Source organism: Pseudodesulfovibrio sp. zrk46 (assembly GCF_012516435.1).
Lineage (GTDB): Bacteria > Desulfobacterota > Desulfovibrionia > Desulfovibrionales > Desulfovibrionaceae > Pseudodesulfovibrio.
Genome location: NZ_CP051216.1, coordinates 902,707 through 1,364,079, shown reverse-complemented (window position 1 = coordinate 1,364,079; position 461,373 = coordinate 902,707). Strand labels below are relative to the sequence as shown.

At 56.0% G+C, this 461,373-nt stretch carries 404 protein-coding genes and 4 tRNA genes (2 of these 408 cut by a window edge); 212 read left to right on the top strand and 196 right to left on the bottom strand.

Annotated features, from left to right (window positions below; all coding sequences use genetic code 11):
• Window positions 1–150: the start of a deoxyguanosinetriphosphate triphosphohydrolase gene (locus HFN16_RS06240; RefSeq protein WP_168889935.1), read on the bottom strand. The gene continues 1,233 nt to the left of window position 1, outside the view; only the first 150 of its 1,383 coding nucleotides appear in the window; its start codon is at window positions 148–150; the stop codon falls past the left edge of the window.
• Between the two features lie 411 nt (window positions 151–561).
• Here HFN16_RS06240 and HFN16_RS06235 point away from each other — a divergent pair, with 411 nt between their 5' ends.
• The 4 genes from HFN16_RS06235 to HFN16_RS06220 all read left to right on the top strand — a co-directional run bounded on the left by HFN16_RS06235 (window position 562) and on the right by HFN16_RS06220 (window position 4,896).
• Entirely contained in the window at window positions 562–1,128 is a 567-nt protein-coding gene (locus tag HFN16_RS06235; protein WP_168889934.1) for a TetR/AcrR family transcriptional regulator, read from the top strand.
• 44 nt (window positions 1,129–1,172) lie between these two features.
• The gene (locus HFN16_RS06230) at window positions 1,173–2,393 is read left to right on the top strand and encodes an HlyD family secretion protein (RefSeq protein WP_168889933.1); all 1,221 of its coding nucleotides are present in this window, start codon (window positions 1,173–1,175) and stop codon (window positions 2,391–2,393) included.
• A gap of 2 nt (window positions 2,394–2,395) precedes the next feature.
• On the top strand, window positions 2,396–3,982 hold the full coding sequence (locus HFN16_RS06225) for a DHA2 family efflux MFS transporter permease subunit (RefSeq protein WP_168889932.1): 1,587 nt from the start codon (window positions 2,396–2,398) through the stop codon (window positions 3,980–3,982).
• 470 nt (window positions 3,983–4,452) lie between these two features.
• Window positions 4,453–4,896: an Lrp/AsnC family transcriptional regulator gene (locus tag HFN16_RS06220; RefSeq protein ID WP_168889931.1), complete on the top strand. Its 444-nt coding sequence runs from the start codon at window positions 4,453–4,455 to the stop codon at window positions 4,894–4,896.
• 78 nt (window positions 4,897–4,974) lie between these two features.
• On the opposite strand, the gene HFN16_RS06215 is transcribed toward HFN16_RS06220, so the two are convergent.
• The 6 genes from HFN16_RS06215 to HFN16_RS06190 form a co-directional block, all read right to left on the bottom strand.
• On the bottom strand, window positions 4,975–5,874 hold the full coding sequence (locus HFN16_RS06215) for an AEC family transporter (protein ID WP_168889930.1): 900 nt from the start codon (window positions 5,872–5,874) through the stop codon (window positions 4,975–4,977).
• 170 nt (window positions 5,875–6,044) lie between these two features.
• Window positions 6,045–8,750 (bottom strand): ABC transporter substrate binding protein, encoded by a 2,706-nt coding sequence (locus tag HFN16_RS06210; RefSeq protein ID WP_168889929.1) that lies wholly within the window; start codon window positions 8,748–8,750, stop codon window positions 6,045–6,047.
• Between the two features lie 217 nt (window positions 8,751–8,967).
• Entirely contained in the window at window positions 8,968–9,213 is a 246-nt protein-coding gene (locus HFN16_RS06205; protein WP_168889928.1) for a hypothetical protein, read from the bottom strand.
• Window positions 9,214–9,293: 80 nt separating this feature from the next.
• Window positions 9,294–9,539, bottom strand: a complete 246-nt coding sequence (locus tag HFN16_RS06200; protein WP_168889927.1) for a hypothetical protein — start codon at window positions 9,537–9,539, stop codon at window positions 9,294–9,296.
• Between the two features lie 296 nt (window positions 9,540–9,835).
• Window positions 9,836–9,911 (bottom strand) — tRNA-Glu (locus HFN16_RS06195).
• A gap of 5 nt (window positions 9,912–9,916) precedes the next feature.
• Window positions 9,917–9,992: transfer RNA gene (locus HFN16_RS06190), tRNA-Lys, on the bottom strand.
• Window positions 9,993–10,188: 196 nt separating this feature from the next.
• Between HFN16_RS06190 and HFN16_RS06185 the strand changes: the two genes are divergently transcribed.
• Complete coding sequence (locus tag HFN16_RS06185; protein WP_168889926.1) at window positions 10,189–11,454, top strand: phenylacetate--CoA ligase; 1,266 nt, start codon at window positions 10,189–10,191, stop codon at window positions 11,452–11,454.
• Between the two features lie 400 nt (window positions 11,455–11,854).
• On the top strand, window positions 11,855–12,712 hold the full coding sequence (locus tag HFN16_RS06180; protein WP_168889925.1) for an AraC family transcriptional regulator: 858 nt from the start codon (window positions 11,855–11,857) through the stop codon (window positions 12,710–12,712).
• Between the two features lie 84 nt (window positions 12,713–12,796).
• On the opposite strand, the gene HFN16_RS06175 is transcribed toward HFN16_RS06180, so the two are convergent.
• The 7 genes from HFN16_RS06175 to HFN16_RS06145 form a co-directional block, all read right to left on the bottom strand.
• The gene (locus tag HFN16_RS06175) at window positions 12,797–13,591 is read right to left on the bottom strand and encodes an HAD hydrolase family protein (RefSeq protein ID WP_168889924.1); all 795 of its coding nucleotides are present in this window, start codon (window positions 13,589–13,591) and stop codon (window positions 12,797–12,799) included.
• A gap of 337 nt (window positions 13,592–13,928) precedes the next feature.
• Window positions 13,929–14,525 carry a TetR/AcrR family transcriptional regulator gene (locus HFN16_RS06170; protein ID WP_168889923.1) on the bottom strand — a complete coding sequence of 199 codons (597 nt, stop codon included), beginning with the start codon at window positions 14,523–14,525 and terminating at the stop codon, window positions 13,929–13,931.
• Between the two features lie 239 nt (window positions 14,526–14,764).
• Window positions 14,765–15,988: an ABC transporter permease gene (locus HFN16_RS06165; RefSeq protein ID WP_168889922.1), complete on the bottom strand. Its 1,224-nt coding sequence runs from the start codon at window positions 15,986–15,988 to the stop codon at window positions 14,765–14,767.
• Between the two features lie 15 nt (window positions 15,989–16,003).
• Window positions 16,004–16,675 (bottom strand): DUF3431 domain-containing protein, encoded by a 672-nt coding sequence (locus HFN16_RS06160; protein ID WP_168889921.1) that lies wholly within the window; start codon window positions 16,673–16,675, stop codon window positions 16,004–16,006.
• A complete protein-coding gene (locus HFN16_RS06155; protein ID WP_168889920.1) occupies window positions 16,668–17,444 on the bottom strand; it encodes a LarC family nickel insertion protein in 777 nt (258 codons plus the stop codon). Before HFN16_RS06155 ends, HFN16_RS06160 begins: the two co-directional genes overlap by 8 nt.
• 50 nt (window positions 17,445–17,494) lie before the next feature.
• The gene (larE, locus tag HFN16_RS06150; RefSeq protein ID WP_168889919.1) at window positions 17,495–18,250 is read right to left on the bottom strand and encodes an ATP-dependent sacrificial sulfur transferase LarE; all 756 of its coding nucleotides are present in this window, start codon (window positions 18,248–18,250) and stop codon (window positions 17,495–17,497) included.
• A 66-nt stretch (window positions 18,251–18,316) separates the two neighbouring features.
• On the bottom strand, window positions 18,317–19,174 hold the full coding sequence (locus HFN16_RS06145) for a ChbG/HpnK family deacetylase (RefSeq protein ID WP_168889918.1): 858 nt from the start codon (window positions 19,172–19,174) through the stop codon (window positions 18,317–18,319).
• Between the two features lie 217 nt (window positions 19,175–19,391).
• On the opposite strand from HFN16_RS06145, the gene HFN16_RS06140 reads away from it, so the two are divergent.
• From HFN16_RS06140 to HFN16_RS06125, 4 genes are all read left to right on the top strand, one after another.
• Window positions 19,392–19,769 (top strand): MarR family transcriptional regulator, encoded by a 378-nt coding sequence (locus tag HFN16_RS06140; protein WP_247648456.1) that lies wholly within the window; start codon window positions 19,392–19,394, stop codon window positions 19,767–19,769.
• A gap of 60 nt (window positions 19,770–19,829) precedes the next feature.
• Window positions 19,830–20,606 carry a class I SAM-dependent methyltransferase gene (locus HFN16_RS06135; protein WP_168889916.1) on the top strand — a complete coding sequence of 259 codons (777 nt, stop codon included), beginning with the start codon at window positions 19,830–19,832 and terminating at the stop codon, window positions 20,604–20,606.
• Between the two features lie 514 nt (window positions 20,607–21,120).
• Window positions 21,121–21,366 carry a helix-turn-helix domain-containing protein gene (locus tag HFN16_RS06130; protein ID WP_210772238.1) on the top strand — a complete coding sequence of 82 codons (246 nt, stop codon included), beginning with the start codon at window positions 21,121–21,123 and terminating at the stop codon, window positions 21,364–21,366.
• Between the two features lie 11 nt (window positions 21,367–21,377).
• Window positions 21,378–21,782 carry a hypothetical protein gene (locus HFN16_RS06125; RefSeq protein ID WP_168889915.1) on the top strand — a complete coding sequence of 135 codons (405 nt, stop codon included), beginning with the start codon at window positions 21,378–21,380 and terminating at the stop codon, window positions 21,780–21,782.
• Window positions 21,783–21,867: 85 nt separating this feature from the next.
• Here the strand turns inward: HFN16_RS06125 and HFN16_RS06120 are convergent, their stop codons facing one another.
• The 3 genes from HFN16_RS06120 to HFN16_RS06110 form a co-directional block, all read right to left on the bottom strand.
• Window positions 21,868–23,178, bottom strand: coding sequence for an ATP-dependent 6-phosphofructokinase (locus HFN16_RS06120; protein WP_168889914.1), 1,311 nt, complete (start codon window positions 23,176–23,178; stop codon window positions 21,868–21,870).
• Window positions 23,179–23,287: 109 nt separating this feature from the next.
• The gene (gene rfaE1 / locus HFN16_RS06115) at window positions 23,288–24,295 is read right to left on the bottom strand and encodes a D-glycero-beta-D-manno-heptose-7-phosphate kinase (protein ID WP_168889913.1); all 1,008 of its coding nucleotides are present in this window, start codon (window positions 24,293–24,295) and stop codon (window positions 23,288–23,290) included.
• A 152-nt stretch (window positions 24,296–24,447) separates the two neighbouring features.
• Window positions 24,448–25,368 carry a ParB/RepB/Spo0J family partition protein gene (locus tag HFN16_RS06110; RefSeq protein WP_168889912.1) on the bottom strand — a complete coding sequence of 307 codons (921 nt, stop codon included), beginning with the start codon at window positions 25,366–25,368 and terminating at the stop codon, window positions 24,448–24,450.
• A 95-nt stretch (window positions 25,369–25,463) separates the two neighbouring features.
• Here HFN16_RS06110 and HFN16_RS06105 point away from each other — a divergent pair, with 95 nt between their 5' ends.
• Window positions 25,464–25,877 (top strand): hypothetical protein, encoded by a 414-nt coding sequence (locus HFN16_RS06105; RefSeq protein WP_168889911.1) that lies wholly within the window; start codon window positions 25,464–25,466, stop codon window positions 25,875–25,877.
• A gap of 114 nt (window positions 25,878–25,991) precedes the next feature.
• Here HFN16_RS06105 and HFN16_RS06100 read toward each other — a convergent pair whose 3' ends face one another.
• From HFN16_RS06100 to HFN16_RS06075, 6 genes are all read right to left on the bottom strand, one after another.
• A complete protein-coding gene (locus tag HFN16_RS06100; RefSeq protein WP_168889910.1) occupies window positions 25,992–26,759 on the bottom strand; it encodes an AAA family ATPase in 768 nt (255 codons plus the stop codon).
• Window positions 26,760–27,034: 275 nt separating this feature from the next.
• Complete coding sequence (locus HFN16_RS06095) at window positions 27,035–28,042, bottom strand: NAD-dependent epimerase (RefSeq protein ID WP_168889909.1); 1,008 nt, start codon at window positions 28,040–28,042, stop codon at window positions 27,035–27,037.
• Between the two features lie 452 nt (window positions 28,043–28,494).
• On the bottom strand, window positions 28,495–29,355 hold the full coding sequence (locus tag HFN16_RS06090; RefSeq protein ID WP_168889908.1) for a hypothetical protein: 861 nt from the start codon (window positions 29,353–29,355) through the stop codon (window positions 28,495–28,497).
• Window positions 29,331–30,551 carry a bifunctional phosphopantothenoylcysteine decarboxylase/phosphopantothenate--cysteine ligase CoaBC gene (coaBC, locus tag HFN16_RS06085; protein ID WP_168889907.1) on the bottom strand — a complete coding sequence of 407 codons (1,221 nt, stop codon included), beginning with the start codon at window positions 30,549–30,551 and terminating at the stop codon, window positions 29,331–29,333. The genes HFN16_RS06090 and coaBC overlap by 25 nt, the downstream gene beginning before the upstream one ends.
• A gap of 2 nt (window positions 30,552–30,553) precedes the next feature.
• Complete coding sequence (locus tag HFN16_RS06080; RefSeq protein ID WP_168889906.1) at window positions 30,554–31,012, bottom strand: hypothetical protein; 459 nt, start codon at window positions 31,010–31,012, stop codon at window positions 30,554–30,556.
• A 75-nt stretch (window positions 31,013–31,087) separates the two neighbouring features.
• A complete protein-coding gene (locus HFN16_RS06075) occupies window positions 31,088–31,780 on the bottom strand; it encodes a hypothetical protein (RefSeq protein ID WP_168889905.1) in 693 nt (230 codons plus the stop codon).
• Window positions 31,781–31,938: 158 nt separating this feature from the next.
• On the opposite strand from HFN16_RS06075, the gene queA reads away from it, so the two are divergent.
• The 16 genes from queA (at window position 31,939) to HFN16_RS05995 (ending at window position 45,809) form a co-directional block, all read left to right on the top strand.
• Window positions 31,939–33,021: a tRNA preQ1(34) S-adenosylmethionine ribosyltransferase-isomerase QueA gene (queA, locus tag HFN16_RS06070; protein WP_168889904.1), complete on the top strand. Its 1,083-nt coding sequence runs from the start codon at window positions 31,939–31,941 to the stop codon at window positions 33,019–33,021.
• A 44-nt stretch (window positions 33,022–33,065) separates the two neighbouring features.
• Window positions 33,066–33,299 (top strand): 4Fe-4S dicluster domain-containing protein, encoded by a 234-nt coding sequence (locus tag HFN16_RS06065; protein WP_168889903.1) that lies wholly within the window; start codon window positions 33,066–33,068, stop codon window positions 33,297–33,299.
• A 1-nt stretch (window position 33,300) separates the two neighbouring features.
• Window positions 33,301–34,371, top strand: coding sequence for a 3-methyl-2-oxobutanoate dehydrogenase subunit VorB (locus HFN16_RS06060; RefSeq protein ID WP_168889902.1), 1,071 nt, complete (start codon window positions 33,301–33,303; stop codon window positions 34,369–34,371).
• Entirely contained in the window at window positions 34,372–35,142 is a 771-nt protein-coding gene (locus HFN16_RS06055; RefSeq protein WP_168889901.1) for a thiamine pyrophosphate-dependent enzyme, read from the top strand.
• Window positions 35,142–35,684 carry a 2-oxoacid:acceptor oxidoreductase family protein gene (locus tag HFN16_RS06050; protein ID WP_168889900.1) on the top strand — a complete coding sequence of 181 codons (543 nt, stop codon included), beginning with the start codon at window positions 35,142–35,144 and terminating at the stop codon, window positions 35,682–35,684. Before HFN16_RS06055 ends, HFN16_RS06050 begins: the two co-directional genes overlap by 1 nt.
• A 390-nt stretch (window positions 35,685–36,074) precedes the next feature.
• Window positions 36,075–37,349: a phosphoribosylamine--glycine ligase gene (gene purD / locus HFN16_RS06045; RefSeq protein ID WP_168889899.1), complete on the top strand. Its 1,275-nt coding sequence runs from the start codon at window positions 36,075–36,077 to the stop codon at window positions 37,347–37,349.
• A gap of 217 nt (window positions 37,350–37,566) precedes the next feature.
• On the top strand, window positions 37,567–38,049 hold the full coding sequence (gene purE, locus HFN16_RS06040; RefSeq protein WP_168889898.1) for a 5-(carboxyamino)imidazole ribonucleotide mutase: 483 nt from the start codon (window positions 37,567–37,569) through the stop codon (window positions 38,047–38,049).
• Between the two features lie 85 nt (window positions 38,050–38,134).
• Complete coding sequence (locus tag HFN16_RS06035; RefSeq protein ID WP_168889897.1) at window positions 38,135–38,674, top strand: aminodeoxychorismate/anthranilate synthase component II; 540 nt, start codon at window positions 38,135–38,137, stop codon at window positions 38,672–38,674.
• The gene (locus HFN16_RS06030) at window positions 38,643–39,920 is read left to right on the top strand and encodes a chorismate-binding protein (RefSeq protein ID WP_168889896.1); all 1,278 of its coding nucleotides are present in this window, start codon (window positions 38,643–38,645) and stop codon (window positions 39,918–39,920) included. The genes HFN16_RS06035 and HFN16_RS06030 overlap by 32 nt, the downstream gene beginning before the upstream one ends.
• The gene (locus tag HFN16_RS06025; protein WP_168889895.1) at window positions 39,917–40,681 is read left to right on the top strand and encodes an aminotransferase class IV; all 765 of its coding nucleotides are present in this window, start codon (window positions 39,917–39,919) and stop codon (window positions 40,679–40,681) included. The genes HFN16_RS06030 and HFN16_RS06025 overlap by 4 nt, the downstream gene beginning before the upstream one ends.
• Window positions 40,682–40,979: 298 nt before the next feature.
• Complete coding sequence (locus HFN16_RS06020) at window positions 40,980–41,414, top strand: PACE efflux transporter (RefSeq protein WP_168889894.1); 435 nt, start codon at window positions 40,980–40,982, stop codon at window positions 41,412–41,414.
• Window positions 41,415–41,425: 11 nt separating this feature from the next.
• The gene (locus tag HFN16_RS06015) at window positions 41,426–42,061 is read left to right on the top strand and encodes a LysE family translocator (protein ID WP_168889893.1); all 636 of its coding nucleotides are present in this window, start codon (window positions 41,426–41,428) and stop codon (window positions 42,059–42,061) included.
• Between the two features lie 98 nt (window positions 42,062–42,159).
• The gene (locus HFN16_RS06010) at window positions 42,160–42,876 is read left to right on the top strand and encodes a class I SAM-dependent methyltransferase (RefSeq protein ID WP_168889892.1); all 717 of its coding nucleotides are present in this window, start codon (window positions 42,160–42,162) and stop codon (window positions 42,874–42,876) included.
• 63 nt (window positions 42,877–42,939) lie between these two features.
• Entirely contained in the window at window positions 42,940–44,055 is a 1,116-nt protein-coding gene (locus HFN16_RS06005; protein WP_168889891.1) for a glycosyltransferase family 4 protein, read from the top strand.
• Window positions 44,052–44,648 carry a histidine phosphatase family protein gene (locus HFN16_RS06000; RefSeq protein ID WP_168889890.1) on the top strand — a complete coding sequence of 199 codons (597 nt, stop codon included), beginning with the start codon at window positions 44,052–44,054 and terminating at the stop codon, window positions 44,646–44,648. The genes HFN16_RS06005 and HFN16_RS06000 overlap by 4 nt, the downstream gene beginning before the upstream one ends.
• Window positions 44,649–45,809 (top strand): glycosyltransferase, encoded by a 1,161-nt coding sequence (locus HFN16_RS05995; protein WP_168889889.1) that lies wholly within the window; start codon window positions 44,649–44,651, stop codon window positions 45,807–45,809. It begins immediately after the preceding gene.
• Window positions 45,810–45,911: 102 nt separating this feature from the next.
• On the opposite strand, the gene HFN16_RS05990 is transcribed toward HFN16_RS05995, so the two are convergent.
• On the bottom strand, window positions 45,912–47,081 hold the full coding sequence (locus tag HFN16_RS05990; RefSeq protein ID WP_168889888.1) for a homocysteine biosynthesis protein: 1,170 nt from the start codon (window positions 47,079–47,081) through the stop codon (window positions 45,912–45,914).
• Between the two features lie 521 nt (window positions 47,082–47,602).
• On the opposite strand from HFN16_RS05990, the gene HFN16_RS05985 reads away from it, so the two are divergent.
• From HFN16_RS05985 to HFN16_RS05960, 6 genes are all read left to right on the top strand, one after another.
• Window positions 47,603–48,901 (top strand): DnaA/Hda family protein, encoded by a 1,299-nt coding sequence (locus tag HFN16_RS05985; RefSeq protein WP_168889887.1) that lies wholly within the window; start codon window positions 47,603–47,605, stop codon window positions 48,899–48,901.
• A gap of 147 nt (window positions 48,902–49,048) precedes the next feature.
• The gene (gene dnaN, locus HFN16_RS05980) at window positions 49,049–50,218 is read left to right on the top strand and encodes a DNA polymerase III subunit beta (RefSeq protein WP_168889886.1); all 1,170 of its coding nucleotides are present in this window, start codon (window positions 49,049–49,051) and stop codon (window positions 50,216–50,218) included.
• Window positions 50,219–52,624, top strand: coding sequence for a DNA topoisomerase (ATP-hydrolyzing) subunit B (gene gyrB, locus HFN16_RS05975; protein WP_168889885.1), 2,406 nt, complete (start codon window positions 50,219–50,221; stop codon window positions 52,622–52,624). It begins immediately after the preceding gene.
• A gap of 14 nt (window positions 52,625–52,638) precedes the next feature.
• Window positions 52,639–55,086, top strand: a complete 2,448-nt coding sequence (gyrA, locus tag HFN16_RS05970; protein WP_168889884.1) for a DNA gyrase subunit A — start codon at window positions 52,639–52,641, stop codon at window positions 55,084–55,086.
• Between the two features lie 437 nt (window positions 55,087–55,523).
• Window positions 55,524–56,339: a tetratricopeptide repeat protein gene (locus HFN16_RS05965; RefSeq protein WP_168889883.1), complete on the top strand. Its 816-nt coding sequence runs from the start codon at window positions 55,524–55,526 to the stop codon at window positions 56,337–56,339.
• Window positions 56,340–56,500: 161 nt separating this feature from the next.
• Window positions 56,501–58,465, top strand: a complete 1,965-nt coding sequence (locus HFN16_RS05960; RefSeq protein ID WP_247648454.1) for a HAMP domain-containing sensor histidine kinase — start codon at window positions 56,501–56,503, stop codon at window positions 58,463–58,465.
• A gap of 48 nt (window positions 58,466–58,513) precedes the next feature.
• On the opposite strand, the gene HFN16_RS05955 is transcribed toward HFN16_RS05960, so the two are convergent.
• The gene (locus HFN16_RS05955) at window positions 58,514–59,395 is read right to left on the bottom strand and encodes a LysR family transcriptional regulator (protein ID WP_168889881.1); all 882 of its coding nucleotides are present in this window, start codon (window positions 59,393–59,395) and stop codon (window positions 58,514–58,516) included.
• A gap of 145 nt (window positions 59,396–59,540) precedes the next feature.
• Here HFN16_RS05955 and HFN16_RS05950 point away from each other — a divergent pair, with 145 nt between their 5' ends.
• The 4 genes from HFN16_RS05950 to HFN16_RS05935 all read left to right on the top strand — a co-directional run bounded on the left by HFN16_RS05950 (window position 59,541) and on the right by HFN16_RS05935 (window position 62,563).
• Window positions 59,541–59,696 carry a hypothetical protein gene (locus tag HFN16_RS05950; RefSeq protein WP_168889880.1) on the top strand — a complete coding sequence of 52 codons (156 nt, stop codon included), beginning with the start codon at window positions 59,541–59,543 and terminating at the stop codon, window positions 59,694–59,696.
• A gap of 428 nt (window positions 59,697–60,124) precedes the next feature.
• Window positions 60,125–61,252, top strand: coding sequence for an ATP-binding protein (locus HFN16_RS05945; protein ID WP_168889879.1), 1,128 nt, complete (start codon window positions 60,125–60,127; stop codon window positions 61,250–61,252).
• 14 nt (window positions 61,253–61,266) lie between these two features.
• On the top strand, window positions 61,267–62,157 hold the full coding sequence (locus tag HFN16_RS05940) for a transporter substrate-binding domain-containing protein (RefSeq protein WP_168889878.1): 891 nt from the start codon (window positions 61,267–61,269) through the stop codon (window positions 62,155–62,157).
• 145 nt (window positions 62,158–62,302) lie between these two features.
• A complete protein-coding gene (locus HFN16_RS05935; RefSeq protein WP_168889877.1) occupies window positions 62,303–62,563 on the top strand; it encodes a hypothetical protein in 261 nt (86 codons plus the stop codon).
• 273 nt (window positions 62,564–62,836) lie between these two features.
• Here the strand turns inward: HFN16_RS05935 and HFN16_RS05930 are convergent, their stop codons facing one another.
• Together HFN16_RS05930 and HFN16_RS05925 are read right to left on the bottom strand one after the other, a co-directional pair.
• Entirely contained in the window at window positions 62,837–63,982 is a 1,146-nt protein-coding gene (locus tag HFN16_RS05930) for a hypothetical protein (RefSeq protein WP_168889876.1), read from the bottom strand.
• A 159-nt stretch (window positions 63,983–64,141) separates the two neighbouring features.
• Entirely contained in the window at window positions 64,142–65,692 is a 1,551-nt protein-coding gene (locus HFN16_RS05925; RefSeq protein ID WP_168889875.1) for a YifB family Mg chelatase-like AAA ATPase, read from the bottom strand.
• Window positions 65,693–65,805: 113 nt separating this feature from the next.
• Between HFN16_RS05925 and HFN16_RS05920 the strand changes: the two genes are divergently transcribed.
• Window positions 65,806–66,537, top strand: a complete 732-nt coding sequence (locus tag HFN16_RS05920; protein ID WP_168889874.1) for a transporter substrate-binding domain-containing protein — start codon at window positions 65,806–65,808, stop codon at window positions 66,535–66,537.
• Between the two features lie 57 nt (window positions 66,538–66,594).
• On the top strand, window positions 66,595–67,878 hold the full coding sequence (locus HFN16_RS05915; protein ID WP_247648453.1) for an alpha/beta hydrolase: 1,284 nt from the start codon (window positions 66,595–66,597) through the stop codon (window positions 67,876–67,878).
• A 127-nt stretch (window positions 67,879–68,005) separates the two neighbouring features.
• Here the strand turns inward: HFN16_RS05915 and HFN16_RS05910 are convergent, their stop codons facing one another.
• Entirely contained in the window at window positions 68,006–69,481 is a 1,476-nt protein-coding gene (locus HFN16_RS05910; protein ID WP_168889873.1) for an FAD-dependent oxidoreductase, read from the bottom strand.
• A gap of 486 nt (window positions 69,482–69,967) precedes the next feature.
• On the opposite strand from HFN16_RS05910, the gene HFN16_RS05905 reads away from it, so the two are divergent.
• Entirely contained in the window at window positions 69,968–70,747 is a 780-nt protein-coding gene (locus HFN16_RS05905) for an EAL domain-containing protein (protein ID WP_247648452.1), read from the top strand.
• 89 nt (window positions 70,748–70,836) lie between these two features.
• On the opposite strand, the gene HFN16_RS05900 is transcribed toward HFN16_RS05905, so the two are convergent.
• The gene (locus HFN16_RS05900) at window positions 70,837–71,805 is read right to left on the bottom strand and encodes a HAMP domain-containing sensor histidine kinase (protein ID WP_168889871.1); all 969 of its coding nucleotides are present in this window, start codon (window positions 71,803–71,805) and stop codon (window positions 70,837–70,839) included.
• A 220-nt stretch (window positions 71,806–72,025) separates the two neighbouring features.
• Between HFN16_RS05900 and HFN16_RS05895 the strand changes: the two genes are divergently transcribed.
• From HFN16_RS05895 to HFN16_RS05870, 6 genes are all read left to right on the top strand, one after another.
• Window positions 72,026–72,580 carry a hypothetical protein gene (locus tag HFN16_RS05895; RefSeq protein WP_168889870.1) on the top strand — a complete coding sequence of 185 codons (555 nt, stop codon included), beginning with the start codon at window positions 72,026–72,028 and terminating at the stop codon, window positions 72,578–72,580.
• Window positions 72,581–72,583: 3 nt separating this feature from the next.
• A complete protein-coding gene (locus tag HFN16_RS05890; protein ID WP_168889869.1) occupies window positions 72,584–72,964 on the top strand; it encodes a DUF3568 domain-containing protein in 381 nt (126 codons plus the stop codon).
• 401 nt (window positions 72,965–73,365) lie between these two features.
• Entirely contained in the window at window positions 73,366–74,394 is a 1,029-nt protein-coding gene (locus HFN16_RS05885) for a MerR family transcriptional regulator (protein WP_168889868.1), read from the top strand.
• A gap of 250 nt (window positions 74,395–74,644) precedes the next feature.
• Entirely contained in the window at window positions 74,645–75,145 is a 501-nt protein-coding gene (locus HFN16_RS05880) for a hypothetical protein (protein ID WP_168889867.1), read from the top strand.
• Window positions 75,145–75,642 (top strand): hypothetical protein, encoded by a 498-nt coding sequence (locus HFN16_RS05875; protein ID WP_168889866.1) that lies wholly within the window; start codon window positions 75,145–75,147, stop codon window positions 75,640–75,642. Before HFN16_RS05880 ends, HFN16_RS05875 begins: the two co-directional genes overlap by 1 nt.
• Window positions 75,643–75,651: 9 nt before the next feature.
• The gene (locus HFN16_RS05870; protein ID WP_168889865.1) at window positions 75,652–76,395 is read left to right on the top strand and encodes a hypothetical protein; all 744 of its coding nucleotides are present in this window, start codon (window positions 75,652–75,654) and stop codon (window positions 76,393–76,395) included.
• A gap of 163 nt (window positions 76,396–76,558) precedes the next feature.
• Here the strand turns inward: HFN16_RS05870 and HFN16_RS05865 are convergent, their stop codons facing one another.
• The gene (locus HFN16_RS05865) at window positions 76,559–77,920 is read right to left on the bottom strand and encodes a radical SAM protein (protein WP_168889864.1); all 1,362 of its coding nucleotides are present in this window, start codon (window positions 77,918–77,920) and stop codon (window positions 76,559–76,561) included.
• On the bottom strand, window positions 77,921–78,106 hold the full coding sequence (locus tag HFN16_RS05860) for a hypothetical protein (protein ID WP_168889863.1): 186 nt from the start codon (window positions 78,104–78,106) through the stop codon (window positions 77,921–77,923). It lies immediately after the preceding gene.
• 108 nt (window positions 78,107–78,214) lie between these two features.
• Here HFN16_RS05860 and HFN16_RS05855 point away from each other — a divergent pair, with 108 nt between their 5' ends.
• Window positions 78,215–79,477 (top strand): hypothetical protein, encoded by a 1,263-nt coding sequence (locus tag HFN16_RS05855; RefSeq protein WP_168889862.1) that lies wholly within the window; start codon window positions 78,215–78,217, stop codon window positions 79,475–79,477.
• 285 nt (window positions 79,478–79,762) lie between these two features.
• On the opposite strand, the gene HFN16_RS05850 is transcribed toward HFN16_RS05855, so the two are convergent.
• Together HFN16_RS05850 and HFN16_RS05845 are read right to left on the bottom strand one after the other, a co-directional pair.
• Window positions 79,763–80,530, bottom strand: a complete 768-nt coding sequence (locus tag HFN16_RS05850) for a polyphenol oxidase family protein (protein WP_168889861.1) — start codon at window positions 80,528–80,530, stop codon at window positions 79,763–79,765.
• Complete coding sequence (locus HFN16_RS05845) at window positions 80,518–81,159, bottom strand: 5-formyltetrahydrofolate cyclo-ligase (RefSeq protein ID WP_247648451.1); 642 nt, start codon at window positions 81,157–81,159, stop codon at window positions 80,518–80,520. Before HFN16_RS05845 ends, HFN16_RS05850 begins: the two co-directional genes overlap by 13 nt.
• A gap of 96 nt (window positions 81,160–81,255) precedes the next feature.
• Between HFN16_RS05845 and HFN16_RS05840 the strand changes: the two genes are divergently transcribed.
• Window positions 81,256–82,635, top strand: a complete 1,380-nt coding sequence (locus HFN16_RS05840) for a sigma-54 dependent transcriptional regulator (protein WP_168889860.1) — start codon at window positions 81,256–81,258, stop codon at window positions 82,633–82,635.
• Complete coding sequence (locus tag HFN16_RS05835; RefSeq protein WP_168889859.1) at window positions 82,636–83,799, top strand: ATP-grasp domain-containing protein; 1,164 nt, start codon at window positions 82,636–82,638, stop codon at window positions 83,797–83,799.
• A 282-nt stretch (window positions 83,800–84,081) separates the two neighbouring features.
• Here the strand turns inward: HFN16_RS05835 and HFN16_RS05830 are convergent, their stop codons facing one another.
• A complete protein-coding gene (locus HFN16_RS05830) occupies window positions 84,082–84,375 on the bottom strand; it encodes a hypothetical protein (RefSeq protein WP_168889858.1) in 294 nt (97 codons plus the stop codon).
• A gap of 88 nt (window positions 84,376–84,463) precedes the next feature.
• Here HFN16_RS05830 and HFN16_RS05825 point away from each other — a divergent pair, with 88 nt between their 5' ends.
• Entirely contained in the window at window positions 84,464–84,883 is a 420-nt protein-coding gene (locus HFN16_RS05825; RefSeq protein WP_168889857.1) for a DnaJ family domain-containing protein, read from the top strand.
• Here the strand turns inward: HFN16_RS05825 and HFN16_RS05820 are convergent.
• Window positions 84,880–87,276 carry an ABC transporter substrate binding protein gene (locus tag HFN16_RS05820; protein WP_168889856.1) on the bottom strand — a complete coding sequence of 799 codons (2,397 nt, stop codon included), beginning with the start codon at window positions 87,274–87,276 and terminating at the stop codon, window positions 84,880–84,882. The two genes, HFN16_RS05825 and HFN16_RS05820, sit on opposite strands and share 4 nt — an antisense overlap.
• Before the next feature lie 186 nt (window positions 87,277–87,462).
• On the opposite strand from HFN16_RS05820, the gene era reads away from it, so the two are divergent.
• Window positions 87,463–88,371, top strand: a complete 909-nt coding sequence (era, locus tag HFN16_RS05815; protein ID WP_168889855.1) for a GTPase Era — start codon at window positions 87,463–87,465, stop codon at window positions 88,369–88,371.
• A gap of 327 nt (window positions 88,372–88,698) precedes the next feature.
• Here the strand turns inward: era and HFN16_RS05810 are convergent, their stop codons facing one another.
• Together HFN16_RS05810 and HFN16_RS05805 are read right to left on the bottom strand one after the other, a co-directional pair.
• Entirely contained in the window at window positions 88,699–88,965 is a 267-nt protein-coding gene (locus tag HFN16_RS05810; protein ID WP_168889853.1) for a hypothetical protein, read from the bottom strand.
• Window positions 88,966–88,985: 20 nt separating this feature from the next.
• Entirely contained in the window at window positions 88,986–89,279 is a 294-nt protein-coding gene (locus HFN16_RS05805; protein WP_168889852.1) for a metal-sensitive transcriptional regulator, read from the bottom strand.
• A 101-nt stretch (window positions 89,280–89,380) separates the two neighbouring features.
• On the opposite strand from HFN16_RS05805, the gene HFN16_RS05800 reads away from it, so the two are divergent.
• Window positions 89,381–90,013 (top strand): molecular chaperone TorD family protein, encoded by a 633-nt coding sequence (locus HFN16_RS05800; protein WP_168889850.1) that lies wholly within the window; start codon window positions 89,381–89,383, stop codon window positions 90,011–90,013.
• Here the strand turns inward: HFN16_RS05800 and HFN16_RS18965 are convergent.
• The 11 genes from HFN16_RS18965 to HFN16_RS05740 form a co-directional block, all read right to left on the bottom strand.
• Window positions 90,010–91,020: a rhodanese-like domain-containing protein gene (locus HFN16_RS18965; RefSeq protein WP_271121195.1), complete on the bottom strand. Its 1,011-nt coding sequence runs from the start codon at window positions 91,018–91,020 to the stop codon at window positions 90,010–90,012. The two genes, HFN16_RS05800 and HFN16_RS18965, sit on opposite strands and share 4 nt — an antisense overlap.
• A 79-nt stretch (window positions 91,021–91,099) precedes the next feature.
• Window positions 91,100–92,194, bottom strand: a complete 1,095-nt coding sequence (locus tag HFN16_RS05785; RefSeq protein WP_168889845.1) for a rhodanese-like domain-containing protein — start codon at window positions 92,192–92,194, stop codon at window positions 91,100–91,102.
• Window positions 92,195–92,290: 96 nt separating this feature from the next.
• Window positions 92,291–93,007 (bottom strand): cytochrome b/b6 domain-containing protein, encoded by a 717-nt coding sequence (locus tag HFN16_RS05780; RefSeq protein ID WP_168889843.1) that lies wholly within the window; start codon window positions 93,005–93,007, stop codon window positions 92,291–92,293.
• Complete coding sequence (locus tag HFN16_RS05775) at window positions 93,000–93,743, bottom strand: 4Fe-4S dicluster domain-containing protein (protein ID WP_168889842.1); 744 nt, start codon at window positions 93,741–93,743, stop codon at window positions 93,000–93,002. Before HFN16_RS05775 ends, HFN16_RS05780 begins: the two co-directional genes overlap by 8 nt.
• Entirely contained in the window at window positions 93,743–95,938 is a 2,196-nt protein-coding gene (locus tag HFN16_RS05770) for a molybdopterin-dependent oxidoreductase (RefSeq protein ID WP_168889840.1), read from the bottom strand. Before HFN16_RS05770 ends, HFN16_RS05775 begins: the two co-directional genes overlap by 1 nt.
• Window positions 95,939–96,100: 162 nt before the next feature.
• Window positions 96,101–96,421, bottom strand: coding sequence for a cytochrome c (locus HFN16_RS05765; RefSeq protein WP_168889838.1), 321 nt, complete (start codon window positions 96,419–96,421; stop codon window positions 96,101–96,103).
• Between the two features lie 312 nt (window positions 96,422–96,733).
• Window positions 96,734–97,468: a metallophosphoesterase family protein gene (locus HFN16_RS05760; RefSeq protein WP_168889836.1), complete on the bottom strand. Its 735-nt coding sequence runs from the start codon at window positions 97,466–97,468 to the stop codon at window positions 96,734–96,736.
• Window positions 97,469–97,870: 402 nt separating this feature from the next.
• On the bottom strand, window positions 97,871–98,740 hold the full coding sequence (locus HFN16_RS05755; protein ID WP_168889834.1) for a methylenetetrahydrofolate reductase: 870 nt from the start codon (window positions 98,738–98,740) through the stop codon (window positions 97,871–97,873).
• A 158-nt stretch (window positions 98,741–98,898) separates the two neighbouring features.
• Window positions 98,899–99,426: a cyclic nucleotide-binding domain-containing protein gene (locus HFN16_RS05750; protein WP_168889832.1), complete on the bottom strand. Its 528-nt coding sequence runs from the start codon at window positions 99,424–99,426 to the stop codon at window positions 98,899–98,901.
• Entirely contained in the window at window positions 99,423–100,604 is a 1,182-nt protein-coding gene (locus HFN16_RS05745) for a potassium channel family protein (protein WP_168889831.1), read from the bottom strand. Before HFN16_RS05745 ends, HFN16_RS05750 begins: the two co-directional genes overlap by 4 nt.
• A gap of 512 nt (window positions 100,605–101,116) precedes the next feature.
• Window positions 101,117–102,610, bottom strand: coding sequence for a GGDEF domain-containing protein (locus tag HFN16_RS05740; protein WP_168889829.1), 1,494 nt, complete (start codon window positions 102,608–102,610; stop codon window positions 101,117–101,119).
• A gap of 247 nt (window positions 102,611–102,857) precedes the next feature.
• On the opposite strand from HFN16_RS05740, the gene HFN16_RS05735 reads away from it, so the two are divergent.
• From HFN16_RS05735 to HFN16_RS05720, 4 genes are all read left to right on the top strand, one after another.
• Window positions 102,858–104,480: a glycosyltransferase family 4 protein gene (locus HFN16_RS05735; RefSeq protein ID WP_168889828.1), complete on the top strand. Its 1,623-nt coding sequence runs from the start codon at window positions 102,858–102,860 to the stop codon at window positions 104,478–104,480.
• Between the two features lie 28 nt (window positions 104,481–104,508).
• The gene (locus HFN16_RS05730; protein WP_168889826.1) at window positions 104,509–104,934 is read left to right on the top strand and encodes a 4Fe-4S binding protein; all 426 of its coding nucleotides are present in this window, start codon (window positions 104,509–104,511) and stop codon (window positions 104,932–104,934) included.
• Window positions 104,934–106,688: an aldehyde ferredoxin oxidoreductase C-terminal domain-containing protein gene (locus HFN16_RS05725; RefSeq protein WP_168889825.1), complete on the top strand. Its 1,755-nt coding sequence runs from the start codon at window positions 104,934–104,936 to the stop codon at window positions 106,686–106,688. Before HFN16_RS05730 ends, HFN16_RS05725 begins: the two co-directional genes overlap by 1 nt.
• Before the next feature lie 283 nt (window positions 106,689–106,971).
• Window positions 106,972–107,047: transfer RNA gene (locus HFN16_RS05720), tRNA-Phe, on the top strand.
• Between the two features lie 110 nt (window positions 107,048–107,157).
• Here HFN16_RS05720 and HFN16_RS05715 read toward each other — a convergent pair.
• Window positions 107,158–107,739, bottom strand: a complete 582-nt coding sequence (locus HFN16_RS05715) for a manganese efflux pump MntP family protein (RefSeq protein ID WP_168889823.1) — start codon at window positions 107,737–107,739, stop codon at window positions 107,158–107,160.
• A gap of 171 nt (window positions 107,740–107,910) precedes the next feature.
• Here HFN16_RS05715 and HFN16_RS05710 point away from each other — a divergent pair, with 171 nt between their 5' ends.
• The 7 genes from HFN16_RS05710 to HFN16_RS05680 all read left to right on the top strand — a co-directional run bounded on the left by HFN16_RS05710 (window position 107,911) and on the right by HFN16_RS05680 (window position 115,557).
• The gene (locus HFN16_RS05710) at window positions 107,911–108,912 is read left to right on the top strand and encodes an extracellular solute-binding protein (RefSeq protein WP_168889821.1); all 1,002 of its coding nucleotides are present in this window, start codon (window positions 107,911–107,913) and stop codon (window positions 108,910–108,912) included.
• A 3-nt stretch (window positions 108,913–108,915) separates the two neighbouring features.
• Window positions 108,916–110,580, top strand: a complete 1,665-nt coding sequence (locus HFN16_RS05705) for an iron ABC transporter permease (protein WP_168889819.1) — start codon at window positions 108,916–108,918, stop codon at window positions 110,578–110,580.
• A 2-nt stretch (window positions 110,581–110,582) separates the two neighbouring features.
• Window positions 110,583–111,665 (top strand): ABC transporter ATP-binding protein, encoded by a 1,083-nt coding sequence (locus HFN16_RS05700; RefSeq protein WP_168889817.1) that lies wholly within the window; start codon window positions 110,583–110,585, stop codon window positions 111,663–111,665.
• A gap of 75 nt (window positions 111,666–111,740) precedes the next feature.
• A tRNA-Phe gene (locus HFN16_RS05695) sits at window positions 111,741–111,816 on the top strand.
• A gap of 301 nt (window positions 111,817–112,117) precedes the next feature.
• Window positions 112,118–112,795, top strand: coding sequence for a hypothetical protein (locus HFN16_RS05690; protein ID WP_168889816.1), 678 nt, complete (start codon window positions 112,118–112,120; stop codon window positions 112,793–112,795).
• Window positions 112,796–112,949: 154 nt separating this feature from the next.
• The gene (locus HFN16_RS05685; protein ID WP_168889815.1) at window positions 112,950–113,207 is read left to right on the top strand and encodes a hypothetical protein; all 258 of its coding nucleotides are present in this window, start codon (window positions 112,950–112,952) and stop codon (window positions 113,205–113,207) included.
• A complete protein-coding gene (locus HFN16_RS05680) occupies window positions 113,200–115,557 on the top strand; it encodes a DUF3987 domain-containing protein (protein WP_168889813.1) in 2,358 nt (785 codons plus the stop codon). Before HFN16_RS05685 ends, HFN16_RS05680 begins: the two co-directional genes overlap by 8 nt.
• A 622-nt stretch (window positions 115,558–116,179) precedes the next feature.
• On the opposite strand, the gene HFN16_RS05675 is transcribed toward HFN16_RS05680, so the two are convergent.
• Genes HFN16_RS05675 through HFN16_RS05660 form a run of 4 tightly spaced genes read right to left on the bottom strand, consistent with a single transcriptional unit; the run spans window position 116,180 to window position 120,592 of the window.
• A complete protein-coding gene (locus tag HFN16_RS05675; RefSeq protein ID WP_168889812.1) occupies window positions 116,180–118,003 on the bottom strand; it encodes a DUF262 domain-containing protein in 1,824 nt (607 codons plus the stop codon).
• A gap of 15 nt (window positions 118,004–118,018) precedes the next feature.
• A complete protein-coding gene (locus tag HFN16_RS05670; RefSeq protein WP_168889811.1) occupies window positions 118,019–118,669 on the bottom strand; it encodes a hypothetical protein in 651 nt (216 codons plus the stop codon).
• 25 nt (window positions 118,670–118,694) lie between these two features.
• Window positions 118,695–119,618: a glycosyltransferase gene (locus tag HFN16_RS05665; RefSeq protein WP_168889809.1), complete on the bottom strand. Its 924-nt coding sequence runs from the start codon at window positions 119,616–119,618 to the stop codon at window positions 118,695–118,697.
• A 53-nt stretch (window positions 119,619–119,671) separates the two neighbouring features.
• Window positions 119,672–120,592, bottom strand: a complete 921-nt coding sequence (locus HFN16_RS05660; protein ID WP_168889807.1) for a radical SAM protein — start codon at window positions 120,590–120,592, stop codon at window positions 119,672–119,674.
• Between the two features lie 1,081 nt (window positions 120,593–121,673).
• Here HFN16_RS05660 and HFN16_RS05650 point away from each other — a divergent pair.
• A complete protein-coding gene (locus tag HFN16_RS05650; RefSeq protein ID WP_168889803.1) occupies window positions 121,674–122,858 on the top strand; it encodes a hypothetical protein in 1,185 nt (394 codons plus the stop codon).
• A 125-nt stretch (window positions 122,859–122,983) separates the two neighbouring features.
• Here the strand turns inward: HFN16_RS05650 and HFN16_RS05645 are convergent, their stop codons facing one another.
• Window positions 122,984–124,168, bottom strand: a complete 1,185-nt coding sequence (locus HFN16_RS05645; RefSeq protein WP_168889801.1) for a site-specific integrase — start codon at window positions 124,166–124,168, stop codon at window positions 122,984–122,986.
• A 460-nt stretch (window positions 124,169–124,628) separates the two neighbouring features.
• Here HFN16_RS05645 and HFN16_RS05640 point away from each other — a divergent pair, with 460 nt between their 5' ends.
• Window positions 124,629–125,351, top strand: a complete 723-nt coding sequence (locus tag HFN16_RS05640) for a serine protease (protein WP_168889799.1) — start codon at window positions 124,629–124,631, stop codon at window positions 125,349–125,351.
• A gap of 232 nt (window positions 125,352–125,583) precedes the next feature.
• On the opposite strand, the gene HFN16_RS05635 is transcribed toward HFN16_RS05640, so the two are convergent.
• A complete protein-coding gene (locus tag HFN16_RS05635) occupies window positions 125,584–126,486 on the bottom strand; it encodes a site-specific integrase (protein ID WP_168889798.1) in 903 nt (300 codons plus the stop codon).
• 318 nt (window positions 126,487–126,804) lie between these two features.
• Window positions 126,805–127,695, bottom strand: a complete 891-nt coding sequence (locus HFN16_RS05630; RefSeq protein ID WP_168889796.1) for a diguanylate cyclase — start codon at window positions 127,693–127,695, stop codon at window positions 126,805–126,807.
• 171 nt (window positions 127,696–127,866) lie between these two features.
• Here HFN16_RS05630 and HFN16_RS05625 point away from each other — a divergent pair, with 171 nt between their 5' ends.
• From HFN16_RS05625 to HFN16_RS05605, 5 genes are all read left to right on the top strand, one after another.
• Entirely contained in the window at window positions 127,867–129,090 is a 1,224-nt protein-coding gene (locus tag HFN16_RS05625; RefSeq protein ID WP_210772236.1) for an ABC transporter substrate-binding protein, read from the top strand.
• Complete coding sequence (locus HFN16_RS05620) at window positions 129,068–131,245, top strand: ATP-binding protein (protein WP_168889790.1); 2,178 nt, start codon at window positions 129,068–129,070, stop codon at window positions 131,243–131,245. Before HFN16_RS05625 ends, HFN16_RS05620 begins: the two co-directional genes overlap by 23 nt.
• Window positions 131,246–131,251: 6 nt before the next feature.
• Window positions 131,252–132,472: a response regulator gene (locus HFN16_RS05615; RefSeq protein ID WP_168889789.1), complete on the top strand. Its 1,221-nt coding sequence runs from the start codon at window positions 131,252–131,254 to the stop codon at window positions 132,470–132,472.
• 141 nt (window positions 132,473–132,613) lie between these two features.
• The gene (locus HFN16_RS05610) at window positions 132,614–133,633 is read left to right on the top strand and encodes a glycosyltransferase (protein ID WP_168889787.1); all 1,020 of its coding nucleotides are present in this window, start codon (window positions 132,614–132,616) and stop codon (window positions 133,631–133,633) included.
• Window positions 133,634–133,808: 175 nt separating this feature from the next.
• The gene (locus tag HFN16_RS05605) at window positions 133,809–134,801 is read left to right on the top strand and encodes a BMP family ABC transporter substrate-binding protein (protein WP_168889786.1); all 993 of its coding nucleotides are present in this window, start codon (window positions 133,809–133,811) and stop codon (window positions 134,799–134,801) included.
• Here HFN16_RS05605 and HFN16_RS05600 read toward each other — a convergent pair whose 3' ends face one another.
• On the bottom strand, window positions 134,802–135,347 hold the full coding sequence (locus tag HFN16_RS05600) for a CD3072 family TudS-related putative desulfidase (protein ID WP_168889784.1): 546 nt from the start codon (window positions 135,345–135,347) through the stop codon (window positions 134,802–134,804).
• 104 nt (window positions 135,348–135,451) lie between these two features.
• Between HFN16_RS05600 and HFN16_RS05595 the strand changes: the two genes are divergently transcribed.
• Window positions 135,452–137,776: an ATP-binding protein gene (locus tag HFN16_RS05595; protein WP_168889783.1), complete on the top strand. Its 2,325-nt coding sequence runs from the start codon at window positions 135,452–135,454 to the stop codon at window positions 137,774–137,776.
• An 82-nt stretch (window positions 137,777–137,858) separates the two neighbouring features.
• Here the strand turns inward: HFN16_RS05595 and HFN16_RS05590 are convergent, their stop codons facing one another.
• Window positions 137,859–138,860, bottom strand: a complete 1,002-nt coding sequence (locus HFN16_RS05590) for a stomatin-like protein (RefSeq protein WP_168889782.1) — start codon at window positions 138,858–138,860, stop codon at window positions 137,859–137,861.
• Window position 138,861: 1 nt separating this feature from the next.
• On the bottom strand, window positions 138,862–139,332 hold the full coding sequence (locus HFN16_RS05585) for an NfeD family protein (protein WP_168889781.1): 471 nt from the start codon (window positions 139,330–139,332) through the stop codon (window positions 138,862–138,864).
• 318 nt (window positions 139,333–139,650) lie between these two features.
• Between HFN16_RS05585 and HFN16_RS05580 the strand changes: the two genes are divergently transcribed.
• The 3 genes from HFN16_RS05580 to HFN16_RS05570 all read left to right on the top strand — a co-directional run bounded on the left by HFN16_RS05580 (window position 139,651) and on the right by HFN16_RS05570 (window position 143,669).
• Window positions 139,651–141,774: a Tex family protein gene (locus HFN16_RS05580; protein WP_168889780.1), complete on the top strand. Its 2,124-nt coding sequence runs from the start codon at window positions 139,651–139,653 to the stop codon at window positions 141,772–141,774.
• A gap of 76 nt (window positions 141,775–141,850) precedes the next feature.
• Complete coding sequence (gene tcmP / locus HFN16_RS05575; protein WP_168889779.1) at window positions 141,851–142,930, top strand: three-Cys-motif partner protein TcmP; 1,080 nt, start codon at window positions 141,851–141,853, stop codon at window positions 142,928–142,930.
• A 13-nt stretch (window positions 142,931–142,943) separates the two neighbouring features.
• Window positions 142,944–143,669: a phage Gp37/Gp68 family protein gene (locus tag HFN16_RS05570; protein ID WP_168889778.1), complete on the top strand. Its 726-nt coding sequence runs from the start codon at window positions 142,944–142,946 to the stop codon at window positions 143,667–143,669.
• Between the two features lie 7 nt (window positions 143,670–143,676).
• On the opposite strand, the gene HFN16_RS05565 is transcribed toward HFN16_RS05570, so the two are convergent.
• On the bottom strand, window positions 143,677–144,105 hold the full coding sequence (locus HFN16_RS05565; RefSeq protein WP_168889777.1) for an MOSC domain-containing protein: 429 nt from the start codon (window positions 144,103–144,105) through the stop codon (window positions 143,677–143,679).
• 208 nt (window positions 144,106–144,313) lie between these two features.
• Here HFN16_RS05565 and HFN16_RS05560 point away from each other — a divergent pair, with 208 nt between their 5' ends.
• The 4 genes from HFN16_RS05560 (at window position 144,314) to HFN16_RS05545 (ending at window position 148,190) form a co-directional block, all read left to right on the top strand.
• A complete protein-coding gene (locus HFN16_RS05560; protein ID WP_168889776.1) occupies window positions 144,314–144,766 on the top strand; it encodes a hypothetical protein in 453 nt (150 codons plus the stop codon).
• Window positions 144,767–144,900: 134 nt separating this feature from the next.
• Window positions 144,901–145,803: a TIGR01777 family oxidoreductase gene (locus HFN16_RS05555; protein ID WP_168889775.1), complete on the top strand. Its 903-nt coding sequence runs from the start codon at window positions 144,901–144,903 to the stop codon at window positions 145,801–145,803.
• A gap of 85 nt (window positions 145,804–145,888) precedes the next feature.
• Window positions 145,889–147,310: a sigma-54 dependent transcriptional regulator gene (locus tag HFN16_RS05550; RefSeq protein WP_168889774.1), complete on the top strand. Its 1,422-nt coding sequence runs from the start codon at window positions 145,889–145,891 to the stop codon at window positions 147,308–147,310.
• 244 nt (window positions 147,311–147,554) lie between these two features.
• The gene (locus tag HFN16_RS05545; RefSeq protein WP_168889773.1) at window positions 147,555–148,190 is read left to right on the top strand and encodes a hypothetical protein; all 636 of its coding nucleotides are present in this window, start codon (window positions 147,555–147,557) and stop codon (window positions 148,188–148,190) included.
• A gap of 161 nt (window positions 148,191–148,351) precedes the next feature.
• Here the strand turns inward: HFN16_RS05545 and HFN16_RS05540 are convergent, their stop codons facing one another.
• Complete coding sequence (locus HFN16_RS05540; protein WP_168889771.1) at window positions 148,352–150,052, bottom strand: Na+/H+ antiporter NhaC family protein; 1,701 nt, start codon at window positions 150,050–150,052, stop codon at window positions 148,352–148,354.
• A 292-nt stretch (window positions 150,053–150,344) separates the two neighbouring features.
• Window positions 150,345–151,229 (bottom strand): universal stress protein, encoded by an 885-nt coding sequence (locus HFN16_RS05535; RefSeq protein WP_168889769.1) that lies wholly within the window; start codon window positions 151,227–151,229, stop codon window positions 150,345–150,347.
• A gap of 110 nt (window positions 151,230–151,339) precedes the next feature.
• On the opposite strand from HFN16_RS05535, the gene HFN16_RS05530 reads away from it, so the two are divergent.
• From HFN16_RS05530 to HFN16_RS05520, 3 genes are all read left to right on the top strand, one after another.
• Window positions 151,340–151,912, top strand: a complete 573-nt coding sequence (locus HFN16_RS05530) for a DUF4390 domain-containing protein (RefSeq protein WP_247648450.1) — start codon at window positions 151,340–151,342, stop codon at window positions 151,910–151,912.
• A gap of 9 nt (window positions 151,913–151,921) precedes the next feature.
• A complete protein-coding gene (locus HFN16_RS05525; RefSeq protein WP_168889768.1) occupies window positions 151,922–154,114 on the top strand; it encodes an ATP-binding protein in 2,193 nt (730 codons plus the stop codon).
• Between the two features lie 224 nt (window positions 154,115–154,338).
• Entirely contained in the window at window positions 154,339–155,106 is a 768-nt protein-coding gene (locus HFN16_RS05520; RefSeq protein ID WP_168889766.1) for a tetratricopeptide repeat protein, read from the top strand.
• Between the two features lie 288 nt (window positions 155,107–155,394).
• Here HFN16_RS05520 and HFN16_RS05515 read toward each other — a convergent pair whose 3' ends face one another.
• Genes HFN16_RS05515 through HFN16_RS05505 form a run of 3 tightly spaced genes read right to left on the bottom strand, consistent with a single transcriptional unit; the run spans window position 155,395 to window position 158,063 of the window.
• Entirely contained in the window at window positions 155,395–156,105 is a 711-nt protein-coding gene (locus HFN16_RS05515) for an OmpA family protein (RefSeq protein ID WP_168889765.1), read from the bottom strand.
• 15 nt (window positions 156,106–156,120) lie between these two features.
• Window positions 156,121–156,894: a MotA/TolQ/ExbB proton channel family protein gene (locus HFN16_RS05510; RefSeq protein WP_168889764.1), complete on the bottom strand. Its 774-nt coding sequence runs from the start codon at window positions 156,892–156,894 to the stop codon at window positions 156,121–156,123.
• On the bottom strand, window positions 156,894–158,063 hold the full coding sequence (locus HFN16_RS05505) for a cyclic nucleotide-binding domain-containing protein (protein ID WP_168889763.1): 1,170 nt from the start codon (window positions 158,061–158,063) through the stop codon (window positions 156,894–156,896). Before HFN16_RS05505 ends, HFN16_RS05510 begins: the two co-directional genes overlap by 1 nt.
• A 300-nt stretch (window positions 158,064–158,363) precedes the next feature.
• Here HFN16_RS05505 and HFN16_RS05500 point away from each other — a divergent pair, with 300 nt between their 5' ends.
• Both HFN16_RS05500 and HFN16_RS05495 read left to right on the top strand, forming a co-directional pair.
• Window positions 158,364–158,828, top strand: coding sequence for a polymer-forming cytoskeletal protein (locus HFN16_RS05500; protein ID WP_168889762.1), 465 nt, complete (start codon window positions 158,364–158,366; stop codon window positions 158,826–158,828).
• Between the two features lie 15 nt (window positions 158,829–158,843).
• Window positions 158,844–159,002: a hypothetical protein gene (locus HFN16_RS05495; protein WP_168889761.1), complete on the top strand. Its 159-nt coding sequence runs from the start codon at window positions 158,844–158,846 to the stop codon at window positions 159,000–159,002.
• A 102-nt stretch (window positions 159,003–159,104) separates the two neighbouring features.
• Here the strand turns inward: HFN16_RS05495 and HFN16_RS05490 are convergent, their stop codons facing one another.
• A complete protein-coding gene (locus HFN16_RS05490) occupies window positions 159,105–161,123 on the bottom strand; it encodes a methyl-accepting chemotaxis protein (RefSeq protein WP_168889760.1) in 2,019 nt (672 codons plus the stop codon).
• A gap of 696 nt (window positions 161,124–161,819) precedes the next feature.
• Complete coding sequence (locus tag HFN16_RS05485) at window positions 161,820–163,232, bottom strand: response regulator (protein WP_168889759.1); 1,413 nt, start codon at window positions 163,230–163,232, stop codon at window positions 161,820–161,822.
• A 161-nt stretch (window positions 163,233–163,393) separates the two neighbouring features.
• Between HFN16_RS05485 and HFN16_RS05480 the strand changes: the two genes are divergently transcribed.
• The gene (locus tag HFN16_RS05480; protein ID WP_247648449.1) at window positions 163,394–166,228 is read left to right on the top strand and encodes a DEAD/DEAH box helicase; all 2,835 of its coding nucleotides are present in this window, start codon (window positions 163,394–163,396) and stop codon (window positions 166,226–166,228) included.
• Window positions 166,229–166,683: 455 nt separating this feature from the next.
• Here the strand turns inward: HFN16_RS05480 and HFN16_RS05475 are convergent, their stop codons facing one another.
• Window positions 166,684–167,355: a D-lyxose/D-mannose family sugar isomerase gene (locus HFN16_RS05475; RefSeq protein WP_168889757.1), complete on the bottom strand. Its 672-nt coding sequence runs from the start codon at window positions 167,353–167,355 to the stop codon at window positions 166,684–166,686.
• Between the two features lie 134 nt (window positions 167,356–167,489).
• Here HFN16_RS05475 and HFN16_RS05470 point away from each other — a divergent pair, with 134 nt between their 5' ends.
• The 8 genes from HFN16_RS05470 to HFN16_RS05435 all read left to right on the top strand — a co-directional run bounded on the left by HFN16_RS05470 (window position 167,490) and on the right by HFN16_RS05435 (window position 174,033).
• A complete protein-coding gene (locus HFN16_RS05470) occupies window positions 167,490–168,611 on the top strand; it encodes a glycosyltransferase family 4 protein (protein ID WP_168889756.1) in 1,122 nt (373 codons plus the stop codon).
• Window positions 168,608–169,216: a sugar transferase gene (locus HFN16_RS05465; RefSeq protein ID WP_168889755.1), complete on the top strand. Its 609-nt coding sequence runs from the start codon at window positions 168,608–168,610 to the stop codon at window positions 169,214–169,216. The genes HFN16_RS05470 and HFN16_RS05465 overlap by 4 nt, the downstream gene beginning before the upstream one ends.
• A 61-nt stretch (window positions 169,217–169,277) precedes the next feature.
• A complete protein-coding gene (locus HFN16_RS05460; RefSeq protein WP_168889754.1) occupies window positions 169,278–169,700 on the top strand; it encodes a universal stress protein in 423 nt (140 codons plus the stop codon).
• Between the two features lie 21 nt (window positions 169,701–169,721).
• On the top strand, window positions 169,722–170,657 hold the full coding sequence (locus tag HFN16_RS05455) for a radical SAM protein (RefSeq protein WP_168889753.1): 936 nt from the start codon (window positions 169,722–169,724) through the stop codon (window positions 170,655–170,657).
• Between the two features lie 256 nt (window positions 170,658–170,913).
• Window positions 170,914–172,257 carry a glutamine synthetase family protein gene (locus tag HFN16_RS05450; RefSeq protein ID WP_168889752.1) on the top strand — a complete coding sequence of 448 codons (1,344 nt, stop codon included), beginning with the start codon at window positions 170,914–170,916 and terminating at the stop codon, window positions 172,255–172,257.
• A 197-nt stretch (window positions 172,258–172,454) separates the two neighbouring features.
• A complete protein-coding gene (locus HFN16_RS05445) occupies window positions 172,455–173,120 on the top strand; it encodes an RHS repeat-associated core domain-containing protein (protein ID WP_247648448.1) in 666 nt (221 codons plus the stop codon).
• Complete coding sequence (locus HFN16_RS05440; RefSeq protein WP_168889751.1) at window positions 173,096–173,323, top strand: hypothetical protein; 228 nt, start codon at window positions 173,096–173,098, stop codon at window positions 173,321–173,323. The genes HFN16_RS05445 and HFN16_RS05440 overlap by 25 nt, the downstream gene beginning before the upstream one ends.
• 209 nt (window positions 173,324–173,532) lie before the next feature.
• Window positions 173,533–174,033, top strand: a complete 501-nt coding sequence (locus HFN16_RS05435; RefSeq protein WP_168889750.1) for a hypothetical protein — start codon at window positions 173,533–173,535, stop codon at window positions 174,031–174,033.
• Window positions 174,034–174,183: 150 nt separating this feature from the next.
• Here HFN16_RS05435 and HFN16_RS05430 read toward each other — a convergent pair whose 3' ends face one another.
• Window positions 174,184–177,093: an insulinase family protein gene (locus HFN16_RS05430; RefSeq protein ID WP_168889749.1), complete on the bottom strand. Its 2,910-nt coding sequence runs from the start codon at window positions 177,091–177,093 to the stop codon at window positions 174,184–174,186.
• Window positions 177,094–177,354: 261 nt separating this feature from the next.
• Between HFN16_RS05430 and HFN16_RS05425 the strand changes: the two genes are divergently transcribed.
• Window positions 177,355–177,987: a redoxin domain-containing protein gene (locus tag HFN16_RS05425; protein ID WP_168889748.1), complete on the top strand. Its 633-nt coding sequence runs from the start codon at window positions 177,355–177,357 to the stop codon at window positions 177,985–177,987.
• Window positions 177,988–178,119: 132 nt separating this feature from the next.
• On the opposite strand, the gene HFN16_RS05420 is transcribed toward HFN16_RS05425, so the two are convergent.
• A complete protein-coding gene (locus HFN16_RS05420; protein WP_168889747.1) occupies window positions 178,120–180,291 on the bottom strand; it encodes a radical SAM protein in 2,172 nt (723 codons plus the stop codon).
• A 303-nt stretch (window positions 180,292–180,594) separates the two neighbouring features.
• Here HFN16_RS05420 and HFN16_RS05415 point away from each other — a divergent pair, with 303 nt between their 5' ends.
• The 5 genes from HFN16_RS05415 (at window position 180,595) to HFN16_RS05395 (ending at window position 186,046) form a co-directional block, all read left to right on the top strand.
• On the top strand, window positions 180,595–180,876 hold the full coding sequence (locus tag HFN16_RS05415; protein WP_168889746.1) for a hypothetical protein: 282 nt from the start codon (window positions 180,595–180,597) through the stop codon (window positions 180,874–180,876).
• A gap of 117 nt (window positions 180,877–180,993) precedes the next feature.
• Window positions 180,994–181,842, top strand: a complete 849-nt coding sequence (locus HFN16_RS05410; protein ID WP_168889745.1) for a deoxyribonuclease IV — start codon at window positions 180,994–180,996, stop codon at window positions 181,840–181,842.
• A gap of 167 nt (window positions 181,843–182,009) precedes the next feature.
• Entirely contained in the window at window positions 182,010–182,678 is a 669-nt protein-coding gene (locus HFN16_RS05405) for an HAD family hydrolase (RefSeq protein ID WP_168889744.1), read from the top strand.
• 64 nt (window positions 182,679–182,742) lie between these two features.
• Window positions 182,743–183,798 (top strand): HD-GYP domain-containing protein, encoded by a 1,056-nt coding sequence (locus HFN16_RS05400; RefSeq protein WP_168889743.1) that lies wholly within the window; start codon window positions 182,743–182,745, stop codon window positions 183,796–183,798.
• 199 nt (window positions 183,799–183,997) lie between these two features.
• Complete coding sequence (locus HFN16_RS05395) at window positions 183,998–186,046, top strand: methyl-accepting chemotaxis protein (RefSeq protein ID WP_247648447.1); 2,049 nt, start codon at window positions 183,998–184,000, stop codon at window positions 186,044–186,046.
• A 365-nt stretch (window positions 186,047–186,411) separates the two neighbouring features.
• Here the strand turns inward: HFN16_RS05395 and HFN16_RS05390 are convergent, their stop codons facing one another.
• Window positions 186,412–187,548, bottom strand: coding sequence for a DUF362 domain-containing protein (locus tag HFN16_RS05390; RefSeq protein WP_168889742.1), 1,137 nt, complete (start codon window positions 187,546–187,548; stop codon window positions 186,412–186,414).
• 135 nt (window positions 187,549–187,683) lie between these two features.
• Here HFN16_RS05390 and HFN16_RS05385 point away from each other — a divergent pair, with 135 nt between their 5' ends.
• The 3 genes from HFN16_RS05385 to HFN16_RS05375 all read left to right on the top strand — a co-directional run bounded on the left by HFN16_RS05385 (window position 187,684) and on the right by HFN16_RS05375 (window position 191,442).
• Complete coding sequence (locus HFN16_RS05385) at window positions 187,684–188,448, top strand: enoyl-ACP reductase (protein WP_168889741.1); 765 nt, start codon at window positions 187,684–187,686, stop codon at window positions 188,446–188,448.
• Window positions 188,449–189,711, top strand: a complete 1,263-nt coding sequence (locus tag HFN16_RS05380) for a diguanylate cyclase (RefSeq protein WP_168889740.1) — start codon at window positions 188,449–188,451, stop codon at window positions 189,709–189,711.
• 330 nt (window positions 189,712–190,041) lie between these two features.
• The gene (locus HFN16_RS05375; protein ID WP_168889739.1) at window positions 190,042–191,442 is read left to right on the top strand and encodes a HAMP domain-containing sensor histidine kinase; all 1,401 of its coding nucleotides are present in this window, start codon (window positions 190,042–190,044) and stop codon (window positions 191,440–191,442) included.
• A gap of 71 nt (window positions 191,443–191,513) precedes the next feature.
• Here the strand turns inward: HFN16_RS05375 and HFN16_RS05370 are convergent, their stop codons facing one another.
• The 8 genes from HFN16_RS05370 to HFN16_RS05335 all read right to left on the bottom strand — a co-directional run bounded on the left by HFN16_RS05370 (window position 191,514) and on the right by HFN16_RS05335 (window position 201,997).
• Entirely contained in the window at window positions 191,514–192,635 is a 1,122-nt protein-coding gene (locus tag HFN16_RS05370) for an AI-2E family transporter (RefSeq protein WP_168889738.1), read from the bottom strand.
• A 128-nt stretch (window positions 192,636–192,763) separates the two neighbouring features.
• Window positions 192,764–193,918 carry a chromate efflux transporter gene (gene chrA / locus HFN16_RS05365; RefSeq protein WP_168889737.1) on the bottom strand — a complete coding sequence of 385 codons (1,155 nt, stop codon included), beginning with the start codon at window positions 193,916–193,918 and terminating at the stop codon, window positions 192,764–192,766.
• A gap of 261 nt (window positions 193,919–194,179) precedes the next feature.
• The gene (locus tag HFN16_RS05360; RefSeq protein WP_168889736.1) at window positions 194,180–195,673 is read right to left on the bottom strand and encodes a DUF1566 domain-containing protein; all 1,494 of its coding nucleotides are present in this window, start codon (window positions 195,671–195,673) and stop codon (window positions 194,180–194,182) included.
• A gap of 139 nt (window positions 195,674–195,812) precedes the next feature.
• A complete protein-coding gene (locus HFN16_RS05355) occupies window positions 195,813–197,135 on the bottom strand; it encodes a TAXI family TRAP transporter solute-binding subunit (RefSeq protein WP_168889735.1) in 1,323 nt (440 codons plus the stop codon).
• Between the two features lie 361 nt (window positions 197,136–197,496).
• Window positions 197,497–198,372, bottom strand: a complete 876-nt coding sequence (locus HFN16_RS05350) for a permease-like cell division protein FtsX (RefSeq protein WP_168889734.1) — start codon at window positions 198,370–198,372, stop codon at window positions 197,497–197,499.
• Complete coding sequence (gene ftsE, locus HFN16_RS05345) at window positions 198,369–199,067, bottom strand: cell division ATP-binding protein FtsE (protein WP_168889733.1); 699 nt, start codon at window positions 199,065–199,067, stop codon at window positions 198,369–198,371. Before ftsE ends, HFN16_RS05350 begins: the two co-directional genes overlap by 4 nt.
• A 185-nt stretch (window positions 199,068–199,252) precedes the next feature.
• Window positions 199,253–201,058, bottom strand: a complete 1,806-nt coding sequence (locus HFN16_RS05340) for an N-acetylmuramoyl-L-alanine amidase (protein WP_168889732.1) — start codon at window positions 201,056–201,058, stop codon at window positions 199,253–199,255.
• A 189-nt stretch (window positions 201,059–201,247) separates the two neighbouring features.
• Window positions 201,248–201,997, bottom strand: a complete 750-nt coding sequence (locus HFN16_RS05335) for a metallophosphoesterase family protein (RefSeq protein ID WP_168889731.1) — start codon at window positions 201,995–201,997, stop codon at window positions 201,248–201,250.
• A 399-nt stretch (window positions 201,998–202,396) separates the two neighbouring features.
• On the opposite strand from HFN16_RS05335, the gene HFN16_RS05330 reads away from it, so the two are divergent.
• From HFN16_RS05330 to HFN16_RS05320, 3 genes are all read left to right on the top strand, one after another.
• A complete protein-coding gene (locus HFN16_RS05330) occupies window positions 202,397–204,172 on the top strand; it encodes an ABC transporter ATP-binding protein (RefSeq protein ID WP_247648446.1) in 1,776 nt (591 codons plus the stop codon).
• Window positions 204,173–204,365: 193 nt separating this feature from the next.
• Window positions 204,366–204,842, top strand: a complete 477-nt coding sequence (locus HFN16_RS05325) for a chemotaxis protein CheD (protein ID WP_168889729.1) — start codon at window positions 204,366–204,368, stop codon at window positions 204,840–204,842.
• Window positions 204,839–205,708, top strand: a complete 870-nt coding sequence (locus HFN16_RS05320; protein WP_168889728.1) for an HDOD domain-containing protein — start codon at window positions 204,839–204,841, stop codon at window positions 205,706–205,708. The genes HFN16_RS05325 and HFN16_RS05320 overlap by 4 nt, the downstream gene beginning before the upstream one ends.
• A 77-nt stretch (window positions 205,709–205,785) precedes the next feature.
• Here the strand turns inward: HFN16_RS05320 and HFN16_RS05315 are convergent, their stop codons facing one another.
• The 3 genes from HFN16_RS05315 to HFN16_RS05305 all read right to left on the bottom strand — a co-directional run bounded on the left by HFN16_RS05315 (window position 205,786) and on the right by HFN16_RS05305 (window position 208,282).
• Window positions 205,786–206,469: a peptidylprolyl isomerase gene (locus HFN16_RS05315; protein ID WP_168889727.1), complete on the bottom strand. Its 684-nt coding sequence runs from the start codon at window positions 206,467–206,469 to the stop codon at window positions 205,786–205,788.
• 67 nt (window positions 206,470–206,536) lie between these two features.
• Window positions 206,537–207,346, bottom strand: coding sequence for a shikimate dehydrogenase (gene aroE, locus HFN16_RS05310; RefSeq protein ID WP_168889726.1), 810 nt, complete (start codon window positions 207,344–207,346; stop codon window positions 206,537–206,539).
• 9 nt (window positions 207,347–207,355) lie between these two features.
• Window positions 207,356–208,282 (bottom strand): ACP S-malonyltransferase, encoded by a 927-nt coding sequence (locus HFN16_RS05305; RefSeq protein ID WP_168889725.1) that lies wholly within the window; start codon window positions 208,280–208,282, stop codon window positions 207,356–207,358.
• Between the two features lie 228 nt (window positions 208,283–208,510).
• On the opposite strand from HFN16_RS05305, the gene HFN16_RS05300 reads away from it, so the two are divergent.
• The 7 genes from HFN16_RS05300 to HFN16_RS05270 all read left to right on the top strand — a co-directional run bounded on the left by HFN16_RS05300 (window position 208,511) and on the right by HFN16_RS05270 (window position 215,283).
• The gene (locus tag HFN16_RS05300) at window positions 208,511–209,473 is read left to right on the top strand and encodes an ATP-grasp domain-containing protein (RefSeq protein ID WP_168889724.1); all 963 of its coding nucleotides are present in this window, start codon (window positions 208,511–208,513) and stop codon (window positions 209,471–209,473) included.
• Entirely contained in the window at window positions 209,467–210,153 is a 687-nt protein-coding gene (locus tag HFN16_RS05295) for an HAD family hydrolase (protein WP_168889723.1), read from the top strand. Before HFN16_RS05300 ends, HFN16_RS05295 begins: the two co-directional genes overlap by 7 nt.
• Window positions 210,154–210,163: 10 nt before the next feature.
• Window positions 210,164–211,291, top strand: a complete 1,128-nt coding sequence (locus HFN16_RS05290; RefSeq protein ID WP_168889722.1) for an aminotransferase class I/II-fold pyridoxal phosphate-dependent enzyme — start codon at window positions 210,164–210,166, stop codon at window positions 211,289–211,291.
• The gene (locus tag HFN16_RS05285) at window positions 211,288–213,150 is read left to right on the top strand and encodes a nucleoside-diphosphate sugar epimerase/dehydratase (protein WP_168889721.1); all 1,863 of its coding nucleotides are present in this window, start codon (window positions 211,288–211,290) and stop codon (window positions 213,148–213,150) included. The genes HFN16_RS05290 and HFN16_RS05285 overlap by 4 nt, the downstream gene beginning before the upstream one ends.
• 60 nt (window positions 213,151–213,210) lie before the next feature.
• A complete protein-coding gene (locus HFN16_RS05280) occupies window positions 213,211–214,212 on the top strand; it encodes a hypothetical protein (protein ID WP_168889720.1) in 1,002 nt (333 codons plus the stop codon).
• A gap of 324 nt (window positions 214,213–214,536) precedes the next feature.
• On the top strand, window positions 214,537–214,962 hold the full coding sequence (locus HFN16_RS05275) for an HIT family protein (RefSeq protein ID WP_168892264.1): 426 nt from the start codon (window positions 214,537–214,539) through the stop codon (window positions 214,960–214,962).
• A gap of 33 nt (window positions 214,963–214,995) precedes the next feature.
• Window positions 214,996–215,283: an integration host factor subunit alpha gene (locus HFN16_RS05270; protein ID WP_168889719.1), complete on the top strand. Its 288-nt coding sequence runs from the start codon at window positions 214,996–214,998 to the stop codon at window positions 215,281–215,283.
• A 387-nt stretch (window positions 215,284–215,670) separates the two neighbouring features.
• Here the strand turns inward: HFN16_RS05270 and HFN16_RS05265 are convergent, their stop codons facing one another.
• Window positions 215,671–216,309: an SPOR domain-containing protein gene (locus HFN16_RS05265; protein ID WP_168889718.1), complete on the bottom strand. Its 639-nt coding sequence runs from the start codon at window positions 216,307–216,309 to the stop codon at window positions 215,671–215,673.
• A gap of 165 nt (window positions 216,310–216,474) precedes the next feature.
• On the opposite strand from HFN16_RS05265, the gene HFN16_RS05260 reads away from it, so the two are divergent.
• The 3 genes from HFN16_RS05260 (at window position 216,475) to HFN16_RS05250 (ending at window position 218,744) form a co-directional block, all read left to right on the top strand.
• On the top strand, window positions 216,475–218,124 hold the full coding sequence (locus HFN16_RS05260; protein ID WP_168889717.1) for an NAD+ synthase: 1,650 nt from the start codon (window positions 216,475–216,477) through the stop codon (window positions 218,122–218,124).
• A gap of 83 nt (window positions 218,125–218,207) precedes the next feature.
• A complete protein-coding gene (locus tag HFN16_RS05255) occupies window positions 218,208–218,513 on the top strand; it encodes a hypothetical protein (protein ID WP_168889716.1) in 306 nt (101 codons plus the stop codon).
• A 72-nt stretch (window positions 218,514–218,585) separates the two neighbouring features.
• The gene (locus HFN16_RS05250) at window positions 218,586–218,744 is read left to right on the top strand and encodes a hypothetical protein (RefSeq protein WP_168889715.1); all 159 of its coding nucleotides are present in this window, start codon (window positions 218,586–218,588) and stop codon (window positions 218,742–218,744) included.
• A gap of 64 nt (window positions 218,745–218,808) precedes the next feature.
• Here HFN16_RS05250 and HFN16_RS05245 read toward each other — a convergent pair whose 3' ends face one another.
• The 3 genes from HFN16_RS05245 to HFN16_RS05235 all read right to left on the bottom strand — a co-directional run bounded on the left by HFN16_RS05245 (window position 218,809) and on the right by HFN16_RS05235 (window position 223,591).
• Window positions 218,809–219,879: a Xaa-Pro peptidase family protein gene (locus HFN16_RS05245; protein ID WP_168889714.1), complete on the bottom strand. Its 1,071-nt coding sequence runs from the start codon at window positions 219,877–219,879 to the stop codon at window positions 218,809–218,811.
• A 6-nt stretch (window positions 219,880–219,885) separates the two neighbouring features.
• Window positions 219,886–221,247, bottom strand: coding sequence for an FAD-dependent oxidoreductase (locus HFN16_RS05240; protein ID WP_168889713.1), 1,362 nt, complete (start codon window positions 221,245–221,247; stop codon window positions 219,886–219,888).
• A gap of 448 nt (window positions 221,248–221,695) precedes the next feature.
• Window positions 221,696–223,591 carry a molybdopterin-dependent oxidoreductase gene (locus HFN16_RS05235; protein ID WP_168889711.1) on the bottom strand — a complete coding sequence of 632 codons (1,896 nt, stop codon included), beginning with the start codon at window positions 223,589–223,591 and terminating at the stop codon, window positions 221,696–221,698.
• Between the two features lie 426 nt (window positions 223,592–224,017).
• Here HFN16_RS05235 and hisS point away from each other — a divergent pair, with 426 nt between their 5' ends.
• The 6 genes from hisS to HFN16_RS05205 all read left to right on the top strand — a co-directional run bounded on the left by hisS (window position 224,018) and on the right by HFN16_RS05205 (window position 232,075).
• Window positions 224,018–225,259: a histidine--tRNA ligase gene (gene hisS, locus HFN16_RS05230; RefSeq protein ID WP_168889710.1), complete on the top strand. Its 1,242-nt coding sequence runs from the start codon at window positions 224,018–224,020 to the stop codon at window positions 225,257–225,259.
• A 111-nt stretch (window positions 225,260–225,370) separates the two neighbouring features.
• The gene (gene aspS / locus HFN16_RS05225) at window positions 225,371–227,200 is read left to right on the top strand and encodes an aspartate--tRNA ligase (RefSeq protein ID WP_168889709.1); all 1,830 of its coding nucleotides are present in this window, start codon (window positions 225,371–225,373) and stop codon (window positions 227,198–227,200) included.
• 369 nt (window positions 227,201–227,569) lie between these two features.
• Window positions 227,570–228,064 carry a peptide deformylase gene (gene def, locus HFN16_RS05220; RefSeq protein ID WP_168889707.1) on the top strand — a complete coding sequence of 165 codons (495 nt, stop codon included), beginning with the start codon at window positions 227,570–227,572 and terminating at the stop codon, window positions 228,062–228,064.
• A 30-nt stretch (window positions 228,065–228,094) separates the two neighbouring features.
• Entirely contained in the window at window positions 228,095–229,105 is a 1,011-nt protein-coding gene (gene fmt, locus HFN16_RS05215) for a methionyl-tRNA formyltransferase (RefSeq protein ID WP_168889705.1), read from the top strand.
• A 20-nt stretch (window positions 229,106–229,125) separates the two neighbouring features.
• The gene (locus tag HFN16_RS05210) at window positions 229,126–231,231 is read left to right on the top strand and encodes a glycosyltransferase (protein ID WP_168889704.1); all 2,106 of its coding nucleotides are present in this window, start codon (window positions 229,126–229,128) and stop codon (window positions 231,229–231,231) included.
• Window positions 231,232–231,238: 7 nt separating this feature from the next.
• Window positions 231,239–232,075, top strand: coding sequence for a DUF116 domain-containing protein (locus HFN16_RS05205; protein ID WP_168889702.1), 837 nt, complete (start codon window positions 231,239–231,241; stop codon window positions 232,073–232,075).
• 541 nt (window positions 232,076–232,616) lie between these two features.
• Here HFN16_RS05205 and acs read toward each other — a convergent pair.
• From acs to HFN16_RS05115, 17 genes are all read right to left on the bottom strand, one after another.
• Window positions 232,617–234,536, bottom strand: a complete 1,920-nt coding sequence (gene acs, locus HFN16_RS05200) for an acetate--CoA ligase (protein ID WP_168889701.1) — start codon at window positions 234,534–234,536, stop codon at window positions 232,617–232,619.
• A gap of 244 nt (window positions 234,537–234,780) precedes the next feature.
• Complete coding sequence (locus tag HFN16_RS05195; RefSeq protein ID WP_168889700.1) at window positions 234,781–235,656, bottom strand: LytTR family DNA-binding domain-containing protein; 876 nt, start codon at window positions 235,654–235,656, stop codon at window positions 234,781–234,783.
• Between the two features lie 142 nt (window positions 235,657–235,798).
• On the bottom strand, window positions 235,799–236,428 hold the full coding sequence (locus tag HFN16_RS05190; RefSeq protein ID WP_168889699.1) for a lactate utilization protein: 630 nt from the start codon (window positions 236,426–236,428) through the stop codon (window positions 235,799–235,801).
• Between the two features lie 14 nt (window positions 236,429–236,442).
• Window positions 236,443–236,925, bottom strand: a complete 483-nt coding sequence (gene rnhA / locus HFN16_RS05185; protein ID WP_168889698.1) for a ribonuclease HI — start codon at window positions 236,923–236,925, stop codon at window positions 236,443–236,445.
• A complete protein-coding gene (locus HFN16_RS05180; RefSeq protein WP_168889697.1) occupies window positions 236,915–237,433 on the bottom strand; it encodes a hypothetical protein in 519 nt (172 codons plus the stop codon). Before HFN16_RS05180 ends, rnhA begins: the two co-directional genes overlap by 11 nt.
• A 76-nt stretch (window positions 237,434–237,509) precedes the next feature.
• Complete coding sequence (locus HFN16_RS05175) at window positions 237,510–238,709, bottom strand: ABC transporter permease (RefSeq protein ID WP_247648445.1); 1,200 nt, start codon at window positions 238,707–238,709, stop codon at window positions 237,510–237,512.
• 336 nt (window positions 238,710–239,045) lie between these two features.
• The gene (locus HFN16_RS05170; RefSeq protein WP_168889695.1) at window positions 239,046–239,759 is read right to left on the bottom strand and encodes an ABC transporter ATP-binding protein; all 714 of its coding nucleotides are present in this window, start codon (window positions 239,757–239,759) and stop codon (window positions 239,046–239,048) included.
• Complete coding sequence (locus HFN16_RS05165; RefSeq protein ID WP_210772235.1) at window positions 239,760–240,848, bottom strand: efflux RND transporter periplasmic adaptor subunit; 1,089 nt, start codon at window positions 240,846–240,848, stop codon at window positions 239,760–239,762.
• Window positions 240,849–240,850: 2 nt separating this feature from the next.
• Entirely contained in the window at window positions 240,851–241,330 is a 480-nt protein-coding gene (locus HFN16_RS05160) for a YkgJ family cysteine cluster protein (protein ID WP_168889694.1), read from the bottom strand.
• A 3-nt stretch (window positions 241,331–241,333) separates the two neighbouring features.
• Entirely contained in the window at window positions 241,334–242,701 is a 1,368-nt protein-coding gene (locus tag HFN16_RS05155; protein WP_168889693.1) for a phosphomannomutase/phosphoglucomutase, read from the bottom strand.
• A gap of 348 nt (window positions 242,702–243,049) precedes the next feature.
• Window positions 243,050–243,391, bottom strand: a complete 342-nt coding sequence (locus HFN16_RS05150; protein ID WP_168889692.1) for a hypothetical protein — start codon at window positions 243,389–243,391, stop codon at window positions 243,050–243,052.
• Window positions 243,392–243,939: 548 nt separating this feature from the next.
• Entirely contained in the window at window positions 243,940–244,257 is a 318-nt protein-coding gene (locus tag HFN16_RS18885; protein ID WP_247648444.1) for a hypothetical protein, read from the bottom strand.
• A gap of 66 nt (window positions 244,258–244,323) precedes the next feature.
• The gene (locus tag HFN16_RS05140) at window positions 244,324–244,638 is read right to left on the bottom strand and encodes a hypothetical protein (protein ID WP_168889691.1); all 315 of its coding nucleotides are present in this window, start codon (window positions 244,636–244,638) and stop codon (window positions 244,324–244,326) included.
• Window positions 244,610–245,146: a hypothetical protein gene (locus tag HFN16_RS05135; RefSeq protein WP_168889690.1), complete on the bottom strand. Its 537-nt coding sequence runs from the start codon at window positions 245,144–245,146 to the stop codon at window positions 244,610–244,612. The genes HFN16_RS05140 and HFN16_RS05135 overlap by 29 nt, the downstream gene beginning before the upstream one ends.
• A gap of 51 nt (window positions 245,147–245,197) precedes the next feature.
• Window positions 245,198–245,641, bottom strand: a complete 444-nt coding sequence (locus tag HFN16_RS05130) for a hypothetical protein (RefSeq protein WP_168889689.1) — start codon at window positions 245,639–245,641, stop codon at window positions 245,198–245,200.
• Window positions 245,642–246,158: 517 nt separating this feature from the next.
• Window positions 246,159–246,551 (bottom strand): hypothetical protein, encoded by a 393-nt coding sequence (locus HFN16_RS05120; RefSeq protein ID WP_168889687.1) that lies wholly within the window; start codon window positions 246,549–246,551, stop codon window positions 246,159–246,161.
• A gap of 257 nt (window positions 246,552–246,808) precedes the next feature.
• Window positions 246,809–247,561: a transporter substrate-binding domain-containing protein gene (locus HFN16_RS05115; RefSeq protein WP_168889686.1), complete on the bottom strand. Its 753-nt coding sequence runs from the start codon at window positions 247,559–247,561 to the stop codon at window positions 246,809–246,811.
• A gap of 161 nt (window positions 247,562–247,722) precedes the next feature.
• Between HFN16_RS05115 and hflK the strand changes: the two genes are divergently transcribed.
• The 3 genes from hflK to HFN16_RS05100 all read left to right on the top strand — a co-directional run bounded on the left by hflK (window position 247,723) and on the right by HFN16_RS05100 (window position 250,680).
• Window positions 247,723–248,802, top strand: a complete 1,080-nt coding sequence (gene hflK, locus HFN16_RS05110) for an FtsH protease activity modulator HflK (protein ID WP_168889685.1) — start codon at window positions 247,723–247,725, stop codon at window positions 248,800–248,802.
• A 15-nt stretch (window positions 248,803–248,817) separates the two neighbouring features.
• The gene (gene hflC / locus HFN16_RS05105; RefSeq protein WP_168889684.1) at window positions 248,818–249,669 is read left to right on the top strand and encodes a protease modulator HflC; all 852 of its coding nucleotides are present in this window, start codon (window positions 248,818–248,820) and stop codon (window positions 249,667–249,669) included.
• A gap of 288 nt (window positions 249,670–249,957) precedes the next feature.
• Window positions 249,958–250,680, top strand: coding sequence for a S24 family peptidase (locus HFN16_RS05100; RefSeq protein WP_168889683.1), 723 nt, complete (start codon window positions 249,958–249,960; stop codon window positions 250,678–250,680).
• Between the two features lie 72 nt (window positions 250,681–250,752).
• Here the strand turns inward: HFN16_RS05100 and HFN16_RS05095 are convergent, their stop codons facing one another.
• Window positions 250,753–251,580 (bottom strand): nitroreductase family protein, encoded by an 828-nt coding sequence (locus HFN16_RS05095; RefSeq protein WP_168889682.1) that lies wholly within the window; start codon window positions 251,578–251,580, stop codon window positions 250,753–250,755.
• Window positions 251,581–251,677: 97 nt separating this feature from the next.
• The gene (locus HFN16_RS05090; protein WP_168889681.1) at window positions 251,678–252,268 is read right to left on the bottom strand and encodes a TetR/AcrR family transcriptional regulator; all 591 of its coding nucleotides are present in this window, start codon (window positions 252,266–252,268) and stop codon (window positions 251,678–251,680) included.
• 147 nt (window positions 252,269–252,415) lie between these two features.
• Here HFN16_RS05090 and HFN16_RS05085 point away from each other — a divergent pair, with 147 nt between their 5' ends.
• From HFN16_RS05085 to HFN16_RS05065, 5 genes are all read left to right on the top strand, one after another.
• Complete coding sequence (locus tag HFN16_RS05085) at window positions 252,416–252,982, top strand: flavodoxin family protein (RefSeq protein WP_168889680.1); 567 nt, start codon at window positions 252,416–252,418, stop codon at window positions 252,980–252,982.
• A 142-nt stretch (window positions 252,983–253,124) separates the two neighbouring features.
• Window positions 253,125–254,402 carry a diguanylate cyclase gene (locus HFN16_RS05080; RefSeq protein WP_168889679.1) on the top strand — a complete coding sequence of 426 codons (1,278 nt, stop codon included), beginning with the start codon at window positions 253,125–253,127 and terminating at the stop codon, window positions 254,400–254,402.
• A 20-nt stretch (window positions 254,403–254,422) separates the two neighbouring features.
• Window positions 254,423–255,730 (top strand): diguanylate cyclase, encoded by a 1,308-nt coding sequence (locus HFN16_RS05075; protein WP_168889678.1) that lies wholly within the window; start codon window positions 254,423–254,425, stop codon window positions 255,728–255,730.
• Between the two features lie 81 nt (window positions 255,731–255,811).
• Window positions 255,812–256,696, top strand: coding sequence for a 3-methyl-2-oxobutanoate hydroxymethyltransferase (gene panB / locus HFN16_RS05070; RefSeq protein WP_168889677.1), 885 nt, complete (start codon window positions 255,812–255,814; stop codon window positions 256,694–256,696).
• Window positions 256,697–256,948: 252 nt separating this feature from the next.
• The gene (locus HFN16_RS05065; protein WP_168889676.1) at window positions 256,949–257,917 is read left to right on the top strand and encodes a hypothetical protein; all 969 of its coding nucleotides are present in this window, start codon (window positions 256,949–256,951) and stop codon (window positions 257,915–257,917) included.
• A 6-nt stretch (window positions 257,918–257,923) separates the two neighbouring features.
• On the opposite strand, the gene HFN16_RS05060 is transcribed toward HFN16_RS05065, so the two are convergent.
• From HFN16_RS05060 to HFN16_RS05030, 7 genes are all read right to left on the bottom strand, one after another.
• Window positions 257,924–259,285 (bottom strand): sensor histidine kinase, encoded by a 1,362-nt coding sequence (locus HFN16_RS05060; RefSeq protein WP_168889675.1) that lies wholly within the window; start codon window positions 259,283–259,285, stop codon window positions 257,924–257,926.
• Window positions 259,286–259,293: 8 nt separating this feature from the next.
• Window positions 259,294–260,523, bottom strand: coding sequence for a radical SAM family heme chaperone HemW (gene hemW / locus HFN16_RS05055; RefSeq protein WP_168889674.1), 1,230 nt, complete (start codon window positions 260,521–260,523; stop codon window positions 259,294–259,296).
• Window positions 260,524–260,526: 3 nt separating this feature from the next.
• The gene (locus HFN16_RS05050) at window positions 260,527–260,892 is read right to left on the bottom strand and encodes a hypothetical protein (RefSeq protein ID WP_168889673.1); all 366 of its coding nucleotides are present in this window, start codon (window positions 260,890–260,892) and stop codon (window positions 260,527–260,529) included.
• Between the two features lie 2 nt (window positions 260,893–260,894).
• Window positions 260,895–261,440, bottom strand: coding sequence for an epoxyqueuosine reductase QueH (locus tag HFN16_RS05045; protein WP_168889672.1), 546 nt, complete (start codon window positions 261,438–261,440; stop codon window positions 260,895–260,897).
• A 463-nt stretch (window positions 261,441–261,903) separates the two neighbouring features.
• Complete coding sequence (locus HFN16_RS05040) at window positions 261,904–262,818, bottom strand: tetratricopeptide repeat protein (RefSeq protein ID WP_168889671.1); 915 nt, start codon at window positions 262,816–262,818, stop codon at window positions 261,904–261,906.
• Window positions 262,819–263,286: 468 nt separating this feature from the next.
• Window positions 263,287–263,934 carry a DUF1641 domain-containing protein gene (locus HFN16_RS05035; RefSeq protein ID WP_168889670.1) on the bottom strand — a complete coding sequence of 216 codons (648 nt, stop codon included), beginning with the start codon at window positions 263,932–263,934 and terminating at the stop codon, window positions 263,287–263,289.
• A 3-nt stretch (window positions 263,935–263,937) separates the two neighbouring features.
• Window positions 263,938–265,182 carry an FAD/NAD(P)-binding oxidoreductase gene (locus tag HFN16_RS05030; protein ID WP_168889669.1) on the bottom strand — a complete coding sequence of 415 codons (1,245 nt, stop codon included), beginning with the start codon at window positions 265,180–265,182 and terminating at the stop codon, window positions 263,938–263,940.
• 92 nt (window positions 265,183–265,274) lie between these two features.
• Between HFN16_RS05030 and HFN16_RS05025 the strand changes: the two genes are divergently transcribed.
• The 3 genes from HFN16_RS05025 (at window position 265,275) to HFN16_RS05015 (ending at window position 267,466) form a co-directional block, all read left to right on the top strand.
• Window positions 265,275–265,469: a hypothetical protein gene (locus tag HFN16_RS05025; RefSeq protein WP_168889668.1), complete on the top strand. Its 195-nt coding sequence runs from the start codon at window positions 265,275–265,277 to the stop codon at window positions 265,467–265,469.
• A gap of 173 nt (window positions 265,470–265,642) precedes the next feature.
• Entirely contained in the window at window positions 265,643–266,530 is an 888-nt protein-coding gene (locus HFN16_RS05020; RefSeq protein ID WP_168889667.1) for a formate dehydrogenase accessory protein FdhE, read from the top strand.
• Window positions 266,531–266,572: 42 nt separating this feature from the next.
• Complete coding sequence (locus tag HFN16_RS05015; protein ID WP_168892262.1) at window positions 266,573–267,466, top strand: transposase; 894 nt, start codon at window positions 266,573–266,575, stop codon at window positions 267,464–267,466.
• Between the two features lie 52 nt (window positions 267,467–267,518).
• On the opposite strand, the gene serB is transcribed toward HFN16_RS05015, so the two are convergent.
• Both serB and HFN16_RS05005 read right to left on the bottom strand, forming a co-directional pair.
• The gene (gene serB / locus HFN16_RS05010) at window positions 267,519–268,727 is read right to left on the bottom strand and encodes a phosphoserine phosphatase SerB (RefSeq protein WP_168889666.1); all 1,209 of its coding nucleotides are present in this window, start codon (window positions 268,725–268,727) and stop codon (window positions 267,519–267,521) included.
• A gap of 1,157 nt (window positions 268,728–269,884) precedes the next feature.
• Window positions 269,885–270,055 (bottom strand): MarR family transcriptional regulator, encoded by a 171-nt coding sequence (locus HFN16_RS05005; RefSeq protein WP_168889665.1) that lies wholly within the window; start codon window positions 270,053–270,055, stop codon window positions 269,885–269,887.
• Window positions 270,056–270,324: 269 nt separating this feature from the next.
• On the opposite strand from HFN16_RS05005, the gene HFN16_RS05000 reads away from it, so the two are divergent.
• Window positions 270,325–271,980, top strand: a complete 1,656-nt coding sequence (locus HFN16_RS05000; protein WP_168889664.1) for a SpoIIE family protein phosphatase — start codon at window positions 270,325–270,327, stop codon at window positions 271,978–271,980.
• Here HFN16_RS05000 and HFN16_RS04995 read toward each other — a convergent pair.
• The gene (locus tag HFN16_RS04995; RefSeq protein ID WP_168889663.1) at window positions 271,967–273,451 is read right to left on the bottom strand and encodes a serine hydrolase; all 1,485 of its coding nucleotides are present in this window, start codon (window positions 273,449–273,451) and stop codon (window positions 271,967–271,969) included. The genes HFN16_RS05000 and HFN16_RS04995 overlap by 14 nt on opposite strands.
• 117 nt (window positions 273,452–273,568) lie before the next feature.
• Between HFN16_RS04995 and HFN16_RS04990 the strand changes: the two genes are divergently transcribed.
• Together HFN16_RS04990 and selD are read left to right on the top strand one after the other, a co-directional pair.
• The gene (locus HFN16_RS04990; RefSeq protein WP_168889662.1) at window positions 273,569–274,975 is read left to right on the top strand and encodes a transporter substrate-binding domain-containing protein; all 1,407 of its coding nucleotides are present in this window, start codon (window positions 273,569–273,571) and stop codon (window positions 274,973–274,975) included.
• Window positions 274,976–275,409: 434 nt separating this feature from the next.
• Window positions 275,410–276,456 carry a selenide, water dikinase SelD gene (gene selD, locus HFN16_RS04985; RefSeq protein WP_168889661.1) on the top strand — a complete coding sequence of 349 codons (1,047 nt, stop codon included), beginning with the start codon at window positions 275,410–275,412 and terminating at the stop codon, window positions 276,454–276,456.
• Between the two features lie 24 nt (window positions 276,457–276,480).
• Here selD and HFN16_RS04980 read toward each other — a convergent pair whose 3' ends face one another.
• Window positions 276,481–279,942, bottom strand: a complete 3,462-nt coding sequence (locus HFN16_RS04980; protein ID WP_168889660.1) for a PAS domain S-box protein — start codon at window positions 279,940–279,942, stop codon at window positions 276,481–276,483.
• A 140-nt stretch (window positions 279,943–280,082) separates the two neighbouring features.
• On the opposite strand from HFN16_RS04980, the gene HFN16_RS04975 reads away from it, so the two are divergent.
• The 3 genes from HFN16_RS04975 to rocD all read left to right on the top strand — a co-directional run bounded on the left by HFN16_RS04975 (window position 280,083) and on the right by rocD (window position 282,584).
• The gene (locus tag HFN16_RS04975) at window positions 280,083–280,562 is read left to right on the top strand and encodes a rubrerythrin family protein (RefSeq protein ID WP_168889659.1); all 480 of its coding nucleotides are present in this window, start codon (window positions 280,083–280,085) and stop codon (window positions 280,560–280,562) included.
• Window positions 280,563–280,662: 100 nt separating this feature from the next.
• Window positions 280,663–281,382, top strand: a complete 720-nt coding sequence (locus HFN16_RS04970) for an FCD domain-containing protein (RefSeq protein ID WP_168889658.1) — start codon at window positions 280,663–280,665, stop codon at window positions 281,380–281,382.
• A gap of 2 nt (window positions 281,383–281,384) precedes the next feature.
• Window positions 281,385–282,584: an ornithine--oxo-acid transaminase gene (gene rocD / locus HFN16_RS04965; protein WP_168889657.1), complete on the top strand. Its 1,200-nt coding sequence runs from the start codon at window positions 281,385–281,387 to the stop codon at window positions 282,582–282,584.
• A 109-nt stretch (window positions 282,585–282,693) separates the two neighbouring features.
• Here the strand turns inward: rocD and HFN16_RS04960 are convergent, their stop codons facing one another.
• Window positions 282,694–284,208: a methyl-accepting chemotaxis protein gene (locus HFN16_RS04960; protein WP_168889656.1), complete on the bottom strand. Its 1,515-nt coding sequence runs from the start codon at window positions 284,206–284,208 to the stop codon at window positions 282,694–282,696.
• Window positions 284,209–284,423: 215 nt separating this feature from the next.
• Here HFN16_RS04960 and HFN16_RS04955 point away from each other — a divergent pair, with 215 nt between their 5' ends.
• Entirely contained in the window at window positions 284,424–285,179 is a 756-nt protein-coding gene (locus tag HFN16_RS04955; protein WP_168889655.1) for a transporter substrate-binding domain-containing protein, read from the top strand.
• Between the two features lie 72 nt (window positions 285,180–285,251).
• On the opposite strand, the gene nhaA is transcribed toward HFN16_RS04955, so the two are convergent.
• The 3 genes from nhaA to HFN16_RS04940 form a co-directional block, all read right to left on the bottom strand.
• Complete coding sequence (gene nhaA / locus HFN16_RS04950; protein WP_168889654.1) at window positions 285,252–286,601, bottom strand: Na+/H+ antiporter NhaA; 1,350 nt, start codon at window positions 286,599–286,601, stop codon at window positions 285,252–285,254.
• A gap of 92 nt (window positions 286,602–286,693) precedes the next feature.
• Entirely contained in the window at window positions 286,694–286,936 is a 243-nt protein-coding gene (locus tag HFN16_RS04945; RefSeq protein ID WP_168889653.1) for a hypothetical protein, read from the bottom strand.
• Between the two features lie 9 nt (window positions 286,937–286,945).
• Window positions 286,946–288,646 carry a putative sulfate exporter family transporter gene (locus tag HFN16_RS04940; protein ID WP_168889652.1) on the bottom strand — a complete coding sequence of 567 codons (1,701 nt, stop codon included), beginning with the start codon at window positions 288,644–288,646 and terminating at the stop codon, window positions 286,946–286,948.
• Between the two features lie 303 nt (window positions 288,647–288,949).
• Between HFN16_RS04940 and HFN16_RS04935 the strand changes: the two genes are divergently transcribed.
• Window positions 288,950–289,936, top strand: a complete 987-nt coding sequence (locus tag HFN16_RS04935; protein ID WP_168889651.1) for an AraC family transcriptional regulator — start codon at window positions 288,950–288,952, stop codon at window positions 289,934–289,936.
• A 312-nt stretch (window positions 289,937–290,248) separates the two neighbouring features.
• The gene (locus tag HFN16_RS04930; protein WP_168889650.1) at window positions 290,249–291,562 is read left to right on the top strand and encodes a cyclic 2,3-diphosphoglycerate synthase; all 1,314 of its coding nucleotides are present in this window, start codon (window positions 290,249–290,251) and stop codon (window positions 291,560–291,562) included.
• Here HFN16_RS04930 and HFN16_RS04925 read toward each other — a convergent pair.
• Together HFN16_RS04925 and sfsA are read right to left on the bottom strand one after the other, a co-directional pair.
• Window positions 291,559–292,416: a DMT family transporter gene (locus HFN16_RS04925; protein ID WP_168889649.1), complete on the bottom strand. Its 858-nt coding sequence runs from the start codon at window positions 292,414–292,416 to the stop codon at window positions 291,559–291,561. The two genes, HFN16_RS04930 and HFN16_RS04925, sit on opposite strands and share 4 nt — an antisense overlap.
• The gene (gene sfsA / locus HFN16_RS04920) at window positions 292,413–293,141 is read right to left on the bottom strand and encodes a DNA/RNA nuclease SfsA (protein WP_168889648.1); all 729 of its coding nucleotides are present in this window, start codon (window positions 293,139–293,141) and stop codon (window positions 292,413–292,415) included. The genes HFN16_RS04925 and sfsA overlap by 4 nt, the downstream gene beginning before the upstream one ends.
• 132 nt (window positions 293,142–293,273) lie before the next feature.
• On the opposite strand from sfsA, the gene HFN16_RS04915 reads away from it, so the two are divergent.
• Window positions 293,274–294,536: an HDOD domain-containing protein gene (locus HFN16_RS04915; RefSeq protein ID WP_168889647.1), complete on the top strand. Its 1,263-nt coding sequence runs from the start codon at window positions 293,274–293,276 to the stop codon at window positions 294,534–294,536.
• 84 nt (window positions 294,537–294,620) lie between these two features.
• Here HFN16_RS04915 and HFN16_RS04910 read toward each other — a convergent pair whose 3' ends face one another.
• The 5 genes from HFN16_RS04910 to HFN16_RS04890 form a co-directional block, all read right to left on the bottom strand.
• The gene (locus tag HFN16_RS04910) at window positions 294,621–294,986 is read right to left on the bottom strand and encodes a hypothetical protein (RefSeq protein WP_168889646.1); all 366 of its coding nucleotides are present in this window, start codon (window positions 294,984–294,986) and stop codon (window positions 294,621–294,623) included.
• A 167-nt stretch (window positions 294,987–295,153) separates the two neighbouring features.
• Window positions 295,154–295,528, bottom strand: coding sequence for a hypothetical protein (locus HFN16_RS04905; protein ID WP_168889645.1), 375 nt, complete (start codon window positions 295,526–295,528; stop codon window positions 295,154–295,156).
• 54 nt (window positions 295,529–295,582) lie between these two features.
• On the bottom strand, window positions 295,583–296,182 hold the full coding sequence (locus HFN16_RS04900; RefSeq protein ID WP_168889644.1) for a VOC family protein: 600 nt from the start codon (window positions 296,180–296,182) through the stop codon (window positions 295,583–295,585).
• Window positions 296,183–296,185: 3 nt separating this feature from the next.
• Window positions 296,186–296,683, bottom strand: coding sequence for an acyl-CoA thioesterase (locus HFN16_RS04895; RefSeq protein ID WP_210772234.1), 498 nt, complete (start codon window positions 296,681–296,683; stop codon window positions 296,186–296,188).
• A 58-nt stretch (window positions 296,684–296,741) separates the two neighbouring features.
• On the bottom strand, window positions 296,742–296,978 hold the full coding sequence (locus HFN16_RS04890; RefSeq protein WP_168889642.1) for a hypothetical protein: 237 nt from the start codon (window positions 296,976–296,978) through the stop codon (window positions 296,742–296,744).
• A 158-nt stretch (window positions 296,979–297,136) separates the two neighbouring features.
• Here HFN16_RS04890 and HFN16_RS04885 point away from each other — a divergent pair, with 158 nt between their 5' ends.
• Both HFN16_RS04885 and HFN16_RS04880 read left to right on the top strand, forming a co-directional pair.
• Complete coding sequence (locus HFN16_RS04885; RefSeq protein WP_168889641.1) at window positions 297,137–297,589, top strand: cache domain-containing protein; 453 nt, start codon at window positions 297,137–297,139, stop codon at window positions 297,587–297,589.
• Window positions 297,590–297,598: 9 nt separating this feature from the next.
• The gene (locus HFN16_RS04880) at window positions 297,599–297,901 is read left to right on the top strand and encodes a hypothetical protein (protein ID WP_168889640.1); all 303 of its coding nucleotides are present in this window, start codon (window positions 297,599–297,601) and stop codon (window positions 297,899–297,901) included.
• Window positions 297,902–298,403: 502 nt separating this feature from the next.
• On the opposite strand, the gene HFN16_RS04875 is transcribed toward HFN16_RS04880, so the two are convergent.
• From HFN16_RS04875 to HFN16_RS04865, 3 genes are all read right to left on the bottom strand, one after another.
• Entirely contained in the window at window positions 298,404–299,648 is a 1,245-nt protein-coding gene (locus tag HFN16_RS04875) for a glycosyltransferase family 4 protein (protein WP_168892261.1), read from the bottom strand.
• Between the two features lie 28 nt (window positions 299,649–299,676).
• On the bottom strand, window positions 299,677–300,846 hold the full coding sequence (locus HFN16_RS04870; RefSeq protein ID WP_168889639.1) for a glycosyltransferase: 1,170 nt from the start codon (window positions 300,844–300,846) through the stop codon (window positions 299,677–299,679).
• 143 nt (window positions 300,847–300,989) lie between these two features.
• Window positions 300,990–302,096, bottom strand: a complete 1,107-nt coding sequence (locus HFN16_RS04865; protein WP_168889638.1) for a radical SAM protein — start codon at window positions 302,094–302,096, stop codon at window positions 300,990–300,992.
• Window positions 302,097–302,196: 100 nt separating this feature from the next.
• Between HFN16_RS04865 and HFN16_RS04860 the strand changes: the two genes are divergently transcribed.
• From HFN16_RS04860 to HFN16_RS04845, 4 genes are all read left to right on the top strand, one after another.
• Window positions 302,197–302,976, top strand: a complete 780-nt coding sequence (locus HFN16_RS04860) for a polysaccharide deacetylase family protein (protein WP_168889637.1) — start codon at window positions 302,197–302,199, stop codon at window positions 302,974–302,976.
• A gap of 22 nt (window positions 302,977–302,998) precedes the next feature.
• Window positions 302,999–303,859, top strand: a complete 861-nt coding sequence (locus tag HFN16_RS04855) for a GNAT family N-acetyltransferase (RefSeq protein WP_168889636.1) — start codon at window positions 302,999–303,001, stop codon at window positions 303,857–303,859.
• A gap of 156 nt (window positions 303,860–304,015) precedes the next feature.
• A complete protein-coding gene (locus tag HFN16_RS04850) occupies window positions 304,016–304,402 on the top strand; it encodes a cupin (RefSeq protein ID WP_168889635.1) in 387 nt (128 codons plus the stop codon).
• A gap of 8 nt (window positions 304,403–304,410) precedes the next feature.
• Window positions 304,411–305,196 (top strand): AraC family transcriptional regulator, encoded by a 786-nt coding sequence (locus HFN16_RS04845; protein ID WP_168889634.1) that lies wholly within the window; start codon window positions 304,411–304,413, stop codon window positions 305,194–305,196.
• A gap of 28 nt (window positions 305,197–305,224) precedes the next feature.
• Here the strand turns inward: HFN16_RS04845 and HFN16_RS04840 are convergent, their stop codons facing one another.
• The 3 genes from HFN16_RS04840 to HFN16_RS04830 form a co-directional block, all read right to left on the bottom strand.
• Window positions 305,225–307,435: an ATP-binding protein gene (locus HFN16_RS04840; RefSeq protein ID WP_168889633.1), complete on the bottom strand. Its 2,211-nt coding sequence runs from the start codon at window positions 307,433–307,435 to the stop codon at window positions 305,225–305,227.
• Between the two features lie 62 nt (window positions 307,436–307,497).
• On the bottom strand, window positions 307,498–309,120 hold the full coding sequence (locus HFN16_RS04835) for an ATP-binding protein (RefSeq protein WP_168889632.1): 1,623 nt from the start codon (window positions 309,118–309,120) through the stop codon (window positions 307,498–307,500).
• Between the two features lie 90 nt (window positions 309,121–309,210).
• Window positions 309,211–309,588 carry a helix-turn-helix domain-containing protein gene (locus tag HFN16_RS04830; RefSeq protein WP_168889631.1) on the bottom strand — a complete coding sequence of 126 codons (378 nt, stop codon included), beginning with the start codon at window positions 309,586–309,588 and terminating at the stop codon, window positions 309,211–309,213.
• A gap of 192 nt (window positions 309,589–309,780) precedes the next feature.
• Between HFN16_RS04830 and HFN16_RS04825 the strand changes: the two genes are divergently transcribed.
• Both HFN16_RS04825 and HFN16_RS04820 read left to right on the top strand, forming a co-directional pair.
• Window positions 309,781–310,290 (top strand): nitroreductase family protein, encoded by a 510-nt coding sequence (locus HFN16_RS04825; RefSeq protein WP_168889630.1) that lies wholly within the window; start codon window positions 309,781–309,783, stop codon window positions 310,288–310,290.
• A 9-nt stretch (window positions 310,291–310,299) separates the two neighbouring features.
• Window positions 310,300–310,875: a flavodoxin family protein gene (locus HFN16_RS04820; protein ID WP_168889629.1), complete on the top strand. Its 576-nt coding sequence runs from the start codon at window positions 310,300–310,302 to the stop codon at window positions 310,873–310,875.
• A 463-nt stretch (window positions 310,876–311,338) separates the two neighbouring features.
• On the opposite strand, the gene HFN16_RS04815 is transcribed toward HFN16_RS04820, so the two are convergent.
• Entirely contained in the window at window positions 311,339–312,553 is a 1,215-nt protein-coding gene (locus HFN16_RS04815; RefSeq protein ID WP_168889628.1) for a molybdopterin molybdotransferase MoeA, read from the bottom strand.
• A gap of 2 nt (window positions 312,554–312,555) precedes the next feature.
• Complete coding sequence (gene fdhD / locus HFN16_RS04810; RefSeq protein WP_168889627.1) at window positions 312,556–313,335, bottom strand: formate dehydrogenase accessory sulfurtransferase FdhD; 780 nt, start codon at window positions 313,333–313,335, stop codon at window positions 312,556–312,558.
• Between the two features lie 133 nt (window positions 313,336–313,468).
• Here fdhD and mobB point away from each other — a divergent pair, with 133 nt between their 5' ends.
• Together mobB and HFN16_RS04800 are read left to right on the top strand one after the other, a co-directional pair.
• A complete protein-coding gene (gene mobB, locus HFN16_RS04805; protein WP_168889626.1) occupies window positions 313,469–314,002 on the top strand; it encodes a molybdopterin-guanine dinucleotide biosynthesis protein B in 534 nt (177 codons plus the stop codon).
• A gap of 300 nt (window positions 314,003–314,302) precedes the next feature.
• On the top strand, window positions 314,303–315,070 hold the full coding sequence (locus HFN16_RS04800; protein WP_168889625.1) for a pentapeptide repeat-containing protein: 768 nt from the start codon (window positions 314,303–314,305) through the stop codon (window positions 315,068–315,070).
• A gap of 118 nt (window positions 315,071–315,188) precedes the next feature.
• On the opposite strand, the gene HFN16_RS04795 is transcribed toward HFN16_RS04800, so the two are convergent.
• Window positions 315,189–315,956 carry an exodeoxyribonuclease III gene (locus tag HFN16_RS04795; protein ID WP_168889624.1) on the bottom strand — a complete coding sequence of 256 codons (768 nt, stop codon included), beginning with the start codon at window positions 315,954–315,956 and terminating at the stop codon, window positions 315,189–315,191.
• Between the two features lie 604 nt (window positions 315,957–316,560).
• On the opposite strand from HFN16_RS04795, the gene HFN16_RS04790 reads away from it, so the two are divergent.
• Window positions 316,561–317,733: an NAD(P)/FAD-dependent oxidoreductase gene (locus HFN16_RS04790; protein ID WP_168889623.1), complete on the top strand. Its 1,173-nt coding sequence runs from the start codon at window positions 316,561–316,563 to the stop codon at window positions 317,731–317,733.
• Window positions 317,734–317,874: 141 nt separating this feature from the next.
• Here HFN16_RS04790 and HFN16_RS04785 read toward each other — a convergent pair whose 3' ends face one another.
• Window positions 317,875–319,020 (bottom strand): geranylgeranyl reductase family protein, encoded by a 1,146-nt coding sequence (locus HFN16_RS04785; protein ID WP_168889622.1) that lies wholly within the window; start codon window positions 319,018–319,020, stop codon window positions 317,875–317,877.
• Window positions 319,021–319,030: 10 nt separating this feature from the next.
• Complete coding sequence (locus tag HFN16_RS04780; RefSeq protein WP_168889621.1) at window positions 319,031–319,513, bottom strand: hypothetical protein; 483 nt, start codon at window positions 319,511–319,513, stop codon at window positions 319,031–319,033.
• 334 nt (window positions 319,514–319,847) lie between these two features.
• Here HFN16_RS04780 and galE point away from each other — a divergent pair, with 334 nt between their 5' ends.
• Together galE and HFN16_RS04770 are read left to right on the top strand one after the other, a co-directional pair.
• Window positions 319,848–320,816, top strand: a complete 969-nt coding sequence (gene galE, locus HFN16_RS04775) for a UDP-glucose 4-epimerase GalE (protein ID WP_168889620.1) — start codon at window positions 319,848–319,850, stop codon at window positions 320,814–320,816.
• A 220-nt stretch (window positions 320,817–321,036) separates the two neighbouring features.
• On the top strand, window positions 321,037–322,065 hold the full coding sequence (locus tag HFN16_RS04770; protein WP_168889619.1) for a radical SAM protein: 1,029 nt from the start codon (window positions 321,037–321,039) through the stop codon (window positions 322,063–322,065).
• 2 nt (window positions 322,066–322,067) lie between these two features.
• Here HFN16_RS04770 and HFN16_RS04765 read toward each other — a convergent pair whose 3' ends face one another.
• Window positions 322,068–322,469 (bottom strand): hypothetical protein, encoded by a 402-nt coding sequence (locus tag HFN16_RS04765; protein ID WP_168889618.1) that lies wholly within the window; start codon window positions 322,467–322,469, stop codon window positions 322,068–322,070.
• Between the two features lie 235 nt (window positions 322,470–322,704).
• On the opposite strand from HFN16_RS04765, the gene HFN16_RS04760 reads away from it, so the two are divergent.
• The 4 genes from HFN16_RS04760 to HFN16_RS04745 all read left to right on the top strand — a co-directional run bounded on the left by HFN16_RS04760 (window position 322,705) and on the right by HFN16_RS04745 (window position 327,801).
• Window positions 322,705–323,838, top strand: a complete 1,134-nt coding sequence (locus HFN16_RS04760) for an amidohydrolase family protein (RefSeq protein ID WP_168889617.1) — start codon at window positions 322,705–322,707, stop codon at window positions 323,836–323,838.
• 18 nt (window positions 323,839–323,856) lie between these two features.
• Window positions 323,857–324,786 carry an aspartate carbamoyltransferase catalytic subunit gene (locus HFN16_RS04755; RefSeq protein WP_168889616.1) on the top strand — a complete coding sequence of 310 codons (930 nt, stop codon included), beginning with the start codon at window positions 323,857–323,859 and terminating at the stop codon, window positions 324,784–324,786.
• Between the two features lie 283 nt (window positions 324,787–325,069).
• Window positions 325,070–326,353 carry a dihydroorotase gene (locus HFN16_RS04750; protein WP_168889615.1) on the top strand — a complete coding sequence of 428 codons (1,284 nt, stop codon included), beginning with the start codon at window positions 325,070–325,072 and terminating at the stop codon, window positions 326,351–326,353.
• 113 nt (window positions 326,354–326,466) lie between these two features.
• Window positions 326,467–327,801 (top strand): HD domain-containing protein, encoded by a 1,335-nt coding sequence (locus HFN16_RS04745; RefSeq protein ID WP_168889614.1) that lies wholly within the window; start codon window positions 326,467–326,469, stop codon window positions 327,799–327,801.
• 232 nt (window positions 327,802–328,033) lie between these two features.
• Here HFN16_RS04745 and HFN16_RS04740 read toward each other — a convergent pair whose 3' ends face one another.
• Complete coding sequence (locus HFN16_RS04740) at window positions 328,034–328,606, bottom strand: SIS domain-containing protein (protein ID WP_168889613.1); 573 nt, start codon at window positions 328,604–328,606, stop codon at window positions 328,034–328,036.
• Between the two features lie 375 nt (window positions 328,607–328,981).
• Here HFN16_RS04740 and HFN16_RS04735 point away from each other — a divergent pair, with 375 nt between their 5' ends.
• Window positions 328,982–330,001 carry a GDP-mannose 4,6-dehydratase gene (locus tag HFN16_RS04735; protein WP_168889612.1) on the top strand — a complete coding sequence of 340 codons (1,020 nt, stop codon included), beginning with the start codon at window positions 328,982–328,984 and terminating at the stop codon, window positions 329,999–330,001.
• Window positions 330,002–330,399: 398 nt separating this feature from the next.
• Here HFN16_RS04735 and HFN16_RS04730 read toward each other — a convergent pair whose 3' ends face one another.
• From HFN16_RS04730 to HFN16_RS04665, 14 genes are read right to left on the bottom strand one after another with little or no spacing between them, the layout of a single operon-like run.
• A complete protein-coding gene (locus HFN16_RS04730) occupies window positions 330,400–331,200 on the bottom strand; it encodes a glycosyltransferase (RefSeq protein ID WP_168889611.1) in 801 nt (266 codons plus the stop codon).
• A 14-nt stretch (window positions 331,201–331,214) separates the two neighbouring features.
• Window positions 331,215–333,785 carry a 5'-nucleotidase C-terminal domain-containing protein gene (locus HFN16_RS04725; protein ID WP_168889610.1) on the bottom strand — a complete coding sequence of 857 codons (2,571 nt, stop codon included), beginning with the start codon at window positions 333,783–333,785 and terminating at the stop codon, window positions 331,215–331,217.
• A 38-nt stretch (window positions 333,786–333,823) separates the two neighbouring features.
• Window positions 333,824–334,843 carry a GHMP kinase gene (locus HFN16_RS04720; RefSeq protein WP_168889609.1) on the bottom strand — a complete coding sequence of 340 codons (1,020 nt, stop codon included), beginning with the start codon at window positions 334,841–334,843 and terminating at the stop codon, window positions 333,824–333,826.
• Window positions 334,840–337,020, bottom strand: coding sequence for an HAD-IIIA family hydrolase (locus HFN16_RS04715; RefSeq protein ID WP_210772233.1), 2,181 nt, complete (start codon window positions 337,018–337,020; stop codon window positions 334,840–334,842). The genes HFN16_RS04720 and HFN16_RS04715 overlap by 4 nt, the downstream gene beginning before the upstream one ends.
• Window positions 337,013–339,559, bottom strand: coding sequence for a glycosyltransferase 61 family protein (locus tag HFN16_RS04710; RefSeq protein WP_168889607.1), 2,547 nt, complete (start codon window positions 339,557–339,559; stop codon window positions 337,013–337,015). The genes HFN16_RS04715 and HFN16_RS04710 overlap by 8 nt, the downstream gene beginning before the upstream one ends.
• A 1-nt stretch (window position 339,560) precedes the next feature.
• Complete coding sequence (locus tag HFN16_RS04705) at window positions 339,561–341,168, bottom strand: radical SAM protein (RefSeq protein WP_168889606.1); 1,608 nt, start codon at window positions 341,166–341,168, stop codon at window positions 339,561–339,563.
• 1 nt (window position 341,169) lies between these two features.
• Window positions 341,170–342,024, bottom strand: coding sequence for a radical SAM/SPASM domain-containing protein (locus HFN16_RS04700; protein WP_168889605.1), 855 nt, complete (start codon window positions 342,022–342,024; stop codon window positions 341,170–341,172).
• A gap of 29 nt (window positions 342,025–342,053) precedes the next feature.
• Window positions 342,054–343,166, bottom strand: a complete 1,113-nt coding sequence (locus HFN16_RS04695) for a radical SAM protein (RefSeq protein ID WP_168889604.1) — start codon at window positions 343,164–343,166, stop codon at window positions 342,054–342,056.
• A gap of 9 nt (window positions 343,167–343,175) precedes the next feature.
• Window positions 343,176–344,777 carry a hypothetical protein gene (locus tag HFN16_RS04690; RefSeq protein ID WP_168889603.1) on the bottom strand — a complete coding sequence of 534 codons (1,602 nt, stop codon included), beginning with the start codon at window positions 344,775–344,777 and terminating at the stop codon, window positions 343,176–343,178.
• Window positions 344,777–345,457: a class I SAM-dependent methyltransferase gene (locus HFN16_RS04685; RefSeq protein ID WP_168889602.1), complete on the bottom strand. Its 681-nt coding sequence runs from the start codon at window positions 345,455–345,457 to the stop codon at window positions 344,777–344,779. The genes HFN16_RS04690 and HFN16_RS04685 overlap by 1 nt, the downstream gene beginning before the upstream one ends.
• Window positions 345,457–346,179 (bottom strand): sugar phosphate nucleotidyltransferase, encoded by a 723-nt coding sequence (locus HFN16_RS04680; RefSeq protein WP_168889601.1) that lies wholly within the window; start codon window positions 346,177–346,179, stop codon window positions 345,457–345,459. Before HFN16_RS04680 ends, HFN16_RS04685 begins: the two co-directional genes overlap by 1 nt.
• On the bottom strand, window positions 346,160–347,143 hold the full coding sequence (locus tag HFN16_RS04675) for a kinase (protein WP_168889600.1): 984 nt from the start codon (window positions 347,141–347,143) through the stop codon (window positions 346,160–346,162). Before HFN16_RS04675 ends, HFN16_RS04680 begins: the two co-directional genes overlap by 20 nt.
• Window positions 347,140–348,114: an NAD(P)-dependent oxidoreductase gene (locus HFN16_RS04670; protein ID WP_168889599.1), complete on the bottom strand. Its 975-nt coding sequence runs from the start codon at window positions 348,112–348,114 to the stop codon at window positions 347,140–347,142. Before HFN16_RS04670 ends, HFN16_RS04675 begins: the two co-directional genes overlap by 4 nt.
• 44 nt (window positions 348,115–348,158) lie before the next feature.
• Window positions 348,159–348,674 carry a dTDP-4-dehydrorhamnose 3,5-epimerase family protein gene (locus HFN16_RS04665; RefSeq protein WP_168889598.1) on the bottom strand — a complete coding sequence of 172 codons (516 nt, stop codon included), beginning with the start codon at window positions 348,672–348,674 and terminating at the stop codon, window positions 348,159–348,161.
• A gap of 661 nt (window positions 348,675–349,335) precedes the next feature.
• Here HFN16_RS04665 and HFN16_RS04660 point away from each other — a divergent pair.
• The 7 genes from HFN16_RS04660 (at window position 349,336) to HFN16_RS04630 (ending at window position 356,954) form a co-directional block, all read left to right on the top strand.
• Window positions 349,336–350,079, top strand: coding sequence for a phosphocholine cytidylyltransferase family protein (locus HFN16_RS04660; RefSeq protein WP_168889597.1), 744 nt, complete (start codon window positions 349,336–349,338; stop codon window positions 350,077–350,079).
• A complete protein-coding gene (locus HFN16_RS04655) occupies window positions 350,076–351,632 on the top strand; it encodes a 6-hydroxymethylpterin diphosphokinase MptE-like protein (RefSeq protein ID WP_168889596.1) in 1,557 nt (518 codons plus the stop codon). Before HFN16_RS04660 ends, HFN16_RS04655 begins: the two co-directional genes overlap by 4 nt.
• Window positions 351,633–351,842: 210 nt before the next feature.
• Window positions 351,843–354,212 (top strand): PEP-utilizing enzyme, encoded by a 2,370-nt coding sequence (locus HFN16_RS04650; RefSeq protein WP_168889595.1) that lies wholly within the window; start codon window positions 351,843–351,845, stop codon window positions 354,210–354,212.
• A complete protein-coding gene (locus HFN16_RS04645; RefSeq protein WP_168889594.1) occupies window positions 354,212–354,835 on the top strand; it encodes a gamma-glutamyl-gamma-aminobutyrate hydrolase family protein in 624 nt (207 codons plus the stop codon). Before HFN16_RS04650 ends, HFN16_RS04645 begins: the two co-directional genes overlap by 1 nt.
• A 5-nt stretch (window positions 354,836–354,840) precedes the next feature.
• On the top strand, window positions 354,841–355,599 hold the full coding sequence (locus HFN16_RS04640) for a phosphocholine cytidylyltransferase family protein (protein WP_168889593.1): 759 nt from the start codon (window positions 354,841–354,843) through the stop codon (window positions 355,597–355,599).
• Between the two features lie 12 nt (window positions 355,600–355,611).
• Entirely contained in the window at window positions 355,612–356,124 is a 513-nt protein-coding gene (locus tag HFN16_RS04635) for an adenylyl-sulfate kinase (protein ID WP_168889592.1), read from the top strand.
• 62 nt (window positions 356,125–356,186) lie between these two features.
• The gene (locus HFN16_RS04630; RefSeq protein ID WP_168889591.1) at window positions 356,187–356,954 is read left to right on the top strand and encodes a class I SAM-dependent methyltransferase; all 768 of its coding nucleotides are present in this window, start codon (window positions 356,187–356,189) and stop codon (window positions 356,952–356,954) included.
• A gap of 87 nt (window positions 356,955–357,041) precedes the next feature.
• Here the strand turns inward: HFN16_RS04630 and HFN16_RS04625 are convergent, their stop codons facing one another.
• Genes HFN16_RS04625 through HFN16_RS04605 form a run of 5 tightly spaced genes read right to left on the bottom strand, consistent with a single transcriptional unit; the run spans window position 357,042 to window position 361,688 of the window.
• Window positions 357,042–358,307: a hypothetical protein gene (locus tag HFN16_RS04625; protein ID WP_168889590.1), complete on the bottom strand. Its 1,266-nt coding sequence runs from the start codon at window positions 358,305–358,307 to the stop codon at window positions 357,042–357,044.
• Between the two features lie 37 nt (window positions 358,308–358,344).
• Window positions 358,345–359,211, bottom strand: a complete 867-nt coding sequence (locus HFN16_RS04620; RefSeq protein ID WP_168889589.1) for a hypothetical protein — start codon at window positions 359,209–359,211, stop codon at window positions 358,345–358,347.
• Window positions 359,195–359,968: a transketolase gene (locus HFN16_RS04615; RefSeq protein WP_168889588.1), complete on the bottom strand. Its 774-nt coding sequence runs from the start codon at window positions 359,966–359,968 to the stop codon at window positions 359,195–359,197. Before HFN16_RS04615 ends, HFN16_RS04620 begins: the two co-directional genes overlap by 17 nt.
• A gap of 5 nt (window positions 359,969–359,973) precedes the next feature.
• Window positions 359,974–360,732, bottom strand: coding sequence for a class I SAM-dependent methyltransferase (locus HFN16_RS04610; protein ID WP_168889587.1), 759 nt, complete (start codon window positions 360,730–360,732; stop codon window positions 359,974–359,976).
• Window positions 360,729–361,688 carry an NAD(P)-dependent oxidoreductase gene (locus HFN16_RS04605; RefSeq protein WP_168889586.1) on the bottom strand — a complete coding sequence of 320 codons (960 nt, stop codon included), beginning with the start codon at window positions 361,686–361,688 and terminating at the stop codon, window positions 360,729–360,731. Before HFN16_RS04605 ends, HFN16_RS04610 begins: the two co-directional genes overlap by 4 nt.
• Window positions 361,689–361,972: 284 nt before the next feature.
• Here HFN16_RS04605 and HFN16_RS04600 point away from each other — a divergent pair, with 284 nt between their 5' ends.
• The 4 genes from HFN16_RS04600 to HFN16_RS04585 are packed head-to-tail and all read left to right on the top strand — an operon-like array spanning window position 361,973 to window position 367,137.
• Window positions 361,973–363,937 carry a radical SAM protein gene (locus HFN16_RS04600; RefSeq protein ID WP_168889585.1) on the top strand — a complete coding sequence of 655 codons (1,965 nt, stop codon included), beginning with the start codon at window positions 361,973–361,975 and terminating at the stop codon, window positions 363,935–363,937.
• Window positions 363,938–363,957: 20 nt separating this feature from the next.
• Window positions 363,958–364,947, top strand: a complete 990-nt coding sequence (locus tag HFN16_RS04595; protein WP_168889584.1) for an NAD-dependent epimerase/dehydratase family protein — start codon at window positions 363,958–363,960, stop codon at window positions 364,945–364,947.
• 10 nt (window positions 364,948–364,957) lie between these two features.
• A complete protein-coding gene (locus tag HFN16_RS04590) occupies window positions 364,958–365,902 on the top strand; it encodes a class I SAM-dependent methyltransferase (RefSeq protein WP_168889583.1) in 945 nt (314 codons plus the stop codon).
• Window positions 365,903–365,955: 53 nt separating this feature from the next.
• Entirely contained in the window at window positions 365,956–367,137 is a 1,182-nt protein-coding gene (locus tag HFN16_RS04585) for a CDP-glycerol glycerophosphotransferase family protein (protein ID WP_168889582.1), read from the top strand.
• 78 nt (window positions 367,138–367,215) lie between these two features.
• Here the strand turns inward: HFN16_RS04585 and HFN16_RS04580 are convergent, their stop codons facing one another.
• Window positions 367,216–368,115 carry a hypothetical protein gene (locus HFN16_RS04580; RefSeq protein ID WP_168889581.1) on the bottom strand — a complete coding sequence of 300 codons (900 nt, stop codon included), beginning with the start codon at window positions 368,113–368,115 and terminating at the stop codon, window positions 367,216–367,218.
• A gap of 147 nt (window positions 368,116–368,262) precedes the next feature.
• On the opposite strand from HFN16_RS04580, the gene HFN16_RS04575 reads away from it, so the two are divergent.
• Window positions 368,263–368,487, top strand: coding sequence for a hypothetical protein (locus tag HFN16_RS04575; RefSeq protein ID WP_168889580.1), 225 nt, complete (start codon window positions 368,263–368,265; stop codon window positions 368,485–368,487).
• 76 nt (window positions 368,488–368,563) lie between these two features.
• Here the strand turns inward: HFN16_RS04575 and HFN16_RS04570 are convergent, their stop codons facing one another.
• The 4 genes from HFN16_RS04570 to HFN16_RS04555 form a co-directional block, all read right to left on the bottom strand.
• Window positions 368,564–369,466, bottom strand: coding sequence for a DMT family transporter (locus tag HFN16_RS04570; protein ID WP_168889579.1), 903 nt, complete (start codon window positions 369,464–369,466; stop codon window positions 368,564–368,566).
• A 281-nt stretch (window positions 369,467–369,747) separates the two neighbouring features.
• Window positions 369,748–369,942, bottom strand: coding sequence for a cation transporter (locus HFN16_RS04565; RefSeq protein WP_210772232.1), 195 nt, complete (start codon window positions 369,940–369,942; stop codon window positions 369,748–369,750).
• Between the two features lie 64 nt (window positions 369,943–370,006).
• Window positions 370,007–372,490: a heavy metal translocating P-type ATPase gene (locus HFN16_RS04560; protein ID WP_168889578.1), complete on the bottom strand. Its 2,484-nt coding sequence runs from the start codon at window positions 372,488–372,490 to the stop codon at window positions 370,007–370,009.
• 116 nt (window positions 372,491–372,606) lie between these two features.
• Entirely contained in the window at window positions 372,607–373,035 is a 429-nt protein-coding gene (locus HFN16_RS04555) for a hypothetical protein (RefSeq protein ID WP_168889577.1), read from the bottom strand.
• Window positions 373,036–373,485: 450 nt separating this feature from the next.
• On the opposite strand from HFN16_RS04555, the gene HFN16_RS04550 reads away from it, so the two are divergent.
• On the top strand, window positions 373,486–374,331 hold the full coding sequence (locus tag HFN16_RS04550; RefSeq protein WP_168889576.1) for a sulfide/dihydroorotate dehydrogenase-like FAD/NAD-binding protein: 846 nt from the start codon (window positions 373,486–373,488) through the stop codon (window positions 374,329–374,331).
• On the top strand, window positions 374,324–375,739 hold the full coding sequence (gene gltA, locus HFN16_RS04545) for an NADPH-dependent glutamate synthase (protein WP_168889575.1): 1,416 nt from the start codon (window positions 374,324–374,326) through the stop codon (window positions 375,737–375,739). The genes HFN16_RS04550 and gltA overlap by 8 nt, the downstream gene beginning before the upstream one ends.
• Before the next feature lie 345 nt (window positions 375,740–376,084).
• Here gltA and HFN16_RS04540 read toward each other — a convergent pair whose 3' ends face one another.
• Window positions 376,085–377,029: a LysR family transcriptional regulator gene (locus tag HFN16_RS04540; RefSeq protein WP_168889574.1), complete on the bottom strand. Its 945-nt coding sequence runs from the start codon at window positions 377,027–377,029 to the stop codon at window positions 376,085–376,087.
• 98 nt (window positions 377,030–377,127) lie between these two features.
• Here HFN16_RS04540 and HFN16_RS04535 point away from each other — a divergent pair, with 98 nt between their 5' ends.
• Both HFN16_RS04535 and HFN16_RS04530 read left to right on the top strand, forming a co-directional pair.
• Window positions 377,128–377,307, top strand: a complete 180-nt coding sequence (locus HFN16_RS04535; RefSeq protein ID WP_168889573.1) for a hypothetical protein — start codon at window positions 377,128–377,130, stop codon at window positions 377,305–377,307.
• Window positions 377,308–377,332: 25 nt separating this feature from the next.
• Window positions 377,333–377,932 (top strand): LysE family translocator, encoded by a 600-nt coding sequence (locus HFN16_RS04530; protein ID WP_168889572.1) that lies wholly within the window; start codon window positions 377,333–377,335, stop codon window positions 377,930–377,932.
• A gap of 748 nt (window positions 377,933–378,680) precedes the next feature.
• Here HFN16_RS04530 and HFN16_RS04525 read toward each other — a convergent pair.
• The 3 genes from HFN16_RS04525 to HFN16_RS04515 form a co-directional block, all read right to left on the bottom strand.
• Window positions 378,681–378,956 (bottom strand): hypothetical protein, encoded by a 276-nt coding sequence (locus tag HFN16_RS04525; RefSeq protein ID WP_168889571.1) that lies wholly within the window; start codon window positions 378,954–378,956, stop codon window positions 378,681–378,683.
• Between the two features lie 102 nt (window positions 378,957–379,058).
• A complete protein-coding gene (locus HFN16_RS04520) occupies window positions 379,059–379,484 on the bottom strand; it encodes a DUF2784 domain-containing protein (protein WP_168889570.1) in 426 nt (141 codons plus the stop codon).
• Window positions 379,485–380,339 (bottom strand): alpha/beta hydrolase, encoded by an 855-nt coding sequence (locus tag HFN16_RS04515; RefSeq protein ID WP_247648443.1) that lies wholly within the window; start codon window positions 380,337–380,339, stop codon window positions 379,485–379,487. It lies immediately after the preceding gene.
• Window positions 380,340–380,397: 58 nt separating this feature from the next.
• Between HFN16_RS04515 and HFN16_RS04510 the strand changes: the two genes are divergently transcribed.
• Window positions 380,398–381,003, top strand: coding sequence for a molybdenum cofactor guanylyltransferase (locus HFN16_RS04510; RefSeq protein ID WP_168889569.1), 606 nt, complete (start codon window positions 380,398–380,400; stop codon window positions 381,001–381,003).
• Window positions 381,004–381,006: 3 nt separating this feature from the next.
• On the opposite strand, the gene HFN16_RS04505 is transcribed toward HFN16_RS04510, so the two are convergent.
• Window positions 381,007–381,336, bottom strand: a complete 330-nt coding sequence (locus tag HFN16_RS04505; RefSeq protein WP_168889568.1) for an antibiotic biosynthesis monooxygenase — start codon at window positions 381,334–381,336, stop codon at window positions 381,007–381,009.
• Window positions 381,337–381,462: 126 nt separating this feature from the next.
• Here HFN16_RS04505 and HFN16_RS04500 point away from each other — a divergent pair, with 126 nt between their 5' ends.
• Window positions 381,463–382,596, top strand: coding sequence for an efflux RND transporter periplasmic adaptor subunit (locus tag HFN16_RS04500; protein ID WP_168889567.1), 1,134 nt, complete (start codon window positions 381,463–381,465; stop codon window positions 382,594–382,596).
• Window positions 382,597–385,842: an efflux RND transporter permease subunit gene (locus HFN16_RS04495; RefSeq protein ID WP_168889566.1), complete on the top strand. Its 3,246-nt coding sequence runs from the start codon at window positions 382,597–382,599 to the stop codon at window positions 385,840–385,842. It abuts the gene before it with no gap.
• A 642-nt stretch (window positions 385,843–386,484) separates the two neighbouring features.
• On the opposite strand, the gene HFN16_RS04490 is transcribed toward HFN16_RS04495, so the two are convergent.
• Window positions 386,485–387,234 (bottom strand): DUF362 domain-containing protein, encoded by a 750-nt coding sequence (locus HFN16_RS04490; RefSeq protein ID WP_168889565.1) that lies wholly within the window; start codon window positions 387,232–387,234, stop codon window positions 386,485–386,487.
• A gap of 8 nt (window positions 387,235–387,242) precedes the next feature.
• On the bottom strand, window positions 387,243–388,103 hold the full coding sequence (locus HFN16_RS04485; RefSeq protein ID WP_168889564.1) for a PHP domain-containing protein: 861 nt from the start codon (window positions 388,101–388,103) through the stop codon (window positions 387,243–387,245).
• Between the two features lie 97 nt (window positions 388,104–388,200).
• Between HFN16_RS04485 and HFN16_RS04480 the strand changes: the two genes are divergently transcribed.
• From HFN16_RS04480 to HFN16_RS04465, 4 genes are all read left to right on the top strand, one after another.
• Entirely contained in the window at window positions 388,201–388,599 is a 399-nt protein-coding gene (locus tag HFN16_RS04480; RefSeq protein ID WP_168889563.1) for a response regulator, read from the top strand.
• A gap of 68 nt (window positions 388,600–388,667) precedes the next feature.
• Complete coding sequence (locus tag HFN16_RS04475) at window positions 388,668–388,856, top strand: Trm112 family protein (protein ID WP_168889562.1); 189 nt, start codon at window positions 388,668–388,670, stop codon at window positions 388,854–388,856.
• Window positions 388,857–388,993: 137 nt separating this feature from the next.
• The gene (locus HFN16_RS04470; RefSeq protein WP_168889561.1) at window positions 388,994–389,407 is read left to right on the top strand and encodes an Hsp20/alpha crystallin family protein; all 414 of its coding nucleotides are present in this window, start codon (window positions 388,994–388,996) and stop codon (window positions 389,405–389,407) included.
• A gap of 11 nt (window positions 389,408–389,418) precedes the next feature.
• Window positions 389,419–389,784 (top strand): Hsp20/alpha crystallin family protein, encoded by a 366-nt coding sequence (locus HFN16_RS04465; RefSeq protein ID WP_168889560.1) that lies wholly within the window; start codon window positions 389,419–389,421, stop codon window positions 389,782–389,784.
• Window positions 389,785–389,898: 114 nt separating this feature from the next.
• On the opposite strand, the gene HFN16_RS04460 is transcribed toward HFN16_RS04465, so the two are convergent.
• Window positions 389,899–390,768: a radical SAM protein gene (locus HFN16_RS04460; protein WP_168889559.1), complete on the bottom strand. Its 870-nt coding sequence runs from the start codon at window positions 390,766–390,768 to the stop codon at window positions 389,899–389,901.
• A gap of 207 nt (window positions 390,769–390,975) precedes the next feature.
• On the opposite strand from HFN16_RS04460, the gene HFN16_RS04455 reads away from it, so the two are divergent.
• The 3 genes from HFN16_RS04455 to HFN16_RS04445 all read left to right on the top strand — a co-directional run bounded on the left by HFN16_RS04455 (window position 390,976) and on the right by HFN16_RS04445 (window position 395,335).
• Window positions 390,976–393,393 (top strand): PAS domain-containing hybrid sensor histidine kinase/response regulator, encoded by a 2,418-nt coding sequence (locus tag HFN16_RS04455; protein ID WP_168889558.1) that lies wholly within the window; start codon window positions 390,976–390,978, stop codon window positions 393,391–393,393.
• Between the two features lie 31 nt (window positions 393,394–393,424).
• Window positions 393,425–393,793 (top strand): response regulator, encoded by a 369-nt coding sequence (locus HFN16_RS04450; RefSeq protein ID WP_168889557.1) that lies wholly within the window; start codon window positions 393,425–393,427, stop codon window positions 393,791–393,793.
• A gap of 150 nt (window positions 393,794–393,943) precedes the next feature.
• Window positions 393,944–395,335 carry an ankyrin repeat domain-containing protein gene (locus tag HFN16_RS04445; protein WP_168889556.1) on the top strand — a complete coding sequence of 464 codons (1,392 nt, stop codon included), beginning with the start codon at window positions 393,944–393,946 and terminating at the stop codon, window positions 395,333–395,335.
• Window positions 395,336–395,593: 258 nt separating this feature from the next.
• Here the strand turns inward: HFN16_RS04445 and HFN16_RS04440 are convergent, their stop codons facing one another.
• Window positions 395,594–396,091, bottom strand: a complete 498-nt coding sequence (locus tag HFN16_RS04440; RefSeq protein WP_168889555.1) for a rubrerythrin family protein — start codon at window positions 396,089–396,091, stop codon at window positions 395,594–395,596.
• Window positions 396,092–396,633: 542 nt separating this feature from the next.
• Window positions 396,634–396,804, bottom strand: a complete 171-nt coding sequence (locus HFN16_RS04435; protein WP_168889554.1) for a hypothetical protein — start codon at window positions 396,802–396,804, stop codon at window positions 396,634–396,636.
• A gap of 245 nt (window positions 396,805–397,049) precedes the next feature.
• Here HFN16_RS04435 and HFN16_RS04430 point away from each other — a divergent pair, with 245 nt between their 5' ends.
• Both HFN16_RS04430 and asnB read left to right on the top strand, forming a co-directional pair.
• Complete coding sequence (locus HFN16_RS04430; protein ID WP_247648442.1) at window positions 397,050–397,880, top strand: LysR family transcriptional regulator; 831 nt, start codon at window positions 397,050–397,052, stop codon at window positions 397,878–397,880.
• 633 nt (window positions 397,881–398,513) lie between these two features.
• Window positions 398,514–400,439: an asparagine synthase (glutamine-hydrolyzing) gene (asnB, locus tag HFN16_RS04425; protein ID WP_247648441.1), complete on the top strand. Its 1,926-nt coding sequence runs from the start codon at window positions 398,514–398,516 to the stop codon at window positions 400,437–400,439.
• Between the two features lie 13 nt (window positions 400,440–400,452).
• On the opposite strand, the gene HFN16_RS04420 is transcribed toward asnB, so the two are convergent.
• Together HFN16_RS04420 and HFN16_RS04415 are read right to left on the bottom strand one after the other, a co-directional pair.
• Window positions 400,453–401,103 (bottom strand): CBS and ACT domain-containing protein, encoded by a 651-nt coding sequence (locus HFN16_RS04420; protein WP_247648440.1) that lies wholly within the window; start codon window positions 401,101–401,103, stop codon window positions 400,453–400,455.
• Between the two features lie 125 nt (window positions 401,104–401,228).
• The gene (locus HFN16_RS04415; RefSeq protein WP_168889550.1) at window positions 401,229–404,102 is read right to left on the bottom strand and encodes an ATP-binding protein; all 2,874 of its coding nucleotides are present in this window, start codon (window positions 404,100–404,102) and stop codon (window positions 401,229–401,231) included.
• A 260-nt stretch (window positions 404,103–404,362) separates the two neighbouring features.
• Between HFN16_RS04415 and HFN16_RS04410 the strand changes: the two genes are divergently transcribed.
• The 6 genes from HFN16_RS04410 to HFN16_RS04385 all read left to right on the top strand — a co-directional run bounded on the left by HFN16_RS04410 (window position 404,363) and on the right by HFN16_RS04385 (window position 412,590).
• Complete coding sequence (locus tag HFN16_RS04410; protein WP_168889549.1) at window positions 404,363–405,064, top strand: MotA/TolQ/ExbB proton channel family protein; 702 nt, start codon at window positions 404,363–404,365, stop codon at window positions 405,062–405,064.
• 6 nt (window positions 405,065–405,070) lie between these two features.
• Window positions 405,071–405,481, top strand: coding sequence for a protein TolR (tolR, locus tag HFN16_RS04405; RefSeq protein WP_168889548.1), 411 nt, complete (start codon window positions 405,071–405,073; stop codon window positions 405,479–405,481).
• Between the two features lie 12 nt (window positions 405,482–405,493).
• Complete coding sequence (locus HFN16_RS04400; RefSeq protein WP_168889547.1) at window positions 405,494–406,951, top strand: hypothetical protein; 1,458 nt, start codon at window positions 405,494–405,496, stop codon at window positions 406,949–406,951.
• Window positions 406,952–407,077: 126 nt separating this feature from the next.
• Entirely contained in the window at window positions 407,078–409,936 is a 2,859-nt protein-coding gene (locus tag HFN16_RS04395; protein ID WP_247648439.1) for a PAS domain S-box protein, read from the top strand.
• A gap of 4 nt (window positions 409,937–409,940) precedes the next feature.
• Window positions 409,941–410,606 carry a response regulator transcription factor gene (locus tag HFN16_RS04390; RefSeq protein ID WP_168889546.1) on the top strand — a complete coding sequence of 222 codons (666 nt, stop codon included), beginning with the start codon at window positions 409,941–409,943 and terminating at the stop codon, window positions 410,604–410,606.
• 178 nt (window positions 410,607–410,784) lie between these two features.
• Entirely contained in the window at window positions 410,785–412,590 is a 1,806-nt protein-coding gene (locus tag HFN16_RS04385) for a methyl-accepting chemotaxis protein (RefSeq protein WP_168889545.1), read from the top strand.
• 643 nt (window positions 412,591–413,233) lie between these two features.
• Here HFN16_RS04385 and HFN16_RS04380 read toward each other — a convergent pair.
• Window positions 413,234–414,628, bottom strand: coding sequence for a U32 family peptidase (locus HFN16_RS04380; RefSeq protein WP_168889544.1), 1,395 nt, complete (start codon window positions 414,626–414,628; stop codon window positions 413,234–413,236).
• A 175-nt stretch (window positions 414,629–414,803) separates the two neighbouring features.
• Between HFN16_RS04380 and HFN16_RS04375 the strand changes: the two genes are divergently transcribed.
• The gene (locus HFN16_RS04375) at window positions 414,804–415,547 is read left to right on the top strand and encodes an NAD-dependent deacylase (RefSeq protein ID WP_168889543.1); all 744 of its coding nucleotides are present in this window, start codon (window positions 414,804–414,806) and stop codon (window positions 415,545–415,547) included.
• 197 nt (window positions 415,548–415,744) lie between these two features.
• On the opposite strand, the gene HFN16_RS04370 is transcribed toward HFN16_RS04375, so the two are convergent.
• The 4 genes from HFN16_RS04370 to HFN16_RS04355 form a co-directional block, all read right to left on the bottom strand.
• Window positions 415,745–416,470 carry a 4Fe-4S dicluster domain-containing protein gene (locus HFN16_RS04370; protein WP_168889542.1) on the bottom strand — a complete coding sequence of 242 codons (726 nt, stop codon included), beginning with the start codon at window positions 416,468–416,470 and terminating at the stop codon, window positions 415,745–415,747.
• 14 nt (window positions 416,471–416,484) lie between these two features.
• Window positions 416,485–419,523 carry a formate dehydrogenase-N subunit alpha gene (gene fdnG, locus HFN16_RS04365; RefSeq protein WP_168889541.1) on the bottom strand — a complete coding sequence of 1,013 codons (3,039 nt, stop codon included), beginning with the start codon at window positions 419,521–419,523 and terminating at the stop codon, window positions 416,485–416,487.
• A 26-nt stretch (window positions 419,524–419,549) separates the two neighbouring features.
• Window positions 419,550–419,777: a hypothetical protein gene (locus tag HFN16_RS04360; RefSeq protein WP_168889540.1), complete on the bottom strand. Its 228-nt coding sequence runs from the start codon at window positions 419,775–419,777 to the stop codon at window positions 419,550–419,552.
• A 356-nt stretch (window positions 419,778–420,133) separates the two neighbouring features.
• Window positions 420,134–421,807 (bottom strand): glycosyltransferase, encoded by a 1,674-nt coding sequence (locus tag HFN16_RS04355; protein ID WP_168889539.1) that lies wholly within the window; start codon window positions 421,805–421,807, stop codon window positions 420,134–420,136.
• 232 nt (window positions 421,808–422,039) lie between these two features.
• On the opposite strand from HFN16_RS04355, the gene HFN16_RS04350 reads away from it, so the two are divergent.
• The 5 genes from HFN16_RS04350 (at window position 422,040) to HFN16_RS04330 (ending at window position 427,458) form a co-directional block, all read left to right on the top strand.
• Window positions 422,040–422,675 carry a class I SAM-dependent methyltransferase gene (locus HFN16_RS04350; RefSeq protein ID WP_168889538.1) on the top strand — a complete coding sequence of 212 codons (636 nt, stop codon included), beginning with the start codon at window positions 422,040–422,042 and terminating at the stop codon, window positions 422,673–422,675.
• Window positions 422,660–423,586 carry a YbhN family protein gene (locus HFN16_RS04345; protein ID WP_168889537.1) on the top strand — a complete coding sequence of 309 codons (927 nt, stop codon included), beginning with the start codon at window positions 422,660–422,662 and terminating at the stop codon, window positions 423,584–423,586. The genes HFN16_RS04350 and HFN16_RS04345 overlap by 16 nt, the downstream gene beginning before the upstream one ends.
• A gap of 12 nt (window positions 423,587–423,598) precedes the next feature.
• Complete coding sequence (locus tag HFN16_RS04340) at window positions 423,599–424,558, top strand: glycosyltransferase family 2 protein (protein ID WP_168889536.1); 960 nt, start codon at window positions 423,599–423,601, stop codon at window positions 424,556–424,558.
• On the top strand, window positions 424,558–425,946 hold the full coding sequence (locus HFN16_RS04335; RefSeq protein ID WP_168889535.1) for a hypothetical protein: 1,389 nt from the start codon (window positions 424,558–424,560) through the stop codon (window positions 425,944–425,946). The genes HFN16_RS04340 and HFN16_RS04335 overlap by 1 nt, the downstream gene beginning before the upstream one ends.
• Window positions 425,947–426,018: 72 nt before the next feature.
• A complete protein-coding gene (locus HFN16_RS04330; RefSeq protein WP_168889534.1) occupies window positions 426,019–427,458 on the top strand; it encodes a sigma-54 dependent transcriptional regulator in 1,440 nt (479 codons plus the stop codon).
• A 339-nt stretch (window positions 427,459–427,797) separates the two neighbouring features.
• Here HFN16_RS04330 and HFN16_RS04325 read toward each other — a convergent pair whose 3' ends face one another.
• Window positions 427,798–428,733, bottom strand: a complete 936-nt coding sequence (locus HFN16_RS04325) for a DMT family transporter (protein WP_210772231.1) — start codon at window positions 428,731–428,733, stop codon at window positions 427,798–427,800.
• A 266-nt stretch (window positions 428,734–428,999) separates the two neighbouring features.
• Between HFN16_RS04325 and HFN16_RS04320 the strand changes: the two genes are divergently transcribed.
• A complete protein-coding gene (locus HFN16_RS04320; RefSeq protein ID WP_168889533.1) occupies window positions 429,000–429,878 on the top strand; it encodes a transporter substrate-binding domain-containing protein in 879 nt (292 codons plus the stop codon).
• A 159-nt stretch (window positions 429,879–430,037) separates the two neighbouring features.
• Window positions 430,038–430,415 (top strand): hypothetical protein, encoded by a 378-nt coding sequence (locus HFN16_RS04315; protein ID WP_168889532.1) that lies wholly within the window; start codon window positions 430,038–430,040, stop codon window positions 430,413–430,415.
• 113 nt (window positions 430,416–430,528) lie between these two features.
• On the opposite strand, the gene HFN16_RS04310 is transcribed toward HFN16_RS04315, so the two are convergent.
• The gene (locus HFN16_RS04310; RefSeq protein ID WP_168889531.1) at window positions 430,529–431,044 is read right to left on the bottom strand and encodes a hypothetical protein; all 516 of its coding nucleotides are present in this window, start codon (window positions 431,042–431,044) and stop codon (window positions 430,529–430,531) included.
• Between the two features lie 372 nt (window positions 431,045–431,416).
• Here HFN16_RS04310 and HFN16_RS04305 point away from each other — a divergent pair, with 372 nt between their 5' ends.
• The gene (locus HFN16_RS04305; protein ID WP_210772230.1) at window positions 431,417–432,709 is read left to right on the top strand and encodes a hypothetical protein; all 1,293 of its coding nucleotides are present in this window, start codon (window positions 431,417–431,419) and stop codon (window positions 432,707–432,709) included.
• A gap of 17 nt (window positions 432,710–432,726) precedes the next feature.
• Window positions 432,727–433,902 carry a class I SAM-dependent RNA methyltransferase gene (locus HFN16_RS04300; RefSeq protein ID WP_168889529.1) on the top strand — a complete coding sequence of 392 codons (1,176 nt, stop codon included), beginning with the start codon at window positions 432,727–432,729 and terminating at the stop codon, window positions 433,900–433,902.
• Window positions 433,903–434,258: 356 nt separating this feature from the next.
• Here the strand turns inward: HFN16_RS04300 and HFN16_RS04295 are convergent, their stop codons facing one another.
• From HFN16_RS04295 to HFN16_RS04285, 3 genes are read right to left on the bottom strand one after another with little or no spacing between them, the layout of a single operon-like run.
• On the bottom strand, window positions 434,259–434,585 hold the full coding sequence (locus HFN16_RS04295; RefSeq protein ID WP_348771084.1) for an STAS domain-containing protein: 327 nt from the start codon (window positions 434,583–434,585) through the stop codon (window positions 434,259–434,261).
• A gap of 20 nt (window positions 434,586–434,605) precedes the next feature.
• A complete protein-coding gene (locus tag HFN16_RS04290; RefSeq protein WP_168889527.1) occupies window positions 434,606–435,052 on the bottom strand; it encodes an ATP-binding protein in 447 nt (148 codons plus the stop codon).
• A 3-nt stretch (window positions 435,053–435,055) separates the two neighbouring features.
• Window positions 435,056–437,194 (bottom strand): SpoIIE family protein phosphatase, encoded by a 2,139-nt coding sequence (locus HFN16_RS04285; RefSeq protein WP_168889526.1) that lies wholly within the window; start codon window positions 437,192–437,194, stop codon window positions 435,056–435,058.
• A 142-nt stretch (window positions 437,195–437,336) separates the two neighbouring features.
• On the opposite strand from HFN16_RS04285, the gene HFN16_RS04280 reads away from it, so the two are divergent.
• A complete protein-coding gene (locus HFN16_RS04280) occupies window positions 437,337–439,865 on the top strand; it encodes an ABC transporter ATP-binding protein/permease (RefSeq protein WP_168889525.1) in 2,529 nt (842 codons plus the stop codon).
• Window positions 439,866–440,241: 376 nt separating this feature from the next.
• Window positions 440,242–440,577, top strand: a complete 336-nt coding sequence (locus tag HFN16_RS04275; RefSeq protein WP_168889524.1) for a carboxymuconolactone decarboxylase family protein — start codon at window positions 440,242–440,244, stop codon at window positions 440,575–440,577.
• Window positions 440,578–440,636: 59 nt separating this feature from the next.
• On the opposite strand, the gene HFN16_RS04270 is transcribed toward HFN16_RS04275, so the two are convergent.
• The 4 genes from HFN16_RS04270 to HFN16_RS04255 all read right to left on the bottom strand — a co-directional run bounded on the left by HFN16_RS04270 (window position 440,637) and on the right by HFN16_RS04255 (window position 443,925).
• Window positions 440,637–441,143, bottom strand: coding sequence for a cache domain-containing protein (locus HFN16_RS04270; RefSeq protein ID WP_168889523.1), 507 nt, complete (start codon window positions 441,141–441,143; stop codon window positions 440,637–440,639).
• A gap of 134 nt (window positions 441,144–441,277) precedes the next feature.
• Window positions 441,278–442,123, bottom strand: a complete 846-nt coding sequence (dapF, locus tag HFN16_RS04265) for a diaminopimelate epimerase (protein WP_168889522.1) — start codon at window positions 442,121–442,123, stop codon at window positions 441,278–441,280.
• Window positions 442,124–442,211: 88 nt separating this feature from the next.
• On the bottom strand, window positions 442,212–442,583 hold the full coding sequence (locus HFN16_RS04260; RefSeq protein ID WP_168889521.1) for a hypothetical protein: 372 nt from the start codon (window positions 442,581–442,583) through the stop codon (window positions 442,212–442,214).
• Window positions 442,584–442,686: 103 nt separating this feature from the next.
• Entirely contained in the window at window positions 442,687–443,925 is a 1,239-nt protein-coding gene (locus tag HFN16_RS04255; RefSeq protein ID WP_168889520.1) for an amino acid permease, read from the bottom strand.
• 112 nt (window positions 443,926–444,037) lie between these two features.
• Here HFN16_RS04255 and HFN16_RS04250 point away from each other — a divergent pair, with 112 nt between their 5' ends.
• Window positions 444,038–444,931 (top strand): LysR family transcriptional regulator, encoded by an 894-nt coding sequence (locus HFN16_RS04250; RefSeq protein WP_168889519.1) that lies wholly within the window; start codon window positions 444,038–444,040, stop codon window positions 444,929–444,931.
• Window positions 444,932–444,978: 47 nt separating this feature from the next.
• Complete coding sequence (locus HFN16_RS04245) at window positions 444,979–445,743, top strand: DUF2334 domain-containing protein (protein ID WP_168889518.1); 765 nt, start codon at window positions 444,979–444,981, stop codon at window positions 445,741–445,743.
• On the opposite strand, the gene HFN16_RS04240 is transcribed toward HFN16_RS04245, so the two are convergent.
• Entirely contained in the window at window positions 445,740–446,504 is a 765-nt protein-coding gene (locus tag HFN16_RS04240; RefSeq protein WP_168889517.1) for a hypothetical protein, read from the bottom strand. The two genes, HFN16_RS04245 and HFN16_RS04240, sit on opposite strands and share 4 nt — an antisense overlap.
• Window positions 446,505–446,519: 15 nt before the next feature.
• Complete coding sequence (locus HFN16_RS04235; RefSeq protein WP_168889516.1) at window positions 446,520–447,779, bottom strand: hypothetical protein; 1,260 nt, start codon at window positions 447,777–447,779, stop codon at window positions 446,520–446,522.
• Window positions 447,780–448,021: 242 nt separating this feature from the next.
• Here HFN16_RS04235 and HFN16_RS04230 point away from each other — a divergent pair, with 242 nt between their 5' ends.
• From HFN16_RS04230 to HFN16_RS04210, 5 genes are all read left to right on the top strand, one after another.
• Window positions 448,022–448,726 carry an FtsX-like permease family protein gene (locus HFN16_RS04230; RefSeq protein ID WP_247648438.1) on the top strand — a complete coding sequence of 235 codons (705 nt, stop codon included), beginning with the start codon at window positions 448,022–448,024 and terminating at the stop codon, window positions 448,724–448,726.
• A 65-nt stretch (window positions 448,727–448,791) separates the two neighbouring features.
• The gene (locus HFN16_RS04225) at window positions 448,792–449,562 is read left to right on the top strand and encodes an ABC transporter ATP-binding protein (RefSeq protein ID WP_168889515.1); all 771 of its coding nucleotides are present in this window, start codon (window positions 448,792–448,794) and stop codon (window positions 449,560–449,562) included.
• A gap of 231 nt (window positions 449,563–449,793) precedes the next feature.
• Window positions 449,794–454,713, top strand: a complete 4,920-nt coding sequence (locus HFN16_RS04220) for an FtsX-like permease family protein (protein WP_247648437.1) — start codon at window positions 449,794–449,796, stop codon at window positions 454,711–454,713.
• Window positions 454,710–456,716, top strand: a complete 2,007-nt coding sequence (locus HFN16_RS04215) for a DUF6785 family protein (RefSeq protein WP_168889513.1) — start codon at window positions 454,710–454,712, stop codon at window positions 456,714–456,716. The genes HFN16_RS04220 and HFN16_RS04215 overlap by 4 nt, the downstream gene beginning before the upstream one ends.
• A 37-nt stretch (window positions 456,717–456,753) precedes the next feature.
• Window positions 456,754–458,712, top strand: a complete 1,959-nt coding sequence (locus HFN16_RS04210; RefSeq protein WP_168889512.1) for a peptide transporter — start codon at window positions 456,754–456,756, stop codon at window positions 458,710–458,712.
• On the opposite strand, the gene HFN16_RS04205 is transcribed toward HFN16_RS04210, so the two are convergent.
• The 4 genes from HFN16_RS04205 to HFN16_RS04190 form a co-directional block, all read right to left on the bottom strand.
• Window positions 458,709–458,936, bottom strand: a complete 228-nt coding sequence (locus HFN16_RS04205) for a hypothetical protein (RefSeq protein ID WP_168889511.1) — start codon at window positions 458,934–458,936, stop codon at window positions 458,709–458,711. The two genes, HFN16_RS04210 and HFN16_RS04205, sit on opposite strands and share 4 nt — an antisense overlap.
• 345 nt (window positions 458,937–459,281) lie before the next feature.
• Window positions 459,282–460,454, bottom strand: coding sequence for a pyridoxal phosphate-dependent aminotransferase (locus HFN16_RS04200; RefSeq protein WP_168889510.1), 1,173 nt, complete (start codon window positions 460,452–460,454; stop codon window positions 459,282–459,284).
• Window positions 460,455–460,602: 148 nt separating this feature from the next.
• A complete protein-coding gene (locus HFN16_RS04195; RefSeq protein WP_168889509.1) occupies window positions 460,603–461,178 on the bottom strand; it encodes a hypothetical protein in 576 nt (191 codons plus the stop codon).
• A gap of 2 nt (window positions 461,179–461,180) precedes the next feature.
• Window positions 461,181–461,373, bottom strand: the 3' end of a protein-coding gene (locus tag HFN16_RS04190) for a zf-HC2 domain-containing protein (protein ID WP_168889508.1). It continues 353 nt past the right edge of the window; only the last 193 of its 546 coding nucleotides appear in the window; its start codon lies beyond the right edge, outside the window; it ends in the stop codon at window positions 461,181–461,183.

Here is a 461,373-nt window from a genome sequence, read left to right as displayed (position 1 = left end):
CCGTCTAAACGAGCTTGAAAAAACGATTTTATCTTGATCCTTTGAAAAAGGACTACGCCCGGGCTCAACGGTCGGTTTAAATACATCTCCTTCCTTGTTGAAGCGATATGGCTCCAACAGGAGATCCCATTCCATTCTCTTCAAAGCCATAACATCTCCCATCAATCTAGCATTAACGAATAAAGCACCACTATAGTATCAGCACAAACCTGTTAGACTGCTCGACCAAAAATCGATCATTCTATAGCACAACGAAAACGTCATCACAATACAGTTACTCCTTAAATATCCTATAATAACGGGTACAAGGCTATCGAATCAAACTAGTCTTTAGAAACTTGCTTGAAACAAAGTCAAGAAAACGAAAAAGGTCCTACGAAAAATCGTAGGTCCTTTTATCGTCGTGCGACATCACTAAACATCAAAAAAAGACTCAGAACTCAGGGTCAATTGTAGACGTTACGCCCAGATTTGTGCTGATAGTCTTCAGAACTGACCAGTCAGTTCTCGCTTTGAAACAGGCGCAGAAATGAAACCCTGAGGACTTCAGAGGTGCGAACCATGCAGGATAATGAGGAAAAACTGACCAGAATTCTTGATGCAGCAGCGGATCTGTTCGCCGTGCATCCGTTTCACAAGGTGCTTTTGAGCGATATCGCCAGAAAAGCAGCCGTGGGGAAAGGAACCCTTTATCTGTACTTCAAGAGTAAAGACGACCTCTATTTCCAAGTCCTCTTCCGCAATTTTGAAATGCTGGTCAATCAGCTCCAGAGCTTCATCGCCGAAGCAGACCTCCCGGCTGACAAGCTGATGGCGGGAGTGATCGACATCATGGTCGCCTACCTGTCGAAACGAGCTATCGATCTGGGGTTGCAGGGAAGCGTCATGGCGTACCCCACATCCGAAGAATGGAGCCTCAAGCGCATGGAGCTGTGGCAGGTCATCGAAGATGTCATCCGCCAAGGCGTCAAAGAAGGATTGTTCCAGGAAAACAACACGCGCCTTACGGGTCGATTTATCACGGGTATGATCCGTACTTCCTGCCTCTTCTGCCCTGAAGGCGAAGACAGGGAGTCCCTTTCCAAACATGCCAGCGAGTTCGTTCTGAAAGGACTCGCCACCAGCTAGCAGCCCGAACGAAGCCATTGCCGGTATTATTGAAGGTTACACATATGAACGATACGACGCACACCAACGGGGCATCCAAGCCGGACTCCCCTAAAGCCAAGAATCGGCGGAAGCTGCTGTTCCTCGCCGGATTTCTCGTCATGACAGCGGCCATCGCTCTTGGCAGTCGCTACTATCTGTTTCTCGTCTCTCACGAGAGCACCGAGGACGCCTTTGTGGAGGCGCATGTGGTCTCCATCAGCCCGAGGGTGGCAGGCCATGTCTCCCGGGTGCTGGTAACCGACAACCAGAAGGTGGCTTCGGGTGAGCTGCTGGCGGAAATCGACACACGGGACTATCAGGTGGCGCTCGATATCGCCCAAGCCCGCGTGGCTTCGGCCAATGCGGCACGAGAAGAGGCTCTCGCCCTCGTGGATATCGCCCGGAGCAAGCTCGCCGCACAAGGCGCATCCCTGAGCTCGCATTTCGCAGAACTGGATCAGGCCCGCGCCGATGTCGCCGAAGTCAAAGCCAGCACGGACAGAGACACGCATGACCTCGAGCGTATCAGGCAGATCGCCGATGCAGGCGCCGTGAGCAAGCAGGAATACGACCACGCCCGCGCTCAAGCCTCCATGAGTCAGGCCAAGCTGAAGTCCGTCAGGAAACAGATAGACACCCAGTCCGCACGGATCAATCAGGCCAAAGCCTCGGTTCAGACCGCCGAGAACGAGCTCAAACAGGCCTTCGCCCTTGTCGGTATCCGCACCGCGGAACTGCAGGAAGCGCAGGCCGAGGTGGAGCGGGCACAACTCAACCTCTCCTACACCCGCATCACTGCTCCATGCGACGGCTATGTGACCAAGAAATCACTGGAAACCGGAGCCTTCATTCAGGCAGGCCAGAAGCTCTTCAACATCGTCAGCAACGACGCGTGGGTCATCGCCAACTTCAAGGAAACGCAGATCGCTGACATGCGGCCGGGACAGCCCGTGGACATCGAGGTCGACGCCTACCCTGACGTCGTCCTCAAAGGCCACGTGGACTCCATCCAGCGCGGTACAGGCTCACGGTTCACCCTGCTGCCTCCCGAAAACGCCTCGGGCAACTTCATCAAGGTCGTCCAACGTGTGCCGGTAAAGATCGTGCTCGATGCCAATGATGCAAACCGCGACCTCCTGCTGGCTCCCGGCATGTCCGTCATTCCGAGCGTGAAACTCGCCCAACCGGAAATGCCCCACTCCAGCGCCGAGCTCGCGTCCGCCCGGGAAACGACCGACCAATAGCCATGTCCCACTTCAAGGATCCAGAGGATCTCACCCCGGCCCAACGATGGACCATTGCGTTCACCGTGGTCTTCGGAGCGTTCATGGCCGTCATGGACACCAGCGTCGTGAATGTCTCCATGAGGCACATGATGGGCAGCTTCGGCTCTGACCTCTCGTCCATCACATGGGTGGCCACGAGCTACACCATCGCGGAAATCATCATGGTCACCATGTCCGGCTGGTGGAGCACGCTACTCGGGCGCAAGAACTTCTATCTCGCCTCCTTTGCCCTCTTCACCTTCGGCTCCATCCTGTGCGGCATGGCCACCAGCTTTCCCCAGATGATCGTCTTCCGTGTCATTCAGGGCATCGGTGGCGGCGCGCTCATCCCCATTTCCCAGGCGATTCTCCGGGAGACGTTCCCTCCCAAACAGCAAGGGATGGCCATGGCCCTGTACGGGATGGGCGTGATACTGGCGCCGGCATTCGGCCCCATTTGCGGTGGCTGGCTCACGGACGGCTGGGGATGGCCGTGGATTTTCTACATCAACATCCCGTTCTGTGTGGCGGGCATATTTCTGACCATGCGCCACGTCTACGATCCCCCGTATCTGAAACGGGGAATCAAATCAGTGGATTACGTGGGCATCATCCTGCTGTCCCTTTGCCTGATCGGTATGCAGGTCGTGCTGGAGCGAGGACAGGAAGAGCAATGGTTCGAATCGTCCCTCATCATCTACTGGACCATAATCACCCTTGTTTCCCTCGTGGGCCTGATCGTGTGGGAGCTGCGCTGCAAGGAGCCGGTGATCAACCTGCGCGTGCTCAAGGACAAGAATCTGCTCCTCGGTTCCATCATGGGGCTGATCTTCGGCGTCTCGCTGTTCGGCACCACATTCATTCTGCCGCAATTCACACAGAATATTCTGGGATACGACGCTCTGGATTCAGGGCTAGCACTGGTTCCACGGGCAGTGGCCCTGCTCCTCTTCATGCCCGTGGCAGGCTGGGCATACCGATGGGCCGGCGCACGGGCACTGGTCCTTGCCGGTATCTGCATCATCATCTGGTCGTATTACGATCTGACACAGCTCAGTGTTCACGCGGGATTCTATGATTTGATCCCATCGCTCCTGATCATGGGGCTCGGGATGCCGTTCCTGTTCGTGCCGCTCAGCACCGTATCGCTCAGCACCATAGACAGAAGCATGATGACGGATGCATCGAGCTTCTACACCCTGTCCCGGCGCATTGGCGGCAATATCGGCTACAGTCTGGTCGCAGTCCTGCTCGATCGCGGTGTGACCGTTCATCGCATGCAGCTTGCTGATCACATCAGCGAGTTGAGTCAGGTGACGCAGGAAACGCTTCACGGCATGACCAGCGCCCTTGAAGCTGCCGGAGCCACCGCACTGGATGCCTCACGACTCAGTATCGCCCTCCTCGAAAGAAAAGTCGTTCAACAGGCGACCATGCTCGCTTACAACGACATCTCCTTCATTTTCGGCTGCCTGGTCATATTCCTGATCCCATACGCCTGGCTGCTGCCCGGCATGGCCAAAACCTCCACCTCGAAGCCTGCGGCCAAGGCTCTCAAACAGAATTAGGGAGGCATTCCCTTAATTCAAAACATTCCCATCAATAACAAAGGGCTGGTTCCATCGAAAACCAACCCTTCTCCTGTGTTCGGAACCACCACCGCTACGTAGCGGGATGTTCCTGGCGGTTCATACTTACAGGAAAGGTGGACGTGGGGGCATGTGCAAACGGTGCTGGATGGAATACACGCCCACGCAAAAATCTTTGAATCCCAACATAACCTTCTTCATCTTGAAACGAATCACTCTACTCTCCCAATAGCTTGAATGGCTCAATCTCGTTGTGCCTACAGTATTCCCAAATCAACGACAGTTCCTTGCTGAAACAGCCGCACAAGAATACGCAATTGGAATCAAATTATGCAAAGTTTTTATAAAAGCAGCTTGAATTATCAAACATTCACCAATAAAATGACTTTATCGCACAGATTAACCAAAACCCCTCCCATTTGAATAGACAAAACGCAAAGAGTTTGCAGATGACAAAGCTGGATGAAACAGACAGGCAGATCATTGCCGCCCTGCAAGAGAACGGACGTCTCTCCAATATGGAGTTGGCCGAACGAGTGAACCTTTCCCACTCCAGCTGCTCACGCCGAATATCCCGGCTGGAGAAAGAGGGAGTGATCGTCGGTTATCGCGCGCTCACGGATCGAGAAAAGTTGGGATATTCTGTTCGCGCCTATTGCGGCGTATTCCGCGATCCCAGTGTCGGATGGAATGAACTGGCCCACATCCTCGCCCAGATAGAAGGCGTTGTCAGCGTATTCGCCGTTTCCGGCGACGTGGACCTGATGGTGGAGATCGTGGCTCGCGATCTGCGGCACTATTCGGACGTAGTCATGAAGCAATTCGCCGACACCAAAGGAGTCAACGCCACACGAAGCACCTTCGTGCTCGAGGAAGTGAAGTCGATCTACTAGAGATTATGCGTGAATACGGAGTAGGTATGGTGCCCTTCTCCTGTACGGACAAGAATTAGTAAGTGTCCCCTTAATTCCCTATTGTATAAATTGATACCAGCCCCACAGTGTTACAAAGGAGAGAGGCGTTCCAATTCCCATTAAACTGGCAGCCAACCTCGGGCGGAGCTCGTAACGGATCGCAATAATTCCTGCCGTGACCATGGGTCCCATAGCAGCCTCGAAGATTGTCACTCGAGTAACTATATCATCTAAGCCTAGTATCCCCATAAAAAGTATATAAATAGCGATAGGGGCCAAAAGGAGTTTGAAGCCTAACCCCAAACAAACTTCTTTGATGTCGCGAGTAACTTCACCGAGTCTGAGTGTCAGCCCCACAGAAATCATTGCTAAGGGGGTTAGCATGCTGCCCAGTCGGGCTAACAAGCCTTGCATCCAATCAGGGAAAGGGAACGGCTGCAAAGTAAAGCCCAAGATTAAAGCGATTAGGGGTGGAAACATGAGAATACGCTTAACCAAATCCTTGGTTGCGATGTTCTGCCCTGAAGTTTTAGCAGCAAGAATAACTCCCGGGACCGAGAGTGCCAGAAAGCTGCCAGCCTGATCACAGAGCATACCTATCCCTATGTAATCCGGACCAAAAGCCACTTCAATGAGGGGTAGCCCAACAAACGAGGTGTTACCTAAACCGCCTACCAAAGTAAGACAGACCACCGTCTTCCTGTCCAACCCCAACAGCTTGCCTATAAAAGTGAAAAACCAATAGCCTAGGAAGAAAACAATCCAGCCCATGGATGCAGGAAGGAACAATTCGGGCCCTAGTGGTAATGAGTGTGTATATAATAGGGCGAGTGCTGGAAGCGCCAAGTATATGATCAGGACATTCAGTGCGTCCGACGCTTTTTCCTCAATGAGTCCGCTTAATTTGAAAATCAGTCCGAGGCTAAAGCACAGTATAAGAAGAAGTAGGTTCTCCATGTGATCCACCACAGTTTATGTTCCAGATTATGTTAATCTGTACACTTCCTGCTTAGGTTGTCCACCCCCTAAACGATTTGTCCTCTCCTGAACTGATCTACATCGACTGTTCTGTGTAGCCACTTGAGCGGGTAATGGCGCGTCCTGACACGCCTGCTAACACTACTGCATCACTTGCCGATCGAAAGGACATTCTTCAAGTCCTTGATATCAACTGGTTTCGGAATGTACTCGTCCATCCCGGCCTTGAGGAATTTTTCCCTGTCGCCATCCATTGCATACGCTGTGATGGCGATAATCGGTGTGTTCGAATTGGCCAAATATCTTGAATCGGAACGGATTATTTTCGTCGTCTCGATTCCATCCATGTTGGGCATTTGGATATCCATCAGGATGATATCATAAGACGTCCTTTCTACTGCTTCCAACGCCTTGATTCCGTCTTCTGCCACACCCACTTCAAGCCCGAGTTTCTCAAGATGGCGTGTGAGGAATATCCTGTTGAGGCGATCATCCTCCACAACAAGCGCTTTCTTCATATCCGTTGTCAGCCGTTCACTCACTTCAGGGACATCTTCCGAGGATTCAACCTTTTCAGTAGGCACATCGAATGGGATGGCCACATATACCGCAGTCCCGACGCCTTCTTCGCTATTCAGAGAAAGTGTCCCACGCATCAGCAAGGTGAGTCGCTTCACTATTTGCAGCCCAAGCCCAACGCCCTGATATTGACGTTTGTATGACCGCTCTCCCTGGGTAAACGGATCAAACATTGAATCCAGCTTGTCATCGGGGATGCCGACGCCCGAATCAGACACAATAAAGAGGATTCTCTCTTCACCGCCCTTGTGGATCGGGAGTTGGACAGCTTCGACTTTGATGTAACCGGAATCAGTGAATTTTATGGCATTGCCTATGAGGTTGATGAGCACCTGCTGCAGCCGTGTGGCATCGCCAACAAGTTCATAGGGAATCCCTTCATCCACATACAAACTCACATCGAGGTTCTTTTCTTCGGCGGTTGCATGCATGAGTTCCATGACACCGGCCATGGTGTTGCGGATCTTGAAAACATCCCGGCGAATCTCAAGTTTTCTCGCTTCTATTCGAGAGATATCGAGAAGATCGCTCAACAGCCGCGTCAATCGCCTGCCTGCCGTGAGAGCATTGGTGGCGTATTCCTTCTGCTCATTTCTCAGGGAAGTGCCCTGCAACAGTTGCAGCATCCCCAATATGCCGTTCAATGGAGTGCGCAACTCATGGCTCATGTTCGCAAGAAATTCATCCTTGGCCATGTTGGCTTCTTCCGCTTTATCCTTGGCTTCCAGCAGGCGTTCTTCAATAAGCTTTCTATCACTGATGTCGGAAATCATGGAGAAGGAGCCCTCGAAGTCTCCACGCTCATCCGACACCCCTTTCGCAGAAACGAGGCACCACAGATCATCTCCACTCTTGGTGACGAAACGCCTTTCGTAGACGGTATCGAGGCCCTGTTTGCGCTTGCGGATTTGTTCCTCATGGTCCGCCATTTCATCCGGATGCATGAAATCGCAGATGGAACGACCAACCATTTCATCAACAGTGTAGCCAAGCATGAGCGGAAGGACCTTGTTGACCATTAACGTCGTCTGCTTCTTATCGCCGACCCAAATCCCTTCATTGGCCGTTTCGAAAATGTTTCTGTATTTCTTTTCGCTGACTCGGAGCGCCTGTTCAGCACGGTTCTTCTTGATATTACTCAGTACCAGTAATGCGATGGTAATTCCCTGTGCGACGATGATAGCCACAACCATCCAGATATATGCCGCATATTCCTCATAAATGGAGAATGGCTTATTGATGAAGACACTGCCGGCAGGCACGTTGTCCTGAGACAGTTTTTTCGCCACCAAAACGGAATAGTCGAACATGGGAACAGTCGTGTCCTTGGATATCAAGGGGATGTTCCTGGTCTGCACTCCATTCAATACGAGCTTGGCAAGCCGTGCAGCCTTTTCTCCCTGATCGATGCCGCTGATGACGCTGCCGCCCACAACGCCCTTGCCGATATATACGTCGTTCAGAGCAAATATCGGAGCGACCGTGTGGGAGGAGATCAGGTTCACCGCCCCCCCCATGCTGAGGGGTTCTTCGCCTGGCAGACTGAAAAGTGACAGCAGGAGCACCGCCGTATCTTTCGGCAAGGCCTTCAGCTTAGACACAAGCACATCCTGCTTGAGGTTGGAAAACTCGACGAAATTCACCCTGTCACGAAAGTCTGCGGCCACGCTGCGGTATTGCTCCAACAGCACCTTGCCTGTTGTGGTTTCATCACTGATAACAATGAGTTCGCTCAGGGATGGCATCAGATTCAGGGCTATTTCAATGGTTCCCTTGATGTCTTTCTTGTCCATCACACCGGTGTAGCCATATTCCCGCGCTTTCAGAGACAGGGACTCGCTGTTGATGCCGCAAAAGACGACTGGGACATCTTTGAAGGTCGTCTCATGGTTTTCAATCAGTAAGCTGAGGGCGTTGTCATCACAGGCGATGATGACATCAAAATCTTTATTGAGATATTTCTGGTTGTATATGCGCACCAGGTTCGGAAGCATCTCTTGGTAGTCATACCGTTTGGTGTCCATGTATTCGACGAATACACTGATTTCACCTGACCCATTCGTTTCAATCTCTCTCAGGATTCCCTGATTGATATTGTCCGTCCATTCATAGCCGTGATGATAGGAATGAAGAATGAGGATGTTATACGTTTTCTCTGAAAGAGAAACATTCAACAGAAAGACAAGCAGCAAGAAAACAGTCGTAATTACACCCAAAAACAAAAGACCAACTTTTGAATGTGAGAACTTGCGACCTATTCGTCTGACACTACCCATGCGCTCCTCCGAAGACCCCAAAATGTACTTCTATACTTAGTACCTCTATACACGAATCCGGGGAAAAAACCATTGTTCCCGCGCAGACCATGACCTGCCTACACAGGCAACTATCTGAATATATCAAAGACAAAACAGAAAGGCCCGCTCATGGCGGGCCTGATAGATCGTATGGGGAGGGAGAAATTGGCATGGTGCTCCCTCTAATTCACAATCATTACTCATACATCGTCCCAGCCATTAGGAGATCGGCAAATAATCTCCATTTTGGCTCTTTATTCATATCAATCCCATGGAATTTATAATAACCATCAAAGTTTTCAGACCAAGCGGCCATAGCTTCGAGAAAACGAGGCAAGGAATCATTCTCCCAATTACATTCAGGTTTCCCTACCTCCTCGGCCATCTCTGCTATAAACCGTGCAAGATCATGATTTGTGAACACATCTTTAGGCAACATCATAATCCGCCTCCTCGTACCTTAATTGTAAGCCCATCATTAATTGGTTTGAATTTCCAGATTTCCTTCTCTGAATAGATTTCTCACAATTCAATAACATTGGGCTTATACTGAAAACATTTGTCAATTAATTTATCAATATCAATTTTCCCAGTACTATCGCGATATTCATCTGAATAAAAAATATATCCTGTCAAATTGGGGTCAGGTAATATTTGACTTAACTCTTCTAAAATCTCTAAATCTCTGTCTTCGTTAGGCGGCGGATTTGAAAGAAATTCAGTTAACAAGACTCTTGCTTTTTTAATTTTTTCTTGTTCGTTTCTCATTTGTTCTTTAACATACTGTATTTAGTTGTTTTTTTTAAAAAACCAGGGACACAATACTATTTATTCTTTGAATGCCCCGGCCTTCCTGGTCGCAAAATCCGTCCAAGATTCTTTTCGGCCTAATCATGGGGACACCATACCTATTTCTGCGCTCTTCACTGCAACTACCAAAGTCACACCATAAAAAGAAGCCCCGAAAATACGGGGCGTTAAATTGCTTGGGATATGGGAAAGAGAATTCCCCTAGAAAACGAAAAAGGACCTACGATTTCTCGTAGGTCCTTCTTATCGTCGTGTGGCGTCCCCAAGGGGGTTTGAACCCCTGTTGCCGGCGTGAGAGGCCGGAGTCCTAGGCCACTAGACGATGGGGACGCGATTGGTGGGTCGTACTGGGATCGAACCAGTGACTCTCTGATTAAAAGTCAGATACTCTACCATCTGAGTTAACGACCCACGCGTTCAAGGAAGGTATGTCTATCGCCTACCCCTTTCACTGTCAAGCGTATTTTTGAAGATTCTTAATCTTTGTTTCTCGTCTCCAACCTCTTGGAATCACGGTCGATCTAACTTTTTTCTTGCAAAATTGTTCACGAATGCTATACTCCCGCCCCTGTCTGTAAGGCAAATTTTCCATCAAGGAGACTACATAATGACAAGAAAAGACCGCACTGAAGGAATTTATTCCCGCCGTGAAGTTCTCGACGAGTCCGAGCGTCGGCAATACAGCCAGCTTCAACTTAAGGAGCTGCTGTCCTACGCCTACCGCTACTCCGAGGACGTCAAAAAGCGCTTTGACCGCGCTCAGTTCAATGTGGACAAGTTCCGCACCCTGAACGACCTCAAGCATATCCCCATTATTAAGAAGAAAGAGCTGATCTTCCTCCAGTCCATGGGCCCCCGCCTCGGCGGACTGCTCACCAAGGATCTGGGCGAACTGCAGCGCGTCTTCCTGTCCCCCGGCCCGATCTTCGATCCCGAAGACCGCACCGAGGACTACTGGGGATGGACCGAAGGCTTCTACGCCGCAGGTTTCCGCTCCGGCGATCTGGCGCAGATCACCTTCAACTACCACCTCGCTCCGGCCGGCCTCATGTTTGAGGAACCCCTGCGCAACCTGTCCTGCGCCGTGGTACCCGCCGGTCCCGGTAACACCAACTCCCAAATCGAAATCATGCAGAAGCTGCGCGTGACCGGCTACGTCGGTACCCCCAGCTACCTCATGCACCTCGCCCAGAAGGCCGAGGAAATGGGCCTCTCCCTGCGTAAGGATCTCTTCCTCGAAGTCGCTTTCGTCACTGGCGAAAAGTTCTCCGAGAAGATGCGCTCCACCCTGGAGAAGAAGTTCGACTGCATCATGCGCCAGGGCTACGGCACCGCCGACGTCGGTTGCATCGGTTACGAATGCTTCCACAAGGACGGCCTGCACCTGTCCAACCGCGCCTTTGTTGAAATCTGCCACCCCGACACCGGCATCCCGCTCAAGGACGGCGAAGTCGGCGAAATCGTGGTCACCGCTTTCAACAAGACCTACCCGCTCATCCGTCTCGCCACTGGCGATCTCGGCTACCTGGACCGCTCCCCCTGCGCTTGCGGCCGTACCTCCCCGCGTCTCGGCGGCATCGTCGGTCGTGTGGACACCACCGCACGCATCAAGGGCATGTTCGTGTACCCGCATCAGGTCGAGCAGGTCATGGCCCGCTTCGAAGAGGTCAAGCGTTGGCAGATCGAAGTCACCAACCCCGGCGGCATCGACGAGATGATCCTGTCCATCGAGGCAGGTCAGTTCAACCAGGAAGACGAGCTGCTCCACCTCTTCCGCGAGAAGATCAAGCTCCGTCCCATCCTCAAGGTTCTGGCTCCCGGCACCCTGCCTCCCCAGATCCGTCCCATCGAAGACAAGCGCACCTGGGACTAGATCCGCGCAACTCAAAAGGCCTGCAAGCATCTGCTTGCAGGCCTTTTTTTGTTGCGGTCCCGGCTTTGGATAGCGGCGCATCTGCTTCGTTAAGTGAATTGTAGGTGAGTCTTCGAACCTTACAAGATCTTATGCCTCAGGTATGACAGGCGACGAGTGAATCCTCACCGTAGCGTTGCTACGCCTCCGGTTCCCTCGTGCCCGTCGCCTTGCAGCTGCACCACTCTCCAAAGCCTCACGGTGTCAGGGAAAAGGTAAAAATCTGTCTTGATTACGAGAGCGCTTCAGGACAATTTTCAAATCTCCATTGAAGGCTTAAGCATGAAACTGATACATGCCGAATTCAACAACAGCGCAAAAACGATCAAGTTGGAATTTTCAAATCAGGCAAAGTGACCTCATGCGTACCCCGAAAGAGACGACCAAACAGGATTATGCCCGGCGGATGGATCTGGTTCTGAAGCATATCCATGATCACATTGATGATTCCATGGCGCTTGAAGAACTCGCTGAAATCGCATGCTTTTCGGCTTACCATTTTCACCGCATTTTCAGCGGTATGGTTGGCGAATCAGTGAAATCCTACATCAGGCGAATTCGACTGGAACGGGCGGCCGTCATGCTCAAGCATAACGACACCTCCGTGACCGACATTGCGTTCGATGCCGGCTTTGAAACGCATGAGTCGTTCACCCGCGCCTTCAGTTCCATGTTCGGCATCTCTCCTCTTGGGTACCGAAAGGCCCACAACGTGCGCCTTGACCAGCAACAACCAACGTACTGGAAGGAGATCACCATGGAAGCAAAAGTCATAGAAATGGAAGCAGTGCATGTGGCGTACGTCCGTCATACCGGCCCTTATGAGGAATGCCATCCCGCATGGGAAACCCTCTGCAACTGGGCAGGCCCCAAAGGGTTGCTCGCCAACACACCAAGATTCATAGGTATTTGCCATGATGAACCTGAAATCACCCCGCCGGACAAGATTCGTTACGACGCCTGCGTTCAAGTGAATGAAGAGCTGGAGACGGAGTCTCCTGTCGGGACCAAGACCATCCCTGCCGGGCGCTATGCCACCACCCTGCACAAGGGCCCATATACCAAGCTGGCTGCGACCTACGAACAACTCTGCGGTCAGTGGTTGCCACAAAACGGGTATGAACTGGAGGCCAAGCCCAGCTTTGAGGTGTACCTCAACGACTGCACCATCACCCCCGAAGAGGACCTCTTGACCGAGGTGTATATCCCGGTGAAGTAGTATACCGACCCCACAAACAACAAACGGGAGCGAACCATGGTTCGCTCCCGCTTTCGTTTTATCAACTTGTTTTATTGAGAAATATTATCTCCGCACTCCTGCGGACAGCACGTCGGCCAGCTCGCGGATCACGCCGAAACCGCCCGGGGCCTCGGTCACGTAATCGGCCATGGCCAAAATGGCGGGATGGGCGTCGGCCGGCGCTACGGTGAAGCCGCACAAGCCCATGGCGTCGGCGTCGTTGACGTCGTTGCCCACGTAAAGCACTTCGGCAAGGGACACGCCCTTCCGCCCAGCGAGATCGATAATGGCAGAGCCTTTGTCACGGATGCCCTGCGACACCTCGATATTGAGTTTCCCTGCACGAGCCGACACCACGGGATTTTCCTCGGTGGACAGAATGCACTGGTCAATGCCGAGCTTGCGGATCATGCCGATGGCCAGACCGTCCGAGCGATTGGCCGCAACGGTTTCCCGCCCTGTTTCGTCCACGAACACACGGTTGTCGGTCATTACGCCGTCGAAATCATAGACCACGAGCTTCACGACGTCTGCGTTGGAGAGACCGCGCTGGGAGAGCATGATGAGTTCGCCATCCGGTCCCACGTAGAGAGGCGTATCTTCCAGCAACTTCTCGCCCCGGCCGCCGCCGTGCTCGATGATGGCCTCCACGGCCATATCGATACTCGGCACTTCCACGCTGTGCACGATGCAGCCACCCGTCGGGCCGTCAGGCACTTCCAGAAGACGCAGAGATTGGCCGTAGGGACCGATAAGCAGGGTTTCCCAGGCCAGACTGAAGCCCAGACTCTTTTCATAGAACAGAGCGGATTTTTCCTTGTCGCGCACCAGCAGCGTCACTGTGGGATGAACAGCCATTGTCGGGCTCCTTGATTCAGTAGTTTCGCGCGGCACGATACCGTGCGCAGGAAAAGGACGCAACATATGCGCGCAGGAAGAGCGCTTTACCTCTATTTCCTACCTCGCAGCAGGAAATGCTTATTCAAGCCCATTATTTAGCCGATTCATCGCTTTTACATTCTTCGCTTACGTGAGTAATCGAAAAAATATCACGCTATTTCAGGCAAAGAGACTATTCCCTACATATTTCGTATAGATTATCTAGAGATTGCAGTCCGATGCTCATTGGATCGCATAGCGCATAAAAAAGGCCATGCGAGGCATGGCCGATTCAATTCATTCTTTCAGGCGCTGGTCAGGCGCGGAGCCCTTCAAGCAGCATGTGTACCTGCGGTTCGATAAACGCCCACACTTCATCTGCACTGAAATTATCTGCCCGCAATCCCATGAGGGTTATGCCGGTCAGATAGAAGGAAGTCAGGGCACGCACGGCCGTGTTGATATCCATGTCCTTTCGAAACTCTCCGGCCTGAACACGCTTCTCGATAAGCGAAGCGAATTCGACAGAAAGCTGCCAAATGGTTTGATCCAACATCTGTGACCATGGCTGCACACCATTGAAGGCTTTTCGGAAGAACAGCATGGTCTGCTCAACATGACTTTCCGCATATCTGAGGCGTGTGCGCATGATGAACTCGACCATCTCTTCAAGAGAGGCGTCGGGCATTTCCACCAAATACTGTCTGCTGAGTTCCTGTAGCGCATGTGTCTGCAACTTCAGGGCAAGCGCGGTCTTGGTGTGAAATAGGGATTTGATATCTTCCAGCCCCACTCCGGCTCGCTTTGCAATGTCTTCGAGGGTTGTCTTCTTGACGCCCTGCTCTTCGAAAAGCCTAGCGGCGGCGTCCAGAATGGACAACCCCATCTCATCGTTATCGTGAATTGTCGTCATTGCTCCCCCTTCCTGAATACTCCGCCATGATTAACTATTTATTAGACAGCGCATTTCATCATCTGAGTCAATTATCTTTCACAATTTATACAGGTTCTGCACGACTCGATATCAACAATACAATTTTGCACTCAGTTGATTGTCAAATATGGATAGTCAATTTCATATAGCTGGCTATTTATTCTATTGATAGCCAGCTATCTATAACTTCTATCTAACTGAAATATTATTTAATCGATCTATATTTTGAGAACGTCGAGGATTTCGATATTTGCCGCCTGCCATGCCGGATATGCGCCCGCAGCAATCCCCAAAACGCAGGACCCAACAAGGGTGGTGATGAGGCTGTTGGCATCGATGATGAGCGGCAGATCGGCCAGATTACAGCCCACTGTGACAAGTACCACGGTGGCCAGTACGCCGAAGGCTCCACCGATGCCGGCCATGAGAGCCGACTCGAACAGAAACTGTCGAATGATATCCTGGCGACGTCCGCCCACAGCCCTGCGCACACCGATCTCAATTCGCCGCGAACGAACCACGAGAATCATGATGGACAGGATGCCGAGGCCGCCCACCCCGAAGGAGATGGTGGAGGTGATACCGCCCAGTGTGGTCATGAGATCCAGCGCCTGTCGTTGCAACCGCATGGCATCCTTGGGCGACATGGTGGCGAAGTCATCCTTCTGCCCTTCTTTGATATTGTGCCGCATACGCATGATGGCGGTGGCCGACTCTTCTACCTGCTCCAGTCCGGCATCTTTTGAGAGCCTGAGGAACACGCCTGAAATCCAGTCCTGATTGCTGGCGCGCCGCATGAATGTCTCCAGCGGAATGAAGAGGTACTCATCCTGATCTTCTCCGGCCACATCACGGCCCTTTGCCTCCATCACTCCCAACACGCGGAAGCTGGCCCGGAAGAGATAGACTGTCTCCCCTATTGCCGCATCAGCGCTACCGAACAACCGCTCGGCAATTTTCTGGCCAAGAACGCAGACCTTGTTGCGCTCTTCGACATCTTCCCAATCAAAAAAACGGCCATTTTCTGGGAAAAAATTACGAATAACTTGATAGTTGGGCCACGACGCCATGATCTTCGCAGTGACGGCATTTCCATTGCCGCGCACCTGCATTGTGGTGTTCACATAGGGCGTTCCTTCCATGACAGAAGGCACGCCGTCGATGACAGCCTTTGCATCTCCCACGGTGAAGTTGCGCGAAAAGGCTGTGATTCGCGCCCCGCCGCTACGACGGAAGCGTATATTTCCAGCGACCACCGCATAGGAGTTGGGTCCCAGCTTTTCGGTTTCGATCTCGGCCCTGCGGACCATGATCTTGGACACATGCTGAACTCCAGTAAACGCAAGCGCGCCAAGGAACACGCCGAGCATGGCCAGAATGGCCCGCCATTTGTGCGCCTTGAGCGACGAGAGTGCTATGCGAAAATTCAGTGGGAGTGCCATAACGGGTTGCCTTATCTATAACTTTTCGTAGTCGTTCCGATTCCAGGCTACATTGCCATTGAAAATGTGCTGCCACAACCGTTCAAAGGCATGTCCGGTGTTATTTGCATCATCAGGATCAGCCTCCACCAACCGCAAGGCATACTCGTAGAACGCCTTGGGCCGTGTCCGGATTCTGTCTCCGGTGACAGCAAAGATGCCGGTTGGAGCACGCGCCACCAACTGGCGGGGAAAATCGGCGTCGAACAGCTTCTCGAATATTTCGGCCAACGGGATGTCTTTGCCCCATCCAGCCCATCTGCCCTCGTTTTCAGGCTTGTGCAGGTCATGCGGACGGCCCAATCGGTCACATTTGAGCTTGAACCAAGCAAATCCCTTGAATGGAACACCTCGATCCGCAACATCTTCAATATGGTTCTGCAACGTTTTCACGTCCCCTTTTCCCTGATCACCAATATGATCAAATGGGTCTCCCTGCAGAAACACATTGACCGGAGCCAACGAGTCGTACTCTCGCACGATGTGTGTAAAATATGTATGCGCTTCTCTACCAATATTTGCCAAATGAACTGCATTTTGTACGGGCTTTCCACCCTTGTCATACACTATGTAATCATAGTCCAGGTCATCGACCCAGGAGATGTCTTCCTGATACCGCGCTATGATCAGTTTTATGTTATCACGCATGATTATGGTCTCTATTCGGTAAATCTTCTGCAACCTTCTCTAACATGAAGGCACGAACGTATGTCGGGTGTTCGTCAGACGACCTACCGCCTGAGCCGTAACCCACACCACGAACCCTCCCCATGGGCATAGTTCCGCAGTTATCGACAACTGTCCGCAATACTGTCAATCCAGTGGGCGTTGCCCGCTCCATTCCACATTCAGAACCGAAGGTAATAAGGCTTTGCGCTAACAACGCACAAGCTGGTGCAGGTACTGGCATTTTGCCATGTGCACAATGTACGAAACCAGACCCCAGATCCACGGGCGAGCACACCACTGTTTCAGCTCCGATGCGGTCCAGTAAAACCATGCTTCCTACAATATCCACAATAGTATCTACAGCACCTATCTCGTGAAAGTGGACTTTCTCGAGTGAAACGCCATGCACCTTGGCCTCAGCCTCCCCCAACAGGGTTATGGCCTGTCGAGACCATTCTGCAGCCCGTCCGGTAACACCACTGTCATCCACGATCCGCATAAGGTCGCCATGTGTTCGCAGCGGTTGGTCGTTCGTCTGGATCACGTCCACATGCCAAGTCATAATCCCACCGATCTTCTTATGGGACCATTCAAGACCGAATCCTTCAATATTAAGGCGTGTTAGCTCGTTTTTAAGAAAGGCAAACCCTGCTCCCTCGCCCTCTATTTCTTCTAGCACATGGGCCAACGAGGCCAAGAGCATGTCACCGCTCACACCTGTCGAGCAGTCCAAATATACGGTTCGCATCAACCTTTCTCCGTTCGAAATATGACTAGGGCTGACTGTTCCCAATGTCTTTACCCCTTCAAGACACACACTCTGTAGGAGCGCAGACCAAGGTCGCTGATCAGTTCCATGAAGCGATCATGATTTTTTTCAATAATTGCATTGTATTGCGACAACACTTCAATTGTTGCCACCAGATTATCATGACGAGCCCTCAACGTTTTCACGCCCCTTGCGTGGAAGAATTCTTCCATGGCCCGTACCATCTCCAAACGCTGCTGATTTAGAGGAATGCCTGTCGGTATCCTTGTGGCCAGACAACTCTCTGATGGCGTGTCCCAATTGGGTAATTCTATGGATTTAGCCACCCTGCGAACATCTGCTTTGGTCATGCCCGCCTCTTTCAGTGGCGAAAACACACCGAACTCTTTCGCGGTCTTGAGTCCAGGACGCTTCGGATCGTCATCTTTGTTGGTGCCATCCATGATCAGCGTATCGTCACCATATTCTAGCCGCATGAGATCGAAGATGGCCCGCTTGCAATGATAGCAGCGAAGCTCTGTATTCCGCCGAACTTCCTTGATTTCCCGAAGTCTTATGCACAGGGGATGATGCTCGATGCCGATATGTTCGGCCATTTCCACGGCGCGGGTAAAATCTCGCGGTGCGGTCAGCTCACTCTGCACGGTCACGGCCACGCAACGCACGCCCATGGCCGCTGCCGCAGCGGCAGCCACCAGCGTGGAGTCCACGCCGCCGGACATGGCCACCACGGCCCGGTCCACCGCCACACAACGTTGGCGGATGACTGATATGAGCATTTCCATGTTCATGGCTACAAACCTAGCCCACCACCATAGTGTGTTCAACCCATTTCGGCGATCAGGCCTCTATCATTCCACGAATTTCGGCAATTCCGAATATGTGACCAACTCAGCGCCTAACATCTTGATGGCTTCCGGCCACGCATCCTCTGCCAGAGAGCGAAACTGGTCGCGCCACACAGCGCTGATCTTGGTTGGATCGTATTCCGGCGGTATCGGAGGATCACCAGCTGTTATCATGCCAGCGCCGCAGCCCAACTCCAACACACTGTCAGGCTTCACATCCCCACAATTATCCAGATAGACGACAAACCGCTCCGGGGACATTGCCCCATCATGATCAACGGCACTCCACAAAACGTCAGTCCAGTTCACACCGTCGAGTTCTCTGTCGAAATACCCACAGACGTTGAGAAATTTTGATTGATAGATTGATTTGTCCAGCTTGGAAATCTCACTGCACTCTTCTGGTTTGCGAATCCAGTCAATGCCGTATTCCTTCGCCAGATTCACCGCCATGCGCGTCAGGGACGGCCACCCATGGACATGCTTGTGGCTTGTCAGATGAGTAGGTTTCACGCCAAGGCTCATGATGTGTTCGATTTGGGCGCGCCACTCTTTTTCCACTTCCATGTGGTCAACCTTTCCGGCTGCATAGCGTTGAAAAAGAATGACAGGGTCCATCAAAAAGGCCCCGTTCTTATCCACCAGTGAAGTAACATTCTGCCAATGGCTCACCGGACGCCCACGAAGAATATCCAAATGCACGCCGAGACTCACGCCTTCCAGCGCCGTCGCGCTCTTCACAGCAAGTCCGTTCGCAACGATGGATGCGGACGTGCACAATCCTTTTTCCGCCAATATCTCGACAGCCCGGTTCACAGCTGGGTGCAATCCGGCATCATCTACATTAATTATGAGCTTCATTCTTCCCAACTACCTGCACACACTCCATTCGTAAAGATTGCTGCACATAGTTTTCATTTGATTATTCTTAAAATAGCATGCTATTTATTATCGCGTTAATCCAATTAATCCACTGGAATCACTAATGAACGATCTACAGCCATTGTTTTTTGATCAACTCTCGAGATTTCAACGCCTTTATGCCAAGAGTCTCTCTTCCCGACTTACACCATACGGTGTGCAACCAGGATATCTCACCATTCTCTCAAGACTGTGGGAAAGAGACGGCATCACGCAAAAGGAATTGAAGGCCACGTTGGACATTGAGCAAGCCACCCTCTCCAATACCCTCAAACGAATGGAAAGGGATGGCCTTGTCGAGCAAAAGCGAACCAAGGAAGATCGTCGGCGACATCACATTACCCTCACCGATCACGGTCGCAGCATCCAATCCACCGTGACCGCGGCCATTGATGACCTTCGCTCTTCGGTTAATCAGGGCCTGACCATCAATGACCGTCGCTATTTCAAACGCATCATGCGGCAAATGACCGAAAAGCTGGAAGAAGACCAGATGGAATCCATTGTCGTCCTTCTGGATGAAGTCGTGGATTAACCGCAATGGTTGCGTTCCGAACCGTTCCCCGCTAGAAGACCTGCCATCAGGAGAACACTCATGAGTAAATACACCGATATCCGAATCGGCGGCGAAATCGTCCGCAAACATCGTCGTGACATCAAGAAAGATGCTGTCATCTGCGCCCACATCCCTACCGGCCCCTGCAAGATTTTCGAATCTAGCGCCGGCTCTGCCATCCTTTCCCGTCAATTGAAAGACCAGGGCCATGATGTCACCATTTCCAACTACTACCCGCAGAAGTTTCCTGACATCAAAGAAATTTTCCAGGATCTGAACCAGCGCCTTGAGCTTGATGATGACCAGTTCGACGTAGTTATCTGCCGTGAAGTCATCGAGCACGTCGAGTCCGTGCCGCATGTACTCCGCGAGTTCAACCGCGTTCTCAAGCCCGGCGGCAAGCTTATCCTGACCTTCCCCAACCGCTTGCAGATCCGTTCCCGCTTCATGCACCTGTTCTCCGGTTTCTACCGCGGCATGAAATCGCCCATCAATCTGGATGTCCCGTATGGCGAAGCCCATATCAACCTTATCGGCTACCCCGAGATGGACTACTTCCTCCGCAAGACCGGCTATGACATTGAAGCCGTGGAATCTTCCTACTTCCAGTCCAGCGATAAGGTTTTCAAGGTTCTCCAGCCTTTGATTCGGCTCACGACCAATTACTATCTCCTGAAATACAAGAAGAAAGCCCAGGAGCATGAAAAGACCAAACCCGAAAACATCGCGTACAACACATTCATCGCGAATACCCTGCTCAGCGATGACCTGTTTTTCGGTAAAGACGTCATAGTTACCGCCACTAAAAAGGCATAAATTCACATTTCCCACATTTTTGCCCGGTTTCAGCTCTCTCAACTGAGCTGAGGCCGGGCCTTTTACTTTAACTAACTACAATTTGCTTCAACTCGGTCTTATGGCACGGTATTGCTGCATCGGCACCAGACCAACTCTCAACCCATGCAACCAATCATGTTGCAATGCACACCATTTTCCACTCTCTGTTCTTAATTAATATAACATACTCTTTTAACTCATATTATCTATTCAAACAGCTTCTTCGCATCTCGATATTTCTACGACTTTTTCTAGACAAACACGTTACATTTTTGATGCGACAAATGTCATTTCGGGACAATTTCCCATTATTATTTTTTTCAAAATCTGCTATACGCTTCTCTAATGAACAACAAGGTCCTGTTTTCCCACTTGAACGACGGATTTGTAGAAAAAGTCTAGACTTTGTAGGACAACGTTGTACTTTGTTGACAATCTTTGACTCGTTGTGTCAAAGAGTGAACATCGCTAGTACGTTTATGACAGGATAGACATGAATGATATTTCCAAGCCTCCGACGTTATTCACGGTGCGCGAAGTGGCAGACATCCTCCGCGTGCACCAACGAACGGCGTACAGACTGATTACAGGTGGAAGTATCAAGGCGATTAAAATAGGAAGCCAGTGGCGTGTCCCAGAGGCATCGCTGATGGATTTCCTCAATTCAGGATGGCAGGAGCCGGAATCTGAGGGCAAAAAGGAATCCGGTCCCACGCAATACAAACTTCCTTTGGAGTAAGGAGAACGAACATGTCGAAAAAAATGGTTGGCGGACTAAACGGAACCGACCCAATTCTCAACGTCAATTTACCCAATGACTTCGGTGAAGACATGGCTGTCACCGGTCAGCTTATTGGTGAAGAAATGTACTTTGACGACAACTCCGGTATGCTGACCATGGAAAAGCTCTACCGTGACGACAACGAGAACCTCGCCTACGGCATCATCTCCGCCATTGGCCATGCACGTGAACGCCGCGCCTATCGCATTGAAGAACGCGAAGAGACCATCATCGCTTCCAATGGTTCACTTTCCCTTGAATTTTCCCACGACGAACTTTTCGAGCTCCTCGCCGTTGCCCTGGCGTCCGAAAAGGAAGGCGTCAGCCGTCAGGTAAACGAGCAAGTTCGCCGTCGCCTGGCCGCAAACGAATAGTTTTACCGCCATATCGACATGAAAAAGGGAGCCGTTTGGCTCCTTTTTTTTGTGCTCTATTTTTTGCCCTTATGGGCAATCCCTCTTATTTCGGGAAAAAATAGTCCAACTGTCCAGTGGATTCCATCACCACATTCCAGTAGTCCGAGTTCACATTCAGAGTCCGCCGTTTCACGGTCACCAGATCAAGGGGCAAATGCACCATGCTCGACTTGAGATGTGTCACGACCATCCCGGTCTTGCCACTCATGGCTGCATGAACTGCCTGCTGGCCCAGAAAACCACAGTAGACGCGATCGCCGGCATTCGCTGGCACAGACCTGATTATATAACTGGGATCAATGAATTTTACATTGAACTCCAGGTCATTTGCACTGAAGTAACTCTTCATATTGTCAATCAGGAAACCGCAAATGTCTCCCAGCTTGGGATTCCCGGACTCGTCACGCTCCAAATCATCGCACATGAGGTCCTGCCCTGCGCCCTCGGCACAGACGATGACCGCATGGTTACGATGCTCCAGACGGCGCTCCAGGGCCTTCAGAAGGCCATTCTCACCTTCCAGAGTGAACGAATGCTCGGGAACGAGAAGGAAGTTTACATCCTGCAAGGCCAGCGTAGCCTGTGCCGCAATGAAACCAGCCTCACGGCCCATCAGCTTGACCAGACCGACGCCTCGGTCCATGCCAGTCGCTTCCACGTGGGCGCACTGGATAGCCTCGGTCGCTTTCTCGACAGCCGTATCAAAGCCAAATGTACGGGTGATGAAATTGATGTCGTTATCAATGGTCTTCGGCACACCGATAACCGCGATCTTGCGCTTGCGCTTGCGGGTCTCTTCAACAATCGATCTCGCGGCCCGCATGGTGCCGTCTCCACCGATCACGAACAGGACGTTCACGTTAAGTCGCTCCAGAGAATCCACGATCTCCACCGGGTCCTGCTGCCCTCTCGAAGAGCCGAGAATCGTACCACCGAAGTGATGAATATTGGTCACATTGCTGGGCGTCAGCTCCATCACGTCATAGCCGTATTTCGGAATAAAACCGCGCAGGCCGTTTCTGATCCCGAGCACGGTGGGAATGCCGTATTTATAATGCGCTTCCATGACGATGGCGCGGATAACGTCGTTGATACCCGGGCAAATGCCACCACAGGTGACAATGGCGCATTTGGTCTTGGATGGATCGAAATAGATCTTCTCGCGAGGCCCAGCCTTCTCAAAAGACATGGTCAGGGTCTCGTTATCGAGTTCTGCCAACTCTTCAGGCGTCATGATCAAGCGCTGTGGCTTGGATTCATCCACGTACCGGGGGCTGCGCATAGGCGTGGCGATCTTGCAAGCGCCGAGTGTATCAATGGTCGTATCGAAATGTAATGTAGACTCTGGCGACATAACTAATTCCCCATATAATCAGACGGTTGATTAATTGTCTTTAATATAACTGCGCCGACTTGAATGTGAACGAATTATGATCTTGTACCCATATAAACAGGGTAGATCATTACCACGAGGTGACTATGGGCTCGGGCAATTCGTCCACCACGTCCTTGAGATCGCTGATTGATGCCGTGGCTGCGCCGACCTGTGCAACCACAACACCGGCTGCATAGTTGGCCAGTGTACAGGCGGTCAACAGATCCGTGCCGGCAGACAAGGCTAAGGCGATGGTAGCAATGACCGTGTCACCTGCGCCCGTAACATCAAACACCTTACGAGCGAAGGTCGGTACGTGCTGAATAGAATCCTTGCCTTCAAACAATGCCATGCCGTCGCCGCCCATGGTGATCAGGAGGTTCTTGCACTGGAGGCGGTCAAAGAGTGCGTCTCCGGCGCGAATGACGGACTCCATGTCCGCCACAGGAAATCCTGCACCCTCCCCTGCTTCCTTGGTATTTGGAGTCAGCAGGTCTACGCCGGTGTAGAGGTCGTAATTTACGGTCTTGGGATCGACGAGAACCTTTGGACGCTCAGGCAGATTATCGATCATGGCGTTGAATCGATCCATGAATTCGGCAGAGATGAAGCCCTTTCCGTAGTCTGAAAGGATGATGACCGGAAAATCACTGATCACGGATTGCAGATAGTTGAAGAGTTCGTCCATTTCAGCATCCTGAAGCGGTCCAATCTGCTCTTGGTCAACACGCACAACCTGTTGGTTACTCGCGATGATTCGGGTCTTCTTGGTGGTCGGGCGCGCCTGGCAACGGATGAACTTCGTAGTCACCTGCGCTTCATTGCAGAGTCGCTCCAGAATGGAGCCATCTCCATCTTCACCGACCATGGATACGAGTACGGCCTCGCCGCCCAGCGCAGTGATGTTGCGAGCCACATTACCTGCCCCGCCGAGAAGGGAGGACTCCTTCTCAACCCGGACCACGGGGACCGGTGCTTCAGGTGAAATACGGTCAACACCGCCAATCATATAATGGTCAAGCATCAGGTCGCCGATGATCATGACCTTATGGCCCTCAAGGGCGTTGATAGCTGAGTGAATCTTTTTCAATGTCATGCTTGAAAACCCACGTTTTCCGATGGTTTTATTGACAGTTCCGGCGTCTACGATTCGAGTGACGCTCCAAGAACCAATTTGTCGTTCATGGGCCTATCATCACGTTACGATCAGATAATGCCCACTTACGATCAATACTGCTAATATAGTATCTAGGCGTACTCTGCGCCCAACTTTTCCACAAAAGACTTCAAGGTATCTTCATCGCCATAACTGACTGTAACCTTGCCTTTTTCAGGACTACCCGCAATCTTTACCTTAACTCCCAGCAAATCGCCCAGAGCGGACTGGAGAGATTCAAGGCGCGGATCTAGGGGTTTGGCCGGAGCTTTAGCCCCCTTTGAGGCGGTGACAGCCTGCCCTATTTCCTCTGCCCCGGGCAGGCGGCCATTCTGTTTCCAGAATGTAGCCTGCGCTTCGGCCTGACGCACTGTGAGCCCGTTTTCTGCCACACGGCGGTGCAACTCGGACTGAACGTCATCCTCTGTCACAGCCATGATTGCACGGCCATGCCCAGCGGAAATATTGCCCTGCTGGATATCGTTCTGAACGGTTTCAGGCAAGTTCAGAAGACGCAGGGAGTTGGCTACGGCAGAGCGGCTTTTGCCGACCTGACGGGCCAGCTCTTCCTGGCTCAAGCCGAACTCCTGCTGCAAACGCTTATAACCAAGTGCTTCTTCAACAGCGTTCAGGTCTTCACGCTGCAGGTTTTCGATGAGCGCAATGGCGAGACTTTCTTGGTCCGTCATCTCTCGCAGGAGAGTCGGAATCTCGGTCAGGCCTGCCAGCTTTGACGCACGGAGGCGTCGCTCACCTGCCACCAGTTCATATTTACCACCGCCCAGAGGACGGATGAGAATCGGCTGGAGAACGCCACGGGTCTTGATGGAGGCGCACAGATCATTCAGTGCCTCCTCAGCGAATTCACGCCGCGGCTGATGCGGGTTGGGCGTGATCGCAGTGATGGGAATCATGCGAACTTCCGCCGCATCCGAGGTCACTTTTTCGTCTTCACGAACCCCGCCAAGCAGCGCGTCCAATCCACGTCCAAGCCCTCTGTTACCCGATGTCATATTGCATCTCCTCTTACTTTGTATGCGCACTCTTGCCCAATGGACAGGAAGTGCCTATAAAGCCCCGAACAACGACAACGAAATCCGGAGCGCACATGTCTGAACATATCAATGAACTTTACGATAAGGACGGCAACCTGATCGGCTGCCTGCTTACTGCCGAAGCGTGGAATTACGTCAAAAAGGACATCCTTGCCCGACTTGGCGTGGAAGACGAATCCCAGCAGGAAGAAATCAAGGAACCAGTCGCTGATTGGGAGACCCTGCAAGAATACTGGGATTATGACTACCCGGTCGACACCGACGTCCACTGCGAAAACTGTGGCAGTTCCACCGAGGACTGGGCAGCGGACGATCCGCGCAAGTTCTACCTCACTGCCGCCAATCTGGCCGGACTGGTCTCTTTCCTCTGCGTCAAATGTCAGGCAAAAGTGGTCAAGAAGCATTTCAAGGACACTATCAAGACCGAATGCACGCCCTATCAGGAGAACAAGGACTATCGTAGATAAAATCGCTACGAACCACTTCCCTTCTCATAAAGTCATCACAATGATCACTATGGCTCACGCCGTGGTGATCATTATTTTGAAAGAACAACCCTACCCTTTCGAAACAGGCAGGACCTAGGCTACCGTGCTTTTGGCCACTTCCTGGGCCAGTTGCAGATACGCCTCAGCACCCTTGGATTTGATATCGTAGTTGATCACGGGCTTACCAAAGCTCGGAGCCTCGGAAAGTCGCACATTTCTCGGGATGATGGTCTCGAACAGGTGCTGTGGGAAGGCCTTTCTGACCTCATGCTTGACCTGCCAGGAGAGCCTGTTGCGGGAGTCGTACATGGTCAGCACCACACCCAGCATACCGAGGTCGGTGTTGAGGCGCTTGCGCACCAGTTCGTACGTCATGAGCAACTGCGCAATGCCTTCCAAAGCGTAATACTCACACTGGAGCGGCACTAAAAGTTCCTTTGCAGCGCACAAAGCATTGACTGTCAGCAGCCCCAGAGACGGCGGACAATCGATGAGGATGAAATCGTACTCGGCGTCCACTTCTTCAAGCAGCTCACGCAGGTAATGCTCGCGCCCAAACTTATCCACCAGTTCGATCTCAGCACCCACGAGATCCTGAGTGCCGGGCAGTAAATCCAGAAACGGCACGTCTGTCTCACAGATTGCCTTATGGATTTTCTTTGGATCAAACAGAACAGTATAGATGTTCTCTCTCTGATCTGAGGGGTAAAAACCAAGCCCACTGGAAGCGTTACCCTGGGGATCGCAATCCACCAGCAGCACCTTCTTTTCCATCACAGCCAACGAGGCAGCCAGATTAACCGACGTCGTGGTTTTACCCACCCCGCCCTTCTGATTCGCTACAACGATTCTTCTCGCCACAGGACCCTCACTTGCACACTTTGGATGAAAATTTTGAATGTTTCACGTGAAACAATCCTGCTCACCCTACCTAATGTTTCACGTGAAACAATTCGCGGTGAGCACATCATGTTCGTAGGCTGAAATGAAAATGATCGCAAGACACGTGCACAGAAAAAGTGTGAAAAAGTCGAAAAAATGAAAAACGGGGCGGAAAATCCGCCCCGTTCGAGTGCTCATCTGAGTGTCAGGGATGATCAATGCATTATTAGCTCGATCATCACTCTGCCCTGTGACTACACGTTGTAGTACTCACGGTACCAATCGATGAAGTTCTTGATGCCGACTTCAATGGTGGTGTCAGGCTTGAATCCGACGTCGTTCATGAGATCATCAACATTGGCTTCGGTGGCCGGAACGTCACCAGGCTGCATATCCATGTAGTTACAGATAGCCTTCTTGCCCACGACTTCCTCGATTACTTCGATGTAGCGAGAAAGCTCGACAACAGAGTTGTTGCCGATGTTGTAGATCTGGAACGGAACCTTACTGGTGCAGGGATCCGGATTGTCTCCATCCCAATTTGGGTTGGGTACGGCGGTACGCTTGGTTACGCGGATCACGCCTTCAACGATGTCGTCGATGTACGTGAAGTCGCGGCGCATCTTGCCGTGGTTGAAAACATTGATGGGCTTCTCTTCAATAATATTCTTGGTGAACAAAAAGAGAGCCATATCAGGACGGCCCCAGGGACCGTACACGGTGAAGAAGCGCAGGCCAGTGGTAGGCAGGTCGTACAGGTTGCTGTACGAGTGAGCCATCATCTCATTGGACTTCTTGGTGGCAGCATACAGGCTCATGGGGTGATTGACGCCCTCATGCGGATTCAGGGGCATCTTGGTGTTCATGCCATAAACAGAGCTGCTCGAGGCGTACACGAGGTGCTCAACATCATTGTGGCGGCACCCTTCCAAAACATTGGCATAACCAACGAGGTTGGAATTCACGTAGGACATGGGGTTCTCGATGGAGTAACGAACGCCAGCCTGAGCTGCCAGGTTCACAACGTGAGTAAACTTCTCAGACTTGAACAGTTCAGCCATGGGCAGTGCGTCCTGCAGGCTGATGTTCACATGCTTGAATTTGGAGCTCTGCTCCAGAATGGCCAAACGGGCCTTCTTGAGATTCACATCGTAATACGGATCGAGGTTATCGAGTCCGACAACTTCGTGCCCTTCGGCGGTGAGGCGTCTGGAAAGATGAAAGCCAATGAATCCGGCTGCGCCGGTAACGAGAATTTTCATGTTGGTATGTTCCCTCATGATGGTGTCACGATCCGAAGAGATCGTGGTAAAGTATGATCCCGGTCCTGAAAATATTATAGGACCGTATAGGTCGTCTTGATGTTCGAGGCTATCCCTTACTCCAGACCCATAGGTAAACGCAAGTTGTGAAGTAGATCACAATATAGTTGCACAAATATGAGCATCCTATCGTCAACTTTCACCCTCACACTACGGGAGGCCTTGTGTATCAATGGTTTGCAGGCACCGCTGCGTCAGAGTGCTTAGAAGGCAATGTTCTTGAAAAGTCGACAAACGACCTGTCTGAGGCCACAAAATCAATATTTGGGCTGTTTTTGAGCGAAAAACAGCCACATCGGAAAAAGGAGAGGAATAATGTGTTAAAATCTGTGAGTGAAAACAAAAAATGGCCCAAGAGCCATTACATTTACATAGACGAACAATTTTGCTCGCTATGAAATTCTGATTGCGGACAACCCTTCGGTGGCGAATTGCTGCTCGTGCGGCAACATGGTCACCAGCTTGGCAAGGGGAGGTACAACGAAGATGGTGACGTCGTTGTAGAGGTATGTTGTGCTTCCGGGTTGCGCGTCAGGATGAATCACCCGAAGCGCCTCATCACCAAAAACAGCGATGTAAGGCGTGCGCCAGATTTCCCATCCGCGCCAGAACATTTCACGGTTGGGCTGAAGCGCTCCATTCACCACGGCGGACATGGGCCAGAAGGCGGCGGTGCCGGGGGGCCACTTGAGGTGGTGCGTCAAAGTGTTCTGCAACACGGACCGGCGGCGCGGGTCGGACTGACCGCCAAGATCGAAGCCGAGTTCCATATAGGTGCAAACCACCTTGGGCGCAGAGACACGCTGAGAGATGACTTGGTAAAATTTATTCCACGGCTCAGGAAGCTGGACTTTGGTCGGCGGCTGAGCATGGGCGGCTCGGGCTGCTTCAACAGGCTGCTGGGAAAATTGCTGCGCTGTAGGCTGTTGCATCCGCTGCCCCTGTTGGGGAGCTTGTTGCGGTCTGGGCGGCGGAGCCTGTTGTTGAACTTGCTGCTGCACAGGCGGCTGAGCCTGTTGCTGAGATGGAGCCTGATTCTGCTGCTGGTACGGTGGACGCTGCTGCATTCCACCCCCCTGCTGCATCTGAGGACGCTGCGGGGGCTGGTACTGCTGTTGCTGACGAGCGGACGCACTCCGCCCTGTCCCGATGCCAGCCTGTGCGTGGCCGGGAGCAAAGAGGAACTCCAGCCCGGAATCAACCCACGGGCGATACTGCTCGTCTATGTCTAGTCGAGAAGAAGGTGATCCCATAAACGCCACGCCACTTCGTTTTTGGCCAGTTGCGGCCACATTTCCTTTCGTCCAGCCTTGTCCAGCACATACATCTGGTTGGTGCCGACACCGAACCCGCTACCCTCTTTCGAGATGTCGTTGGCAGCGATGAGGTCGAGATTCTTGCGCTGAAGCTTGCCCTCGGCATTGGCCTTAATGTCATTTGTCTCAGCAGCAAAACCGATGAGCTTCTGGCTATCGGTCTTCATGCCGCCCATGGTCTTGAGGATGTCATGGTTCGGTTCAAACTCGACAGTGATACCGTCATCGCCAGAACCGCCCTTCTTGAACTTATGGTCGCCAAACGGCTTGGGACGATAATCGGCCACGGCCGCAGTACAGCATCCGATGTCCATGGAAGGCCACAGATCCATACAGGCGTCATACATCTGCTGGGCCGTGGTCACGGAGACCACACCTACCCCGGCAGGAAATTCCAATGCGGTGGGACCAGCCACCACGGTGACGTCGGCGCCACGTAAATAAGCGGCCATGGCAATGCATGCGCCCATGGTGCCGCTGGAAGGATTGGACCAGAAGCGGACCGCATCCCACGGCTCGCGAGTGGGTCCAAGAGTGACCATCACCTTCTTACCGGCCAGATCCTGCGGACTAAGGGCCTTGAGGGTGGCAGTCAAAATTTCTTCGGTGGGAGCAAAGCGTCCGTCTCCGGTGTCGCCGCACGCCACCTTCCCACAGCCGGGCTGGATACGAATGAAGCCGAGGTCGCCAAGCATTTCCCAGTTGCGTTGAGTAGCCGGGTTGTCCCACATACGCGGGTTCATGGCCGGAGCGATAATCTTAGGTCCGGCAAAGGCGAGAGCCTGACAGGAGAGCATGTCGTCAGCCATACCGAACGCGAGCTTGGCCATGGTGTTGGCCGAGGCCGGAGCAATGACCATGACGTCGGCAATCTGACCGGGCTCGAGATGATCGAAGGCCGAATCGCCGCGCGCGTCAAACATGTCCGAGTATACGGGAGAAGCGCCCAGGGCCTCAAAACTGAGGCCCTGGATGAATTTGGTACAGGAGTCGGTCAGGGTCGCGGAGACCAGACAGTCGGCCGCGAGGTATGACCGCACCAGATCAAGCGCCTTGTATGCGGCAATGGATCCGGTGACACCGAGGTGGACCCGTTTGCCCATGAACCCGGCGAATTGATAATGCTGCTGCATAACTACTTCTTGGCGGTTGCGCCGTCCTTCACTTCCACTGCGATGATGGTGGTGGTGGCGGAACCGAAGCTGTCGTCAACCTGGATGACGCAGCTCTTGTTGAACTTTTCGAAATTCAGGACGGACAGCTTGCCGGCCTTGTTGTTGGAAACCAGAGTCCAGTTGTCCTTGGCCATGTTGTTGACGAAGAACTGGACCAGTTCCAGCACTTCAACGCGGCCCTTGAACTTCATGATGGCTGCGCGGAACTTGGCGTTGTCCAGCTTGTAGGACTGGTCTTCAACGTAGGAGATCTCTTTGGGGATGAGGATGTCGTCGAAATCGTAGTAGTAGTTCGGCTCTTCATAGGTAGCTTCCTGCGCGCCCGGATCGGTGGAACCGGTGGAACCACCAGTGGTAGTGCAGGCGGCGAACATGGTGAGACAGGCAAGAATCATAAGGAATTTGGTGAAAGAACGCATTGGTCTCCTCCTGTGCCGTTCTTAGAGTTGCAAGACAGGGGCCCGTTTATCAGGGAGTGGGCCGAAAGAAAAGCTTTACGATGCGGCGGTTTTGAGCCGATCGATTTTCTCTTGAAGATATTTTTCCATCTCGCGCCGATCCTTGCGCAGACGGACCAGCTCGGATTCGAGAATCTGAAGCTTGGCCTTGATGTCCGAAGTGTCGAAGGTCAGCTTGAGAGCCATCTCCTCGATCTCGGCATCCTTCTGCTCAAGCTCAGCGTCCTTTTGCTCAAGCGCCTGGGTTTGCAGTATAATTTCTTCTGGAATAATATCTGCCGAAGGCAATTCCTTCATCTTCTTCTGGCTACGGGCCAGCATGACAAAGGCGGTCTTGAGCTTCTGGATGTCGTCCTGTTGCCGCTCGATGGTCGCTTTCTGATCCGCAATGACCTCCATACAGGAAGCCACTTTGGTGATGACACCGTTGAACACTTCGGCCAGTTCGCCGAAACCGTTGTTCTGAACCAGTGTATGGGATGCGTTGTCCACATCGATGGTGCGGGGAAACTCGGCGCGCAAGTGATCTTCGATCTCTGCTGTGACGCGCCCTTCCCCGTACAAACGGGAAATACGCTCGAACACGGTCAGCGATTCTTCGGGATACTTGGTGACACGCCCCATCTTGCGCCCTCCAAGGAAATCCTTGAACAGGGACGCGTACCGACGGGCGGTCGGTGCGGGGATTCGGGTAAGTTTGGCTATCTCAGCCACGGAAAGCCAATTCATGACTATTGAAATACCATGATTATCATCAATATCAAGCCTAAAGCATGCCGAGACCGACTATTTTATTATCTACCTGTAATAATTGAAAAAGAAAAATATATCGTTGCAGTCTGAGGTAATGTACTAACAGAGGCACCACGACAAAGTTGGATAATAATATGGAAATACCTGCTGATTACCTGCTTGAAAGCTACAATTACGAGCTGCCTGAGGAACGCATCGCACAGGAGCCCGCCGACCGGCGAGACGGCTCCCGACTGCTGGTGCTCAATCGCGAGGCCGACACCATGGAGACCATGGATTTCACCGACCTCATCGACCAATTGCCGGATAACGCCCTGCTCGTCGCCAACAATTCCCGCGTGATTCCCGCGCGCATCTTCGGCATGAAACCGACGGGCGGCAAGGTGGAATTTCTACTACTAACGCCCCTGCCGCTGATAGAGCCCACCGAGAACGACGGCTGGCAAACCGCCACGGCAGAAGGATTGCTCCGCGCCTCCAAGACGCCTAAGCCCGGCACAATCATCTCCTTCTCCGATGACTTCCGCCTCGTTGCCAAGGAAGCAGGCCACTTCGGCCGCTGGCAGGTGGAGCTCCAATGGAAGGGCGATCTGACCGCTCTCTTCCAGTCCATGGGTCATCTCCCGCTGCCGCCCTACATCAAACGACCTGACTCCGAATCGGACAAGGAGCGCTACCAGACGACTTACTCCGACACATCCAAGACCGGCTCCGTGGCTGCCCCCACCGCTGGCCTTCACTTCACCCCGGAATTCCGTGAAAAGCTGGCCGAGCGCGGCTTCGAGTGGGCCGAAGTCACCCTTTATGTAGGATATGGAACCTTCTCCCCGGTTCGCAGCAAGGACATCCGCGACCACCAGATGCACTCCGAGTACATCGAGGTTCCCGACGAGACCGCTGCGGCCATTCGCAAGGCCAAGGCAGAAGGCCGACCGGTCATCGCCATCGGCACCACAAGTGCGCGGACCATGGAGGGGATGTACCGGGAGCTCGGCATGGTGTCGGAATTCAAGGGAGAAACCGATATTTTCATTTATCCGGGCTACACATTTAATGTCATCGACGGCATTCTTACAAACTTCCATTTGCCAGAATCGTCGCTCATCATTATGATCTCGGCTCTTGCTGGAAGAAATACCATCCTTTCGGCCTATAAAAAGGCCTTGGTAAACGAGTTTCGCTTCTTCTCGTATGGAGATGCGATGTTAATTATATAGTTACACGCAAACTACTAGGCTTAATTAACAAACTGGAGTTGGAAATGTCCCGAATCGAAGTCCAGGAAGACCGCTGCAAAGGCTGCCTGCTTTGCACCACCGTCTGTCCTGTCGACATCATCGTCCAGTCGGACCGCTTTAACGTCAGCGGCTACAAAGTCGCCGAGGTTCCCGAAGCGGACGCTGACAAATGTATTGGTTGCGCATCCTGTGCACTCATCTGCCCTGATGTCGCCATCAAAGTGTACAAAACCCCCAAAAAGAAAGGGGGCAAATAATATGACAAAGAAGCCCGAACGTATCTTCGTCAAAGGTAACGAAGCCATCTCCCGCGGCGCGCTGGCCGCCAAGTGCAAGTGCTTCTTCGGCTACCCCATCACCCCCCAGAACGATATCCCGGAATTCATGTCTTCCGAGATCATCAAGGCCGGTGGTGACTTTGTGCAGGCCGAATCCGAAGTGGCAGCAGCCAACATGCTGCTGGGTGCCGGCGCCGCCGGTATCCGCGCCATGACCTCCTCCTCTTCCCCGGGCATGTCCCTGAAGCAGGAAGCCATCTCCTACATGGCTGGCTCGGAGGTCCCCGCTGTCATCGTGAACATCAACCGTGGTGGCCCAGGTCTGGGCGACATCGGTCCCGCACAGGGCGACTACTACCAGTCCACCCGCGGCGGCGGTCACGGTGACTACCGTCACTTCACTCTCGCTCCGGGCAATGCTCAGGAAGCATACGACCTGACCATCCGCGCCTTTGACATCGCCTTTGAGCACCGCACCCCGGTCCTCATCCTCGGCGACGCCATCATGGGCCAGATGAAAGAACCCATCGTGCCTTGGGAACCCGAGAGCATTGATGAGGAAAACGGTCGCGAATGGTGCATCGACGGTCATGAGTCCAAACGCGAGAAGCGTCTCATCAAGTCCCTGTTCCTGGCTGAAGGCGCACTGGCCGGCCAGAACCAGCACCTCCAGGCCAAGTACGACGCATGGCAGGATCTGGCAGAAGCAGAAGAGTTCGAATGCGAAGACGCCGATCTCGTCATCTGCGCATACGGTTCCATCGGCCGCATCGCCAAGTCCGCTGTCCGTAAGTTCCGCAAGGAAGGCAAGAAGGTCGGCCTGTTCCGTCCCATCACGCTCTTCCCGTTCCCGAACAAGGCCCTCAAGGACCTTGCCAAACAGGGCAAGCGTTTCCTGACCATCGAGCACAACCTGGGCCAGATGGTAGACGACGTCCGCCTCGCCATTCGCACGGTGGCTGACTCCGACTTCTACCCCATCTACCCCGGCAACCTGCCCACCCCGGACGAGCTCGAGGAGCCGATCCTCAAAAGCCTGGAGGGTAAATAAATGTCTGAAATGAACGAAAAGCTCGTATTCGATAAGCCCGAATCCGTCATCGATCGCGCAACCCACTACTGCCCGGGTTGCCACCACGGCATCGCCCACCGTCTCATCGGTGAGCTCATGGACGAGATGGATCTGCCGGGCAAGACCCTGATGACCACCTCCATCGGTTGCTCGGTCTTCCTGTACAATTACCTGAACGTGGACGCAGTTGAAGCCCCCCACGGCCGCGCTCCGGCAGTGGCCACCGGCGTCAAACGCGCCCGTCCCGACCACTTCGTCTTCACCTACCAGGGTGACGGCGACCTCGCCTCCATCGGCATGGCCGAGATCATGCACGCTGCCAACCGCGGCGAAAAGATCTCCGTGGTCTTCATCAACAATACCATTTACGGCATGACCGGCGGCCAGATGGCTCCCACCACCATGATCAATCAGGTCACGACCACCACTCCGGCCGGTCGTTGCCAGACCCATGAAGGTGCACCCATCCGCATGACCGAAATCATCGCCTCCCTGGGCGGCACGGCATTCGCCGCACGCGGTTCCCTCGACTCCGTCAAGAACATCCGCGCTGCCAAGAAGCACCTGAAGAAAGCCTTCGAATTACAGCTCAACGGCACCGGCTTCGGTTTCGTCGAGCTGCTCTCCGGTTGCCCGACCAACTGGAAGATGACTCCCCTTCAGGCCAACGAGCGCATTCAGAATGAGCTCATCCCCTACTTCCCCCTCGGCGTGTACAAAGACGTCTCCGAGGAAGGAGGTGTCTGCTAATGCGTTACGTAGATTCCATCATCGCCGGTTTCGGCGGTCAGGGCGTCATGCTCATCGGTAACCTGCTGGCATATGCAGGCATGAAAGACGGCCTGTTCGTCACCTACCTGCCGGTCTACGGCCCGGAGATGCGCGGCGGCACCGCCAACTGCACCGTGGTTCTGTCCGAAGAGGAAATCGGGTCCCCGATCATCCATCGCCCCAAATCCCTCATCGCCATGAACCGCCCGTCTCTGGACAAGTTCCAGCCCCGCGTGGAAGACGGCGGCATCCACATCATCAACTCCTCTCTCATCGACATGGAGTTGGCTGATCAGGACCGTCTCAAGTGTTACGCAGTACCCTGCAACGACATCGCCGACGAGCTCGGCAACACCCGCATGGCCAACATGGTCGCCATCGGTGCCTTCGTGCAGGCTTCCGGAATCATCCCCCTCGATGCAGTTATCAACTCCCTCGAGAACGTGATCTCCCCGCGCTATCACAAGCTCATCCCCGCCAACACCGAAGCCATCAAGGCTGGCGCCAACTGCGTCAAATAAAGCTCGGTTACTAACGGTAGTAATAACCGCCCTGTTCGGCCCACGCCGGACAGGGCGGTTTCTTTTTGCCGCTGCGCGGCTGCCTCCGGCGGCCAAGGGGGAAGGGGAGAGAAGGGACCCTTTGGAAAGGGTCGCCCTCTCTCCCCTTCCCCCTTGGATCCCCCATCCCCTCTCACCCCCCTAAACTTTTTGTAGGCGCATTCGCGCGGGTGTATGAACTTGTTGAATTTGTCTTCTTTGCGTGAATTCAGAGGGTTGAGTTTGGTGGGGGAGAAGTCAGGTGTTCATCGAATCGTTTGCGGTTAGTATCTTACGTCATTGCTTGATTATCGGGCCATTTTTCCGTAAATGGGGGAGCATCCCAAAACACTGAGAGAGAGGGTTGAAACCATGAAGATATTGGTAGTCGGTAGCGGCGGTCGTGAACATGCACTGTGCTGGAAGCTGTCGCAAAACCCCAAGGTGGAGCAGATTTTCTGCGCACCGGGTAACGGCGGTACTGCCCAGGTAGGCGAAAACATTGCCGTTAAGGACGACGATATTCCGGCTTTGGTGAAGCTGGCCAAGGAGCTGGAAGTGGCTCTGGTTGTGGCTGGCCCGGAAGTGCCGCTGGTGCTGGGTCTGCAAAATGCCCTGCAGCAGGAAGGCATTCCCTGCTTCGGTCCCAACGCCTATGCCGCGAATCTGGAAGGTTCCAAAGCCTTCTCCAAGAACGTGATGCATGACGCAGGCGTTCCCACTGCCCCGTTCCGGGTATTTGATGAATTTGAAGACGCCGTGGCGTTCGTAAAAGAGAAAGGCACCCCCATCGTGGTCAAGGCTGACGGCCTGGCTGCCGGTAAGGGTGTTGTCGTTGCCATGAGCGAAGAAGAAGCCATCGAATCTCTCGAAGACATGATGGTCAAGAAAGTCTTCGGCACCGCCGGTGAACGAGTGGTGGTCGAGGAAGCCCTCAAGGGCGAAGAAGCCTCTTTCCTGGCATTCTGCGACGGCATAAACTACGCACTGCTGCCGTCCTGCCAGGACCACAAGGCCGTGGGCGAAGGCGACACCGGCCCGAACACTGGCGGCATGGGCGCATACTCCCCTGCCCCTATCCTTCCCAAAGAGAAATACGCAGAGACCGCAGAGCTGTGCATCAAGCCCATCCTGAAGCACCTCGCTGCCAAGGGCGAGCCCTTCAAGGGCGTGTTGTACGCCGGTCTGATGTACACCGAGAACGGCCCGTCCGTGCTCGAATACAATGTTCGTTTCGGTGATCCCGAATGCCAGCCCTTGCTGATGCGTTTGGAAACCGATCTGTTGGAGATCATGTTTGCCTGTATCGACGGCAAACTGAACGATATCGAAGTGAAATGCACCGAGCAGACCGCTTGTGGTGTTGTCATCGCTGCCGAAGGCTACCCGGCCTCCTACCCCAAGGGCATGGAGATCACCGGCCTTGAAGATGCCGATGCAATGGAAGGCGTGAAAGTCTTCCAGGCCGGCACCAAGCCTGAAGGCGACAAGATCGTTACCTCCGGCGGCCGCGTCCTCTGCGTCACCGCGCTGGGTGACGGTCTGGCTGCAGCCCAGAAGAAGGCCTACGAAGCCGTTGCCAAGGTTCACTTCGACAAGAGCTACTTCCGCAAGGATATTGCAGACAAGGGTCTGAAAAGGCTTTAATAGTATAAACCAGCCCCGATCCAAGCGGCGTTCCCACGACAGCTTCACCCACACCGTGAGGCTTTCGAGAGTAGTACAGCCGCTAGGCGACGGGCACGAGGGAACCGGAGGCGTAGCAAAGCTACGGTGAGGATTCACTCGTCGCCCGGCAACGACGCGGATGTACCGCTATCGAAAGCCGGGTCAATTTCAACCAAGAGACATTCAGGAGAGAGAAATGCCTCGCGTTGTTATTTTCATGGGTTCCGTTTCTGACGAAGAGAAGATGCGTCCCTGTTCCGATCTGTTCAATGATCTGGGCATCGACCATGTATTCACCATTTCTTCTGCTCACCGCACCCCGGAGCGTACTGCCCGTCTGGTGAAAGAGTATGAGGCAGATGGTTGTCAGGTATTCATCTGCGCCGCAGGTCTGGCCGCACACCTCGCTGGTGCCGTTGCTGCCAAGACCATCAAACCGGTGCTGGGTGTTCCCCTGACCGCTTCCGCTTTCGGCGGCATGGATGCCATGATGGCCACCGTGCAGATGCCTCCGGGCTTCCCGGTCGGCACCGTCGCCCTGGATAAGGTCGGCGCCAAAAACGCTGCCTGGCTGGCCGCACAGATCCTCGCTCTGCATGACGAGGAGCTGGCTCAGAAGATCCGCGATGCCCGTCAGGGTTTCGTTGATTCGGTCGAGAAAGCAGCCGCAAGCCTGTAGGCTTTGTGCTTCGGCTTTCGAGCCATACAAAGTTACATATTCAGAGGAGTGACCGCACAGGTCACTCCTCTTTTCAGTAGAACACATGCACATCCTTCTCATCGACAACAACGACAGCTTCACCCGTAATCTGGAGCACCTGCTGGTTTCGGCCATCAAGGGTGCCGAGGTGGTGGTTGAGCCGTACACACGTCTGCCGCAGCTTGATCTGACGGCAGCGGATCTGATCGTTGTGTCGCCGGGACCGGGAACGCCTGCGGAATATCCGGGCTATGAGCGCGTGTTCGAAAGCGGCAAGCCGGTGCTGGGCATCTGTCTGGGCATGCAGATCATGAATGAACATCACGGCGGAGAGACAGGTCGACTGCCGGGATGCGTGCATGGCAAGACCGATGAGATCGACTGGCTGGGCGAACAGCAGACCGTGGCCCGGTATCACTCGCTGTGCGTCACCAAGGTCGGTGACGGGCTGGAAGTGATGGCCCGAAACGATCAGGATGTGGTCATGTGTCTGGGCTCAAGGGACCATCGCGCCATAGGCTACCAGTTCCACCCGGAATCCTTTTTAACGTCGAACGGCGGGAGGTTCATTCGTGACGCAATTGCGTATCTCGATCTCCAGTAGCCGCGAGCAGTTCGACGCATTCGCCGCCCGGCTCGCTCAGGAGCTGGATGCGGACATGGTCCTGTCTTCCCCCGGCTACCCTGCGGAAACGACCTCGGTTGTAGGTGTTCATCCCGAGCAGGAATTGCTGTTCACCGAACAGACCACCCCGGAAGCGGTAAAGCATTTCTGTTTCGACACCCCGGGCGTGGCCTTGGGGTATGTCAGCTACACCTACGGCATGTTGCTGCGGGGCATTGCATCGGACAAACCCAACAACTTTCCGCTGGGGCATCTCAAGAAGTACCGCGGATGGGTGGAGTACAATGCAGAACAAGGCGCAACCGTCATTTCCGCAGCTGACCAATCCATGCTGGATGACCTTGCTGATCGTCTGAACACCGCCTTGGGAAGCGCACCAATGCTCCCCGTGAAAGGATTGCCGAAAGGTGCTCCCGTAGTGTCGCTGGATCAGGCGGGATATGAGGCCGGTGTCAGTGAAACGCTGGAACGGATTCTGTCCGGTCACACGTACCAGCTCAATCTTTCCACCAAGTTCTCATGGAACTGTCCGGACCTTGATCCGCTGGCCCTGCTTCTGGTCCTCAGAAGGGACCACCCGGCCCCGTTCTATGCGTGGATGCAGTCTGGTCAGCACCGGGTACTCTCCACGTCTCCTGAGCGGTTTATTCGTGTTTCGGACGGGCATGTGCTTTCCCAGCCCATCAAGGGAACGCTCCGGGTCGACAAGCATACCCCTGAAGCAGAAGCGCAGCTGGTCAATTCGCCCAAGGAGCGGGCCGAGCTTTCCATGATCGTGGACCTGATCCGCAACGATATTTCTGCCAACTGCGAGTACGGTTCCGTGGAGGTTCGCAACCACCTGTCCGTCTTCGCAGTGGACACCCTGCTGCAGATGTATTCCGACGTACACGGCAAGCTCCGGGCTGGCCGCGATTGTCTGGACCTCTTTTTCGACGCCTTTCCGGGCGGTTCCATCACCGGCTGTCCCAAGCTGAGTTCCATGACCATCATCGAGGAGCTGGAGCCCCATTCACGCGGGCTGTACTGCGGCTCCATGGTGGTGATCCGTGACGAGCGCAACATGGATTCCTCCATCGCCATCCGCACCGCTGTCCATGACACCGACTCCGGCGCATTCGACCTGTATGCCGGGAGCGGCATCGTGGTGGACTCGGACCCGGCAAAGGAGTATCAGGAGACAATGGCCAAAGCTGAAAAATTTCTCACACTGGGGGACGCATGATCCACTATTATCAGGGAAAATACAGTCATGAAGGGGTGGCCCTGAACCCCGCCGCACCCGCCTTTCGCTACGGCACCGGCTTCTTCGAGACCATCTACTACAACGGCACCAAGCTCTGCCACCTAGACCGTCATCTCGATCGGCTGCTGCACTCCCTCCGCGCCTATCGCATCGACCACGAGACCATTGATTTCACCGAAGTCATCATGCAGGTCATCAACCGCAACGGTCTGGAAGGCAACCCCGCCCGCATCAACATCTTCTATCCCGTGGAAGAGCCAACGGCCCAGCCCGTCATTCTGGCCGCGCCCTACGAGCCCGCCCCCTACAAGGCATATCGTCTGTGCATTTGCAACGACAAGCATGTGTCTACGCTCAACGCGCAGAAGACCACCAGCTACATGTTTTTCCATCTGGCCCTGAAACAGGCCAAGGCACGCGGTTTCGACGACGCCGCCCTGTTCGATTTCGACAACAATCTCCTCGAAGCCACCACCGGAGCCATTGTCCTCCGCAAGAACGGCAACTTCGTGGAGCTCGATACCGAATACAAGCTGCCCTCCACCACCCTCCAGCTCGCCAAGACCGTACTCGACATTCAGCCCGAGTCTGTCAATTACGACGACCTGCCACAGTATCGCCACGCCTATCTGCTCAATACGCTCATCGGCATGCGCCCCATCGTGGCCATCGGCGAGACCGCCTTTGTTCCCGATGAAGAGGCATGTCGAGACGTGACCGAACTCGTTTTGGAAGAGTAGAAGACCGCTCCCCCATCCCCTCTCTCCTTTCCTAAACTTTTTATCTGCGCATCCGCGCGGGTAAGGAGGATTATCTAGATAGGCTTTTCCTCATACGTCATCAGGCTAAGATGATGTGTGATTAATTAGTTTGTACTCGAATCTCGCGCACCTTCGAGCGAAGCGAGCGACAAAAGGTTTAGGAGACTCTTAAGAACCCTTTTCCCAAAGGGTTCTTAAGCCGTCGGAGACGCCCGCCCGGCGAGGGCATCCCAAACCAACAATAGACATCCCATACACTCGGGTGTATCCCGAGCGCATGCGAACTTCAGCGGACAGACTCCGCCACACGATAATGTTTGAATTGATCGGCCTGATAACGGTCACGCCTCTGGCGTCATGGTTATTGGATAAGGATATGGCCAAGATCGGTGCTATGTCCGTCTTCCTGTCCTTAACCGCCATGATGTGCAATTATGTCTTCAATGTGGCCTTTGACCATGCACTGGTCAGGCTGGGACGTCCGTTGAATCACCGCCCGGCGTGGATGCGTGTGCTGCACGCCGTACTGTTCGAATCAAGCCTGCTGATCATTGCTGTGCCCATGGTGGCGTGGTGGCTGGAAATGAGCCTGTGGCAGGCGTTTATAACCGACATCGGCTTTGCCCTGTTCTTCTTGTGCTATGCCTATGTCTTCAACTGGGCTTATGACTCGGTGTTCCCCATTCCCATGGAAGAAGGCGAACACGCGTAAGGGAGATTTCCATGCTCGGCATCCATGACCTCGCACTGTTCATGCTTTCTGGCGTTCTTTTGAACCTGACGCCGGGACAGGATGTGGCGTATATCGCCAGCCAGTCCGCATCTCGAGGCTGGAAAACCGGCATGGTCGCCTCGCTGGGCATCAGCGCGGGCTGTCTGGTGCATGTGCTGGCGGCATCGCTGGGCCTGTCTGCCATTCTGGCTACCTCGGCTACGGCCTTTACCGTGGTCAAAATGGCTGGCGCGGCATATCTCGTCTGGATCGGTATTCAGATGTGGCGCAATGGTGGCAATGGGAAAGCAGACTCGGACGCGCCTACGGTGCGAATCTCCAAGCGAAAAGTTTTCTCGCAGGGCTTCCTGACTAATGTGCTCAATCCCAAAGTAGCCTTGTTCTTCCTTGCATTTCTGCCGCAGTTCGTACGTGTGGATTCGCCGACAAAATCGCTGGCATTTCTGGTTCTGGGCGTGATTTTCACCATCAATTCCACGGTGGTGAACTGCTTCTGGGTCTGGTCTGCCTCCCGCGCCGCTGCCATGTTCGGTAGCAATGGCAGATTCTCGCTGTGGGCCAAGCGGGCAGCCGGAACCCTGTTCGTGGCGCTGGGCATTCGCCTTGCCATGGCAGACGCCTCCTGATTCCTTTCACCGACTTCACTTTACACCCGCCGCCAAGATGGTAATACTTTTCTGAGGGGGAAGGGCGTGTCTGCCTTTCCCATAGTCAGGAGGCACGTATGGATTGGGATCCGGTCAGATACGAACGATGGTTCGACACCCCGGAAGGGCTTTTCGCGCTGGAGCGTGAAATGCAGCTGCTCCAATCCATGCTCGCAGGCTGGCCGCGCCGAGGCCACAAGCTGTTGGAGGTGGGCTGTGGTACGGGCCTGTTCCTCGAACAACTCTACCAGATGGGTTTCGATATCACGGGCATTGATTCCAGCCCGGCCATGATCATGGCAGCCAGAGAGCGTCTGGAAAACCGCGCCGATCTGCATAACGGCGACGGCGAACTCACTCCCTTTTCCGACAATGAATTCGACTACGCCTTTCTCTGGTCTGTCCTTGAATTTACGGACGATCCCAAGGCCATGCTGGCCGAGGCAGCCAGAGTCGCGGAAAAGGGTCTGCTCATCGGCTTCCTGAACAAGAACTCCCTCTATTACTCCATGAATGTGCGCGGCACCGGTTCCACACTGGATAACGGCAAGTGGTTCACCTGGTGCGAGATGCAGGACCTCATCCAGGAAGCCACCGGATTCAGGCACACCATGGCCCGCTCCGTGCTCCCCGGTCCCATGCAGACATGGCACACGGGCTCCATCAGGACCAAGCTCAATTGCTGCCTCTGCCCTCCCTTCATGGGCGCCTTTGCTGCCGTTCGGGTGGACTTCGTGAACATGAAGCCATTCACCCCGCTCTTTGCCTGGAAGCGCGAACCCGAACTCAGTTAGGAACACCGAAGGATAACCATTCCTCATTTGCCACCGCACCTTGGGTGAGGTAAACCGTCCCTTATGCGTATCGCCTTTTGCACGCCGTTCAAGCCGGTCTATCATTCTTCCATTTCCGGGGACGTGACCATCGCCCGCGATCTCTTCCATACCTTGAAGCGGTTCGGCCACGAATTGATCCCTGTCGAGTACTTTCCTGCCAAACAGATTTACTGGAAACCGCACAAGTGGGCAGCGGCAAAAGCAGCCATGGATAACATGATCGCCCAGAGCCGGGATGCGGACTGCTGGTTCACCTATGGAACCTACTACAAGGTCCCGGATATCTTCGGCCCCACCGTCTCCAAGCAACACGATATCCCCTATTTTCTGTATCAGGCCTCCTATGCGGAGAACCGCGCCAATCACATCAAGACATGGCCGGGATATATGCTCAACAAGCGGGCCATGCTGACGGCGACCCATATCTTCTGCAACCGGGTCAACGACATGGAGACCTGCCGCAAGATTCTGCCGAAACACAAATTTTCGTACATCAGCCCCGGCCTGCCCAACGGCATGTTCGGACGCAAACGGGGTGCTCGGGACTGGTGGCGCAACCGATGGAACGTGGGCGACAGCACGGTTGTGATGACCGCGGCCATGATGCGCCACGGCGTCAAGACCGAAGGCATCCGCTGGGTCATTGCCAGTTGTGCCGACCTGATCGTGCGCGGCCATGACATCAAACTGATGGTTGCCGGAGACGGTCCGAAACGCCGGGAACTCGAAGCCATGGCCAGACTCCGGCTGGGAGATCGCGTGGAGTTCCTCGGGCTGGTGGACCGACTCGAATTGCCCGACGTATTCAGCGCAGGAGACGTGTTCGCCTTCCCCGGCCTTGAGGAATCGGTGGGCATGGTCTATCTGGAAGCACAGCAATGCGGCCTGCCCGTGGTGGCCACCTCTGACGAGGGCGCACCCTACGTGGTCAAGGATGGCTACTCCGGCCTCATTACGCCTGTGGACAAGGAAGAATTTACCTTCGGCCTGAGACGGCTGGTGGAAGATAAAGAATACAGAGAAAGCCTCGGCAAGCAGGCTATCGAATATGTTCGCAAGCACCACATCGCGGACACCAACCTACACGCCATGGTCAAGACCATGGAGCGCCTGACCGGGCCAAAGGATGTAATATGACCACCTATTTCTGCATGCGCCACGGCCAGACCGACTGGAACCGCGACAAACGGATTCAGGGTCAGACCGATACCGACCTGTGTGATGAAGGCCGTGAAATGGCCAAAAAGTGGGGAGAGTCACTGGCAGACAACCACTTTGATTGCATCCTGACCAGCGGACTGAGCCGCGCCGTGGAGACCGCCGAGATCATCAACAAGGCGCTGGGCGGACTGCCCATGCACACCGATCCCCGCCTCGCCGAACAGGACTGGGGCGAATGGACCGGACTGGACAAGGCAGCCTTCAAGGATCTCAAGAAACAGATCAAGAAGCAGGAATACAAGGGCTTTGAGTTCTGCCCGCCCAACGGTGAGAGCCGCGACGATGTGCTCATGCGCGCCTGCGACGCCTTTCTGGAATTCAGCGAGGAGCATGAAGACGAAAAGGTCCTGGTCGTCACCCACAACGGCGTACTCAAGGTGCTGGCATACGCCCTGTCCGGTCTCGAATACCTGCCGAACGAGACCTGCCCCATCAAATCTTACAAGGTGCATCGCATCGAATGCTTTGAAAACGAAATTGCCCTGGGTGAGATCAACATGGAGCTGTAGATGCGCGTCCTTTTCTACTGCCAGCATGTCCTTGGTGTAGGCCACGTCTTCCGCAGCCTTGAGATCGTCAAGGGGCTGGCCGATCACGAGGTTATCCTCGTGACAGGCGGGGCCGAGCTCGACATTGAGCCGCCCGCCAACATGACGCACATACAATTGCCGGGACTGATGATGTCGCCGGACTTCAAGACCTTCATCCCGCTGGAGGAAGGCGTCACCGATGTGGACGCCCTGCTGGAACGCCGTCTCGCCCAGTTCCGCGACATCATGGCCGAACATCGGCCCGACATCTTTCTGGTGGAACTCTTCCCCTTCGGCCGCAAGAAATTCCGCTTCGAACTCCTCCCCATCCTGGAAGACATCCGAAAAGGAACATGGGGCAACTGCAAGTCGGTCTGCTCGGTGCGTGACATCCTCGTGGAAAAGGATGACATGGAAAAATACACCCGCGGCGTACTCAAGATGCTCAACCCGAATTTCGACGCCGTGCTGGTCCATGCCGATCCCGAGCTCGTCACCTTTGACGAGACATTCCCCGGCGTGAAGGATATGGTTCCCAAGCTGCACTACACCGGCTACGTGGCGTGCAAGCCTGCCCCGGGTGCAGGACAAGCCCTCCGCAATGAACTGGGCGTGGATGACACTCCGCTCATCGTCACCAGCGTGGGCGGCGGCAACGTTTGTCAGGAACTCATCGACAGCGTTCTCGAAGCCTCACCCATTCTGAATGAGACCCATCCACATCGGCTGTGCATTTTCACCGGACCATATGCCACGGACGACAACTTCGCCCGCTATCAGCAGATGGCCGAACCATACCCGTGGATATCTGTCCGCCGCTTCACCCAGCGCTTTCCGGACTACCTCGCTGCCGCAGACCTCTCGGTCTCCCTCGGCGGATACAACACCACCATGAATCTGCTGGCCGCGGACACCTACGGTCTCATGTATCCGTTCATGCAGAACCGCGAACAATCCATGCGGGCAAAACGGCTGGAGGAAAAAGGCATCCTCAAGCTGCTGGGCAGTGACGACCTCGCGCCAGCAACCATGGCAAAGATGATGGGTGAAGCCATCGATCACCCGGCCCAATCCCACACAATCGATCTGGACGGAGCCGCCAACACGGCCCGACTTCTGGAGACCATTGTTTCCAGCTAAAGAACAGACCACACAATCTGCACACAATCGCCATACATTGAGCATAAAAAAAGGCCTGTCGAAGCACTTCGACAGGCCTTATATATTCAATGATTCCAGTTACTAGAAGCTTGGAATATCGTCGACTTTTTCGGAGAGGAAGAACTTGCCTTCTTCAATCCATTTTTTCAATTCATTGGCCACTTCAAGGGACATGGTGTAGCTGGTCACCGGCACGGTGCTGGTCTTCTTGCCGTTGACCTCGATCTCTCCGGAACGGAGCTGTTCGAAAGTCACGCGGGCCAGTTCGCGCGGGATGCCGTTGGGGTAGTCGTAACCGTAGTCCTTGACCGGCATGGTGATGTCTTCGTCCGATACACCGGTGAACCAGGCCATCTCTTCGTTGAGCATGGGGATGGGGATACCGACACCCAGGGACAGGGATGCGCCGTAACCGAGAATGGACTGGGCGCGCACGTAGCGAGCGTCCATATTCTTGAAGTCGCCTTTGAGCATCAGGGTACCGGAGGGGTTCTCCGGAACGCCGCGCTCATTGCGCTGGGGCTTTTGCACATGCTGGGTGCCTTCGCCGATGACGTAACCTACGCCGCCGCCGAGGAAGATGCGTGTGCCCATGCCGATGGTCTTGCAGTAAGGATCGTTGAACATGGGGGACAGGCAACCCGCAGTGGCGAAGTTGGCATTGGAACAATTGGACTTCAGCGGTCCCATGTAGGTGTAGATGGTGCGGCTGGTCAGGTTCACTGCGCAGTTGTAGTTCTGGTAGCAGTTGCGCGGGTTGAGCATGATGGCGTTGGGCAGATCGGCCAGGGTGATGTCCTTTTCGATCTCACGACGCGGATAGCAGTCAGTGCCATAGCCTTCGGCGCGGAGATGGACAGCCTTGCCTCGCAGCAGGTCTTCCATGACGTGACCGCCACCGTAAGAAAAACGACCGGGATGGACCTTGTTGAGGGGATCCTCCTCGGACGGCTCGGTGCACCCGAGATACGCGTCAACAGCTGCGATGCCGGAGTAGCAGGGCACGTTGTTGAGCCACATCTTGGAGACCTTCATGACGGGCGGCTGCTGGCCGATATTGAAGAGCAGACCGGACGAGCACATGGTCGAGAACGTGCCGGTTGTGACAACGTCCACTTCCTGGGCCGCGCGGACCTTGCCTTCCTTCTTGACGATCTGGACCATCTCCTCGGCGTTGACCACCACGGCCTTGCCTTTGCGAATACGGTCGTTGATCTCTGCGATCGTCTTGTTCACCTGATGCTGTGCCATAAAATGTGCCTCCGTTTGCCCCTGACGGCCCGTTGGGTACCTGCCGGGAGCGTTTGAACCGATGTGTCGGTTGCTGTGAATAGTCTGTCGCGCAGTGTCCAATGTCGGCTGACGCGGCATATGTTCGTAACTGTTGGTTCGCCACTCTGAGCGAAAGGGTTGTGTAGCAAATTTTTTTACGGCTGTCGTGTGACTTGTTGCTGTCAAAACCGAATTGAGAAGAACTCCCGGCGAACCAATTTTGATTGACGCGATCAATTTGTAACACACCGGAAAACAGTCCTCACTCGTCCGAGAAGGGCTGCAACCCCCTTTCCCGCCCCTTGGCAAGGGATGAAGATGTAAAATGCGAATAAACGGAAATTTTGTCTTCAAAATGGGTGGTGAAAGCTTGGCATCAGCTTATATTTAATGTATATGGACGAGGTAATTTCGTGATTTTTTTTAGAAATGATTATTACAAAAAATTCGCTAATATTATTAGTTAGTTAAAAACAAGGCATCGAACCAAAGTACACAGCGTGAAACAGTCCCTTCGCAAGCACCTGCTCCAGACCAACTCCGACGATGAACTGAAACGGTGGTTTGACCCACTTCATTTCGAGTATGACGAGGAAAATAAACGGGTCACCGTGGGCTTTCCCCACGCCTTTTTTGCCAAATGGTTCGAGAACGAGATTCAGGGTAAATTCGAGGCTCAGCTCAACCTGTTCCTCGGCGCCGGCTACCTTGTCAGCTATCGTGACAATGGCTCCTCCGAGCGCCCCACGGGCGTAAATACCGCCGAAGTGGTCAAGCGCATCGACTTCCCCTTTGGTCAGGAATTCACCTTTGAAACATTCCTGATCAACAAGAAGAACTACTTCCCCATTGCTTCGGCAAAGGAAGTGGCCAAACAGTCCGCCTCCCTGTTCAATCCGTTCATCATCTGCGGCCCCGGCGGATCAGGCAAGACACACCTGATCAAGTCCGTTGCCAACGAGATTGCTAAGAAACACGACTATTCGTCCCTCTTCATGGGCACCATGGATGAACTCAATTCGCTCTACACCATCCAGTTCAAGGGCGACACCATCCGGGCGCGCAGCCATCTGTTCGAATACTCATTTCTGTTCATTGACGACTTCCAGAAGATCAGGGAATACCCCCACTTCCAGCATGAGCTGGTCAATATTTTCAACCACTTCTACGACAACAAGAAGCAGATGGTACTGGCCTGCCGTGACAAGGTCACCAGCTATGACTTCCTGGATGACTCCCTCCAGTCCCGCCTTGGCTGGGGTCTCATCGTCACCCTGAAGGAACCGGACCTCGAGATCCGCGTGGGCTATATCCAGCGCCAGTGCCGCGCCAAGCGTCTGACCCTGAACAAGGAACAGATCCTTACGCTGGCCCAGCGCTTCACGGACTTCCGCTACCTCCAGGGCATCCTGCTCAAGTTGTTCGCATTCAAGGAGTTGGTGAAAAAGGAACTGAGCCAGAAGGATTTTGAACACATCCTGGCCAACACCGAAGAAAAGGCCACAGACGACCTCACGCCCAAGAAAATCATGGGTGTGGTTTCCGAACATTACAACATCCGCGTAGGTGACCTGACGGGCTCTAAACGGCACCAGCACATAGCTCAGGCCAGACAGGTGGCAATGTTCCTTTGTCGGCAGATGCTCAAGACTTCCTACCCTGCACTGGGACGTGCATTTGGTGGAAAAGACCACTCCACAGTGCTCTACTCGGTTAAAAAAATCGATCAATTACAGGAAGATAACTACGATTTGAAACAACTGTTGAAAACCCTGAAGAATAAATGTCGCATGACGTGATCAAAAGTAAATAACGCTGTTTTCGGTTCCAAACGTTCCAAATCAGCAACAATTGATGTGCATAGAATTTACCATGATTTCCTAAGGTTACATACTTTAGGAACAAAAGAACCGAGTCAATAAATCTCAATTAAGGAGATATTATTTATGTTTCTGAAAGTGAACAGAGATGAAATCATTGAAGGCCTCCAGAAGTCGGCCAACATCATCCCCGCGAAAACCGGGGCAGCCTTTCTCCGGACCATCTGGCTCCAGTGCGAGAACGGAAACCTGAACGTGATGTCCACCGACTCGAATCTGGAATTCCGCGGATCATATCCGGCTGCCATCGAGGGCGAAGGTCTTGCCGGTGTTCAGGGACGCGCCTTTTACGACCTGATCAAGCAGCTCCGCTCCAATCAGGGTGAACTGACCATCCGTACGGATGAAGAGTCCACCAATGTGCTGGTGGAGCAGAAGGCCAGGAAGTACAAGTTCCCCGTGAACGACCCTGAGTGGTTCCAGAAGTTCTCCACCTTCCCGGAAGACGGCACCGTGTTCTGGTCCGGTGACTTCCTCCATGAGATCATTGAGAAGATCGCCTTCTGCGTTTCCGATGAAGACTCCATGGAAGCCATCGCCTGCATCTATCTGGTTCCCCGTGAGATGGGCGGTGTGAAAAAGGTGGAAGTCTGCGGTCTGAACGGACACCAGTTCGCCATGTTCAACTTCGTGAACGACGACATCTATTCCATGATTCCTGAAGAGGGTGTCCTGATTCAGAAGAAGTACCTGGCCGAACTCAAGAAGTGGCTGACTGCTGATGAGATCGAGCTGGCCATCTCCGACAAGCGCCTCTTCTTCCGTACCGGTGACCAGCGCGAGTCCTTCACCCTGCCGCTGAGTTATTACCAGTACCCCAATTACCAGAACTTCCTGGCCAAGCTGAATGACCCGGATGTTTCCACCCTTGAAGTAAATCGACTGGAGATGGTGGACGCCCTTTCCCGCGTCTCTCTCTTCAACACCGATTCCAACCGCTGCGCATACTTCACTTTCGACGGAGCCGAAGTTTTGGTCTCCGCCCAAGGCCAGGAGACGGGAACTGCTCGAGAATCCCTTGACGCCACCTTTACGGGCGATATGCAGCGTATTGCGTTCCCTACCCGCAACCTGATCGACATACTCAATCACTTCAATTCCGAAACCGTGAAGTTCACCTTGACCGGTACCGAAGCTCCCTGCGGCGTGACCGGCGTGGACGACAAGGATTATCAGGTCATCGTGATGCCCATGATGATTCAGGAAGAGACCTACTACACTGAGGAAAACGCGTAGATGAGCGAACAGACCAACAGCTACGGCGCCGATTCGATTACAGTCCTTGAGGGATTGGAGGCAGTACGCAAGCGTCCTGCCATGTACATCGGCTCCACCGATATCCGAGGCCTGCACCACCTGGTGTACGAAGTCATCGATAACTCCATCGATGAAGCCATGGCCGGGTTCTGCGACAAGATCAAAGTGACCCTGCACATGGACAACTCCTGTACCGTCACCGATAACGGCCGTGGTATTCCGGTCGACATCCACCCCAAGGAAGGCGTGCCCGCTGTCCAGCTGGCCATGACCACCCTTCACGCCGGTGGTAAGTTCGACTCCGACACCTACAAGGTGTCCGGCGGTCTGCACGGCGTTGGTGTATCTTGTGTTAACGCCCTGTCCGAGTTCATGGAGACCACGGTCAAACGTGATGGCAAGACCCATCGCATGAAGTTTGAGCGCGGCCACGTGTCCAAGGAACTGGAAGAGATCGGTGATGCCAACACCACCGGTACCAGCCAGCGTTTCCGCCCGGACGAAGAGATTTTCGAGGTCAACCAGTTCGACTATGATGTGCTCAGGAAGCGTTTCAAGGAGCTGGCCTACCTTAACTCCGGCCTTGAGATTGAATTCAAGGATGAGCGCAACCCCGAACTGGAGCCGGAAGTCTACAAATTCGATGGTGGTATCCGCCAGTACGTCAAGGACATCAACGCCAACCTGAACACTCTCGGTGAGATCGTGTACGGTGAAGGCGAGTCCGAAGACATGGTCGTCGAGTTCGCGCTGCAGTACACCTCCTCCTACAAGGAGAACACCTACACCTTTGCGAACAACATCCGCACCATTGAAGGTGGTACCCACCTGGCCGGTTACAAAACCGCCCTGACCCGTGCCATCAACAACTACGTGCAGAACGCCGACCTGCCCAAAAAGCTGATCAAGAAGCTGACCGGTGACGACGTCCGCGAAGGCCTGACCTCTGTCATCTCCGTCAAGCTGGGCGATCCCCAGTTCGAAGGTCAGACCAAGACCAAGCTGGGTAACTCCGAGGCCACCGGCCTTGTCTCCGGCATCATCTACGAGAAGCTGAACATCTTCTTTGAGGAGAACCCCAAGGAAGCCCGCTTCATCATCGAGAAGGTCGTTGACGCAGCCCGTGCCCGTGAGGCCGCCCGCAAGGCGCGTGATCTCGTCCGCCGCAAAGGCGCCCTGTCCGACAACTCCCTGCCGGGCAAGCTGGCTGACTGCCAGTCCAAGAAGCCGGAAGAGTCCGAAATCTTCATCGTTGAGGGTGACTCTGCAGGCGGTTCGGCCAAACAGGGCCGCGACCCCAAATATCAAGCCATCCTGCCCCTGCGAGGCAAGATCCTGAACGTGGAAAAGACCCGCATGGACAAGATGCTGGGTAACAAGGAAATCCGCGCCATGATCACCGCGCTGGGCATCGGTATCGGTAACGCCGAAGAAGAGAAGGACTTCGACAAGCTCCGCTACCACAAGGTCGTCATCATGACAGATGCTGACGTTGACGGCTCACACATCCGTACCCTGCTCCTGACCTTCTTCTTCAGGCAGTACGAAGAGCTGATCAACCGCGGCAACCTGTACATCGCCCAGCCGCCTCTGTACCGCGCCCACAAGGGTAAATTCGAGCGGTTCATCAAGGATGACATCGAGCTCGACGACTTCCTCATGGAACGTGTCGGCGGCGACGTGATCATCAAGGCATCAAGCGGCAAGGACTTTGCCACCACCGACCTGATGGACATCATGGACAAGATCCGTTTCCTGCGCGCCAAGTTCAACGAGGCAGAGACTGCAGGTATCGAAGTCGGACTCTATCAGGCAATGCTTGACTACCCGGAACGCATCTCCTTCACCTACTTCGAAGAGAATGACCCCGAACAGTTCAAGGCTACTTTCGCCGAAGCCGGTTACAAGGCCGACATCATCGTTGAACACGACTATGAGCTGGACAAGGACCGCACCTACATCGTCTTCGAGAATGACAACGGCCACCGCACTCGTCTGGCCATGGAATTCTTCTATTCCAAGCTCTACAAGAAGGGCTTCGAGATCTATTCGGCCATCAAGGCGGAATGCGGCGGCTTTGACTTCGTCCTGCAGCTCAAGGATGGTCAGAAGGATGTTTCCGGCCTGTTCACGCTGTACGACTCGGTCATCGAGGAAGCCCACCGCGGCTGGCAGATCCAGCGCTATAAGGGTCTGGGTGAGATGAACCCGGATCAGCTGTGGGAAACCACCATGCATCCGGAGAAGCGCACCATGCTGCAGGTCCATATCGAAGATGCGGCTGCCGCCAATGACATCTTCATGGACCTCATGGGCGACAACGTCGAACCGCGACGCGAATTCATTGAGAAAAATGCACTGGCTGTGCAGGAACTGGATATCTAATCCGAGGCAAATACATGAGTAATACGATTACTATCGAAAGCGAACTCAAGAAAAGCTATCTTGAGTACTCCCTCTCGGTCATCATCGGGCGTGCCATTCCGGATGTGCGTGACGGCTTGAAGCCGGTTCACCGCCGCATCCTGTACGCCATGCATGACCTGGGTAACTACCACAACCGTGCGTACAAGAAGTCCGCGCGTGTTGTCGGTGACGTCATCGGTAAATACCACCCGCACGGCGACTCGGCAGTCTACGACGCCCTCGTCCGTATGGCGCAGGACTTCTCCATGCGCGACATGCTGGTGGACGGCCAGGGTAACTTCGGTTCCATCGACGGCGATGCCGCGGCAGCAATGCGTTACACCGAAGTACGCATGGCCAAGCTCTGCGGCGAGTTCCTCGGCGACATCGAAAAGAACACCGTCGACTTCCGGGCCAACTACGATAACACCATGCAGGAGCCCTCTGTCCTGCCCACCAAGGTGCCCAACCTGCTGCTCAACGGTACCACCGGTATCGCGGTCGGTATGGCCACCAATATTCCGCCTCACAACCTGGGCGAGCTCATCGATGGTTCCGTGCACCTGCTGGATACTCCCGATTGCACGGCCATTGATCTGATGCAGCACGTCACCGGTCCTGACTTCCCCACCGGCGGCATGGTCTTCGGCGGGCAGGGACTGATCGACGCCTACACCACTGGCCGCGGCTCCATCAAAATGCGCGGTGTGGTTGAGGTGGAAGAGGCCAAAAAGGGTAAGAAAGAGCGTATCGTCATCAGGGAAATTCCCTTTGCGCTCAACAAGTCCAGCCTGGTCGAAAAGATCGCAGCCCTGGTCCACGAGAAGAGGATCGAAGGTATCTCCGATCTGCGCGACGAATCAGACCGCAACGGTATCCGCATCGTCATGGACCTCAAGCGTGGCGCCATCGCAGATATCATCATCAACTCCCTCTACAAGTTCACTCCGTTGGAGAGCAGCTTCGGCATCAACATGATGGCCGTTGTGGGCAAGCGTCCCATGCTGCTGAACCTGAAAGAGGTTCTCAGCCACTTCCTGGATCACCGCCGCGAAGTCATTATTCGCCGCACCAAGTTCGATCTCGAGAAGTGCGAGCGCCGCGTCCACATCTTGGAAGGTTTGCGCATCGCCCTCGACAACATCGACGAAGTGGTCAAGCTCATCCGCGCATCCAAGACGCCTGATGAAGCCCGTCAGGGACTCATGGATCGCTTCGAACTTACCGAGATTCAGGCCAAGGCCATCCTCGACATGCGCCTCCAGAAGCTCACCGGTCTCGAGCACGACAAGCTGCTCGAAGAACTGGCCGAGCTGATGAAGAAAATCGAATACTTCAAGTCCATCCTCGAGAACGAGGAAGTGCTCAAGGGTGTCATCCGCACTGAGCTCATGGAGATCAAGGAAAACTACGCCACTCCGCGTAAGTCCGAACTCCTCATGGCTGACCCGGATTCCATCGACATCGAAGATCTCATCCCGGATGAAGAGACTGTTATCACCCTGTCCCAGCGCGGTTACATCAAGCGTACACCGCTCTCCAACTACACGGCCCAGCGTCGTGGCGGAAAGGGTATCTCCGGTGTTCAGACCGGCGACGGCGACTTCATTCACACCTTCATGCTGACCACCAACCATCAGCATCTGGTGATGTTCACCAACTTCGGCAAGATGTTCAAAATCAAGGTGCATCAGGTTCCCGAAGGTTCCCGCTACGCCAAGGGTGGACACGTCAACAACCTGCTGCCGCTGGACAAGGATGAATACATCGCCACCTGTCTGTCGCTGCGTGAGTTCGAAGATGATCGATTCTTCCTCTTCGTCACCAAGAAGGGCATGATCAAGCGCTCCTCCATCGGCCTGTACGGCAACTGCCGTTCCACCGGTATTCGTGCGGTCAACCTGCGCGATAACGATGAGCTGATGATGGTCCGCGAGATCGAGCCTGATGTGGATTGCATCCTCGCCACCCGCGATGGTTCCGCCATCCGCTTCAATATCAACGATGCCCGTCCGCTCGGACGCGCCACCGCTGGTGTGAAGGGTGTGGCCCTGCGCGGCGACGATGAAGTTGTTGCCTGTGTCGTCACCGGCGATGAAGAACGCGATCAGCTGTTGACTGTCTCTGAGGGCGGTTTCGGTAAGCGTACTTCCATCGACCAGTATCGAGTACAATCTCGCGGTGGTAAGGGTATCCTGAACATGCGTCTCACCAACAAGACCGGTAAGGTCGTCGGTGCACGCATGGTCAACGAGAGCGATGACGTGATCCTGCTCACCACGCAGAACAAGGTCATCCGCATGTCCGTTGGCGAAGTGTCCCTGACCCGCGGTCGCGCCACCCAGGGTGTGCGACTGGTACGCATGGACGGCAGCAACTCCGTGGCAGGCTTCGACCTCGTCATGGACGATGACGACAAACTGAACGACAATCCGGCATAAGAATGCCTCCGTGCCGCTTGAGTCGCTTCGCGCCTCCCTGCTCTAGCGAGCAGGTGCACTCCGTGCAACGCTGCATTCCCTGCGGTCACGGCTGGGGGGAGAGTGGGAAACCCTTTGTAAAGGGTTATCCCTCTCCCTTCCTCCAGATTCCCATCTCTACTTTTTCCTAAACTTTTTGTATGCGCATCCGCGTGGGGAGAGGGAGCTTGATAGGGACAGCTGTCGGATAATGCTTTTCGGGTTGAGTCAGTTGAGTTAGAAATAGACACATTATCGCGCTGGTTCGGCCTCGCCGAAGGCGCGATAAAAAGTTTTGGAGATTCTTAAGAACCTTTAACAAAAGGTTCTTAAGCCGTCGGAGACGCCTCTCCGGCGAGGAGGCTCCCGGCAGGGTCCCAAAGGGCCGCCGGAGGCATTCTTAAGAGATTTGGCGGTATATGAAACTACTTCTATCAATCATACTCGCAGCCATGCTGGTGCTGCCCGGCTGTATCGAATCGAAAACACCGGGCGAAGAGGATATCGAGCGTGCACGTACGGCGTATTCCAAAGGCTTCTACCTTGAGGCCGAAAAGGACTACGAACGATACCTGCAGGTCGAACCACAGGGCAAAAATCGCCGTGAGGCATGGGATCGGCTGAGCGAGATCGCGGTGTCCATCAAGGGTGATTTGGACAGGGCTGTTGTGCTGCTCGAAGCCATGTATCTGGAGCTGGGTGTGGACCCGGAAGATGCGTGGCGCATCATGTTCCAATTGGGCGATGTGTATGCACAACTGGGCAACCGGGCCAAGGCCATCGAGTCCTTTGAAAAGTGCCTGGTCCACGCCATGAATTCACCGGAACATACCTATCAGACGCAGCTGCGCATGGCCAAATTGTATCGGATCATGGGCAACTATGAACTGGTGGCTGATACGCTGGAAAACTGCGCCAATCAGGCCGAGAATGATGATTACAAGGCAAATTGCCTGTATGAATTAGCCCAGAGCTACAGCTTCATTTCCAATTGGAGTCAATCAAAGCGCGCCTTGGAAATGCTGCTGGAACTTCAGGACGTGGAGGAAGAGACGCGCGTCCTGAGTATCTTCCTGCTGGCGGACATTTATGAGAACGAGCGGGATTATACCAAGACCAAGGAACTGCTGGAATCAATCCTGGAGACGTATCCCAATCCCAAGGTGATTGAATCGCGACTGTCCAGCCTGCCGTATATACCACCGCCGAAGATTGCTCCGCCACCGAAGAATTAAAATAACCCCCTGACATTTGTCGGGGGGTTTTATTTTAACTCCTAGGAATGAAGGAGTTATAATACTGGCATTTTTTTATGAGCCGTAGCATGATTGAATTGTGTCTTCTAAGTGGTGGTGTGAAAAAATAATTATTATAGTGTGTTGAGAGTGGTTTGGTTGTGAACAAATTGATACGGTTCATACTGACATTGTTGGCAGTATTGCTTCTGTCGGGTGCAAGTTTTGCCCGGGCAGAGGTCAAAAACGTGCTGCTGCTCAACTCCTATGACCTTGATATCGACTGGACGGCATCCATTACCAAGGGTGTTGAAGAAACTTTGGATGGATTTAATGGCAAGTACAAGTTGTTCATTGAATTCATGGACACCAAGAACCATTTCAGTCCGGAATATCTGGAGCTGTTAAACCAGAAGTACAAGCTCAAATATGGAGATACCAAGTTGGCTGCCGTCATCACTTCGGATGACAATGCCGTCAATTTCGCCATGGAGCACCGCCATGAATTATTCAATGGCGCGCCTATCATCTTTTGCGGCGTCAATAATCTTGGATTGGCCGAGCAGGAGAATTTCAAGAATATTACAGGGGTATTTGAAGCACCGGACATGGCTGCTACCATCCGCTCGGCCATAGATCTGCAACCCGGTCTCAAGACCATCTATTTCGTCATTGACGATACGACCACCGGAAGAATCATGCGTGCCCGGTCGCAGGATATGGTCAATAAGTTCCAGGGCGAAGTGGATATTACGTGGCTGGACAACATGTCTATGGAGTGGATGCAGAAGACGCTGGCCGGGTTGCCAAAAGACAGTGCCGCATTTCTGGCGACTTTCACTAAGGATGCCGATGGAGTTAGCTATACATTCAGCGAAAGCATCACCAAACTGTATTCCACCTCAAACGTCCCCATTTACGGCGTATGGGACTTTTACCTCGGTGAAGGTATCGTGGGCGGCAAGCTTGCGTCGGGACGCTACCAGGGCGAAATGGCGGCTTCCATGGCCGTGGATGTAGTTGAAGGTAAGAGCATCGATCTGATTCCGGTAATGCTGCAGAAATCAAATCGATACATGTTCGATTACAACGTGATGGAGAAGTTCGGGTTGAGCCAAAGCAATCTGCCTGAACAGGCTATCATCATCAACGTTCCGCAATCCATTTACGATACCTATGCGTTCGAGGCGTGGACACTCACTATTGTGGCCGTTGTGCTTTCAGTGATGGTCATTATCCTGTTGGTCAACAACCGGGCACGTCGATTTGCGGAAAAGGAACTTGAGGACCTGAATAATTATCAGGAGACGATCATTGAATCGCGCACCGAAGAACTGATGCATCGCTCCCGTGAGCTGGAGATGGCCAACTATGAGCTGAGAAAGGTGGATGAGCTCAAGACGGCTGTACTGAATACGGTTTCCCATGATCTGCGTACGCCACTGACCGCAGTGCTTGGTTTTTGCAAATTGATCGATCGTGATTTTACCAAATATTTCCTGCCGTTCAGCAAGGAGAAAGGGCTGGATAAAAAGGGCCGGCGGATCAGTGACAACCTGAATATCATCGAACAGGAAGGGGAGCGCTTGACCCGTCTGGTGAGCGATTTCCTTGATTTGTCCAAGATTGAGTCCGGTGGCATAGCCTGGAACGATGTGGCTGTTGACCCGGTCAAAATGCTTACGCAGGCCGCTCCGATCCTGGAGGGGTACTTCACGGATTCCCCTGTGTCATTCCGATTGGAGATGAAGACAGATCTTCCCAAGGTCGTAGCCGACCCAGACAGGATTTTGCAGGTTCTCAACAATCTGGTGGGCAATGCTGCCAAGTTTACTCATGAAGGAGAGGTGGTAATCAAGGCAGACACCACCGAAAGCGGCTGGCTGCGGGTGTCCGTCAAGGATACCGGAAGAGGCATCCCTGCTGATGAACTGGAGAGCGTATTCGACAAGTTCTATCAGGTGGCCAAGGCGGAATCAGACCTCAAGCAAGTCACTCGCGGTAGCGGCATGGGCCTCGCAATTTCGAAAAAAATTATCGAGCACTATAACGGTAGCATTCGAGCAGAGAGTGTCGTTAACCAAGGGTCAATATTTACTTTTACCATGCCGGCGGCTGGTGAATAATGTAAATTGTATGGATTTTATGCGCCAATTGTATGGCGTGTGGTCTGCTTACACTTCCCACACATCTTTCACTACACTGATGAGCGCGTCGAGCGCGGGTTCGTCAGCCTGTGACTTGCGGTAGACGAAGTTCAGTTCGGTGGGGTGCTTGCCGAGTGAGGTGCAGATGGCCCCCTTGCCGGATTCCACCAGCTCCATGGCCTCATCTTCGCGCATCATGGCCAGTACCCGGCCTTCTTCTACCAGCGGACGAAGCACTTCCTCGGAATTGGCACCAATGGTCTGGGCAGGGCGAATGGCGTATTCGCTGAAGATCGAGAGCTGGATTTCCCGGAGCGGCGAGTTTTCGGTGGCCATACCCCAAGTGAATTGAGATAGTTCTTCCGGGCCGGCGTTTTCCAGCCTGTCACGCCATTTGGCGGCCCCCACAATGAAGTATTCCGGCTCGGTCAACTTGATGGCCTGCAGATCGCTGTAGGGGTTACCTGAGAACACAAAGCCCGCGTCCAGATTCTTTGCGCGGAGATCGGTAAGCACTGCGCCTGATGGGATTTGCAAGAGCTGCATATTCAACATGGGGAAGCGTTCGCCCATGTGCTCCAGCAGTTTTTCCACTTTGAGAAATGCCATGTCCGCGCACAGGCCAATGGTGAAATTACCCACCACTTCGCCGCGCAGGGTCACGGCCCGGGCCTGCAGCTTCTCGGCGGCGGCCAACACGTCGATGGCGTCGGCAATCAATTCACTACCGGCCACAGTCAGTTCAACGCCACGCGGGGTGCGGTCGAACAGGCGTACGCCAAGCTCTTCTTCCAGTGCCTTGATATGGGCGCTGACAGCGGGTTGGGTAGCGTGCACGCGTTTGCCCGCCCGGGTGAAGTTGCCTTCCTCTGCAACGGCTATGAGCGTTCTCAGTTGGTACAATTCCATGTGATCAACCTAATCCCATGCATTCCGCTCAGCAATCGGAATTCGTTATGACAGCCCTCAGGCTTTGTTATTGGACCACAACACGCCTTCTGCGTATTAAAATATCCACCTACCGCGGAGTAGGGATTTCAAAGGAGGAAACAATATGCGCAAAGGCAAAGAAAAATTCACTTGGTCGTACCTTATCGAACCTGAAGATTCCACGACCCCGGCACGCTGCTTCGCAGCGGAAACCGCTAAGACCTGCCTCTGGATCTGCATGTCCTTCTTCATGGCAGCGGGGATTAGCCAGCTTACCTAAATTTTCCAACAGGACATCGAACGGCCCGAACTCTCCCCGACATCTCGGGTCGCTCAGCAAAATCACACGTCTCCTCTCCCTAATCGAGGCGTGTGATTTTTTGTTTCCACCGTATGGTTGCCCTTGTGCCGCCCCTTTTCGGAAAAATCAACCGTTTCTCGTATACGCTCATTCTGAGCAATATGCTCTTCCATGCATGCTCTCATGTACTAATCAGACCGCGGAAGTCGGTATTCACGAATGATCCCGATCCATTGGTTGCGTCAGTATTACGTGAGGGAGTCTATGACCTCGGTTCAAGAGAGTATATATTCACGAATATTGTTGACCTGTATATGGTTTATCGTATCATCTTATGAAATTATCATACGTGGGGCGATCTGCCCTGCCATTGGGGATGACACGACAAAATATATGGATTGAGTGAGATGAAAATGATCGGAGAAGAGCTAGAGACTTTTTTTGCCCCGGCAGCGAGACTGTCCAAGGAAGATGTCACTCAGGTGTCAGAGGAACTGAGAGAAGAATTTCTGCTTCCGTGGTTTGATGCGGTCCCGGTCTCCATACTGGTTCTCAATGAGCATCGACAGATCGTATTCAGCAACAATACCTTTAATGAGCTGACAGAAAAACAGCTTGAAGAGATTATCGGCATGCGTCCGGGCGAGGCCCTGGATTGTGTGCACTCCAATTTGGTCGAAGCCGGTTGCGGCTGCTCAAGCTTCTGCAATACGTGCGGTGCGGCCAATGCCATCATAAAAAGCATGGGCGGGGAAAATGACTGTCAGGATTGCCGCCTCATCAGACTCGTCAACGACGCCGAAGCACCGCTCGATTTGCAGGTCTTCACCAAACCTGTGACGTTCCGGGATCAGCAGTTCGTCTTTCTCTTCGCCATGGACGTCAGTCACGAGTTGCGTCTCAGGTATCTGAATAACACTTTCTACCACGGGCTGATCAATGCCAGCGGTGGCCTGAATACCCTGACCCAAATGATGGAAGAGGATAACGAGAACAACCCGCTCTTCCCGCTGCTCGCCACCTCCTCCAAGCGTATCCTGCGCGATGTGATCTTTCATAATGACCTCAGCGCCGGAGAAGAAGGGCGTCTGGGCGCCATCAAGACCTCGTTCAATCTTCCGGATTTCATCGACAAGCTGGTGGAAGAGGAGTGCGAAATCCGCAACGTCCAGCCGCTCGTGGTGGAGCGGAAATACGAGTGTGGCGACATCCATACAGACAAACGTATTCTGGGTCATGTCATCCGGTGCATGCTTGTGAATGCCTTGGAATCGTTACAGGACAAATGCGATGTCATTACGCTGTCGGCAGTGACGGGCGAGAGCGGCAGAACAGTGCTCACCATAGAGAATTGCGGCGAAATTCCCGAGAACATCGCCAAGCACATTTTCAAGCGATATATTTCGACCAAATCACCGGAGCGTGGTTTGGGAACCTACGTTATAAAGCTCTTTACGGAGCGCTATCTGGACGGTAATGCTGAGTTTTCAAGCCAGGATGGGCGAACTACGTTCAGCATCCGGTTACCCAAATAATCCATGGAGTACCATTGCGCTCACTCTTTGCCATAGCGATTGTCGCTGCGTTGCTGCTGACTTGCAGCACGACAGGCGTCGCGTTGGCAAAGGACTTTGAGTGGTATCGCGAACATGGCGTGACCATCGTCAATCCGCCGGGCGCAGCCCCCATGTCCTTTCAGGGATTGAACGGGCAGCCCAAGGGATACATTGTCGATGTGTGGAAAAAATGGTCCGAAAAGACGGGAATCCCGGTCTTTTTCCGTTTCGCACCATGGCCTCAAACCCTGCGCATGGTCAAAGACGGTGAAGTGGACCTCCACGGCGGCCTGTTCCGCAATGACGAGCGCGCCGCGTATTTGGATTTTTCACGACCCTATCATGAGCTCAAGTCTGCCCTGTTGGTGTCACGGGATAAAGACACCAAACTCGACAAGATCTATGCAAACTACGCCATAGGCGTGCTGGACAAAGGATATGCGGAATACTTCCTGCGCAAGGAACATCCCGAAGCCAAGCTTGTGCCGCTGGATACCATAGCCGAGATAGCCGAAGCCCTTGTGGCCGGAAAGATCGAGGCGCTGGCCGGAGATCACCCCGTAATGGGATACGAAGTGGGGAATCTGGGCCACTCCAATAAGCTGATCGTCAAGACAATTCTCTATACACAATTCCTGCACGCAGCCACTGCCAAGGGGAATGAGACCCTCATCAAGCTGGTGGATCAGGGGTTCTCCGAGTTCAGCACGACCGAGCATGAACTCCTGGGCGAACGATGGTTTGTCACCGAGGCTGAGGAAACCCACTGGTTGCGTGACACCATCCTTATTCTGGCAATTCTCCTGTCCGGTGTTTTCGTCTTTTTCCTATACGACAGTTGGCATGTGCGGAAGAGGGATGAGGAAGCAGAAGAAGACGAATAATCTGTTCTTCCCCAGAGTAGTATTAATAACGCTCTGTAATACCATTCATTTTACAAAGTTTAACCGTAAAAATAGCAAACTAAACAAGACCGGTTTGCTCTTATAGGCAATACTCGTCGTAATTCTGAAAAGAGAGGAGTTACTGATGAAAAGAGTGTTGTTTGTTTTTGTATTGGTGGTGGCAATGGGCACCTGTGCGCTCGCTCAACCCGGCGGAGGCCGGGGGCAGGGTGGCAAACGTCAGGGCCCGCCGGAAGAAGCCTATGAGGCATGTGAGGGCAAGAAGGTCGGCGACAAGGCTGTCTTCACTTCCCCCCGTGGAGATGAGGTGACCGGAATCTGTGAGGAGCGCGACGGCAAGATGGTGCTGCATCCGGATAATCCCCCGCCGCGCGGGCAGAACTAGTCCAAGCACCTTATATTATTTCCCCTGTCTGTCCATGCTGCTAATTCCGTAGTCCGTTGAGGTTTAGCTCATAAAATAAAAAGGAAAGTCGCGCTAATCTGATCAGTGATGCGGTCTTCACAACCGTCAAGAAGGTGTTCATTTAATGCCGTCGTAAAATGACATAAGATAAAGTGTCCCGGGCTCGTGTGAGGCCAAGGGCGCTTGGTTCATGGTGTTGTGAATGTTGGAAGGTTATGGTTGAAAGGTCGTTTGGGAGGTGGGTTTCAACGTTTATGAAACCTTGGTCCCAGGGGCTTTTGTTACGGTATTGATTACCTTGGCCAATTGCTCCAGCCCATCAAAGGCTGCTGGAATTTTTGATTCCTCGGACACGATGCCGGAAAAAACTACCTGCTCGAATCGATTTAGCGCTTCCTTGTCTTCGATTTCGGTTTTGTATTCGGAATAGCTCTGGATGAATTCGCATAGCGACATGCGCAGGTCGAGCTGAAGAAGTTGGGACTTGGTGGATTTGTAGTCCATTAGTGCTACGCGGAAAAAATACAGGCCGATGGCTGTGAGTGAAAGAACGGGTAGGCTTAAGCCCAGAAGCACCATCCCGTTGGAGGCCAAGTCTGGATTAGATGAAAGCACTATCAGCTTAATCAGGATCGGTGCGATTGAAGCCAACCCCAACACTCCCATGGTGGTTCGGGCATGCTCCATTTCTTTTTCTTTCTCATTTCGCAGTCTTTTGAAGCCCAGGTGTAACCCTACGAAATGGGCCCCGGTCTCGAACTGCTTCAACATGCGAAGTAATCCTTTGGTTTTGGCTTCGCTTCCCGTGATCCGTTTGTCCCAGTCTGTCATTTTCTCCGCCAGTCCTTCCTGCCAAGTACGGATTTGGTGATCTACTTTTTGCCGGGTTTTGCCCAAATCCCGAAGGTCCACGAGTTCACTTCTTTTAAGCATGTTCTTCATTATGCTGATGGGCATATGCTGTATGGTCCACTTGATTGATCTTTGCGCTTGAATATCAAATTCTGATATTTGGTTACTGCCAAAAGCGAAAGCTTCAGCAAATTCATGGGACAGGTCGCCAGGGATAGATAGATCTAGTTCGAGAAGAAAGCGGTGGCAGGCAGTGTACACATGGTCTAGCTCTGCTTTGTTCCTTGGCTTTCCCTGAGACTCAAGGCGTCTTCGAAAATTGTCGCCACGGGATTCGATGCTGATTTGGCAATTTTGGTCCCACATGTCTGGAGCGTTCTTCATGGAATTCAGGATAAATTTGATATACATGTTGCGTTCACTCGTCCAAGAATTGGTCGAGTCCGTGTATGCATTCATTTCAGCCAAGAATGAACTGATCATCCGATTAATATGGGTGGTGACGAAAAAATCTCTATAGTTGTTATTGTTCTTCTCTTCACTCATGCCAATCTCTCCGTAGCCTTGATCCGTTGATAATCTTTGTTGCGCAATTTGATGTATTTCGCCCGCGTGTTGTTACTGTGTTTGATAGACTTTCGTTTAGTCTATCGCCGTTGTTTTGTCTAAGGGTCTATCTTTGGTATAGTTTCTTATTGATTGATTCTAGATAGAGTTAGAAGCATTTTTCCCCTGCCTGTCCATGCTCCGATAATTGATGGCTTCGGCCAGATGCCCGGCGTCGATGTCGGCACTCCCTTCCAGATCCGCGATGGTGCGGGCGATGCGGAGGACTCGTGTGTAGGCACGGGCTGACAGGCCCAGTGAATCCACGGCCTGTTTGAGAAATTCGTGCTCGGCCTCGCCCACGTTGCAGTATTGTTCCAGCGCCGCGCCTTCCAGCTGCGAGTTGGTCAGGATGGGCATATCGGCATAGCGCTCCTTCTGTACGGCCCGTGCTGCGCCGATGCGCTCGCGCATGGACGCGGAATCCACGTCGCTCTTGGCCTTTTTCAGGTCCTCATACGGCACGGCAGGCACATCCACCTGTAAATCGATGCGGTCCAGCAGGGGGCCGGAAATCTTGCCACGATAGCGCTGTACGGCCAGCGGCGAGCACTCGCACGGATGGGCGTCGTCGGTCAGGTAGCCGCACGGACAGGGATTCATGGCAGCCACCAGCATCACGTCTGCCGGATACTTCAAGGAGACAAGAGAGCGGGAGATGGAGACCTCGCCGTCCTCAAGTGGTTGGCGCAGGACTTCCAGCACTGACTTCTGGAATTCGGGCATCTCGTCGAGGAACAACACTCCGCGGTGAGCCAGGGAGGTCTCACCGGGTTGCGGGTAGCGTCCGCCACCGATGAGGCCCACGTCAGAAATGGTGTGGTGCGGGGTTCTGAAGGGTCTCGACACCATCAGGGCCTGATCGCGTGGCAACAATCCGGCCACAGAGTAAATCTTGGTGACCTCCAACGCCTCATCGAACTGGAGGGGCGGCAGAATGGTGGGGATGCGCTTGGCCAGCATGGTCTTGCCTGAACCGGGAGGGCCGATAAACAGGAGATTATGGTTTCCTGCCGCTGCGATCTCGATGGCGCGCTTGGCGTGTTCCTGTCCCTTCACCTCGGCGAAGTCCATCAGAAAATCCTGCCGCTCGCTCCACAGGGTGTCGATGTCCACGCTGGCGGCGTCCACCACTTCCTCGCCCAGCAGCATGCGCACCACCTGACCCAGATCGCGACCGCCGATGACCGGGATATCCTTGACCACAGCGCCTTCGCGACCATTGGCCTCGGGCACGATGATGCCCTTGCCGCCGCCGGAGCGGGCAGCCATGGCCAGCGGCAACACGCCGGGAACAGGCTTGAGTTCGCCTGTCAGGGACAGCTCGCCCGCCATGTACCAGCCATCCACCTGTTCCGGCTTGAGCACGTCCATGGCGCACAGAATGCCGAGCGCCAACGGCAGGTCATAGGCGCTGCCCGCCTTGCGCACGTCAGCTGGAGCAAGGTTCACGGTGATACGCGCAGGCGGTACCTTGAACCCACAGTTCTTGAGGGCGGAAAAGACGCGTTCCTTGGATTCGCGGACCGCACCTTCGGCCAACCCGACCATGGTGAAGGCAGGCATGCCGGAGCGGGAAAAATCGACTTCGAGTTGGATTTTGAAGGCATCAATGCCCATGAGGGCGGCGCAAGAAATTGTAGCGATCATGTGTACCTCGATCAGAATATCCAGCCATGCATACTCGAAGAAAAGACTGCAATCAACACGTCTATTTCAATAAAACCGTTGGTGTTTTGGTTAAACGTTGCTAGTTTCTTTTCATGAGAAACTGTCTGCAACTCCTCATAATAGTCTCCCTGTTGTTGGGTTCATCAGCAGCATGGGCGCAACAGGCAGAGTATACTATCAGCCTCCCCTGTCTGGAGCAGCAGGGATGCAGGTCTCCCGAAATAGAAGCATTTTTTATCGAAGTGTATGGCAGAATCGGCATACAACCCCAATTTGCCTACATGCCCCGCCTGCGGGACCTCGAAGAAGCGAACAGCGGACGCATAGACGCGTGTGCCGGACGAACAAAGGCATCATATCAGCCGTATAGTGAACTGATTCCCGTCAAGACTCCTGTAGCCACGGAAACCCTCGTAGCGTTCACAGCCAATCAGGATATCAAAGTGAACTCATGGGAGGATCTCACTGACCTCAGGGTGGGGGTTGTACGAGGAGCACAGCTGCCGGTGACGCTGTGTAAAGCGAATGGAATTGACGCCTACGAAGCCAACAAGCTCGAACAGCTCTTTCGTTCTCTTGAGGATTCGAGAATTGATGCAGTGGTTCACCATGCTCAAGTCGGCCTGAATGCGGCGAACGCATTTGGCATTCGGGTTTACCTCTCTCCGGCCCTGCATAAGGACATGGTCTATCATGTCCTCAACAGTAAACATGCTGCCCTCGCTCCGAAGCTGGCCATGATATTCAGTGAAATGCTTGATGACGGAACGAGTGCCCGCATTCTCGGCAAGTGGGCCAGCGTCCTGCCCGACCCTATCGAGTAGACCATCACGCACTTCGTGCGCGTGGTTTTAACAAAACAGCCTCCAAAGGATCGTATCATGCTTATGATTTCAAAACTCTGGAAGCGAGTTCTTCCGGCCACCGCTTTATTCCTTTTGATCTGCCTGCCCGCAGTTTCCCCGGCTTCGGAAGATGACAAGGCGTTCGACGCCCATGCCACAGCGTTTCACTATTACTTCCAAGACGGCGACATGGATTTTCATTTCGGCAATCTCGTGCTCGGGGCCGTGGGCAACGGTGGCGGGGAGGTTGGCGAGATTTTCTACGCGGCGTCCAAAATCAAGGATGGCGATGCCGACAGTTGGCACCGTGAGTGGTTCGAGCTGTCCAAACGGGTCGAGGCTCGTGGCGACGAGGCCTTGGCCAAAGGGCACAAGCTGAGTGCCCGTACCCAATATCTGCGCGCGGCGTATTACGCTCGTGTTTCACTGATCGCCATGCTTTCTGACAATCCCGAACTGGTACAAAGGGCCGCGCGAACACGCATGTTGATGCAAAAGGCCGGTCCCCTGTTCGACCCACCGTTGGAATATATCGAGGTTCCCTTTGAGAACACCGTGCTGCCGGGATATTTTCGCCCTGCCAAGGCCGGAGGCAAGCCCGCCGGAACCCTGCTCATGATCGGCGGCGGCGAGACGTTTGCCGAAGACCTGTATTTCTATATTGCGCAGGAAGCGTTCGAACGCGGCTATAACTTCATGACCGTGGACCTGCCGGGGCAGGGAATACTGCCGCAGTCGGGCCATATCTTCCGGACTGACACTTACGTCCCCATGAAAAAGGTGGTGGATTTTCTCCTGAAGCGTCCCGAAGTCGATCCCGCCAGAGTGGCTGCCTTCGGGTACAGCGGGGGCGGCCTGTTCGTGCCTCAGGCTGCCATGCACGATTCCCGGCTCAAGGCGATCGTCATGTCCGCCGCTGTGATCGACGCCGAGAAGCTGTTCGCCACCATGCCCGCAGCCACGGAAACAGCAGAGGACAGGCAGTCCTGGTCATCGTTTCATGCCAACGTGGTCGAGTCCATCTGCTGGCGCTACGGCGTAAACCCCGAAAACCCGTCCGAACTCATCAAAGCCAATGCCGGCAATACTTTTGACCCTACCAGAATCAACGTCCCGGCCCTGATCATCCTGGGCGAAGGGGAGTACAAGAGCGACGCCGCTCGGCAACAGGTGGACTTCGCCGCCGACAACTTTCCCAACCAACAATCCAAGCTGGTGGTTACCCCGTCCAACGAAGGCGCCTCCAATCATTGCCTCATGGAGAATCGGAGACTGGTTGGCCTGGTCGTCTTTGACTGGCTGGACGAGGTCTTCAAGTAACAGGTCGCCGGGAGGGGCAAACCAACAAACCGAAGGCAATTGACTTCGAGCTGAATCTTGGAATGAAAGCAGCGCAGATGAGGGTAACTACATCTATGGTGCTCAGGCTGCTATTGCAGCATGGCCATTAGAGCCATTCGTTGATACGCCTCGCTGCAATGGTTCCTGCCTGCACAGCAGCTTCGAATGTCGGGTAGATCATGCCGTCACCGGCTATCTGTACACCGCCGTTGAACATGGACCAGAGCTTGGTCAACCGCCCATAAGCGCCCGGTGTCATGACCGGATAAGCGTACTCGAACCGATGGATGTCATATCCTTTCACCTTGTCGCGGATATCCGGCCAGATGTTCTGCAGATCCTTGTACGAGTTCTCGAGCAAATCAGCATCGCTCATGCCGACAAGACTCGTGTCCTTGTAGGTGTGCGGCCCGATATACATGGACGCAACATACCCTTTGTGTTTTTCGCCCAGCTTCTTCTGCATCCAGGTACAGTCGTAGACGTCGGTGACGAACCAACCGTCGGGAACGGCGAGATCGAAGGCGTCGGTATAGATTGGCTCATCGCTGAAGATGGCAGCTGTGACGAACTGTGCGTATGGCACAAGATTCATCAGCGATTGCTGATTGAGCGGCAGCAACTGTGCACCGATGGCCTTGGTCACCGGCATTGGGGTGGAAAAGATCACGCTTTGGGCGCCCACCGTCTTTTCCACGCCTTCATGCTGGTAAACGACTTCGTATCCGTCCTCGTCATTTCCGGTGACTGAGATGACTCTGGAAGAGTGCTGCGCCCTGTCTCCCATAAACTTGGCAAGAGCCTCGATCACTTCTGCAATGCCGTGGCGGAAGGAATAGGAGCCGCTCCCTTCGGAATCTTTGTCGCGTATGATTTCGTCGATGTCCTCTTGGTCAAGAGGGTGGTCCATACCTTCGAAATCGAAAAATATTTCTGCAAAAGCGCCTAGTGCCGACACCTCGTCTATGTTTGCGCCGAACAGACCTCGGAAGGTAACATTGTAGGTCTCCGCATACACGTCCGGGAGACGCAGTTCATCGAACCATTGTTTGCAGGTAATCTCATCAAGACGGGCCAGCTCTCCGTTGGGGTCGTAGTCGGGAACCTCTTCGTAATGCGCTGCAACATCCTTAAGTGCCTTCAGGAAACGGTTGAACGCATTGACGCCCCCCTTGCGGGTGAGCATTTTGATCCGCCCGGAACCCCCGCTGTAAAACTTTCCATCTCGCCAGATCTGGTCCATGGGTGAAGGGATTTCAATGAGATCCAGGTTCAGATTTTCAATGATCTCTGCGAGGACACCGTCGGGTTTTCCCAAATATTCGGTCCCTTCCGGGTAGTACCAATCATTGTGGATGCCCGAGATGGTTCGCCCGCCAAAGCCGGACTCGGCTTCCAGAAGCAAAACATTCCTGTCTCGCAGCAGATAGGCCGCAGTGAAGCCGGAAACACCTCCGCCGATGATGACGCAGTCTTTTTCAACTGGTTGTGCAAGAGCTTTTCGGCTCAAGGGGAATGCGGAAACACTGCCGAGTGCAGCCGATGCTAACAACATTGATATGAATTTTCTGCGATTCATCATCTCTCATCCTCCAATGGGTATACATTTCGGTATATTTATCCATGGAGGAAATCTGTACACAGCGCAATAATAATCTGTTTCCTTCGGAAGTGCTCGGTCAGGTGAAATATCACCACGGTGAACACTATACCGGGCTTGACCATTTGTGGTCGTGTTGAGATATATGGAGGTATGTCTAGCAAAATCACTCCGATTTCAGGTTGCTCCCGATGCGAGCGAGTTCCCGATCCGTTACCGGCAAGCGGTCATCTTTACTTAGCCCCGCCCATGATCCACACGACGCGGGAACTGATGGGGTATTTCGATCAGATGGGACTTGAATATTCTGAGCCGTATAACGGGATCTTCAAAGTCGGGTTCAAACAAACAGAACTCGAAACACTTTGCCAAGATTTTTTAAGCAATGTCAGTAGACTGGAGCTAAATGACACTAAAGCACTGGTCCTTGGCCAAAACGAGGAGTTGACCGTCCACCATGTGACGCGCATGGAACCACTTGAATCCATCGTGGCCAAAATAGAGGGCGAGTGGCTGTTCGAGATGCTCAGTGACGATCGGATTTTTTCCCATTTCCATCCCATCGTGTCCGCGAATAATCCGGCAGAGGTCTTTGCCTACGAATGTCTCGCCAGAGCAACCTCCGAAGAGGGGCAGTTCGTCAATCCCGGCAAGATGTTCGAGATTGCAAGGCAAACGGGCATGTCGTTCAACCTCGACCGCGCCTGCCGTCTCGCTGCCATCAGAGGATGTGTGGAGCACGGACTCGACAAGCCCATTTTCGTCAACTTCTCCCCCGGAACGATCTACAATCCGAAGCACTGTCTGCAAACGACCATGGAGGCCATCATGCAGGCCAACCTGTCGCCTGAGAAGATCGTGTTTGAGGTTGTGGAAAGTGAAGAGATCGCAGACATCGACCACTTGCTCGGAATCCTGAATTACTACAGGGAAAATGGTTTTCGAGTGGCCCTTGATGACCTTGGCGCCGGGTACTCCTCTTTGAATCTGCTGAGCAAATTACGACCGGATTTCATCAAGCTTGACATGGAGTTAATTCGGGGCGTGGACTCTGAGCCCTACAAGTCCGTCATTACGGAAAACATTCTCAGTATGTCCCAACGTCTGGGCGTCAAAACCATTGCCGAAGGCGTGGAGACCATCGGTGAGTTCCAGTGGCTTCAGGACAAAGGCACTGACTATATCCAGGGCTTTCTCTTTGCCAAGCCCGCAGCACCACCGGAGCATGTCCGCATTCCAGAAGGCTGACCTTGAAAGAAGCAATACCATGCGTGCCGTGCAGAGCTTTGGGGCGGTTATCAGTCCTTGTTGGCTTGTGAGTAAAAGGTCTGTTTGGATCACACCGGCATGGCCGGAACAGTCAAGACGAATTCCGAACCTTGTCCCGGGGTGCTTGATACAGAGAGAGTGCCCCCGTTTTCCTTGATCAGTCGGTATATCATGGGGAGGCCGATGCCGAAGCAGTCGCGCAGGCTTTGCGGCAGTGTTTCACTTGCCGTGTAAGGTTCGAAAATGGTGTTGAGCCGTTCGGGCTCGATGCCCTTGCCCGTATCGGTGACGGTAAAGGTCAGCGAGCCATCCTTGTCGGCGCGGAAGGAAGAATAGACTGTGATCCTGCCGGTGTCGGTATGCTTGATGGCGTTGTTCACCAAGGTCACAAGGGCGAGACGCAGGACGCCGGATTCGCAGGCGAATGCATCGGAAAGCCCCTCTTCGGCGACAAAGTGGCAGGAGACTCCTTTCATGTCGGTATGCATGTTCGTGAGAAGGCGTACCGAATCGAAAATCTCGGATATGGTCATGTGGCTCTGGTCTCGATCCAGCCCGTCCGGCGTGGCTGCAAAGGATGCGATGTCATCGATCAGCAGATGCATATTCTCCAGCGTGGAGTCCACTTCGTTCATGGCCATACGGTCTTCCCGGTTGGCGCGTAACGACAGGATTTTCAGTATTGAGGAAGCGCCGGCCAGGGGCTCCTTGATTTCGCTGCATGCGCGGAATATGAACTCCTCCCGGAATCGGGAGAGCTGTTCAATGTGGGTATATGCCGTGGTCAACTTGTGTTTCGAAGCCTGAAGCTCTGCCTGCTGCCGACGTAAATCACGGACCCTTCGCCAGGCGAAAATGGCTGCACAAAGCAGGAGCAGCGGGATCGTCAGAAACAACTCATCCAGCTCGTAGGATTCGTGCGTACGCGAAAAGTCGTATATGGTCTCGAATGCCTCGAAGTAGGAGAGAAGGGCATAGCCGCCAACGAAAATCGTCGCATACTGGAGCAGTTCAAAGGTCTGCTTGCGTGTGAACATAGTCTGCTCTATCACCTCTTTTTGACGTGAATACACATATTTTTGTTTATAAAGGCATATTTTCATTTTTGTAACCATGCAAAGCACATTACTGTGCACAAAAAGCACAGGAAGATGAGCGGGTGAATACCTTCTGAAGCGTCATTGCCCCCCGCCAATGCTGGATTCCCGGTGCGTTACCTGATAGGGAACGGGAATCATACACTGATACGGAGGATCCATGCGGACCATATTGTTTATATTGATGTTGCTCGTCACCCTCACTGCCTGTGGCGGTAAAGAGGATGTTTCCACTGACCCGGCTGGCGAAACCGCCAACGCCGAACAGACCGCCAACGCCGAAGAAGGCGAGGCCGCTCCTGCCACTGAAGAGAAGAGCGTGATGGATTATCTGCCGCCCGATCCCATTGGCGAAGTGCACATGAGCGACGGCCGCGTGCTGGAACTGTCCGGTGTGAAGCCCATTGGCGGGCATTACTATCTGTACATCACCGGCAAGCTCAACGGCCGTTCTTCCACGGTACTCAGCTTTACCCGCACGGAAGACCTTCAATATTGGAAGGGTATCAGCTTCAACGGGCCTCATTCGTTTGTCATCCTCACCAACCAGGACAAGCAGCTGGTCTTTGAGGATGCCCGCATCTACATCGGTTCTGACAGCCCGGATACCTTTACTTTCACCACCCTTGATTCCACCGGTTTTGGCACCGAAGCCATTACCGTGAACAAGAGTGACGTGAAGGTCATCGCCTTTACCCCGCCAAAAGAGGACTAGCCTATGCGTATCGTACTTGCCGCAGCACTGCTTTCCGTTTTCCTGATGTCCGTCGCCGGTTGTGGCGCAGTGATCGTGGGCGGTGGAGCAGCTTTGGGCACGTACGCTTATGTCAACGGCGACGCTGTTGGCAGCTACGATTCCTCGCTGGATAACGCCTACGCCGCCAGCAAGGCCGCGTGCAGTGAGCTGGGCATCCCCATCGTCAAGGAACGCAAGGACAACTCCGAGGCCCGGATTCAGGGCAAGATGGGCGGCGACACCGTCACCATCGCGCTGGAGCTCGTGGGTATGGACATCACGGAAATTTCGGTACGCGTCGGTCTGTTCGGTCAGGAAGACGCGGCCCGCCGCATTCACAACGCCATCACATCCCGGTTGTAACCCGTCGGGACAGCCCTCTATTTCAGTCTGCCCGGAGACCCTCCGGGCATGTCTTGCCTTTTTGTCTGGCACCTTATAAAAGGCGGTGCACAGCTTGACCTCTAGATGTTTTCTAGATAATAAACCGGTAAGCTTCGTTCCTTCACAAACCCTTGATTGACAAGGGTGACGATTGGTGACGATTTAGAACAAGGAGGACTGTGTGATCCGGCTCGCCTTTGGTTCCATGCCCACGAAAGTTATTGTCAGGCTCGGTACGAAAAGCACTATTAACCGCACTATCACCCAGGAACCTTGCCGCGTGTCCTGCGTCTGGGACAACCGGCTCCGGGCGCGTCCACGCCAACTCAAGTTGGCCACACGGCTCGCCGCCTCCGCAACACCCCGAATGAGCAATTATCATGGTCGATACCTATACGCATAAAGAACTGGCCGCCCTGTGCGCGGTCTCCGAAACCACCATCAAGAGCTACCGCCGCAAGTTTCCCGGTTTCATCCCGGTCCTGACACGCGGAAAGCCCATCCGCTTCAAGAAGGAAGCGGGCGACGTCTGTCTCAAGATCCGCGACTGCTTTGATAAGGGCATGTCTGTCAACGAAACCGCCAAAGTCTTAAAGCAGCACTTTAAGGAATATAAAGTTGCGCCCCGTCAGGGTGCGGCTCCTACTGCCGCGGCTGTGGCTGCGCCCCAGACCTCCAGCGTGCTCAATCCCGAGTACATGGAGAAGTTTTTCCAGACCGCCGGGCAGATGATGCAGGGCATGGCCTCGCTGGCCACGGCTCAGGCCAAGGCCAACCAGCGTCTTGCCAAGCTTGAGGATGCGGTCACCACCCTTGTCGATCTCGAATCCCGCAATTCCGAGCTCTTTGCCGAAGTGCTCCACAAGCTCAACGAGGCTCCGGCTCAACCAACTGCCACCGCGGCTGCTCCTGCCGCCGAAGCCGCCCCGCAAGAGGCTGCTCCGGTGACCGAGCCCAAGGCCGAGAAAAAGGTCAAACGCAAGATCATCAACGTCAAGAGCCCGGAAGGTACGGTCAAGTCCTACGCCTTTGAGAAGATGGAGGAGAACAAGGGTCCTTCCCTTGAGCGTCCGTCGGATGCCTTCCTCAATACGCCCATCGTCATCATGAACGAGCAGGGCGAGTTTCTGGGCGTTCCCGGTCGCTTGCCCCTGTCCGGATTCGTTGAGATTCTGGTGCGCGAGGCCGAAGAGGGCGGTTCTTCCCATTCTGACTGGCGTCGGCAGGACGAGAACTGGATTTTCACCATGCAGGCTCCCAATCAGGAGACCCACGAGCTCTACTTCATGTCCACCACCACGCCGCGCGGCAACCTTGTTGTGCTGCTCGATCGTTTGGATGTGAATGGCAAGGAGACCTCCTCCCAGTTCCTCCAAGAGTTCTTCAAACAAATGAAGGATAAGGTTTAGCGTCGGCTTTCGATAGCGGCACCACTCTCGAAAGCCTCACGTTGTTGGTTTTGAAGAGGGTGGAATTTGGAGGGCGCAAGGCTTTGAGCGAAGCGAGCGATAAAAAAGTTTTGGAGATTCTTGCTTTAGCCGTTCCCGAGTCTTCGAGGGTTACGGATAAAGACAGCAGCGATAGGCGCCTCATCGGCGAGGTGTCTGTATATGCATGCACTTGCTTGCCCAGTATTTAGGATTCGCGTAGTTAGGCGACATGGCTGTCATTGATCATACAAAGGAATCGGCCTCAGCGTCGAAAAGGTTCATCCGCAACCTGGTGTGGGTGGTGATCATCTGTGCCCTGATTCTTGGTGGTCAGGGGCTGCGCTACTACAACAACAAAGCGCAGCTGGACCAGATTCAGGCCGAGACGGACAAGCTCTATCGGTCGGTTCTCGGTGACGACATCGGCAACTCGCCCTTTGGCCGGTTGCAGTTCGAGTATGGCAAGCTGGCGGCCACGAACAAGATCGGATTGGACCCTGTGGGCGTGCTGGCGGCGTTGAGCCGTCCTGCGGTGGAGAGTGTGCGGCTGGAGGGCTTGTCCATTGACGGCAAGCGCGGCCGGGCGCGCGGTTTCTTCGGCCCCAACGTGGGACAGTTCGACGACTACATCAATGCCATCACTGATGACGAGCAGTACTATTTTTCTCTGGAAAAGCAGGAAGAAGTGTTCGGCGGTCTGACCTTCAGCCTGATCGTGGAGCAGAAGTAATGGGCAAGAAAACACGCACCTATTTCTGGTCCTCGTGGCCCATGGCCTCACAGCATCGCTTTTTCAAGATGATGCTGATGGGCACGATCATCGGCACCTTGAGCCTTTCCGTGGGCCTGAAGTTGTTTTCCGGGTCGCTGGAGCAGCGCATCTCCGAGGCCAAAGAGCAGTATGGCCGCGTTGCTCCCATGGTGGAAGAAACCCTTGCCCTGCGGGCCCATCAGGGTAACCTCGCCCATCTGCCGGTGGAAGAGGCCGCCTGGTCCATCATCGATGACCTGCTCATCGAAGGCAATCTCGTTTCCATCCGCTCCACCCAGCTGGATGAGGACACCGAAGGCATTCAAGTAACCTTTGAGCGACTGTCCCTGTCCAAACTCATCAATTTCATGGAAGCGTTACGCAACCGGGCCAGCCTGCAGACGCCCGATTGTTCCATCACCCGCAACCCCGACGATCCGCGTTTGGCTGACGCGCATTTCGTCCTCGCCCGCTAGGAGACGACCATGGCGCATTATCAGCAAGTCTCCTCGCTCCCCGGCCGCATTCTGGCCCGTCTTTTTCTGGTGCTGTTCGGCTTCCTGATCGGCATTGCCCTGTTCATGCCGTGGAACAAGATCTGGGCCTCCGCCCTCGCTTCGGTGGATGAGAGTCTGCCCACCATCGGGCTGCGATGGGATGCCATTGACCGCGACGGCCCGCTCAGCTTCCGCGTTACCAATCTCAAGATCACCGTGGCCGATACGCCCGGCAGTCTTGCCTTCCGGCAGGCCTACGTCAAAGTCGGCTTTTCGCCGCTTGCCCACGTTCGTCTCGACACCGGCGGTCCCCAGTGTGAACTGGATCTCTTCCAGAACGGCTCTTTCGAGTTCGAGGGTGATCTGAATCTCACTTCGCTGCTCGGCGGCGCGGATTTCAAGGGTGTGGTTCGGGTAGCTGGCAATCTGTTCATGCCTGCCGGGTCCCAATTGCCTCGCAACGGTTGGATCGACATTCGTTCGCAGCAGCTCTTGTTGCCGGGCGAGAAGTCTATCGAGGATCTCGCCTTTACCGCAGAGATCAAAGGTGCCGACATGGAGATCCGCGATTTCTCCATGGGTAAGCCCATCACCCTCAAGGCTGCCGGAACAGGTCGTCTTGATCCCACCAACATTTACTCTACCAACTTCAAGATTGCCGGTCAGATGACCATCGGTCAGAAGACATTCCCCTACGAAACAGAAGGGACGTTAGCCGAAGCTGTTTGGTAGCTCCCGGCTTCCGATAGCGGCACATCTGCTGCGTTGCCGGGCGACGAGTGAATCCTCACCGTAGCGTTGCTACGCCTCCGGTTCCCTCGTGCCCGTCGCCTTGCAGCTGCACCACTCTCGAAAGCCTCACTGCTGAGGCTTAAGATACCTATTCTATTTGTGGCTATTTCCCGTGCAGGCGTTGTTTCCAGCGTCTGGCTTCGTCCCATGTGAATCCGCCGGGGACGCAGGGCCAGATGGAGTTGTTTTGGAAGAGCGGCTCTTCAGCAATGGGGTGGGATGATGCCTTGACCGCCTCATGGAACATGGGGGGGCCGGGGATAGGCGTGTAGTGCGCCAGGTGCGGCCGGAAGCCGAAGGCGCGTACGTGGTCGATGGCCTGTTGCACATTGTCGAGGTTCTGGTTCGGCAGGCCGAAGAGAATGTAGACGCCGATGTCGTCCAGATCATAGCCCGCATCCACAAGGTTCTGCGCGCCGGATTCCCACTCTGAGCGGGTTAGCTTCACATCGTTGCGGTTGTCGAAATCCGTGGTTTCGAGGCCAAGGCGTACCGTGTGCAGGCCTGCCGCCCGAAGGCGTTGGCAGACGTCTGTGGAGAGGCGGCGGATGTGCATGGCGTTGGGCGTGTGCAAGCGCAGGTCGAGGTCGTCGGCCTGAATGCGGTCCAGCAGCGGCCAGAGCCAGCGGTCCGGGTTCACCAGCAGTGCGTCGTCGTAGAAGGCGAAGTCGCGCACGCCGCGGTCGTATTCGGCGCGCAGTGAGTGGTAGATGGCGTCCGGTTCGCCCTGTGTGAAATTCGGGTAGAGCGCGTGGGACGCGCAGTAGTCGCAGGTGAACGGGCAGCCGCGCGAGCCGAGGATCGGGGCGTAGAGCGGGTCGTTGTATAGATCAAGGGCCAGCGAGAGTCCGGCATTGGCCGGGACAGGCGGCACCGGGTGGCCGAGGCTGTTCCAGAACGCGCCCCAGTTGGCCGGGGTTTCCAGTGTGCCTTGCTGGATGAAGTTCGCATCGGCGTGCTTCTCTGCGTGGGCCGTGCAGAGGGTGGCGTAGTTGCCGCCGAGGTAGCGCGGCACCTCCGGCCAGAGTTCAGCGGCGATATCCAGAATATCCAGCGCGCCGGGATACCAGTAGGTCATGATGGACGTGACCATGACCGCGTCCGGGATCGGGTCCAGCGCAGCCAGCGCTTCGCGCACCAGCTCACGGGGCAGCCCGTAGCGGGAATAGCGTCGGTCCATGAACTCCAGCCCGGCAGGCAGGGGCAGCTCTTCCTTGGGATAGTGGCCTGTGGCGTACTTGCCCGGCTTGGGCCAGGTCACGTCCTCCCATGTGCGGTCCAGACAGTCCATGAGGGCCACGGATGCGCCAGCGTCGCGCAGCATGGACAGGCAGGCCAGCAGCCCCACCGGGCGCGACCAGACGTTGAAGGCCGCGAAGTCCGTGATCCACGGATTGATACCTAAAATTCGGGGGCCGTCCGGGTTGCCGGACCAGCCGATATGTGGATGGGCAGGGCGTGTCACTTAGGAGCCGAACCGGGAGTAGAGGTTGATGCCAATGGACACGGCAAGCAACACCACAATGATGATGAGCAGCATATTGGTGGTCTTGTTGCGTCGTTCCACCCGTTCTGCCTTGGATTTGGTGAACATGCCGGTGATCAGGAAGATCAGGCCGAGAATGATGATGATTTTGAGAAGAATGCCCATGGGGAGTGTGTAGCGGATTTACACGCGAAAGTCTTGCGCTCGTCTTCGGAAAAGAGTTATAGAAAAACCGCTCTGCTCATGGCTGCTTCATATCCAAGGTCCTGTGATATGAAGGCAATCCTCTCTCTATACGCGTTGGCTTTTGTCATTGCTGCTCTTTTCGTGCACTTTTTTGTTGGTGGAAGATCCCTGCAGTTGAACACATGGGGAATAATGGCCGCGCCAAGCGTTACTTCCATCTTTCTTATTATCATCTTCTGCGCCGAATACTTCCGTCTGCCTTCCGAGAAAAAGGTGGAAGGATATGACATCCGTGTATTCCTGAAACAGTATATGCCTTCTTTCATCGGCCTTGCCGCGCTGTTTGGGATGCTCTGCTGGGGGCGTGGCGGGATTCAAGGCGTGCCCTATTATGTCTTCTTCGGATTCCCTTACTATATCGGGGCGATAATCGCTGTCGGATTGCTCGCTGCCGTGCCAATCCTCCGGCCGTTGTATGTGTGGTTCCTGTTAGCCAATGCGTCATTTCTGGGTGCGGCAATGCTGATGACGCTCACGGAGCCTTGGCTTGCCCTTGGCCTTGGCTTGCTTTCCCTACCCTTCCTCAAGCTTCTCGTAATGCCTCTGCTCAGGAAGATGGATCAATACAGAACTGTGTTCTTTATCATCGTAGCTTTACTGACTGGAATCTTTTGGCATTATTATGGAACGCACTGGCTCATGCCATTGGCGCTGCACGAACTGGGCAAGATGGCGATACTGCCGATAACTGCCGTCCTTGCTCTTTGTTGGGTGCTATACGCCAAGGGCGGGGAAAGGATCGGTAAGTGTTCCGTCTGGACCAGTCAATTCATTGCATCGTTTGTGGTGGCCACCCTGCTTATGAGTATCAATGTGTATTTGCCTACTGCTCGTGCCAAAGAAAGGTACTACTGGTCCGAGATTGAACGCTACAAGGTGGTTCTGGCCATGGAAAAGGACGAGCAGAGGATTTTCGCAGAAGAGAATATGATTATTCTGCAAAACATGGTGAGCACTGGAGAAGTTGAGGAGCACCGCATACAGGGCCGCCCTCCTTCCCTGCTTCGTCCAACCAAGGACGTCGACTTTGCCTGGCCCATGTTCAGCCAGACTGAACTCATCACGCTGCCGGATCGGGTGGCCAAAGCCATTGGGGAGAATACATGGACAGCAGCCAATTTGGGGAAGGACCTGATTGAGATCAAAGGAGCATTGCTACCACCTCTCAATGTCACATTATCTGGCGGCAAGGGCATAATTAGAATTCCGCCGTCGGGATACGAGGATAACGAAACCGGGATCCGCTTCAAGTTGCTGATCGGTCCGCACGATGAGCCGAAAGGTTCGTAGTGGGAGGGAATCGGCCTTGCGGCCGAGCACCTCGCCGGTGGGGCGTCTATCGCTGCTGTCTACATCCGTAAAGCTTGAAGACTCGCTAACGGCTGAAGCCCGACACCCTCCTAAACTTTTTATCGCTCGCTTCGCTCGAGGGTGTCCGAGCCTAGAAAAGCCTATTTAGTCGAAGTTTGCGGCGATAGCCGCAGAATGGGATTCCAAAGGGTCTTTCCCTTTGGCCGCCAGAGGCGAAATCACCCGATAATCCCGCCGAAGGCGGCTTCCCATTCTGATTTCAACTTACTCAGGCTTTATCCAGATGATCCCAGCCTGACGCCCTGTCGCTTTCACCGGGGCCGCACAGGCCTTGCGGTAGGAGAAGAAGGTGTCGTCCATTCCCATGGTGCAGAGATCGATGGAATGAATCTGACTCTCGGGCAATCCGGCAGCCATGAGCTGATCGCGGGTCATGCGCCAGAGATTAACCATGTGCGTTTCGGGATCGTGATACTGCTTGAACCCGCGCCCGAAATCGGTGTCGAAATTGACGAACTCCGCCTTGGTGGGGCCGAGACTGGGGCCGCGTACCGCGTGAATGTCCTCGGGCTTGAGGTCGTAGGTTTCGCAGAAACGCTGCACACCTGTGCCGGGAAAATCGATCTTGTTGCCGCGCCAGCCGACGTGCAGGGCGGCGATGTACTTGCCGGATGAGTGGGCCAGCAGAAGCGGCTGACAGTCGGCGGTCTTGATGACCAGACCGACGCCGGGCGTGGCCGTGGTTAGGCCGTCGCCTTCGAGGGTGGCGTGCTCCTCGGGCTGGAACGGGGCCGGGTCGCAGTGAATGATGTCGCCGTGAATCTGCTTGCACTCGCACCAGCCGGAGAGTTCCAGCCGGTCGTGAATCATGCGACGATTCTTGGCCACCTTGGTGTCGTCATCGTCCACCTCGAAGGAGAGGTTGGCCGAGTCGTGGGGCGGTTCGGAGACGCCGCCGCGGCGAGAGGTGAAGGCAATGCCCACATTGGGGATGGAGATAAATTCGAACGGAAAAAACGCTATGGCCGCCATAGTTCCTCTTGAGTGCAGATGATGTCCACGGGCATGTCCCATGGCTGAGTGGGGAGTTCTTCGACCAGCTGGAAGGTGTAGCCTACGCCGATCTTGATGGTCTTCTTCATGCCGTCGGTGGCCAGCAGGCGGTCGTAGTAGCCGCCGCCAAAGCCGAGGCGATAACCGCGCCGATCAAATCCCACGCCAGGGATGATGGCGAGGTCGGGACAGCAGATGTCCACGGGCGGACAGGTCTCGGCGTCCGGCTCCATGATGGAGAAGGGCCCGGGCGTCAGCTCGTCCTCGCAGGCGGCGCAGGCGATGTCCATTTCGCCGCGGGCATCCGGGCGGCACCGGGGCATGAGCACGGTGACGTCGCGCTGCCACAGTTCCGTAACGAGCGGGCGCACGTCCACTTCACCCTTGATAGGCCAGTATATCAGCACTTCCCGGGCGTTTTTCCACTCGTACAGAGAGCGGATCAACTCCACTACGTGAGAACTGTTTTCCAGTATGTCGTGCTCCGGCAGGCCGGCCCGTTTTGCGATGAGCCGCGAACGGAGTTCTTTCTTGTCGATTTCCACCATGGCCAGAATATACCACGGGGCTGCACGACAATCCAGCGTCCAGGCGGGTTGAATGTGCATACATCCACATGCCGCTTGGGTTTCGGGCCGTCTTGTTGTATCCTTCCCGTCGGCGTCAAGGCGCCGCCAACATTAGAAACTACAAGGCTGGAAAGAATGCCCACAAATATTCTCGTCCTCGACGACGAAAAAAACTACCTGCTCATCCTCGAATCCATTCTGGAAGATGAGGGCTATAACGTCACGACTCTGTCTGATCCAGAGATGGGTCTGGCCTACCTTGAGGAATCCGAGGTGGATCTGATCCTGACCGACATGAAGATGCCCAAGCTCACCGGGCAGGACGTGCTGGAGCACTGCAAAAAGAATTACCCGCATATTCCGGTGCTGATCATGACCGCCTTCGGCTCCATCGAGGCCGCGGTCGAGGCCATGCGCATCGGCGCGTTTGACTACATCACCAAGCCGTTTGCCAACGAGGAGCTGCTCCTCTCCATCTCCAAGGCAGAGCAGTTCGCCAATACCCAGCAGGAGAACATTCGTCTCAAGCGCGAAATCCGCGACCGCTACTCCAAGGGCTCCATCATTGCCCGCGGCAAGGGTATGCAGCAGGTCCTGGACATGGTGGACCGCGCCGCGCCTTCCAAGTCCACAGTCCTGATCCTCGGTGAATCCGGTACGGGTAAGGAGCTTATCTCCCGTGCCATCCACAATTCCTCGCCCCGTCGCGACGAGCCGTTCATCGCGGTCAACTGCATGGCGCTGAACCCCGGTGTGTTGGAATCCGAACTGTTCGGTCACGAGAAAGGCTCTTTCACCGGCGCGACCTCCATGCGCAAGGGTAAGTTTGAGCAGGCCAACAAGGGTACCCTGTTCCTCGACGAGATCGGCGAGCTGACCCCCGAGCTTCAGGTGAAGTTGTTGCGCGTGCTGCAGGAGCATCAGGTGGAGCGCGTGGGCGGTACCGAGACCTTTGATGTGGATATCCGCATTGTGGCCGCCACCAACAAGAATTTGCAGGAAGCCGTGAGCAAGGGCGAGTTCCGCGAGGACCTCTTCTACCGCCTCAACGTGGTTTCCATCTTCATGCCGCCCCTGCGCGAGCGTCGTGAGGACGTGCCGCTGCTGGCCGCCCACTTCCTGGAGAAGTACACCAAGGAAAATCAGGTGGAGATCTCCGGTTTTTCCGGCGCAGCCATGGATTATCTCACCGCCTACGAGTGGCCGGGCAACGTCCGTCAGCTCGAAAACGTGGTGGAGCGTTGTACGGTTCTGTCACGCGGCGAGACCATCGAGGCCGACGATCTGCCGCCCGAGATCAAGGACGAAGAGGCCCAGTTCAAGTCCGCCGTGGACCTGCTGCCCTCCAAGCTCAACCTTGCCGAGACCATGGACAAGATCGAAGGCGCCCTTGTGAAGCGTGCGCTGGTCCGTGCCGAGTTCGTGCAGGTCAAGGCAGCCGAAATGCTCGGCCTGTCCAAGTCCAATCTCCAGTACAAGCTCAAGAAGTACGAGCTTGCAGGTAAGGCAAAATAGATGTTCCTTCTCGATGCACCCTATGTTTCCGACTTCCTGAAGAAGTCCGTCAAAGAACTGGAACAGGCTGTCCTCGACACCCCGGAAGCCCGCCGTCTGGCTGGTGACGCCGGGCTTGAATTCATCGACCAGATCGAGTTCAGTGCACGTCTTGGCATGGGCCAGCGCGTGCTCGCCAACTCCGAGAACGCCCTTGAGCATGCCCTGCGCTGCGGTTGCAACGAAGACCTCGCCCGCCAGATCGACATCTGCAAGGACAAGGCGCTCTACCGCGAGACCGTGGCCCCGTTGCATCCCGGCTACCGCTTCTTTCGCGCTTCCTTTGACGAGCTGGACGAGCTTGAGATCGACGACATGCCCACTCCGTTCGTGATCAAGCCAGCCCGTGGCTTTTTCAGTCTCGGCGTGCATGTGGTGGATACTCCGGAAGACTGGCCCGCAGTCGTGGAGACCATCAAGGCCGAGCGCGAAGCCCTGAACGCCGACTATCCCGAAGAGGTGGTCAACGCAGGTGAGTTCATCCTCGAGCAGTGTATTGAGGGTGAGGAGTACGCCATCGACGTCTACTACGACGAAGAAGGCTCCCCAGTAGTCACCAACATTTTGCATCATCATTTCGTGTCCGAGGACGATCTTTCCGACCGCCTCTACTACACGTCCACCAAGATCATCGAAGACTGGCTCGTGCCCTTCACCGACTATCTCCGCAAGATGGGCCGCGAGTGTCAGTTCCGTAATTTCGTGACCCACGTCGAGGTACGCGTCACCCAGACCGGAGAGATCGTGCCCATCGAGGCCAACCCGCTTCGTTTCGCCGGTTGGTGCGTGGCTGACATTACCCATCACGCATGGGGTATCAATCCATACGAGCATTATTTCAAGGAGCTTCGTCCCAACTGGGATGCCATCCTCGAAGGTCGTGAGGGCGACGTCTACGCCATGGTCATCGCCGACGTGCCGTCGGGCATGGACAGGGATGCCATCAAGTCGTTCGATTACGATGGGTTCACCGGCATGTTCAACGAAGTGCTTGAGTTGCGTCGGATCGATTACACCGAGTACCCCGTGTTTGCCTTCTGTTTCTCCCGCACCGACGAGGCCGGTCTGGCTACGTTGAAGGAGACGCTGAAGGATGATTTCAGTCGGTTCGTTGAGACTGAGTAGAGAGCAGGGTGGAACCGCTCTGCGAGCGGGATGAAGAATGAACTAGCAGGGCGCTGCCCTGCACCCGCCAAAGGCCGAGGGCCTTTGGAATCCCATCTGCGGCTGGCGCCGCAAAGTTAATTATAAATTAAGCCCCGAAGCATCTGTGCTTCGGGGCTTTTTTATTTACTTATACTCGCGCCGTTAGGCGCATAAGGGGATCCAAGGGCGCGAGTCCTTGGCCGTCGGAGACGAAATCACCCGACAAATAGGAGGCCGCAGGCCGACCTCAACTCCTGATTTCTACACCCCGTCAGGAAAGTTCATCACATAATATTGCCGGATGGCATCACGCGCACTCTTCTCTAGCAGCCCTTCGGACATGGTGGGCTTCTCCTTCTTGAGCACCATGAGCGAGAGTTCGCTGAGCGACTTGGCAGTGGTTGCCATCTGGGCCATCTCGGCATCGGTGACCATGTTGTTCTTGAATCGATCCCAGAGGATGTACTTGAACAGGGTAGCCTGATCGGCGGCAGGATTCTGCTGTCGTTTGAGCTTGTAGGCATTGAGAATGGCCATGGCGATATCGGTGGGCATAGTGTCTCTCCGTGATGGTCTGATGGAAGCATGATAATGCGCGGTTCGTCCCTTTACAAGCGGGAGGACGTGTGGAAGCATCATTTTCATGCAACTCTTTTCGCAAATAGTCTCCGAAGAACGCATCAAGCGCGCCCAGAAAGAGGGCAAGTTCGACAATCTGGAAGGCAAGGGCAAACCCCTGCCGCCGGATGAGGCTGCCAACCTGCCGGCCGAACTGCGCATGGCCTACCGCATGCTCAAGAATTCGGGATACGTGCCAGCCGAGATTGCGGAAGAGCGCGAGATCATCCGCACCATCGACCTGTTGGAACATATGGAAGACGAGGGCGAACGGTACCGCCAGATGCAGAAGCTGGACGTCATGATCATGAAGATGAACGAGAAGCGCGGACGGCCCCTGAATCTGGAGGCCACGGACGACTATTACCGTCGCATCGTGGAAAAGGTGCAACTGGCGGAAAAGCGGTTCGGCAAAGGGAACGATTCGACGGCGTCTGACGACTAAGCCTTCTTCAGACGTTCCTGTCTGGCCTGCTCCAGGTCCTTCTCCATACGATCCTGATAGATGGCGAGAGCATAGAGACTGGCAAGGTTTTCGACGATTAGCTGGTCATCCGCGGTGTAATCATGGTCGGCATTGGCCAGACCGATCTGGCCGAGAATTTCCCCTTCATACATGCATGGCACGGAAAGGAACCGCGCGATGTGGACGTGCCCTTCGGGCAATCCTCTGGCCGCCGGATGGGCGTTCGCCTCGTTGGTCAAAACCGGCTTGCCCGTATTGAGACTTTCCCCCCACAGCGCCGGGAACTTGCCGTCCTGCTTTTTGAACACGAACTCGGAAACATCAATGGAGCACTTCTCTCCAAAGTCGGAGAGCTCCAGAAACTGCATGCCCCGTTCCAGTGATTCAATGGCTCCCAGATAGCTGAATTCACTGTTCGTCAGCTTCTTGGCCCAGTAGTGGACCTTTCTGGCGGCGTCCTGAGTGGATGGACGCGGCTCGGCCAGTGTCGAGATAATGTCCGCATAGGCATAGGTGGAGTCCTGCAAGCGCTTTTCGCATTGCAGTTCTTCATATTGTTCGGTGAGATCCTGTGCCGCGATGAGCAAGGCGTCCTCGTCCGGCCCAATGGAGACCATGCTGGTCCGCATGAGTACCGGCAATAGGCTGCCGTCCTTGCGGTGAAGAAACGTCTCGGTTTCCACGGTGTCTCGTGTCCATCGCTCGTCGCGGGCTTCTTCACTCTTGGTTGTGGGGTCGAGATTCCACAGCTTGAGTACCATGAACTCGGCGCGGCTGTATCCCAGCGTGTCGCAGGCTTTCGTGTTGACGAAGAGCATGCTGCCGTCTTTGCTCGTCACAAATGAGAGGCTACACGATTGCTCAAGAAGTCCACGGAAAAGATTCTCGATCCTGTTCTGATCGGAGTGGGTTTTGGTTTCATCAGTGATGTCCTGACAGAAGGCGAGCATGGTGCCGTTTTCCAGACGGTTGCCGCTGAACCGGACAAGGGCAGACCTGCCGTCCCCGCGCACGATCTCATAGCTCTCTTTACGGCTGGACTCACGTATCAGGATATCCAGTCCGTTCTGCGCAATGCGGCGGTCTTTGTCGGACAAGAGATCCAGAACAGACATGTTCTCCAACTGCATGGGCGAATAGGCGGACATCTCGTTCATGGCTTTGTTGGTGTCCAGTATGGCCCCTTTGTTGTCAAAGGCGATGATACCCACGGGAGAACTCTCCATATAGGCGCGATATTGATCCCAGTTATCTTGGGCGCTGGCTTCAGCCAGGACTCGACTGCGATTGAGCTTGAGCAGGTAGGAGATGACCAGGATGAGGAACAGGATCAATCCGCCCAGTTGCAGAACGACGGTCCTGTTTTTCTCGACGAATGACGGCGTGTAGTTCAGCAGGACGCTGTTTTTGGGCAGCCGCTCTTCGGGGATCTGGAACCGGACCAGTTCATCCCAGTCCAGGGTGACGACGTTGGCGTCCTTGCCGGGAATGATGGGGAGTGACGCCGGGGCCACGCCTTCGAGAATCTTGAGGACAAGGCCTCCGGCAAGTCTGCCGTGTTCCTTGAATGAGACGATCTTGCCGCCCAGAATTCCGTCACCCATGCCGTGTTTCCAGAGATGGAAGATGGGACTGACGGCGTTGTCCCTGATGACAGCCAGTCCTTCGGGGAACGTTTTGGTTATCCCGTCCTTGTCCCGATATGGAGCCAGCAGGAGGATGCTGTCGGAGCGGGGAATGGCGCGAAGTAGGGCTGGTAATTCCTTCCAACTGATTTTTGAGAGGTCGATGATTTCATACTTGTTGTCTCCGCGAAGGGTCATGCGTGACTTGAAATATTTCAGGTCGCTCTGGCCCGTTGTGGTGGCGTCGGTGATGACCACCACGTTCCGCATGTCCGGCAGCAGGTGGCGCATCAGGCCCACTGTCTGCTCCATGGAGACCGCTTCGAGCACCCCGGTCCAGCCGAAATCCTGCGCAGCCACCTTTCCGGTCTGTTCATTGTTGATCCCCAGAAAGACCACAGGCAGACCGCTGAACATGTCGTTTCGATGCAGAATGGCGTAGTTCAGGGCATTGTCGTCAGCCACCACCAGCGCATCATACGGCGGGGAGTTTTCCAGCTTGAGTTTGAGCAGCCGGGTAAAGTTGGCGTAGTTCTGCTGGGTGAAGAACCGTTTGGTGTCCATGAATTCCACGTCGAGGAGTACGTCGTGTTCGTCCAGGACATTTTTGAGGCCTAATACTTGGTCAAAAAATGTAGGGAATCCTGGATGATATGAACTTATGAACAGCACGCGTTTGTCTTCAACAGCGGATGTGACCGTTGCGAGACAGAAAATAAGTATCAGTGCTGCAAGTATCTTACGCATGATTCACCATGAGCATAGAGGTTCCACTAGGCTTAACTGTAGACAGAATTTTGAGCTTTAGTCATTATTAATTTAGATTTCTTGGCATCTCTCAGTTGCCTTTTGTGCAAAACGCCGCTAGGCGTTGGGCCACATTCTGACGGAATAGAAATAGAAGAGGGGAACCGCCCCACACAAGGAAACACCATGCACAAATTCGGAACCGTGGCCCTGATCGGGCCTCCCAATGCGGGTAAAAGTACACTCATGAACCAGTATCTGGGGCAGAAGGTGGCCATCGTGTCACCCCGGCCGCAGACCACCCGCAACCGCATCAGTGGTATTTTGACCACCGACGATTCTCAGGTGGTGTTTCTCGACACGCCCGGTATTCACCAGTTGCGCGGCAAGATGAACCGTTTTCTGCTGGAGTCGGCATGGAACGCCCTTGCCAGTTCCGATGCCGTTGTCGTGATGCTGGACGGTGCGCTGTACGCAGCCAAGCCGCATCTCCTCGAAAAGGAGATCAAGCCGCTGGTCAAGCCCGTGGCCGAGGCCGGTCGTCCGGTGCTTGTGGCGGTCAATAAGATCGACCGCATCAAGGACAAGCCGGCCATGCTGCCGCTCATGTCCCGTCTCAACGAGCTGTGGCCCGAAGCCGAGTTCATCCCCGTTTCCGCCCTGCGTGGCAAGGAGACCAAGCATCTCCTGTCCCGCATCATGGATTTCCTGCCCGAAGGGCCGCCCATGTTCCCGGAGGATCAGATTTCTACCGCGCCGGTCCGCTTCATGGCCGCCGAGATCATCCGCGAGAAGTTGTTCTATTCCCTGCGTCAGGAGCTTCCCTACACCACGGCCGTCGAGATCGAGTCCTGGGACGAGAAGACCCGCCCCGGCATGGCCATCGTCAACGCCGTCATCTACACCGCCCAGAAGAACCACAAGGGTATGATCATCGGTAAGCAGGGCTCCAATCTCAAGAAGATCGGTACTGATGCCCGTAAAGAGATTGCCGAGCTGCTCGGTTGCAAGGTGCATCTCGAGCTCTGGGTTAAGGTGCGCTCCGGCTGGACCGAAGATCCCGGTTTCCTGCGAGCCATGGGACTTGGCGAGTAAAATCAGGAGAGGATGCCGTTGCGCGGCGATGTCAGGTGACTTCGCCTCCGGCGGCCAAAGGGTTATACCCTTTGGAATCCCATTATGCGCCTAACGGCGCAAATAGAAATTAATTAAAGGCTACGGGGCCCCGTAGCCTTTTTTATATGCTCTTGCCGAAGGCTAAAAAATGGGATGCAAGGGCGCGAGTCCTTGCCCGCCGGAGGCGAAATCACCCGACAATTGGAGGCCGTAGGCCGACTTTCAAATCTGATTTCCCAAAACGAAACCCGCCGCACTCCGTATGGAATGCGGCGGGTTTCGCTTGCTTGGGGAACTGCGGCTCACTTAGCCGTGAAGCTCGCCTTCCTCGTAGCCTTGGCTTTCCTTGAACTCTTCCCACTCTTCGTGAGACAGGGCGCCATCCTTGTCGGCGTCGGCCTTGTCAAACATGGTCTGGTCGGCATCGGGGAAGGCCACCAGGTATTCGCCGCGGGACACACTGTCGCTGCCGTCGGCGTCAAGACTGTTGAAGCAAACGTTATAGTCGGTTCCCGCCATGGCGGGCAGGGCGAATGCCATGAGCATTGCCACGCTGAGAATAAGCTTTTTCATTGGTTCTCCATGTATGGGCGTTAGCCTTCGATGAATCCGGTCAGTACCTTGATGAATTTGTCGAGGGATTCTTCCGGGTTCTCGCCGTTGACGGTGTCGGCGTGACACTTGAGCATATAGCGTTTCAGAATCAGCTTGTTGGCGGATTGCAGGGCGGAGCGCACCGCACGGACCTGGACGAGAATGTCTTCACACTCTTTGCCTTCATCGATCATGCGCTGGATGCCGCGGACCTGTCCTTCGATGCGCTTCATGCGCGACATGACATTTTTCTTGATCCGTTCCTGTTCCAACTCGTTGGCACTTGCGTTCATCGCAAACTCCTCTAGTATATGACCTCGTGCATATCGGATACACCGATCAATCTGCCGTACCCTACGGAAGTAGGGTATATAACTTCGAACAGGGGGACCCCATGTCCGACTTGAAATTCATAGATACCGACGAGCGTGTGTTCATTCTCAACAATATAGAATTGCTCGCCACCATCTTTCATGGTCCCGATGCCGGGACCTGGGTCGCCCTTATTGATGCCGGGGTGCCCGAACTCATGGCTCGTGCCTCCGGCGAGGCGGACGACCTTACCCGCTCTCTCAAGAACCTTCAAGCCACATTACCCGCTTCGTCCGACTCGGTGGCCATGGACGATCTCGAAACCGAGTACGTCCGCCTCTTTGTTGCCGGACAGGGCGGCGTTGTCGCGCCCCTGTATCAATCCTGCCATCAGGACACGGCGGCCCGCACCATGGGCGACACCGCGCTGGCCATGCAGGAACGGCTCAACGAGTGCGGCCTTGAACTTTCCCTCGATTCCAACGAGCCACCGGACCACGTAGCGCTCGAACTGGAATACCTCTACCACCTGCTCGTCACCGCCTGGACCGAAGATCGATCCGAGCTGGAACAGACGGCCATTGATTTCGCCCGTATTGAAATGCTCCCGTGGATGCTCCGATTCCAGGAGGCGCTTTCCAAGGGCGAGCCCAATGCCGTGTATGTCGCAGCGACCAGCCATGCGCTGGCAGTGCTCAAGAAGCTGGCAGCCTAATCAATTTCGTCTGCCTGCTGTACGGCCAGCTTGAGCGTCTGCAGAAATGTTTCGTCCGGCTCGAAATAGCCCCGCTTGATCAGTTCAATGATCCAGGTGCCGTCGCCTTTGGCCCGGAGGAGATAGGCCAGTGGCAGTTCCGCCTGACCCAGACATTCAAAGATCTGTCCGTGCTTGTCCGAAAAGAGCGGGTAGAGCACGTCGTAATGCTTTTTGAACCGCATGACGCTCCGGTTGGAGTCGTATATGCCGAGTCCGATGATCTTGAGTCGGCCTGACAGCACCGGGTCGTTTTCCACGTCCTCAAAGAAGCGGGTGAGCATCTTGGTCTCGTTCACACAGTCGTGGCACATGGTGTTGTACAACTGGATGAGCACGAAGCGGGCGTTGAGATCAGACAGAGCCAGCCACTTCGCGTTGTCCGGCAGGCCGAGATACTGACGATCCTCGTCGCCGTTGAGCACGGCCACGCGACAATCCGGGAAGTTCTCGCCCACAGTCAGCACATGCTTCTTCTCTTCCGAGCCCTCCACCAATTCAGGATGGTGAGCCTTCCAGCCGTGGAAGCCTGCGGGGTACCGATATACTTCGGTGTAGCCGAGTCGCGCTGCCCAGCGCGATGCAATTCCGGAGCGCAGTCAACGGAAGCTGCGGCAGTAGATGACCAGCTGCCGCTTCTTGTCGGGACCAACCAGTTCGATGAACGCCTTGCGCTTGTCTTCAGGCAGATCAATGCGGTCGCCGAGGTCGAATTCCAGATTGGAAGCCCCGGGCAGCCGTCCGGCTTCATGCTCGTAGTCGGCGCGCACATCAAGGATGAGGACGTCGGAGTCGGCTTTGAGCAGGGCGGCCAGTTCCTTTGTGTCAATGAGCTTGTACCCGTCCTCTTCGGCGTCCTTGACGGCCGAGCCCCACCAGATCTCCGCGTCGTCTGCGTGGGCGGTCGGGGTGAGAAAAAAGCACAGGGCGAAGAGCAGGCATGCAAAGGAGGATACGTGTCTCGGCATGAAATGCTCCTCGCCCCATAGGGCTCAGGACCGGGAACGGGGGTGCGGATGTCCCCGGTCCTGAAGATTATGTCGATCCCTACTTGTTGGGATGGACTTCGTAGCTGTTGTCTTCGCCGAAGTCATTGGTGGCTTCGAGGTAGAAGACGTTCTTCACGTTGGGCTTCATGTCCATGAAGATGTAGTAGGCTTCGCCAGCACGGGCGCCGGAGGCGCAGGAGAAGACGATCGGCTTATCCGTGGGGATGGTGTCGATGTTCTTCTCGATCTGGTCGGCGGTCATGTTGATGGCAGACGGGAAGTGACCGGCTGCGTATTCTTCGGCGTCACGCACGTCGATCAGGGTGATGGAGGAAGGATTGTCCTTCAGGGTGGCCAGGAACCATTCGGTGTCCACGGCGCCTTCAGCTTCGCCAGCCTTGACTTCCATGGCTGCGCTGCCGCCGTACATTTCCTTCCATGCGGGGTAACCGGCTTCAGCAACCACGACCTTCTTGTAGCCGAGGTAGCGGGCCTTGACCGCAGACTTGTGAGACAGGGCACACTTGTAGCCGCCGCAGAAGTACACGAGGGTGGTGTCCATCTTGCCGATGGGCAGCATGTCGCGCTTGTCGGCGAATTCCTTTTCGGGGATGCCGAGGGCGCCCGGAACGGAACCGGCAAGGTACTTCTTGTAGGGACGTGCGTCGATGGCAACGAACTTGTCGCCATTGCCCATCATGTCCTTGAGGGTCTCAATGCCGATGGAGTAGTAAGCGGCCTTCTTCTTGAAGTCCGGGAAACCGGCAGCGTAGACCTTGACGTTGGTGTAGCCCATTGCCTCAGCCTTGAAAGCGGCCTTGTGAGACAGGGGGCACTTGAAGCCACCGCAGTAGAAGATGACCAGGTCATCCTTGTTGGCGGGGAGCTTGTCGGTCATCTTGTCGAACTGGCTGGTCGGGATGGACACGGCAGTCGGAATGTAACCGGCGATGTACTTGGGTTTGAACGGACGAGAATCGACGATCATCACGCCCTTGGGCTTGGGCATCTTGGCGTACTTGGCCACGAACTTGTAGTCCACGATAGAATGGAACTTCTTGAACTGCTTTGCTTCACTGGCCAAAGAGACACCGGCCATGGCGGTCATGGCGAAGACCAGCATCATGACAACGGTAAGTAATCTTTTGTGCATAACACACTCCCTTCCTTTTCGGATTTTTCCAACCCCACCCGGCGGCCCCTCGCCGCCGGACAGGGTTCCTCACATTAACAGTATCTTTTCCGGGGGCTACTCACCCTCGGTCTTGATCTTATTCCACCACAGGCGGTGGTGATGCTTGGCGTAGTCGTCGGGCACTACGCCGGTGAACATGGACTTGAAGCCGGGGCGTTCCTCGGGGGAGATGGCGGCCATGTAAACATGGACCAGCAGCCCGGCGAAGACCAGACCCACAGAGATGAAGTGCAGGGTGACGGCCCAGGAGACCATGCCGGTGGCTTCCGCGCCAAAGGAGCGGTCGGACAGGAACATGATCACGCCGGTGACGGCGATGACGATGCCGCCCACCACAGAGGCCTGTGCAAAGGCCTTCTGGCCCATGTTGTAATACCCCTGATCCGGCAGGTTCGGGTCCATGCCGATCATCTTGAGGGGCTTGGGCCCCAGGGTCATGAGGACCATCTTCTTGATCATCCAGCCCATGTCGCGGGCCGGGCTCACGGCAAAGACTTCACCGAGGAAGAAGATGGCGCCCTTGGCGTTGATGAGCAGGTAGAAGACAAAGCCCATAATCCAGGCGATGCCGATGTACTCATGAATCATGAGCAGGTTGCCGCCTCCGCCCACCATGTTGCGCAGGGCTTCGGGATAGCCGGAGCCGAACGGGTCGATGGCCGGGTTCTGGATCAGTCCCACGCCGGTGAGGAGCAGGAGCAGCCAGCAGGCCGCGTTGAACCAGTGGATGAAGATATCCGACTTGTCGTGTCGCTTGTGGAGCTTAGGCATCGGAATCCTCCTTGTGGGAATCGTCGGAGCCGACAAAGAGCTGGCGACCGAGCATGGCGAGTACGCCGAGGCCGGACAGGCCGACCATGGCCTTGATGAACGGCGCGGACTCCTTCATGGCGACCATAGAGGCGGGCACCACTGCCTCGCCACCCCAGTCCTTGAGGCCGGGATCGCCGATGTAGAACATGTTGGGCTTGGTGTCGGTCTTGGCCGCAATGCGCTGAATCTGCGCCTTGTTCTTGCGGTACAGGCGACCAGCCTCGGATTCGGGGTCATTGATATCACCGAAGACGCGGGCCTTGGTGGGACAGGTGTCCACACATGCCGGGGGGATGCCCTGGGCGCGTCGTTCGGGGCAGTAGTTGCACTTGTCTGCCTTGCGCGTGACTTCGTTGCGGAAGCGGGCGTCGTACGGGCAGGACGGGATGCAGTTGCCGCAACCGATGCAGAGGTCGTTGTTGATGACCACTTCGCCGGTTTCCTTGTCCTTGTAGGTGGCGCCGGTGGGGCATGCGCTGACGCACGTGGGGTTCTCACAGTGCATGCATGCGCCGGGCTGGAAACGGGCCTTGCCGCCGGTGCGGGGGCCGGGTGTGGCCGGACCCTCGTCCTGCTTGATCCAGTTACGCCACTGCCCTTCGGGAATCTCGTTGGCTACCTTACAGGCTGCGACACAGCCCTTGCAGTCGATGCACTTGGTCGCATCGATGACCATGGCGAGTTGTTGTGCCATTACGCCACCTTCCTTGTTACGCTGACAAATGTCGTGTGCATGGACGCGTTGCCGGTGACTTCATCGTAGTCGTCTTCCAGCAGTTCGTTGATGGACGCGCCATTGCCATGCGACAGGTGCTGCATGGTGGACAGGGTGTTGTAGCCGGAAAGCATATACACCGCGTCGCCCCTGATCTTGTCCGTGACATTGGCCTTGAGCTCTTGTGTGCCTACGGAGCTGGTGACCTGCACCAGTTCGCCGTGGGCGATGCCAAGCTTCTGCGCGGACTCGGTGTTGATCCACAGGGTATTGGTGGGGTTGAACTGGTTCAGCAGGGCGTTGTTGGCCGTGGAAGTCTGAGTCGTCAGTGCATCGCGGCCCACGATCAGGCGGAACTGGTTCTTGGGAATATTGGTCGGTTCGGTGTAGTTGGGCAGCGGGTCGATACCCATCTGCTCGTAGCGCTGGTTGTACAGCTCGACCTTCTTGGACAGGGTCTTGTACACCTTGCCCTCATAGATGCCGTATACCTTGGACGGGTTGTAGTAGACGCCGTCGCGCTCCATGATCTCTTCGGCCTTGGGCAGCCCTGCGAGCTGCTTCTGGCGGTACTCGGGAATGGTGAAATCAAAGTATTCGCCCAGCTCCATCCGGTTGGCCAGTCCCTTCATGATGTCGAAGCAGGAACGGGATTCGTACATGGGCTCGATGACCGGGTCGCGCTTGACCACGCAGGCGCAGGCAACGGAGCCCTGCAAACCGGAGCAGGGGTCGTACCGTTCCAGATAGGACTGGGACGGCAGCACCAGATCCGCATACCAGGCGGTGTCGGACATGGCGATGTCGATGACGGTGACGAAATCCATCTTGTCCATCATCTTGATGGTCTTCTGCCGGTTGGGCGCGGTGCCCATGGGGTTGGTCTTGTAGATCAGCCAGCCGCGGATTTCATAAGGATCGTCGGCCAGGACTGCGTCGCGGGTGATGAGGAACGAGCCTTCGTGCTCGAACATCATGGGCACCTTGTGCTCGTCGATGCGCTCGTAGTGGTTGTCGTCGTACCACGGGGCATCGTAGGGCACGCCCTTGAGGCCCACCTGACGGGCTGCCAGCAGACCACCGGGACGGTCCCAGTTGCCGAGCAGGCCGTTGACGATGGCAAAGGCGCGGCGGATCTGGGTGGAGTCCTCGTAGTCCGAGGTGCGGCGGCCGGGGTAGACCATGGAGGCCGGGGCATTGGCAGCCAGATCGCGGGCAATGCGCACGATGGCGTCTGCCGGAATCTGACACTGCTCGGCGGCGAACTGCGGGGTGTACTTCTGCACATGCGCGGTCAGCTGCTCGATGCCGTAGGTCTTCTCCGCGATCCACTGCGGGTCGTACAACTTCTCATTGATGATGACGTGGGCCAGCGCCAGCATGAAGGCCATGTCCGTGCCGGGCTTGATGGCGTACCATTCGTCCGACAGGGCTGCGGTCTTGGTGTAGCGCGGGTCCAGCGTGACCAGCTTGCAGCCGTTCTCACGCATGGCGGTCATCAGGTCGATGGAGTCCGGCGTGACCAACGCTTCAAAGCGGTTGGCGCCGCACATGAGCACGTACTTGGAGTTGAGCACATCCGGGAAGGGCACTTCGCCGTATGTGTCGAGAAAGGCGCGGTTGCCGGAGACCAGACAGAGAGACTCGTGCGAAGTGACGTTGAACGAGCCGTAGACCTCTGCCAGGCGGCCGACGAACTTGGAGTGCAGGTCGGTGCCTGCGGAGAAGAGGTGGCCGCAAGGGAGGTACTTCTTGCGTACGTCCAGCATCTTCTCGGCAGCCATATCAAGGGCTTCATCCCACGGGATGCGCTGCCACTTGCCCTCGCCGCGTGCACCCTTGCGCAGCATGGGGTACTTGAGGCGGTCCGGGTCATAGACCTGGCTGATGCCTGCATTGCCGCGGGCGCACAGCATGCCGCGCGACTTCAGGAACTTGGGGTTGGGGTCGAGCTTCTTGACCACCCCGTCTTCCACGCGGGCAATGAGACCACACTTGTTGAAACAGATGTCGCAGACGGAAAATTTGGAATCCCACGCCTTGGACATGGGTTGCGCCGCCTGCGCCTTCTTCAGGCCGCCCAGAACTGCGGGGCCGCCTACCGCACCCGCCGCGAGCAGGCCAGAGGCCCGGAAAAAATCGCGGCGTGATAACTTGTGACTGGAATCTGACATAACGTCTCCGGTGTTGCTCCTCGTTCAGCGAAATTGATACCTGTCCAGGTGTTTCGTTCGAGGGAGGTCGTCCTGCCCCATCCCTCACAGGGCAGGACGACCGGAATGGCGATCAGTGCATCCCGTTCCGCCATCAGGGGGAATGCACCGAGATTTACCAGCTTAGCTGCACTTGGCCGGGGACGGGGAGTCCGAAGCGTAGTCGTGCAGGTAGGTGAAGATGTCGTTGAGATCCTTATCGGAGATGGTCCAATCGCCGGAACACTTGATCTTGGTCTTGTCGGCGAAGGTGGCCTTCCACTCGGCCTGAGTCTTGGATGCGGGGCTCAGGTCGGAAGCGGTGCTGCCGTGACAAGAGCGGCAGTTCTTGCGGTACAGGAACTTACCCTTGCGGGCGTTGCCGCCACCCATGGCGAAAGCTGCGGAAACAGCGAAAACGGTCAACAGAGCGGTGGCGACGGCCAGAGAGATTTTGCGAGACATATTATCCTCCATTTTTGGTTACCTATTTCTGGATGCAACAACCTCATTTTGCACCCTAAGGGGGGTGAGCCCATTATTTCCATTATAACTGGTACCCCGTAGCGGTACCTTTTCTCTATCAATACCCATAGGGGGTATAGGTGTCAATAGGGTTTCGCAATTTTGTAACTGTCTCAAAACATATAAATAGAGTTAATGATATCAATAAATAAGAACGGCCATCGGGAAAAATCCGATGGCCGTCAAAAAAAATATAATGGTTCGCTAAAATACCCTACCTAGGTATTGTGCCATAAATATATGTATTGGGTGTTACCAAAGTCGGTCGGCATAACCCCTGTGCAGACCGCATGCACGGATGAGATCGGCGGTCTTTTTGATGTCATAGGGAATGAAGCGCATGGTTAGAATCTGCGCGTCCGTGTCGTAAAGCGCATACTTGGCTGAATTATCGCCGTCCCGTGGTTGGCCTACGGCCCCGATATTCAGGAGGTGCCGGGTATCCTTATCCAGCCTCAATTCTCCCTCATTCAGGGGCAGCTTTTCCGAGGCCTTTCTGTCGCGGCAGGTGAACCGCATCAGGTCATGGGTATGGCCAACGAAGCATACCCCCTCCGTGTACCGGGAGAACACTTCGCCCATCTCTTTTTCGTACTTCCAGATGTACTCGCTGGCCGAGTTCGGCGGTACGCCATGTACAAACCTACAGCCCTGTTCCGACAGGCTTTTCGGGTGGGCCACCAGCCATTCATAAGTCTCGTCAGTGACCATCTCCCGCGTCTTGCGCAGGGCGTCCTTGGCCGGCTGATTGAACCCTTGCAGGTAGTAGATATTGATCAGCCCCTGCTCGTGGTTGCCCTGCACCATCTGCACGCTCTCGCCCCGTTCGCGGACCAGATCACAGCATTCCTGAGGTTGCGGGCCATAGCCCACCAGATCGCCCAGGCAGTAGATCGAGTCCACGCCCTGTTTGTCGATGTCTTCGAACACTCTCAACAGTGCTTCGTAGTTGCTATGCACGTCTGAAAAAACAGCTATTTTCGGCATGATGAAACTCTATACCTTTGTGCGAGCCAGGGCAAGAATGCCTCCGGTGTGCCCTCGCCGGGCGGGCGTCTCCGACGGCTTAAGAACCCTTTGGGAAAAGGGTTCTTAAGAATCTCCTAAACCTTTTGTCGCTCGCTTCGCTCGAAGTGGGGGGGTATACTGAAGGGGGTATCTGGAATTGATTGTTTCGGACGCTACCACACGATTTTTTGCTTTCGAATGCAGAAGCTTGTGGCGTGGGCTACCGTTTGAAATAGTTCGTCCTCGGGCTGACCTTTGGTGGTTCCGGTCAGTCCGAGGACGAACTATTTCAAACAAAATGGGATCCAAGGGCGCGAGTCCTTGGCCGCCAGAGGCGAAATCACCTGACAATCCCGCCGAAGGCGGCTTCCTCTTCTGCCTTTACATCAACCCAGCACGCTCCAGAATATCAACACACATGTCGGCCCGATTGAAGGGGTAGATATGCACACCGTGCGCACCGTTCTTGATAAGGTCGGCGATCTGGTCGGCGGCGAGCTGAATACCGAGTTCCATCACAGCATCGTTACCACCCTTGGCGTGGGCATTTTCGATGGCGGCGAGGGTGTTGCCGGGCACTGGGGCATCGCAAAGCTGGGTCACGCGCTTGATTTGACCGAGGGTACGGACGGGCAACACGGACGGAATGATGGGCTTGTGGCAACCCATGGCGGCGAGGCGATCGACCATGTCGAAATAGCGGCGGTTGTCGAAAAAGAGCTGCGTCACACCAAAGGCGGCTCCGGCGTCGAGCTTGAGCTTGAGAAATTCGATGTCCTCGATGATGGAACGGGACTCGGGATGCCCGTCGGGATAGGCGGCCACACCCACGGCGAGATCAGGGGCCAACTCGTTGATGCGCTGCACGAGATCGGACGCATAGCGAAGCCCTTCGGGCGCGGACTCGACGCCTTCGGGATAATCTCCGCGTACAGCGAGCACATTGCGGATACCGCAGGCCTTGATGTCGTCGAGCTGCTGCTTGAGGGACTCCAGTTTGGAATGCACACAGGCTACATGGGGCATGACGTTGAAGCCGTGCTCCTCGGCCAGATTGCGAGACGCCTTCAGAGTGCCGAGGGAACCGGAACCGCCTGCTCCACAGGTTACGGCGGCGAATAGCGGCTGGATGGCTTTGATCTTTTCCACGGCTGTCTGGAATCCTTCCCATTCGGCCTCGCGGCGGGGCGGCAAAAATTCGACGGAAATGAACGGGCCATCATTCGAATTGATCAAATCGGGAATGAACATATCTCTTAACTCCTTGCTCTCTCTACTATATTACTAAATCTGTATATCAAGATGTCTTGATATAGCTAGGCGACAAAATGACAAAGTGTCAAGCGCAAAGTGCGTAAAAAGAGATGCCCCGAGGCGAAAAGGCAGGGATGTGCGAGAAGAAAAGAGGCTTACGGGATGGTCTTGTAGCGCGACAAAGCCAGCGCCAAGGCGGTGGAAACCTTGACCAATTCCGAGTTGCCCTTGCGGATGGTGGAGGCCATGCGTTTGGCCACGGCCATGAGCATATGGTTACCGATGTGCGGGTGCTTCTCTGCCAGCTCGAAGAAGCGGTCACGGTTGGTGACGAGGAACTCCGCGTCTTCAAGGACCTGTATGGTGGCGGAGCGGGTGTCGCGGTCGATGAGCGCGATCTCGCCGAACACGGGATAGTGGGTCTGGTCCAGAGTGGCGAGGACCTTGCGCGGCGTGTTGACCTCCATGATGGGCAGGTTCATGCCTTGCATGAGCATGGACTTGGTTATGCGCACGCGCCCACGGATGAGGATGAACATCTCGTCGCCCTGATCTCCTTCGGTGATAAGGTCGTTGCCCGCGTTAATGGTTCTGACCTCAAAGATGGGTTTCACCTTGTCGATCAGATAGTCAGGCAGGTCCTGAAAGAGAGAGATGGTTTCCCATTCGATGTTGGTGCTCATCGTGTCGCTCCGGGATAGAGGAACAGGACCGCATCGTATCCTGCCAGCGATTCATCGTCCGGCGGATTGGCCAGCACGCTGGGCCCGGATTGCCCCATGCTGGTCTCCTGTCCGGAGCTTTCGAACAGTTCCAGAATGAACTGGTCCAGCGCCGAGCTTTCATCGAGTACATCTTCCAGGGAGAGCTGTTTGCTCACATGACACAGGGCCAACGGGAGCTGATGATTGGCGCGGAATTGCGTCATGAGGTCGCCCCAGTTGAGCTGTTGCTCTTCGCGGGTAAGCGTCTTGAAGCCCATGTGGTTGTTGCCGCGCATGCCCAAAATTTCTTGCAGGAAGGTCCACATGGACGGGTTCGCACCCATGAGGCCGAGGATGAGCGAAGTGAGCTGGCCATGCACCAGTATCTCGTTCACGCCTGCCCGCAGCATATGCTTGCGGTTTTCAGGCAGGGCCACCTCGCCGTACAGCGGCACTTGGGACGACAGTTCTCTGATGGCCAGAGCTGCATAGAGGGTTTCCTGATCCGCATCCTTGGAGGATTGCTCCTCGTGTTGCGACAGCAGGTACACCACCTTGGCCCGGGCAATGCCGGATCGTTGCAGCACCGATTCATTGGTGATGGCTCCATGCACGAAGTGGAGGTGTTCGCCCATTTCCAGTTGGAAGGCGATGGCTTCGCGGTTATCTGCCGGAAGCGCATTGACCAGCACCAGATCGGAACGCCCTTTCTGGCCGCTGCCGATAACGTGGTTGTCACGCAGTGCCGCGATCAGTTCCAGCCCGAATTCGTTCCAGCCGACGATGATGACGTGATTTGTCAGGTTCACCTTGAGCAGCCCCTTGCGCTTTCTGGCCTTGCGCTCCACCAGCATGGAGGCCAAATTACCCGTCAGAGTGGAAACCAGACCGATGCCGCAGATCATGACGAACACACCCATGATCTTGCCGCCCACTGTGCCCGGGACCATATCCCCGTATCCCACCGTGGTCAGCGTTACCACCGCCCACCACAATGCGCCGAACAGGTCATGGATTTCGCCGTTCGGATAGTGCTCGAAATACCAGAACCCCACAGTGCTGCTGCCCAGCATCACCATAATGAGCAGGGTCAGTTTTCCGAAGGGGCTGCGGCACCATCCCGCAAGCGTGTCCATGATTCGTAGGGCCAACTGCACGGTTTCCACCTTTTTGTAGTTCTAGTCTTATTCTATGAACGACAAAAGGTTGTGCGTCAACTCGAGTGGCTTTGGAAGACCCTGCCGGGGGCCGCTGCCGCGGGCCTCCTCGCCGGAGAGGCGTCTTCGACGAGCAGGGCGCTGCCCTGCACCCGCCATCTCTGCTGTCTTCATTCGTAAGGCTCGAAGACTCGCCAACGACTGAAGCAAAGGCCGAGGGCCTTTGGAATCCCATCTGCGGCTGTCGCCGCAAGGGTAATTATATATAAGTGTGACTTTTAAACTCGAACAATCCCGAGCGAAGCGAGCGATAAAAAGTTTTGGAGATTCTTAAGAACCTTTTACAAAAGGTTCTTAAGCCGTCGGGCTTCAGCCGTTAGCGAGTCTTCGAGCTTTACGGATGTAGACAGCAGCGATAGACGCCGCCTTCGGCGAGGAGGCCGCCGGCAGGCATAACAAAAAGCCCTCCCGGATTACCGAGAGGGCTTTTTCATGTGCAAATGTTATGGCGTCTATTGCATGGCGGCCCGTCCGGCCTTTTCCTTGGAGATGACGACCATGTTGCGGCCGTTGTGCTTGGCCTTGTAGAGGGCCTTGTCTGCCTTGAGGATAAGGTCGTCGTCCTTGGTGAGCGATCCGGCTTCGACCGAGGCCACGCCGATGGAGGCGGTGACGGTGAAGTCATGCCCGTCGAAGTGGAACTGACAGGCCTGAATGGCTTCACGCACGCGCTCGGCCAGACACCAGGCATCCTTTTCGGTGGTATGCGGGAGCAGTACGACGAACTCTTCGCCACCGTAGCGGGCAGCGAGGTCAGTGGTACGGAAGGTGTCGGTGAGAATCTCGCCGACCTTGCGGAGCACCATATCACCAGCCTTGTGACCGTACGTGTCGTTGACGTGCTTGAAATGATCGAGGTCGACCATGAGCAGCGACAGGTCGTGGTTGTAACGACGGCGACGCTTGATTTCGTAGATGAGCCGCTCTTCAAAGGAATGGCGGTTGTAAATTCGGGTGAGACCGTCGCGGTCGGCGCGCAGCTTCACTTCCTTGTAGAGGAGTGAGTTGCGGAGCGCGAGACCGAGATGGTTCACGGCGGAGCGGAAGGTCTCTACCTGATCCTTGCCGAGGCGGTAATCAGGCTCGCAGAGCAGCGCGAGACAACCGAAGGTCTGCTGACCGGCGGTGAGCGGCATGGTCACGAGACGGCCGTCCTTGGGCTTCTGGGAAAATTCGGGTCGACGGGTGGATTCGGCGTGCACGATCTGGAAACCGTTCACCGGCCCGCTGCCCATGTTGGCGGCAGAGTCCATGAGATGTTCAACCCATGCGGACTCTGTTTCTGGCGGCATGGTACCGTTGAGGAAGATCTCCACGTCGGCGACGTCGGATTCAGCCTGATAGGTCCAGAAGGCGGCGTGGAGCTGCTTGATGGGGAGCACCAGTGACAGGGTCTCCTTGGCGTTCAGGAGAATGGTGGTGGGTTCCAGCGACTCGGTGGCCGAGGCAAGGATGCGGTTCAGGAACATGAGCTGGTCGGTCTTACGGGCGAGCAGTTCACGTTCGAGCAGGATTTCCTCGGTCATGCGGTAGATGTCCGAGTACATGGAAGTCACTTCCTTGGCGCGGAACACGGCGTCCTGCACCTTGGGGCGCGTCAGGGGTGTGCGAACCACGGTCAGGAAACCTTCGGCCAGCACCTGATCCATCTCAATGGGCTCGTCATTCTCATCCTGAATGAGAATGCGATGCGTGGAATCCTGGCTGCGGTATTCTTCCTTGCGGAATTCTGGCATGTCTTCCCACACAGACCAGGGGATCCAGGCTGCGGACGGCTTCTCGTCCTGCATCAGTTCCTTGGTCCAGGGAAAGGCTCCAGCTGGGAAATTTCGTACGTAAAAACCGGGGCCAACACCCATTTCGACCTGCTTCTTGAGCTGATCGCTCAATCCAAGGCCCCACATGAGTTCGGGTCGCTTGCCCCGCTTGATTCTTCTGTTCTGCATGTCTCCGGCTCCTCAAGAGAGTCAAAATCTCGACGCTTCCCTGCGTCTGCATAGGGTACTGAGCAAGATGGGGGCCAATCTGTGTGAAGAGCCGGAAAACTTAATATTAATATCTTCAACAAACCGATATTGCGTAGTTTTTTCTGTAGAAGCAAAGCGGGGTATTATGCACCGCATGGAAAAAAGTGCCGTCTGTTTCTTGTCAAACCCATTGACAAAAAGGGCTCTAGCGGTTTTGACCTAGGGTATGTCCGTATCCAAGCGCATATGGGGCACCCTGGACCCTTTCTACGAACCAGGGCCGATCCTTGGCCGCAAAGTGGCCAATATCAAGTTTCTGGGCGCGTTGCTCAGCGACGATTCCTTTGACGAATACCACTTCTTCCTGGCCGACCGTAAACTCGGCAAGTCCCTGATGGGACATCTGGAAAAGGTGGCTCCGACGCTGGTGGCTGCCGATCGCGTCAAGGTGTTTGACCGCCGCGAGTTGCCCGCCAAGCTGGCCGAGGTGGAGTATCATTGCTTTCACCTTTCCGACTGCATCACCAGCCAACCTAGCGTGGCCGCATTACGAAATAGATATAGTCGGCGCATCTTTCCCATCACCGGCACCATCCATTCCCTGAGCTATTCCGACTTCGGTGTGCCGTTCCTGCGCCACCTGTGGCCCGGCACCACGGCGCGTGATGCCATCGTCTGCACCTCCACATTGGGCAAACAGGCCGTGGGCAATTTTTTTGGCTGGCTTCGCGAATCGTACGGACTGGACGAAGCAGGATATCCTGCGCCCGAACTGGCGCGCATCCCGCTGGCCGTGGACATCAATGAGCTGCGCCCCGGTGGCGCCAGGGCCGAGGGCGGCCCGGTGCGCCTGCTGGTGTTTGGGCGCATTTCCCATCATTCCAAGATGGACCTGCTGCCGCTGATCCGCGCCCTGCACCGTCTGTTCAGTGACGGTGTGGACCGTGAGTCCGTGGAGCTGGTACTGGCTGGCTGGGCCGATGACGACGACGATTTTCTGCCTACCCTGCGCGACTACGTGCAGAACGTGGGCATCCAGACCTCCATCAAGCTGCGTCCCACCGAGGCGGAGAAGTGCGAGCTGTTCCAGTCCGCCGACATCTTCGTGTCCATCGCGGACAATCCGCAGGAGACCTTCGGCATCACCATGGTGGAGGCGGGCGCGTTCGGCCTGCCGTCCGTGGCCTCGGAATACGACGGCTACCGGGACATCATCGTCCACGGCGAGACCGGGCTGCTGGTGCCCACCGTGGGGCCGGAAGAAACACCGGACGCCGATCTGCTCGCTCCGGTGACCTATGACAATCAGTACCACCTGCTCCTGTCCCAGCGGACTGCCGTGGAAGTGCCCGCGCTGGCCGATGCGTTGCGTACGTTGATCGAATCGCCGGAAATGCGACGGACCATGGGCGAGGCCGCCCGCAAGTGCGTGGAAGAGCAGTTCACATGGCAGCGCGTCATCCAAGAGCATTGTACGTTGTGGGATACATTGTGGCAGGCCGAGGCCGATGCCGAGCCCCTGCGCGAAATCGCGCATCCCCTTGCCATTCCTTACGGAAAAGTTTTCGGTCATTTCACCTCGCGCACCCTTGAGGAGGGCGTCACGCTCAAGGCCGGACGGACCGGCGAGGCCTTCTACCGCGACAAGGATTACCCCACCCTGTATTCGGGCATGACGCACACCATTGACCCGAATGTTGCAAAAAAACTGGTTTTCCTTGCGCGTAAACCAATTGACAGTGCCACCCTGATACGCAAACTTACTGAAGTTGCACCACAGATAGACGAGCAATCCGCAAAAAATCATGTCCTGTGGTCACTGAAGCATGACATATTAGAACGCGTATAAAATCCTAACTCCCCACCCCGGAGGCACTATGAAAGCGCTCAGGGCTGCAAGGATGGAGCGGTGTATCGGCTGCCATTCCTGCTCGCTGGCCTGTTCTCGTCAGGTTCATAAATTTCTCTCGTGGAACAAGGCGGGCATCCGCATCGCTTCGGCGGGCGGCCTGTCCACCGGCTTCGAGGCCAAGCTTTGTCTGGCCTGTCACCCTGCTCCGTGCGCTGACGTCTGCCCCACCGGGGCCATGGCCCAGCGCAAGGACGGCGGTGTCATGCAGAAGAAGAACCTCTGCATCCGCTGCGGCAAGTGTGCCGAGGCGTGCCCGGTTGACGCCATTTTCCTTGATCACCAGGTGAATCCCTACGTCTGCATCCACTGCGGTCGCTGTGTGGACTTCTGTCCGCACGACTGCCTTGAGATGGTGGACCTTCCCAAGAAGGAAAAGGAAGGAGGCGAATAATGATTAGAGACTTCTTCCGCGTCATGATGGTCAATCTGACCACGGGCAAGACCAATATCATCGAGCGGCCCGGCCGCAGCGAATACCTCGGCGGCACCGGCCTGGCCGCGCGCCTGTACGAGGAGTTCGGACTCATGGACGAGGACTGGGATCACCCGGACCAGCCCGTGATCTTCGCCATTGGCCCGCTCACCGGCTATTTCCCGCTCATGTCCAAGACATGCTGCGCCTTCCGCTCGCCCTATCACAATCAGTACACCGAGAGTTACGCTGGTGGTAAATCCGCCCTGTCCCTCCGGTTCGCCGATCTGGACGCGCTGGTGGTTGTCGGTAAGGCCCCGCGCCTCACCGCCCTGTGCGTGGGCTCTCGCCGTGTGGAAACGCGCGACGTGGAGTACATGCGTGGCTTCGACGCCATCCACACCGGACGCGTGCTGCGCAAGATCTTCCCGGGCTCGGGCAGACGCTCCATCATGCGGATCGGCCCGGCTGGCGAGAATCTGTCCTCCTACGCCTGCATCAACGTCGACACCTTCCGCCACTTCGGGCGCATGGGCGGCGGCACGGCCATGGGCGTCAAGAACCTCAAGGCCATCTGCATCCTCGGCGACCGCGGCTTCGAGCTGCCCCAGACCAAGGAATATCCGAAGCTCTACAAGCATATCTTCGAGCAGCTCACCACCACCGAGATGATGTCCAAGTACCATGGTCTCGGCACGGCCGTGAACATCAACCCGCTCAACGAGCTCAAGTCCCTGCCGTGGAAGAACCTGCAGCAGACCACCAGTCCTGAGGCGAGCAATATCTCCGGTGAGACGTTTGCCGACCATACGTTGTTGAGAAACGCCGCCTGCGCGGGCTGTCCGGTGGGTTGTATCCACGTCGGCTTCGTGCGCGAGCAGTTCCAGGCCAACAACCAGTATCTCTACCGTCAGGTGGGCTACGATTACGAGCCCATCTTCTCCTGCGGCGGCATGTTGGAGATCACGGACGCCGCGCAGGTGCTCCGTGTCCTCGACGTCATCGAAAAGGAAGGTCTCGACTGCATGTCCGCCGGTGTCGCGCTGGCTTGGGCCACCGAGGCCTTTGAGAAGGGCGTCATCAGCGAGAAGGAGACGCAGGTCACTCTCAAGTGGGGCGACGCCGAGACCTACATGGAGGCCGTGGAGCTCCTGAGCCGTCCGCCGAACGACTTCTATCGTCTGCTGGCGCAGGGCGCCCTCAAGTGCGCCGAGCACTATGGCGGCGAAGATTACGCCTGCGTACTGGGTCAGGAGATGGCCGGTTATGCCACGGGCGAAGTCTTCTTCGTGTCCGAGGGACTTGGCTTCCGCCACTCCCATCTGGATTCCGGCGGCTACGCCTACGACCAGAAGCACGAGGACAAGGACGTGAAAAAGGCGCTCGACTTCCTCGTGGAAGACGGTCGCGGCCGCATCGTCCTCAACTGCATGGTGGGTTGTCTGTTCTCCCGCGGCGTCTACAAGGACGACCTCCTTGCCGAGGCCATGGAGTCCGTGGGCTACGGTGGTCTCAACGGCAAGATGGACGAGATCGGCGAGCGCGTGCAGAAGCTGCGTTGGCGTCTCCGCATCGGCATGGGCTACAATCCCTTGGCCGTGAAGATTCCCAAGCGTTACACCGAGATCACCACCTGGAAGGGCCCCATCGATACCGAGTATCTCGAGGCGCTGCGTACCGGTTACGCCGCTCGGATCATGGAAATGGGCGCTCCTTTGGAGGATGAAGAGTAAAGGCGAAAGGGGAAACCGCCTTCGGCGGGATGAGGAATGGACGAGCAGGGCCTTCTGCCCTGCACCCGACCTAAGGCCGAGGGCCTTAGGAATCCCACGGGCGGCTTTCGCCGCGAGATAAGTTAAGTGGAAAGAGCTTCCCGGAGATCGGGGAGCTCTTTTTTATTGCTCTGTCTTCTTTTTGGGGAGGAAAATAAGTGAAGAGAAGTCAAAAAAGTTTGATGAAATGAAAAAAAGACTTGCAAAGCAACTCCGGCTTCGCTAAACACAACTCCTTACCGGCGCTCGGGTAGCTCAGTCGGTAGAGCAGGGGACTGAAAATCCCCGTGTCGGCAGTTCAATTCTGTCCCCGAGCACCATCGAAGATATAGGGCTTTCATCGCAAGATGAAAGCCCTTTTCTTTTGCTCCGGCAGTTCCTGCCTGATTTGGCGCGGGGCATTGGTGGCAAAAATGCCAGCCATTCGCTGCTACAAGTTGAGAATCGGTGTCAACGCACCATGTTCCCACAAAATCTTTACTCCAATGATGAAGAGAACAACGCCCCCGAGGAGTTCGGCGTATTTGCTGATGCTTTTCGCCTGCCCAGCCGTTTTGCCGATATGAAGGCCCACTGCCGTGAACAGGACAGCCACGATGCCTATGATCAGGGCGGGCCACCAGACGGACAGACCCAGCATGGACAAGCTGAGGCCCACGGCCAAGGCATCGATACTTGTGGCAACGGAGAGCACGACGAGGGTCATCCCTTTAGTGGGATCACCTTTGGCCTCATCATCGTCCTCGAATGCCTCTTTGATCATGTTGAAGCCGATGTAGCCAAGCAGCACGAATGCGATCCAGTGGTCATACGCCTCAATGTACGCACGTACAGTGCTCCCTAAATACCAGCCGATAATGGGCATCAAGGCCTGAAACAGCCCAAAGTGCCACGCCAGACGAAAGGTCTGCCGGGGGCTGACGGTTTTCAGTGCAACACCCGTTGCAATGGCAACGGCAAAGGCATCCATGGCAAGTGCGATGGCAATGGTAACGAGTTCAATGCTTCCCATACGTTCTCCTGTGACCCCGGTGGTAATCGGCTTTTCTTCGTATCACAACATATGAGTTAATTATAATCTTGACCAAAATGGTCAGAATTTTATTGACACAGTGACGTTGTGTGGCTACTTGCGGCTGAGATTCATTTTCAATTTCAGCAAAAACGCTTCAAGGAGCTTAACGTGAAAAAACTGATTACCCTTTCTTTGACCGCCCTGCTGGTCGCGGCCTGGACCGTCTCTGCTTTTGCCAGTGAAGTAGTTGTCTACTCTGCACGCAAAGAACATCTCATCAAGCCGCTGTTCGAAGCCTACACCGCCAAGACCGGCGTTGAGGTCAAGTACATCACCGGAAAGGCCGGCGCACTGTTGGAACGCATCAAGGCCGAAGGCGCAAATACTCCTGCAGACCTCTTCATCACCGTTGATGCGGGTAATCTCTGGCATGCTGCCGAGGAAGGCGTCCTGCAGCCTCTGGATTCCGCAGTGCTGACCGAGAACATCCCTACGCATCTCCGTGACCCGCAGAATCGTTGGGTCGGCCTGTCTGTCCGTGCACGCACCATCGTGTACAACAAGGACAAGGTTAATCCGTCCGAGCTTTCCACCTATGAAGCGCTGGGTTCTGACGAATGGAAAGGCCGTCTGCTGCTCCGTACTTCCAAGAAAGTTTACAACCAGTCTCTGGTCGCTTCCATGATCGCTGAAAAGGGCGAGGCCGAGACCGAAAAGATCGTCAAGTCCTGGGTTGCCAACATGCCTGTGGCGCCTTTCTCAAGTGACACCAAGGCTCTGGAAGCCGTTGTTGCCGGTGTCGGCGATGTGGCTGTGGTCAACACCTACTATTTTGGCCGTCTGCTCAAGAAGAACCCCGACCTGCCGCTGGCTATCTTCTGGCCGAATCAGCAGACCACCGGCGTTCACATGAATGTTTCCGGCGCAGGCGTCACCAAACATGCCAAGAATCAGGCTGAAGCCGTGAAGCTGCTCGAGTGGCTCTCTTCTGCCGAAGCGCAGGGCAAGTTCGCTTCCCTTAACATGGAATTCCCCGCCAACGAATCCGTCAAGGCTGACCCTGTTGTCGCAGCCTGGGGCGAGTTCAAGGGCAACCCCATGAATGTCGCCAAGTATGGCGAGTATCAGGCCGCAGCCATCAAGCTGATGGACCGCGCAGGGTACAAATAGACCATGTCTGAATCCTTGAAAGTACACACCGCCGGGGAGACCCTGTCGCCTCCCCGGCGGCGTCTCTTTCGCCTCCAGTCCCCGGGCTGGTTTGCAGGGGCGGCGCTGCTCGCCTTGGTGGCATCTGTTCCGCTGCTGGTGATCGTAGGACATCTGCTGATCCCGCAGCAGGACGTCTGGCAGCACCTTGCGGAGAATGTTCTTGCCACACTGGTTGCCAACACCGCGCTCCTGCTCCTCTGCATTGTGCCCTTGACGGCTGTCATGGGCGTTGGCCTGGGATGGCTCACAGGAGCCTGTGACTATCCGGGGCGTAAATTTTTCGCGTGGGCGTTGGTGCTTCCTTTTGCCGTTCCGCCATACGTCTTCGCTTTCGTGTATCTCGGCCTGTTCGATTTTTCCGGGCCAGTGCAGACGGCACTCCGCGCAGCGTTTCCCTCCATGGGATTCATTGACATCCGCAACGTTGTGGGCGTGGCCTCCATCTTGTCTTTGGCATTCTATCCCTATGTCTACCTGATGGCTCGAAGCGCATTCATGACGCAAGGTCGCACCGCAATGGAAGCGGCGCGCACTTTGGGCATGAAGCCGTCCCGAGCGTTTTTCAAAGTTGCCTTGCCAATGGCCCGGCCTTTCATCGCTGCGGGGCTGGTGCTCGTCTGCATGGAATCCCTGGCCGACTTTGGTGCGGTGTCCATCTTCAACTACGACACGTTTACTAATGCCATTTACAAGGCATGGTTTGGGCTCTTCTCTCTGGAGAGTGCCGCCCAGCTTTCTTCGGTGCTGGCCATCTTCGTCCTGATTGCTCTGGTTATGGAGCAGCGTATGCGTGCCCGAATGCGATTCACGGAAGCAGGTCGTTCGAGCCAGGCTGAACGGCTCAAGCTCACAGGATTTGGCAAGTGGGCAGCTTTTGCAGCGTCCTTACTGGTGTTCATGTTGGCTTTTGCCGTCCCGTGCATTCAACTGGCTTTCTGGGCGTGGGAGGTCGTTGGGCCCGATGCCGTCAGGTATGTGTCTTACAGCGTGAAGACACTTTCTCTCGGCTTGACGGGGGCCGCTGCCACCACCTTGTGCGCGATGGTTCTGGCTTTTGCGAAACGGAACGACCCTGGCCATGTCATGACCTGGACATCCCGGATTGCAACGCTTGGATACGCGCTCCCCGGTACTGTCTTGGCTGTGGGCATATTCATCCCAGCCTCTTGGTTGGACGCTGCCCTGATCCATCTTGTCAGTGGCGTCACAGACGGGAAGGTCTCTCCCATCATTCAAGGGTCACTGGGGTTGATGATTGTGGCTTATGTCGTCCGATTTATGGCGGCCGCATTTGGCTCCGTAGACAGCGCGATGCAGCGTATCACTCCTTCCATCGGGGAAGCGGCTCGAACAATGGGCGTAAGCGGGTTGGCCTTGCTGCGGCGCATCTATCTACCCATGCTCAACAAAGGGCTCATGGCCGGTGCCATCCTCGTGTTGGTGGATGTCATGAAGGAAATGCCCATTACGTTGATGATGCGGCCATTTGGCTGGGACACCCTTGCCGTGAAAATTTTCGAATACACCTCTGAGGGCGAGTGGGAGCTTGCGGCCATTCCCGCCGTGGTTCTCATCCTCGTGGGCCTTGTGCCGGTGCTGTTGCTCACCCGGCAGTCGGAGAAATAGCTATGCGTAAAAATCTGCTCGAAGTCCGGAATATCCATAAATTCTATGACGATTTTCATGTCGTAAAGAATGTCACCTTTTCCCTTGAGGAAGGGGAGATCGGCTGCCTACTCGGCCCCAGCGGCTGCGGCAAGACCACGTTGTTGCGAACCATCGCTGGATTTGAAGACATCGCGAGCGGTTCCATCGCCATTGACGGTCAAATGGTTGCCGGACCCACCTACGTCGCCCCGGAGAACCGCAATATCGGCATGGTGTTTCAGGACTATGCCCTCTTTCCCCATCTGACAGTGGCCGACAATGTCGCCTTTGGTCTGGAGGGTGTTTCAAAGCAGGCAAAGCAACAACGTGTGGATGAGCTTCTCGAGACCGTGGGCCTTGCCGGAGAGCAGAGCAAATACCCCCATGAGCTGTCGGGCGGGCAACAACAGCGGGTTGCTCTGGCTCGGGCCTTGGCTCCCGAACCCAAATTGCTTCTCATGGACGAGCCGTTTTCCAATTTGGATGTGGCTCTTCGTGAATCCCTCTCGGCCGAGATTCGAGACATCCTCAAAGCGCGGTCCATCACGGCGCTCATGGTGACGCATAATCAGAACGAGGCATTTGCCATGGCCGATAAGGTCGGAGTGCTGTCTTGCGGAGAGATGCAACAGTGGGATGCCCCGCATGCTGTCTATCACTTTCCTGCAAATACGGTTGTTGCCGGGTTTGTTGGGGAAGGGACGTTTATCAAAGGAACTGTGCAGGAAGAGGGCGTGGTGGAAACCGCTCTGGGCACTTTGAGAGGCGTGATTTCGGTTCCATGCGAAACAGGTTGTGAGGTCAGCGTCCTGATCCGTCCAGAAGATGTGGTGCATGACGATGACAGTGAACATGAGGCAATCATTTCGGAAAAGACGTTCCGAGGCCCGACCATTCTCTACACGCTCCAGTTGGCCAACGGCGAACAGGTGCAGGCCTTGGTCCCGAGCCATCATCAACACGCCATCGGACAGCGAATCGGGATATATCAGGATGTCGAAGACCTGGTTGTATTCCCTGCCGGAAGTGATTTCACCGCTGCGGACAAATGTGTTGTGTCGTGACTTGATAAGAATCGTAAGCAGAAAAAAAGACTTGCCAAGCAACTCCTGCTTCGCTAAACACAACTCCTCACCGGCGCTCGGGTAGCTCAGTCGGTAGAGCAGGGGACTGAAAATCCCCGTGTCGGCAGTTCAATTCTGTCCCCGAGCACCATTGAAAATCAGGCCCTTACGAAGAAATCTTCGTAAGGGCCTTTTTTGTTTGTTTTTATATTGCCACGAATTTACCACAAATTGTTTTGATTTCATTCTGCCACGAATTTGCCACAAGTCGTGTTTTCTACGCCAGATTTTGAGCGCTGATGTTCGATTACCACAGAGGCAATAATTTAGTTGTCTGGCCGCATATGTATGACGAGTGAGCGCGCAGTCATTTATTACGTTATTATATGTGGTTGCATTGACAAGAAACGAGGATGTGGCATTGTGCCCCCTTTCATAACCAAAAGGATTGTATGGAACAAATAATTACGTTGTTGAAAGGGTACAACGCCAAAGAACTGTTCAAAAGGTGTCCTGGTATGGATGGGGTTGTTGAGCTCTATAGGCTTATCAGGATTGGGGAATTGCCTCCATGGCTTGTTGTTAAAAGAATCGTAAATGATGAGACTGGCGATATATTCTACAGGTGCACTGAGGCTGGTCCGGCAAGCTCATATCGTATTTTCAATGATGGGTATGATCGTCCTGAGTACGAGCCTGCTCATGTTGACCATTTGGCTTTTGATGAGAAGGACGTTGAGAGACTCATACGAAATCACCCTGAGCTTGGGTGGGATTCTCTTCCTTCGTCTGCGGACGAAACCGATTCTGAGCGTGCCCTAAAGAAGGATTTGAAAGCCGCCTTGAAAAGGAATGAAGAGCTTGAAAAGCAGGTTACCGAGCTCATGGAGGGGCAAACCATTACGATGCATTGCGACGGGCCATGTGAGGCATGGGCAACGTCTTTTGATTACTTGCTCCCTATTTTTCGCGATATACTGAAAACTCCTAAGGGAACTCTGACCCGCGAGAGTTATTTCAATGAAATTCATAAAGAGGCTCCCGGCCAACTGCTCAAAAATGCGTTCCACATTATGTGGAGGCACCTGCCATCTCAGTACAAGAGTGGTCAGGGACGCCCTAAGAAGTAGAAAACCCTGTTAAACCCTTCCAACGTTCAAAAAGGCATTGTTGGGAGGGTTTAGCTTATTTTTTTGTCCACCCAAAAAGTCCATACCTTTCCTTAGGCACCCCGCAGGTGTTTTGGTGACCCAGCGGGAACACAAAATCCTAAAAGGAAAATGTATGGATATTTTTGATTGTCTTGAAAAGAGTTGGGGGAGCCCCGTAGTCGCTCGTTCGGAAGTAGGAAAGTTTAGCGGCGGCATGCTCTGCCCCAAAACCCTCGCGAACTTGGACTGCCTTGGGGAAGGTCCTGAAAGGCGTATGCGTCTTGGACGTAAGGTCGGCTACGAAGTGCGGGCGCTCGTCGGTTGGATGCGTGCTCGAGCCTCTGAGGGGGCTTTGAAGGCAGATATCAGCCAGGAGGCTATCGATGAATAGCCTTAATCTGGACTATCTCTCTAACGCCTCGCAGTTGGATGCGGCTCTTCACTACGCAGAAGCAGGCTTCCCCGTTTTTCCTTGCGACAGGAGCAAAGCGCCTAAGGTTAAAACCGGGTTTATGGCGGCTACGACGGATCTGGGTCAGATTCGAAAATGGTGGACCATGTGGCCTGGAGCCTCCATTGGAATACCCACTGGGGCAGCCTCGGGTGTGTTTGTCCTTGATATTGATATGCCCAATGGCCCAAGGGACCTTGACTGCCTTGAAAGCGAAAAAGGCCGTCTTCCTGATACCCTTTCGCAGAGGACTGGCAGTGGGGGCTTGCATCATTTTTATGCCGTTCCTGACGGATTTAAGATTAAGAACAAGGTGAGGGTTGCTGGCACTCAGATCGATGTTCGTGGTCATGGCGGCTACGTAATCGTCCCTCCGAGCCTGCATCCCTCTGGCAACAAGTACATTTGGTCGGATGAACACCCCGTATCTGATGCCCCCGAATGGCTTTTCGATTGGATTGCCCAAGATTCGGTTTTAAAAAACAAGCCGACTAAAGAAGCAAAGGGAACACCCTATGTCGAAGCCGCATTTGATGCAGAGGTGCGCGCCGTGCGCCAAGCGCCTGAAGGAGCGCGAAATGACACTTTGAACAAGGCTGCTTACAACCTTGCCCAGCTTGTAGGGGCTGGCGAATTGGATCAGGCTCGTGTTGAAACCGCCCTATTGGAAGCATCCAATCTGCCGGATATCGAGAAGGCAAGGACGATCAAAAGTGGCATGGATGCAGGGAAAGCTGAGCCACGTAGCTTGTCGCATAGCAACGTGATTAACTCGCCTGCTGACCGGAAAGCTGAAGTGGACGTCATGTCATTTGTGTCTGGTAATATTACGCCTGTGCAGTTTGATGCCCATCTTCCTTCTCCTGTCTCTCATGACTTGGTTCCGGGCTTGCTGCGGGACTATTGTGTCGCCTTGTCAGAGTTTGTTCAGGTCCCGTTTGAACTTGCCCTTTGTGCCGCTTTAGGTGCGATTTCCGTTGCCGGTCAGAAGAAGTACAAGGTCGAAGTCTTCCCTGGCCACTCCGAGCCTATTAACATTTATAGTCTGTGTGCGCTCCCTCCCGGAGAGAGGAAAAGTGCCGTTGTTGAGAACTGCAAGGCCCCTCTTAAGAAGTGGGAGATGGAAAATCGGCAAGCCATGAAGGAAACTATCGAGGCTACCAGCTCTGAGCGAAAAACCTTGCTTAAGGCTATTGAGCACCGTCGAAGCAAAGCTGCGAGTGCTAGCAGTTCCAGTGACAGGGAAAAATATATTCGTGAGATTAGGGAACTTGAGCAGGAACTGCCTGAAGTTCCTGTCTCGCCGCGCCTGTTGGCCGATGATTTTACCCCTGAGGCCCTCGCCGAGATTATGAGTGAACATGATCAGAAAATTGGTTTGATTGAGGCTGAAGGCGGTATTTTTGAAACCTTCGCTGGCCGTTACACTAATGGCATCCCCAACATCGACGGAGTACTCAAGTTTTGGGGGAACGAAAGCGTTTCGGTGGACAGAAAGGGGAAGGAACCAATTTATTTGGGAGATCCGGCACTGACTCTTTGCGTCTGCCCGCAGCCTGATGTGGTCCAAGGGCTCGCTGAAAAAGCTGGATTCAAGGGGCGCGGACTGCTCGGACGCCTCTTGTATTTTATGCCTCAGAGTCGATTGGGAACCCGCATTATCAATGCTCCTGTGATGCCTGAGCGAATCAAGCGGGCTTATGAGGCCATGATATTGGGCCTGCTGGATACACCTTGGCTTTTGGATAGCGAAGGCAACAGGACCCATTACCTGATGCATCTTGATTCTGAAGCGAAGGAGCGCCGTGATGACTTCGCCATCGAAGTTGAAAAGCAGCTTCTTCCTGAGGGAGAATTCGAGCACATGACCGATTGGGCGGGGAAGCTTCCTGGCATGATGGTGAGGATCGCTGCTCTTCTTCAGCTGAGTCAGCAGCGAGGGGGGAATGATTTGGTTATTACCGGCCCAGTAATGAAAGCTGCCATCGGTATTGCGGCGGTCTTGGTAGAGCATGCAAAAAAGGCATTTTCTTTGATGGGAACGGATGCTGCCCATGAATCTGCCAAGACCATTTTGAAGTGGTTCCAGACTCGTCGATTGGAAGAGTTTTCTGGACGTGAAGCTCTTCGCGGTGTGCGTGGACGCTTTTCTAAGATGGCAGAGGTCAATGCCGGTCTCGATGTGCTTGTTGATCGTTGCTACCTTTACAGGCAGTCGTCTGAGAAAAGGGGGCGGGGCAGGAAGCCTTCTGATACCTACGTCGTGAATCCTTATTTGATGGGAGAGTAGAGTGGGGTTTGCGCAAAAATGGGCAGATCATTCAGCTGCTCATGAAGAAAAGTATATGGAGATCAGGGAACGGTGTCACGAAGGTGGCACCCTCCCTGGCGAAAGTGGTAAATTTGTCCATTCTGTCCATATTGTCCCTAGGCAACAAATCCGTAGGCGCTTGGCGCACGTTTTTGGCCCGATCAAAGATTCTGGGATCGATACATATGCGCGCAAGAGTGAGAGCACCGGAGCAGAGGCTAGCAAGTCCTACGAACGCTCCAAAAAGAAAATAAATGCCGAGAGGCGGCGTGGGTATAAAAGAGCTCGAGCTTGGCTTATGGAGAGGCTTGATCTCCTTCAAAAGGCGGGATGGACCAGAGCAGCTTTGTTTAAGATTGGGAGGTGTGCTTATCCCTACGGCTGGGGGGCGGCGTGGTCTCCTGCTTGGCTCGATGTATATGCCGCTCCGAAACTTACCCCGGATGGTGCGATTGAGTGGACGATAGAGAGAAATGGTCGTGATAATGTTTTGATGATGAAGCCTGAAACATATGCGAACAGGGGGTAGCCATCCCCCACCCCCTCTTTTCTTGAGAGGGGGTGGCCCCTTCTTAATTTGCTACAGAGTCGATAGCAGAAATTAACAAAGCTGTTTTGAATCATTGGGCCAAATTTGCTTTGCGATTTCGAAAAGGTCCTTACCTCTTTCTATGATGGAATCTTCATCCCACTTATTTTTTTCGTGTAAAAAGCGACTCAAGTTAAGCACAGTGTGTTTCAAAATCTCACGTTTTTTATCTTCAAATGGGCCATTGGAAATAGCAGGATTCAAAGAGTTGTTTAGAAAGGTCAAGTTGCCGAAAGAGTGCTTTAGCAAATTACGCCTCTGTTGAGCATCAAAGATCTCTCCTGTGGTCATTCCTTCTTCATTTAAAGGCCAGTGAACCTCCCAGCTATTCGGCAATAGGTGTTCAACAGTTAAGGTGTCATGCCAGACAATATGTTCTTCTGTTTTATTTGCCTTAAGCGCTTTGTCGAGCTCTGCCAAAATCAGACGAAGTCTTGGCCTTGTGATTTGAGTATATATTGGAGTCGTCAACCAAGCCTCTTTGAATTCTTCTTCGTTAGGCCATCGTCCACTATCCTTATCTTTTGAGCTAAAGAATTGTGCTATTATGCTAGCGTCACAGTTCTCTTGTGATTTTTTAAGAAAAGTGAGCAGCTCTAAGAATAAGTTGTTGTAATTTTTGGCGGTTAGTTGGCAGACCATTCTGCGAATCAGGAAAGACTCGATTACTTGCAAAATTGCTTGCAATTTTTGATCTCGCTCTAATTGGCCTTCAAGTGAGTCGTAGATCCAAAGAAGACATGGGTAGACTGTCGTAGTATCGAGTGTTCTTAATTTGTGAAAGAATAACCCTTCGAAAGTGTTCCTGTCATGTGCTTCTAAGAATGATTGGAAATATTGTGAATATCTATGGAATCTTGCTAACTGCGCGTGAGCCCCGGCCTCTGCCGCTTCACTGTAAGCCCGATATTCCTTGAAAAGGTTTGTCGCGGAAATTTCTTTAGCCTGCTCCATTACTAGATAGTGCTGTAAGAAAAGCTCCAATGCTGGACGATTTAAACGCCCTTGCTTAAGCTCTTTTCTCCACAAACCATTTTGAAAATCAAAAGGGCGCCAATATCGATCATACACTTCATCAAGATCGTGACCATTTTCGTCAGCGAGTCGTTTAAAGAGATAGTTTTTTACCAAATCGCTAGGGAGTAAAGGAGTTCCTCGGGCGTTCATGGTTTCGAAAATAGTTTGAGCGTCGTCTTGTTTGTCCATGTCGATGACGACGATACGGATTTTCTCCGTGACGATTCTGAAAAGACGGTCAAGCCACGGAAGTCCTTCTTCTCCTTTTTCTTCAACCCATGTATTCATTTTGGTGTAAAAATACCGATATGCTTCAGCAATCGTCCCTTCCCCTTCTATGGGGTGTTTAGTTAGATCTTCAGGAGAAGTCGCTTTCATTACGATCTCATATGCTTCTCGATCTAGATTTGTTGGCCACAACTTGTATTGGTAGTATGTGTCTGCAAACTGCCGGCTTGTATTGATAATGAGTTTCTTGATATCATCGACAATGAACTCGTCAGGATAGTGTTTGATGAAAATATCATGAAGTGTAGCCATAAGTACTTGAACAGTCGTTAAGCGCTGTTGTCCGTCGATGATAGCTCTAGCTCCTGGGGCTCCTGTTTCTGAATCAAGTTGCTCTAGTACGACAGCCCCCATAAAATATGGGAGAGTTTGTTGGAGTTCTACTGTAGGGTTGCTTAGTTCGGATAGGTCGTTCCAAAGAAGTTCCCATTGGTCCTCTTCTGTCCAAACATATGGGCGTTGGAATAGTGGAGCTCTGTATTGAACCGTGGGGCCAAAAATAACAGATAGAGATAGAGCATTCGCTTCCATTTCAACAATCCTTGATTAATAAGTCCTAAAAATTTCAATTCCGTGACCAAGCGCTCTCAGCCGTTGACGTAATAGCCCGTGAGCCTCTCTAGTGTGGTCAGCTCCGACAATGACGAAAGCATATTTATCAATGTCCAAAGTCAGGTAAGGTTCAAGGCGCTCAATCCAGTTTGCATCCCTTTCAATGTTCCGTCCATGGCCTAGTTTAAGACCTCCAGCTTCAATTTGTTTATATTGCTCAATAAGGTCTCCACGTTCTCGAGAGATATGTCCAGTTCTTATGGCCTCAGTAACGCTTGCCAGCTTGTTGTAAACCATCGAGCTGCAGGGCATATTCCTAAAATCAAATGTTGCTCCCTCATCAAGCCAGACTTCTTCAGACGTTGGGAAATAATCCTTGTGGGTATCTCCGTCATATCCGATACATGCCGAAATTGAACGTATTTCATCGTCAGACAGGAGGTCGGAATATAAAGTATTTCTGTCCTTGCATGCATCTAGAGAATTTCGCTGTGGGACAATATAGTCCTCAAATATTTTCTTGTCGTACTCAAGAGCAATGAATTCCGGGGTGGGATGTTTTCTTTGTAGCTTCTCAAAGACCGCGATTAAGTTTTCATGGCACACAAGAAAATCGTGCGCTCCACCTATCATTACAATTTTCATACGACCTCCAAAGCCTGACAGAAAATCAATCTGCAACTGGTCGTGCAGTGATTTCTTTTGAGTTTAGAAAAGCGTTATAGTAGTCTAAGTGACGTGTCAGCAGAAGACTCTCTCCCTCAGCATATCTTTTGAATTGTCTCCAAAATTGAATAAGCGCTTCGGGGCGTGAAAGGGCCGTATACCCATAATTATGGTGGATGATCGCTTCTGGGCAGTGTTCTATCGCCCAACCTGTTTTATTCGCCCTGTAGCAGAGATCGATATCTTCGGCCGCGGCTATAGGGAAGGATTCATCAAAACGCATTTTTTCTGCAAGACAGGCGCTTATCGCTAGGTTGCATGTAGGGCCATAAAGAAGCCTGTCTGTTGTTGATATTCGACGCCCGTTGAGCGTGCCATTTCGCTCGTGGTATTTGCCGAGCCAGCACCGGTCATGTGAGAGAGTATTTCCTGATAGAATATGGCAGCTTGGTGAGCCTAAAAAGCCTTCTCGTAGTGCGTGAAGCCAATTATCTGATGGAAGGCAGTCAGAGTCCGTAAAAGCTATAAATTTAGCTCCAAGCGTCTGCGCATAGTCCATTCCTTTATTTCGTGCTGAAGCAGGTCCAGAATTTTGTGGCAATCGTAGACAGTGCACGTCTGAGTAATTTGGGACAGGTTCCGGTGAGGCATCATCAACAATCACTATATGGCCTTCAAGCGATTGGTCTTTAAGACACGAGATCAATTCATCGAGCATTTTTAGATCATTTGAGCCTTTTAGAAACGTCGGCACAACAACAACAGGCACTGAGCGCTCAGTAATTTTGTTGGGCACTTCTCTCAAAGGAAAAAAAATGTCGCACTTGGGGCGAGCTATCTTTCTGTTGCGCTTAATGTTCTTCCGAAAGGCCGAGACTTCGACCATTTTGGTAAGCAAAAAGCGAATCCTGCCGGATTCTCCACGCATGGACTCCCACCAGTAGTCGAAAATTTGTCCGTAGGGGAGACTGGTTAGGCAGCTCATCGTGTCCCCCCCATACAGGCGCAGTCAGCGCAGTAATAATGTGATTTGTTGTTTTCAAGGAACCACTGGCGTTGTTCGCTATGAAGGATGGCATCGAGGTCTTTTTCGAGGATGTTGCCGAATTTATAAGGATTGAACATATTGCAAGGAGTCACTGTGCCATCATAGAGGATACACAATTCGTCACATAGAGCCGGGCATTGGGCTTTACTCCCGAAGGTCTGACTTGTTCCATTTTCTAGAATTGAGATTCCATGGATTGAATCTGGAAGTAGGCAATTCATTCCTGCATTTTTGTAGATAGACTTAATATCTTTGTAAGCTATTCCTAGCTCGTAGCGCCTGTCCTTAACCATCTCGACAAATGGCTCTATGCCCTCATCTCGACGCACTGTGTTGAAAATGAGGTGCATGTTTTTCTCGATACAATATTGAGCCATTTCAGATAATCTGTGCAGATTGGCTTCCTGCATAGTGAAAATGACATGTGGCCTGGGGGTAATTGAATAAAGGAGTTCAATATTGTGTTCAATTAGAGAGAAATGTGCCCCACGTCTTATATCCTCGAGTTCATCTGCTCGAGGGCTGTCGATTGAAATAAACAGTTGAACCTTGTTATCAACCAAAGATTGGATCAGATGATCGTTCGATATTGAAAGGTTCGTGAAAAGATTGATGGTTGAATTGGGAAAACACTGTTGCACATGCTCCATCATAGGAATGAAATCTGGATGGATCGTGCTTTCACCTCGTCCGTTTAGCCTGATTCTTTCAGGAGCGATTGTGATTTCTCCCAAAATTTTTTCAAGAGTGTCCCAGGTCATATAGCGTTCGGATATTGCCGCCTTGCCGCCAAAACCACACATGACGCACGCTAGGTTGCAGTTGTGGCTGAGTTCAATGATCAGTTCTTTCATGGATTATTGATTACATTTAAGAGTTTTACATGGAAGGTTACAGGTCCTCATGCATTTGAGAACATTCTCTGCGTACTGTGTGGACAACATGGACAGAATGGACAGTTCTCCTATCTTACCCAGAGGATGTCCGCAGCCTGGAATAAGTGGTTGCTGAAAACACGTGTAGACACTGCCGTCAGGCATTATGGAGAGGTTTCGTCCAGTTGCGTTGCATTGGCCGAACGGAACAGGCGCTGAGCGTGATGCGGGTAACTCTGTCCACTCTCCTTCAAATCCTTGTTGAATATAATTTTGGACCGAGTGGAAGCGACCAAGTTTATGGCACATTTCGCCTACTGCTCGAACGTGCTCAACAGTTTCTTCTGCTAAGACAGATTGAACACTGAGTTGTTCAGGAGCGAGCGTTTTAACAGCGTATCTGAAGTGTCGCATGACACGATAGTACGAGTCGGTGCCTCTGACATGTCTCCAGAAGATGGGGTCGACCGTATCAATGGAAAAAATAATGTGTAAATTACAGTCTTTTACTTGGTCGATAAATTTGGGTGTGCAGGCTACTCCGTTGGTGATTAGGACAGTACGAACTTGAGTGCTAGCGATTCCTTTGAGTAGCTCGATAACTCTTTTTTTGTTGACGAGCGGCTCGCCTCCTACAATGCAAAATTCTTTGAGGCTGGACAACTTGTGTATAGCATCAATGATTGAGCTAGAAGGCGCTTGGGAGGCATGCTCATCAACTTTCCAGTGCGAACACTTAGAACAGCGTTCGTTGCAGCGTAATGACGCAAGGTAATAGAGGTGAGTGGGGGAGAACATCGGGTGCAAAGTGAGTTGTAGAAGTAAAATAGGTTAAAATATTAATCGAACGATAACATTGATGTGTTAAGTACGTAAAGTCATATAGTTGCGGTGTGACTGCTTGTTTGGTCAGTTGTTATTCTACTATTTCATTTGGAGGAAGAGGTTGGTTTTTGGAGAGAATTGTATGGTGCCTTAGAGGTGTTGATATTAATAAAGAATGTCTGTTATATTGCGTCCAAAAATTGAAACCTTGCACAAGTTAACAAAGTGAGGCGCAATGAACCCAAACGAGTTGGAACGAGAGGCTACACAGGATCCGCGTTTACGGTACTTTGAATCTTTAGATAATACACAAGCATGTGTCTTTGCGGTATTGCTGAATCTTGGTTGGAAGCCCGTCAGAAGCGAGCCTGGCGCATATGATTTTGGTAGCTGGTTTTTTGAGAGAGATAGTCCCCCCGGTGCTCCCGAATATTTCGGTAAAGCAAGACTTAATAAAAATCACCATGTAGACCTTCTTCCAGACTCTTTTGGGAGTCCTGTCGTAATCCAATATGCGGTAACACCTAACAACAGATCTAAATACCCATCGCTTGAAATATACTTGCGTCAGCATTTTACAATGTATCAGCTTGAGAAGGCTGCAAAAAGAATTCGGTGGGAACATAAGGTTATTGAAGAGACCTTAGCCCGGTTGGGGTTCGAAGCCCCATCCTGGAGGCGTGAAGAGCTTTTTGGCGACAAAGCGATCAGCTATTCAATCCTATCGCAACCAGAAGGAGCAAAGCTTACCAAGGGTTTTTTTTCTTTTCAGCAAAGGTGCTGGGTCGGTTATTATGAAGATGAGGCTGGTGAGCCAAGCTATTATGATGGCAATGTTGAAAGGTTGAGCATAGCGCGTTTTATACTTGAGCAGCTGCTAGAAATGCCTGATCTAAATTCGGAAGAGCTTGCATTAGATTGGCTGCTCACTGTCACTAGAATTATAGGTCCTTCGTATCACCCAGATCATTCTCCCGACACTTTTCTTGAGATGGATGGGCGTCCGATTCTTAGGCTACCCAACGTATCCAAGTATGAAGAATGCCTGCGTTCTGTTCGAAAAGTGTTAACCGATGTCGGTCCAATAGTTGAAGAGGAGGTAGCAAGGATCGAGAGAGAACTCTATGTATTAGATAGTCCATCCGAGACTCTCCGGACCGCGCAAAAAAAGCTATACAATGTAAGGAATGATGAAGAGGAATCCCTATTTTGCTTCGTGAGTAGTCTTGAATTAGAAGACTTAGCTTCAGTAGAAATTCTAGCCGCTCGAGCAGCAGATAATATCGAGTTGTTAGACAAGGATGAATGTAAGATTATTAAAATGGCTTATCTCTGTGATATCAGAGATATAGATGATACTAGGCTCAATGCTTATGAAGCTCCTAAGCAAGTTGCTTCCAAAGTGAAATTTATCCCATGAGATCTTAGTGATTTATATTTAGAATAATCTTGTTTTTAGAGTCTGGCCCTTTCTGACAAAAACAAATGACAGTCAAGCAACCATATACCAAAGCCATCCACAGGTGGGGCTTTTCGGTGCTACCTTTAGGTTACTGAGTGTTCCATTTGGGCCACGATAGCTCTCAGATTTCCTTTGCGTAAATGGCTGTAGCGGTCGGTCATCACCGGTGTGCTATGGCCCAGCAGTCGCTGGACGTGAATAAGTTCGGCGCCGGACTCAATGAGCCTGCTCGCGTATGTGTGTCGAAGCCCGTGAAAACCAAATCGGTATTTGGGGTCGTGGATATCCTCGTTCAGTTTGGCGTCTTCAACGCCGCGTTTGAATGCTGAAGGGATTTGTTTGTGAATTCCTCCATGTGAGTTTGGGAAGACCAAGTCACCATTTCTACCGCCATCTAAAGAGAGTAGTATGTCGACAGCTCTTTTCGTCAGTGGGATGGTTCGACTCTTGTCTCCTTTTGAATTGATTACTCGGAGTTTAGCTTTTTCAAGATCTACGTTTCCCCAGGACAGGCGAGCAACTTCTGAAAACCGCATTCCAGATTCAAGACTCAAAAGGGCCATATTGTGTGCCTGCCTGCTCCTTTTTCTTACCGCTTTCAATAGTCGTTCGACTTCCGTTTTCGTGAGGAGGCGCTCTCGAGCATTGTCGATTTTGGGAAGCTTAAAGCTTTTTGCTTTAGTCGGACCTACTCCCGAGACAAGCCCGTGGTCCCTGGCGGACTCCCAAACCATGCTGAAGGTGCGAAAAGTGTACTGCATGGTTCTAGGCGCCCGTTTAGCCTCAACCATTGAGGCTTTGATCTTATTGACGTGGACGATGGTGATGTCCTTCAAAGGTATGTCTCCAACCACAGGAGCAAGCCAGTTTTTTACATGCTCAATATGTTTGCGTGCAGTCTCTTTTTTCCAGCTGGCAGAGGCTGCAGGATAGTAAGTTTTATGAAAGAATTGGTTGAAGGTGGTGTTCGTATGCGCAGAAGCCGCTTCACGCTTCTCATTCTCCATTTTTTTGAAGGCCAACTCTTGGCGATAAGAGACTGGGCCTTGTCCTTTTTTAACATTCTCAAGGTACTCTTCGCGTTTTAGAAAGGCCTTTTCTTCAGACCATTCATCACTCTCCCAGCCTAGGAGAGATTCGTACTGCTTCCCATGATAGTAGAATCGAATGCCGAAGCGCCGGTCGAATCTGACACCATGCTTACGTGTCGGATGTTTGTACCAGCGCACACCTGTATATTTGGGGGATGAAATCCAATCGCGAGACATCTAGAACTCTTTGTGCCACAAGTTTGCCACGAAATTTTTCGGGAAAAATACTGCTTCCCTAGGAGGCAATGGGCAAACATTAACACAAATAAGTCACCTGTATCAATAGATATCGTGTATGTTGTAGGAAGCCAAAGGATTTGGTGGGAAGTAATAAATATGGGGACTGAAAATCCCCGTGTCGGCAGTTCAATTCTGTCCCCGAGCACCATACGGATACAAAGGCTTTCATCAGATTTGGTGGAAGCCTTTTTCGTGTCTAAGTAAACAATAAGTAAACTCGCCCTTGAAACCTCCATTGACTTCGGACCGAGCTTATCCACAAATGAGCCTTACGTGAAGGGAAGGATTTTGCTTGCCCAAACCAAACGTTCGCCCTTGATCTGAAAACAGATACCGACTACTTCATTAGTTCATCCTCTAGACACTCTATGTAGGTACACCAATGGACTCTCGCTGTTTGTTTGAAAGCTATAAAGTCACTCTTGTCCGCGTTACCATTGAACTTCCAAATGGCGATTTAAGTACAGGTTCAGCTTTCCACATAGGAGATGGCTGGCTTGCAACTGCTGCCCATGTTGTAAATTCAGGCGAGCTTGTTGAAGTAGTTTCAGAAAGGTATAGCAAGAAATTGGAAGTAGAGGAGATTATCTACCATGATGATGAACGAATTGATCTAGCCCTGCTTAAAACCAATTTAGATTTAACTCATCACCTTGAAACCATCTTCCTCCCTCCTCCTGCTGATGGCTTCATACACACAGATCACATCCCTATAGGCGGTCATCTTGATGATTGGGTTGGTGATGAATTCATTCTTTCGAGAGTCTTACTTATGGGTTATCCTCCTGTGCCGTTCTCAAGAAGTCCGATTCTAGTAGCGGCCGAAGGTGAAGTTAACGCTGTGTTAGACAAATATACAGGTGATCCTGTTCACTTCATAATATCGTGCATGCCTAGGGGGGGATTCAGTGGGGGACCAGTATTAAGTGAGTATGGCTTTTTACTAGGAATAATGACCGAATCGCTGAATCATAATGACGGCTTCGCTGAAACAGGCTTTGCCAGTGTTTTATCTATTGAACCTTTACTGGTCTTGTTAGAAAAAAATGGAATCTATCCAGGAGAGAATCGTGAGATGGTTGAGATGGTATCATTTTCAGATGATCCAACATCCACGTAGGGGACAGCAGCTCTCTGTTATATAACCAAAAGAAAAGAGGGTAGGCACTGTTAACCTGCCCTCTTATTTGTCTACAGTTACTACATCTGCATAGCGACTACTCTATGTTTGTATAGTTTGCATGGGGAGGCACTACCTATTGGTTTATCCCCATCACATCCGTTGATAGCCCTCTTGCTACCTACACAGTCTCGACACTTGGCATGAATAGCTCTGTAAGCAGTTTTAATGCTCACATCACCAGTTCCATGTCTGTAAGGCCACAAGGCGCACTCATTTGAGGGACAGAGTTCTTCGCTTCTTTGAGTATCTGCTTCCCTCGCTGTGTGATTGGTAGCCACTGGTGGTCATTCAATGCCTGACTCTTAACAATGAACTGCACTCGCCCATGCTCAAGGTCTATCCGATCCCATGTGAGGCCGAATATCTCACCTGTACGCTTGCCAGTGATCAGGCAGAGTTCCAGAGCAAGGGCTACCATTCTGTTAGGCCAATCTGAAAGGGTTTGGAGTAATCGCTTAAGCTCTCCATCCGTGAGTGGGTTGTTGACCTGATTGTTGAATTTAGGAAGCTTCACACGACTTACAGGGTTCTCCCCACTATACATCCCCATATCCCGTGCATGGTTGTATATCCGGCCTACCAATTTCACCATACGAACAACGGTTGATGTAGCTAACGGCTTCTTCCCTTTCTTAGGATTCTTACGGGTGATGAAAGCACGCTTCTTCCCCAAGTGAGTAATGAACTTGGATACCTCTCTAGGAGTTATTGCATCCATGCGTGTACCGGAGAAGTAGGGAGCAATGTGAACGCGCCATTGCTTTTCGTAGGAGTGTGGGTGCTTCAGGATTCGCTTACACTGGTCATAAAGAGACTCCCACGCTTCATCAATCAGTGGAGCCTTAGTAAGTCCAAGCTCACCCATGCGGACAAGATCATCCGTATACTTGGCCTCTATCTTCCTTGCGAGGTCGTAAGAGTCTACCGTCTTCGTCTTCCATTTGCCTGAGGGGAGTTTGATAGCGACACGGTATTTTCGGGCATTGAGTAGGCTTGTACCGCACTTTTTACACTTTTTAGTCCCTACAGCATACAATCCCTGACATTTCAAACACTTCACATTAACAGCCATGATAATCCCTTAAGTAAACATTAAGTAAACTCTCAGCCAACTTGCCTATGCAAATCGGCCTTCAAGGACTCTTTCAAAGCTTACTTAAAACGTACTTATGAGACACTGTTAGTATTGTGATATCGGCGAGTTAACGAAGTCTTCTTCTCCTCGACAGAGTACTCGGAAGGTGTTCGTTAAAACTCTCAGGGCTGCCTGAAAATCCCCGTGTCGGCAGTTCAATTCTGTCCCCGAGCACCATTGAAAGTTAAAAGGCTTACAACTTTTGTTGTAAGCCTTTTTTCGTTTCTGATATCCCCCGACATTAATTGTTCAATCCTACCCCTCCGCAATCACCACGCGGCGGCCGCCTTCCTTTTTGGCCTTGTACATGGCGGCGTCGGCGGCGGTCATGACGGTTTCTATGGTGTCGCCGTGTTGGGGGTAGAAGGCGACGCCGAGGCTGGAGCCCACCTGGAGTTCGTTGCCTTTCCAGGGGATGGGTTCTGCTATGCGGTGGACCATCTCGTCTGCGAGGGCGTGGGCCGGTTCGAGTGAGTTCAGGTCCGTGAGCAGGATGACGAACTCGTCGCCGCCGAGGCGGGCAGCGGTGTCGTTTGCCCGGATGCGGTCGCTCAGGCGTTTGCTTGTCTCTATCAGTATCTGATCGCCGGCATCGTGGCCGTAAGTGTCGTTGACGTCCTTGAAGCCGTCGAGATCGAGGAAGAAGATGGCGAGGTTGGTTTTGCTCCGTTGCGCATTGGCAATGGCGATATTGCAGCGGTCCATGAACAGCGTCCGGTTGGGCAGGCCGGTCAGTCCGTCGTGGAGGGCGGCCTCCTGCATGGAGGCTGTCTGCAGAAGACGGTCATGCTCCTCCAGCGCCTCGGTGACGGTCTGACGGATCTCCTTGGCATCCACCGGCTTGGTCATGAACTTGTATACGCCGCCGGTGTTGATGGCTTTCATGGCGACCGTCATGTCTCCGTGCCCAGTCAGCATGATGCGGACGGTGTTGGGCGATTCGTGCGAGATCGCGCGCAGCAGTTCAACGCCATCCATCACGGGCATCCGCATATCTGAAATGACGACAGCGAAGTCTTCCTGTTTCACGAGCTCAAGGGCGTGAACAGGGTCCGCGTCCGTAGTGATGTCGAACTTTCTGAGCGTCAGTCTCAAGGAATCCAGCAGGTGTGTTTCATCGTCCACCAAGAGCACTTTCTTGGACATCGGGCCTCCGGGTTGCACATGGCAAGGCTGTTACCAACGAAAATGGTTTTCTGATCCATACGCCACTTCTCTTATTAAAAAAACAGAATCGTTGAATGGAATCAATGATTTTAACCGTTCGTAGTCTGTGGTACGATGGCATGGTTGGAAACTTATTCAAGGGGCAGAATGGTGCGCGTACTCACTTGTTTCTGTTTGTCATTGATTGTGGTTGCCGGACTATTGGCCAATGCGTTGGCCGCGGAGGAACCTGTTGCCATCTATGTCGACACCGATATCTCCTCGTCGCCTGAATCGTCCACGGCCATTGCCCGCGGCATAAAGGTGGCCCTGGAGCAGAACGGCAATCAACTGGCCGGTCGGCCGGTTGAGGTGGTGATGCTCGACCATCGAGGCAACTCGGCGCGGAGCCTGCGAAATCTGAAGAAATACCTTCAGGACCCGAACGCCTTGGTGCTCTATTCCGGCATGCACTCTCCGCCGCTTCTGGCTCATCGCAAGTTCATCCATGAAAACGGCATCCTTTTGCTCGTCCCGTGGGCGGCAGCCGGACCCATCTCCCGCTCAGGCAATGACACAAATTGGATTTTCCGGCTGTCCGTTGATGACAGCAAGGCCGGGGAATTTATCGTCAAGCGCGCTGTGGACGAGCGGGGTTTCAAGCGCCCGGCGCTGGTGTTGGAAAACACGGGATGGGGGCAGTCCAACCTGAGGACCATGACATCGAGCTTGGTGGCAAGGGATCTCATGCCGACCCGTGTGGAGATGTTCAAATGGGGCCTGCGGGAAACCGGCGCCAAGATTCTGCTCAGAGAGGTGAAGGACTCCGGAGCGGACGTGATCTTCCTGGTGGCCAATGCGCCTGAGGGCAAGGTTATATGCAAGGCCATGCACGACCTGCCGCCAGCGTTACGGCTGCCTATCGTCAGCCACTGGGGAATCACTGGCGGAGATTTTCCTGCGTTTATCAACAGCACCATGCGCAAGCAGCTCGACCTTGAATTTATCCAAACCAGTTTTTCCTTTCTGGAAATGGGTGACAATCCATTTCCCAAGGAAGTGTTTGAGACTGCGACCACCCTGTTCCCGGAGGTGAAGACACCCATTGATCTGACCGCTCCCAGCGGCTTCATTCACGCCTATGATCTGACCCGCATCCTGATCGCGGCGGTGGAACAGTCGGCGCCCCTTGGCGACGACATGCTGGAGAATCGCGAAAAGGTGCGTAATGCACTGGAGAACCTGAAGACGCCGGTACAGGGATTGATCAAGTTGTATGACCCCCCGTTCAGGCCCTACACCATGTATGATCCGGATGCCCATGAAGCCTTGGGAGCAGACGACTTTGCCATTGGTCGCTATGGAGACAACGATGAAATCATCATCGCTCACTGATCAGACTCAGGAGAATTTTCGCCGCAGAGGGACCTCGTTTTCCAAGCCGTTCAATCTGCTCCTTGCCAGCTTCTTCATCGTGCAGGTCGTTATTGGCGTTTTTGTCATCGTGTATTTTATTGGCGGTGAGTTGCGGAACATGCAGGTTGATGGACTCCGGCTCCAATTGGAGGGACGTCAGCACTCGCTGGAGAACTATCTGGAAGATCGTCTGGCCCTGCTGGAAGATTATTCCAAGCTGCCGATATTTGTTGCCGGGGTGATGCATCCCTATGAGCAAAAGGCCAATGTGGTTGATTTCATCAATGCGTTGAACCTGCTCAAGGAGGACGCGTACTTCGCTCTTCAGGATTATGCGGGCGATGCCATATACTCTGATGCGAAGGTCTCGATCTTCATGCTGAAAGGCAACGACCTGTCGAGCCTGATCAAGCTCGAAAAGCCATATGTGATTGATATCGTCATGCTCTCCAGAGGCGGTCCTGATTGCTGCTACTGGAGATTGAGCGTGCCGGTCAGATACAATGGACTGGCAGAAGGCGTCCTCACGGCGTTCATTCCTGTTTCGCTGGATTCGCTTTCGCTGTCCGACGATGACAAGGCCCGCCTAAGCCTTTTTTACAATGACGAATTGGTGGTTACTCGCGGAACTGTTGAGGAGCCCTCGTTAACCCAGAACACCGAGACGCGCTTTCCTGGCATTAAACTGGTCGAATCGGTCAGTTGGCAACAGGTCGAAAGCCAAGTCCAGTATCTTATTACAGGGATTATCATTGCGCTCATCATCGGCTCTGCAACGCTTTCTCTGATTATCCATCTGGTCGGTCGAAAGTTTCTAATTATGCCGCATACCAAATTGCAGGCCGTGAGCATGGAGCTTGAAAAGGAAGTGGAAAGGCAGACCTCGGACCTGAAGCAGAAAACCGCAGAACTCTTCGTGGAGAACAGGGAACGCAAGGATGCGCAGACAGCGGCGTATGAAGCAGAGCAGTTGATTACGGCGCTGCTGGAAGGCATCGGCGCGGCATTCTTCATTGTTGACCCGGAGACCGGGTACATCATGGACTACAACGAGGGCGCCTTGTCGATGTTCAATGTGGATGCCGATGATCTGTACAGTAACGCATGCCACGTTGTTTTCGGAGACAGGGAAGGGAACATGAAAGAGTTCCTCTGCCCTGACAGTCTGGATCAGGAGACCTATGTAGAGGGTGTTGCTCACGATGCGACGGGGCGCTCCTTCCCCATTTCAAGGCATTTGGTGGGCGTTGAAGTGCGTGGCAAGAAGCATCTGGGTGTTATCCTCTTTGATATTACGGAACGAAAGAATCTGGAGAGACGGCTGAGCATCGCGCAGAAGCTGGAGTCCATCGGTGAGCTGGCGGCCGGCGTTGCCCACGAGATCAACACGCCGATCCAATACATAGGCGACAGCGTCCAGTTTATTGAGGAGACCTACGTCGATGTCGCCGCAGTCATGGCGATCAAGGACCAGCTGGTGCAACGCTGTCGTGATGCGGGAATGCATGGGGATTTGATCGGGCAGATAGAGGAACTGCAAGAAGACGTGGATCTGGACTTTGTCATGAACGAACTTCCCAAAGCGTGCTCGCGGGCACTGGACGGAACCGACAGAGTGGCAAAGATCGTCCGGGCCATGAAGCAGTTCTCCCATCCCGGCAGTGAAGGGAAGACCCCCGTGGACTTGAACCAATCGCTGGAAAATACCATCACCGTCGCCAAAAACGAGTGGAAATATGTTGCTGAAGTGGAGTTGGACTTTGATCCGCTTCCGCTTGTGCCCTGCCTTGTCGGGGACATGAACCAGGTCTTTCTCAATCTGATAGTCAACGCGGCCCACGCCATCGAAAACGTGGTGGGGAATTCAGGGGAAAAGGGGCAGATCAAGGTCTCGACCCGCAAGGGAGCCAAGTTCGTTTCCATTATGATCAGCGACACGGGGTGCGGCATTGAACCGGGAAACAGAGACAAGATTTTCGACCCGTTCTTTACCACGAAAGAGGTGGGCAAAGGGACTGGGCAAGGGCTGGCGATTGCCCACGATATCGTAGTCGAGCGCCATGGCGGTACCATCGACGTGAAATCCGAAGTCGGGAAGGGATCAACCTTCATTGTTACGCTGCCATATGAGTAGGTGCCCATGAAAAAGAGAATACTGTTTGTTGATGAAGATCAGAATATTTTGGACAGCTTTCGGGCAATGCTCCATGTGAAACGCAAGGATTGGAAGGGGAGCTATGCATCGTGTGCCAACGGCGGGCTGGAGCTGCTGGGCAATGAGGAATTTGACGTGGTCGTTTCTGACCTGCGTATCCCCTGCCTGGACGGAATGGAGTTTCTCGACAAGGTCCGAAAAGTGCAACCAAACGCCATCAGGGTTGTGTTGTCGGGGTATTCGGACATGCAGCAGTTGCTCAATACCACCAAGTACGCCCATCAGTTTTTGAGCAAACCCTGCTCGACCAATGTGCTGCTCGATTCGATCCAGCGCCTGCTCGATATTGACGATATTTTGAATAACGATGAAATCAAGAATGTCGTCGTGCAACTGAAGTCGCTGCCGACCATCCCAGAGATATATCTTGATGTGGTGAAGGAGCTGGAGAAGGCTGAGCCGGATCTGAAGCTGGTAGGCGGGCTGGTCGAGCAGGATATCGGCTTGTCCACGAATCTGCTGAAGGTGGTGAATTCGCCCTACTTCGGTTTTTACCAGCGCGTTATCTCTCCGGCCCACGCGGTCGTCCTTCTGGGTATCGATGCCCTCAAGGGGTTGATATTGGGAGTCAAACTGATTGGGAGTCTGGACCCCGCCGAGGAGGGGCATTACTCGGTGGGCAATCTGTGGAACCACTGTCTCCAGACCGGATATTTTGCCAGGGTGATCGCCACTTCGGAAGGAATGGACAAGGCGTTTATCGAGAGCTGTTTTGTCTGCGGTATACTCCACGATGTCGGCAAGTTTGTTCTGCTGACCCAGTTGTACGATTTATATGGTCCCTTGCTGAATGAAACCAGATCCGCAGGGGGGCCGGTCCATAGTATTGAGCAGAAACAACTGAAAGTGAGTCATGCCGAAATAGGGGCATACCTTCTGGGAACATGGGGCTTTAGCTCCGATATCGTCAGAGGGGTTTTTGAACACCACGCTCCTGTCGTGGAGAATGGAGAAATTTCGACAGCCCTGGTCGTGCATGCCGCCAATGTGTTTCAGCATGAGTGTGCCGTTTGGAATCCTGATTACAGCGTCTCTCCCCTTGATCCCGAGTTGTTGGCTCAACCGGACATGGCGTTGAAACTGGAGAAGTGGCGTGAACTTTGCGGACGCTATTACGACGAGCAGCAGGAAGAAAACGGGGAGTAAAAGCAGTCAGGTGGCGGACAGGATTTTCCCCCTTACTTCACTTGCCAATTTGTTACTTTTCCCAAATAATGCCGGAAAATACGGCTCGTCCCATTGGTGGGATGTGTCGTCTGCAGCACGTTATCCGGGAGCATCAGTTCGATGGGTGAAACAACGGCCAAGCCGCTTGAGGGATTGAAAGTCGCGTGGCTCGAAGGGCACTACTTCGTGAAGACCTTCATGGAGGAGTGCGGTGCCGAGGTGAAGCACGTCTATGTGCGTGAGCAGCCCCGTGACTGGGACTGGGTCGTGGAGCGGTGCGGGTTCGAGCCCGACATCCTGATCTATGCGGACCGGAGTCGTCCGCCCATGCTGTTCGGACTGGAATCCTTTCCCTGTCTAACGGTTTTTCTCAGCGTGGACAGTCACATTCACAAATGGTTCCCCATCTATGCCCAGGCCTTTGACCTGTGTACGGTCAGTCTCAAGGACCACATCGCCGACTATCAGGGCAAGCGGTTGCCCGATGACCGCATCTTCTGGCTGCCCGCCTTTGCTCGTGAGACTGATATGCCCATGGAAGCTGAGAAGATCTGGGATCTCCTCTTCGTGGGCAATGTCAAAGAGGATATTTTCCCGGTGCGGGCGCGCATGCTGCGCGAACTCGGCGAGAAGTTCTCCGGCCTGCATGTGGCGCAGGGCGCGTACCGTGAGCTGTTCGCACAGGCCCGGCTGGTGCTGAATATCGCCGAGCGCGGCGACATGAACTACCGTCTGTTCGAGGCTCTGGGCTGCAAGAGCTGTCTCGTGACGCCGAAGATCGGGCACGGACAGGACGAGCTGTTCACCGACGGCGAGGACCTCTTTACTTATGATCAGGACGACGTCGACGGGCTGGTTGCGCTGGTGGAGTCTCTGCTTCAGGACGAGGAACGTTGCAGGAAGGTGGCGGAGAGCGGATACGCCAAGGTCAACAACGGCCATCGCGAACGCAACCGGGCATCGGACTTCGCCCACTGGCTGGACAGTTTCGATCGGCAGGCGTTGGTGAACGAGCGGCTCAGGAACGCCACGACCATTTTTGAAGCCAGCCTGAAGCTGCTCTATCTGCATCACGCAGAGACCATGGAAGAGCCAGCCTGGCAGGCAGCCTATCTGCGCGCTGCCCAGCGCGGCGCATAGCGCTCCCCTTTGAGTGGTGAATTTTATTCACCACTGATTTTCCACGCTTTTTTTGTATAATTATACTGATTATTTTTGTCCCCAGCCGGTGAAATGGACGGGGTAGCTATTTACTTTTTCCATCACTTGGGCAATAGAATCTCGATGCTGGATAACCTTTTGTGAGGGGAAGGGTATGAAGAAGATTCTGTTAGCAGGATTGTGTGTCCTGTTGTTTGCCACTGCGGCCATGGCGAATTCGCTGGTGGTCGGTTTTGTCACCGGGGCTTCCGGACTGGGAGACCTCTCTTATAACGACATGGCCTATGGGGGCATCCGCAAGGCCCAGCAGGAGCATGGGTTCAAGCTTATCGTGACCGAACCGGAAGGAAACGGACAGGTCACCAAGGAAGCGGTGCTGGGTGCGGTCAAGCAGGCGGACGTCGTGCTGGTGCTCGGCGCGCAGCATATTGAGCTGGTCAAGGAGCTCGGCAAGCTCAACCCGAACAAGAAGTTCGTCCTGTTCGAGATTCCGGTGGAAGGGTTTCCCAATATCTCCAGTGTGATGTTCAAGCAAAGCGAAGGCTCGTTCATGGCTGGCGCATTGGCTGCCATGGTGACCGAGACGGGCAAGGTCGGCTTTGTGGGCGGTACGCCGATTCCGCCGGTGCAGGCCTTTGAGCAGGGATATCGCGAGGGCGTGGCCTACGCCAATCCCAAAGTGGACGTGATGGTGGACTATGTGAGTCCGGCTGGTGATTTTTCCGGCTTCGGCAACCCGAAGAAGGGATACTCTTTGGCCAACGGGCAGTACAACAAGGGTGCTGACATCGTGTTCGCCGTAGCAGGCCTGACAGGCAACGGCGTCATCGAGGCGGCCCGTCGCTCCGGCAACTACGCCATCGGCGTGGATTCGGATCAGGACTCTCTGGCCAAGGGATTCGTGCTTACCAGCATGATCAAGCGACTGGATACGGCCACCTACACCGAACTGACAGAGATCGTGCAGGACCGTTTCACTGCCGGACCGTCCTACTACGGCCTGAACAACGGCGGCGTGAGTCTGAGCGAGATGAAGTACACCCGCGACAAAATCGCGCCCGGGGTGCTCGAGAAGCTGGACGCCATCAAGGCCAAGGTCATTGACGGTGAGATCAAGGTGACGGACCTGCTGTCCGCCAAGAAATAACTACAGGACGCCCTTGAGCGTGACTGCCGGATCGTCCGTGGAGCCGAGGCCCTTGAAGGGCACGTTCAGGGAGCGGGCGGTAAAGGCGCGTTCAAGCTCCTGCATGAAGATGCCTGCGCCGTTGACGCGGCACCCGGAGAGGTTGATCTCCCGGGGGCGGCCGCCCCATTTCGGGGTGTCGTAGGTTTCGGCAACACCGCAGCTCGGGCTGCCTTCCACGCCGAGCAGGGCCGGGATTGCATAGCCCGCCGCAACATAGGTCGCGGCCTGTTCGGCAGCCTCGTCGGCGAGCCGGGCGCAGAGGCTGCGGAAAGCCGGGTGGTCGTATTGGGAGCGAGCCTGCCACCAGCGGTTCGGTCCCATGTGCAGGAACTCCGGACACGGCAGTTGGATGATGCCCGCCTGTTTTTCGGCCAGCAGGTCGAGGAGGTCGGGCATGGCGCCGGGGAATTTGGCCAGCCCGCATACCTTTGCGTTGGCGTTGAGCAGGCAGTGGCAGGCAAAGACGACGCGGCCTGAACGGGAATCGGACTGAGGACATTGCATGATGGCTCTCCTTGATGGAGTGAAGGGTATGCAATTTTACCAACCGGTGGCAAGCTGGTATGTGAAAACCGGGAATTGGAGTAAAGATCAGGACCGCTTAAGGCATGTTTAACCGACTAAGACTCAAGATAACGTTTGGAACCGCCCTCATTCTGGGCGGCTTTCTGACGTTGCTGGGTATGTACCTGATCAACTCCCAGAAGGAGCAGCTGGTACAGAACCTGAGCGACCACGGCCACCGCATTGCCGGGCTGGCCGCCCGCTCAAGCGCCGAGTACATTCAGCGGTTCAGCTTCTTCCTCATGGAAGACCAGGCCATGTCCATTGAGCAGTCACCCAACATCGCGTTCTGCGAAATTTATGATGAAAACGGTGACTCCCTGCTCCAGTCCGGCAACATCATTTCCGAAGATCACGAAGGCAAGAACAAGGCGCACTACGGCGAAGACATCCTCGTGGTCTCCCGGCCCATCCTGGCCAGCGGCAAGCTGCTCGGCTCCGTAGAGATCGGCCTGCGCATGGGCAGTATCGACCGGGTCATGGCCAAGAAAACGACCCACATGGTCATACTGTTTGTCGGCTTCACCATTTTGGTGGTCGTTGTGCTGAACATCTTTTTGAACAAGCTCATCACCAAGCCTGTTCACTCCCTTGCCGAAGGCACCCGGCGATTGGCCAACCGCGACTTTGTCACCCTTGATGCCGGCACCAGAAAAGACGAGATCGGCCAGCTGACCAAGAATTTCAACAGTATGAGTCAGGCTCTGCGCGATTTGTACACCAACCTTGAGCGTAAGGTGCAGGAGCGGACGCAGGAACTGGAAAAGGCCAACGCTGAACTGCGTCATGCCGCAGACCGCGCCCGTGAGATGGCAGAACGCGCCGAGGCAGGCACCCTTGCCAAGTCGCAGTTCCTCGCATCCATGAGCCACGAAATTCGTACCCCCATGAACGCGGTGCTGGGCATGGGCGAGATCCTGAACGGGTCGGAACTGACCAAGGAGCAGCAGCGGTGCGTTTCCGTGTTGCTGCAATCTGGCAATGCCCTGCTCAACATCATCGAAGACGTGCTGGATCTGAGCAAGATCGAGGCGGGCGAGATGGTGTTTGAGGACGCGCCGTTCAATCTCGAAGCCTCCATCGACAAGGCCTTCAAGGTCACGGCTTACGCGGGCCACCAGAAAGGCATCGACCTTGATTATTCCATTGCCTCGGGTGTGCCCTTGGAATTGCACGGCGATGCCCTGCGGCTGCAACAGATCCTGATCAACCTGCTGGGCAACGGAGTGAAGTTTACGGACAAGGGCCATGTGCTTCTTCATGTGTCGCTGGCCTCGGGCGGGCAGAATGGTCATGGATTGATGTTGCATTTCCGTGTGCAGGACTCGGGCACAGGCATCCCGCCGGACAAGCTGGAATCCATTTTCGACAAGTTCACTCAGGCGGACGCTTCCACCTCGCGCAAACACGGCGGCACTGGCCTTGGCCTCTCCATTTGTCGCCTGCTGTGCGAAAAACTCGGCGGCTCCATCTGGATCGAAAGCGACTGGGGGACCGGCAGCACTGTCCATTTCTGCCTGCCATATCAGGCGCACAATGGCGAACTGAAGCCCCTCTCACCCCTCAGGAACAAGCGTCTCATGCTGGTGGATGCCCGGGAATATGCTCGCAAGACGCTGGTCGCACGGCTTGAAGCCGCGGGAGCGAGGGTGGACCTCGCCAAGAGCCCGGACGCCGCAGGAGAACTGCTGGATAAAAATGGCTGGCACGGTATCTACGACGGCCTGCTCATATGCGCTCCCATGGAGGGAGACGGCTGGGAAGCTGCGCCGGTTTTCCTCGTTGATCAGGGAGTTCCTCCGGAACGCATCATACTGCTTCGCGCCGGAAACCAATCCCAGATGGACAATGTGCCCGGGTTGGGCGGCATCTTGACCAAACCCGCATTTATCCCTGAAATCGGGGCGGTCCTCACCTATTCGAAGTTCAGACCGCTGGGGCATGCGGTTGGGCCCGAACGCGTGCCGGGGAGCACCGCTGGCGGCCTGACCATCCTGCTGGTGGAAGACAGCGAGGCCAACAGCCTGCTGATCGAGCTGTACCTCAAGGACTCCGGCCACAAGCTGCTCATGGCTGCCGATGGCGAGTCCGCGCTGGAGATGTTCCGCAACGAGCCTGTGGACGTTGTGTTCATGGATGTGGAAATGCCAGGCATGGACGGGCTGGAATGTACCCGCCAGATTCGCGCCTGGGAAAGCGCCAAAGGGCTGGAGCCTACCCCGGTGGTAGCCCTCACCGCACACGCCCTCGTGGAAATCAGAACACAGGCGCAGGCCGCGGGTTGCAATGACTTCCTGACCAAGCCCGTTGCCCGCCGCGACTTCCTCGAAGTGGTGGATGCGGCCTTTGTCGCCCTGCATCGGCGATAGATTTCGAGCAGAAAAGTATTTCAAAAAAGCGCCCCCTGAATGTGAACATTCAGGGGGCATTTCGTTTTTCTGTTGAGGCCGTTTATTCAGCTGGTTCAAACGGCTCCGTTGGAACCAGTTGAGGCTTGGGAGCGGGCTTTGCCTGTTGCTTCGGGGCGGAGACGTTCTTGATGATCTCTGTGGCCGAGGCGACCATGCCGCCGATGTTGCCCATGTCGGCAGGGATGATCATGGTGTTGTTGGTCTTGGCGAGGTTGCCGAATTCATCAATGAACTGCTGGGCGACCTTGAGGTTCATGGCCTCGGCGCCGCCCGGCAGGTTGATGACTTCTGCGACCTTTTGCAGGCCCTTGGCCGTGGCGTCGGCCACCAGCAGGATTTCCTGTGCGCGACCTTCGGCCTCGTTGATACGCTTCTGCTTCTCACCCTCGGAGAGCTGCATGGCCTCCTGCTTCATGCCTTCGGAACGGTTGATGCGCGACTGACGGTCACCCTCGGACAGGGCGATTTCGGCGCGCTTTTCACGCTCGGCCTTCATCTGCTGCTCCATGGCGACCATGACGTTGCCGGGAGGGGTGATATCCTTGATCTCGTAGCGCATGACCTTGATGCCCCACTCCTGAGCGGCTTCGTCAACGGCCTCGACAACAGCGGCGTTGATGGATTCGCGCTCTTCAAAGGTCTTGTCCAGATCGATCTTGCCGATGGCGGAGCGGAGCGAGGTCTGGGCAAGCTGAGAGGCTGCGATGTAGTAGTTTTCGATGCCGTAGCAGGATTTCATGGCGTCGATGACGCGGATGTAGAGCACACCGTCGATGGTTACGGAGACGTTGTCGCGGGTGATGCAGGACTGGGCCGGGACATCCATGACCTCTTCCTTCAGGCTGCGTCTGTAGGCCACCTGATCGATGAAGGGGATGAGGATGTGCAGCCCCGCCTTGATGGACTTGGAATATTTGCCGAGCCGTTCGATGACGAATTGGCTGCGCTGCGGAACGATGACCGCGGTTTTAACGATGATGAGGATGAGCAGTAGGGCAAAGACGACTAGCGTGACGAGTGAAGTAATAGTTGCGGGATCCATATCAGTTCTCCTTTTGAACGATGAGAATATTGTTGTTTTCGTGATGCCGGGAGAGGATCTTCACCAATGCTCCGGCTTCGATGGTTTCTGTGGATTCAGCGGTCCAGAAGGTCCCCTGAAACTTGATGCGTCCTCGCTTGGGTGGATCGATGGTCTCTACGACTTCGGCCTGCGCCCCGATGGCGTGGTCGGTTTCTCCCTCGATGTCGTCCCCCTTTGAGGAGGAGCCGTGGAAGATCGTAGACATGTAACGCCTGAGCAGGAGGAGAAGGACCAGCGAGGATACGGTGAAGACAATGAGCTGTAACTGAATGGAGCTTCCAAAGAACGCGGTGGCTCCGGCCAGCAACGCGCCGATCCCGAAGAAGATGACGACGAAGCCCGGGGCCATCAGCTCGGCGAGGATGAATCCGACACCCACAGCCAGCCAGATGAGCCACATGACGTTGTTCGTAGAACTTAAGAAATCCATATAAAGCCTCCTGATTGATAGGCATTACATACAGCACCCTGAAATATTTGTCGATGCGGTAATGTATTGTGATGACTAATCGTTACTCGTCTTTCACTCGTCGCTTTCTCGATCATTGACCATGATTTGTTCCACGCTGTAGTAAGTGCAGGCTTCGTTTCCCACTTGACTCTCACTCCGAATCAAGTACCAAACTTCATAACAATGCTCCTCCCGCACCGAAGGTGCAAAGCGGGATTCCAAAGGGTCATAACCCCTTGGCCGCCGGAGGCGAAATCATCCAACAATCGCGCCAAAGGCGCATCCATATCTGCATCTATGAACGATACCCATATCCAGACCATATCCCGTGAATTGTCCCTCAAACCGTACCATGTCTCTGCCGTGGCCAAACTGCTGGACGAAGGCGCTACCGTGCCATTCATCTCCCGCTACCGAAAGGAAGCCACCGGCACCATGGATGAGGTCAAAGTGGCAGGCGTCCGCGACCGGCTGGGCGAACTGGCCGAGCTGGACAAGCGGCGCGAGGCCATCCTGACCTCCCTGCAAGAGCGCGATCTGCTCACGGACGACTTGAAATCCGCCATCGAACGCGCCCGGGACAAGGCGCAGCTGGAAGACATCTACCTGCCGCATCGTCCCAAACGGAAAACACGCGCCTCCATGGCCAAGGAGCGCGGTCTGGAACCGCTGGCCAATATCCTCATGGCCCAGAAAGGGGCCGACCCCAAAGCCGAGGCCCGGAAGTATGTGAACCCGGCCAAGGATGTCCCTGATGTGGCTGCGGCACTGGCCGGGGCACGCGATATCTTGGCCGAACGCATCAGTGAAAACGCCAAGGCAAGGGCTGCCATGCGTACCCTGTTCGTGAAGCGCGGCCGATTCATGTCCAAAATGGTCAAGGGCAAGGAAGAGGAAGGGGCCACCTACCGCGACTGGTTCGACTGGGACGAACCGCTGGTACGCGTGCCGGGCCACCGGGCGCTGGCCATGTTCCGCGGCGAAAACGAGAAGGTGCTCAAGCTCTCCCTGCGTCCGCCCGAGGAAGAAGCGGCAGGGCTACTGAAACGCTCCGTAGTCCGCGGTCATGGACCGGACGCCCGTGAAGTGGGTGCGGCCATGGAAGACTGCTACAAACGACTGCTCGGCCCATCGCTGGAAAATGAAGTGCGTGGTGAGGTCAAGAAACGGGCAGACACCGAGGCCATCAAGGTGTTCGCGGCCAACCTGCGAGAACTGCTGCTGGCCGCGCCGCTGGGACAGAAACGGGTGCTGGCACTCGATCCCGGCTTCCGCACCGGAGCCAAGCTCACGGTGCTGGACGCACAGGGCGCGCTCAAGGAATACGACACCATCTTCCCGGTGGGCTCCAAGGGCCAGCAGGCCGGGGCCGCTGAAACCCTGAAGAAGCTCTGCGCCAAGTACGACATCGAAGCCATCGCCATCGGCAACGGCACGGCCGGACGTGAAACCGAGGCGTTCGTGCGCGAACTGGGCCTGAATATTCCGGTGGTGCTGGTGAATGAGGCTGGCGCGTCCATCTACTCTGCCTCGGAAGTGGCGCGAAAGGAATTTCCTGATCTCGACCTGACCGTGCGCGGCTCGGCATCCATTGGCAGACGCCTGATGGACCCGCTTGCCGAGCTGGTCAAGATCGATCCCAAGTCCATCGGCGTGGGCCAGTACCAGCATGACGTGGATCAGGCCGCCCTGAAAAAGTCACTGGATGACGTGGTGGAAAGCTGCGTGAACTCCGTGGGCGTGGACCTGAACACCGCCAGCGCGGAACTGCTGGCCTACGTGTCCGGCCTCGGCCCGGTGCTGGCGGGCAACATCGTGGGCCACCGAGATGAGAACGGCCCGTTCGACTCGCGCCGCGAACTGCTCAAGGTGAAGCGGCTCGGCCCCAAGGCGTTCGAGCAGGCCGCCGGGTTCCTGCGCGTGCAGGGCAAGGAAGTGCTGGACGCCAGCGCGGTCCATCCCGAGCGGTACAAGCTGGTCAAACAGATGGCCAAGGACGCAGGCTGCACCGTGGCCGACCTCATGGCCGACGAGGCAGCGCGCTCCCGCGTGAACGTGGAGAGCTACGTATCCGAAGAAGTGGGCCTGCCCACCCTGCGCGACATCATGGCCGAGCTGGCCAAACCCGGCCGCGACCCCCGCGCCGAGTTCACGGTCTTCTCCTTCGCCGAGGGCGTCAACGACATCAAGGATGTGCACGAGGGCATGAAGCTGCCCGGCATCGTGACCAATGTCACCAAGTTCGGCGCGTTCGTGGACATCGGCGTCCACCGCGACGGCCTGGTTCACATCAGCCAACTGGCCGACAAGTTCGTCCGCGACCCCGCCGAAGTGGTGGCCGCCGGCCGCGAGGTCGAAGTGACCGTCATCGGCGTGGACATGAAGCGCGGGCGGATCAATCTGAGTATGAAGAAGGTGTGATTCTATATGTTATTGCAATTAAAAAATAAAAGGAGTAGTGCGTTCTAAGTAAGTGAAATTTGCTTAAGGGATTGATATGAGTTCAGATTTTCATAAAGAAGCTTTCGATGAGCAGACGAAATTAAAATTACAGTTGTATAGATTGTATATTCGTGAGTGGTTGCCTGTTTTTATGGCTCAGGCTGAGCAGGGGCTTGATAGGATTAATATTTTTGATTTGTTTTGTGGTCCGGGTTCTGATGGTGATGGCACTTGGGGAAGTCCTTTAATTTTATTAGAAGCGATTTCAATTTATTTAAGAAAGAGGCAAACAGCACATACTGCCCCGATATACATATATTTTAATGATTCCAAAAAATGGAAGATAGACGCACTCAAAGAATCGGTCGCAACAACGTTTGGAGAGCTTCCAAGAATATCTATCAGTTATTCTTGTTCGGAGTATGATGACGCTTTCCCTAAAGCCATGACTATTGCGGAACAGAATAATTCTGCAAATTTTCTATTTGTTGATCAATTCGGCATCAGTGCACTTGATGAAATGAGGTTCAAGGAGCTTACATCATTAAAAAGAACCGACTGGCTATGTTTCATCTCGTCTTCAACATTTAGTCGATTTAATAATCATCCGTCCATCGCGTGTAAGTTGGCGGTAGAGAAAACTGGCAAATGGTCAAACATTCATAGGGATGTGGCATGTCGTTATAGAGAATTGCTAAACTCAAGTGATTATTACATCGTTCCTTTCTCAATTAAGAAAGGTAGCAACGTGTACGGATTGATCTTTGGTTCAGGACATCCTCTTGGAGCGGATAAATTTTTAAGAGGGTGTTGGAAGGTTGATCCAATTACAGGTGAGGCTAACTATAACATTGATGGCGATTTGAAGTCGCCGCATGGGCATCTTTCTTTTTTTAAGCCTACAAAGCTAACAGTATTTAAAGAAAAGCTTTGTAAAAAAATTACAGAAAAGGAAGTTGTTACCAACAAAGATGCCTATCTGTTTGCCTTGCACCAAGGCATCCCATCCGCTGAATTAAAAAAAATATTATACGAGCTTAAAAAAGAGAAAGTTGTCACTCAAGTTCCCGGGGTGTCATATTCGACGATCTTTGGAAAAGGGAAAAACAAAATTGTGCCCTTGTTAGTTGTTTGATAAAAGTTGACTTATGAGTACATCGAAAATTGAATGGACTGAAGCCACTTGGAATCCATTGACTGGTTGTACAAAAATCAGTCCAGGGTGCGCTAATTGCTACGCAGAGAGGATGGCTAAGCGACTTCAAAATATGGGAGTGCGGAACTATCGAGACGGCTTCCAGCTTAGAATGCATGAAGATGCTTTGGATATCCCTCTAGGTTGGAAAAAGCCTCGAGTGATTTTTGTCAATTCAATGAGTGATTTATTCCATGAAGATGTTCCGTTAAGCTTTATCAAAAAAGTTTTTTATATAATGAGCGTTACCCCTCAGCATACGTATCAGGTCTTGACAAAACGCTCTACTCGCCTTGCTGAATTGTCTTCTGAATTGAAGTGGCCCTCGAATGTGTGGATGGGGGTTAGTATTGAAAACGCTGACTATAAATATCGCATTGATAATCTCTCCAATACCGATGCTTGCGTAAAGTTCTTGTCACTTGAGCCATTGCTTGGTCCCATAACAGAGATGTCACTAGACGCAATCGACTGGGTTATTGTCGGTGGTGAATCTGGCCCTGGCGCTCGCCCAATGGATGAAGAGTGGGTCACAGACATACGTGATCAATGCAACGCATCAGCCACTCCGTTTTTCTTCAAGCAATGGGGTGGAACCAACAAGAAGAAGAACGGAAGAATCCTTGAAGGAAAAACTTGGGATCAGATGCCTCGCAATTGTGAAGCCGTAGTCTCATAATAAGCGCCTAGCGCACGATCTCGATCCCGTCGCCCTTTGTGACGGTGCCGCCGCGCAGGACTTTGCCGAACACGCCCTCCTTGGGCATGATGCAGTAGCCCACTTCCTTGCGGATGGAGCAGCCGTGGTGGCAGGTTTTGCCGATCTGGGTGATCTCCAGCAGCGTGTCACCCACGGCGATGCGCATGCCGGGTTCGAGGCTGGACGCGGCAATGCCGATGGTGGTGATGTTCTCGGCAAAGTCGCCCACCTTGAGGGTGGCGAGGTCTTTTTTCATGTCCTCGATGCGTTCGAAGGCGAGCAGACTCACCTGCCGCTCGCTGCCGCCGTGGGCGTCATTTTCCACTCCGAAGTCCTCACGAAGAGTGATGGTTTCGACTTCGTGCTTCTTCTCGCCCTTTTTGTCGCTGATGTTCACGGCATGTACGATTCCCATAGCTGCCTCCTGCACGGTTGGTGCGGATTGTTTAAGATACCTGAGTAAAGCAGTCAGGTATTTTCGTCCAAAAGGCAACCCCTATTGTTTTGCCCTGCTTTTTGCACTCAGAGGTAACGGTGAAAATCGTGTTGCACAATGTTGCGAAACAGGTGTTTGTGGGATAGGCTGCGCACAATTTGCAACTTAGATTCCATTGTAGAGATATATGAAATTTCGATCCCTTTTTCTGGCCCTGTTTCTGTTGATTTCCGCCTCCGTAGCCAATGGTGCGGAGACGGATTATCTGGCTCTTCTGGCTGAAGATTCCGAGATCAAGGCCATTGCCGTTGTCACCAATGTGCGACGCATGAGCAATAACAGCGACGGCACCTTCCAGCATGTGACCTTCAAGCGTATCTATGGCGTGACACCGTTCATTCCCACGACGTTTGTCGGTGGCTGCAAGACCATGGAGTCCCGCTGGCAAAAGCGTTCGTCCGACATGGTGTATTTCAACCCGCGTAAAGGGCAGAAGGTCTACGTGACCGTCACCACCAACGGCGGGGCCATCACCAGCTTCACGCCCATCAATGCCCAGCTCGAGGCTGTGCTCAGGCAGGAACCCCACCGGGTTGCCTACAGCCGCGGCAAGGCCAAAGTCATTCCGATTCAGCAGTAGGCCCAAGGGTCTGCTTTCCGCTTTTCGCGCTCGTTATTCGCATCCATTATAATGCGAATCATCTGGCATAATCGGTTTTGCCGTGATAATCTCCGTATTGAACCGAAATTTCGTTCGGTTATCGGAGGGTCTACATGCGAGCAATCATCGCCGGTGGTACCGGCTTCATAGGTAAGGCATTGGTGGCCGAACTCAAGGCCAATGATTGGGAGATCGTGGTCCTGTCGCGTTCGCCCGGCAAGGTGGCAGAGGTCTTTGGTTCGGGCGTCATCGGCATGCGTTGGGATAACGGCGACTGGCCGGACATGCTCGGTGCTGATTCCGTCATCGTCAATCTGGCGGGCGAGAACATCGCTGCCGGAAGGTGGACGGCCACCAGAAAGAAGCGCATCCTCGAGAGCCGCGTCAAGGCCGGCGAGCAGCTGGTCAAGGCGGTCAAGCTGGGTGATACGTTGCCCGCCGCCATTATTCAGGGCTCTGCCGTTGGCTATTACGGTCCACACGGCAACAACCCCATTGATGAAGACACGCCATCGGGCACCGGCTATCTGGCCGAGGTGGCACGGCAGTGGGAGGACTCCACCAAGGAACTGGAGGCCATGGGCGTTCGTCGCGCCATCATCCGCACCGGTATGGTGCTGGGCAACGGCGGGGCGCTGGAGCGCCTGTTGCCACCTTTCCGCTTTTTTGTGGGAGGCCCTCCGGGCGATGGCTTTCAGGGCGTGTCGTGGATTCATATCGACGATGAAGTCGGAGCCATCCGGTTCCTCATGGAAAATGACTCCACCAGCGGCGCGTATAACCTGACCGCGCCCACGCCGGTTCGGTTCCGCAAGTTTGCCCATATTCTGGGCGATACCTTGAACCGTCCCTATAAGCTCAGGGTGCCGGCAGCGATCATGCGGCTGCTGCTCGGGGAGATGGCTGACGAGGTCATTTTGTCGGGTCAGCTGGCCCTGCCCAAGCGGTTGGAGGAAGCGGGCTACCAGTTCAAGTATCCTTCGCTTGAAGGCGCCTTGGGCAACCTTCTGGGTTGAGTAGACTTGAATCGAGCGCCACACTCCTTTATGTAAGTGGAGCGGCTGGTGTATTTTACTGTAATTCCAAGTCACAGGGCTATTCATGAGCGGTCAAATTCTGATCATCGACGACGAAGAAGGCATCCGTTTTTCCTTACGCGGCATCCTTGAGGACGAAGGGCACGAGGTTATTGAGGCGGAATCCGGCGAAGAAGGGCTGGAACTCCTCGGTACCGACATCCCGGATATGGTGTTCCTCGACATCTGGCTGCCCGGTATGGATGGCCTCGAGGTGCTTGAGAATATCGTTGAAAAGCACAAAGGGTTGCCCGTGATCATGATCTCGGGCCACGGCACCATTGAGACAGCGGTCAAGGCGCTCAAGATGGGTGCCTTTGACTTCATTGAAAAGCCCCTGTCCCTTGAGAAGGTGGTCATCGCCACCCGCAACGGCTTGGAGTTTTCACGCCTGCGTCAGGAGAACATCGCCCTCAAGACCCGCATCAATTCCGAACAGCCTGTCAGCCTGACCGGCGAATCCGAACCCATCAAGACTCTCAACGACGTCATCTCCCGCGTGGCTCCCACTGACTCATGGGTGCTCATCACCGGCGAGAACGGCACGGGTAAGGAGATTGTGGCCCGCTCCATTCACCACCAGTCAGGCCGCAGCGACAAGCCGCTGGTGGCCGTGAACTGCGCCGCCATCCCCGAAGAACTCATCGAGTCCGAGCTGTTCGGTCACGAGAAGGGAGCCTTCACCGGTGCGGACAAGGCGCAGGAAGGCAAATTCGAGCTGGCCAACGGCGGTATCCTGTTCCTCGATGAGATCGGCGACATGAGCCTCAAGACACAGGCCAAGATTCTCCGCATCCTGCAGGAGCAGGCGTTCGAGCATGTGGGCGGTCGCAAGACCATCAATGTCGACGTGCGCGTTATCGCGGCCACCAACAAAAATCTCCTCAGCGAGATCGAGGCCGGAAATTTCCGTGAAGACCTCTACTATAGACTCAAGGTCTTCCCGCTGGAGCTGCCGCCTCTGCGCGAACGCATCGGCGACATACCGCTGCTCATCAACGCATTCATGGATACGCTTCTCCGTCAGCACGGTTTCAAGCCCATCAAGTTCGATGCTGACGCCATCGACATACTGCAGGCCTACCCGTGGCCCGGCAACGTCCGTGAGCTCAAGAATTTCGTGGAGCGCATGTTCATTATGTACGCGGGCGATACCGTCACCCCGGACAAACTCCCGCCCGAGTTTCAGGCCGTCAAACCGGTTGCCCGACCCGCTGCACCGGCCACTGGTGATACTCCTGTGGGCGACGAGACCTGTCCATTCAGCACCCTCATCGCCGATGGGCCCACGGACCTCAAGCAGGCTCGTGCCGATTTCGAGGCCAAGTTCCTCGAGGCCAAACTCAAGGAATGCGATGGCAACATCTCCCAGCTCGCCAAGGCCGTTGGCCTGGAGCGCAGCTCCCTGTACCGTAAGCTCAAGGCATACAAGATTCAAACGGATTAGCCGTAAACGCCCTCCATTTAGATTTGAACAGACAGGCCCGCACATTGATTTGTGTGGGCCTGTTTTTATGGACGCGATCCATGAATTTCTGTCTGGGAAAAATAGAATAATGAGTTGAGCATTTTACAGTTTGCGAATGTGGCGGGTTAATCCAATGAAAATGTGGGTTTTATTAAAATTGGTGCGGTTCATGCTTTGCTTGTCATTCGTAGTAATGAGTCTGATAATATAAGGAGATGTACAGGTGAAAACAGTATTTCGAACCATGCTTCCCCTGCTGGTTGTCTTGCTTTGTGCGACACAGGGGTATGCCACTTCTTACAGTTATGACTTTCTATTCTCAGGTAGTGCTTCGTGGGATAATCTACTGACTGGGGAGCAAAAAGACAGCCCGTTTTATGAAGACATTCCAGTGACCTTTGGGTTTAACACCGAAGATGACATGCTTGGTGCTTCCTCGGAAGGTAAGACTCAGCAATACTACTTTAGCTTGTCTGACGTGACGTTGGAAATTGCAGGCAAGTCATGGGCTCACTACTCCCCTATCCAGTTGGTAGGTGAAATAGGAGTTGTCATGGATTCTGGCAGATTGAGCGGGATGAGTTTTGATTATCTTGATAGCCATCAGACTTCTTTTTCTGGAAAGACTGAGAGTGCATACTTAAATGCAGATTGGAATGAAAGAGCGGGATCTTTTGATTTGTTTGGAGGTTTCCGTTTTTATGAATATAAAGCGGATCAAGATTTTCAAGATGAATATATTGACATCAGCGGCACCATGAAAACAGCAGCAACCCCTATCCCGGGTGCCATTTGGCTGCTGGGTTCCGGCCTGCTCGGACTGGTCTATCAGCGTCGCCGTTCTAACGCCGCAGCGTAAGTTTAAGTCTTTTCGATAGAGGTTTAGTCAAAGCCCGTATAGCGATGCTGTACGGGCTTCTCTTATCTCTGTGTTGTGGATTGAGTCTTTGTCAGCAGAAAACAAAAAAGCGGCCCGTCTCAAACGAGACAGGCCGCTTTACTAGTTTGTCTAAGCGATGCTTAGGCTTCGACGGGCTTGCCGAGGAAGCGGACGACCAGGCCGGTCAGGATGATACCTGCGGGCAGGGTCAGGTAGACGGGCATGCCGAGGCCGGCCGGGATGTAACCGGCGACGATGGCGATGACTGCTACCGCGATGGAGTAGAACAGCTGCGTCCGTACGTGATCGATGTGGTCACACGCGGAACCCATGGAGGACAGGATGGTGGTGTCCGAGATGGGGGAGCAGTGGTCACCGAAGATGGCACCGGTAAGTACGGAACCAACGTTCAGGATGACGAAGTTCGGGTCCGGGCTCAGGGCGAAGGACAGCGGGATGGCCAGCGGCATCAGGATGCCCATGGTGCCGTAGGAGGTACCGGTGGCAAACGAGATGATGGAGCCCAGGATGAAGATGATGGTGGGCAGCAGGAACGGCGGCAGGGTCTCGGACAGGACGGACACCAGGTAGGTGGCGGTGCCGAGCTCCTTGATGACGCCGGACAGGGACCATGCCAGCAGCAGGATGACAGCGGTGATGTTCATGGACTTCACGCCGGTGATCCAGGTTTCGATGGCGTCCTTGATGGGCAGTGCCTTCTTCATGACAGCCATGCCCATGGCGACCAGGGAAGCAACCAGTGCAGCCTGGAAGAGAACCACGGAAGCGTCGGAAGCGCCGAAGCATTCACGCATGGAGGTGAAGGACAGCGGAGACGCGTTGATGGCGGCCAGCAGGGTTTCGTCGTCAATGGCGTTGTAGCCGTTGAAGTAGAAGCCGAGGAAGGCAGCCACGATCAGGGTGCCGATCGGGATGATGGCGTTCCATACGGAGGGAACCACGCCTTCGACGGGTTCGAGGCTGGAGGACTCTTCGGCGGCCATGGGAGTGGCGTCGTCGGCGAGCACTTTGCCTTCCTTGCGGGCGCGGACTTCTGCTGCGTGCATGGGACCGAATTCACGCATGAACCAGATGGTGAAGACGATGAACAGCAGAATGAAGATATTGTAGAAGCGGTACGGGATGGTCTCCACGAAGATGCCGTAGGCGTTGGCCTGGACACCGATGGCCTGGTAGCCGTCGCGGATCAGGCCGACTTCGTAGGCGACCCAGGTGGAGATCAGGGCGATACCGGCAATAGGTGCGGCGGTGGCATCGATGATGAAAGCGAGCTTCTCGCGGGAGACCTTCATCTTGTCGGTGACGGGACGCATGATCGGACCAACGGTCAGGGAGTTTGCGTAGTCATCGAAGAAGATGAACAGGCCCATGACCCAGGTGGCGAACTGGGAAGAGCGGGGGGTCTTGGCGCGCTTGGACAGTGCGTCTGCGATGGCTTTGGCGCCGCCCATCTTGGAAACCAGGGCGATCAGACCACCGATGGCGAGACACTGGAGCACAATACCAGCGTTCCAGCCGTCGGCCAGAGAGCCGAGGATCTCGTTGGAGAGACGGAGGAAACCGTCAATAACGGCGGAGTAAATATCAAAGCCCTTGAGATCCAGCATGAAACAGCCGGAGAAAACGCCGAGAAAGAGAGAGAGAACGACGTTTTTGGTAAGGAAGGCCAGCAGAATGGCGACAACGGGCGGAATCAGGGTCAGCATGCCAAAGATCTTGGCGTTGGCTGCTCCCTTGGAGGAGTCTGCTGCAAGGGCTGGGCAGGCGAATGCAACCAGCGCAAATAGGCAGACAAGGGTGAGAGTCAAATGTTTCTTCATAGAAAATCCTTCAGGTAAACCCCAGTTAAACAGTAAAAAATTTCCCCAAATGCGTGCGTGCCGAATAATAGGCATCAAAACACGCGGGCATTGGACTTATTATATATAAGAGTGTTTGTCGAGTCTGAGGGCCGAAATTGTCAAAAATAGGCAAGAAAATTCGCACGTAACGAGTTGTTTTTACGTGAAGCGTATTTCCCATCAACGGGAAATGATTGCGCTTTCCGTTCTTCTGTATTTTGTGCGGAGGGGTAAAAAAAGCGAGCCGGAGGCTCCGGCTCGCTTGGCGTGCTTATTTGCTGATCCAGAGCGCGCAGGTGGTCAGTTGGCGCAGGAGCTGGACCGTTACGGAGCTGGGGAAGAATCCGTTGGTGGTGGCGTCTGCATCCGCCCCGCGTTTGCCTACGCCTACCGCGCTGTAGTTGCCTTCATGGGCTTCCTTCATGATCGCTTTGACCGTGTTGCGGGCGCTGACCATCTTCATCTCGATGCGCTCTTCGCTGATTTCGTGTTCCTTGAGAATCTCCAGTCCTACGGCAAAGACCTCGTTGGCCTCGGTCGGGTTGTATCCGTCTTTGGACACGTAGAACATGGTGAAGGTGTGCTTTTTCTCCTTGGCCAGCATATAGGCGGCGTGGTCCACCATGCGATAGGAGGCGTCCGAACCGTCCATGCACAGGAGCACGTCGTGACGCGGATTGTCCGGCGGCCTGCGGCAGACCCAGACAGGGAAATCCAGATTATGCAGGAGCATTTCGTGGGCCACCGAATTTTCGAAGATCTCTTCGAACCAGGTGTACCCCCTTCGTCCCAGCAGCAGTGCGTCATAGAGACCTTCCCGCGCCTCGTGGATGAGTTCGGGCACGGTGCCCTTGTGGCAACCCACCACCTTGAGGCGGAGGTTGTCTTCGGTGCACCCAATGGTCTCGTGGTACCATTGCTTGGCAGCCTCCAGCGCCTTTTCGCCCTTGGTTGTGGAGTGATGCATCATCTCCTTCATGCCGTCACCACGCGGCACGAAATGTTTTTTGTCCATGACCCATGAGGCCTTACGTGGCGTCACGTAGAACAGGGTCAGCTTGAGGTCGCAGAAGTTGCCGAACACCTCGCGAAGAAAACGGAGGTTGTATGAAGCGGCCCGGTCATCACTGATGGCGAGCAAGAGTTCCTTTTGCATGCTGGCTCCTTTGGGATTCTTGCCAGATGGTACACAAAATTGACGAAAATTGACAAGTGAAGCTCCTTTACTTGTCCTTTGCCCGGTCCGCTGATACATCCTGTACATATATGATGAATCGCAACTCTTTCCGGCCCGGCCGTTTGATCCCGGCTTTACTGGTCGTCCTCCTCTTCGCTGCTTCGGCCTGGGCACAGACCCTGAGCCTCATGGCGCCTTCCATTGCCAACGAGAACGGATCGCTGGTGGCGCGCTACGGCGTGACCGTGGTGGAAAAGCCCATCCTCAAGGGCGAGCTGGAAGATGGAGACGTGCTGGTTCTCAAGTGCGCCATCGAGCTTTTCAAAGTGAAGGAGTACTGGCCGGATTCCACGGTTGCCAGCGACGACTTTGAGTCCACCATCAAGTTCGACCGGCTGAAGAAGGAATTCATCATGACCCTGCCCGGCAGGGACACGCCCTTGCGCAACAAGGACATCGAGGCCCTGCTTCTGGAAGGCTGGGGCAGCATCAAGGCCAACCTTGGTTCATGGAGTGTGCTGGAGAAAGGGCAGGAGTACAGCCTGCGCCTCATCACCACCATGAACGAGGCCGACGCCCCCGAAGGCTTGGAACGGTTTATCTATTTCTGGTCCTGGGACGCTGGCGTGGACAACACCTTCCATCTGAATTTCACGTTTTAGGGAATAGCCATGGCTCCTGATCCGATCCGCATATCATCCAGCTCCTACCGGGAGAAGCGGCGGCGCAAATGGGAGTACATCACGGCCTTCGTCTTCCTGCTGCTCATCCTCGGCCTGACATGGGCCGAGCTCAAATATCTGAGCGGCGACTATTATCTGATCCTGAACCTGCTCATCCTCAACGTGGTGCTGCTGCTCGCCATGCTCTTCTACGTGGCGCGCAATGCGGTTCGCCTCATGCTGGAGCGGCGCCGTCGAGTGCTTGGCTCCAAGCTGCGCACCCGTCTGGTTCTGGCCTTCATCTCCCTCTCCCTCATTCCCACGGCCCTCATCTACCTCGTGTCAGTGAAGTTCGTGCAGACCTCGGTGGACTACTGGTTCAAGGGGCAGGTGGAGGAATCCATGGAGCAGGCCCTTGAGCTTGGCCGTGCCTTCTATGGCTCGGCGCAGGACCGTCTGGAGCGGCGCGGGACCAACATGATCGAGGAGATCGTCAAGTCCAAGTACGCCTGGGGCGGCAAGGGCATGAACAGCTACCTCAACAAGAAATTCGAGGAATACGACCTCAGTCTCGTGGGCGTCATCACCCCCGAAGGCAACGAGCAGAACACTCACGCCACCCCCCAGTGGAGTCAGTCGTGGCCTGAGATCAAAGAGAAAATTGACTGGCAGTCCCTCAAGGCGGACCCGCGTCCGTGGACCACCATCATACCCAAGCCCGGCAGTGACCTTGTCCTCGGCGTGACGCCTGTTGACGGCGGTGCCACCGGCTATCTGGTCATTGGCGAAACAGTGGGCCAGGGGTTGTTGCATCGTCTTGATCAGATCGTGCGCGGTCTGGATGAATACAAGAAGCTCAAGGACCGCAAATATCCATGGAAGATGAACCTGTATCTGACCATGGGTGTCATGGCCATGCTCATCATTCTTGGTGCCATCTGGTTCGGTTTCCGTCTCGCCAAGGAGCTTTCCGCCCCGGTTCAGGCCCTTGCCATGGGTACCGAACGCATCGGTCGCGGTGATCTTTCCGTGCGTCTTGAAGATCGTTCCGACGACGAGCTCGGTTTCCTCGTGCAGTCGTTCAACCGCATGGCCGAGGACCTTGAGCAGTCCCAGCAGTCCGTGCAGCAGGCCAACGAGCGTCTCGGCCAGCAGAATCAGGAGCTGGAGCGCCGCGGTCAGTACATCGAAGCCGTGCTCAACAACATCACCTCAGGCGTGATCTCCATGGATGCCGACGGCCGTATCGGTACGGTCAACACCGCTGCCGAGGATATTCTCGGCGTACCCGGCGCCCTCCTTATCGGCAAGAAGGCCGTGGAACTGCTCTCCGGCGATTTTTCCGACATGATGACCGAGGCACTCAAGCAGGTTTCGGCCAATCCCGGTACGCTCTGGCAGCGGCAGGTGGATCTGCCCGTGGCCGGGAAGAACCTCAAGGTGCTCATCAACGTGGTGTCGCTCCAAACCGTGGGTGGCCGTCAGGCCGGTCATGTCGCCGTGTTCGAAGACATCACCGAGCTGGAAAAGATTCAGCGTCTCGCCGCATGGCGCGAGGTGGCTCGCCGCATCGCCCACGAGATCAAAAATCCGCTCACGCCCATCAAGCTCTCGGCCCAGCGCCTTCAGCGGAAGTATGGCGAAGGCGTGGGAGAGAAGACCTTCGACGACTGCACCGGGCTCATCGTCAATCAGGTGGAACGCCTCCAGAATATGGTCACCGAGTTTTCCGCCTACGCCAAGCTGCCCGAAGTGCAGCCGCGTCCCGACTTCCTCGCGCCCGTCCTCGAAGAGGTCGTGGGCATGTTCGAGAACACCCATCGCGAGATCAGCTGGTCACTGCATTTCCAGTCTCCCATCGAGGAGTTCCCCTTCGATCGCGAGGCCATCCGCAAGGTACTCATCAACCTGCTCACCAATGCTGCCGAGGCCCTTCGCGGCGATTACGATGCCAAGGTTCAAATCGAAGCCAGTCAGGACAAGGCAGCCGGAAAGGTCAGAATCACCGTGGCTGACAACGGTGCCGGACTGCCCAAGGATTCCACTCGCCTGTTTGAGCCTTATTACACCCAGAAGAAGGGTGGCACCGGTCTCGGACTGACCATTGTCCGGTCCATCGTTTCCGACCATCACGGTAAGGTGCGCGCCGTGGCCAACAAGCCCAGGGGCACCGTTTTCGTCATCGATCTGCCGGATGCGTAAATCTTCGCTTCGCGAAGAGCGCCTCGCCGGCGGGCGTCTCCGACGGCCTAAGAACCTTTTGTAAAAGGTTCTTAGGAATCTCCAAAACTTTTTGGTGCTCGCTTCGCTCGGGGTGGTGGGTCGCTTAGGTTTCTCTTGGATGTCTTGAGAAATGGGCTTTTGCCGTGGGGGGAAAAGTGATACAGAGTGTATCACTCTGAAAATCCCTATATGCGAGGCTGTCCATGTCCATTAATCGTTCTTTTCTTGCTGTTCTGTTGCCAATGCTCATTCTCATTGCGACCTTTGTCTTTGCCATGCCCGAGTTGGGTGGCGAGACCAAGGCGGCCGCGAGGTCAGGCGATGCCAAGGCCCAGTATGAGCTGGCCCGGATGTATTTTCAGGGCGATACCGTGGAGCAGAATGTCAACACGGCGTTGGAGTGGCTGCACAAGGCCGCGGATCAGGATCAGCCCGATGCATTGTTCACCCTCGGTTTTCTTCACATGCGCGGTGACGGCGTGGAGCGCGACGACCAGAAGTCCTTCGATTATCTGCGGCGCGCCGCCGAGAACGGCCATCCGCAGGCGCAGGGTTTCATGGCCTTTGCCTATGCGCAGGGTGCTGGTGTGGAACAAGACAGTGGGAAGTTCCTCTACTGGATGCAGAAGGCGGCCGAGAGCGGTGATCCCGTGTCCCAGTATAGTGTGGGCATGATGCACATGACCGGCGAGATGGTGGAGAAGTCTGTGCCCATGGCCAAGGAATGGTTCACCAAGGCTGCCGAGCAGGATTTCCTCGACGCCCAGACCACCCTTGGCGAGCTCGCTCTGTCCGGCCTCGACGGCGAGCCCAACATTGTGGAAGCCTGCAAGTGGTTCGCCATTGCCGGTTCCAAGGGCCACGGCCCCGCCAACGACCTCCTCATGCAGGTCACTCAGAGGATGACCCAAGAACAAATGGACCAAGCGGCCGATGAAGCCAAAGCATGGCTGAAAAAGTTTGCGAAGTAGGGTGACCCGGCTGGCGATAGCGGCGCATCTGCGTCGTTGGATAGGTTGAGTCTGTCCTCGACGTACTGGGGTACGCCTGCGGGAAACTCACACCTATCCGCCTAGCAGCTACACCACTCTCGCCCGCCTCACGGCGTGGAAAAAGAGTGGTGAGCGGTACAAGGTAATCTCTTTTAATTGGACAAATCTCGAGCGAAGCGAGCAATGGGATTCCAAAGGGTATAGCCCTTTGGCCGCCGGAGGCGAAGTCACCTAACAATAGCGCCGAAGGCGCATCCTCTCCTGATTTTACCCCTTTACAGGACGAACCAATATAACGACCCGGCGGTTCTTGGACTGGTTTTCGGGGATGGAGACGCCTGCCTTGTCGACGTTGGGGGCGAGGGGCTGCGTGTCGGCCAGACCCATGACGCGGATGTTGTCTTTGGGCAGCCCCTGGGCGATGAAATAGCGGGCCACGGATGAGGCGCGGGCCGAGGACAGCTCCCAGTTGGACGGGAATTGTGTGGACTTGATGGGCAGATTGTCGGAGTGGCCTTCGATGGTCAGCTTGTAGTTGGCCTCGGAGAGCGGGCGGGCCAGCTTGTCGAGGATGCGGAGCGCGTCGGAGGTGAGCTCTGCACTGCCGAGCTTGAAGAAAACGCCGCCCTTGAGGTTGATGGCGACCGCGTCGGGACGCATCTTGAGATTCACGGCCTTGGATTCACGGCCTACGAGCTTGGCCAGTTCGAGTTGCAGCTCGAAAAGATTCTTTTCCTTCTGATTCACCTTCATGAGCGACTGCTCGGCCGTGCGCTTGCTGGGCGCGGCTTTGCCTTTCATGGCTTCGGCCAGAATGTCGGACATGGCTTCGTAGCGGTTGGTGTCGACCTTGGAGATGGAGACGATGATGACGAAGAAGCAGAGCAGCAGCGTCATCATGTCGGCCAGGGTCAGACTCCAGCCGTCATGCTGTGGTGGCTGCTTGCGCCGGGGAATGAAGGGTGCGGGACGAGACATGGCGTGGCTCCGGGCTTACTTGACCTTGGCGATGGAGGACCAGCGGCGCGGCGGCAGGTAGCCCTTGAGCTTGTCCATGACGATGGGCGCAGGCGTCTTGTCCTTGATGAACAGGATGCCGTCGCGGATGACGCACATGAGGATGGTGCGCTCCTCTACGCGGCGTTCCACCTTGGTGGCGATGGGCATGTAGAGCATGTTGGCGAACAGCGCACCGTACAGGGTGGTGGTGAGCGCCGTGGCCATGGCCGGGCCGATGCGGGTCACGTCGTCGCCCATGGTCTGCATCATGGCGATGAGACCGATGAGGGTACCGATGATGCCGAAGGCCGGAGAAAGGGAGGCCATGGTGCGGTAGATGCCTGCCGCGTTGGTCTCCTGCTCGTGATACTGCTGGATGCGGTTGTTGAGGATCTCCTCCAGTTCATCCTTGGAGTAGCCGTCCACCAGCATTTGCAGACCGTCTCGCAGAAATTCGTTGTCGATGGACTTGATGGACCGCTCCAGATGCTCTTCGCCCTTGGCGGCGTTCTTGGAGATGTCGACGATGTCCTTGATGTAGTTGCCGATGGGGAGTTCTTCGGCGGTGAAGGCAGTGACGAACAGGCCGAGAACGCGGGCTACTTCACGCAGGGGGTAGCAGATGAAGGTGGCGGCAATGGTACCGCCCATGACGATGGCCAGCCCGGGGCCGTTGATGAAGACCGAGACTGAATCCGTGGCTGCAAAGGTGGCGGCGCACAGGATGAAGATACCGGCGATGATGCCGAAAATAGTGGCGATATTCATCAGGCGTTCACTCCCTTGGCCGCCTTGACCATTTCAATGAGCTCGTCGGAAACGTCCTCGGCTTCGGCCGGGTCCACCGGGCCGCGTGCTTCGGCCTCGTCCTGCACGATCTTGGCGATCTTCTTGGCGAGGTTGCCGAGGATCTTCTTCTTGGCATCATCCTCTGCCATGGCCAGCAGCACGCCGAGCTTGTAGTAGCCGAGCTTGGCAAAGACTTCCTTGCAGGTGCCGTTGTCCACGAAGACGATGTCGTTGACGTCTTCCAGATCCTTGATGGCCTTCTTCTTGCGTTTGACCCGCTTGAAGAAGTCCTCCTCCTGATCCGAGGCCCAGCTCATGACAGAGTTCTTGTGGAAGAAGAACAGGGTCTCGGGAATCTCCTTGTTGGCCATCTTTTTGTAGAGGACCTCGGTGTTGGCCTCCACTTCCTCGGCCAGATCGTGGATGTCGATGTACTCCAGCTCCGGTTCGAGGGCGCCGGTCTTGGACAGTTCCTTGTACAGGTTGGACGCGACCTTGAAGAAATTTTCCATGTCGCCGATGGCGATGTAGCGTTCGGCAAAGGCCTTGCCCGAGCCGTGCTTGGTGATGTTGATGATCTTGAGGGCGGCCAGCTGGTCGAGGGTGTTGTCGATCTCCAGTTGGGAAACGAGCAGGATGTTCTTGACCTGTTTGGCGAATTCGCTGGCGGGCAGCCCCTGTTTGTGGCCCGGCATCTTCTTGGCCTCAGCGGGCTTCATGGAGGTGTGGCAGCGGTAGGCCATCTCCAGCACGCGGCAGATGGAGAGAAACGAGCTCTTGTGGGTCTTTTGCTGGGTGCCGTCGCCGGCCTTGCGCAGGCGGCGGATGAGCAGCTTGGTCAGATGCTGGATAGTCTTGGGGCAGCGGTTCAGCAGGGTCTGGATGACCTGCTCGGTCAGAACCATCAGTTCGCAAAATTCAGCGGCTTCTGCGCTGTGGGTGCGGGGATGTCCGCTCAAGGCCGCCATTTCACCAAAAATCTCGCCTTTGCCGAGTCGTTCGAGGACGATCTTGCGGCCGTCGACGTTGCGGAAAAGGTTGATGGATCCTTTCTTGACCATATAGGCAATGGTGCCCTGCTGACCTTCTTTGAATATGACTTGGCCCTTGTAAAAGGACTTTATGTTTTGCGGACTTGTGGTGGACATGGTGGTGGCGATCCCCTGCTGACTATTCAATGGTGGTTTTTATAGAAAAAAGAGTTTTCATCGTATGCATTTTTTTTGAGAAAGTACAATAGATGAGCATGTTGCTACAATTAGAATTTAACGTCCAGACGACGAGAGCGTGACATTTTCGGCATTGTCCGGCTGGAGTTCTCCACAGGTGGGTACAGAAAAATCTGGCATTTGCTCTTTCACGGGGGTATAGGAAACACCTGCTCGCGCCGATTAGGCTGCTTTCGGGAGGCGGTGTTCCCGTCACCTTTATGAGTACGAGGTTATCCAATGGGTTTATTTGGAAAGAAAAATAACGACAGCTCGGAACTGAACGCCTTTCTGGGCGTTGGTACCGAATATCGAGGCAAACTCGATTTTGTGGGGACTGTCCGTATCGACGGTCAGTTTGAAGGTGAAATTTCCACGGACGGCGATTTGATCCTTGGCCGCAAGGCCTCTGTGACCGGTTCCGTTCGTGTCGGCAGGCTGACCTCCTGTGGTCGCATCGAAGGTGATGTGGTCGTCAAGGAGCGCACCCTGCTCGAGAAAACTTCCGTCCTGCACGGCACCCTGCAGACTCCCACTCTGGTGGTGGAACAGGGCGCCATCATTGAGGGCGGCATCATAATGACCAAGGAGGGCGCGGCTGCCAAGGCCAAAGTCGTCTCTGCCGACTTCGGCAACAAGACTATCGCTGCCGCTGCTCAGGAAGACCCGATCGCCAAAACGGGATCGGATGATACCACCATCTAGGAAGAGGGTTGAAACATGTATGAACTCGTAGTTGAACACAACGGTGTGGAAGAGCTGGTCTTCGCTCACGAAGATCGTCGCGTCGTTGAACTGCGTCGCCAGCGTCACGCTCGCGCGCTCGCTCCGGGCGAAGCATCCATTCGCGAAATGGATCCCAAAAAGCTCAAGAAGTAATTCGCTCGAGCCACATTTCGGCGTTGCATGACGCCAGCAAAATGGGGAAGAACCACTCGGTTCTTCCCCATTTTTCATTTGTTGAAGAGGGGTTTAGATACGCTAGAATCTCTCAAAGCTATCATCGCCCATATCGATTGCAACACCATTGTCAGGTGCTGCCTGTGCGAGCGCCTTGGGCGGCGTGTTGACGACCTTGCTGGAACTTGTCTTGGTGATTTGTCCCAACTTGAAGAAGGACATGGTCTCTTCAAGCTGCATGGCCTGCGAGGACAGCTGTTCTGCGGTGGAGGCGATCTCTTCGGATGAACCGGCATTGGCCTGAACCACACTGTCCATCTGTTGCAGCGCGGTGTTGACCTCTTTTGCGCCCGCGTTCTGCTCGTTGCTGGCGGCAGCTATCTCCATTATCCGTTCGGCCGTTTTCTCGATATTGGGGACGATGGAGTCGAGCATCTGCCCGGCCCGTGTGGCCACCTCGACGGATTCCGTGGACAGTTCACTGATCTCATTGGCTGCCTGACCGGATTTCTCGGCCAGTTTGCGAACCTCTGCGGCGACAACGGCAAAGCCCTTGCCGTGCTCGCCAGCGCGTGCGGCCTCGATGGCTGCGTTGAGGGCGAGGAGGTTGGTCTGCCGTGCGATCTCTTCGATGATGGAGATTTTTTCGGCAATCAGAGACATGGATGTCACCGTTTGTCTCACGGCTTCGCCGCCCTTTTTGGCTTCAGCCGCAGTGGTGCGGGCAATGGTTTCGGTCTCGCCGGAACTTTCGCTGTTCTGGCTGATGCTCGCTGCCATCTCTTCCATTGAGGCCGAAACCTCCTCAACAGCGGAGGATTGTTCCGTGGCTCCCTGGCTCAGCGCTTCGGAAGAACTGGCCAGCTCTTCACTGCTAGACGCCACTGTGCCGGTCGCATCCTGCACGTCATGAACGATGTCGCGGAGGCGTTCGATCATATTGGTGAATGCGCTGGCAAGTTGGCCGATTTCATCGTTGCGGTTCACTTGCAGGCTCACGGTGAAGTCACCCTCGGAAAGGGCTGTAGCCACATCGGCGCTTTGCTTCATGGCACTTGCAATGCGGGAGGCCACAATCAAGGTCACAATTACCGAGAGGATGACAAAGGCAGTGGCCACAAGGATATAAATGAGGATGGTTCCACTGATGACTTCATCGAGGTTCTGAAGGTCGGCTTCAACCCGGCCCATTTCTTTCTCGCCCAGCTTGTCGATACTGTCGCGCATGGCAGAGAAGTCTTTGTCACTTGTTTGCAGCAGGGCGATCTTTTCCAGATTCTTGTCGATATTCGAGAGGGTGAGTTCAACGGCCATTCTGCTTTGGGCTTCCCAGGCAGTGAATTGCTTGTTGAATTGTTCCTTCAGGTCCGCAGCCCGGGAACCGACGGCATCGGCGCCGCCATTCACGCGTTGTGTGGTTTGCCCCACGTTTTCCGTGAATGATTCGGCCAGCTTGTTGGCTGTGGCGGCGTCAGTGGCGCGAGTGATGAGGAGCTGAGCCACATATGCCTGATAGGCGTCGCGGTCGGCATTAAGGGTTTGGGAGAGAGCGCTCTCCAGTTGCAGCCGTCGCTCCTGTCCAAGGTACGGGTCCTTCAACTGTTCATCGATCATGGCGCCAAGCTGGTCGATGACGTCGCGCATGGCGTCGAATGAGGCGAGGGCATTTTTCTCCGCCTGATCGCGGGCAAGGTTGGCCTCCAGGGTCTGAGCGGAAAGAGACAAGATCTTGTTGTTGTCGCTCTTCCACGCTTCAAAGCCATTTTTGAAGCCATCGAATGCAGTGGCCATGTCAGGAGTAAAGTTCTTGGCCGGTCCGGTGATCCTGTCCCATGTCTGCTGGGTATTTTCATCACTGGATCCCTTTGATTTCTTGAGATCATCGGGAGTTCGGGCTTCAAGCGCTTTCATCACAGCCACCTGCGCCTGATAGGCGTCGCGGTCTGCGTCGATCATTGTCGCCCGGTCCTGATGAAGTGAGTTGACGGACGCCATGTCCGAGTCGATCACATAAAAGCTCGAAAGACCTACGATGAAAATGATGATGATTGCCGCGACTGGCAGTCCCACCATCAAAAGCAGTTTCCATTTAATTCCCATGGGACCCTCTCTTCGTGAAATACAGTTGTGACGATACGTTCCTTGTAGCACACTTTTTTCCCTTATCGTATTATATCTGCTCCGCTAGAGAAGAGATAATGTGATTTCATGAAGTCACGTTACAGAATTACAAACCCCCAAAACAGCGAAGGCCGCTTTCGCGGCCTTGCTGTTTTGGGGGTTTGAGGTCTGTCTAACTGTTTTTTTAAGGAGGGGTTTGAGGTTTTGATTCTGCTTTTTAAGGGGAGGTATGGTTTGTATATTGGTAGACCCTAACCTTTGCGGTTGGCGTATCGGGCGGGATGGGGGCGATCCACCCGGATAGGTGCCAGTGCCAGGGTCGTTGAGGCTTTGCTCTCTCCACCTGCCCGGACGTCGGGGTGGACGTCCAGGTCGGTGAGGAGGGACCGCCGCAACCACGCGGCGATCAGGATGATGAGAGTGACAGTGACTGCATCGTGCATGTTTGGCTTAAAGCATGTGCCGTGCCAAAGTATGAAAGTGTTTTATTTTAGTATGTTAATAAAAACACGATAAAAAGTTGCAAGTTCAACCGTTGTGCAATTTGCACAAGTTTGCACAAAATGGTTGCGCAACATTGCACAATGCGGGGCAATAGGTGTGCACAAAGTGCAAATGAGAAGCGGCGGCAGGAAATGCATCCTGCCGCCGCTTCTGTGTTGTGAAATGAAGTGACTAGTGAGTCGCGCCCTGTTGGAACTGCTTGGGCAGATCCACATGGCCGCCGGTGCGCTCGAACCATTTGAGGAAGGCGTCCACACAAGTGGGGCAGAGCTGCTTGCCACGCTCTTCGGTGATGATGTCCACGGCCACACGGGTGGGCATGGAGTCGCGGTAGGGGCGCTCGGAGGTGATGGCTTCGTACACGTCGGCCACGGCAATGATGCGTGCCTTGATGGGGATCTCCTCGCCCTTGAGCCCGTCGGGGTAGCCGTTGCCGTCCCACCGCTCGTGATGGGAGTGGGTGACTTCCAGAATGTCGTGCAGGCTCTTGATGGGCCGCAGGATGTCGGCCACCACATTGGAGTGGTCCTTGATGTGCTCGAACTCGTCCTCTTCCAGACGGGCCTTCTTGAGCAGCACGTCGTCGCGCACGCCGATCTTGCCGAGGTCATGGAGCTGGCCAATGAGGAGGAGACGCTCCAGTTGGCTTGGCTTGAAATCGAGTTCGGCGGCGATGCCCTGTGCAATGCGGGCCACGCGCTCGGAGTGCCCGCGCGTCATGGGGTCGCGTGCCTCCAGCGCCTGCACCAGGCTGGCGATGGCGGCCAGGGTGAGCTGGTGTTCCATCTGCAGCCGCTCTTTTTCTTCCATCATGAGCCGGAAGTTGGAAGAGAATATCTCCTCGATGACAATGGAAAGCTGGGTGATGGTGAAGGGCTTGACCAGATAGGTGGCCGCGCCCTCACGCATGAGTCGACGCATGACCGGCTTGTCGCTCAGGGTGGACATGATGATCACGGGGATGGACTTGTAGACCTCGGACTTGTTGATGGCACGGCAGAGTTCCCCGCCGTCCATCTCCGGCATCATCAGGTCGGAGATGATGAGGTTGGGGTTGAAGTCCGGCAGCATGTCGAATGCTTCTTTTCCGTTGGTGGCGGTCTCCACCACAAAGCCTTCTTCCATCAGTCCGGTCTTGAGGAACAAGCGGACGCTGGAAGAGTCGTCTACGACCAGAATGCGACTGCCGGTGAGGAAATTCTGTGCGCTCAGGATATCCTTGATGCGCTCGATGTTCTCCTGAATGTTGCCGCCCTTGGCGAGGTAGGCGTCGGCCCCCACGCGGAAGCCGTGCTCCACGTGCTCATCCGAGTCGCGGGAGGAGAGAACGATGATGGGAATATGGGAGGTCTTTTCTTCGCCCTTGAGCTTGGAGCAGAGTTCGAAGCCGTCCATCTTGGGCATGTCGATGTCCGTGATGACCAGATCGAAGTCGTTTTCCAGAGCGATATTGAGGCCGTCCTGACCGTCCACGGCCAGGGAAACCTTGAACCCCGCTTCGGTCAGGTGCTTTTCGAGGGCGTAGCGAACCGAGGTGGAGTCGTCCACGACGAGTATGTGCTGGAGCTTGTCAGATGTATCCATAATGATGTGGCTCGGTTGGTTGCTAAAGTTGGAACATTCACTATGCGACAATTTTCTGTCACATACAATTATATTGATTCGCTGTAAGCACCGTACTACCATCCGTCGCCGTGGACAATCCCGTAAATAATTATGTCACCGCTTTGCTGGAAAGCGAGCGCATGGCCCATCAGGTCGCCCATCACCGGCTGCTGGATGGGGCGGACTCCCAGTTTGCCCAGCCGCGTCGCCCATGGTCGTCGGCCATTCAGAACGCCCTTTCCCTAATGGGTATCGACAGCCTCTACTCCCATCAGGCAGAGGCAGCCGATCACGTGCGCGCCGGGCATCATGTGGTGGTGGCCACGCCCACGGCCAGCGGCAAGACAATGACCTACAACCTGCCGGTCATGGATCACTGCCTTGCAGACCCCGAGGCCAAGGCCCTCTATCTCTTTCCGCTCAAGGCATTGGCGCAGGATCAGCTCAAGGGATTCAACGAACTGGCCTCCCTTCTGCCCGAGGAGCGCCGTCCAACCGCTGCCATCTATGACGGCGACACCTCCCCCCACTTTCGCAAGAAGATCCGCAACTCGCCGCCCAACGTGATCATGTCCAACCCGGAGATGGTCCACCTCTCCATGCTGCCGCATCACGCCTCTTGGGCCGAATTTCTGGCTGGCCTCAGCTACATCGTGGTGGACGAGGTCCACACCTACCGCGGCGTCATGGGCTCACACATGGCCATGGTGTTCCGCCGTCTGCTGCGGCTGTGCGAATACTACGGTGCCCGGCCCACCTTCATTTTCTGCTCCGCCACCATCGGCAATCCGGTGGAGCTCTGCCACATGCTCACCGGGCTGGATGTCCATCCCATTCTGGAGTCGGGCGCGGCGCGTGGCGGCAGGCACATGGTCTTTCTCAATCCGGACGGCTCCCCGGCACAGGCTGCCATTCAGTTGTTGCAGGCGGCGCTGGCCCGTGACCTGCGCACCATCGTCTACTGCCAGTCGCGCAAGCTGACCGAGCTTATCTCCATGTGGGCAGCGGAACGCAGTGGGCGATTCAAGGAGAAAATCTCCGCCTATCGGGCCGGGTTCCTGCCCGAGGAGCGGCGCGAGATCGAGCAGCGCATGGCGGACGGCGATCTGCTGGCCGTCATCTCCACCTCGGCGCTGGAGCTGGGTATCGACATCGGCGGTCTCGACGTCTGCATCATGGTGGGCTACCCCGGCTCGGTCATGGCCACCCATCAACGCGGTGGTCGCGTGGGTCGTGCCCAGCAGGATTCCGTGGTGGCCCTTGTGGCGCAGGAAGACGCCCTCGATCAATATTTCATGCGCAACCCGGATGACTTCTTTGCCCGTCCGCCCGAGTCGGCCATGCTCAACCCGTACAACCCGGTTGTCATGGACCGCCATCTCATCTGCGCTGCGGCCGAGCTGACCATGCGGCGTGGCGAGACCTTCCTCAAGGAGCAGGAGATCGACGACCGTGTGGGCGAACTCGTCACCCACGGTCAGCTGTTCGAGGTGGAGCCGGACATGCCCGGGCACACGCCCGAGATCGTGTCCCACCGCAAGCGGCCGCATCGCAACGTGGACCTTCGCGGCGCAGGCCAGTCCATGCACATCGAGGACAACTCCCTCGGACAGGAGAAGGCCCCGGTCATCGGCACCATCGACGAGCATCGCGCCTACCGCGAGGCGCACCCCGGCGCGGTCTATCTGCATCGCGGCGTGACCTATGTGGTGGACGATCTCGACCTCGGGGCCAAGGCCGTGCGCACCCACAAGCAGCGGGTGGGCTATTACACCAAGCCGCGCGGCAACAAGGACACCGAGATTCTCGAAGTGCTCGGCCAGAAGGCGAGCCACGGCACCCGCGTCTATTTCGGTCGTCTCAAGGTCACCGAGCAGATCACGGGCTATGAAAAGCGCTCCGTACGCGGCGGCAAGCTCCTCGGCATCACGCCCCTCGACCTGCCGCCCCTTGTCTTCGAGACCGAGGGCATCTGGTTCGAGGTAGGCCACGAAATCCGTCGCCGTTGCGAAGAGGAATTTCTCCATTTCATGGGCGGCATCCACGCCTTCGAGCACGCCGCCATCGGTATGCTGCCGCTCCTCGTCATGACTGACCGTAACGACCTTGGCGGCATCTCAACGCCCATGCATCCGCAGGTGGATGGCCCGGCCGTGTTCATCTACGACGGCATGCCCGGCGGTGCCGGCCTCACCCGTCAGGCCTTTGAAAAGGCGGACGAGCTGGTGCTCACCACGCTCCGCACCGTGGAGTCCTGCGAGTGCGAGCTTGGTTGTCCGTCCTGCGTGCATTCGCCCAAGTGCGGTTCCGGCAACCGTCCCATCGACAAGCGGGCCGCCCAGTTCGTGCTCGAAGCCATTCTCTCCGGCGACCCCAAGACCATCGAACCCAAGGAGATCGACGTGAATACACTTCCCGGTATCGACATGCGCCGTCCGGCCCCAAAGCGTTACGGCGTTCTGGACATCGAAACCCGTTACTCAGCGCAGGAAGTGGGCGGCTGGAACCGCGCCGACCGCATGGGCGTGTCCATCGCCTGCCTCTATGACTCCGAAGACGACTCCATGCACGATTACGAGCAGGATCAGATGGACGAGCTCGTTGCCCATCTCCAGCAGTTCGATCTCGTCATCGGGTTCAATCACGTCAAATTCGACTACGCCGTGCTCGGCGGGTTGCATCCCTTCAATTTCCGCAATCTTCCCAATCTCGATCTGCTCATCGAGGTCAACAACCGTCTTGGTTATCGGGTGAAGCTCGACAACATCGCGCAGGCGACCCTTGATGTGGGTAAGTCTGCCGACGGATTACAGGCGCTGGAATGGTGGAAGGAAGGGCGGCTTGATCTCATCACCGAGTATTGTCGGCAGGATGTGGAAGTGACCCGCGATGTGTATCTGTTTGGGCGGGAGCATGGGCATGTGTTCTTTACCAATAAGGCGGGGCAGAAGGTGAAGTTGCCGGTGGATTGGTAGTTATTTGTTAAGAGAAAGAAAAAGGCAGATAAGGAAGGCCGCCCTTTGGGGCGGCTTTTTTATTGGACTGATCCCTGCCGGGGGCGTCCTGCGCGGACGGCGGTTCTTTCTATCTCTGCTGTCCTCATCCGTAAGCCTCGAAGACTCGGCAACGGCTGAAGGCTGGCTGAGCCGCCCCAAGAAAGAACCAAAGAAACGCGGCTTTTGTAGCTTGGCCGCCTCTGAGTTCTTGCTGAGAATCTGATCCAAATAGAATGCCTTGAAGTGGGCTGCGCGACTTGTCGCTGTGTGAATGCGTGCTGTGATTGGCGGCATTCGATTTGGTCAGCTTCTAGGCTTCGTGCTCAAGGGCTGGGGCAGGGTTTTGTTTGTTGCGGCGGGTTGGTTTGATTGGGTGGAAAAGGAAAAGCCCCGAGGCTGGCGCTTCGGGGCTTTTGATGTCGTGAGTTGGTTGCTTACACGTACTTGGGATAGTCGGTGCAGAGCAGGTGCAGGGGGGCTTCGTCTTCTTCGATTTCAGGGAAGCGGGCCTGCTGGTTGTGGAAGCGGTTGTCGGTGTTGTCGTCGTTGACCGAGGAGACTTCGCCCACCAGGACTTTGCCTTTGCCGGGCTCGCCGTAGAAGCGGTGGTACATGCCCTGCTCGAGGAAGATGGATTCGCCGGGGGTGAGGATGACCTTACCGCCGGGCTGCACTTCGCGGGGCATGCCATCGATGAGCACGGTGATGGGCTCGTCGGAGAGTTCCTCGTCCGGGGTGGAGCCGTAGAGTTCCACCACGAGGTTGCCGCCGCCGCGGTTGATGATGTCCTCGGTCTTGGCCCAGTGGAAATGCATGGGGCAGATCTGGCTTTCGCGCACGATCATGATCTTCTCGGCGTACTTCTTGGACTTGTCTGTCATGAGGTTGCCGTTGCGGATCGTGAAGAGGATGAGGCCCTTCTTCTCGAATTCGCCTGCGCCGTAGTCGGTCAGGTCCCAGCCGAGCTGGTTCTGGACGACCTCGGTGTCGCCTTTGCCCTTCCAGTCTTCAGGGCTCCAGAATGCCCACGGGGGCAGACGGAATTGAAAGGAATTATAGAAGGCCTTGGCGTCACGGATGAGTGCATTGATTTCGCTTCGTTTCATGGGAATGAAAATATGGGAGCCGGGGTAGGGCGTCAAGCAGAACTGAATGCGACGCGAAACGCCGGATTGCCTTCCTTTTCCGTGGGGTGTTTGCTAGAAAACAGCCAGCAACTCGAACCAACAGAAGAATCCATATGAAAATAGTCGTCGTGGGCGGTTACGCCCCCTCTCTTATTTCGTTTCGCGGTCCGCTCCTGAAAAGGCTGGTGAGCCTGGGGCATGAAGTACACGCGTTGGCCCCGCTGCACACGCCGGACGTAGGCCCGCAGTTGGAAGCCATGGGCGTGGATTACTCCGTGCTCCCCCTGAACAGGCGTGGTCTGAATCTGTTCGCCGATCTGGGCAGCCTGCTGCATCTCAAGCAGTCCATCCACCGCATTCGGCCCGATGTGGTGCTGTCCTACACCTTCAAGCCCATCGTCTACGCCTCCATGGCCGCCAGAATGGCCTGGGTGGGCGACAAGAAGAAGGTCTTCGGCATGGTCACCGGACTGGGCTACGCCTTCACCGAGGCCAAGGGGCTCAAGCGGCGCATCATGTTCAACATCGCCAAGGGCATGTACAGCTCAGGTATTCGCTACTGCAACGGATTGATCTTTCAGAATCCCGACGACGAAGCATTTTTCAAGAAGCTTGGCGTGGTGCCGGGCAACGTGGACACCACTGTGGTGAACGGGTCGGGCGTCGACCTCGAACATTACGCCGTGGCGCCGTTGCCCGAAAAGCCGTCCTTCCTCTGCCTGTCCCGTTTGCTGGGTGCCAAGGGCGTCCGCGAATACGCACAGGCAGCCATCAAGCTGAAAGCGAAATACCCCGAGGTTCCCTTCCGGCTCATCGGCCCCCGCGAAGAGGGCGCTGATGTGATCAAGGAAAAGGAAGTGAACAAGTGGCGCGAACAGGGCCTTGAGGTGCTGGGCGCCGTGGACGATGTTCGTCCCGAGATCGCACAGGCCTCGGTCTACGTGTTGCCGAGCTACCGCGAAGGCACTCCCCGCTCCGTGCTGGAAGCCATGTCCATGGGCCGCCCCGTCGTGACCAGCGATGTGCCGGGCTGCCGCGAGACCGTGGTGGAAGGCGAGAACGGCTTCCTCACCCCCATGAAGGATGTGGATGCGCTGGCCGCAGCCATGGAGAAATTTATCGTCGACCCGTCACTTGCCGCCCGCATGGGCGAGGCCAGCCGCCGCATGGCGGAAGAGAAGTACGACGTGGACAAGGTCAACGACGCCATTCTGGAGTTCATGGGGCTCATATGAAGCGGCTCTTCGACCTCGTCGTCACCCTCACCGCGCTGTCGCTGCTGTGGCCCGTAATCCTGCTGGTGGCCCTGCTGGTGCGCATCAAGCTGGGCGGTCCGGTATTGTTCCGGCAGACGCGCCCGGGTCTGCACGGCAAGCCCTTCGAGATCATCAAATTCCGCACCATGAAGGACGCCGTGGGGCCGGACGGCAAGCCTTTGCCGGACTGTGATCGCCTGACAAAGTTCGGGCGACTGCTTCGTTCTACCTCGCTGGATGAGCTGCCCGAACTCTGGAATGTGCTCAAGGGCGAGATGTCGCTGGTAGGGCCGCGTCCGCTGCTCATGCAGTACCTTGATCGCTACACCCCGAGGCAGGCTCGGCGGCACGAAATGCGCCCCGGTATCACTGGCTGGGCGCAGGTTAATGGCCGCAACGCCATCTCATGGGATGATAAATTTGAGCTGGATGTCTGGTATATAGACAATCAATCGGTTATACTTGACTTGAAAATCCTCTGGATGACAGTCGGCTCCGTGTTTCGACGCGAAGACGTCTGCCAGCCCGGACACGCCACCATGGAGGAATTCATGGGCAGCGAGTCCGAGGATGATCCGAGATAGGCTGCGCAGGGCAATGCCCTGATGGCGGATCGTTCGCCAAGCGGCCAAAAGGAGGTCCAGCATGAATGTGAAGAAGATTCTCCTGCCTGTTGATGGGTCCGCCCATTCCGACGCAGCGGCCGAGATGGCCATTGGTATCGCCCACGACAATGAAGCGTCTGTGGTGCTGCTGCACGTGCGTCGCGCCGTTCCCACCGGGCTGGGCCAGCCCAACGCTGATGAGCTGCTCCAATACCTGACCAAGGGCGCCGAGGCCGTAGTGCAGCATTACCGCACCAAGCTCGATGACGCCGCCGTGGATTATCTGGAGTTGATCATCGGCGGCGACGTGGGTGAGGTCGTCTGCAACGTGGCCGATGTGGAGAAGTGCGACCTGATCGTCATGGGCTCCAAGGGCAAGTCCGATCTTGAAGGGCTTATCCTCGGCTCCGCAACGCACAAGGTGCTCCATTCCACCGACCTGCCCGTCCTGGTAGTGAAGTAGGGAACAGGGACTGCCGCGCAAGTGAAACCGGCGTACCTTGTCCTCCATGAAGCCGGCGAACTCGCCGGGCGCATCAAAACGGCACTCGCCCGCTTGGGAGAGTGCCGCATGTGTCCGCGCTCTTGCGGCGTGGACCGCCTGAATGACGAGCGCGGCTTCTGCGGCGTGGGCCGAAAATCCGTGGTGGCCAGCTACAATGCCCATTTCGGCGAGGAAGACCCGCTGGTGGGCGAACACGGCTCGGGCACCATTTTCTTTGCCGGATGCAACCTCGGTTGCCGTTTCTGCCAGAATCACGACATAAGCTCCGACCCCACTGCCGGGCTGGAGGCCGATCCCGACGAACTGGCCGGGGTCATGCTTTCCCTCCAGAAACAGGGCTGCCACAACATCAACTTCGTGACGCCGTCCCATGTGGTGGCGCAGATCCTCGAAGCCCTGCCCATTGCCATCGAGTACGGCCTGACCGTGCCGCTGGTCTACAACACCAGCTCCTATGACAGCCTCGACTCCCTCGCCCTGCTGGACGGGGTGGTGGACATCTACATGCCCGATATCAAGATGTGGGACTCCAAACACGCGACCAAGTTCCTGCGGGCCGCCGATTATCCCGACCACGCCCGTGCCGCCGTGCGCGAGATGCACCGTCAGGTGGGCGATTTGATCGTTGATGAGAGTGGCATTGCCGAGCGCGGGCTGCTGGTGCGGCATCTTGTCATGCCCGAGGATGTGGCAGGTACTGCCCACTGGATGAAGTTTCTGGCGGACATTTCCCGCAACACCTACCTCAATATGATGGACCAGTATCATCCCTGCGCCGAGGCCGTGGCCATGCCGCCCATTGATCGTATGCTGACCCGCGATGAATACGATGCCGCGCTGGCCGAGGCAGATGAATTCGGACTGACTCGTCTGGATGTGCGATCGCGCAGCTTTTTTGCCCGGTTTCTGCGATAGCGGTTGCCAAAGAAGGGTGGATCACTCACCAATCCTGCGGATCGGCATAAAATTTAGTCGGAGTGAACACGGATATGCCGAAATTTCGGCAAGATATTGCCAATAATGTTATTTATTGGTGTGTTTTTTGTTCTTTTTCTTGTGTCCCGGCTGGCTACTCATGTATATTTTTGCCGATTCAGCCATCAGCATGTTTTCTGTCGTGGCTGTAAAGCGTAAAACCTATTGCCGATAAACCTTTTTTGGGAGGATTCGCATGAACATACCTGTTTTCAACTGCAAGAACGCCGACGACGTGATGCGGGCGGTCAAAGACTATGACGTCAGCTTCATCCAGTACTGGTTCCTCGACATTCTGGGTAACCTCAAATCCTTTCAGGTGACCCCCAGCGAGCTGGAAGCCTCCTTCGAAGAAGGCATGGGCTTTGACGGCTCCTCCATCCTCGGCTTCTGCCGTATCGACGAGTCCGACATGGTCGCCATGCCCGACCCGACCACCTTCCAGATCTGCTCCTGGCGTCCGGCCGAGCGCCCTGTCGCCCGCATGTTCTGTGACGTAGTGAATCCCGACGGCACCCCGTTCGAGGCTGATTCCCGCTACGTGCTCAAGAACGTCATGGGCGAGGCCGCCGAGAAGGGCTACACTTTCTACGTTGGTCCCGAGCTCGAATTTTTCCTCTTTGCCGATGATCAGGACACCGAATGCCTCGACGCTGGCGGCTACTTCGACGCCCCGCCGTTGGATCTCGGTAACAACATCCGCCGCGACATCATCTTCGCCCTCGATGCCATGGGCATTCAGGTGGAGTACTCGCACCACGAAGTCGCTCCTTCCCAGCACGAGATCGATCTCCGCTATCAGGAAGGCATGAGAATGGCCGACACCGCCATGACCTACCGCGTGGTAGTCAAAGAGACCGCTCGCAAGCACGGTTGCTACGCCACCTTTATGCCCAAGCCGATCTTTGGTGAAAATGGCTCCGGCATGCACGTGCACCAGTCCCTTTTCAAGAACGGCAAGAACGTCTTTTACGATGCCTCCGATGAGTTCCATCTGTCCGCAGAGGGCAAGTCCTACATCGCCGGTATCCTGAAACACGCCCCGGAATTCGTGGCCGTCACCAACCAGTGGGTGAACTCCTACAAGCGTTTGGTGCCCGGTTACGAGGCCCCGGTCTACATCGCCTGGGCGCGCCGCAACCGTTCCGCCCTTGTCCGTGTGCCCATGTATAAGCCCGGCAAGGAGAACGCCACCCGCATGGAGCTCCGTTGTCCGGACCCGGCAGCCAACCCCTACCTCTGCTTTGCCGTCCAGCTCGCCGCCGGACTCAAGGGCATGGAAGAGGGCTACGAGCTGCCCGAGCCGGTCGAAGAGGATATTTTCTCCATGAACGAGCGTCAGCTCAAGCGGAACAAGATCAAGTCCCTGCCCGGCTCCCTGTACGAGGCTGCCATCAACCTCAAGAAGTCCAAGTTTATGAAGGAAGTGCTCGGTGAGCATCTCCACGCCGCGCTCGTGGAAAACAAGCTCGCCGAATGGGATGAATACCGCACTCAGGTTACCGAGTACGAACTCGACAAGTACCTGCCGGTCCTGTAGCCGACGGTTTAACGACACACTCAACGGCCCTTGCCAGCTGACGCTGACAGGGGCCGTTTTTTTTGCCGCTGCACGGCTGCCTCCGGCGGCTGGGGGTGTGCGATGGGTTGGTGTTTCTAGTGAGATGTTTGGGGTTAACTTTCATTTGTATTTCGGCTGGTTGAACGTGTTAGATGGTTGCCGACGACTCAAACACCGTGATAAAGGAAATCCGGTACGACCCGTTTGGCAATGTCCTGCTCGACACCAATCCTGCCATCCGAATCCCCCTCGGCTTTGCAGGTGGCCTTCACGATCGGGACCTTGGCCTCGTCCGCTTCGGCTGGCGCGACTACGACCCGTTCACTGGCCGCTGGACCGCCCCCGACCCCATGGGCGACGCTGGTGGTGACGAGGACTGGTACGGGTATTGTCTGGATGATCCAGTGAACGGAGTTGATCCGTTGGGGTTGTTCGTTTTCCTCTTGCCTTTTGCGGCAGGAATGGCAGGAGCAACTGCTCTTGGCGCAACGGGGGCATACGGTGCCGCCAAGATTGTGGACTGGGCCGGAGAAAAGACTGACGACGATTACGGCGATGACAAGCCCACAGCCACCGAAGGCGTCCATGATGCTATGGGAAAAGTCATTGGTATCAACACCGGAATTGTTGGAGCTGCCGGAGCAGCAAAAGCAGCTCCAGCAGTTGCTGCGACTGTGATGCGTCATCCGGAGAAATTGGCGGCGGGATCGAAGATTGCGGCGGATTTTTCTTCTGGTTGGTTTGATCCGGGGCCACCACCGCCGTCTCTACCGGGCTACGTAGGCTCACGCTCAAGATACGAATACGAAGAGTATAAATGGAACAACAAGCAAAAAGAGTGAATATGAAGATTGGTGAAATTGTATTAGGCATGTTGTTAATCCTTGGTGGTTTATCAGATCTTGGTAAAACAGATTTAGCTCACTTTGGAGTCCCAATTCTTTATCCTGAAGTCTTTAGCAGAGCGAGCATCGTAGCAGGTGTTTTCATTATTGCAGTGCCATGGTTTATTCGTTCATACAGAAAAGATAACAGTGACAAATAATATGTGCCGCCTTGCCTACTGGTCCGGGCGGCTTTTCTGATTATTTCTCAACTCTTATGGAGGGCTTTTTAGTCCGCAATAGGAGAATTGATGAGTGTTATGATGAAGATTTGAGAATCAAACAGTAGCGCCTCCGGTTTTTCGTACATACAAAGATAACCTGAAACTCATTTGATGGTGGGCAGCTAGCCTGCCATCAATGGTGAACCATGAAAAAGATTCTCTTTCTACTCTTCATAATTATTGCGCTTGGATACTGGGCGAATGCCAACAGAAATGAACTTGCAGTGTGGTTCAATACAGATTCGTTCTATCGGCCAATATACACAGGGAATATTAACGTATTGCAGTCGGGCAGCACTATCCATGCTGAACTGAAACCTTCCTATGATGTTCGTCATGGCTTTTTCATCACTTTTCCCTGTGAAAGTGTCATGCCAGAGTTCTTCTCTGGTTTGGATGGCTCAATTCGGTATACTTTTCGAGCAGAGGGCGTCGAGCTTATGTCCAAGGCCGTATCCTTTCCATCCAATCCGATAAGCGGAATGAATGACGACCACTGTGACATTGCCTTATTTACCTTTGACCTTCCTTTTGAAGGTCACGAATCAATCACACTTGATGTAACCATTGAGTCTCCCATAACTAAATTGGCAGCATATCAAAAAGAAATGAAGTGTGAGGTTTCGCCAGCATATTGGCCTAAGTGATACTGTTTCTACGAAAGAGGTTGAAGCGAAAGACTTTCTAGATCGTAAAAGGCTGAGCAGGTTATGGCCGACATCCCCGAGCGAAGTGAGCAAACAAAAAGGCCGGGCATCATGTGATGCCCGGCCTTTATTAATGACGTTGGGTCAGCCTTACAGAACCTGCTTGATATCCAGATCGAGACCGGCGTTCTCCATGGCGAGGGAATCGCCGAGCACGCAGATGTGGCCGTTCTCGGCATTGATGCGGATGGCCTCGGCAAAGGAGCGGAAATCCTGCTCGGTGGCGGCGAGGGCCTGATCGCGCACTTCCTGCAGATAGGCGTCGTCCTGATTGGTCAGATGACGGGCCAGGGCGGTGAAACCCTTGGCGTCGGGCAGCTGATAGGTGTCGATCTCGCCGATTGCGCCGATGATGGACTTTTCGAGTTCATCCTTGGAAAGAGAGATGTTCTCGAGATAGTCGGCGCAGGCGTCAAAGGCTTCGACAGTGGCGGCCACGTTGGGGTCGCGGTAGGAGACCATGGCGAGGGCTCCGGCCAGACGATCCATGAGGCAGAACGCGCCGTAGGCACCGCCCTGCACGCGGACTTTTTCCCAGAGATAGCCGGTGCGGATGAGCTTGTTGACCACCATGGCCGCGCCGGTGAGCGGGAAGTCGTGGGCTGCGAGGGACACGCCCTTGCCCACGTAGTTGACCTGCGCCGGGATGGCGAGACCTTCGCGGTTGTTGAAGGACAGCGGCGAGCGGGCCACGGAGGCGGCGTCAGTCTCGGGCAGGGCCGAAACAATGGAGGCGATCTCCGGCTCCACGGCGGCGAAGAGATCAGCGTCCATGGTGGCGTTGCAAATGAGCCCGGTGCGGGAGAGGAGCAGGGTGCGCATCTTCTCCAGATCCTTGGCAACGGATCGGAAATCGTCCTGAATGCGGCCTTCGAGCTCGCGCAGGAATTCGATGTTGGACAGGCCGGTCATGGCCTCTTCCATGGCGTGGGCCGCGTGGGTCTGGGCTCGCAGACGCGTGGCAACCACCTGATGGCCGGAGGGCACCAGACGCTGCTCGGCGCGGGCGCGAGCCTCGGACACGATCTGGCCCAGACGCTCCTTGTTGTCGAGCTTGGCCGAGGTCAGAATCTCGGTGATGATTTCAGCGGTCTCGCTGATCTTGTCACCCGTGGCCTTGGCACGCAGGAAGAGGCGGGAGGCCGCTTCGGTGGAGCCGAGGACCGGGGAGGCGAACGGTTGGGACCAGATGCCGCCCGAGGTTTGGGCGATCCACTGGGACAGGTCCACGAAGTTGCGCTTGTCGGTGCCGGACTCGGTCAGGGCGCGACCGAACACGCCCACGTAGGGGACGAGCTCATCGGGCAGGACCGACAGGTCGAAACCGAGATCAACATAGGCGATGCCGTTGGTGGCAAGGTCGTGGAACAGCAGCGGTGCGCCGGAGACTTCGCGCTCTTCCGTGGGGATAGTGCGGTTCTCCTTGGGCAGGTCGGTCACGGACAGGCGCGGGATGGTGGCCAGCGCCTCTTCGGTGTCGGGCTCGGCCTGCAGGCGGTTGAGCTCTTCGGCATCGGCGATGACCTGTTCGACCTGCTCGGGGGTGAGCATGTCTTTGACCTTCTGGAGACGGTTGGCCTCCTTGCGGGCAAGGCGCATGGACATCTGCTGATCCGGCTCCAGCAGCACGGTGGTGCGGTGCGGGTTGTGGAGCAGCAGGCGGGCCAGCAGTTCCTCGAAAATCTTGTCGCCGTTGGCGATCCAGCCCTTGATGTTGTTGAGGGGCTCTTCGAACGGCAGCAGGAGCAGGGGATCGCCCTCCACGCCGTCATCATCGTAGAGCCAGGTGGACAGGGCCTGGAACATCAGGGAGAGACCGCGGGGGTAGGTGCCGGTGTTGTTCTCGCGCAGGGAGAACTCTACGGAGTTGATGGCCGCGTCGATGTCGCGGGCGTCAATGCCGTTTTCCACCAGTTCCTTGACGGTGTTGAAGATGATGGACTCCACCTTGATGGCGTTGGACGGATGCACACCCTTGAGACCGATGGAGAAGAACATCTGGCGCATGTCCGCTTCCAGACCGACGCCGGCGAGGTCGTCGCCCAGACCGGAGTCCATGAGGGCCTTCTTCAACGGGGAAGAGGGCAGGCCGATGAGGATGTGCTCCAGAATGTGCAGGGCCAGATTCAGATTGGCGTCCGAGGTCTCGGCCAGCAGCCAGTTGACCGTGAACATGCCCTTGGCCAGACGCTCGGAGGCGGGGTACGGCTTGCGTACTTCCTTGGCCTCGGTGAAGCGCTCCTGCAGGGGGATGCGGGTCTTGGCCACGTCGATCTTCTCGTATTCGGAGAAGACCTTGTCGAGGATTTCGAGACGTTTCTCCGGATCGTCGTCGCCGTAGAAATAGGCATAGGCGTTGGACGGGTGGTAGTGGTCCTCGTGAAATTTCATGAACTGGTCAAAGGTCAGGCTCGGGATCTCAAAGGGATCGCCGCCGGAATCCTTGCCATAGGTGTTGTCCGGGAACAGGGACTGCTGGGAGTGCTCGTAGAGCAGGGAGTCGGGCGAGGAGTACGCGCCCTTCATCTCATTGTAGACAACGCCCTTGTAGGTGACGGGCTTGTCCGGTCCGTCCATCTCGTAGTGCCAGCCTTCCTGCTTGAGGGTGTTGGGCGTGAGGCGCGGGTGGAAGACGGCGTCCAGATAGACGTCGATGAGGTTGTAGAAGTCCTGTGCGTTGGCGGAGGCCACGGGATAACAGGTCTTGTCCGGGAAGGTCAGGGCGTTCAGAAAGGTCTGCAGCGACCCCTTGAGCAACTCGACGAAGGGTTCCTTGATGGGGAACTTGTCGGAACCGCAGAGCACGGAATGCTCCAGGATGTGGGCCACACCCGTGGAATCCTCGGGCGGGGTGCGGAACGAGATGCCGAACACCTTGTTCTCGTCGTCGTTGACGATGGACAGCACGCGCGCGCCGGTCTTGTCGTGGCGGTACACGTGGGCGACGGACGCCATCTCTTTGATTTCCTGCTCTTTGATCTTAGTAAATCCGTGGCTCATGAATCTTCCTCAGATATTGATTGCATTATGTAAGGCCTGCCCCTTGGGAGCAGTCCTGATGTGTCGTTTGGTCAATCTACCAGAAATAAGAATGACAACCCTTTCTGGCAAGACCCCACCTATACACCACACGAGCCATTGTCTCAAAGTGATAATAATTTGCATTTTCTTCTTGACGCCAACAGCACTCGTGTATAGCTTCTTGAAAACGGCAATCATTCGCAATTAGAAATTAAACTGTTTTCATATATGGAGTTTACTATGAGCATCGAGAATAATAACGAAGAACTTTTCCCTGAATTCGCCAAAGTAGGCCAGCCTGTGCCTGAGTTCAAGATGGAATCCTTTGACCCCACTGAGGGCGGGTTCAACGAAGTGGACTTGGGCGCCATCCGCAAGGAAGGCAAGTGGGCCATCCTCTTCTTCTACCCGGCAGACTTCACCTTTGTCTGCCCCACCGAGCTGGCTGATCTGGCTGCCAAGCACAAGGAACTGACTGATCTCGGCGCCGAGGTGATCTCCGTGTCCACCGACACCAAGTTCACTCACCTGGCCTGGAAGAACGACGAACGCCTGCTGGCTGACGTGAAATACAAGATGGCCGCCGATCCCACCGGCGAAGTGTCTCGCTTCTTCGATGTCTGGGATTACGACACCGGCCTGGCCCTGCGCGGCACCTTCATCATTAATCCCGAAGGTCTGCTGGTCTCCTCCGAGATCAACTTCTACAACGTGGGTCGTAACGCCGACGAGCTGACCCGCAAGATGGAAGCAAACCACTACCTGAAGGATCACCCGGAAGAAGCCTGCCCCGCCAAGTGGACCCCGGGCGGCAAGACCCTGACTCCCAGCGAGAAGCTGGTGGGCAACGTCTACGAAGCTCTGAACGACTAGGTTCGTCGAAAAAAAGGACCGGGTTACGACCTCACACTCTCGTGACTCCTGTTGCATGCGAAAAGTTCCCCCGACGGATTGGCCGTCGGGGGAACTGCTTTTTTCAGGTTGGGAAACAGGCGACAAGAGGGGTTAGTTGAACAATTGATCCCAGCACCGCTTGTAGATGTTATTCAGTTTGAGGATGTCATCTTGGTCAAAACCTTCAACACCTTGAAAGACATCAGCCAGCTCATCCTGGAGACGGCCCGACGGAGTGGCTATGAAAACCGAATCCGCCAGTTCTTTTGTCAGATCATTGGGGTGCAAAGAAGGAATCCCTGTCCCTACATCCTGAAGCTGTTTGTACGAATCCAACATCAGTGTGACTTTAACACCGACTTTCTGGAATCCTTTACAAATGTTGATTCCAAAATCTCCAGAAGGTGCGATAGCCCACCTTTTGTCAGGCTCGTTTTTTTTCAAAAGCTCTTCTCCGACAATCTCACCAAGCCAGCGTGCGTCTTCCACATTTGACAGCACTATCGTATTATTGCTGATGGTTCCGAGCGTTTCGATTTGCTTTTTATAGTTGCTCGGCATCATGTTGATGATATTCTCAGGGGGAATTCCTTTTGCCAGTGCTTCCTCGCGTACTTTGCTCCTGAACATAATGTCTCCGAGCAGTACCCTGTCTGATGAGCGGATATCGTCATAGCTTAACTTTGTCTTGACTCGTTCCAAGGCGAAATCATTGCCGATGAAGCAAAGTTTATCTGAGGCAGCTCCCATCTCTTCTGCAGCAAACATCAAGCCTTTTGCATAATCTGGAGATGCGGCGATTACGATCCGCTCGTTTGATTTGACTGCTTTTTCGAGCCTCTCGCGATACACCTCAAACGTCGCTATGCCATATGAGAAGATGCAGGCATTAACCGTTATGCATTTGGGGCAATAGGTGAAATCCAAGGCCATTTCTTTGAAGGCTATTTCACTACCGCAATTTCGACATTGAATGGTCAGATTTTCGATATTAATGCCGGCTGGTTTGAAGTTTTGAATTTTCATTCGGGCAAGCTCATAGTCCGCTTTGGCGTAGACCTCCTGCATCTCTGGTAATGCCATGGAGGTAAAATTTGGGTATCGAAAGCGGTCTATATATAAGTCTCTTGCATTGTTGAACATCTCATCGCAAAATGAGGTTTCATCTTGTATGATCCCTTTTTCTATTGCGATATTGTACAGCTCGGTGCCCGGGTAGACGAATAACGGTACTAAGTACACACAGGGGATTTTGGTCTCTTTTACGAAATCGACAGTCTTTTGGATCGATTGTGGAGTATCTCCCAGGTTTCCGATCATTGCTCCGGTAACCATCTGGATACCGTTGTTCTTTCCTCTTTCCACAAAGGCTCGGATAGTGCTTTCATTGAGCCGTTTACACATAGCTTTCAAGGCATCGTCGTCAAATTGCTCAAGTCCGAAGAAGATGGCACGACATCCGGCTCCCGCCAGGAGGTCCAAGATCTCTAGCTTGTAGTCGGCGCGAAGGCTGCATACGAAGGGTTTATTCAGGCCGGATTTTTTGTATGCTTCGCAAAAACGCTCAACTTCTGTGACAGAAGGGATGAACGTGTCACTGATGAAAGCGAAATAAGAAAAATCGTATCGGTTGTCCGCCCATTTCATCTCTTCGATAACGTCTTCAATCGGACGTGTTCGAAGTCCCCGAGCTCCGGGAGCACAAAAGGTGCATTTGCCTACACATCCCAAGCCGATGACAATCGGAAATCCTCGGACTGTCGAGTCCATAAAATTGCCGGACATGTAGAAATCCATGTTCACTTTTTCCCAGTCGGGAGTGAAGTTCGACAAGGGACGGAGTTTGCCCATTTCTGTTCGGACAAGTTTGTTCTCCTGGCGGTACATGATATTCGTGAGCTTGCCGAAATCCGTCCCCTGTTCAATTGCCTTGAGAAGAAGGCCCATTGTCGGATCAGCATCCTCTATGACAACGAAATCGACAGGCATTCTATCGAGGATATACATGGGACATGCAGATATTCTTCCACCTAATATCGTCCCAATGTCCGGATTTATCTCCTTTGCTTCCCTGAAAATATGCTCAACACGGGCATAGTTCATTACCAGTCCGGTAGTCGCAATATGCGTGTAGTCGCCCTTACGCAGCGTTCCTTTGAGGTCAGGATTTTGGTTGAGATCAAGATAGTCGTAGTCAATGCCATATTTATCCAAGACGGGTATGACAAACGCTGGAGCGATGGGAGCATAATTGTAGTCTGGGTAGACAAAGAGCAATTTCATAGGAGTGTGTCCTTAATGGAGCCAGTCTTCGGCGTTGAAGGAAAGCGACTATAATGTAAATGATATCAGGCTTCCCAAAACCATCAAAAATGTCAAGATACGGCAATGCTTTTAGGGTCGATGTCAACTCATCGGCCGGATACGTCAGACACTTTATGTGCTATCCCAATCGCAGGAAATGCCCTGATGCAAAGGAACTCCCCCGGATTGAGCCTCTCCGACCACTTGCCATCGTCCATTACTTATGTAAAGGGAGTCTCCTGCCGCTTCGAGCGGACGATATATATTTTAAGGAGCACCATCATGGCCACCAACGTGGATGAAATTACGATCAACTATTCCGAGGACAACCAGCTCATCGTTAAAGAGTTGGACAAGGTCATCCTTTCCAAGGGCGCATGGACCACCATCATTTTCCGCTATCAGGAACTCAATCGCGCCAAGGGTGAATACGGCCCGGAAAAGTTCACTATCCGCCGCTACCAGAAGGTCGACGGCACCTACCGTCCCAAGTCCAAGTTCAACATCTCCAGCCAGGCTCAGGCTGAGAAGATCGTTGGCGCCCTCAACGGCTGGATCGGTTAATACGACCCGCGGCACAAGCCGCCACTTGCGTCGTTTCAAGACTTCAAACCCACGCGCGCAAGCACGGCGGGTTTGAAGTCTTTTCTTTTTTTCAACTACGCCTGACAAGGAGTTCGAATGTTTCTCGGCGCTCACATGTCCATTGCCGGAGGCCTGCACATGGCCTTTGAACATATCCGCAAGGTGAACGGCACCGCGCTTCAGATCTTTACCCGTAACCAGCGGCAGTGGAAGGTTCCGCCCCTCACGGACTACGATATCGAACTCTTTACCGTGGCCCGCGAACAGTGGGGCAACTACCCCATCGCCGCCCACGACTCCTACCTCATTAATCTTGCCTCTCCCAAGGAAGAGCAGGCCGAACGCTCCTGCCTCGCCTTTGCCAATGAGATGCGCCGCATTGAGGCGCTGGACGTTCCGTATCTTGTAACGCATCCCGGCTCGCATCTTGGTGAAGGCGTAGAAGCGGGCATCGAACGGTATGTGGCCAATCTGGACCGCGCCATCGAAAATGCTGGGACGAAGAAGGGCATGGTGCTCCTCGAAACCACGGCCGGACAAGGCACCAACCTCGGCTCCACCTTCGAGGAACTGGCTGCCATCATTGAGCGGTCTGCCCATCAGGATCGGCTCGGCGTCTGTTATGACACCTGTCACACCTTTGCTGCCGGATACGACATCCGCACGCCCGAGGCCTACGCCGAGACTTTTGAGAGCTTCGACAAGCACATCGGCATTGATCGCCTCAAGTTCTTCCACCTGAACGACACCAAGAACGAGTTCAACTCCCGCAAGGATCGCCATGAGCACATCGGGCAGGGGGAGATCGGCCTGGAGGGGTTCCGAAACCTCATGACCGATCCGCGTTTTGCCGAGATTCCCAAGACGCTGGAGACCCCCAAGGACAGGGATTTGAAGGACGATATCCGTAACCTGGAAACCCTGCGGGAACTGGCCGGAAAATAGAAAAGTCTATTTCCGACCTTTTTGGTCTGAAACTCTTGCCAAATGCATAAAAATAATTCATCGAAACAATAGTACCTAGTATTGATAAAGCAGATAACGCAGTCGGTGATTTTCGTGCTCTTATAAATAGAGGCGTTTTGGAGCACCGGTGCTGAGGACGTTTTTTCATGGATAAGTTGGAAGCAGTAATATTTGATTTTGACGGGACGTTGGCGGACGTGCCGTTGGATTTTGATTTCATGAAAACCAAGATCGCGGCATTGGGCGAGGTCTTTCTTGAAGAGCGCCCGACGCCGGGAGATACACCCGCTTTGGAATGGCTGGAAGAGCTGGTGCAGCAGGCCATGAAGTGGGACGAGGATGAAGGCAAGGAATTCCGGACGCGCGGCCAGTTGGTCATCACGGCCATGGAGCTGGACGCGGCCCGCGAAGGCAAGTTGTTCGATTTTACCAGGCCGACATTCGAGATGCTGCGTGAGCGCGGCATTGCCGCGGGTGTGATCACCCGCAATATATCCGCTGCAGTACGAGTGGTCTTCCCAGAGATCGAAGAGATGACCGAGGCGTTTGTGCCGAGGGAAATCGCCACCCGGGTCAAGCCGGACCCAGCCCACCTGATGCAGGCATTGGGTTGTATCGGCGCCCGACCGGAGCGATCACTCATGGTGGGGGATCACCCCATGGACGTGCAGACCGCGAAGAACGCGGGGGCCATGTCCGCAGCAGTAACAACCGGCAGAATGACGGCGGCGGATTTCGAGCCTCTGAAGCCGGACTTCATCGCCGGGGACGTAGGGGAGTTAATGGAGCAGCTCAGCCAAAAAGGGTTAGTTTAATCAAAGGATTGCCCGCTTGGTTGTGGTATGCTAGGGACTCCCTTCTTCCAATTGGAGTTATAGCATGAGTGATATAAACGGCAGGGCCATGAGCGCCGAAGAGGCGCGCCGGGCCATGATGAACGACCCCGAAGAATTGCGGGGTACCACACCCGTGGATGACGAGCCCGCTGCCTCACCCAGTGAGGCGCCGGTCACACTTCAGGTGGAGATGCGGCATGCGGACAAGCTCTACGGCGAAGCCGTGAACTATGCCAAGGGGTTCATGGACGATGTCCGCGATGGCAAGACCATCGACGTCAACGAGGCCATGCCGCTGGTCAACGAATTCATTGATTCGGTCTTCCGCAACGACTCTGCTGCCGCAGCCATCTGCAAGCTGCGGGCATTTGACGAATACACCTACACCCATTGTATCAACGTCTCCATTCTGTCCGTGATTCTGGCCAAGAAGCTCGGCTATACCCGCGAACAGCTCGAAGTCGTGGGCATGGCAGGCATGTTCCATGACGTGGGCAAGGCGATCATCCCCAACAGTATTTTGAACAAGCCGGGCAAGCTGACCGATGACGAGATGAAGGTCATGCGCACCCATCCGCTGCACAGCTACAAGATTCTTTCGGCCCAGAAGGACATTCCGGAAGATGTCATTCGCGGGGCCGTGGAGCACCATGAAAAGTACGACGGCAGCGGTTATCCCCGTGGTCTCAAGGGAGAGCAGATCAGCGAGATCGCCCGTTTGCTGGCCGTGGTGGATGTATACGACGCCCTGACCAGCCGTCGGGTATACAAGGATCCCATGCCGCCTTCCAAGGTGCTGGCCATGATGTACAAGTGGCGCGTCACCGATTTTCATCCCAACACCGTGGAACAGTTCATCAAGAGTCTGGGCGTCTACCCGGTGGGCAGCTTTGTGCGCCTGACCTCGGGCGACCATGGCGTGGTGATCCTGACCGCCTCCGAGCAGCCGCTCAAGCCCACGGTGCGGGTGGTCTATGACCGTAAGATCAAGCAGATTCCCATGAAGGATATTGACCTTTCCAAGGAGAAACGACTCAAGGTCGATGATGTGGTCAACCCTGACGATCATGGAGTCGATGTGTTCAGATTGATCCAGTAATGGTGATTGTCAGAGCATGGGCGATGCCCGGGAAGTAAAAAGAAAGGCCGAACAGTGATGTTCGGTCTTTTTCATTGTGATTGTATATGGAGCGAAACGGATGTGACGGGAATATAATTGCTATTGGGCGTAATCTTATGCATCTATATAATTCGGTGGAAGCTTCGATTTTATTCAATACTGGATCCGAGGGGGTTGGATGCTACGCTTTAAGGATTGGAGCCTCAAACTAAAAATTCTCGTGCCGACGTTCAGCGTCGTATTGGTGGTGCTGGTTATCAGCACCTGGATCATGACGTCGCAGTCGAGTGAACTGGCGGTCAAACAGGCAACGGCTCTTGCTGATGAGACGGCCAAATCCATGAGTCTGGAAGTCGGCAAGACATTCGATTTAGCAATGTCCGTTACCCGTACTCTGGGGAGCGCCTTCGAAGAAGGAGCCAAACACGATCCCATCCCGGATCGCGAATATCTCGACTCCATTCTCAAGAACACCCTTACCCGTAACAAAGAACTATCCGGCGCGTGGTGTACCTTCCCGCCCAATGCCTATGACGGGCCTGAGAGGGAAGAGAAGTACATGGAAGTGTACAAGGGCGCCTACCGCAACTGGTACCATCTGGTCGATGGTCAGGTTGCCGTGAGCTTTGCCGGCGCCGAAGGCATCTCCGGCGACTGGTTTGAAATTCCCATGGCCGGGAATGTGGAGACCATTACCAAGCCCTATCCGTGGGAAGCGGATGGCAAGAAGTTCTGGCTCTGCTCCACCGGTATGCCGGTCAAGGTCAACGGCAAGAATGCCGGTGTTGTGGGTGTGGACTTCTATTTGACCGATCTTCAGAATATTGTCGAAAGTCTGAAGATATTCGACACCGGCTATGCCTTCCTTCTGGCCAATGACGGGTCTTTTGTCGCTCACAAGAACAAGGACTACATCGGCAAGAATATCGGCGATTTCCAAAATCCGGACATCAAGGAAAAGCTGCTCCGGGCCATCAAGAACGGTGAGCCTTTTGTCCATAGCAAGGTTTCTTCCAACACAGGCAAGGAAAACTACTATTCCTATCAGCCGGTCATGATCGGAAAGACTGTCACTCCGTGGAGTCTGGTCGTCACCATTCCCATGGATGCGGTCAGGGCCGAGGCCAACCAGATCGCTTTGATCAGTTCTGGCATCAGTGCCGTGGCACTCATCGTTCTGTTGGTGGTTATTCTGTTGGTGGCCAATGCCATCATTTCCCCCATCAAGAAGGGTATCTCGCTCGCAGGCCTCATGGCCGAGGGTGATCTGACTGGTGACGTGGATGTGGATCAGAAGGATGAGGTGGGCCAGCTTGCCGATGCCTTGCGGACCATGTCCAACAACATCACTGGTGTCGTCGGGCAGGTCAGCGCAGCGACCGAGAATATTGCCTCGGGCAGTGAAGAGCTCGCCGCTTCGTCGCAGAGTCTTGCAGACGGCGCCAACACTCAGGCCGCCAGTGTGGAGGAGGTTTCTTCGTCCATTGAAGAGATGGCCTCCAACATTCAGGCCAATGCCGACAACGCCATCAAGACCGAGAAGATGGCCGTCAAGGCTGCCAAGGATGCCGAGGAGAGCGGCAAGGCCGTGACCCAGGCCATGGGTGCCATGACCGACATCGCCGAGAAGATCTCCGTCATTGAGGAGATCGCTCGTCAGACCAACCTCCTCGCGCTCAACGCCGCCATCGAGGCCGCCCGGGCAGGTGAGCACGGCAAGGGCTTTGCCGTTGTCGCCGCCGAGGTTCGCAAGCTCGCAGAGCGTTCCGGCACCGCAGCAGCCGAGATCAGCGAGCTCTCTTCCTCCACGGTCCATGTGGCCGAGGAAGCCAGCCAGAAGCTCAGCCAGCTCGTCCCTGATATTCAGGAGACCGCCGGACTCATTCAGGAGATTACCTCCGCAACCGGCGAGCAGCACACTGGTGTGGAGCAGATCAACAGTGCCATTCAGCAGCTCGACAACATCATTCAGCAGAATGCCTCCATGGCCGAGGAAGTGGCCTCCACTTCGGAGTCCCTCGCCGGCGAAGGTGTGCAGCTTCAGCAGACTACGAGTTTCTTCAATATCGGCCATACTGCCTCGCGGCCTACTCCGACCCAGCCGCGTCGCAACGTGACCGTAGCCCAGAAGAAGCCCGCAGCGATTCCCTCAGCACCCGTAGCCAAGCCCACTAACAACGGTATCGCCCTCGATATGGACGACGACTCCGACTTCGAAAAGTTCTAAGTCGATACGTCATAAACATAATCGGCCTGCCCCGCTGACACGGAGCAGGCCGATTTTTTCGCCTCCGGCGGCTGGGGGAAGGGAGGGAAAAACCCTTTGAGAAGGGTTCTTTCCCTCCCTTCCCCCAGACCCCCATCCCTCCCTTTTCCTAAACTTTTTGTAGGCGCATTCGCGCGGGTGCGCGGCCTTATGAGGCCGCGCACCTTTATTAAAGTTTTTGGTTTGAGGTTATGATGGGAAGGAGGAATAGTTATGCGGTGGAATACCCCGAGCGAAGCGAGCGCCAAAAAGTTTAGGAGGGTGTCGGGAACCCTTTACAAAGGGTTCCTGACCCGTCGGAGACGCCCGCCCGGCGAGGGCATCTCTTATTCTTCCTTCTTCTCGTCCTTCACCATGGGGATCAGTTCGTATTCGCGGGAACCGAGGCCGATCTTTTCGGCGTAGTCGAGGCCCATGCTCTCGGGTACGTGCTGATGAATGGCGGCGAACTTGGATTGACCGGGCATGACGCCGAAGGGCAGCTGACTGGGATAGAGCGGCGGCGCATCGTTGACGAGATCCATGGAGGCCTGATCCACGGCCACGGGGTCGAAGGAGGCGAGGATGCCGATGTCCGGACAGACGGGCGCATCGGTGAAGCCCACACAGTCACAGTCGGGCACGACGTCCATGACGAAGTTGACGTGCAGACACGGCTTGTCCTTGGTTTTGACGACACCGAGGGTGTATTCCATCATGCGCTCGAGAAATTCTTGCACACCGATCTTCCAGTTCACTTCGAGACCTTCGTGACGACAGGCTACGAAACAGCCGCCGCAACCGACGCAACGCTCGGGCGCGAGGGCGATCTTGCCGGTTTCCTCGTCGATGTAGAGGGCTTCGGTCTTGCAGACGTTGAGGCACGCCTCGCAGGCGACACAGTTCTCGGGGCGAACCACCGGGCCGGTGGAAAAGTGCTGGTGCATCTTGCCCTTCTTGCTGGCGCAGCCCATGCCCATGTTCTTGAGCGCGCCGCCGTATCCGGCCAGCTCGTGCCCTTTGAAATGGTTGACCGAGATGAGGAGGTCGGCCTCGGCAATGTCACGGGCGATGTAGGCGTCTTCTATGTGCTTGAGATTGATGGGGACGGCTTCTTCGGCAGTTCCCTTGAGCCCGTCCGCGATGATGACGGGCGCGCCCATGACGAGCGGATCCCAGCCATGACGGGCGGCACACATGTGGTGGGAGACTGCCTCGCCGCGCTGGCCTACATAGAGGGTGGAGGCGTCGGTGAGGAACGGCTTGCCACCGCATTCGGTGATGAAATCGAGGATGGGCTTCACCCAGAGCGGGCGCAGAAAGCCGGTGGTGCCCTGCTCGCCGAAGTGGATTTTGACGGCGGCCAGATCGCCTTCGGCGACCTCCTTGTTCAGGCCGACGGCCTTGAGCAGGGAGCGCATGCGCGCGTGGAACGGGGCCTTCATGGAAGCGCGGAGATTCCAGAAATATACTTTGGATGCCATGGCGTGATCCTTTGTTTCGGTGTTGTCGATACGGGGTTTGTATCACGACTGGCGTGGCGGAGGCAAAGAAAGCTCTTTATCATTTGCAACAACCCCCGTGCGACTTTATGGTGGGGGGAAAGCAAAGGAGAACAAATGCTTCTGAAAGGAAAGAAAGCTCTCATATTCGGCGTGGTCAATGACCGCAGCATTGCCTACGGCATTGCCAAACAATTTAAAGAACACGGCGCGAGGCTGGCGTTCAGCTATGCCGTGGACCCCATCAAGCGGCGGCTCGATCCCATCTGCGAGGAGCTGGACGGCGAGTTCATGTTCAAATGCGACGTGACCAGCGACGAGGATATCGAAGCGGGCGTGGAGAAGGTCAAGGAACAGTGGGGCGACGTGGACATTCTGGTCCACTCCATCGCCTATGCTGACCGTGAAGACCTCAAGGGCCGCTTCATCGACACCAGCCGCAAAGGGTACGGCGTGGCGCTGGACGTGTCTTCCTACTCTCTGGTGGCTCTGTGCCGGGCTTACGAACAGATGCTCAACCCCGGCGGCTCGGTGCTTACCCTGTCCTACTACGGCGCGGGCAAGGTGGTGGCCAACTACAACGCCATGGGTGTGGCCAAGGCCGCGCTGGAAGCGTGTGTACGCTACCTGTCCGTGGATCTGGGCGCGCGCGGCGTGCGCATCAACTCCATCTCTGCCGGGCCGGTCAAGACCATGGCGGCCAAGGGCATCTCCGGCTTCTCCACCATTCTGGACAAGATCGAGGAGAAGGCGCCCCTGCATCGGAACATCACCATCGAGGATGTGGGTAAGTGTGCCCTGTATCTCGCCTCGGACCTGTCCACCGGCACCACGGGTGACGTGATCTTCGTGGATTCCGGCTACAACATCATGGGGGTCTAAGTGGCGAAGCGAGGAAGGCGTCTCACCATACTGGTTGCCCAGCAGGAGGACTATGAGCGCGAGAGCATGGTCGCCCTGCTGCGCAAGGGGACCATCGATGTTCTGGAGGCCAAGGACGGCAAGGAGGCGCTGAATCTGGTGCGCTCCGTACAGCCCGACATCCTGGTCACCGACGTTGCGCTTGAGAAGGTGGACGGGCTGGAGCTGATCAGGAAAGGGCGCGAGTCTCATTCCGATCTCAAGGTCGTCGTTGCTTTCGGTCCCTACTCTCCGCGTTCCCTCGTGCGGGCCGTGGAGCTTGGTGTGGACGTCTTCGTCAGCCTGCCCGTGGACGGCCGCAAGCTGCGCGCCGCAGTCATGAAGTGCGCCAAGGAGATCGCCACGGCCCGCCGCATGGCTCAGGCCGATTATTCCCTGCGCCAGTTGCTGGATTTCTTCCCGTCACCGGCCGTGTTGGTGGATGGCTACGACGTTACCTACATCAACCGCCGTCTGGCAGACTATCTTGGCTACACTGACTACGAAAGCATGAGCGAGCTGGACATGGGCGTGGAGGATTTCATCGTCAAGGTCAATGGCGAGACCTATGACACCCATCCGACCCACTGGATTCGGGACATCATCGAAGACCAGTTGGATCGCGATCACATGGTGCATATCGAGAATCCGCGTCATCCCGATTCTCGCCCCAACGCTTTCGGTGTGACTTTCAACCAGTTTCCCGGTTCCGATCTTCGTCTGTTCACCTTTCAGGATGTGTCCGGGCTGGAGGACGAGCGGGCGCATCTTGAGGACGAGGCTTCCACCGATCCGCTCACCAAGGCGCTCAACCGTCGCAGTTTTCTGCGTCAACTCGGTCAGATGGCTGCATCCGGGGCGTCCTTTTCCCTCGTCATGTTCGACATAGACCATTTCAAGTCCATCAACGACACCTACGGTCACGACGTGGGCGACGCGGTATTACGCGAAATTTCCCAGCTTGTGCGCGACAATGTTCGAGAGAACGATACCCTGGCCCGTTGGGGTGGCGAGGAGTTCATGGTGCTCTCCAAGTCCGATATGGAGCGCGCCAAGCGCGTGGCCGAGCGGCTTCGCCATGCTGTCGAGATCTTCTCCTTCACAGGTGTGCCGCGTCAGATAACGTCCAGTTTCGGTGTCGCACTACACGAGAAGGGCGAGTCCGCAGACGATCTCGTCAAGCGGGCCGACGAAGCGCTGTACGAAGCCAAGGAGACCGGAAGAAACAAGGTCGTCGTTGGGTAAAATCAGGACTTGAGGTCGGCCTTCGGCCTCCGATTGTCAGGTGATTTCCCCTCTGGCGGCCAAAGGGCTATACCCTTTGGAATCCCATTCTGCGGCTGTCGCCGCAAAGTTATTATTTGGACATAATATTGAGTTCGTAGAGCCCCGAGCGAAGCGAGCGCCAAAAAGTTTAGGAGGGTGTCGGGAACCCTTTACAAAGGGTTCCTGACCCGTCGGAGACGCCCGCCGGCGAGGCATTCTTCATAAGGAATATTACCATTCCTTCCCTTTTTTACGTCCTGCCTGTATAGAAACGCTAGGAGTTGTGAAATCTGACGTCAGGGAGACCTCATGCACCACAAGTCGGGCGGTATTATCGGAGCGCACTTTTCTTCGGACGAGGAGCGCCATGATTACGTGGCGCACCGCATCGAAGAGAAACTGACCGACTATGTAGATTACGACTTCACTCTCCTCGAAGTCCGCGCCCTGAACATCTTCTTTGACCTCGCCCAAGAGGTGCGCGGAAGGGATATGTTCTACGCCGTGTGCCTGATGATTCCCCGTGTGCTGTTCGGGCTGAAGGCAACCATCTATATTTTGGAAGACCAGGACACCTTTGTGGTGGGCGGCACGTCTGGTGACAAGAGCGTCATGGAGCCGACCCGCACATGGGACGATGAACTGACCGATAAGGTCGTCTACAAAGATGACCGTATGTTCGTGCCCATCCGGTGCAACCCGGAATACGCCAACCTGCTCGCCTTTGAGCCTCGGAACCATATCATAGGCTGTTTCGAGATGTGGCCTTCCTCTTCCCTGACCGAACACCAACGTCTGTTTCTTGAGAAATACGTCAACCGTATTGGCTACCAACTCCACCATCGCCTGATTCGCTCGCGGAACCGCGAACATATCCGGTTCATCAAGTCCATGGTTCAGGACATCGGCCACAATGTCATTGTTCCGAACATGTACTTCAAGCTCTATTTCAATCGTCTGAAACGGCGCATTGAAGAGCTGCACGTCTCCACCGAAAAGGTGCTCATATCCATGGGGGAATGTGGCCAACAATCCTGCATTGATGTGGGTAACGAGCTGGCGCTCACCGCTGCTTCCATCGAAAGCCAGTATCAGGAGATTTACCGTCACTACGAGGTCACCTCCATGTTCCTTGAGACGCTGCTGCGCCGCCGTCATTTCGAGGAGGGGCGCTACGTGCTCATGAAACGCGAGGTAAACCTGCGTACCGGTGTGTTGGAGCCGCAGGTGGAGCGTTGCCGTCAGCGTTTCGAGGAGAAGAATATTGAGATCGGTTTTGCCCTTGGTGGCGTGCCTGATCAGGTTATTCGTCTCGTCATGGACCCTGGCCTAATCGCGCAGGTCTACGCCAACTATTTTTCCAATGCCCTCAAGTATACCGAAGAGGCTACCCTGCCGGATGGCCGGACCGGACGCTTTGTCTCCTATGGCTGGCAGGTACTCAAGGATCACTTCGGGCCGGACAAACCCGGCATCAAGATGTGGGTTGTCTCAACCGGCAGGCCGCTTGATCTCGAGAACCCCATGGATGTGTTCAAGCCCGGTTTCCGGGCTGACAACGTGGCCAAGGAGAGCGGCTCGGGCCGAGGGCTCTACTTTGTCCGTCAGGTGGTGGAATTGCATGGTGGCACCGTTGGGTACGAACACAACGAACACGGCAATGAATTCTCGCTGATCCTGCCCTTTGAGCAGGAGGAAAACCTTGAGTGATCTACTTTCGACAGCGCATGAAAAAGCGGGCCGTCCAGTTGGATGGCCCGCTTTGTTTTTGCGGGGAGTTTCTATCCTGATCGTTGCGCCATCTGCGCCTCTCTCTTGACCAGCATGCGTCGGTAGTACGACAGACAGAGGCAGGTCATGGGCAGGGCGATGAGCAGACCGAGGAAGCCGAGCAGCTTGCCCCAGACGGACAGGGCCAAAAGGATCATCCACGGAGACAGGCCGAGGCTTTCGCCCTGAATCTTGGGGACGAGGAAGCCGTCCTGAATGATCTGCACCGCGCAGACCACCACAAGGGTGAGCAGCATGCCCATCCACGGAGACGTACCGGTCTCGATGCCGCCAAGGCCACCGAGGAAGATGGCCGGGATGATGCCAATGGTGCCGAGATACGGTGCGATGTTCAACACGCCGATGAGCATTCCCATGACCAGCGCCATGGGCAGGCCGATGATCAGAAATCCGATGGAGAGCAGCACACCCACGATCAGGGCTATGGTCACCTGGCTGCGGAAGTAGCGGCTCATGGTGTGTTCGAATTCTTCAATGAAATCAACGATACCTTCGCGGTACTGACCGGGGATGTAGTCCTGCCAGCCTTTCTGGATCTTGCCGAAGTCGGCCAGCAGGAAGACCAGATAGAGCAGGATGATACCCAGTGTCAGGAAGCCGCCCAAAAAGGATGCCGTGCCGCGCAGCACGCCCTTGATGCCGGGCATGATCTTGTCGAATACGCCCTTGGCCACGGTTGCCGCGCCATCACTGGTGAAGAGGTCCTGAATATCCTTGTTGTTTATGGCCTGACGAATCCAGTCCCACAGGTCCGGCGGCAGATGCGCTTTGACCCGCGCCGCATATTCCTGATTGGTAGCGAGGTCGCGCAGCACCCGGCCCATGGAGGCGAACTCCGCGCCCATCATGGGGAGAATGGTCATGACGATGCCTGTGGCCGCTCCGATCACCAGCAACACGGTCAGCAGCACCGCCAGCATACGGCTGTGCAGTTTTTCTTCCAGAAAAGCCGTAATGGGATTGAGCAGGTACGCGAGCAGCAGGGCAGACACGAACGGAATCAGGGCGCTGGACAGGTAGCCCAGCAGCCAGATCAGTCCGATGACGAATCCGGTCCCCATGAGCATGCGGACAACGCTGTCAAAAGTATATGGCTTGTCAGGTGCGATCATGTACGCCTCGTTGTTGCAGTTGTTCCAGAATGTCTAACAGCCACAAGGGGTTTGTTCAATGGTTGCGGTGGAATTTGGGGAAGAGGGAATATGAGGTCGGCCTGCGGCATCCTATCCTGATTTCTCCCCTACAACACCAGCGCACTCAAAGCCGCTCCTCCCAGAACGACCCAGAGGACGTCGAGCTTCATGCGCAGCGCGAGAAACGCGGCGATGGCGACAAAGGCGCGCAGGGGCGACCAGTCTGTGGCAACGGCGAATTGCGCGGCCACGGCGGCCATGAGTCCGACGAGAGAGACGAGACTGCCCTTGAGTGCTCGGCGGGCCAATGGCGAGGCCACGATCCGGTCGCCGAAGGTGGTGGCGGCACAGACGAAAATGAGCGACGGCGTGAAGACGGTGATGGCGGCCACGGTGGCACCGAGCGTCCCGGCCACGATGTAGCCTACGAAGGCAGCGGTCATGACGATGGGCCCGGGCGTGATCTGACCAAGCGCGATGCCGTCCATGAACTGGGCGCTGGTCAGCCAGCCGCGTACTTCCACCACTTCATGCAGCATGATGGGCACGGAAACATAGCCGCCGCCATAGGCGAAGCAGTCGATCTTGGCCATGAGAAGGCCGAGATTGAAGAGCGTGGGATCAACGAACCAGAGCAGGATCAGAAAGGCGAAGAACAGTAGCGCGAAGACCACGGCCGCGACCATGGGACGGCCTACAGTGTGTTCATGTTCTGTCGGAGGCAATCCTCCCTGTTCGGCGCGGAAGGTGAACACGGCCAGTGCGCAGACGGTCAGCAGGGCGAGGATCGGATTGCCGCCCATGGCCAGCCAGATACCGGCGGTGCAGGCCAGTAATTTTGTCGGGAGTGTGTCCAGATAACGGCGCGAAAAATTGATGGCCGCGTGAAAGATGAGTGCCACCACGATCAGTTGCAGGCCTGAGAAGGCCGCCTTGATCATCGGCACGTCCATGGCGTGGAAATACAGGGCCGACAGTCCGAGCATGAGCAAAAAAGCAGGCAGGCCAAAGCCGAAGTACGCCACCAATGCGCCCGGGCCACCGCGTGCTCTCAGGCCCACATAGGCCGCCATCTGCATGGCAGTGGCGCCCGGGATGGCCTGTGCCACGGACATGCCGAGTTTGAAGCTGCGCTCCGAGAGCCATTGTTCACGCTCCACAGCCATGCTTCTTATATACGGCACCATGGCAGGGCCGCCAAAAGCGGTCAGGCCGAGGCGGAGAAAACGTATGAGTATCTGAACAAGCGATGGCGTCTGCATGTCAGGTTTGTGCCACGCCGAACGATGCGTGGCAAGGAGGGAAAAGAGGAGAGGATGCCGCTTCGCGGCGATTGTCAGGTGATTTTGCCTCTCGGCGGGCTTAAGGCCGAGGGCCTTAAGAATCCTATATGCGCCTTCGGCGCGGAAATAAATTGCGCCAAAGGCGCAGAGTGGGATTCCAAAGGGTTATAGCCCTTTGGCCGCCGGAGGCGAAATCACCTGTCAAAAGGAGGCCGAAGGCCGACCTCCTATCCTGATTATCTATCGAGGTGGCCCACCTTCAGGCACACAGACTGTGCCGCTGCCCATGTTTTGGCAGAGCCCGGTGACGGTGCCGTGTGGCGACTGGAACGAACATTCTCCGCTATTGGAGACGCCGGAACAGGCCTCATAGGCTTCGGGCGGCGGTCCCATTCGTCCTCCACCTTGGCGTCCTCCGCCCTGTGGCCCTCTGCCACCAACCTGCATGGACATGCCCTGCTGCCCTCCGTGACGCGGCATGTTGAAATCCTGCTGACGAGTATTGGAGCCGTAGGAACCGGGATTGCCGCCTCCCTTCCATGTGGGGATGCGCTTGAAAAGCGGCTGGTAATAGACGGCAGTGCCGCCGCGTACACAGCGCACGTAGTTGTCGATGCGAATGTCGTCCCCCTGCGGGCCATGGCCTTGGGAAAAACGGCTCGGATCACCGGACTTGGGGTCACTGCGCTGGGCGCCCGCGCCGTGTACATCGAGAAAACGCTTGGAGGCATTGGAGCGGGGCGGCGCGAAATAGCCCATGGCCCGGCCAAAGGCGACGTAGACTGCACGGTCTGGCTTGGGACCATCGAGATGGGTGGTGGAGGTCCAAAAATAGGACTCGGGATCACTGACCATGAACTTGGGATCAATGGCTGCGGAACGGCTCGTCTGAGGACTGCGGGTGTAATCCACGATGGACTGCAATTCCTTGGCATTGGGCAGACGCCAATCCTTGTGTCCGCCCAGATTCAGGTTGTCGCAATAGGAGAGGGCGCTCTCCCAGTTCATGGGCGTACCGCTGTCCCGTTTTTGCCATGTGAGGCCGGTGGCCTTGTCCATGACCGTGCTGCCGTTGGCTTCAAATGAGTTCTTGCCGTAGAGGGGATTGCCGCGCACGTAGCGCATGTATTTACGGCCCTGCTTGCCCCGGCCGTTGATGGGATACCCCTTGATGCGTCCGTCCGCGAAGTTCACGCCAAAGGCGGTGGCGGAACCTCCCATGGTCGTGGAAACATATTGGGTGGCGGACCAGTCCTGACAGTCTATGAGACGTTCGCCCCGTCTTGTGTCGCCGTATTCGAAATCAAAGTAGCGGGTGTCGAGATAGGGGATGGCGTTCTGTTCGGTGGGTTGTCCCCAGCCATTGAAGTTTATGAGAGAATACAACTCCTTGATGGTGGGCGCGCGCCAGTCGTCATAGCCGCCTACACGGCATTCCTTGGCTCCGTCCACGGCTGCATTCCACGACATCTTCATGCCCCGTTCCCTGACCCACATGAGGCCGGTGACGAGGTCGGTGACGGTGCCGTCGCCGTTGTCCAGATAGCGGGCCTTGTTGCCCTTGAATTGGGCATCCTGCCCGTTGAACGATTGCCCCGGCTCCGGGCATGCGATCTGGCGGGATTTGTTGAAACAGGCTTCCTGCCCGGTATCCACGATGGGATAGGACTCTCCATAAGCATGGCTGCTCAGCGCCACAATCATCGTCGCGGCAAAAATCAGTGTTCGAAACATAACTCACCCTTTTTATAGCCAACAACGTTTCAGAATGGGGAAGGATGACAACAAACCATAGGGTTCACCATTATATATGGGAGGGGCAGAAGAGAAAGAGCCTTCAGCGTGGTTGCGCTGAAGGCTCCTGATGGTTTGCTTAGGCCTCGGCTTTTTTGTCGAAATCAATCTTGTCCAGGCGGTCCTGAATGAGATGGACGTGCAGGCGCAGGGAGTAGATGTAGTCCGAATAGGACAGTGGCACCGAGGTCTCCATGACTTGTCGATCCAACTCCTCCAGACGGGCCCGCATATTCTGGGCCTGCTCCAGCGTGGTGATGTCGTATGCCTCGATGTCGAGCTCCTTGAGGTGCTTGTACCACTTGAAGATACGGCGGCGGATCTGCCAGCGGTAGGCGGGTGGTGTTACCTTGAAGAGCGGATAGAGCAAAGTCAGCAGCGGGATGAGCAGAATCTTGAGGCGTTCCAGATTGACGGCCAGCGCATAGGGCAGGAAACGCATCAGGAACGGCGCGCCGTTCTTGTAGAAGCTGGCGGCTTCGTCGGTGAGCGGGAAGAGCAACCCTTTGTTGTTAGGGAATGTTCCCGGCATGGCGAAGATGTCGCCCTTCATGTGGATATCCGCTGCGGCCAGCAGAAAGAGGTACTTGATGGCAGCGTGGATATCGTCCCGCACCACGAGGTTGGCCGTGGGCGCGAGCATGCTGATGTCCTTGGATGGCAGGTCATTGGCCAGATCCAGGGCGCCATGCGGCAGGATGAGCCGCTGGAGATAATGATGGGACCTAGAGTACGCCTCGGCGCGGTCAAAGGACATCAGCTCGATATTGTCCGACGGGTCGCTCAGCGTTTCAATGACCTTGGATTTGACCCCGGCGATGAGGAACAGCACGTCGATTTCATCTTTGCGTAACGCGGGAATGGCGGTGGCTGCACCCACTTCCATGAGCTTGGTGTTGTCTTTTTCAATGCCGTTCTCGGAAAGGATACGGGAGATGACAAAGTTGGTACCGCTGCCTTCCGGCCCGATGGCGATGCGCAGACCTTTCATGTCCGAAATTTTCTTCACCTTGAGGTCTTTTCGATAGAAGACCCACAGCGGTTCATAGTAGAGTGATCCAAGGCTGCGCAGGTCGGGGTGTTGTTCCGGCGTGGCGATGCCGCCCTGCATGAAGGCCGCGTCTACCTTGGAGTCCGCTGCGCTCATGCGTTCCAGATTATCCATGGACCCATTGGTCTCGATGATTTCCAGCTCGATGCCCTGTTTTGCGAAGTATTCGGCATATTGGCGGGCATATTTAAAATATGCACCCGTGGGGCTGCCAGCAGCAATGGTCACCTTGGTGGGCGGTGCCGGATCAGCGTATTGCCACGCGATCCACAGAGCGGCCGCAAGGGTGATGATTGCGCCGCCGTATACAAGCGCAGACATGAGCAGATGGGATTTCAGTATCTTGAGCATGAGACCTGCCGGGTTGATGGTTTCACGCACGATACCCAAAGCAACAGGCAGGGGCAAGCCGTTGATATAGACAGCCCGGTTACTTTTGGGGGAATCAGGCGTGAGAGCCGCCCATGCGGGCGGATAAAGAATGGACTAGCAGGGTTTTCAACCCTCCACCCGACCAAAGGCCGAGGGCCTTTGGAATCCCGTCTGCGCCTGTCGGCGTAAAGTTATTTAAAGGGAAATTGTTTGAGACCGAAGGGCTTCGAGCGAAGCGAGCGACAAAAAGTTTAGGAGGGTGTCGGGAACCCTTTACAAAGGGTTCCTGACACGTCGGAGACGCCCCTGCGGCGAGCAGTCGCCGAAGGCTAAGGCTTTCCTACTTTACGGCTACCCAGCTTGAGGCCATTGAGACCAGCGTCACGCAGCCAGCCAGCAGGGCTACCTGCTCAAGCGGCATGAACTGAATTTCGATGAGAAACGGCGGGAAATTGAGTGCGTCGGCAGAGGCGGCATGAACTGCATAGAGCAATCCGATGCCGAGGCCTGAGCCGAGAATGCCTTGCAGGAAACCGCCGGTAAGGAGCGGCCAGCGAATGTAGCTGGGTCGCGCACCGACCAGAGACAGGATCTCCACCTCGTCCATGCGGGTCATGAGCGAAAGTTTGATGGTGTTGTGCACCACGAGGGAGACGATGAGCGCGAGGAAGCCGAGAATGGGCCAGATGATGACGCGGGTCACGGTCATCCAGCCTTGGGCCAGGTCTGCCTGGAAGGGCGTGTAGTTGACCTTCTCGACGCCGGGCAGCGACTTGAGGGATGTCAGGATCTTGGCCGCCCATCCATCAGTCTGGGCATCGGGCGGTACCTTGAATAATGCCAGACCGGAATAGGGCAGCGGGTTGTTGTCTGCCAGCCATGAAAAATCGCCGGTCTCGCCCAGCGTGGAGGCAAGTTCGGTCAGGGCGTTCTCCGGGGTGAAGGTCTGGAAATCGTCGAGGTGCTCCATGTTCGTGACCTTGTCCCAGTCTTTGAGCACTTCTTCGGTGGGATAGTCCGCCTTCCAGTACATCTGAAATTCCACTTCGCCGCGCGACTTGAGGATTTCCAGATTCACGTTGTGCAGGCCGGTAAGGATGAGGCCGGTCAGGAGCGTGACCATGCCAACGGCTACCAGCGTGAGCAGCTGGGCAACGGGATGCAGGGCAAAGTCGGCAATGCCGCGCCCGGTGAGTCGGAAAAGCTGACCGATCACAACAGTTCCTCCTCGTCTTCGAGATCGTAAACGGTGTCACCGTCAGAGACAATGCGTCCGTCTTGGAGGTGGATAATGCGCGCATCGGGAACACAGTCCAGCACTTCGCGGCTGTGGGTCGCCATGACCACCGTAGTGCCGTATGTATTGAACTGCTTGAAAATTTCCATGAGATGCATGGTCAGATCAAAGTCGAGGTTACCCGTGGGCTCATCCGCGAGGATCAATTCCGGGTTCGCCACCATGGACCGGGCAATGGCCACGCGTTGTTGTTCACCGCCCGACAGGCGTTCGCAGGGCGAGTAGCTTTTGGTCTCCAGTCCCATGGCGCGGACAATGGCGCGCACGCGGCGTTCCAGATGGGTTCGAGGCATGCCGCGAACTTCCAGTGCCATGGCAACGTTATCGAACACTGTCCGTTTCGGGAGAATCTTGAAGTCCTGAAAAACCACGCCCACTTTGCGGCGAAGCAGGGGGACGTGACGTTTCTTCAGCCTGTTGAGCTGCACGCCAGCGACGGTGGCCCTGCCGCGAGTAACGGGCAGCGCGCCGTACAGCAATCTGAGCAGTGTGGTCTTGCCCGCGCCGGAGTGGCCGGTCAGGAAGAGAAATTCACCCTTGTCCAGATTGAACGAGATGTCCTTGAGCGCCCAATAGGCCCCGAAGTTGTATGAGAGGTGGTCGACCTTGATCATATGATTCTGTGGTGTACCCGTTCCTGGACTTTTTGGGAAGTTGCGCTTTGTTGATTGAAGGTAAATCAGAAGATGAAGTCGGCCTGCGGCCTCGCGAGCGATAAAAAGTTTTTGAGATTCTTAAGAACCTTTTACAAAAGGTTCTTAAGCCGTCGGAGACGCCGCCCGGCGAGGGCTTCTTTTCCCTAATTCATCGCGTATCGTTCGATCTTGCCCTTGTAGGCCATGACACCATCAACCACACCACGGGCGAGATATTCGAGATATTCCTTGCTCTTGAGTCGCTTGGCTTCTGTCTTGTTGGTCAGATAACCGAGCTCAACCAGCACCGAGGGCATCTTTGCACCCATGAGAACGTAGAAGGGCGCCTCCCGGGTTCCTTTGCTCTTGAGCTGCCAGCGGCGACGTACCCGGCTGAGCGTGCTGGACTGCACATCGCTGGCCAGATCGCGGCTCTCCTTGATCTTGGAGTTGACCATGAGGTCGGTGAGAATGAACTGGAGATCGGAAATGGAGCGCGGATCAACGGCGTTCTCTCGGGCTGCGATACGAACGGCGTCCTTGGATTTGGCGAGGTTCAGGCTGTATGTCTCAAGACCGTTGACCTTGCGGCTGCGGTTGGCATTGCAGTGAATGGAAAGGAACAGGTCTGCCTTCTTGACGTTGGCCATGGCCGTGCGCTGCTCTAGGCGAATGAATGTGTCGTTGGTGCGTGTAAAATGAATGTTGAACCCCTTCTCCTGAAGCATGTCGCCAAGGATCTTGGCAAAGCGGAGGTTCACGTCTTTTTCACGCAAGCCGTTGGATACGGCGCCGGGGTCTTTGCCGCCATGGCCGGGGTCGATCATGATGGTGCGGACCGTGAGGCCGAGCTGTTCAAGCAGGTCGCCAGCCTGGGACTTGGAACCGCTGGGCGGGCGATACTTGGAGTTGGCCGTGGTTTTCTTGCCCGAGGACTTGGCCGGAGCAGCCGTGGCCACGGGGGTGCTGCCATCAGGCGAATACACGTCAATGACGATGCGGTAGGGATTGTCCAGCGGGAACACTTTGTATTCCTGCATGGACAGAAAATCGAGGACCACGCGGGTGGTGTCCTTGTTGTATTGGCCGGTGCGGATGGAGCGGAGAATGCCGTCGGAGACAGTGGTGGCCGCGGTAACGTCGTGGCCGAGACGTGAGCCTTGCAGGTCGATGTAGAGGCGGTGGGGGCGGTTCACGGCCGGGTTCGGGTCGAGCACCTGATAGCGGTATTTGACGCGGCCATCCAGCTCGAGCACCACGCGGGTGTATTCGTCACTGGATTTGTAGCGGACCGTATCGAGATGGGCGATGCCGGACGGATCCCTTGGTCTGGCCGGAGCCTTCTGGACAGCGGCTTTCTTGGGCGTGGATTTGGGTTTGGCGGCAGCGGCCTTGGACGGGGCGCTTTTGCCCTGTGCTTCAGCTATGGACTGATTGTATTTGCCGAGCTTCTTCAGATACGCCTTGGCCTTGGAGTGCATGTCGGAACGGGGGTAGTCCACGATGATGCGGGCCAGATCCTTGCGGGCGGCAGATGTCTCTTTGAGGCGGCGGGCATAGATGTCGGCCCGGTGATAGAGGCAGTCGTCGGCCCAACCATGGCGGGGGAATCGGCTGACAACACGGCCGAAGTAGTCTGCGGCACGGCGGAAGTCGGACTTGAGACCGCTTTGACCGCCGAGCTCCTCATGTACGCGGCCCATGTAGTAGAGTGCTTTGGGAGCGTAGGAACCGTTGGGGTCCGCTTTGTAGCAGCGGGAGAAATTCTTCTCCACCTTTTGCCAGTTGGAGCGGTATTTCCGTTTCTTTTTATTCTTGATGAGGGCGTGAAAATCGGAATGTCCCACGATGAAGTAGGACTTGGCCGACTGGGCCATGGAGGAATCGGGGACGCCCACCAGTAAAGATGCCAGCGCCAGGAGCGCCAGAATGGGCACGATTCGTTTGATGACGGTATGTAGCGTTTTCATGACGGTTCGCTAACCGAATATTCCTGTTTCCTGTTCGTTAGGCCAAGTTTTGCAGGGCGCACGATTGGATCCTAGATTCTGGCCGCATTCTCAAGAAAAATCTAAAAAAAGTCCAGAAAAAGAATGCGATTGCTGTGGAAAAGTGACTCGTGTCATGGACAGTGCGGCGTCCAAAGGAGCTGATACGGGTTAGGCCATGCCCGTCAGCAGCCATTCGGCCCAGTCCTCTCGACCGTTGTTTCGTGCCATTTCTGCCGCTTTTTGCCAGTTATATTCAACATTCACGAAATCGGCATCCCACAGCCCGTCACGTCGTTCCACGATGGCGTACTTTGCGTGGGGCGATCCAGAGGCCATGATGTGTGGCGGATCATCATCGTCATAGGCGGGCAGGCCGACGCTGCCGGGATTGATAAGTGTCCGGTCATGGCAGCGTGCCAGTCCCGGGTGGTGGGAATGCCCTGCCAGAATCAGCGAGCTGTGGATGGCCTCGGGCAGGATGTCGTCTTCCATCTCTGTGCAATCCCGAACGGCAGGCAGGCCCGTAGTGATATCCTCCAGCAGGTATTTCAAGTCATCCTTGGGGGTGCCGTGGCAAAGCAGGATGGTGTCATCCATGAGTTGCGTGGCAGGCAGTGACCGGAGCCATTCCATGCCGTCCTTGCCGATCCCGTCCACGGTGGTTTTGAAGGTCGGGATGCCTTCCCATTGCGGGCCGCCTTCCAGCAGGATGCGATCCTGATTGCCGAGGATGGTTGGAATCTCCAGTTCGCGGAGAATCTCCCATGTCCCGGCCGGGTCGAGGGGACCATAGAATATGTCGCCCAGATTGACGACGCGGGTGATGCCTCGCCGGGCGATGTCATCAAGGGTCGCTTTCAGGGCAAGCGAGTTGCCATGGATGTCAGCCAGGACAGCGATGGAAGTGTGCGTGCTCATGCGAGGGACTCTTGGATAAATTTGAACAGAATGCAAGTTTGTGAACCTTAATAATGAGTAAAGAGGGAAGAGGATGCCGCTTCGCGGCGATTGTCAGGTGATTTCGCCTATCTCTGCTGTCTACATCCGTAAAGCTCGAAGACTCGCTAACGGCTGAAGCCCGGCGGGCAAGGACTCGCGCCCTTGCATCCCGCTTATGCGCCTTCGGCGCGAAAAATTATTGCGCCAAAGGCGCAGGTTGGGATTCCAAAGGGTCTCTCCCTTTGGCCGCCGGAGGCGAAATCACCTGACAATGGAGGCCGCAGGCCGACTTCCCCTTTTGCCTTTCCCTTTACTAACAAGCCTCAACCCATTACAGAATGCTTGGCGGCCATGTGTGCCGCACATAAAGGAGACATTTTGGCTAAACAACCCAAGCTTCATTATATGGGCAACCGCTACATGCTCAAACGGAGCATCAGTTACTTCGCCCCCTATAAAGGGCGCGTGGCATTCGCCGTGCTGGCCATGCTGCTGTACGCCCCCATCGCCCCTGCCCTGGGCTGGCTGACGAAATACGTCACCGACGAGGTGCTCATCGCCAAGGATATGGCGACGCTGAAAATGTGCATCGTGGGTCTGGTGGCTCTCATCATCTTCAAGGGTGTGTTCCAGTTCTGTCAGGTGTATGTCATGAACTCCACGGGTATTCTGGTGCTGAAAGACATGCGCAAGGCCCTGTTCGACAAGATCATCCGCCTGCCCATGCCGTTCTTTGCCGAAAGCGAAATCGGCATGCTCATGAGCCGTATCACCAATGATGTGGTGGCTGTGCGCCAATGTTTGCCCAGCGTCATCATGTTCATCCGGCAGATATTCACCCTCATCGGACTGATCGGTACGGTCATCTATCTGGATGCTTATCTGGCATTCTGGTCGTTGATTGTCATGCCCGTGGCCTTGTTCCCCATCATCTGGTTCGGCAAGAAGGTCCGTAAATACGGCCGCAAGATGCAGGCCGAGCTGTCTGGGGTCAACGTGGTGCTGGAGGAATCCTTCTCCGGCGTGAAGGTCATCAAGGCGTTCGCCAATGAAATGCGCGAAAGCATGCGGTTCCATGCAGAGAACAAGAACCTGGCCAAGGCGATCATCCGACAGATCTTTTACAGCGAATCTTCTTCCCGCGTCATGGACTTCGTGGCCGCAGGTGCTGGCGCAGGCGTGCTCTGGGTCGGTGGCTCCCGCGTCATCGAAGGCGTCATGACCCCCGGTGATCTGACCGCGTTCCTTGTCTGCCTTGTGCAGCTCTATGAGCCGATTAAAAAGATCAATATGTCCAATAATCAGATCCAGCAGGGGCTGGCCGGTGCCGAGCGCGTCTTCGATATCTTTGATTCGCCCGAGATCGTCATCGAACAGGAAGGCGACAAGGTCTTTGATGGCAACTTCAAGGAACTGGCCTTTGAGGACATCCACTTTTCCTATCCCGATGCACCCCGTCCTGCACTGGACGGCGTGTCCCTGACCATTCAGGCAGGACAGCGTGTGGCTGTTGTCGGCCCCAGTGGATCGGGCAAGACCACGCTGGTCAACCTTATCCCCCGCTTCTACTCTCCGCAGCAGGGTGCGATACGGCTCAATGGTACGCCGTTGGAAGAGTTCACCCTGCCGAGTTTGCGCATGGGGCTTGGACTTGTTTCGCAGGACACCTTCCTGTTCAACGATTCCGTGGTGGCGAACATCGCCTACGCCCGTGACGAGTATGACTTGAACGATGTGAAGCGCGCAGCTGAAGCCGCCTATGCCCACAAGTTCATCATGGAGATGCCCGAAGGGTACGACACCGTGGTGGGCGAAAGCGGCGTGAAGATTTCCGGCGGCCAGAAGCAGCGGCTCACCATTGCCCGCGCCATCATGAAGAACCCGCCGCTTCTCATTCTCGACGAGGCCACCAGTGCGCTGGATACCGAGTCCGAGCGCGTGGTGCAGCAGGCGCTGGAGAATCTCATGCAGGGGCGCACTTCCATCGTCATTGCTCATCGCCTGTCCACCATCCTCACCGCAGACGTCATTGTGGTTATGGAGCAGGGTAAGATCGTCGCAACCGGCACTCACAAGGAGCTGCTGGCGACCTGCCCGCTGTATGATCGCCTGTACCAGATGCAGTTTGATGATTCCGCCGTGGAGAGTGAATAAAGTCAGGTAGTTGTCATTGATATAATGAATGTTCCCCGTATCTCTATGGACAAGAGATGCGGGGAATTCTTTTGGCCGCGTACGGAGCAAAGATAAAAAAATAATGGGTTGGCAATAAACCCCGTGGTCGTGTAGCTTTTCCCAAAACGGCGATGCCGCCTTCCGAAATCACAATGAAGTTTGGACTGTTGTAATGAACCTGCTTGTCGTCAACATATCTGACATGAAGCTCTCGACCAGAGCCGAGGACGTGATCGTCACGTATTCCCTCGGGTCTTGCCTGGGTGTCACCGCCTATGATCCGGAGTTGCGGATCGGTGCCATGGTTCATTGCCTGTTGCCTACATCCACTGCCGCCAGACACAAATCGCGCGAGAACCCGTTCATGTTCGTGAATACGGGGGTCGCCATGATGGTCCGGCAACTGGTGGACAAAGGCGCGGAGAAGAAGCGGTTGATATTCAAGGCTGCCGGAGGAGCGAACATGCGAAATGACAATTTGTTCAACACGGGCGCGAGAAATTTCGAGGCCCTTGAGAAGCTGTTCGCGCGGAATCATGTGCAGCTCGCCGCCAAAGAGGTGGGAGGTACCGTGCCAAGGACCCTGTTCCTTCATTTGGAGGACGGGCGCACGGTGGTTCGTTCTCTCGGGGAGGAGACGGAATTATGAATCGACGCGAAGAAATATTGGCTCGGGTGGCCGAGGTGGTGGCCATCCCCAGCTGTGCGCCCAAGGCGGCGGCTTTGTTGGGAGATCCCAATGCCGATATCAAGGATCTGGCCCGCGTCATCGAACATGACCCGGGGCTGACGGCAAACCTGCTCAAGGTGGTCAACGCCTCCTTTTTCAGCGGTAGCCGTCCCATGTGCACGGCCAAAGATGCCATCGTGAAACTGGGCACCAGCCAGGTGTTGCAGTTCGTCATTTCCACGGGTGTGGCCCTGTCCTATGTCCGGACAGTGGAAGGCTATGATCTGGCTCCGAATATGCATTTGCAGCATTCGGTCACCGTTGGACTGGCTGCCCGAGAGGTGGGTGAAGTGCTGGGGCTGGATGTGCCGGATTATACTTATACCGCCGGGTTGTTGTCCGGCATCGGCAAGGTGCTCATGGGCGCCTACGTCAAGGTCAACGTGCATCCCATTTTGGAGCTGGCTCTGGAGCGGGGGGTGCCCTTTGACAAAGCCGAGGATATGGTGCTCGGCATCAACCACGCCGAAGTGGGCGGTATTCTGCTTGAATCATGGCACTTGCCGCCTGAGATCACGAACGTGGTCCGTTACCATCTGCGCCCGGATGAGTATAAAGGAGAAAGCCTGGTGCTGGATCTGGTCCATATCGGCAACGTGCTGGCCAAAATGATCGGCGTGGGACTGGGCGTGGACGGCCTGAACTACACAGTGTCCAACGAGGTGGTGGAGCGTCTTGGACTCTCCCCAGACATGATGGACCTGGCCGCGGTCAACGTGGTAGACAAGGTCGGCGAGGTCTACGACCTCTTTGTCGAATGCTCCTGCGACACCTGCACGATTTAATTGTTTATAATATCAAGAAAAAAAGGCCGGGAGAGCATGATGCGCTCCCGGCCTTTTATAATTCTGTCGCAGACGCTTTATTTGGCGCGGTAGGCTTTGACAATGTAGACGTCCTTAACGGGCGTATTCTTGTAGCGACCTTTGGTCTGGGTTTCGATTTGATGAATCTTTTCAACGGTGTCCCAGCCACGGATAACCTTGCCGAAGGCGGTGTATCCCGGGCGACGTACCATGTCATCCTGATCCTCATCCTTGTATCCCACGATGATAGTCCTTTTATATGCAACATAATCCAGACCAGTATTGTCTGTCATGTTGAAGAAGAACTGACTTGTGGCCGAGTCCGGATCAGAAGTGCGCGCCATGGCAATGGTGCCTACCTCATTTTTCAAGGAAAACTCACTTTCATCCTTGATGGGAGGAAAGAGGGGGCGTTTGGGCCGTGGCCCGGCGGTAAAACCTCCGCCCTGAACAATGTTGTAGGAGGGCTGCAGTCTTGGTTCGGCAACTTTCATCATTTCCATAGTGATGCTTCGATGGAAGATGGTTTTGTCATAAAAGCCCGCATCCACATATTTCAGGAAATTTTCCACGGTCTTGGGTGCTGCTTTGGGGTACAGCATCATGATGATTCGACCCATGGAAGTTTCCATGACAACCACAGGGTTGGGGCCGGCAGCATCTGCGGAGGAAGTGAGGCCGCCTGCCATAGTGAAAACCAGCAGGGCCAGTGTCAGAATAGTGTAGCGTAATGTATGCATAATCGTTCACCTTTATGTTGATTATCGTAACGGCAACGTACGGCAATCAGCAGTTGGCTGCAAGTCTCTAGCTCGCAAGAGCCTTCAGCAGCAGCTTTCTTGCGCCGTCTTCATCCATGTCTCTGCCGGTCCAGAGGCGAAACTGGGCCAGCCCCTGGTGCAGGAACATTTCAAGGCCGGAGATGGTGACGCATCCGGCATCGGTAGCCTCGCGCAGGAAGCGGGTGTCGAGCGGGTTGTATACGATGTCGTAGGCGATGCAGCCTGCCGGGAATCGGTCCGCGTCCCACGGTGTCAGGGAGGCCATGTCGCCGGACATGCCCAGCGGCGTGGTGTTGCAGATGAGGCCGGGGGCCTCGTTCATGCGTTCCTCCCATGCCACACAGCGGATGCCGAAGTCGTTGGCCAGCTCTTCGGCTTTGCTCAGGGTACGGTTGGTGATGGATACATCCTTGATGCCCAGCTCCAGAAAACCGGCAACCGCAGCCCGTGCCGCGCCACCTGCGCCGAGGACCATGGCCGATTCAGGCATGGTCGTCAGCTTCTTCAGGGGGGCGATGACACCGATGACGTCAGTGTTCTCGCCGCACAGCATGTCGCCATCCCAATAGAGTGTGTTTACGGCGCCTACGGCCTTGGCCCGGTCAGTGATCCGGTCCAGGTGGGGCATGACGGTCTGCTTGTGAGGGATGGTGACGGACATGCCCTTGATGGGCTCTGTCCGGACCTGCTCCATAAATGCAGCCAGTTTCTCCGGCTCCAGCGGATAGGCATTATACTGCCCGTCCAGCCCGAGCTGCTCGAATCCCCAGTTGTGCAGGGTGGGACTCATGGTGTGTCCCAGAGGCCACCCGATTATGCCGTACTTGCCGCTCACAATAATCTCCTACAGGGCTTCGGCCTGTTCCAGGTTGCCCACTGCAGCACCAGTCCAGTCGTCGCCGGATGCCTTGAGGTTGGGCTTGAGCATCTTGAAGAGCACGCCTTTGGGGCCAACTTCCACGAAATGGCGCAGGCCCATGCCGTACATGGACTGCAGGGTCTGGATCCAGAGGACGGAGGATGTCATCTGCTTCTGCATGATGGCCATGGTCTTGTCGGCATCGGGCTCGGGCAGGGCCGTGGCGTTATGGAAAATCGGGAAGGCCGGAGCATTCCAGTTCAGGCCGCCCAGGAAGGAGGCGAACTCGTCGGCGGCTTCCTGAATCAGGGGGCTGTGGAATGCGCCGGACACGGCCAGAGCAATGGCGCGGCCCTTGGCTGCCTTGACCTGCTCGCTGGCAACGTCGAGGGCTTCCTTCTCGCCGCTGATGACGAACTGGGCCGGGGAGTTGTAGTTGGCGATCTTGAGTTCCTTGCCGGTTTCCTTGGCAGCGTTCTCAACGATCTCTTCCACGGCGTCCTGCTTCATCTTGACGATGGCGGCCATGCCGTGACCAGCCCCGCCGGATTCGCTCATGAGCTTGCCGCGCAGGGTGACAGCCTTGATGGTGTCTTCCATGGACAGAACACCGGCAGCAGCCAGAGAGGCGAACTCACCGAGGCTGTGGCCACCGGTTGCGCCTGCGTTCAGTTTGGACTTGGCCGCCAGCCACAGGCTCAGATTGGTCACGGTCAGGGCCGGCTGCAGGGCACGGGTATTGGCCATGTCTTCGGCCTCGCCGTCCCAGTAAATCTCACGCAGGGGCAGACCGGATTCAGCCTCGGCCAGCTTCCACAGATCCAGCGCCTCGCTGTATTTCTCGGCGACGTCCTTGCCCATGCCTTTTTCCTGGGACCCCTGCCCCGGGAACAGTATTGCTATTTTGGTCATTGATATTCTCCTTAATATAGATGCCTGAACAGGCAGAACCCGCTAGTACCTTGATTCCCCGCGGGCTGCAAGTTGTTGCACTTCTGTGCGCTTGATGGTGCTGGTTCCTACGGCGTTCCGTGTGCCTTCAACGAACTGGAAACGTTGTACAGCCCGTGAAAACCTGTTAATTCTCGGCTCGACACGACAATGCAAAAACAGGGTGACATGCCCAAAGCGACATAATTTATGAACGTACTGATCACATCGGCCGGAAGACGCACGTCCCTGCTGGCCCATTTCAAGGATGCAGCGGGCAGACGCGGCGGCAAGGTCTTTGCCGGCGACATGGACGGGTTGGCTCCGGCCTTGTATCTGGCGGACGAGTCAGTCCAGTTGCCGCGAGTGACCACGGACGAATACATCCCGTTTCTGCTGGACTATGTGAAGCAGCATGACATCAAGCTGGTGGTTCCGACCATCGACACAGAGTTGGCCGTGTTTGCGGCCAATGCAGCGCAGTTCGCTGAGCTCGGCTGCCGTCTCCTGATCTCCTCGCCGGAATTGGTGGGTGCCTGCCGAGACAAGTGGAACACCTCCCTCGTCTTTGAGAAAAAGGGTGTTCGCGTTCCGTATTCGTGGCTGCCTGAAGAGGCTCTCAAGAAAGACCTGCCGGAGAAACTGTTCGTGAAGCCGAGGGACGGCAGCGCCAGTCAGGATGCCTATCCGGTGGAGCGAAAGGACCTTGAGGTGATGCTGACACAGGTGCCCAATGCCATAGTCCAAGAGCGCGTGGAAGGCCGTGAGATCACCATCGATGCCCTGATCGATTTTGACGGCAATCCCATCCATTACGTGCCGCGAATCCGGGTCAAGACCGTGGGCGGTGAGTCTGTGCAGGGTTTGACCATCAAGGAGCCCGGTCTGGGAGAATGGCTTGAATCGTTGCTCAAAATCATCGGTGAAATGGGCGGCATCGGTCCCATGACGTTGCAGGCGTTTCTGACCGGTGACGAGTATGTTCTCTTTGAGATCAATCCCCGTTTTGGCGGTGGATTCCCGTTGGGACATGCCGCAGGCGGACATTACCCCGAGTGGCTGATGCAGATGGTGGAAGGTGAGAACGTAGCACCCAAGCTCGGCGAGTACACCGAGGGTATGGCCATGACCCGTTCCTACACTGAAGTTTTCACCACGGAGCCCAAATGGTAATCAAGGGCGTGGTCTTTGACATGGACGATACCCTCTGTCTGGAGCGGGATTACGTTAAGAGCGGGTTTCGGGCCGTGGCCCGCCACGTGGGCGACGTGGCCGACGAAGACGCGGTGTTCAAAGCCATGTGGTCGATGTTCGAATCCGGTGTGCGTGGCGATACCTTCAATCGCTTGCTGGACGAGTTCCCGGCCATCGCTGACAAATACGAGATACCAGAGCTGGTCGAAGCATATCGTACGCATCATCCCGATATTTCCATCATCCCGGCCATGCGCAAGGTGATTGATGCTTTGCGCGCCAAGGGTATGCCCATGGGCGTGCTGTCCGATGGTCCGCTGGCATCGCAGAAGGCCAAGGCCGAGGCTCTAGGCGTTGGCGAGCTGGTGGACAAGGTCGTTTTGACCGATGCATTGGGGCGGGAGCATTGGAAGCCGGACACCGCTGGTTTTGAGCTGCTGTCGTCGAGTCTCGGGGTCGAACACAACGGGCTTGTCTATGTTGGTGATAATCCTGTAAAAGATTTTATCGCACCCCGTAAGCTGGGGTGGCTGGCCCTGCGGTTGCGGCTGCCGGGGCAGTTGCGCGAGGCTGACGAACCGGCCGACGAAGCCGCCGCGCCCCACGAGGAAGTGGGCACGATACAGGAACTCGCCGCCCGTTTGGGCGTGGACATATGAGGATCAGGCAATGAGCAGCAAACGCATTTATCTTTCCCCGCCGCACATGGGCGGTACTGAACTGGACTTTGTGAAGCAGGCCTTCGAGTCTAACTTCATCGCGCCGCTTGGGCCGCAACTTGCACAGTTTGAGGAACGGTTTTGTGAACTGACCGGTTTCAAGTATTGCCTGGGCCTTGCCAGCGGCACGGCGGCCATGCATCTGGCCCTGCGCCTTCTTGGCGTGAAAGAGGGTGACGTTGTCATCGCCTCGACCCTGACCTTTATCGGGTCGATCTCGCCAGCCACATTTCTTGGAGCGGAACTTCATTTTGTGGACTGTGACCGGGATACATGGAACATGGACCCGGTTCTGCTGCAACAAGCCGTGGAAGAGGTGCAAGCCGCAGGTAAGCGCGTGGGGGCGGTTGTGCCTACGGACCTTTACGGTCAGTGTGCGGATTACGATGCCATCCGTGCCGTGTGCGAACCGCACAATATCCCGTTGGTCATCGATGCGGCCGAGGCCGTGGGGGCCACTTACAAGGGCAACCATGCCGGATTCGGCGGCGACGCTGCCATCTATTCCTTCAACGGCAACAAGATCATCACCACCAGTGGTGGCGGCATGCTGGCCTCGAACGACAAGGACTTTATCGACAAGGCGCGCTGGCTTTCCCAGCAGGCCCGCGATGACGCTCCACACTACGAACACACCACCATCGGCTACAATTACCGCATGTCTAATGTGGTGGCCGCCATCGGACTTGGTCAGATGGACGCCCTGCCGGGGTTTGTGAAACGGTTGCGAGAGATCGCCCAGTGGTATGAGACGGAACTGGGCGGATTGCCCGGAGTTGAATTCATGCCCGAGGCCGCGTATGGAGAGGCCAACCGATGGCTTACCGTCATGCTGGTGGATGATTCTTGCGGTGTAACGCCCGAAGAAATCCGATTGGCGTTGGAGGCGGAGAACATCGAGTCCCGCCCGGTATGGAAGCCAATGCATCTCCAGCCGGTGTTCAAGGATACACCCCGGACCGGCGGCGAGGTGAGTGAGGATCTGTTCCGGCGAGGCATCTGTCTGCCGTCCGGATCGGCCCTGACAGAAGAAGACCTGAAGCGTGTCGCACAGGTTATAAAAAACGTGGTGAAATGAAGCTGAATCTGCCCAACCTACGAAATGTGAATTTTTACGTCATGTTCATTGCGGACATGTTGATCTTCACGCTCGCCCTGCTTCTGTCTTATTCCTTCCGCTTCGACTTCAACATTCCTGCCCCTTTCTTTATGCAGTTCAAGGGGTTGCTCAAATATGTTCTGGTCTTCAAGGCCTTGGCCTTTGTCTTCTTCGGTCTGTACCGAGGCATGTGGCGCTACACCAGCGTGGATGATTTCTGGAAACTGCTACGCATTACTGCCGTTCAGAACTTGATCCTGATCACGTTCGTTTTATTCCGCTTTTCCTTTATCGGTGTGCCGCGTTCCATCTTTGTCATCGACTGGGTCCTGACCCTGCTCTTTTGTAGCGGGCTGCGCCTGTCCATTCGTGCCTTTTATACCTCCAGCGAAGGGCTGGCTGTCTCTGCGGTGCCCCGCAAAACCGTCCTCGTGGTGGGCGGTGGACGGGCTGCAGAAAGAATCGGTCGCGAGCTGGCCAGCAACCCGGTTCAGTATCGGCTGGTGGGGTTTCTGGATGACGATAAGGCCAAGGTGGGGCGAACCATCCATGGCAAACCCGTGCTGGGTGGTCTCGACATCATGAAACACACCGTGGACAGCGAAGAGGTGGACGAAATCTTCATCGCCGTGTCCGAAGCGTCCGGCGAACAGATGCGTATGATTGCCGATGCCTGCAAAGGGACCGGCGTCCCTTACAAGATCCTTCCTGCCATGACCGAGATCATGGATGGCAAGGTGGATATCAAGGCGCTTCGTGACGTGGATTACCTCGATCTCCTCGGTCGTTCTCCGGTCTCGCTGGATACGAAAGGTATCGAGGGGTATCTCACGGGCCAGACCGTGCTGGTGACCGGCTGCGGAGGCTCCATCGGTTCCGAACTCTGCCGTCAGATCGTCCGCTTCAGGCCGGGACATATCGTGCTGGTGGATTCAGGCGAGTACAATCTCTATCAGATCCAGATGGAGCTGCATCACGACCTCGGTTTCACCAACTACTCCACGGTACTGGGCAATATCACGGACAGCGATCTCATGGCCAAGACCTTTGCCGAGCATACACCCTCGGTGGTCTTTCACGCCGCAGCCTACAAGCATGTACCTATGCTGGAGCGCAACCCGTGGCAGGCCGTTCGCAACAATATCCTGGGCTCCCGTACCGTCATGGAAGCTGCTGTGGAGAGCGGAGTTGAGCGGTTTGTTGTCGTCTCCACCGATAAGGCCGTGCGTCCCACCAATGTAATGGGCGCCTCCAAGCGCGTGACCGAACTGCTCATGCAATCCATGCACGGCCACGGTACCCGCTTCATGGCTGTTCGTTTCGGCAACGTGGTGGGCTCCAGTGGCTCGGTTGTGCCGCTCTTCCGTCGCCAGATCGAGGCAGGTGGGCCGGTCACGGTCACCCATCCCGATGTGACCCGCTATTTCATGTCCATATCCGAGGCCTCCCAGCTCATTTTGCAAGCTGGCAGCATGGGCGAGAAGGGCACCGGCGGCGAGATCTTCGTGCTGGATATGGGTATCCCGGTCAAGATCGCGGATATGGCCCGCGACCTCATCCGCCTATCGGGCAAGGAGCCTGATGTGGACGTGGAGATCGCCTTTACCGGCCTGCGTGAGGGCGAGAAGCTCTTCGAAGAGCTCATCACCGAGGGCGAGGGCATCGTCCGCACCGAGCACGAGAAGATTCTGGTCCTCGGAACCGACTGCTGCGCCTCTGCCGATTCTCTGGACGGCGAAATTGCCGCCCTGCTCCATGCTGCAGAGCACTATGATGGCGACACTATCCGTGCCATCCTCATGCGTGTGGTTCCCGAATATATTCCTGCCGAAAATTAGAATAGACTATAATTGATATGCGAATCATGGTATAGCCTCTTCAAACGAGGAGGTTTCATTATGATCACGTATCGAGGAACTGGCCGCGTTGTCGCGGTCCTGCTGGCTATGGTGCTTGCTGTTTCGTTATCGATTCCGACAACTGCTCAGGCAAGACAGAAAGAGCCTATCCGGACCATCGTGGATACGCGGGCCTATGTGTATTCATCGGGGGTAGGGCTGAATAAGATAGTCCAACCGGCTGACGATCAAAAAATGTTGTGGGGCGGCATGACTGGGCTGGTCGGCAGTGTGGGAACCTTGTTGGCCAAGGGTGTCATCGACAAGGGATTTGACATGATGTCCGTTGCACTGAAAAAGGCGGCAGGTAAGGAGAGTCTTGCAGAAGTGTCGGTCTCGGCAGGCGGCATGCAGCTTGCCCGGGTTGTTCAAAAAGAAAAGAAAGAGAAGAAGACTGGTATTCTTGCTTTGCCCGGATCCATGACGGGGAAAACAGCTGCGCTGCATCCTACAATTGTGGTGGCTCATGGAACTTTTGGTGGAAGTGTCGCAAAAACCAATGGGTCTGTTGAAGCCGAGGCCAAAGGGCTCCTGAATCTGACCGATGAGAAATTCATGCTCATCGCCGGGATAGAGTATTCGGATAGCATGGAGGCCATGCGATTGGTCCCCAAGTATGTCTTCTACAACGGAGGGCTCAAGGGGAAGCGCAAGATCAATGTCGTGGCGCATTTCACCTTCCGTTTGCCTGCCAAGCCTGATCCAAAGTCAGAGAGTACCGCGTTCGGCGCTGCAACGCTCGTTTTCAATGAACTCAAGAAAAAGACCGAACTCAAGAAAGATGCTCTGCAAGGGAAGCAAAGCGGCTGGATGTTGCTGCCTGAGTGGTCTGGGGATGCCGGGACTGACAAGCACGTACCGGTACCTATTGTCGTCGAGGTCCAACTCGTCGAAACCAAGAAGCCCAACAAGCTGCTGTTGCTCATGGCGGACGCCTTCGATTCCAAAAAGGATGAGATGAAAGAGGCTGTGAATGCGACCATAAATATTGGCAAGGAATAAGCGAGAACAACGGAGCTGTGTCAAATTGAAGCAGCTCCGTTTGCGTCTGAGCTTGGTTAAACAGTTGATTTAATGTTGCTTTTTGATTCAATGTGTGTGACAAGAGCGCCCCTCTGGTTCCAAGTTGTCGATTTTCAAGAAGATTTCTAGACTTTTCTCGTGTGCCGAAAATGAGCATATTCAAGAAAAATGCGGCAACAGACTTGATTTAACTGGATTTCCCGGGTATCAATACGAGTAACTATCGAAAAGTCTTCGTTTGCCGACGAGGCCGCCAACTGGCGGAAACCCTTGGGAAATGGGTAAACGGAGGGGAGAGAAATGATGATTCCAAAGGATCCGGACTGCATATTCTGCAAGATTTTGGCTGGCGAAATACCGTGCGCCAAAATCTATGAATCTGAAAACTGTCTGGCCTTTTTGGACATCGCTCCTGTGAACGCGGGACATGCCCTGGTTTTGCCCAAGGGTCATTACCCCACGCTCATGGACATCCCGGCCGAGCTGGGATGTGAGTTGACCGAGTCCCTGTCCAAAGTGGGCAAGGCGGTCATGGAAGCAACCGGAGCCGACGGCCTCAACCTCATGCAGAACAATTATGAGGCGGCCGGGCAGTTGGTTCATCACGTGCATTTTCATCTTATTCCGAGGCATTCCGACGATGGGCTCAAGCTCTGGCCCCAGACCGGATATGAAAACCCGGATGAGATGGGCAGGCTGGCGGAAACGATCGCCGGTTTGCTGAAATAAGTTTCTCAAGTGTAACCCATATTGGAGGCGTCAATGAGCACACTCACTAAAGCCGGTATCGTGGACTACATTTACGAGCGCACTGACAAGAACCGCGCCGAGATCAAGGACCTTGTAGAAGTCATCCTTGAGATCATGAAGACTGCCGTGAAGAAGGATCATGCCCTTCTGATCAGCGGCTTCGGCAAGTTCGAGGCTTACGACAAGCGCGCACGCAAGGGCCGTAACCCGCAGACCAGCCAGACCATCACCCTGCCCCCGCGCAAGGTTGTAGTCTTCCGGCTGTCCCGCAAATTCCGCGCAGAACTGAATCCCGCCTAGGCTTCAGTTTGCACACGCCTGCCTAGTCAGGCTGCATCAACGGCAATCATGCCGTCGATGTCACGCGCCCCAATAGCGATACAGAAAAGATCAAGCCCACGCTCTCACAGCGTGGGGCTTGATCTTTTTGCGTGCTTTTTTCGGGGTAGTGTTTGCGTCGTGAAAGCCTCTGTCCGTCAAGTTATTGATACAAAAAAAGCTCCCGTTCTCTCTCAACAGGAGAGAGAACGGGAGCTTTTAAATCTGGGATGCAAGGGCGCGAGTCCTATCTCTGCTGTCGCCATCTCTAAGGTTCGAAGACTCACCCAAGAGCTGCCGCTGCCTGCCGGAGGCGAAATCACCCGACAAATGGAGGCCGAAGGCCGACCTCCTCTTCTGTCTTTCTTCCTACTCGACAGGGCGGCTCTTCAGGACGAAACCGTTGGGGTATTCGCCCTGGAGGTCCATGAGCGCCTTGATGGCGTCGGCTTCTTCGGTGAAGGCGCCGGCCTGGACTCGGTAAAGACCGTTGCCGGAATCGGAGAGCTTGGAGCCCTTGTAGCCTTCAGCTATGAGCTTGGAGAGCAGGTTGCTGGCGTTTTCCAGATCAGAGAAGGCTCCTACCTGCACATAGTACATCTCGGCCATGGGAGTGGGGACAGGGGCATCCTGAGCTTCGGTCACGCTTTCCTGCATGGCTTTGGCTTCAGTGGACTCCTGCGTGATGGCCGCTTCCTCGGGAGGTGCGATGGTTGCTTCTTCTGCCAGTTCGCCTTCCTCCACCTTGGGAGCAGCAGCGCTGGCTTCAGCGGGCGCGTCGACCACGTAGGTCTCCTCGATGACCACGGCGGCCTCGGGCTCGGCCTCAGGCGCGGTCTCGCCTTCCACTACGACGGGCACCTTGGGTGCGGGTGCAGAAGTGTCAGAGGCCGGACGGCGCGCGGGCGGAGCAGAGGTGATGTGCTTACGGAAACAGCCCGCGAGCATCAGACACATGACAGTGAGCGTCACGGCGAACAGAAATACGGATTTGGTCGTTTTTTTCATGGGATTCGTCCCCCTTGGAGTCGTTTATTCAATGCTGTTGCAGGTACCAGCAGCAAATAGCAAAGTCTAGATTTAATCTAAAGTACAGGAGTAATGGTCGGATTGGCAAGTGCGGCGGGAAAACCAGTTTGACAGGCGAGGGAGCCCGAGCGTAGAAAGAGACCCATGAAAATCGGCATACTGCAACTCAATCCACTGGTCGGTGACGTGTCGGGCAATGCCCGAATGATCGTCGAAGCTGCGCGCGAGGCCAAGGCCATGGGCGCTTCGTTCTGTATCACTTCGGAATTGGCGCTTACAGGCTATCCTCCCCGCGACCTGTTGCTTTATGACGGGTTCGTGGCGCAGGTCCGTACCGAAGCGGAGAAGCTGGCCAAAGAGCTGGCCGGAGATATCCCGGTGCTGCTGGGCAGTGTGGAAAAGAATGAGACAGGGCAGGGCAAGCCGGTTTTCAACTGTGCCCTGTGGTGCCAAGGCGGCGAAGTTCGTCAGGCGTTCCGCAAGACGCTGCTGCCGACCTATGACGTCTTTGACGAGGCGCGTTACTTCGAGCCGTGCCCAGAGAACGATCCTGCCAATATTCTGGAGTTTGACGGTCTTCGCATCGGTGTGACCATCTGCGAGGACGCATGGAACGACAAGGATTTCTGGGAAACGCGCACCTATGAGCGTGATCCGTTGGAAATCATTGCCAAGGCCCAGCCAGACTGCATCGTGAATCTGTCTGCTTCCCCCCTGTCCCTCGGCAAGCAGCAGTTGCGCGAGAATATGCTCGGCGCTGTTGCCGAGAAATATGGCGTGCCGCTGGTCTATGCCAATCAGTATGGTGGTAATGACGACCTGGTGTTCGATGGTCGCTCCTGCGCATTCAGTGCGGATGGTAAGCTCACGGATCGTGCGCCCGGTTTTGAAAAGGCCGTGCTGCTGGTGGACACTGACGGTCCCGGCTCCATTGCCGAAGACGATTTTTCCCGCGCGGCCGAGACGTGGCGCGCACTGGTAACCGGTACGCGCGACTATGTGCACAAGTCCGGCTTTTCCAAGGCGGTCATCGGCCTGTCCGGTGGTATCGACTCCGCTGTCACCGCTGTAGTGGCCGCCGAAGCACTCGGGGCCGAGAACGTGACCTGCGTGCTCATGCCGTCCCCTTATTCCAGTCAGGGCAGCATCGACGACTCCATCGAACTGGCCGAGAATCTCGGTGTCAAAATATTCACCCTGCCCATCGAGCCCATCATGGCCCAGTTCACCGAGACGCTGGCCGAGCCGTTTGCCGGATACGATGTAGACACCACCGAAGAGAACATTCAGTCGCGTATCCGCGGCAATCTGCTTATGGCCATGTCCAACAAGTTTGGCGCGTTGCTGCTCACCACGGGTAACAAGAGCGAACTGGCGGTGGGGTACTGCACCATCTACGGCGACATGTCCGGCGGTTACGCCGTCATCTCGGATGTGGACAAGACCGGAGTATTTGCGGTGGCCCGTTGGTACAACGAGCATGTTGCGCCCAATATTCCCGAGGCCATCATCACCAAGCCACCGTCTGCCGAGTTGCGGCCGGATCAGAAGGATGAGGATTCCCTGCCGCCTTATGACATCCTCGATGCCATTCTCGCGCTGCATATCGAGCGGCACCAGACCCTTGAGCAGATCGTGGCCGCTGGATATGAGCGTCCCGTGGTCGAAAAGGTCCTCGGGCTGGTCCGTTTCGCCGAGTTTAAGCGTCGTCAGGCCGCGCCCGGTATCAAGCTGACGCCGCGCTCCTTTGGCACCGGTTGGCGCATGCCTCTTGCCTGCAAGCGCGAGCTGTAGTTTTCGTGCAGATTTCGTCGGAGGGTGACGAAACCTTTCAACTCGTGTAGGCGGATTGGAAAATCAAGTATTGGAGGAGTCCCATGAATCGCTGGGAGAAACTGTTGGTGGTCGTGTTGATGTTCGCCATGCTGTTCGTCGTGGTCGGTTGTGGCGACCAGGAAGGTTCCATGGAGAAGATGGGTCGCAAGGTTGACGAGACCATGAATCACGCCAAGGAAAAAGTCGACGAGATGACCAAGTCGTTACAGCCCGAAGACCCGGGTGCCATGGAGCAGCTTATGGGCGACATGGGTAAATCCATGGATGACATGGTGAATTCCGCCAGCGACGCCATGGATAAGTTCGTCGACGACGCCAAGAATGCGGTGAACAAGGCCACGGAATAAATATCTTACATCTTTCGTGACCACTCACCCGTTTTAGACGTATATGAGGACTAAACCTGTAAGGAGAGTGTTATGAAATTATGGAAGAAAATGGTTGTCATCGGCTGTTTGCTCGCGCTGATGGTGCCTGCGTTTGGCTGTAGCGAGGAAGGTCCCGCCGAAGAAGCTGGCAAGAAGATCGACCAGGCTGTCGACGACGCCAAGCAGGAAGCCAAGAAACTGTTCGAATAGGCATTTTATCTGCGTAATAAAAAAGGCCGCCTCATTGAGGCGGCCTTTTTCTTTTGGTCTGTGGCTACATGATTCGGCAGCCGTCTTCGGTGACGAGCACCTGATATTCCCAGCGGATGCCGCCCCATTTGGCGTCGTAGAGGCCGGGCTCTACCGTGACGACCATGCCGGGCTTGAGGGTGCCCTTGGCAGCCTTGCTGAGGCTCGGGGGCTCATGGGTCTCGAGGCCGATGCCGTGGCCGAGGCCGTGGGTGAACATGGCTGCCACGCCAGCCTTCTCGAAGACGGCGTAGGAGGCCTTGTAGGCGTCGAGGTAGGACAGGCCCGGACGGATGATGTCGATGGCGGCCTGCTGGGCGGCGCGGACCAGATCCATGGTCTCCTTGAAGCGGTCGGACTGCTTGTCGCCCACCCAGAAGGTGCGGGTCTGGTCAGAGTTGTAGTCCTCGAGACGGCAGCCGGTGTCGATGAGCACCATGTCGTTCTCGCGCAGTTGATCCTGCCCGGGGATGGCGTGGGGCAGGGCCGCATTGGGGCCGACACCCACGATGGTGGAAAAGGCGAGCTCTTCGGCACCGTTTTCGCGGAAAAATTTCTCTACTTCCCAGGCAACCTGTTCCTCGGTCTTGCCGGGTTCCAACTGGCCTTCGATGTATTCGAACAGCTTGTGGTTCAGGGCGATGGAGGCGTCCATGCGGCGGATTTCATCCTCGTCCTTGATGATGCGCAGCTCTTCCACCACGTTGTCGGTGCTCTGGAGGGTGAAGCGCTCATTGAGCTTGTCGTAGTCGAAGAGGTGCAGGGCCTTGGGTTCCACGCCCATGGCCTTGATGCCTTTGCCCTGCAGGGTGTTGCTCACCAGCTCGAACTTGTTGGCGGAGTAGATGAAGAGCTTGTCTTCATCCCAGACCTTGAGGGCCGCATCAGTGTAGCGGGGATCGGTGAAGAGATAGTCGTCGCCGTCGGCAGTGACCACCAGCCAGCCGGTGGACTCGTTGCACTGGGCGTCGTGGAGCTCGAAGCCGCTCAGGTAATACCTATTGGCCGCGTGCGAAACGAGCAGCGCGGGGATGCCTTTATCGGTCAGCAGTCGCTTGAGATTGTCACGGCGCTGCTCAAATATGTTGGTGCTCATATATCTCTATTCCCATGAATACGTGGATTCAGGAGCACCGGTGACCATCAGTTCGGCCCATTCGACCCCCTGCATGACGGAGTGGTCCATGTTGGACACTTCGTACTTCCATCCGCCGAAGCGGCCGCGCGAGTATATGTCCTTCTCCTCCAGCCGCGGCTGGATGGTGCGCAGGGACTGATCGCGCTCGAGAGTCGGTACGGGATAGCCGTAGTCCACGGTGATCTCCCACTTGGTGCAGATGTCGTCCACTCTGGACGCATCCAGCATGGAGGTGTTTACCAGACCCTCTATGGTTCGGTCCATGAGTTCGTCTACCTTTTCCGCCTTGTGCTTGGAAAAAGACGACTCGCACATAAAGGCCAACTGTTCGCCGGGACGGGCCACGTTGTTGGGCGAGTAATTGTGGAAATTGGTCACCCGGTAGAACGGGGAATTGGATTCCGGGAAGTACATCCAGCACTTGGAATTGCGTTCGGCCTCTTCCTTGATATCCACGCCCACGCCGCCCACGTACACGGAGTTGTGGGTCAGGCCCGCGGCCGCATCGATCATGGCCGTGTCCTTGGTGGTCAGCCACTGGCTTGCGAGGATGTCGAGGGGCCCGGTGTTGAATAGCACCTCGTATTCGATCTCAAGGCCCTTGTCCGTGGTCACGATCTTTTTGTCGGGATCAATGGACACCACGCTCTGGCCGTATTCGATGCGGTCCTGCACGCGGCGGCCCATGCGTTTGAAGATTTCACCGGTACCGCCGTACAGCGGGAACTTGAAGGTGTTGTTGGGACCCCATGCGATGTCGTCGCGCTCAAGGATGATGTTCTTGAGCACCATCTTCAGGTCCACCACGCTGACGCGTTCGCCGATCCAGTCGAACTGCATCAGCTCCGGCGGCGTGGCCCACACCTTGAAGTTGTAGGGATTCATGAAGTGCTTGGCGATGCCCGCACCAAAAATATGATTGATCCATTCCCCGAAGTTGCCCGGCTTGGCCTCGGACCGGTTGCCCGGCAGCAATCCTTCCACGCACTCCCAGCGGGACTCGCGCGGCAGGTAGCGGACGTTGTTCTGGAACGGGTACGGCACCCATGTGCCCGAGGTGCGGACCCATGATTCGCGCTCGTGTTCCAACCGCTCGTCGCCGAGCAGTGAATCCATCAGATCATCGAAATAATCGTAGTGGGAAAACACGACGTGGCCGCCGATATCCCATGTAAACCCTGCGTCGTCCTTGAAGCTGGTGGCCAGACCGCCTGCATAGTCGTTGCGTTCCAGCACGACGTAGTCGTCCATGCCGAGTTCCTTGAAACGATACGCTGCACCGAGTCCGGTGGGGCCTGCTCCGATGATCAGATATTTGGTCTTCACGATAACATCCTTGTTCTGCGTGTGGATGGGGAATTATTTTCCATTCACGTGAGTAAATCAAATATAATGCCAAGGATAGATTTTCCGGGTTTCGGGGGGGCGTAGGCTTCCGATAGCGGCGCATCTGCGGCGTTGCCAGGCGACGAGTGAATCCTCACCGTAGCTCCGCTACGCCTCCGGTTCCCTCGTGCCTGTCGCCTTGCAGCTGCACCACTCTCGAAAGCCTTGCTCGGGAAGGTGCTCCTTCCAAGAGAAAAGACATTACGAGAATTGTAGGGATAAAAAGTAGGGCTGAATGGCTTCGCACACCCGCGCGGATGCGCCAACAAAAAGTTTAGGAAAAGGAGGAGATGGGGGTCTGGGGGAAGGGGAGGAAAGACCCCTTTCCAAAGGGTTTTTCCTCCCCTTCCCCCAGCCGCCGGAGGCAGCCGCGAAGCGGCAATAAAGATTACCTGTTTTCCAGCCTACAGGTCTGGCTGTAGTAGGCCGTTCCATCACCCATGTCGGTCATGAGCGGCTGGGAGATGACGTTGGCGTTGTGGCCCATCTTCATCCACCCGCCTCGGCGCATGATGACGGCGCGGGGATGAATGGAATCGTCGGTCTTGACCTGCACCTGCATGGCACCGATGGGTGTGACGAGATAGAAATCCTCGGCCGGGTTGAGCAGTCCCCATGCGGGGTTGTTTTTGGACACCCAGACCGTGGGCACCCCGCGTTGATCCTTCTCGGGAATCTGGGAGTGGAGATACTTGCGACGGACCGTGGTGATCAGGTTGAACGGATAGTCGGGATTGCGCTGCGGCTCGGCCGTGAGAGTCTCCGGGAATCGATAGAGACCGTCGAGATGGGCGAACTGCATGTTCTCGAAGGCGACGTAGGGATGGTTCGCCTTGACGAACCCGTTGGTGCGCAACTCTTCGAGGGAGAAGCCACCCTTCTTGAGTCCTTCCTTGAGACAGGTCTCCTTGTCGGGTAGGGCAATGGGATCAGCGAGACGCGCACCGAGATCGGTGAGCATGTCGAAATCGGAACGGGCCTGACCGCGCGGCTCAACGGCCTCGGCGCAATACTGCACGTAGTTGTGAAGCATGGAGCCGAGCACGTCCTCGCGCTCGAACATGAAGGCGGGTGGCAGGATGACATCAGCGGTCATGGCGGTGTCGGTCATGAACCCGTCTACGGAAACGACGAAGGGCTTGCGGAACTGCTCGGCCACGGACAGGCAGTCCGGGACCTGATTGACCACGTTGTGGCCGTCCACCCAGATGAATTCCACCTTGGGGTCGGCGTTGCGCAACTCTTCGCCGAGGTTCTGGACGAGCAACTCGCGTCGCTCGGGGTCTTCGTCCATGACGAGATGCTCCCAGGAACCGAGATTGCGGCTGGAAGAAATGTTGTAGTAGGAGCCGCCGCCGGAGACACCGATATTACCGGAAATCATGGCCAGCGCGTTGATGAAGCGGACGTTTTCGCCGCCGTAGAAATGGCGCTGGAGGCCCCACGAGAGAATGGTGGCCACGTTGCCGGTGTCGGCATACCAGTCGTAGATCATCTCCACGTCTGCGGTGGGCACCTCGCACATGCTGGTCAACTCAGAGAGCTTGTATCCGTCGATGAGACCGCGCAGGGCGGGCCAGTTGGCGCAGCGGTTGAGCACCCACGGGTTCAGGTCGCCCGCTTCGAGGTAGAGCTTGAGCACGGCGGCCGCGAGAAAGCGGTCGGTGCCGGGACGGATGACCACGTTGACGTCCGAGAATTCGGCAGTGTCGTCGCCGCCGGGAGAAATGGTCAGCACCTCGGTGCCGTTCTTGCGTGCCTTGTGGATCAGGTGCAACTGGTGGATGGAGCACTTGGTCATGTCGCGGCCCCAGTTGATGACCCGGTCCGCGTTGAGGATGTCCTCGGGATTGTTGTGATTCAGCGCGCCGAAGTCGCGGACGCAGGCTTCCATGCCCGTGCCGTCGCAGACCGCGCCGTAGAGGGTGGAGGTGCCGAGCTTCTTGAAGAAAACCTGGCTCGCCTTGGCGAGGATGCCGCGATAGCCGAAGCCGCGCGCGTGGAGCATCTTCTCCGGCGTGTCGCGCAGGGCGTCGATCTTGCCGGCAATGAGGTTCAAGGCTTCATCCCATGACGCTTCACGGAAGGAGCTGCCGTCCTTGATCTGGGGCGTGGTGATACGGTCTTCCGCATCGATACGGTCGAAGTAGCGGGTGCCCTTTTTACAGCAGAAACCCTTGGTGAACGGGTGGCGCGAGTTGCCTTTGATGGTCCTGTTTTCCGCATCCACGATCAGGGAACAGTTGTCGCCACAATCCATGGTGCAGGCAGTGATTTTGCTCATTGAGATCCTCCGGGGCAAAGAATGGAGCACTTTACCACGGAGGTCAAATTCAAATGGAAGATACTAACGTTACAATTTCTCGATGAGTGGGAATAGGGAGGTCGGCCTGCGGCCTCCATTGGGTCAGGTGATTTCGCCTCCGGCGGCCAAAGGGCTATACCCTTTGGAATCCCACTATCGCCTTCGGCGAAAAGTTGCTCGCGCCAAAGGCGCAAAATATGGGATGCAAGGGCGCGAGTCCTTGCCCGCCAGAGGCGAAATCACCCGACAATTGCGCTGAAAGCGCTTCCGTTTTCATTTTTCCCAATTATGAAAATATAGCGACAAATGGCGGCGGGGCGCAGACTGCTTTTGACAATCCGCGTCGAATGGTCTAACCACAATCGGTTCCAGCCATCTGATAATCATTAAGGAATATATATAACCATGGCAAAAGTACAAAAAATCAAGGGATTCGTAGACCTGTTTCCGGAAGAGGCCGCCAAGTTCACCTACATGGAACGTGTGGCGCGCGAAACCTTCGGCCGTTACGGATTCGGCGAACTGCGTACCCCTGTGCTGGAAAAGACCGAGCTTTTCCAGAAATCCATCGGCGAGGACACCGATGTTGTGGGCAAGGAAATGTTCACTTTCCCTGACCGCAAGGACCGCCTGCTGACCATGCGCCCCGAAGCCACCGCCGGTGTGGTTCGTGCATTCATCGACTCCAAGACGCATCAGCCTGGCAAGGTCTCCAAATATTTCACTTTCGGCCCCATGTTCCGCTACGAGCGTCCGCAGAAGGGCCGTCAGCGCCAGTTCCATCAGCTTAATGCCGAGATCTTCGGCGCCAATGAGGCGCAGGCAGATGGCGAGCTCATCCTGATGCTTCGCACCTTCCTGAACAACCTCGGCCTGACCAAGCTGACCATCGAACTGAACTCCCTTGGCTGTCACGAATGTCGCCCGACCTACAAGCAGGCCCTCGTGGATTACTACAAGTCCAAGGACAAGGATAAATTTTGTGAAGACTGCCAGCGTCGCATGGAGACCAACCCTCTCCGCGTGCTCGATTGCAAGGTGCCTGCCTGCAAGGAGCTCGTTGTCGACGCCCCGGTCATCACCGACCATCTGTGTGAGGAGTGCGAGGCTCACTTTGCCGATGTCAAAGCCATTCTGGATGGCGCTGGCGTCAGCTACGAACTGAATCCGCGTCTCGTCCGCGGTCTCGACTACTACGTGCGCACCTGTTTCGAAGTGGCCTCCTACGACATCGGTTCCCAGACCGCTGTTGCCGGTGGCGGCCGTTACGACGGTCTGATCAAGAACCTCGGCGGCCCCGACTGTTCGGCCACCGGTTTCGCCTGCGGCATGGAGCGTCTGGCCCTGCTGCTCGATCATGTCGAACTGGATCGCCCGGATTTCTATCTCGCCGTTGTGGACAAGGACGCTGCCAACGAGGCCATGCTCTTTGCTCAGGAACTTCGCGAGAAGGGCCTCAAGGGCGATGTCAGCTACGCTGGCGGCTCCATGAAGTCCCGCATGCGTGCGGCCAACAAGTCCGGCGCAAAGGTCTGCCTGATCATGGGCGGCGACGAGATGGTCAACAAGACCATCACCGTCAAGTACATGGAAGAAGAGCGCGATCAGGAAACCCTGGAACGCTCCCTGTATCTGGCGAGCCTGTAGAAAACCTGTTTGGCTTCGCGATGGCGAAGCGAAATCATATATAAACCCGAGGGCATTCGGATGCCGGAAGGTTACTGATATTTTAAATTATTGAGAGTGATTGGAGAAAACATGTCTGAGCATCAAGAAGAGAGAGATTACAGCGAATTCCGTGTTATTGAGGACCTTGCCGGTTGGCGTCGTACTCACCATAACAACGAGTTGACCGCTGCCAATATGGACGAGGAAGTCTGTCTCATGGGTTGGGTGCAATTTCGCCGCGACCATGGTGGACTGATCTTCCTCGACCTGCGTGACCGTGAGGGTCTGACTCAGGTTGTCTTCAATCCCGAGGACAATGCCGATGTCCATGAGCGTGCCCACGCCATCCGCCCCGAGTACGTCATCGCGATCAAGGGTAAGGTTCGCCCCCGTCCCGAGGGCATGGCCAATCCGAACATGGTCACCGGTGAAGTGGAGATCGAGGTCTCCGAGTACAAGCTGCTCAACACCTCCGACACCCCGCCGTTCCCCATCGAGGACCGCGTCGAAGTCGGCGAAAACCTGCGCCTGAAGTACCGCTTCCTCGACCTGCGCCGCCCCTCTCTGGCCAAGAATTTCATCATCCGCAACAAGGCTGCCCAGTCTGTGCGCCGCTACCTGGATTCCCTCGGTTTCCTCGAAATCGAGACCCCGGTGCTGACCAAATCCACTCCGGAAGGCGCTCGTGACTTCCTGGTTCCCAGCCGCGTGAATCAGGGCGAGTTCTACGCCCTGCCGCAGTCCCCGCAGCTGTTCAAGCAGATGCTGATGGTCTCCGGCATGGACCGCTACTTCCAGATCGTGAAGTGCTTCCGCGACGAAGATCTGCGCGCCGACCGTCAGCCTGAATTCACCCAGATCGATATCGAGATGTCCTTCCCGGACGAAGGTCAGATTCAGGAAATGGCTGAAGGTCTGGTCAAAGGCATGTTCAAGGAAACCATCGGCGTGGAACTGCCCGAGTCCTTCCCGCACATGACCTACGCCGACGCCATGCGCGACTACGGTGTCGATAAACCTGACCTCCGCTTCGGCCTCAAGCACGTCGACATCACTGATGTGTTCAAGGGCTCCGGCTTCAAGGTCTTCGCCTCTTCCGAGCTGGTGAAGGTCATGGTCGTTCCCGGCGGCGCCGAGCTGTCCCGTAAGGAAATCGACGAATACACCAAGTACGTCGAGATCTACGGCTCCAAGGGCCTCGCATGGATCAAGGTCAAGGAAGACGGCGAATGGCAGTCTCCCATCGTCAAGTTCTTCTCCGAGGAAGAGATTGCGGAACTCAAGAGCCGCACCAACTGCCAGCCCGGCGACATCCTCTTCTTCCAGGCCGGTGCCGCAGACATCGCCAACGCCGCCCTCGGCAACCTGCGTTGCGAGCTCGGCAAGCGCTTCGACCTCATCAAGGAAGACGACTATCAGGCTGTCTGGATCACCGACTTCCCGCTGCTCGAATACGATGCTGACGAAAAGCGCTACGTCGCCCGTCACCATCCCTTCACCTCCTGCCTGCCCGACCAGCTTGAAGTTCTGGCTGAAAAGCCCGGCGACGCCATTGCCCGCGCTTACGACCTGGTCATCAACGGTTACGAGGTCGGCGGTGGTTCCATCCGTATCCACACCCCCGAGATGCAGGAGAAGATGTTCGCCGCTCTCGGCATCGACGACGAAGAAGCCAACGAGAAGTTCGGCTTCCTCATGGACGCCCTCAAGTTCGGCGCACCGCCCCACGGCGGCATCGCCTTCGGTCTGGATCGTCTCATCATGATCCTCACCGGCTCCAAGTCCATCCGCGACGTCATCGCCTTCCCCAAGACCCAGAAGGCAACCTGTCTCATGACCGAAGCTCCTTCCGAAGTGCCCACCAAGCAGCTGCGCGAGCTCGGTGTGCGTCTTCGCGAGAAGAAGCAGGACAAGGAATAGATAGAGAATTACGAAGAGCCCCCGGCAGCCGCCGGGGGCCTTTGAAAATATATGGCTCGCTTCCCATGAAGGCGGGCAGACTGGCGGTTTGAGCCGGGAAAGTCGGATGGAAGTATGTATGATTACTCCTTACTTCACTCACTGATTTTCTCGGCTCAAGCCGTAAGAGTTTTTTGAGGGGAATGAACTACGGCTATGGTAGGGAGTTCTTCTTAATAGGTTGAAATGAATAGAATTACAGAAGAAAAGTGAGTTCAGGCTCGCTTTTTGTCTTTCTGTACTTATTAATATAAGAGAACGTACCGCGAACGTGACTTAACAATACCCGCCATTCCGGTTGCCGGAATGGGGAGAGGGGATGATTTACATATGAAGTTAGATATAGTTACCTGGCCCGATGAGGTGCTCGCTGCCAAGGCGAAGACCATCGAGGCTGTTACTCCCGAGCTCGACGAGCTGATCGAGAACATGATTGAGACCATGTACGAAGCTGATGGCGTGGGCCTTGCCGCTCCGCAGGTCGGCCAGTCCATTCGCCTGATCGTGGTGGATCAGACCGGGCCGAAAATCCGTGGCGACCTGCGCGTTATCCTCAATCCCGAGATCGTTGAGAGCGAGGGCGAGGTGGACAGCGAAGAAGGCTGCCTGAGCTGCCCTGAGCTGAACGTGAAGGTGAAGCGCAAGGAACGTGTGAAGGTCACTGGCATGGACCGTGAAGGCAACGACATCGAGATCGATGCCGATGGCTTCCTGGCCATCGTGTTGCAGCATGAGATTGACCATCTTGAGGGCATGACCTTGGCGGACCGTGTGGGCCGTCTGAAGAAGGCCATGTACCGCAAGAAGGCCATGAAGTGGAAATAATTCAGTAGATATACAGCCGGGAAGACGAGCATGGAACCTATAGATACGAGCAACTGGAAAGACGGCGACCCCATTCCCCAAGAGACTGTTGAGATCAAACCCCTGCGTACGGTGTTCATGGGAACGCCCGACTTCGCGGCTGAGATCCTGCGCATCCTGCTGAGCTTTGACGGCGCAGAGGTGGTGGCTGCCTACACGCAGCCCGACCGCCCGTGCGGCCGTGGCAAGCAGTGCAAGCCTTCCCCGGTCAAGCAGGTGGCGCTGGAAAACGACATCGACGTTTACCAGCCCCTGAATTTCAAGGATCAGGCAGACATCGACGAGCTGGCCGCGCTCAAGCCGGACGTGCTCGTCGTGGCCGCCTACGGCCTCATTCTGCCCCAGGCTGTGCTCGATATCCCGACCATCCATCCGCTCAATGTCCATGCGTCCCTGCTGCCCCAGTGGCGCGGTGCCGCACCCATCCAGCGCGCCATTCAGAATGGCGACGTGGTTACCGGCATCTCCATCATGAAGATGGAAGCCGGGCTCGACACCGGCCCGGTCATGGTGCAGCGTGCCCTGCGCATCGGTCTCAACGACCATGCTGGCACCATCCATGACGAGTTGGCGAAGCTCGGCGGCATCTGCATCAGCGAGGCCATGGCCCGTCTGCAGACCGGTGCCTACACCTTCACCGAGCAGGATCACGACATCGCCACCTATGCGAAGAAGCTGGAGAAGAAGGAAGGCGAGATCGACTGGAATCGCCCGGCCAAGGAAATCCATTGCCAGATTCGTGCAATGTACCCGTGGCCCGGTGCCTTCTTCGAGTGGGAGAACCCCGAGGGCAAGAAATATCGCCTGAACGTGACGCCCGGTGAAGTGAGCGAGGAAGAAACCCCGAACATCGAGCCCGGCACCATTCTGGGTGAGATTGACGGCAAGCTCGCCATCACTACCAAGGACAGTATTTATCTGACGCCTGAAGTGAAGCCTCAGGGCAAGAAGGCCATGGACGCCACGGCCTTTACCTGCGGCTACATGAAGGCCTGCAAATAGGGCTTTGCCCCGGGATACGCATGTTTCGTACTTCCATTCCGGTCTTTTGCTATCACAACGTCAGCGATGTGGACGGCCACACGCCGGCACGTTTCTGCGAACATCTGGACGCCATTGCTGACGCCGGATATCGCACCATCACCTCGCGTGAACTGCTGGCCGTGACCCGCGGCCAGATGGCGGCCCCGGAGAAAGCCGTGGTCCTCACCTTTGATGACGGCCATATCTCCAACTGGCTGAACGTCGTCCCTGAGCTGGAAAAGCGGAACATGACCGGCACCTTCTTTTGCCTGTCGGATTTCACTGTTCCCGGCGAGGTGCGTACCGAGGCGAACATGCCCGCCTACGACACCATGCCCAATGCCTTCCGCGCCGCACACATGCAGGGTGACTTCACCCAGTTCGTCAACGAGGGTGAGATCAAGGCCATGCTGAACAAGGGCATGGAGATTTTCTCCCACGGCTGTCGTCATCAGGGGACGTTCCGGACCCTGCGTCCGTGCGCCACCATGGGAACCAACGGTCACTGGGCTGCGTGGTCCATCTATAAGGAATTCAATCCGGATTATCCCACCTACGACGTGGCCAGCGGCTACGTGTACGATGGTTTCTGGCCCACATTCGACCGTGGTCAGGACCCCCGCTTTGTGGTTCGTAATCCCGAAGATCGCATTGCCTTCTGCCGTGAAGATTTCCGCAAGAGCTTCGAATATTTCCGCGACCTCAACGGCTACAAGGAACAGCTTTTCTGCTGGCCGTGGGGCCAGTTCGGTGTCGACGCCGAGGCTGAACTCAAGAAGGCCGGCTATGCGGGCGCGTTCACTCTGGAGCGTTGGGTCAATGCCGAGGGCACCGATCCCTATCGCCTCAATCGTATCGGCGTGGGCAAGAAGAAGTCTGGCAAATGGGTGCAGGCCCGCCTCAAGATGTACGGTAACGCCCCGGCCGCGCGCGTGTTCTTCAAGTTGCAACGAAAGCGTCCTGAAGTGAAGCGTGTGCTCTTTGCCACGGATTCCGAGAAGCTCTCCGGCGGCAGCCGCCAGATGGTCAACAACATCGCGGCCCTGTCCGACATGGGCATCAAGACTCACGCAATCCTGTCTCCCAACTCGCCCATCATCGGCGCGTTGGACGGCATGGACGTGGACATCATTCCCTTTGATGGCTTTCGTAGTTATTTCAAGGCCGGGCTGTTCCTGCGCAACATCGTGAAGGACAAGAAGATCGACGTGGTCCATTCCTTCCACAATCGCGCCTACAAGATGGGTGTGCTGGCCCGTCTCATGGGTGCAGGGCACAAGCTCTTCATCAACCGTGGCGTGATCTCCCGACCCAACGATATTTTCTTCCTCTGGACCGCCCTGTCCAACGGCGTCATCACCAATTCCCGTCAGTGCGCGGACGTGCTGCGCAAGCACCATGTCCTCAAGAGCCGTCTCAACGTGGTTTACAACGCATACGCTGGCCCGGATTACGGCGTGCCCCAGCCCCGCAAGAAACGCGGTTTGCGCGTTATCTACATCGGCAACGCCGCCGAGATCAAAGGCTTCGACGTCTTCCTGCAGGCCGCCTCCCGTTTCTGTAGCAGCGGCGATTACCGTGATTGCGAATTCATCGGTGTTGGCGTGGGTGAGGGGAACATGTCCAGATTCGAGGATTCCGCGTCCCCCATTGTTCGCGAGCGTCTTCGTCTGACCGGCAACATCCCGCACGCCGAGGTGCTGGACGAGATTCGCCACGCCGACCTGCTGGTGGTTCCGTCCCGCAAGGAGAGCCTGCCCAACGTGCTCCTCGAAGGTTTCGACTTTGGTCTGCCCGCGGTCTGCACCAACGTGGGCGGTATCCCCGAGATCGTGACCGACGGCCTCAATGGGCATCTCTGTGAATCAGAAGATGCAGATTGTCTGGCCGCGAAGATGCGCCGACTGGCCGAAGACCCGGCATTGCGCTACAAGATGGGTATGGTCGGCCGCGCGTTGGTCCGCACAGTGCTCACGCCTGACTTTAAGGCCCGCAATTTGATGCGCGTCTACATGGGTGAACGCCTCGACGAAGCGCTGCCCATTCAGGAAGTGGCCGACACCGTGCAGATAGACGAGAACATTTACGGACAGTGCCAGCATTAGAGTTTTCATGAACCGGGAAAAATCCATACGTCGCGCCCGTAAGCGCCTTTTTATCGGACTGATCAGCGGATCCTGTTTTGTGATCTGCCTGTTCCTCATGTCTCTGTGGATCGTGCCGTACATCGGCCTCCAGTCCATCCACCCGGCTGTCTCATGGCTGCTCGGTCTGATCGTCGTGTTCCTCGTCGGCCTTGTGTCGGTGGCCTATTGGGGCTTGTTCCTCAATATCGTCAACAAGAAGCCGTTGCCCGGCTCACAGCGTTATCGCGGTGTGACCGTCAAGCTCTTCCTGCCCCTCATGGTGTTGCTGGGCAAAGGCCTTGGCATGAAGAAGGAGAGCATCATGCTTTCTTTCATCAGCGTGAACAACGAGCTTGTTCAGGCCGAAGCCGCTCGTTACAAGCCTGAGGACGTGCTGCTGCTCATGCCGCATTGTCTGCAGAACTCCAAGTGCGACCGTCGCCTTACCTACGATATCAACAACTGCACCCGTTGCGGGAAGTGTCCCATCGCCGGGTTGCTTGATCTTCACGATAAGTATGGCGTCAATCTCGCCATCGCCACTGGCGGCACCATTGCCCGCCGTATCGTGGTACAGATGCGTCCCCGCATGATTATTGCCGTGGCTTGTTATCGTGACCTTGCTTCCGGTATTCAGGATACCTATCCGCTGCCTGTTTATGGAGTGTTGAACCAGCGTCCGCATGGACCTTGTCTTGATACTCAGGTTGCTCACTATCAGTTGGAAGAGGCGTTGCATCGTTTCTTGAAGGGTGAGTATTTGGAAGGGAAGCAGATTGGTTTAGGAGCGACGATTTCTACGGCGCAGGGGACTAGGCTGTAATTTTGAGAGAAATCAGATAAGGAAGGCCGCCCTTTTGGGGCGGCTTTTTCTATGGAGAGATGCGCGCTTTTCAAGCGCGAGAGCTGTCGCTTTCGCTCCTCCATGTCCTGCGCGGACGGCGGTTCTTTCTTGGCTGAGCCGCCCCAAGAAAGAACCAAAGAAACGCGGCTTTGTGTGATCCCCGCCTTGTGATTCGTTGGCAAGAATCTGATCCAAGCTGGCAGCTTTCGTTTTTGCGTACTTCCGCTGCGCTCCAGTGCAAAATCGAACAAGACGCTGCCTACCGCTTGGTCAGCTTCTAAGCCCCCTGAATCAAGGGCTGGTGCAGGGCTTCGTTTGTGGAGGTGGTAGTTGCGCTAGCGCATACAGACAACTTATTCATCACCCCGCGATAAAAGCCGAACGGCCTATCTGAAAAGAACAAGCGTAGCGCAAGTTCGTTCAGATAGGCCGTTCGGCTTTTATCGCCAATGGGATTCCAAAGGCCCTCGGCCTTTGGGCCCCGCTGGCAAGCGTCCCCGAAGGGCCGCCGGAGGCATTCTTAATCGTCGCTGTCGAGTCCGGTGAGATCGCCGATTTCGTGGCCGAGCTCTTCGGCTTTGAGGACGCGGCGCATGATCTTGCCGGAGCGGGTCTTGGGCAGCTTGTCGCGGAACTCGATGGACTTGATGACCGCCACGGGGCCGAGTTCGTTGCGGATGGTCTTCTTGAGATCCTTGATAAGCTCGTCGTCGGGGTCGAAGCCGTGATTGAGATGTATGAAGGCCTTGGCTGCTTCGCCCTTGATCTTGTCGGGCACACCGATGACGGCGCACTCGGAGACGGCGCGGTGCGCTCCGAAGGCGGCTTCGAGTTCGGCGGAACCGACGCGGTGCCCGGCGATGTTGATGACATCGTCGGCGCGGCCCTGAATCCAGATGTAGCCGTCCTCGTCTTTGCGGGCCACGTCTCCGGCGAAATAGACGCCGGGGATCTTTTCCCAGTATTCCTTGTAGCGTTCGTCGTCGTTCCAGAGACCGGTCATCATGGACGGCCATGGCTTGGTGACGACGAGGAGACCTCCCTTGCCGGGAGGAACGGGGTTGCCGTCCTTGTCCACTACGTCGGCTTCGACACCGGGCAGCGGCTTGGTGACTGAGCCGGGCTTGAGCAGCGAGATGGGCATGGGCGATATCATGAACATGCCGGTCTCGGTCTGCCACCATGTGTCGAGCACGGGGCATTCGGAGCGGCCGATGTTCTTGTAGAGCCATGTCCACGCTTCGGGCGATATGGGCTCGCCCACGGAGCCGAGAATGCGCAGGGAGGACAGGTCGTGCGTCTTGGGATATTGGGTCCCGAAACGCATGAGCATACGGATCATGGTCGGGGCGGTGTAAAAAATCGTGACGCCGTACTTGGCGACAATGGCCCAGAGGCGGTCGGCCTGCGGGTAATTCGGGTGGCCTTCGTACATGACCGAAGTGGTTCCGGCCATGAGCGCGCCGTAGATGCCGGCGGAATGGCCCGTGACCCAGCCGGGATCGGCGGTGCACCAGAAAATATCGGTGGGCTTGATGTCAAAGACCGAGGTGAGCGTGCGGTGAACGCCGACCATGTAGCCCGCGTGAGAGTGAACAATACCCTTGGGCATGCCCGTGGTGCCGGAGGTGTAGAGCAGGAACAGCGGATCGTCCGCGTCCATGACCTCGGTGGGCGCCTCGTTGCGCTCCTGACGGATCAGGTCTTCGTAGTGGAAGTCGCGACCGTCCATCATGTCCACGCCGATGTTGCAGCGGCGGACGACGACCATGGAGTCCACGCAGTCGGCGCAGGCGCCTACCAACGCTTCGTCGGCGGTGTCCTTGAGGTTGATGATCTGGCCGTTGCGGTAAAAGCCGTCAGCCGTGATGAGCAGCTTGGCCTGTGCGTCGTTGATGCGCTGGCGCAGGGCCTTGGCCGAGAATCCGGCAAAGACCACGGAGTGGATGGCGCCGATCTTGGCGGCGGCCAGCATGGCGATGATGGTCTCCGGCAGGGGCGGCATGTAGATGACCACGCGGTCGCCCTTGCGGATGCCGAGTGAACGCAGGGCGTTGGCGAAGCGGTTCACCTCGCGGTAGAGTTCGAAATAGGTGTATTTGCGGGTGTCGCCGGGCTCGCCTTCCCAGATCAGGGCCAGCTTGTTCTTGTTGGCAGTCTCGATGTGGCGGTCCAGGGCGTTGTAGACGATGTTGCAGCGTGCGCCCACGAACCATTTGTAGAAGGGGGCGTCCTTGTCGTCGAACACCTGATCCCATTTCTTGAACCAATCCAGCTCGTCAGCGGCTTCTTCCCAGTAGCCGACAGAGTCCATGCGGGCGAACTTGCGCGCCGCTTCCAATTCCTGCGGATTGACATTGGCCTCGATAACCAACTGCGGGAGAGGACGGAATACCCGTTCTTCCTGTAGTAGATTGTCTAGCTGTCCTGACTGGTCCATATATTCCTCCAAGCTGGGAGTCCGCTTTGCGGATGGCCTCCGGCGGCGTTTGCCAGCGGGGCCTCTCCGAGGGCTCAAGCTCCTTTTGGGAAAGGTACTTGAGAATCTCCAAAACTTTTTAGCGCGCCTTCGGCGAAGTTCTTCGTCAGTAGGTTCAACGCACTTGAACCAGTCTCATTCATAACAAGTCTGCGCCGCAATACCCGCCTAATTCGGTCAGCGGTCATTGCGGCAGGGTAAACGGTTACAGGCCGATGATTTTTTTCAGTTCAGCGATGCGTCGGCGGCTGATGGGCAGCTCGATGCGTGTCCGGCCTGCCGTGCGCAGCATGAAGTTCGATCCCGGCATGCTCGCGATTTCCGTCACCATGTCCAGATTCACTAAATACTTGCGGTGGACCCGGAAGAAACGATGCGGCCCGAGCCGGTCCTCAAGGTTCTTCAACCTGTGGGAGGAAAGAAATTTCTGATTGGCCGTGTGGACGTAGGAGTAGTCCTCGAACGCCTCCACGAAGATGATCTGGTCATAGGGAATCAGGATGGTGCGGCCGTCCTGCGTCACTGCCAGCTTGTCGATCTCCGGCCTGCGATTGGCGGTTTGGTCCCACGCGGCCTTGAGCGCGGCGAGGAAGGTATCCTGATCCTCGTCGGGCAGCGGCAACTGCACGGTCTGTTCGTCGCCGGTGTCGGCGGGAGGCGTGGGGTCGACATCGTAGTTCGCGGTCGGGGTCGGGACTTCGCGATACCGCTGCTTGAACGTCTGCAGCCGGTCGATGGTCCGCGCCATCCTTCCCGGTGCGGGCGGCCACAGCAGATAATCGGTGGCGCCCAGCTCAAAGGCCGCGTAGGCCTTGGCCTCGGAGTCCGAGATGAAGACCAGCGCCGGCTTGTGCTTCCTGCCCGCCAGCATCTGGGCCATCTCTATGCCGGAGGCGTCGCCCGGCAGGTCGGTTCCCAGAAAGAACACGCCGTAGGGAATGGCTTCCAGAAGCTCCATGGCCTCGAAGGCCGTCACTGCCTCGCCCAGCACCTGAACGAACGGCACTTCCTCCAGCGCTTCGCGCAGGGAGTTCCGCACTTCCGGGTCTTTATGGATGAGCAGCGTCTTCAGTTTCGGCATGGTTCGTTCGGATTACGGTTGAGTGGATTTTTCCAATTCTCCGTTATCCCGTACCGTTATTCGTGGCGAGGCGCAAGGTTTGGGTGGAAAGAAAGCCTTTTTAGGGACGGGCGATGAGCCTCCATGACAGAGGCTCAATACCCTATAATCCAAGTTCCTGATTGATCAGCACGACCCTGATGCGATGCTTGGGCCAGCTCTTTTCGGTGATCGTCCAGACGTTGCAAATACGGTCCGGGCTCTTGCATTGCATACACTTGCCCGTCTTGGCGCAGGGCGTCTTACTGTTGTGCCGCTGCGCATTGAGGGGGGCGGCCACTTCGCGGATGCGCTTCACGGCCGCGTTCACGTCCGGCACAATCTTGTTGGCGCCCACGGTGATGATGACGTTGGTGGGGCCGAAGACAATGCCGCCCACGCGGTTGCCCACCATGTCGAGGTTCACCAGCTTGCCGTCTGCGGTCAGGGCGTTGGTGCCCGTGAGGAACAGATCAGACAGGAGCGCCTCACGGCGTCGCTGGATGATGGTGGGCCGGTCAACGCCCTTCTCAAAGGTGTCGATGAACCGGATGGCCGGGTCGGCACGGAAGGTGTCGAGCACGCCGGTCTCCATGAGGGTCATGGAATCGCCGTAGGAGACCACTTCGGGGAAGATGTCGGGAATGATCTCCGCGAGGATGATCTCTGCGGCGTGTTCGGTGTCATCGGCCAGATACGGGAGGAAGTTGTTGGTCTCCAGACTGGCCAGTGTTTGTTCGATGAGTGCGGACATATACGGTCTCGGACCTATTCCTCGGTGTCGTCGAGCAGGTCGGAGCCCTGAGCTGCACCGCGAGCGAGGTCGTCCACGCGCTCGTTGAGCAACTGGCCGGAGTGTCCCTTGACCCATTTGAAGTCAACATTGTGCTTCTCGATGAGCGGGATGAGCTGACGCCACAGGTCCTGATTCTTGACCGGCTTCTTGGCAGCGGTTTTCCAGCCGTTCTTGAGCCAGTTTTTGAGCCAGTTCTTGGTGATGGCCTGCTGCACGTACTTGGAGTCGGTCCAGAGCTCCACGTCGCACGGGCGGGTCAGGGCGTCGAGGGCCACGATGACAGCGCGCAGTTCCATGCGGTTGTTGGTGGTGTTCTTGTATCCTTGGGCGAGCTCCTTGTAGTTGGAGGCATCCATGCCCTTGTACTCGTCGTGGATGAGAATGGCGCCGTAGCCGCCGGGACCGGGGTTTCCGAGGCAGGAGCCGTCGGTGTAGATGATGACTTTATTGCTCAACGGGAGTCTTTCCTTCGTTCAGTTGTGTGAGTTTGTCGTATATCCTGACCAGCACCACCTGTATTTCCTGGGGCCAGTCATTGTACTTGAATGAGGGGAGGAAGTTTTCCTCCGTAATTTGCTTGATGAAATCGTCGCCCAGCGCCTGACGCATCATGGGCGGGAAGCGGATCTCCACCACGTCGATGGCCGGGGCCAGACCGATATACAGTGTCTTGGAGTCAAGATCCGGGACCACGAAGTCGCCGCCGTAGATCTGAATCTTGGAATCCATGCCGAACTCGGACTTGAGGGAGCGGGTGAAGGAGATGATGAACTTCTTCTGCGCCTTGTCCAGCGTCTTGGTCTCGTCGTAGACCGCGGCCTCCTGATTGAGTCGTTCCACCACGCGTTCGTTATTCTTGGTAAAGGCCCAGATGACGGCCGCAAATACCAGCAACAAGGCGATGGAGCGGATGGCCTTCTCCTTGGGGCTTTCGCCATGCACTTTGGGTATGGTGATTCTCATGGGTAATCCTTTGTCCGTCTTTATGCGGACTTGCATTATCTATCGTGGGTGGAGCTTTCGTGCAAGTCCGAGGCTACTACCCATCACCGCGCAGTGCGTGGATTGGGTCGAGATCTGCGGCCTGTTTGGCGGGCTTGAGGCCGAAGATGATGCCGATGGCCTGTGATCCGGCCAGGGCCATGAAGAATGCCTTCCAAGAGAACTGGATGGTCAGGATGTCCAGCCGCGACAGGAATTGGCCGAGTCCCAGCCCAAGGAACAGGCCGAGGACGCCGCCCATCATGGTCAGGGCGCAGGCCTCCACGAGGAATTGGAGCATGATGGAGGATTTGCGCGCGCCAAGGGCTTTTTTCAGGCCGATCTCCTCGGCCCGTTCGCTCACGGAGATGGAGAAGAGGTTGGCCAGCACGAAGCCGCCCACCAGCATGGCGATGGTGGCAGTGACGCCGAGGAAGATGGTCAGGCCGCCCTTGAACATGGCGATGAATTTGAGCACCTCGTCTGCCGTCAGGATGGTGAAGTCGTCGTCTTCGCCATCTTTCAGGCCATGTTGATCGCGCAGCAGGGAGCGCAGGTTGTCAACATGCGCGCTCATGTAGTCCGGCTCGTAGAACTTCACGCGCAGGGCCCGGAAGTATTTCCGGTCGAGGTTGTACCGCTGCATGAGCGTGGACAGCGGGATGATGATGCGGTTGTCGATATCCCCGCCGCCGCCAGTGGTGAAGCCGCGGTAAGAGAGTCTGCCGATCACCTGAAACGGGATGTTCGAAATATAGATGACCTTGCCCACGGGCGATTCGTCGCCGAACAGTTCCGTGGCTGGTTTGTCTCCCAGCAGCGCAACCTTGGCGCCCTTGGCTTCATCCTCGTCGGCGAGGTCGCGTCCCTCGGCCAGTGGCCAGTTCCACGCCTTGCTGTAGCCGCTGGTGGCGCCGATGATCAGGACATCCTGATAGTTCTGGTTGCCATGCTTTACGGTCTGGCCGCCCTTGGCCCGCATGGGGATGACCGTATACGCGCCCGGCAGTGAGTCCTTCACCCGTTTGGCGTCCTCACGGTTGAGGGTCAGCGTGCGCATGCCCACGGCCCGTTTCATGAAGTTGCCGCCAAAGATCAGGGCCGAGTCCGGGCCGAACATATCGACGATTTCCATGGCCTTTCTGTTCGCGCCATCCACCGCCGTGACGATGAGGGTGAGGCTGGCAATGCCCAGAGCCACGCCCAGCACAACAAACAGCGATCGGAGTTTGAAAGCCCAGACGGCTTCAAACCCCATGTTCGTTATCCTTGTGAGCAGGCGTGGTGTCATTAAGAATGCCTCCGGCGGCTGGGGGAAGGGGAGGAAAAACCCTTTGAGAAGGGTTCTTTCCTCCCCTTCCCCCAGACCCCCATCCCCTCCTTTTCCCAAACTTTTTGTATGCGCATCCGCGCGGGTGGAGGTGAGGTGGGAGTTCGCCTTGTGTCTCGTTATGACCTGCGGCCGAGGCAGGTCTGGTTATAAAAAATCAGCGAAGCCACAAAGGGATGCAAGGGCGCGAGTCCTTGCCCGCCGGAGGCGAAATCACCCGACAATCGCCGCGCAGCGGCATCCCTTCCTGCCTTTTTTACCCTTCTATCCCCGTATATCATCCACGATCACGCCGTCGCTCAACCGGATGATGCGCCCGGCTTCCTTGGCCACGTCTTCGTCGTGGGTGACGAGAACGAGGGTCTTTCCGGCCTCGTGCACGGTGTGGAAGAGCTTCATGATCTCAGTGGAGGTGGCGGAGTCGAGCTGGCCGGTAGGTTCGTCGGCGAGGACGATATCCGGCTCGTTGAGCATGGCGCGGGCCATGGCAACGCGCTGCTGTTGCCCGCCGGAAAGTCGTGACGGCCGGAAATCCATGCGGTCGGCCAGACCGACCTGCTCAAGGAGAGATTCGGCGCGGGCCTGCAACTCGGCCCGAGGCTTGCCGGAATAGAGGCCGGGCAGGATGACGTTCTCAAGGGCCGTGGCATAGGGGATCAGGTAAAAAGACTGGAACACGAACCCGAGGGAGAGATTGCGCAGATCGGACTGATGGTCGTCGTCGAGGGTGGCGGTGTCGCTGCCGAGCAGACGATACGTGCCGTCGGTGGGACGATCGAGGAGGCCGATGATGTGCAGGAGCGTGGACTTGCCTGAGCCGGACGTGCCCTGCAACGAGATGAACTCCCCCTTGTCGATGGACAGGGTGATGCCTTTGAGCACTTCGATGCCCGGCAGCTCGCCGTTGTTCTTGGCCTTCTTGTCCGCGACCTGGGAAAAGGTCTTGGTGATGCCCTTGAGGTCGATGGCAGAGGACATCTACTTGCCCTTCTTCTTGACCTTGGTGCCGGGCAGGACCAGCTGGGTGGCGACCTTGTCACCCTGCTTGAGGCCGCTGAGCACCTCACTCATCTGGAGTCCCTGCAGACCGAGCTCAGGCTGTACCTCGCGCGGCTCTGCCTTGGCATCTCCCACCACGAACACGACCTGTCGGTTGGACACCCACTTGAGGGCGTTGTTCGGGATGGCGAGCACGTCCTTGCGGGTCTCGACGATGATCTTGCACTGAGTGGTCATTTCCGGACGCAGAAAATCGGCCTGCTCGCCGGTGACACGGACCAGTGCGCGGTAGTAGACGATGTTGTCACGGATTTCCGGCTCGGGATAGATGCGGTCCACGGTGCCTTCAAAGGTCTTCTCGCGGTAGGCATCCACGGTGTAGCGCACGGGCTGGCCGATCTGGACACGGCCCACGTCGGTCTCGTCGATGTAGATCCACATCTCGAGACGGGTGGGGTCGAGGACCGTGATCAGGTTGGAGACGGACAGGCCGGAGACGATGGTCTCGCCTTCCTGCGCTGCCACCTGAGAGACCACGCCGTCGATGGGCGAATAAATCTTGGTGTAGGAGAGCTGGACGTTGAGGGTCTGGAGCTTGGCGCGGGCAGAGGCCACGGAGTGGCGGGCCATCTCGGCGTCCTGCTGGGCCTGGTCAAGGGAATCCTGCGGTTCGAGCTTCTTTCGCACGAGGGTGCGCTTACGCGGCAGGTTCTTCTCCATGTAGCGGAGTTTGGCTTCATTCTGCCGGAGATTGGCAGTGGCCTCGGCGATACGGGCGCGGAGTTCGCGGGAGTCGATCTCGGCTACGAGGTCGCCCTTCTTGACGTGATCGCCCACCTTGACGGGAACGGTCTGCAACACGCCGGTGGCCTGTGCGCCGATCTTGACCTGCGCGCCCACCTGCGCCTTGACGATGCCGGTGGCCTCCAGAATCTTGGAGACGTCGGCGCGTTTGATGACCGCGGTGTCGAGGACCTTGATCTTGTCGGCCTTGCCGGATTGGGTGAAATACCAGACGCCACCGCCGGTGAGGAGCACCGCTATGAGAATGAAGATGAGCTTTTTCATGTCTATCGCTTCTTTTCGGCCTGTTCGATTTCCTGATCCAGTACCTTGGAGAACCGTGGGGCTCGCAAGGGCTTCTTTCGGGTGAAAACGTCGCGGAACTTGATCGATTTGAATCGGTAGCCGCATTCCGGTTCGATCCACGCACCTTGGTAATATATCGATTTGGACGGATAATTTCTACATAAAGAGAGCCTGTCTTCATGACATGAGCAGGTGCCGTCCTCATTCTGCAGTTTGCAGCCGAAGAGGAGGTGTCCTTTCCCGTCACGGCCAAGAATGCGGAACCGTTCGTATTCGGGCTCCTGTTCACAGATTTTCTTGAACTTGCGCTTGCTGGTCAGCCAGTTGCCCTGGTCCTGGATGACGATGTCCTGACAGCATTTGCCACACATGTGGCACTGGCCAACGATTTCCACCTCGCGCCGCAGGATGAACGTGCGGAGACTGCGGAACATGCCGGTGAAAAAGCGCAGGGTGTCCAAGGGTTAGCCTCCCAACTCCTTGATCCAGGCGAGGATGGGTGTCTCCATGGTGTCGCGGATTTCTGCCAGCCGGGCTTCGGACTCGGCCTCGAAGCGGAGCACCAGCGCCCCCTGTGTGTTGGAGGCGCGGCACAGTCCCCAGCCATCGCCGAACTCCACGCGCGCGCCGTCCATGTCGATGACTTCGTAGCGCTCCTTGAAGTAGGTCTGGGCCTTGGCCACCACGTCGAACTTGATGGCCTCGGGGCAGTCCATGCGGATTTCAGGGGTGTTGTAAGTGACGGGCCAGTCTGCCAGATAGTTGGACAGGGGCTTGTCGGTCTTGGACATGATCTCGGCCAGCTTGAGTGCGCCGTAGGTGGCGTCGTCAAAGCCGTGGTAGCCGTGGAAGAAAAACATGTGGCCGGACATTTCGCCGCCGATGGCTGCGCCGGTCTCGATCATGCGGCTTTTCACGATGGAGTGGCCGGTGATGCACATCTCGGCCGTGCCGCCGTGGTCTTCCACGTCCTTGAAAAGCAGATGCGAACACTTTACGTCCGCCACCACGCCTGCGCCGGGGAGTTCCTTGAGCAGGTCGCGGGCATAGATGGCCAGCAACTGGTCGCCGAACATGAGGCGTCCGGTCTCGTCCACGGCCCCGATGCGGTCGCCGTCGCCATCCAGTCCGATGCCAGCCTCGGCACCGACTTCCACCACCTTGGCCTTGAGGTCTTCCACGTACTCCTCCACCACCGGATCAGGGTGATGGTTGGGGAAATTGCCGTCCGGCTCGCAGTAGAGGCGGACCACTTCGGCCCCGGCAGCTTCGAGGATGTCGGCGGTCAGATCGCCGCTGGTGCCGTTGCCGCCGTCCACCACGACCTTGACCGGGCGCTCCAGCTTGCAGCGGGAGAGCAGGTCTTCCTTGTAGGTGGGAATGATGTCGTGGCGGGTGATGAGGCCGGAGCCAGAGTCATACTGGCCGGACTCGAAGATGCGGAAAATTTCCTGAATGGCCTCGCCGTGGATGGTGGTGGCGCCGCCCCACACCTTGAAACCGTTGTACTCGGGCGGGTTGTGGCTGGCCGTGATCATGATGCCGGCCTGAAAATTGAGATGCTTGGCCGCGAAGTAGAAGACGGGCGAAGACACGCGGTCCAGACAAATGACGTCCAGCCCGGTCTCGGCCAGCCCCTCGGCCATGGCTGCCTGATAGGCGGGCGACGAGGCCCGGCAGTCATGCCCCAGCAGGGCGCGGTCCCACCCCTGCTGGCGGAACCATGTGCCGCAGGCGCGTGCCAGTTGCTTTACCCACTCGACGTCAAAGTCTTCATCCACAAGGCCGCGTATGTCGTATGCACGAAAGATGTGCTGCTTGATAGGTTTCATGGCCGCAGTGTGCCTTGTGAGGGGGAACAATTCAAGGAAAGAGAATGAAAGGAGGTTTGGGTGCTCCTTATTTTTTGTTGTCTTTGTTTTTACGAGAAGGAGAGCGGAGAAACCAGAACGCTATAGGAATGGCAATTCCTAATATTATGAATAGATAGGAAACCCATGGGAATACCGAATGTCCCCTGACCTGATAATTGTCTGTCGCAATCATGTGGCTGCCATTAAAAACGAAAAGAAGAGCTACGATCCATTCCCATAATTTTACTCGCATATAATCCCCAGTACAGAAGCTACGTTTGTGACTCGTCGCGTTGGTGTCGTTGTCCGTCATGAAGCTAGGTTTTGTTAATTGAAGCCTTTTTCTGAGAACAGAGCTACAGCATAAACCTTTGTCATAAGTTCATTGATAGGCTGTGAGCGGTACGCTGTGTCTTCCAAGGCCTCTGCGAGCTTTCCTTGAAGTACAACAGACTGGTCAACTTCGTTGACTAGTCTGCATTTTACTACTTTGTCTTCTTCGAAATATAATTCCAACTGTCTACCATCAAAATCATAGCCTACAAAAAGAGAGTCCATGACGTCGTAGTGTTCCAAGTAGTTGCTCAGGTTGTCTTCGGAAAGAAATACGCTGAGATCATGGCCTTCAAAGACGAAGATCGGAAATATTGGGCTAGAGTGAGGGGTCATTTGTCTTCCGTGTGTTTAGAGTTGGGAGATTTGTAGAGTCTTACTTCGAAAATAATTAGAGGCAATGCAAACAAAATACACCCAAGCCCATTCCGACAGAGTATTGTCCTGATAAGAGCTCCCTTCCAACGGAAATAATAGCTATCGCGATTAGGGTTGATCCGCGTAGTTTTTTGGCTTTAAAAGCCATAATTCAAAAAATGTCCTTTTGGCGTCATCGCCGCCTGTATCGCCCATGGGGTCGGGGGCGGTCCAGCGAGCCGTGAATGGGTCGTAGCCTCGCCAGACAGTGGGCGGGATCAGAAAAGCCGCCTCGCCTAGTAGGCAAGGCGGCTTCTGTTATTGATCATCTTTGTTTTTATGAGAAGGAGAGCGGAGGAACCATGTTGTAACTGGAATGGCTACACCAGCCAAGATCAGCGCCCATGCGAATAGTGTGGGGTACATTATTGGTACACCATAATGGTGCATATTGTCGTTTAACAAACCGAATGTCCCCGCGACTATGAAGGTTATTCCTAGTCCTAATTCAGAAAATTTTACACGCATTACTTTCTCTTTTTGAAGTCGTCATATTCGTCATATGCTTTTCGCGCTCCGTTTCCCCAAAATCCAAACCAGGACAATGGAGGAGGGCCTGGATCAAATGCACCAGACGCAAAGTCTACAGCACTTTTGGACCCTGCCGCCAACTTATCCGGGTTACGCATCACTGTTGCAGCGGTAGTTGGTATTGCTTTCGCAACTCCTGCCATGCCTGCTGCAAATGGTAACAGGAAAGCAAACAACCCCAACGGATCCACTCCATTCACAGGGTCATCCAGACAATACCCGTACCAGTCGTCATCGCCGCCAGCGTCGCCCATGGGGTCGGGGGCGGTCCAGCGGGCCGTGAATGGGTCGTAGCCTCGCCAGACAGTGGGCGGCTTTAGTTATTGATCCTCTTTGTTTTTACGAGAAGGAGAGCGGAGGAACCAAGCAATAGGTATTATTGATATTCCTACGAAGGCATAGGCATAAGCAACCCACCCATAAATTGGCCATCCTTTGAAGCTATAATCTCCGGTTACTATCATGCCTACCCCATGAATAGTCATGACTAAGCCAATAAATATCTCCCATATTTTAATTCTCAAACGAGCTCCTTTATCTGTCAAAATACCAGTCGTTATCGCCGTAAGCGTCGCCCATGGTGGCGGTTGTGGTCTTGTGCTAGGGTTATTGCGTAATCCGTAGGTCTTCATCATAGCATTCATCAAATTTCGAACTGTAGTTGGGAGCAATGACAATAAAAGTGTTGTCTTTGTGCTCTTGTAAAAAATCAAAGGGTTCCGTTACCTCAAGTCTGAGGACAAGGTCATCGGAGGCCTTTGGGAAAGGTAGATCGAAAACCATTAGCTTGCATATTGAAGCTCGCTCATTCCCAGTCCATTTTTGTGCATGTACAGGTTGGGTGATTCCATCTGCAATTACGGTCCCTTCGGATATGAATTGATAGGCCAACTGCCCCTTGCCTTCATATCGGGAGTCTAAAGCCTCTCTTCCGGGGATGGCTATGCTTAAATCATAACAAGTATTGAATTTGTGCTTTAATGGAAGTGTTGTTTGCTTACCCTTAGAAGTGACATCAAAGGGTACATCTACGATGTTTGCGTAGAATGACTTGGATGCAAAGAAAGCCTGAAATTGATTCGTATTATATAGATATATTGCACACATAATTAGTGGTATTATGAATAGTGCTGCCTTTTTCATAATGACTCCATAGCGGGCTAAGACGAATTGTGGTCTTAGCCCACATTATTGTTATCTCATTTTGTCGCCACGATAGAGTAGTTCGTATCGATCGCGAAGTCTGTCAGCGTAGTCCTGACAATTGTTCTTGTCCCCGCCAATACCGCAGGTATTGTAAATCCCCAAAACAGTTGTCTTCTGTGCGCGTCTCATTCGTTTGTCATCATAGTATTTATTTTCAAGTTGATAATTAGAAATATCTTCTTGGGTCATTTGTCCTCTTTCTCCGAGTCCAATATTGTCACCACTTCCGTCTTCATAGAATCCATGTTCATGCTTAGGCTCAAGGTTGACTTTGTCAGCAATGGAGCCGTCCGCACTAATGGCGTGCCAACTCTTGGGCAGGAAACTCAGAGGCCGCTTCCCAAATCTAAACAACCCCAACGGATCCACTCCATTCACAGGGTCATCCAGACAATACCCGTACCAGTCGTCATCGCCGCCAGCGTCGCCCATAGGGTCGGGGGTGGTCCAGCGGGCCGTGAACGGGGCGTAATTTCAAAATAAGAGTGAAATGCCGCCTTACAAAATAGATAAGACGGCATTTGCGCATTTTGCGAGATAGAGGGCGAAAGTACTACACACGTATACGATTGAGAGTCCTCTATTCAGTGTTGTTCAATCTATGCATACAGAAGAATGAGATCCTTAAAGGAAATATTCTTCAGAGAGTATAATAAGTTGTCTACTAAAAAATAATGCAAAGATGTTCAATCGTGTGCTCACTTTGACTCTCACTAAGTTCTTTGAGTTTATATCATCAATATGGCGATGTAAGCCGTAAATACACTTGTTGTGAGGCCGAGGATCGCCAGTAAAAGTTTTTCGATTGGATTATATCCCTTTTCAAAAAACAAAAATCTTCTCAAAGAGAATGGACGTAAATCGATATTGCGTGTTTTGTACCAATCGCAGAGGAACATTATCCCTCCAACCATGCAAACTGCACTGTTAAGTAACAATACGATCTGTCCTACCATGAATTGTTCTCTCCATCTTGGAAACGTTGAAGCAACATGTTGACGCCTTCAGTCGTAGTTGATGAGCTTGTGATTGCGCCAAGTTTGCTTGCATTTTTGACTGGTTTAATTGGTATTGTTTTAGGGGCAGATATCCGACCAATGTTCTTCCCAATCTTTTCTCCGAATCTGCCACCAATAGCACCTGCTGTACCACGAATTGAGGCGGCAAAAACTTTGCCACCATCTTTGATTGTGCCCTTTTTGATCAACTGATTTCCTGCTTCATTCATTGCGGCTGATCCGCCACCAAGTAGAAGCGTGGTCGCAAGTCCTCCTCCTAAGGTACTCGCTGCTCCTGTTGCGGCTCCGAGCCCAACGGATTTGGCGAAGTCGACGGTACTCATCGGGCCGTCTCCGTAATTCCATTCGCTCCAATTGTCATACGCATTGGAGGCCTCCGGCAAAGCCGAGAGGAATGCGGAAGGCCGGATTGGTGTCGAGCAGAACGTTGCCGAACGGATCAAACCGGGTTTCCTTTATCACGTTGTTGGACTCGTCGGCAACTACATGAAGAGGTGCAACTGTTTATAATGCAAATAGAATTTATGAAGCGCACAGAGGCGCGAAAGGTGTGGAATCAGGTGTTGACGGGCTTTGCCGTCTAGTCGCTGACGTCGGTGATGCCGTACTGTTCCTTGAGGCTGTCCACCAGCTGCTTTTCCTGTTGCAGGAAGTCGTTGAACTGCTTCAGCACTTCGGGGTGCTTGATGGTAGAGAGGTGATAGCTGCCCTTGCGGTAGGGGAGGGATTTGTCGAACAGGATGTCATCCTGTGCGTTGATCTCTTTCAGTTGGGCATTGGCTACGGCGATATTGGCGTAAAAGCCGTTGATGCGTTCGGAAAGCGTCATGCGGGCCATGCTCTGTATATTTGTATTGGGCGCGAGTTTGACCTGATTTTCGTCGAGCCCTTCGAGGTGACGTGACGGGTCGAAGCCGAAGATGATGCCCAGCGTCTTGAGATGGGTTATGCCTTTGCCGAGGTCCTTTTTGTTGACAAGGATGCCGTCCACAAAGTCGCAGACCGGGGAAGAGTATCGCAGGTTGGTCCTTTTCTTGATGTCGACTCTCCAGTGGGGATTGTCAGGGAACTTGAAGTCCAGTTGTCTGGTCTCAATGAACTCCTGATAAAGTCGCCGCACCGGGAGGGCGGTATATTGGAACTGGTAGTCGTGGCGCTTGGCAAACGCGTCAAGCAACTCGCGGGCAAAGCCGCTGTACTCACTGCCCTTGCCGTTGAAATACGGCATGTAATCGATGCCCTCCACACCGATGGAAAACCATTTCTCGCTGTGGGCAGTCGTGGGCATGCATATGATGCAGCAGAGGGCTAAACCAAGAAAATATCGAAGCACGAACCCCCCTTTCGAATGTCTTCATGGCGGTCGCGGAAATGTGTGTCTCCGGCGTTGTTGCCAGTGTGACATATTTTTCAGTGGAGAGAAATGTACCACCTGTCCTGTTTTCACCGACTTTTCTTGACCTGATTCGCCATAGAGCCTATTTCACAGGTATTATGAATTGGGATTGGGACAAATTACAAAAGCAGCAACAAGGGCGCCCCGGTGGCGGCAAGCCGCCGAGCTTCGATGATTTCCAGGAGCAGTTTGACAAATTCAAAGGGTTCAAACTGCCCGGATGGAAACTCATCCTTCCTCTCATCATCGTCCTCTGGATAGCTTCGGGCTTCTACATTGTAGAACCTGACGAAGTGGGCGTGGTAAAACAGTTCGGCGAATTCAACCGCATCACCACTGCGGGCCCGAATTACCACATCCCCTATCCGGTGGAATCAGTCGTGACCCCCAAGGTCACGCAGATCCGTCGTATCGAGTTCGGTTTCCGGTCCACGGGCCGGGCCCGTAGCCAGGCCTTCCAGCAGGGCATGAGCCGCGAGGTGCCTGAAGAGGCGCTGATGCTCACCGGTGACGAAAACATCGTATCCGTGCAGTTTATCGTCCAATACATGATCAAGGACGCCAAGGAATACCTGTTTAATGTCTATGATCCGACCAAGACCATTGTTCACGCAGGCGAGGCCGCCATGCGCGAGATCATTGGTAAGGGTAAGATTGATGACGCTCTGACCACAGGGAAACAGGAAATTCAGGTCCAGACGCGTGATCTAATGCAGGAGATTCTCGACTCCTATCAGACCGGCATCAGCATTGTTGCCGTGCAGATGCAGAACGTGCATCCGCCGGAACAGGTTGTTGACGCGTTCAAGGATGTCGCCTCCGCTCGTGAGGACAAGAGCCGCTTCATCAACGAAGCCGAGGCCTACCAGCGCGACATCCTGCCCAAGGCTCGAGGCGAGGCTTCTCGCATTATCAATGCGGCCCAGGCTTACAAGGAGTCCAAGGTCCGTCAGGCAGAAGGTGAGGCTTCCCGCTTCCTGGCCGTGCTCAAGGAGTACAACAAGGCCAAGGACATCACCCGTCGCCGTCTCTATCTCGAAGCCATGGAGGGCATCCTCCAGAACCCCGAGATCGAGAAGCTGATCATGTCGGATGAGGCCCTGAAGAAATCAATACCGTACCTGCCCCTGGGACAGCTGCCGCGTCAGAACGCCGTTGCTCCCAAGGCGAAACAGTAAGGCAGGTGGTGTAATATGAAATCGACTACCATCGCACTCATTCTCGCTGTCCTGATCGGGGCCATTGCCCTGACTCAGTCAGCATTTACCGTGGACCAGACCGAAAAGGCCATCGTTATCCAGCTTGGCCGCCCGGTGTCCGACAAGGCGCTCGGCCCCGGTCTGCACTTCAAGCTGCCGCTGGTACAGAACGTGGTCTACTTCGACGCACGTATTCTGGACTTTGACGCCAAGCCCGAAGAAATCACCACGACTGACAAGAAGTACATGAACGTGGACTCCTACTCCAAGTGGAAGATCATTGATCCGCTCACCTTCTATACCAAGGTGCGGACCATTCAGGGCGCGCAGGCCCGACTTGACGATATCGTCCGTTCCCAGCTGCGCGTTGCCCTCGGTCGCTACACCCTCATCGAGGTTGTGTCCCACAAGCGTCAGGAGATCATGGAGGCTGTGACCACGCGCTCCAAGGAGCTGCTCCTGCCCTACGGCATCGAGGTGGTGGACGTGCGCATCAAGCGTACCGACCTCCCCGCCGAGAACGCCCGCGCCATCTTCGGCCGCATGAAGGCCGAACGTGAACGTCAGGCCAAGCAGTACCGCTCCGAGGGTCGAGAAGCCTCTGCCAAGATCAAGGCCCAGGCTGACAAGGAACGTTCCATCATCCTCGCCGACGCGGACAAGAAGTCCAAGATCGTACGAGGTGAGGGCGACGCCCTGGCCACCAAGATCTACGCCGACGCCCTCGGTCAGTCGCCGGAATTCTACTCCTTCACCCGGAGTCTTGAAGCCTATACCAAGGGCTTCAAGGACAATTCCCGCTTTATCCTGACCCCCAAGAGTCCGTTCCTGCAATATATGCAGTAGTCTAATTTAGTCATAACCCTGTGAAATATGTGCGGTCTGCTTCGGCAGGCCGCACTTTTTTTGATTTTGTTGACTAAATTAATCAACAAAGGGCTTGACAGAAGTGGGGCTTTCTCCCAAATTGGCCGGGAGATTTTCCCGGTTCACCCTGAAAGCGTTGGTGCGTCTATATCGACGACAAGTATTAAACCGGGTTTTCAAGTTAAAAAAACAGGTTAGTCGTTGACTAGCGAATAAAATACTGCATACTGGCGAAAGAATGTCAGAATGCAGAAGAGAGGACCCCTGATGCCTAAAAAGAAGAGACAATGCGACGAAGCGCAGCTGAAATGGTTCGAGGAAGCACTCGAACGTATCAAGAAGGCTACCGGCGCCCGCACTCAGGTGCAGCTCGCCGAAGTCCTGGATGTGCGCCAGTCTTCCATCTCTGATGCCAAGCGCCGTTGTTCCATTCCTGCTGAATGGTTCCTGAAACTGTACCGCAGCCACGGTCTCGACCCCGACTGGCTGGGTGAAGGTACCGGCACTCCCTATATTGATTCCGGTAAAGGCAAGATCGCAGCCGACACCCTGCTGCGTGAAAGCCCGGCTCCTTATGGCCGCATGAACTCACGCGGTCGTGTCCTGCCCGTCTCCACCATGGCCGGTGCAGACAAGGACGCCGATGCTTGGTCTCCCAAGGCCATCGAAGAACTGTCCGTTCCCGAATCCTTCTGCCGCCCCAAGCTGCAGGTCGTGAAGATCGACTCCGGCAGCATGGAGCCGGTCATCGGCAAGGGTGCCTTCGTGGGCATCGACACCGATCAGAGCGAACACCCGGACGGCGACCTGTGCGCGGTTTACTTCCCGCACCAGGGCCTGACCATCCGTCGCGTCTTCATGCAGGGCGATTCCTTCCTGCTCAAGGCCGAGAACGAAAAGTACTCCGACCTCACCATCCCGGCTGCCGAGATGAGCGAGCGCACCGTGGGCCGCGTGGTCTGGGTTCTCCAGAACCTGTCCCCCATGTAGAGCACACGATAGAGCAATGAAAAAGCCGGGCAGGTTATCCTGCCCGGCTTTTTTTGTGTCTATTGTCGGGATTTACGATGTTACCTTGTTCACACCGCCGCCGGGGCGCTGGACCGTGCGGTGATACTTCACTGCGGGTTTGCCGAAGGCCATCATGTAGGAGACTTCGTGGTCGGCCGGGATGCCGAGGAGCTCGATGGTTTTGGGGGCCACCATGGTCATGGACCATTTGGCCAGACCATCCCAGACCGTACCGATGCCGTGGCTGTTGGCCAGCATCTCGAAGTAGGTCATGGCGATGATGCCGTCCACTGTGCCGGATCGGTTTTCCGTGGGCGCGGAGGTGACCAGAAAGTGGGGCGCGCCGCGGAAGAGGACGTCAATCCCTTTGGTTTCGTAGGCATCAGAGATGCCTTTGAACAGCTCCATTTCGGGCGGCAGCTGGTCTGCGTCAACGGCGGCCTTGAGCTCGGCGTAGGCCGAGGCCCGCACCTTTTCCATGACCTCCAGATTATCCACAACTGTGAGGAGGGTGGTCCTGCGGTTCATGCCTGTGGGCGCCATGCGCACGGTCTCGAGGATGGAGTCCAGCAGTTCGCTGTCCACCGGCTCCTGCTTGTAGCGACGGGTGGAGCGTCGGCCCAGAAGAAGATTCTCCACCTTGACCGGGTCGGGCAGGTTGCCCTTGAGGGATCGGGAGTCGGCCGGGTTCAGCCCGAAAATGGAGAGCGCACCGGGCTTGCAGACGGCAAGGCAGTGCTGGCACTGGATACACATTTCAGCCCTGTCCGGGTTGACCACAGGGTATTCATCGACCATGTCGAGGATCATGTACGGACAGTCGTTGACGCACTCGCCGCACTTGATGCACAGGTCCTTATCTACATTGAATTGAAGCATGCTCACTCCTTGGATGCTTGAATCATTGAGTGATCCTTCATACCAGCTTCGCTGATTATTGGAAGGAGTTACCTCAAGGTAACCATGGCCGGAAGGATCAGTCCTGCTCGCCGAGCATGGACATGATGATTTCCATGAGCATGGCTGTGACCTCGTCTTTGTTCAGTGGCAGGCAGGCTCCGGATATGGAGTAGCCTTCGAGGTAGGGAAGCAGGAGGCTCGCTGCCTTGGCCGCGGCTTTGTCATCGGCCCCCATATGGGCAAAAGTCCCTGACAGGGTTTCGGCGAGTTCGGCGTAATACCCCTTCATATAGGCATCGACTTCCTCGTTTCGGGAAGCGATAGCCCAGACCTCACGGAAAATCATGCATATCGCTGGCGCGGTGTCGTTCACCAGCATGTATTCGAACATGGCCGCAACCTGTTCCCGTACGGACTTGCCTGCGGACTTTGCCATGTGATCTCTGAAGCTCGCTGCGCATTCCTCGAAATAATAAGCGACCACTCCCTTGAGGAGCGCGTTCTTGTTCTTGAAATAATATTGGACGTTGCTCAGAGACATCTCCGCGCATACGGCCACCTGACGCATGGTCAGACCGTGGTCGCCGTGGTCCCGCAACAATTGCAGCGCGCAGGCAATGATTCGCTGTACTTTGGGATTCTTCAGTTTTTCCAGGTCTGCACCCATGTGGTCTTCTTCCTCATTGTTCGAGTTCGATAAAAATGTGAGTACGCTCCTTGACAGCCTAGGTCAAGCGACCTAGTTGTTTCCTGACAGCGACTAGGTCGTATGACCTAGAGACGTAAAGCACCATCCATTCATCAGGAGAACACAATGAAATTGATCAACATCATGGGAAGTCCGCGTAAGCAAGGAAACAGTGCCCGTATTGCCAATGCATGTGCCGAGGAGGCCGTGGCGCTGGGGGCAGAGGTAGAAAGCCACTACCTGAATACCCTGACCTATCGCGGATGTCAGGGGTGTGAGAAGTGTCACGGGGACAACGATAAGTGTGTCCTGAAGGACGACCTCACCCCTCTCTTGGACAGCATGCACGACGCTGACATCGTGCTTCTCTCCAGTCCTGTCTACTACGGTGATACCTCCGGCCAGTTCAAAACCTTCCTAGACCGCACCTGGTCCTTTGTTGACGTGGATTATAGTCGGGATTTCCCCTACGTGACCCGACTGCCCGAGGGAAAGAAGATGATCTTCATCCTGACGCAGGCGGACGTTGAAGGACGACACGATGATGTGATCGAGCGGTATTCCGAATTTTTCAAGCTGTATGGATTCGATTTCAAGGTGGTTCGCGGGTATGGACTGTATACTGCCGGGGATGATGTGTCCGCCACTATGGAAACTGCAATCGGACATATCCGGGAGTTCATGGGACAATAGATTCCTGAAAGAAACACAGGCAACGAAATGCCGGGCGCCAACACGCCCGGCATTTTCCTTTATGGAAATATAAGAGACAAGCGGACACCAACTATGTAGGATGGATTACTACGAAAGATTACTATTTATGAGAAGGTAAGCCATGGCCGTGACGCCCACCGTACTTATTGTTGAAGACTCCAAGTTCTTCGCCTCCATGTTGAGCCGCCGTATTCAGGACGAGCTTGGCTACAAGGTCGACTGGAAGTCCACCTATGCCGATGCCGTGAAGATTATCGATTGCTGCCGCGATAATTATCTGGTGGCCCTGCTTGATCTGAACCTGCCCGATGCTCCCAATGGCGAGATCATTGACTACGCGCTGCAAAAGGGTATCCCCTCCATCGTGTTTACGGGTAACTTCGATGTGGAGCAGCGGAACAAGTTCGTGACCTGGAATCTGGTGGATTACATCCTCAAGGACTCCAACGCCTCTGTCGAGCTCCTGCTGTCCACCATCAAGAGACTCCACAAGAATCGCAGCACCAAGGTACTGGTGGTGGATGATTCCAGAACATTGCGAGATTCTGTTGCTATGTTGCTCAGGACGCAGCTTTTTCAGGTGTTGGAGGCTGGCGATGGAGTAGAGGCTCTTGAGGTGCTGGAGGAGAATCCGGACATCAAGCTGGTTCTGACCGACTATGATATGCCGCGGATGGACGGCTTCGACCTGATTCGCAAGATCCGGGCCGAGCACTCCAAGAACGACCTCGCCATCATCGGCATGTCTGCCAGCGATGAAGAGGTGCTCTCCGCCCGCCTCATCAAGACCGGGGCCAACGACTTCATTCCCAAGCCGTTTCATATCGAGGAGTTCCACGTCCGCATCAACCACGCCGTGGAGATGCTGAACAACATCGAACTCATCCGCGACCTCTCCTACAAGGATCCGCTCACCCGTCTGTATAACCGTCGCTATTTTTTCGAGAATGCGGACAAGTTCATTGAACGATCCACCAAGAGCGGCAAGTCCCATTGCGTGGGCATGCTCGATATCGACTTCTTCAAGAAGGTCAACGATACCTACGGCCATGACGGTGGCGACGAGGTGCTCAAGATGGTCTCTGCCATTGTGGCCGAGCACTTTTCCGAAGACGCCATTGTCAGCCGTTTCGGTGGCGAGGAATTCTGCGTGCTGGTATCCCATGCCCCCTCGGACAACATGGTCGGGGCCTTTGACGGGCTGCGTCAGGGGGTGGAGCGAGCTTCCATCCAGTACGAGGGGCAGGAGGTCAAGGTGACCATCAGTGTGGGCATCTGCTGCGAACCGCTTGAACTGGAGGCCATGCTCAAGCTGTCGGACAGTCGTTTGTACACGGCCAAGGAAGGTGGCAGAAACCGGGTGGTCGGCGATCCGCCGAGCCCCAATGTGCGTCGCTAGGCAGGGGTTAACAAAAGAAAATGACTGAGCTTTTGAAATCCTGTGCGCTGTCGGACGGCAGCAATCGAATTCTGGTCCTCGAGACTAATGAAGAACTGGCGGAAAGCATTGGCCTGGCCTTGATCCGTGATGTCGGCTTGCCCATGTGTCTTGCCTCTTCGGTTGAAGAGGCTGTGGCCTACATCGAAGATTTTCCAGATAATATGGTGGCGGCTCTGGTGGGCTTTGAAGATGCCGGGGCCAAGTCTCTGCTCGATTGTCTGACGAAATTTCAGGTTCCGGCCGTCGTGTACGGTAGTGACTTCACTGATGATATCCGGGGGAAACTTTCCACGCTGAGCATTGCCGATGTGGTCACTGGAGAGGGTGATAAACTGATTGCCGAGGTGGTCAGTTCCGTGGGGCGCATGGTTCATAACGAGGAAGTCACCATTTTGGTGGTGGACGACTCCCGCTCCATGCGCATGGCGCTTGTTCGATTTCTGACCAATCGTCACTATCGCGTGGTCGAGGCGGCAAATGGCGTCGAGGCTATGAAGCTCCTGAATCAAAGGCCGGACATCAAGCTGGTGATCACGGATAATGAAATGCCGGAGATGGACGGCTTCTCGCTGGTGCGTGAAATCCGGAAGACCTACTCCAAGGAAGATCTGGCTGTCATCGGCATCTCTGCCAAGACCAACTCAATGCTCTCCGTGAAGTTCATCACCAACGGAGCCAACGACTTTCTCCAGAAACCCTTCGTCAAGGAAGAGCTTTACTGTCGCGTAGACCACAACGTGGACATGCTCCAGCGCATCGAGATTATTCGTGATCTCTCCTACAAGGACCCACTTACCCGACTCTGCAATCGCCGTTATTTCTTCGAGAACGCCGAGGAGTTCCTCGAGCAGGCGCGTGAGAACGGGCAGGTGGTCTGTGCGGCCATGATCGACATCGATCACTTCAAGCAGGTCAACGACACCTACGGGCACGATGCCGGTGACGTGGTGCTCAAGTCCGTGGCCACCATCATTGCCGATCATTTTCCGGAAAATGCCATTGTCAGCCGTTTTGGCGGCGAGGAGTTCTGTGTGCTCAGCATCCACGACTCCGCCCGGGGCGTGGCAGAGCTCTTCGATGACATGCGCGATGCCGTGGAGCAGGCCGAGACCGAAGTGGACGGGCTTGATCTCAAGGTGACCCTCAGCGTGGGACTCTGCACCGACCGGGTGGACCTTGGCTCCATGCTCAAGCTGGCCGACGGGCGCCTCTACATGGCCAAGGAGTCAGGGCGCAACAAGGTCGTTGCCCGCACTCCCGGCGGCCTTATCCGCGACAGAGGCTAGGCCTCAACAATTTGCTCGTATTCGTGTTAATTTTACCTGCACTTGCTTGACGCACTTCGTTGAGGGTCATAACTTCATGGGATGAGCACAACCAAAGTCTCCACCCCCGCGTCTCAGGCCAAGCCCGTGACTGCGCCCGATATTCAGGCGCGCAAGAACGGTGAGAAAATCACCTGCATGACTGCATACGACTATGCTACTGGAACCATTGTGGATCAGTCCGGAATGGACCTTGTCCTCGTGGGCGATTCCCTTGCCATGGTCGTACTCGGACACGAGGATACCCTTTCCGTGACCATGGACGAGATGATCCATCACGTCCGCGCCACCAGCCGCGGTGTCAAACGTGCGCTCCTCGTTGCCGACATGCCCTTCATGTCCTACGCCACCGTGGATGACGCACTACGCAACGCGGGCCGTTTCATCAGCGAAGGCCGCGCCAAGGCCGTGAAGCTCGAAGGTGGCGTGTCCGTGGTGCCGCAGATCGAGGCCATTGTGGCCGCAGGTGTCCCGGTCATGGCCCATGTCGGGCTTACTCCGCAGCACGTTGCCCGTTTCGGCGGATTCAAGGCGCAGGGCAAGTCCGTGGAAGCTGCCAAGGCGCTCCTCGAAGATGCCCAGGCCGTGGAAGCAGCCGGCGCCTTCTGCGTGGTTCTCGAAGCCATCCCCGTAGAAGTGGCCCAGCTCATCACCGACGCCCTGACCATTCCCACCATCGGTATTGGTGCGGGGAATGTCACGGACGGGCAGATTCTCGTCTACCATGACCTGCTCGGTATGTTCGATCGCTTCACGCCCAAGTTCGTCCGTCAGTATGGGCAGCAGGGCAGGGAAGCGGTGCATTACATGGAGCAGTATTGCAAGGATGTTCGCGCCACCCGTTTCCCGGGGGACAAGAACACCATTTATATGACCGACGATGTTGCCGCTCAGGTGCGCAAGATCAAGGTGAAGAAGCGGAAGTAAGAGGCGCTTGCCAGCGGGGCCGCCTCGCCGGCGGGGCGTCTCCGACGGCTTAAGAACCTTTTGTAAAAGGTTCTTAAGAATCTCCAAAACTTTTTATCGCTCGCTTCGCTCGAGGTTCTCGGGTGAGGTAAATTGCTCTAATTGATAACCCGCGCCGGAGGCGCATAAGCGGGATGCAAGGGCGCGAGTCCTTGCCCGCCGGAGGCGAAGTCATCTGACATCGCCGCGAAGCGGCATCCTATTCTGATTCTCATGCTCGATCTCACATGGCCTACACTTTGGAACGGCTTGTTCTACCCGCTGCTTCGGTTGACCTTCTTCATATCGATTGGTCTGTTCGTTGGTAATCTTATTGAATCCCTGCACTGGACCCGGTACGCGGCCAAACTGGCTGACCCGCTGGCCCGTCGTGCCCGCCTGAAGGATATCAGCGCGGCCGCCTTTTCCATGGCCTTCTTCTCGGGCGTCACGGCCAATACCATGCTGTCCGAGGCTCATGAGAAGGGGGATATATCGGATAGGGAGTTGATCCTGTCCAACCTGTTCAACTCGTTGCCGACCTACTTTCTGCATCTGCCGACCATCTTCTTCATCGCTGCCCCGTTCATTGGCGAGGTGGCATATACGTACGTCGGCCTGACTGCGTTTGCCGCAGTGTTGCGGACCATGGCCATTACGTTTGCCGGGCGGTACTTGCTGCCGCCGCTGCCTGAAGGGTGCCTGCCATGTCGTCTGGATGAGATGGAGGCCAAGCGCAAGAAGGTGAATGCGGTCAAACAGACGTGGACACGCTTTAAGAAACGCCTGCCCAAGATTTTGAAGATCACCCTGCCGATTTACACGCTGTTCTTTGTGCTCAAACAGCTCGGCATGTTCACGTGGTTGCAGGATTCCATGTCCTCCAATGTGGGCTTCTTTTCCTTCCTGCCGCCTGAGGCGCTGGGCATCGTAGCGTTCCACATGGCTGGTGAATTCACTGCCGGACTGGCCGCGGCAAGCGCGCTCATTGCCGACTCGCAGCTGACGTCCGTCCAGATCATCCTGGCGCTGATGCTCGGCAATGTGCTGTCTTCGCCTATGCGCGCCTTCCGTCACCAGTTTCCGTACTATGCGGGTATCTTCAAGCCGCGCATGGCCATGAAGCTCATCGTGCACAATCAGGTGCTGCGCGGTGTTTCCATCGCGCTCGTCGGTGTGGTGTATGCGGTGATTGTCGGGTAGCAGCCGCTACTCGACCGGGATGGAATCGAGTTTCCAGCTTGCGCGGATAGTGGTTCCACAACCGGGGTTGGAGTCGATCTCCAATGTGCCGCCGGACATCTCTGTGCGCTCCATCATGCTGGTCAGGCCGAGGCCGAGGCGTCTGGCCGGATAGCGTATGGTCGTGGCCGGATCAAAGCCCACGCCCGTATCCTTGATTTCCAGCATCAGCCGGGAGTTCTCCCGCTTCAAACCTACGGTCACGGTGTCAGCCTGACTATGCTTGCCCGCGTTGTACAGGGCCTCCTGCGCCAGTCGGAAGACCTCCACCCGAAGGTGCTCGGGGATGTCCTCTTCCTGCACGGCGATGTCCTTGTAGACCGAGAGCGTGGTGTAGATGTTGGCGAAGTCGGCCATGAATCCGCAGAGGGCGGTGATGACGCCGAAGTCGCGCAGGGTGGGTGGATAGAGCGAGGTCTGCATGGACCGCATCTTTGTCACCACTTCCTGCGTCAGCTTGGTGGCGCTCTCCAGTGAGCGCTGCAAGGCCTCGGGCGCATCGTCATCCAGCAGGTAGAGGGCGTTTTCCACCCCCATCTTCACGGCAAGAACGGGTTGGGCCAGCTCGTCGTGAATCTCTTCGGCTATGCGCTTGCGTTCATCTTCGCGGGCTTGGAACAGCTTGGAAGAGAGATGCTTGAGTCGCTCCTGATTCTGCTCCAGATCACGATAAAACAGAGTGGCGGAGAGGTTGTCGGAGATGCGGCCGGAGAGGTCCTGGAACATCTGCTTTTCTTCGTCGGTCCAATAGCGCGGCACGGCGCACTGGTGCAGCCCCATGAGCCACGGTTTGCCTGTCTTGGGATAGAGGGCGATGAGCAGGGCGGATTTTGCCGCAGCCTTGCGCGCCGCTTCGGGGATGTCTTTGACGACACTCTCTTCTCCAAGCGGCACCGGCTTCTGCTTTTTGAGGGCCAGTCGGGAGTTCTCGGCCAGATCCGGCGTGGTCGGCATGAGCTGGTCCCGCGCCATGGGGATGGGATGTTCCGCCGAGGTGGAGCGGTACGGCACATGCCAGTGCGGATCGTCCGGGTCGCAGGGATACATCAGCCACGCCTGATCGCATTGAAAAATGGATCGGATGACACCCAGGAGGGAGTCCATCATGTCATCCAGATTGTCGGCGTTGCGCCGCGCCTCTTCGAAGAGGGCGATGTTTTCGAGATACTGGAGCTCGCGCCGGGCTTCGAAATCTTCCGGGGCACGGCCCAGTTGTTCGCGCATTCGGAGATTCTCGAGCCGCTGCAGCCGCAGTTCGTAGAGCAGCTCGCGTCGGTTCTTGCCCTCGTCGTCCTGAATGCGACGGGTCATTTTCTCCTGAATGTCCATGGCAGCTCCTACTCGAATGCCAACCGTTGGATGATGACGTTGGACACGAGCATACCGTTTTTTGTCAGGCGCAGAAAGCCGTGGCTGATGCGCACCAGATTTTCACGGTGCAGGGCGGTGATGAGCGTTTGCTTGCGCTTGATGAGGTCATGTCCCGTGCGCTTCTTGTACTCATTGAGGTCAAGCCCCCTGGAGGTGCGGAGCGAGAGCATGACCATCTCGGCGAGCAGATCGGCATCCGTCAGCTCCTCGAAATCATTACCCACGAGACCGCCACGAACATAGGCGTCGTATTCGTCCATGTAGCGCGGGTTGTTGAAGCGGCGCTTGCCAATGGTGGACACGGCCGAGGGGCCGAGGCCGAGATAATCGGTGCCGTCCCAGTAGCCGGAGTTGTGGACGGACATGAACCCCATGCGGGCGAAGTTGGAGACTTCGTAGTGGAGGTAGCCCATGGATTCGAGATATTCCGCGCCGTAGATGAACATGCGACCCTGTTCCTTTTCCGAGGGCAGGGGGAAGTCGCCGCCTTCGGAGCACATCTTGTGCATGACCGTGTTCTCTTCAAGGGTCAGGTTGTAGGCAGAAATGTGTTCGGGCCGGAGGTTGGCCACGGCGGCAAGCTGGTCGATCCATCCCTTGAGCCGCTGCCCGGGCAGCCCCCAGATGAGGTCCACGCCGATGTTGCCGAATCCGGCGCGGCGAGCCTCGTTGAAAGATGACAGGGTCATGGAGGCGTTGTGCGGGCGGCCCATGGTGTTGAGGTCCACGTCGTTCATGCTCTGCATGCCCAGCGACAGACGGTTGAAGCCCATGGAAATCAGTGCCCGGAAATAGCTGACGTCCTGTGCCGAGTCCGGGTTGGCCTCCAGCGTGACCTCCATGTTGTCGGTCATCTTGAAGTGTTTGTTGATGGCCTTCATGATGTGATCCAACTGCTGGAGCGGGATCAGACTCGGGGTACCGCCGCCAAAATAGATGGTGGCGAGCTTCGGCTTCTTGAGCCGCTTGCCCCACAGGGCGATCTCTTGCAGCAGGAGCTTATGATACCAGGCAAAGGTCACCTGATTGAAGGCCTGCGAGTGGAAATTGCAGTAGTGGCAGCGCGATTGGCAAAACGGTACGTGAATGTAGAGAAGGATGCCCTTCTTGCCGGGAGTGGCCAAGCCGTTCTTTTTGGTGCCTGCCGAGGGAAAGGCGGGCTTCACCGGGGCATCTTCGCCGTAGATCTTGCCCATTGTCTAGTCCCTGATGCGGTGTTCGCGGTGGATGATGAGGGCGCCCCATGTGAGGTAGACGCCCACCGTGCCCTTGAAGATCATGAGCAGGATATTCGGATCGGCGCTCATGGTCAGTGAGGTGAAAGAGTCATAGAGATAGCCGGACCCCGTCAGGATGAGGACCAGTATGGTCATCAGGGTGGGGATGTGACGCCGCTGGTGCGTGAACCACGCCAGCGTGGTGTAGACCGCGATGGTCAGCAGCCCGAAGCCCCAGCCCTGCCCGTCGATGCCGTCGGAAATACCCATGGCAAACGCGACCGCCACAAAGACCAGCAGGAAGGCCTCTCGGCGAAACAGGAAGGAAAAGCGTTCAACGGCGGACATGGCTATTTGTTCAACTCCTTCTGGAAACGTTCGTTCTCGCTGTACAGGCAGCCGCAGTATTGCTGGCGATAGATACCCCACTCCTTGGAGATATCGATACCGTCCTGCCAGCCTTCTCGGAAGTCATGGTAGAGGAACTTGGTCTTGGCCGATTCCAGATCATAGCCAAGGGCCGTGATTTCCTTGTGCTTCTGATACTTGGAGTAGAGAAGCGTGGTGGTGAAAAAGTCGAAGTTGCCTTTCTTGGCGATCTGGGCCGTGCGTTCCAGTCGCTGCGCATAGCAGTGAAAACACCGGTTGTTCTCCCGGTAGGCCACGGCGCGGAACCACTCCTGCGGCTTGTACTCGTTGTCTTTCACGATGACGTTGATGCCGAGCTTTTCAGCCACCTCGAGGCAGCCTTCACGCCGTTTCACGTATTCCTGCAACGGATGGATGTTCGGATTGAAGAACAGTCCGGTGACGTCATAGCCCTCATCCAGCAGCGTCTTGAGTGTGGTGATGGAACAGGGACCACAGCATATATGTAATAATAGTCTTTTGCTCATAGGTTTTCTCCTGAAACTACGGAGGAGGCCAGTTTGAGCGTCTTGTGAGGGTTTGTAAAGTATAATGGAGGTTGGGGGAGATAAGGAAGGCCGCCCGAAGCGGGCGGCGACGTTACTGATTTGATCCCTGCCGGGGGCGTCCTGCGCGGACGGCGGTTCTTTCTTGGCTGAGCCGCCCCAAGAAAGAACCAAAGAAACGCGGCTTTCCCTGCTTGGCCGCCTCGTGAGTTCTCGCCAAGAATCTGATCCAAATAGAATGCCTTGCATCGTGTTGCGCGACGTTCGTCGCTGCCGATTGCCAGGCCGCGCTCGGCGGCATTCGATTTGGTCAGCTTCTAGGCTTCGTGCTCAAGGGCTGGTGCAGGGGAGTTATGTGTATGTGTGTCGCTATGGGGAGCTTTACGTTGTAGGATTAAGGCTTTGTTCTTCCGTCAAATTTTGAGCGAAGCCAGCAAAAAATAGTTTATTGTGGATATTTGTTTTTGCCGGCTAGGATAAGTTTTTCAGCTTGTTCTCTTTCCGATGATGTAATTTGACTTTCTATGCTATCCAGCATTGATCGTATATCACTCCAGTCATGTGTATTCCCCAGCGACAACCATCGGTAGGCCTGAACCAAGTTTTGCTTGGTACCATGCCCTTGATAATAGCACTTTCCGACTTTTCTCATGGACTTAGTATGACCTTGTTCCGCCGCTTTCAGAAACCAAGACAGCGCAGATTCGTATAATTTTTGTTGAAAGAACATGTCTCCAAGATAGTACTGGCTTTGTGGGTCGTTTAAGGAATCTGCCTTATCAAACCATTTGATTGCACCGTCTAAATCCACCTCTCCTTGCAGGCCATACCCAGAAAGAAATCCCAACATAAGACAAGAATCTTTATTTCCTGACAGTGCTGCACTCTTGAAGATTTTAAGTGCTCGCTGAGTATCGTGCGGGAAACTCCGGTCTTCAGACCCGAAATAAAGGGTTCCAAGAAAATGCTGAATATCTAGGTCTCCAAGGTCTGCTCCTTTATGGTACCAGTACAAGGCTTTTTCAACGTTCTTGGATACTCCCAACGCTTTTCTGTAAAGCTGCCCCATCAAAAACATGGCTTCAGTGTTCCCTTTGTTCGCGGCAACCTCAAAGTATGTTCGAGCTAGGGCATAATCCTCTTTTTTCATAGCTTGAAGTCCTGCCTGGACCGTGGGTGAATCCGAATAATAGATCTCATTCACCCATTTTTCAAATTGTTCAATGTCTCCATTGTTGAGGGCTTCAACTGATTTTTCAATTGCAGTCGAATTTTGGGCAAGGGGAGATGCGAGGCTTGCAATAGGGTTCAGAAGTAGCATTAAGCAGCCGATGACTATCAATGGGCAATATTTGACCATAAAAATCTCCTGGCGGAAAGTTAACATACAGGATTATCTTTAAGTAGATGCGGCATGCTGCACGAATAATGTGATACAAGCAACTATCTATAATTGCGTCTATTTGTTTTGTTAGAACCAGCTTGGCCACCTCGTGAGTTCTCGCCAAGAATCTGATCCAAATAGAATGCCTTGCATCGTGCTGCGCGACGTTCGTCGCTGCCGATAGCCGAGTTGTGTCCGGCGGCATTCGATTTGGTCAGCTTCTAGGCTTCGTGCTCAAGGGCTGGTGTTGGTTCTTGGATGGAATGTGGTGGGATTGAGTGCCGTTCGGAAGGAAGAAACTACCGGTAAGTTCGTCCAGATTCGAGCGAAGCGAGCGACAAAAAGTTTAGGAAGGGAGAGGGGATGGGGGTCTGGGGGAAGGGGAGAGGGACAACCCTTCTCAAAGGGTTTCCTTCTCCCCTTCCCCCAGCCGCCGGAGGCATCCTACGCCGGAGGAGCCATGGCCTTGGTTAATTGCAGCAACAACCCCATGCCTTTGCGTACGTCTTCGTCGGCCATTGCCTTGAAGAGGTCGACGGCGCCGAGGGCTTCGAGTTCGGCAATGTCGACCCGGCCGGGGATGGAGGCCATGTGGTCGAGGAAGCTGGCGGCTTGCGGGGTGCCGAGTTTCTGAAGCGCGCCGGTGAGGTTCACGAGGGTTGTACCGATCTGTTCGATCTCTTCGGCGGAATAGGTCTCGGCCAACCGTTCGAGGGTGGTGAGGCCGGCGGTGAGGAGATTGAAGACGCCCTTTTGTTCGAGCTCGTCGAGACGCTGAATGTAGTACGGCACGGTGATCTTCATGAGCGGCTCGGCCGTGTCCACGAAGTCGATGGCGTTTTTGAGCTGGTTCAGGGCGTAGTTGATGTTGTTGATGTTGCGGAGCATGTTCTTGCCCAGTCGGGTCAGGTCGGAGAGCTGGAAGTCGGAGTCGATCTCGGCGAGTTCGACGATGACGTGCTTGACCAGCTCGTTGACGCGTGGGGTCAGCTCCTCCTTGAATTCGTTCATGGCGCGGGCCGATTGGGCCATGGGCGTCATGAGTGCTTCGAGACGGTCCAGCCGTTCGAGGATTTCGTCTTCGCGAGTCATGGTCTAACCCTCCTGCTCCACGTAACGGCGCACCTTGCCTGCCAGATTCATCTGCGGCTCCAGTGGCAACTCCAGTCCCTTCATCATCAGGTTCCAGTACACCCAGCGGAACATCATCTTGCCCCAGTAGTTGCCAAGGGACTCCTTGAGCAAGTCAAAGGGTCCCATACCCGGGAAGGGGAACATGCCGGGAAGCGGCTCCACGGTATAGTTGAAGTCCAGCAACACCGCCTTGTCGAAACCGGAGGCGAGGAAGCAGGTGGCGTGGCCGTCAAAGGTGGGCTTGGCATCGTACCCGTCAATCTCGCGGATGAGATTGTTCACCACCGTGGTGGACTGGTAGTGGGCGGTGGACCCGGCCTTGGAGGCGGGCACGTTGGTGGCGTCACCCAATACGAAAACACGATCATGTCCCTCGGCCTTGAGGGTGTGGTTGTCGGTCTGCATGAATCCCATGGGGTCGCCCATGCCGGAATTCGTGATCGCCTTGTCGCCGAGATTGGGCGGGATGGAGACGAGCAGATCGTATCCCACGTCGCGACCGTCGGCAGAGAGAATCTGCTTGTTCTTGGCATCCACACTGTCCAGCGCGAACTGGGTCGTGACCTTGATGTTCTTCTTCTCGGCCAGCTTGGAAAGCGCCTTGGTGGCCACGGGCTTGGTGAAAACACCGTCCAGCGGCGTGACCAGCTCGATTTCCACATTGTCACGCACGCCGTTTACCGTGAAGAACCAATCCGCCATGAACACGAACTCCAGCGGCGCGATGGGACACTTGTAGGGCACGTCCGCGATGTTCAGGACGATCTTGCCGTTGGAAAAATATTTCATTTGCTTGCGCAGGGCCGTGGCGCCGCCCAGAGAGTAGAAGTCGAAGATGGTGTCGCGCCAGCCGTCCATCATGCCGTCCACTTCGGTGGGATCGATGCGTGCGCCCGAGGCGATGACCAGCCAGTCGTAGTCATAGCTGCCCTTGACGGCCTCCACCTTGCGGCCCTTGGTGTCGATGTTGGTGACGGTGTCGATGACGAAGTTGACGCCCTCGGGGATGAACTCCCGCTTGGGTTTGAGCACGTCCTTCTTGGAATAGATGCCGAACGGTATGAACAGATAGCCCGGCTGGTAATGGTGCTTCTCGTCCCTGTCGATGATGGTGATATCGAATTCTTCTTCATCCAGTTCTTTTCGCAGCAGATTGGCGACCATGGTGCCGCCAGCACCCGCGCCCACGATGACGATGTTCCGCATGTTCCAACTCCCATGGTTGAGGTCCGAAACGGGCGCGACAACCCCCATGCTGCCGCACTTCCGGGTCTGGAGAGACTTGTTTCATTCATAGCATGGAAATCGTCATGGAAACAAAGGGGCTGATGCAATTTATCACCCCTATGGCAAGGTTGCCGGGAACACTTACTAATTTGATCGGGATTGGTGTCAGAGCTATTGAAAAAGCTAATGCAAAGAGGAAATTAACCAATAAGAAAAAATATAACGCCTTTTGTCACATTCCCGGAACATGCTGTATTTTTGATTGAATTAGTCGGGATTATGCCCGTTTGAGCATGATAATGATTTTAATATAGTCATTTATTACAGTTTGTTGTAATAAATGGTGTCAAACCTTGAGTAGGTGTCAAGGCTTTGGCAAGATAGGGTTGGACCCATAGGTTTTTACCCACACTGGAAAATACCAAAAGGGGATATACCAATGGAATTCAACGTGGAAGAAGCCGGGCGTCTGCTCGACAAGAAGTTGGCTCAGTTACGAGGCAAGTCTTATATATCCGAGGAATTGATCAACCTGCTGGATGAAGTGGCGCATCTGCAACTGGCCGCGCGGGCTGAAGTCAAGGTGTCCATTCCCGATGAACTGGAGATTGCCTCTCCTGAACAGATTATTCAGGGCGTGTCCTTGGTGGCCCGCGAAGATTTTCCCTATGACGCTGCCCAGGCCGAAGAGCTGTTGGGCAAGCTCATCGACCTGCTCAAGAAAATGGAAGGCCCCCTGGCCGATGCAGCCAAGGGCGTCGAAGCGGCTCTCGAATCCGGCGACCTGACAGCGGAAGGGCTGTTCTCCAAGTACATGCAGGACGACTCCACTTTCTTTGGCTCCTGGGCCGAGCGGTGTCCCGATGCACCCAAGGCCATCGCCTTTCTGGCATTCGCCTCGCTGGCTCCGTCCATCGAAGCAACCGCCGCGGTCCTGTCCTTAAGCCTGCCCGATATGAAGGTCCCGGCTGTCGGCACCTGTCCCATCTGTGGCAGCCTGCCGCTCATTTCTTCCCTTGAGGAAAAGGAAGGTTTCCGTCACGCCACTTGCTCCTTCTGTCGTCACGATTACCGCATCAAGCGCCTCGCTTGTCCGGTCTGCGGCGAAGAGGAGCAGAAGAAGCTGACCTTCTTCACCGTGGACGAGGAACCCGGCTTCCGCGTTGATGTTTGTGAATCCTGCAAGACATATATCAAGACCATTGATTTCCGTGAGTTGGACCGCGTGGCCATCCCGGTGCTGGATGACCTCGATTCCCTGGCGCTGGACTATGTGGCCGCTGGTCAGGGCTATCGCCGTGCAACTCTTTCCGCTTGGGGATTCTAAACGGGAGGGCCTATGTCCGCCGAATTACCGTTTCGCAAGAATATGACTGTTATACCACCCAGCTGCATACCTGATGCCCCCGGCGGCTTCGACTCTCTTCTGGAGAGCGACGAAAAAGCGCGGGAGTATCTCCTCTCCCTCACCTGGCCCACGGGCGATGCCTTCTGTCCCCGCTGTGGCCACCGCAAGGTCTACACCTTGTCCGGTGACCGTCTCCGCTGCGCCAGCTGCAAGTACACCTTCCAGCCCTTTTCCGGTCGCTGGATCAACAACGGTGCGCTTTCACCTTCTGAATGGCTGCATCTTGTGACCCTGTTCGTGGACGAATGTTCCGTCCACCAGATGAAGCAGAAGCTGTCTCTGTCCTACAACACGGTCTACAAGGCGCTCACTGCCATCCGCTTCGCCATCCTCGCCCATGCCATCGATGCCCGCCAGCTCATCAGCTCGGCCACCGGCCTCGATTCCTATCTCAAGGGCAACCGTCTTACCGGCGGCCCCCGCGAGATGCGCATGGACACCATCCCGGTTTACGGCATCCTGCGTCGTGACGACCACGTCTTCATCGACTTGGTGCCCGGTTTTCAGGCTGAGACACTGTTCCACTTCCACATGAACTTCCACCTGAAGCTCATCCGCACCGGCAACCTCGTCTACACCGATCGCTACAAGGAATACGATGCGCTGATGTTCTGCGGTAACGATTCGTTGCCGTACGAGGTTATCCGTCGCTATGACGAGCCGCCTCACATCGACGCCGTGCACGATGAGTTCTGGGAGTTTGCTCAGTCCCGTATCAAGCGGTTCCGGGGCATCTCCTGCCAGCGGTTCCCGCTCTATCTCAAGGAGCTGGAGTTCCGCTTCAACAACCGCGACAAGTCCATCGCGGAGATCATCACCGCGTATTTATGCGCGCTGGTACCCTCATCCGAATAAAAAAAGGGAGGCCAAACGGCCTCCCTTTTCTTTTTCTCAATCGTAATTTGATCTAGTCCAGCTCTCGATCGCTGAAGCCGATCAGGTAAAGGATGGAGTCCAGCCCGAAGGTGGAGATGGACTGGCGCGCGCCTTTCTTGACCTTGGGCTTGGCGTGGAACGCGATGCCGAGGCCTGCCAGATTCAGCATGGGCAGGTCGTTGGCGCCGTCGCCCACGGCAATGACCTGTTGCAGGGCGATGGATTCCTTTTTCGCGATCTCCTGGAGCAGTTCGGCCTTCTTCTCGGCGTCCACGATATCACCCACGGCGTTACCCGTGAGTTTGCCGTCGATGATCTCCAGCTCGTTGGCGTAGACGTAGTCGATGCCGAGCTTCTCTTTGAGGATGTTGCCGAAGTAGGTGAACCCGCCGGACAGGATGGCGATGGTGTATCCGAGGCTCTTCAGGGTGGAGATGAGCTTCTCGGCACCGTCGGTCAGTGGCAGGCGGTCTGCTACGGTTTGCAGCACGGATTCATCAAGGCCGTTGAGCAGGGACAGGCGTTTGCGCAGGCTTTGTTTGAAGTCCAGTTCGCCGCGCATGGCGGATTCGGTGATGGCGGCCACTTCATCGCCCACGCCCGCTTCCTTGGCCAGCTCGTCGATGACCTCTGCCTGAATCAGGGTGGAGTCCATGTCAAAGCAGACCAGACGGCGGTTGCGGCGGAAAATGTCATCTTCCTGGAAGGCGATATCAGCCATGAGGTCGGCCGAGATGTCCAGGAACTTGGAGCGGATTTCGCCGATATCCTTGGGTGTGCCGCGGACAGTGAATTCCACGCAGGCGCGGGAGCATTCAAAGTCGCCACAGTCCAGAGGCACGCGACCCGACAGGCGGTGGATGGTGTCGATGTTCAGGCCGGATTCGCTGACCACTTTGGTGATGGCCGCAATATGTTCCGAAGAAATGGTCTGGGCCAGCAGGGTGATGATGTGGCGCTGACGGTCGGCCATGTCCACCCATTTGCCGTAGTCGGCTTCATCCAGCGGGTGAAGTTTCATGGTGACGCCCAGTTCATGGGCCTTGAACAGCATGTCTTTCAGGACTGGCTGGGAATCCGAGGGCAGGCGGATAAGTATGCCCAAGGTAAGGAAATTATGAATGACCACCTGGCCAATGTCGAGGATGGCCACATCGAAGCCGGCCAGCACTTCGGACAATTCCGAGGTCAGGCCCGGTCTGTCGTTGCCGGTCACGTGTACCAATATGAGTTTTTCCATCGAAGTCTCTCTCCCTTCAAAAGATGGGCGGACCTTCGCATAAATCGCGGCGGCAGTAAACGTGTGTATTTTGGCCTCCGGCGGGCCCTCGCCAGCGGGGCCTCCTCGCCGGAGGGGCGTCTCCGACGGCTTAAGAACCCTTTGGGAAAAGGGTTCTTAAGAATCTCCTAAACCTTTTATCGCTCGCTTCGCTCGGGGACGGATTTTTATCCAAGTTAAATATGGTCAATCAACTTTTGTATGAGATCTTCGCTTTTCTTTCCATCAATACTACTCCACGAAGCCAATACGTTGAATAAAAATGAAGATATATGCCTGATATGATCGTAGTGACAGTCGTTGTAATTGATTAATTTAAAGATGTTTTCTTGTAGGGTGACAAATTGTGTATGACATCTGTCATCGGTGAAAGTTACAGAGTTAAGAACACAACTTATATCATTATATAGCAACTTTAAGTCGATGTGGATGTCATAGATATATCTATTGTTTTCATCCAGTCCATTAAGTGCATCATACCATCTCTGCCTATTGTCGTCGCTGAAATAGGCTTTGAACTTATTATGATCACATAGTTCATTAACTAGTTCATAGTTCGCAGCGGTCCCTCCCGCAGCATAAAGAAGGTTGCAAATAGTATTTTGTTTAAACGATTCATATCGTTTTCTCATGTTGTCTTTAATAATATTTCTTTGTTGTGATTCGGGGATGTGCACGAGTAAAAACCAAAAAAATATGGATATTAAATAGCCACATGAGAAATTGAATATGATTGAGTTCCCATATTCAAATGGTTGAAACAGTGGAGCTATCCATGTGCCTTGCAGAAAGGGCAATAATGGGTCGTTGCTTCCAACGAAAACACCCAAGACAACAACTGGGAGTGATAATTTAAGTAATCTCAGCATACGTTTCGTTTGAAAAATGTTTGTCTAATTATGGGTGCTATTATCGGCTTGTTTGGGTTGTGGTCAATGTATGAGACAATGGTTCATGCGTATTAATGTAATGATAGTTTTTTGAGCGGTTGAGTTTGGATTAATTATCCTCCCTCCCAAAAAGGAAACCCCGGTCTCGGGGGCGTGAGACCGGGGCTTGAGGGACAGTGAGGTTGTTTTTTAAAGGAGGGTTATGGCTCTTTAAAATTTCTGGTTTGTTTATGCGGGTTGGTAGTAGCAGCGTTTGGGGGACATTACCTTGCCGGCTTCTTTCAGGGTCTTGATGGCCTTGGAAACGTCTTTACTGTCGACGCCGAGGGTCTTGGCCACTTCACCCGGACGAACCGGCTTGCCTGCTTCTTCCATTGCTTTCAGTACGTTCTCTTCCATGATCTCTATTTCTCCATTAGAAAATTGCGTTCAATTGATATTAGGAATCATTCACAAATTAGGAATGATTGTCAACAAGAAAAGGCAAAAAAAATGCAGTTTGTAACATTTCGCATTTCAGGGGAATGTCGTATGTTGGATTCAGCCTCTGAAATGTTTGGAGAATTTTCATTGTTTTCAGAGTGTAAAGCGAGACTGGGCAGGTTGACCTGTCGGTATGGATACTTATTTAAGGGGAATCCGACCATCGCGAAACGAATAGAGATAATATGAGCAACGATAGCAATACATCCAGAGAAGAGCTGGCCATTGAGGTGGCGAACCTGCGTGCGCAACTGGCGGACGCGGAGGATACGCTCGTCAAGCTTCAGGAAAAGATGAGCCAGGGCGAGGCCGTTTGCAAAAACGAGATCGAGCAGATGCGGCAGACTCGCAAGACGCTGGGCATCGCCAACCTGATCGTTGAGAATTCCCCTGCGGTGCTCTTCCGCCGTGAAGCCACGGAAGATGCCACTCTGGTGTACGTCTCCGAAAATATCAGCCAGTGGGGCTACGATGCCGCCAAGTTTCTGGATGGCTCCATGGTATTTCAGGATATAGTTCTGCCCGAGGACCATCCTCGTCTTGAAGCCGAGATTGTCGGCTACCGTGACCAGGATGTGGAGGAGTATGCGCAGGAATACCGAATTGTTACGGCAGACGGCAACGTGCGATGGATTTCGGATGAGACTTCGGTCATTCGCGATGAGAACGGCATCAAGCTGTTCAATCAGGGTGTGCTCATGGATATCACCCGTCGCAAGAAGGCCGAGGAGGCCCTCGCTGGCAGTGAATACAAATTTCGACGCACCCTTGAGACGGCTGGTGAAGGCTACCTCATGCTGGATAAGAATCTGCGCATGGTGGAGGTCAATGATGCCTACTGCCGCATGCTCGGCTATGAGCGTGAGGAAATGCTGGGCAAGACCACCTATGACTTTGCCACGCAGGAGTACAGGCGGTTTCTGGAAGCCAACAAGGAACGCTTTCTGAAGCAGGAACACCGTCGCTTTGAGGGGAGCCTCTACCACAAGGACGGTCATGTGGTCCCGGTTCTGGTGAATGCCAATACGCTGCGCGACGAGGACGACGAGTTTATCGGGCATGTCGCGTTCGTGGTGGACCTGACCGAGCAGAAGAAGGCCGTTGAGCTGGCGGGCGAGGTGCAGAAGAGTCTGCTGCCCGGTGTGGCTCCGCGTATTCCCGGTCTCGATATCGCGGGCAACTCCGTGGCCAGTGAGATCGCTGGCGGTGACTATTTCGACTATCTGGAAGGACTCGACCCGGAACATCCCTCGGTTTCTGTGGCCGTGGGCGATATCTCCGGCCATGGCGTGGATGCGGCCCTGCTCATGACCACGGCGCGCGGCTTCCTGCGCATGCGTGCGGCCCAGCCCGGCAGTCCGGGCCAGATCGTCACCGAGATGAACCGCCATCTGGCCACCGATCTGGACGGTTCCGGCCGGTTCATGACACTTTTCTACCTGACCATGGACCCGGAAAATCAGAAGGCTCACTGGGTCCGTGCCGGACATGATCCGGCCATGATCTATTGCCCGAAGCTGGATTTCTTCACCGAGCTCAGCGAAGGCGCAGGGCTGCCCCTTGGTGTGCTCAAGGAGTCGGATTATGTGGAGCAGGCCAACGAGATGCACCCCGGCCAGATCATCGCCATCGGTACGGACGGCATTTGGGAAGCCCGTAACCGTGAAGGCGAGATGTTCGGCAAGCAGCGTTTCAAGGACGTTGTGCGCAACACCGCCGATCTCTCCGCGCAGGAAATCATGGACGCTGTCTTCGAGGCCGTGCGCAAGTATACCGGCGGCTCCAAGCCCGAGGATGACATCACGCTGGTTATCGTGAAGTACGGCTTTACTGACGAGTAAATTCGGCCAGCCCGTCGTAGTTGACCTCTCGGATGGAGATGCGTTGCACCTCGTTGTCCGGGGTCACGTCGAAGTCGAAGTGATACTCGGGAGAGCCCGGGTCCATTTCCGCCCAGTCCCCACTGAAAACGTGCCCGTTCCGGTGCGCAATTTTGATGCGTACCTGTTGCGTCGCTCCCATGGTCACCATCAGGTCGTCGCCGTCGCGCTCGACGGAAAGTTTTCCGTAAACCGGGCTGATATAGGTTCCGACATAGCTGTCCAGCGGCAGGCCGGGCAGCTTGTGGGCGGGGTCGGTTTCCTCGTCATCCTCGTCGGGCGCATTGAGGAATGTGGCGCTCCAGTCCGCCTTGCGCCCGGACATCATGTCAAAGAATTGCAGCCCCAATGCGTCCGCCAGCTTGTGGTGTCCGAGATTGGTCAGGATGACCACGGCCATGTCGAGATCCGGCGAAAAGCCCACAAAGGAGCAGATGCCGGAGGTGCCGCCATTGTGCCAGATGACATCGGTCTTGTTCAGGTCGGTACGCAACCAGCCTTGCGCGTAGGCTCCATAAAACTCACCCATCTTCACCGGCGTGCGGGGCGCATGCATATACGCGGCGGCATCTTCGCTGAATATTCGTGTCTTGCCGAGTTTGCCTTTGTTCAACTGTGCGGCCGCCCACCGGGCCATGTCTGTGGCCGAGGAGTTGAGCCCGCCCGCCGGACCATACACATAGGGCCATGACAGCAGCATGGAGCCGAGCTTGATGGATTGGGGAGTGCCGTCCACCAGCACATGGAGGTCGGCGCTGTCTTTGGCAAAGGTCAGCCCCGGCTCCGTCAGGGAGGATGACGACATGCCAAGCGGCGTGAGGATGCGTTCATGCATGAGCTGCTCCCATGTCTGTCCGGTCAGCGTCTCTTCCACCTTGGCTCCGGCCACGAACAGGTTGTTCACGTAGGAGAAGTTGTCCCGAAAGGAGTATGTCGGTTTGATGTATCGCAGGGAGTGGATGATGTGGTCCCGGTCGAATCCGATGAAGCTTTGCAGGTCGCCCGCATAGGCAGGCATGCCGCTATGCTGTGCGAACAGGTCATGGATGCGGAATTCCCGCGTCACCCACGGGTCGAACATCATGAAACCGGGAAAGTGGTCCACCACCCGGTCGTCCCAGCCCACTTTGCCTTCATCTACCAGTGTTGCCATCAGGGCCACGGTAAATGCCTTGGTGGTGGAGCCCACCTGAAAGATCGTGTCCTTGTCCACCGGCCGATTCTCTCCGTAGCGCTTGGTGCCGAATCCCTTGGCGTAGACGGTCTTGTCCCCTTTGACCACGGCAATGGCCATGCCCGGTACGTGCCATTTAGGCATTTCGCGGATCGCGTACTGCTCGAAGTGGGCCATGGTTGTGTCAAAGGAGACCGCCATGGCCGGACTGCACAGGATCGGCAGCATCAACAGGCAAAGGAGAAGTGGGCGCAGCATGAGAAAACCTCCGGGTATATAGGGGTGTTCATGCCTGTTTTGCCTCTTTCCGGCAATGATAAACGCGGGTTGCACTTGCTCCTATCCATGGGCTACCTTGTTCGTATAGGAGGTTTCATGTTCGTACGATTCGTTGTCTTGTGCCTGTTTCTGATACTGACAGCCTTGCCCGCCGCGGCCGCGCCGGACAGTTTGACCCGCATGACCGATCCATGGAAAGGGGATCTGACGCAGATCATCAAGGAACATCGGCCCATTCGCGTGCTGGTGAGTTACAACCGCACCAACTTCTTTCTCGTGCGCGGTGCCATGCGCGGCATGGAGTACGACCTGATGCAGGCATACAAGAAGCATCTGGCCGCAACGAACAAGACAATGCATCCGCGGATGGTCTTTGTGACCGTCCCCTTTGACGAACTCATCCCGGCCCTGCTGGACGGACGCGGCGACATTGCCGCCGCCGGGTTGACCGCCACGGCCGCCCGCAAGCGGGATGCCGCTTTCACCTCGCCGTATCGCACCAACGTTGATGAGATCGTGGTGGGCTCATATCGGGCCGCGCCCATCCACAAGCTCGAAGATCTCGCCGGAAAGACCGTTCATGTCATGGCCGGCTCCAGTTACGCCACGCATCTGCGCACCCTGAATCATCAATTCAAGCGCCGGGGTATCAAGCCCATCGATGTGGTGGAGCCCGATCCGCACCTCGTCACCGAGGATCTTCTGGAGATGGCCGAGCGCGGTATCATCAATTACACCGTGGCCGATTCCCATCTGGCTGAAATCTGGAAGAGTGCCTTGCCCCGTCTCAAGTTGTTCAAGGATATTCCGCTGCACAGCGGCGGTGATCTGGCGTGGGCCGTGCGCCCCGGCAGCAAGGCGCTGCTCAAGAGTCTCAGCGAATTTGCCAACACGGTGCAGCAGGGAACGCTCATGGGCAACATGGTGTTCAAGCGGTATTTCGTGAACTCCGACTGGGTGAAGGACCCCAACGCCCGCGAGGACAAGGAACGCTTGCAGGAGCTGCGCAGTCTGTTCGAGAAGTACGGTGAGATGTACCGTTTCGACTGGCTCAAGCTCGCGGCGCAGGCCTATCAGGAGTCACGCTTCAACATGGACACCAAGAGTGCGGCGGGAGCCGTGGGCATCATGCAGGTGCGTCCTGCCACGGCCCTTGATCCCAACGTGAACGTAAAGGATTACAAGACCCTTGAAGGCAATATCCACGCCGGGGCCAAGTATCTTCGCTTTCTGCGCGACAACTATTTTCAGGACGTCGCGCCCGAGGCCCGTGTCGACTTCGCCCTCGCCGCCTATAACGCCGGACCGGCCCGTGTGATCAAGCTCCGCAAGGCCGCCCGGGAGATGGGTTTGAATCCCGATCTCTGGTTCGCCAATGTCGAGTGGGCCGCTTACAAGGACATCGGTACCGAGACGCCTTCCTATGTCGCCAATGTGCAGATGTATTACGCCGCCTACAAGTCCATCGCCAAGACACTCACCGTCCGCGGCAAGGTGAAGTAAGAGGTCCTTGCCGGACGGGTCGCTTCGCCAGCGGGGCCTCCTCGCCGGAGGGGCGTCTCCGACGGCTTAAGACCCCTTTGGAAAAAGGGTTCTTATCTCTGCTGTCTTTATCCGTAACCCTCGAAGACTCGGGAACGGCTGAAGCAAGAATCTCCTAAATCTTTTGTCGCTCGCTTCGCTCGGGGCTCTTCGGTCTCATCATTTTTTCTTTTTATTGTTTATTATCTCAACCTTTGACGGTTCGAGAAGATGAGCATCTTTTGAGTCTTCCAAATCCGCGCGGATGCGCCACCAAAAAGTTTAGGAAGGGAGAGGGGATGGGGGTCTGGGGGAAGGGGAGAGGGACAACCCTTCTCAAAGGGTTTCCCTCTCCCCTTCCCCCAGCCGCCGGAGGCATCTTCCTTTCTCTCCAAGTCTCTGATAAAACTTGCGTCATGACGAAATTGAAATTGGTGAGCACGGTCCGCGCGGCCGGTTGAGCCGCCAAGATCGCTCCGGGGGACCTGGAGCAGGCGCTTTCGGGCTTGGGAGCCCGCCCTGACAACCGCGTTTTGGCCGGAGGCCCCGGCGATAACGAGGACGCTGTGGTGTTGTCTTTTCCCGCGGGCAAGGCGCTGGTCCAGACCGTGGATTTCTTTACCCCCATCGTCAATGATCCTTACAAGTTCGGTCGCATCGCCGCGGCCAATTCCCTGTCGGATGTCTACGCCATGGGCGGTGAGCCGTGGTCGAGCATGAATATCGTCTGCTTCCCCATCAAGAAACTGCCGGGCGAAGTGCTGACCGAAGTGCTGCGCGGCGGCAAGGATGCGGTGGAAGAAGCCGGGGCAGTGCCTTCCGGCGGCCATAGCGTGGAAGACGATGAACTGAAATACGGCCTCGCCGTTTCAGGACTGGTCGATCCTGATGGATTTGCCTCCAACCGGGGCGTACGGCCTGGGGATGAACTGCTCCTGACAAAGCCCATCGGCACGGGCGTGCTGGCCACGGCGGTGAAGGGCGAGTTCGGTGACACCGACGCCATGGAAGATCTGCTCTTTCAGGTGTGCGGACGACTGAATAAGTCGGGCGGAGAAGTCATCAGCAGGCTTGGTCTGATGGGAGCCACCGATATCACCGGGTTCGGTCTGGGCGGTCACCTGATCGAACTGGCCGAAGCGAGCAATGTGCATATCGAACTGCGCATGAGCGATGTGCCGCTGATTCAGGGCGCGCTGGAGATGGCTTCCATGGGCATGCTGCCTGCTGGGTCCATCTGCAACCGCAACCACTACCTGCCGAAAGTGAGCGTGGCGCAGGGGCTGGACGCCGTGAATGTGGACATGATGTTCGACGCCCAGACGTCGGGCGGCCTGATTCTGGCCGTACCGCCTGAGAAGCTGGACGAGGCCAAGGCCATGCTGCTGGAAGCAGGCGATCTGGCCGCGCACGTGGGCACGGCTCGCGCTGCAGAAGAGAACGCGCCGCTGTCCATCGTTTAGTTCACGATTCCATTGTCGTCGGGATCAAATCTTCTCGGCGATACTATCCAATTCCATACGAAGATCGTCCAATTCGAAAGGCTTGGCGATGTAGCCGTTCATGCCCGCATTGAGGAAACGCTGGCGGTCGCCCTTCATGGCGTGGGCCGTCAGGGCGATGATGGGCAGGTCGAGGCCCAACTCCTCGCGCACCACGCGGGTCGTCTCGATGCCGTCCATGCCGGGCATTTGAATATCGGTCAGGAAGCAATCAAAGCTGGATTTGCGTAATGCCTCGACAGCCTTTTCCCCGTTCTCCACACACAGGACATCGTGTCCGAGCTTCTTGAGCAGACGATCCACCACGATGCGATTGACGTGCTCGTCCTCGGCCACGAGGAGGGAGAGTTTCCTGTCGGTTTGGGAGGATTCTTGCGCGTCAATGACTGACTGCGGGGCAGTGCCGGGCCATACCGCAAGGGTGAAGACAACGTCGGTTCCCTCGTTTTCCTCGCTGCTCAATGTGATGGTGCCGCCCATGAGGGTGACGAGGCGGCGGACGATGCCGAGTCCGAGTCCGGTTCCCTGATATTTGCGGGAGAAGGAACCATCCACCTGAGTGAAGGGATCGAAAATGCGCTCCAGCTTGTCCGGAGGGATGCCGATGCCTGTGTCGCGGACATGGAAATACAGCTGGGTCCTGCCGTCCGGCAAAGGACGTGGCATGGGGTAAGCCTCAACGGTGACCGAGCCCTTTTCCGTGAACTTGGTGGCATTGCCCACGAGGTTGAAGAGAATCTGCCGTATGCGCCCCTTGTCCGCGAGGAAATAGCGCGGCAGGGCTGGGTCTATATGCCACCCCATCTGCACGCCGCGGCTTTCGGCCAGATGGCGGAATACGGAGACAACGGAATCCAGTACATCGCCCAGATCCATTTCCTGCTCGTCGAAATCCAGCTTGCCCGACTCGATCTTGGAGAGGTCAAGGATATCGTTGAGAATCTGCAGCAGGTTGCGGCCGGAGTCCACGGCCGTGTTCACGAAGTCGCGCTGCTCGGCCTTGATGTCGGTCAGCTGGAGAATCTGGAGCATGCCGAGGAGGCCGTTGAGGGGCGTGCGGATTTCGTGGCTCATGTTGGCGAGAAATTCGTTCTTGGCCACGTTGGCGGCTTCGGCTTCACCTTTGGCGCGGATGAGATCCTCCTCCATGACCTTGCGGCCCGAGATGTCGGCGGCCATGTGCATGTGAACCATCTTGCCTTCCAGCCACTCGATGACACTGTCGTGGTTGAGATACCACTTCTTCGTGACCGGATTGTACCGTTCGGAAATCACGGTCCCCTGAGGGCGTCCCTTATTGTCGACCAGATCCGGGATAGGGCAGTGCTCGCAACGGACTGTTTCGCCGCGGAACAGCTCATGGCATTTGAAGTCACCGTCTGGCGCGCCAAAGGTGTGCTGCATGTGCTTGTTGATGAAGAGGACGTCATTGTTTTCCATGTCGGACACGTAGATATCAGCATCGATGCCGTCCAGAATGGAAAGCAGGCGCAGGTGGGCCTGCTTCAACTCTTCAGCTGCCGCGCGTTCCTGAGTCACGTCTCGGCTGGAACCGAAGATGCGGACCACATTGCCTCTGTTGTCCACGTCCGGAATGGCCATGGTCACCAGCAGAACTTCTTCGCCGTCTTCACGAAGAGCCCGGAAGTCAATCTCGGCGGGTACGTGTTCCGTCAGAATGGAGTTCCACGCGCGGGCAACACCGGCCCTGTCGTCGGGATGGATGTAATTGGTGAAGAAGTCGTTGATGGTTGCGGGCTCATTACCGGGTTTGATGCCGTGCAGGCGGCACTGGCCGTCAGTCCAGTAGATGGTGCCGAGGGAGAGGTTTACCTCCCAGCCGCCGGTGAGACTGATGCGCTGCACCTCATTGAGCAATTCCTGACTTCGGTGCAGGGCGGCATCCGCTTCTTCGCGCTCGGACAGGTCATAGGCGTAGGTGAAGAGAAATTCCTCGCCGCCATGGGGCATGTGATAGCTGGTGATGCCAACCGGAAAATTGCTGCCGTCCTTGCGCTGGTGCACGGTTTCGAAGCGCATGGTGCCGCTGTCGCGCCGCTCTTCCCAGCGGGAGGCCCATGACTCGGAAGGTATTAATGGATTGATGTCGGAAATGGTGAGTTCCAGCAACTCCTCACGGGTATAACCGAGATTGAGGCAGGCGCTGTCATTGACGTAAACAAAGTGTCCCTTTTTGTTGATCCAGTAGATATCGATCGGGGCGTTGTCCACGGAGGTCTGGGTCAGACGGTATGCTTCTTCGGCCCGCTTCAGGTCGGAGATGTCGGCGATCATGGCAAATGAGCCTGTGTACTCGTTGGATTCTGACATGAGCGGGGTGGCCGAGACCATTCCCCAACGGGTGGTGCCGTCCTTATGCAGGAACTCGCATTCGTATCGTTCCTTTTGCCCTCTGGCCCGCCGGGAAAAATGTCTGCGCATCTTCTCTGGGTCGTTGGGGCTGAATATTTCCAGGGCGTTTCTTCCGAGAATTTCATGGCGAGGATAGCCGAGGAAGGTCGAAGTTACGTCGTTGCAGAAGACAATATTGTGGTTCACGTCGAGGCCGATGATGCCCTCGTTGGCGGTCTCCACGATGCGGCGGTATTGGATTTCCTGCTGTTTGAGCTGTTCGGTGGCTCGTCGGGATGCGGTGAGATCTCTGATCATGCCCCACAACCCCACGGGGCGCCCCTTGTCATCGTAGGCGGCCCATACCCGTATAGCTACAGGGACATGGGTGCCGTTGCGGTGCAGCAGGGTCGCCTCGAACGTCTGATGATACCCCCCTTTGGCCAGTGGGATGTTGGCAAAAATCTGTTCGATATACTGGATGTTGTTGGGCGAGATGTCGCGCGTGTTCTTGCCCAGTATTTCTTCCATGGAAAGCCCGAGCATGTCGCACAGAGCCGGATTCACGTTGAGGATGGTGCCTTGCATGTCCGTGTAGGCGATGCCGTCGATGTTGGACTCGAACAGTCCGCGGAACCGTTCCTCACTGACAGCCAGACGGTTCTCGTATCTTCGGGATTCGGTAATGTCGTGAAGTATGCAGTGGGAACGCCGCACCTCAAGCGTCATATCTGTAGGGATTCGGCCATTGATGGAGACCAGAATACGGGTGCCGTCCCGGGCGATCATGGTAAATTCCACGGCCGTGGCCACGCCGGTCTCTTTGAACACGGGGAATCGCTGGCGGAAAAGTTCCTTGGATTCCGTGACAAGAAAATCACCGAAGTTGACACCGATGACTTCCTCGCGCTTGTAGCCGAGCAGGTCGAGCCAGGACTGGTTCACATCGGCGAGACAGCCGTCTTCATCCAGACTTTGGTACGGCAACGGCGCGAGCTTCGACGCCCCGGCAACGGTCGCGTTGGCCAGCTCTTTGCGCAGGAATTCGATCTCTTCGAGGAGTTCCGCTTTTGTCTTGTTCTCGTCGCGCTTCATTGGTCTCGCAGTATAGTAAATCGGAATATAGCTGGCTACTCTTACAACAATTTTTATCTCTTTGCCCTTATAAAATAGCCGTGGCATCATATTGTTTATGTTGTGGCCCCTGAGCGAAGAATCGAACGTGGGAGGTAGTGGTGACAAAAAGTGACCAGAACATGGCAGAACTGTTTGCCGAGCGATCCACACAGGCGGCGCGAAACGAGATTCGTGCCCTCAAGGCAGACAAGGATGGCCGCGCAAAGGAAGCGCGTTTCTTCCGTGCACTGGCCCAAGGCCAGAAGGTCCACGCAGCCAAACTGCTCCTGCTCATGCGCGGGTTGGCAGGGTCCACGGACGACAATCTCGCCGCCGCCCTTGCCGAGGTGGAGTCCTCATCCGATGCCCTGAGTGACATGATCATGGTAGCGGCCACGGATCGCAACGCGCTGGCCGAGACTGCCTTTACCCAGTTCATGCGCGCTTCCGACAGCCACGCTGTCCGCCTGAATAACGTGAGCGCGGACGAGGGGAACTATCACGTCTGCTCCATCTGCGGCTTCATCGTGCCGGACACAGTGCCGGAACGGTGTCCCGTCTGCCGTGCCGTACCTGAACAGTTTCGGGCCGTGGAATAGTTTCTCAAGAGATTTTCCTCCTGCTTGACTTTCTGACGTGCTGGACGCATACCCGTAATTGTCGGACAATTAGACAATTGGGTTTACGGAAAGGAAGTCGATGGCGTTTCAAGCAAAAAAACTGAAGCAAAGCAGGCGTTTTCAGCAGGTGGTGGACGAAGTGGAGGCCGCGATCCTCGCTGGTGAACTGGTGCCGGGAGACCAACTCCCTCCGGAGCTGGAGCTCAAGGAGATGTTTGGTACCGGGCGCGGCACCGTGCGTGAAGCGTTGCGCGTGCTGGAGGAGAAAGGGCTCATCGAGATCCGTGCCGGAGCAGCGGGCGGGGCGTTCGTTACCAAGGCGGACCCGGCCAAGCTCACCGAGCATCTGGATCTGCTCGTTCAGGCGCGCTCCATTTCGCCGGAACACATCCGTGAATTTCGTGAGGCCGTGGAGCCCGTGGCCGCATCGCTGGCTGCCGGGCGGGTGACGTCTGCGGGCGTGGACCGTCTCAACGCCGCTTTCCACAAGGCCGAGCAGGCCTTGGACACAGGGGATAGCGCTGCCTTTTTGCAGGGCGACGTGGCTGTCCATGTGACCATTGCCGAACTCACCGGGAACCCGTTGCTCACCGCTGTGCTCAAGATGGTGCATGAGCATGTGCTGGGGGTGTCCGACAACTACGCCCTGAAGGGCGACACCGCTTTGGATGACAACTTGGAAGACCTGCGCGGGCTTGTGCAGGCCGTGGCCGATGGCCGTGGCGATGAAGCAGGCCAACGCGCCATGGAGCATGTTCGCATTTTTCACGGCCGCATGACCGCGGCACAAGGAGATTGATCATGAAATCGAAGGAATACATCCTGCTTGAGGACGAATTTGGCGCACACAACTACAAGCCGCTGGATGTGGTCATCGAGCGCGGCGAAGGCATCTGGGTCTGGGACGTGGACGGCAAGAAATATCTGGATTGCCTGTCCGCCTATTCCGCTGTGAACCAGGGCCACTGCAACCCGCGCATCATGGAGGCCATGTTCGAACAGGCCAAGAAGCTGACCCTCACCTCGCGCGCTTTTCGCAACGATCAGCTCGGCCCGCTCTACAAGGAACTGTGCGATCTGACCAACTCCCACAAGGTGTTGCCCATGAACTCCGGCGCCGAGGCAGTGGAGACCGCCATCAAGGCCGTGCGCAAGTGGGGGTACGAGATCAAGGGCGTGCCCGAGGACAAGGCCGAGATCGTCGTCTGCCGCAACAATTTCCACGGCCGCACCATCACCATCGTCTCCTTCTCGACTGATCCCACTTCCACCACCGGTTTCGGGCCCTTTACCCCCGGGTTCAAGGTGGTCGAGTTCGGTGATGCCAAGGCCTTTGAAGACGCCATCACGGACAACACCGTGGCCTTCCTCGTGGAGCCGATTCAGGGTGAGGCCGGTGTCATCATCCCGCCCGATGGTTACCTCAAGGACATCCGCCGCATCTGCGACGAAAAGGGCGTGGTCCTCATCTTTGACGAAATTCAGACCGGTCTCGGCCGTACCGGCAAGATGCTGGCCGAAGAGCATGAAGGCGTCGAAGCTGACTTGACCCTTATCGGCAAGGCCCTGTCCGGCGGCTTCTATCCCGTCTCTGCCGTGCTCTCCAATACCGAAGTGCTCGGCGTGCTCAAGCCCGGCGAGCATGGCTCCACCTTTGGCGGCAACCCGCTGGCATGTGCCGTGGCCCGTACCGCCCTCAAGGTGCTCTCCGAGGACGGCCTCGTGGACAACGCCGCAAAAATGGGCGCCTATTTCATGGAAGGGTTGCGCAAGATCGACAACCCCAAGATCAAGGAAGTGCGCGGACGCGGTCTGCTCATAGGTGTCGAGTTCCACCCCGAAGCAGGCGGAGCGCGTCAGTACTGCGAACGTCTCAAGGAAGCTGGTCTACTCTGCAAGGAGACCCATGAGACCATCATCCGTTTCGCGCCGCCGCTCACCATCACCAAGGAAGACATCGACTGGGCGCTGGAGCGTATCACTCCGATTTTGAGTGAATAATCCTGTCGGGGTTGATTGGGTGACAGAATCACAAATAAAAACTCCCGCTCCTTGTGTGGACCACAAGGGGCGGGAGTTTTCTTATGCTCTTTGATGATGTGCGACGATGCTAGAAGCGTTCGAAGTCGTCGCCGTTGCCTTCTCCAAGGGCTTTGGGCTTGGCCTGTTGGACGGTGACGCGTGAGGCTGGGCGATTGCCACCCGTGTCGTCACCGGTCTTGAAGAAGTTCATGGTCCGCTGCATGGCCTGGGCCTGATCAGCCAGTTCACTGGAACTGGAGGAGACCTCTTCGGAGCCGGCAGCATTCTGCTGGACGACCTTGTCGAGCTGGTTGATGGCGTCGCTGATCTGGGACACGCCAAGATTCTGCTCACTGGCCGAGACAGACAGCTCTTCGATGAGTTCAGCGGTTTCCTGAATGTCCGGTACGGTCTTCTTCAGCATCTTGCCTGCCTTGTCGGCCACGTCCAGACTGGTGATGGAGAGTTCGCTGATTTCGGCTGCCGCCATGCCGCTTCGTTCTGCGAGCTTGCGGACTTCTGCCGCGACCACCGCAAATCCCTTGCCGTGTTCGCCTGCGCGAGCCGCTTCGATGGCTGCGTTGAGCGCGAGAAGGTTGGTCTGCCGTGCGATCTCTTCCACGATGGCGATCTTCTCGGCGATCTCCTTCATGGCGCCGACGGTCTGTTCGACCGCCTTGCCGCCTTCTTCCGCATCGACGGCGGCCTTGCTGGCCAGAGCCTTGGTCTTTTGCGCATTCTCTGCGCTCTGGCTCAGGTTGGCCGACATCTCTTCGATGCTGGAAGACACTTCTTCCACGCTTGCCGCCTGCTCAGTTGCGCCGGAGGAGAGGCTCTCCGCCGTGCTGTAGAGCTCTTCACTGCCGCCGGCCACGTTGTCAGAGACCTTTTGTACGTCGCGGACAATGCCTGTCAGATTCGACTGCATTGTTCTGAACGCATCGGCCAGATCGCCGATCTCGTCCCGGCTGCTGATATCAATGGAAGAAGAGAGGTCGCCGTTGCCGATTCTGCCGGCAAAGGACTTCAGGTCCTGAATGGGTCTCACCATGGTCCGGTTGATGATCACCGAGAGCAGCAGGATGATGACGGTGTTCATGCAGACGAGCTGAATAAGATTCTCCCAGATGATCCCCTTGAGCTTCTTGTTGACCTTGGAGAGTGACAGGGCAACCGAGACGCCGCCCAGCTTTTCCTTCTCATCCTTCAAGACGTCCTGGGTTTGAATGATTCGTCCTTCGTCAGTGAGCTGTTCGATGGCCGTGACCTTGCCTTCGCCGTCGCGCCCGAGTCCGACAAAGAGGGTGGAATCATCCTTTTCGAGGACAAGGATGCCATCCACTTCATCATCGGTGATTTCGGACATGAGTGCTGATTTGGCCAGATCCTGGTCAAAATCCCATAGCGGGACCACCATGGACTTGGCTACTCGCTCGGCAATACGGATTGATTTGGTTTGGAGCGCTTCCTCCAGAGAGGACTTCTGAGAATAATAGTCATAAATGCCGTATGCTCCCAAGACAACGGTCACCACCAAGGCCAGTGCTGCGCTGAGTTTCAGCTGAATTCCGAGCCTCTTTCCGTTACCGGGTGCTTTTGTCATATGAACTCCTTTGGTGTGCTATGCCATGCCTGAAAAGCGATTCATTTAACTGAGGGTATGTCTTCTTGTAACGAATTTAACATCGTTGTTGCATTAGAAATGTCACTTCGTCTCCGATTGGGGGCAAATGAGTTTTCGGGTCCTGATTTATAATTGTCGGTAGTCTCCTGACTGTTAAATTGGAGGCAATAAAAAATCTAACTCGGGAGACAACTATGAAACGTTTGGTAATCCTTATGCTGGCCCTGGTCCTTTGCGTCGGAGCTGTTGGCGTATCCAAAGCGGCCGGCCCCGATGATATCACGTACATGACCGAACAATATCCTCCCTTCAATTATGAAGAGCAGGGAGAGCTCAAGGGCCTTGCCGTTGATCTGCTGGATGCCGTGCTCAAGGAAATGGGTGCGTCGAAATCCAAGAAGGACTTCAAGATTCTTCCTTGGGCTCAGGGCTACAACCGTGTCCAGTCTGAAGGTAATACCTGCCTCTTCTCCATGACACTCACAGACTCGCGCAAGCCTTTGTTCAAGTGGGTCGGACCGGTTATCGAGACCAAGACCGCCATCATTGCCAAAAAGGGCAGCGGCGTGAAGATTGGTTCTGCCGCTGATCTCGGTAATTACAAGTACGGTGTTATCCGTGACGATGTCGGCCAGCAGCTGCTCGAAGAGGCTGGAGTAAGCAAGGACAAGATGGACATCACTTCCAAGAATGAATCCAACATCAAGAAGCTCGACAAGGGCCGCATCGATGCATGGGCCTACGAAGAATCTTCTGCAAAGTACCAACTGAAGCTGGCAGGCATGAATCCGGAAGACTTCGAAACCGTATACATCCTGAAGGCCGGAACGCTGCAGTTTGCCTTCAACAAGGGCGTCCCCGATGCATTGATCGCTGACTTCCAGAAGGCACTTGAAGCCGTCAAGGCCAAGGGCATTCAGCAGCAGATTGCAGACAAGTATTTGAAGTAGGGAACAACTCTGTTCTCAGCTAGTAAGGCGGCCTGACGGCCGCCTTTTTTATTACCATCTGGATGGTGGAGTTTATGTCGAGGGCTGGTCGCTTCGATCCGGTGCAACGTATCGCAAGACCACGTACCCCAGCGTTCCTGCCACAAGCGAGGCGAACAGGATGGCGATCTTTGAGAGTTCGATGAACCGGGCCGCATCCTCAAAGGCGAGGTTGGCGATGAAGATGGACATGGTAAACCCGACGCCCGACAGCAGGCTCGCGCCCCACAGGTGGGTCAGGGTGGTCCTGTCCGGGTAGGAAGCCAGCCCCAGTCGATTGATGATCCAGCATGCGCCGGTGACGCCGATCTGCTTGCCGAGCACAAGGCCGGTGAAGATACCGATGGAGACGGGCGTCATCAGCTCCTGGAAGATGTCTGCCTCAAGGGCCACGCCTGCGTTGGCCAGCGCGAAGATGGGCATGACGAAGAACGCCACCCACGGGTGCAGGGCGTGCTCGATGTTTTGCAGCGGCGTGGTAGCATCATCGTAGGCGTGTTCGATGGAGTGCAGGGCCATCTGCTGTTCCTTGTTGGTGAGCACGGTCTTGCCCGGCGTAATGGCCATCTCAAAGGTGTTGGCCGCGCTGCGCAGGTTCTCGACAAAGCCGGAACAGTCCATGCGTGTGCTTGCCGGGATGGTCATGGCCGCCAGTACGCCAGCGATGGTGGCGTGGATGCCGGACTTCAGGAAGGCGAACCAGACGATGACGCCGAGGATGAGGTACGGAATCGAGTGACGGATGCCCCAGCGGAAGTTGAGGGTCGCCATCAGGCCGAGGAAGGCGATGCCGATGCCCAGCGCCGTGAGGTCGAGTGATGAGGTGTAGAAGAGCGCGATGACGAGGATCGCACCAATGTCATCCACGATGGCCACGGCTGTGAGGAAGATCTTCACCCCAATGGGCACGCGGCTGCCGAGCAGCGACATGATGCCAAGGGCAAAGGCGATGTCGGTGGCCATGGGGATACCCCAGCCGCCAATGGATTCGGTGCCCGCGTTGAAGGCGAAGTAGAAGAGCGCAGGAATGGCCATGCCGCCGATGGCAGCGGCCACGGGCATGATGGTCTGCTTCGGGGATGACAGACCGCCCACGAGAATCTCCCGCTTGATCTCAAGGCCCACGAGGAAAAAGAAGATGGCCATGAGTCCGTCGTTGATCCACAGAATGGCGGCCTTGGAAAGAGTCCAGTCGCCGATGCCAATGGTGAGGGGAGTCTGCCACAGGGAGTGGTAGGATGCCGCCCACGGGGAATTAGCCCAGACCATGGCCACCAGCGTGCAGGCCATCAGTGCGATGCCGCCCGCCGCTTCCATCTTGAAGAAGGAGTTGAACGAGTTGAGCAGGTGGTGAATGGGGAGTGTTCTTGGGGTCTTCATCATTGTTCTGTCCGTATCGGTTGAGGTGAGAAGTCGATTGGAAAAATTTCTTTGTGCCCCCCGCATGAGCGTGTCATGCGGGGGGTCTTGTTTGTTTAGTCTGCGCCCATGGGGTTGGAGACGTTTTGCGTTACCTGATGGACGGCCTCCCCGGAGGTCTCGTCTCCGAAGAAGTTTAGCGCATTGCCGCCGTTGATGTCCCGCTGATCGATGGTGTCAGCGATGGCCTGATAGGTGTCGCTGGCCGTGTAGAGCAGTGAGTCTGTGGCCATGAGCAGGGCCCACACAACCACCATTATCGTGATGGCTGTCATAAGCTTTGTCATACGATCATGCATGGTTGCCTCCTAGATATTGGCAGTGATCTCGGGGAACACGAGGTAGAACATCACGTAGGCCATGATCAGCGTCAGGGTAAGGTTCAGGCCCTGACCGCAGGCATACAGCACGAACGGCTTGCCGCCCTTGAAGTAGGGGGCCAGTTCCCTGAAGTTGGTGGCCAGTCCGATGGAGCCGAAGGCGATGCAGAAGAACCAGTCACGCAGGGGTGCGGTCATGCCGCGGATCACGCCGTTCTCGATCAGCACTGCGCCGATATCCGCTCCGATGAAGGAGTAGAGGAGCGAGAAGACGATGGACGCGCCCATGAAGCCGATGATGAACTTGGGGAAGCGGTTCCAGATTTCGCCGCCGCTCACCTGAACGCCGTTGCTGGTATCCACGGAGGTGGCCCAGTAGATGGCGACGCCCAGCGCGATGCCGCCGATCATCATGTTCTGGATCATCTTGATGGTTGCGGCCACATAGAGCGCTTCTTCGGAGAGGAAGGCGCCTGCGGCTGCCACCGCGCCAGTGGCATCAAGGGTGCCGCCGATCCATGCGCCGCCCAGAATGAAGGGCATGCCGGTGGCCTTGATGACGATGGGCAGGATGATCATCATGACGGCCGTGAACAACAGAGAGAGGCCGATGGAGAGGGTCAATTCTTCCTTCTTGGCCCGGCAGGCAGAAGCCGTGGCAATGGCCGCCGAGGTTCCGCAGACGGACATGTCAGCCGAGATCACCATGTTCAGGGTCTTGGAAGGAATCTTGAGGACCTTCTGGCCGAACATGTAGGACAGGACGAGCACGGTGGGGGTGACAACCCAGGCCACGAACAGTCCGGGCAGACCGATGGCCAGAATCTTGGTGAAGAGCAGCTCGCCGCCGAGCAGTACCAGACCGGTCTTGATGAAGAACTCGGTCTCCAGTGCAGGCCTCATCCACCGGGGCGTGCCCACGGTATTGGAGATGACCATGCCGGTGAGGATGGCCCATGCAGGGTAGCCGAAGCCGAGGTGCTTCATGGTCTGCTGTTCACCCATGAGGTAGCTGAATACGGCCAGCGCCATGAGGACCGGAAAGGCGATGAGGAAGCCCTTCACATCCTTGCCCATGAAGTAGGCGCCCACGGCGAAAATGAGTGCGATGACGATGGTCAGCATGATCAGGCCCGGGATGATGTTGTATCCCTTGCCGTCAACCTGTGACTTCAATCCCTTGGCAATGACGTGAGCCTCATGCCAGTCGGCAATGGCTGTCTCGGCGCGCTCGTTGAGAACGTCGTCGGAAAAGTTGCTGTCCTGCGCCAGTGCATGTGCTGCGCTGGCTTCCGCGAGGAGGCTTGTCTCACTCTGCACCGCCTGCTCGTACTGCTGGCGGGTTTCGGTGTCAGCTATCTCGGCCTGATCGGAACGGAAGAATCCCGCGAGAGGATTGACGGTCCATGACTTGGGCGTGGTCACCAGATCGGTGATCATGGAGCCCACGGGCTCACGGCGTGCCTGAATACCAGCCTTTTCTTCGGCGGCATCATAGTATTCGATGGTCCTGTAGGGAGCTTCGGAAGAGGCCGTGTCCATACGGGCGTTAAGCTCGTCCAGCCGCTCGGTCAGATTGGGCGGGGAGCTGAATCCTGCGAAGAGGACAAAGCCGGTGATGAGCAGCAGAAAGCCGAGCCATATGGCCCAGTAGTCTTCCTTCTTCCAGAGGTCTGCAAATGCACTCATGATTAACTCCAAATATAGTTATGGGGGTCTGTGTGGGAATCCAGTCAAACCGCCCCCGTTTTCTTGGAGCTAAAAAAACACATGTATGAATTCTGGTCATGACAGGTTGCGCCATGGTGTTGTCAGGAAACGCCAATTTGAAGGAAAAATGACAAATCGGCGGATAATGTCATGAAAAACTCAATAGAAATTGAACGTCTGACCAATCTGTTATATTAACAGCCGAGCAGAAAGGCCGTGACGCGCTGAGTGCCCGGAGGCCTCAATCAGCCGCTTCGGCAGTCGATAAAAGCGAGGATCACAATGTCAGCGACCATCCAGAGTTCTCAGGCCAAGACTCTATGGAAAGCCATTGAATTGAGTGGCCATGATCCAGAGCCCCTTTTCGTGGAGGCGGGAGTTTTCCCTGCTGATCTGTCCGACCCCGAGAAGAGGATTCTCCGGAGCAGGATGGACGGTATCTGGAAACGTGCCGCCGAGGAGATAGATGACCCGTGTTTCGGGCTGAAAATGGCAGAGGCATGGCACCCCTCGCATGGGCATGCTCTTGGCTATCTGTGGCTCGCAACATCCTCCTTGAAAGATGGCTTGGAGCGGCTGGAAAAGTACTCGAAGTTGTGGGCAGAACGAAGCGAATTCCTTGTGGAGGACTCCGGCGCCGGTCTCACGGTGACTCTGTCCGACTCCCTGATGACAGTCCCTCAGATCGAGGGTTTCTTTGCCGGTATGCTGAAGGCGTGCCGGATCAACTTCGGTAACAGTCTTGCTCCGGTTTCGGTGGAGCTCATCCGTTCCCAACCCCCATGCGCCAGCAAATTCAATGAGCATTTCTCCTGCGACGTGGCATTTGGCGCACAGCGCAATTGCATGACGTTTTCTGCCGATGATGTGGGCAGGAAACTGGACGCCAGTAATGAACTCATGGCCGAACTCAATGAGAAAATCGTCACTCGGCAGTTGAGAGACATGGCTGAGGGCGGCATTGTCAGCGACGTTGAGATCGCCCTTTCGCGCATGATCAGCGGACAGGAACACTCTGATGAAAACATCGCCTCCGAACTGAACATGAGCACACGAACTCTCCAGCGCAAGCTGAAGGATGCCGGCACCTCCTATCGCAAGGTGCTCGATGATGTGCGGAGCAAGATGGCCAATGAGTATCTGAAGGATAAGACGCTGGAACTGCTCGAGGTGGCCTTCCTGCTGGGTTACTCCGAATACAGCTCCTTCTCCCGGGCATTCAAGCGGTGGACCGGCACCTCGCCACAGGAACTCCGCGCCGCCTGTTAAGCGATAATATTTGTCTTAAAAAAATCTTTCTCCCTTTTGACCCGATTGCCTGAAAAGTGTAGTTTCTGTCAGAATTTTTGAAGTCCCTTACTGACCAACAAACCGAATAAGCTCTTTCAATCTCGACTTGCCAAAACGCAAGCCACAACTTCCAACGAAGCGGACTCCCGTTCTTCCCCACCCGCGCGCATGGCGCATATAAAAAGTTTGGGAAAGGAGAGGGGATGGGGGGTCTGGGGGGAAGGGGAGAGGGAGAACTCTTTTCAAAGTTTTTCCCTCTCCCCTTCCCCCCAGCCGCCGGAGGCGACTCTGATGACCGAAAAAGTGATTATTATGGGTGCTGCGGGGCGTGATTTTCATAACTTCAACGTCTACTTCCGGGACAACGAACGATATGACGTGGTCTGCTTTACGGCCACACAGATACCGGACATTGATGGAAGAAAATATCCGGCGGAGCTGGCCGGAGAGGCATATCCGAAAGGCATCCCCATCTTTGGGGACGACCTGCTGGAAGAGCTGATCCTGCAAAACGGCGTGGACCTGGTGGTGTTCTCCTATTCGGACATCACCCATACGGAGGTCATGCACAAGGCGTCCATCGCCACGGCTGCGGGCGCGGATTTCATGATCGTGGGGGCGCCGTACACCATGATCGAATCGGAGAAGCCGGTGGTCTCGGTGTGTGCGGTGCGGACAGGCTGCGGCAAGTCCCAGACCAGCCGCGAAGTGGTTCGTGTCCTGCAGGACATGGGCAAGCGCGTGGTCACGATTCGACATCCCATGCCGTACGGCGATCTGGCCAAACAGGCCGTGCAGCGGTTCGAGAAGTACGAAGATTTCGATGCCCACAATTGCACTATCGAGGAGCGTGAAGAGTACGAACCCGTCATTGAAATGGGCGCGGTGATCTACGCGGGTGTGGACTACGGGGCGATCCTGGAAGAAGCGCAGAAGGAAGCGGATATCATCGTGTGGGACGGCGGCAACAATGATACGCCATTCTACAAGCCGGACCTGAACGTGGTGGTCTTTGACCCGCACCGGGCCGGGCATGAGATGACCTACCATCCAGGCGAGACCAACATGCGCATGTGCGACGTGGCGGTCATCAACAAGGTGGACAGCGCCAAGCCCGAAGATGTGGACACCGTGCGCAAGAATATCAAAAAGGCCAATCCCAACGCATTGATCATCGAGGCGGAATCCGAAGTGGCCGTAGACGATGCGCAGGCCATCAAGGGCAAGCGCGTGCTGGTGGTGGAGGACGGCCCGACCCTGACCCACGGCGAGATGCAGTTCGGCGCGGGTGTCATCGCGGCCCAGCGATTCGGGGCTGCGGAGATGGTGGACCCGAGGCCGTACCTTGTGGGCTCGTTGGAGGAGACCTTCGACACCTATCCGGATATCGGGGATGTGCTTCCGGCCATGGGCTACAGCGAGCAGCAGGTGCGCGATCTGGAGGCTACCATCAACGGCACGGATTGCGACGTGGTGCTGTCAGCCACGCCCATTGATATCGCCGGGCTGATCTCGGTGGAGAAGCCGTTGGTGCGTGTGCGCTACGGCTACAAAAACCGGATGCACCCCACGCTGGAGGGCGTGCTCCGCGACCACTTCGGTTAGGTCGTTTCCTCGGATTTGAGGGAGCCCACATAGATGGCCGTCAGGGCCAGTCCGACGCCGATTAACTCGACGGCGGTGGTGGGCTTGTTGAAAAAGAGAATGTCCCAGACATAGGAAAGGGTCGGCTGCAGCAGCAGGATGAGTCCCACCAGCGAGGTGCGGACCACCTGTATGCCGCGCGTGATCAGATACCAGCCGCCCGCATGGCAGATGAGGGCCAGTGCGCCCAGCGCGGCCAGTGACTGGTTGTCCGGGATGATGAAGGATTCCCCTTGCGCGATGGAGAGACCGCCGAGGCAGACTCCGGTGATCAGGGCCACGGCACACGCCATGGCCAGCGGGTCTGCGTCCGCCTTGGACAGGGAATATTTCAGTGAGAGCAGATAGAGCGCATAGGCCAGCGCCGTGAGCAGGCCGTAGACGACACCCAGCTTGAATTCCGGCGTGAATGCATCCCACGAGACGCCGACCATGAGGTACAGGCCGAGCATGGCCGTGGGCATGGCGATGAGAAATTTGAGCGACACCTTCTCTTTGAGGAAGACGATGGACACGGCCGCCAGCACGAAGACCTGAAAGTTGGCGAGCATGGTGGAAATTCCCGGCCCGGTGGCGATGATGGCGCGGTGCCAGCAATAGAAATCCGCCGTAAAGAAGAGGGCCGAGAGCAGAGACCAGACCCAGACGTGACGGGTCAGGTTCTTGAGCTTGCCCATCTTCCAGAGGATGGCCAGCATGCCGAGGCCGCCCACGAAGAGGCGGTAGAATCCGGCCACGTCGGGGGGCACGTTGGCTAGCTTCACCATGACCGAGGAGAAGCTGATGATGATGGCGCCAAAGATGAAACCGGTCACGGACGCACCACCTTGAGACGTTCGCCCAGCCTGATGCCCTCGGCATCTACATGGGCCACGTAGGGCCATGCCTCCACGCCCTTGTCCAGGGCCTCGTAGAACAGCTCCGCATATACCGGGTCGATAACATCGGCCGGGCCGAAGCAGTGGCCGTCAGGCCGTTGCACCAGAAAGAAGAGGGCCACTCGCGCGCCGGTCTCGGCCAGCGCCATGAGCTCGCGCAGATGCTTCTGGCCGCGTTCGGTCACGGCGTCCGGGAAGCAGGCGATGTCATCCTCGACCATGGTGACGTTCTTGCACTCCACCCACAGTTCGCCCTCAGGACCGCTGAGGTAGGCATCCAGACGACTGTCGCCGACCTTGGCTTCACTCTTGAAGTGATCGTAGCCAGCCATCTCCGGCATGGCGCCTGTTTCCCACGCCAGTTTGAGCATGCGGTTGGGGGTGAGGGTGTTCACGCCCACCATGGCGCCGCCCAGTTCAAGGGCTTCAAGGGTGTACTTGAGCTTGCGCTTGGGGTTGGCCGCTGGGGAGAGCAGGGCCGGAGCCCCGGTACGCAGCAGGCCGAGCATGGAACCCGTGTTGTTGGTGTGCGCCAGCAGCAGATCGCCCTGGTTAGAACCATCGAGTGCCGTGGCTTCCACGGTGAAGCGTTTGTATCGCCGGATGAACGAAGCCCGGCGACATTGGCCGGGAAAAAGAAGTTTGCATTCTTGTCGGGACACGGGCTCTCCTTGCGTTGTCTTCAGGCGATTTCTCACCAATTCGTTGCGTTTGCAAGGAATATTAAGTTGCCCAACGTATAATAATTGATTAAAATAATGAATCCGGTAGGAGTATATTCAAAGGAAACTCAAATGCCTAAACTACCCATTGAAGCCATAGAGCCGGGCATGGCCCTGGCCGAAGACCTCACCACCTCGGAAGGGCGCATGCTGCTGCCGCGTGGCGCAGTCGTGACCGAAGCCCACCTGCGCACCTGCCGTGTCTGGGGTATTTCAGAGGTCTCCATTCAGGGTGATGATGCGGCATGCGATGACTGCCCGACTTCCTTTGACGAGCTGGATCCCGAGGTGCTGGATGCCTGCAAGATCATGGCGGCCCAGCGGTTCGTGCTCAACCCTCTGAAACATCCCGTTGTTCAGGAAATGGCCAAAGTATACGTGCTGCGTCAGGCCCGTGACCTCGATGTGGAGCAGGCCAATTGGATGCTCGCTGCCAACCCCCATGACGACACCTTCAACCTCACCACTCCGCCGCCGACGCGGGAGGAGAGCTTCAAGCTCAACGACGTCGTCACCCAGGAAGCCGCTCTGGCATCGCTTCCCAACATCTTTTTCGAAATTTCCGAAGCCCTCAAGAATCCGCGCAGTTCGGCCGCCTATGTGGCCGAGGTCATCAGCAAGGACGTGGCCCTGTCCGCCAAGCTCCTCAAGATGGTTAACTCGCCGTTCTATGGCTTTTCCAGCAAGATCGACACCCTGTCCCGCGCCGTGACCATTGTGGGCACCAACCAGCTTACCAACCTTGCCCTTGGCGTGTCGGTCATTGCCGCCTTTGATGATATCCCGGAAGAGTTTTTCACTCTCAAGGAGTTCTGGCTCCACTCCGTCACCTGTGGCATCGTGGCCCGCCTGCTGGCGAGCAAGGCCGGGTTGCAGGGCGACGAGAAATTTTTCGTGGCCGGTTTGCTGCACGACATCGGCCGTCTCATTATGCTCAAGAATCATCCGCAGGCGTCCACCGACGTGCTTCGTCCCGCCAAGGTGGGTCGCAGGGCGTTGGTTGATGTGGAGCGGACAGTATGGGGCTGCACCCATGCGGATATCGGCGGAAAGCTGCTCAAGATGTGGCGTTTGCCGGCCTTCCTTGAAGTGCTCATCCACCATCATCACAATCCGTTGCAGGCCTCCATGCCTGCCGAAGCCTCGGTTATCCATCTGGCCGATTTCATCACCCACGGGCTGGGTATCGGTGCCAGCGGCGCATCCCTCGTGCCGGAATTCGACCCCCGTACATGGGAGATGCTCAAACTCGACAAGGACGACCTGTTCATGATCTGTCGTCAGGCAGAGCGTCAGGCCAGAGATGTCATGGCCGCCTTCTTTCCCGGTGACTAGCCGAAGCATCAATTAAAAGAAAAGCCCGGAGTTGATACTCCGGGCTTTTTTATTGGCTTGAAAATCAGCGTGCAATAAGTCCGGTCACAGCCATTGCAAGGCACTGCTTTCGGTTGAGAATACCTTGAACTCGATGGAGCGGTTGACCAGCGAGGTTTCGATCTTGGATCGACTTTCTGCGCTCTGTTCGCCTGTGATAACTGCGAGCCGATATCCTTGCAGCGCCAAACTGATCTTGTCCATGGTGTTAGCAAATTCGATGCTGTCATACATGGATAGCTTGATGGTGATATCTTGGCCTCGGATCAAAATTTTTTTACGCCTGAGCTTGGCGGCACCGGCAATGATGTTTTTGGCGTAGGCAGTCATCTCTTCATGGGAGAAGATGTTGCCCTCGGGCTCGGCGATGACATACGCGCTTTTAGCCGTAAAATTGATTGATACTGTCATGACCTATTAATATCTTATGGATGGCGAAAAACAATTAGAATATTTCTCATGGAATTGCTCTGTTCCCATTTTCTCAAATACGCTCTGCCCGCACTGTGATCATGGGTGGGCATCAGTCAGCTTACGGGGCTTGGTCTCGGTGTTTTGGCTTGGAAATGGAGACGCGATCAGTCCAGTCGCAGCCAGCCCAGCGCACACTCTTCGCTGGTACATACCCGATACTCGACGGAGCGGTTGACCAGCGCGGTTTCGATCATGGAACGGCTCTTTGCACTCTGCTCGGCTGTGACCACAGCGATGCGATATCCGCCCAGTGCGAGGCTGATTTCATCCATGGTTTCGGCAAAGGCAATGGTGTCGTATGCCGAAAGTTGCATGGTGATGTTCTGCCCCCGGATCAGCACTTTCTTGCGGTCGAGCCGTGCGGCCCCCCTGATGATATCCTTGGCGTAGGCAGTCATTTCCTCATGTGAGGAGATGGTGCCATCCGGTTCGGCGATGACATACGTGCCCTTATCGATGAAATTGATTGATACTGCCATACGCTATAACTACCTTATTGATGTGAGTGGGCAATTAGAATGATTCTTACGGGATCAATCTTTTCTCGTTTTCTCCAATACGGCCTGCCGGATCACATCCCCTTCTCCTTCGTATACCTCGCGCTCCGCTTCGGGGGTCGGCTCAGTAACTTCCGGCCACATGCCCGGTCTTGGCTCGGGGCCCTTGAGGGCTTCAGCGCAGGGTGAGGTGTCGGCCATGACCGGGGTCTTGCGGACATCCACGTCCTTGGCCGGGGCGCTGAATTCAATGGGAATGTTGTTGGGATCAAAGGCGTAGACGGAGTGGATGAAGCCGTGGTCCACCACTTCGGAGCACCAGATGTCGGCGGCCTCCAGTTTGTCCTTGAGCTCCCACAGGTCTTCGTCGCTCTCTACGCCAAAAGAGATATGGTCGAACACGGCCGGGCCTTTCACGGGCACGCCATGATCCTTCTCCTCAATGGGCTCCACCCCGGGCCATTCAAAGAAGGCGATCATGTCCTGTTCGGATATCTCCAGAAAATAGTGGCGGTAGCCGGGATGGCCCAGTCCAGCCACCAGCCGCATCCCCAGCAGGTCGCGCCAGAAGCGGATGGTGGCGTCCATGTCGCCCGTGGCCATGGCCAGATGATTGATGCCGGTGTAGTTGGGCATCGCTTACTCCTCGCAGAGCTTGCCGCCGTTCTGTTCCAGTTCTCGCTCTTTCTGACGCAACTCACGGCGCAGTTCGGCTTCTCTGTGACGTCGCTTTGCGGTGTCGTCTTCCAGCCGCAGCGGCGGCACCTGAGTGGGCTTGCCGTTCTTGTCCAGCGCGACATAGGTCAGGTAGGCGGAGTTGGTGTGCCGGATTTCTCCGGTGGTCAGGTTCTCTGCTTCCACGCGTACGCCCACTTCCATACTGGAGCGGCCCACGTAATTGAGGCTCGCCTTGAAGGTCAGCAGTTCGCCCATGTAGGCGGGCAGCTTGAACGCCATGCGGTCGATGGACACGGTCACGATGTTGGAGCGCGAGTGCTTTTTGCACACTACGCCGCCAGCCGTATCAATATGCTTGAGGATCACGCCACCATGCAGGTTGCCCGCAGGATTGGCGTCCTGCGGCAGCACCAGATGGGTCATGACTACTTCGGATTCTTTTGCGGATTTGGGTTCCATTTTCTCTCTCTCTTCAAAAAAACTCATTCAGCCGCTGACAGGTTTGTCCTTGCGTCAGCTAGTGGTGCTTGCCGTATTCCACCCGTGCTTCCCACACGAGCTTGCTGATCTTTTTCCCCAGATCGGTCTGGCGGGCGCGCATCAGAGCTTCGGCCGCCTCCTGATTACCCTGCTGCTTGAGAAGGGTTGCGGACTCAAGGTCGCGCAGATACCGCTCACACTCATGGATGATGCCGGACAGGTTCATGGTCTCCAACTCCTTGGGAACCCGAACGGAACGTACCTTTCTGCTCATGATGTCCTCCCGCTGTTTTCATACCGTCATACAAATAAAGTGACAGAGCGTGTGCTCTCGGTCAAGAGAGTGATAATGAGTATTGTGTAAATAGGGTGTCGAGGATTGCCAGAATCAGGCGCATGCGGCATTATGCCTGATATTCAAAAGGAGTATCCATGAGCAAATCGTTGAGCCTTGCTGCCGTTGTCCTGTTGATCGTGTCCACTTTCGCCTTGGCCGGAAGTTGTGAGCAAACTGCCCAGGACCTGGTGAGCAAGGGCGTTATCCATATCAAGGCCGTGGGCGCCAAACAGGCTGCTGCGGATTTCATGGACCCCGATGGTGAGTTCATCGACGGCGACTACTATCTGCTCTTTTACACTTTTGACGGCAACTGCCTCGCCCTTGGTGCCAAGCCCGAGGTCGCGGGCAAGAATCGTTGGAACGTCCACGATCCCGACGGCGTTTACCAGATTCGCGAGATGGTGAACCTCGCCAAGATGGGCGGCGGTTGGGTGGAGTACAAGTACGCCAATCCCTCCACCGGCAAGGTGCAGCCCAAGAAGACCTATGTCCGCCCCGTGCCCAATATGGACGCCTTTGTCGGGTGCGGCATCTACTACAAATAAGGGCTGTTCATGCGCGTTTTTCGAATTTTTGCGACCCTTGTTTCAGCCATCGGGCTGATGCTTCTGGTCATGGTGTTCGTGGATTGGTGGACGGGCTATCTTGCCATGAAATTCTTCCCGGAAGAATCACACGACGCCCATCACCATCTGTTTGGCCTGATGCTCGCGCTCCCGGTGCCGCTGCACGTCATTTTCGTCGGTCTCATCGTTCAAAAGAAATGGCTCTCCCCGCCCATGGCCAAATTCGCCTGGGTCGGCATCGTCTCCTCCGGCCTCTGGCTGGGAGCATCCCTCGCCATAAGAATGCTCTAAGAATGCCTCCGGCCCCACTGGCGTTGAAAGGCGAAAATCGATTTGAACGAACCAGCGCTTCGCTTGGCTCTTTTCAAATCGGTTTTCGCCTTTCAGCGCGGGTTGATGAGTAGAGCGCCCTTTCGCTCTAGCACAACTCTCATTTTACCAAACAAAGACCTGCATCAGCCCTTGAGTATGAGCCATAGAAACTGACCAAATCGAATGCCGACGAAACCACAAACAATCGGCAGCGACGAACGTCGCGCAGCACGATTCAAGGCATTCTATTTGGATCAGATTCTCGGCGAGAACTCACGAGGCGGGCATGCTAGAAAAGCCGCGTTTCTTTGGTTCTTTCTTGGGGCGGCTCAGCCAAGAAAGAACCGCCGTCCGCGCAGGACATGGAGGAGTAATAGCGACGGCTCTCACGCTTGAAAAGCGTACATCACCATCAAAAAAGCCGCCCCAAAAGGGCGGCCTTCCTTATCTCTTCTCCTACTTCTTCTCTTCCAAAAAGAAGCTACTTCGCGCCCGCACACGGCACCCCATGCGAGATATAAATCTCCCCCAAGTCGTGAATGAGCTTCTTATTGTTGAAGACCTCATGCACCTTGGCGTGGGCTGCCGGAATAACCTTGGCGCGCAGCTCGGCGTCCGTCAGGATGCGGCGCAGAATGTCGGCCAGCGCATCCACATCATTGGACGGGCACAGCATGCCGGTCTCTTCATGGGTGACCAGCTCGGGCACGCCGGAGACATCGGTGGCGGCAACCGGCACGCCGGTGGCCATGGCTTCTGCCACCACGTTGGGGATGCCGTCGCGGTCGCCGTCTTCAGCCTCGCGACAGCCGAGGGTGAAGCAGTCGGCTTCGTTGAGGAGCGTGATAACTTCTTCGTGAGTGATGGTGCCGGGCAGTGTGGTCTCGTCGGCCAGACCCAACTCGTCGATGAGGTTGCGAATCTTTTTGTTGAAGGCAGCCTTGCCCTCACCCACGAGGGTGTAGCGGAAGTCGATGCCCTCGGCGCGGAGCTTGGCCAGTGCGCGGAGCACGGTGTCGAGGCCCTTCTTCTCCACGAAGCGGGCGACGGTCAGGATCTTGTACGGCGTCTTGGCCTCGGTGACGCGCCCGTTGGGCGAGAACAGGTCGAGGTTGATGCCGTGGTAAACGCAGTGGATCGGCTTGCCGTTGAGGGCGACCTTGGAAAGATATTTTTCGTTGTACTTGGTGCAGGTGACAACGAATTTGGCGAGGTCGATCTTGTCCTGAAAGCGGCGCGGATTCTGGGTGTAGATATCCTTGGCGTGGGCCGTGAAGGAGAACGGCACGCCGAGCAGCTTGGCGGCGTACATGGTCACCGTGGTCGGCGTGTGGGCAAAGTGGCCGTGGAAGTGGCCGATGTCTTCGCCTTCATCGATGATGGTCTTCTGCACGATGAACCCGGCCTGGAGCATGTGTTTGATCCAGGTGTGCTTCTTGGGCGCAAGGGCGAAACGGCTCATCATGAGCTTGAGACAGGCCATATACCGCTTCGGCATTCTGGCGAAGAGGCGGATGTTGTACCAGAGAAACGCGGGCAGGCCCCAGATCATGGACGAGGGCAGGTAGGTGACCTTGGCCTTGATCTGCTTGATGGATTCGTGGGCGAAGTTTTCGCGGGGGGCGCGCATGGAGTAGATGTGGATCTTGAAGCCCATCTCTTCCAGCAGGCGGATCTCGTTGGAGATGAAAGTCTCGGAAATGCGGGGATACCCCTTGAGCACCATGCCAAGGGTTTTTCCATTCGTGGGGAGGTTATTCACTGCAGTTCTCTCGGAAGTAGGCGAGGCGCTCGCGCATGACTTCAAGGCCGGTCATGCGGAAGGTTTGGAGCTCGGATACGCACTGGCTCGAGTCGTCCAGCAGGGCATTGACCTTTTCGCGCAGCAGCTCGGGGGACACATCGCCCCATTTGATGTAGTCGCAGATGCCACGGCCCTTGAAGACCTTGGCGCGCAGAAGCTGTTCCTCGCGGGGTTTGTCACGCGGGATGACCAGCGCGGGCTTCTTCAGCGACAGAATTTCGCAAAGGGTGTTGTAGCCGCCCATGGTGACAACGAGGTCGGCAGCGGCCATGCGCTTTTCCAGATTCTTGACGAACGGCTTGATCTGTACCTTGACGGCGCGGGCGCGGTCGGCCAGCTCATCGAGGCGCTTGGGATCGAGGAACGGTCCGGTGATCATCAGGGTCTTGAAGTTCACGGTGCCGTTGGTCTCCAGCATCTTGAGGTAGTTGTCGAGGACGCTGTAGCCGTCTCCGCCACCGCCGATGGTGACGACCACCTGTTTGTGCTTGCGTTTGGCCTTGCGCATTTTGGGCACCTTGCGCGGAATGTAGCCGGTGAAGATGGTCTTCTCCGCAATGTCTTCCGGGAAGGCGTATTCCTTGATGGGATCATACAGTTTCTGTTCGCCGTAGACCCAGATTTCGGAGTAGAGGTCGCGCAGGATTTCGGGAAATTTCTTTTTCTTCCAATCCGCCTGCGTGGATTTCGCTTCGTCGAGGATGTCGCGCAGACCGAGGACCACGCGGGTGCAGGGCAGGTTCTTCTTGATCCACTTGAGGGTGGGGAGCACTTCGTTCTTGAGGCCGGAAGGCACCTTGTCCACGATGAAGAGGTCGGGCTTGAACGTCTTGGCCGTGGCCGAGATGATGTTCTTGCGGATGGAGATGGCGATCTTGGGATCGACCTTGATGGAGTGGGGGACGTAGATGGAGTTCGTCTTCTTGATCATGCCGGGCATGCGCACGAAGTCGATACCGGCGGGCATGGTGTAGCGCCCGACAATGGGAGACCCCGTGACGATGAGGATGTTGACGCCCGGACGCACCAGATTGCGTGCGATGGCCATGGTGCGGCGGATGTGTCCCAGACCGTACGTGTCATGGGAATACATCAATATATTGTAAGACTTGGAATCCATATCACCCAAAAAAAGCAAAAAAAATATGCCGGACAGCTTTCCCCTTCCCTCCAGCAACATCCAGACGTTACTCAAGAGAAGGCTGCATGTCCAGTTGCGCCAACCCGTCGGTCATACCCGAGATTTATGGTTGGGGCCAGTGTTTACTTGGATTTGACCGGATTGACATCCAAACAGATTTCCGGATCAAAAGGGTCGCCTTTTCGAGCGGCGGACAGGTTCTCGGAATAGACGCTGCGTTCGGGCCGCGATGCAAGGGCGGTCTCGAAATGGCGGATGGCTCCGTCCTTGTCGCCGTTGCGCCATGCAAGCACTCCGAGGTTGTTCTCTGCACAAGGATGGGCAGGCTCGGCAGCCATGGCCCGACCGAATGCGTCGGCCGAGGCGCGGTTGTCGCCCACCACCGCATACTGCACGCCGTCCACCAGCGCTTCCTGCGCCGGGGTGAGCTGTACGTGGTCGAAGCCGCGGCAGGGGCAGCGGCCCTTGATGCAGGGCGGGTGGCCTTCGTAGAGTTCCACCTTGTCCATGACATTGCCCAGCACGGTTTTGTCGCCGGGGCAGCGGAACACGGTGCCGTCCGGCTCCATGCGCAGCAGGGTGCGGCCGGCAGAGCACGGAACGCCATGAAAGTTGAAGGCGATCTTCTTTCCCTGCTCCGGGTGGTCGGCAAAGATGGCCTGAGCGCGCTCGCCGTACCCTTCGGGATAGCGGGTGCCCTCAAACTTGCCCCGGAACGGGCGCGGGGTGATCTGAATGCCGTGGGAAGCGAAATATTCCCTGTCCGTGTGGAATCGTTCTTCCAAATTGGGATGGACCACGTAGTTGACGATGACCTTGAACCCCTTGTCCTGCAACAGATTGGCGTTCTCGATGAAGGATGGCACGCCCTTGACGCGCTCGCGCTCCTCGATGTGCAGGGCCACGTACAGGTCTTCCACGCGGGCCGGGTCCACGCGCTCGGCAAAGTCGCGTACCTTGGACGAAACCGACAGGTTGGTGTCCACGCCGATGTGGTGGTTTTGGGTGAGCGCCAGGCAGATGTCCACGAACCCGGGGTAGATGAACGGCTCGCCACCGGTCAGGCCTACGACCCACTCCTTCCCGGTGCCGTCGAGGAAGTCCGTAATCTTTTCAACGGGCAGTGTCTCGGTGACAGGGGTATTGTCATGGGGGAAGTAACAGTATTCGCAGCGAAAATTACACTTGCGGGTCATGTTCCAGATGATGCTGTTCATCTGCTTGCTCATGGCGGTTCTCCTTAGGAGGGTTTCCTGCCACGTATCAGTTTAAAAGACCAGTGCATACCCATTTCCCTTTTGGAATTACCTCTGGTACAACTCAACTCGCATGACATTGGACGTACTCAACACCCTCTTTACGGAACTGGGCAAATGGGCGCAGGCGGAGATGACCGCCTCATTCTGGTGGCGCGACGATGATGCCGGAGAACCCTGCATCGAATTGGATCGGCTCATAGGTCTGAGCGATCAATACGCTGCCCCGTGTGGTCTGGCGACCATTCCTGTCCGTGCCGGGGAACCGTTGCGAAAGACTCTCGCCGAAGCACCGCATGTCTGGGTGCTCCAGCACGGTTATGCCCATGTCAATCACGCGCCCAAGGGCAATGGGGCGTGGGAGCTCGGTCTGCACCGACCGGTTTCCACGGTTCTGGACGAATTGCGGCAGGGCATGCTCAAGCTCTCCCAGTTGTTCAAGGAACGCTTCGTCCCCGTGGTCGTACCGCCCTGGAACAAGATGGACCCCGAGCTGCTGCCCTACCTGCCGGTCATGGGCTTTCGGGGTGTCTCGGCCAGCTACAAGGCCCACCGCCCGGTGCCGCCGGGCGACCTGCGGGTGGCCGATGCCCACTGCGATCTGCTCTCCTGGAAAGGCAAGGACAAGAGTGCCAGATTCGCGGGCAGCGAAAAATGCGTGACGAGTCTCGTCGACCACCTTAAGGACAAAAGGACCGGCCGCACCGACGAGACCGAACCCACCTGCGTGCTCACCCATCATCTGGAGATGGACGAGGCCGCGTGGGATTTTATGGATACATTGTTATCCGTTATCAGTGGTCACCCCGCCGCAACATGGGTGGCACCTGTAGACATATGGCCTGCAAACTAAGAATTTCGAGGGTAGAACAAGCATGAACGCCATTCTGCGCCGGGCCGAGCCCGGAGATTTCGACGCCATCTGTGAACTGTTGCATGAGAACATGAACGCCCATTTCCCTGTTGAGAGATGGCGCAAACTCTTTACCCATGGCTGGAGCGATGAAGATCCTGATTACGGTGTCGTAGCCGTAGACGGCGATAAGATTGTTGGCTTCCATGGTCACATTTGCTCCCACCGCAGGGTGGGGGAGCGTCGTGAACGCTTCGTGAATTTCACGTCCTGGTATATTTTGAAGCCCTATCGCGGGAACGGACTGGGCCGTCAGATGCTGGAGATGGCAACCGCCGATCCCAACACCACCTACACGGTCTGCTCCCTCTCGCCCAAGCGGGTGGATTTTTTCAAGACCCTCGGTCTCGATGTGCTCGACACCGAACGCCTGCTCTGGCGCAAGGACGGGCATGAGTATGAGAACCTCGATTTCATTGATGATCCCGAGGTCATCGCCATGCGCGCCAACCCCGACGAGGTGGAGGTCCTCAAGGACCACGCCGGCCTCAAGGTTACGCCCATCCTGCTCTCCACCCGTTGCACCCAGTGTTTGCTGCTGCTCTCCATCTCGGTGAAGAAAGACGACGTCACCTATTATGACGTGCTCTACCGCAGCAACCCCGGCCTCTTCTCCGACCGCGTGTTCGACATCGCCGAAGCCATCCTTCCCGATGGCAACGCCGTGCTCGCCGCCGACCGCCGCTTCGTGGAAGGCGACGCACCCCGTGCCGAGGTCGAAACCCTTGTTTCGCCCCGTTTCTACAAGACGGGCCGCGTCAAGCCGCGCAACGTCGACCTCGCCTACTCCGAGATCGTGTTGCTGGATTTGAAGCTGGATTAGAGAAAATCGACGCCAAAAATAAGGCCGTCCTCATGGGCGGCCTTTTTTTGTGGGAAAAATTGCGATGTGATTGAGACTGGGAACAGGGGCGGCAAGATCGTCCAATACCATGCGCTCACCATTCCTTATGGTGACAAAAACATAAGGAGAGTATTCATGGACGACCTTTTCACTCATTTTTCATCTGGCATCATAGCTCAAGGAAACAGTATAAAAGACGCAAAGAACCTATCTTGGAACCCTCATCCATCCAATGCCGGAGTGAGCCTCAAACATCTGGTCACAGGCAGCGAGACTGACGGGCGGTTCAGTGTTCATTTGGTCAAGCTGGACGCAGGCGCTGAAATCGGAGAGCATGTGCATGAAAACCACTGGGAGTTGCATGAAGTCGCCGGAGGAGATGGCGTTTGCCTGCTTGAGATGGGAATAACCTCTTACGGACCGGGCGATATAAACGTGCTGCCTGAGAACATCAAACATTACATAAAAGCTGGAGAGAATGGTCTGCTTCTCATGGCCAAATTCATTCCGGCACTGCTGTAATATTCGCTATGCCAAAAGCTTCTGATGAGCTGGAATTTATGACGATTAGAGGCCTCGAAGGAGTGACGATGATTCACTCCTTCGGGCCTGTTCGTGCGACGGGGCGGCATGTGCACAAGTCCTTGACGCTTGGCGTTGTGCTCTCCGGGAAGCGGTCGTTGTGTATCGATACAGAGACATATGAAGCCGGACCAGGGGCTGTATTATGTATCGGCCCCAATGTTGCGCACACCTGTATGGATTTGGGCCCCTGCGAATACGTCATGTTCAGTGTGCCAACCTCTCTTATTGCAGCGCTTGGTTTTACAGAGACTCTGCCAGCCACGAATTGTCCGGTTATCGATTCTCCCCATTTGTTTGGCATGCTTGTCCGGCTCATTGAGACAGTGGATGAGCATGCATTTATCATGGAGCGTCAATCGCAAATCATAGAGATATTGTCGTTAGTGCTTGAAAAGGAATCTGCTTCTGCGGATATCCCCCAGAATATTGCTCAAGCTGTCTGCTTCATGGAGAAGAACTTCAGCGAGAACATCGGTCTTGGAGAATTGGCTCGAATCGCCGAGTTGAGTCCTTGCCGTTTCAATCGCCGTTTTTCTCAAGTTTATGGGATGCCTCCCCATGAGTTCCATAACCAGATTCGTACACAAGAGGCTAAACGTCTTATTGCCTCTGGCAGTACCTTGGCTGAAGCCGCTGCACATTGTGGATTCAATGATCAAAGTCATATGAATCGAATATTCAAGAAGCTCATGGGGATGACGCCAGGTCGCTATGCAAAGGCCTTCCGCTAATAGGGCGAGGCAGGGTTTGTTGAAGGAGTTATAGTTCCTTGGCAGCTTTTTGCAGGTGGAATAATTCCCGGCGCAGTTCTTCCAGCCGTTGTACGCTGAGTTGGCCGTCGTCACGGCGGGAGGCGTTTTCCAGTTTTACGGCAGCCCGGCGGGTGGCCTCGGCGCCGATGGAGGCGGCCACGCTCTTGAGGGTGTGGGACTGGAGGGCCACTTCGCGCAGGACGGATCGCTCAAGGCCGTTTTCGGCCAGCTCGAATTTATGCGCGATTTCGGCCACCGCCTTGGGGAGCAGGTAGGCGACTTCACTTCGGGTCACGCCGAGCTGGCTGGCGGCCTTGGCAATGTCGAGGACGGGTGGAGCCTTGGAATCATTGTCTGGCGTGGCGACGTTCCAGCTGCCGCCGAGGAGTTGGCGCATGGCCGAGCCGAGTTCGCCGAAGCCCACAGGCTTGGCCACGAAGCCGTCCATGCCAATGCGTTCGCACCGGTCGCGCACTTCGCCGAGGGCGTGGGCCGTGACCGCGAGGATGGGGATATCCGGTTGTCTGACACGTTGGTTTCCGTTGGTCGAGGAGCGGATGATGCGGGTGGCCTCGTAGCCGTCCATGCCGGGCATCTCCAGGTCCATGAGCACGATGTCGTAGTCGTTTTCCGCCAGCAGATCGAGAGCCTTGGCGCCACTGTCCGCCACGGTGGTGGTCATGCCCATGCGGTTGAGGTGGAGCAGCTCCACCTTGACGTTGACCGGGTTGTCGTCCACCAGCAGCACCCGGGAGGGCTTGATGGGCAGATTGACGTTCCACGAGGCGTCGATGAGATCGGTCTCGGAGGCGCGCTGGCTGTCGCCCGGGGCAAAGCGGGCCGTGAAAATAAACTCGCTGCCTTTCCCCTCGGTGGAGTGGACCGAGATGGTGCCGCCCATGAACTGGATGAGGGTCCGGCTGATGGTCAGGCCGAGGCCGGAGCCGCGACTGAACCGTGCCGTGGAGTCGCCCACTTGGGCAAAGGGGTCAAAGATGGAGTCAAGGTGATCCTGCGGGATGCCGCAGCCGGTGTCCTTGACCGAGAAGCGGAGTCCCACTGGTCGATCCCTGTCATCCGAAGTCTCTTTGAGAAGTCCCACCGTGAGGCGCACAGATCCTTCTTCGGTATAGGTGATGGCGTTGTCCAGCAGGTTCATGAGCACCTGACGGAGGCGTCCCGGATCGCCCTTGAGATAGCGGGGCGTGCCCTCCATGGTCTCGAAGTCCAGCGACAAACCTTTCCGTTCGGCCTGAATCCGGACTGTCTTGACGGCTGACTGGATCACGGCGGGCAGGTCAAAGTGGGTGGAGATCAGGCGGAACTTGCGCGCCTCGATGCGGGAGAAGTCCAGCATGTCGTTGATGATGTCCATGAGCAGCAGGCCGGATTCCCGGGCTGTCTCGATGTATTCCCGCTGCTCCTTGTCGAGCTTGGTGTGCAGGGCGATCTCGGTCATGCCGAGGATGGAGTTCATGGGGGTGCGGATCTCGTGAGAGATGGCGGCAAGAAATTCGGATTTGGCCCGGTTGGCGGCCTGTGCCTTGTCGCGGGCGTCCTCGAGTTGGTGGTTCTTCTCTTCGATCACTTTCCGGTTCATGAAGTCCCGGTATGCCGACATGCTGTTGATGCGGGAGAGGGCGTAGCCGACCCACAGGAGAATGCCGGTGTTGATCATGTGGTACTGGATCATTTTCTCATGCGGTGCGAAGTGGCTCAGGGAAAAGGTCAGAGCCAGAAAGCCGGTGAAGAGGTGCAAGGCGACCTGTCTTGGGGTCATGGTCAGAAACGCGGGAGCGCCGAGCAGGAGAATATAGAATGCGGAGACTGAGCCCCTGATCGGGAAGAGAACACCTACGGTGATGGCTGCATAGAGCAGGAAGATGGTCATGTACCCCTTCCACAGCAGGCTGTGCCGTGGCGAGAGGTCGTTGATGCTGCGCAACGGTCCGACAAGGATGAAGAAAGCAACGCAAAAGATGGGGCCCACGGCGCGCAGGATCAATGCAATTATCTGTGTGTCATAAATCTCGGAATTGAAGAAGGTGACAAAGTCCAGCACAAGCAGGCCGAGCAGGACCAGAATGATGGGGAGGGTGACCGCTTTGAGCCGACGGCAGTTGGACAGCGTGACGGACTGGCGGAATTCCTTTTGAAATTCAGCAGGCGGTTGCGGGTCGCGATAAGCGTATTTGAGCGTTTCGCGCAAGTTATACATACGATTTCCCCTATTTCTCGCTATTAGCACGCCAGAGGAAACGTATCAAAGATTAATTGTATTTATGTGGAAGGAAAGTTCACTTTTGCGATGGGGACCATGACGGTGAAGCGGGTTCCCTGTTCCGGAACCGAGTCGATGTCTATCTTGCCGTCCATGGCCGCGACAAACTCGTTGACCAACGCCAGACCGATGCCGGTGCCGCCATGGCGTCGCCTGCGGGAACCGTCGACCTGTCGGAACGGTTCGAAAATGTTCGCCATCTGCTTCTCGGTCATGCCGATGCCCGTGTCGGTGACGGAGATCTCAATGGTGCCTGTGTTCTCAGTGATCGATTCGTAATTAACCGAGACATGGATAGTGCCGGAGTCCGTAAATTTTACCGCATTGCCGGTGACGTGAAAGAGAATCTGGCGGAGTCGGCGGGCATCGCCCATGAGCAATGCGGGAATGGCATCGCCAATGGTGTAACTGAGTTCGACACCCTTGTTGCCCGCTTCCACCTTGTAGGGATCGGCCACCAGCTCGACCATCTCGCGCAGGTTGAACTCCTGCTCGTCGAGGGCAAAGGCGCGGGCTTCCACCACGGAGAAATCAAGGATATCGTTGAGCAGGGCGAGCAGGGATTTGGCCGCTCCCGTGGCGTGGGCCAGCATCTCGTTGGCCTCATCGTCCAGATCGAACTCCTCGAACAACTGGAGCATGCCGAGGAGGACGTTGAGCGGTGTCCGGATCTCATGGCTGATGTTGGCCAGAAAATCGGACTTGACCCGGCTGGCGTCTTCTGCGGCTTCCTTGGCTTCCAGCAATACGCCCACATCCATGACCGCCTGAATCTCGATCCTGTCTACAGGCTGATGCCCTGTGCGGATGGCCTGTCGTACCCCGTCCGGGGTGTGAACTTCGCACCGCTCGCCGCGCATGTCTTCCAGCCCGTCTTCCTGCTCCGGCTTGGCCGTGATGAAGTCATTCACCGGTGTATTCAGGGCGGACTCGCCGAACATCTTGACCGCTTCGGGGTTGAGTTCCCGGATGATGTCGCCGTGGTCGGTCTTCTCCACCTTGAGCAGGGGGATGGGCGACGACTCGATGACCATCTTGATTTCGTTCTCGGCCTTCACCTGCCGGGTTACGTCGAGGGCGATGACCAGTGTGGCCACATGGACTTCGTTATTGTCCTTGAGCGGATAGGTGGAATAGACGGCAGGAAATGTTTCGCCGGATTTGCGGCGCATGATCTGGCGGGCCCGGTTCAGGTCGTTCATGGGACAGGTGCCATCTAAATCCGACTGGCAGAGGAAATCCATGGAGTCGCCGAGCATCTCTTCGCGTTGGTAGCCGAAGATGTACTCCGCGCCGGTGCTGAACTCGACGATCTTGTCGGTCTCCCTGTCCACGATAATAAAGGCCACATCCTTGGCCGCTTCCAGGATGCCTTCCAGCCGGGAACCGGTTTCCGTCAGGGTCTGGCTGGTCTGGGACATGTCGTCCACCAGATTCACCAGCGCGCCCTGCATGGACTGCTCTCGGCTTTTCAGCGTCGCTTCGTATTCCTTGAGGTTTTCGTAGACCGCACGCAGTTCGTCAGGGATCGTGCCGGACAGCGTTTCCATTTGCTGTGCGACTTCGTCCTTGATTTCCCGCAAGGTGCGGTTGGTGTTTTCGTTCTGCCTGTCGTCGGTCATGAACTTCCCTCGGAACTCAATATATAAAGGTAATCTACCTCAACTGGCGCTCGGGTGAAAGGGGGAACTGCGGATTTATAAAAGTCTCAATCAGACGGCCTCTGCCTGTGCTGTCTGCTTGCCGTATTCATCCCTGTATCGTTCTCCCCATTGGCACAGGGAATGAATGACCGGCACTATGGTCTGGCCCAGTTCCGTCATGGAGTATTCCACCTTGGGCGGCACCTGCGGGTAGACCTCGCGGTGGACAATGCCGTCCGCTTCCAACTCGCGCAGTTGCTGGGTCAGCATCTTCTGGGTGATGTTGGGGATGGCGCGTTTGATCTCGCTGAATCGCAAGGTGCCATCCTTGGCCAGGCGGTAGATGATGATGGGCTTCCATTTGCCGCCTATCACCTGCAGTGTCAACTCCACTGTGCAATAGTATTTCTTGTCTCCGCAAACTTTCAGTCCGCATTCTCCGGCCATGTCGGTTCTCCCTCTTGATGGATTATACTGTCGCACCTTCTCCCGTTTGAGCTATTCTCGGGTGGGTGTATCTCAATAGTATCCTTTTGGTAACTATGATACTTTAAGGTGCGTACTTGACCTATTGCTACTATTAGCAGAGAACCTACTCATCGTAAACAACGGTTTCGCCGCCTCGAAAAGGAGATAGAAATGGAACTGATGGAAGCAATCCGTACGCGCCGAAGTATTCGCAAGTATGAAGACAAGCCCATTCCCGACGAGATGGTCCGCGAGATTCTGGATGCTGCCATGATGGCGCCCAGCGCGGGCAATGCCCAGCCGTGGCGCTTTCTGGTGGTTAACGACCGCGCCACGCTCGATGGCATGGCAGAGCTGCATCCCCATATCAAAATGGTGAAACAGGCACCGCTCGGCATCGTTGTCTGCGCCGACCTCTCCCTCGAAAAGTATCCCGGTTACTGGGTGCAGGATTGTGCCGCCGCCATGCAGAACATGCTTCTCGCCATTCACGATCTGGGTCTGGGCGCAGTCTGGACCGGCGTTTATCCCATGGAGGACCGTGTTTCTGCCTTCAAGAAGATGTTCAACATGCCCGAGAATGTCATCCCCCTCGGGTTTACTCCCATCGGCTGGCCTGCGCAGCAGCCCAAGTCCGAGAGTCGTTTCAAGGAAGATCGCATTCACTACAATTCCTTTTAGGAGGACAGTATGAAAGTTGTTGGTATCAGTGGTTCCGCCCGGAAAGGCGGCAACACCTCCCAGATGATTCAGAAGGTCTTTTCCGTACTCGAAGCCGAGGGCATCGAGACCAGTCTCATCGAGCTCGGCGGCAAGTCCATGCGCGGCTGCATCGCCTGCTACAAGTGTTTCCAGAATAAGGACCGCAAATGTGCTGTTGATAACGACTTCATCAACGAGTGCATCGCTGCCATGGATGAGGCCGACGGCATCATTCTCGGTTCCCCCACCTATTTCGCCAACCTGTCGCCCGAAATGAAGTGTCTCATCGATCGCGCAGGCATGGTCGGCCGCGCCAACGATGACATGTATGCCCGCAAGGTCGGTGCCGGTGTCGTTGCCAACCGTCGCGGTGGTTCCATTCAGGTGTTCAACGCCCTCAATGCCTTTTTCTTCATCGAGCAGATGATCGTTCCCGGTTCCCGCTACTGGAATCTCGGACGTGGGCTCGACAAGGGAGACGTCACCAACGACGTCGAGGGTATGGAAACCATGGAAGTGCTCGGCAAGAACATGGCCTGGCTCATGAAGAAGATTGCTGATTAAACCATCTAACCCCATTTAGATGGTCGGGATAGGGGGGCGCTCACCGTGAGCGGCCCTTTTTCGTGGGATGCTTCCGGCGGGCCGGGCCCTCGCCGGGCGGGCCGCTTCGCCAGCGGGGCGTCTATCGCTGCTGTCTACATCCGTAACGCTCGAAGACTCGCTGACGGCTGAAGCCCGACGGGTCAGGAACCCTTTGTAAAGGGTTCCCGACACCCTCCTAAACTTTTTGTCGCTCGCTTCGCTCGGGGGTGTGCGTTCGCGAAGTTCGTTAATCTTAATCTGACGTTATCTTAACCCGATGAAGTGCTGAGAAGACGGGCGGCATTGAAACCTATCCCCACCCGCGCGGATGCGCAGATAAAAAGTTTGGGAAAAGGAGGGGATGGGGGTCTGGGGGAAGGGGAGGAAAGAACCCTTCTCAAAGGGTTTTTCCTCCCCTTCCCCCAGCCGCCGGAGGCGCTTCTTAAACAGAAAAGATTTCTACTTCGTCGCCGGGGAGGAGGGACTGGCCGCTGCCGAGGATGGCGACGCCGTGTGCGAGGCCGATGGCGAGCATGGGCGGCGTGTCTTTCCCGGCGAGGGGACGGGCGGTGATCTCGGCTCCTTGCTGCGCGAGTTCGCAGAGGACGATCCACTCACCGTCGGGCTTGGCGGAGACGCCTTCGGTGAGACGGGCGCGAAGCGGTTCGGCTTGCGGCAAACCGCGGAGCGCGGCGAGCATGGGGAGCACCATGGCGTGGAAACAGGCGAAGACCGCGGCGGGTGGTCCGGGCAGACCGAAAAGAATGGTGGTGTCGCGGATGGCGACGAACATGTTGCGGCCGGGACGGATGTCCACGCGATTGATCAGAATTTCGAAACCGGCCTCAAGGGCGCTGGAGCGGGCGAAATCTCGCTCGCTGCGACCGGTGCCGCCAGTGGTGATGACCATGTCGGGCAGATCGTGGGCGGAAAGAGCCTGAATGAGACGGTTCTCCACGTCAGGGAGCACGTCGGCAGCAGTGACATCGGCCCCGGCACGGGACAGAAGACCACTGGCGAGGACGAGGTTGTCGGCCGGGAAATGGGCGCCTTCGCACTCTTCGCCGCAACAGAGCGGGTTGGAAAGTTCGCTGCCCAGGGAAATGACTCGGGCCGTGGGCGCGGGGTGCACCGGAACCGTGTTGATGCGCGTGCGGACCATGACGGCGGCGGCCTGCGGAGTAATGGGCTGTCCGGCGCGGGTGATGACTTCACCTTGGCCGATCTCGCCCCCGGCGCGGCGTACAAACCAGCCGGGACGGGCGGGGGCGCGGACAAGGATGGCGTCTTCCTCTTCGGCCACGTCTTCCTCGGCCAGCACCACATCGGCGCAAGGCGGCACCATACCCCCGGTGAGCACGCGGGCCGCGCAGCCTTCTGCCACGGGTCTGGCGTCGAGGGATTCAGCACACACGGTATGGGTCACGGAGAGGCGGATCGGGTCCATGGGCGCGGCGCGCTCAATGTCGGCGCTACGCATGGCATAGCCGTCGCGGACGGAACAGGCTCGTTCGGGAACGTCGCAGTGGGCGGAAATGTCGTTGTGGGCGATCAGGCCGATGGCCTGATGGGGTGGGACAAACACCGCCTCCCGCAGCCGGATATTTTTGAGGAGGCGTCGGATTGCTCGGCTGCGGGGGACGGTGTTTTTTTTCATTGTCAGAATCCTGTTATTCGGCCCTTGTCGTTATAGACCCAGAAGCTGTCCTTCTTGACGTTGCCGACCAAGGTAATACCGGTTTTGCGGGCGAGCTCGACGGAGAAGCTGGTGGCCACGGCCGTGGAGACCATGATGGGGACGCCGATGCGTACCACTTTCAGCAGAATCTCCGAGGCGATGCGGCCGGTAGACACGATCATTTTGTCTTCCACGGACACATTGTCGAGGAAGCACTGGCCGCAGATCATGTCTATGGCGTTGTGTCGCCCGATATCTTCCCTGAACAAAAGCATTTCGTCAGGGGTGCACAGTGAGGAATTGTGGCACCCACGCGTGGCATTGTAAAGGGTGGAGCGTTCATGCAACTCATTGGTGAGTTTCAGAATCTGCTCGGGGGTGACCTTGATGTCGCCCTCTACCCGGCGTTTGGAGATGGTGGTGACGTTGCGTCCGAAATTGGTGCCCTTGCCGCAGCCAGAGGTGATGGAACGCTCCATGACGCGGCCCTCCCACGGATCGTGGCAGGTCTCCACCTCGGCCAGAAGGCGGTCGCCCTCGTCGCGGACGGTCAGGTCGGTGACCTGATCCGGGCTGGAAATGAATGCATCGGATTTCAGAAAACCGATGGCTAGGTATTCCGGATACTTTGCCGTGCATAACAGCGTGACGACCTCACGCCCGTTGAGCGTAATGGTCAGAGGTACTTCCCTAATCGATTTGATCGGGGTGCGGCTGAAACCACCTCGGTATTCGTGAACTTCGTAATCAAAGGATTCCATGACTATCCCTCCGGGCCAGATCTTTGATGTCCGGCCATGGCGTTTTCCCTTATAGTGACTTATAAAGGACTCTGGAGATACGGTGCAACGCACCACCATTTAGTCGAGATTTCACACTGACCACGGAGATCACATGGCCCCACCCATCATCTGCATCGTCGGCAAGAAAAAGTCCGGAAAAACAACCTTTATCGAAAAGCTCCTGCCTGAACTCAGGGCGCTCGGCATTTCTGTGGGCACCATCAAGCATGATGCTCATTCCTTTGAAATGGACGTGGAAGGCAAGGATTCGTGGCGACACCGTCAGGCCGGTTCCGAAACCGTGGTGGTCTCGTCACCCGATCGCGTCGCCCTTATTAAAAAAGTGGAGCGCGAGCTTTCCCTTGAGCAACTGGCCGAACAATTTTTCAGCGATCGCAAATTGATCATTACCGAAGGCTATTTCCGCTCCGATTATCCCAAGATCGAAATTCATCGCTCGGAAGCCCATGAGCATCCGCTTTGTTCCACTGGCAACGAAAAGGACAAGAAACTCATCGCCATGGTCAGCGATGTGGGCGTGGATACCGGCCAGCCGACTTTTGGCCTCGACGAAGCCAAGGAAGTGGCGGCGCACATCGCTCGTCAGCACCTCGGCTGGGTGCAGAGCGGAATGTGGGAGAGATAGTGTTTTTGAGGCAGAAACGAGAAAGGCCACCTGATGAGCAAGGCGTTTCTTATAGATTCTGACGAAGGCCCGTCTGATCGTTTTGATCCCCAGCTTGCTTGAGCAAGCTGGGGATTATTCTTGTGGGTGAATGATTGCCAGTGGTTTTGAATTAGAAAATATGTCTTCAAGATTCATTAATAAATTCATGTTGATTTACACGTCTTACACTGCCAAGCTTATTGACAATCTCAAAAGATCAGGAACAGTTCGTTCTCCAAAAGGCTTTCCTATCTTGAACGTACTGTGGAGAAATAGATTATGGCGAATCTAGAGCATAAAATGATGTTGGAACAAGGCGTTGAGGCATGGAATGAGTGGAGAAACGATGAGCCAGACATTATCCCGGACCTCAGTCATGCAGATCTCTCTGGTAGGGATTTGAGAGGAGCTAATCTTTGGAGAACGGACTTCCGAGGCGCAAGTCTGTATATGACTAACTTTCAAGGAGCAAACCTTAATGAAGCAAAATTCTGTGGTGCTTATCTTGAGAGTTCAGACTTCTCAGGGACGAAACTTATTCGTGCAAAGTTCAATATGGCTAACTTGCTTGAAGCAGATCTTAGGGGGGCTAGACTTAGTAATGCTGATTTGTCTGACACAAATGTCATGGGCGTTAAATACGACAACAGGATGAAATGCCGAAACAACATCATTTCTGGAAGTCGCGGAAGTCAACGTTTTGTTCAGCATGTTAGTGATTTGGATTACATTGAAGAAACCAAAGAAAAGCATCCTGTGAAACATTTTTTATGGAGCTATACTTCTGACTGTGGTCGTTGTTGGGAGCTTTTGCTTGTATGGTGTCTTTTCATTATTGGCATTTTTGCGGTGTTCTTCGATTGGGCGGGGACACAACGGTCTCTTGTCTCTAGCGTTATGGCCTTCACGTCTTTTGGATTTGTTGACTCCAGTGCCCATTCGCCGGGCGAATTTGTTCTTATTTGCATCGAAGCAGTGCTTGGCTTCATAATGTTTGGCTGTTTGGTCTCGCTGATATCCGCTATGATGGCTCGTCGAAGCGGATAAACCTATAGTTCTACTTACTGCTGATTCTACGCAAAAAAAGCCCTCGACTAAGTCGAGGGCTTTTTACAATGATTTCAGAAAAGACCTTGTCTGATGAGGGCCGTCTTTTTGCTATTATCTACAAATCCAACTCAATGGCGATGGGGCAGTGGTCCGAACCCATGACATCGGGTTCGATCCATGCGTTGGTTACCTTGTCGCGCAGTTCTTCGGAGACAAAGAAGTAGTCGATGCGCCATCCCGCGTTGTTTTTGCGGGCGTTGAAGCGATAGGACCACCACGAGTAGTGGTGCGGGCCATCCTCGAACATGCGGAAGGTGTCCACGTAGCCGTGGTCGATGAATTTATCGAGCCATGCGCGTTCGATGGGCAGGAAGCCGGATCGTTCGGCATTGGACTTGGGATTCTTGAGGTCGATTTCCTTGTGCGCCGTATTGAAGTCGCCGCCCACCACGATGGGTTTGTCTTTGCGCAGTTCCTCAGCGTGGGCGAGGAAGCAGTCATAGAAGCCCATCTTGAATTCCAGTCGTTCGTCAGACATCTGCCCATTGGGGAAGTAGATGTTGAACAGGTGGAAGTCCGGGTATTCCAAATGCAGCACGCGCCCCTCATCCCGGTAAGCCGGATCGGGCAGGCCGATGTTCACCGCAAGCGGTTCCGGGTTGGTGAAGCACGCCACGCCGGAATAGCCCTTCTTTTTCTTGGACCAGTTCCAGTAGGCGTTGGAGTAGGAGTCCGGTTCACGGTTCTCCTCGTCGATCTGGTCCGGGTGGGCTTTGGTTTCCTGCAGCATGACCACGTCAGCGCCGCAGCCGTCCAGCCAGTCGCGGAAGTCCTTTTTGAGCACGGCGCGGTAGCCGTTAACGTTCCAAGAATAGATAATCATGTTTGTATCTCCGAATGTTGGCCTCCGGCGGCGCTTGCCAGCGGGGCCACCTCGCCGGTGGGGCGTCTCCGACGGGTCAGGAACCCTTTGTAAAGGGTTCCCGACACCCTCCTAAACTTTTTGTCGCTCGCTTCGCTCGAGGGCGATCGAGGGTGAAAGGCATTTCTATTAATATAACCCCTTGCGCCGACAGGCGCACATGGGATTCTTAAGGCCCTCGGCCTTAAGCCGGGTGCAGGGCAGGCAGCCCTGCTAGTCCATTCTTCATCCGCCCGTATGGGCGGCTCTTACTCTTCTACGAACAAGCTCAGATATCAAATAAAAAGGAGGAATCGGCCCGGACCGATTCCTCCTGATTGCCGGTTACCCGACGTAAAATTGTGTCAGCAAAGAACTACTTTTCGTTCGGAGAGCTGACCTTGATCATCACCAACGCACCGATGGTCATGAACAAACCCAAGAAAAACCAGAAATAACCCATCATAATCACATCCTCCCGTGAAATCTCTATTAGGTCCGTCGCTTGTAGCAGAAACTTTTGCGGAAGGGAAGGTGGTATTCCGTGCTGGCGACTCCTCGGCTTCCCTGATAGGGTCCGCCCACCATGAGCAAGAACTACGATGTTATCATACTGGGCGCTGGTGCGTCCGGCCTGTATTGCGGAATGCACGCGGCAGCCAAAGGGCTCAGCGTTGCCATCTTGGACCACGGCCAGAAACCGGCCCGTAAAGTGCGCGTTGCCGGAGGCGGCAAATGCAACTTCACGAACATGAATGTGGAGCCGACCAACTATCTCTGCGCCAACCCGCACTTCGTGAAATCCGCACTGGCCCGGCATAATCAGTGGGATGTGATTTCATTCGTTGCCGAACACGGCATCTCGTATGAAGAGCGCGAACACGGCCAACTGTTCACCCTTGAGGGCGCAGGTCGTCTTGCGGGTGCGCTTGTGGATCAGTGTAAAAAGCTCGGCGTCGATATCCTGCTCGACCGCAATATCGAACAGGTGGAAGGCCCCGGGCCGTTCCGGGTTCGTACGGGAGATGAAATTTTTGAAGCGGAGAAGCTCGTCATCGCTCTCGGTGGCCCGTCCTGGCCGCAAGTGGGCGCGACCGATCTCGGTTTCCGCCTCGCCAAGCAATTCAATTTGCCCATAGTTCGCCCCCGTCCGGGGCTTGTGCCGCTGGTGTTCCCGCGCAGCCGACGCAGCATGTGCGAAGAGCTCGCAGGTAACGCCCTGCCCGTGACCATCTCCTTTGACGGAAACGCGTTCACCGATCCGCTCCTGTTCACGCATAAGGGTATTTCCGGTCCGGCAGTGCTCCAGATTTCATCCTATTGGCGCGAAGGAGAATCCATCCTGATCGACTTTCTCCCCACGCAGCCTATTGCCGATCTCATCGAAGACAACCGCAGCTCCAACCTGCAGTTCAAAACGCTGCTCGGCCGCATCCTGCCCAAACGTCTCGTACCGCATCTCCTGTCCGGCGACCTGCTCGAAACCCCTGTCAGCCAACTTTCCAAGGCAAATATCGAGGCCGCAGAAAACCGCATCCACCGCTTCCGCATCACCCCGGCCTCCACCGAAGGCTACGGCAAAGCCGAAGTCACGGTTGGCGGCGTGAACACGGACGTCGTGTCCTCCAAAACCTTCGAGGTAAAAGACATCCCCGGCCTCCACATCGTAGGCGAAACCCTCGACGTAACCGGCCACTTGGGTGGATTTAACTTGCAGTGGGCATTCGCATCCGGCGCAGCGTGTGCGGAGGAGCTGTAGCTTCGGCAACAGCACACCCCGAGCGAAGCGAGAAATAAAAAGTTTTGGAGATCCCTAAGAACCTTTTACAAAAGGTTCTTAGGCCGTCGGAGACGCCCCGCTGGCGAAGCGGCCCCTCCGGCGAGGAGGCTCGCGGCAGCGCTAAAAATCCCACTCTTTCTTTCGGAGCCAGCGATAGGACCTGATGCCGTGCACCATCTCGGCGAGCGGCGTGGTGAGACTGTTGACGAAAAGGTCGATGGACTTGGGGCCGGCACTGCTCATGGACTTGAAGAGCACCCAGCGCAACCGGTCGGACGCCTTGATCTCGGGAATGAGGTGCGTGTGCATCCGGCTGGAATAGATCGGTCCGGGCTCGGTGCGCTTGGTGAGCGCCTCAGCCAACGCGTGTCCGGCATAGTAGCCGGAACAGAGCGCAAAGAAGATTCCCTCACCGAACAGAGGCTCCACAAAACCACCTGCATCACCGGCCAACAACGCGCGGCCATGCACCGGGTTTTCGAGGTAGTTTCCGTAGGGCAAAGGATGCCCGTGGAACTCCGGAATATGCAATTGTTCGATCTCAAGAAATTCTAGATATTCTCTAAAGAGATCGGAAAAATTGACTTTTTCTTGTCGAAGGCCGCAAATTCCCACAACCACGCGATCTTGGTTGGGGAAGACCCATCCGTAGCCCGCATCCATGAATCCGATGACCAGTTCGGGATGCAGAACTGCCCTCGGGAAGTGGTCGAGGGGGAAGGAAATCTCCAGCGCCGGGGCCATGAAATTTTTGAAGCGGTCGCGGTTGTAGTTCGGGAACGCGCGACGCACCACGGAGTTGGCTCCATCAGCGCCAAGAATGTATTTCCCGTGAAATTCTTTCTCACAAGACGTTTTGACGACACCGCTCAGGGTGTCAACTTGTTCGACTTTGACATCTTCAAAAGTGTCACATCCTGAATTTCTAGCGTTTTCAAGCAGGCGCGCATCAAAGGGTGTCCTGTCCACGAAGTGGAATGGGTAGGGCAGACCGCCATTTGCTATGGAGCTTTCATAGGTGCGGATGGAAAATTGGTCAGAGGCGTAGTTGATGACGCCTGCGTCCGTAAGGCTTTCCGGGGTTTCGCCAAAGGCGGTTTCCAGCAGCTTGACGGATTTCCAGGTGAGCAGGCCACCGCAGAGTTTTTTGCGCGGGAACGTGGCTTTATCGAGGATGGCTACGGAGTGGCCCTTGGCCGCCAGAATGGTACCGGCAGTGGCCCCGGCAGGGCCGCCGCCGCAGATGATGACGTCGTATTGTTTCATTGTCGCGGGATTACATGGTGTTGACTAGTGATTTGACCTTCTTGCCGTCCTTGAGGAGCTTCCTGTAGGCTCGGATATCCTTACTCATTTTGGCCAGAATGTCGTCGACCAGTCTGGTGCGTGTGATGCGTCTCGTCGGGGTGGATATGGTGGTTCCGTCCATCATGACCAGGTGGACCTCGAAGATCATCTGGCTTTTGCCTGTGACCTTTTTGTACGGGTCCTGCAGTGTGGTTTCCACTGTGGCCGTGTCGATGAGGTCGTTGTACCGTTTAATGTATTTCACCAACCGGTCCACTTCGGACTTGGAGTATGCCTCTCTCTTCAGGTCTCCTGTGAAGCGCAGCTTCTTGTCCGCTGTCCGGCTGAACACGGATTCACCTTTTCGCATGACGTCGAGGTTGAAGAAGATCACCACGACTCCCAGAGCGAAAAGGATCATGAGTACGTTTCGGACCCGTTCCGACTTTTGCTTTTTCCTTTTCAGATTCATCAGGTTCACCGCCCATATAAGTCAGGCGAACGCTATATTAATTGCCCCAATTTGGCAATTGGGGCAGTCGGCTTTGGATAGCGGCGCATCTGCTGCGTTGTCGGGCGACGAGTGAATCCTCACCGTAGCTGTGCTACGCCTCCGGTTCCCTCGTGCCCGCCGCCTTGCAGCTGCACCACTCTCCAAAGCCTCGCGTGGTCGGGGAGAAGAGGTTTGGTGGGGGAGCGGTGAAGGGCGCTGCGCTGCTTCACCTTGGGCGTTATCCGGGGGGAGGGGGCGTTTTTTTGCCTGGTTGTGATTTTCAATTCGGCGTGAATTGTATATAGAGCCTTCCATGAACAAAAATATCCTCGTTACCGGCGGAGCCGGATACATTGGCAGTCATACGTGCAAGGCTTTGGCGCAGCGCGGGTTCACGCCCATTGTGTTGGACAATTTGTCCAATGGGCACGACTGGGCCGTGAAGTGGGGGCCGCTGGTCAAGGGCGATATCGCTGACCGTGCCGTGCTGGATGAGATTTTCGAGAAGTACCAGCCGTCCGGTGTGATCCATTTCGCCGCCTTCATCGAGGTGGGCATCTCCATGAAGGACCCGGGCAGTTTCTACCGCAACAACTCCTGCGGTACCCTGACCGTGTTGGAGGCCATGCGAGATCACGGTTGCGACCGCTTCGTCTTCTCTTCCACCGCCGCCATGTACGGCATGCCTAATCAGGTGCCCATCACCGAGGATCACCCGCAGTGGCCCATCAATCCCTATGGTTGGTCCAAGTTCATGGTCGAGCGCATGTTGGAGGATTTCAGCATGGCCTACGGCACCAAGTTCTGTGCGCTCCGTTATTTCAACGCTGCCGGGGCCGATCCCGACGGCGAGATCGGCGAATCTCACGATCCCGAGTCCCATTTGATCCCGCTCGTACTTCGCGCTGCCAAGGACCCTGATTGGAATATTTCCGTATTCGGCACCGACTACGATACGCCTGATGGCACCTGCATCCGTGATTACATTCACGTTTGTGATCTGGCCGATGCCCACATTCGTGCGTTGGATTATCTGGCTGACAACGAGTCCATTGCCATTAATCTCGGTACCGGCACCGGTAATTCCGTGCAGGAAATCATCGAGGCCGCGCGCAAGGTGACAGGCGATCCCATTGTGCCTATCCTTGGTGAGCGCCGCCCCGGCGATCCGTCCCGGTTGGTGGCCGACAGGACGCTGGCCAAGGAGAAGCTCGGTTGGGAGCCGCAGTATACCGATATTCTGGAGACCATTCGCCACGCTTGGGAATGGATGAACAGGTAAAATCAGAATGGGAATTCGGCCTTTGGCCTCCATTTGATAGGTGATTTCGCCTCCGGCGGCCAAAGGGCTATACCCTTTGGAATCCCACTCTGCGCCTTTGGCGCAACTAAATTTCGCGCCGAAGGCGCATAATCGGGATGCAAGGGCGCGAGTCCTTGCCCGCCGGAGGCGAAATCACCTGACAATCGCCGCGAAGCGGCATCCCTACCTCTTCCCCAATATGTCAAATCATCTCACATTCACCCATCCTGAACCGGAGCCGTCGCCTACCAAGGTGTGGCCGGTCTTCTTGCCGTTTGCGGGCTGCCCGTACCGATGTGTGTTCTGTGCGCAGGACAAACAGACGGGGCGCACCGAAACCGCATTGGAATCGATCCTCAAGGAAACGGAAAAGGATCTGGATCAGGCGCTGAGCGATGGCCGGGGGCCGTATGAACTGGCCTTCTATGGCGGCACCTTCACGGCACTGCCGTCGCCGTGGCCCGAGATGTTTCTGGGGCTGGCCATGCGGTATCGGGAACGAGGCCTGATCACGCATGTGCGCTGCTCGACGAGACCGGACTGCGTGGATGAGTTTTCGCTGAGTATGCTCAGGGCGCAGGGGCTGGATATGGTGGAACTCGGTATCCAGTCGTTCGATGATGAAGTGCTCAGACGGTCCGGGCGTGGATACAGCGGAGAAACGGCCCTGCAGGGGTGCTCCATGGTGCAGCGCAGCGGCTTGGCACTGGGTGTACAGTTGTTGCCCGGCCTGCCCGGAGATCGCCCCGGCGTCTTTCTGGATGATGTGCGCACCGCGGCGCTGCTTGGGCCGGAGGTGGCCCGCATCTATCCATGCCTTGTCATCGACGGAACACCGCTGGCGGAGATATGGAGAAAGGGTGAGTTCGAGCCGTGGTCGTTGGAGCGGGCCAAACAGGAATTGGGCGAAGCATTGCTGGCCTTCTGGGAAAAAGGCGTGCGTGTGATCCGACTCGGGCTGCCACCAGAAGGGACACTGGCCGAGCATATCCTTGCCGGACCGTGGCATCCCGCCTTGGGGCAATCCGCGAGAGGGTTGGCGCTGCTGGAAATCGTGCGCGCCAACGTGGCCGAGTTCGGCAGCAAGCCAGAACTGTTTGAAGTGCCTCGTCGTTATCAGGGCGAACTCATGGGACACGGCAACGAGTTGAAGTCAGCGTATGCTAAGCTCGGGCTGTCCCGCGATACGATTCGGTACGTTACCGAAGAGGTTTTTTCTCTGAACTGAAGCTATTTGACCCGCTTCAGATTCTGTCGGATGGCCTTGGCCTCGCCGCCGTCTTCCAGATAGTAGACGGTCAGCTCGTCAAAACCCAGCACGTCGGCAAAGAAGTACCCATCGTCATGACCTGCAAAGTAGAGGCGCCTGCCGTCCGGACTCATGACACCTGAGAAGCCTTCCACGTAATCAGTGCCGTTGCGGGTCCATTCACGCTTGCCGTAGAATGCGCCGTTTTCTTCCTTTTCGATAATGAGCTTGGTGGAGTTGTCCTTCTTGTAGACAAAGCCGGTGTGCTCATTGTGCAGCGACATGTCGCCCTGCCATGTTCCCACCAGATTGATTTCTCCGGCCAGACATGCCGACGCGGAAAAAGCGAACATCACCAGCGCGATAAGCAACATTTTTTTCATTGCACTCTCCCTCAGGTCGATTCGGTAGATATTGAAAAACAGTAAAAACTGCCGAATCCTACCATAAAGCACGATGGGAACAACTCCGGTCTCAAAATAATAACAGGGGTGTTCTGCGGGCGAATCGATACGAATTCTTCTGGACCGTGGTTGGAAAAAGAGCTATCTCCTAGCTTCAGTCCGTGCGCGGACATTTTACCAGTACATTTCTCACTTTCGGAGTGTTGAATCAGGGATGCCTGAACTCTTTCGTGCGGCCAAAGCCGCGACCATGACGCCTGGCAGGGCGATGATCGACAATGCTGCGATCATCGTTGAGCGAGGCGTTATTCATGAGGTCGGTACATACGCCGACCTCGGCACATCCTTTTCCGGTACGGTCACCGATCTTGGTGACGTCACTATTGCTCCCGGTCTCGTCAATGCCCATTCTCATCTGGAACTGGCTCACCTGCTCGGCAAATGCCCGGCTGGCGAGGGTTTCGTGGTGTGGGTGGAAAACCTGCTCCAGCAGCCCATCTATGAATTGGATGACCAGTTGCTTGATCAGGCATTGAAAGAGCTGCAGCGAACCGGGACCGTTATGGTCGGGGATATCGCCACCCGTTTTGCAAAACACATGGCCGGAGTACTTGAAGCTTCCGGTCTTTTTTTTGCGGTTTTTGTGGAGGCCATCGGCGAAAAACTGCCGCGCAAGACCTTCATCCCCAAGGGTGACTTTGATCACGGAGTTCTCTCCGTGGCCGGACACTCTCTCTACACCACCCATGTGGACGTCTTGAAGGGCGCCAAGGCCGAGGCCGTGCAACGCAACCTGCCGTTCTCGCTCCATCTGGCCGAGCACGATGACGAAGTCGCCATCATGGCGGGCGAGCCGAGCGCGTTTCTGGATCTGCTGCAAGCTCGCGGCAGGCTGCTCGACTTCACGCCGCCCAAGAAGCGTCCGGTACAGCAGGCTGTAGAGCTGGGCCTGCTCGACGAGACCACACTGGCCGTACACTGTGTGAAGGTGACGGACGAGGATATCGAGAGCGTGCGCCAGTCCGGCGCCACAGTCTGCCTCTGCCCGCGCTCCAACGAGTACATCGGTGTGGGCCGTGCGCCGTGGGAGAAGTGGTTTGCTTCGGGTACGCCGCTCTGTCTCGGCACCGACTCGCTGGCATCCAACACCGACCTCGATCTGTGGAACGAGGCGGTGTATATCAAACAGAATTTTCATGGCGAACTCTCCTTTGAGGCGTTGCTCGCCATGCTGACCCGCACCCCGGCAAAAATAATGGGCGCGGGCGACAGACTTGGTACATTGGAACCCGGCAAACAGGCTGTGTTCGCCACGGTTCCCGATAAAATACACGAGCTTTTTCAATAGGCTGGAGGCAACAGCAGCATGAAGTGGCTACACAAGGATTTATTGGACGTCTCTCAACTTTCGAAGTCCGAGGTCATGTCGATCTTCGAGACCGCAGGGAGATTTCAGGAATTGCAGGAACGTCCGGTCAAGAAGGTGCCGACCCTCAAGGGCCGGAGTGTCATCCTCTTTTTCGCGGAGCCGAGTACCCGCACCAAGACCAGCTTTGACGTGGCTGGTAAACGGCTTTCCGCTGACACCTTTTCGCTGGCAAAGAGTTCGTCCAGCCTGACCAAGGGCGAGACGCTCAAGGACACGGCTCTGACGTTGCAGGCCATGGCTCCGGATGCCATCGTCATCCGCCACTGGTGTTCCGGCGCGGCCCGGTTCCTCGCCAATCGTCTCGACTGCGCCATCATCAACGCTGGTGATGGTCGTCATGCACACCCGACGCAGGCGCTCCTCGATTCCTTCACCCTGCATCAGGAGTGGGGCGATCTGGCGGGCAAGACGATCCTCATTCTCGGTGACATCGCTCACTCTCGCGTGGCCCGTTCCAACGTGATCCTGCTCAACAAGCTCGGCGCCAAGGTTCGTCTGTGTGCGCCTCGCACGTTGCTGCCCCACGGCGTGAAGCATTGGCCGGTGAAGGTCTACTCCGATCTCAACGAAGCCTCCAAGGGTGTGGACGCCGTCATGTGTCTGCGTCTGCAGTTGGAGCGTCAGAAGGACGGTCTGCTGCCCGATTTGCGCGAGTATTCCCGTACCTTCGGTCTGGGTCAGCGTCACATCGATCTCGCCAACCCGGATGTGAAGATCATGCATCCCGGGCCCATGAATCGCGGCGTGGAAATCGCGTCCGATCTGGCCGACTGCGCCGATTCGCTGGTGCTCGATCAGGTGTCCAGCGGCGTAGTAACCAGAATGGCCCTGCTGTTCCTGTACATGACGCGCAAAGGCGAAGAGTAGAAGGCAGAATATGAAACCGCCTTCGGCGGGATGATGAATGGACTAGCAGGGCTTCCCGCCCTGCACCCGGCCAAAGGCCGAGGGCCTTTGGAATCCCGTCTGCGGCTGTCGCCGCAAGGTTGTTTAAATGAGAGAGTTTCCACGTTCGCAGGGCTTCGAGCGAAGCGAGCGACAAAAAGTTTAGGAGGGTGTCGGGAACCTTTTACAAAAGGTTCCTGACCCGTCGGAGACGCCCCCGGCAGGGCCGCCGGAGGCAACCCCGAAATTAACCATGGAGGACAGCATGGCTAAGATAGATTTGATAGTTCGTAGAGCCAAATTAGACGGCAAAGAAGTCGATATTTTCGTTTCCAAAGGCAAAATCGTCGAGGTGAAGAAATCCGCTGAAACCATCGACGCTGGCGACGCCAAAGTGGAAGAGGCCTTTGGCCTGACCGTCATGGCGTCCATGACCGACGTGCACGTACACCTTCGTGAACCGGGCTTCGAATACAAAGAAGATGTGGAATCCGGTCTGCGGGCTGCTGCCTGGGGCGGGTTCTCCAATATCCTGTGCATGGCCAACACCAAGCCGGTGAATGACGATGACTCCGTCACCAAGCTGATGCTGGAGCAGGCCCGTAAGTTCTGGCCCAAAGGCCCCCGCCTGTTCCCCATCGGCGCACTGACCAAAGGGTTGAAAGGCGAAGAGCTGGCTCCCATGGCCGAGCTGGCCGAGGCAGGTTGCGCGGCATTCTCCAATGACGGTGTGCCGGTCAAATCCACGGAGCTGTTCCGTCGTGCCATGGAATATGCCTCTGACTGGGATAAGGTGGTCATCGATCACTGCGAAGACCCCTATATGGGCGTGGCCGCTGGCGTGAACGAAGGCGTTGTTTCCAGCCGCCTCGGATTGCCTGCCCAGCCGGATATGGCCGAGGCCCTGCAGGTGGCGCGTGATGTGCTGCTGGCTGAGTACCTCGAGCTGCCCATCCACCTCGCGCACATCTCTTGCCGCAAGTCTCTGGACCTGATCCGTTTCGCCAAGGAGCGCGGCGTGAAGGTCACAGCCGAGACCGCACCGCACTATCTGGTGCTGACCGAGGATTACCTCGAAAATGAGGCCACTGAATACGACACCAATGCCAAGGTGAACCCGCCGCTGCGTACGCTCGACGACCAGAATGCCATGCTGGAAGGGCTGAACGACGGTACCATCGACTGCCTCGCCACCGACCATGCGCCTCATGCAGCCCATGAGAAGGAGACCGAGTTTGATGTGGCCCCGTGCGGCATCACCGGGCTGGATACGGCCCTGTCCGTTACGTGGCAGCTGGTCAAGGACGGCAAGCTCAAGAAGGAAGCCTTCACCCGCGCCTGGACCACGGCTCCGTGTGAAATATTCAAGCTGCCCGTGAACACTTTCCAGCCCGGCGATCCTGCTGATTTCTTCCTTTTTGATGAGGCAGAGGAGTGGACAGTCGAGCCTCAGGCCTTACATTCAAAGGGCAAGAACACGCCTTTGCTCGGAACCACCCTGAAAGGTCGGGTAAAAACCCATTTCATTCAGGGCAAAAAAATTGTATAAGACCGAGCATTGTTAGGTCTGAAACGGCCTTGGGCCGTGAAAAATAGAATTAATGGAGGTTGTTCAGAGCCGTTGTTGTAGACGGGGCTAGGACGACCAAATCAAGGAGAGACATGAGTCAGCCTTTTAAAGACGCAGTTGGTTTCTGTAAAACCATCATGCGTAACGGTTTTGACGCCTACGTGGTCAATGTTCGTCTCCAGGCTCTGACCCTGGACGAATCGGGCAACGAAAAGGAACTCGATATCTGCACCGACGCCGGACTGGATGAGCTGCAGAAATACTTCCCCAACCTGGAAGCATCCAAGGACAAGGGAATCATCGGCACCCTGCTTGAGGGTGGTGTGACATATTACTTCTACGCTGCCGACGTTGACGACGCTTCGTACGTTACCGAGGCCGTGTCCACCATGACGCCTCGCCTGCTCAAGCGTCTTGAGCTGCGTGGTGATATTCCGCTTTCCTCTGTCTGCCCCTTCATTCCCAAGGCCAAAGACGCCTACGCAGACTTCGCGGACTTCGCCGAAGGCAAGATTCGCTTCAAGGGCGATCCGGACCAGGCACTGAAGAAGGATTACACCCTCGCTTATCGCTGCCTGCGTTTTGCCGCCAACTTTGACAAGGAAATCGAGGCCAATTCCTGGGCCGCCATTGTCCGTAATGCACCCCAGGTGCTGGAGTTCGTGCCCATGGCCGAGTTCCTGGATGAGTGGCACAAGGTGGAAGCCGAGGCCATGTACCGTTTCTTCGGTCTGCTCTTCGACTCCATGCTGCTGCACGGCCTGATCCCCGAGATCGCGGCCCTGTCCCGCGTGAAGCAGATCAAGAATCCGGAATCCGGCGAGGAAGAGACTGTGCTGGAGCACACCCTCGACGTGATGCGGGCCTACCCGGAAGAACTTCCTTACGACTGGAAGGGCACCGTGGCGTGTCTGTTCCACGATGTGGGCAAGCTCTACACCGCTGAATTCTACGACGAGAAGTGGAACTTCCTGCAGCACCACCGCGTTGGTGCCAAGGCCGCCCGTCGCATCCTCAAGCGCCTGCGCTTCGAGGAGTCCGATATCGATCTGGTGTGCGATCTGGTGCAGAACCACATGCGTCCGCACTTCATGCTCACCGACAAGGGTATCCGCCGTCTGCGTTCCCTCGACGAGTACCCGCGCATCATGGAGATGGTCAAAGCGGACATCAAGGCCCGCGAAGGCTCCTGGCGTGAGTTCAACCACAACCTCAAGATGGCCGAGCGCGCTGACATCCCGGAAGACGAGATCGAACCCTTCCTCGATGGTAACCGCATCATGGTCCTCGCCAAGCTCAAGCCCGGTCCTGCCATCGGCAAGATCCGCGACGAGCTGCTCAAGGCCCAGATCCGCGACGAAGTTTCCACTCTCGAGGAAGCCGAACAGTTCGTGGTCGACTACGTAGAAGCCAACCGCATGTACTAGTCGAATCAGCCAAAAAAAAATTAAAAGGCCTGTCCGCAAGGACAGGCCTTTTTTTATTCTCTTTAAACGCTTTCCAAAAGCCGTGAGGCTGGTGAGAGTGGTGCAGCCGCTAGGCGACGGGGGCGAGGATTCTCTCGTGCCCGGCATACCTGAGGCATAAGATCTTGTACGGCTCGAAGACTCGCCTACAATTCACTTAACGCAGCAGATGCGCCGCTATACCAAGCCGAGGCTACTCCTCACAATCAGCGACCATTGTGTCGATCCAGTGATGGAGCACGGCAGCGTGACCGCTCTCGGCCATGCCGTAGGTGTCGCCGGGAAGATAGAAATTCAGATCGCCAAGAGAGCGGATCTTGTTTTGTGCGCCCATGGCGGAAAGGGTAAAGACCGAGCCGCCCAGCGAGCGAGCCTTTTCACACGCCTTGACCACGTTGGGCGAGTTGCCCGAACTGGAGATGGCCACGAACAGGTCGCCCTCATGCATGCGGCGGCGCAGCGGTTCGGCAAAGACGTCATCGTAGCTGATGTCGTTGGCCACGGCAGTGATGAGGGCGAGATCGGAAAAGACCTCGGTGCGGATATGCGCATTCTTGGCCAGATCGGCAGCCACATGGCTGGCCATGGAGGCACTCGCGCCGTTGCCTGCCAGGAAAATGGTGCCGTTACGCTCCTTGAGCTCCTTGGTCAGCAGGCACAGTCGATGGAACCCGGCATCCACGTCCAAAGACGCGCCGTTCACATCGGACACTTCCAGTCCGGCAAGGCAATTGGTCAGGCAATCTACCGCTTCGAGCCACTTCATCGCGTTCCTCCGTGGTGTCTGTATGCCCCAGCGTCGGTTTTCAGCCGTTGCGCCCGGGTAATATTGGCCACAGAGGGCTATAAGCAAAAACCGCACCGGACGCATGAGACAACAGCACGATTGACGGAGCATAGCAGCACTAGGCCCGTGTCTCAATTAATTATTCACCTCATAAACATTCCGTAGCGTCAGTCTTTTCGGGCATGTGGTTGCGGAAAAAAAGTGGCGCGACCCTATGATTCCGTCAATTTTCTGCCGATAAGTAGACAGCCTCGAGGGAAAATTGTTCACAAACCGACCCAAAGGCGATAATTTGAACGCGACCCGGCATCCTGTCGGGAGCGATACAACAACAGACCTTTCACAGCAGACAGCATGACCAAACAACGAGCATTGATTACCGGCGTCACGGGCATGGTGGGTTCCCACCTCGTAGATTATCTTCTGGAGAACACTGACTGGGATATCTACGGATGTTGTCGTTGGCGTAGTCCGCTGGATAACGTCTCCCACCTGCTGGATCGGGTGAATCGCAAGGACCGTCTCTTTTTTATCGATATGGACCTGACCGATTCCCTGTCCGTGTCCCATGCCGTGGATCAGGCCAAGCCCGACTACGTCTTTCATCTCGCGGCACAGAGTTATCCCAAGGTCAGCTTTACCAGCCCGCTGGTGACCCTCGACACGAACATTCAGGGGACCGAGCGTCTGCTTACCGCCTTGCAGCACCACGCAGATATCGATCCGGTCATCCACGTCTGTTCTTCTTCCGAGGTGTTCGGCCGCGTACCCAAGGAACAGCTTCCCATTTCCGAGACCAATCCGTTCCACCCGGCTTCGCCCTATGCCATTTCCAAGGTCGGCACTGACCTGCTCGGCCGTTACCATGCCGAATCATACGGGCAAAAGATCATGGTCACTCGCATGTTCACCCACACCGGCCCGCGTCGTGGCGACGTGTTCGCGGAATCCACCTTTGCCAAGCAGATCGCCATGATCGAACAGGGCCTTCAGGAGCCCGTGGTCAAGACCGGTAACGTCAAGTCGCTTCGCACCTGGGCCGACGTCCGCGATGCCGTTCGCGCCTACTACATGCTCGTGACCATGGATCCGCAGCCCGGCGAGGCCTACAACATCGGCGGCACCTATTCCTGCACCGTCGAGGAGATGCTCCACTATCTCATCTCGCTCTCGCCCATGAAGGACGAAATCAAGCACGAAGTCGAGGACGAGCGTCTACGCCCCCTCGATGCCGATTTGCAGCTTCCCGACACCTCCAAGTTCACCAGCCACACCGGTTGGAAGCCCGAAATATCTTTCGAGGAGACTATGCAGGATCTCCTCAATTACTGGCGCGAACGAGTCAAAAAGGAAGGTAGTTTCCTGTCCCGATAAAAGAGCGCCTCGCCGGCGGGGCAGCTTACTCAGCTGGAGCCAAAGGCCGAGGGCCTTTGGAATTCCATTGGCGATAAATGCGAAAACGCAATCTGAACGAACCAACGCTCCGCTCGGTTTTTTTCAGATTGCGTTTTAGTATTTATCGCGGGTTGATGAGTAGAGTGTCTATCGAGTTAGAGCTACTCTCATTTCATCAAACAACGACCGCCATCAGCCCTTGAGAATGAGCCATAGAAGCTGACCAAATTGAATGCCGCCGCTCAAAGTGCACGTCCTCACAGCGACAAGTCGCGTAGGACATCCCAAGGCATTCTATTTGGATCAGATCCTCGGCGAGAGCTCACGTGGCGGTGAGCACACAAAAGCCGCCTAAAAGGCGGCCTTCCTTATTTAATTTACTTCTTCTCCCCTTTCCGCCAGGCCCTCGCCTTCAACGTCAAAGCCTTCGACTCCTCCATCAAAGCATTGAACCTGTCCTTGCTATGCAACCCCACCTCACGCTGATCATGGCTGCGCACACTATACAGCGTCTTGGGAATATGAAGGAATCGCGCTCCTTCCATGGCAAAGCGAAGATAACACTCGTGGTCGTCGGCCTTGGATGCTTCGTTATACAGCCCGAACTGGTCGTGCAGAGAGCGGCGATACAGCGTGGCGACACCACACAAATACCAGTCACAGAAGCTGCGCTCGAAGTCATAGTCCGGCAGCTTGAACTCGCGGAGGATGCGCATGGAATCGTCCACCACGAACATGTCGGAATAGACGAAGTCGGCCTCGTCGTTGTCCAACGGTTCGGCCAGCGTGGAAAACATCTGGGGATGGCAGATATCATCGGAAACCACGAACGAGCAGTATTCGCCGGTCGTGGCCTTGAAACCACGGTTGTAGGTGGCGGTGGAGCCGAGGTTCGTCTCGTTCTTTAGGAAGATGATGGAGCGCTTTTTGTCGTAGCGCGCGATCTCAGCCCGACAGACCTTGTCCTTGTCCTCATCGTAGCAGGCCGCATAGGTGACCTTGTCGATCTCCACGCCCTTGATCCAGTTTTCGATGACCTCCACCGAGTTGTCTGGGGAACAGTCGTCCACGATGATCATTTCGATCTCGGGATAATCCTGAAAATAGACGGAATCGAGACACGCTTCAATGTACTCAGCGTGGTTGTAACTCGGTATGACAATGGAGATGAGAGGCATGAATGTCTCCGGGATCAGTTGTTCTTTTCCGGTGAATCGAAGCGGGCATTCAAGACTGATTTCAGGGCGTCCGCACAGGTCAGGCCCGTATCGGTCTTTTCCTTGTCGGCCAAGGGCTGGTAGCCAGTGCCGCCACTTGCGAGATAGGAGTTGATGGCGATTGTGTAGGTTCGGTCGGGATCAAAACGCTGCAGGCCCACGTTGCAGATGGTCAGGGACCCGTCTTCGTTGCGGTATGTATCCAACCCCGAAGTGTGAGGGTGGAAACCGTTGACTGTCGACGTGCACTGGCTGATGGCTCCGTTGAGCAGATCCTGCAACTCGGTTCCGGTCAATTTTACTGTGGTCAGGTTGTTACCCTGTGGCAGTACGGAGTTGAGATCGCTCATGATCTCGCCGCGCATGATGTAAATGTTGGCAGATGGTTCGCCCCGGCCCGTGATGGCAACATCTGCGCCGGAGGCGATGCGGTAGGTGTAAGCCACGTATTCGGCGAGACGGTAGGCTGAGTGCTCGTGCTCGGGGAAAAAGCGGTTGTGGTAGAGCACACGAACATCATTTGCCGGATAGCCGTGGTCATCGCGCACGAAATCTTGCGGCCCATTGCCGGTAGCGAAGAGGTGCTGCCGCAGAGCGGGAGAGCCTTGTAGCAGACGGCGGAAATAGCGACCCTGAAGGATACGCATGAAGTCGCGGCAGTGCTTCTGGTAGAAATCGGATGGCAAATCGTTGCTCTCTTTTTCAGAAGAAAGGCCTGCAAAGCCATCGATATTTCGCGCCACCAGAATGCCGTTGGCCCCGTTGAGGGTGAAATACTCGGCCTCAGGGGAGCTTTTGCTGATGTCGTATACCAGTTTCCATGTGTCGAATGCTTCCGGATTGTGGGAAAAGAAAGATTGCCTGTGGCCGGGGAACATCCGCTGGTGAAATTCCCTGTTGTAGGGGAAACAAGGGGAGCACATCACCACGGTTTCTTTGGAAATATGGTTTTGAACTGCCTGCAATGACTGTCTGGTGGCTTTGTATCCATTGCTGCCGTCAATGACCACGAGATCATAGTTCGCACCCTGCTTGGGGGTGCGGTCTACCTCACAGTATTCGGCGGCTACAGTTGCTGCAGTGTCGAGCCCTTCTGCAATCAGGGCGCTGCCGGGAGCCAGTCTCGGCAGCAGTAGTGCCATGTAGTCCTGAATGGCGGCGTAGCGGTCGAGATAATCCTCGTCCTCGGCAAAGTCCCGGATGTCGTCGATCAATTCGGGATAGTGGTTGAACGCGATGCCCAATCCTTCGGGCCCGACGGATTCCTTGGCCTTGTGGGAGTTCTTGATCTGCTGAAGCGGGCCGTCCCACAGAAGGCGGGTCTGGTCGCTGTTGAATCTTTCGGCAAGGGCGAGGAAAAAGCGGCTGTCATCGAACAGTTGGTACCAGGCTAACGACTCGGCAATTGTTCCCAGGATGCAGCAGCGCTGTTTATCGTTCAGGGGTGCTCCTACGGCGTGGATGGGGGCAGGGTTTTCGTTGAGAATAGTGGAGAGCTGCTTCCTGAGCAGGTCAGTATCCGCCAGTGTCGGAGTGCTGAACCATACGTAATTGTTGGAACCTATGTCGTAAATGGGTTTGAGCACGTCTGTGAGCGCCCAGCAGTCTTTTGTTAGGAACCGAGTGACTCTGGAGGGAGATACGTACGTAAAGTCTTGATTGATGTTCTGTTCGAAGAGGGTGATCGTGGTTTCCAGTCCGGGGGAATAGACCACATTGTTCCACCCCGAGCCACTTGGCCCGCCGACGATTTTGGCATTGCCAAAAGTGGTGACAACTTCCTTCATGCTCATTAATTGCGGGTGAATTGTCGAGAAACCAAAGGATTCGAAAACGTGCTGCACATCTTCGTCATTGAGAATTCTTCGGGCGGTGGGCGGCAATTTGGCACGGGAAAAGTATATGCGCTCTGCCCCTTTCTTGCTTCGCAGTTCAGGGTCTTTTAGTGGCTCTGTGACGGCCATTTGCCTGTACGGGTGCAGACAGATGTCTGTTGCACTCGCCGTAGAAGGTACATGCAAGGTCTCAAATGTTGTAGGTTGGGATATGTAGACAATGTCTTTGTCCACATCAATGCCGTACAATTCAAAGAATTCTTCGAAGAATCTGCATTCACTTCGATACTGGGCGTGATTCTCCGTGTCAGTGAGCAATACCAGTTTTTTCCCGGAAAGCCCCAAATCATTCACTGCCCAGAAGCGCATGATAGTGTCGTTGAAAAAATGACCGAAATGCCAATACAGTCGGCCAAGATAAAGATATTCTCCCGTGTATCGTGTGCAGTTGGCCGGTAGCCCACAACTTCTGTAGGGGATGCTGTCCGGACCATAATCAATGGACTCGGGAACAATGGTGCCGTCTTGGAAGAACACACCATATGGCTGAGGCATGACAGTGCCATCATTCAGGGTACGGATCTGGAGAGGCGAAAAGGAATTGATAAAGGGCTTTTCAATAGGGGTACACCCGTCATCCAGCAGCATGTAGGGCATGCTCTTATTGGTTAAGGCCTCATGAAAGACCACTACGCCGTCGTTGTTTCCCATTCTCTCTGTCCCTGAATTCCGTTCGTTGTTCCGGAGAATTACATCCCACCCACGATCATGCGGCTGCCGTGGGGGTCGCAGGCGAATTTGACTTCGGCCATGCCCTTCATGGCATTGCGCAGGTCGTCCTGTTTGTCCTTGGGACAGGCGAAAAGCAGGAAACCGCCGCCGCCTGCGCCAGCCACCTTGCCGCCCCATGCGCCTGCCTTGATGCCCTTGTCGAAGCACTCATCGATGAAGCCGGAGCTGATGCCGGACGCCATGCGTTTCTTGGACTCCCAGCTCTCGGCCAGTGCGTCACCGAACCGCTTGGGCGTTACCGTGCCGTTGACGAACTCGTCGCGCATATTGATGGCGATGTTACGGATATTGTGCATGTGGGTGATGCGGTCGCCGGTCTTTTCGCGTTGCTCGGACAGGATATCGTCCGCGCTGCGGCGAATGCCGGTCCAGAAGACCACCAAATGATCGAAAATATCCTGCTGCAGGCCGCTGTCGAGGATCAGGGGCTCCACGCGCACGGAATCATCGGGCAGGAACTTGAAGGTGTTCATGCCGCCAAAGGCCGCGGCGTACTGGTCCTGCTTGCCGATGGGTTTGTCGATACGGTCGATCTCGATGTAGCACGCTTCTTCGGCCAATTGTCCTGCGGACTTCTTGCGCCCTTGGAAGGCGTGGAGCGCGTTGAGCAGGCCCACGGCAAAGGAGCTGGAGGTGCCCAGCCCGGTTCCGGCCACGGAGTCGGCCACGGTGCTGATGTAGAGGGGGCCGCCGATGTCCAGATGGATCAAGGACTCGCGAATGATGTCGTTCTCGATATCCTTCACGTCCGAGATGATCTCCGATTTGGAGTAGTTGAGGCGGATGTTCTCCTCGAACATCTCCGAGTGCCGCTTGATGGTGACGTAGATGTAGCTGTCGATGGCCGCACTCAAGGTGAACCCGAAATCCGAGTTCTTGTAGTACGTATCGATGTCGCTGCCGCCTCCGAAGAAGGAGATGCGCAGCGGCGTCTTGGAAATGAACAGGTTGGATTCGCAGTTGTCTATAAGACTCATGACATCCTCTCCATGATGATGCGCAGGTGGCTGCTCGCGTCACACGAGTCGATGGCCGCCTGCAGGTATGGAATGATTTCCGCCAGTTTCCTGTTGTAGTCGTATCCGTCTTCGTGGCTCTTGAACCCGAGATAGTCAATGACGTCCAGTCCGTAGTAGTCCAGCTTGGTGATGCGGAACCCGGTCTCGGACGCGAGGTAGGCCAGCGACTGCTCCGAATGGAATGCGTTGTGGAAGAAGGGGTGGAGGCAGTGGTGGCGGTTGCCCAGCATCTTCCAACCCACTGAGTGGATGTTGGGGATGTAGATGGCCATATGGCCACCGGGCTTCATGATGCGATGGAACTGCTCGAACAGGGGCGCGGGCTTATTGATATGCTCCAGCACGTCGAACAGGGCCACCATGTCGTAGTGGTTGTCCGGCTCTTCTTCGACAGGTGTATTGGCGATGTTGAAGCCTTCGCCCTCGCCATAGGCGTGACGATCGGCGCTGGCATCCAGCCCCTTGTTGGCGATGCCCATCATGTCGAGCACGCTCAGGAACATGCCTTCGCCGCAGCCGAAGTCGAGGACGCGGTAGCCCTCTTCGCCGAAGTTCGGGATGAGGCGCTTGAAGTACTGCACCCGGTCCACGAAGAGCTTGTGCTTGCGGTAATCAAAAGTGTCGAGGGTCGCGTCCTTGGCAGCGGATTCACTGGTGTACCATTCGTTGATGGCGTCCTCGGCCTCCTCGCAATCAAGATTGGGATAGGTCAGGCCGCAGTGAGCGCAGGAGAGCAGACGGTAAGTCTTGTACTCCATGAACAGGGACTTGTTCTCGTCACCGCACAGGGGGCAGGCCATGTCTTCATCCTGCTTGAGGAATTTGGCGTAGAGCTCCATGGAGTGTTCGTTGTCGGCTACCACTTTGGCGTAGTAGTCGTCGATGCGCAGGCGGTTGACGTCGAACTCATAGATCTTCTTGTTGGGGAAGAGGTCGGACTCGCTCTTGTCGCCGTAGATCACATGCAGGGCTGCGTCGGTCAGAGTGCGATCACCCTTGATGTGATAGAAGCGCGCGCCTGCGTTGTCGGCGGCAATGCCGTCCCGTTCGTCGTCGCCGATGAAATAGGTCTTGGCCAGATTGAGATGATGTTCGCGCTGGGCCGCGTAGAGCATTCCGGGTTTGGGCTTGCGGCAATCGCAATCCTCGTCCCAGTGGTGGGGGCAGCAGTAGATGGCCTCGATGGGCACGCCTGCTTCCCGCTTCATGTTCTCGTGGATGAGGTCCAGATGCTCCTGCGTCACCATGCCACGGGCAATGCCCGCCTGATTGGTGATGAGGATGATGCGGTATCCCGCGTCGTGGAACAGCTTCAACCCTTCGCGTGCGCCGGGCAGCCACTCCCACTGGTCCCACTCGGCCACATATTCGCCGCGCGGGGCCTTCTTGTTGAGCACGCCGTCCCGGTCCACCAACACGGCCTTGTTGCCGGAAAAGAACGCCGTGGTCAGGGGCATGCGGCGGAAATCGCCCACGCTGTAGTAGCGGTGGCCCGTGACCGAGGCATAGAGCGCCTTCTGGTCCACCAGCTGCGGGTATACTTCCTTCTCAAAGGAGCAGTTGGACTCGGGGATGAGGTCCAGCACCTCGCGCTTGGTAATCATGTAGCCGATGTCCACGCCCTGCAAATTTTCGGCGGTGCGCGTCTTGTCGTACAACTCGATGAGGCCGTCTTCGGCGATGCGCAGGTTGTTTTTGGTGTAGCCGTCCTTGTTGTCGTAGACGGTCACCAATGCCTTGATGTCCTCGGTGGCGGCAAACTTCTCGGCCATACGGTCGAGGCGGATGGGCACGTAGTTGTCGCAGTAGAGGAACAGGAAGGTGTCGTCCACCATCTCCTTGGCTTTGCGCAGGCGGGTGCCGGTGTCGTCTTCCTCGGGCGTGACGTTGTACTCGATCTCCACGCCGAAGCGGGAGCCGTCGCCAAAGTAGGAGGTGACGGACTCGGCCATGTAGCCCAGCAGGAGCAGCACCCTGGTGATGCCCTGTTCCTGCAACTGGCCGATGACGTGCTCCAGAAACGGCTTGTTGCCGAACTCCACCATGGGCTTGGGGCAGACATTGGTCAGCGGCCTGAGGCGGGAGCCTTGTCCTCCGGCGAGGATGACGGCCTGTTTCGGTTGAAATCTATTCATAATCATACCTGGATAATGCGTTCTTCAGGGCGTCGAGACAGGTGACGCCAGTGTCGGTGTGCGGCAGGTCTGCCAGTGTCTGATATCCGGGATAGCCGTTGGCGAACCGGGAGTTGACCACCAGTGAGTATTCGCGTTTCGGATCGAACTGCTCCGCGCCGATGGCGTGGACCGTGACGTATCCCTCGTTGTCGCGGGTCATGTCCATGCCCGATGCGTGGGGGTAGAAGCGGTTCTTGAGTGGCGTGCACTGGCTGACCGCGTTGTTCACGATGTCCACTATCTGCTGGCCGGTGAGGGTGAACACGCACAGGTTCTCTTCGTTGGGCAACACGGCCTCGGGCGAACCTACCACCGTGTTGTTGACCACGTAGAGTCCGGCGAATCCTTCCCAGCCGCCCACCACGGCCACGTCGGCCTTGGCGGCCTGCCGGTAGCTGTAGGCGATGAAATCGGCCAGACGGTAGGAAGTGCCAGCCGCGGCCGCACGGGACTTGTTGAAATAGTATCGCTTGATGCTGTTGTCTTCGGACAGGAATTCGCCAGCCGGGATGACCACGGGAGCCAGTCCTTTCAGGGGAGCGCCCGGCTTCACCGTGTTGTGGCGCAGATGACGGAAGAAGTGTTTGCCCCGCACCATGCGCAGGAAACCTTCGCCGTAGATGTCCCGGTCGCGGGATTCCATGGCGTCGATGTCGGCCGCTTCAATGGCCGGAGACTCTGCCTTGTTCCCGTTGGGGAAGGCCAGCAGCACGCCGTTGTCCACGTTGACGGTGACGTAATCCAGATGACCGAAGTTGGCGTTCAGGTCATAGGCGATCTTCCAGCTGTCAAAGACCGGGCGATGCTGGAATTCCGTGAACTGGCGCAGATTGGACACCAGCTTGGGGAAGTATTCGTCGTCAAAGGGGAGCACGCCCTGAATGGCGATGCAGCCCTTGGGCGCGAGGGACTTGAGCGCGTTGTCGAGAGCCTCGCGCACGGCCGGGTAACCCTGGGTGCCGTCCAGCATGATGCAGTCGTAGGTTTCGCCCGGTTCCACGGTCTCGTCCACTGTGACGCCGTAGCTCGCCAGTCGATCCTTGACCTCAGCCGGGGCTGCCATGCGCTGCATGTTGCAGCGCGGGGTCAGCAGGGCCAGCAGGTCTTCGGCCTTGGCATACTGGTTGAAATATTCTTCGTCCTCGCAATGGGTGCGCAGGTCATCCTGCAGGAACGGATGCTCCGAGGTGTCCACGGTGAAGCAGCGGTTGGTCAGGGGACGCTCGACTCTGGGAGCAGCCTGCTCGCCCTTGAGTACGTTAGCCACTTGTCCAACGAAGGGGCGCTCCGGGTCTCGCTGCTTGGCGAGATACAGGAACATGCCTGCTTCGTCGTACATGCCGAAGTGCCCCAGCGAGGAGGCCACGTTGGCGTGCAGGTCGGCGCGGCCCGGTTCGTCCATGGCAAAGGTGACCGGGTAGACCTTGGAAGGCTTTTCATTGAGCACGAAGGAGAGCTGTTCGGTCAGCTTTTCCGTGTCGATGAAGGCCGCCGGGGTGTACCAGAACACGTTGTTGTTGAACCGGTAGGCGGGTTTGATCAAACCCTTGAGGGAGTAAACGTTGTCGATGATGGACGACACGATGTGGGCCATGGTCGGTTCGCGGTAGTTCACGAAGTCATCATACATGATGATACCCTTGTCGACCTTGGGCGAGAACATGGCGTTGTTGATGGCTGAGCAGTGTAGGCAGGCCGCCACGTCGATGTCGGAAAAGGAGAGGATTTCCTCGTCCAGCTCCAGCGCGTGGGGCTGGATGATGGAGAAACCGAAGCTGCGGTACACGTTCTCAACATCGTCCTCGTTCATGATGTAACGCGTGGATGCGGGCAGGCCCTTGCGGGAGAAGTAGACTCGCTTGGGGGCTTCAAAGCCCGGGTTGCGGTCCTTGAGGGTGTCGACAACCCGGCTCATCTCCTTCTTGCGGAAGGGATGAATGGTGAACTCGCGTGAAATGGCGGGTGTTGGGATGTACAGGGTTTCGAAGAGCTCGGGTTCGAATACGAACTTGATGTCTGTGCGGTCGTCGATGCCGAGGAAATCGAAAAAGTCCACCACGAAGGGGCAGTTGTTCCGGTTGTAGAACGTCAGGTGTGGGTTGTTCAGATAGACCAGCTTCTTGCCCTTGAGGAACTCGGGCTCCAGCGCCCAGAGACGGCTCAGGGCTTCCACGAAAAAGTGGCCGTAGTGGCTGATCATGTGGCCCATGTAAATGTACTCGCCTTTGATCGGTTCGAGGCGGCTGGTGATGGCCGTGTCGATGGAGCCGGTGTGCAGGTACTGGGGCAGCAGGGATTCCGGAATAACCGGGCCGTGCTTGTGGAACACGCCGGACGGTGAGTAGGAGGCCACCACGTTGGTGAACTTCTGGAGTTCAAGGGACCGGAAGTCGGTCAGCACCTCGTGCTCTCCGGTGTTCAGGTCGCGGTCCACGCTGGTGTATTTCAGCGGGAATTCCGGCATAGCCTTGCAGGCGGTGTACAACACTTCGGACATATTATGCTTCCTCAAGCAGGCTCATATCCAGCAGATGGCTGTGATCCTTGAGCAGTTTTTGCGAATAGGGGTGGTTCTTGGCCCAGTCCACCATGGTGGCGCGGGTGGTTGCGGCTTCTTCTTCCATGCCCAGAGCCTCGTAGCACTTGAAGGCCATGTACACGGCAAAGATGTGTCCCGGCACGCGCTTCATCAGGGCCACGAAGTAATGCAACGCCTTCTTGTATGCGCCGCGCTTGAAGTTCTTGTTCTCCACGAAGTTCAGGCGCAGGTTCAGGTCGTTGAGGGTGTAGTTCATCTCTTCGGCCGTGATGCCGTCCATGTCGAAGATGCGGTTACGCCAGATGGTATTGGCCCACAGCTTGGGGCCGTCCTCGATGACGCCCTTCTCTATCAGCTCCAGATAGAGGGGGCTGGCGGGCAGCGGATAGTAGATGTTGATGTTCAGCCAGTCCGCATCGAGATTGGTGATGTAGTCGATGGTTTCGTCCAGCAGCTCCTTGGTCTCGCGCGGCAGGCCAATGATGATGTTGGTGCGGGAGAAGACGTCGTCACGCTGGTGCACGTACTGCATCAGGTCACTGGAGCGCTCCAGATCGATGTCCTTGCGCATGATCTCCTTCAGCGTGGTGGGCGAGCCGGATTCGGGCGCAAAGCCGATGAAGATGGCTCCGGCCTCGAACATCTTGTCCAGAATTTCCTTGTCCAGGCAGTTGATGTAGAGCCCGTTGCCAAAGGAAAGTTTGAGGTCGCCGAACTCCTCGCGCAGTTCCATGAAGCCGTCGAGCAGTTCCATGCACCGCTTCTTGTTGGCGTTGAACATGTCGTCCGCGATGTGGAAGCCGGTCACGCCGTACTTGCGGTTCATCTCGCGCATCTCGTCGAGAATCTTGTCGTTGGGATAGAAGCGCAGGAAGCTCTTGGAGACGATGGTCTGGGCGCAGTAGGCGCACTTGCACGGGCAGCCGCGGGAGGTGAAGACATGCCACCAGACGGTGTCGTCGTCGGACTCGTAGAAGTCGGAGCCGGTGCCGCAGTCCATGTAGGCGGGAATATCCAGAATGGACCAGTCGGGCATGTGATTGAGCTTCTTGAGCTGCACCATGCGCTCGTCCGGTCCCACCAACTGGAACTTGGGCCAGTCGTAGATGCCCTGAATCAGGGCAGGCGATTTATCCGTGGTGATGTAGTCGAGGAATCCCATTTCGCCCTCGCCGCACATGACGTAGTCGGCGAAGCCATTCTCCAGCACGTAACCGCAGCAGCCAGTGGCGTGGTTGCCGCCCACGATGATGGGGGTGCCGGGATACATCTCGCGGCACAGCGCCACGACCTTGGTGAAGTAGTTCCATGAAGAACCGACCATGAGCGAGATGGCCAGCACGTCGGGCTTGTCAAAGGTCTCGAAATAGGTGCGGTAGTCCGTCTCTTTGCCGGAGTGGTAATCCAGCTTCATCTGCAGGGACAGGTCGGCCAGTTGTATCTGCACATCGGCATGCTCCTTGGCGTAAGAGGAGATGTACATGATGCCGAACGGCGGGGCGAGAGACAGGTTCTCGAAACCGCTGGGGTCCACCACAGGGAGATTGAAAAACAGGACTTTCTTCATATCAGTACCCATATTCCACGGGGAAGTTGCATTTGTCGCACGGCTCGATGAGCGGCTGGTCCTTGTTCAGGAAGCCTCGCCGGAAACGACTGAAATATTCGCAGTTGTACAGCTCCATCATGTCGTCGGAGAGCAGGTTGCCGTGATGGAATTTTTCGGCCGGGGCCGCGCAGCAGAGCATGGCCTCGCCTGTGGGCGATACGTGCAGGTACTTTTGAAGTTCCTTGCACAGCACCTTGGCCTGATTGACGTTCTCGGAGAGCTGGCCGCCCCAGTTGTGCAGGCCGGTCTTGACGATCTCGTCGCGCTTCTCCGGGTCGGTGTGCTGCTCCCAGAACTCCTTGAACTGCGGCCACTCACCCTCGTTGGCGTCCTGCTGGAGGAACTTGACGATGACGCGGGCAGGCTTGCCCAGCTCGTCGCGGGCCGCGATGAAGCCCTTCACGTTCTCCTGAATGTCGGCCAGCTTGAAGCCCTTTTCCAGTCGGGCGTAGGACTCTTCGGTGGCTGCGTCGATGGAGATCATCAGGGTGTTCAGGCCTGCCTCGATGAGCTGACGGGATTTCTCCGGTGTCAGCAGGGAGGCATTGGTGATCATGCCGAGATTTTTGAATCCCTTGTCGCGGGCGTATTCGACCATGCGAACTACATCCTTGTGCATGAGGGGCTCGCCCATGGCCGACAGGGTGAAGAACTCCACCTTGTCCACGTGGTTGGCACAATTGTCCACCACGCCGGTGTAATCCTCCCAGGACATGATGACCTTTTCGGATTCGTGGACAGGGCACATGATGCAACGGGCATTGCAGTACCCGGACAGGATGTAGAAATTGAGGTGGCTTGGAGTATATTGCATGATCGGCCTATCCTTTTCGCCTTGTCTTCTTATTCTTTGTCGCCGCTGAACGGGGCGTGGAAATCCATGGCGATGTGGGCGTACTTCTTGTTCCAGTTGGCGTAGGAGCACTGGTAGCAGAAGCGGCACGCCTTGCTCATCTTGCGTTCATCGTTGACCGCGCCGCGGAAGGCGGTGAAGGGCTCGCTGTTCCACATGGCGAAGAAGTCCTCAAGGGACTCGATCTTATGCTCGCTCAGGTTGGTCAGGTGGTCGTCCGTGGACATGCACGGGCGGATATCCAGGTCGCAGCTGATGAACAGGTCCTTCCACATGGTGTCGCACGGCTTGTGCGGCTCGTCGCCTGCCGAGCATTTGCCGATCTCATCGGGCAGACGCAGGTTCACGCCGAGGCGGTCCGCCTCTTCCTGAGCCTTGGCAAAGTGTTCCAGATAGGTTCCGTCGTTGCGCCACATGGTCTCGTCGGCCAGCGTGTTGTCAAAGGCGGTCAGGTAGATGACCTTGAGTTCGGGCACGCCCCAGTCCGAGCAGATGCGGACCATCTCGGGCAGCTCGTGGATATTGCTGTTGAACAGCAGGAAAACCAGATTCACATACGGCCTGCCATCCTTGGCCTTCTTCATGACGCCTTTGACGGTCTCCTCGATGCGGGACATCTTGGCGCCCACGCGGATACGCTCCAGCGTCTCGGCCTTGGCACCGTCCATGGAGATGGAGAGGATGTCGATGAGGCCCTTGTCCACGTATTCCATGAGCTTCTTGGGCTGCGAAGCGTTGGAGAGCAGGAACTTTCGCAGGTGCGGGAAGGTGCCGAGGTATTCGATGATCTGGTCGAACTGCGGGTTGAGCATGGACTCGCCCCAGCCGAACAGGGTTACTTCCTCGATGACGTTGTAGAGCGGTTCGAACTGCTTGATGACGGAAAAATCGAGATCGCTGAAATTGAAATCGTCAAAGTTGCGACCGCACATGATGCACTTGTAGTTGCAGCGGTTGGTCACCTCGAAGATCAGGCGGCGCGGCGCGCTCTTCAGGACCGTGGCCCCTTCCTCAATCTCCTTGAAGTTGAGCTTGGAGTTTTCCAATTGGCGCTCTGTCAGGTCGTTGGTCCTGAGCATGCTGTTGACGCGTTTGAGTCCCATTGTTTCTCCTTATTCGGCGCTGCAGGCGTGCAGCTTGTCGCACTTGGCAGTAATTTTCCGGTAGGTGTATTCGTCGTCCGCCACATTCATGAGGAGCTTTTGCTCCTGCGCGTGTCCGGCCAGAATCGGGGCCGGGGTGCGCTTGGTCAGGTCCCCGTAGCGGGAACAGCGGATCAATCCATCCTCGATGTAGAGGGTGGGGAACAATTGGCGGTATCCGATGTAGTTCGGGTGGATGGGCCGCAGCATGCCGCCCTTCATGGCGGCCAGCTTGTAGAGATGGAAATCCGACGGCATGATGGACGTGCTCACCGTGGGACGGCAGTAGTTTTCCTTGTAGCGCATCACGTTCATGACGATCATTTCTTCGGTGATGAAGGGCAGACCCGAATCCAGCGTCATGACGTTCAGGAACCGGTTCACGGTCACGCCGGGCAGGTCAGTGCTTTCGAGAAACTTGTCGAACTGCTGTCGGGACGGCCAACCAAACGCGTTGACCATGTTCGGGAAGACCATGGTCTCCGGGTAGACCTTGTGCAGGCTGTTGATGACCCGCTTGTCCTTGCCGCACAGCACCACATGCTTGAAGCCGATGCGGTTGAGCATCTCCAGAATGTCCTGCGCGTGATGGGAACAGCGGTATACGAGGTCGTTGTCCACCTTCACACAGGCCACGAAATCGTCGAAATCGCTCGCCTCGGTCCGGCTTGCCTCAGGCATGTATGGCGCGGTGAAGCGCTCCACAGTCACGGGCTTGCAGCACTGCTTGGCAAAGGCGATGTCGTCCGGCGTGTCGATATCGATGCACGGTGCGCCGTGGATATCCTTGTAGGTCCACTTGCCGGTCTTGCTGCGGTTGTTGAAGGCGTTGATGTAGGCGCGCTGGCAGTAGTACTTCTTGTTATGCGACAGCGTGCTGAAATGTTGCAGGGTTTCACCCACCTTGAAGTAGACCTGCTTGCCGGACACTTGGGGGATGGGTTCCCTTGAGATGGAAGCAAAGTGCCCCTCTTCGATGAGCTCACCGATGGCTTCGTCCAGATCCTCCACCGTGCGGAACGGATGCGTGGGGAAGAGATTCAGAGTCATGTCCGGCCAGTAGTCATGGAACATGCCCAGATTCAGTAGGGCGTGGTTCATGACGATGATCAGCTCCATGAAATTGATACCGAGCTCGTCCGGTCGCTTGATGACGTGTGCGCCGAGGGATGCGGCATAGTCACCGATTTCGTTGCCGTCTGTGGTAACTACGAACTTGTTTATGTAGCGGCTCTTGGAGCAGGCCTCCAATGTATGGCCAATGACCTTGGTGCCGTTAAGGTCCCGCAGAGCCTTGTTTGGCAGCCCGGTGGAGCCCTTGCGGGACATGATGACGGCCAGAACGTTTTCAGTGCTGTCGTCGCCCTTCTCGGCCATGGCTTCCTGATGGCACTGATGGTACTCGCGCACCCAGCGTTCCACGGTCTCGTGGGAGACGCCATAGTCCTTGAGCAGCGTGTTGTACTCAAAGCCCTGATCGGACAGAACGTAGGAGAGAACCGTGATCTTGGTCTCCAGATCCTTGGCTCCGGTGAAATCCTGCAGCATGGCCATTCGCTTCAGGGTAGTCATTACTTACCTCCCTGCCCTTTGGGGCGAAGCACGTAAATGAACTGGTACACGAGGGCGTGGGGCATGTCGTCGAACAGGCCGGGGTGGGACTTCTGTACCGTTGTCAGGCACTCCAGCTGATCCCCTTTGGGTTCCGGGCTGACCACATCATCCCGGTCCACAATCTCGTATCCGTTTTCATTCACTAGGCGGTTGAATGATTTTGGCGTAAAAAATCTCAGGTGCGTGTTGTCCAACAGCCCCACCTGGCCGTAAGAGAACTCGCCGCACAGCAGCATGGCGATGACCAGCTGGTGCGAGACGTTGGGCAGGCTCAGCACGATCTGCCCACCGGGAGCCAGCAGCTCGCGGCACTTCCGCAGGGCGGTGGCGGGATGCTTGAGGTGCTCCAGCACGTCAGCCATGACGATGACGTCGAACTCCTTGCGGGTCAGCTCGCTTTGCCAGTCGTCGCGGTCGATGTCTGCCACGATCATCTGCTCGGCATAGTTGCCGGCGCGGCCAGCAGCCTCGGCCTCGATCTCCACACCCCACACGCGGCAGCCAAGCTCGTCACGCAGATACTCGGTCATGTAGCCCTGCGCGCAGCCCAGTTCCAGCACGTCGGTCTTGCGTGGAATACGGGTCACCACCTTGTAGTGGGCGCCGTTCTTGTTTTCGAGGTTGGACTTGTACTTCATTACGCCGCTCCCTGTCCGAGCTCGTCGAAAAATGCGCCGCACGCCGCATAGGTGGCGGGCAGGCCGATGTCGATGAAGCATCCGTCGTGGACGTAGCCGCCCAGCACGCCGGGTTCCATGACATCAAGAAAATCCGTTTCCAGAGAGAACGGGCCGTCCGGGGTGTGTCCCATGAAAAAATCTGTTTGCATCAGGTAGGTGCCGGCATTGATCAACCCCGGGCCCTTGCCCTGCTTTTCGGCAAACTGCTCGATGCGCCCGGCGTCGTTCAGCACCACGCTGCCGTAGCGGGAGGCTTCATCCACTCGGGCCAGAAGTACGGATGCTCCGGCACCGCTTTCGCTGTGCTGAGTGAAAAACGCGCACAGGTCTGCATCCGTGAAGCTGTCGCCGTTGAGGAGCAGGAAGGTTTCGGGTCTGTCTTCGGTGAGAGCCAGCTTGACGGCTCCGCCCGTACCCAGCGGTTCTGCTTCGCGAGAGAAATCAACGCGCATGGAGCCATCCCACGTCGCGGCCGCACCTTCCACGGCGTCTGCCGCATGGCCGGTGCACAGCACCACCCGCCCGCAACCGGCCGCGGCCAGCTTGTCGAGCAGGAAATGGAGAAACGGCCTGCCGTTGACAGGCGCGATCACCTTGGGAACATCCGTGGCCGCCCTGAGCCGTGTGCCCAGTCCGCCAGCGAGGATGTAGGTGGTGCAATTAGCCAAGCGAGATGACATGCGATCCCTTGGTGTTGAGTTTGATGGGCACCGGGAAGCATTCACAGAAGTCCCGGTCGAACCGCTCGCGGTTTTCCTTGGGAATATAGAAAAGGAAGAATCCACCGCCGCCAGCGCCGCAGAGCTTGCCGCCCAGCGCACCGCAGTCCAGCGCCTTGTCGTATATATCGTCAAAGTGGTCAGAGGAAATCTTGTTGCTCAGTGTTTTCTTCATCTGCCAGGACTCATTGAGCAGACGCCCGAAGTCGTCATAGTTTTCAACGGGGCCCTTGAGGATGGACAGGGCCTCCTGCACCATTTCCTTCATGGTCTTGAGTTCGGTCAGCCGGTCTCTGGTGTTGTCGATAATGGACTTGGCGATCCTGAAAGACTCGCGGGATACACCGGTGAAGCAGAAGTGGAGGCAGTCCTGCAGTTCGTTCAGCTTGTGGGTTTGGAGGGCCAGCGGGTTGATGTCGATGCCGTCCGAGCCGCCGAATTCGATGTGGTTCAGACCGCCGTATGCCGCAGCAACCTGATCCTGTGAGCCGACGTATTCACCGATGAGATCCTGTTCAACGTGAATGGCCATTTCAGCCAGTTCGTACTTGTCGATTTCCTGGCCTTTCATGTGGTGCAGCGCCCGCAGCAGGCCGGCCGTGAAGGCGGAACTGGAACCGGTGCCGGACATGGCCGGGATATCGCCGGAGTGGAGCAGTTCCACGCCGTGGCCGAGGTCCATCAGGCGCAGGCATTCGCGCACAGAGGGATGCTCGATATCGTCCAATGTCTTGGCATACTCCATCTTGGTGTACCGGATGCGGTAGTGGTAATCGAAATATGGAGGCAGGGGCCTGACAAAAATATGACAATACTTGTCGATGGTGGAAGACAGCACTTCTCCACCGTGTTCTTTGTAGTATGCGGGGTAGTCCGTACCCCCTCCAAAGAAGGAGATTCGAAACGGTGTCCTGGAGATGATCATAATTGGCTCCGATACCATTCGATGGTTTTGGCAAGACCGGTGCGTATGTCCGTTTTCGGCTTCCATCCCAATATGTTAGCCGCTTTGTCCGAGTTCACGATTCGCTTGGGAATCATGGTCGGCTTGGTGGAGTCATACGCCACTTCCGCACCGTCGTACCCGTCTTCCTCAATGATGATGTCTATGAGGTCGCGCAGGCAGTACCCCTCCCCGCTGGAGAGGTTGAAAACGTCGAAAGCGCCCGGGGCTTCATTTGCCTTTTGCTGCTTGGTAGCAAGAAGCATTCCCTCGATGAAGTCATCTATGTAAACAAAGTCCTTGATGTCCTTGCCGTCGCCCCAGACCGGAACCGGATCCATGCGCTCGACGATCTTGCGGATCAGTGCGGGCAGTACGTGAGAGGTCTCCCACTCGAAGTCGTCCATGGGACCGTAAAGATTGGCCGGACGCAGCACCAGCGTGGACATGGGGTTTTTGATTTTGGTGGCGTACATCTCGCACATTTTTTCAGCGAACATCTTCATCCAGCCCACGATGAAGTATTTCTCGAAGAAATCACCAACAGCCTCTTCTTCCACTACTGCATGATCAGTCAGCGGGTATACGATGTTGGAACTAATAAAGACGAATTGGGAGACTCCACTATAGTGAGCTGCCTCCATCAATTGCGTATTCATGATGACGTTCGGTGTCAGATGAATGAGTGGCTTGTGTTCAATCTCAGCCGCTCCGGAGGTGACGGCAGCGCAATGCACCACGATATCCATGTCTTTGCAGCATCTCTCGCAGTCGTCTGCATTCGTCAGGTCGGCATGTATGTACTCGATTCGGGGGTCGTCTATGACTGCGGGAGTATTGTGAATGGTCGATCGTAACTGAGCCCCGGTTTGGAGCAGAGCAGCCAGAAGGTTGCTTCCGATAAAGCCGGTTCCGCCAGTGACGAGAATTTTCGTGTTATCGAACAAAGACATGCATTCTATCCCCTTACTTCATGGTATGGTTCCATGTGGATTGGTTACCAGGAGCCATCCAAATCACGCTTGGACAGGATTGGGTTTTCCACGGGCCAGAAGATGTCAAACTCCGGATGGTTGTGCTTGTAGGTGAATTGTCCGTCCGGGTTGTAGTACGTGGATTGTTTGTAATGGAAGATCGCCTTGTCGCTCATGATGAGGTGGGCGTTGCCGAACCTCGGCGGAATCAGGATCTGCTTGTAAGTGGTGTCAGACATGTTGAAGGCCTGCCACTTGCCGAAGGTGGGCTCATCTTCACGGCAATCCACTACCACCAGATAGAATTTTCCAAGCAGACAGGAGACCAGTTTCCAAGTGCTCTGGTCGCCGTGGATGCCGCGCAGCACATGTTTGGTGGAGGTGGAGATGTCGTCCTGAATGAAGGTTACGTCGATGCCCGCGTCGCGGTACATCTTCTCATTGTATGTTTCCACATAGTTGCCCCGGAAGTCCTCAAAGACAAAGGGGGTGATTTCCAATACGCCTTCAAGCTGAGTCTCTTTGATTTGGATTTCCATGCATTCTCCGCCGCGATGATATGGTTTTGTTCCGGGCTGAGTGGTCGACTTCGATATTGTTGAGGCCGACGACTCTCGGAAATTATTGCCTAGTCGGTTTGGGTGTTGACCCTCATTCTCTTCACTTAATGAATGATCGACAGATTCCGGGGTTGCTTTAGGGGCGACTTTGATCTGTTGCAATCATTTCACGTCGTTTGCAATTGTCCGGCCACTCGTGAAGAGGGAGCCTGTTAAATGCAAAAACATTTCCATATAAGGAACGAGAAGGCAACCACAAGGGGTCAGAATTTTTGTAACCTTCTTCTTTCAAGGTGATTTTCATCCTCCTTAAATCTTGTTTTCAAGGGCGGAAAAATCTTCAGGCACCCTACCGAATAAACGGGAAAATGTTAACCCATTGAATAGTTTTCACTGTCAATGCGGTGAATTTGTCAAGAAACTGACTTTTTACTCGGTGGAATTATGGGGTAGCTGAATTGTTCTGTTGTCCTCCGGCACGTGGTTGCGATGTGGAAAATGAAGATTATCCGTATTTACGGTGAGATCGGTGGAGGAATCCCCGTCGAATCAGTTGCAAGTGCCTTTATGTATGTATGTGGAACGAATGTTGCTTGGTTTATTGCGAACCAATCCTCTAGAAAATAGCGAGGTGTTAACCATGAAAGCAGTCATTCTGGCCGCCGGTGTAGGCAGCCGACTCGGCAACCCGTTTCCCAAATCCTTGTCTACGCTCCCTTCCGGGGAACGTATTCTCGGTCGACAGATTCGTATTCTGCGCGAACTGGGCATCAAGGAAATCCATGTGGTCGTCGGATTCAAAAAGACGTTGCTGATGGAGGAATACCCGCAGGCTCTCTTCCGCTACAATCCCATCTACTACCTTACCAACACGTCCAAAAGCCTGCTGACCGCCATCCGGGACCTTGACGACGACATCCTGTGGACCAACGGCGATGTGGTCTTTGATCCGGAAGTCATCAAGCATCTTCTCGAAACCGAAGGCAACGCTGTGGCAGTGGACAAAAAGAAGTGCGGCGAGGAAGAGGTGAAGTACCGTACCGATGAGCACGGCATGATCACCGAAATCTCCAAGCAGGTCTCTTCTCCTGAAGGTGAAGCTGTGGGCGTCAATCTGGTTCGCCGTGATTCCCTGCAGGAACTCGTCAAGGCTCTCGATGCCTGCGAGGACAACGATTACTTTGAGAAGGGTCTGGAGATGCTGGTTGAAAAGACCCCGTATCGGGCCGTGGACATTTCTGATCACCGCTGTATCGAAGTTGATTTTGAAGTGGACCTCGTGGAAGCACGTCGTCTGTTCGCCGATGCGCCGAACCGGGTGAGCCATTTGCCTGTTGCGAAGCCTGCACCTGAAGCAGATGTTCTGGAGAAGACAGCTGGATGATGAAATGCGATGAATCCCTGACTGGGGGCAGTGACGAGAGCGTGTGCGCCCCTTCTTACCTTAAAAGGAATCCGGATACAGGACGGCTGTATATCGATATTTTCGACCCGAGCGTGTTCGACAGTGCCGAATTCGTGGAGGGTGGAGAGAATGCAGATAATAACCAGCCTCCACAACCGGACCATGAGCTCTTTGTAGATATCAAGGCCGGGCTCATGACGCTTTCCCACAAAGGGGGGGAGTCTTTTCAGTCTCCCTTGTCTTTGCAGACCATCCACGCCTTGTATCACCGTGATGACAAGGAGATGTTTAGCAATGGTCTGAATTTGCGTATATCCCGGAAGGACATCACTCATCCGTTGGGGTTTGAAGCGTTGCTTCAAGTGATCATGATAAATGCCATCTTTTGCGTTTACCCGAGAGTGTGCAGTTGGTCGCCCTGGACTTCCCGATTGCACAGCCTGCACATTGACGCGGAGACCAACTTTATCCGCAACGCCGCGTACATCAATCGTCTCAACCATGTGTTTACTCTTTCCAACAGGTTCGCCGGTCAACCTATTCTACTCGCTCTTCCTGGCCCCTCTCTGGACATTGACTACATTCGAAAGCATCGTTCCGCATTCACGGTTGTTGCTGCAGGGCGAGCCTGTCAGCGTCTCATCGAGGCAGAAGTCTACCCTGATGTTGCGTATATTCAGGATGTTAATACCCCCGCATGGGAAAAAAGCTTTGGGTCTCTTGGCGATAAGAAGATCCCAACAATCCTTATTGCCAATCCTTTGGGGCGGATCTGGAAGTATCATGACAATTTCCAGCGAGTGTTCAAAGGGTGGAATCTCTATCCCTTTGAACGAGATGTCTTTCCGAAGATCGAAGAAATAGCTCCGAGTACTACTTCCGGAGCCTACTCTCTTGTTCGTCTCCTTGGCGGCAACCCCATTGTTATTGCGGGTAATGATTGTGGCGACAACGTGTCTTCTCTGGAAGGAGTTGGCGTTCCCGAGTCCATGACCAGTCTGCCGTATGCCGTGGAGGGCGACCACTTGATCTTTTCTCCTGTGGAGCAAGATCAAAACATGTACCTAGGATTCGGTGATGAGTTCTCGGTGCAAACACAGAACGGATATATTGCAGGTGCGCAGTGGTTGAAGAACCGCGTCATGCAGGATGCAACTGAACATGGTGTTGATGTATATGATTTTTCACATACCCGGCTTTGTCAGTTCAATACCAATATTAGGGATGGTGTCGATTTTCGACCGGGATATCCGGTGGGAGCTCCTGCTCTGCCGGCATATACGACGAATTACGATATGGTGAAGTATCTTCGTCAGAAGAAGAGCAGTTACGGATTCATTTTGCGTCAATTGGAAAAGGGGATCATGCCCAAGGCTGCCACGCGTTACCCCCATACCTGTGTACTGACAGGAACGTTGATCGAGCAGGGTAACAACGTCAAAACCGTTCCGGAAGATGTACTCGTTGCAAAAGAGAACGCAGAGTCCTTAATTGGTCATATCGATATGGCTTTGGAACAACTGGGTGAGTGATCGTGTCTTCGGTCATTTCCTCATGCCTCTTGTCTGACAAGAGAACATACCCTAACGTAGAGCGTACTTGTTTTTATGTTGGGCCAAAGGGGAAAGGCTATTGATGCGGAACGGTGGGGATGTACAGCATGAATGTGGTGCTAATGGAATGGATACTGCACATGTCGTGACAACGTGTCGTAATAAGCTCACCACTTCCAGGGAGAGGATATGAACGAGATGCTGTTTGCCTCTAAAGCAAAAACCCTTTTGTTTTTGCAGGATACGACTGATCTTTGCGTTCCGGAGGTCACTTCTGTTTCCGCACGAGATTGGCTAACTGACGCAGCGTCTGTAGTTCGTCAGATTGTTGACAACCACCCCGGCAAGAGCTTCGCTGTCCGTAGCTCCAGCTCAATGGAAGATACTGCCTGTTTTTCTGGTGCCGGAGCCTTTACCTCGCTGCTGGAGGTGAAAGGAACCCCTGAAGATCTGCGCCGTGCCATCAACACGGTATTCGATTCCTACGGTCTTGCCGATGTGTCGAACGAAGAAGTTCTGGTGCAGCCCATGGTCAGCGACATCGTGGTCAGTGGTGTGATCATGACCAAGAGCCTTACGGATGGCGCCCCCTATTATGTCATCAATTATGATGACGAGTCTGGCCGTACCGACACCATCACCGGTGGGACGGGCGTCAACAAGACAGTCTCTGTCTATCATTCGCCGCCCGACGACTGTTTTGACTCCGATCGCGTGAAGAAGCTGTTCGAGTTCGCTCAGAAGGTTGAGCGAGAATGCGGGCGTGGCTGTCTTGATATCGAGTTTGGCATGGACAAAGACGGTACGGTGCATCTCTTTCAGGTGCGCCCCATCTGCGCCACCCACAACTGGGCACCGGAGACCGAAGAGCTGGTCAGCACCAATATTTCCCATGTGGTCTCTTTCCTTGAGTCGTACTTCCAGCCCAAGCCCGGCCTCTACGGTGATCAGGCTATCCTCGGCGTCATGCCGGATTGGAATCCGGCCGAGATGATCGGGCTGACTCCGTATCCCCTTGCCAGCTCTCTCTACAAGAATTTGATTACTCGCCGCGTGTGGAGCAGCGCACGTGAGTACATGGGGTATCGGGCCATGCCCGCCCATGAACTCATGGTGCTTATCGCCGGTCGCCCTTATATTGATGTCCGTGCCAGCTTCAACTCCTTCATTCCTGACGGGGTGGACGATGACGTGGCCGAGATGTTGACCAATGCGTGGCTCTCACGCCTTTCGGACAAGCCGGAGCTGCACGACAAGGTCGAGTTCGACATCGTACAGACGACCATGGATTTTCGTTTTGAGCAGAACCTTGATGAGCGCTATCCCGGCCTGCTTTCCTCGGAGCAGCGCAGGATGTTCAAGGATGCTCTGGCAGATTTGACGTTGCGCAATCTCGATTTGGGCGAGACCGGCAGCATGGCGCGTGCCGAACAGGCGATCAGCCGACTCTATACCTGGCAACGGAATCGCGAGGCAGTGGACAAGTCCTATCTGGCCAATATCGCCAATCGACTTGAGGAGTGCCGTCACTACGGCACACTGCCGTTTTCGATTCTGGCCCGTCACGGCTTCATCGCCGAGGCCCTGCTGCGGACCGCCGTGTCTCGCGGAGCGTTGGCTCAAGAGCGTGTGGCGGCCATGAAAGCGAGCATTGAAACCATTTCCGGCGTCATGAGTGCAGATTTTGCCAAGGTGCAGCAGGGGTTGGAGAGCGAGGAGCGGTTCATCGCCGAATACGGCCATCTCCGTCCGGCCACCTATGATATCCTCTCACCTTGTTACGCGAATCGGTCCCACCTGTTCGACTATGAGAAGGCCATAGACGCCCCCCACAGCTCCAAGCCGTTTGCCTTTACTCCGGTGGAGGCCAGCCAGCTCTCCATGCTGCTTGCCGAAGCCGGGCTTGGTGACGTGAAACCGGAAATGCTGGTGGAATACGTGCGCAGGGCGATCAGTGGCAGGGAATTCGCGAAGTTCGTCTTTACCCGCAATATCTCCGAGGTGCTGGAGATGTTGGCCCGCTGGGGTTGTCAGTATGATTTTTCACGGGAAGATCTCGCCTTCCTGTCCATCGAGGACGTGGTGGGGTGGAACAGCACCAGCCTGCTCTGTGATCCTCAGGCGTATTTCGTCAAGAATATCCGTGAAGGCCAGGAATTGCATCAGATCGGGCAGGGACTCCAGCTCGGCTATCTGATCCGTTCAGCCAATGATGTCTATGTGGTGCCTCAACATCGCAGCGCACCCAACTTCATAGGCAGCGGGTGCATCGAAGCGCCCGTGGTTGCTTTGACTGCGCAGTCTTCCTGTGACGTCAAACTCAAGGGGCGCATCGTGTGTATCGAGAACGCCGATCCTGGGTATGATTGGATCTTCACGCGCGACATCGCGGGCCTGGTCACCAAGTTCGGTGGTGCCAATTCCCACATGGCCATCCGGTGCGCAGAGTATGGCATCCCGGCAGCCATTGGTGTTGGCGACAAATTGTTCATCGAATCCGTAGAGGCTGACCGTGCGCTCCTCAACGTCGACGGACGCACCCTCAAGGGGACACGTTGATGGCTCGAAAGCGCATTGGCGTCACCATGCGTCAGGTTCGGGTCGAGCAGACCGATACGACCTATGACTCTCTGGATACAGACTGGCTTCCATTTCTGAACGATGTCCTGCCGGATGTCGTATGGGTCCCGGTGCCCAACATGGGCGAGGCCGTCGTCGACTGGGCGAGTGACCTGGGACTCAGTGGGGTGCTACTCACTGGCGGCGACGATTGGGGTACGTTTCCTGTTCGGGATCAGACCGAGAGAGCTTTGTGCGAGTGGGCCAAGGCCGAGCAGCTTCCACTGCTGGGTGTCTGTCGTGGAATGCAGGTGCTGAATTACGTCATGGGCGGCAAACTGCCTTCGGTGAGAAACGGCGAGTCTGAAGTGGACCACGTGGCTGCTGTCCATCAGTTGGAAACCCCGGATGGTGTTTTGACGGTGAACTCATTCCACAACGGTTTGCTGCAGGAGCAGGATGTCGCTCCTTTGTTTCTGATTTGGGCCCGGTCTGCTGATGGCATGGTGGAAGCTGTGCGAAAGCATGGCGGTATGATGACCGGAATCATGTGGCATCCGGAACGGGAGTCCACGCCGATGGAGCATGACATGAAACTGTTCAAATCGATTTTTGGAGAATGAGATAGATGCAGGCATTAATACTGGCCGCAGGCAGAGGGTCGCGCATGTGTGAAGAGACACGCGACAAGCCCAAGTGCCTGATTCCGCTTTCCGGCAAGCCCATGTTGCACTGGCAATTACAGTCCCTTCAGTCCGCAGGGCTGGAGACCATTACCGTTGCCACTGGATACAAGGGGCATCTGCTTACCGGAGAGTTTAAAACCGTTGAGAACCCGGTATGGGACAAGACCAATATGGTGAGCACCATGTTGTGCGCACTCCCGGAGCTGGCGGCGTCGCCTTGCATCATCTCCTATTCGGACATCGTCTATCACCCGGATCATGTTCGTGCCTTGGCCGGGGCCGATGGCGATATTTCCATCACCTACGACAGGGAGTGGAAGTCCCTCTGGAGCGTGCGGTTCGACAATCCACTGGATGATGCCGAGACTTTCAGGGAGCAGGATGGAATTTTACAGGATATCGGTAGAAGAACCGATTCCTATGAGGATATTCAGGGGCAGTTCATGGGGCTGCTCAAGTTTTCCGCCGATGGATTCGAACAGGTGAAGGACCTGCTGGGCAGCCTGTCGGAAGAGGAGGTCGCAAAGCTCGACATGACGGCTTTGCTGCAGCGGCTGCTGGCCGCAGGAGCCCATATCACTGCAGTGCCGGTATCTGGCCAGTGGTGCGAAGCGGATTCCATGGAGGATGTCACCGCATACGAGAAGTGCATCCGTGAACATGAAAATAACAAGACGCGTTGGTCGCACGACTGGCGTTGATTTGAGGGGATCATGGAGCCAAAGGTTATTTGGATTACAGGTTTGTCCGGAGCAGGCAAGACTACCATGGCAAGGCAGCTCGCTGTTCAACTGGAGGGGAAAGGCCTTTCTCCAGTCCTTCTTGATGGTGATGCCGTACGCGAAGCCATCGGTGATGAAAATTGTGGGCACGATCGACATTGTCGCCTTGTCAACGCATATCGGATTTGTCGTTTGGCAAAAATGATTGCTGACCAAGGCAGGATCGTAATTGTGGCCACCATGTCATTGTTTCATGAAATCCATGAATGGAATCGGGCTAACTACCCCAGCTACTACGAGGTCTTGCTGGAGTGTGATGCTGATGTTCTTAAGCAACGGGATAGTAAAGGACATTATGGCCGTGGAGAGAATTTGCCAGGGATTGATATAGTTCCAGAATTACCTCTTAAGGCCGATATCGTGCTGTGTAACATGGATTTTTCTGTTCCTCCCGAACAGCTTGCCAATGATGTGATCATGGGGATTGAAGGCAAGCTGTCTTGAGCAGATTTTTACATTGCGAGAACGCAACAAACATCGACCCATTTTTAAGGAGATAATTGATTATGAAGCATGGAGATTTTACCAAACTCGCAAAGAATTATGCCATGTACAGGCCTGCATATGCCCCGCCTGTGCTGGAAGCAATATTGGGTCTGACAGGAAAGGATACCAAGGAGATCGATTTTGCGGATGTCGGTGCTGGAACTGGTATCTGGGCTAGAATGGCAGCCGCTGCGGGCTGCAAGACAAGGGCTGTTGAACCCAATGAGGCCATGCGTTTGGAGGGGGAAAAGCAGAATGGCAGTCTCGATATCCTGTGGGTCGATGGTAGCGCGGAAGAAACTGGTTTGGGGGATAACTCGGCTGACATTTTAACGATGGCGTCCTCTTTTCATTGGGCTGATTTTGACGTGGCGACAAAGGAATTTCAGCGTGTGCTTCGGCCTGGTGGACTTTTTATGGCTTTATGGAACACACGGATTACCGATACCAATCCACTTCTTGTCGATATCGAGAACAAGTTGAAAGAACTCGTGCCGGACATGAAGAGGGTTTCTTCCGGCAGGTCTGAATTTTGTGACCATCTGTTTGACAAGTTGGAGGGGGCTTCGGTCTTCGATTCCGTTCTCTATATGGAGGGAAAGCATGTTGAATACCAGTCTCCTGAACGCTATATTGGGCTTTGGGAATCGGTCAACGATGTGCGGGTTCAAGCTGGAGAGGAACGGTTTGGACAGTTTATGGACTACATAAAGGAACGGGTAAACAACCTTGAACACATCGAAGCGACCTACCTCACTCGTGCCTGGATTGGTTTCACCACCAAGTAATTATAAATACGACCGAATAGGTACCCAATAAAGTAGGGGCTTGCGGCAACCGCAAGCCCCTACTTTACTGTTTATGGACGAGAGTGGTTAGTACACGATTATGAGATCGTACTTGTTACTCATCATTTCTACCCGAGAACGGGCGGTCATCCCAAGTGACTTGGCGTATGAATCCACTATAATACCCTCGGGCATGACTTCGTACATTTCGGCTTTAGTCATGACCTGGTACCCCATTAGTTTCGTTCCGGGAGTGGCTTGATCGTCCACAAACCCCTTGAATCCACTGAGGCCAGCGTTAATGATTGGGAGCAGGAGGTCTAAAGATTCTCTTTCCGTTCCCCAGACAACGAATGGTTGTTTTCCAATAGCGTCAGCAAACAATTGGCTGTCAATTACCGTGAGTGTAAACGGGTGGAACTTGATGTTGTTTGCCGCAAAGCTGGTTCCGCCAGGCTTGCTGTTGGCAGTAAAAAACTGCTTAGGTGTGAACTTGTAACTACGATTATAGAAATCGTCCCTGAACTTCTTGTTGGCCTTGATCGAATGGGATTTAAGGATGTGGTATGTTCTGTCCGTAAAAATCTCGTCAGAAAGACGATCCAAAAACTTGTTTTTGAAGTAATCGTAAACTTCAATTTCATCACGCAGGAGATAACGAATTTTTTCCATCGTTTCCGCAGGAATGTCCGCTTCTTCCCATTTCTTTAGCTCATGAGGATGGTATTGGATTGTAGGCGGAGCAATGGATAATCGCTGAGTGTTGAGGCCATAATCTAAAGCGAATTGGAAGATCGATTCTTCTTGGTACTCAAGAATGTAAATGGATTTGTACCGTTTCTCCATTGCTGCAATAATATTTTCATTGCTCAGAGAGAAAAAATCTTCATTTTCCGTATATACTTCAGGCGCAGAGAACCATTCTAGTCCACTGTAATCCATGTACGGCAAAAGATCCGCAAACTGGGAGCGCCTGTGAAAGTCGCTTATTTCTAGGTACTTATTTACATAGGTGTCCATGTCCGGACAATCCACAAGTAAGTCGGCCTCCCAGAATGAGCCTTCAGGCATTATGCTTCTATACCCATAGACCATAGACACGAAGCGGGATATCGGATTGCGCAGAACCGTCAGCCATGTGCAGGGCCTAGGCCAGTCCTTAAGCTGGTTGCTGACGCCCACACCCCATAGGAAATCAATTTTTTCTTTTGCATCAGTAGGCTCTTCTGTTGCAAGCCTCTCAGGTGTCACATTTTGAGCAGTAGCCCCTGTAGAGAAAAGAGGTTCGGCTAATCCTGCGAACGTGGCGCCGCCACCGTATAGCGGTCTGTCAAAGATGAAAGTTGGTTTCATGCTTACCTCAATAGCTATTGATAAATGTAGAAGCGTCTTAGCCTGTAGTTTGATTTATAATCGCGGCGCGGATGGATTCCACATCCAGACCAAGACTTTCGCGAACGTCGGCCAGCTTGCCGTAACAGGCGCAGAAGCTGTCCTTCAGACCGTGGTAGCGGGTCCGGATGTCGTCCATCTCGTTGACGGCTTCGTACAGGCCGAAGGCGTCGTGGACCACCACGATGTTGGTGTCCTTGTACTTGGCCAGCAGTTCGTAGTCGAACGGCTTGATGGTGGGGAAGTACAGGAGGTTGACCGAGAGGTCTTCGCACGCCTTGTGGACGTTGCCGAGGATCGGTCCGGCGGTGACCACGGTGGTGTCGCTGCCGCTGTCCTTGATGACCGTTCCCTTGCCGAACTCGATGTCTGTGTCGATGTCGTGGGGGTGGTCGGAGAGACGGTAGTATGTCGGGTTGCCGCTGTTGTAGGTCTGGCGCAGCAGCACGTCCAACTCCTTGTCGGAGCCGGGTTGCAGGACCTCCATGCCGGGCAGCAGACGCAGGATGGCCAGATCGGTCAGACAGTGGTGGGTCGCGCCGTCCCATGCGTAGTCAAAGCTGGCGCCGCAGGTCACGATGTTGGCCGGGAATTTGTTGTAGCAGAGGTCCAGCTTGATCTGCTCCAGGCTGCGCTCGGTGATGAACGGGGCAATGGTGTGGGCGAACGGGGTAAGCCCCTGCGATGCCAGACCAGCGGCCATGCTGATGATGGTGTTTTCACAGATGCCCACGTTGTAGAAACGCTCAGGGTACAGCTCCTGAAACTCGCGGAACAGGTAGACGCTGACGTCGCCGAAAAGCAGGGTGATAGTCGGATCTGTCTTGGCCAGATCCAGAATGGTGTCTCTAAACTGTCCGCGCATCGAGTTCCTCCAGAAAACGTTTCAGTTCCTCTTCGCTAGGGGAACGTCTGTGCCACGGGTAGTGGTTCTCCATCATTTCGGCGATGCCCTGACCTTTAACGGTGTTGGCCACGATGGCCTTGGGCATGTCGGACTTCTTTTCCAGCGCGGCGCGAATCTGGGCGGGATCATGGCCGTCGATTTCGGTCACGTCCATGCCGAAGGAAGCCAGCTTTTCGGCGGGGTTGTGAATCTGCAGGCCGCGAGCATGGGACATGTTGTTGTCGTAGATGACAGTCAACTTGTCGAGTTTCTGGTCAGCGGCCACAAGGAGCGCTTCCCATACAGAGCCTTCGTTGGCCTCTCCATCGCCGATCAGCGAGATGACACGGCGGTCACTCTTCTGAATCTTGAAGGCCATGGCCATGCCTACGGCCACACCGATGCCGTGACCGAGAGAGCCGGTGGATACTTCCACGCCGGGGGTCTTGCTCCGGTCACCGTGACAACCGAACTGGGAGCCGCAGCCGCCGAAAGTGCAGACAGGTTCAAGGTCGAAATATCCTTGCCGTGCCAGAACCACGTAATGCGCCAGTGCCGCATGGCCCTTGCTCAGGATGAAGATGTCCCGGTCGTTCCACTGGGGATCGGCGGGTTTGTGATTCATGGTCTCGTAAACGGTCTGCAACAACTCCACGATGGAGAAGCAGGTGGGGATATGCCCGTGCCCGCTCTCAAAGGAGATGTTGAGAATGTCTTTTCTGATCTGGGTATGCATGTCGATTATTCCACCACTGCGTAAGAGACGCGAGCGGTCATGGGCATACGCTTGATGCGCAGGCCGTTGACGCCCATGGTTTCCAGGAGAGCGACGGTTTCGCCGGGGAAGATGTCGTCGCACAACTCGTCAAATACCAGAATACTGCCCTTGAAGAGCCTGGGGGCGATGGCCTCCAGTGCAGCCTTGGTCGGGCTGTAGATGTCAAAGTCGAAGATGGCCAGAGAGACCAGCGTCTCGGGATGGCGCTCGATGTATGCCGGGATGGTCTCGCGGGCGTCGCCCTTGACCAGCTCGAATTTCTTGAGGTGGGAGATGGGATTGAGTTCTTCCTGCAGGGTCATGACCTTGGCGAGGTAGTCCTCGTAGTTGTCAGCCACGCCAAAGGAGCCGTCAGTACAGCGGCAGTTTGCGCCGTCTTTGTCTTCCATGCCCACGAACCCGTCAAAGGTGTCGAAGCCAATGATTTTGCGGTGGCGATTGAACGGCTCGAAGATGCCGCGCAAGGCGGACAGCATGGACAGGGTCTGGCCCCAGCGTACGCCGAACTCCATGATTACGCCGTGGGTGTCCACGAGCATCTTGTAAATCTCGTAGAAGAACAGCATACGGGACATGTTCTTGGAGGTCATGTACAGGCCGAGGTTGGCCAGCAGTTCGTCATCCGGGAGCGGTGTTCCCGTCAGCAGGTCAGTGAATTGGCCCTGGGCCCCTTTTTCCGAATCACTGGAAAGGACGATGGCGTCGTGTTTTTCCGTCTTCATTTTTCCCATGTTTCCTTGTTTTCTTTCCACCAGTCAGAGGTCAGTCGAATGCCCTCTTCCGGTGTGACAAGCGGTTTCCAGCCTGTTTCGTTCTGAATTCTGGAGATATCCAGTTCCCTTTTGGCGATGGTGCTCGGTGCATTGTCCGTATAGTGGAGCTTGCCCGGCTGGTGGTCGGCCGCCTTCAAGGCGTAGTCCACGACTTCGCCGACGGTAACACTCTTTCCACTGCCCACGTTGAAGATGTAATTATCGGTCTTTGTGGTGAGCACCTTCCACACGGCGCGAACAAAGTCGTCAGTGTAGATCACGTCGCGTGTGACTGATGGCGAACCCCAGACCTCAAACGGATCCATCTTCTCATTGGCTTTTCGGATGAGTGCCGGAATAAAATTAGAGCGTTTGGGGTGAAAAGTTGCTCTGGGGCCATAAATATTGGCCGCTCTCAGCACTCTGATGTTCATGCCCATGGTCTCGCGCCAGAATTGGCAGAGCTTTTCGGCAGAGCGTTTGGCCCATCCCACTCCAAAGTATGTGCCATGGGGATCCTGCATCAGGTCAAGGTCATCCTCGTGGATGGTTCCCTCCATATCCTGATAGACCGTGGCGGTGGAGACAAAGATAACGTCCTTTACCCCTTGCTCGTACAGGGCCTGAAGCATCTGTGCGTCCATGATCAGGTTGGATGTTGTCTGCCTGTATGGGGCATCCACTGCGCTCTGGACACCGCCGGTCACCGCAGCCATCATGATAGCTGCGTCGCATCCCTTGGCCACAGCGTGACAGTCCTCGTAACGGGTCAGGTCTGCCTTGACGTATTCCACGGCGTCGGTCCGGATTTCCGGGGTGCTGCTCCAGTGGGTGCCGCGCAAGGCGATGTCCGGCGCGATTTCGCCGAGCAACGATACAAGGGCCGACCCGGCAAGCCCGGTCGCTCCCGTTACAAGCAATTGCATGGAATACCTCGAATCGGGTTGAGTAAAATCCCTGTCACCAATGATAAAAACCGGTATTTTGAATACTGGTTTCAGGCATGGATCATTACCATTCGCTCAGGAAGGATGTAAACCTTTATGTCATTTCGGACGATAATATGGAACAGTGTGGAGCACGCAGTTTGCTTTCTCCTGCGCTTCATTGACACTGTAATGTGCAACGGCTAAACATTATTTGAAATTTCAAAACCATCGCCAGCCCAGGGCGACAACTTGGGCAACGGCGTTTACGCCTGCCAGCGAACATGACGAACACATCTTCCCGCATCACCGTCGCCATCTGCCAACTCGACAATCCTTTTGGCGATCAGAGCTACCTGCCGTACACGGCTGGTCTGCTGCAGGCCTACGTTCAGCAGCATGCCGAAACGCCGGAGCGATACGAGTTCTTGCTTCCCCTCTACAAGCGCATGCCCCTTGATGAAGTGGTTGAGGCTGTCATCGATGCCGATGTGGCCGCATTCAGCGTGTCCATGTGGAACCACCAGCTCTGTATGAAGGCCATTGCGGAGCTCAAGCTGCGCAAGCCGGAGATACTCACCGTGATCGGCGGTCCGCAGGTGCCCCGTGATTCCCGGCCGCTGATGGAAGAGAACCCGGCATTGGATGTCGCCATCCATGGCGAAGGAGAGCAGGTTTTTCTGGAGGTGCTGGAGGCGTTGCCCGGACGCGATTTCCGGCAGGTGAACGGCATCGCCTTTCGGGAGGAAGGACAGGTCGCTCTCAATCCGCCTCATGAGCGAATCCGGGATATCTCCACCATCCCCTCTCCGTATCTTTCCGGTGTGTTTGATCCGCTCGTCGAAGCCTATCCTGATCAGCTCTGGCAGGGATTGCTGGAGACCAATCGCGGGTGCCCTTTTGGTTGCGCCTACTGCGATTGGGGGCGTTCAGAAACCAAGCACGTTTTTCGCTTTCCTTTGGATCGTGTCCATGAAGAGCTTGAATGGTTCGCCAACAACAAAGTTGAGTTCATCTTCTGTTGCGACGCCAATTTCGGTTTGCTTCCCAGAGACGTGGATATTGCGGCCAAGGCGGCTGAAATCAAGGCCAAGCATGGCTACCCCAAAGCCCTTTCGGTGCAGTTTACCAAGAACTCATCCGAGCGCGCCTTTGAGACTCAGCGGATTCTCACCGAATCAGGCATGAGCAAGGGGGCAAATCTCGCCTTTCAGTCGCTCCATGAACCTGCCCTGCAATGCGCGGGCAGGACGAATATCTCCATGACTGAGTTCGAGACCCTGCAGCACCGCTTTCAGCGCGAAAACATCACTACCTTTTCTGACTTGATTCTGGGGATTCCGGGCGAGACTTACGAGAGCTTTGCCGAGGGCGTGGAAACCCTGATCAGTCGCGGTCAGCACAACCGTTTGCAGTTCAACAATCTGGTCATGCTGCCCAATGCGCCCATGGCCCAGCCCGAATACCGTGAAAAATATGACATCCAGACTGCCTGGACCCGTATTGTTTACGGCTACGGCGAACCTGACTCTGCCGCAGAAGTGACCGAGACGCAGGAGTTCGTCATTGGCACCTATTCCATGCCGCCGGAAGAGTGGCAGCGGACGCGCGCCTTTGCCTGGATGACCAACTTTCTCTATTTCAACAAGCTGCTCCAGATTCCCCTGCTGTACCTGAAGCAGGAGCTGAATGTAGACGTGACCGGCATGGTTCGTCTGTTCTGCCAGAGCGGGCTGGAGGAGTATCCTCTGCTGGCCGGTATCCGGGACCGTTTCGTGAACAAGGCGAAGGCGATTCAGGAAGGCGGCGAGGAATATGAACTCTCACCGCAGTGGTTCAACATCTGGTGGCCCATTGATACCCTTACGTTGGTGGAGACCGTCCATGGCGGGAATCTGGATGCGTTCTACGAGCAGGCAGGCGATCTGATTCGTCGTTTTCTGGCTGAAAAGGGACAGGAACTCCCACCGCATTTTGACGATGCCCTGATGCTGAATAAGGCGTTGATCAAGGTGCCTTTTGTCGATGACAACAGGGAGCTTACCCTAGGCTCAAACATCGGCGGTTATTACCACAACGTCATCATGGGGAATCCTGCCGAATTGGTCGAGACTCCCACCCGCTATCTCATCAAGGCTGCGGACGACACTTGGGACGACTGGATGGAGTGGGCCAGAAAGGCTGTCTGGTACGGGCACAAGGCCGCCAGATACATGTATGATTTTGAAGAAGAAACAGCGGAACCTTAGTGGTTGCGACAGGATATTTCATGAATATGTGGAAAGACAAAAACGTTCTCGTTCCCGGTGGTACCGGTTTGATCGGCGCCCCCCTTGTAAAAAGGCTCCTGAAGCTGGGGGCCAATGTACATGTGGTGTCTCTTGATGATCCGTCCCGTTGCCCTGAGGGGGCTAGATTTCAGCAACTCAATCTGACGGATTTCGATAGCTGCATGGAGGCCTGCAAAGGCATGGACTTCATTTTTGATATGCTGGGAACCAAGGCCTCTCCAGACACCGCCCGCAATCGTCCGGCGAGCCACTTCGTCACCAACATGCAGTTGCAGCTTCCCTTTCTGGAAGCAGCCCGTATTCAGAAAGTTCCCGGCCTGTTGTTTGCCAGCTCCATTGGCGTGTACGGCAACTCCGAGATCATGCATGAGGACGACGTGTGGCAGACTTTCCCGTCTCCAAATGACTGGTTCGGCGGTTGGGCCAAGCGCATGGGGGAGCTCCAGATCGAGGGCTACCGCAAGGAGTACGGCATGGACCGGTTGACCATTGTTCGTCCGGCCAATGTCTACGGTCCCGGCGACTGCTTTGAAGGCGACCACGCTATGGTCGTCCCTTCACTGATCCGCAGGGCAATCGAGGCGAGTGAGACCGGCGCCGATCTGGTGGTTTGGGGGGACGGTTCTCCCGAACGGGACTTTATCTTTTCCGACGACGTGGCCCGCATGTGCATCGAAGTGGCCGAGGCCAACCCTCAGGATCCGATCAATATCGGCAACGGCTCCGCCACCTCCATCCGTCGACTGGTGGAGATCATCAAGGAGTGCGTGGACCCCGGCCTGAATATCGTCTGGGATACGGATAAGCCCAAGGGCGACCGTTTGCGCCGCCTCGATGTGGAGCGGGCGGCCTCCTACGGCATACAGGCCAACATCTCCCTGGAAGAGGGCGTTCGCCAGACCGTGGAGTGGTACATGGAAAACCGCCACCAGCAGGGCGACAAGCACAACGCATACGCAGACCGATAGGATTCATTTCATGGAAAACAAGCATCTGGACAGCAGTGATATCGCCCGGTTGTTGGGCGAGGAGGTCCCGGTTCTCGAGAGCATCTGCAAGGATCTCATTGATGATTCGGCGCTTGTCTACCGGGAGGTTGCTCCGGATGAAAAGGATGACTGCATCCTCACCATCCTCAAGCGTCTAGATTCCGGATGCCTCAAGCCTTCTGGAAGTCATCGCTCTGAAGACTGGGAAAAGGGATGGGCCGAGAACCTTACCCGCTACGAGAACGAGTGTACGGAGCAGAGTCTGACGCCTGGATATTTCGAACGGCCGGAGAACAACTATTACACCCGTCTGGAAGGGCGCTTGGTCCGGTCTGTTGACCCGTCCCTGTTGCGAAATTTTTGCATGATCCACCGCTCCTGGTTCATGAGCCGTTTCTGCTCGGAGTTTGATTCGGTCTTCGAGTTCGGTTGCGGCACCGGATGGAATCTGACTCGTTTCAATGAACTCCATCCCGGCAAGCAGCTTGTGGGGCTGGATTGGGCTCAGAGTGCGGTAGATCTGGTCAACTCCCTTGGGGAACGTGATGACATCAACCTCTCGTCCAGCCGGTTCGACTTCTTCAATCCCGATTATGATCTGGAGGTGCCTCCGGGCAGCGCCATGTTCACCATTACGGCTCTGGAGCAGATTGGCGGAGATTTCGAAAAACTGTTGGACTTTGTGCTGGCCAAGGGCTTTGTCCGATGCGCGCACGCCGAGCCCGTGGTGGAATTTTATGACGAGGATACTCTTTTCGACCACCTGGCTTTGAAGTACCATCACAAAAGAAACTACCTGGGGCCTTTCCTCACAAAGCTTCGAGCATTGGAAGAAGAAGGAAAGGTCGTCATAGAAAAGGCCGAAAGAGTTCCCTTCGGCAATATGTTCAATGAAGGTTTGTCCACGATAGTGTGGCGTCCGACGTTTAGTTGACTGTTTGATTTTCAAAGCGATTCACTTAGCGCATACCGCGCCAAGGAGCGATAATGACCGGAGATATGGCACAACAGTTCATTGAGCTTGCCAAGCTTACGCCCAAGACCAATCTGGTGGTCTTTGCCGGGCGTGTGGGCGGGCAATTGATGGACAACGCCAAATACATTTTTAACTACTGTGCGCGGACGCGCCAGCCGTTCAAATCCGTTTTTTTGACCCATGATCCCGAGGTGAAGGCGACCATGGAGCAGGCCAAGTTGCCTGTGGTCCTTTTCCCCTCTGCGGAAGCGGTGAAGATTCTTGCCAAGGCGCGCCTGGTGGTTTGCGATGATTTCTGGTGGCGCACCGACAGTCAGAGCTTTTTGCTCATGCACAATGTCCCCGTTGTCCAGATCTGGCACGGCATCCCGCTCAAGCTCATCGGCTTCCCGGAGATCGAATCCGCCGTGGGCATGGATGAGGAGAAGGCCAACCGCCTCCGGTTCGGTTACTCGGGATATGACGCCGTTATTTCCACGTCTCCCTTTGTCACTGAGACCGCCTTTTCCAAGGTGTTCAAGACTCGCACCATCTGGGAGACAGGCTACCCGCGCAACGACGTGCTCCTGCGTGACCCCGATGCCGACGATATGCTTGGCGTGGACCTGAATGTCTACCGGGCCATTGTCAAACGTCGCAAGGCAGGGGCCAAGATCGTTACCTACATGCCGACTTTCCGCGACTCAGGCGGTGGCCCGGTCGAGGACCGCGCCGTGGACATCGGCGCTTTGAACGTGTTTGGCGAGAAGCACAACATCATCTTTTTGCTCAAGCTTCACCCCTACATTTCTCTTGAAATCGACCTCGGCCTGTCCAATGTCATGGTCGTGAAGGCCGAGAGCGACGCCTATCCGATCCTGCGGCACACCGACTGTCTGCTCACCGATTACTCTTCGGTGGCTTACGACTTTCTGCTCACCGGGCGTCCCATCATCTTCTATCCCTACGACCTTGAGAAGTATCTCAAGAAGGATCGCGAGATGTTCTACGACTTCAAGGACATGGCCCCCGGTCCGCACCCCGCCACACAGGATGAGCTGTTTGCCACCTTCCTCAAGGTGTTGGTGCACGGGCAGGATGACCATGTGGAAGAGCGGGCAAAGCTCACGGACAAGCTCTATACCCATACCGACGACAAGGCCTCTGAGCGCATCGTCGAGCACATCAAGGCAGAGTACTTCACCAAGAAGTAGTCTGTTGAAGACAGATAACATCAAAAAAGGCCGCTCCATCTGGAGCGGCCTTTTTCAACGCCTGCGAATTGTTCCGGGTTAGACAGCGATGCTGGCCAACTGCGGTTCCATCGGGGCGGCTGGGTCGGTGTAAGCGGCCATGGCTGCGTTGGTGGCGGCCTTGGTCGGGTTGAACTTCTCCTCAAGCTGCGTGGTCAGATCCTGAAGCTCGGCAGTGTTGTCGAGTTCCTTCTTCAGCTCTTCCAGCAGCAGCTCGGTGGGAGACTTGGCGTCTTCGTTCTTGTCTGAAGCCTGTGTGGTGCGCGTGAAGAGGCGCGCGGTCAGGTCTTGCGTGGCAGAGGGCTCATCCACTGAAACTGAAGTAGTGGAAGCGTGGAACAGCTCCATCTTGCCGTTTTCGAAATAACTGTTCAGCTCGACGTTCACGGACTGGTTGAACTGGGCAATGGCTGCGTCGCCCGCGGCCACTCCGAAGTTGCGGTCGATGAACTTGAGGGCGTTGAGCAATCCGTCGCCAAGGGTGTCTTCATTGACGGTGGAAGAAGTGGCCGCCAGCACCATGCCTGAAGCCGCGGCTGCGGTCTCGTCGCCGAACCGCTCGCGCACCCAGTCCATGGTCTCGCCCAGTGCGTGCTGCAGGGCGGTGGTGTCCTTGGTCTCCTGACCTTCCTCGGTCTGCGCTTCGATGCGGCGGGCAATCTCGTTGGCAACGGTGGCGCCAAGAGTCAGCTCGCCGTCCTGCGTCCCCGGAAAGTTCTCGGGCAGCTTGCCCTGCTGGCCCGGGGCCTTGGCAAGGGCGTCAGCCGCAGGTGTCAGTCCCGACTTGGCCGGGTTGACGTTCAAGCCCTGTCCAAGGCGCATGCCCGGCTTTTGCAACAGTGCTTCGGCGTCGCCAAGGGATTCCCCCTGACGCTTCTTTGCCGCCAGCTGCTGCATGAAGCCGTAGTTCATATGACTGCCTTGGATAATCATGCCCATCTTATCGTCAGTACTCTCAGGAGCTTTAGGCTTTTTGATGAAAAAATGTATGAAAACTTATGCGCGCCAAAGGTTGCAGGGCATGCATCTTGAACTGTTTTCCCCATCTGCTGCCTGTATAAAAATGCCTTTTGGAGGGAAAACCAAATGAAACAGAAACGTTGTAGCAAGTGCCGTCAGGAAATCGATCCTCGCGACTTCTTCATGGAGTGCAAAGACGGCAAAATCTGCAGTGACTGCCTCGTCGCCGCAGAACCGGTGGATGCGGAGAACGTGCATCTGTTCAAGCCTTGTGGTCCCAAGGGGAATGGGACGCAGGTCAAGAAGCAAAAGCCGGTATTGGAACTGCTCTCCTTCAAGGAAGCGCTCTAGGCGAAACGGGGAAGACGCGGGAAAGAATCACCAAGAAGCGGGCCGGGTAACCGGTCCGCTTTTGTGTGTCTGGCGCTTACGCCTTCTTTTGAAATTTCGGGTGTGTCGCGAAGACAATGCCGCCTACGATGAGCAGGAAGGCCACGCCGTGGATCATTGTTACAGGCTCATTCAGGAACAAGTACGCCTCCATGCCGCAGAAGGCGGGCAGGGAGTAGTAGATCAGCGACGGGATGACCGGGCCGATGGATGTCACGGCCTTGGTCCACAGCATGTAGGAAATGAGTGATGCGCCGATGCCGATGTACAGGACCGAGCCGATGACCGTGGGGGTGATATTCAGCGGCGGGGCCACGGACAGTTCGATGGCGGCCGCCGGGATGAGGGGCAGCACTCCGGCGAGGAATGTGACGCCAAGATAGGCGAACTGGTTGATCTCTTTAGGCTTCTTCCTGATGATGATGGAATAGACGGCCCAGATGAATCCGGCCAGCAGCATCCAGAGGTCGCCCACCCGAAAATCCAGTCCCATCAACACATCAAGGTTGCCGCGTGTGACGAGGGTGACGATGCCAGCCACCGCCACAACGAGGCCTATGGCCCGGTTTGCCGTGATGGTTTCACCTAGAAATATACGCGAGAGGATGATGACGAACACTGGCGTCGTGGTTGCGATCAGTGTCATGTTCATGGCGCTGGTGGTATGGGCCGCGATGTAGATCAGGGTGTTGAAGACCGTCACGCCGAGGACCGACGAGACGAACAGGTGCTTCCAGTGTTTCATCAGCAGTGCGCGGTCGCGCCAGATGAGCGGGGCGGCAAAGGGCATGATGGCAACGGTGCCGGTGGACCAGCGGAGGCAGGCCAGTGTGAAGGGAGGGATGACATCGCCCAGGCCGCGCGCGACAATGAAGTTGCCGGACCAGATCATGGTGGCCAGCAGGGCACACAGCCCGCCAACGAAGGAAACATTTTTCATCGGTGGGAAGTAGCGGAATACGGTGTGAAAGGGAAGGGGGGAGAGGGGTGAAATCAGAATAGGAAGCCGCCCTTGCGGGCGGGATTTGTCAGGTGATTTCGTCTCCGGCGGCCAAAGGGCTATACCCTTTGGAAACCCACCCTGCGCCTTTGGCGCAAATATATTTCGCGCCGAAGGCGCATATGGGATTCTTAAGGCCCTCGGCCTTAAGCCCGCCGGGAGGCGAAATCACCCATCAAAAAGGAGGCCGCAGGCCGACCTCCTCTTCTCTTCATTCTTAATTAAACGACTTCAAAGCCGATCTTGGTGATGGCTTCTTTGATCGCGTCTGCGGCAATGGGTGCGTCTTCGGCGTAGGTGACATCGCCGGACAGCAGGTCGATGGAAACGTCTTTGGCGCCGAGCTTTTCCATGGCTTCGGTGACGGACTTCACGCAGTGCTGGCAGCTCATTCCTTTTACTTTGACGACGGGCATTGTGATTCTCCTTGGTGTGGGTTGACGGGCCGAGTATGACAGCGACCCGCTTCCGGTTCCATTATTAGTCGTTGAAAAATCTCAGTCGGAGTGCATTGGTCACGACGGTGACAGAACTCATGGCCATGGCAGTGCCGGCGATCATCGGGTTGAGTGTCGGGCCACCGAAGATATGCAGCAGACCTGCGGCCACCGGGATGCCGATGGTGTTGAAGGCAAAGGCCCAGAACAGGTTCTGCTTGATGTTCTGCATGGTGGCGCGGGACAGATGCAGGCCGGTGAGGAGCGCACGAAGATCGGACTTCATGAGCACCATATCGCCGGACTCCACGGCCACGTCGATGCCGGAACCCATGGCAATGCCGATGTCGGCGCGGGCCAGGGCGGGGGCGTCGTTGATGCCGTCGCCGATCATGGCGACCTTGCGGCCTTCGGCCTGAAGGCGGGCTACTTCCTCGGCCTTGCTGTCGGGCATGACGCCCGCGATGACGGTGTCGATTCCGGCCCGTTCGGCCACGACCTTGGCATTGGCCTCCTGATCGCCGGTGAGCATGATCGGGGTCAGTCCTTCCTGCTTGAGGGTCTTGATGACATCGGGCGTCTCGTCGCGCATCTCGTCGGCAATGGCGAACAGGGCGTTGAGCTTGTTCTCGGAGGCGAAGTACACCACGGTGGCGCCTTGGCTTTCGAAGTGCGGCACGGCCTGCGGGGTGAGGGTGTCGTCGCCGAAATCGAGCCCATGCTCCTGCATGAACTCCCAGTTGCCCATGATCACTTCACGATATCCGATGGTTGCCTTGAGCCCTTTGCCCGGGATGGCCTCAAAGGCATCGGGCTTGGGGAAGTCCAGGCCGGAATCCTCAGCGCGACGGACAATGGCCTTGGCCAGCGGATGTTCGGACATGGATTCGGCAGCGGCTGCCATGTAGATGGCCTCGGTGCGGGCCATGGTGCCGCGAACCATCACCACTTCGGCCACTTCGGGGCGGCCGTGGGTGAGGGTGCCGGTCTTGTCGAAAACGATGGTGTCGATCTCGCCCGCTTCCTGCAGTGCTCGGCCGGACTTGATGAGCACGCCGAGCTGTGCGCCGCGGCCGGTGCCCACCATGATGGAGACCGGGGTGGCGAGGCCCATGGCGCAAGGGCAGGCAATGACCATGACGGCCACGAAGATGCGCAGGGAGAATGGGAAGCCCGCACCGGACAAATACCAGGCGGCTCCTGCAATGAGGGCGATGCCCATGACGGCGGGCACGAAATAGAAGCTGATGGTGTCGGCCATATTGGCGATGGGCGCCTTGGAGCCCTGCGCTTCCTGCACCAGACGGATGATGCGGGCGAGTGTGGTGTCGTCGCCCACGCGCTTGGCCGTGATGGTGAGCGCGCCGTGGGTGTTCAGGGTGCCGCCCGCCACACTGTCGCCGATGTCCTTGCCCACGGGCATGGGCTCACCGGTAAGCATGGATTCGTCCACGGAAGAGCGGCCTTCGGCCACGATGCCGTCCACGGGGATGCGTTCGCCCGGTTTGACCAGCAGGGTGTCACCCGGCTCCACTTCATCGATGGAGATGGTCACCTGCTCGCCGTCGCGGATCAGGGTGGCGGTGTCCGGAGCCAACTGCATGAGGGCGCGGATGGCGTCGGAGGTCTTGATCTTGGAGCGGGCCTCGAAATATTTGCCGAGCGAGATCATGGCGATGAGCACGGCGGCGGACTCGTAATAGAGATCCATGGCAAGGGTGGTGGCGGTCTGGGGATCGCCGGAGGCCATGGCAATGGTGTTCCAGAGAGAGTAAAGGAAGGCCGCGCCGGTTCCCATGGCCACGAGGGAGTCCATGTTGGGGCCGCCGCGCAGCAGGGCCGGGATGCCCTGAGTGTAGAAATTGCGACCGGACCAGAGCACGGGCAGGGTCAGGAAGAGTTGGGCCAGTGCGAAAGTGGCCGGGGCGTGCATGGGATCGAGCCACGACGGCAGCGGCATGCCCCACATGTGGCCCATGGAGAGGATGAGCAGCGGCAGGGCAAAGAGGAAGGCCGGGATGAGTTCCCGTTTCTGGATGGCGAGCTGTGCTTCGGCTTCCTTGCGGCGTTCTTCGAACAGGTTGGCCGTGGCGGACTGCACCTCGGAGGTGAAGCCAGCGCCCTCGATGGCATCGCGAATGGCGCGGCGCGAGACAAGGGACGGGTCAAAGACAAAGGTGCCGGAATTGGCGGCCAGATTGACGGAGGCGGAATCCACGCCGTCCAGCGCTCCGGTGACGCGCTCGATGCGGCTGGAGCAGGCGGCGCAGTGCATACCGCCAAGGGCGAGATTCAGCTCTTCAAGACCGGACTCGGCGGCAAAGATCGCCTCAAAGCCCAATTCCTTGATGCGTTCACCGATGGTCTCCAAAGAGATGGCGTCCGGGTCGAACTCCAGCGCCATGGTTTCGGCGGCCAGGTTCACGGCGCATGACTCAACGCCGTCCATGGCTCCCACCACTCGTTCAATGCGACCGGAGCAGGCCGCACAATGCATTCCCTTTATCTGTGCTTGAACCGTCTTCATAGTTGAAAATCCTTATCAATGGTGAGTGCACATAGTGCGCACTCAAACCGGGTTTGGCAAGGGGATATGATATAATTAGGTAATGGCAGTATAAAGCACCCGATGAGGGTGTGGAATTAGATCACACTCGCGAGCATGTTGCCGGGCGGCGGCATGACATCCTGCGTGTTGCGTTCGTAGGCGGAGATGGCGGCCTTGATCTCATGCTTGGGGCGGGAAGAACCGCTGTCGTTAGCCGTGCCAGAGAGCCCCTCGGAAATGTCGCGGAAGTTGGCCCCCTCGGCGCCCACCTTGGCGCGGAGGTTTTCTACCTGCTTTTCGGTTTCAAAGGCCTGTGCCTTCTGCCGTTCCTGGCGAACATCGCGGGACAGGGAGGGATCGATGATCGTGCTTTGTGACTGGAAGTCCAGACCGAACTTGCCCAGGCGGAAGCCGAACGACGTCGTCTTCACACTGGCCTGAGGCTCAGTGCTGCGGCGTTCGCTCGTGCGCTCTGCAATGGCGTTCTTCTGGTATTGTTGTGAGGCGTAAGACTGTACTCTCACGCGTCCCTCCACGGCTATAGAAAAAGTACCATCTGCTTCGTTGCTGCGAATCCTTCAAATGCTCGCGTATTATCAAATACACGTCGCTCTTGAACGATTCTTGCGCCTTGCAGCTGTCACTTCGAACAGCCGCCCGGCAGCAGAGCTTTTTCAGCGGTGTCACTTTGCCTGCCCTTTTCCCATAAAAAAGGGCCGAGGCGCATCACATCGCAGCCCGGCCGTCCCTGCGGCTAACGCCGCGCTCTCTCCAGAGGGACCCGTGGTTTTCCGCTTCCCGTCCGTGGGAATTGGCAAATCCGATATCGGTCAATCAGAAGTATAGAATAACCACTTTCCCCTGTTTTGACAAGCCGGGGTAGGAAAGGCTACCACAGGAGGCCACGCTGCCGGATTCCTTTTCCGCTCCGGCACACGAGAATCATTGTTTCCAAAAACTTCGGAAGGACCGTAATGGGTTATACTATTGTTAAGAAAGAAGAATTGATCCCCGGACAGACCTCCATGGTGGTGATCGATGCTCCGCAGATCGCCAAAAAGGCCAAGCCGGGCAACTTCGTAATGATCCGTACCAGCGAAAAAGGGGAGCGCGTTCCCCTGACAATCGCGGACTGTGACAAGGACGCAGGCACCATTACCATCGTCTTCCTCGTGGTGGGCAAATCCACTGCCGAGATGAACGCCCTGAATGAGGGTGACGAGTTCATGGATGTGTGCGGCCCGCTGGGCAAGCCCACGCATATTGAAAAGTCCGGCACTGTCATCTGTGTGGGCGGCGGCACCGGCATCGCGGCCATGCACCACATCGCCAAGGGGCATGTGGAAGCAGGCAACCGCGTCATTGCCATCGTGGGTGCACGGTCCAAGGACCTGCTCCTGTTCTGCACCGAACTTTCTTCCTTTTGCCCCGAGCTTCGCATCGCCACGGATGACGGCTCCGAGGGGCATAAGGGCTTCGTCACCGAAGTGTTGCTGGACATCCTCGAGACCGAGGACGATGTGGCCGAAGTGGTCGCCATCGGCCCCGTGCCCATGATGGAAGCGGTCAGCAACGTGACCAGGCCTTTTGAGGTCAAGACCACTGTCTCCCTCAACTCCATCATGGTGGACGGCATCGGTATGTGTGGCGCGTGTCGCTGCACCGTAGGCGGCGAGACCCTGTTCGCCTGCGTGGACGGTCCCGAGTTCGACGGTCACAAGGTGGACTTCGCCGAGCTCAAGGCCCGTCTGTGGCAGTTCAAGGAACAGGAAGAGGAATCCATGGAACGGTTCAGCAAGGAGTGTCGCTGCGATGTCTGATAAGAAAAAGAAAGTGGTTCGCCCCCGCACACCCATGCCGCATCAGGATGCCATGAAGCGCGGCACGAATTTCAGCGAAGTGGCTCTGGGCTACTCCCGTGAGCAGGCTCTGGTCGAGGCCGAGCGTTGCCTCCAGTGCAAGAAGCCGCTCTGTCAGGACGGCTGCCCGGTCAACATCGACATCAAGGGGTTCATCGCTGCTCTGGTCGACGAGGACCTGAAGGGTGCCTATGACGTCATCCGCAAGACCAACTCGCTGCCCGCCGTTTGTGGCCGTGTCTGTCCGCAGGAGACCCAGTGCGAAGGCAAATGTATCCTCGGCAAGAAGCACGAGCCCGTGGCCATCGGCCGACTGGAACGCTACGTTGCCGATACCTACGCCGCTGAGTCCGCTTGTGAGGAAGTGACTGATCTTTCCACCTGTGCGCTGGAACGCGACGACCTCAAGGTCGCCTGCATCGGCGCTGGCCCCGCATCCTTGACCGTGGCTGGCTATCTGGCCGGGCGCGGCATCAAGGTGGACGTTTTCGAGGCCCTGCACGAGCCGGGCGGTGTTCTCGTCTACGGTATCCCCGAGTTCCGTCTGCCCAAGTCCATCGTTGCCCGCGAGTTGGGCGGCCTGGAAGAGCTGGGCGTCTCCTTCCACACCAACTGGGTGGGCGGCAAGACCATCACCATTCAGGACATGCTGGAGCAGGGCTACAACGCCATCTTCATCGGCGTGGGCGCGGGTCTTCCCCGCTTCCTGAAAATTCCCGGCGAGAATCTGGTGGGCGTCTTCTCCGCCAACGAATACCTGACCCGCGTCAATCTGGGCCGGGCCTATGAATTCCCCAACTACGACACTCCGGCCTACAACGCCCGTCGTGTGGCCGTCATCGGCGCTGGTAACGTGGCCATGGATGCCGCCCGTACCGCCCTGCGCATGGGCGCGGACGAGGTCTCCATCGTCTACCGCCGCTCCGAGGACGAAATGCCTGCCCGCCGTGAAGAGATCGAACATGCTGTTGAGGAAGGCGTCAGAATCCGCTGCCTCTGCGGCCCGCTCTCCTTCCATGGCGACGACAAGGGCTGCCTCAAGGCCATGACTGTCCAGAAGATGGAGCTGGGAGAACCGGACGAGTCTGGTCGCTGCTCCCCGGTCTGCCTTGATGGCGAGACCGAGCAGATTCCCTGCGACATGGCAATCATCGCCGTAGGCACCCGCCCGAATCCGATCCTGCTGGAGGCCACTCCGGAGCTCGGACTCAACAAGTGGGGCTACATCGAAGCCGATCCCGAGACGGGCGAGACTTCCATGCCCAACGTCTTTGCCGGCGGCGATATCGTCACCGGCGCAGCCACGGTTATCTCTGCCATGGGCGCAGGCCGTCGCGCTGCCAAGGAAATCGCCGACAGACTGCTCTAGGCGATCCGCTACATGCATTAACAAAGGGCCGGTGCACTGCATCGGCCCTTTTTGCGTGGAATGGAAATCCATAGCCCACAAAAAAAGTGCGCGGTCCGGGCATCCCGGCTGTCCCTGCTGTTTCCCCTCAGCTTGGGCTCTCATGCGCACTTAACTCTTTAAGGCAACGCGACTCGTTTCGCTGATATATGGTTTGTAAGGTTTTATCGCTTCGCACCCTCCGTTAGAGTATTTCCACTATATCTCATGGGGCCTATCCCTTACATCCAAGAAATAAGCACTCAGGCGCAAAAGTCCAGATGTGGCAATGCCGATTTTCGGAATAATAACGTGGTTCGGATGGGGCTATATTTCAACGCATTGCGACCCGATCTGTTCGATTCGCTCCACCAGGAACGCCCGGAAGAGCTTGTCTGTGAGGGTGGGAACCTTGTCCTGCAGATGGAGCAAGGCGATCTGATTCACCACGCCTCGTTTGTCGGTCAGGACCGGCACGATCTCTTTGTTCCGCAATTCCTCTTCCACCAGATGCGGGGCCACCACGCCCAGTCCGGCGCCATGTTTGATTGCCGAGACCACGGCGTCGTGCTCGTCGATGGTCAGCACGGTTCGGTAGTTGGCCTTGGGCGCGTTGAAGTGGTGCTTGAACCAGTGGGCGATGGTGCGCGCCTTGCGGGTGTATTCTATGAAGTCGAGTTTGGTCAGCATCTCAAGGGTGGGCTTCCCGTGGATGTGTTTTTCATAATACCCGGGCGAACAGGCGAGGACCACAGACTCCTCAAAGACTGGCTCGAAGTGGAACAGGACCGGATTCTCAATCAGATGGCGGTCCACGAGGAACAGGTCCACCAAGGCGAGGTCGATGGCTCCTTGCCGCACGTCCTCCACCAGTGTCTCGAATAATCCGAACTCTAGGGTGAATGTCACGTCCGGGTACTGCTGGCGGAATTCAGCCAGAATGGCGGGCAGGTACGCCTTGCCGAACTGGGTGGGTGCGCCGATGCGCAGCTCACCGTAGGGGTGGTCCTTGGCGTAGGCGAGGCTCTCCAGACAGGAGTCCAGATTGTCCATGAACGGCTGGACCACATCAAACAATCGCTGCCCCGCCGAGGTGGGAATGAGCTGCTTGTGCTGGCGGATAAAGAGCGGGCTTTTGACCTCGGCCTCCAGCTTCTGGATGGCCTGACTGACGGCGGGCTGGGTGACGTGCAGCACCTCAGCGGCCTCCACCACACTCCCCAGTGAATAGACGTGAAAAAACGCCTTCAGACGATCCAGATTATCCAGCATAATTTTAACTTATCCTATGGCTAAATTCTTATAGTTATACTTATTAATCCGCAAACCCTATAAAGGCAACAACGATGATCTTGCCAAAGGAGGCTGACATGAAGGCAGACTTTTTGGGGATTTCTCATCCGTGTCATTTCGTTGGTTCGCTGTTCATGATGGAGGATTCGTCACAGGCCGAGCCGACCGTTGCCCGCGGCTGCGCGGGGGCGGCAAAGGTGGCCTTCTGGGCCATTGCAGCCGTTGTCATTTCAATTGTGGTTGGCCAGCTTCACTAGCGGCCGACCTGTATAGAGAGAACTCATGGGTATCGAACTGGCTCCGCTTTTTGCTTTTGTCATGGTCACGGTCTACACCCCCGGTCCCGGTACCATCACCAGTGCCGCCATGGGTATGCTGTACGGCTACAGACGCTCGCTTCATTTTCTCATAGGCAATGCTATCGGCACCCTGCTGTTGATGACAATGTGCGCCTTCGTGTCCAAGCAACTGCTGACCACTATCCCGTCAGTCGAGCCCATACTCCGCGCACTGGGCGTCTGTTACCTGCTGTACCTGACCTACGGCACGGCCCGCGCCACCTACGCCTTTGATCAGGAAGAGCGGGACCCCATGGCCTTCAAGCACGGCTTTGTGCTGCAGGCCCTCAACCCCAAGGGCATCGTCTTCGGCCTGACCCTGTACACGACGTTCCTCGCCTCCCTGTCCACCCACCCCAAGGCGCTGGCCATCTCCGCCATCATCCTTGCGGTCATGTCCTTCTCCTCGGTCTCCCTCTGGGCATTCGCCGGAACACGAATCAGCAAATTCCTCTACATCCCCAAGGTCCGCCTCTGGGTAAACATCACCCTCGTCTCCCTGCTCCTCTACTGCGCATTAAGCCTCTCTGGCGTGCTTGGATAATTCTCCCCGATTTGGTCAAGCCGCATAAATAAAAGGAGCCTGTCCCGCGTTATTAGCGCAGGGCAGGCCCCTTCATATTGAAATATCAAGTTGGCATCATCAATGACCTCGCCATCAACGACAACCGTAACACCGAGATAAATACTTTTTTTGTGGGGTGCGTCGAGTGCAAGGCGCAAGAAAAACTCAGGACCGCCGCGTATTCCAATACGCAAGGGTCTGAGTTTTTCGCAGCAACGCAGCAATCGGCGTACACCACAAAAAAAGTGCGCCGGGCCGGATTCTCCGGCTTGGAACCTTCCCGACATCTCAAATTATACACTCTATGGCGGGACCTGGTTCGTTATGCTTGGCGCACGTTGCTCTTTCTGTGAACAGGGCGACTCAATTCGCCACATTTCTCGAAGAAGTTATCGGTGTCTATTTCCCCCCATCCTCCGTTTTGGTTTCCTGTTCCCCCTTACTGTTGAAGGGGCCTCTGCCTTTGATTCTTTTATACTACTCCCAGAAAAACAGAGCAAGCGGAATCGGACAGAAAGTGGGTCAGAATGACGCAACCGTTGGACAGGTCTGGAGATAAAAATGAAAATTCTTATCAAATGGGGAGAGATCACCGGGCGGGGACACGTATTTTAATAAACACGCAATTATCACAATATATTAAAGGGCGAAGTGAAAGGCAAGCACAAAACCGGATTCGCCCCGAAAAGGGCAAATCCGGCCTGAGAAATATCGTGCTCGAAGGGGGTTAGTCTTCGAAGGGATCGGCGATGAGCTGAGCCACCTTGGCGGGGTCCAGAGAGTAGATGGCAGCTTCCTGCGCGGCCAGCTCTTCGGACAGTCCCTGCAGGGCCATGGAAGCCTGATGGGTCTCCTGGCGGCCAAGGTTCTGCTCCACCACGTTCATGGCGTCATCCATGGTGTTGTCGCGAGCTTCACCCTTGCGGTCACGGATTTTCTGAATCTTCTGACTCAGATTGTCGATGTTGAAATCGAACGGCGTGGAAAGATCGGTTGCAGGCATTTTGTTCCTCCTTGATGGAATGCCCCATATAGAGCAAATCCTGTGCACAAAAAACAAAATGTAATGATTTCAGTATAAAGAAATATTAAGCAACCTAAATGATCAGGACGCATTTTCCCGTTTATTCAGTTTTTTCCGAACCGGAACGAAAAAGAAAGTGCCCAATACGGCCAGAAAAAAGACCACATAAGCCACGGTGAAGACCCATGGCTCGAAGTCGTGGAACAGGAGCCGCCCGACCCAATGGGCGATGAACCCCTGCCCGTCACCGGGGCCGTCTTGCCCCACGGCACGGCGCAGGGTGGCCTCCCAGATGGTCAGGGGACAGAGCTTCCCGGCAAGGGCTTCGAGCACCACGAATCCCATCAATCCGGCGTGGGTATAGCGAAACCAAGGGGCGCGGACGAACTTCCAGCCGCGCCACGCGCCGAGCCAGATCACGGGCAGGCCGTATGTCAGGAAAATGGCGATACAGAAGTGCAGGACCAGAATGACATCGGCGAGGAGAATCATCTGGCCGTCAGTCATCTACTTGTTCCCTTCCAGTTCGCGCAGATAACGGTCCAGACCGTTCACGTAATCCTCACCCATCTCCAGATATCCGATGTTGTGATCGCCACGCAGCTCCAGAAACGATTTGGGGCCGGGGTAGCTCTCGTAGAGCTTTGCGCCGATCGCATAGGGGACGATCTCGTCCTCCTGCGAATGGGCGAAGAGGGCGGGGATGTTTACCTGCTGGAGCACCGCCGCGCTGTTGTAGCGATAGCGGGCCAACTGACGTACGGGCAGCCATGGATACATGTAGGCGCCCATGTCCGGCACCGAAGTGAAGGTGGACTCGAAGATCGCGCCCGCCGGAGTGACGCCTTCGCGCGTCAGCTCGCTGACCAGTTCCGCAGCCACGGCACCGCCCAGTGAACGACCGAACAACACTACGGTGGCGGGATCGATGCCCTTTTCCTCAGTCAGCCACTCCCATGCGGCCCATGTGTCGGCGCGGGTCGCCTTTTCCGAGGGCGAGCCTTCGCTCTGGCCGTAGCCGGAGTAGTCGTGAATGAGCACGGACAGGCCGAGCTGGTGGAAGATGCGGAAGGTTTCCAGACGATGGGAAATGTTGCCGGCGTTGCCATGACAGAAGAGCACGGTGAAGCGCGGGTTCTCGTGGGGCAGCCACCAGGCATGAATGCGCTGGCCGAGACCGTTTTTGAGGTTCACTTCCTCATAGGTGAGGCCGATGTCGGCGGGCGTGGCCACCAACTCCTTGCGCGGCACGAAAAGCATCTTGCGCTGGTTGAAATACACCCAGGCAGCCACGGCGACGTAGCAGAGGCAGGCCGCACCGATAATTTTGATCGCGGTATCCATAACCAGGGTTATACACACCACTTTACCTTTTGTGGACCCCTTCCCATTCGCTTCCTGTTGATCTAATGTGCCGGTCATGAATATCGCAGGCGTCATACTGGCAGGTGGATTGGGCACACGCATGGGGCATACTAAGAAGGCGCTCCTCGACATTGGTGGCGAGACCATCATCGAACGGCTGCTGGCCGTATACCGCCCGATCTTTCCCGAGATCGTCATCGCCGCGCGTGAGCCCGGGGATTTTGAAGAGCACAACCTGCCCGTGGCTCTTGATCGTTTTGAGGCGCGCAGCTCCCTTACCGGTATCCACGCCGGGCTCGACGCCATCAACGCCACCCACGGTTTTTTCGCAGCCTGCGATGCACCCTTTCTCCAGCCCGGCCTCATCGAACGATTGCTGGCCCAGGTGACTCCCGAGGACGACGTGGTCATTCCCTTGAAAGAGGACGGCTACCGCGAGCCGCTCTGCGCAGTGTACTCAAAGCGGTGCCTTGAGCACATCGCAGCCCAGTTGGAGCGCGAGGATTTCAAGATCATCCGCTTCTTCGAGCATGTGCGCGTCAAAGAGGTGCCTGTGAGTCAGCTGCAGGACGGTGATCCGCAGTTCCTGTCGTTCTACAACGTGAACCGTCCCGAGGAATTGGAACGGGCACGCGAGATGGCCGCCGAACTGGGGCTGTAGCCGTTACTCCCCCGGAAAGTAGTGGGTGCTCAGGGTCTCCATGACCTCATAGTGCGTCACTTGGTGGTCCGGCTTGATGCCGAAATCCTTTCCCTGTGGGCATGGCTGCGTGTTTTTGTACTCTTCTCCCTTGAACAGGACCATGGATTCCATGGAGTCCCAATAGGTTAACAACGTAATTTCGACGCAGTCGTCCAGCTCGCGCTGCAGCACTTGCGTGCCGCGGCAACTGCATGTCCGTTGCGTATCTCTCACTCCGGTTTCGAACAGATGTTCCACGAATGCGTCCAGTGTCTCCTTGGAACACCGGCACCGCCATTCTCTTGCTATCATTATTTCTCTCTCCATATAGTCAAAACGATAATTAAGAGACGTACTTTATTTTTCCTGTCTTGGCGAGTGGTTGAATTTAGAGAATCATAGTAGCGGATGATAACTATTCCGTGGTATGTGCCATCTATGAATAGACGAACATGCGTATCCCTCTTGCTGTTGCTGGTCGTGACAATGCTCGCGGCCTGTGGTTCCGAACCTCTGCCCACCGTGGAAAAACGTGGGGCGTACACCCCTGAATCCACAGTTGTGGCCGAGCTGGCCGAACTGCCGCGTCTGCATGAAGCGGTGGGAACGGTCAAGGCGCGCACTGACATCCGCGTGGAAGCGCAGGTGACAGGGCGTGTGCTCAAGGTCATGGTGCGTCCGGGGGACAAGGTCGCGGCAGGGCAGGAGCTGTTGATACTGGACAGCCGTGCGTCCAAGACGCGGCTTGAGCGTTCCAAGCAGGCCAGTCAGTCTGCCGCGTCCATGGTGGCGCGGGCCAAGGACGGTCTGAGCGGGGCCAAGGCGGATTTCGACAAGATGGAATCCACCTATCGACGTATGAAGCAGCTCCACGATCAGAAGGTCGTAACTGCTGAAGAGGTGGAGCAGGCCGAGTCCGCCTACTTGCAGGCCCAGTCGAGGCTGGGGCAGGCCAAGCAGGGGCTGGCCGCTGTACAGGCACAGGCGCGTGAAGCCTCCGAGGTGGTGCAGGAAGCCGAGATCGGCCTCGGCTACACAGTGATCACAGCGCAGGAAGACGGCGAGGTGGCAAGGCGTTTGGCCGAGCCGGGCGATCTGGCCTTTCCGGGCAAGGAACTGCTTACCTTGCAGACCGGCGCCAGCCTGCGTCTGGAAGCTATGGTCCGCGAGTCTCTCATAGGGCGGGTGCGCATCGGCGATATGCTGGGCGTGGTCGTGACTGCGCTGGGCGGCGACGAGCCCATCTCCGGCGTGGTGGACGAGATCGAGCCGCTGGCTGATCCCGTGACCCGTTCCTTTCTGGTGAAGGTGCGTCTGCCAGAGGTCCCCGGCCTCTATCCCGGCATGTTTGGGCGACTGGAGGTGCCCCTTGGCGAGCGTCAGTCCGTGCTGATCCCCGAGGCGGCCGTTACCCGCGTCGGACAGTTGGAGACCGTCATGGTCAAGACTGATTCGGGCTGGGAATCAGCCTATGTTCGCTCCGGTGAATCCCATGGCGACAAGGTCGAGGTTCTGTCGGGTTTATCCGGCGGCGAGACCGTGGGCATCGGCATGAAGGCGGAGGCCGAATAGATGAGCTCCGTTTCCCCTGATTCAGGCCGCACCACTGGTGTGCTGCCGTCTATTGTTCGATTTTTTCTGACGTCACAGATGTCGGTCATCCTTGCGTTGGCCGCCTTGCTCCTCGGCATCGCCGCCATTCTGGTGACGCCGCGCGAAGAGGAGCCGCAGATCGTGGTGCCCATGGCCGATGTGCTGGTGCAGGTGCCGGGTGCCTCTGCCGAAGAGGTGGAAAAGCTCGTGACCACGCCGCTGGAGCGGTTGCTGTGGCAGATCGACGGCGTGGAGTACGTCTATTCCACTTCGCGCAAGGATATGACCACCGTGACCGTGCGCTTCTTCGTGGGCGAAGACCGCGAGGATTCGCTCATCAAGTTGCACAACACCATCCTCAAGAATCAGGATCTGGCCCCGGCCATTGTGGCGGGTTGGGTGGTCAAACCGGTGGAGATCGACGATGTTCCCATCGTGGCCCTGACCGTTCACGCGGACCACGGATTTGAAGACCGCTACACCGATTTTGATCTGCGCCGCATGGCCGAAGAATTATTCCACCGATTGGCCGAGGTGGAGGATGTATCCCGCGTCTCCCTGCACTCGGGCCGCAGCCGCGAGGTGCGGGCGGAGATCAGCCCGGACCGTCTGGCCGGGTTCAATGTTTCGCCGCTGGAAGTCTACACCGCCCTCAAGGGTGCTGATCGTTCCCTGACCGCGGGCGATTTCGTGTCCGGCGACCGACAGACCGCGGTGGTGAGTCAGGCCTTCCTGCTCTCGGCACACGATGCCGCCTCGCTGGTGGTGGGGGTGTTCGACGGCAAGCCCGTCTACCTGCGCGATGTGGCTGACATCATGGATGGCCCGGAGGAACCCACTTCCTATTCCCGCATCGGGTTCTCGGATGTCTATCTGGCCAAGATCGGGCAGGAGGACGCCAGCCCGTCGCGGCCTGCCGTGACCATCGGTATTTCCAAGAAGAAGGGCGTCAACGCCGTTGCCGTGGCCGAGGCCGTGGTCAACCGCGTGAAAGAGCTGGAGCGCGACGTGCTGCCCGAGGGAGTCACCGTCACCGTGACCCGTAACTACGGCGAGACCGCACAGGCCAAGGTCAACGAACTGCTCTCGTCCCTTCTGTTTGCCATCATTACCGTAGTGGCGCTCCTCGCCTTTGCCCTTGGCTGGCGCGAGGCCCTGGTGGTGGCGCTGGCTGTGCCCATGTCCTTTTCGCTGGCCCTGTTCGTGAACTATCTGTTCGGCTATACCATCAACCGGGTGACGCTGTTCGCCCTGATCCTGTCGCTGGGCCTTGTGGTGGATGACCCCATCACCAATGTGGACAATATCCAGCGGCATATCCGTATGGGCATCAAGGGGCCGCTCGATGCGACCCTCGACGCCGTCAAAGAGGTGTTGCCCCCGGTCATCATGTCCACGCTGGCCATCATCGTTTCGTTCACGCCGCTCTTCTTCATCACCGGCATGATGGGGCCGTACATGGCGCCCATGGCTGCCAATGTGCCGCTGACCGTGACCTTCTCCACCGTGGCCGCCCTGACCGTGGTGCCGTGGATGGCCTATCTGCTGCTTAAAAACCGTGCGCCGCAGGTCGCCGAGACATCTCCGGAAAAGAACGGTGCGGGCGTGAACAAGCGACTGCTCGCCGTGTACGAAAAGGCCATTACTCCGTTCCTCGGTGCGCCGCGCAATCGCCGTCTGCTCCTGCTGGGCATCGTGGCAGGCCTTGGCCTCTGTGCTGGGTTGGTACTCATGCGGTTGGTGCCGCTCAAGATGTTGCCGTTCGACAACAAGAACGAGCTGCAACTGCTGGTGGATATGGATGAAGGCACTACGCTGGAGCGTATGGACCGGACCCTGCGCGAGTTCGAGACCTTCCTGCGCACCGTGCCGGAAGTGACCAACTACATCACCTATGCGGGCGAGCCCTCGCCCATGGATTTCAACGGCATGGTCCGTCACTATTATTGGCGTGACATGCCCAATCTCGCTGACATCCGCATCAATCTGGCGGATAAGTCTGAGCGAGACATGCAGTCCCACGCCATCGGGTTGCGCCTCCGCAACGAGCTGCACGCCATTGCCGAGCGCAACGGGGCCAAGCTCAAACTCATCGAAACGCCTCCCGGTCCGCCGGTCATCGCTACGTTGACCACCGAGATTTACGGGCGGCCCACACTGCCGTATGCCGCCCTCATCGACGGGGCAAAGCATGTGGAGTCCCTCATGGCTGTGAGGCACGGTCTGGTGGATATCGACGACTCCGCAGAAGCGGACCGTATGATGGTCGACTATGTGCTCGACAAGGAGAAGGCGGCCCTGCACGGCGTCACAGCCGCCGATGTGGTGGAGACGTTGCGCCTTGCGCTCTCGGGCGCTGCGCCTGCCACGGTGCATCTGCCACGCGAGCGTCAGCCGCTTCCTGTGCGAATGGTGTTGCCCATCGCCCTGCGAACCGGGCCGGATACCCTTGGCGAGTTGCGCATGAAGAGCGCCACCGGAGCCATGGTGCCGCTGGCCGAGTTGGGGACGTTCATAGAGATTCCCGCAGAGCAGCCCATCTATCACAAGAACCTCAAGCGCGTGGCCTATGTCTTTGCAGACACCGCAGGTATCCCGCCCGGCGAGGCCGTGCTTGATCTGCAATCCGAACTGAAGACCGATCTCATGCCACCCGGCACCGAGGCCGAATGGGCGGGCGAGGGTGAATGGAAGATTACCCTCGACGTGTTCCGCGATCTTGGGCTCGCCAATGCCGCAGCCCTGACCGGCATTTTCATCCTGCTGGTGGCCGAGACCGGCTCCTTCATCATGCCGCTGTTGATCATGTCCGCCATTCCGCTGACGCTGCTCGGCATCATGCCCGGCTTCTGGCTGTTGAATCTCATCGCAGGTGACACAGTGGGAGGCTTCGGCGATCCGGTGTTCTTCACCGCCACCTCCATGATCGGCATGATCGCGCTGGGCGGTATCGTCATCCGCAACTCGCTGGTGCTCATCGATTTCATCCAAAGCGAGGTGAAGAACGGCATGCCGCTCAAGGATGCCATTGTCCGTTCAGGCGCGGTGCGCATGCGGCCCATCGTGTTGACGGCGCTGACGACTGCGTTGGGCGCGTGGCCCATTACCTTGGACCCGATCTTCTCAGGCTTGGCCTGGGCATTGATTTTTGGGTTGGTTGCGTCGACGTTGTTTACGTTGGTGGTGGTGCCGAGTGGGTATTATGCGTTGTATGGGGATGAATGATTAGGGTGAAAATCAAATAAGGAGGCGGCTTATCAGCCGCGATTTGATGAAGAGGCTTTCGGCCCTGAAGGCCGACTTCTTTTTGTCTTGCGCGACAAAAATGAAGCAAAAAACGCGCTTTCGTGGAGTGGCCGCCTTGTGATTCGTCGGCAAGAATCTGATCCAAGCTGGCAGCTTTTTGCTTGTGATGCTTCGCTGCGCTACGCCACAATCAAAACAATTCGCTGCCTACCGCTTGGTCAGTTTCTAAGCCGCTTGAATCAAGGGCTGGTGCATGTCTTCGTCTGTACGAACGAAGTTGACGACCGCCCTTTGTATCTCTCTTTACAAAACATACGAAGACCGGGCTTAGCATTAAACCCCATCGTGTGTAGAAGCTGACCAGATTGTTAGCCGTCAAGAACGTGCAGCTAACGGCAGCGACAAGTCGCGCAGCACGCTTCAAGGCTGACTATCTGGATCAGATTCTAGCCCGAAGGGGTAGCGGGGATATCAAAAGCCGCGTTTCTTTGGTTCTTTCTTGGGGCGGCTCAGCCAAGAAAGAACCGCCGTCCGCGCAGGACGCCCCCGGCAGGGATAGGTCAATAAAAATGCCGCCCAAAAGGCGGCCTTCCTTATTTCTTCTCTTCTTTTCGAAAAGAGTTACCTCAAATACCCCACCTGTTGCCAATCAATGCCCAGCAACTCGGCACCCATTCGATCAATCTCCAATCCATCAACACCAGCCAAAACCTTGCCGATCGGTGGCTGGCAAGTTGCCCCGCCGAGGTGATAGTCAGCCATGCCGACGCTGGCGTCCATGAGGGTGAAATGCGGGGTGACGTAGCGGTTCAAATCCTTGATGGCCCCGTGCATGCGACCGTGGAAGGCGGACTTCTTCCAACTGCCGCCGACCTGATAGTGGGCGGGTGGCGGGAAGCCCATCATGTTTTTGAGGGTGCCGGTGATGGTGGCGAGGGAATGCGCCTTGAGCACCGGGAGAGATACAATGCAGTGGGTGAAGGCGACCTCGGGCAACCATATCTCCGGGAAGACCGAGCAGTCGGGGTTGGACTTCTGCACCAACGGCGCGTGGTTGAGATCGAGCAACTCCACGCCGTATTCGGCGGCCATATCCACGTAGCCCAGCGCAGCGAAAATTTCGTACGTCTCCTGTGTGGCGGAGCCGCAGCCCTCGGCCACCACAATGGGAGCGTCGGTGTGTTCGCGGATCGCCTCGATGGTGGCGGCTGTGAAGTCCGGGCTGGTCGTGATGGGGAACGGCTGTGCCGTCACCAGATTGGGCTTGAGCAGGATGGCGTCGAACCCGGCAATTACGGACGGGCCGTCGGCAGCAAGGAAGGCCTCGCGTACCGAGGCCTTGCATTCAGTGAAATCAATGACTGCGACCATGAGGAATCCTAGACCGGCAGCCCCTTGGCGCGGCGATCCTCTTTCATCTTTTCCAGCAGTTCATCAGGGATGTGCAGGGCGCCCTTGCCCTTGCCGAGGCTGATCTTGGGCTTGACCGCGCCGTGGAAATCCGAGCCGCCGCTGACCAGCAGGCCGAGGCGTTCAGCCATTTCCCTGTAGGCCTTGGTGTCGGAGTCGCTGTGTTCGGAGTAGATGACCTCCATGCCGTCGAGGCCCAACTTTTGGAGATCCTTCACCAACTTTTCGGTGTCGGCCATGTTCAGGCCCAGTGCGAACGGGTGGGCCAGAATAGAGGTGGCGCCGATCTCGTTCAGGATGCCCAGCGCCTTCTCAGGCATGAGCTTGCGTTTGGGCACATACGCGCGGCCGTTGTCGCCGAGCCACACCTTGAAGGCTTCGTTCACGGAAGAAACCACGCCGAGGGAAACCATCTCCTGCGCGAAATGGGGGCGGCCAATGGTGCCGCCAGCGCGGGCGGCCACGGCTTCGTAAGTGATATTCACGCCAAGGGTGCGCAGTTTTTCCACGATTTCGTGGTTGCGGGTCTTGCGCCCTTCGATGACCCAGTCAAAGGCCTCTTTCAGCGGCTTGGGATTCGGCGGAATCCACAACGCGACCACATGCATCCAGCCTGCACCGTCAGGAGATTCAAGGCTCAGTTCGCAGCCGGGAATGACTTCCACGCCGAGGCGTTCGCCCGCGGCCATGGCTTCCTCCACGCCGGAAAAAGTGTCGTGGTCGGTCAGGGCAATGGCTTTCAGGCCCACTTCCTTGGCGTGTTCAATCAATTCGGTGGGGCTCATGGTGCCGTCCGAGGCCGTGGAGTGGGTGTGCAGATCGATACTCATATTATAGTTTGTCCCTTGAGGTTGATTTCATGGTGGTGTGCGATACACTGGGGATGGTGAAATGTGTAACAGGTGAGCACGAGGCAGGTAAAGCTCCATGCGTGATTCTTTGTATTTCATACTCCTGGTGGACGACAGTCCAAACTACCGGGCGCTGCTCAGTCACTATCTGGGCGATCTCCAATGCGAGATTACCGAGGCGCGAGACGGCGAAGAGGCCGTGGAATTGTTTGCCGAAAAGAATTTCGACCTGATCATTATGGATATCATCATGCCGCTTATGGACGGGGTCGATGCTATCCGCGCCATTCGCAAGCTGGAGCGGGAGCAGAGAAGAAATCCCGTGCCCATTCTGGCTCTGTCCGGCGAGAGTTCCCTTGAGAACCGCGTTGATTCCATGGGGGCCGGGGCGGACCGGATGCTGACCAAGATCGTTGACGAGGCGGGAGCCGTGGCCACCGTGCGCGAGATGCTGGGGATTGCCCTGCCCGCGTGACATGTGCACTGCATAGTTGCCACGCCGCCGGGAGATGTGTACTTTCCCGGCATCCAAAGGAGGAATTCATGGCTCTGAACAGAGAACTACTCAAACTGCTCGCCTGCCCCAAATGCAAGGGTAAGCTCAACGTCGTTCGTGGCGGTAAAGGTCTGTCCTGTCCCGAGTGTGCGGTTGTCTACCCGGTGAAGGATGACATCCCCATCATGCTGGTGGACCAGGCCATCCCTGAAAAGGAGTGGACCGGCTCCAAATAGGTCGAACCATATACCGACTTTTTCTTGCTCCGCATCCGTATTTCGGGTGCGGAGCAAATTTTTTTCCACAGGTGGTCTTGACGTTAAAAAAAGCGTGCCTATTCTCTGGTCAACGAGAGAAAAAAGGAGGTCCATCTATGGTTATCGATTTTAATACGCTTTACAAATTCCCATCTCGCTTTGACAGAGTGTTCGAAGAGTTTTTCAAGTCACCGATGGGCGACGATCGCCGACTGGCATACCCTCCGCTCAACTTGAGCAATGACGAGGACAACATTTATGTACGGGCCGAAGTCCCCGGCGTAGCCCTCGAAGACATGGAATTGACCCTCACGGACAAGACTCTTGTCCTCAAGGGTGAACGCTCCGCACCTGAAGGAAAATACTATCGTCAGGAACGTCCCGGCGGCGTTTTCCACAGAGTTATAAACATTGGTGTGCCCGTTGATCGTGACAGCGTCACCGCCACCATAACCGACGGTGTTCTGACCGTGACCCTGCCCAAGGCAGCCGAAGTCAAGCCCCGCAACATCGCCATCGACGTGGCCTAAGGAGGTATCCAATGAGCGAACTTGTCAAAACCGAAGAACGCAATTTGACCCGGTACCGTCCCGCCACCGATATCCTCGAACGTGAGGACGGATTTTACATCTTCATGGATTTGCCCGGTGTGAAACGTGAAAACATGAGCATCGATCTGCAGGAAGGCGAGCTTGTCGTCACCGGACGCACTTCTCTGGCCCCTTCCGAGGACGAGCATTTCGTGGAGATGCAGTTTGGCGACTGCGAATACGTGCGCTCCATCGCCATTTCCGACATCGTGGATCGCGAGCGCATCAAGGCCAACCTCGACAACGGCGTGCTGGAACTGCACTTGCCCAAGGTCGAAAAGGTTCAGCCCAAGAAAATTGAGATTATACAGGGGTAGCCATTCAGCCCCTGTTTGCCATCACCTGAAGGGAGGCCCGACAGCATTGTGTTGTCGGGCCTTTCTTTTTTTATCCTCACAAGCCTTACGGTGTCAGGGGAAAGGTCGAAGAGCTTACAGCCCCCGCATCCATTCGGGCGTCAGGCCGCGGTCGCCTGCCAGTGCGGCGTCGATCTCTGCCAGCGCCTTGTCCTTGCCGCTGGGGATACGGACCTTGAGGGGCAGGTAGTTGGAGGCGTGGTTGGCGAGAAAGAGCCCCTTGGTGAGATTGAGTCCGGCGAGCATTTCGCGGATTTCGAGGAGCATGCCGCGGGCATCGGGCAGCACGAACTCACCGCGCTCGTATTGGTCGTGGAGCGGGGTGTCGGGCACGAGCATGAGGGAGAGGGCGCCGATCTGTTCGGGGTCCATCTCGGACAGGGCGCGGGCCGTGGCGCGGGCGTGTTCCATGGAGCGCTCCTCGCCGCCGAGGCCGTTGATGACCGTGACGTTGAGCTTGAATCCCGCCTGTCGGGCGCGGCGGCCCTGCTCAATGATGGCCGCGGAGTCGCCGTGCTTGTTCATGGCCTTGAGGATGGTGTCGTCGCCGGATTCGAGGCCCATGTAGAGGATGCCGATACCGGCGTCCCGGAGTTCGGCCAGCTCTTCATCGGTTTTGGATTTCAGGCTCTTGGCGCTGGCGTAGGTGCCTACTCGCAGCACCCACGGGAGGTGCTCCCGGATGTCGGCCAGTATTTCGAGCAGGCGGGCCTGCGGCAGGATGAGCGCATCGCCGTCGCAGAGAAACAGGCGGCGTTGGCGGCGGCAGTGTTTGGCCGCGAAGAGAATATCCTTGTGGACGATCTCGGGCGATTTGATGCCAAACCGCTTGTCCGTGTATGCCCCACAGAACGAGCACTTGTTGTGGGAGCAGCCGAGGGTGACCTGGAGCAGAATGCTGTGGGCCTCGCTTGGGGGCCGGATGATGTTGCCTTCGTAATCCATGGAGGGAACATATCACCCGGGCTTTCGGATGGGAACCCGGCAGAGAAAGCGAGGCTCGGTCGTGTCATGGAAATAATTGCTCAAAAGAATGGCATTTTCTAATCCATATTAACGAAGTATTGTGCTATGAGTAGATAAGAACGCCACGCAATGCTGGGTTGCAACTGCTTGAAAACGTTATTTTGAATTGGACACTGCCTGCTGCCTATGTCGGATAAGCTGAATAAAAGTACTACCAGATCTTATGTCTCCATCGATGAGACGTCGCGCGCCCTGTTGGATTCGGCCGTCGAATCCTCATTCGTCATGGACGTCAATGGCCACATCCTTGCCGCCAATAAGGCTGCGGCGTTACTGATGGGGCTGAAGTCCGTCGAGGAATTGGAAAACCACGATGTGTACTCCTTTTTGCCGGAGGACGTGGCCGCAATCAGACGGGAGAAGGTGCAGGACGCCATCGAAAAGAGGGCTTCTGTCCGCTTTGAAGAAGAGGTGGACGACCGCAATCTGGTGCACTCCATCGTGCCGGTCTTCAACCCATGGGGCGACGTGGTCCGGCTGGCCGTATCCACCCTTGATCTGACCGAGTTGCGCAAGTCCGATGAGGATTTGCGTCGCGAGCAGCAGCGTCAGATTTTCTTCATGGAATCTCTGCCCGGTATTGTCTACCACCTGTATCCGGACAAGAGCATCCGGTACGCCAACAGATATTTCCGTAAGTATTTCGGCAGCCCCAAGGGCAAGAATTGCAAGGAAGCCCTGGAGTGCTCCAAGTCTGACTGCAACGCCTGTCCGCCCATGGCCGCCATGGAACAGGACCGGGCCGTGGAGTGGGACTGGACCGACAGCAAGGGCCGGACCTTCCATTTGCAGTGCAGCCCCATGACCGACTCGGCCGGCGAGCGCATGATCATGGTGCTCGGTATCGACATCACGGCCAGAAAGAGGGCTGAGGATGATCTGCAAAAGGCGCACGACAGATTGGAAGACCGTGTTCGTCAGCGCACCAAGGAGCTGGAAAAGGCCAACTCCGAGCTGACCAACAAGTCCATGCGGCTGGTTTCGGCCATGAAGAAGGCGGACGCGGCTACCCGCGCCAAGTCGGCGTTTCTGGCCAACATGAGCCATGAAATCCGCACCCCGCTCAATGCGGTGCTCGGCATGACCGAGCTCGCCCTGCGTTCCGTCAACGAGAGCAAGCGCACCAATTATCTCCAGCGGGTCATGCAGGCGGGCAACTCCCTCCTGTCCGTCATCAACGACATCCTTGATTTCTCCAAGATCGAGGCGCGCAAGCTCACGCTGGAGAAGATCGACTTCGACCTGCGCAAGACACTGGATTCCGCCATGGACATTCACCGTACGCAGACGTCGGACAAGTCGCTCTTCCTCGATAATTCCATTGCCGACGACGTGCCCAATGTACTGGTTGGCGACCCCTACCGGCTCAAGCAGGTGCTCATCAATCTGGTGTCCAACGCGGTCAAGTTCACGGAACAGGGCGGCGTGTCCATCGATATCTCTCTGGTTTCCGCCCCACCCAAGCCCAAGAAGGGTGATGAGGTGGTGCTGGAATTCGCTGTCACCGATACCGGTGTCGGTATTCCCAAGGATAAGCAGAAGGCGATCTTCAAGTCCTTCTTGCAGGCCGACGACTCCGTGACCCGCAAGCACGGCGGCACCGGACTAGGGTTGTCCATCTGTACGCTGCTGGTCGAGTTGATGCAGGGCCGCCTCCGCATCGCCAGCGAAGAGGGCAAGGGCAGCACTTTCGCCTTTACCGCCAAGTTCATCATTGGTGACGAAGCCAACGTTGCCCGTGATATTGAAGCGACGCTGGATCTGGAGTCCCTCGGCCTCTCCAACCTCAAGGTGCTGCTGGCCGACGACAACAAGCTCAATCTGGAGCTGGCGTCCACCCTGCTCATCGAACAGGGACACAACGTGGTCTGCGTGGAGAACGGCGCTCAGGCGCTGGAGGCCGTGAAGAAGGACCGGTTCGATATCATCCTCATGGATGTGCAGATGCCGATCATGGACGGTATATCCGCCACTCGCGCCATCCGTAATCCCAACTCCGGCGCGACGGATCCCAAGATTCCCATCGTGGCTATCACCGCCCACGCCCTCAAGGGCGACAAGGAGCGGTTCATGGAAGCGGGCATGAACGATTACATCGCCAAGCCCATTAAGATGACTGAGTTCTATTCCACGCTGGCCCGGGCGATGCACGGCGCTGACCTGTGCGGCGACGAGAAGACCGGTGCGGAAGATGCTCCCTGTGCTGTCGACAGCTTCAACCGTCAGGGCGCACTGGATATGCTCGGGGGACGAAAGGACCTGTTGACCCGCATGGATGAGATTTTTCTGCGTGACATTCCGGGAGAATTAGAGGAATTGATTTCGTATATGGCAAACCATGATTGGGAAGAGGCCAAACGTCTCGCCCACTCCATCAAGGGCTCGTCCAGAACCGTAGGCGCAGAGCGCGCCGGAGCCGTGGCCGAGCAGGTGGAATTTTTCTGTAAACAAAAAGATGTGAATTCAGCCGAAGAGGAGCTTAAAATCCTTGAAGCTGAAGTGAAAACCGCGCTACAGTATATAACTGACGATATGCAGTCATAGTGGTATTCCTACCAAGCAAGGAGCAGTAACAATGAAGACCATTCTCGTAGTTGACGATGCCCCCATGATCCGCGAACTGCTCAAGTCCGTGCTTGAGGCGGAAGGGTTCGCCGTGGTCGAGGCCGCGGACGGTGAAGAGGCTGTGCGCCTCTGTCAGGATCGTGACATCGATCTGAGTATCGTGGATATCTTCCTGCCCAAGAAGGGCGGCCTGCAGGTAATGGGCGAGCTGATCAAGGCTGACAAGTCCCACAAGTTCATCGCCATCTCCGGCGGTGAGGCCTTCAACCCCGAAGCCATCGTGGAACTGGCCAAGGTCTTCGACGTTGTCGAAACCTTCACCAAGCCCATCGACACCCGCAAGCTCGTGGAAACCGTCAAGGCTGCAGTCGGCGAATAGCACGACACGATTTTGATTGAGTAAAGAGCGAGGAAAGCCCTATGGCTTTTCTCGCTCTTTTTTTGTGTGCAGAGACTTAGTCGCCTTAACTTCATTTAGAAAATATCATAAAAGCCCTTTTGAAATTGAACCTAGTACCGGGAAGAGAGAATGAAAAAACTGTTACTCATGATATGCATTTTCCTCATTGCTTTGTGTGGTTGCGGTAATCAGCCAGCGAAAAACGGGAAAGTGAAGCCGATATACGCAATGAGTGTTGAAGATATGTTTCCTGGTGACGAGTTGGCTCAAGCACTGGCTGAAGCAGCATCTGATGGTGACATTGAGGAGATAGATGAACTGGTTTCCAAAGGGGCAAATGTCAACGCCCATCATCCTTTAGGATACACGCCCCTTGTGTGGGTTTTACAGCACCCCAACAAAAAAGGTTTCCGGCGGTTGTTGGAGCTTGGTGCTGATCCCAATTTTCAAATTGAAGGGTCAGACTTTTCCCCTCTTCATTGGGCAGTTCGAAAATGTTCTCCTACTTCGAGCAATCTAAGCCTAGATTATTTACGGATGATGTTCGAAATAGGAAATGCTGATCCCAATCTTGTAGGATTAGATAGAGGGAAGTTACCTATTGAGTGGGCATTGCTGTCAGAGCAAGAGAGGATATTCTTATACCTTGTTAGTGCTGGCGCTGATGTTGATCGTATCGTCTCTGGTGGTAGATCTGTGATCACTCGGTTGGCGGAAGTAGCCAATTATAAAATGGTTTTATATTGGCTTGAAAAAGGCATCAACTATCACCATGTATCGCCTCCTCCTCTCGACTTTTCTGTTCAATCTGTGATCGACTTAACCCTAGAGTCTCGCGTCGTTGCAGAAGATCCTAGAATTGATGGATATATGTGGCTATGGCGTGTTGTCGATTGGCTGGAAAAACGAGGCATGACATTTGAAGATTATCCCAATGCGAAAAGGCCTGCAAAACTGGACACCACGCCGATTGTGTTTGAGACTGAAGCGTCCGAAGTTCGTCTGTCGCACAGCATGTTTATCCATGAAGTCAATTTGACCTATCCTACCCCGGTTTGGGCGCAAACAGAAGAGACTGCAAACAACATAAAGACTCGCTTTAAGCAAAACGGAGGTACGATCATTTATGAGAGCCTTCCGAGAAAGGAATCAATCAAGGATTGGACCCATTTTTACAGCGTTATGGGGCTATATGCACCTGGATATTCCTTTGACACCATTCAACAGGCTGTAAAGGCGAAGATTATTCCTCAGTGCGCTGAATCCTCAACTACTCAGATTGTTGAGCAGTCAGACAATCACAAGCTTTACCTTCTCAGGTGCAACAGTTCTGAAACAGAAGGTGTGTTGTTTATTGGGAAGCATAGAAACACCTACGTTGCTGTTTATCAGGCATGGTATCCCCTTGAGGCTGGAGATATAAAAGCCAAAGTCATTGCAGACATGCAAAAAATAAAGATGGAAGACGGCTATACCGTGAAGCCCATGCCTGATGAAATTGAAGAGAAGTTGAAGCAGTAAGTATTCGAATGATAGCTTTGAAGTTCGCAAACTCTTTGTAAATTCTCTATTGAAATGAAGCTAAAAAGAACGAGCCACAAAGAGAGGGCAAGCTCAATAGAGCTTGCCCTCTTAATTTCTATTGTAAGGCTTCGGAGAGTGGTGCAGCTGCTAGACGGCGGGCTCGAGTGAACCGGAGGCGTAGCAGCGCTACGGTGAGGATTCACTCGTTGCCCGGCAACGACGCAGATGGGCCGCTATCCGGAGCCGATGCACGTGCTAGTCTACCTTGTGGTAAGCCTTGGGAGCTGCGCCGCAGATGGGACACTTCTCGGTGGCTTCGCCGTCCTGGGTGTGGCCGCAGACGGAGCAGATGTAGAACTCGGCTTCAGCGAACTTGTCGGTGTCAGCTTCGAGGGCTGCGGTGTACAGTTCGGCGTGAATTTTCTCAGCTTCGTTGGCAAAGCCGAAGTAGCGGAGGATAGCGTTTTCGCCTTCTTCTTTGGCGTCATCCATCATCTCGGGGTACATCTTTTCAAATTCGTAGGTCTCGCCGGAAATGGCGGCCTTGAGGTTCTCTTCGGTGGAACCGATGCCTTTCATGAGACGCAGGTGAGCGTGAGCGTGGATGGTTTCGGCAGCAGCGGCAGCACGGAACAGCTTGGCAACGCCGGGCTTGCCTTCGGACTCGGCTTTCTCGGCAAAAGCGAGGTATTTACGGTTAGCCTGGGATTCGCCTGCAAACGCTGCTTTCAGATTCTCAAGGGTCTTGCTCATAATGGTATCTCCTCATAGGGGTTGGTTGCGTTGTTCGGACTCTGTTTTACAGAACTCAAACAAATGATTCAAGAAAAAAATGATAATAATTACTATTTATTTATTAACCAACTAAAATCATGTAGTTTATTATTGAAAAATATAGTGAAATCACCCATTCCAACCAGCTCTATACCAGTTATATAGAAATAGATGAATCCATCGAATGGCTGAAGTGACTAATAATGGAAGGTCATGATCGAATACTCCGCACCGTGAGGCTGACCAGAGTGGTGCAGCCGCAAGGCGACGGGCACGATTCACCCGCAGGCGTAGCGGAGCTACGGTGAGGATTGAATCACGCCTAGCATACCTGAGGCATAAGATCTTGTACGGCTCGAAGACTCGCCTACAATTCACTTAACGCAGCGGATGTGCCGCTATGGACAGCCGAGTCCCATCGCACAAAAAAGAGCCGCGCTTATCCGGACGGAAAGGATGATGGTATCCGGATAAGCGCGGCTCTAACCCGCATGTTGTGGGGAGCGTGAGCTCCCGAAGAATTATACGCTGCGTGTGAAGAGCGTCAGGGCAAAAGTTGCCATGGCTGCAACAGAGGAGGCGGCAGCGGCGCTGAAGCGGCGAGTGCGGCTGTTATTGCGTCGCGGTGCTGCGGCGTGGTTGCGCTCACGCAGGGCCATCATAGCCAGTCGGGTATCGCATTCCATGCTCATGATTGTTCTCCTTTTTCCTTCACATTCAAACAGGTCGCCCTCAGGCGTTTCTCTATGACTGAACACCTACGGAACTCGTGAGCCGCAATCCAATTGTTTTGTTCGATAGACTTGTTCGGTTTTCCTGATGATGATACGATTCTCAATCAGCATGAGTGATAACGAATATAAAATCAACGTAAAAGCGGTGGGTTATGGAGCTATATCAGCTTAACACTTTTGTTATAGTAGCCGAAGAGGGGCATTTGACCCGGGCAGCAGAACGTTTGCATGCCAGCCAGCCTACGGTGAGTGCGCACATAAAATCGTTGGAAGAGGAGCTGGAAACGCGGCTGTTCATTCGTACGCCCAAGGGCATGCAGTTGACCGAGGCAGGGCTTCGGCTCAAGGCCAGGGCTGAGACCGTGTTGCAGGCAGCGCGTGAAATGAAGCTGGAGGCCCGCAACATGGGCGGCGAGCTGGTGGGTGATTTGTCGCTGGGTCTGAACACGGACGCCGAGTATCTCCGCATCGTGCCACTGCTTACTTCTTTGGGCGAGGCGCACCCCAAGATCACGCTCCAGATTCTTCAGAGTGCGAGTACCTCGGTTCAGGATGCGCTCCGCAAGGGACGTCTGGATTGCGGTTTCATCTTCGGCCCGCCGCGGCACAAGGATATCCACGCCGTGAAGTTGGAAACGACGCGTTTTTATGTGGCGGTGCCGGATGTTTGGCGTGATCGTATCCCCGGCGGAATTTCTGCCTTGGCTGATCTGCCATGGATCCTCGACCCGAGCGATAACCCGGTGCAGTCGTTGACGCGGCCGTTTTTCGAGTCGCGGGGGATCACGTTGAAGAATCCGCTGGAGGTGGATGGCGATGAGGTTATCCGAGTTTTGGTGGCAGCCGGAAAGGGCATTTCGTTCTTGCGAGAGAATGAGCTCAAGCTCGCAAACAGAATTGGGTTGGTGCATGCGTTGCCGTTTGAGGAGTTGAATATCGACCTTCATTTTGTGTGTCTTGTGCGACGAGATCAGGACCCGGTTATGCGGGCGGTTATTGATCATGTGAGGAAGGTTTGGGAGGTTGAAGGGTAGTTGTTTTTATTGAAAGGCAGGAAGAGGGTAAGGAGGCGGCTTATCAGCCGCGATTTGATTGGATGATGCGCTTTTCAAGCGCGAGAGCCGTCGCTTTGCTTCTCCATGTCCTGCGCGGACGGCGGTTCTTTCTTGGCTGAGCCGCCCCAAGAAAGAACCAAAGAAACGCGGCGTTGTGTGCTCGGCCGCCTCGTGATTCGTCGGCAAGAATCTGATCCAAGCTGGCAGCTTTCGCTTTTGCGTGCTTCCGCTGCGCTTCAGTGCAAAACCGAACGAGACGCTGCCTGCCGCTTGGTCAGCTTCTAAGCCGCTTGAATCAAGGGCTAGTTCACGTCTTCGCTTGTTGGAGTTGAGATCGGGCTGGCGCGAACATTGTTTCTATCCATCACCCCGCGATAAAATCCACAAGCCGATTTGAAAAGAACCAAGCGAAGCATGGGGTCGTTCAAATCGACTTGTGGATTTTATCGCCTATGGGATTCCAAAGGCCCTCGGCCTTTGGCGCCCGCTGCGGAAGCGGCCCAGCTGGCAAGCTGCCCGCCGGCGAGGCTTTCTTCTACTCTTCCCAAAGCTGGGGCGTCCTGATAGAGAATCGATGAGATGTGCGGAATAACCGGATTTATTGCTCCTGGCATGAGGGGAGACGGCGAAGGGCTGCTGGCCCTGTGCTCTCGCATGGGCGACAAACTGGCCCACCGCGGGCCGGACGGCGAGGGGCGGTTCGTCGAACCCGAGTTCGGCGTGGGGCTGTCTCATCGACGTCTGGCAATCCTTGACCTGAGTGATACTGGCGCACAACCCATGCAGTCGGGGGATGAGCGATTCACACTCATTCACAACGGCGAAATCTACAATTTTCTTGAACTGAAACGGGAGCTGGAAGAAACCGGCGGCCCGTTCCTGCCGTGGAAAGGCGACTCGGACACTGAAGTGATGCTGGCCGCTTTTCAGACATGGGGCGTTGAACAGGCGGTCACGAGGTTCACCGGCATGTTCGCCTTTGCTCTGTGGGATCGTGAAACGCGCACCCTGCATCTGGCCAGAGACCGGATGGGCGAGAAACCGCTGTACTATGGGCGTGCCGGAAAAGGCATGGTGTTCGGCTCGGAACTCAAGGCGCTGCGGGCGTTCCCGGGGTTTGATGCGGAACTCGATATGGAAGCCCTGTCCCAGTATCTGCGCTTCCAGTATGTGCCGGAACCGAGATCGGTCTACCGGGATGTGTTCAAACTCCAGCCCGGGCATTTGATGTCTATTAGGGCCGATGCGCCGCACAACTTTGAGCCGAAGCCATATTGGACTTTGCGCGATGCCGTGAACCGGGCCATCAGTGATCCGTTCACCGGAAGCGAGGCCGATGCGGCGAGTGAGCTGGAACGGCTCCTGCGCGACGTGGTGCGTAACCAGATGCTGTCGGACGTGCCGCTGGGATCACTTCTGTCGGGCGGCATTGATTCGTCGCTGGTGACCGCATTGATGCAGGCGGAATCGGATCGGCCGGTGAAGAGCTTCACCATTGGTTTTGCGGACAAGGCGTATGATGAATCGTCTGACGCGAAACGGGTGGCCGAACATATCGGCACCGAACACACCGAGCTGTTCGTCACGCCGGAGCATGTGCTTGATCTGGTGGAGAAACTGCCGGAGCTGTACGACGAACCCTTTGCCGATGCTTCCATGCTACCCACCCATCTGGTGGCGGCGCTGACGCGCGAGCATGTGACGGTCTGCCTGAGCGGCGATGGTGGCGATGAGACCTTTGCGGGCTACAACAGACACTTCTGGGCGCCGACCATCTGGAACAAATTGCAGGGCGTGCCGCGAGGACTTCGCGGCGCAGCCGGACAGGCGGCCATGGCTGTCTCGCCCGGTGGATACGACACAATTTTCAATGCCGTGGGGCATCTGTTGCCCAAGGCCGCGCAGGTGCGTACGCCGGGCCACAAGGTCCACAAACTGGCCGATGTGCTGGGCGTGGAATCGCGCGAGGCATTGTACAAGCGGCTCTGCTCTACATGGCCCGAGCCTTCGATGCTGCTGAACGCGGCCGAGCCGGATACGGTCATTGATCGGCCCGAGGCGTGGCCGGGGCTGGGCGATTACACCCGCTGGATGCAGTATCAGGACACCCTGACCTACCTGCCCGGCGATATCCTCCATAAGGTGGACCGGGCATGCATGGGCGTGTCGCTGGAATCGCGCGCGCCGTATCTGGATCACCGGGTCATCGAGTTCGCGTGGCGGCTGCCGCTGTCCATGCTGCTCAAGGGCGGGGAGGGCAAACGCATTCTCCGTTCCATACTCTACAAGCATGTGCCGCGTGAGCTGGTGGAACGCCCCAAGATGGGATTCGGCGTGCCCATCGACGCATGGCTGCGTGGGCCTCTCAGAGAATGGGCCGAAAGCCTGCTGGCTCCCGAGCGGCTGCGCAAGCAGGGACTCTTCGATCAGACCGTGGTCGCACGACAGCTTGCCGATCACCTCTCCGGTAAACGGGACAATCAATACAGAATCTGGAACATGCTCATGTTCCAGGCGTGGTTCGACAAGTGGATGTAGCCGGGGTGTGCGCTTAGCGCATGTCCACGGTGATGCCTTCGTTGACGTAGAAGATCAGGTCGTACTTGTCCTGAAGTCGCTCGATGATGGTTTCCATGGAGCTGTCGCCGAGGTCTTCCACCTGAATGTAGGTGTTGCGGTGGCCGCCGTCGTTGGCCGTGAAGACCGAGGAAAAGGTGATGCCCAGATCGCGAAGGTCACACAGCAGCCCGGCGAGTGGGCCGGGACGTGCGTCGAGACGGAAAGCAAGCTGGGTGCCGGTGTGCTTGGACCCGGTGGCCGCCGTCAGGAAGCGGAGCACGTCGGCCTGAGTGATGATGCCGGTGAGTTCGCCGTCGTCCACCACGGGTACGCCGCCGATCTTGTACTTGACCAATAGCTCGGCCACTTCATTGATGGCAGAGTTTGAGGAAACCGTGATGGGGTCCATGGTCATGATGTCGCTGGCAGTGAGCGTGTAGAGTCCGCCGCCCTTGTGGGTCACGGCGTCGCCGGGGATGAACTTGGAGGGCATGGCGTCGCGGATGTCGCGGTCGGAGACGATGCCCACAAGATGTCCGGAACTGTCGATGACAGGAAACTGGCGAATGTTCTTTTCGTGAAGGATTTCAGCCGCATCCATGACCGAAGAGTTTACCCCGAGGGATATGACGTTTTTCGTCATCCAATCTCTGACCAGCATCCTGCTCCACCTTTGTTTTCACCTCGCCACCGGATATGATTGCGGGTTCTGACGTTGTAGTCGTTAGCCGGATAAAATGCAATGGGCAGTGGGATTATAGAACAGGACTATAGTGTCTTGGCTCGCTTCTTCACGACCTCGACCAGCGCCTCGAACATGGGGCGCAGTTCGGCCACCTGAGGAGCCACCTCGTCATAGGTTTTGGTGTAGCACTGCTTCTCCAACTCACGGGAGCGGTACACCAGATCCATGGCCAGCACATGGCTGGAGAGGTTGGTGATGGAGTGCAGGACCGTGCCGATGACCCTGAGTTCGCGCTTTTTCAGGCTGGCGTCGAGCTTGTCGAGTTTTTCGGCCGCTTCGATAAGGAAGAGTTCCAGAATGTCCTTGAGCAACACGGTGTTCCCTTCAAACCGATCCACAAGGGCTTCCATGTCGAGCGTGATGCCAGCGCCGTCTGCCGCTACTTTTTCGCGGGCGACCTGCGATGCTTTGGGTGTTGTGGTCTGGACCTTGGACGGCTTGCGGCTCTCCATGGCGCGTGCGATGGCGGCGGAGAGTGCCTTCATGTCCACGGGTTTGGATACATAGTCGTCCATGCCCGCTTCGAGCATCCGGTCCCTGTCGCCTGTCATGGCGTAGGCGGTCAGGGCGATGATGGGGATGTTGTTGTCGAACAATTTGCCATCAGACTTGCGGATCGCATCGGTGGCCTCCAGCCCGCCCATCTCCGGCATCTGGATGTCCATGAGGATCAGGTCGAACTTGTTGCTCTGGTCCGTGAGGGCGTCCAGTACCTCGAGCCCGTTTCCGGCCACTGTGACCTTGTGCCCGAACATGGTCAGGAAGTGAGTGAGGAACTTCTGGTTGAGCGGGTTATCCTCGGCCAGCAGCAGGTTGAGGTGCAGTGTCTGCGGGGCGACTGGTGCGGCCTTTTCCATTTTGGCGCCCTCGGCGGAGATGCCGAACCACGCGGAGAAGGAGAAGGTGCTGCCTCGTCCGGGCTCGCTCTCCACGCCAATCTCGCCGCCCATCATGTCCACCAGTTCGCGGCAGATGGAGAGGCCGAGGCCGGTGCCCTGATGCTTCTTTCGGGTGGAGCTGTCAGCCTGTGTGAAGCTGTCGAAGATGTCGTCCAGCTTGTCGGCTGGGATGCCTTCGCCGGTATCGCGGACCGTGAAGAGCAGGGAGACCTTGTCTTCCTGTCGTTCGGCCACTTCCACCTTTAGCTCGATGAGGCCGCGCTCGGTAAATTTGAGGGCGTTGCCCACGAGGTTGACCAGAATCTGGGCCAGCCTGTCCGGGTCGCCGTGCACGTTATCCGGCACGTCATCGGCAAAGGAGTGGAGAAAGACGATGTTCTTCTGATCGGCCAGCGGGCCGAATGGACGGATACAGGTCTCCACGGCAGAGCGGAACTCGAAGTCTATGGGGGAGAGCTCCATCTTGTCCGCTTCGATCTTGGAAATATCGAGGATGTCGTTGACCACCGACAGCAGTGAGCGGGCTGCGTCGCGGATCATGTCCATATGCTCGCGCTGCTCGGGGCTGAGGCCCGTGGTGATGGTCATCTCGGTCATGCCGAGGATGCCGCTGATGGGGGTGCGGATTTCGTGGCTCATGTTGGCCAGGAAGCGGCTCTTGGCCTTGCTTGCTTCGAGTGCCAGTGTCTTGGCTTCTTCTGCGGACCGGTTGGCCTCCTTGAGTTGGTACTCCATGTGGCCGCGAAGGATGGCGGAGCCGAGCATGTCGGCCAGCATTGTCATGGACTCGATTTCGGTGGGGGGCCAGTTGCGTTCGCCCCGGTGGTCGGAAAGGCCGATGAAACCCCACCACTGGTTGCCAACGAATACGGGGACCATCATGATAGCCTTGGTGCCGATTTTTTCGAAGAACTGCCGCTCTTCGGTTTGGAAGTCGCTGATGTTGCCCGCAATCACCTTGCGGCCGATGAGTACGGACCGCCAGCGGGAGTATACCTCGAAGGTCTGCTCCTGCACTGCCGAATGGTCGATGAGCGATTGAATCCCCGGGGCAGCCCATTCATAGACCATGGAGACGGGCGCGGTTCTGGCTCTCCCTTCATGTTTGCGGAAAATATAGATGCGGGTGACGTCTGCGGCCTTGCCCAGCGCTTCGAGTGACGCGTCCATGCCTGATTCCCAGTCGGAATCGCGCAGGAAGCGGTTGGCAAATTTGCCCACCACTTGAAGGATGGCGTCCCGGCGCAGGAGGAACTCTTCGAATTCGCGTTCCGGGGTCACGTCGCGGACCATGCCGTAGGCGCGGATGCGCTTGCCTGCGGCGTCCACCTCCACACGTCGATGGACGTGGAGATGGCGGATCTCTTCGTTGGCGGTCTCTACCCGGTATTCGAAATCCAGCGGCCAGCCCTGCTCAAGAGTTGCCTTGTTGGCCTGATCGTACACGCCGAGATCATCGGGATGAACGAAGCGACGGATGCTCAGAAAATCTTCGGTCAGATAGCCCTCATCACCAAGGATGCGACGCATGCCGCCGGACCACTCGGTCTTGCCGTCCTCGTCCATTTCCCAGTACCCGATGCGGGCGGTCTCCTCCAGCCAATCCACCATGGACCGCTCCCGGTGCAGGGTGTCCCGCATCTGTGCATGACGCAGAAGGATGCGGATGCTGTTGGAGGTACACTTTTCGGCCATTACGGAAGGCGAGAGCACATCAAAGGCGCCGGCCTCGAACGCGGCCACCTCTTCCTTGTCCGTGCATTTGCGCAGCAGGACGACTTGAACCAAGTGCTCCCGTTTGATGCGAAGCAGGGCGCGTTCCCAGGAACTGTCCTTTTCGTCGGGCATCAGGAAGACCATGTCGAAATCCCCGCTCTCCAGACGGCGGACGCCGCGCGAGACTTCGGCGTATCGGGCCAGCGTAAATTCGCTGTCGCCCAACATGCCTGTCAGTATCAGTTCATCTGTCTGTTTTCCCGCCAAAATCAGTATTCGCAACTATCCGTCTCCGTATTCATATCGGCTCGCCCGCGACAGGGGGGTGATCCATTTGTATATCACTATCCCCACTTTTCGGGAAGGACAACCGTGTTAGAGTATATTTCTTCCATGATGCGCTGGAGAGATATCGTACCATGATCGTCTGAAATGACAATCAGTTAAGTGTGAGATGCCACTTGCATTCTATTGTGCCCGGGTTTACATGGGTACTAGGATCGGATTTCCCGGTCCGTGGACGTCCAAGCACGAGGGATGCGATGAACGGTTTGGCAGACAGCGATATCCTTGGCCTCCTCATGGGGGCGACACTGGCCGTGAAAATGGTGATGATCTTCCTGGGCTGCATGTCCCTGTGGAGTTGGGCCATTATCTTTTTTAAATTCGTGACCATCCGGTCGGCCCGGTCCAAGGTGCTCAAGGGGTATGACACCTTCATGCAGGCCGAAGACCTGTCCAGCGGTCTCAAGGCACTGGACGGCAAGGGCTCGTCCCCGCTGGCGCGGGTCTCGTCTCTTGCGGTCAAGGAATTTCGATTGCTGGAGAAGGCGGAGGTCAATCAGGAGCGCAAACGCCTGCTGGTCAAGGACACCCTGCGCCGCGTGTTAAAGCAGGCCATCTCCAAGGAGATGCGAAGCCTGACGCGCAACCTGCCGTTTCTGGCGACCTGTGCCAATGCTGCGCCGTTCATCGGTCTGTTCGGCACGGTCTGGGGCATCATGCACTCCTTCCACTCCATCGGTCTGGCCCAGTCCGCCGCCTTGGCCACCGTGGCCCCGGGTATCTCCGAGGCCCTTATTGCCACGGCCATCGGCCTGCTGGTCGCCATTCCGGCCACCATCTTCTACAACTATTTTCTTGGTCGCCTGAACGAAGTGGAATCCGGCATGGTCGATTTCGCCGGTGCCTTCCTCAACCGGGCCGAGCGCGAGATCGCCTGGTCCACCAAGGGCGACAGGTAGGTCGTCATGGCTATCAAGACTGGCGGTGGTTTTCTCAATGAGATCAACGTGACGCCCTTTGTGGACGTCATGCTGGTGTTGCTCATCATCTTCATGGTCACGGCTCCGCTGATGACACAGGGGGTGGAAGTGGATCTGCCCACCACCCGCACGGTCAAGAATCTGCCGCAGGATTCCGAGCACCTGATCCTGTCCATCAAGGCGGACGGCAACATGTTTCTCGACGAGTATCAGGTGGGCCTGGATGAACTTCAGCCGCACTTGAAACGGTTGGTGGCCAAGCAGAAGAAACAGCTCTTCCTGCGTGCCGACAAGTCGGTCCCATACGGCACGGTGGTGCAGGTCATGGGCGAGATCAAGGGCGCGGGTATCGACCGTCTCGGCATCGTGGCCGAGCAGGAACCCGACAAGAAATAGCCACGGAGTGTCATGCGGTATATCAGTTGGCTTCTTTCCTTTCTCCTGCACGCCACGATCATCGTGGTGTTGCTTCAGACTATTCATCTGGAGCCCTTTGACTTGCGGGAGATCATGGAAGTGGAGCTGACCGATGTGGAGCCGCCCGAAGAAATCATCCAGCCCATGCCCTTGCTTCCGCCGCCTGCGCCGGAACCGCAGCAAGTGGCCGAGCCCATCCCGGCCGATGCCGTGGTAGCCCCTGCGCCGCTGGAGATGGATAAGACCATCGTGCTGGACGACTCCCCGCCGCCTCCTCCGGAACCAGCCGCACCCGAACCGGAACCCGCGCCGGAGATCGAGCCGGACGTGGTGGAGATCAGCCCGGTCAAGGTGGAGAAAGCCGAGGAGGAGCCCAAGCCCAATCGCATTATCGTGCGCAAGGACGACACCATCGTGCACCGGGGCCATGAGGCCCGGTTCGGTCGTTCCATGATGGCGGACTACTACTCCTATGAGGCAACGGAATTTTCCGGTCAGTTCACCACCCGCGACGACCGCACCATCTCCATCATTGATGCGCGCAACACCAAGTATGGCCGCTTCCTGATCTATGACTCCAAGAACAAGACCCTGCGCCGTCTCAAGCAGGTCTTCAAGTACGTCTTCACCATCGGTCCTTCCCTGTACGAAGACGAGCCCGTGACCGGGTCCGTTACCTTTCTCGCCAAAAATGACCGCATCGAACGGTTCATTCTCCAGACCGATGACGACCGTCTCGCTCATTATCCACGCAAGGTGCATGTGCGCGAGGAGGAGAAAACTTTTCCCACACCCAATGGCGAGCGGGTCGCCTATCTGTCCCTGCCGCCCTTTGGCGAGGACCATGCCGGCGTGGTGTTTATTCACGGCAACCGCTGCGTTGACCCCGGCCTGATTCAGGGGTTCACCCGTGCCCTGTCCGGCCGGAAACTCGCCTCCCTCGCCTTTGCCGCACGGGGTTGCGAAGATGAGTCCGGCGAACCCGAGGCCGAGTCTCTGCTCGTGCAGGATACGGTGTCTGCCATGGATTATTTTGCCTCGCTCAGCCAACTGCGCTCGGGCAAGGCCGGCCTGTGGGGCAATGGCCCCGGCGTTCCCGTGGTCCTTGAGGCAGCCGCGCATCCTGGCAAGCGTCACCCTGCCTTCGCGGTCTGCCTGCTCGATGATGCCCTGTCTCCCGATGCCGTGCCCGACAAGAAGACCCTCGCAGCTCTCGATGTTCCCGTGCTCTGGCTCATCACCGGTCACGAACCTGCCAAGTGGAAGCCGCTTATCGCCCAACTCGAAGATCTGCGCGATAACGGCAAGCGTCCATTCTCCATCGTGGTGGCTCCGCTCAAGGCAAGCAAGGATGTGCTGCAGGCCGCTGGAGCGCAGGTGGGCTGGGTGGAGAACGTGACCGAAGATCATGCCCGATTGGCCGTGTCATGGATTCGCGCCTTGGAGTAACGGCAGGGGAGAAACATACAGAGTGTCGCGGTATCAGCAACTTCCCATTGAGGGGGGATTGGGGTATGTTCGCTTTCCTTTTATATCCTCCCGCGAACTGGCCGCGGTCTAACCGGTAGAAATGTAGTGACGAATACTCCTGACGAAATGCAATGGCCCGATGAGGGGCCCACCGCAGCAGAGTTGCCGCCGCACCTGTTCAAGCAGGTGGTGGAGGCCTCGGGCGTTCCCATGGCCATCCGAAGGCCGGACCTGTGGCCCATCTACTCCAATCAGGCGTTTCTGGATCTGTACGGCTATACTCTGGCGGAAGTGCGGGCCCAAAAGCCGCGAAAAATGCTGCTGGAAGAGACCTGGGCCCTATATCGCAATACGGTGATTCCCTGCATGGAGGTGGGCCGAAGCTGGGAAGGGGACTACGTCATCCGTTGCAAGAACGGGCGGTTGCGCTCCATCTGGGGTCACTTTGATCCTGTGATGGATGAATCGGGCAAGCTCACCCACGTTATCTCCATCATGCGCGATGACTCGGCCTCTCAGCGACTGCGTAAGGCACTGCAGCAGACCGAGCGGCATCTGAATTTTCTGGCGGACAATACCAGTGACTGCCTGTTCCGCCTGCGCACCACGGATGGCCGGTACGATTACATCAGTTCGGCCATGGAGAGCATCACTGGATACAAACCGCAGGAATTTTACGAGAATCCCAACCTCTTCAAGAATATCGCCCCGGCTTCATGGCTGCCGACTCTGGAGATGTGGTGGCAAGAAATGCTGGAAGGGAATACCCGGTATGAGTACACGTCTCCCTTGTATCACAAGGACGGCTCCCTGAAGTGGATCAGCCAGCGCATCACGCTGGTGCAGGATGACTATGGCACTCCGGCCGCTGTCGAAGGCATTATCACCGACGTGACCCAGCAGCGTGTCACCGAGGATGCCCTCCGCGAGAGTGAGAGTCGCTATCGGTTGATCGTCGAGACATTGGATGACGTCATTTGGACCGCGGACAACGACCTGCAATACACCTACGTAAGTCCGGCGGTGGAGAAGCTCACCGGTTTCACGCCTGAAGAGTACATGACAATGGATCTGGCAGACACCATGAAGCCGGAGTCCATGACGATCATAAAAGAGATGATTGCTAGGCGGACAGATGCCGAGGCCCAATCCGACGGTGGCAACGATTATACCAATCGATTCGAGGCCGAGGCCATCTGCAAAGACGGGTTCACTATCTGGACCGAAACCCTGACCCGCCGACTGTACGGGCCGGACGACGAGAAACTCGGCTACCTCGGTATTACCCGCGACATCACCCCGAGGCGTGAGGCGGCGCTGGCCATCCAGAAGAACGAGGATCGTTATCGTACTCTGTTCGAGGATTCCCCCATCTCGTTGTGGGAGGAAGACCTGACCCGGCTTAAGGTCTATTTTGATGATCTCAGGGCTTCAGGCGTCACCGATTTTCGTCAATATTTCTATGACAATCCCGAAGCGCTGGGTAAATGCGCGACTTTGGTGGACGTGGTGTCCGTGAATAAGGCCACGTTGGACCTGCTCCGCGCAAGGGATCAGGAAGAGCTTTTGGGCAATCTTGACAAGGTGCTGACCGAGAGCTCCATGGCCGCCTTTACCGAGGAGATGATACTGTTGGCCTCCGGCGGTTGCGAGTACTGCGGGGAGATTACCCATCGCACTTTGGAAGGCGACGTTATCTGGGTTGTGGTCAATTTCTCGGTGCCGCCCGAATATCAGGACTCACTGTCACGCGTCATCGTTTCGCTCATTGACGTTACGCCCCGCAAGCGAGCCGAGCAGGCATTGATGGAGTCCGAAGAGCGCTACCGTGTTGTGGTGGAAAACGCGCAGGAAGGCGTTGTGGTCGTGCGTGACGAGAAGGTGCTCTTCGCCAACGAGGCCATGACCGAAATCCTCGGTTATTCGGCTGAGGAGTTGGAAAATTTCACCCCGTTTGAGTTGGTGCATCCCGATGACCGGTCATTTATCGTGAAGCAGTTCTCCGACTTTCTGGCGGGCAAGCGCAACGAAGGCTTTGCCTCTGCCCGGACGCTCACCAAACTGGGGGAGACGCGTTGGGTCACCTTCAGCCTCAAGCCCATCATGTGGGGCGGCGAAAAGGCGTACATGGAGATTCTCACTGACATCACGTCGCACAAGGTGCTGGAAGAGGAACTTCTTCTGGCCCACGCCGAGATGGAAGACAGGGTTGCCCGGCGTACGGCCGAGCTCTCCGAAGCCAACATCCGCCTGACTGACGAGGTCGGCGAACGTCGAAGGGCGCAGAATCAGATTCTGTCCCTCACACAGCAGTTGCTTCGCATTCAGGAAGATGAGCGCCAGCGAATTTCCCGCGACCTGCATGACAACATCGCGCAGGATTTGTCCTCCATCATATTGAACATGGAGACATTGTTTGATCACGATACAGAGGTCGATCCCGCTGTGGCCGAGCGCGCCCGGGCCGTCACCGATATAGTGCAGGGCGCGGTCCAGTCCGTTCGTGATATTGCCTATGGACTGCGGCCTCCTGCGTTGGATCAGCTCGGGTTGACTCTCGCGCTGGAGCGACACTGTGCAGACGTATCGCGTCGATCCGGAGTTGATGTTGACTTTTTCACGGCGGGTATGGAAAATCTAACGTTCGATTTTGATACGGAAATCAATATTTACCGTATGATTCAGGAGGCGCTCGGCAACGTGGCAAGGCATGCCGAGGCGAGCAAAGTGGCCGTACGTATGGTCAAGAGCCATCCGGATCTTCTCATCAGGATCGCGGATAACGGCAAGGGCTTTGATGTGGACGAGCGGCTGGAACAGGTCGCGGAAGAGCGCCGCATGGGGCTGCGCAGCATGGAAGAGAGAGCACGCCTGGTCGGCGGCTCAATGGAAATAGAATCCCGGTTGGGAACAGGTACACGCATAATTTTCAAGATTCCCACCATCGGGGCCAGGAGGCAGTAATCGCATGGAACTCATCATTGTCGACGACCATCCACTATTCAGGGAAGGGCTCAAGACTATCGTCAAGCGCGACGCCAACTACAGCGTGGTTGCCGAGGCTGGCAACGGCAAGGAAGGCATTGAGCTCGGCAAGAAGCTCCGCCCCGATATCATGCTGGTGGATATCTCCATGCCCGGCAAAAACGGCATCCAGATGATCCGAGAACTCAAGGATGCGGTGCCCGAGACCAAGTTCATCATCATTTCCATGCACTCCGAGGCCGACTACATCGTGGAGGCCTTCCGCGCCGGTGCCACCGGTTACATGATCAAGGAATCTGCCGCCTCCAACCTCATCAAGGGGCTGGAAACCGTAGCCAAGGGCGAGCTTTTTCTCGACTCCGCCCTGTCGCAGGAAGTCGTGTTCAAGCTGCTCCAGTCCAAGGGCGGCGGGAGCGACAGTCCACAGGACCCCTATTCCACCCTCACCTCCCGCGAGCAGGAGGTCATGCGCATGCTGGCCGAAGGGCTCACCACCAAGGAAGTGGCGGCCCAGCTCTACATCAGTCCCAAGACCGTGGAGAACCACCGCACCAATCTCATGAAGAAGCTCGGCCTGCAGAGCACGGTGGAGTTGATCCGCTACGCTGCGCGTCTCGGCCTCATCGATCTCGATACCTGGGCCATCTGATCATGCCCTGACTCTTGTGTCTGAATTCGCTTCATCCCTTTGCCGGGGTGAGTGGATTCAGAGCGCCCTTATAGGAATTGTTTACATTATCATTCCCTTGCACAGGGATTTGAGGTAGGAATTTTCTTGTACGATTATTCCTGTCGTATTTTTTCATGCTCTACCATGAGGTTCGCACATGTTTGATAATGTCAGTCTGAAATGGAAAGTCCTTATTCTGGCCATTCTTGGCCCCGTGATCATCGCAATTGTTCTGGATATTCAGCAGGTCATGAATATCAGAGAGGCCAGTCACGAGGATGTCATTCATCAAAGCCGCGCCGTGATCCTCATGGCCGAAGCGGCTCGTGATGAGATGGGGAAGAAGCTCGGTATGGGCGTCATCAGACCCTTTGAGCAGATCGATAACAGAGAGGCGTTGGTAGAAGCTGTTCCCATCATCACTGCCATCAACATGGCGCAGCGAAACGCCAAGGAACTGGATTATGAGTTCCGGGTTCCAAAGGTTTCACCGCGTAATCCCAAGAATACTCCCACCGAATTTGAGCTTGGTGTCATCAAGGAGATCAAGGAAAAGGATCTCAAAGAAAAGATCATCATCGAGGATGATCGGATTCTGTATTTCCGTCCCATCAAGCTGACCAAGGATTGTCTGTATTGTCATGGTGATCCCAAGGGCGCCAAAGATCCCGTGGGCGGCACCAAGGAAGGCTGGAAGGAAGGCGAAATTCACGGCGTTTTCGAAATTGTCGCTTCCTTGGATACAGCTAATGCCAAGATCCAAAGCGCCGAAATATTCACCGCCATCGAGGCCTTGGTCATCGTGATCGTCATTGCGTTTGCCTCCTGGTTCCTCGTGAACATCGTCATCGTTTCTCCGCTGTTCCGCATCCGCAGCTTTGCCCAGTCCGTCGCCGAGGGAGACCTCGACGCCGAGCCCGAAGGCAAGTTCTCTGCAGAGCTGGGCGTAGTCAAGGAAGCCATCTCCAAGATGGTTGCCAACCTCAAGGAAAAGATGCTCGAGGCCGCCAATCAGAAGGAACAGGCCGAAGCCGCCAAGGGCGAGGCCGAAAAGGCCATGGACGAGGCCAAGGAACAGGAAGCCAAGGCCAACGAACTGCTTACCAAGATGCAGCGCGTTGCAGGCGAGGCTTCCCTCATCGCCGAGCAGGTCACCAGCGCAGCCGATGAGCTCTCCTCGCAGGCAGATCAGGTGTCCAGCGGTGCCGAGGTGCAGCGTGAGCGTACTGCTCAGACCGCCACGGCAATGGAAGAGATGAACGCCACAGTCCTCGAAGTCGCCAAGAACTCTGCCAACTCCGCTTCCTCGGCCCAGCAGGCCAAGGATCAGGCACAGGAAGGCGCCCGTATCGTCACCGACGTTATCGCCGCCATCAGCGAGGTTCAGCAGCTGACCGTCACCCTCAAGAGTTCCATGGATGAACTCGGGTCCCAGACCACCGACATCGGTCAGATCATGAACGTCATTGAGGACATCGCCGACCAGACCAACCTCCTCGCGCTCAACGCCGCCATCGAGGCAGCCCGCGCCGGTGAGGCTGGCCGCGGCTTCGCGGTTGTCGCCGATGAGGTTCGCAAGCTCGCCGAAAAGACCATGGACGCCACCAAGCAGGTAGGCACCGCCATCCAGACCATTCAGGACGGCGCCTCCTCCAACATTCGTTCCGTGGACACCGCAGCAACAGCGGTCGAACGCGCCACCGGCCTCGCCAACCAGTCCGGTGAAGCCCTTGGCCACATCGTCGAGTTCGCAGACGAAACCTCCGGTCAGGTGCAGTCCATCGCCACCGCCGCCGAAGAACAGTCCGCTGCCAGCGAGGAAATCAACCAGGCCGTCGACGACATCAACATGATCGCCTCCGAGACCGCGCAGGGCATGAACCAGTCCGCCGAAGCCATCACCGAGCTCGCCAGACTGTCCAACGAACTTCGCGTTCTCATCGACGAGATGAACGAAAGTTAGGCGACCCCCAACATAAAAAGCAAAAGCCCCGGCTCACGATGAGCCGGGGCTTTTTTGTGCTCCCTACAGCCCCTTCCGGGGGACCAGGGCGCTGCCCTGGACCCGCCAAAGGCCGAGGGCCTTTGGAATCCCATAGGCGATAAATGCCGACAACCATCTGAACGAACCAACGCTCCGCTAGGTTCTTTTCAGATGGTTGTCGGCATTTATCGCGGGTTGATGGATAAGAAAACTGTTCGCGCCAGCCCGATCTCAACTCCAACAAGCGAAGACGTGAACCAGCCCTTGATTCAAGCGGCTTAGAAGCTGACCAAGCGGCAGGCAGCGTCTCGTTCGGTTTTGCACTGAAGCGCAGCGGAAGTACGCAAAAGCGAAAGCTGCCAGCTTGGATCAGATTCTTGCCAACGAATCACGAAGCGGAGAGCCCCGAAAAGCCGCGCTTTTTTTGTTCTTTTTTGGGGCGGCTCAGCCAGCCTCAGCCGTTGCCAAGTCTTCGAGGCTTACGGATGAGGACAGCAGAGATAAAAAGAACCGCCGTCCGCGCAGGACATGGAGGAGCAAAGCGACGGCTTTTGCGCTTGAAAAGCGCATGCCGTAAATTAATCGCGGCTGATAAGCCGCTTCCACTTCTGCCTTTCCTCTTCTAATCCAGATTATCCATATCCCATGGCGTACGAATAAACATACCCGGCTTGATATCCGGATGATCACAAATCAACGTCGCCTTCTGTCCCGGATGACTCACCTCAAGTCCCTGTCCGAGATCATTCTCCACGCCATAATCCTCACTGGACAGACGCGGGCGATGCATGCCGGGAATCATCAACTCCATGTCATTGGAGGTGGTCCAGCGGGATTTGGTCTGGATGAACCACTTGCCGTCGTCGAGCTTCTCGAGCACGCGGGCAAGGACCGGGCGCTTCTCGCCTTCGCCGGGAGGCATGGCAATGGCGCCGGTACGACTGGGATCAAAGAAGCCGGTGGTCAGGGGCCGGGTGGCGGCGTTGACCAGCTCGGAAAGATATTTCTCGGGCTTGAATTGGCCTTTGGGAATGTCGTTGAGGGCGGTCTTGTAGGCGTCCACTACCTGCGCAAGGTAGGCGGAACTCTTGGTGCGGCCTTCCAGCTTGATGGATGCCACCTTCATGCGGGAGAACCACTCGATGTAGTGGAGCAGGCAGAGATCCTGCGCTGCGAAAATCTTGGTCCAGCCCTTTTCTTCGTGGCCCATAGTCAGGGCCGGGTCAGCCATTTCGCGGGTCGACCCATCGTTGCCGAGGGGCTCGAAGGTGAAATCTTCGCCACCTTCAAAGGTAAATTCTTCTTCGCCCTTTTCAATGTCGTAATCACGCATCTCCCAGAGCGGCTTGCCCGGACGGGTGCGTTCCTCGAATGATACGGAGGTGGGGCGGTATTCGTAGCGACAGGGGTGAGAGCACTCGCCGAGGTTGCCGGGGCGGTCATTGAGCAGGGCGGACATGTAGCAGCGACCGGAGACGGCCATGCACTGTGCGCCGTGGACAAAAACTTCCAGCTCCATGTTGGGCATCTGCTTGCGGGCGATGGCGAGCATCTCCATGAGCTCCTGACTGCGCAGTTCGCGGGCCACGTTGACGCGCTTGGCACCGCATTCGCGCCAGAAACGGATGGATTCGGAGTTGGAGGTGTTGGCCTGTGTGGAGACGTGAAGGTCCACCTCGGGCAGTTCACGACGCATCAGCCGGATCACGCCGGGATCAGCGGCGATGACAGCATCGGGTTTCAATTCCCCAAGCGTTTCTATATACTTGCGAACCGTGGGCATCATGGACTCGCGCGGGTACACGTTGAGGGTGAAGTAGACCTTCACTCCGGCAGCGTGCGCCAGTTCAATTCCCTTTTTCAGGTTCTCGTAGGAAAAGCCGCTTGCGCCTGCGCGCAGGTTCAGGCTGTCGCCGCCCAGATAGACGGCGTCCGCGCCATACAGGACGGCGGTTTCCAATTTTTCCATGTCCCCGGCAGGGGCCAGCAGTTCCGGTATGAATCCAGTCGTTGTCATGTGTCTCTCTTTAGCCGCAGTTGCGACGATGCCACGCTACAACAATCCGCTTCGGTTCGCCAGTCGCTTATATTTGGCTAATTGCCCCGGCTTCCGATAGAGGGACCTCACGGAGTTAAGCATAATTTGCCGTTATTGATTTCATTACTCGTCCATAACGTGTTAGGTTGTAATCATGTCTAATCACGCCCTTGAAAATGCTGCCAAAGTGCTTCGTGAATCCCGCTGTACCATCGCCTTTACGGGTGCGGGAATCTCTGTGGAGTCAGGAATCCCGCCGTTTCGCGGACCGGGAGGAGTCTGGTCCAAGTATGATCCGGCCATGTTTGAAAAACATTATTTCAAACGTCATCCGGATGAGGTCTGGCCGCTCCTGAAGAAAATATTCTATGACATGATCGGAAAGGCTGAGCCCAATCCCGCGCATTATGCCCTGTCAGAATTGGAAGACCATGGCAAGCTGGCTGGGATCATCACCCAGAATATCGACGGCCTTCATCAGCAGGCCGGGTCTCAACAGGTTTACGAATACCACGGCTCCACCCGCAGGATGCAGTGCATGGACTGCCGCTTGTACTTCGATAGTCCCACGATCTCTCTGGATCGCCTGCCTCCGCCATGTCCGGCTTGTGGCGGGCTGCTCAAACCCGACTTTGTCTTCTTCGGTGAAGGCGTTTCCTCGGATGTGCATTACGAAGCCACAGCCCTCGCCAAGCAGGCCGACGTCTGCCTTATCGTGGGGACCGGCGGCGAAGTCATGCCTGCCGGGCGCATCCCCTACATAGTCAAAAATCGTGGGGGAACCCTCATCGAGATCAACCTCTACGACACGGGCTATTCATACAGCACCAGCGATTACTATCTCCAAGGAAAAGCCGGAACGCGCCTTCCTGAACTGGTGCGTGAAGTCCTGGGCTAGAAACTATCCCAAAAAATGAGCCCCCCATGTAGATAGCACGCTACATGGGGGGCTTGAGAAAACTCCGTAATCAAGAGCACCGTAGGTCCGGTCGGTGCGGCTTACGGAGGTGTTCTATCAACGGGGAAATATCTAATCGAGAGGCCCGGTGCGGGGCAGGAGAGGAGCCCCGCACCGGGTGAGTGTGCGTGTGTGCGCTAGCTGGTCATGCGTTTGACCGGGCGGCCGAGCTTGGCCAGGAACTGCTTCCTGGACATGGGGCCCTTCTGGATGGAAGAGGCGTCGGCGGACAGCATCTCGTAATAACTGTCTGGATCGGTCTGAACGAGGTAGATGACACGAACGTCGTCGGCATCCACAAGCTCAGCGTTGGGCCACTTCTCTTGCGCCTTGGTCAGGGCCTCTTCTGCGAGGGCCATCATCTCTTCGCGGTCACCAAAGTTCATGGTGCCGGTCGGACAACTAAGTACGCAAGCGGGCTTCATGCCGGCTTTGACACGGTCGATGCACATGTCGCATTTCATGACACGGCCGGTATCCTTGTCGTACCGCGGGATGTCGTAAGGACAGGAAGCCTGGAAGGAATCCGGATCCTTTTCCTTTGCGGTCAACTCGGTGTAGACGACGGCGCCGGTTTCTTCATCGTGAACGATGGCACCGGGAACGGTCATGGCGTCGAGACACGGCGGTTCGACGCAGTGACGGCACTGTTCCGGGAAGAACAGCCATTCGAGTCTGCCGTCTACTTCCACTTCATTGAAGCGGACCAGTCGGATTGTCTTGCCGGAGAGGTCCTTGGGATTCTGATGGGATCCCCAGTTCTCGGTCTTCTCGGCAGGGAGTTTTTTCCATTGCTTGCAGGCAATCTGGCAACCACGGCAGGCAGTACACTTGGTCAGGTCTACGAAGAATGTCTTACTCATTTTTCAATCCTCCTTTACATCTTCTTGACGTTGACCATGAACGCCTTGGTTTCGGGAATACCCGTATTCGGGTCGCCTACGGACGGGGTCAGGATGTTGGAGGAGTCGCCGCCATCCTTGGGCCATGTCCAGCCAAAGTGCCAGGGCAGGCCGACCTGATGGACGGTGGTACCCTGAACGGTGAAGGGCTTGAGGCGCTTGGTGACGATGGCGATGGCCCAGATGGAGCCACGCACGGAGTCAATCATGACCTTTTCGCCGTTTTCAATACCCCTGAGTTCTGCCAGTTCCGGGCTCATTTCCACGAAGACCTGAGGCTCGGCTTCAGTCAGCCAGCCCTGGTTACGGGTCATGACGCCGGTCTGCCAGTGCTCGGTGACACGGTAGGTGGTGCCAACGAAGGGGAACTTGGGATCACATACGGCCTTCTTCTCTGCATCGAAGGAAATGGCCGTGGGGTTGTGGAGCGTACCGGAGAAGGGGTGCTCCTTAACGGGGCATTCCAGCGGCTCGTAGTACTCAGGCAGCGGACCGTCTGCGCGGCCGGGACCGTACAGCTGGCCGAAGCCGTGCTTGCGCATGATGAAGGCGTGCTTGGTGCCGGGAGCCCAGCCACCATCGGGCACGTCGCCCTTCCACTTGGTCTTGCCGCCAGTCCACTGGATAACCGGCTTTTCCGGGTTCCAGGCATTACCCTGAAGGTCGACGGATGCGCGGTTGTAGAGGATGCGGCGGTTGACGGGCCAACACCATGAGAAGTTCGGATACAGACCGATCTTGGCCTGTTCCGGGGTCTGGGCGAGGCTGCGGCGAGCGGCCATGTTGCCCTTCTCGGTGTAGGAGTTGCAGTACAGCCAATTACCGGAGCAGGTGGAACCGTCGTCCTGCAGGTAAGCGAAGCTGGGTACCAGTTCACCGGCGGAGAACTTCTTGCCCTTGACGGTGGTGTCGCGGGTGAAGAAACCGTTGATGAGCTTGGCGGTCTTGTGTGCATCGAACACGCCGTTGGTGGCGATGCCGTTCCAACTCAGACGGGTGATCGGGTCGGGATAGACGCCGCCGTCCTTTTTGTACAGATGCTGAATTTCTTTCATCAGCTCGTACATGAGGTCGCCGTCCGGGAGGTGGACTTCGGGGTTCGGTGCATCCGGACCCTTGTAGCGCCACTGCATCCAGCGACCGGAGTTGGTGACCGAGCCTTCCTTCTCGATGGAGACTGCGCAAGGCAGGAAGAAGACTTCTGTCTTGATCGACTTGGGATCCATGTCCGGACCTTCCCAGAACCAACCGGTTTCATTGGGGAAGATGTTGACGTTGACCAGCCAGTCGAGCTTGGACAGGGCGCGGCGGTTCTTGTTGGCGTTGGCGCCGGAACAAGCCGGGTTCATGCCCCAGGCGAACAGGCCCTTGAACTGGCCTTTGTCCATCTTGTCGAACAGGGTCAGCCATGCGTATTCGCTGGCGGCGCCGCTGTCGAGGCGAGGCAGATAGTTGTAGGCGACCTTCGGGTCGTCATCCATCCACATGGACTTGATCAGGGAGGCGGAATACTTCGGGTAGTTCTGCCACCAGTTCGCGGACATGGGATCGTTGGATTTCGGAGTGTAGGCTGCATTGTATTCTGCGAAGGTCTGCTGGGAGGCCTTGGGCGTCTTCAGATAACCGGGCAGAATGTGGAACAGCAGGCAGTGGTCAGTGGAGCCCTGAACATTGGACTCGCCGCGCAGTGCGTTAACACCGCCACCGGCAATACCGATGTTACCGAGCAGCAACTGGATCATGGCCATGGCGCGGATGTTCTGCACACCGACGGTATGCTGGGTCCAGCCCATTGCGTACATGATGGTACCGGCCTTGTCGGCCTTACCGGTCGCTGAGAATGCGTCGTACAGTTTGACCAACTCTTCCTTGCTCATGCCGGACATGGAGGAAACGTCGTCAAGGTTGTAGCGCTCGTAGTGCTTCTTGAGCATCTGATAGACGCACTTGGGATCTTTGAGAGAGGTGTCACGCTTGGGAACGCCCTTGGAGTCCATGGCGAATGCCCAATTGGACTTGTCGTAGGTCTTGGTCTTCGGGTCGTAACCGGCGAAGAGGCCGTCGTTGAAGGCGTACTTGTCACCGACGATAAAGGAGGCGTTGGTGTAGTTGACCACGTAATCCTTGAAGATAAGGTCGTTGTCGAGGATGTACTTGATCAGGCCACCGAGGACGGCAATATCGGCACCGGAGCGGATTCCGGCCCACATATCGGCTTTTGCCGAGGTCCTGGTGTAGCGGGGGTCGACGTGGATCAGGGTTGCGCCCTTTTCCTGTGCCTTGGTCACCCATTTGAAGGAAATGGGATGGTTTTCGGCAGCGTTACTGCCCATTATAAGAATGCAATCAGAGTTCTGGAGATCGATCCAGTGATTGGTCATCGCGCCGCGTCCGAACGACTCTGCCAGAGCCGCAACAGTTGCGCTGTGTCAGATACGCGCCTGGTGCTCAATATAGACCAGGCCGAGGCTGCGGAGCATGGTCTGGTAAGCCCAGCACTCCTCGTTATCGAGAGCGGCGGAACCGAGGGAGGCGATGCCATCACAACGGTTGACCGTTTCACCGCGCTTGTTGATGCGGGTGAAGGTTTCATCACGGGTCTTCTTGACGCGTTCAGCGATCATTTCCAGTGCTTTGTGCAGGGAAATCTTCTTGAATTTGGTGGAGTAGGGTGCGCGGTAAAGCACGGAATCCGGGCGGCGATCATTTTCGGCGAGTTGCCAGATGGATGCGCCCTTGGCACAGAGTGCGCCTTCGTTGATGGGATGGTCCGGGTCACCTTCGACGTTTACAGCCTTCATGTCCTTGAGGGATGTGTTGACGACGAGGCCGCAACCCACTGCACAGTAGCAGCAGATGGTGGTGGTTTGTTTGCTCCACTTGGGCGACATGGCCTGCACGCGATCTGCCATCTGACTCTTCGCTGCGGTACAGCCCAGTCCCAGTCCACCAAACGCCGTTGCTACGGCCGCGGTGGCGGAGAGCTTGAGGAAGTTCCTTCGGTTGGTATGCATTCGACCTCCTGAATGTTTGCCGCGGGTCAGCGCCCACGGATCTCGCGGCCCAAAGCCACGAGCAAGGAATAACCGCTCAGCTGCCTCGTTACACCCGGTACCGGCATCTCGATGTAGCGCCACCCTTCAAAGCCTAGGTAGGTGATGGTCATCGAATCTGCCGCGTCCCGGACAGTGTCCATGGAAAATCCCAGCCCGGCAAAGGGCATGGTATCCTTGGCGGCAGCCATTCTTTGGATGTTTTTGAAGCGCATAAACAGTACCTCTCCTAGTTCTTCTGTTATCCCTTTATGGAGGAGTCGTGTCTCATCTTCAAAAAAAGAAGTCTTCAACTACCTTTCACACACGGTTAAATTGCCATGTTTTCGGTAACACGTTGTTTTATAGAACATTGTGTTATGTCAAAATGGACATAAATTGATTTCTTTACCATGGTTTGGCACTAAAAGGCCGTAAAATTATCCAAAAACGTCACATTTTGTGCCGATAATGATGGAAATGATTGGATATTTGGACGCGCTCACGGCAGTGCGTCAGTCGTCGGCAGGGAGAAAGTGCGCGAATTGTTGCGCTAGAGGGGGAGAAGGGGACTTCTTCTATATGTATTGGGCTAACCGGCCAAGACCTGTTCCACGACCTTGATCTTCGTCAGCAAGTCGTCATCCAGCACTTTCTGCTCCTTTTGGGCGGCCTCAAGCAATTCTTCATGAGTGTGCATGGTCTGCATCTTGTACTTGTTGCCAAGGGCGTTGCCTTCTTCCTGCATGGAGGTGTGGGAGGCCATGCCGGTGCGCTTCTTGTGGCGGATGCCGAGGTGGCCCTGATAGACCGGGAAGAGACTTTCCTTGCAAAGGCGCAGGTCGTGCTCCATGTCGTCGTACTGGGTGGGCGAAAGGTGAATGGCGAAGTCGCCGGACTCCATGAGCCCTTCGGTGCGGAAAATATGGCAGCAGCCCGTGACCGAGGCGCAGGGGCGGAGATGGTCGAACAGCCCGGAATCCATGGTCTGAACATGGAGGTTGGAGAGCCGGAATGGATTGGGATCAGTGGCCGTCAGGTCCAGCGGCGGCGCATCCGGGCTGACCTGAAGGTGACTGTCCGCACTCTGGATCAGGGCGGTGTTGGCGTCGTCAAGGACCTTGCAGCCCCAGACTCCTGCATCGGGATAGTGGCGAATGGCCGCGCCGAGCTTGAGCAGCCAGTCGGCGGGCAGTTCCACATCGTCGTCGAGATAGCAGATGAAATCGTGACTCCCTACGGGCGGATGATGCATCAGCCAGTTGCGCGCAGCGGGCGCTCCCACATTGACGGGCAGGCTGATGATCTGAAAGCGGTCCTCGCCGAGAAGATTGGTGAACCGTCCCTGCCAGGATTCAAGCATCTTGGGCGTGGTGTCGGTGGAGCCGTTGTCGAGGACGAACAGGGACGCGCCGGACAGCTCGGATTCGTACAGAGAGCGGAGCGTGGCGTCGAGCTCAATGGCCTTGTTCCACGAGTACAGCAGAATGGCGACCGAACCATTGATGGGGCGGCGATCATTGTCTCGCCCGGTGAGGAGGTCATGCACACGCAGGAGCAGGCTGGTATTCCAAGGAGCTTTTGCCAGTGATTGAAGCAGGAGCAGGTTGGCCGAGGCCGGGTCGCTGTCGTTGAGCATGCAGAGGCCCGCAGTCATGCCCGGGTAGACCGGACCAAAGGTGTCGCCGAGGTCATGGGCGAGGCGGGCTGCATCGCTGCATTTTCCGCGCAGGAAGTCGAGCCGAACATGCACGTTGGCGATCAACGGTGCCATACCTTCAGGCGGAGTGAAGTCGAGCATGGAGGCCACCCACTCGATGTCGTTATCGATGAGGCCGAAGGTCACGGCCTGCTCACGCCAGAAGAGATTGCCCGGTTCCTTGGCGGCAGACTGTTCAATGAAGTGCTTGAGCTTGCCCATGTTTCGCTGTTGCAGCAGGCGCTCCAAATAGCTGGTATTGGCTGGGCACTGCCAGTTGGCAGCCAGCGCATCCATGGCCGCAGTGGGCGGCTCGGGCATAATGCCCCGGATGGCATCGTGGCTCATCAACTCGGCGGCCATCTCCCCGCTTAACGGGTTCTCGGCAAAGGCGTTGAGGAGCGCGTCAGCAGCAATGGGTTGGAGGGCGGAAACGCCGGAGCGCAGGCAGCCGCCCGCGATATCCAGAAGGTGTTGCTTGCCCGTAAAACCGAGGCGGAGTTTTGCCTTGAGTTCTTCAGGCAGTGACTCCCAAAAGTCAGTCAAAGGGCGATTCGCGTCAGACATCCATGCTCCATGCTTGCGTTTGTCAGGGCTGCCGAATGGCAATTCATAGATACTCCCTATTCCTTCATTCGGCTCAACAGTCAAGAAAAGCGTTGAATTGTCATGTCCTCTCCTTTCGCGCAGGGCCTTGCCTGCCAGAGGAAGCCCTTGCTATGGGGAAGTGTTGTTGCTAGAAACGGCACATTCAATTCCTTTATTGATTAAATTAAACGCTACAGGTCTTCCATTAAGAATGTCCAAAGACTCTTCCAATATTCGCACAGAAAATGGTGTGGTGGTCGGAAACGTTACCGAGAAGCGAACGGTGCCGAATCCCATTGCCCGGTATCTTGTCCAGCAGTTTGATGCCCGTATTTCAGGGTTGATAAAGCAGGTCGCCCCCAAACATATACTTGAAGTGGGCTGCGGCGAAGGTGAGATCATCAAAATGGCGCTGGCAAACACTCAGGCAAAGATCGTGGGTGTGGATATCTCCGACGTGGTGCTCGATAAGGCCCGGCAGAATGTCAGCAGCGACCGGGTGCGGCTGGAGAAGCTCAGCATATACGATGTGCCCGAGACCGATGCGTACCAGTCCGAACTGGTGGTCTGCTGCGAGGTACTGGAGCATCTGGATGACCCGGAAGCCGGCTTGCGCAAGCTGCATGCCTTGACCACATCCCATTGCATTCTGAGCGTGCCCCGCGAGCCTCTCTGGTGCATGCTGAATATGGTGCGTGGTTCCTACCTCAAGAGTTTCGGCAACACCCCCGGCCATATTCAACATTGGGGCAAGAAGTCGTTCCTCTCCTTTGTCTCCCAGTTGTTCGTCATAGAAAAGGTTTATACTCCAATGCCTTGGACTATGGTGTTATGCCGGAAGAAGTAGGTAGCTTGCGGCGCATTCGCAAGATTGCCGGCCACCTCATAGTAGTCGTCTGTCTAGGATTTGTCGGCTACCAGATGGTCGCCTACATGCCAGTGCTCAAAGAGCGCCTGGCAACACCGGGGATACTCCCTGTACTGGCCGGAAGCAGTGCGGTTTATGCGGTCTTTTTTCTGCTGCTGGCTCTGGGGTGGCATCGCCTGCTGTTTCACCTCCACAGCGCATTACCCGTCTTCGATTCCCTGTATATCTATACCCGGACGTCCATAGCCAAGTATCTTCCGGGCAATGTCGGCCATTTTGTCGGACGCAATCTTGTGGCTTCCCGATTTGGCCTCTCCCACCGCGCAGTGGCGGCTTCTTCCTTGCTGGAAGTCCTCTGTCAGATCGCCGCGGCGCTCTCCATCTGCGTATGGCTGGAACTCCCCTTTGCCATGCCGTTGCCGCCGGTTGTCAGCTTTCTCATCACGGTGCTGGCCCTTCTGGCTTTCCCCGTAGTGGTGCTTCGCTTACTGAAAAGGAAGCAGCTTGAAGACACGGACGACATCGCCTACCTCCCGTTTTGGCGAAGCATCACCCTCGTCTGCATCGGGGATGCCGTATTCTTCCTTTCCGGCGGTGCCATTCTATATATGTTGGCCGTCAATGCCGGCATTGACCTGCCTGTTGGTATGTGGGATTTTATGCCGGTCTATGCTGTGTCATGGTTTCTCGGGCTGGTGACGCCTGGCGCTCCTGCCGGTGTCGGTGTCCGTGAGGCCGTCATGATCACCATGTTGGAGCCTGCACTGGGACCTGCGGATGCGCTTGCCATTGCCGTGCTGTTCCGCATTGCAACAACCGTCGGCGATATTTTGTTTTTCGGTTTCAGCTTTCTTTTTCAAAAACGTGCGGCGCATGCTCGCAATGACTAACCTCGTATACATATGAAATTAATCATACAGATTCCCTGCCTGAACGAAGAAAAAACCCTGGGTATTGCCTTGGCTGCCCTGCCCCGTGAAGTCGAAGGATTCGACACTGTGGAGTGGCTCATCATTGATGACGGCTCCACCGACAACACCGTTGAGGTCGCCAAACAGCACGGCGTGGACCACGTGGTTTCCCATGTCCACAATCTTGGCCTGGCAAGGGGCTTCATGACCGGCCTGAATGCGTGCCTGGAGCTGGGAGCCGACGTCATCGTGAACACCGATGCCGACAACCAGTACTGCGCCGATGATATACCGCTGCTCACCAAGCCGATCATTGAGGGCAAATCCGATATCGTTATCGGCACGCGCCCCATCAGCGATATCGATCATTTTTCGCCCCTGAAGAAGAAGCTCCAGAAGCTCGGCAGCTGGGCCGTTCGTCAGGCCAGCGGTACCGAGGTGGAGGATGCCCCCAGCGGTTTCCGCGCCATCAGCCGCGAGGCGGCCATGCAGTTGAACGTCTTCAACAACTACACCTACACTATCGAGACCATCATTCAGGCAGGCCAGAAAAATATGGCCATCTCTTCCGTGCCGGTCCGGGTGAACGAAGACCTGCGTCCGTCCCGACTGGTGAAGAGCATTCCCGCCTATGTGAAGCGTTCCATCTTCACCATTGTCCGTGTCTTTGCCACGTATCGTCCGTTCAGCTTTTTCATGTCGCTGGCTGCAGTCCTCTTTGGTCTCGGTCTGTTGCTGGGCTTGCGGTTCCTCTATTTTCTCGCCACCGGTGACGGCGACGGGCATGTGCAGTCGGTCATTCTCTCCGGTGTGCTGCTGGGTATGGGTCTCCAGACCGGTCTGATCGCGTTTGTGGCCGATCTCATCAGCGTGAACCGTCGCCTGCTTGAGCAGATACGGTATTCGCAGAAGAAACAGTCCATGGACGACGAAGCCGATAAAGAAGACTAATGCGTCGATTTGACTTTGCCCGCCTGACACAGCCCATCGAAAACCATATGGGCATCGCCATTCTGGTTTTCGTGGTCGTCTTTTGTGGTCTCTCGGCAGCAAAGTTTGAGTACAAGGGGAGCCTTGGCGGAGATGCGGTTCAGTATGTCAAAGGGGCCTACCATCTTGCCGTTCAGGGCGTGTATAACAACAGCTCTGATCGCGACGATACGCAGCCTGGCCACTCCCGCGCGCCGGGGTATGCCTTTTTCCTCACGGGCTTTTTTAAGGCTTTCCCTCAACTGAGTGAAGGTGGCGCCAAGTGGCTGTTCCCGCCGGAAGGGGAAAAACGACAATCTCATCCGGCACTCGTCTACGTTAAATACGTTCAAGCGTTGCTTCTGCTGGCAACTGCTTTCATGACGGCATGGCTCGTATGGGATTATACAAACAAACGGCTTCCGGCCTACTGGACGCTATGGTTTGTTGGGTTTCATCCATTCCTGACCCGATATACAGAGCGATTGTACCGGGAAGTGCTCATCGCATTCCTGATCATTGCGTTCACTTTGGCGCTCTATCTGGCGATTAAATACAGAAAATTGTTGATGTACCCTGTGGCCGGGCTTGTGCTGGGCTTCCTGACGTTGACTTCGCCTCAGTGGAAATACATTGGCATCGTTTCTTTGACAGCCGCGGGACTTTGCCTTGTCCTGCGTCGTGATGCAGTTTTCAAGGGACTGGCTGGGCTCGTTGTGCTGGCCGTAGCCTGGGGCGCTGTGTTCTATCCGTGGGAGTTGCGCAATCAGGAATACTTCGGGCGCAAATTCATCGCCACGGGCGGTGGCGTGGTGCTGGAGATTCGTTCTCAGTATAATCTGATGCCGGACTCAGCCTTCTGGGCGTCCTTTGCCTACTGGTCACGGGCACCTATCTTCAAGAAATCGCTCAAAAAGTATGCGGACGAAGAAATATATGCCCCGTTGGTACGTGAAACCGGCATATACCGCACGGCAAAGAACAAAATGGCTGCGCTTGCCGATGAAAAGGGCGAGCTCGCCGCAGACTTGCAACTTAAGAAAGAAGGTATTGAGCGGATTCTCCAAAACCCGTGGAAGCACTTGCGCATGTGCATCCCCATAGCCTTCCGCCTCATGATGAACCCCATGTTCAGCGTGTTGTACATCGGTGTTTACTATCTGTTCTTTCTGACAATCTATCGAAGTCTTGGACGCCATGATTGGTTGCTGGCAGCCCTGTTGGCCTCACCTGTCGCGCTCTTTGGCCTCAACGTATTGGCCTCACACGGATTGCCTCGTTACAACGGTCCGGCAGCGCCTCTTCTCGTATTGGGTGCGGTACTGGCCTTTGCGCTGCCTTCGAAGACGTCTTCAGGGAAACTGACATAGAGCTTACGGTCTTTTCGACAAATCCGAAGAAATGTTGAAAAGAATTCAACTTATCGTTAAAAGAGTTGAATCATGACGGCCAGAACAGTGCTTTTCATCGCGGAGCCGCAGTCCGTGACCGCTATCTTTCCCACCCTCAAGGAGGCGGGATTGCAGGCAGGCTTGGCGGACAACATCACCGGTGCACTCGGATTTATCAAAAAGTCCAAACCGTGCCTCGTCTTTTGTCGACCCCAACTGCAGGGGTTCAATGTAGAGGCGCTTCTTGAACAGTCCAGCACCATTGAAGGATTCCCGCCCGTCGTCGTCTTTTCCGCCACCGGCAGTGCCGAAGAAGCCACTCGCTATCTGGAACTCGGCGCACGCGATTTTTGGCTTGAGCCCCTCGTCTGGGACAAGATCAAGCTCATTCTTCCCGAAGAAGCGCCCGAACCGGAACCGGCTCCCGAGCCCGTCAGTCCTGCTGCTCCGTCAGCCCCGGCCGCGGCCATAACCACACCTGGTGCGCCCGGCAGATTCCAGATCATCGGTCGTCATCCCGCTGTCCTTCGCGTCCTCGCGCTGGCCAAGCAGGTGGCCAAATCCAAAGCCACGGTCCTTATCTCCGGCGAATCCGGTACTGGTAAGGAGATGTTCGCTCGCTACCTGCATCACAACTCCGATCGCATCGACAAGCCGTTCGTTGCCATCAACTGCGCGGCCCTGCCTGAGCATCTGCTTGAGTCCGAGCTGTTCGGTCACGAAAAAGGGGCGTTCACCGGAGCCATCAATCGCAAGCTCGGTAAGTTCGAGCTGGCCAACGGTGGCACCATTCTCCTTGATGAAATCACCGAGATGGATCTGGGGTTGCAGGCCAAACTCCTCCGCGTATTGCAGGAGTCTGAATTTGATCGCGTGGGCGGCGTTGAGACCGTCAATGTGGATGTTCGCGTGCTTGCCACCACCAACCGCGACATTGAAGGAACCGTCAACGAAGGCAAGTTCCGTCAGGATTTGTTCTATCGCCTGAACGTCATTCCGCTCAAGCTTCCCGCACTTTCTCAGCGCGGCGAAGATGTGGTGCTTCTCGCCGAATATTTCGTGAACAAGTTTGGTGCGACCTACGGGCTCGGCCAGCTTGCCTTTACCGAGGAAGCCAAGAAGTGGCTCATGTCCTATGACTGGCCGGGCAATGTCCGCGAACTCCAGAATCTCATGGAGCGTGCCGTATTGCTCGCCGGAGCAGGCCCCATTCAGCCCAAGCATTTCCTTATGGGCGACGAGCAGTGGACGCCCGACGATCTTGCCTCGGTGGACGCCGATCAACAGGCCGTCAGTTCTGCGCCGCCGCCGTCATCCGCAGCCGAGGCCCTTTCCGTTATGCCCATCCATGAGATGGAGAAGCGCCTCATCCTCAAGTCGCTGCAAGAGACCACCGGCAACCGTACCCGCGCGGCAGAGTTGCTCGGCATCTCCGTGCGCACCCTTCGTAACAAGCTCAACGAATACAAGAAACAAGGCGTCGACGTTTAAATCAGGATAGGTTGCGCCTTCGGCGCGATTGTCTGGTGATTTTGTCTCCGACGGCCAAAGGCCGAGGGCCTTTGGAATCCTGTTGCTCGTTTCGCTCGAAAGCGTGCGTAATCAGATTCAAATTATCTTCTGAACCATCTTTCTCAATCGAGTATGTTTGAGAAGAGGTGCGCCTTTTCTACATCTCCCCACCCGTGCGGATGCGCCGATAAAAAGTTTGGGGGGATGAGAGGGGATGGGGGATCCAAGGGGGAAGGGGAGAGAAGGCGACCCTTTCCAAAGGGTCCCTTCTCTCCCCTTCCCCCTTGGCCGCCGGAGGCAGCCGCAAAGCGGCAATAACTAGCGCCGCAGGCGCAACCGTCCATCAATCATGAGCGCGGCAGTGGAAACGATGAGCATGCCGATGACGAGCCGCCATGTGAAGGGCTCGCCCAGAAAGGCGATGCCGAGCGTGGACGCGGAAAAGGGGATGAGCAACGTGACGAGCTGCACATTGGTCGCTCCGGCTCGGGACAGAATGCGGAAAAAGAGAATGTAGGCCAAGGCGGAACACAGCAACCCGAGGCCGACGACCGCACCGATGACATCAATGCCGGGTGTCGGCAACTCCCATGGCCGGACGAGGTACAGCATGATGGGTAGCATCACGATGGTGGAGGCCGTGAGCTGCCCGCAGGCAGTGATCATGGACGGAATGCCTTGGAGACGTCGGGCATAGGTGGCTGAGCAGGCATAGGAAAGGGCGGCACCCATGATGGCGGCCTGACCGAGAACGTGATTACCGAAACCGGAGATGGCGTCTGTGCCGATGAGCATGATGACGCCACCGAGACCGAGGGCCGCGCCAGCGAACTTGTTGAGCGAGGCGCGCTCGTCAGTGGTGAAGAAGTTGGCGACGAGGATGGTGAAGGCGGGTGTGGTGGCGTTGATGACTGCGGCGAGCCCGCTCTGGATGTGCTGTTGCCCCCAGACGATGAGCGAGAAAGGGATGGCGGTGTTGAGAATGCCCATGACGAGAAAATCACGCCAGCGATGTAAGTGCGGGCGCACCTGAATGGAGCTGAAGGCGAGCAGACACCCGAGGCCCAGACAGCCGATGAAGACACGGCCCCAGACAACGGCCAGTGGCGGCAGGCCTCGCAGGGCGACGGCATTGAAGAAAAATGATCCGCCCCAGAGGATGGAGAGGGTGATGAGCATGGCCCATTCCATGAATCCCATGCGTTGTATTGTGCTGTCAGTCATGTTTGATGTGGTCGAATCCAGTTTGCTCATGGGGGAAGTATGTCCATTGGAAAAAGTATTGTCTGGCGGCTTTCGGTTTGCACATTCAAGATCGTGAAAGCAAGGAGTAATCCATTCGATTGTCCCTAGGCAAACGCTTTTCCTCTGGTTTTGTAATCATTTTGACTGGAAAGTTTCGTTAAGATCGTTGCCTATGAACGCATGAAGAGGTACGTAGATCAATAATGCGAGAGTTTAAATGCGTGCATCGTAGTTGTTTTGGGGGGCAAACAAGGTGGACAGGCTGGCCGTTTCTGATGACGTGTCTGCTTTTCCTGAGTGCGGTTTGTTCGTCCCATGCTCTTGCAGCAACGATTGATCCTTCCCTTGAACTGACCTTTGCCGAAAAAAGGTACCTCATGAACAAGGGGGAGCTGACGTACGTTTGCGATCCCAATTGGCTGCCCTATGAACGCATCAACTTGAATGGCGAGCATGAGGGTGTGGCTGCAGATTACATGAATCTGCTGTCAGAAAGGCTCGGCGTCCCATTCCGTTTGATCCCGACCAAGACATGGGCCCAGAGCGTGCTGCTGGCCAAGGCCGGAAAATGCGACTTGGTCACCATGCTGAACAAGACTCCGGAGCGTGAGGAGTTTCTTGATTTCACGGAGCCGTATTTCACTTGTCCTGTCATTCTCATGCGGCCTGAAGAATTCTCTCTCGAAAGTCTGGATGACCTGCATGGCAAAACCGTGGCCGTGGTGAAAGGGTACCGGCAGGAAGAGGAATTCCAGCGTGATCATCCCGAGATCAAACTCCTGATCGTGAAGTCGTCAGAAGATGGTATCCTCGCAGTGAAAAATGGCAAAGCCGCGGCCTCTGTCGCCACCTTGGTGGAGGCCTACCACTTCACCCGCGTCCATAGGATCAATGAACTGAAACCCACCAAGTGGGCCGTGGATCATGATTATCACCGTGTCGGGGTGCGGAAGAACGATCCCCTGTTGCTGTCCATCATGCGAAAGGCCGTCAGCTCCCTTACTGAAGAGGATAGGCACCGGGTCGAAGAAGTCTGGATATCTGTCGGTGCGACTGAGTCGGAAAAGGGGCTTCCCAGATGGGTCATTCTCTTTGGTGTTGGTGGGCTTGTGGTGATCTTTGCCTGGCTGATTCTTGCCAGAAAGGCACACTGATTCCGCGTGTAGAGATACACTCTTTTTCAAAAAGAGATTCTTCCCGTTCAAGTCTGCTTTTGACAAAATTCACGCATGCTGTATACCGATCAATCAGTATTGGCTTATTTTGGGAAGATTCTTCTCAATTGAATTCACCTCATCGATGAAGGTTTCCTCATGTCCCATGCTTATGAGGTGCAGGAGAAAGGCGATTACCTCCTGCTCACCGCTTCGGGAGTGGTTGAAACTTCTGAAGATTTAATGGCAGCAGGTCGGATGATAATGAAAGAAGTCATCCGGCAGAAGTGTCTGCGGCTGATTATTGATAACAGATCTGCTGTCATCGATATTGAGACCCAGGATCTCATTGCATACACAGAGTCAATGCTCAAAAAGGCAAGAGTTGGGGTCAAGGTGGCAGTGGTCCACTCCCTTGAAAATCTTTCCAAGCTGTTCTGGATCGAGACAATCCTCCAGAACCGATCCATTTCCTACAGGCAGTTTTCGGCCATAGATGAAGCTAAACAGTGGCTCTTGTCCGCGACTTGGGACTGATGTCGTTTCAGACGGCCCCATTCCTTTCTGATTATTTGATACCAAAATATGTGAAGCCAAAAAAAAGGGACGTCTGAGACGTCCCTGAAATACTTGTGCGTGTGGGGTTGAATCTAGCGGAGACGGGTTTCGTCCACGGCGCCCTGGAAGAGATCCGGTTTGGATGCCATGGCGGTTTGCCGGAGTGACAGGTTGCCGTTGTTCTGCGCTTTGAGAAATGCCATGCGACGCAACTCCAAGCGTTCGAACTGAGCTGTGCGCTGGCCGAGAATCTGCTGAATGCGTTTCTGACGAGCTTCGGCAGAAAGGGCGGGAGCCACGGAGGTGTCTGCCTCGATGCCCGACTCGGTCTGCGTTGTGTCAGCCTCGGCGACCATGGTGCCGCCGTTGTTGAGCTGCTTTGCCCCCGGGATATAGTCGGGCAGCATAAAAGCCTCCCCTGAGAGAACGCTGTCGATTTTGGCCTGGATGACTTCACCCGGGTCATTCTCGTTCACTGCATACTCATAGGAGAACTCGCCCACGGTATAAACCGTGGATGCATACTGGAGTGGTGCAAGACCCGCCATGCCGCCTACGCTGAGTAGCGGTCCCACAACCGCACAGCCAGGCAGAAAAGCGAGAGACAAAACTACCGCCAATTTGATGATCGTCACTTTCCTCAAAGCGACTAGTGCGCTTCCTATCATGGTCTACCCCCACAGGCATTTCGTTGACCATCCTCATTCCACTGAAGCTGGATAACGCATCGACACCATACATCATTTTTACTTATCGGACAATGTTTTCAAGATATTTAGAGGGGTTGTGGTAATTGAGTCAATGAGCGATCGAAAATGCTAATCATTTCAGGTGTTTTTCATGGGTAAAAACGATGCAAAAAAAGGGTAAAAATTGCAAAAAGTTAGAAAAAGTGGCCCTGAAATAATTGAAGATGTCATTTTTCCTCGTGCAGGTCGTGCCTTTACCTGAGCGCAGCAAAGGGGTAACTGACGGACCGTATGGAGAGCGTGAAAGGTAAAACGCCCGGACGGGGCAGGTTGACAGCCGTGCCCTTGGCCGTGGCCTATGTTGCCGTCCCCCTTGGCACCGCTGCTTCGCATTATACCGGTGGCAGCGGCAATGTGACCCCTGTCGCTCCCTGGTTGCTTCTGGCTGGATTGGGGACGCTCTCGGCCATGTATCGCCCCCGTCCCGGGGACGCTGCTTCCGGCGGCTTCTTTTTCAAGCTCGCGATGTTTGTCCTGATGTTGGCAGGCATGGTGTTTTATGCGGCGGACATTTTGTCGCTGGTCATGCCATATTTGCCCTATCTCAAGGAATTCTCTCCGTTCGTCTTTCTCCTCTTTTGCGGCCTGTGGGTGTCCACCATGGGCATGCCTGACAGGGCTGATTTTCAGCGTTTCGGCGGTTTGCTCGGTCTGTTCTGCGTAGTGGACTCGGTTGCCGAGGCTGCTGTGTATCAGTCGTTGCCCGCCATACGTTGGATAGGCAATGCCGATGTGCTGGCCGCTTTTCTGCTGGTCGCCCTGTGCGCCGGGCTCAAGCCGGGCAGCAACGAGGGCGGGTGCACCGAGCCGGATCAGGGCAACCGATGGTGGCGTTTGTTGACCATGCTCGGGTTGCTGCTCTGCCTGTCTCGTACCGGGCTGTTCGCTGCGGCATGGGTGGTGCTCTGTTTCGGGCGAGGCCTTTTCCGCTGGCGTCTTGCTTACGCTATACTGTGTGCCTTGCTCATTGGCGGGAGCTTTTTCCTGCCGCCCTCACCGTCAGATGCGGTGCGTTATACTGATTACTGGTTGTGGGTCGAAGCCATGCGGTTGGCCGCAGAAGGCCATCCCTTCTTGTTCACTGGGTTCCCCATTGATCAGCCGCTGCCCGTCAAGTTCCCGGTCAGCATGGGCGCCATTTGGGAAGCGGCCACCGGACAGCCTGCCGTGCTCGGTGTGCATCTTACGGAGGTGCCCTCCTTCTGGCTGCGACTTCTCTTTGCATGGGGATTGGCTGTTCCGCTGCTTCTCCTGCTGATTCTATTTATATTGCTGTTTCGTCGTCTCACTCGCATGGGCGCAGGGTTGGTGGCCGCGCTCTTTGCTCAGGGTATGACCACACCCCTGATTTATGACCCCGCACAGGCCATCGCCATCTGTCTCGGATTCATTCTGGCCCTCTCCGCGCCTCGTGAATATCTCAGCACCCGTCGTGAATCCGATGAATTTATATTTGACGAAGAGGCCCGTTCCGTGGAATCCCCGGATGCCTCCAGCGACGACTGGAGTCTCCGACCCCTGTAACAAAACCAAATTTCATTATGTCCACATTTACGAAAGACGCCCCTATCCTTGTCACCTGTCCCAAGGCCATGCCTGAGTATCTGGAGGCCGAGCTCAACGGCTTCGGCATCATGAACACCCGTCCGCTGGATGCTGGCGTGGAGTTCTCCGGCAGCCTTGAAGAGTGTATGGCACTCAACCTCTGGTGCCGCACCGGGCACCGTGTACTCTACGAGCTCAAACGTTTCACGGCCGTCGGTCCCGACGATCTGTATCGTGAGGTCAATGAGGTCCAGTGGAGCGACTACATTCGCAAGGACGGCTACTTCCGCGTGGATGCCGTGATCCGCGACACCGAGGTGAACGACTCCCGCTTCGCCGCTCTCAAGGTCAAGGACGCGGTGGCCGACTATTTCACCAGCCGCTCCGGCGTTCGTCCCGACTCCGGTCCAGAGACCAAGGGCGTCTGCCTTTTCCTCTACTGGAATGGCACCCGCGCCACCCTCTATCTCGACACCACGGGCGAGCCATTGCCCCGTCGCGGTTACCGCAAGCGCCCGCACAAGGCGCCCATGCAGGAGACTCTGGCAGCCGCCTGTATTCTGGCAGGCAACTGGCCCGAGCTCGTCAAGCAGGATGCCCACTTCATCGCGCCCATGTGTGGTGCCGGAACGCTGGCTATCGAGGCCGCGCTCATGGCTATCCACGGTGCGCCCGGTTTGCTCCGTGACCGTTTCGCCTTCATGTCCCTCGTGGATTATGACGAGGCGCGCTGGAACGAGATGATCGACGAAGCAGAAGATGCCGAGAACCCCGATTTCAAGGGGCGCATCATCGCCACCGACCATGATCCTGAGGCCATTGAAGCGGCCCGCGACAACGCCCGCATCGCCGGAGTCGGCGATTTCATCGAGTTCTCGGTTTGTGATTTTGCCGACACCGAAGTGCCTGAGGGGCCCGGTCTGGTGATGCTCAACCCTGAATACGGTGAGCGACTCGGTGACGAGCAGAAGCTCGGTCCCGTCTACGAGCGTATCGGCGATTTCTTCAAGCAGCACTGCGGCGGCAAGACCGGTTTTATCTTTACCGGCAACGCCAACCTCGCCAAGCAGGTGGGGTTACGCACCAAGCGTCGTCGCATCTTCTACAACGCCAAGATCGAGTGCCGTTTGTTGGAATACGAGCTGTACGAAGGGACGCGGAAGAATAAGTAAGATAAGATGATGCGCCTTCGGCGCGATTGTCGGGTGATTTCGTCTCCGACGGCCAAAGGGCTATACCCTTTGGAATCCCATTATTCGCTTCGCTCAAAGTTGTTTTGCGTAAAGAAAAAAGACCAAGCTCCCAAGAGCTTGGTCTTTTGATGTTCATAGACAACTCACGTACACCGTGAGGCTTCGGAGAGTGATGCAGCTGCAAGGCGACGGGCACGATTTGAGTGGTGGCGTAGCAGCGCTACGTCGAGCATCAAATCGAGACCGGCATACCTGAGGCATAAGATCTTGTAGGGTTCGAAGACTCACCTACAATTCACTTAACGCCGCAGATGCGCCGCTATACGAAGCCGAGTCTACATCCCACCAAGAGCGTCGTTCTTGTTGGGGTAGAGGGGAAAAATCTTGTCGTAGCCGGAGACCTCGAAGACTTCCTGAATGTAGTCCTTGATGCCGCAGATGGCGACCTTGCCGGACGACTTCTTCAGACGTTGGTAAGCGAGCACCAACACGCGGAGACCGGAGCTGTTGATGTAGTCGAGATCGGAAAAATCAAAAAGAAGACTGGTCTCGCCACTCTCCAGCAGACCCACGACCTTTTCCTCCATTGCCTGAGTGCCCTCGGCGTCAAGATTGCCGCCCACGGCCAGGATGGTGATGCCGTTTTCCTTGGATTCTATCATAGCCACAGTGTACCTCCGTTCTATCCCTTGGCGCAGTGTGCGCTGCTGGTGTCTTTAGTCAGTGTCAGTATGTTTTTGCCGTCTTTGCGCTGGTAATCAATGTGTTTGACCATATTCTTGACGAGGTGGACGCCCATGCCGCCGATCTGGCGGTCACGTTCCTCCAGGGGCTTGTCCAGCTCCGGCTCCGGCGCTTCAAGTATGTTGAAAGGCTCGGCGTCATCCACGAGGCGGATGGTGATGATCGGATCATCATAACCGATGGTCACGTCAATGGGGTGCTCATCGAAGTCGGCGTATCCGTAATCAATGATGTTGGTGACGAGCTCGTCGAGAACCAGCGTGAGATGGAAGACGATCTTGGGCGCAAGACCAACCTCCGCGCCAAATGTTTCCACCTTGGGCTGGAAGCATTTGAAGCAGTTCTGCTTGTTGGTCATCCGGAATGAAATGACTTTTTCAGGCACTTCTCAATCCTTCTTGATGACGACAACGGCGATGTCGTCTTCCTGTCCGTTGGCCTGGAAAGCCTCCACAGCTTTCATCAGCGCCAAACGAATCTCTTCTGCATACATATGCGCATTCTCCCTGATGATGGCAAGTATTCTTTGCTTGCCAAACATTTCGCCGTCTGCGTTGCGGGCTTCCCATACGCCATCTGTTGCCAGCAATAATACTTCGCCGGATTCGAGCTGCGTCTCGTAGTCTTCGTATTCGAATCCTTCCAGTACGCCGATGGGCAATCCTTCGCCGTTCAGCTCGGAGAACGTGTCCGTGGCCGGATTGTAACGGAAGGCGGGATCATGCCCGGCACGAACCCACTGCAGGGTCGAGCAGTCTTCCAGAAGCCGGATGTAGAACAGCGTCAGGAATCGGCCCGTGCCGTCCATATCACGCGAGATGACGTTATTGATCGCACGAATGCGTTGCTTTGGTGACAAAGGTGAGCCCGCCAGCGAATGAAGCTGGCCTCTGGCCGTTGCCATGAGCAGAGCCGATGCCACGCCGTGTCCGGAGACGTCGCCGAGCACGACGCCCAAAGCGGGTGTGGAGTCGTTGTCCGCCTTGATGAAGTCGTAGTAGTCGCCGCCTGTCTGGTCGCAGAAGGAGATGCCCCCGGCCAGATCATAGCCGGACAGGGTGGGGTGCTTGCTCGGCAACAGGAGCTCCTGCACCTGTTGGGCCAGCTGTAGATCACGGCGCATGCTCATGCGTTCCCTGAGCTTGGGAACCATGTCGTTGAAAGCGTTGACCAGCTCGTCGCGTTCGTCTCCGGTGGTGTAATTGATGCGGACTGAGAAATCCCCGTCAGCAAGGCGCTTGGCTTGTTCTGCCATGGCCATGACGGGCTTGGTTGTAGCCCGGGAGCCGAACCACGCGATCAGGCCGACGATAATGAGCATGACGCCGGAGATGATGGAGGAAATGTTGCGCAAACGAGCCGTGAGGCCCTTTACCGCATCAGCCATCTCGTTGGGGAGCTTGGCAACCACGGATTCCGGCGTGATGAGCAGGAAGGAGAAGTCGTCATTGGAGGCGTAGGCCCAGAGGGATTCCTCCCCCTTGTAGGGCAGGCGCATGTGGCCGCTCTTTTCCTCTTTCATCTTAACAAGCAATTTCTTGAACTTGATCGGATCATTGGACTCCATCCACTCGGGCTCGATGCCGGACATCCAGTGCCGTCTGCCGCCCTCGCCGTAGGATTCCTGCGCTACAATGAGCAGGCCGTCGTGGGCCACAATGTCACCGGGGTAGCGGACGAGCATGAAGGATTGGATGGACTTGCTCCAACGGGCCTTGAGGTCACCCGCGCCGATGATGGCGGAGATGGGGATGTCGATGGATACCACGCCGAGGGGAGCGCCGTCCTTGTCGCGGATGGCGAGGCTGGCGGTGGTCACGGCGCGTCGGGTGGAAGGATCTATGCGGGGGGAGACCCACACCACCTGGTTGTTGGGCTCTCGCATGGCCCGTGTATACCAGTCCTGTTCGCGCGGGTCGTAATTCATGGGGAATCGGCCGTGACCGGGGTAGGTCATGAGCAGGCCCGATTCCAGCGCGACGTTGTACCAGTTGGCGGAGCTTTGCTGAGTGTTGCGGAGGTCCTTGAGGGTGGGCAGTAGCGTCATCAACTGGCGGGCTTCGTCCAGGAACAGGCTGGTACTTTGCTGGGCCGGGACAAGAAATGCGCTGTGCTCAAGGCTGATGTTCATGGGGCGAGTCCGGCCGGAACGCGTGTTCAGCGGATAGTCTTCGGAGGGGGCCATGTCGGAGGGCTTGTCGCCCATGCCCATGTAGTCTCCGGTGAAAAATGGCTTGCCCTTGGAGGCAGGCGTGTTTTTGTTCAGGGAGATCTCCGCCTGTTGGGCGAGCATCAGGGTGCCGAGGGCAAAGGATTCGCCTTTGGCCTCCAGCAGTGAGAGCAGGGACAGGGCATTAAGCTCCAGTTCGGTGCTGACGATGTCCAGTAGTTCGGTCCGGGTATCACTGCTGATTCTGTTCGCAACTTTTTCGGCTGCGCCGCCGACAATACCGCGTGAAATAAGAATCGGCCCAAGGCTGAACGCCAGGAGTACGATGAAGAATTTGATGCGGATGGATATTTTCATGCGGTCGCCTCGCTGGTGATATGATCACATGTGCGTGGGAAATGTCCACATTCTGTATCATTAATATAATTGGGCTTGGAAAAAAGGGCAGTTCCGTTTATGTCTTAATGGGTAATCAAACTTCCCAATCCACGGAATCAATATGCCGCATCCAAACGATACCAAACGAATTACCAAAACATCACTCTATTCATGGGTGCTGTTCAAGAATCTTCACCTGCAGCTGGCTGTGGTTGCCATCATCGTGGTCACGGTTGCCATGCGTGTTCTGCCCCTTGAGATGCAGAAACGCATTATCAACGAAGCCATCGGCATGAAAGACCTGCCGGCGCTGTATAAATACTGCGCCCTCTACTTCGGGGCTGTGACCCTCGCGGGCATCCTCAAGCTGGTCATCAACTACATGCAGGTCTACATCGGTGAGCGGGCGCTCAAGGTGATTCGTGAGCGGCTATACGAACACCTGCTTTCCCTGCCCATCCAGTTCTACCGTCGTACTTCTCCCGGTAATGTCATCTCCTACATCATCACCGAGTTCATCCCGGTGGCCACCTTCATCGGACAGGCCGTGGCCGTACCTGTGGTCAATATCCTGACCTTCTTTGCCATGGCCGGGTACATGATTCACCTGAACCCCACCATCGGCCTGATCTCCATTGCCATCTATCCCATCGAGCTGATGGTGCTGCCGCGCATCCAGAAGTATTTCCGCCGCGCCAACCGCAGCCGCATCCAGCATACCCAGAAGCTCTCCGGGCTGGTGGGCGAGGCCGTTTCCGGCGTGCATGAGGTGCATTCCAACGCCTCCATCCCGCTGGAAAGCAAGCGGTTCAAGGACGTTCTCGAAGAGCTGTACAAGGCGACTGTCATGCAGAACGCCCTCAAGTTCTTCATCAAGTTCATCAACAATTTCTTCATGTCCCTCGGACCCTTTGTCCTGTTCCTCATCGGTGGTTACTACGCCATTCAGGGCCACTTTGATGTGGGTGCCATCGTTGCTTTCCTGTCCGCCTATGAGAAGCTCTATGATCCGTGGAAGGAGCTGATGGAATTCTGGCAGGTCTATCAGGACAGCTCGGTTCGTTACAATCAGATCATGCGCGCCTTTGACCACGCTCCCGAGTTCGCTCAGACCGTGGAAGGACGTGATCCCTTCGTTCTGGACAACGATGTTGAGGTCAAGGACCTCTCGTTCGTGGTCGGCGGCAACATCAAGCTGCTGGACCGCGTGTCCCTGAAGGTCAAAGGTGGAGAACATGTCGCTCTGGTCGGTTTCTCCGGGTCGGGTAAATCGACCCTCGCGCTCTGCATAGCGCAACTATATAAGTATACGGGTGGCTCGGTCCTTGTGGGCGGTCAGGAGGTGAGTGAACTCTCCAAACCTGACATGACCTACAACCTCGGCATGGTGGCCCAGCATCCGTTCATCTTTGACGGCACCGTCAAGGAGAACCTGCTCTACTCCTGCGAATCCCTTTCCATGCAGGGCGGCACCTGTACCCAGAACGGGGGCGAGCCTGATCTTGATACGCTTATCAAGCTCACCCAGCAGGTGGGGCTGTTCACCGACGTTCTCGCCTTTGCGCTGCGCTCCAAGCTGTCGGACGACAACCATTCGGACCTCAAGGCGTCCGTGGTGGAAGCCCGCCGCGAATTCCAGGAAGGGCAGGCCGGAATGTACGCCGACGTGGCCGAGTACATCGAGTTCTTTGATGTGGCGAACTACTGCCAGTACATGACTGTGGCCGAAAATATCGCCTTTGGCGCGGCCATCAGCGAAGAGTTCGATCCCGAGCACCTGCATACTCAGCCGAAGTTCTGCGACTTCCTTGAGCGGCAGGGGCTTATGGCACACATCACCGTGCTCGGTGAGACGTTGGCCCGCATCGTCACAGATGAGATGGGACCGGAGCCGGAGCATGCCCAGTTCCGGAACTCCCCCATCCCCGAGGCGGAGTACGGCGAATATCAGAAGGTCGCCAACCGACTCGATTCCGGCGAGCCCCTCAGTGAAGAGGAAAAGGGACTCATTCTCAAGCTCGCACTGGGCTTCACCCCCGGCATCCATCGTCAGGTGGATCTGGACAAGGGCTTTGCCAACCGTGTGGTCAATTCGCGCCAGACCTTTATCGACGGCGTAAACAAAGATTACCCCGGCGCCTTCGCCTTCTTTGAAGGGGACGAATACATCGACGCTATTAATATCAAGGATAATATCCTGTTCGGTCGCGTTCGTACCGAGGAACCCGGTGCCGAGGACGTTATCAACCACCGTATCATGCAGGCTCTGATCATGCAGGGCGCGCTGGAACCGGTGGCCGCAATGGGACTGGAATTCGAAGTCGGCTCCATGGGTGACCGCCTGTCCGGTGGACAGCGCCAGAAGATCGCCCTGGCCCGTACGTTCCTCAAGGACCCCGCCATTCTCATTCTGGACGAGGCCACGGCCGCCCTCGACAACAAGTCGCAGGGACGCGTTCAGAATATCATCACCAATAACCTGAAGGGCAAGTCAACGGTCCTTGCTGTCATCCATCGACTCGACATGCTCCCCTACTACGACAAGATCGTGGTGTTGAAGGCGGGCAAAATTGTCGAGCAGGGTGGTTATGACGAACTTCTTGAGAAGAAGGGATCGCTCTACACCCTCATTCATGGTCGGGAAGAGTAAAAAAAAGCTCAGGAAAACGTTTGCTTTTTATCTGGTTTAAACCAGCCGATATCGGGCGCTAACCCTCGATATCGGCTGTTTTTTTGCGAAAACGCACAGAATTCGTCGGAAAATAATCAAAACGAACATTGATTTTTCGCTTTACACGCCTTTTTTTTGCATGTAGGCCAACCTTACCCAAATCGGGACTCTCTCTCTCATAGGGCTTCGGCCCCGGAGCCGCGCTCCGGGGCCGGGGACCAGTGAAAACCCCATCGAGAGGAAGAGATTATACGACTCAAGGTCGCCCAAATATGCTATGACACCTCGTGCAGATATCTGCCCGAGGTTTTTTTGTGTGCCATGAACCGGATCCATGAACCAAAGGAGTGTCATCATGTCTGAGCAAGAACCCGCTGAAAAGGCGACAGAGCTTTTCCGTCAGATGAACAAGAACCGTCGCGACGTGTTCAAGGCCTATCAGGGCTTCACCGCATCCATCAAAAAGGGCAGCGCCATTGAGGAGAAGTACCAGTCCCTGATCCTGATCGCCTGCTCCATCCTTTCCCAATGCGACATGTGCATCTCGCTCCACGTGCAGAACGCAGCTACCAACGGAGCCTCCAAGGACGAAATCATCGATGCCGGCCTGCTGGCCGTCGCCATGGGCGGCTCCCCCCGCATGATGTACATGCGGTATATTTATGAGGAAGTGGACAAGCTGTTCGATTAGGCTTGCAGAAGAAAAAGGAAAGGCCGCCCGGTTGGGGCGGCCTTTTTTTGTCGTGCTGATTATGGTCTTAGGCTTGAGAAGTAGATGCCCGAACCGAGGAAGAAGTCCGTATTGGGGATGGGCGCGATAAAGCTGATCTTTTCGTGATAGATACCAGTCTCAGGCTTCTTCCACCAGTATTCGACGTAACCGCCGCCCTTTTTTGCGACATTGACGAATGATCGGACGGCATGACGTTCCTGAATGTTCTTGATGTCTTGCAGGCGTTGACCAACAACATCGGGTTGGGTTGCATGGGCAACGAGTTTGCCGGTGCTGTCAAAGACGAAGAAATACCCGGAATTATCTTTGAAGAAACGGATGGGGCTGATGAAGCGACGGATAGCTTCAATCTGTTCATCCTGGTCGTAGATGTCTTCCATGAGTGCGCCCAGCCCTGTTGCTGTTGACCGCACGACCAGCTCGATGTTCTGTCGAGTTGGCAGCCCATCCGCAACAGACCTTACTGGTCCGATGGCCAGGATCAGAAGTAGGGTGATCCCCAATAGTGAGAGGGCGCGGCGCATTCTCAGCTCCTTTAATGACATATAATAAAACATATCATTTCCAAAGAATTGAGAAATTATAATCCGAAGTCACCAAAGAGAAAAGCCATCCCCGAAGGAATGGCTTTTCTCATCTCTCTTCTCTCATACAGAACTTACAGACCGAGTGCCTCCAGGTACATTTCGCCCTTGAAGGTCAGCTCTGCAGCGCCCTGCAGAAATACGTTCCCGTCTTCCAGGAAAATTGTCAGCACTTCGCCGCCCGTGGTGGTGAGGTCGGCTTTGGGACCGGTGAGGCCCAGTGTGTTGGCTATCAGTTGAGTGGCGGCTGCGCCGGTGCCGCAGGCGTAGGTCTCGTCCTCTACGCCACGTTCGTAGGTGCGCAGCAGCATGGTGGCGTCGTCCTTTACCTCGGCAAAGTTGACGTTGGTTCCGGCTGGCGCAAAATGCTCGTGGTAGCGAATCTTGGCGCCCATGCCCTTCACATCGTAGTTCTCGATGTCCTCGACGAAAACCACTACGTGAGGCACGCCGGTGTCGGCAAAGTGAATGGTCAGGGGAGCACCGTCCACGTCGATCTCGATGTTGGTCTCAAGCCCCTGGGGCGGGGTGAGCTGGACCTTGACGCGACCTGCGTCCGGACCGTCCTGCAGCACCTGGGCCTTGATGGGGCCGGCGTCGGTGCCAAAGGTGTGTTCGGCCGGGGCGAGGCCGATGGCGTGGGCGAGCTTGCCAGCGCAGCGGGAGGCGTTGCCGCACATTTCGGCACGGGAACCATCGGAATTGAAGAAATGCCAGCGGTAGTCAAGGTCGGGGACGTCGGTTTCCTCTAGGAAGAACAGACCGTCAGCATATACTCCAAAAGCGCGGGCGCAGACTTTGACAGCCCAGTCAGCCATGTCGGCTTCGGCTACTTTGGCCTCGCGGTTGTCGATGACCACGAAGTCGTTTCCGCAGCCCTGCATTTTGTAGAATGGTATGGATGTGCTGAAAATGCTCATATTCACTCCGAGTTTTTTTTCGTCTATTATGAATCGTTAAATATCGTCCAATACGATGTGTGTATTAATGGGAAATGGCAAAAGGGGATCAGGAAAGAAGCCACTCAAGGGCTTCCTTCTCTTCGAGGAAGACTCTGAACACCAATGATCTGTTCAGGAGCAGGGTCTCATACGTCTTGTTGATCTCGTAGTTGTCGGGGTGGCAGACCGAAGCCAGTCGAATGCCTTCCTGAGCAGTCATGCGGGCCGAGTCGGATTCGCTGAAGTCATAGGCGTCGAGGGTGTCCTGCTGGTCCATGAGGTTGCGCTCGTCGAGCAATACCCGGGTGATCTTGTTGGCCTTGGCACGCTCGCGGACAAAGGCCACGTATTCCTCGACCTCCTGGACCGAAGCTAGGGTGCCGGTGGCGGCTACTGCGAGGTAGCTCTCCATTATTTTGACATTACAGGTAAAAGGCATGTTCCCCCTCTGCTGTTGGGGTGAATGCGCAGGCGCACCCTCCCAGCATGGCTACTATGCACCAACAGAGGGGTTTGTTGTCAAGGGTTTGGAATCCCTGCCTCTATATCGCGGACAAAGCGCGTCTTCGGGCTCGCAGCAGGACAAATGCGGCGAGGACGATCAGTGTCAGCTGAACGGGCCAGTGCGACTGGAGCAAGACCATGAAGACACCGATGGAGAGCAGCGTGGCAACGAACCGGGGCAACGGCGAGGTGAACAGCTTGATCCCGGCAAGGGTTCCGAGCAGGGCGTTGGCGAGGAAGAACCCATCGGCAATGGCCACCAGCCCGGCCAGATCGAGAACGCCGAACCCCACCAGTACGAACTGGATGAGATGAACTGCCGTGTAGAAAAGCATGCCCACCCACGGTGCGTTGTGCCGATTGCGACGGTCCAGCGCGTCCGGCAGCCCTGTCTCGCGGGAGAGGTGTGCAAGGAGTCGTGTGACCGCGCCAATGATGACGAGGTAGGTGGTGGTGCACAGGGCCACGGTCAGCGCACCCATGATCCACGGAGCCAGCGAGCCGAACAGGGGGTAAAGCAGCGCAGACACTCCGTGCCCGGCCTCGGGCGGCAGTTGCCCGTACTGGAGCGCACCCGCCACGGCCAGTGACACCACGCCGATGACCACGGCGGCCATGATGGCAGCGCGGGGAATGGTGCGTTTGGGGTCGATCACTTCGCCGCCGTAGTTGCCCACGACTTCCCAGCCGACCACGGCCCAGAAGAGCAGGAGCATGGTGTAACCGAACGCCGGTCCGTCAAAGGACGGCAGGGGAGCGGGAGTACCCATGTAGTTGAAGAACACCATGCCGGAGCCGGCCAGCAGCAGGGCCGTGGCCGTGGTCGCAAGCACCAGCGTGAAGCGGCTCATGTTGCGCAGGCCGCTGATGACCAGCAGGGCGCACACCATCTGTATGACCGCGCCAAGTCCGGCCTGTCCCATGGCTGTGGCGGGTTTGATGGCGGGAGGAAGGTACTCCACGATGGTCAGGATGACGGCAACGGGTCCGAACAGGACAGCGCCGGACAGGGTATACGCGGCCAGCCGCTTGGCGGACGAACCAAAGGCACGTTCCACTGCGCTGGCAGCCCCGCCTTCTCCCGGAAACATGGAGCCGACCTTGGCAAAGAGGTAGGCAAAGGCCACGCCGAACAGCGTGGTCAGAATCCAGCCCACAATGGCCCACGGCCCTGCGGCCTCCAGTGCGAGGGGCGGCAGAATGATGATGCCCGAGCCGAGGACCGAGCCTATCATCATGCAACACAATGGGAGCGTTCCGATTTTCCGTTGGTTCATATTGGTGTCCTTGTCTTGATTTCTCTCCTGTATCGTGGAATGCGAATAATTAATCCAATTCGAATAGTGAGACAGAGGGTTCGGGAAAACCGAATGCTTCACAGGGGACAATATGGATATTCGACGTTTGCAGTGTTTTTTGGCCGTGGCCTTTGAGGGGAACCTGACCCGCGCCGCCGAGAGCCTTTTCCTGAGTCAGTCTGCCTTGAGTGGGCAGATCAAGATGCTGGAAGAGGAACTCGAATTCGACCTGTTCGTGCGCAAGGCGCGTGGAATGGAGCTGACGCCCGAAGGCGAAGACCTGTTGCCCCTTGCCCGCAATGCCGTGCAGGCGTTGGAAGATTTCAAGATGCGGGCCGCCCGGCTGCATGCCGGACCGGAGAACTCTCTGACTGTGGGATTGAACTCTGATCCATCCTTTTTGCGCATGGCAGATCTGGCACGGAGCATGCGTGTGACCGTGCCGAATCTGCAATTGTCGTTCATCGTCTCCCAGAGTCGCACCACGGCGGAACAGCTGCGTTCAGGCGAGATGCAGGTGGGCTTTCGCTACGGCATGTGGAACGAGGAGGGCATCCACGATGAATTCATCACCTCGGTGACGCTGGGAATCGCCATTCCGGTGACTATGGCGGATCAGGTGAGGATGGGCGACTGGAAAGGACTTGCCGCGCTGCCCTGGGTATATACCTTTAATGGCTGTCCGTTTCATGTGGCCGTGCGCGAGCGCATGTCCGCCTATGGGGTTGAGGTCAACCCGGTGAACCAGGCCGTGGATGAAGGCATCGTGCGCGAGCTGGTCATCGAAGGCGCTGGCGTGTCCGTGCTGCGAATTGACGATGTGGACCGGCTGGTGGAAAACGGACATGCCGTGGCCTGGCCGGAAACCCTGCAGGTGCCGCTCTGCCTCTCCTATCCGGCGGGCAGCGGCTACACCTCGCCCGTGCGCGAGTTCCGCGAGGTGGTGCGCTCGGTCTGGCAGGGAGAGATGCAGCTTATCGCCTAGGTTGCGCTGGCTAGGGCATACCCTGCTGTGATAAGTCCGTTGCTGTCATGATCGTCAAATCCACCATCTCCCCCTGCTGGCTCGCATCAGAGCAAGAGCTGACCGCTGCCGCCACGCGCATGGCTGATATCCTGTCTGGTGCTCCCTCCGGAACCGAAATCTTTTTTCGCGCCGATGATATCGCCGTGCCCGGCAACAACTGCCAGCGGATGATGGAGATACACATTGCCCGCCAGATTCCCCTGCACATGGCCGTGACCCCGGCGTGGCTCACCGAATCCCGCTGGGCAATCCTCAAGGAGTGGGCGGGCGATTCCGGCATGTTCATCTGGCACCAGCACGGCTGGCGGCACGTGAACCACCAGCAGTCCGGCAAGAAAGGTGAGTTCGGAACCGACCGTCCCAAGTCTGCCAAGAAGGCGGACCTCGCCAAGGGCATGGAACGCCTGCGTACCTTCATGGGCGACGAATTTCAGCCCGTCTTCACGCCGCCGTGGAATCGCTTTGACGCGGCCACGGCCGAGGCCCTTCAGGAGCTGGGCTATCGCGCTGTATCCCGGTCCACCGGAGAGCAGAAGAAGGTGCCCCTCACGGATTTTCTGCCCGACATCCCCATCAATGTGGACCTGCACACCCGGAGCGAAGCCGACCCTGCCGAGGGCTTGAACGCCCTGATAGACGAGTTCGCGCAAGCCGTAAAATCCGGCCGCGTGGGCGTGATGCTGCATCACCAGCGGATGAATGACGCGGCGTTTGTTTTTCTGGATGCGGTGTTGGTGGCGGCCAAGGGATTGGCCCTGCGTTCGATCTAGTAGAATGTGAGTTCGGTGGATTCAAAGTCCACGGTTCTGGGCCATTCTCGAACAAAAAATACCTCGGCTGACCGAGTCATATTCTGACTGTCGGTGCTGTTGGTTGCTCGACTCTGGCACTTCAGGTCACCTTGCCCCGCAGCAGCCTGCCGTTCCGACAGGCCGATATACCGTATGTTCTTCCTGCCGTTCATTGGCACCTCTACGGAGTGGTCCCAGATATATTTGAAAATGGCGTAGGAACGGTTGATGGCAAGGGTGGCGTTGTGACGGAAGAGGGCCGCATATCGCTCGTTTTCCTTGGTGAGTTTGTCCAGCTCGTCCCATTTCAGCCCACGGCTGGCAGCTTCTGTACACAGTTCGGTTTCACTGATGGTGCCGCTGCACGAGGCGTGGCCGACAACGAGGACCTTAAAGGGATTGCCTTCCTGCCGTTTGCGGCGCAGTTCCTCGTCCATTTTTATAATGATGGCATTCAGCTCGTTCTTTTGTTTGTCGGAAATGATGGCCCCATCCGGCCTGAAGTAGTCGGCGGCAAAACGGATGACGTTGCCTTTCATGGTGACTTTCGTGGAGTTGGTGGCGGGGAGGTTTGTTTTGAGGTTGTCTGCCTTTTTTTGATTCTCTGCCACTTCGCCAAAGACCAGTCCTGACATGCCGAGATAGTCAGTGTACACGCCTGCACAGACGAATACGAAGAACGCCATCATCCCGGCCAGCAGGTCGGCAAGGCATATCCAAACGTTGTTTCTCCTCTCCATGATGTCCCGCTCACCCTAATTGCCGAACTGCTTGGCGATCTCGTTCAGGCTTTTTTCAATAGCCTCGAGGCGGGATGTAATATCCTCCATGGGGTCGCTATTATTGACACGTTTTTCCATGGCTTCCTGTATTGTCTGATCATACAGCCGTTGCGCGCTGGTCGAGTCTCGGACAGCCTGTCGGAATTCGGCGATGGTTTTGACCATGGCGCCGAGCGGCAGTTGGGACTGCTCGAGGAGATTGCTGATTTTCTCAATGTTCTTGCCATGCTTCTCCGTGGACCGGGCAATGGCCGAAGCCTCTTTCCATGACTTGTCCATGGTGTGCCTGTGGGCGTTCATGGTCGCGGTGTACTCTTTGAGAGAGTTCAGACATTCGGTGATCTCGATGCCGCATGCGTCCACCGAGGCAAAGGCGGCCTCATGTTCTTTGGTCATGGCCGCAACCACGCTCTCCTTGACGGTGTTTTCGATTTTGGCGTGCAGCGAATCCAGCTTTGCGACGATGGACTCGACACTCTCTGAGGGACCGGCGAATGCCTGCTGGGCGATACGCACAAAGAAACCGAACGTGACACCGGCGAGGGAGCTGGTAAAGGAGATGGACAGTCCGCTGAACAGGGCATCCACGTTGAAGCCGTTGGCCATCTCGGCCATGGAGCGGTTCAGGCCGAAGATCAGGCCGAGGAAAGTACCGCCGATGCCGATGGTCATGAGGATGGAGCTGGAGCTGTGGGACAAATAGGAGGCCATGTTCTGCATGTAGGCGGGCAGCCGTTCTAGCCATTTTCGAAGAAAACCAAAAATGCTGTTTCGCAGAACAGGCCCGGTCACCATGGTGTGGAAGATGGCAACGAAGAAGATTAAGGCCTGCACCCTGAGCATCCACCAGATGATGGTCACTGCGTTGTCGTTGGCCTTGATGGTATTCTGGGCGATGCGACGCTGCTTGAAGATCTCATCCTGAATGTGCTCTCTATTCTTATTCGAGTAGACGCCGCTTCGTGGGAAATCCAGGAGGATATTATGTAGCTTGAAGCCGTCGATGCGGTACAGATCGGAGAGGTCTTCTGCCGGGTTTCTCAACGTGGCGTTGAAGCTGTCCAGCTCATCAATGAATCTGTGATACTTGCCGTCCATCGTCGCATTTGCCGCGCCGATATAGGGCGTTTTTCGAATGATCGTGTCTCCTCCTATGAAGACTCCGGCAGCGATGGCGATCAGTATGATCAGTGACCCGATGGCGATGATGTTGGCATGTAGTTTCGTCAGCACGTGGAGCTCGCAGTGTATTCAGATGAGTGAAAAAATCAGATACTTAATAAATATAAAATAGTCTATAACAAAAATAGAGTTCGAGCCTGCGCAGTAGGGAAAAGTCATGTCTAGGATTGTTATAAATGAGCCACACAGCCCAAAATTAACCCAATTGACCTTCATTACTACTTGTAAGTGAAAGCACGCTGGCCTATTGTAAGGGACTGTGGAAATTCAGTCGGTTATTCAAGAGGTGAACAATGGGCGCATCCGGCCCTGAACAATCTTCCGTTATGGATCGCCCCGAGGGGAGCATCGACAGGCTCATCACGCTGCCATTCTCCAAATCGCTGGAGATCAGCTTCAAAAGCCTGAAGGTGCGGTTTTTCCGTTCCATGATCACGGTCTCCAGCCTGGTGCTGGCCGTGTCGTTTCTGTCCTTCGTGCTGGTGAATCTGGACTTTGCATCCGGATTGCTGGCGGGCGGTGGCGAGGCGGCGGCGCGGACCTTGTCCAAGGCGGGATATGATGTGGATCTGGCTGGCGGCATTGTCTCCATGTCGCCCAAGGAGCGCTGGATCGTCATCCTTTCGTTGCTCGTCTGCACGGTGGGCATCATCAATGCCCAGCTCATGTCCGTGACAGAACGCTTCTCCGAGATCGGCGTCATGAAGTGCCTCGGCGCGCTCGACTCCATGATCCTGAAGCTGTTTCTGCTCGAAGCTGCCATGCAGGGGCTGGCTGGCGCAGCCATCGGTTCCGTGGTGGGTGCATTTTTTGCCCTGCTTTCCAATCTGCTTCGATTCGGTGCGGATTCCGTAGGCTTCCTGTCATGGGGGAGTTTGTTAGGTTCCGTGGGTATCGCCACGGCAGCCGGATGTCTTTTGAGCCTCATCGGCGTACTGTACCCCGCACTTCTTGCGGCCCGCATGGAGCCCATCAACGCCATTCGCGCGGAGCACTGAGGCAGGTAAAATATGTCCAAACCTGTTGGCCAGTCTCAGTCATAAAGGAATTGAAGGTAGAATAGATGTCTGAACAAAAACGCACCATCGTCCGTGTTATCGGCGTGAAGAAGACCTTCAAAATGGGGTCGCAGGAACTCCAGGCCCTCAAGGGCGTGGATCTCGAAATTTTCTCCGGCGAGTACGTTTCCATCATGGGGCCGTCCGGATCGGGCAAGTCCACGCTGTTCAACATGATCGGCGGATTGGACAAGCCGTCCGAGGGCAAGGTGTTCATCGACGAGGTGGATATCTCCCAGCTCGACGCCTACGAGCTCGCATGGTTGCGTAACCGCAAGATCGGTTACATCTTCCAGACCTTCAATCTCATCCCTGTCATGACGGCCCTTGAGAACGTGACCCTGCCCATGACATTCGCCGGTATGAACGCCGACGATGCACAGGACAAGGGTATCGAACTGCTCAAGCTCGTCGGCCTTGGCGAGCGTTTTCAGCATAAGCCCCTCGAGCTCTCCGGCGGTCAGCAGCAGCGTGTTGCCGTGGCCCGCTCCCTTGCCAACGACCCGTCCATCATTCTTGCGGACGAGCCCACAGGCAATCTCGACCTCACTACGGGTGAGGAGATCATCGAGCTGCTCCAGATGCTTTCCAACGAGCGCGGTGTGACCATCATTTCCGCGACCCACGACTACAAGATGCTCAACGTGTCCGACCGTGTGGTCTGGGTGCGCGACGGCATGGTGGATCGCGTGGAACGGCGCGAAGAACTCGACATCACCATCGGCGGTATCGGTGAGAAGCTCACCGGTCAGCCCCAGAAAGGGGAACAGGGGTAAGGCATGGTGAGAAGAGGAAGAGGCGCTTCGCGCTTGGCCTTCGGCGACCCTTCGGGGAGCGGGCTCTGCCCTGCACCCGCAAGGACTCGCGCCCTTGACCCGATTTTTACAATAAACCCTTGGAGCCGACAGGCTCCACAATGGGATTCCAAAGGGTCTTTCCCTTTGGCCGCCGGAGGCGAAGTCTCCCGACATCGCCACCGTAGGTGGCTTCCTATCCTGATTTTACTTGTGGCGCTCATCTCAGCCATCCCGGCTCAGGCCAACGGCTTTGAATTTCTGCATCGCCTGTCAGAGCTGGGCGACCGCTCCATCGGCACCCCGGGCGCGGCCCGCGCTGCCGATATGGTGGAGAATGAATTTCGCAAATTGTTTCCTTCGGTCCTTATTGGCCGTCAGTCGTTCCATGTGCCGGTGACCGTACCTGCGGGCGCGGAACTGCATCTCCGTGGCGGCGGGCACAAGGTGGCCCTGAAACAGTTGCGGTCCAATGCCTTGTCGCCGGGCGCAGTGACTCCCCCGGGCCTCATGGGCCCAATGTTGTATGCCGGGCAGGGCAATGTTGCCGATTTTAACGGCATGGATGTTCAGGGCTCTGTGGTGCTCATGGACATGGACTCGGGCAAGAACTGGAACAACGCGGCCATGCTCGGCGCGAGGGCGCTGATCTTCGTGGGCAGCGGCGGCGATGGCGGCGAAGTGCCACGCGCCCGGTTCGAGAACAAATTTGAGCTGACTCCCGTTGACTTTCCCATGTTCTGGATGTCCCGCGAACAGGCAAAGACGCTCTTTGGCACCGGTTTTTTGCGGGAAGGACCTGCGCCGCTGGGCGACGTGATGCTGACCTCGCAGTCCAGATGGGAGAATGTTCGCGGAGATAATATTTACTGCTTCGTGGAAGGTTCTGACCCGGAGCTGTCCAATCAGACCGTCATCGTTGAGGCGTTTTACGATTCCACCGCGCTGGTGGCGGGCGATTCGCCGGGCGCAGATGAAGCCGTCTCCATTGCCACGCTCATGGACATGGCCGCGAGCTATGTGGTGGAGCGACCGAAACGGTCCGTCATGCTGGTGGCTTCGGCGGGTAAGTCGAGCGCACAGGCTGGCATGCGCGAATTTGCGTGGGCCTTGGTGACCAAGGGCAAAGACCTGAAGGAACGCAAGGCCGATCTGGAAAAGCGCGTGCTGGACGCGGGACGTGTGCTGGAAATTTTACGCTCAGGCGATCCGCTGGGCGAGAGCGTGATGGCGGACGAGACCAATCGTGCGCTCATCAAGGCCGCACTCAAACAAGTGGCTCGCAACGCCGAAGATGACCTGACCAACGAGCTCATGCGGCTCAGACTGCTCAACAATGTGCCCGAGAGCAGTAAAATGCATCGGAAACAGCGTGGCCCCCAGCGTGGAATGCACGGCAAGCACAAGCCGCTGACAGAGGCAGAGCGTCAGGTCCGCATCAAGGAACTGGCGGCCCGACGTATCCAGCTCAAGCGACTCAACTGGGTTAACTCCACGGTGGCTGATTTCCCGCTGGGCGATAAGGAGCGGGCCGTGCTGATGGACTTCGTCAGCCCGGCCATCATCCATCAGGCAGCCATTCTTGAAGACGCCACCGGACAGTTGAATGACATCCGGTCCGCCCGTGAGATGCGTGACGCTATCGGTGACAGGTCCATCGCGGCCCATGTCTCCCTGTATCTTTCCAGTCACGGCGACGGCATTGGCGGCTTTGACAAAGGCTTCCTGAATGATCTCAAGCCCAATGTGAACCGCACCGCCTTTTTCCGGCCCATCGACACCGTATTCAAGGGCGCGGTCAAGAAACTCAAGGATTCGGGGAGCGGTCTGGCGCACCTGTTCAAGGATACCCTGCGTCCCGGCAAAAGGGCGTGGGAAAGCTATCTGCCGGATCGTCCGGAGATGGGCGGCGAGCCCATGGCGCTGGCCGGTTTTGCCGGGCTGACGCTGGCCACGGTGCATGATGTGCGCCCCGCGTGGGGAACGCCGTATGATAAGCCGTCGCGCATGAATTTCGAGTACATGAAGCAACAGGGAGAGCTGGTCAAATCCCTGATGCAGGCGCTTGCCAACGAACCGATCGACAATGCGGGAGAGCGAAGCAAGAACCAGTTTGTGACCGTGGAAGGGCGCGCCAATCTGCTCCGCAAGGGTGAGATTTTCCCGGACCGTCCCGGCACCGGAATGGTCGTATTGGCCTTCCAGTGGATGACCCGCAACTACGCAATGGTGGACACCGCGGGTAACTTCCGTATTCCGGGACTCGCCAACCGGAAGGTGAGTTATCACAAGGCCGTGATAGAGGCATTCCGGTTCAATGACGAGACCGGTCTGGCCGACTGGGCCATCGACAAGCCCAAGACCGGCAAGCCCGCCTATCGCATCAAGCTCAAGCGCAAAGTGCAGGCCACGGATCTCATCCTGTTCTCCTGCACCCAGACCACGATTTTCGACATGTTCGACCCGAGGACCTTCAAGTTCCTCTATCGTCCGAACCTCATCGACGGCCGCACCGAGGCGCCGCCGGTCAGCTACTGGTACAGCCGTCTCGACACCCGCCGGTCCACGCTGGGGACGCTCTTCCTTGAGCCGGATACACCCATCAAGCTGACCCTGTCCGACACGGTCATCGACAAGAAGGTGTTGCTGCTCAACGCTAGTGAAGAGCACCCGCAGGGACTGGGCTATATCGCCAAGCAATGGCCGGTCATTCCGCTGACCGAGTACCGGGCGGCCCGCGATATGTGGGCGCTGCTCGGCCCGCGCATCGACAGTCTGGAGTCCAAGGGCATCGTCAATGACCGTATTCGCGATCTGCGCAATCTCGGCTATGATGATCTGGTCCGTGCAGAAGAGTTCCGCGAGCAGAAGCAGTGGGACAAGTTCGTGGAAGCAGCCCGCGCCTCCCTGTCCAAGGCGAGCCGGGTCTACAATGACGTGGACAAGACCCAGAAGGACGTGCTGGTCGGCGTGCTCTTCTATGTGGCCCTGTTTGTCCCGTTCGCGTACTGCATGGAGCGACTGTTCTTCTCCTTCGTGGATATCAAGAAGCGCATCACCGCCTTCCTCGGCTTCCTCGGCGGTATCATCGGCATCGTCTACATGGTCCACCCGGCCTTCCAGCTGACGTATTCGCCGCTTGTGGTCATATTGGCGTTTTTTATTCTGGCCCTGTCGCTGCTCGTGTCGCTCATCATTTTCTTCCGCTTCGAGCGGGAGATGGTGGAGTTGCAGAAGCGGTCCGCCCATATCAAGCTGACGGGTATCAGCCCGGCGGCTGCGTTCGGCGCGGCCTTCGTGCTGGGCGTGGGCAACCTGAAGCGGCGTCCCGTGCGCACCTTCCTGACCTTTGCCACGCTGGTCATCCTGACCTTCACCATCATGAACTTCACCACGGTCAAGTCCGTGCGCCAGAAGGGATGGGCAAAGTTCAGCGATACTGCCACCTATGACGGCCTGATGCTCAAGTATTTCAACTGGCAGGATGTCCCTGTCGAGGCGTTGTCCGTCGTGGAGACCGCCTTTGAAGGGCAGGGCGTGGTGGCCCCGCGTGTCTGGTTCGATACCGGATTCACGGCGGATAAATCCCGCGCGCCGCTCATACCGGTGACCTTGGGTGACAATGAGGCCCCTGCCCGCGGCATGGTCGGCCTGTCTCCCCATGAGCCGCAGGTGAGTGGGCTTGATCGCATCCTGATCAAGGGGCGCTGGTTCCACGAGGATGAACAGTTTGTCGTGATGCTGCCGGCACGAATCGCCGAGCAGCTTGGCGTTGATCTGGATGATCCTGAGAAACGCGTAGTGGAACTCTGGGGCGTCAAAACCTCCGTGGTGGGCATCTTTGATGACGAGGGGCTGCGCGACAACCCTGATCTGGATGGCGAGCCCATGACGCCCATCGTCTTCCCCAACCAGGCCGCGACCCAGCTCTCCGAAGTGGAGGCCGAGGCCATTGAGGACGGTGAAGATGTGGTTGCCACCGAATCCCGTTACCAGCACATCCCGGGCTACGAGACGATTCTCGTGCCTGCCAAGACGCTGCTCTCCTTCCCTGCGGGCAAGTTGAAGGGCATCGCGGTCAAACCCAATGCGGAAAGTCACGCCGTGCGTGGCGACATGGGCGACCGTTTCGGCATGCTCCTGTTCAAGGGCTCGGATGAGGGCACGTCGCTGTATTTCGCGTCCGATGCCGTGAACTATTCCGGCGTGGCAAACATCCTCATTCCGCTTGGCATTTCCATCCTCATCGTGCTCAACACCATGATCGGCTCGGTGTATGAGCGCAAACCCGAGATCGCGGTCTACACCTCGGTTGGTCTGGCACCGCCGCATGTGGCCTTCCTGTTCATTGCCGAGGCGTTGGCCTTTGCCATCATCTCGGTGGTGGTGGGCTACCTGCTTGCCCAGACATCGTCCTCGCTACTGGCCGGGACACCGCTGTGGGCCGGTATGACCGCCAACTATTCCTCCACCGCAGGCGTGGCCGCAATGATACTGGTCATCGGCGTGGTGCTGATCTCGGCCATCTATCCGGCCAAGGTGGCGGCCAATATCGCCATTCCGGACGTGAACAAGTCGTGGACCATGCCCAAGGCCAAGGGCGACGAGCTCATCGTTGTCCTGCCCTTCCTGATCAAGCTCAAGGAGATGGCTTCGGCGGGCGGCTTCCTGCGACGGTATTACATGGCGCATCATGATGTTTCCCACGGCGCGTTCTGTACTGACGACATGCAGTGCAACTTCCTTGATCTGGAGCAGGAAGAGCTGAGGTCCGGCCTCAAGACCGGGCTGATGGATCAGGATGTGATCCCGGATGACCTCTGTTTCTCCATTGACTTGCGCGTCTGGCTCGCGCCGTTTGACTTCGGTGTGCGCCAGAAGGTCAAGCTCGTCTTCTGCCCGTCTGATATTTACAAGGGATTCCGTCAGGTACGTGTGATTATCCACCGCGAAGCGGGTGAGCTCAATGCGTGGGAGAACCTGAACAAGAACTTCCTCAATGACCTGAGAAAACAACTGCTGGCATGGAGATCTCTCGATGACGAGGCCGTGACCAGCTATGCCGAAGATATGAATAATCACATCGAAGCAGTGATGAATGGCAATAAAGAAGACAAGGAGGTGCCCGCATGAACGGACGTCTCCGTCTCCGCGCGCTCCTGACCGGGCTGATGCTCGGCCTCTTCCTGTGCGTCTTCACGCCCTACAACAATACCATCCTGCACAACACGCCGTTGGGCGGTGGGCATTTTCCATTGGCTCCGTTTTTCATCATCGCGTGGATGTTCGTGATAGATGCGGTCGCCTCGCGATTGACCAAGCGCCCGCCGTTTTATTCTGGTGTGGAGTTGCTGGTGGTCTGGCTGATGATGGTCCTGTTCTCGGCCATCGGCTACGCCGGGCTCACCGAAACCTTTTTCGTCAACATCACCGCCCCCGAGCGGTTCGCGCAGGACGCCTATCGCTGGACCGAAGTTCTGACGCCACTGCTGCCTGATGCGTGGTTCCCGAACTCGGCTGCTGCGGTCAATGGCTTCTATGAAGGGCTCAAGGGCGGGCGCGACATGACCGTCATGCAGGTGCTGGCCAACATTCCGTGGGGCGTGTGGCTGCCCGTGCTGTCGGTCTGGGCCTTCTTCATCCTTGGCGCGTTCTTCGTCATGGTCTGCCTCATGGTCCTCTTCGGCCGCCAGTGGGTGGTCAACGAGCGAGTGCTCTTCCCGTTGGTGCGCGTCCCGGTCCTGATGGGCGAGGCGCTGGACCAGAAGCGGTTCGTGTCGTGGTGGTCTGATCGGTATCTGCTCATCGGTTTGATCTTTGCCGGAGCACTGCATCTGCTCAACGGTCTCAATTTCTATTATCCGTCCGTGCCGCAGATGCCGACCCTGATTCTGGCCGGTACCTATTTCCCGAAGTTCGGTCTGTTCTCCGGCTTCTACAAATTGAAACTGTACATCGTGCCTGCCTTTATCGGCTTCGCCTTCCTGACCACCCGCCAGATTTCCTTCTCCATGTGGGTGTTCTACCTGTTGGGCGGATTGCTGTTCGGCCTGCTCTACGTCCTCGGCTGGCAACTGCCCGAGGCCGCGCTCGGCACTACCCTCGGTCCGGATCTGGCTCGTCCCGAAGGGGCCCAGACCATTGGCTCGTACATCATCTTTTTCCTTTTCCTTGTCTGGCTGGCCCGTCACCATCTCAAGGAGACGTTCACCTGTATTCTTCGCCCGGAATGCCGCAGCGCGAATCTGGGGAACAAAGGGAAATTCGACGTCACTCCGGCAGAGTGGTCGCCGCCCATCTGGCCGTTGTGGGGATTGTGCCTCGGCATGATCGCCCTGTCCGGCTGGTGCTGGTTCTTTGGCCTGCCCTTCTTTGCCGCGTTACTGCTGCCGATCATGTTCGTGATCGTCATGCTCGTGACCAGCCGCATCGTGTGTCAGGGCGGCCTGCCGTACTTCACTCTGACCGCGGCCCCGTCCGATGCCCTCATGGGCTTCTTCGGTACCGGTTTCTTCGGCACCGTGGGCATGGCCGCCACCGCTATTATGCAGAAGGTGATGTTCCTCGATGTGCGTGAGGCCGTGGCCCCCACGTTATTCCACGGCGCGAAAATCCATCAGGAGGCAGGGCGTCGCAATCTCGTGCTGACCGCCATCGGTCTATCCCTGGTGCTGGCATTGGCGACGGCCTTTGTCACCATGCTCTACCTCGGCTACAAATACGGCCTGCGAGAACTCGGCCTCGAATGGGCAACCCAGACAGTGCTCGCCAACTACGAGAACGCCCAGCGCCTCGTGGACCAGCCCGTTGGTCCCAACTACTGGACCATGGTCTATGCCGGGGCCGGAGCCATGGTCATGTTCCTGCTGATCTTCTGCTACTACAAGTTCCCGTGGTGGCCGCTCCATCCGCTCGGATATCTGGTGGCCTACTCCGCGGGCATGAAAATTCTCTGGTTCCCGTTCTTCCTCGGTTGGCTGTGCAACCATCTGGTGCTTCACTACGGTGGTACCGCGCTGTTCAACCGCGTCCGCTTCCTGTTCATCGGATTGATCCTCGGTGACTTCCTGATGGGCGGCATTTATGCGGTCATAGGACTGATGAGCGACCAGAGCTATAATGTGTTTCCATTGTAATTGAATACCGTGATGATGATCTGATGATTAGGTGATTATGTACGACGATAAAGAGCTAAAAGAATATCGTGACTTGATGAAGCCGCCCGATAAATTCGAGGAGGGCTTTGACTGGAAAACGATTGTTGGTGCTGTATTCATCGGCTTTTTGATGATGCCCGGCTCCATGTATCTCCAGTTGGTCATCGGTCAGGGAATCGGCCCGGCAGCGCGCTGGGTCACGATCATCCTATTCGCGGAGATCGCGAAACGCTCGTACACGCACCTCAAGCAGCAGGAAATCTTCCTGCTCTACTACATGGCGGGCGCGGCACTGGCTTCACCGTTCCAGGGCCTGCTATGGAATCAGTATATAGTCCAATCAGACGCGGCCCGAATGCTCGGCCTGACCGAGTTCATCCCGCATTGGATAGCTCCGGCCCTCGGTTCCGGCTCCTATCTGGAGCGCACCTTCATGCACCGCGACTGGCTGGTGCCGATCATGCTCCTTGTGGGCGCGCAGCTCGTCCAGCGCATCGACCATTTCGGTCTGGGATATTCGCTCTATCGCATCACGTCAGACGTGGAAAAACTGCCGTTCCCCATGGCCCCGGTGGGCGCGCTGGGTACCATGGCACTGGCCGAATCCACGGAAGATCGGAAGACAGGCTGGAAGTGGCGGGTCTTCTCCATAGGCGGGGTCATAGGGTTGGCCTTCGGGTTCTTCTACGTCCTGTTACCAGCCCTATCAGGCCTGTTATTCAGTGAACCAATACGGCTTATACCCATACCGTGGATTGAGCTGACGCAGCATACCGAAGAGATGTTGCCCGCCGTGGCGACCGGTCTCCAGTTCGATCTCGGGCTGGTATTCATCGGTATGGTCCTGCCGTTCTGGGCCGTCATCGGCGGTCTGGTGGGCTTGATCATCACGATCATCGCCAACCCGATTCTCTACTCCCACGGTATCCTGCACCGCTGGCATCCGGGCATGGCCACCGTCGAGACGGTCTTTGCCAACAACTTCGACTTCTACATGAGTTTCGGTATCGGCCTCGGTCTCGCCATCGGCGCGGTGGGCGTCTATTACGTGGTCAAATCGTTCAAAGATTCCAGCGGCAAGGGACTCGATTTTTCGGCCCTGTTCAACCCTCCGGAAGGGCGCGGCGACATCAACTTCTGGGTGTCCATCGGCATCTATGTTTTCTCCACCCTCTGCTACATCGCTTTCTGTGTCTGGCTGGTGCCGTCCTTCCCGTGGATCTTCTTCGTGATCTACGGCTTCGTGTACACGCCGGTCATTTCGTACATCACCGCGCGCATGGAAGGTGTGGCCGGTCAGTTCATCGCCTTGCCCATGGTGCGTGAATTTTCCTTCATCGCGGGTGCCAAGTTCTTCGGCTATCAAGGCCTGGAAATCTGGTACGCGCCCATTCCCATCCACAACTACGGCGAGGCCACGGTGCAGTTCCGTCAGATCGAGCTGACCGGGACCAGCCTGCGCGGCATCATCAAGGCGGAGATCATCGTCTTCCCCATTGTCATGATCTCGTCACTGCTGTTCTCGCAGTTCCTGTGGCAACTCGCGCCCATTCCGTCTCCGGAATATCCGTTCGCGCAGGAGCTCTGGCATTTGCAGGCGCTCAACACGCTGCTCATGCAGACCTCCACGCTGGAAGGTAATTCCCTCTTCTTCGAGGCGTTGTCCGGCCCGATTGTCTTATCCGGTCTGGGATTGGGATTGTGCATGTACTCGGTGCTGAACGTGCTCGGTCTACCCGTCTTGCTTGTCTATGGCGTGGTGCGTGGTTTGGGACAATCCACGCCGCACGGCATGATATTGGAAGTCGTGGGTGCGTTGCTTGGTCGGTTCTATTTTCTGAAGAAGTACGGCAAGGAGTGGCGTCATTATGCGCCGGTTTTGTTGGCTGGATTTTCTTGTGGGATGGGGCTGACGGGTATGTTTGCCATGGGGTGTACGCTTATTCTCAAGTCGCTGGGGAGACTGGCGTATTAGGTTTTGGGAAGAAGATAGAAGAGATAAGGAAGGCCGCCCTTTTGGGGCGGCTTTTTTTGTTGGAGAGATGCACGCTTTTCAAGCGTGAGAGCCGTCGCTTTCGCTTCTCCATGTCCTGCGCGGACGGCGGTTCTTTCTTGGCTGAGCCGCCCCAAGAAAGAACCAAAGAAATGCGGCTTTGTGTGCTCCCCGCCTTGTGATTCGTAGGTAAGAATCTGATCCAAGCTGGCAGCTTTTTGCTTGTGATGCTTCGCTGCGCTTCGCCCCAAGCAAAACAAGACGCTGCCTGCCGCTTGGTCAGCTTCTAAACCGCTTGAATCAAGGGCTAGTGCAGTGCTTCGGATGAAGTGTCAGTAAACCTTCCCTAACCCCGAGCGAAGCGAGCGACAAAAAGTTTAGGGGGGTGAGAGGGGATGGGGGATCCAAGGGGGAAGGGGAGAGAGGGCGACCATTTTCAAATGGTCCCTTCTCTCCCCTTCCCCCTTGGCCGCCGGAGGCTGCCGCGAAGCGGCAAAAAAAGGGCGCCCCGCATATGCGGGGCACCCTTTTTACTGTCGTTATCTCGCGGACTATTTGCCGGTGAGGACTTTGCCTACTTTGGTGAGGGCATCGATGAGGGTTTCATCGTCTACGGCGTAGGAGAAGCGGATGCACTTGTCGTCGCCGAAGGCGGAGCCGGGCACGAGGGCCACGCCGACTTCTTCGAGGATTTTGGTGCACATGGCGGCGGAGTCCGGGGCGTCCTCGGTGTAGAACTGGTCGAGGACCGGGAAGAGGTAGAACGCGCCGTCGGGCTTGGGACATTTGGCGCCCCAGCCGGTGATGATCTCGTAGGCGAGATCGCGGCGGCGGACAAAGGACTCCTTCATCTCATCCACGATTTCCCAGGGACCGGACAGCCCGGCGACGGCGGCCTTCTGGGTGATGGAGTTGATGTTGGAGGTGGACTGGCCCTGAATCTTGGACATGGCCTTGACCAGATCCTCGTGGGCGAGGGCGTAGCCGACGCGCCAGCCGGTCATGCAGAAAGACTTGGAGAGGGCGCCGACGATGGCGATGGTCTCCGGGTAAGCTTCCCAGGTCTTGGCGAGGGAAGCGGGCTCGAAGGGAGCGTAAACGAGGCGGTCGTACACTTCGTCGGAAATGATGAAGATGCCGTTCTTGCGAGCCCAGGCTGCGATCTCTTCCAACTGGGCCTGCGTGTAGCAGCAGCCGGTGGGGTTGGAGGGAGAGTTCAGGATCAGGACCGAAGTCTTGTCGGTGCGGGCTGCTTCGAGACCTTCGATGGTGACGAGATAATCGTCATCGGCGGTGGTGGGCACGAACACACACTCGCCTTGGGCCAACTGCACCATGGCGGGATAGGATACCCAGTAAGGGGCGGGGATGAGAACCTCGTCGCCGGGGTTCACCAGAGCCATGAGCAGGTTGTAGAGCACCTGCTTGCCGCCGTTGGAAATGATAGCGTTGTCGCCGCAGGTCTTCGCCCCGTAAAATTTGGTGTAGTACTCGGCCACGGCTTCGCGCAGTTCGGGAATGCCCGGGACCGGAGTATAGCGGGTGAAACCCTCGTCCATGGCGGCTTTGGCCGCGTCACAGACGTGCTGGGGGGTGCCGAAATCAGGCTGGCCGACTGCCAGACTGATGATCTCACGCCCCTGGGCGCGCAACTCTTGAGCCTTGGCATTCACCGCCAAGGTGGCAGACGGCTTGATGGCTGCCAAACGATCGGAAATTTTCATCGGAATCACTCTCTCTTTGAATTCATAATGGTATGGACCGCTACAGGGGCACATAGAACAAAAGATGAGAGAGGAAAAGCGGTTTTTGAGGCTGTCGGTAGGAAAAGGGCGCCGGGGCAGGGAAGTACAGCCCCGGCGCGAGATCAGGCTACCACCATTCCAGGTCGGGGTAACTCGGAGATGTCAGGTCGTCGATACGGCGTTCGATGATTCTGTCGCGGTGTTTGGCGCGGTTGTCGCGGGTGCGCTTGAGCTCCTCAAGCTCGGCTTCGATGTCTTTGATCATGGCGGTGTGCTCGTTCATGCGGGCGTCGAAAACCTTTTCGGTCAACTCGGCCAGTTCAGCCTTGAGACGCTTCTTCTCCTTGGTGCTGGTCGCCTGCTGATAGCGCAGGGCGGTGAGCTCGGTCCGCACCTCCATGTGCGCGGTTTCGAGGAAATCCTTGAAGGCGTCGGGGTCGAGATCACGAACCTGTTCTGCGATGGCCACTTCTTCGGCGGCGATCAGATAGATTTCTTCATAGAGACGGTTGTCGATCTTCCCGATTTCCTCCAGGTCCTCGAGAATGTCTGGCGCGTACTCGGCGAGCCAGCGGGTTGTGTCCGTGAGGGAGAACGGTTCACTGTCCAGAATCTCCAGTTCGTGGAGAGAGGAGGCCCGTGCCGTGGAGGACAGGGTGATGACTGCCATGCATATGAGTGCGAGGAAAAGGTGCTTTTTCATAACTACCTCGTTGTCTTGAATGTTCTGTTGCGGCTATGGGTGAGCCGCTTTGCCAGTTGGATCTTTTTTGCCAGATGTCCGGCGCGCGCTCGGAAATTCGTTGTACGTTTGAAAGGCGCGTCTTTATGGGACTGACGTTGGGCTTTGTTCACCCTATGCTGCAAAAAACTGCTCGATTGGCCGATGGTCAGATTG

Excerpts from the sequence above, each read along its gene's own strand:
- HFN16_RS05880 (WP_168889867.1), top strand. The coding sequence starts at position 74,645 with ATGGCTGTCATTGATCATACAAAGGAATCGGCCTCAGCGTCGAAAAGG.
- HFN16_RS04700 (WP_168889605.1), bottom strand. The coding sequence starts at position 342,024 with ATGCAATATACTCCAAGCCACCTCAATTTCTACATCCTGTCCGGGTAC.
- HFN16_RS04565 (WP_210772232.1), bottom strand. The coding sequence starts at position 369,942 with ATGCCCGTCGTCAAAGTAAAAGGAATGAGCTGCCAGCACTGCGTGAAG.
- HFN16_RS06155 (WP_168889920.1), bottom strand. The coding sequence starts at position 17,444 with ATGCGAACCGTATATTTGGACTGCTCGACAGGTGTGAGCGGTGACATG.
- HFN16_RS04540 (WP_168889574.1), bottom strand. The coding sequence starts at position 377,029 with ATGCTGGATAATCTGGATCGTCTGAAGGCGTTTTTTCACGTCTATTCA.
- HFN16_RS05490 (WP_168889760.1), bottom strand. The coding sequence starts at position 161,123 with ATGGGAATTAAATGGAAACTGCTTTTGATGGTGGGACTGCCAGTCGCG.
- HFN16_RS05120 (WP_168889687.1), bottom strand. The coding sequence starts at position 246,551 with ATGAGTACCGTCGACTTCGCCAAATCCGTTGGGCTCGGAGCCGCAACA.
- HFN16_RS05875 (WP_168889866.1), top strand. The coding sequence starts at position 75,145 with ATGGGCAAGAAAACACGCACCTATTTCTGGTCCTCGTGGCCCATGGCC.
- HFN16_RS04655 (WP_168889596.1), top strand. The coding sequence starts at position 350,076 with ATGATGAAATGCGATGAATCCCTGACTGGGGGCAGTGACGAGAGCGTG.
- HFN16_RS04585 (WP_168889582.1), top strand. The coding sequence starts at position 365,956 with ATGACCGGAGATATGGCACAACAGTTCATTGAGCTTGCCAAGCTTACG.
- HFN16_RS04625 (WP_168889590.1), bottom strand. The coding sequence starts at position 358,307 with ATGAAACCAACTTTCATCTTTGACAGACCGCTATACGGTGGCGGCGCC.
- HFN16_RS06215 (WP_168889930.1), bottom strand. The coding sequence starts at position 5,874 with ATGGAGAACCTACTTCTTCTTATACTGTGCTTTAGCCTCGGACTGATT.
- panB (WP_168889677.1), top strand. The coding sequence starts at position 255,812 with ATGAGCACAACCAAAGTCTCCACCCCCGCGTCTCAGGCCAAGCCCGTG.
- HFN16_RS05770 (WP_168889840.1), bottom strand. The coding sequence starts at position 95,938 with ATGTCAGATTCCAGTCACAAGTTATCACGCCGCGATTTTTTCCGGGCC.
- hemW (WP_168889674.1), bottom strand. The coding sequence starts at position 260,523 with ATGGGCAAGATCTACGGCGAAGATGCCCCGGTGAAGCCCGCCTTTCCC.
- rocD (WP_168889657.1), top strand. The coding sequence starts at position 281,385 with ATGAAATCGAAGGAATACATCCTGCTTGAGGACGAATTTGGCGCACAC.
- HFN16_RS04255 (WP_168889520.1), bottom strand. The coding sequence starts at position 443,925 with ATGAACCAACGGAAAATCGGAACGCTCCCATTGTGTTGCATGATGATA.
- HFN16_RS04335 (WP_168889535.1), top strand. The coding sequence starts at position 424,558 with ATGCGTCGATTTGACTTTGCCCGCCTGACACAGCCCATCGAAAACCAT.
- HFN16_RS04650 (WP_168889595.1), top strand. The coding sequence starts at position 351,843 with ATGAACGAGATGCTGTTTGCCTCTAAAGCAAAAACCCTTTTGTTTTTG.
- HFN16_RS05945 (WP_168889879.1), top strand. The coding sequence starts at position 60,125 with ATGAAAATGATCGGAGAAGAGCTAGAGACTTTTTTTGCCCCGGCAGCG.
- HFN16_RS05290 (WP_168889722.1), top strand. The coding sequence starts at position 210,164 with ATGAGCAGCAAACGCATTTATCTTTCCCCGCCGCACATGGGCGGTACT.
- HFN16_RS05800 (WP_168889850.1), top strand. The coding sequence starts at position 89,381 with ATGTCCGACTTGAAATTCATAGATACCGACGAGCGTGTGTTCATTCTC.
- HFN16_RS04910 (WP_168889646.1), bottom strand. The coding sequence starts at position 294,986 with ATGACAGTATCAATCAATTTTACGGCTAAAAGCGCGTATGTCATCGCC.
- HFN16_RS05835 (WP_168889859.1), top strand. The coding sequence starts at position 82,636 with ATGTTCCTTCTCGATGCACCCTATGTTTCCGACTTCCTGAAGAAGTCC.
- HFN16_RS05620 (WP_168889790.1), top strand. The coding sequence starts at position 129,068 with ATGAAATCATCATCGCTCACTGATCAGACTCAGGAGAATTTTCGCCGC.
- HFN16_RS05015 (WP_168892262.1), top strand. The coding sequence starts at position 266,573 with ATGACTGTTATACCACCCAGCTGCATACCTGATGCCCCCGGCGGCTTC.
- HFN16_RS05140 (WP_168889691.1), bottom strand. The coding sequence starts at position 244,638 with ATGATGAAGACCTACGGATTACGCAATAACCCTAGCACAAGACCACAA.
- HFN16_RS04610 (WP_168889587.1), bottom strand. The coding sequence starts at position 360,732 with ATGAAGACGGAAAAACACGACGCCATCGTCCTTTCCAGTGATTCGGAA.
- HFN16_RS04385 (WP_168889545.1), top strand. The coding sequence starts at position 410,785 with ATGTTTGATAATGTCAGTCTGAAATGGAAAGTCCTTATTCTGGCCATT.
- HFN16_RS04850 (WP_168889635.1), top strand. The coding sequence starts at position 304,016 with ATGGACGACCTTTTCACTCATTTTTCATCTGGCATCATAGCTCAAGGA.
- HFN16_RS04830 (WP_168889631.1), bottom strand. The coding sequence starts at position 309,588 with ATGGCCGGAGAATGCGGACTGAAAGTTTGCGGAGACAAGAAATACTAT.
- HFN16_RS06210 (WP_168889929.1), bottom strand. The coding sequence starts at position 8,750 with ATGGGTAGTGTCAGACGAATAGGTCGCAAGTTCTCACATTCAAAAGTT.
- HFN16_RS05935 (WP_168889877.1), top strand. The coding sequence starts at position 62,303 with ATGAAAAGAGTGTTGTTTGTTTTTGTATTGGTGGTGGCAATGGGCACC.
- HFN16_RS05095 (WP_168889682.1), bottom strand. The coding sequence starts at position 251,580 with ATGCTTCAATTCAATGTAGATAAGGACCTGTGCATCAAGTGCGGCGAG.
- HFN16_RS06075 (WP_168889905.1), bottom strand. The coding sequence starts at position 31,780 with ATGAATTGGCTTTCCGTGGCTGAGATAGCCAAACTTACCCGAATCCCC.
- HFN16_RS05805 (WP_168889852.1), bottom strand. The coding sequence starts at position 89,279 with ATGAACGCAAGTGCCAACGAGTTGGAACAGGAACGGATCAAGAAAAAT.
- HFN16_RS04380 (WP_168889544.1), bottom strand. The coding sequence starts at position 414,628 with ATGACAACGACTGGATTCATACCGGAACTGCTGGCCCCTGCCGGGGAC.
- HFN16_RS05925 (WP_168889875.1), bottom strand. The coding sequence starts at position 65,692 with ATGATCGCTACAATTTCTTGCGCCGCCCTCATGGGCATTGATGCCTTC.
- HFN16_RS04510 (WP_168889569.1), top strand. The coding sequence starts at position 380,398 with ATGAATATCGCAGGCGTCATACTGGCAGGTGGATTGGGCACACGCATG.
- HFN16_RS04930 (WP_168889650.1), top strand. The coding sequence starts at position 290,249 with ATGACCGAAAAAGTGATTATTATGGGTGCTGCGGGGCGTGATTTTCAT.
- HFN16_RS04470 (WP_168889561.1), top strand. The coding sequence starts at position 388,994 with ATGGTTATCGATTTTAATACGCTTTACAAATTCCCATCTCGCTTTGAC.
- HFN16_RS05525 (WP_168889768.1), top strand. The coding sequence starts at position 151,922 with ATGGCTCCTGATCCGATCCGCATATCATCCAGCTCCTACCGGGAGAAG.
- HFN16_RS04285 (WP_168889526.1), bottom strand. The coding sequence starts at position 437,194 with ATGAAAATATCCATCCGCATCAAATTCTTCATCGTACTCCTGGCGTTC.
- HFN16_RS04595 (WP_168889584.1), top strand. The coding sequence starts at position 363,958 with ATGAATATGTGGAAAGACAAAAACGTTCTCGTTCCCGGTGGTACCGGT.
- HFN16_RS05325 (WP_168889729.1), top strand. The coding sequence starts at position 204,366 with ATGAACCTGCTTGTCGTCAACATATCTGACATGAAGCTCTCGACCAGA.
- HFN16_RS04725 (WP_168889610.1), bottom strand. The coding sequence starts at position 333,785 with ATGGGAAACAACGACGGCGTAGTGGTCTTTCATGAGGCCTTAACCAAT.
- HFN16_RS04200 (WP_168889510.1), bottom strand. The coding sequence starts at position 460,454 with ATGAAAATTTCCGATCGTTTGGCAGCCATCAAGCCGTCTGCCACCTTG.
- HFN16_RS05550 (WP_168889774.1), top strand. The coding sequence starts at position 145,889 with ATGAGCGGTCAAATTCTGATCATCGACGACGAAGAAGGCATCCGTTTT.
- fmt (WP_168889705.1), top strand. The coding sequence starts at position 228,095 with ATGGAACCTATAGATACGAGCAACTGGAAAGACGGCGACCCCATTCCC.
- HFN16_RS04765 (WP_168889618.1), bottom strand. The coding sequence starts at position 322,469 with ATGAAAAAAATGTTGCTTATCGCGCTGGTGATGTTCGCTTTTTCCGCG.
- HFN16_RS05080 (WP_168889679.1), top strand. The coding sequence starts at position 253,125 with ATGGCCGTGACGCCCACCGTACTTATTGTTGAAGACTCCAAGTTCTTC.
- serB (WP_168889666.1), bottom strand. The coding sequence starts at position 268,727 with ATGGAAAAACTCATATTGGTACACGTGACCGGCAACGACAGACCGGGC.
- HFN16_RS05615 (WP_168889789.1), top strand. The coding sequence starts at position 131,252 with ATGAAAAAGAGAATACTGTTTGTTGATGAAGATCAGAATATTTTGGAC.
- HFN16_RS05590 (WP_168889782.1), bottom strand. The coding sequence starts at position 138,860 with ATGGATCCCGCAACTATTACTTCACTCGTCACGCTAGTCGTCTTTGCC.
- HFN16_RS05340 (WP_168889732.1), bottom strand. The coding sequence starts at position 201,058 with ATGAAAACGCTACATACCGTCATCAAACGAATCGTGCCCATTCTGGCG.
- HFN16_RS04940 (WP_168889652.1), bottom strand. The coding sequence starts at position 288,646 with ATGAGTGCATTTGCAGACCTCTGGAAGAAGGAAGACTACTGGGCCATA.
- HFN16_RS05955 (WP_168889881.1), bottom strand. The coding sequence starts at position 59,395 with ATGGAATTGTACCAACTGAGAACGCTCATAGCCGTTGCAGAGGAAGGC.
- HFN16_RS05485 (WP_168889759.1), bottom strand. The coding sequence starts at position 163,232 with ATGGATACATCTGACAAGCTCCAGCACATACTCGTCGTGGACGACTCC.
- HFN16_RS04435 (WP_168889554.1), bottom strand. The coding sequence starts at position 396,804 with ATGAGCATGGAATGCGATACCCGACTGGCTATGATGGCCCTGCGTGAG.
- HFN16_RS05315 (WP_168889727.1), bottom strand. The coding sequence starts at position 206,469 with ATGCATACATTACGCTACACTATTCTGACACTGGCCCTGCTGGTTTTC.
- HFN16_RS04445 (WP_168889556.1), top strand. The coding sequence starts at position 393,944 with ATGAAAAAACTGTTACTCATGATATGCATTTTCCTCATTGCTTTGTGT.
- HFN16_RS05535 (WP_168889769.1), bottom strand. The coding sequence starts at position 151,229 with ATGCAAAAGGAACTCTTGCTCGCCATCAGTGATGACCGGGCCGCTTCA.
- HFN16_RS04340 (WP_168889536.1), top strand. The coding sequence starts at position 423,599 with ATGAAATTAATCATACAGATTCCCTGCCTGAACGAAGAAAAAACCCTG.
- HFN16_RS04620 (WP_168889589.1), bottom strand. The coding sequence starts at position 359,211 with ATGCGCGGACAGTTTAGAGACACCATTCTGGATCTGGCCAAGACAGAT.
- HFN16_RS04970 (WP_168889658.1), top strand. The coding sequence starts at position 280,663 with ATGGCGTTTCAAGCAAAAAAACTGAAGCAAAGCAGGCGTTTTCAGCAG.
- HFN16_RS04760 (WP_168889617.1), top strand. The coding sequence starts at position 322,705 with ATGCCTGAACTCTTTCGTGCGGCCAAAGCCGCGACCATGACGCCTGGC.
- HFN16_RS06225 (WP_168889932.1), top strand. The coding sequence starts at position 2,396 with ATGTCCCACTTCAAGGATCCAGAGGATCTCACCCCGGCCCAACGATGG.
- HFN16_RS05395 (WP_247648447.1), top strand. The coding sequence starts at position 183,998 with ATGCTACGCTTTAAGGATTGGAGCCTCAAACTAAAAATTCTCGTGCCG.
- HFN16_RS05265 (WP_168889718.1), bottom strand. The coding sequence starts at position 216,309 with ATGAAAAAAACGACCAAATCCGTATTTCTGTTCGCCGTGACGCTCACT.
- HFN16_RS06235 (WP_168889934.1), top strand. The coding sequence starts at position 562 with ATGCAGGATAATGAGGAAAAACTGACCAGAATTCTTGATGCAGCAGCG.
- HFN16_RS05165 (WP_210772235.1), bottom strand. The coding sequence starts at position 240,848 with ATGAAAAAGCTCATCTTCATTCTCATAGCGGTGCTCCTCACCGGCGGT.
- HFN16_RS04945 (WP_168889653.1), bottom strand. The coding sequence starts at position 286,936 with ATGCATGATCGTATGACAAAGCTTATGACAGCCATCACGATAATGGTG.
- HFN16_RS05370 (WP_168889738.1), bottom strand. The coding sequence starts at position 192,635 with ATGATCGCACCTGACAAGCCATATACTTTTGACAGCGTTGTCCGCATG.
- HFN16_RS05905 (WP_247648452.1), top strand. The coding sequence starts at position 69,968 with ATGGAACCACTTGAATCCATCGTGGCCAAAATAGAGGGCGAGTGGCTG.
- HFN16_RS05820 (WP_168889856.1), bottom strand. The coding sequence starts at position 87,276 with ATGCGTAAGATACTTGCAGCACTGATACTTATTTTCTGTCTCGCAACG.
- HFN16_RS04690 (WP_168889603.1), bottom strand. The coding sequence starts at position 344,777 with ATGACTACCCTGAAGCGAATGGCCATGCTGCAGGATTTCACCGGAGCC.
- HFN16_RS04990 (WP_168889662.1), top strand. The coding sequence starts at position 273,569 with ATGTTCGTACGATTCGTTGTCTTGTGCCTGTTTCTGATACTGACAGCC.
- HFN16_RS06090 (WP_168889908.1), bottom strand. The coding sequence starts at position 29,355 with ATGGGATCACCTTCTTCTCGACTAGACATAGACGAGCAGTATCGCCCG.
- HFN16_RS06170 (WP_168889923.1), bottom strand. The coding sequence starts at position 14,525 with ATGACGACAATTCACGATAACGATGAGATGGGGTTGTCCATTCTGGAC.
- HFN16_RS05060 (WP_168889675.1), bottom strand. The coding sequence starts at position 259,285 with ATGGACATTCAGGAGAAAATGACCCGTCGCATTCAGGACGACGAGGGC.
- HFN16_RS04770 (WP_168889619.1), top strand. The coding sequence starts at position 321,037 with ATGTCAAATCATCTCACATTCACCCATCCTGAACCGGAGCCGTCGCCT.
- ftsE (WP_168889733.1), bottom strand. The coding sequence starts at position 199,067 with ATGATCAAGGTCGACCACCTCTCATACAACTTCGGGGCCTATTGGGCG.
- HFN16_RS05155 (WP_168889693.1), bottom strand. The coding sequence starts at position 242,701 with ATGAAACCTATCAAGCAGCACATCTTTCGTGCATACGACATACGCGGC.
- HFN16_RS04295 (WP_348771084.1), bottom strand. The coding sequence starts at position 434,585 with ATGATAGAATCCAAGGAAAACGGCATCACCATCCTGGCCGTGGGCGGC.
- HFN16_RS04780 (WP_168889621.1), bottom strand. The coding sequence starts at position 319,513 with ATGAATCTGAAAAGGAAAAAGCAAAAGTCGGAACGGGTCCGAAACGTA.
- HFN16_RS04715 (WP_210772233.1), bottom strand. The coding sequence starts at position 337,020 with ATGAATAGATTTCAACCGAAACAGGCCGTCATCCTCGCCGGAGGACAA.
- HFN16_RS04955 (WP_168889655.1), top strand. The coding sequence starts at position 284,424 with ATGAAACGTTTGGTAATCCTTATGCTGGCCCTGGTCCTTTGCGTCGGA.
- HFN16_RS06205 (WP_168889928.1), bottom strand. The coding sequence starts at position 9,213 with ATGATGTTGCCTAAAGATGTGTTCACAAATCATGATCTTGCACGGTTT.
- HFN16_RS05285 (WP_168889721.1), top strand. The coding sequence starts at position 211,288 with ATGAAGCTGAATCTGCCCAACCTACGAAATGTGAATTTTTACGTCATG.
- HFN16_RS04320 (WP_168889533.1), top strand. The coding sequence starts at position 429,000 with ATGACGTGTCTGCTTTTCCTGAGTGCGGTTTGTTCGTCCCATGCTCTT.
- HFN16_RS05540 (WP_168889771.1), bottom strand. The coding sequence starts at position 150,052 with ATGAAGAAACATTTGACTCTCACCCTTGTCTGCCTATTTGCGCTGGTT.
- HFN16_RS05090 (WP_168889681.1), bottom strand. The coding sequence starts at position 252,268 with ATGGGTGCAGACCTGGAAAAACTGAAGAATCCCAAAGTACAGCGAATC.
- HFN16_RS04370 (WP_168889542.1), bottom strand. The coding sequence starts at position 416,470 with ATGAGTAAGACATTCTTCGTAGACCTGACCAAGTGTACTGCCTGCCGT.
- HFN16_RS05495 (WP_168889761.1), top strand. The coding sequence starts at position 158,844 with ATGTATGAACTCGTAGTTGAACACAACGGTGTGGAAGAGCTGGTCTTC.
- HFN16_RS04465 (WP_168889560.1), top strand. The coding sequence starts at position 389,419 with ATGAGCGAACTTGTCAAAACCGAAGAACGCAATTTGACCCGGTACCGT.
- HFN16_RS04640 (WP_168889593.1), top strand. The coding sequence starts at position 354,841 with ATGCAGGCATTAATACTGGCCGCAGGCAGAGGGTCGCGCATGTGTGAA.
- HFN16_RS05405 (WP_168889744.1), top strand. The coding sequence starts at position 182,010 with ATGGATAAGTTGGAAGCAGTAATATTTGATTTTGACGGGACGTTGGCG.
- HFN16_RS04665 (WP_168889598.1), bottom strand. The coding sequence starts at position 348,674 with ATGGAAATCCAAATCAAAGAGACTCAGCTTGAAGGCGTATTGGAAATC.
- HFN16_RS05950 (WP_168889880.1), top strand. The coding sequence starts at position 59,541 with ATGCGCAAAGGCAAAGAAAAATTCACTTGGTCGTACCTTATCGAACCT.
- HFN16_RS04485 (WP_168889564.1), bottom strand. The coding sequence starts at position 388,103 with ATGAGTATCGATCTGCACACCCACTCCACGGCCTCGGACGGCACCATG.
- HFN16_RS04570 (WP_168889579.1), bottom strand. The coding sequence starts at position 369,466 with ATGAAAAATGTTTCCTTCGTTGGCGGGCTGTGTGCCCTGCTGGCCACC.
- HFN16_RS04750 (WP_168889615.1), top strand. The coding sequence starts at position 325,070 with ATGGCTAAGATAGATTTGATAGTTCGTAGAGCCAAATTAGACGGCAAA.
- HFN16_RS06220 (WP_168889931.1), top strand. The coding sequence starts at position 4,453 with ATGACAAAGCTGGATGAAACAGACAGGCAGATCATTGCCGCCCTGCAA.
- HFN16_RS05210 (WP_168889704.1), top strand. The coding sequence starts at position 229,126 with ATGTTTCGTACTTCCATTCCGGTCTTTTGCTATCACAACGTCAGCGAT.
- HFN16_RS04860 (WP_168889637.1), top strand. The coding sequence starts at position 302,197 with ATGACATTGGACGTACTCAACACCCTCTTTACGGAACTGGGCAAATGG.
- HFN16_RS04825 (WP_168889630.1), top strand. The coding sequence starts at position 309,781 with ATGGAACTGATGGAAGCAATCCGTACGCGCCGAAGTATTCGCAAGTAT.
- coaBC (WP_168889907.1), bottom strand. The coding sequence starts at position 30,551 with ATGCAGCAGCATTATCAATTCGCCGGGTTCATGGGCAAACGGGTCCAC.
- HFN16_RS05440 (WP_168889751.1), top strand. The coding sequence starts at position 173,096 with ATGGAACAACAAGCAAAAAGAGTGAATATGAAGATTGGTGAAATTGTA.
- HFN16_RS04915 (WP_168889647.1), top strand. The coding sequence starts at position 293,274 with ATGCCTAAACTACCCATTGAAGCCATAGAGCCGGGCATGGCCCTGGCC.
- HFN16_RS04730 (WP_168889611.1), bottom strand. The coding sequence starts at position 331,200 with ATGCCTCTCATCTCCATTGTCATACCGAGTTACAACCACGCTGAGTAC.
- HFN16_RS04820 (WP_168889629.1), top strand. The coding sequence starts at position 310,300 with ATGAAAGTTGTTGGTATCAGTGGTTCCGCCCGGAAAGGCGGCAACACC.
- HFN16_RS04855 (WP_168889636.1), top strand. The coding sequence starts at position 302,999 with ATGAACGCCATTCTGCGCCGGGCCGAGCCCGGAGATTTCGACGCCATC.
- HFN16_RS05170 (WP_168889695.1), bottom strand. The coding sequence starts at position 239,759 with ATGTCCTCTGCCATCGACCTCAAGGGCATCACCAAGACCTTTTCCCAG.
- HFN16_RS05040 (WP_168889671.1), bottom strand. The coding sequence starts at position 262,818 with ATGGTCAAATATTGCCCATTGATAGTCATCGGCTGCTTAATGCTACTT.
- HFN16_RS04535 (WP_168889573.1), top strand. The coding sequence starts at position 377,128 with ATGAAGGCAGACTTTTTGGGGATTTCTCATCCGTGTCATTTCGTTGGT.
- HFN16_RS05860 (WP_168889863.1), bottom strand. The coding sequence starts at position 78,106 with ATGGGCATTCTTCTCAAAATCATCATCATTCTCGGCCTGATCTTCCTG.
- HFN16_RS04520 (WP_168889570.1), bottom strand. The coding sequence starts at position 379,484 with ATGACTGACGGCCAGATGATTCTCCTCGCCGATGTCATTCTGGTCCTG.
- HFN16_RS04275 (WP_168889524.1), top strand. The coding sequence starts at position 440,242 with ATGTCTGAGCAAGAACCCGCTGAAAAGGCGACAGAGCTTTTCCGTCAG.
- HFN16_RS04270 (WP_168889523.1), bottom strand. The coding sequence starts at position 441,143 with ATGCGCCGCGCCCTCTCACTATTGGGGATCACCCTACTTCTGATCCTG.
- HFN16_RS05785 (WP_168889845.1), bottom strand. The coding sequence starts at position 92,194 with ATGCACAAAAGATTACTTACCGTTGTCATGATGCTGGTCTTCGCCATG.
- HFN16_RS04660 (WP_168889597.1), top strand. The coding sequence starts at position 349,336 with ATGAAAGCAGTCATTCTGGCCGCCGGTGTAGGCAGCCGACTCGGCAAC.
- HFN16_RS05760 (WP_168889836.1), bottom strand. The coding sequence starts at position 97,468 with ATGCCGAAAATAGCTGTTTTTTCAGACGTGCATAGCAACTACGAAGCA.
- HFN16_RS04995 (WP_168889663.1), bottom strand. The coding sequence starts at position 273,451 with ATGCTGCGCCCACTTCTCCTTTGCCTGTTGATGCTGCCGATCCTGTGC.
- HFN16_RS05645 (WP_168889801.1), bottom strand. The coding sequence starts at position 124,168 with ATGTCTCGCGATTGGATTTCATCCCCCAAATATACAGGTGTGCGCTGG.
- HFN16_RS05415 (WP_168889746.1), top strand. The coding sequence starts at position 180,595 with ATGGCCACCAACGTGGATGAAATTACGATCAACTATTCCGAGGACAAC.
- HFN16_RS04475 (WP_168889562.1), top strand. The coding sequence starts at position 388,668 with ATGGCTCTGAACAGAGAACTACTCAAACTGCTCGCCTGCCCCAAATGC.
- HFN16_RS05580 (WP_168889780.1), top strand. The coding sequence starts at position 139,651 with ATGAACGATACCCATATCCAGACCATATCCCGTGAATTGTCCCTCAAA.
- HFN16_RS04680 (WP_168889601.1), bottom strand. The coding sequence starts at position 346,179 with ATGTCATCTCGCTTGGCTAATTGCACCACCTACATCCTCGCTGGCGGA.
- HFN16_RS04260 (WP_168889521.1), bottom strand. The coding sequence starts at position 442,583 with ATGCCTTTTACCTGTAATGTCAAAATAATGGAGAGCTACCTCGCAGTA.
- HFN16_RS05250 (WP_168889715.1), top strand. The coding sequence starts at position 218,586 with ATGAAATTATGGAAGAAAATGGTTGTCATCGGCTGTTTGCTCGCGCTG.
- hflC (WP_168889684.1), top strand. The coding sequence starts at position 248,818 with ATGAAATCGACTACCATCGCACTCATTCTCGCTGTCCTGATCGGGGCC.
- HFN16_RS05295 (WP_168889723.1), top strand. The coding sequence starts at position 209,467 with ATGGTAATCAAGGGCGTGGTCTTTGACATGGACGATACCCTCTGTCTG.
- HFN16_RS04685 (WP_168889602.1), bottom strand. The coding sequence starts at position 345,457 with ATGAAGTACAAGTCCAACCTCGAAAACAAGAACGGCGCCCACTACAAG.
- tcmP (WP_168889779.1), top strand. The coding sequence starts at position 141,851 with ATGAGTTCAGATTTTCATAAAGAAGCTTTCGATGAGCAGACGAAATTA.
- HFN16_RS05460 (WP_168889754.1), top strand. The coding sequence starts at position 169,278 with ATGAATGTGAAGAAGATTCTCCTGCCTGTTGATGGGTCCGCCCATTCC.
- HFN16_RS05630 (WP_168889796.1), bottom strand. The coding sequence starts at position 127,695 with ATGTCCAAGAAAGTGCTCTTGGTGGACGATGAAACACACCTGCTGGAT.
- HFN16_RS04495 (WP_168889566.1), top strand. The coding sequence starts at position 382,597 with ATGAGCTCCGTTTCCCCTGATTCAGGCCGCACCACTGGTGTGCTGCCG.
- HFN16_RS05135 (WP_168889690.1), bottom strand. The coding sequence starts at position 245,146 with ATGAAAAAGGCAGCACTATTCATAATACCACTAATTATGTGTGCAATA.
- HFN16_RS05735 (WP_168889828.1), top strand. The coding sequence starts at position 102,858 with ATGTCCGTATCCAAGCGCATATGGGGCACCCTGGACCCTTTCTACGAA.
- HFN16_RS05690 (WP_168889816.1), top strand. The coding sequence starts at position 112,118 with ATGGAACAAATAATTACGTTGTTGAAAGGGTACAACGCCAAAGAACTG.
- HFN16_RS05255 (WP_168889716.1), top strand. The coding sequence starts at position 218,208 with ATGAATCGCTGGGAGAAACTGTTGGTGGTCGTGTTGATGTTCGCCATG.
- HFN16_RS06130 (WP_210772238.1), top strand. The coding sequence starts at position 21,121 with ATGAATGATATTTCCAAGCCTCCGACGTTATTCACGGTGCGCGAAGTG.
- HFN16_RS04785 (WP_168889622.1), bottom strand. The coding sequence starts at position 319,020 with ATGAAACAATACGACGTCATCATCTGCGGCGGCGGCCCTGCCGGGGCC.
- HFN16_RS04240 (WP_168889517.1), bottom strand. The coding sequence starts at position 446,504 with ATGGAGAGGAGAAACAACGTTTGGATATGCCTTGCCGACCTGCTGGCC.
- HFN16_RS05560 (WP_168889776.1), top strand. The coding sequence starts at position 144,314 with ATGAAATTTCGATCCCTTTTTCTGGCCCTGTTTCTGTTGATTTCCGCC.
- HFN16_RS05190 (WP_168889699.1), bottom strand. The coding sequence starts at position 236,428 with ATGTCCGCACTCATCGAACAAACACTGGCCAGTCTGGAGACCAACAAC.
- HFN16_RS05510 (WP_168889764.1), bottom strand. The coding sequence starts at position 156,894 with ATGAATATCGCCACTATTTTCGGCATCATCGCCGGTATCTTCATCCTG.
- HFN16_RS05995 (WP_168889889.1), top strand. The coding sequence starts at position 44,649 with ATGCGCGTCCTTTTCTACTGCCAGCATGTCCTTGGTGTAGGCCACGTC.
- rfaE1 (WP_168889913.1), bottom strand. The coding sequence starts at position 24,295 with ATGACATTGAAAAAGATTCACTCAGCTATCAACGCCCTTGAGGGCCAT.
- HFN16_RS04865 (WP_168889638.1), bottom strand. The coding sequence starts at position 302,096 with ATGAGCAAGCAGATGAACAGCATCATCTGGAACATGACCCGCAAGTGT.
- HFN16_RS05965 (WP_168889883.1), top strand. The coding sequence starts at position 55,524 with ATGAAACTACTTCTATCAATCATACTCGCAGCCATGCTGGTGCTGCCC.
- HFN16_RS05005 (WP_168889665.1), bottom strand. The coding sequence starts at position 270,055 with ATGGAAGAGAACGTACTGAAAGCAATGGAAGAAGCAGGCAAGCCGGTT.
- HFN16_RS05435 (WP_168889750.1), top strand. The coding sequence starts at position 173,533 with ATGAAAAAGATTCTCTTTCTACTCTTCATAATTATTGCGCTTGGATAC.
- HFN16_RS05085 (WP_168889680.1), top strand. The coding sequence starts at position 252,416 with ATGAAATTGATCAACATCATGGGAAGTCCGCGTAAGCAAGGAAACAGT.
- tolR (WP_168889548.1), top strand. The coding sequence starts at position 405,071 with ATGGCTATCAAGACTGGCGGTGGTTTTCTCAATGAGATCAACGTGACG.
- HFN16_RS05175 (WP_247648445.1), bottom strand. The coding sequence starts at position 238,709 with ATGGGGTTTGAAGCCGTCTGGGCTTTCAAACTCCGATCGCTGTTTGTT.
- HFN16_RS05410 (WP_168889745.1), top strand. The coding sequence starts at position 180,994 with ATGTTTCTCGGCGCTCACATGTCCATTGCCGGAGGCCTGCACATGGCC.
- HFN16_RS05825 (WP_168889857.1), top strand. The coding sequence starts at position 84,464 with ATGCAACTCTTTTCGCAAATAGTCTCCGAAGAACGCATCAAGCGCGCC.
- HFN16_RS04250 (WP_168889519.1), top strand. The coding sequence starts at position 444,038 with ATGGATATTCGACGTTTGCAGTGTTTTTTGGCCGTGGCCTTTGAGGGG.
- HFN16_RS05075 (WP_168889678.1), top strand. The coding sequence starts at position 254,423 with ATGACTGAGCTTTTGAAATCCTGTGCGCTGTCGGACGGCAGCAATCGA.
- HFN16_RS05425 (WP_168889748.1), top strand. The coding sequence starts at position 177,355 with ATGAGCATCGAGAATAATAACGAAGAACTTTTCCCTGAATTCGCCAAA.
- HFN16_RS06110 (WP_168889912.1), bottom strand. The coding sequence starts at position 25,368 with ATGACATCGGGTAACAGAGGGCTTGGACGTGGATTGGACGCGCTGCTT.
- HFN16_RS04330 (WP_168889534.1), top strand. The coding sequence starts at position 426,019 with ATGACGGCCAGAACAGTGCTTTTCATCGCGGAGCCGCAGTCCGTGACC.
- HFN16_RS05855 (WP_168889862.1), top strand. The coding sequence starts at position 78,215 with ATGAAGGCAATCCTCTCTCTATACGCGTTGGCTTTTGTCATTGCTGCT.
- HFN16_RS04355 (WP_168889539.1), bottom strand. The coding sequence starts at position 421,807 with ATGTCTGACGCGAATCGCCCTTTGACTGACTTTTGGGAGTCACTGCCT.
- HFN16_RS04230 (WP_247648438.1), top strand. The coding sequence starts at position 448,022 with ATGGGCGCATCCGGCCCTGAACAATCTTCCGTTATGGATCGCCCCGAG.
- HFN16_RS04280 (WP_168889525.1), top strand. The coding sequence starts at position 437,337 with ATGCCGCATCCAAACGATACCAAACGAATTACCAAAACATCACTCTAT.
- HFN16_RS06065 (WP_168889903.1), top strand. The coding sequence starts at position 33,066 with ATGTCCCGAATCGAAGTCCAGGAAGACCGCTGCAAAGGCTGCCTGCTT.
- HFN16_RS05480 (WP_247648449.1), top strand. The coding sequence starts at position 163,394 with ATGGCCCATCAGGTCGCCCATCACCGGCTGCTGGATGGGGCGGACTCC.
- HFN16_RS06165 (WP_168889922.1), bottom strand. The coding sequence starts at position 15,988 with ATGGCACTCCCACTGAATTTTCGCATAGCACTCTCGTCGCTCAAGGCG.
- HFN16_RS04360 (WP_168889540.1), bottom strand. The coding sequence starts at position 419,777 with ATGCGCTTCAAAAACATCCAAAGAATGGCTGCCGCCAAGGATACCATG.
- HFN16_RS04875 (WP_168892261.1), bottom strand. The coding sequence starts at position 299,648 with ATGGTGCTCAAGGGGTATCCCCGCATTTCCGAGACTTTCATCTCCAAC.
- HFN16_RS05830 (WP_168889858.1), bottom strand. The coding sequence starts at position 84,375 with ATGCCCACCGATATCGCCATGGCCATTCTCAATGCCTACAAGCTCAAA.
- HFN16_RS04740 (WP_168889613.1), bottom strand. The coding sequence starts at position 328,606 with ATGAAGTGGCTCGAAGCGGTAGATTGCCTGACCAATTGCCTTGCCGGA.
- HFN16_RS06055 (WP_168889901.1), top strand. The coding sequence starts at position 34,372 with ATGTCTGAAATGAACGAAAAGCTCGTATTCGATAAGCCCGAATCCGTC.
- HFN16_RS05030 (WP_168889669.1), bottom strand. The coding sequence starts at position 265,182 with ATGCGGAACATCGTCATCGTGGGCGCGGGTGCTGGCGGCACCATGGTC.
- HFN16_RS05750 (WP_168889832.1), bottom strand. The coding sequence starts at position 99,426 with ATGAGCACCAACATCGAATGGGAAACCATCTCTCTCTTTCAGGACCTG.
- HFN16_RS04845 (WP_168889634.1), top strand. The coding sequence starts at position 304,411 with ATGCCAAAAGCTTCTGATGAGCTGGAATTTATGACGATTAGAGGCCTC.
- HFN16_RS05660 (WP_168889807.1), bottom strand. The coding sequence starts at position 120,592 with ATGAAAGAACTGATCATTGAACTCAGCCACAACTGCAACCTAGCGTGC.
- HFN16_RS05385 (WP_168889741.1), top strand. The coding sequence starts at position 187,684 with ATGCTTCTGAAAGGAAAGAAAGCTCTCATATTCGGCGTGGTCAATGAC.
- HFN16_RS06160 (WP_168889921.1), bottom strand. The coding sequence starts at position 16,675 with ATGCGTGATAACATAAAACTGATCATAGCGCGGTATCAGGAAGACATC.
- HFN16_RS05375 (WP_168889739.1), top strand. The coding sequence starts at position 190,042 with ATGCACCACAAGTCGGGCGGTATTATCGGAGCGCACTTTTCTTCGGAC.
- larE (WP_168889919.1), bottom strand. The coding sequence starts at position 18,250 with ATGGAAATGCTCATATCAGTCATCCGCCAACGTTGTGTGGCGGTGGAC.
- HFN16_RS05520 (WP_168889766.1), top strand. The coding sequence starts at position 154,339 with ATGTCCATTAATCGTTCTTTTCTTGCTGTTCTGTTGCCAATGCTCATT.
- HFN16_RS05910 (WP_168889873.1), bottom strand. The coding sequence starts at position 69,481 with ATGATGAATCGCAGAAAATTCATATCAATGTTGTTAGCATCGGCTGCA.
- HFN16_RS06025 (WP_168889895.1), top strand. The coding sequence starts at position 39,917 with ATGATCCACTATTATCAGGGAAAATACAGTCATGAAGGGGTGGCCCTG.
- HFN16_RS05280 (WP_168889720.1), top strand. The coding sequence starts at position 213,211 with ATGATCACGTATCGAGGAACTGGCCGCGTTGTCGCGGTCCTGCTGGCT.
- HFN16_RS05635 (WP_168889798.1), bottom strand. The coding sequence starts at position 126,486 with ATGGCTGTTAATGTGAAGTGTTTGAAATGTCAGGGATTGTATGCTGTA.
- HFN16_RS05840 (WP_168889860.1), top strand. The coding sequence starts at position 81,256 with ATGCCCACAAATATTCTCGTCCTCGACGACGAAAAAAACTACCTGCTC.
- HFN16_RS04480 (WP_168889563.1), top strand. The coding sequence starts at position 388,201 with ATGCGTGATTCTTTGTATTTCATACTCCTGGTGGACGACAGTCCAAAC.
- HFN16_RS05180 (WP_168889697.1), bottom strand. The coding sequence starts at position 237,433 with ATGAGAATCACCATACCCAAAGTGCATGGCGAAAGCCCCAAGGAGAAG.
- chrA (WP_168889737.1), bottom strand. The coding sequence starts at position 193,918 with ATGCAGACGCCATCGCTTGTTCAGATACTCATACGTTTTCTCCGCCTC.
- HFN16_RS06175 (WP_168889924.1), bottom strand. The coding sequence starts at position 13,591 with ATGGCTGTTCATCCCACAGTGACGCTGCTGGTGCGCGACAAGGAAAAA.
- HFN16_RS04745 (WP_168889614.1), top strand. The coding sequence starts at position 326,467 with ATGAGTCAGCCTTTTAAAGACGCAGTTGGTTTCTGTAAAACCATCATG.
- HFN16_RS05100 (WP_168889683.1), top strand. The coding sequence starts at position 249,958 with ATGCCTAAAAAGAAGAGACAATGCGACGAAGCGCAGCTGAAATGGTTC.
- HFN16_RS05565 (WP_168889777.1), bottom strand. The coding sequence starts at position 144,105 with ATGGGAATCGTACATGCCGTGAACATCAGCGACAAAAAGGGCGAGAAG.
- HFN16_RS04895 (WP_210772234.1), bottom strand. The coding sequence starts at position 296,683 with ATGGAACCCAAATCCGCAAAAGAATCCGAAGTAGTCATGACCCATCTG.
- HFN16_RS05530 (WP_247648450.1), top strand. The coding sequence starts at position 151,340 with ATGATGAATCGCAACTCTTTCCGGCCCGGCCGTTTGATCCCGGCTTTA.
- HFN16_RS05505 (WP_168889763.1), bottom strand. The coding sequence starts at position 158,063 with ATGTCCACCACAAGTCCGCAAAACATAAAGTCCTTTTACAAGGGCCAA.
- HFN16_RS04490 (WP_168889565.1), bottom strand. The coding sequence starts at position 387,234 with ATGGTCGCAGTCATTGATTTCACTGAATGCAAGGCCTCGGTACGCGAG.
- HFN16_RS05555 (WP_168889775.1), top strand. The coding sequence starts at position 144,901 with ATGCGAGCAATCATCGCCGGTGGTACCGGCTTCATAGGTAAGGCATTG.
- HFN16_RS06050 (WP_168889900.1), top strand. The coding sequence starts at position 35,142 with ATGCGTTACGTAGATTCCATCATCGCCGGTTTCGGCGGTCAGGGCGTC.
- HFN16_RS04500 (WP_168889567.1), top strand. The coding sequence starts at position 381,463 with ATGAATAGACGAACATGCGTATCCCTCTTGCTGTTGCTGGTCGTGACA.
- HFN16_RS04675 (WP_168889600.1), bottom strand. The coding sequence starts at position 347,143 with ATGATCATCTCCAGGACACCGTTTCGAATCTCCTTCTTTGGAGGGGGT.
- HFN16_RS05260 (WP_168889717.1), top strand. The coding sequence starts at position 216,475 with ATGAAAATCGGCATACTGCAACTCAATCCACTGGTCGGTGACGTGTCG.
- HFN16_RS04410 (WP_168889549.1), top strand. The coding sequence starts at position 404,363 with ATGAACGGTTTGGCAGACAGCGATATCCTTGGCCTCCTCATGGGGGCG.
- HFN16_RS05915 (WP_247648453.1), top strand. The coding sequence starts at position 66,595 with ATGCTTATGATTTCAAAACTCTGGAAGCGAGTTCTTCCGGCCACCGCT.
- HFN16_RS04635 (WP_168889592.1), top strand. The coding sequence starts at position 355,612 with ATGGAGCCAAAGGTTATTTGGATTACAGGTTTGTCCGGAGCAGGCAAG.
- HFN16_RS06060 (WP_168889902.1), top strand. The coding sequence starts at position 33,301 with ATGACAAAGAAGCCCGAACGTATCTTCGTCAAAGGTAACGAAGCCATC.
- HFN16_RS04735 (WP_168889612.1), top strand. The coding sequence starts at position 328,982 with ATGACCAAACAACGAGCATTGATTACCGGCGTCACGGGCATGGTGGGT.
- HFN16_RS06230 (WP_168889933.1), top strand. The coding sequence starts at position 1,173 with ATGAACGATACGACGCACACCAACGGGGCATCCAAGCCGGACTCCCCT.
- HFN16_RS04195 (WP_168889509.1), bottom strand. The coding sequence starts at position 461,178 with ATGAAAAAGCACCTTTTCCTCGCACTCATATGCATGGCAGTCATCACC.
- dapF (WP_168889522.1), bottom strand. The coding sequence starts at position 442,123 with ATGAGCATTTTCAGCACATCCATACCATTCTACAAAATGCAGGGCTGC.
- purE (WP_168889898.1), top strand. The coding sequence starts at position 37,567 with ATGCCTCGCGTTGTTATTTTCATGGGTTCCGTTTCTGACGAAGAGAAG.
- HFN16_RS05730 (WP_168889826.1), top strand. The coding sequence starts at position 104,509 with ATGAAAGCGCTCAGGGCTGCAAGGATGGAGCGGTGTATCGGCTGCCAT.
- gltA (WP_168889575.1), top strand. The coding sequence starts at position 374,324 with ATGTCTGATAAGAAAAAGAAAGTGGTTCGCCCCCGCACACCCATGCCG.
- HFN16_RS05475 (WP_168889757.1), bottom strand. The coding sequence starts at position 167,355 with ATGAAACGAAGCGAAATCAATGCACTCATCCGTGACGCCAAGGCCTTC.
- HFN16_RS04840 (WP_168889633.1), bottom strand. The coding sequence starts at position 307,435 with ATGTATAACTTGCGCGAAACGCTCAAATACGCTTATCGCGACCCGCAA.
- HFN16_RS05195 (WP_168889700.1), bottom strand. The coding sequence starts at position 235,656 with ATGCCGAAACTGAAGACGCTGCTCATCCATAAAGACCCGGAAGTGCGG.
- HFN16_RS05390 (WP_168889742.1), bottom strand. The coding sequence starts at position 187,548 with ATGGCATCCAAAGTATATTTCTGGAATCTCCGCGCTTCCATGAAGGCC.
- HFN16_RS06135 (WP_168889916.1), top strand. The coding sequence starts at position 19,830 with ATGAGTAAATACACCGATATCCGAATCGGCGGCGAAATCGTCCGCAAA.
- HFN16_RS05705 (WP_168889819.1), top strand. The coding sequence starts at position 108,916 with ATGTCTGAATCCTTGAAAGTACACACCGCCGGGGAGACCCTGTCGCCT.
- HFN16_RS05725 (WP_168889825.1), top strand. The coding sequence starts at position 104,934 with ATGATTAGAGACTTCTTCCGCGTCATGATGGTCAATCTGACCACGGGC.
- HFN16_RS06095 (WP_168889909.1), bottom strand. The coding sequence starts at position 28,042 with ATGAAAATTCTCGTTACCGGCGCAGCCGGATTCATTGGCTTTCATCTT.
- HFN16_RS04450 (WP_168889557.1), top strand. The coding sequence starts at position 393,425 with ATGAAGACCATTCTCGTAGTTGACGATGCCCCCATGATCCGCGAACTG.
- gyrB (WP_168889885.1), top strand. The coding sequence starts at position 50,219 with ATGAGCGAACAGACCAACAGCTACGGCGCCGATTCGATTACAGTCCTT.
- HFN16_RS04225 (WP_168889515.1), top strand. The coding sequence starts at position 448,792 with ATGTCTGAACAAAAACGCACCATCGTCCGTGTTATCGGCGTGAAGAAG.
- HFN16_RS05895 (WP_168889870.1), top strand. The coding sequence starts at position 72,026 with ATGCGGACCATATTGTTTATATTGATGTTGCTCGTCACCCTCACTGCC.
- def (WP_168889707.1), top strand. The coding sequence starts at position 227,570 with ATGAAGTTAGATATAGTTACCTGGCCCGATGAGGTGCTCGCTGCCAAG.
- HFN16_RS05150 (WP_168889692.1), bottom strand. The coding sequence starts at position 243,391 with ATGACCCCTCACTCTAGCCCAATATTTCCGATCTTCGTCTTTGAAGGC.
- aspS (WP_168889709.1), top strand. The coding sequence starts at position 225,371 with ATGTCTGAGCATCAAGAAGAGAGAGATTACAGCGAATTCCGTGTTATT.
- HFN16_RS06035 (WP_168889897.1), top strand. The coding sequence starts at position 38,135 with ATGCACATCCTTCTCATCGACAACAACGACAGCTTCACCCGTAATCTG.
- HFN16_RS18885 (WP_247648444.1), bottom strand. The coding sequence starts at position 244,257 with ATGGGCGACGCTGGCGGCGATGACGACTGGTACGGGTATTGTCTGGAT.
- acs (WP_168889701.1), bottom strand. The coding sequence starts at position 234,536 with ATGGACCAGTCAGGACAGCTAGACAATCTACTACAGGAAGAACGGGTA.
- HFN16_RS04905 (WP_168889645.1), bottom strand. The coding sequence starts at position 295,528 with ATGGCAGTATCAATCAATTTCATCGATAAGGGCACGTATGTCATCGCC.
- HFN16_RS05360 (WP_168889736.1), bottom strand. The coding sequence starts at position 195,673 with ATGTTTCGAACACTGATTTTTGCCGCGACGATGATTGTGGCGCTGAGC.
- HFN16_RS04580 (WP_168889581.1), bottom strand. The coding sequence starts at position 368,115 with ATGGGCATGATTATCCAAGGCAGTCATATGAACTACGGCTTCATGCAG.
- HFN16_RS05870 (WP_168889865.1), top strand. The coding sequence starts at position 75,652 with ATGGCGCATTATCAGCAAGTCTCCTCGCTCCCCGGCCGCATTCTGGCC.
- HFN16_RS04935 (WP_168889651.1), top strand. The coding sequence starts at position 288,950 with ATGTCAGCGACCATCCAGAGTTCTCAGGCCAAGACTCTATGGAAAGCC.
- HFN16_RS05275 (WP_168892264.1), top strand. The coding sequence starts at position 214,537 with ATGATTCCAAAGGATCCGGACTGCATATTCTGCAAGATTTTGGCTGGC.
- HFN16_RS04795 (WP_168889624.1), bottom strand. The coding sequence starts at position 315,956 with ATGATTATCTATTCTTGGAACGTTAACGGCTACCGCGCCGTGCTCAAA.
- HFN16_RS04440 (WP_168889555.1), bottom strand. The coding sequence starts at position 396,091 with ATGAGCAAGACCCTTGAGAATCTGAAAGCAGCGTTTGCAGGCGAATCC.
- HFN16_RS05025 (WP_168889668.1), top strand. The coding sequence starts at position 265,275 with ATGGAAATCGTCATGGAAACAAAGGGGCTGATGCAATTTATCACCCCT.
- HFN16_RS05850 (WP_168889861.1), bottom strand. The coding sequence starts at position 80,530 with ATGGCGGCCATAGCGTTTTTTCCGTTCGAATTTATCTCCATCCCCAAT.
- HFN16_RS05000 (WP_168889664.1), top strand. The coding sequence starts at position 270,325 with ATGAGCAACGATAGCAATACATCCAGAGAAGAGCTGGCCATTGAGGTG.
- HFN16_RS04550 (WP_168889576.1), top strand. The coding sequence starts at position 373,486 with ATGGGTTATACTATTGTTAAGAAAGAAGAATTGATCCCCGGACAGACC.
- HFN16_RS05920 (WP_168889874.1), top strand. The coding sequence starts at position 65,806 with ATGAGAAACTGTCTGCAACTCCTCATAATAGTCTCCCTGTTGTTGGGT.
- HFN16_RS04315 (WP_168889532.1), top strand. The coding sequence starts at position 430,038 with ATGTCCCATGCTTATGAGGTGCAGGAGAAAGGCGATTACCTCCTGCTC.
- HFN16_RS04890 (WP_168889642.1), bottom strand. The coding sequence starts at position 296,978 with ATGAGCAGAAAGGTACGTTCCGTTCGGGTTCCCAAGGAGTTGGAGACC.
- HFN16_RS04590 (WP_168889583.1), top strand. The coding sequence starts at position 364,958 with ATGGAAAACAAGCATCTGGACAGCAGTGATATCGCCCGGTTGTTGGGC.
- HFN16_RS05680 (WP_168889813.1), top strand. The coding sequence starts at position 113,200 with ATGAATAGCCTTAATCTGGACTATCTCTCTAACGCCTCGCAGTTGGAT.
- HFN16_RS05810 (WP_168889853.1), bottom strand. The coding sequence starts at position 88,965 with ATGAAAAAGCTTATTCTCAGCGTGGCAATGCTCATGGCATTCGCCCTG.
- HFN16_RS05780 (WP_168889843.1), bottom strand. The coding sequence starts at position 93,007 with ATGCCTAAGCTCCACAAGCGACACGACAAGTCGGATATCTTCATCCAC.
- HFN16_RS04960 (WP_168889656.1), bottom strand. The coding sequence starts at position 284,208 with ATGACAAAAGCACCCGGTAACGGAAAGAGGCTCGGAATTCAGCTGAAA.
- HFN16_RS04630 (WP_168889591.1), top strand. The coding sequence starts at position 356,187 with ATGAAGCATGGAGATTTTACCAAACTCGCAAAGAATTATGCCATGTAC.
- hisS (WP_168889710.1), top strand. The coding sequence starts at position 224,018 with ATGGCAAAAGTACAAAAAATCAAGGGATTCGTAGACCTGTTTCCGGAA.
- HFN16_RS05755 (WP_168889834.1), bottom strand. The coding sequence starts at position 98,740 with ATGTTCATTCCCGATTTGATCAATTCGAATGATGGCCCGTTCATTTCC.
- HFN16_RS05450 (WP_168889752.1), top strand. The coding sequence starts at position 170,914 with ATGAACATACCTGTTTTCAACTGCAAGAACGCCGACGACGTGATGCGG.
- HFN16_RS05430 (WP_168889749.1), bottom strand. The coding sequence starts at position 177,093 with ATGAGCCACGGATTTACTAAGATCAAAGAGCAGGAAATCAAAGAGATG.
- HFN16_RS05990 (WP_168889888.1), bottom strand. The coding sequence starts at position 47,081 with ATGGCACAGCATCAGGTGAACAAGACGATCGCAGAGATCAACGACCGT.
- HFN16_RS05035 (WP_168889670.1), bottom strand. The coding sequence starts at position 263,934 with ATGACTCGCGAAGACGAAATCCTCGAACGGCTGGACCGTCTCGAAGCA.
- HFN16_RS05930 (WP_168889876.1), bottom strand. The coding sequence starts at position 63,982 with ATGAGTGAAGAGAAGAACAATAACAACTATAGAGATTTTTTCGTCACC.
- HFN16_RS05245 (WP_168889714.1), bottom strand. The coding sequence starts at position 219,879 with ATGAGCACCAACATATTTGAGCAGCGCCGTGACAATCTCAAGCGACTG.
- HFN16_RS05270 (WP_168889719.1), top strand. The coding sequence starts at position 214,996 with ATGAGCACACTCACTAAAGCCGGTATCGTGGACTACATTTACGAGCGC.
- HFN16_RS05130 (WP_168889689.1), bottom strand. The coding sequence starts at position 245,641 with ATGGGCGACGCTGGCGGCGATGACGACTGGTACGGGTATTGTCTGGAT.
- HFN16_RS06010 (WP_168889892.1), top strand. The coding sequence starts at position 42,160 with ATGGATTGGGATCCGGTCAGATACGAACGATGGTTCGACACCCCGGAA.
- HFN16_RS04560 (WP_168889578.1), bottom strand. The coding sequence starts at position 372,490 with ATGAAGACGGTTCAAGCACAGATAAAGGGAATGCATTGTGCGGCCTGC.
- HFN16_RS05715 (WP_168889823.1), bottom strand. The coding sequence starts at position 107,739 with ATGGGAAGCATTGAACTCGTTACCATTGCCATCGCACTTGCCATGGAT.
- HFN16_RS04530 (WP_168889572.1), top strand. The coding sequence starts at position 377,333 with ATGGGTATCGAACTGGCTCCGCTTTTTGCTTTTGTCATGGTCACGGTC.
- fdhD (WP_168889627.1), bottom strand. The coding sequence starts at position 313,335 with ATGGAATCCTTTGATTACGAAGTTCACGAATACCGAGGTGGTTTCAGC.
- HFN16_RS04695 (WP_168889604.1), bottom strand. The coding sequence starts at position 343,166 with ATGGGACTCAAACGCGTCAACAGCATGCTCAGGACCAACGACCTGACA.
- HFN16_RS04305 (WP_210772230.1), top strand. The coding sequence starts at position 431,417 with ATGGAGAGCGTGAAAGGTAAAACGCCCGGACGGGGCAGGTTGACAGCC.
- HFN16_RS05845 (WP_247648451.1), bottom strand. The coding sequence starts at position 81,159 with ATGCACATTCAACCCGCCTGGACGCTGGATTGTCGTGCAGCCCCGTGG.
- HFN16_RS04215 (WP_168889513.1), top strand. The coding sequence starts at position 454,710 with ATGAACGGACGTCTCCGTCTCCGCGCGCTCCTGACCGGGCTGATGCTC.
- HFN16_RS05020 (WP_168889667.1), top strand. The coding sequence starts at position 265,643 with ATGGAATTCAACGTGGAAGAAGCCGGGCGTCTGCTCGACAAGAAGTTG.
- HFN16_RS06145 (WP_168889918.1), bottom strand. The coding sequence starts at position 19,174 with ATGAAGCTCATAATTAATGTAGATGATGCCGGATTGCACCCAGCTGTG.
- HFN16_RS05305 (WP_168889725.1), bottom strand. The coding sequence starts at position 208,282 with ATGACCAAAATAGCAATACTGTTCCCGGGGCAGGGGTCCCAGGAAAAA.
- HFN16_RS05740 (WP_168889829.1), bottom strand. The coding sequence starts at position 102,610 with ATGCAGAACAGAAGAATCAAGCGGGGCAAGCGACCCGAACTCATGTGG.
- dnaN (WP_168889886.1), top strand. The coding sequence starts at position 49,049 with ATGTTTCTGAAAGTGAACAGAGATGAAATCATTGAAGGCCTCCAGAAG.
- HFN16_RS04575 (WP_168889580.1), top strand. The coding sequence starts at position 368,263 with ATGAAACAGAAACGTTGTAGCAAGTGCCGTCAGGAAATCGATCCTCGC.
- HFN16_RS04755 (WP_168889616.1), top strand. The coding sequence starts at position 323,857 with ATGAAGTGGCTACACAAGGATTTATTGGACGTCTCTCAACTTTCGAAG.
- HFN16_RS04605 (WP_168889586.1), bottom strand. The coding sequence starts at position 361,688 with ATGCAATTGCTTGTAACGGGAGCGACCGGGCTTGCCGGGTCGGCCCTT.
- HFN16_RS04900 (WP_168889644.1), bottom strand. The coding sequence starts at position 296,182 with ATGCCCAACTACACCGGCATCAATCATCTGGCCATGGCCACGGGCGAC.
- HFN16_RS04720 (WP_168889609.1), bottom strand. The coding sequence starts at position 334,843 with ATGAGTCTTATAGACAACTGCGAATCCAACCTGTTCATTTCCAAGACG.
- HFN16_RS04505 (WP_168889568.1), bottom strand. The coding sequence starts at position 381,336 with ATGATAGCAAGAGAATGGCGGTGCCGGTGTTCCAAGGAGACACTGGAC.
- HFN16_RS05515 (WP_168889765.1), bottom strand. The coding sequence starts at position 156,105 with ATGTCTCGTCCCGCACCCTTCATTCCCCGGCGCAAGCAGCCACCACAG.
- HFN16_RS04670 (WP_168889599.1), bottom strand. The coding sequence starts at position 348,114 with ATGTCTTTGTTCGATAACACGAAAATTCTCGTCACTGGCGGAACCGGC.
- HFN16_RS04645 (WP_168889594.1), top strand. The coding sequence starts at position 354,212 with ATGGCTCGAAAGCGCATTGGCGTCACCATGCGTCAGGTTCGGGTCGAG.
- HFN16_RS04800 (WP_168889625.1), top strand. The coding sequence starts at position 314,303 with ATGGCGAATCTAGAGCATAAAATGATGTTGGAACAAGGCGTTGAGGCA.
- HFN16_RS04350 (WP_168889538.1), top strand. The coding sequence starts at position 422,040 with ATGTCCAAAGACTCTTCCAATATTCGCACAGAAAATGGTGTGGTGGTC.
- HFN16_RS05235 (WP_168889711.1), bottom strand. The coding sequence starts at position 223,591 with ATGAGCAAAATCACTGCCTGCACCATGGATTGTGGCGACAACTGTTCC.
- HFN16_RS05650 (WP_168889803.1), top strand. The coding sequence starts at position 121,674 with ATGAACCCAAACGAGTTGGAACGAGAGGCTACACAGGATCCGCGTTTA.
- queA (WP_168889904.1), top strand. The coding sequence starts at position 31,939 with ATGGAAATACCTGCTGATTACCTGCTTGAAAGCTACAATTACGAGCTG.
- HFN16_RS04870 (WP_168889639.1), bottom strand. The coding sequence starts at position 300,846 with ATGGATTCCAAGTCTTACAATATATTGATGTATTCCCATGACACGTAC.
- HFN16_RS05595 (WP_168889783.1), top strand. The coding sequence starts at position 135,452 with ATGTTTAACCGACTAAGACTCAAGATAACGTTTGGAACCGCCCTCATT.
- HFN16_RS05570 (WP_168889778.1), top strand. The coding sequence starts at position 142,944 with ATGAGTACATCGAAAATTGAATGGACTGAAGCCACTTGGAATCCATTG.
- HFN16_RS05335 (WP_168889731.1), bottom strand. The coding sequence starts at position 201,997 with ATGAGCACGCACACTTCCATCGCTGTCCTGGCTGACATCCATGGCAAC.
- HFN16_RS04345 (WP_168889537.1), top strand. The coding sequence starts at position 422,660 with ATGCCGGAAGAAGTAGGTAGCTTGCGGCGCATTCGCAAGATTGCCGGC.
- HFN16_RS05355 (WP_168889735.1), bottom strand. The coding sequence starts at position 197,135 with ATGCTCAAGATACTGAAATCCCATCTGCTCATGTCTGCGCTTGTATAC.
- HFN16_RS05065 (WP_168889676.1), top strand. The coding sequence starts at position 256,949 with ATGCTCGATCTCACATGGCCTACACTTTGGAACGGCTTGTTCTACCCG.
- HFN16_RS04835 (WP_168889632.1), bottom strand. The coding sequence starts at position 309,120 with ATGACCGACGACAGGCAGAACGAAAACACCAACCGCACCTTGCGGGAA.
- era (WP_168889855.1), top strand. The coding sequence starts at position 87,463 with ATGCACAAATTCGGAACCGTGGCCCTGATCGGGCCTCCCAATGCGGGT.
- HFN16_RS04210 (WP_168889512.1), top strand. The coding sequence starts at position 456,754 with ATGTACGACGATAAAGAGCTAAAAGAATATCGTGACTTGATGAAGCCG.
- HFN16_RS05320 (WP_168889728.1), top strand. The coding sequence starts at position 204,839 with ATGAATCGACGCGAAGAAATATTGGCTCGGGTGGCCGAGGTGGTGGCC.
- HFN16_RS06015 (WP_168889893.1), top strand. The coding sequence starts at position 41,426 with ATGCTCGGCATCCATGACCTCGCACTGTTCATGCTTTCTGGCGTTCTT.
- HFN16_RS04880 (WP_168889640.1), top strand. The coding sequence starts at position 297,599 with ATGCGCGTTTTTCGAATTTTTGCGACCCTTGTTTCAGCCATCGGGCTG.
- HFN16_RS05300 (WP_168889724.1), top strand. The coding sequence starts at position 208,511 with ATGAACGTACTGATCACATCGGCCGGAAGACGCACGTCCCTGCTGGCC.
- HFN16_RS05465 (WP_168889755.1), top strand. The coding sequence starts at position 168,608 with ATGAAGCGGCTCTTCGACCTCGTCGTCACCCTCACCGCGCTGTCGCTG.
- HFN16_RS04980 (WP_168889660.1), bottom strand. The coding sequence starts at position 279,942 with ATGAAGCGCGACGAGAACAAGACAAAAGCGGAACTCCTCGAAGAGATC.
- hflK (WP_168889685.1), top strand. The coding sequence starts at position 247,723 with ATGAATTGGGATTGGGACAAATTACAAAAGCAGCAACAAGGGCGCCCC.
- HFN16_RS06185 (WP_168889926.1), top strand. The coding sequence starts at position 10,189 with ATGACAAGAAAAGACCGCACTGAAGGAATTTATTCCCGCCGTGAAGTT.
- HFN16_RS05665 (WP_168889809.1), bottom strand. The coding sequence starts at position 119,618 with ATGCGTGGAGAATCCGGCAGGATTCGCTTTTTGCTTACCAAAATGGTC.
- nhaA (WP_168889654.1), bottom strand. The coding sequence starts at position 286,601 with ATGATGAAGACCCCAAGAACACTCCCCATTCACCACCTGCTCAACTCG.
- HFN16_RS04525 (WP_168889571.1), bottom strand. The coding sequence starts at position 378,956 with ATGCCTGCAACCGATCTTTCCACGCCGTTCGATTTCAACATCGACAAT.
- HFN16_RS04455 (WP_168889558.1), top strand. The coding sequence starts at position 390,976 with ATGTCGGATAAGCTGAATAAAAGTACTACCAGATCTTATGTCTCCATC.
- HFN16_RS05420 (WP_168889747.1), bottom strand. The coding sequence starts at position 180,291 with ATGAAATTGCTCTTTGTCTACCCAGACTACAATTATGCTCCCATCGCT.
- HFN16_RS05500 (WP_168889762.1), top strand. The coding sequence starts at position 158,364 with ATGGGTTTATTTGGAAAGAAAAATAACGACAGCTCGGAACTGAACGCC.
- HFN16_RS05400 (WP_168889743.1), top strand. The coding sequence starts at position 182,743 with ATGAGTGATATAAACGGCAGGGCCATGAGCGCCGAAGAGGCGCGCCGG.
- HFN16_RS06120 (WP_168889914.1), bottom strand. The coding sequence starts at position 23,178 with ATGTCGCCAGAGTCTACATTACATTTCGATACGACCATTGATACACTC.
- HFN16_RS05045 (WP_168889672.1), bottom strand. The coding sequence starts at position 261,440 with ATGAGCAAAAGACTATTATTACATATATGCTGTGGTCCCTGTTCCATC.
- HFN16_RS04600 (WP_168889585.1), top strand. The coding sequence starts at position 361,973 with ATGACGAACACATCTTCCCGCATCACCGTCGCCATCTGCCAACTCGAC.
- HFN16_RS06125 (WP_168889915.1), top strand. The coding sequence starts at position 21,378 with ATGTCGAAAAAAATGGTTGGCGGACTAAACGGAACCGACCCAATTCTC.
- HFN16_RS05775 (WP_168889842.1), bottom strand. The coding sequence starts at position 93,743 with ATGGCACAACAACTCGCCATGGTCATCGATGCGACCAAGTGCATCGAC.
- HFN16_RS06105 (WP_168889911.1), top strand. The coding sequence starts at position 25,464 with ATGTCTGAACATATCAATGAACTTTACGATAAGGACGGCAACCTGATC.
- HFN16_RS05700 (WP_168889817.1), top strand. The coding sequence starts at position 110,583 with ATGCGTAAAAATCTGCTCGAAGTCCGGAATATCCATAAATTCTATGAC.
- HFN16_RS04885 (WP_168889641.1), top strand. The coding sequence starts at position 297,137 with ATGAGCAAATCGTTGAGCCTTGCTGCCGTTGTCCTGTTGATCGTGTCC.
- HFN16_RS05585 (WP_168889781.1), bottom strand. The coding sequence starts at position 139,332 with ATGGATTTCTTAAGTTCTACGAACAACGTCATGTGGCTCATCTGGCTG.
- HFN16_RS05885 (WP_168889868.1), top strand. The coding sequence starts at position 73,366 with ATGGTCGATACCTATACGCATAAAGAACTGGCCGCCCTGTGCGCGGTC.
- HFN16_RS06080 (WP_168889906.1), bottom strand. The coding sequence starts at position 31,012 with ATGCGTTCTTTCACCAAATTCCTTATGATTCTTGCCTGTCTCACCATG.
- mobB (WP_168889626.1), top strand. The coding sequence starts at position 313,469 with ATGGCCCCACCCATCATCTGCATCGTCGGCAAGAAAAAGTCCGGAAAA.
- HFN16_RS04460 (WP_168889559.1), bottom strand. The coding sequence starts at position 390,768 with ATGGATTACGAAGGCAACATCATCCGGCCCCCAAGCGAGGCCCACAGC.
- HFN16_RS04245 (WP_168889518.1), top strand. The coding sequence starts at position 444,979 with ATGATCGTCAAATCCACCATCTCCCCCTGCTGGCTCGCATCAGAGCAA.
- HFN16_RS04710 (WP_168889607.1), bottom strand. The coding sequence starts at position 339,559 with ATGTCCGAAGTGTTGTACACCGCCTGCAAGGCTATGCCGGAATTCCCG.
- HFN16_RS05685 (WP_168889815.1), top strand. The coding sequence starts at position 112,950 with ATGGATATTTTTGATTGTCTTGAAAAGAGTTGGGGGAGCCCCGTAGTC.
- HFN16_RS04325 (WP_210772231.1), bottom strand. The coding sequence starts at position 428,733 with ATGAGCAAACTGGATTCGACCACATCAAACATGACTGACAGCACAATA.
- HFN16_RS04300 (WP_168889529.1), top strand. The coding sequence starts at position 432,727 with ATGTCCACATTTACGAAAGACGCCCCTATCCTTGTCACCTGTCCCAAG.
- galE (WP_168889620.1), top strand. The coding sequence starts at position 319,848 with ATGAACAAAAATATCCTCGTTACCGGCGGAGCCGGATACATTGGCAGT.
- purD (WP_168889899.1), top strand. The coding sequence starts at position 36,075 with ATGAAGATATTGGTAGTCGGTAGCGGCGGTCGTGAACATGCACTGTGC.
- HFN16_RS04390 (WP_168889546.1), top strand. The coding sequence starts at position 409,941 with ATGGAACTCATCATTGTCGACGACCATCCACTATTCAGGGAAGGGCTC.
- HFN16_RS04375 (WP_168889543.1), top strand. The coding sequence starts at position 414,804 with ATGTCTAATCACGCCCTTGAAAATGCTGCCAAAGTGCTTCGTGAATCC.
- HFN16_RS04615 (WP_168889588.1), bottom strand. The coding sequence starts at position 359,968 with ATGCATACCCAGATCAGAAAAGACATTCTCAACATCTCCTTTGAGAGC.
- HFN16_RS06180 (WP_168889925.1), top strand. The coding sequence starts at position 11,855 with ATGCGTACCCCGAAAGAGACGACCAAACAGGATTATGCCCGGCGGATG.
- asnB (WP_247648441.1), top strand. The coding sequence starts at position 398,514 with ATGAGGGGAGACGGCGAAGGGCTGCTGGCCCTGTGCTCTCGCATGGGC.
- HFN16_RS05205 (WP_168889702.1), top strand. The coding sequence starts at position 231,239 with ATGAACCGGGAAAAATCCATACGTCGCGCCCGTAAGCGCCTTTTTATC.
- HFN16_RS05605 (WP_168889786.1), top strand. The coding sequence starts at position 133,809 with ATGAAGAAGATTCTGTTAGCAGGATTGTGTGTCCTGTTGTTTGCCACT.
- gyrA (WP_168889884.1), top strand. The coding sequence starts at position 52,639 with ATGAGTAATACGATTACTATCGAAAGCGAACTCAAGAAAAGCTATCTT.
- HFN16_RS05470 (WP_168889756.1), top strand. The coding sequence starts at position 167,490 with ATGAAAATAGTCGTCGTGGGCGGTTACGCCCCCTCTCTTATTTCGTTT.
- HFN16_RS06000 (WP_168889890.1), top strand. The coding sequence starts at position 44,052 with ATGACCACCTATTTCTGCATGCGCCACGGCCAGACCGACTGGAACCGC.
- HFN16_RS06200 (WP_168889927.1), bottom strand. The coding sequence starts at position 9,539 with ATGAGAAACGAACAAGAAAAAATTAAAAAAGCAAGAGTCTTGTTAACT.
- HFN16_RS05675 (WP_168889812.1), bottom strand. The coding sequence starts at position 118,003 with ATGGAAGCGAATGCTCTATCTCTATCTGTTATTTTTGGCCCCACGGTT.
- HFN16_RS05600 (WP_168889784.1), bottom strand. The coding sequence starts at position 135,347 with ATGCAATGTCCTCAGTCCGATTCCCGTTCAGGCCGCGTCGTCTTTGCC.
- HFN16_RS05900 (WP_168889871.1), bottom strand. The coding sequence starts at position 71,805 with ATGTTCACACGCAAGCAGACCTTTGAACTGCTCCAGTATGCGACGATT.
- HFN16_RS05670 (WP_168889811.1), bottom strand. The coding sequence starts at position 118,669 with ATGAAAATTGTAATGATAGGTGGAGCGCACGATTTTCTTGTGTGCCAT.
- HFN16_RS04790 (WP_168889623.1), top strand. The coding sequence starts at position 316,561 with ATGAGCAAGAACTACGATGTTATCATACTGGGCGCTGGTGCGTCCGGC.
- HFN16_RS04420 (WP_247648440.1), bottom strand. The coding sequence starts at position 401,103 with ATGACGAAAAACGTCATATCCCTCGGGGTAAACTCTTCGGTCATGGAT.
- HFN16_RS05050 (WP_168889673.1), bottom strand. The coding sequence starts at position 260,892 with ATGTCCGCCGTTGAACGCTTTTCCTTCCTGTTTCGCCGAGAGGCCTTC.
- HFN16_RS04705 (WP_168889606.1), bottom strand. The coding sequence starts at position 341,168 with ATGAAGAAAGTCCTGTTTTTCAATCTCCCTGTGGTGGACCCCAGCGGT.
- HFN16_RS06020 (WP_168889894.1), top strand. The coding sequence starts at position 40,980 with ATGCGAACTTCAGCGGACAGACTCCGCCACACGATAATGTTTGAATTG.
- HFN16_RS06005 (WP_168889891.1), top strand. The coding sequence starts at position 42,940 with ATGCGTATCGCCTTTTGCACGCCGTTCAAGCCGGTCTATCATTCTTCC.
- HFN16_RS04815 (WP_168889628.1), bottom strand. The coding sequence starts at position 312,553 with ATGAAAAAAAACACCGTCCCCCGCAGCCGAGCAATCCGACGCCTCCTC.
- HFN16_RS04400 (WP_168889547.1), top strand. The coding sequence starts at position 405,494 with ATGCGGTATATCAGTTGGCTTCTTTCCTTTCTCCTGCACGCCACGATC.
- HFN16_RS05610 (WP_168889787.1), top strand. The coding sequence starts at position 132,614 with ATGGGTGAAACAACGGCCAAGCCGCTTGAGGGATTGAAAGTCGCGTGG.
- HFN16_RS05890 (WP_168889869.1), top strand. The coding sequence starts at position 72,584 with ATGCGTATCGTACTTGCCGCAGCACTGCTTTCCGTTTTCCTGATGTCC.
- HFN16_RS05765 (WP_168889838.1), bottom strand. The coding sequence starts at position 96,421 with ATGTCTCGCAAAATCTCTCTGGCCGTCGCCACCGCTCTGTTGACCGTT.